We start from the raw sequence: 461373 nt of genomic DNA, 5'->3' as shown, positions 1-461373 counted from the left end.
CCTTTGCGATGCTGGCTTTTCGGCAGGTGACGCGACCTATGCGTTGATGGCAATCAGCTACTTCACCGTCGGCGCTGTTCTTGAGCAGCAAGCTAGCGAGGCAGACGCCGAGGAGCGGGGCGAAGATCAGTTGACCACCTCAGCGTCTACGATGCCGGCGCGCCTACAGAGCGCGATGAAAATCGTCTACGAAGGCGGTCCGGACGCGGCATTCGAGCGAGGCCTGGCTCTCATCATCGGCGGTCTTGAAAAAATGAGGCTCACTACGAACGACATTGAGGTGCTGAAGAATGTTGACGAATGACAGGGGGCGGCAGGTGCGGAGGGCGCGGTTGCTTCGTCATATGAAGCAAAGTCACCTAGCTGAATTAATGGGTGTGGATCAGGCAACCGTGTCGCGCTGGGAGCGGGGCACCCTTGCATTGTCGGATGGGAGGTGGTCAGCGGTTCTTCAATTGCTTACCGGGCCTTCCGATTCATCGTACGACGCTGCGCTGAAGCGTCTGGTGCAATCCTCCGCCCACAAAGTCCATCTGGTAGCGACCGGACACATTGTTTGCTCGCGGCATCTCCGGCCAGGCAAAGGGAATTGCGGATTGACCTAGCCGAACTCCTTGGTAAATCGCTGCGTGTTTATGCGTCCCCGAGATAGTTGCGGCCGACTCTGCGCTTAATGGGCTCGGTTGGCATGAGGGGCGGCTGGGGTCACTCGAGGTGGATACCGGCCCGAACTGGAGCGAGGAACTTCCATACTGCCAAGGCGAATGCTGTGGGAGCGCATCATGCTCGCTGATGGTAGCCCGGCACTACTTGTTACCACCACAGCTTAATGCGAAGGGTGCTCCTGTTCTTGTGCATATTTTATGCGCTGCTGATTGTGCATCGAACTGATAACCTCAACGGGTCTGCTTTGTAGTTCACCACACCCCTGACGCGCGCGTGCCGGATAAGCAGAACTATGGTGCCGATGGATGTCAGGAACACTCGGCCTGGTTCGTAACTAGGTCGTCCTGCGCGATCCTGCGGCTAGGGCCGGAATCGTGCTCGCCAGTCAGGCGCTGATGAAGCCTATGGGCACTGTTGCAAATAGTCGGTGGTGATAAACTTATCATCCCCTTTTGCTGATGGAGCTGCACATGAACCCATTCAAAGGCCGGCATTTTCAGCGTGACATCATTCTGTGGGCCGTACGCTGGTACTGCAAATACGGCATCAGTTACCGTGAGCTGCAGGAGATGCTGGCTGAACGCGGAGTGAATGTCGATCACTCCACGATTTACCGCTGGGTTCAGCGTTATGCGCCTGAAATGGAAAAACGGCTGCGCTGGTACTGGCGTAACCCTTCCGATCTTTGCCCGTGGCACATGGATGAAACCTACGTGAAGGTCAATGGCCGCTGGGCGTATCTGTACCGGGCCGTCGACAGCCGGGGCCGCACTGTCGATTTTTATCTCTCCTCCCGTCGTAACAGCAAAGCTGCATACCGGTTTCTGGGTAAAATCCTCAACAACGTGAAGAAGTGGCAGATCCCGCGATTCATCAACACGGATAAAGCGCCCGCCTATGGTCGCGCGCTTGCTCTGCTCAAACGCGAAGGCCGGTGCCCGTCTGACGTTGAACACCGACAGATTAAGTACCGGAACAACGTGATTGAATGCGATCATGGCAAACTGAAACGGATAATCGGCGCCACGCTGGGATTTAAATCCATGAAGACGGCTTACGCCACCATCAAAGGTATTGAGGTGATGCGTGCACTACGCAAAGGCCAGGCCTCAGCATTTTATTATGGTGATCCCCTGGGCGAAATGCGCCTGGTAAGCAGAGTTTTTGAAATGTAAGGCCTTTGAATAAGACAAAAGGCTGCCTCATCGCTAACTTTGCAACAGTGCCTTCTACGGCACGTTTGAAGGCGCGCTGAAAGGTCTGGTCATACATGTGATGGCGACGCACGACACCGCTCCGTGGATCGGTCGAATGCGTGTGCTGCGCAAAAACCCAGAACCACGGCCAGGAATGCCCGGCGCGCGGATACTTCCGCTCAAGGGCGTCGGGAAGCGCAACGCCGCTGCGGCCCTCGGCCTGGTCCTTCAGCCACCATGCCCGTGCACGCGACAGCTGCTCGCGCAGGCTGGGTGCCAAGCTCTCGGGTAACATCAAGGCCCGATCCTTGGAGCCCTTGCCCTCCCGCACGATGATCGTGCCGTGATCGAAATCCAGATCCTTGACCCGCAGTTGCAAACCCTCACTGATCCGCATGCCCGTTCCATACAGAAGCTGGGCGAACAAACGATGCTCGCCTTCCAGAAAACCGAGGATGCGAACCACTTCATCCGGGGTCAGCACCACCGGCAAGCGCCGCGACGGCCGAGGTCTTCCGATCTCCTGAAGCCAGGGCAGATCCGTGCACAGCACCTTGCCGTAGAAGAACAGCAAGGCCGCCAATGCCTGACGATGCGTGGAGACCGAAACCTTGCGCTCGTTCGCCAGCCAGGACAGAAATGCCTCGACTTCGCTGCTGCCCAAGGTTGCCGGGTGACGCACACCGTGGAAACGGATGAAGGCACGAACCCAGTGGACATAAGCCTGTTCGGTTGGTAAGCTGTAATGCAAGTAGCGTATGCGCTCACGCAACTGGTCCAGAACCTTGACCGAACGCAGCGGTGGTAACGGCGCAGTGGCGGTTTTCATGGCTTGTTATGACTGTTTTTTTGTACAGTCTATGCCTCGGGCATCCAAGCAGCAAGCGCGTTACGCCGTGGGTCGATGTTTGATGTTATGGAGCAGCAACGATGTTACGCAGCAGGGCAGTCGCCCTAAAACAAAGTTAGATGCTTTGCTGTGCGCACAAATTTCGGCCAGCAACAAGACTGTTTTTTTTCTTAAATCGAACCTAAAATTTCTTCGCGGAACTCCATGGAGAAATATTTTGAAAAATTGGTTATTTCTGGCTACGGCCATTATTTTTGAGGTCATTGCAACCTCTGCGCTCAAGTCTAGTGAGGGCTTTACTAGGTTAGTACCGTCTTTTATCGTCGTAGCGGGATACGCTGCTGCTTTTTATTTCCTGTCGCTGACACTCAAATCGATTCCTGTTGGAATCGCCTACGCAGTTTGGTCGGGCCTCGGGATCGTCTTGGTCACTGCGATTGCATGGGTTTTGCATGGTCAAAAACTAGATATGTGGGGATTTGTTGGTGTCGGCTTCATTATCAGCGGCGTTGCTGTGCTCAACTTGCTATCTAAGGCAAGTGTTCACTAAAACGGTCGCATCTAACCATTCCGTCGAGAGGGACCGCCCACAAGCTGCGCTTGCGGGTTCCCTTCGCGGCTTCGCCGCTACGGCGGCCCCTCACGTCAAACGTTAGACATCATGAGTAACGCAGTACCCGCCGAGATTTCGGTACAGCTATCACTGGCTCTCAACGCCATCGAGCGTCATCTGGAATCAACGTTGCTGGCCGTGCATTTGTACGGCTCTGCACTGGACGGTGGCCTGAAGCCATACAGTGATATTGATTTGCTGGTTACTGTGGCTGCACGGCTCGATGAGACTGTCCGACAAGCCCTGGTCGTAGATCTCTTGGAAATTTCTGCCTCCCCTGGCCAAAGTGAAGCTCTCCGCGCCTTGGAAGTTACCATCGTCGTGCATGGTGATGTTGTCCCTTGGCGTTATCCGGCCAGACGGGAACTGCAATTCGGGGAGTGGCAGCGTAAGGACATTCTTGCGGGCATCTTCGAGCCCGCCACAACCGATGTTGATCTGGCTATTCTGCTAACTAAAGTAAGGCAGCATAGCCTTGCATTGGCAGGTTCGGCCGCAGAGGATTTCTTTAACCCAGTTCCGGAAGGCGATCTATTCAAGGCATTGAGCGACACTCTGAAACTATGGAATTCGCAGCCGGATTGGGAAGGCGATGAGCGGAATGTAGTGCTTACCTTGTCTCGCATTTGGTACAGCGCAGCAACCGGCAAGATCGCACCGAAGGATATCGTTGCCAACTGGGCAATGGAGCGTCTGCCAGATCAACATAAGCCCGTACTGCTTGAAGCCCGGCAGGCTTATCTTGGACAAGGAGAAGATTGCTTGGCCTCACGCGCGGATCAGTTGGCGGCGTTCGTTCACTTCGTGAAACATGAAGCCACTAAATTGCTTAGTGCCATGCCAGTGATGTCTAACAATTCATTCAAGCCGACGCCGCTTCGCGGCGCGGCTTAATTCAGGCGTTAGATGCTTTGCTGTGCGCACAAATTTCGGCCAGCAACAAGACTGTTTTTTTTCTTAAATCGAACCTAAAATTTCTTCGCGGAACTCCATGGAGAAATATTTTGAAAAATTGGTTATTTCTGGCTACGGCCATTATTTTTGAGGTCATTGCAACCTCTGCGCTCAAGTCTAGTGAGGGCTTTACTAGGTTAGTACCGTCTTTTATCGTCGTAGCGGGATACGCTGCTGCTTTTTATTTCCTGTCGCTGACACTCAAATCGATTCCTGTTGGAATCGCCTACGCAGTTTGGTCGGGCCTCGGGATCGTCTTGGTCACTGCGATTGCATGGGTTTTGCATGGTCAAAAACTAGATATGTGGGGATTTGTTGGTGTCGGCTTCATTATCAGCGGCGTTGCTGTGCTCAACTTGCTATCTAAGGCAAGTGTTCACTAAAACGGTCGCATCTAACCATTCCGTCGAGAGGGACCGCCCACAAGCTGCGCTTGCGGGTTCCCTTCGCGGCTTCGCCGCTACGGCGGCCCCTCACGTCAAACGTTAGATGCACTAAGCACATAATTGCTCACAGCCAAACTATCAGGTCAAGTCTGCTTTTATTATTTTTAAGCGTGCATAATAAGCCCTACACAAATTGGGAGATATATCATGAAAGGCTGGCTTTTTCTTGTTATCGCAATAGTTGGCGAAGTAATCGCAACATCCGCATTAAAATCTAGCGAGGGCTTTACTAAGCTTGCCCCTTCCGCCGTTGTCATAATCGGTTATGGCATCGCATTTTATTTTCTTTCTCTGGTTCTGAAATCCATCCCTGTCGGTGTTGCTTATGCAGTCTGGTCGGGACTCGGCGTCGTCATAATTACAGCCATTGCCTGGTTGCTTCATGGGCAAAAGCTTGATGCGTGGGGCTTTGTAGGTATGGGGCTCATAATTGCTGCCTTTTTGCTCGCCCGATCCCCATCGTGGAAGTCGCTGCGGAGGCCGACGCCATGGTGACGGTGTTCGGCATTCTGAATCTCACCGAGGACTCCTTCTTCGATGAGAGCCGGCGGCTAGACCCCGCCGGCGCTGTCACCGCGGCGATCGAAATGCTGCGAGTCGGATCAGACGTCGTGGATGTCGGACCGGCCGCCAGCCATCCGGACGCGAGGCCTGTATCGCCGGCCGATGAGATCAGACGTATTGCGCCGCTCTTAGACGCCCTGTCCGATCAGATGCACCGTGTTTCAATCGACAGCTTCCAACCGGAAACCCAGCGCTATGCGCTCAAGCGCGGCGTGGGCTACCTGAACGATATCCAAGGATTTCCTGACCCTGCGCTCTATCCCGATATTGCTGAGGCGGACTGCAGGCTGGTGGTTATGCACTCAGCGCAGCGGGATGGCATCGCCACCCGCACCGGTCACCTTCGACCCGAAGACGCGCTCGACGAGATTGTGCGGTTCTTCGAGGCGCGGGTTTCCGCCTTGCGACGGAGCGGGGTCGCTGCCGACCGGCTCATCCTCGATCCGGGGATGGGATTTTTCTTGAGCCCCGCACCGGAAACATCGCTGCACGTGCTGTCGAACCTTCAAAAGCTGAAGTCGGCGTTGGGGCTTCCGCTATTGGTCTCGGTGTCGCGGAAATCCTTCTTGGGCGCCACCGTTGGCCTTCCTGTAAAGGATCTGGGTCCAGCGAGCCTTGCGGCGGAACTTCACGCGATCGGCAATGGCGCTGACTACGTCCGCACCCACGCGCCTGGAGATCTGCGAAGCGCAATCACCTTCTCGGAAACCCTCGCGAAATTTCGCAGTCGCGACGCCAGAGACCGAGGGTTAGATCATGCCTAGCATTCACCTTCCGGCCGCCCGCTAGCGGACCCTGGTCAGGTTCCGCGAAGGTGGGCGCAGACATGCTGGGCTCGTCAGGATCAAACTGCACTATGAGGCGGCGGTTCATACCGCGCCAGGGGAGCGAATGGACAGCGAGGAGCCTCCGAACGTTCGGGTCGCCTGCTCGGGTGATATCGACGAGGTTGTGCGGCTGATGCACGACGCTGCGGCGTGGATGTCCGCCAAGGGAACGCCCGCCTGGGACGTCGCGCGGATCGACCGGACATTCGCGGAGACCTTCGTCCTGAGATCCGAGCTCCTAGTCGCGAGTTGCAGCGACGGCATCGTCGGCTGTTGCACCTTGTCGGCCGAGGATCCCGAGTTCTGGCCCGACGCCCTCAAGGGGGAGGCCGCATATCTGCACAAGCTCGCGGTGCGACGGACACATGCGGGCCGGGGTGTCAGCTCCGCGCTGATCGAGGCTTGCCGCCATGCCGCGCGAACGCAGGGGTGCGCCAAGCTGCGGCTCGACTGCCACCCGAACCTGCGTGGCCTATACGAGCGGCTCGGATTCACCCACGTCGACACTTTCAATCCCGGCTGGGATCCAACCTTCATCGCAGAACGCCTAGAACTCGAAATCTAACGTCCGTTCGGGCATCGAGGTCCATGTCGGGGTGGGACGGGCCCGTGGCTTCAAGATCACTTGCAGTCCGACCGCGATGTCTTGGTTGCGCGAGAGGTTGTCGATATCCTCCACTTCCATCATCAACCCTGGATAATGCCGCCGCCGTCATCGCCGCCGACGCCCGTGCCGGGCTTTTCGGGCCTGTCAGGCTTGCTCGGCCTTCAGCCTGCCTGGGCGAGATCTCCGGCGGACGGATTAACGGCGGAGCTTCGCCGCCTTTCGTGCGTGTGAAGGCCGAAGATAGTTCTCTCAAAAACATCCGTTTATGAGAGATACCAAATGTCATTTTCAGAAGACGACTGCACCAGTTGATTGGGCGTAATGGCTGTTGTGCAGCCAGCTCCTGACAGTTCAATATCAGAAGTGATCTGCACCAATCTCGACTATGCTCAATACTCGTGTGGGCTCTGTTGCAAAAATCGTGAAGCTTGAGCATGCTTGGCGGAGATTGGACGGACGGAACGATGACGGATTTCAAGTGGCGCCATTTCCAGGGTGATGTGATCCTGTGGGCGGTGCGCTGGTATTGTCGCTATCCGATCAGCTATCGCGACCTTGAGGAAATGCTGGCGGAACGCGGCATTTCGGTCGACCATACGACGATCTATCGCTGGGTCCAGTGCTACGCCCCGGAGATGGAGAAGCGGCTGCGCTGGTTCTGGCGGCGTGGCTTTGATCCGAGCTGGCGCCTGGATGAAACCTACGTCAAGGTGCGGGGCAAGTGGACCTACCTGTACCGGGCAGTCGACAAGCGGGGCGACACGATCGATTTCTACCTGTCGCCGACCCGCAGCGCCAAGGCAGCGAAGCGGTTCCTGGGCAAGGCCCTGCGAGGCCTGAAGCACTGGGAAAAGCCTGCCACGCTCAATACCGACAAAGCGCCGAGCTATGGTGCAGCGATCACCGAATTGAAGCGCGAAGGAAAGCTGGACCGGGAGACGGCCCACCGGCAGGTGAAGTATCTCAATAACGTGATCGAGGCCGATCACGGAAAGCTCAAGATACTGATCAAGCCGGTGCGCGGTTTCAAATCGATCCCCACGGCCTATGCCACGATCAAGGGATTCGAAGTCATGCGAGCCCTGCGCAAAGGACAGGCTCGCCCCTGGTGCCTGCAGCCCGGCATCAGGGGCGAGGTGCGCCTTGTGGAGAGAGCTTTTGGCATTGGGCCCTCGGCGCTGACGGAGGCCATGGGCATGCTCAACCACCATTTCGCAGCAGCCGCCTGATCGGCGCAGAGCGACAGCCTACCTCTGACTGCCGCCAATCTTTGCAACAGAGCCCGCCGTGCTAGTCTGCTCGGTGATGGTGGAGTGAAGCCAACCCGCAATCGGGTTATGAATCTGCATCGCGATTCGCAATCAGCTGTCTCTTGAGCATGTCGAACTCCTGCGATGTTATCTCGCCGTGCTCGTGCTGCTACACCAACTTGTCCAACTCATCCGCCACACCGCTCCCCACCACCTGCGATGGCCAGGTTGTTTGCTGGGCGCATTGGCGGAGTATCGTCTCGACCCGGGACACCCACACCGGCACAACCTTACGGGAGTGATTCACTGTCAAAGAATCGGCCCGGTGCTCTGACGCAAGTATCGGGATGGTCACCATTTGTAAGCCGTAGACCTGAGTGGTGATCAAGACTTCGATACCACCGACCGTACCGGTACTAATCGACGACGGTCGTGTTCGTCGCCTGCCGCAGGGACTCTGCACACCTCCGTTTACGCATGTGCCTGGAGGAGTTGGAAATCGTCGTGTTCGGGAAACATTAAACACAGGATGGCAGCGATCTGAGCCAGCACATGATCAGCTAGCTCACCATCCGGATCGACGGCCCACTGCATCGTCGCGCCAGCGATGACCGAGTGCAGGAGCAACTCAGCTGCCGCAGGAGCACCTGGGGGCAGTCGCTTGCGGATCCCCTCCACCACCGCGCGGTTCCGCTGGATCGCAAGCGTGCGTAGCTCCGGCACCTGGAGCTCGTACCAGGAGATGAGATAGTTCACCGAGAAGTCGTTGCGAGTGTTCATGCTCCGAACGAGCACCTGCAAAAATTCCCAGAGCCCTTGCGGCCCTGCGCCTATCGGTATCGCATTCAGGTAATGCCGCACCTGCTCGACGCCGCGCTCCATCATCCTCACCAGCAGCGTATCGCGGTTGGTGAAGCGCTGGATTAACGCTGCGCGGGAGAGCCCCACCTCCTTTGCTACTCCGCTGAGCGTGAACTCTATGGGACCGCAACGCTTCAGCACTACGGTGGCGGCCTCGAGTACCTCGTCATCGGACTTGAGCTTGGGGCGGGGCATCAGTGTTCACCTTCTGTATGGGTTGGGGCGGAGGCTGTGGCTGCCGCCGCCATTGTAGCAAATTGAAGACGGAGCGAGAGTAGAGCCACGAGCCCCGCAAACACGGCCGATACAACGAGGCCAGGGAGCGGACCAGCAAGGTCGACAAACGCGCCGGCCGCAAGCATAACCATGGGCGAGGCTGACAGCATCACCGCCGAGACCGTGCCGAGTACCCGGCCGAGAAGTTCTGGCGGCGTGCGGTTGTAGATGGCAGCGTTGAGAATGGGAGAGACTGAGCCGGTCAGCAGTCCCACGAGCGCGCCCAACAACATCAGCACCGGCACGCCTGGCAACTGTGAAAGCAGAAGCGAGCCCACCGCAGAGCCACAAAATGCCACCGCCAGCCAGTTCTGCGCTGATATCCGGGCGCCGACCGACGCATGAATGGCAATGCCAAGGAGACCACCAGCCCCCATCATTGAGGAGAACAGCCCGAGCTCTGCTACTTGGCGTCCTGCATCTACAAACAGCGCAGGCATGATGACGCTGCCGTTGGCGCCAACGATGCCCACGAAGATCATCACTATACCAAAGAGAGGGCGCAGCAGGGGTTCGCTCCAGAGAAAAGCGACGCCGGCGCGCATGGAGAGAGTCGCCGTCGTGGTCATCGTCCGAGCGGCACGCGCGGGAAGCACCCACGCGCCGAGCAGACCTGCAAGGACGGAGCAGAACGCCGTCAGCCCGAGCGTTGGCGCAGCGCCAAGCAGGCCGATTGCGGCCCCCCCAAGGGCCGGGCCACCTAGAATCGCGACGTTCCCGATCACCGCTTTCAGTGACGAGACGCGCTCAACGGAGAGCCCGGCGACGTGGCCGAGTTTGGGCAGCTCACTGTCCTGCGCGGCCATACCGGGTGCGTCGAACGCGGCACCGAGCACCACGCAAGCGATCAGCCCAGTGTTCGAGAGGGCGCCAACGGCATCGAGCAGTGGGATGCTCGCCATGGCCACGCCGCCCACCACACCCGAGATCAATGCGACGGGCGCGCGCCCGAACCGATCGACGAGGCCACCACCAACCCACGCGCCGATGATGGTCGCGATGACGCTGCTAGCGGCCGTGGCGCCCGCCCAGGCCGCGCTCTTTGTATGAGACAGGACGAACCATGGAAGCGCGAGGGCCGCCACCGCGTTGCCGATCCGGAAGAGAAAGGTCGCCGCGAACAGCGTCGCGAGCGGGCTATATCGACGTTCGCTCATTCCGCTGCGGCGAGCTGCGCCTTCGCCGCAGCGAGGTACTCTTCGTTACCCGAGTCGAGGGCGAAGAGTGCGTAGGTGACCGCCCCGAACGCAAGGCGCTCCGCGATGTGGTGGGCGAGCCGCGGCCACACCCGGCCACCGGCCGCTTCATACGTGAGGAGGAGCTTCGCGAGCCCCTCTTCACCAAAGACCATAAGGTGCGCGGCCATGTCGATGGCAGGGTCATCAACGCGGGCCTCGCTCCAGTCGATCATCCCGCTGACGCGCTCCGTGTTGTCGATGAGCACATGGCCCACGTAGAGATCGCCATGCACCACCACGGAGAAATCTGGCCACGACGAATCGTCGTCGAGCCAGCGCTGCCACCGGTGGAGGCGCTTGTCGTTCACCACGAACTCGCGTCGGACGCGGTCAACGTCGTCGGCCACCTTCTGACGGGCCTGCGTCGGTGTACGGATGAGCATCCCCGCATCCACGGCGGCGGAAATGGGGACGGCATGCAGGGCGGCGAGCGCGGTCGCGAAGCTCTCCGCGAAGACCTCCGAGTCCTGCGGCACGACCCAGTCGGGCGTGGACGAACCAGGCTGGATGACCATCGCAGTCGAGTCTTCGAGCATGGGATAGGCAACGAGCTCGGCGTTGGCCACGCGCCAGTCCGGCACCGCGAACGGCAGGCGATTCTTGAGCATTGCCAGCACCCGCGCCTCTGGTTCGACCTTCGCGCTTACCTCGGCTCGGCGCGGGATGCGCAGCACCCACCGACGTCCATCGTCGACGGTGGCGATCACGATCCTATAGTCGAGCCCAAGCTCATTGACAGTCAGCGGGCCATGGAGCTTGAGCCCATGTCGGGCTGCAAGTGCGTACAGTTGGAAGGTATCGGCGGTCGTGACTACGGTCATGATTCACTCCTGAGGGCTTGACGGGTTTAGCCACCTAAATATAACAGTCACGTCGGTTATATTCAATCCTCATGCGAATCGGGGTACGACCCACAGCCCCCTCAGTACAGGTCCATCGTCACACCCGAGATCGTTGGGGTCCAGCTCCCAGTGGTTCGGAGCAACGGGCGGCAGGGCAATGATCCGAAAATTACCCCTTCCTTTGCGTCACCACAGCTTGCACCAACTGACCCTGAATTAAAAAATTGAAAAACTAACTTTTGGGTGTTGACTTAAAGCAAACCAAGCATATGCTAACCAATAGTTAGCAAATTGATTTCGCACGATGGACAACCCCAGCCGGAGGACCAGCACAACACTGGCAGCGGTGGCAACAAACCGCTTGGGGAAATAACACCGGCAACCGGGCTGACTAACCTCCCCGCTCTCCCTTGGCAAGGCTGGAATGCATGCCGACCAAGGTGAATGGAAATTAAGGCAGTGACCGGCTGACAGCTGGAAAGACAGCACAGTTGAAGTGATAGCGAACACAGCGAGTGGCGGGTCTGACTCCCCAGCCACCCACCCGGTGAAAGGCCGGGACACAACCGGGATTGCATTGCAGGTGAGCCAAGGCCCATGGGGTACCGCACGAGAGACCCGGAGACCAATGCAATCCACGGTTGTGGTGAATGGGAAGGTCTTTGCGCCAACCGGCATTCGTAGGGATGCCCCCTAGACCTCGGCCGGTGTCAGACCCGGCCACCACAACCAACCGATATGACCACCCCAAGGAGGTGATCACATCTCCCACCGCAGGGTTAAGCGGATGCCTGGTCCCGCTGTGAAGCGCCACCCAGGCCCTCGCCGAGAGGCGACCGTTTCGAATGGTAGGTCTGCCCGTGAGGGCGCACCGGTACCGACAGCAAGAACGGCTGACTCACTGTGAAGTGCTCAAGCCACCACCACAGGTGCAATGCATGTGGTTACAGCTCTCTCCTGGCCCCGTCAACGGGGCCTTTATCCCACAAGCGATAGCGGCCCGACAGCGGGTCACGGACTCCTATTGCCTGTCGTTTGTGTGATGAGACCAGTTTCTGGAAGAACGGAGGCATCCATGCACCCACGCGAGTTCATTGCCAAGCACATCAAGGCAACGCTGGAGAAGGAGGAATTTCCCCCTCATGCGGTCTCGCTGGGGGTGAAAGAAGCCACCTTCTTTTTCGACCGAACACCCAGCTTCGCAAAGGGGAAAGTGTTCGATGAGTGCCTCAAGGCGGCCCGTGCAGTAGCCAGGGTCGCGAAGAAGGCCAAGCCATGATCCGGGGAGCGGGTCATATCTCAACAAAGGGGCGAATAGAGAAAACGGAATCTATGGTCACTCCCGTTTTTGCAACACCGATTTTGACGACAAGTTGGCTTGCTTGAATCTATCCGGCGTCTGAATGGGATTTTATTCCCGCGCCTCGATGAGTTCCGCGCCTGATGAACCTCCAGAAAATATACGGCTTCAATGAGCCTTTCCGTTTTACAGGTTCCTCAACAGGCCGGTGGGCCGTTAGTATCATCAATATCAGTATTCGCAAAACCAGATGAATGATTGTTTAAACTGGTGTATTTCTGCCTTTATGCTTCGTAAGTTTGCTGTCGCGCCGTCAGTGCCCAGGCTATTCTGGCCAGCTTGTTTGCCAGAGCACAGGTGACGACAAAGTTGCTTTTCCGACACAACAACTCCCTGACCCAGTCGGCCAACTTGCCAGACTGGTGTTCCAGTTTTTGTATGAATACCCTGGCACACTGAACCAACAAAGTTCGGATCTTTTTGTTGCCCCGCTTGCTAATCCCTAACAATGTCGTCCGACCTCCCGTGCTGTACTGTCGGGGTACCAGCCCTGTTGCCGCCGCAAAGTCACGGCTGCTGGCGTACTGCTTCCCGTCGCCAATCTCAGTTGAAATAGTACTGGCAGTCAGCGTTCCAACGCAGGGAATACTCAGCAAGCGCTGTCCAACCTCATCTTCGTCCAACTTTCGTTTCAACTGAGATTCCAGATCTTTAATCTGCTCAACAAGATAGTGATAATGCTGTTGTAATTTCAGCAGTAACTGGCTGAGATAAAGAGGCAAACTACTGTCCTCAAGAAGGGTACTCAGTCGACTAATAACGGCAGCACCTCGCGGAACGCTGATACCAAATTCCAGCAGAAAAGCATGCATCTGATTAGTTGTTTTCACCTTATCCTGAACCAGGGATTCACGGACACGATGCAGAGCTCGCATTGCCTGCTGAGATTCGGTTCTGGGCTGCACGAAACGCATAGATGGACGTGATGCTGCTTCACAGATAGCTTCAGCATCAACGAAGTCATTTTTGTTGCTTTTAACGAATGGGCGGACAAATTGCGGTGATATCAGCTTTGGAAAATGCCCTAACTCTGCCAGCTTGCGTGCCATAAAGTGAGAACCGCCACAGGCTTCCATCGCGATGGTTGTTGCCGGGCATGTCGCCAGAAATTCGATTAGCTTTGGTCGGGTGAATTTTTTACGGTAAACGGCCTTCCCACGATGATCCTGACAATGAATATGGAAAGAGTTCTTACCCAGATCGATACCAATAAGCGCAATGTTTTCCATGATGGTTCTCCGAATGAAAGCCTGTCCTCAGCATAGTACTGGGAAGGAGGGAGTGACCATCTCATTAAAAATCGTACGTTAAGGTTTTCCGGGCAGCCTTAGCGGCCGAAACTTCCCGTCCTCCAGCCTGCGGCTCTGCCGCCAGACATAATCGCCGGTCAGGTTGATGTGCTCCCACCCCAGCGGCGACAGGTATTGCAGCAGCTCGCTATCCACCGACTTCCCCGCTTCGCTCATCGCCTGGGTGGCGCGTTCCAAGTACACCGTGTTCCACAGCACGATGGCGGCCGTCACCAGGTTGAGACCGCTGGCCCGGTAGCGCTGCTGCTCGAAGCTCCGATCCCTGATTTCGCCGAGGCGGTTGAAGAACACCGCCCTGGCCAGGGAGTTGCGCGCCTCGCCCTTGTTCAGTCCGGCATGCACGCGGCGACGTAGCTCTACGCTTTGCAGCCAGTCGAGGATGAACAGTGTGCGCTCAATCCGGCCCAGTTCGCGCAAGGCCACGGCCAGACCGTTCTGGCGCGGGTAGCTGCCGAGCTTGCGCAGCATCAGCGAGGCAGTGACGGTGCCCTGCTTGATCGAGCTGGCCAGGCGCAGGATGTCGTCCCAGTGGGCGCGGACATGCTTGATGTTCAGGGTGCCGCCAACCATTGGGCGCAATGTCGGGTAGTCCTGGACGCTATTCGGAACATACAGCTTGGTTTCGCCGAGGTCGCGGATGCGCGGTGCGAAGCGGAAGCCCAGCAGGTGCATCAGGGCGAAGACGTGATCGGTGAAGCCAGCCGTGTCGGTGTAGTGCTCCTCAATCCGTAGGTCGGACTCGTGGTACAGCAAGCCGTCAAGCACATAGGTGGAATCGCGCACGCCGACATTCACCACGCGGGTGCTGAACGGTGCGTACTGGTCGGAAATATGGGTGTAGAACAGCCGCCCCGGCTCGCTGCCGTACTTCGGGTTGACGTGCCCGGTGCTTTCACCCCGACCGCCCGCCCGGAAGCGCTGGCCATCGGAAGAAGAGGTCGTTCCGTCGCCCCAGTGAGCGGCGAAGGTATGACGGTACTGGTGGTTGACCAGCTCGGCTAGGGCCGCCGAGTAGGTTTCGTCTCGGATGTGCCAGGCTTGCAGCCAGGATAGCTTGGCGTAGGTCAGGCCGGGGCTCGACTCGGCCATCTTGGTCAGCCCGAGGTTGATCGCATCGCCCAGGATCGCTGACAGCAGCAATGTCCGGTCTTTGGCCTCGGCACCGTCCTTCAGGTGGGTGAAGTGGCGGCTGAAGCCCGTCCAGTCGTCCACGTCCATCAGCAGTTCGGTGATCTTGATGCGCGGCAGCAACTGGCTGGTCTGGTCGATCAGCGCCTGCGCGGTATTGGGCACCGCGGAATCCAGTGGGGTGATCTTCAGCCCCGACTCGGTGAGGATGGCATCGGGCAGCTCGTTGTCCTTGGCCAGGCGGGTGACGGTGGCCAGCTGCTCGTCCAGCAGCTGCAAGCGCTCTTCCAGGTACTGGTTGCTGTTCGGGTTGATCGCCAGGGGCAGAGCCTGCGCATGCTTGAGCGCGGCGAACCTCTCTGCCGGCAGCAGGTAGTCGTCAAAGTCGCGGAACTGCCGCGAGCCCTTGACCCAGATGTCGCCGGATCGCAGCGCGTTCTTCAGCTCGGACAGGGCGCAGATTTCGTAAAAGCGCCGGTCGAGGCCTTCCGGGGTTATCACTAGCGGCTTCCAGCGCGGCTTGATGAAGGCGGTGGGCGCATCGGCCGGCACCTTGCGCAGGTTGTCGGCGTTCATCTCGCGCAGGGCCTGCACGGCCGCCAGCACGCCTTGCGCAGCCGGGGCGGCGCGCAGTTCCAGCACCTCCAACAAGGCCGGCGTATAGCGGCGCAGGGTGGCGAAGTTCTCGCCAACCAGGTGCAGATGGTCGAAGCCCTCCGGCCGGGCCAGCAGCTCGGCCTCGCTGACGCTCTCGGTGAACTCGTCCCAGGGAATCACCGCCTCGATGGCGGCGTAGGGATCGCTGCCGCTTTCCTTGGCCTCCAGCAGGGCCTGGCCGATCTTGGAGTACAGGCGCACCTTGTCGTTGATCGCCTTGCCTTGCTTCTGGAACTGCTGCTGATGCTTGTTCTTGGCGCTGCTAAACAGCTTGACCAGGATGCGGTCGTGCAGATCGACCAGCTCATCAATCACGGTCGCCGTACTCTCCAGCACCACGGCGGCCAGGGTCGCGTAGCGCCGCTGCGGCTCAAACTTACCGAGGTCTTTGGGCGTCATCTGCCCACCCTCGCGGGCCAGCTTGAGCAGGCGGTTCTGGTGGATGTGCCGGCCCAGAGCTTCGGGCAAATCCACCAGCTGAAATGTCTTCAGCCGCTCGATGTGTTCGAGCATGTGCCGGGAGTTCGGTTTTAGTGGGGCCTGCCGCAACCAGGTCAACCAGGTGATGCTGCTGCCGGCCTTGAGCTTCAACAGCTCGTCCAGCTTGGCCCGATGCGAGTCCGTGAGTGGTTCGACGAGGGCGCGGTAGACCCGGCGATTGGCCCGCGCAATGGCTTCCGAGCAGGCCCGGTCAATCACGCTCAGCGCCGGCAGGATGCGCCGCTTCTGCCGCAGACTCTCCAGCGCCTGGCCGGCCAGCAGCAAACCCTTATCGGTCTGCTGGGCCAACTCGGTCAGCTCGCGCACCAGGGCGCGGAAGTCGGACAGGCCGAACGGGGCCAGTTGTAGGTAGGTGCGCAGTTCCTGGGCGTGCTCGCGGCGAGTCACGTCGCGTTCGCCGTACTTCGCCCAGCTCGCCGGGTCGGCCTGAACTTGCTTGGCCACCCACTGGATGACCGGCTCGGGCAGCTCACTGTCAGTACCCAGTGCGTAGCCGGGGTAGCGCAGCAGGCAGAGCTGCACCGCAAAGCCCAGGCGGTTGGCGTCGCCGCGCCGCTGGCGGATCAGCGACAGGTCGGAGTCGTTGAAGGTGTAGTAGCGGATCAGGTCATCCTGGCTTTCTGGCAGCGCAAGCAAGGTGTCTCGCTCAGTGGCCGAGAGAATCGAGCGACGCGGCATGGTTCAGTCGTCCGTGCGAAGGTACTGGTAGAGGGTTTCACGGCTGATGCCGAACTCGCGGGCGAGCTGAGCCTTCGGCTCGCCCGCAGCGGCCCGCTGCCGCAACGTGATGGCTTGCTCGTCGGAGAGGGCTTTCTTGCGGCCCCGGTAGGCACCGCGCTGCTTGGCCAGGGCGATGCCCTCGCGCTGCCGCTCGCGGATCAGGGCGCGCTCGAACTCGGCAAAGGCACCCATGACCGACAACATGAGGTTGGCCATGGGAGAGTCCTCGCCGGTGAACACCAACCCCTCCTTCAAGAACTCGATGCGTACACCGCGCTTGGTCAGCTTTTGCACCAGACGGCGCAGATCGTCGAGGTTGCGCGCCAGGCGATCCATGCTGTGCACCACCACGGTATCGCCTTCGCGGACGAATCCGAGCATAGCCTCCAGTTGCGGGCGCTGGGTGTCCTTGCCTGAGGCCTTGTCCTGTGTCGCAGTCCGCTTGTCGCAACAAATCAAGACTCGCCGATGTTTCCACGCCTTCGGCCACTACTTCCATGCCAAGCCCATGCGCAAGCTGAATCACGGTGCGCACGATGGTCTGGTCGCGGTGGTCGTTGGCGAGTCCGGCGACAAACGATTGGTCGATCTTGAGCGTGCTGATGGGGCAGCATTTCAGGTGTTGCAGGCAGGAATAGCCGGTGCCGAAGTCGTCGGCGGCGAAGCGCACACCGATCTGTCGCAAAGCTTCCAGGGCGGGGAAGATCGCCGGATCACCGAACGCAACCGATTCGGTCAGCTCAATTTCAAGATACGCGGCGGGCAACCCGGCATCGGCCAGCACGCCCTTTACCCACTTGTCGAAATCTGGCCCCACTTGGCTCGCCGAAACATTGACGGCCAGCCGGAACGGTTGCCATGCCAGCACCCGCCAGTCGCGCATTTGACGGCAGGCTGCGCCCAGCACCCATGCGCCGATTTCCGGCATCAGGCCGGACGATTCGATCACGGGCAGGAACTGGCCCGGCGGCAACAGTCCGAGCGTCGGATGACGCCAGCGCAACAGGGCTTCCGCGCCGACAATCTGCTCACTGCGCAAATCGACAATCGGCTGGTAGTGCAGCTCAAGCTGCCCGCGCTCGACCGCCTGCGCCAGTTGCGCCACTGTCCATTCAATTGGCTGGGAAGCGCTCATGATCGACCTCTGAAGGCCCGCAGCAGCCGCGTCACAGACAGGACAAACAAGCCGGTCAGCGTGAGGGCTGCAATACCCCAGTGCTCGCCGATGAACGCGCCGGCCGTCGTGCCGGCCAGCACAATGGCGAGAATCGGCAAATGACAGGGACAGGTGAGCACCGCCAGCGCACCCCACAGGTAGCCGGTGAACGGCTTGTGTGTCTCGGCCGGCATGCGCTCGGGGCTGTTCATGGCAAACTCTCCGCATGCTGTGCCGGCGCGGTCGGCATGGCGGCCAACTGCACTTCCAGATTGGCCAACGCTTCGCGCCGGCGTTCGACGAACTGACGCAGCACAGCAAGCTGCGCGGCAGTTTCATCGCAGTTCGCCGCATCCAGCGCCCGGCACAGCCGCGCCAATGCGCCGAGGCCGATGCCCGCCTCGAAGGCGGCCCGCACGAAGCACAGTCGCTGCAAGGCGGCGTCATCGAACAGGCCGTAGCCACCCGTGGTGCAGGCGACTGGCCGCAGCAATCCGCGCAGCAGGTAGTCGCGCACGATATGCACGCTCACCCCGGCATCAAGGGCCAGCCGGGACACCGTGTAGGCGTTCATCGAACACCTCCTTTTGGTCGGTTCACGGCAATGCATATACCGTTTCGCCGAGTTCAATCCGCGCGCTGCGAATCCGATGCCGGTGCCGTAGAACATTGGGTCGATATCCGATCACGGTGTCCTAGATGACATGGTCTGCAACAGATGTCGATTAAACTCCTGGCCCAAGCCGAAAGCCTCGTGGACACTGACGATCGCCAATCCTTCCAATCCTTGATGCTTGGAGGCCCAGTCTTCCGCCGTCGGGACAGATGCAAAGAAATGTACATGGCAACAGAAGGACTGACGAACGTCGGCTGCTTCCTGCGGCAATACCAAGGACACCGCCATGCCGGCAGGTTCGACAGCCTGTATCTCGCTGGGTGAAACCGTGAGTGAAACGGGTGCTCCGGTTGCAGCGCAATGCGATGAGACGCGAGCTGTACGGCCGATCAGCGCCGGAAATATCAAGGTGTCCAGCGCGCACCAGGCATACAGACGGCGGTCGTCAATTTCAAAGACATACGAAGTCTCGCGCAAGGTGAGGCCGTAGCCGATGATGTTCCCATCTTTGTCATATTCGGTACTGGTGGCCTGTTCGAGTACGGCGGCCACTCGCTCAGCGGGCCAGTCGAGAATCCCGGCAAGTGTCGTTCGTGAAACCGGACGCCCCTTGGCGAGTTCCCGCAGTAGCGGGACCAAGAGATCCGCAGTACCATTGGTACGATTGACCGAAGTGAGACGTTCTAAAATATATGGGGCGAGCTTCATGGTTCCATCTCCTTTCATCCTGCGCAGCAGGACAATTGTTTGACATCCTTGGTGAAGGTCTGCGCCGCGAGCTTCAGCCCCTCGACCATCGTCAGGTAGGGGAACAACTGGTCGGCCAGTTCCTGCACCGTCATGCGGTTGCGAATGGCGAGAACAGCCGTCTGGATCAATTCGCCGGCTTCCGGGGCGACGACCTGCACGCCGATGAGCCGTCCGCTACCTTCCTCGATGACCAGCTTGATAAAGCCGCGTGTGTCGAAGTTGGCAAGCGCACGCGGCACGTTGTCGAGCGTGAGCGTGCGACTGTCGGTTTCGATCCCGTCGTGATGCGCTTCCGCTTCGCTGTAGCCCACGGTTGCTACTTGCGGATCGGTGAACACCACGGCCGGCATCGCGGTTAGATTGATGGCAGCATCCCCTCCGGTCATGTTGATCGCGGCACGGGTGCCGGCCGCTGCCGCCACATAGACGAATTGTGGCTGGTCCGTGCAGTCGCCGGCCGCGTAAATGTGTGGCGTGCTGGTGCGCATGCCCTTGTCGATGACGATGGCACCCTGCGCATTGACGGTGACTCCCGCCGCGTCGAGTGCCAGGCTGCGCGTGTTCGGTGTCCGTCCGGTAGCGACCAGCAGCTTGTCGGCACGTACTTCACCGTGTCCCGTGGTCAGCACGAATTCGCCGTTCACATGCGCGACCTGGCTGGCTTGCGTGTGTTCCAGTACCTTGATCCCTTCGGCACGGAAGGCCGCTGTGACGGCCTCGCCGATGGACGGGTCGTCGCGGAAGAACAGCGTGTTGCGAGCTAGGATCGTGACCTGGCTGCCCAGCCGGGCGAAGGCTTGCGCCAGTTCCAGCGCGACCACCGACGAGCCGATCACGGCTAGGCGTTCGGGAATGGTGTCGCTGACCAAGGCCTCGGTCGAAGTCCAGTAGGGTGACTCTTTCAGGCCCGGAATCGGCGGCATGGCCGGACTGGCACCCGTGGCGACCAGGCAGCGGTCGAACATCACGACGCGCTCACCACCCTCGTTCAAACTAACGATAAGGCTCTGGTCGTCCTTGAAACGCGCTTCACCGTGCAGAACGGTGATGGCTGAATTGCCGTCCAGGATGCCTTCGTACTTGGCATGACGGAGTTCTTCGACACGGGCCTGCTGCTGGGCCAGCAGCCGCTCGCGCAAGATCGTCGGCGGTGTGGGTGGCATGCCGCCGTCGAATGGGCTTTCCCGGCGCAGATGGGCGATGTGGGCGGCGCGGATCATGATCTTGGACGGCACACAACCGACGTTGACGCAGGTGCCGCCGATGGTGCCGCGCTCAATCAGCGTGACCTGCGCGCCTTGCTCGACGGCCTTCAGTGCTGCCGCCATCGCGGCTCCACCGCTGCCGATCACGGCGACTTGCAACGGGCGCTCGCCGCCGCTGCCCTTGTCGGCGGCACCCATCCAGCCGCGCACCTTGTCGAACAGCCCAGTGCGGTTGTCGGTCGGCGGGGCATCGGCGAGCATCGCTTTGTAGCCCAGGCCAGCCACGGCGGCGGTCAGTGCGTCCGGCGCTGTGCCTGGATCAAGGGCGAGCTGGGCCGCGCCCTTGGCATAGGACACTATGGCAGATTGGACGCCGGGTACTTTTTCCAGCGCTTCCTTGACGTGCGCCGCGCACGAGTCGCAGGTCATGCCGGTGATTTTTAGATGGGTCATGCGACAGATCCTTTTTCGTTTGTGGTAGCAGACAAGGGCGTCAGATGTGCTGCGCTGCCGTTTTCAGTGCCTCACTTCTTGACGCTGGACGGATAGCCCGCGTCTTCGGTGGCCTTGGTCAGCTTCTGCACGCTGGTCTTGGCATCATCGAAGGTGACAACCGCTTCGCGTGTCTCGAAGGTCACGTTAACTTTGCTGACGCCTTCGACCTTGGAAATCGCCTTCTTAACGGTGATCGGACAAGCGGAGCAGGTCATGCCCGGTACGGACAGCGTGACGGTCTGGGTGGCGGCCCACACGGGGGCAACAACGGCAGCGATGGCGAGAGAGGCAAACAGTTTTTTCATGATGAACTCCTGTGATTAATAGAAAAATGGCATGACGTAGGGAAATCCGAGCGCGACCAGAACCAGCGCGGCCACGACCCAGAAAATGAGCTTGTAAGTAGCGCGCACTTGGGGAATCGCACACACATCCCCTGGTTTGCAGGCTTGCGCCGGTCGGTAGATGCGCCGCCAGGCGAAAAACAGCGCCACCAACGCCGCGCCGATGAAGATCGGGCGATAAGGTTCCAACACCGTCAAGTTGCCGATCCAAGCGCCGCTGAACCCCAGGGCGATCAGAACCAGCGGCCCCAGGCAGCAAGCCGAGGCGAGGATGGCGGCTAGCCCGCCAGTGAAGAGCGCCCCGCGCCCGTTTTGAGGTTCAGACATACGCTTGTCCTTTCAAATCTGGATTGGATAGCTTAAGCTTACTTCCGTACCAATGTACGGAGTCAAGCGATATGGAAAAAAATTTGGAGAATCTGACTATTGGCGTTTTCGCCAAGGCGGCCGGGGTCAACGTGGAAACAATCCGGTTCTATCAGCGCAAGGGCTTGTTGCCGGAGCCGGACAAGCCCTATGGCAGCATCCGCCGCTATGGCGAGGCGGATGTGACGCGGGTGCGCTTCGTGAAATCAGCCCAGCGGCTCGGATTCAGCCTCGACGAGATCGCAGAGCTGCTGAGGCTGGATGACGGCACCCACTGCGAGGAAGCCAGCAGCCTGGCCGAGCACAAGCTTCAGGACGTGCGCGAAAAAATGACCGACCTGGCGCGCATGGAAACCGTGCTATCCGAACTTGTGTTCGCCTGCCATGCGCGGCAAGGGAACGTTTCTTGCCCGCTGATTGCTTCGCTGCAAGGGGAGAAAGAGCCGCGTGGTGCCGACGCGGTGTAGCCGAGGGTAGTTACGCCTTAGCGTGCTTTATTTAATGAGATGGTCACTCCCTCCTTCCCAGTACTATGCTGAGGACAGGCTTTCATTCGGAGAACCATCATGGAAAACATTGCGCTTATTGGTATCGATCTGGGTAAGAACTCTTTCCATATTCATTGTCAGGATCATCGTGGGAAGGCCGTTTACCGTAAAAAATTCACCCGACCAAAGCTAATCGAATTTCTGGCGACATGCCCGGCAACAACCATCGCGATGGAAGCCTGTGGCGGTTCTCACTTTATGGCACGCAAGCTGGCAGAGTTAGGGCATTTTCCAAAGCTGATATCACCGCAATTTGTCCGCCCATTCGTTAAAAGCAACAAAAATGACTTCGTTGATGCTGAAGCTATCTGTGAAGCAGCATCACGTCCATCTATGCGTTTCGTGCAGCCCAGAACCGAATCTCAGCAGGCAATGCGAGCTCTGCATCGTGTCCGTGAATCCCTGGTTCAGGATAAGGTGAAAACAACTAATCAGATGCATGCTTTTCTGCTGGAATTTGGTATCAGCGTTCCGCGAGGTGCTGCCGTTATTAGTCGACTGAGTACCCTTCTTGAGGACAGTAGTTTGCCTCTTTATCTCAGCCAGTTACTGCTGAAATTACAACAGCATTATCACTATCTTGTTGAGCAGATTAAAGATCTGGAATCTCAGTTGAAACGAAAGTTGGACGAAGATGAGGTTGGACAGCGCTTGCTGAGTATTCCCTGCGTTGGAACGCTGACTGCCAGTACTATTTCAACTGAGATTGGCGACGGGAAGCAGTACGCCAGCAGCCGTGACTTTGCGGCGGCAACAGGGCTGGTACCCCGACAGTACAGCACGGGAGGTCGGACGACATTGGGGTTCTAGGGATTTTCCCCTCTAAAAAGACTTAATCCTCTGTAGACCACACCAATAAATGGCTGCGGAGGTGGGTTACTACTTATAAGTGTGGCAAATTAGGTAAATATCGTACATTTAATACGGAACAGCCCTGATATGGCCATCAAAAACGAAATTACTATTCTCACGAGAGCAGAACAGGCAGATCTTTATTCCCCACCCATTTTTTCAATCGAAGAACAACGTCTGTACTTTTCTCTGAACGATGCGGAATTGGCAGTTTTTCGGTCAATTCGTCTCAGAGCTCATAGATGTTACTTTGTCGCGATTTTGGGATACTTCAAATCAAAGCCCGTCATCCTAGATATCGCTTACTCGCAGGTTTCTAAGGATTTAATGTTCATCAGTAAAGAGCTGCTTGGCGGCAAGGGGCTCAGACCATTCACTCCCTCACAAAAACAAAAAGATCGACTCTACGCAAAAGTATTAGACCTTGCTGGTTATCACAAATGGGACGAAAGTCAGCACTTCAATTCTCTTTTCGACCACCTTGTTCAGGTGGGCAATGCCTGGCTGGAGCCGCGTTACCTCTTTGATACTGCTATTGAATTCCTAACCAGTCACAGCATTGCTATCCCTAGGTACACCGTACTCCAGAGACTGATAAGCAGAGCGATGCAGCAGGTCAGAAAAGACCTGGCGCACCAACTTAATCAACTCACCAGTCCTGAACTTCACGTCTTTCTGGACAGCATAACAGCCATTGATGACGGACTAAGCCTGAACCAGCTCAGAGGCGGTGCAAAAAGTCTGACCGTACCTGAACTTAAAAAAGAGCTTGCCCTTTATCATCAGTTAGCGCCATGGCGCACGCAAATCAATGGCGTTATCGATGGGCTTAATCTGTCTCTTAAAAATCGACAACACTTCGGTGAGCTCATCAACTATTACGGTAGTAAACTCAAACGATTCAAACGCGCACAGCAGCATCTATGGTTGCTATGTCACCTGACAGAGCGGATACAACTGGCACTGGAACGGTTAACTGATGGGTTCATTTACCATATCCGCAAGCAACAAGAAGCTGCCAACACCTTTGCACAACAAGCAGTGTTCCTGTCCTGGCAGTCAGCCGCGGACAATGTCACGAAAGCGGCAGAGTTACTGCATCTGTTTGTGGATGAGAACATTGATGATAATCAACCCTTCTCAGTAGTCAGACAACAGGCATTGAAGGTCATGAATGACAGGGATATCCAGACCCTCTGCCTTTACCTGAAAAAACAGAAACGGACCGTGGAAGAGTACCAGTGGCAACATTACGATGAACAATGCAATCTCCTGGAGCAACTGTTAAGGCAGGTGTTCTTGTGCCTTGAATGTGAGGCCGGTAAAGGCTCAGAAGCCGTCGTCGCCCAACTTCAACAGATGCAGACGGAAATCGCATTCGGTGGACCACTGAAGACGATGGATACGTCGCTCATCCCGAAAAAGCACCTCCCATGGTTGGTTAAACAGGATAACGTTAACCCGCAACGTTACGAATGGCTGCTCTACCGGCAGTTAACCTCACGACTGAATGGACGCATTTATTTGCCAAATGTTACCAAATACCGCGCACTGGAAGACGACCTGATCCCCCAGACATCGCAGGATACCTTGCTGGCCTCATCAACACTGGACAGACTAAAACAGCCCGCAGAGTTATTGTTACAGGAGAAACAACACCGGCTGGAAAGTGCACTCAAAGACGTTGCTCTCCATATTGATGAGGGAGACAATCGAAATGTGATCATGAAAAATCGTACCGGTACCCGCTGGCGTCTGCCGACCAAAAGCGCTACATCTCTGGTCAACAATCCCTTTTTTAAGCGAATGCAACCGGTCGGTATCGCGGATGTACTGCGGTATGTAGAGCGCGAAACCGGGTTCATGAAATGTCTGACTCATGTACTTCCGATACAAAAACAAGGGTTCACTCATCAGGATGATTTACTGGCCATTCTGATTGCCAACGCCACTCACCGTGGTGTGTATGGCATGGCGCAGATCTCCGATCGAAGCTATGAACACCTGAGTACGGTGCAGGCCAACTATATCCGGCCTGAAACGCTGCATGACGCCAGCGACGTGATCAATAATGCGGTTGCAGCGCTACCCATCTTCCGCCACTACCATATTCAGGAGGACCAGCTGCATGCCAGTGCGGATGGTCAGAAATTCGAAACCCATCTGGAAACCTTTAAAACCCGGTACTCCTCTAAGTATTTCGGCACCAACAAAGGGATCACGGCCATGACACTGGTGGCCAACCACAGCGCCCTCAATGCTCGGATCATCGGTTCCAACGAGCACGAATCACACTATATTTATGACCTGTTACAATCCAACAGCAGTGAAATCAAACCTGACGTACTCTCGACAGATACACACGGTGTCAATCATGTTAACTTCGCCTTACTGGATCTATGCGGTTACAGTTTTGCACCGCGATACGCGCAGTTCAGTAGTGTCATCAATGATCTGTTTGATGTGACTGAAAGTGAACAAGGCAGCACCATACTGGCGCTAAAGAAGCCTATCAGAACGAATGTTATTACAACGGGATGGCAAGATATCAGGCGTATTGTTCTGTCACTTCAGACAAAGCGGACGACACAAGCAATGCTGGTAAGAAAGTTGTCTGGTTACCCTTCTGGACACCCAATATTACAGGCTCTGACGGAGTATAATCGACTGGTTAAAGCGCAATATTTACTTGACTACATCGACGATGCCAGTTTGCGGCAGTATGTGCAACGTGCCCTGAACCGGGGAGAAGCATGGCACTTCCTTAGACGAGCCATTGCGTCGGTGAATGGTGATCAGTTCCGTGGCAAAAACGAGTCTGAAATCGCTATCTGGAATGAATGCGCAAGATTGCTTGCCAACGCGATCATCTACTTCAACTCCGCGATACTGAGTCATCTTCTGGGACACTTTGAAGCGAGAGGAGATGAAGAGAAAGCGGGTATCACTCGTGCTGTTTCGCCCGTTGCGTGGCAAAATATCAACTTAAGCGGAACGTATAACTTCACTAATACTGGGAAATTGCCCAATATTGGCGAAATAACAAGGCCGATAGTGGATGATTAGGCTCCAAGCTGAAAGTAAACCACCTCCGCAGCCATTTATTGGTGTGGTCTACAGAGGATTATGTCTTTTTAGAGGGGAAAATCCCTAGAACCCCACAATGGAACGATTGTGCTCGACTCATTTCAAATTGCATTATTTATTATAATTCCGCGTTACTATCGGCATTTTTACAAATCCAAGAGAGGAACGGTAGGCAAGATGTGGTTGATGTTATTTCTCGGCTTTCACCTGTTGCTTGGCAACACATTAATCTAAATGGGGAATATGCCTTTAATAAAGACCGCAAAGAAATCGACTTAGCTGGTTTACTTAGTGATGTAGAATCAATAAGTTAAAGAATGCCATCTGTTTGTATTTCTAATTCAAAAGGTACTGCGCATCAAAGTGCCATTAAAAATTGGAGGTGTTGATATTCTATATGCTTGATATATACAAGCTAACATTGATAGAAAACAGATAAGCTAACAAGTTTTTAGTCGAGCCATGAACTGTTCTATAATTGTTCTAATTGCAAAACTCTTCAATTTGGTTTGTTACTAGATTTAAAAATACTTTTCTATGCTCGATTTTAGTAAGTAGCAGCTTTTGGATGTCTTCAGGAACTTTTCTTTCTCCTGCATCTATTGCCATTAGTAATGGCTTGATATCAACTACAAGAAGACCTGCCGCCCTTGCTGCTCGAATGAACTTTAATCTCTTTAATGCACATAAGCCGTAAAGTGAATGGCCTGACTTAGTTTTTTCTTCGCAGTGTACTAAGTTCTCAAGAACATAATTTCTTACCGTATGGACAGATGTTTGTGCAGCTAGTGCCAGTTGAGAAATACTCAAAGGAAAATCCAACGCATCATCATCACTACTAATGAACTTATTGATGTCAGGTATCTCTGTCAAAAAACTGACTTCACCAACAGGAATGTTTTCAACCTTAGATTTAATCATGATTTAGCATGCTTCCAATTTGTGTTGTTAATGGAATGCCTTAAGATATCTTGATTACATTCAATCAATTGGCACTCCATTAACATTTCTGTAAGTACATTACCGTTAAATGATTACCCTGCGCAGCAAGATAGCTCTTTAACGTCTTTGCTAAAGGTTTGAGCGCATAACTTCAATCCTTCAACCATCGTCAAATACGGAAATAGTTGACCTGCCAATTCTTCGACTGTCATTTTATTATGAATAGCAAGAGCCGCACTTTGAATCAGTTCTCCGCCTTCATGGGCTAAAATTTGTGCGCCTATCAGTTTTCCCGTGGATTCTTCAGCTACCAACTTGATAAAACCATCCGTTTCAAAATTTGCTAAAGCTCTTGGTACGTTTTCCATATCAAGTACACGACTTATCGTATTTATTCCTACCGCTGAAGCTTGTACTTCGGTTAGACCTACCGTAGCAACTTGTGGGTCGGTGAATATAACAGCAGGCATGGTAGATAAGTCGAGTTGCGCATTTCCACCTGTCATATTAATTCCAGCCCTACTTCCGGCAGCAGCAGCAACATAAACAAATTGTGGCATATTGGAGCAATCTCCAGCGGCATAAATGTTAGCTGTTGATGTTTCCATCATACTATTAACAACAATGGCACCACTTTTATCTGTTTCAACACCAACATTTTCTAAACCAAGCTTTCCAGTATTTGCATGGCGACCCGTAGAGATAAGCAATTTTTCAGCGATTAATGTTCCTTCGTTAGTTTCCAATGAAAAACCATTGCTATCATAAGAAACATGACTTGCTTGCGTATTATTAAGTACCCTAATACCTTCTTTTTCAAAGCACTCTGCCAGTTTTTCACCTAATAACGGATCTTCAGCATATAAAAGGGTATGTCTGGCTAGAATTGTCACACGGCTACCTAAACGGGCATAAGCTTGCGCAATTTCCAGAGCAACAACGGAGGAGCCGATGACAACTAGACTACTCGGTAACTCTTCTGCAAATAAGGCTTCTGTTGATGTCCAATAAGGTGTATCAACTAAACCCTTAATTGGCGGAATGCTTGGTGTAGAGCCTGTTGCAATTAAAATGCGATCTGCAACCAGCTCTTCTTCACTACCATCAGACTTGTGAACTAGCAAGGTATTTTGATTTTTAAAACGTGCATAACCTTTAAGTAAAGATAGCGCGGGATTACTCTCTAAAATACGTTGATATTTAGCATCGCGTAGTTCTTCGACGCGAGCGTTTTGCTGATGTGCTAATAAGGAGCGGCTAAGTTGTGGCTGAATATTTTCTAAACCATCAAACGGGTTAGTACGTTGCTGATGCGCTAATTGCGCAGCACGGATCAATATTTTTGAAGGAACACAGCCGACATTTACACAGCAACCTCCGATTACATCGGCTCCTTCAATGATAGTAACTCTTGCTCCGCCTTCTGCTGCTTTAATCGCACTGGCAAAGGCCCCTGAACCACTACCAATAATGGCTACATGTAATTGTTCTGGCTGGATGTCATTTGACGAGCAACAACTATTCGTTGACATATTTTATTCCTCTAAAAAAGTTAAGCGGTACAAGTTTCATCATCACAGCGTTTATTCGCAGGAGAAACCATGTCCCAAATTGATACAGCAACCATTAGTCCTAGCCCCGTATAAGTAACGTATGAACTCCACCCGTACTGGAACCAAGGGTATAAAGAGAGTAAAACCAAAATGGGGCCAATTGAACCGATAAAACTACGGTACCATTGACGATGGCTAAACCAGCCTAAGATATTCATTGCCAGCGCTAATACTGCAAACAGTGGTAACAACGTATTGATAAATACCCCTTCCCACTGACTAAGAAATCCCATCCCAATTGCCGCACCAAGACTAGCTATCGCGGGAAAACACATGGCGCATCCCATTGCCGAAACAAGTGCACCTATAGAGCCTGCTTTATCTCCGATACGCGTAACTAGTTCTAAGGGGCTAAACATTACTTATTTTCACTTTTTAAATTTGAAGGGTAGCCAGCGTTGGTAGTCGCTGCAATTAATGCATTGATGTTGGTTTTAGTGTCATCAAAAGAAACAACAGCTAGCTTAGGCTTGTAGGTAACTTTCGCATTTTCAACGCCATCAACATTTTCTAATGACTTTTTAACTGTGATTGGACATGTCGCACAGTTCATCGTTGGCACTTCCAGTGTAACTGTTTTTACTTCAGCAAAAGCACCAAAACTAGAAAGTGAAAGCAGTGCGGTTAATAATAATTTTTTCATAATTAGCTCCAAATTTTAAAATGTTATAAATTTCTTGATCTGTATATTAAGCAAACAAAAGTATCCAATAATTACTGGTCACTAAAATTGTCGCAACTATAGCGCTCAGCCAGAAAATGACTTTTCGTTGTTGCTGTTTCTTAGGAATTGCACAGGCCGTTCCCGGCTCACACTCTTCTACAGGACGGTAAATTTTCCAACCTGAGTAGCCAAACAACAACACTACAAATGCGATAAATAATGGCCTATAGGGTTCAAATGCAGTTAAATTACCAATCCATGAGCCACTTACCCCAAGTAATAACAGGAGCAAAGGACCTACACAGCATACGCCTGCGCCTAATGCTGCTATGATGCCTCCTATCATTGGAAGGTTTGATTTTTTTTGATTCATATAGATACCTCATTAAGTGATAATGCAAGTGTATTGCATGTACCTAAGTACGGAGTCAAGGGTGATTTATAAAAAATTTATCTTTGATAATCTGCTACGACAGATACGGGGAATAAGCTAACTTGAATTAAGGCGCAGAAGTAAAATTGGATATGCTGTTTTAGTGGGAAATGGTAGTTAAGTGAATCATTTACTTCGGTTGCAACGAATCAATTATTGGGCAGTGGCTATCGTCATCATTATTTTGGCATTGTCCTAAATGTTCTTCCAAAGCGTGTTCTAACTGGAAACGACCTATTTTGTTCAATCACATTAACACCTAAATCATCCGTTATTCACACTGCTAAGCCTTCCCCCAGGGGGTTACGCGTTCATACATCTACTTTTTCAAGATATTTCTTAACCAATAGTAAAAATTGTAACCACCCCTCATCTCGACGTCTAATTTATACAACCTGAAACATTACAACATGTGATGTCTAAAGTATTTCCCAACTGTAAGCGCATAGTTGGACGAGAATGCCAAAATGCCATGGCGCTGCATTTCAGCTTTGATTTGAAAGACGGGTACGCCCATTTTAATACCGAGTAACTTAGCTTCACGCGACCGTGCAACCACGCAGCCGTCATTGTTGGACAGCACCACAATCGGCGTATCTTTTAAATCAGGACGAAACAGCTTCTCACAACTGGCGTAAAAGTTGTTGCAGTCCACCAAGGCAAATACTGGCATGGGATAGTCACGACTTACGGCGTATGTTTCGCACCACATTGGTGACCACACCAAATATCTCTAACTCTGTCCCTTCAGGAATATGAATGGGCTCATACACCTGGTTTCTTGGGATCAGCATGACGCACGGCCTTAGTTGAAGCTCCTTTACCGTGAGTTCACCATGGATGCCAGCGATGACAATGTCACCGTGTTCGGCTTGGACAGAGCGATCAACCACCAGAATATCATCTGGGTGAATCCCGGCATCAATCATTGAATCACCTTCAACACGCACAAAGAACGTTGCAGCCGGTCGCTTGATGCACAGCTCGTTGAGGTCGAGCGTTTGCTCAACATAATCCTGCGCTGGTGAAGGAAAACCAGCAGAAACACGTTCCATGAACAATGGAATACGAAGGCGCTTGGCTTTGATGAAGGCAAGTGCGCCGCTACGGCCTATCAGCGAGACACTCATGACGAACCTCGAAAAATCATAATTAATACTGTTTGTTTATACAGTATCTAATGCTATGCTGATTTCTACAAGTAAAATTGTAGGTAAAACTGTAGTTGTTCGAGTAAGACGCTGTGTTGTCGGTGATTTCTTTTTTGTGTTGAAAAACTAGATGTGGGGGGATCGCTCGCCCTCGTCAAAGCCTGCAAGGCTTGGACAATACTGCTTCTGCCTACTGCTCTTGTTTCTGTTACTGATCCTGTTACTGCTACTGGTTAACGCATGGGTCAAGTAACCGTCAAACAAGGCTTGTTGAACCCTTTGCAAAGGGTTTAAAAACAGTTAGTAAAATTCTGCTTCGTATTGAATTTACTGGCTTAAAGCGAAGTCAGGAGCATCATTAAAATGCTCAGTCGAACTCAGTTCAAGCCTTTTTCAACCGTTTGAAAAGGGGTTGGCTAAGCCATACCTAAAGGGTATCGGTAAGGGTTACCTAAAGGGTTTAGCTAAGGCTTTCTGAAAGGCTTAGCCAAAGCCTTCATACATGGGTTCACCCAGTAGAAAGATTAAAAAAACGCTGAGGTATCCAAGGTGCATTTAGAAAAACCTGTGGCACAGTGAAATCACCTAAAGCGAACAATAGAATTGAAGAGGAACCATCAATGACAAGAGCCCCTGCGCCATTTCCGCTAGAGCGCCTCGCGGATATCCCAGACAGACCAGAAGATTTTAGATTGCTGGAGCGTATTCCATTAACGCGTGAGCCGCAGTCCTGGCCACTTGAACTATCTCCTGTGGTCGGTGATGAACAGCCAATGGTGCTGCTCGATACAGAGACAACTGGACTGTCTGCCGATGACGAGTCCATTATTGAGCTTGGTATGGTTAAGGTGCTTTACAGTCCCTCGGCTAAGCGGATTGTGTCGATTGTTGATGTGATCAGTTTGTATGAAGATCCCGGCAAGCCAATCCCCGAGCTGATTACAGAGTTAACCGGTATTACCGATGACATGGTGCGAGGCCAGCGCATTGATGATTCACTGGTAGCGAGTTGGTTATCCGATGATCCGCTGGTGGTTGCACACAATGCACAGTTTGATCGTCCTTTCTTTGAAAAGCGGTTTGCTGCATTAGGCCATCTATCTTGGGCCTGTTCAGCCAGTGGCATAGATTGGAAGGCGCTGGGTTTTGAAAGTCGAAAGCTTGAGTACCTGCTGCTTCGCTTAGGTTGGTTTTATGAAGGACACCGAGCCGCAACCGATTGTTTGGCGATGGCCTGGTTGTTCCATTTGTTGCCCGAGTCCGTTGCAAACTTGTTGTCTGAAGCAGACAGGCGAACTGTGTTAGTTCGTGCGTTTGGTGCGCCGTTTGACGTAAAGGACTATTTAAAAGAACGTGGTTACCGTTGGCATGACGGCGTTAAAGGTGCCAACAAGCATTGGTGGCGCGAAATCAGCGAAGACGAGTTGCCGCAGGAACAAACTTACCTGGATGATTTGTATCATCGTGGCTCAGAACATGCCCACTATGACTACAAAGATGCCCGTAATCGATTTAAAGCTTTGTAGCTCTCTACAAGGTAAGCCTTGCATATTTGAAAACCTCTGGAAAATGGAAAGTGAACTCATGGTTTAACCAACAAGAGGAATCTTTCCATGTACCAAGACACCTACATTGAATACTGGGGCGAAATCTTCGTCTCTGCCCGCATCATTGAATTTGGCATCACGTTCGAGCGCTTTCTTAAAGATCCATGGAAGCACTTGATGTCCTGTGGCCAAGACTCAGCCCCAGACGCGATTGCTGAAGGGATGTTGCCATTGCTACCAGCCCAGGCAGAGGTTGCTAGGCGCATTCGGGAGAGTGAACAACGAGCCCTGATGTCTACAGAGTCGGACAAAGGGGTATCGCATCGCGGTAACATCGTGGTGCCATTGGTTCGGGTAGCGCATTGATAGCGGCTACCAGCAATGGCATGAAACAGTGTCTTCACGCCCATACCTGAGCGGCAATTGCAATCCAGATCAAAAAGTTGCCGCTTAGTCTTCCCTACAAAATAATTTGTGATAGGATGATACTTAATAAAATTAATTAGGTTGAAGCCTATTCAGTGTGTTATGGCCATCTGTCCAGCTTCAACCGGTAGAGATTGATTAGTCATTGCGGATGAAGAGCAGCATTGAGTGGTGCTTTTCAATGTGATTACGCGATGTCGGTCCGTACTTTATAAACAGAGTTTTAAGAAACTGGTTGAATTGGATAAACAAGACGCATGACAAATGATGGTCTGAAACAAACGGTACCAGCGAGTTCACTCGCTAAAGAAGGCGCGAAAGGAAAGCCAGATAGGCTTTTGCAGATAGCGCAGTTGCCACAAGCAACCAGGGATCGCATTGCCCACATCGATTTCACTTTATTGTTTAAGGGAGAAGCGGTGCGGGCGGATTTAGTCGATCGCTTCAGCATAGCTGCTGCACAAGCAACGAAAGACTTCACAATGTACCGAGAGCTTGCACCAAGCAACATTGAGTATGACCAAAAGCTCAAGTTGCATAAACGTGGTGAAGCATTTGAACCCTTGTTCGACTATGACGTTGTTCGAACACTGGCAACCATCAGCCAAGGGTACGGCGATGGCTTCAGTGGAAAGGTAAAACCGCCTCTGGCTTGTGAAGCGCCTTATCACCTTAACAAGCCGAGTTTATCGATAGTGGCGAAGGTCACCGAGGCCATTCACAAAGGCAAAGCCTTGAGCATCACTTATGTGTCGTTATCGAGCGGTGAAACAACGCGTGAAATTGTACCGCATACGCTGGTGGACAATGGCCTGCGTTGGCATGTTCGTGGTTTTGACCGCAAGCATGGCCAAAGCGGAGCGCCAAATGGGTTCCGTGACTTTGTGCTTACCCGAATTAAAGCAGCGGTCGTGCTTGAGGATTCCATTCTGTCAGAGGCTGAACTTGAAACCCAAGACCGGCAATGGAATCGCTTTGTAGAGCTTGAGTTAGTACCGCACCCACGCATAGAGCACAGCGAAGCGATTGAGCTTGACTATGGCATGAAAGGTGGTGTTTTAAAGATTGAGATTAGAGCGGCAACGGCAGGTTATTTACTCAGACAATGGAATGTCGATTGCTCCAAAGCAGCTCAGCTAAAAACACCCGAATTTCATTTATGGTTAAAAAATTATCAAACTTTATACGGTGTCGGTAACCTTGCGATTGCGCCTGGTTTCGATAGCGTCACAGCATAGGGAAGAACATGAATAATTCAGAACAGCAGTTTTTAAAAGAACTCGATGTAAAGTTGTGGTCGGCAGCCGATCGGTTACGTAACAACCTCGATGCCGCTAACTATAAGCATGTCGTGCTAGGGATCATCTTTCTAAAGTATGTGTCAGACGCTTTTGAAGAGCGCCAACAAGAGTTACGTCAGTTGTTTACTCAGGACGATAGCGATGACAATATTTATTACATGCCTCGTGAAGATTATGACTCTGACGAAGAATACAACGATGCGGTCAATGCAGAGTTAGAACTGCACGAATACTATCAAGAGAAAAACGTTTTCTGGATACCAAAAAGGGCAAGATGGAAATTTATAAAAAGTACTGCTTCTCTTCCGATCGGTAGTGTAATTGACAAAGATAGTCATGGAAATGAAATTAAATTGAGATCAATTTCATGGTTGATTGACAATGCACTGGATGAAATAGAGTCGCATCGGATAAATGATAAGCCAGCAAATCCAAAGTTAAAGGGAGTTTTACCTCGAATAAGTCGTTACGAAGTTGAAAATACGAATCTAACAGAGTTAATAAATAGATTCTCTGATACGAGTTTTAGTAATCCTGAGTTTAATGGAAAGAAGTTAAGCTTAAAAAGCAAAGATATTCTTGGTCATGTATATGAATATTTTTTGGGGCAATTCGCGTTGGCTGAGGGAAAACAAGGTGGGCAGTATTACACACCTAAAAGTATTGTTACTCTAATTGTTGAATTGCTAGAGCCATATCAGGGGCGGGTTTATGATCCTGCAATGGGGTCGGGTGGATTTTTCGTTTCAAGTGAAAAATTTATTGAAGAACACGCAAAAGAAAAAAAATACAACGCATCAGAACAAAAAAAACACATATCTGTTTATGGTCAAGAAAGCAATCCTACCACATGGAAGCTTGCGGCTATGAATATGGCTATAAGAGGCATTGATTTTAATTTTGGGAATAAAAACGCTGATACTTTTCTAGATGATCAGCATCCAGATCTTAAAGCTGATTTCGTAATGGCAAATCCTCCGTTTAACATGAAAGAATGGTGGAGTGAAAAGTTACAAGGAGATATAAGATGGATGTATGGAACACCTCCAAAAGGGAATGCTAATTATGGATGGCTTCAACATATTATCCATCACCTAAATTCTAATGGTAAGGCAGCAATCTTACTTTCAAATGGGTCTTTGACCGTAAATGCTAAAGACGAATATGAAATAAGGAAGTCCATCGTTGATAGTAATTTATTAGATTGTGTGATTGCTCTCCCGACACATTTATTCACTAACACGCAAATTGGTGCATGTATTTGGTGCTTTAGTAAAGCAAAAGACAAAAGACAAAACAGAGCGAAAAATGTGCTATTTATCAATGCTAAAAATTTAGGAACTCTTGAGACTAAAGTAATCAGATCTCTATCAAAGTCTGAAATAGAACAAATAGCGGATTGTTATAAAGACTGGGTTAGATCTGAAGGATACAAAGATCAGCCTGGGTTTTGTAGAAGTGTTGATATAAGTGAGATAGAAAGGCATAAATATGCCCTTGTACCAGGTCGATATGTGGGTTTTGACAGGAAAAATCTTGTATCGAAGGAAGCACAGATTGAAATGTTTAAGAATATTCAAAAAGTAAGTAATAGGCTTAATGAAGTAGTTCTGGCGGCTGAAAAAACAAAACAAATAATGGAGAAAGTTTCAAATGGCTGAACCATTTCTATTAAGTCATAAAGATTGGTTTCATGGAACTTTAGAGGCTTGTAAAAAAACTGGATTAATTCTTCAGGTTGAATCAGGTGGCACACCCAAAACAAATGAAGATGATTATTGGGAAGGAGATATTCCATGGCTAACTCCCAAAGAAATTACTGACATGGATGGTGTTTACGTCAGTAAAACAGAGAGAAATATCACTACTTTAGGTCTTAAAAGTTCGGCAGCAAAACTATTGCCTGCAGGAACAGTAATGCTCAGTAAAAGAGCCCCTGTTGGTGCAGTTGCTGTCAACACTGTTCCTATGGCTACAAATCAAGGTTTTTTGAATTTTACATGTGGGCCACTTTTGAGGCCGCTTTATTTAGCATATTGGTTTCGCTTGAATAAGCCTTATCTTGACGCAGTTGCTAATGGTTCAACATATCCTGAACTCTATAAAAGTGATCTCTTTGAGTTTCACATATCAGTGCCTTCAGTAGATGTACAAGACAAAATATTGAAAGTAATTAGCGCACTTCAGTTTTGTAAACTATCAGGGCATGCACTAGAACAATCCGCATTAGATATGCAGCAACTTAGCAATATAAAAGCAGAAAGTAACGAGTTAGAAAAGACAATAAATCAGGTGATGTTCCTACTATTTTCAGGGGAGCTTTCAATAGATGATCTTAGTAAAAGGCTCTCATTATGATTGGTTTGTGTCAAAAAGGTAGTTGCCGAAAGTTGATTGGTCATACTGGGAAGTGCGATCCTTGGCCGACTAACTGCTGGTCATTTCTGGAAGAAAAAGATAAGAAAAAACTTTCAAAAGCAGGCTACGCAACACCGCGAGGAGGAAAGAAGGGGGCTTATCAAAATCATGTTTATAGAAACAATAAAGTTATCATTCCTTTTGAAAAGATTAATGTTATTGATACTTCAAACTATGAAGATGGGTACATCGTAAGGCTGTACCCTGATCAAGCTTTTATTTCTTCAGGTATTTTGAGTGAAATAAATTTGCCAGATGGTGAGCCACTCGTAATCGGTGAAAATGCTTTTGTATTGTATCGCTCTCATCAATCTTTTGATGAGTTTCCACCGCTTGACGAATGGTCCGTTCGTCACTTGGAGGATAAGAATGGAAATATCGTTGAAAAAAGAAGTTCAGAAGTATTAGACAAAGGGCATTATATTCTTCGCCTTCCAAAAGTTGGTGGAGGCAAGAAAATTATAAAAAATGAAGTTATCGAAGGGCCACCGCAGGGGATTTTTGCTCCTGAATATGCTAACAAGGAAACTAATTTTCTATCACAAGCATCTTTAGCATGGCAAATTATACATACATCGTCTAGCCCATATACAGCATCACAAGCATTACATCTGAAATTAATTCTAGATGAGTGCTCACTTAGTGATGGGGTTCACTATAACTATCTTGGGATGATGAAAGGAAATATTACAACTTGCCCACTATGCCTCAAAAGAATTTCATATGATGAGCTTCATAGTCATATAAACCTTGAGAATGAAGAATCTCTTTTAAACTCTGGCCTAATAGTAGATGGAACCAATCGTTCTACTACAGTAAATCTATTTCATATGATTCCACTTGAATATGAACGGTTGCATCATAATCACTTCTACGTTTCTTGGGGGCATGCAACTTGTAATACCAAGCTTGGGCAGCGAAGATGTTATTCGCTTGCTGAAGTAAAGGAAATGGATATAAAAGTAGCTAAGTTAATTGGTGATAGCATTGAAACTTTTGGGTGGATTAGTGATGACGACAAGATGATTAGATCCCCGAATGGAGCTGTTTGGATCAGAATCTCTGAAGAGCTGTATATAGAGAGGGATTAAAGTTATGAATGAAGAAAATCTAGAGAGCCTTTGTTTAGGTTGGTTTAGGGAAAATCATTGGGATATTCTTCATGGGCCTGATATTGGTCCAGATGGCAACAATCCTCTGAGAAAAAATTACTCTGACGTTATCTTAGAAACTTACTTAAAATTAGCATTTGAAAAAATCAATAACCATATTCCTGTTGTTCAAATAGATATCTGCTATGAACAGTTTAAAGCCATTATATTAAAACCTGATTTTTTTGATTTAGTTACAAGTAACCGTTCTTTTCATCGTTTCTTGTTGCAAGGAGTTCCTGTTGTATATAAGGGAGCCGATGGTGAATCGATACAGGATCATGTTTTTATTATCGACTTCGATAACTTGAACAATAATCTATTTACTGTCGTCAATCAGTTCACGATTACTGGCACCAAACAGCCACGTCGGCCTGATGTCATTTGTTTTATCAACGGCTTACCGATTGCTGTTCTTGAGTTGAAAAGCCCAAGCGATGAAAATGCCGATATTTGGGATGCCTTTAATCAACTGCAAACCTATAAAGATGAAGTCTCAGACCTTTTTATCTTCAATGAGGCGCTAGTAGTCAGTGATGGTTACACCGCTCGGGTCGGCTCTCTAACTGCTAACCAAGAGCGTTTTATGCCTTGGCGCACTATTAATAATGAAAACGATAAACCTTTACTGGAGTGGCAGCTAGAAACCATGGTTCGCGGTTTTTTTGATCGTGAGTTGCTGCTGGATTACATACGATTTTTTGTATTGTTTGAAACAGACGGTGAGACGATCATTAAAAAGATTGCTGGTTATCACCAGTTTCATGCTGTGCGAGAAGCGGTAAAGACGACAGTCATTGCGGCTCAGCAAATTGATGGCGTAACAGAGAAGCGGGCAACCTATGCCGATGAGGTAGTACCTGGTAGTAAAAAAGCAGGTGTGGTTTGGCACACTCAAGGCAGCGGCAAAAGTATTTCAATGTGTTGTTATGCCGGTATGTTGCTTCAACAAAAGGCTATGAATAACCCAACGCTGATTGTTGTTACCGACCGCAATGATCTAGATGGTCAGCTCTATGCCACGTTCTGCAACGCAGTTGAGCTCTTGAAGCAAACGCCTGTTCAAGCATCTGACCGAGATGCGCTAAGACAGTTGTTAGCTGAAAGAGAGTCTGGCGGCATCATTTTTACCACAGTGCAAAAGTTTGCCCTGCTTGACGACGAGAAGCATCATCCAATACTCAATGAGCGTCACAATATAGTTGTTATCTCAGACGAAGCACACCGCAGCCAATATGGCCTGAAAGCCACCTTAAGTGCAGATGGTCAATATAAGTTTGGTTACGCCAAGCATATGCGCGATGCGCTACCGTCTGCTTCCTTTATTGGTTTTACTGGTACACCCATTTCACAAGAAGACAAAGACACTCGCGCTGTATTTGGTGGCTATGTGTCCATCTACGACATTCAAGATGCAGTAGATGATGGCGCAACCGTTCCTATTTATTATGAGTCACGCTTGGCAAAGCTTGATTTGAACCATGCTGAAATCGCTGAGTTGTCCGATCAAGTTGATGAAGTGGTAGAGGACGAAGAGGACGTCAGCAACCGTGAAAAAACTAAGGGGGAATGGAGCCGTCTTGAAAAGCTTGTTGGTGCGACTCCTAGATTAAGCCAAGTTGCAGCTGACTTGATCGAGCACTTTGAGACACGCAATGCCACTATGGATGGTAAAGCCATGATAGTGGCTATGAGCCGTGATATCTGTGCGCATCTCTACAATGAGATTATTGCACTGCGCCCAGAATGGCATTCGGATGATCCTGAAAAAGGGGCGATTAAGATTGTGATGACAGGGTCAGCTTCGGACAAGCCACTTTTGCAACCCCATATTTATAACAAAAAAACCAAAAAACGCTTAGAAAAGCGCTTTAAAGATATGAATGATCCTCTGAAGTTGGTCATTGTCAGGGACATGTGGTTAACGGGGTTTGATGCGCCTTGTTGTAACACTATGTACGTGGATAAACCGATGAAAGGCCATAACCTGATGCAGGCCATTGCGCGGGTTAACCGCGTATTTAAAAACAAGCCAGGCGGTTTAGTTGTTGACTACATTGGTATTGCTAACGAGCTTAAGCAAGCATTGAAAACCTATACAGACTCTAAAGGTAAAGGCGAGCCAACACTCAATGCAGAAGAAGCGTTTTCCATTCTTTTAGAAAAAATTGATGCTATCCGTGGCATGTTTGGTAAAACACCAAAATCCGATGGTTTGGACATATCGGGGTATGAAACTCAAGCGCACAAACTATTGGTGCCTGCCGCTAACTATGTACTTGGCTTAGAGGATGGCAAAAAGCGTTTCTTAGACTTAGTGTTGGCGGCAACAAAATCATACTCACTATGCAGTACCTTGGATGAGGCTAAAGAGTTAAGGAAAGAAATCGCCTTTTACTCAGCCATTAAGGCCGCCATCAGCAAATTTACCAGCGTAGATAGAAAGCGCACTCAGGAAGAAAAGAACTCGGCACTGAAACAGATCCTAGATAACGCAGTGATCGCCGAAGGCGTTGCTGACGTGTTCGCACTTTGTGGCTTGGACAAGCCCAATATTGGTTTGCTATCGGATGAGTTTTTAGAAGACGTGCGACAGATGCCGGAGCGCAACTTGGCCGTTGAATTACTTGAAAAACTACTCAAGGATGACATTAAAGCGAAAACACGTAATAACGTTGTGCAAGAGAAGAAATACGCAGACCGCTTGCAAGAAACGCTTAGAAAGTACAATAACCGCGCCATTGAAACAGCTCAGGTCATTGAAGAACTTATTCAAATGGCCAAAGAGTTTCAGGAAGAAATGATGCGCGAGGCTGAACTGGGGTTAAATCCAGATGAAATCGCGTTTTATGATGCTCTAGCCAACAACGAAAGTGCAGTACGTGAACTTGGTGATGAGATCCTTAAAAAGATTGCCGTCGAAATCACAGACAAACTCAGAAAATCGACCACGGTTGATTGGCAAGTTCGTGACAGTGTTCGAGCTAAATTAAAAATACTCGTGCGCCGCACTTTACAGCGTTACAAATATCCACCTGACAAAGCCGCTGAAGCTGTAGAGCTTATTTTGAAGCAGGCTGAGACATTGTCGAATTCATGGACGAAATAAAGGGTGCTTTTATAGATGACAACAAATAAATCTAATTCATTCTGGTTTGTGGGTGCATCCTACGGCAAAGGTAGTGAAGACCAAACGGAGCGTTTTCTCAACGATGGCGTTTGGCAAAATGGCTATGAAGATAAATATCTCGATGTAGTCCGCAGTATGCAGCCGGGCGACAAGATTGCCATTAAATCGTCATATACAAGAAAGCGAGAGCTCCCTTTTGATACTAAAGGCCAGACTGTTTCAGTAATGGGGATCAAAGCTATTGGTGTGATTACCCGTAATCATGGCGATGGCCGGTTTGTCGATGTTGAATGGCAACCACGCTTTGAGCCTGTTAATGAATGGTATTTCTATACCAATCGCAGCACTATTTGGCGCGTTTCTCCCGATGATTGGATGACAGAGGGGCTTATTGACTTCACTTTCAATAATAAACCCCAGGATATAGATCGTTTTCGCAATGCTCCCTATTGGAAGGAGCGCTTTGGTGATACCCCTGTCGATAAACAGCGTTTTAAATGGACCCAATTTTACGAAGAGTTTGCCGACAAGCTATTAACTTACAAGGATGATCGTGCTTCTTTAATGGCAGCCATCCACGATTTACCGAACAAAATTGAAAGCATTTCTGTCCTTCAAGATCAGCCTAAGGAAGGCACAAAAGATTTGCTAAGTGATATTTGCCCGTTTACCGTCTTCGGCCTGTTTAACCGGGGCATTACCGATGCTAACCGAATAGCCATCGCAAGCGAGCTTGCTGCTTTTTTGAAAGTTGAAACGCCTGTTCCTAATTCCTTTGAAGGTATCCCTGTTGTTAATAATCAGCGCTCTTGGTTTTTTGGATACAAATACCGACGGGGTGAACATGACATTGATACACTATGGAACCTTTTTGAGGCCGCCATAGAACACGCTAATAACTCAGAAACTGATACCGCAGAGGCACTTTACGATGCTTATGAAACTGCGACTAAATGCTGGGGAACCGGCTGGAACCTCTCAATGGGGCTGTATTGGATTAGACCATGGAAGTATCTGACACTTGATGGCCAATCACAGGCATACATCACTAAAAAGCTGGGTTTAGAAATAGGCAAGAATGGCGAAAAAGGTCGCTGTAGCTCAAGAGATTACTTCGGTCTGATTGATGATCTAGAAACACGATTTCAAGAGGACGCCTACCCCGTACACTCTTTTCCAGAACTGTCGCTTTCGGCCTGGCTATTTAAGGATACCGACACATCCGCTCATCCGAATGCTACTGACCTTGATGACGAGGAGCTATCGGCAGAAGAAGACGAAGTTGCTGTTCAGACTGCGCCTATTGAACCTTATACAATTGACGACATCATTGCCGATGGTTGTTTTCTTGAAAGAGAAAGCATCGCAAAAATAATTACTCAGCTTAGACATAAGAAAAACCTTATTCTCCAAGGCCCTCCGGGAACTGGTAAGACATGGCTCGCAAAGAAACTTGCATATGCGTTAATGGGCCAAAAGGACGAAAACTCTCTACGCGCTGTTCAGTTCCACCCCAATCTATCATATGAAGATTTTGTGCGTGGTTGGAGGCCATCAGGCGAAGGAAAATTAACTCTCGTTGATGGTCCATTTCTGGAAATGATTAATGAAGCCAAAAAAGATGCGAGCAGCAAACACGTAGTCGTTATCGAAGAAATTAACCGAGGAAACCCTGCTCAGATTTTTGGCGAAATGCTCACATTGTTAGAGGCTGACAAGCGCACGCCAAGTGAAGCTTTGGAGCTTAGTTATCGTCGAGCTGAAGGCGAAAGAATTCATATTCCCGCTAACCTTTATGTTATTGGCACTATGAATATTGCCGACCGCTCATTAGCACTTGTTGACCTTGCTCTACGTCGCCGATTCGCATTTTTTGATCTTAAGCCAACGCTCGGTGAGGCATGGCGCAATTGGGTTCATAGTAAGGCTGGTATTGATAACGATTTTTTGCAGTTAATTGAACAGCGCATAGTCTCACTAAATAACGAGATTTCAAAAGAACGCAACTTGGGCCCTCAGTTTAAAATCGGCCACAGTTATGTAACACCACCGTTAAATACAAAGATTGAAGATGCTGCAGCATGGTTTCAAGGTGTCGTAGAAACTGAAATTGGACCGCTTCTTGAAGAATACTGGTTTGACGATATAGAACGCGCTATCAAATCCAAAGACGCTTTGGTTGAAGGCATCTAATGTCTGCCGTTATTGAAGCGAAAAGCCAAACTACTTCGTCGAGACGATTAGGAAAGATTCCTGTTCGTAACCTGTGGTTGTTGATGCTCTATGCTTCGGACCTTTATCGCCACCTTGGCACCAATAAAGTTGACGTAGAAGACAACCCAGAAGACATAGCAGATTTGGTTGCCGAGATTCTCTGCCATCAAGTTGAAGAACGCATGATGCGAAATTTAAGCTATGGGTATGAATCGAAAGTTGCTGTAATCAATCGAGTTCGTGGACGCATAGATACCCTAACCACCGAGCGGCAAAGGCTACTTGAAAAAGGTAAGGTATGCTGTCGCTTTGATGAGTTAACGGTAGATACTCCCCGTAATCGTTATGTTAGATCTGCATTAGAACGATTATCAAAGCTGAATATTAAACCAACTCTTGCCCATAAATGCCGAGCCTTAATGCTGAGTTTAGAACGTCTAGGCGTGAGCAAGGCAAAGCCAATAAATTACAGCGGAAAGTCGGAAAGATTTGGACGCCATGATATTAGCGATCAGAAGATGGTTGCTGCAGCCGATTTGGCTTTTTCACTCGCTATACCCACAGAGTTTGACGGTCAATTTCATCTAACAGCTCCTGACACTCGAAAAGAGTGGCTTAGAAAATTGTTTGAAAAAGCTGTAGCGGGTTTCTATGCCGTAGCACTAGATAAAAGAGAGTGGCGAGTATTGGCTGGCAAACAGTTTGATTGGCAGATATCAGATAAAAGCTCAGGGATAGACGAAATTCTTCCCAGCATGAAAACAGACATCATTATCGATAATCGTTCACCAGACAAGCGTTTGGTAATCGACACAAAATTCAATTCAGTGACCACTAAAGGTTGGCATAGGGAACAGACTCTTCGCAGTGGTTATATCTACCAAATGTATACTTACCTTAGAAGCCAGGAAGACACTTCAGACCCCAAATCACTTGAAAGTATTGGCATGTTACTTCACCCGACAGTAGATAAAGAAGTCGCTGAGATGGTAACAATTCAAGGCCACCCAATATGGTTTTGCACTGTTAATTTAGGTGAGTCAGCTATTTCAATCAGAGAGCGCCTACTTGCTCTTTTACAAAAGAGTTTCCAGGAGAAAAAATAATGGTCACATTCGATCAACTTATGCTACCGCTAATAAAGGCATTAGTGAACCTTGGGGGCTCAGGCAGTATCGACGAGATATACGAAGAAGTTGTCGAGCTTGAGAAGTTTGATGAGGGTACTTTGGCTGTTCTGCACAACCCTGAAAAAAGTAGCCAAACTGAAGTTGGATATCGATTAGCATGGGCTAGAACCTACCTGAAGAAAGCTGGATACCTTGAAAACTCATCTCGTGGCGTTTGGGCACTTACAGATAAAGCTAGACAGGAACCGGAAATCGATAGCAGAGAAATTGTCAACTTTGTTAGAGCACTGGACCGCAAGCCTGAACAGACTAATGCTACGACATCTACTCCAGAACTGTCGTCCGATGACTCCCCTGAAGAGGCTATGCTTTGGCGTGAAAAACTGCATCATGTGCTAATTGAAGAAATGAGCCCGGATGCGTTTGAGCGACTAACACAGAGGTTATTGAGAGAATCAGGCTTTATCCATGTTGAAGTGACTGGTCGCACGGGTGATGGTGGTATCGATGGCAAAGGAATTGCCCGAATCAACGGTTTGATGAGCTTTCATATCGCTTTTCAGTGTAAAAAGTACAAAGGTTCCGTTGGGGCTCCCGAGATCCGTGATTTTAGGGGCGCAACCGTTGGTAGAGCTGATCGTGGGATGTTTATCACTACAGGTAACTTTACAAAAGCTGCGATTGAAGAAGCCAACCGTGATGGCGTTGCTCCGATTGACTTGGTCGATGGTGATCAGTTAGCCGATAAGCTTAAGGAACTTAGTTTAGGCGTTAAAACAGAGTTAGTTGAAAAAGTAACAGTTGATCCTGGCTGGTTTTTAGGTCTTTAACTGTTAATAAGCACCAAAGGAACTCCAACGTGCATTGTCTAGTTCTTGAATATATGCGGTTAAATACGGCCACTCACATAACGGAAAGTTAGAATGAATCCTGAAAAATACAATAGAAGTATAAGCTTGCTTTGCCCGACTTGTGGCTGTTCAGACTTTTCATACGAAGACGGTTGCGATGAAACAATACAAGTAATGACTTGTGCATCTTGTGACCGAGAGTTTAATAAAGATGAGCTTATTCAAGAGAATAGCGAAAATATTGACGAGCACCTTTCTGAAATCAAGGAAGAAGTTTTAAAAGACGTTCAAGACGAACTACGTAAATCTTTAAAAAAGGCTTTTTCTGGTAGCAAGAATATAAGGATTAAGTAATGCCAGTAACTATTGATGCAGGTGATGTGATAGCTGGATTAGCTTTCCTTTTATCTGGCTACGCAACATGGCAAACGGTCAGCTTTAATAAGAGGCAGAAGTCACTTGTCGAAAGCCAGGAAAAGCTAAACACCATTCTCTTGGAAAAAGAAAATGAAGATGCTCTGAAAGGAAAACAAGCTGACCTTGGTGCATCAATTATAAAACTTGGCAGCAGTAAGTATCGGCTTAAGGTTTGGAATAAAGGTGCTGCTACTGCAAGAAACGTCAGAATTGAGTTCCCCGAAGGTAACGATTTAGTTATTGAATCAGAAGTGACTGACAAATTTCCAATGGAAAGCCTCGAAAAGTATCAAGCCGTTGAGCTAATAGCCGCTGTTCATATGCAAACGAAACGAAAGCATGTTGTTCGGCTAGTTTGGGAGGATGATGCCCAGTCTTACAATGAAAAGCTGTCTTACCCCACACTGTAATGTAACTGTCGGTTTTCTCACTAGAACGAAGACAACTACAGATAAATGCATATTTCTTTCGGCTATCTAACATCTTCAGTTGCTACAGAACCTTCACACTATCGTGTCGGAGGTTCACTATGTTCAAAAACCTATTTTTTCAAACCAAAGCACTACCAGAACTGTCATCGCAACTGGATACAGAAATTCCACGCTACCCGCCATTCCTGAAAGGGTTGCCAGCTGCGTCCCCCGAGGATTTGCAGTCTACACAAGACGAGCTAATTGCCAAACTGCGCCAGGTACTTGGCTTTAACCTGCGTGATTTTCAAAGGCTAATTCAGCCCTGCATTGATCATCTGGCTGCTTATGTTCATTTGTTGCCAGCTTCTGAGCATCATCATCACAGTGGCGCTGGTGGTTTATTACGTCATTCGTTGGAAGTTGCTTTCTGGGCTGCACAAGCTGCTGAAGGGATCATCTTTGTTGCCAGTGGCACACCGGTTGAAAAAAAAGAGCTGGAACCAAGGTGGCGTGTTGCGGCGGCATTAGGCGGTTTGTTCCATGATATTGGTAAGCCTGTTTCAGACTTGTCTATTACAGACGAAGATGGACGCTATCAGTGGAACCCTTTTTTAGAAACCTTATCCCAGTGGACCACAAATAACAGCATTGAACGCTATTTTATTCGCTGGCGCGACGGACGGTGCAAGCGGCACGAGCAATTTTCAATTTTGGTTTTAAACCGGGTGATGACACCCGAGTTGCTCGCCTGGTTAACCCAACCGGGCCCTGAAATTTTGCAAGCCATGCTGGAAGCAATTGGCAATACCGATCCAGAGCATGTCCTGTCCAAATTGGTTATTGAAGCTGACCAAACCAGTGTCCAGCGAGACCTGAAAGCTCAACGCATTTCCGTTGACGACAATGCCCTTGGTGTCCCAGTCGAACGCTATCTACTTGATGCCATGAGGCGATTACTTGCCAGTTCGCAATGGCTGGTTAATCAGCGAGATGCCAGAGTCTGGGTACGAAAATCCAATCAATCAACCCATCTTTACCTGGTTTGGAAAAGCGCGGCTAAGGACATCATTGAGCTGTTGGCCAAAGACAAGATACCTGGCATTCCACGAGATCCCGATACCCTTGCGGACATCCTCATTGAGCGAGGATTGGCCACTAAATCCACCTCAAATGAGCGATATGAAAGCCTTGCCCCTGAAGTGCTGATCAAAGACGACAAGCCAATCTGGTTAGCCATGCTGCATATAGTTGAGGCCGATTTATTGTTCAGCTCGAATGTACCAAGTGGTGTGACACTGTTTAGTAAACCTGATTGGGAAGCAACACAGCAAACACAAGCAGAGCCTCAGAGTCGCTCCAGTGAGCATTTAGACTTGCCTGAAGCGTCATCATCAATTGAACTCAGCAATTCGGCTGAGTCGCCATCGACAAAATCATCCGAACAAGATGATGAACTTCGTCATGCCAGTGATGTTAATCACCTTCAGGCAACTGAAAATGTTCCGGGTGATGGATGCGAAAAGCCTAACGATTCAAACGATGCCACTATCTCAAATAACGTAAACCAGCACGATGCAGACGCATTTAATCTCCCTGAATCTTTGGCGTGGCTCCCAGAGGCCAGCAGTGCGTTGATTATGGCTGGTGAACAGATACTGATCCGCTATCCCGATGCCGTAAGACCTTGGTGTGCACCCCGAAAACTGCTTGCTGAACTAAGTCGATTAGATTGGCTTGAACTAGATCCCGCAAACCCGACACGTAAGGCCAGAACTGTGACTACGAATGATGGCGTTCAGGAGCAAGGGTTACTGCTGAAAGTATCGATTTCTAAAGGGCTAATTGCACTGATTGACCTTTCCAAACAAGACGCAGAGTCAGTGGAACCAATTCAGAACGAAGAGGCTTCACAGCGTCCGAGTCGAACTGAGACAGCCAATGCCCAAGCAAAAGAGCCCGCCACAAGAGCGGAGCGTAAGCAAAAGCCGATTGCGCCCAATGCGAACTCAAGTACAGACCTCAAACACGCGCAGCGGCAACAGGTGGTTAATTTTGTGAAAGATTTGCCCATCTTACTGACCGATGGCAATTACCCAGACGTGGATCATAGTGCCGATGGTATTCGCGTCACGATTCAAACCTTACGCCAAGTCGCCAATGAGCATGGCATTCCAGCCGGACAGCTACTTCGGGGGATCTCGGCCAGTGACCAATGCCAGTTTGATGAGGGGGAAACGGTTCTGTTTACCGCTCACGCTAAACGTTAATCCATTTGAAGTTAAGCGGATTGTAAACGGTTATTTTGCGGAGCATGAATGAAAGAAAACGCATATGAGATGCCCTGGCGCACGAACTATGAAGCCATGGCAGTAGCAGGTTGGCTGGTTGGAGCAACTGGGGCAATTGCCGCAGAAATGCTGACTGAGCTACCACCTGAGCCATTTTGGTGGATGACAGGGATTTCCTCGGGCATGGCGTTGTATCGCCTGCCCGAGGCTTACCGTCTTTATAAACTACAGAAGGGGCTAAAAGGCAAACCATTGGCTTTTATGGAGCTGTCGCATTTACAAAAGGTGATGGCAAAACATCCTGATGAATTGTGGTTAGGGTATGGCTTTGAGTGGGATCAACGTCATGCCCAACGCGCTTATGAAATCTTAAAGCGGGATAAGCAAACCTTGCTTAACCAGGGGCACGGTAAGCAAATGGGTTCGACCTGGATTCATGGTGTTGAGCCCAAAGAAGAAGATGTGTACCAGCCAGTTGGTCACACTGAGGGGCATACCTTAATTGTCGGCACGACCGGGGCAGGGAAAACCCGATGCTTTGATGCGATGATCACTCAGGCCATTTTGCGCAATGAAGCCGTGATTATTATTGACCCCAAGGGAGACAAAGAACTTAAGGATAATGCACAGCGAGCCTGTATTGCCGCCGGTAGTCCTGAGCGCTTTGTGTATTTTCATCCGGGGTTTCCAGAGCATTCGGTACGGCTTAATCCCCTGAGGAACTTTAACCGGGGTACTGAAATCGCCAGCCGAATTGCGGCATTAATTCCATCTGAAACCGGTGCTGATCCATTTAAAGCCTTTGGCCAAATGGCACTGAATAACATCGTGCAAGGTCTGTTGCTTACTTCTCAGCGTCCTGATCTGAAAACACTGAGACGATTCTTGGAAGGTGGCCCAGAAGGCTTGGTAGTAAAAGCCGTCACGGCATGGGGTGAGCAGGTGTATCCGAACTTTAGTGTGGAGATCAAGCGCTTTACCGAAAAGGCCAATACCTTGGCTAAACAAGCCATGGCGATGCTGCTTTTCTACTACGAACGCATTCAGCCCGTTGCCGCCAATACCGATTTAGAGGGGCTATTGAGTATGTTTGAGCATGACAGAACCCACTATTCCAAGATGGTGGCCTCATTGATGCCGGTGCTCAATATGCTCACTTCAAGTGAACTTGGCCCACTGCTATCACCGATTGCAAACGATGTGGATGACAGCCGGTTAATTACGGATTCTGGCCGTATTATCAACAATGCCCAAGTGGCCTATATCGGGTTGGATTCATTGACCGACGCCATGGTTGGCAGCGCCATTGGTTCGTTGCTTTTATCCGATCTCACGGCTGTGGCCGGTGACCGCTATAACTATGGTGTTGAAAATCGTCCCGTAAATATCTTCATCGATGAGGCGGCTGAAGTCGTCAACGATCCCTTCATTCAACTGCTCAACAAAGGCCGTGGCGCAAAAATGCGTTGTGTGATTGCTACTCAGACCTTTGCTGATTTTTCAGCTCGTACAGGCAGCGAAGCTAAGGCCCGTCAGGTGTTAGGTAACATCAACAACCTGATAGCTCTTCGGGTGATGGATGCCGAAACGCAGCAGTACATTACCGACAATCTGCCTAAGACTCGGTTGCAGTACATCATGCAAACTCAAGGTATGTCGTCCAACTCGGACAGCCCCGCGTTGTTTACCGGCAATCATGGCGAACGCTTGATGGAGGAAGAAGGCGATATGTTTCCACCGCAGTTATTAGGCCAGCTTCCCAACCTGGAGTACATCGCCAAGCTTTCAGGTGGCCGCGTGATCAAAGGCCGCATTCCTATTTTAACCAGCTCTACACAGGCAGCATAAGGAGTCTGTATGCATCATTCTGTCTGTCTGAAAATGACAACACTTACCAGTAAAGAAATGCTCGCTCAGTGGCAGCAACATAACCCCCAGTTCAAGGAAACCTTAAGACTGCTTGAAACCGACTGGCCTCATGCTTTGGCCTCGGTGTATTGCTTGGCGGACTACTTAACGGATGCGTTCACGTTAGATGGCCATTCCATCTTTGATTTGTGTCTGTGTAATGGCTTGGGCAGTTATGAAGAAGTCAGTTGTGATGATGACAGTGTACGCCTGTGGCATTTCATTGAGGCGCTTACCTGGACTGCTGCCAGTGCTTTAACTGGGATTCGCCTGCGTGATCCTGACCATTTCGAGTGGGCCGCCGTGGATGGTGTGTATTTCCACACCTGGATTCGTAATCGTCCAAATCGGATGGCGTATTTGGCTGAAGGACGCATCGAGGTGCGTTATGTCAGTGGTCATACGACGACAAAGCGGCTTCAACAAGTGATTAAAGCCCGGATTATGACGCCAACCGTTGCAGCCATGCTGGCGCGAGTAGAAGAGGATGTTTGGCATGAGCAAGCATAAGTCGGTTTGGCTGCTGTGTCTGGCACTGATGCTGGAGATTATTGCCATTGGCGTGTTAGTGCCCGGTGATTGGACTGGCCGGGTCATCAGTAAAGAGAAGCAGATGATCCAAAACCAATTGGGCGCACAAACAAGCTATTGGATTGGTCAAACTAGCCATGGCTGGTATCAATCATGGGTTGTGGATACGCAGATGGAGCAATCTGTGCGTGATTTTCTAATCCCCAATGAAGAGCAGCGACTGCGCTCTAAAGGGATGGAGAACATGGGAGGCTTTTGGTTTGTCTGGGTGGAAGACCGTATTCAGGCATTTTTTGATGTGTTGTACCAAGTGTTCACTCGATTTGCTTTGCTGATGGTCTGGTTGCCCTTTGCGCTTATTCTCATGTTACCGGCGCTGTGGGACGGCTTGATGACCTGGAAGATTAAGAAAACAACCTTTGATTTTTCGAGCCCTATCATTCACCGCTATAGCATGATAATTCTGGGCTCAGGCATCATCTTGTTATTTATGGGATTGTTCGCCCCGCTGGCTATTCCACCGGTGGTGTTACCGTCGCTGATCATCGGTTTGGCATTGATGGCGGGGTTGGCGTTAAGTCACTTGCAGAAGAAGATATGAGGCCCATCAGGCCTCATCTTGTAGAGCTAAAACCTTACGCCTACGGTATTGCCGTTCTCGTCTTCAGCAGGCAAATGGTAAGTATCAATAAGGTGGCCTTGAAGCCAAATATATTGAGGCATCCAAAAAGAGTACTGTCGTATAAGAGCCAATACTTCTTTTAACGGTTTGTTTGCATGAGGCTCGGCAAGACGAAAGTACATGAATGAGCAATCATCTCGAAAATACTCATGAAGCTCTGAATCCGATAGCGTTTCTTTTAGCGGTCTGTTTTGTTCGTCGTCCTCATCAGGGGAATTGGCATAAATTTCAAATAGCTGCTTTTCAGTGAGCATCTCCAAGAAGTGGTCTTCAATTAAGACCCCATCACTGGTATCGACATCCATACCATCTTTGACATCAAAAGCCATGACACATCCAGAAGATAATGCCACTTCTGATGGTTTCAGTACGTCATTAGCTTGTACAACCTGATTCCAATGATTAAAACCAGCAGTTACTGCAATTTCATCGAGTGCTTGAGTGTGTGGAATAGATTTTTCACGTTTAAGCTTTCGTGCTTTTTGCTTTAAACGTTCAACCGTGGCAGAGGAAATGATTTTAGTAATTTGCATTGAGTTTCTCCTATTAGCGAATACGGTGCCCACTGCCGAGGTCGCAGAAAAAACCTAAGCAAAAAATAAATTTGATATGCATGTCGTCCCGTCCGGGTTTGCTAAAGTGGGCAGCTGGTCTCGACACGACCAATATCCCCATCATATCAACCGCATCAAAAAGATCAATTGTTAGTATTGTCTGATTAGAACCCTCAAAACCTTCAAGAATTCGGCATCTAGCTGACCACTGAAGCTGCCAATCCCGAGGCATCCTTCACTTCTCAATTCAAACAACGAGGAGTGACTATGGAACCTGTAAATATTCCATCCTATATCGATGACCCGCCGCACTTCCTGCTTTGGAGTGCCGATGAGATGGCTCCCATTCTGTTGGGGCTAGTGATCGGCATTTTTACCGGTAATGCCTTGGTTTTATGCCTGTTGGGGTTGGTGACAACCAAGCTCTATCGGCGTTTTCGTGATGGCCGCCCAGATGGTTTTATTCTTCACGCCATCTACTGGGCTGGACTGTTGCCAACCAAAGCCAAGACGATCCCTAACCCATTTATCAGGAGCTATCTGCCGTGAAGTTCGACGTGTTTTTAAAATCATGGCAAGGCACGCAATTAGAGAACCGATGGCAACGGTTCCTGATTGCGGTGCTGGTGCTATCTAACTTGCTTCTTGCGGTAGCGGCATTTTCTCGCAATACCGTGGTAGCCATTCAACCACCAACTTTGTCTGAAACGGCTGAAGTGTCACGAAACCAGGCCACTCAGCCTTACTTGGAATCCTGGGGGCTCTACCTGGCTGAGCTTATGGGCAACGTGACGCCGGGTAATGTGTCTTTTATCCGGGTTGCTATTGAGCCGCTACTTTCTCCAGCGGTGTACCAGCAAGTGGTCGATGCACTGGAGATTCAGGCAAGACAGATCCGTGAAGACCGAGTCACGCTCAAATTCCAACCCAGACAAGTGGAGTATGAGTATGAAACCGGCCATGTCTTTGTGACCGGTTATTCCTTGGTCTCTGGACCATCTGGAGATGAACAGCGCCAAACTCGCACCTATGAGTTTGACATCGATATTGAGCAATACCGTCCAAAGCTCAGTTGGATGGATACGTATGAGGGGCAAGCTAGAACGAAGCGCGTTCGTGAAAAGTTGACCCAAGAGCAAAACCGGAGGGTGAATGATGCGAACCAAAATTAGTCGATGGATAACACCAAGCTTAATCGCAATGAGCTTGAGTGGCGTCCTGTTATCTCAAGCGTCGTATGCAGACGTGGAATTGCCAATTGTGCCAGCCAGTGTGATGAAGCAGTCCGCTACTGGAAATCCACCGGTTCAAACCAATTCGGTTGCAACGGATGTGCCAACAACGCTACTAATGACACCGGGAGTCAATGAACTGATCCCTGTGGCACTTGGCCATCTGAACCGGATTGTGACACCGTTTGAATCGCCTCAGGTGAGAACAACCAGTGATGCTCAGACGCAAATCAAGGCGAATGTTGTATATGTGGCCACGGACAAAGAATCACCGGTTTCACTTTACATCACTCCGCCTGGTCAGGAAGCGCCAGCATTATCTGTCACCTTAGTACCTCGTCGTATTCCACCGCGTGAAATTACCTTAGCTATTGATGGTCAGCAGTGGCCTATTAAGGGCGTCGTGAACCGCAAAGCCGCCACTTGGGAAACGGCTCAGCCATACGTCGATAGCTTACGTGATTTACTCAGACGCCTTGCACTAAATGAGTTACCACAAGGCTATGACATCCGTTTAGCTGGCCAAACTGACACAAGCCCGAAATGTTTTCAGCCGGGCTTAAAGTTTGGTTTTAAGCAGGGGCAAATTGTGACGGGACATTACTTCACAGTCTATGTAGGACTGGTTGAAAGCTTTGCCGATGAGCCGATAGAAGCCAGTGAAATAGCCTGTCATGCACCAGATATAGTGGCAAGCGCTTACTGGCCTCGCAATATCTTGTTGCCGGGTGAAAAGACTGAGTTGTATGTGGTTGTTCGCAATCATCGTGAAGAACCAGTGGAAAGTCAGCGACCTTCGCTTCTTGTGGGAGGTAAGTAACGATGAAAGCACAATGGGAACAAATGAGCCCGAACATGAAGCGGGGTCTATCGGTTGCTGGTATTGCTGGTGGTCTGATCCTTATGGTGATGGTGTTTTCACCTAATCCTGATGATGGCGCGAACAGTCGGAACCGGCAGGAAACGATCCGGCACATTCTTACGGATACCAATACTCGTGATGTTGGGGTCGATAGTTTGGCTGCGAACGTGAAACTACTCAGTGAGCGCAACGAGCAGTTACGCCGAGAAGTTGAACGCTTGCGTCGTGACGTTGACTCAGGACGGTTAAGCCCCGGTTCGCCTTCTATACCAAGTGAGGTCAATGCGGAGTTGGCTCGTCTTCGAGCGGAACTTGATGATGTTCGCGCTGGAGGTGATGCAGCAGTTGAAGGCACAAATAGCCGTTTCGAAGTGCCTTTATCTGCCATGGAATTGCCTAAAGAAGAAAAGCCACTGCCGTCTAACCCAGACGACTATTTTGCCAATGCGCCGCTGCCTGATCCGCTCTATCAGCAGCCAGTCAATGGCCAAGGCACACGAGCACGGGATGTTCCATTGCCGCCAATCACGATTCGTATGATTGAGCCTGAAGTGGTTGCTGAACCAGAGGTTGTTGTGCAAGAAGCGCCGCCTTTGTATTTACCGGCGGGCAGCATCATCTCAGGTACTTTGATCACAGGTTTGGATGCCCCTACTCACGAGTCCGCAAGACGCGAACCTTTTCCTGCATTACTGAGGATTCAAAAGGAAGCCATTTTACCCAACCGATTCAGAGCGGATATCAAAGAGTGTTTCTTGATCGCCGCAGGTTACGGTGATTTGAGCTCTGAGCGTGCCTATTTGCGAGGCGAGACCATTTCATGTGTGAGAGAAGATGGTGGCGTCATTGAAACGCGACTGGATTCTTATGCCGTGGGTGAAGACGGTAAAGCCGGTATTCGTGGCCGATTAGTGTCGAAACAAGGCCAGCTGGTGGCCAAATCGATGATGGCCGGATTCCTTCAGGGCTTGGCAGGCGCATTTGATGTGAATCCTGTACCAACGATTCAGACGGGTAATGCCGGTGATACTCAGTTGTACCAGCAAGTCATGAGCCAAGAAGCATTACAAGGCGCTGCGATTAAAGGCACTGGTAAAGCATTGGATCGAGTGGCCAAGTTCTATTTGGACATGGCAGAAAATATGTTCCCAGTCATAGAGGTAGACGCTGCAAGGAAAATAGAAGTCATAGTCACTCGTGGGGCCTCGTTGTCGTTGGCCACTTCGCAAGGGGGAGGTGCAAGAAGATGAAAAAATCCTGCATGTTGCTAACCGATCGAAGTCCGTTTCAGACAATAAGATGTGTATCCAGAGGAGAGTTAACCATGACGACATCAATGCAGAACAACCCAAAGCACCAGTCAAAACAGTGGTCTAAAGCTGGATTACTTTTATTGGCAGTCGGCTCAACCTTATTGTCTGGCTGTAGTTCATTGGGTCTTGGGAGTAGTGAATATGGATGCCCAGGTATGCCTGACGGTGTGCGCTGTTTATCCGCTCGTGAAGTCTATGAGCTTACCAGTAATGGCGCTGCACCCAAGACGATTGATGCTGTGGCGACTCGAATTGGTTCTCCCTCTGGGTATTCACAATCTGATTTAGAGACAGGACTGCTGAGCCATCCAGCATTACCTGAGACGCAGCAATCTGCACCTATTCGCATTCCTTCAAGGGTGATGCGAATTTGGATTGCGCCTTGGGAGGATGACCGTGGAGATCTGAATTTATCCAGCTACGTGTTTACCGAAATTGAACCGCGCCGGTGGGATATTGGGGTGTCAGCACCTCGAATGGTTTCGCCTGTGCTACGTCCACTTCAGACTCAGAGCGATTCAACCTCAGCGGGAGCTGATGGTAAGCGCGATAACTTGAGTATCTACGGAGAAACTAACGAATGACAAATGCAGTTCGCACCATTCAAACTCAGCGCCTAATGACCATTAGTGCGCTTGGTTTGATGGCGTTAATGATTTCGGAGCCCTCATTTGCGGGCACCGGTGGTGATGCTTTCACTGATGTGTGGGATACCCTAAAAGACTGGACCCAAGGTACATTGGGACGGATCGTAGCGGGAGCCATGGTTCTGGTGGGTATTGTGGGCGGTATCGCTCGCCAAAGCTTGATGGCTTTCGCTCTGGGCATTGGTGGCGGTATGGGTCTCTACAACACACCAACAGTCGTTGAAAGTGTTATGTCTGCAACCTTACCTGTCGTTGCCAGCACTCAAGAAGTCATTGGCACAACCGTTCCAGCAATCAGCGCCGTTTTACTGGGCACCTGAATGTGAGCCATAGTAGTCAGTTCACTTAAGGCAATCAAACTTAGGTCTACACAACATCGGGTTATTGGTGATGTTGTGTAGACTTTTTCATTTCAACAACGCCGCATTAGCGGGCTTTGTTTACAGTATTTGGTATATTAACACCTAAAGTGTTAAAATCCCTATCGTAATAAACTAAATGGTTTATACTGTTCGTGATATTCACACTTGGGGTGTTAAAATGTCATCTAAGATAAACTGGCTTGTTGCTCATACTTCTCCTGGTGCGCTAGTACTTCAGCAATGGCTGACTGAAAACGGTGTGAGCTACTCCCTGGCTCAAAAGTACGCGCAGAACGGTTGGCTGAAGAAGCTTAGTTCTGGCGTGTACTATCGTCCAGATGCGCAGGGCGATATAAAGCCAACTTGGGTTGATGCCATTCAAGCATTAGATGTGCAATTGGGCGTTTCAGTTCATTTGGCTGGATTGAGCAGCTTAACTCACCAAGGACTGAGTCACTATTTACAGCTGAACAAAGAGCAAGTTTGGATTTGCGTTAAAAATAAGTCGTCCTTACCAAAATGGTTTCGTGAATTCCCTTATCAGAATTGGTTTTACTGTGGAAACCATAAGCTTGAAGTGAATCCCGAGAAAGATTTGAAAAGGATCACGGTTAAAGAGAAAGAACTCACTGTCAGCTGTGCAGAACTTGCTGCCTATGAAGTGGTAGACGCGATTGGGAAGCTGATTTCATTTGAGCATGTCGCAGAATTATTTCAGGGTTTAGTCAATCTTAGCCCTAGAAAAGTACAAGATATTCTTGAGCGAAGCAGCTCTGTTCAGGCAAACCGAATATTTCTATTTCTGGGTCGATACTACGATCACCAGTGGGTCAATCGCATAGATGAAACAAGAATTAAATTGGGGGCAGGAAAGCGGCAGGTTGTCGAAAAAGGACGTTTTGATGAGCGATATCAAATCACAGTGCCAGAGATATTAAGCGTCAAAAAAGGTGAACAACATAATGGATAAAGATAGCCCATATTACAAACAGGTTTCCTTGCTCATAAGAATGCTTCCTGTGGTAGCAACAGAGACGGTTTTTGCACTTAAAGGTGGCACCGCCATTAATTTATTTGTGAGAGATTTTCCTCGGTTATCTGTAGATATTGATCTTGCTTATCTTCCACTTGAACCAAGAGATGAGGCTTTGATTAATGTCAGGGCTGCATTGCAGCGCATTACAGACAGAATCAATACTCAACCAGATATCAGAGCGGCATTTCAGGATAATAAAGCTGATGAACTGAGAATAGTTGTATCAAGTCCGGTTGCGACGATCAAAATTGAAGTGTCGCCCGTCGCCAGAGGTACATTGCATAGTGCAGAAATAATGCCAGTTCAAGAGTCTGTTGAAGACGAGTTTGGTTATGCTGAGATTCAGGTAGTCAGTCTTCCCGATCTGTATGGTGGGAAATTGTGTGCTGCAATGGATCGCCAACATCCTCGCGACTTATTTGATGTGCGTATGTTACTTGGCAGTGAAGGGATTTCGAGAGAGATTTTGGTGGGTTTTTTAACCTATACATTAAGTCACCCTCGGCCTATTAATGAAGTCATGTCGCCAAACTGGCAGCCTCTGAATGAGAAATTTCAGGCAGAATTTGACGGAATGACTTTTGAAAAAGTTGAATGCGAAGACTTAGCCTCTGTTAGGCCCATGATGTTAATTGAGCTGCAAAAACATTTCACAGAAAGGGATCATGCTTTCCTTATGTCATTCAAAAGAGGGCAACCTGACTGGGCATTGTTTGACTATCCTAATGCAGCAGACTTGCCAGCGATTCGTTGGAAATTGCAGAACATTAACAAATTGGCAAAGAATCAAGCAAAACACCAAGAGCAATTAGATAAATTGAAGCAAGTGCTTGATGATTGGCTTGTTAACGCAAACGCCGAGTAATTCGTTTATAACAAACCTCAACGAGCTATAAGCCCACTAGTTAGATTGCGATTTCTTCAATCTATCTAACCGAGTCCACATAGGACAACTGCATAGACTGGAGCCTCGATTTACATTAACGAGGACTCCTCATGCGAAAACTATCTCCAATCATTCTGGCGCTTGCGCTGTCTCCTTTGGTTCAAGCTGAACCTGTGTCTGAAGTGTCGCCCGTTGGCAAAATTGACGGCATGGTTTCTTTACCTGTCACGGGTATGAAAGCGGTCGAAAGCAATGGCCGTATTGTTTTCATGTCAGACAGTGGCCGGTTCGTCATTGATGGCACGCTCTATGATGCCTGGTCGAAAAAGCCGCTTACCAGCCTTGAAGAGATTCGTGAAGCGGGAAACACGCTGGACTTAAGTCGTCTTGGCTTAAAAATGGATGATTTGAACCCACTGACGCTGGGCGAAGGCAAAAAGAAAGTGGTGGTCTTTGTTGATCCACGATGCCCGCACTGCCATGAGCTTTTGAAGCAAGCCTTACCGTTAACCAAAGAATACACCTTCCAAATACTCCCTGTGCCAGTGCTTGGTCCAGATTCAGAGCGTCAGGTTCGCCAACTTGGCTGTGCGCGTGATAAGAAAGCGGCCACCGATGCATTGCTCAATGGCCGGATTGGTAACCTAGAACAGGATGATGCCTGCAACTTGGAGCCAATGCAGCGTACCTTGGTGACGGCTCAAATTCTGGGCATTCAAGGTGTACCTTTCATCGTCGCCAATGATGGTCGCATCAGCCGAGGCCGTCCTTATGATCTTTCTGCTTGGTTGGAGGGGCGTTAATGAAAGCCTCTCTGTATTCAGGGCAACGCGCTTCAGAGCTGTTGCCAGTATTGGCCTATTCCGACGATGAGCAACTGTTTTTCATGGAAGACCAGAGTGTTGGCTTTGGTTTTCTATGTGACCCATTGCCGGGTGGTGATGAGTCTGTTGCAGACAGGGTTAATGTTCTACTTAACAACGACTGGCCAAAAGACACTTTGCTGCAATTTGGCCTGTACGCCTCGCCTGATATTCAAACCGACCTTCAGCTCATGATGGGCTTGCGGCATCGTCAATCCGATCCATTGCTCAGGGCGTCGATACGCAAACGTGCGGATTTCCTCGATGGCGGCACGGTTCAACCGATAGAAGAATCGACCCAGACTCAGGTACGCAACTTTCAACTGATCGTCACCTGCAAATTGCCTCTGGAAAGTCCTATACCGACGGAGCGTGAGTTGAGTCGAACATCCGCGCTTCGGGCTTCTTTCTCGCAGGCGCTGACAACGGTTGGTTTTCGCGTTACTGAGATGACTGACCGGAACTGGCTCGCGGCATTAAGTGCGCAGCTTAACTGGGGGAAAGATGCTTCTTGGCGTAATCCATCTCCAATTCGAAGTGAGGCAGATAAACCACTTCGAGAGCAAGTGTTGGATTATGACCGGGCTATCAAGGTGGATAGCCAAGGTCTGATGCTGGGTGATTACCGAGTTAAAACCTTATCGTTTAAGCGCTTGCCTGAGCGGATCTGGTTTGGTCATGCCGCAAGTTTTGCGGGCGATATGATGACGGGCAGTCGCGGTTTACGCGGAAGCTTTTTGCTGAATGTCACCATTCACTTTCCTTCAGCTGAGGCGATGCGATCTCGTTTAGAGACGAAGCGTCAATGGGCGGTCAATCAGGCCTATGGCCCGATGCTCAAGTTTGTGCCGGTGCTTGCAGCCAAGAAAAAGGGATTTGATGTTCTTTTTGAAGCCTTGCAAGAAGGTGATCGTCCTATTCGGGCAAACATGACCTTAACGCTGTTTTCACCAACTGAAGAAGCGTCCATCAGCTCTGTTTCAAATGCTCGAACTTATTTCAAAGAACTCGGATTTGAGCTGATGGAAGACAAGTACTTCTGTTTGCCCATTTTTCTGAATGCCTTGCCATTTGGTGCTGACCGCCAGGCGATGAACGACTTGTTTCGATTCAAGACCATGGCGACACGGCATGTGATCCCTCTGTTGCCTTTGTTTGCGGATTGGAAAGGTACAGGCACGCCAGTGATTAACTTTGTTTCCCGTAATGGCCAGATCATGAGTGTGTCTCTTTATGACTCGGGCAGTAATTACAACTGTTGCATCGCGGCGCAATCTGGGTCGGGCAAGTCATTCCTGGTGAACGAAATCATCTCCTCCTACTTATCTGAAGGTGGGCAATGCTGGGTGATTGATGTTGGCCGCTCCTATGAAAAGCTGTGTGAAGTCTATGACGGTGAGTTCTTACAGTTCGGGCGGGACAGTGGCATTTGCTTAAATCCGTTTGAAATCGTTGAGGACTATGACGAAGAAGCGGATGTACTAGTTGGGTTATTGGCCGCAATGGCCGCACCTACGCAGTCATTAACCGATTTTCAGATGGCCAACCTAAAGCGTCAGACCCGTGAACTGTGGGAGAAAAAAGGTCGTGCCATGTTGGTTGATGATGTGGCAGAGGCTTTGAAAAATCACGATGACCGTCGTGTGCAAGACGTGGGTGAACAGCTCTATCCGTTTACGACACAAGGCGAATATGGCCGCTTCTTTAATGGCCACAACAATATTCGCTTCAAAAACCGTTTCACCGTTCTGGAGTTAGAAGAGCTAAAGGGGCGTAAGCATCTACAACAAGTGGTGTTGCTTCAGCTTATCTACCAAATCCAACAAGAGATGTATTTAGGTGAGCGGGATCGTCGCAAGATTGTGTTCATCGACGAAGCCTGGGATCTGCTGACTCAAGGTGATGTCGGTAAGTTCATCGAGACCGGTTACCGTCGATTTCGAAAATATGGCGGCAGTGCTGTAACGGTAACGCAGTCGGTCAACGATTTGTATGACAGCCCTACAGGTAAAGCCATCGCTGAAAACTCGGCCAATATGTACCTGCTTGGCCAAAAAGCTGAAACCATCAACGCGCTCAAAAAAGAAGGCCGCTTGCCACTCGGTGAAGGCGGTTATGAGTACCTGAAAACCGTTCATACCGTCACGGGTGTCTATTCCGAAATTTTCTTTATTACCGAGATGGGCACCGGGATTGGCCGCCTCATCGTCGATCCGTTTCACAAGCTGTTGTACTCTTCCCGTGCAGAAGATGTAAACGCGATTAAGCAGTTAACGCGCAAAGGCCTTTCTGTTGCTGATGCCATCTCCCAGTTGTTAAAGGAGCGAGGCTATGAATAAGACCACGCTTTGGCCATTTATGGCTTCTATTACTTTGTCTATTGCTGGTAGCGGTTTAATGACCAGCTGGCTCTTAATGAAAACACTCGACCCCATCCACAGCCAGTTGGCGTTAAGTACGCCCATTGCTGTCGTGGATTTTGGGGAGGCGGTGTTGTCACTTGGCCCCAATGCCAGCGAACAAGACATCGAATCCAGGTTGCTTCAGACCAATCAGCAAATTGAAAAGCTAAAAGCAGCCGGTTTTATCGTGCTGGATGCCCAAGCGGTGGTGGGTGCAGATGATTCTGTATTCGTGCCAGTAGGATCAAAGGAGGTGTCTCATGCAGATACTCCGTAAAAGAATGCCTTGGCGGCCATATCTCATCCGTTTGACCATTCTTGCGTTAATCATGGCCTTGGTAGGCACCTACGCCATGATGCGCTACCGAATAGGGATTGATACCCAGCAAGAGCGCTGCCTGCCTGATACCACGGTGTATCTGATTGACCTATGGAATAAAGAGCCCGTTAAGGATGGTTTGTATGCCTTCCACTCAAAAGGACTCGCTCCGTTATATAACGACGGTACTCGTATGTTGAAACGCCTAACAGGGATGCCTGGGGATGAAGTCAATGTGACGCCTGAGCATGTGCTGGTGAACGGTGCTGAAGTCTCAACCGGCATGGCATTAGCCCAGCGTCTTGGTGTGGCTGAAACAGAATTTAGCCGCTCATTGACGCTGCAAGAAAACGAATATTGGTTTTCCGGCGAGGCTGCTACGAGTTTCGACTCCCGCTATTGGAATGCCGTTAAGCGCGAGCAGATTGTTGGTCGCGCTTGGCCGCTTTGGTAGGAGGTGGAAGATGAGAAGACTATGCCTCTTATTTTTGTTGGTTGCGCCATTGGCTTTTAGTCAAGTGTCCTGGGCACAAGAGCCTTATCCGTTGTCTGACGAGGACAAAAAGATCGTCGAAATGAGCCGCAGCATTTTACAAAGTGCTGTGGATGGTTCATCTGAATTTATCGAGCCTTTTTCACCGATTGAACAACCTAAGTCGCTCAAACACAACGATGAATGGTTGATATTTGCGTCGTCCTCACTGGGGGATTCCTCACTGATGCAGCTATTTAAAGAGGCCAGTGCTACCGGCGCTATTGTGTTGTTTCGGGGAATTCCTGAAGGAAAGACCTTGGGGGCGGCTATCCGTGATTGGCATACCCTGATGGCGGGACTTGATCCTGTTCCTCAGGTTCGAATCGATCCGAAAGCCTTTGTGCACTGGCGGGTGACTAGCGTGCCTGCCATTTTCCGCATAGAAGATGACAAGGTGACTGCAAGTGCACTAGGGGTTTACAGCAAGGACTGGTTGCAACGTCAAATTGAAACAGGCAATACCGGATCTTTGGGTCAACGCGGTCCGATTCATTCCATTTTAGAACCGGATTTGATGCAAGTGGCGATGCAGCGTTTACAGTCGCTTGACCTGGGCGCGTTAAAGAAAAAAGCCATTGAGCGTTTCTGGTCTCGCCAAACTTTCACTGACTTACCCAAAGCCACGCAGTATCGGATAAGAATGGTTGATCCAACCATCGTCATGAAGCGGCCACTATTGGATGCCAATGGCCGAACATTGATCCCAGCAGGAACGCGTATTAACCCGCTCAAAGCCTTGCCATTTACTCAGCAGCTTGTGGTGTTTAATGCGTCGGACGCTGAAGAAGTGGACGCAGTTTCGCATTGGCTTGAGGGCCAAGATAGGACACTGCGCCGCATTACGCTTATCACCACGCAGCTCGACCGTGCTCAAGGTTGGAATAGCCTCAATGCGCTCGAAAAGACATTGGACAGTCCGGTTTACCTTCTCAATGCCTCGCTAAAGCAGCGCTTTGATTTGCAAGTCACCCCGTCGTTTGTTCAAGCAAAGGGGCTCGCGTTTGAAATAGAAGAAATTCCAGCAAAGGAGCTTGTTCATGCAAAAGCTCAATAATACGTATCGTCTGATGCGGACTCTCGTTGTCATGCTTGTCCTGGGCGCATCTATTCCTGCAAAAGCCGAACTGACCTGCCCAGACGCGGGTTTATTGTCTGGCAAGTTGCTGACGGATGTTTGCTGGTCATGCATTTTTCCTATCCGGGTTGCAGGGCTTCCTCTTGGCTCTGGCAATGTCCCAAGCGGCGCATCAAACAAGTCATTTTGCTTGTGTGAAGACAACTTAGGCGTGCCAAGGCCAGGTATTGTTACCAGCATGTGGGAGCCAGCGCGTCTGATTGAATTGGTCAGAACGCCGGGTTGTTCGCCTTCCATGGGAGGGATCCGTTTACCGTTAGGTGATAGACGACTGCAAGGTGGTCATGGTGAAGGTGAATACGATACCGGCGATCTTGCGTTCTACCATTACCATTATTACGCCTTTCCGCTTTTGGTCATGCTTGATTTGTTCATGGATGGCAATTGCAATGCCGATGGTTACATGGACTTTGACTTGATGTATTTGTCGGAATTGGACCCAACATGGCTTAACGATGAACTGGCCTTTTTTACTCAGCCTGAAGCGGCTGCTGTTGCTAATCCATTGGCTATTTCGGCTTGTACCGCTGACGCTGCTTCATCAACGCTTGGTAAACCCATCGATCAGTTGTTTTGGTGTGCTGGCAGTTGGGGCCATCTCTACCCGTTATCTGGCCACACCTTAGCCTTTGGCTCATTAGCAGAAAACACCAGCCATTTAGCGGCGCGTGCAATCGCGGCTCAACACAGGCGTGGTCTTGCTAGGCGAACAATGGGGAACAGTGCGCTATGCCGACCTGTTATCGAACCCATGCTGCCGAAATCCCAATACAAGATGAGTATGTTCTTCCCTGTACCGGAAACTGAAAGTGCGCATGTCATCGGTGAAAGCACCATGAAATGGGGAGAGTGGCGAACGATCCCCGGTGCCGGTGAAGATGCGCTCTACATTTTGTGGCGCTGGCAAGACTGCTGTAACTCGGGAGGTTAACCATGAAACCAACACTTTTTACCCGAGTTTTAGCGGGTATTTTATCAATCACTATGGCGTGCCTGCCCTTACATGGTGTGGCCGCTGATGTGCAGCGCCAATCCGGCCTAAGCGGACAACAAGAAGGTAAGCAATTGCTGCAAAACTGGACGATGCCCGCACTCAATGGCAATACATTGTCGGTGCCGAATGGCAGTGGTAATGAGTCCATTAACTTGCAAGAGCTTTTCCCTGGTATGGATCAGGGCTCATTGGATGTCTTAACGGGCGTTTATGGCTCTGATGCCAGCATGAATCAATTGGGGACACAGCGCCAAGAGAGCATGGCATCCGAAAGTGGCGCTACGGGTGAAGCATTTCGTTCGCTACAGCAAATCAAAGACAGGTCTCGGCCAGATATGGTCAATGATCCGCTTTGGGCATTAACTGATGCGGTTCAAACTGACCCCAATCTATTAACCCAAAGCTTCCCCGGCTGTGAGTCTCAAGGTGAAGGCAGCCCAAATTACCAGCAATGTGACAGGCTCAATACAGCGGTTAACAGCTGCACTATTACTCACGATTACACGGCAGGCATTATTGAGCATGTTTCTGGACCGATGAACCTTCGCTCTTGTGGTGAGGGGTGTCTTGAAGTTTGGATTGGACGAATTGGCGACAACTACTGGAGTGGCCGTTGTAAAGTGTTTGAACAGGCCATCACACTCAAAGTCGTGAACCCCGATGCGATTACCTCAGCCGTTCTTGAGTACGCTAAATGGGATGACTACATGCAAGTTTGGCTTGGCGATCAGAAAGTCTGGTCTGGGCCGAACAATAACTTTCCACCAGAAACGTCAGGTCGCTGCGAGCTCAGTACCAGTTGGGAGCGCAATCCAAATACCGATCTCACTGCCAGGCTAAAAGCGGTAGAACCCGGTTTAGAAGTGCCGGTAAAAATTCGCGTATCGGTTACGGGTAGTGGTGAGGGGTATGCACGCATCAAGGTGCGCTTTGATCCAACCAAGGTGGTGATGAATGATAGTTGGTCGCCACAATCCTGTATCGAACAAGCAGCGGATATCCCGACGAAGTTTTCAGACTACAGCATTCAATGCACGGATCAGCCTTCTTCAACCAACGGATGTACGGTGGTCAATGGTGTTTCAGTTTGTGAGTCCTATTTTGCCCCAAGCCCAGTGGCTGGCATATCGCCTTTGTGTCGTCGTGTGCAAGTGAGTGTGGATGATGAAAGCTATAAAGGGATTGAAAATCAGGCCTGCCAAGTGCTTGAAGCGAATCCTTCCTGTGGATTCATGTCGTCAGAATGTGCCGAGACCAATGATAAAGGTGAATGCACTCGTTTTACCGATACCTATGACTGTGGATTGCAAACCAGCGATCCAAAGTGTGTGGTATCCAATCTTATGCCGAGTAGTTTTGAAGCCTGTGAGCCTACTCAGACGATCACGCCATTTACTGAAACCAAGCATGTACCCGATTACCAGGTGTGCGAGAAGATCAGCACGCTTACTCAGTGTCAGTTAGAGCGACGTGTATCCGCTGAAACCCATCAACAAAGCTGGTCCATTGAGCGTGGTTGCTTTAGCTCCGAAACGCTCAGTTTTGTTCCACAGCACAGCAGTACTATGCAAACTGGAAACGCTACGCTGAGGATTTTTGATAATCAAAATACTGAGATAAAAATCACCGAGTCGCCATCCAAGGCAAATGGCTGGAAAACGACACTCTCATTGACGGGCAATAAGGAGACGGTGACTGAGACGAAACCGTCCATTAAATACCCTGAAATGACCTGTCCAAAAGGAACCTTGGTTGGCTCATTGTGTAAAGTCGTCAATGGTTCGATTATTTCGTGGCATGAACCCCAGGAGGTCACTCGTTCCAGATGCGATTCCGGCTGGAACAAAGTCGATTTCGACACTTGCAGCCGAGAAGTTCAGAAGTGTTTGGCTCCTGCGAAACTGAGTGCTTCCTTGACCTTCTCCGGCAAGTACTTAGAGCAAGACGTTGTTCATCAATCAAGTGATCCGGGCATAGACCAATGCTTGATGCAAACGGATCAGTTTACTGCGGTGCAGTGGCAGTGTTTGGATACGGGCACAAAACGAATCGACGGGTTAACGGTTGGTAGTAGCGAGTTGGCGAAGCTTGGAAGTCTTTATCCGGCTGTTGTTTCGTCTCCTGCTCATTTAACCAGTCGTGGCAGCTCTGATGGACTGGGGCTCTCATGCTGGAGGGCAAAAGCGACCTATAATGCCTCGACTGCTCACCCAGAGTTCAACATGGGCAGCTCAGATAGCTGGGTAGATGCCAATGGTAATACACAAACCATCGTCAATAACGGACAAAACACGACCACCAATACGTGTGCCGCGCTAGAGCAAAATCCGGCCTGCCAGTACGTCAGAACCGAATGTACTGAGGGCGGGGCTGGTCATGAAGGCTTCTGTTATATCCAAAGTTTGGTGTATGACTGCGGACAAAGCGTTGAAGTGCAAAACGCTCGAATGGAAACTCAATACAACTGTGAGGGGCCAGTTCGCTGTATGGGCACAGATTGTTTAGAGCCAGAGTCAATCAAGCAGGCTAACTTTGCAGAGGCCGCTGCGATGCTTAATGCGGCGCAGTTTATGACCAATGATATGTCATGCACAGGAGCTGATGGCCAAGATAACGTCGAGTGTACGGTCTTTAAAGGTAATGCTGGCCAGTGCAAAAAAGCCGTTGGCGGCATAGTGGATTGCTGTGAAAAGCCAAGTGGCGTGTCGCTATCGGATTACATCACGATGATAGTTGCGGTCAACAAGCTTGATACGGCAGTCATGGCCATGAATCCGTCTTCGGCAATCTATGGTTCGTGGAATACGCTCAGGGAACCAATCACCAGTACCTGGAGTGCGGTTAAAGAGCCTTTTGTGTCTGCATGGGACTCTCTCATGGGGGCTGGGCCATCAACGGCTGCTGGCGCGGGAGCGGAGCAAGCTGCGACTGGCTTTATGCAGGTGTTGACCAACAAAACGGCTGAGTGGGTAGGCTCTACGTTTGGTTCGGGGGCGCAATCGGCACTGTTTAGTAACGTTGGTGGTGCGGTTGGAGCCGATGGTGTCGTTTCGGGTGGTAACTTTGCCCTGGGGGGCGCTGCGGGCGCGGTTCTGAGTACGGTTATGACGGCCTACATGATTTATTCAGTCACTATGATCCTCATTCAGCTTATCTGGAAATGTGAGCAGAGCGAGTTTGAAATGAACGCCAAGCGGGTATTGAAGAGTTGCCACTATGTAGGCTCTTACTGCAAGTCTAAGTTCTTAGGTGCCTGTGTTGAAAAACGGCAGTCATATTGCTGTTTTACTTCGCCACTTTCACGGATCATTCAAGAACAAGTACGCCCTCAATTGGGCCTTGGTTGGGGCAGTGCCAAGTCACCAAACTGTGAAGGTTTGACCGCGAGTCAGTTAAACCAGGTAGATTGGAGCCAAGTCAATCTCGATGAATGGATAGGTATCTTGTCGATAACAGGCAACCTACCCGAAGTACCGTCACTGGATCTGGAACGACTCACAGGCTCAGGAAGTACGCTAAACGTTGATGGAAATCGTCAGAGTGCCGCAGATAGAGCCATTGAACGGCTAAACGGAATGGATGCCCAGAAACTTCGCCAGGAGGCAACGGAAGAAGTCTCGGGGAACAATTAGAATAAATTGCTCCGTTAGCCCCGTTTTGCAGGACTAATGGAGCAGAAAAAATAATCAATATGCATTTATGTAACTGCGACAAATTTGCAAAAATGTGTTTGTAGTAGTTTCGATAAATAGAGTTGGACATCGGACAGATAGCTATGAGCGAGGAACTGACGTGGCCAACCAAAATCGACCAACCCAGCTAAGCCACTTTTCTCAATATCTTCATTTTTAATTCATACATATTTGGGCTTGGATACCTCAAATATGTATGCAAACGTTCTGTATTGTAAAATGTCATGCTAAGCTCGAAAGCACGATTGAACACCTTGGTGTCGAGATTGAAGATGTACTAAGGATTTCAGATAGTTGTGACGGATGATTCAATGCCAACGGCTTAAGTTGTAAATATTCATGGCAGACGTTTGTGTCCCCAACGCTATATCTTTCACACAAATATGAGAAGTGTATTTATGACTATTCAGCAAATTAAAGTTGGCAGTGTTCCTGATATTATTGAGCTAACACCAAACTCCAATGAGCAAAGTGATTCTTATCCTTTTATCCTATCAACGAATACTTCATGGGGAGAACAGGGTTCTAAAATATCAATAGAGAAATTACGCCAAAATATTGAGCCTTGGTTAACAGCACTTTTTCAATCCGAACATTTAAATCTATTGATCGGTGCGGGTTTAAGTACGTCTATTCAAATGTCGGCTACAGGCGTGCCACCCGTTGGAATGGGGTGGATCAGTGATCTAGCGGTCTGTCAAAGCGAAATAAATGAATTCGCTACAAAAGCTGCCAAATCGGCTGGTCGCGCACAAGGAAATATAGAAGATCAAATTAGAGCTATTAATGAACTTATCAAAGGTCTTGAAATTTTAACAGTGTTGGATAGCCCGCAACCTGAAAACCCCCCGGCTCCATATGCAGCCTATAGAGACCTAAAAGCTGATTTAGCTGCAATTAAGGGGGAATTGTCTCGATGTCTAGGTGAGTTTTCAAAATCTGTCAGTACAGGAGAACACTTAATTAAAAGTGCTGAAAAAAAACGAAAAGAGGAAACTTTCAATTATCTTGTGAGTTTCTTAATGAGCTTTGCAAGTAGAACCGCTACACGCGACAGATTGCATATTTTTACAACGAACTATGACCGAATTATCGAGGTTGGTGCTGAACTTGCTGGTTTAAGACTCATAGACCGTTTTGTTGGAAGTATTGCTCCCGTTTTTAGATCCTCAAGATTAGAAGTTGATTATCACTATAACCCTCCGGGAATACGTGGTGAACCAAGATATTTGGAAGGAGTGGCACGTTTTACCAAACTTCACGGTTCTCTAGATTGGCACGAACAAGATGGTGCGATTAGGCGCTTTGGCCTACCTTTTGGAGCTCGCTCTGTTGAACCGTTTCTAGAAGCAGAGGGGCACGAAAGCGATAGTTATGAACAACTTATGATTTACCCTAATTCAGTCAAAGATAGAGAAACCGCTGAGTACCCCTATGTAGAGTTATTTAGAGACTTAGCAGCAGCGACTAGCCGTCCAAACAGTACATTAGTCACGTATGGCTATAGCTTTGGTGATGAGCATATAAACAGAGTAATTGAAGATATGCTTACCGTTCCATCTACCCATCTAGTCATCATTGCTTTCGGAGATCCGCTAGAAAGAATTATGAACTTCATTGGTAAAAGTGGAAGAAAAGCTCAAATCACTTTACTAATGGGTGACCATTTGGGGGATCTAAAAACTTTGGTTGATAACTATCTACCTAAACCAGCCATAGATAAAGCATCAATAAAGATGGCCGAATTACTAAAACAGCGAGGCTTTATCCAGTCAGAACACTCAGGTAATGCAACTACCACCGAGGTAACATCATGAGTTACTTGCCTATAGAAAGACTGGAACAGTTACGAATCGGAACCGTTGGTTTTGTATCGCCTAGTGAAATTAGAGTTTCCTTAGAAATTGATTCCCCAGACTCAGTCTCTCTTCAAGGAGGCTCACCTCGCAACTTTCCTCGAATCAACAGTTATGTGCTTATAAACAGTGATGATGGATTTCTAGTTGGTCAAGTTGAGTGGATCGCAGTAGAACACTCGCCATACCCCAAAAGAAGAGGCTTGCAAGATTTTGGCTTGATAGACTTACCTTTTCCTCTAAAAAAGCTCAGTATCAACCCCGTTGGTACATTGAGAAGCGATAGAAAAAACGATGGTTTCAAATTCACCAGAGGAACAGATGCATTTCCTTCAGTTGGTGATTCAGTGCTTTTACCTACTGACCAACAATTAAACTCAATAATCGAATCAGGTGAAAACAGAAGGGTTAAAATAGGAGATAGTCCTCTAGCTAACAATGCAGAAATAAAAATCGACCCCGATAAGCTTTTTGGGCGACATATAGCTGTTTTAGGCAACACAGGTAGTGGTAAATCTTGCTCTGTGGCGGGACTAATTCAATGGTCACTGGACGCAGTTTTACAACAGGGCCAAACTCCGAACGCTCGATTTATAATACTTGATCCTAACGGGGAGTACAGCCGAGCATTTGGTCCAAAGTCAAAATATAAGGGGAATTTATTGCGCGTAGAGGCTAACTCTGATTATGGTGAGTTAGAACTTAAAGTACCATCATGGCTATGGAACAGTTCAGAATGGGGGGCGTTCACTCAGGCAAGTTCAAAAGTTCAACTCCCATTACTACGACGAGCTTTGAGGGCGATGAGAAATGATGTGTTGTCAGAAGATGATGTGACAATTCAAGCAAAACATTTTTGCGGAATACTTTTAGTTTCAATAAGGCAACTAGCAAGTCAAGGGCAGATATATGTGAATGGTGGTCATGCCAAAGGCTTAGTTGAAAGTTTAACGTCATGGGAAACTAGCCTCATAACATTAAACGAAAAAATCCACAACCAACCTTTCAATAGTGTAATAAGCACGATAAATACTTACCTATCTTCCAGAAGAGGAGCACAGTGGCCTGCTAAGCCTGAAGTCAGTGATACTGATAAGTTGATTTCTGAGTTAAAAGAAGCTCATGTTGCACTTGGTGGTGATGAACAAGAACTTCTCCCGAAAAGTGAAGATACGCCTATTCGCTTTGAAGGTGATGACTTCGTCGCCTATCTCGAAGCTTTAGCACAAGAAACGGGAACTGAGCAGTTCATGGAATTTCTTTTGACTCGAATTCGCACAATGCTAGGTGACACCCGAATTAGTGCAGTTACTAAAGATTCTGAGGAACCAATAAGTTTAACTGATTGGCTAGATACTTTTCTTGGGAAGGATACTCATGGTGCTATCACTGTTATCGACCTATCACTAGTTCCCAATGAAATTATCCATCTTGTAACAGCAGTAATCTCTAGAGTGACTTTTGAAGCTCTTCAACGATATCGGAAGATGAATGGAAAACCATTACCAACAGTAATGGTTGCAGAGGAAGCTCATACATTTATCAAACGATACAAAGAAGAAAGTGAGAGTCAATCAGTTTCTGATGTGTGCTGCAAAGTATTTGAAAAAATCGCTCGCGAAGGGCGTAAATTTGGTTTGGGACTAGTAGTATCATCCCAACGACCTTCTGAGTTATCTCCTACTGTTCTTTCTCAATGTAATACTTTTTTACTGCACAGAATTAGCAATGATAGAGACCAAGAACAAGTTCATAGGCTTGTTCCCGATAACATGAGGGGGCTATTAAGAGAGCTACCATCGCTACCATCTCGACATGCAATTTTACTCGGATGGGCTTCAGAACTACCGGTGTTAGTTCGAATGAAAGAACTTAGTGAAGAGCAAAGGCCTCAGTCTGATGATCCTGACTTTTGGGACGTATGGTCTAACTCCACAGGTGAGCCTCGTGAAGTAAACTGGCAGCCAATCGTTGAAGAATGGCAAAACAGAGATTAATTTACCAGCCAAATTAGCGCCAAATAGATGCTTAACAATACGAATAAGATTAACTTTCTATGGCGCATTTGTTCCAAAGCGATGAGTGGCGTGAACTATTAGTGGTGTGCGAATCAATAGGCTATTACGCTAATTTCGATAAACGGGTACTTTCCAAAGTGACTTAGGGTTCCTTTCTGACAATTTATTAAATGCATAGATATTAACGACGCTATACGAGAGAAATTTGGGGGAATTACGATTGATTGAAAATTCGACTTAATTCGACAAAGCTGATGATGGTTCAAAAGCGAGTCAGATCCGAACGTCCACTTTGGCAGTTGCCGACTATCAGATTAATTTTAGTAATGTTAATCTGATTTTCGCTAAAAGAACCTTGTCCAACAAGTTTGTCTCAGCTAGTTTCAATTAACAGCTATTTGACACATGGCAGTTAGAGTTACCTTGAATAGTTTTAATCTTAAAATCACGCACTTTTTCCCATTCGTCAACAGGGTCCATTCTTGACCAAGCTTCAAATAGCTGAGTTTGTTGCCTACTGAGTCTTAGGCCGTATTGATCTCGCATGTAGAAATAAATTCTAGCAATATCACCCTGACGGTTAGCTGGTGGTTCTGCTCGACGGTCTTTGAAATCAACTTCGAAATCACATTGACCATAGGATCTTGGTTCATTCGGAATCATGCCAAATCGAAAATTTGACCTATCCCCATTGAGCTCTCCTACAGATGGTACGAGGTTATGGAGATCCGAAACCATTTTAGAAAACTCAGGATCATTCTTTTCGCAGTTCCGACGACCACCATTTTGCCAGCATTGGCGTTGATGGCCAATTTCCCAAGCTGAGACTACATGTTCCCACTCTAAGCGTTCACCTCGTTTCGGTTGCTTTCTTGGTTCATATCCGCAAGATGCAGCATCAATCGCACCATCATTGCTATAGCTACATCCACAGTAAAACGTACTCTGGTTGTCTTGGTAAATTTCTCGGGCAAATCGTTTTGCCTGACTGAACGATGTGGGGTGTTCTGCAATTGCAGGTATAGCGAATAACGCTATAAAGAAAGGGTATACGGATTTAATGGTTGATGGGGCACCTTCACCCCACCAACCTGATACCACCCTCAGATGGTTGATAGATCGACCCCGTAGTTGAGTTCCTCTGCGAAGTCCGGCAGTCCGTAACCGATGGTTTTCTTGTAGAACGGAGAGACCTTCGCAGTCGGAGCCTTCTTCTTGTGCTTCGTAGTGTAGAGCATTCGTGCCCGCATCACCTCGAAGGAGTAACCTCGCCCTTCACGGTTCTTGTCCTTGGCCAGTCGGTTGATGGACTCCGTGTAAGCATTGGTGACGGGCATGTCCGTCTCGAAGTAGGTCATGATCTCTTCGCGCCAGTTACCCACAGCCCTGACCAGATCGCTCCAGACTTCCTTCTGGCCCTTCGGAATGGTGGCTATCCAGTCGTCCAGGGCGGTTTCTGCCTGGGGTCGTGTGGTGGCGTCCCAGATGCCGTAAAAGCGTTCCTTGTGCTCGTAGGCGGCCAGCAGTTGCGGGAATGCGCCTGTCCAGGTCTCCATGATGAAGCGTTCCCGGTCTGAGACTTCGTGAGCGCGTTTCAGCAGGATTTTCCGGTCTCCCTTGAGGGTTCGGCTCTGGGAAGGTTTCAGCTCCTTCCTGAGGCCCTTGCGTACCTTCTCCAGCGCATCGTTGGCCATACGCACCACATGGAACTTATCGACGACGATACGGGCCTGTGGCAGCACCGCCTTGACAGCTGCCCGGTAGGGGTTCCACATGTCCATGCTGACGATCTCGACCTTCTGCCGGTCTTTCAGCTTCATCAGGTAGTTGGTCACCACGTCCTGACGGCGGGTGGCCAGCAGGTCAAGCAGGGGTCGCTCCTCGATGTTGGTCAGGATGCAGCGGTAGCGCTTGTTCAGGTACAGCTCGTCGATGCCCAGAATGCGGGGCGTCTCGAAGCGGTGCCAACGCCCCAGGAACTCGGCACGGGCGTTGAAGATGTCGCGTACCGTCTTCTCGTCCAGGCCGGTCTGTGACGCCACGAAGGTGTAGGGGTGGTTGAAGGATTCCTTCTCCACGTATTCATGCAACCGCAGCGTCATGCGGAAGCCGTCCACCATCTCCGGTAGCTGGGGCCTGAAGGTGATCTTGCAGGCCCGGCAGTTGTACCGGCGGCGGACCACCCAGAGGGTGACCCGCTTACCGTGGATGGGCAGATCACGATAGGGAACATCACGCTTGCCGAACCGCACGAACTCACCCTGGACGCCGCATTCCTCGCAGGCGATGGGATCGGGCGCGTCCACCTGGAAGTGCATATCGTCGTCGGTGGATTTGCAGCCCAGGACCTGGTACTCAGGCAGGTGCAAGATGTTGTTAGGCATTTCCGTCATGGCAGTTTATAGATGCAGACCTCAGTCAGACCAATCTGTTTCGACATTGGTGTTTGTTCTTTCACGCAACAAGCTTGAGGAAACGAAAAGTAAGACACCGAGGACAATTGCAATATCTGCGACATTGAAAGCCGGCCAGTGCCAGGCTCGCCAATAGACATCAAAGGAATCCACAACATAGCCACGAAATATCCGATCAATCAGGTTACCCATCGCGCCACCAAGGATAAGACTGTAGGCGATGGCCTCTCCTTTGTGACGGTTCTCAAGGACCAGCTTGATCAGCAAAATTGAGACCACCACCGCGATTCCGATCAAAAAGTAGCGCTGCCAGCCTCCACCATTGGCAAAAAGACTGAATGCGGCACCGGTGTTCCATACGTGCACCCAGCTAAAGAATGGCGTCACCGAAACCGACTCGCCATATGCCATTGATTGCTGGACCAGCCATTTTACAATCTGGTCAGACGCGGCTATCAGGCCGGAGATGGACAACAGGGCATACGGCGAGAGGTATTTGCCAATCATGGATGTTGCCTAACCCTTGAGGGCCAGAATGCGTCTGGCTCCGTTAAGCACGACAACCCCCGCGATGGTACCGATAATCAGATCCGGATAATTGGATCCGGTCCACGCGACCAGGGCGCCGGCGGTGATGACGCCCAGGTTGATCACCACGTCATTGGCCGAGAATATCCAGCTTGCCTTCATGTGCGCCCCGCCCTCTCGATGTTTGGATATCAGCAGCAAACAAGTGGTATTGGCAATCAGTGCGACGAATGCGATAAGCATCATCACCATCGATTCCGGCTCGCTACCGAAGACGAAGCGTCTCACCACCTCTGCGAGCACGCCAACAGCCAAGATCAGTTGCAGTACACCAGCAAGATGCGCGGCACGTACCTGCATTTTCACGCTATGTCCAACCGCATAAAGGGCAAGCCCGTACACCGCCGCATCGGCAAAATTGTCCAGGGATTCTCCAATCAGGCCGGTGGACCGGGCGATCAGACCGGCAGTCATTTCCACCACGAACAGAAGTGCATTGATGCCGAGCAACCAGCGCAGGGTCCCGGATTCTTGCTTAGCAGAAGCTGCCGAAAACTCGGCGGCCTTGATGGTCTCCGGATTTGCAGCGACGGTTTCCTGAAGCGAGGCGCCTAGCCCCAAGGTCTTCAGTTTCGCAGTGAAAGGATCAGCCTCTCCATCATGCACGACCTTCAACCGGCGGTTCGACAGGTCGAAAGACAGCGCCCGAATCTCCTCAAAGCCGTTCAGGGCTAGGCGAATCATTCGTTCTTCTGATGGACAGTCCATCTTCGGCACGGCATAAACACTGACCCATCTCCCTGGCGCCTCGGAGGAGGCCTGTATATCGGTATCCGCTGCGGACGTTGCATCAGCGCCACAGGCGCCACCACAGGATTTGCTCATAATACGACTCCACTTGAACAATGTTGTGGTACCATTTTAAACTATAAAGCTACTATAAGGTCAATAGAGTAAAGAATCCGTTGGGGAGGAGGCTGATGCGCATTGGTCAGTTGGCGCAGTTGGTAGGGGTCGACACACAGACGATCCGCTTCTATGAACAGCAGGGCTTGTTGCCGCCGCCTGATCGGCAGGACAACGGTTACCGTGTCTATACCGAGAAGCATGGTGAGGGGCTGGCCTTCATCCGTCGCTGCAGAATCCTGGGCCTGTCACTGGCTGAGATTCACGAACTACAGAGCTATCAGGACGACCCTCATCAGCCTTGTACCGCCGTCAACGCCTTGCTCGATGATCACATCTCTCATGTGCGGTCGCAGATAACCGCTCTGCAAGCGCTTGAGAAACAACTCGTTTCACTGAGAGCGAGTTGCAACGATGACCGGGAAGTTGAGGCGTGTGGGGTTCTTGCTGGAATTAGCGAAGGAAACATGCACCAGCAGTAGGTGAAGCATCAACCAGATAATCCGATGAGATGCCGGTCTGTCTCACTCTCATGCAAAGGTAAGATCAACCATTTAATCCGCTTACCCTAAAGAAAGTAACGAAAAAATTAGTTCTATTCATGTAGCTTGGCCAAAAATGACAGTTAAATTCATTTTAATGATTTTGATAGAAAATACAGCAAGATGAAGAGCCCCTTCGAGAGGGGCTGGTTGATGGGAGCCTAGTTGGCTAGTTGGCGGGGTTATCTGTTTCCTCTTCAGTGATATCGTCATCGGTTGAAGGCACCGCTTGCTCAACTTCTGCTTCTTTACCCTTAGCTTGGGCTGATTTTCGTGCTCGAATTTCGATATCAATAATGCGTCGTGCAAGTTTGATAATGCGCTGTTGCCATGCGTAGTTGCCATCAACGCGTTGCTTGTTGCTAAGCACGCTAGACAACCAGAGAGTGTCCATTGAGATCATTAACGCATCGAGTTTGCGCACTAAGCCGACAAACTGGCCAACCTGAGGCGAGCTTATTTTGGCGTTGAAGGTAATCGGGTCGGTGTAGTCAGGTACTTCATCGATACCGTTGGACTCCATCAATTTGTCTAAACGAGCTTGTTCGTTGTCTACCGCCTTAGCGCAATCCTCGATCAACTGGCTAATGATCTGTTCCACTTCATCAATTTCGTTCTCATCGCCGATGATGCGCAGGATGACATCGATTCCGTAAAGCGCACTGACCGTCCGTCTAAAAACACGGTCAACGACACGTTGCGCCTGTAAGCTATTAATTGTGAATGATTGTTCAAAGATGGGTTTTGAGTAATTGGGTCTTGCTTGGGCCATAAGTTTGCTCCTGATATGACAATAATCAGTCCCTAGCCTAATCCTCTGTGCGGTAATGGCCTTTCAGCTAGGTGGAAGAATTGAGCATCTTTCTAACTATCCTGTCTGGATAAGACGGTTACACTGACTATCAAATATTGCTGATCTGTTTCAGTGATATCTGCGCCTGAGAGCATGAGCTCAAAGGAAGCCCGCCGCTGAGTTTTCTCAGTGGTACTAAGAGGTAGCTAGCCTCCTTAAACAAATAGCCTGCATGTTTTTACATGCGCAACCATGCGTTCCTTACGGTTCGCCTTTTCACCACCCAACTGGGGGAGTTTTCCCCAGTTGGGGTGACTCCTTCACAACCAAATTAAGGAGTCACCAATGGAATATATCTTCGGATTTATTATCCAAATCGCAGGCATTATGTTGCTTGCAAAACTGAGCTGGTCGCTTTTGCGATTACTTGCTCGTCAAACCGTGCGCCCGTTTCGATTTGTACTTACTCAAATCAAGCGATTGCTCACACCAACATCAAAACGTCGTCCAATGGCAGTGCCTAAAGCTCCTGGTATGCCCCGTTTGACATCTGCGTTTTACAAAGAGCCACATCAGTACGACATGGCTTTACTCGAAATACCAACCTATCTGCGTCGTCAGTCTTCTTTGCCCAGTCGGGTAGAAGCAACTGTGTGCACAGAGTTCAACTAAGACGAGGAGAACATCATGAAAAACCAAGTAACACTCATAGGCTACGTTGGCTCTGAGCCAGAGACGCGAGCCTATCCATCAGGTGATTTAGTGACCAGCATTTCACTGGCCACTTCTGAGAAATGGCGCGACCGTCAATCCAATGAGCTCAAAGAGCATACGGAATGGCATCGGGTCGTTTTTCGAGATCGTGGTGGATTTAAGTTAGGGCTAAGAGCAAAAGATTTGATCCAAAAAGGAGCGAAGCTTTTTGTTCAAGGGCCTCAGCGCACGCGCTCATGGGAGAAAGATGGCATTAAGCATCGATTGACCGAAGTGGACGCGGATGAGTTTCTGCTTCTTGATAGTGTGAACAAAGCATCTGAGCCATCACCGGCGGATGATGCGAGCTCCCAAGCTAATTGGGCACAAACTTATCCTGAACCAGATTTTTAACCGAGCGATAACGCTTTAACCCAGCCGGGAGTACTTTCCCGTCAGGGGCAGACTCCCACTTTGATTGTCGGAGTCCATAATGGAAAAACCAAAGCTAATCCAACGCTTTGCTGAGCGCTTTAGTGTCGATCCAAACAAGTTGTTCGATACCCTAAAAGCAACAGCATTCAAGCAACGTGACGGTAGTGCACCGACCAATGAGCAGATGATGGCGCTCTTGGTGGTTGCAGATCAGTACGGTTTGAACCCTTTCACCAAAGAGATTTTTGCGTTCCCTGATAAACAAGCTGGGATTATCCCAGTGGTAGGTGTCGATGGATGGTCTCGCATCATCAATCAACACGACCAGTTTGATGGCATGGAGTTCAAGACTTCAGAAAACAAAGTCTCACTGGATGGCGCGAAAGAATGCCCTGAATGGATGGAATGCATCATCTATCGGCGCGACCGTTCGCACCCAGTCAAAATCACTGAGTATCTGGATGAAGTCTATCGACCGCCTTTTGAAGGTAATGGCAAAAATGGCCCTTACCGTGTAGATGGTCCATGGCAGACGCACACTAAGCGAATGCTAAGACATAAATCCATGATCCAGTGTTCCCGCATTGCGTTTGGCTTTGTGGGAATTTTCGATCAAGACGAAGCGGAGCGAATTATCGAAGGCCAAGCAACACACGTTGTTGAGCCATCTGTGATTCCACCCGAGCAAGTTGATGATCGAACCCGAGGGCTTGTTTACAAGCTTATCGAGCGGGCGGAAGCTTCAAACGCTTGGAATAGTGCATTGGAATATGCCAATGAACATTTTCAAGGTGTTGAGCTGACGTTTGCGAAGCAAGAAATCTTTAATGCTCAGCAACAAGCAGCCAAAGCGCTCACACAGCCTTTAGCTTCTTAGCGCCACGCATTCATTTTACTAACCCTGGCGGGATTATTCTCCCGTCAGGGGGAAGGTCTCGTCTTTTTTTTGGAGATCTTCCATGACTAAATCAGCCTCACTTTTTCGCTTGGTATTGGTTGTTGCCCTTGTCTTAGGTTCGATTCAAGCCGGTAAAGCGGCAATTGATTCGGTTCAAGCAAGTGTTGTTCAGCACCAAACAGCGTTAGCACAAGCTGCAAAGTAACCACTTAACCCTGAAGGGGAGTTCTCTCCTTCAGGGGAGTCTCCCTTCAAAGGAGGCAATATGAAGGTTATCGACCTATCACAACGTACTCCTGCATGGCACCAGTGGCGCATTGCAGGGGTTACGGCATCTGAAGCCCCAATTATTATGGGGCGTTCACCCTACAAAACACCTTGGCGATTATGGGCAGAAAAAACCGGATTCGTATTACCGGAAGACCTGTCGAATAATCCAAATGTGCTTCGTGGTATAAGGTTGGAGCCTCAAGCAAGGCGAGCATTTGAGAATGCGCATAATGACTTTCTTCTGCCGTCATGTGCAGAAGCCGATCATAACGCAATCTTTCGAGCCAGCTTTGATGGCATCAACGATGCGGGCGAACCCGTTGAACTGAAATGTCCTTGCCAGTCAGTTTTTGAGGATGTGCAAGCTCACCGAGAACAAAGCGAGGCGTACCAGTTGTATTGGGTGCAAGTACAGCATCAAATACTGGTCGCCAATAGCACGCGAGGTTGGTTGGTTTTCTATTTTGAGGATCAACTGATTGAGTTTGAAATACAGCGAGACGCGGCGTTCTTAACTGAGTTGCAAGAAACAGCGCTTCAGTTTTGGGAGTTAGTACAGACCAAAAAAGAGCCGTCAAAATGCCCTGAGCAAGATTGTTTTGTTCCCAAGGGTGAAGCCCAATACCGTTGGACATCGCTGTCTCGACAGTATTGCTCAGCACATGCCGAAGTGGTCCGACTGGAAAATCACATTAAATCTTTGAAAGAGGAAATGCGAGACGCCCAGTCAAAATTGGTCGCCATGATGGGTAACTACGCTCATGCCGACTATGCTGGGGTCAAACTCAGCCGCTACATGATGGCGGGCACGGTGGACTATAAGCAATTGGCCACCGATAAGTTAGGCGAGCTGGATGAACAGGTTTTAGCCGCTTACCGAAAAGCGCCACAAGAGCGGTTGCGCATTAGCACCAATAAGCCAGAGCAGCCCGTTGAAACACCAATCAAAATCAGTCTTGAGCAAGATAACTTGGTTCTGCCAGGTGACTCGCCGAGCTCATTTTACTTTTAACGTTCACTTGGAGCCGATTTCGGCTCCTTTCTCATGCGCTTACATCGAGTGCATCAGAAAGCAGTTTCACTCGTAGCCAATGCTGGGTACGAATGATAGAGCGAGCTGAACTCTTACATACACAGCCATACCACAATCAACACACCACCCGACGGGGACTTCATTCCCTGTTGGGGCATGGGGCCTCGTTAAAACTAATGAGGTTTACCATGACAGAACAATCCCCATTTTTGGTTCAAGTGAATCAAGCGTTTAATGTCCCGGCTCCTGATGCTTTCGTTCTGGAAGGATTTAGTGCCGACACTACCCATCCAAACATTCCCGTTCGCAAGGACGAGTATGTTTTTAGAAAAGAAGACTTACGTGACGTATTGGCGTTCTTGTCTCACCCAGACGGTGACGGTTTGTATATTACAGGCCCCACTGGATGCGGTAAGACCTCGCTAATTTGCCAAGTTGCTTCTCGATTGAATTGGCCTGTTCAGCAAATTACTGCGCACGGTCGATTGGAGTTGTCCGATCTTATCGGTCACCACACACTGGTTAATGGCAACATGACCTTTGTGTATGGGCCGCTGGCACTGGCTGTCAAGCATGGCCATTTGCTGATCATTAATGAAATGGATCTTGCTGAGCCTGCTGAACTGGCTGGGCTCAATGACATTTTGGAAGGTGCCCCGTTGGTCATCGCACAAAATGGCGGTGAGATCATCATGCCACATACCAAGTTTCGTTTTATCGCTACCGGCAACAGTGCGGGCAGCGGTGACCAAACGGGCTTGTATCAAGGTGTGCTCCAACAGAATTTGGCTTTTCTTGATCGCTTTAGAATCATCGAAGCGACCTATGCAGAGCCTTCTGTAGAGGAAGCCATTCTGGAGAACGTTGCGCCGGGCTTGCCAGAAGTCTTTCGCCAAAAAATGGTGAAAGTGGCTGGTGACATTCGTCGTCTCTTTATTGGGGGCGCGGATGGTGGTGCTGAGCTTAGTATCACTATGTCCACTCGGACCTTGGTGCGCTGGGCAAAGTTAACACTTGCTTTTAAAGGCGCTCCTAACGCAGTGGAGTATGCACTGGTTCGGTCTTTGACGGCTCGTGCTGAGTTGGAGCAACGAGAAGCCATTCACCGTATTGCCGCTGATGTCTTCGGTGACCATTGGGAGGATTGATGATGGATAAGTGCTTTGCTCTTTACCGTTACCGTCATTCTGATGGGACAGCCAAAGAATGGGCCATTTACGTTGGATCGGATACCCAGGAGATTGAAGTTCGGTTTGGAAAAGCCGGTCAATTGTCGCAGCAGCGATTGATTGATTCGACTGATCCTAACGCTGAAGCAGACCGACGAATCAATGAGAAAATCAACAAGGGTTATCGATTGGTTGGACAAGTCGGCATTGATCATCAAGGGCGGCCATTTGAACTCTCAAATGCGCTAGATAGTGTCGCGTGCGTCAATAACGTCAGTTGGGAGTTTCGTACTCGCAAGGACGTCAATGGCCAAATATCGCTGGCGAAAAAAGCGTTGTTCGATATGGCAAAGCTGCTTGAAGCCTATGGCTTGGCTGTTATTGATGATAACCAGGTCAGGATTGGAGAATGGTCATTAGGGTTTTGCAAAAGCGGATTACCTAGTACCAATCAAATCAGCATGGTGTCAGGTGAAGGCGCTGGCATTGTTAACACTGATGATGGCCCGTGGCCATTGTTGCTGTTACTGGCTTTTAAGCGTCAATTACCACCACTGTGTTCACTCACAGTAGCGAGTCCTGAAGGGATAGAAGTATCCGACCAACTGAAGTTGGAAAAAGATGTATTGCGGTTGCTAGGCAGTGATTTAGAGCGGGTTCGCCCGATAGCTGAAGCACTGGACTTAATGCCTGTGAAAATCGATCTCAACCGATCGTCGCCTGATTCGCAAAATTACTATTTCTGATAGTGGTATTGCCATTAGCGCGTCAACTACTACCACCCAAACGGGGGCCATTGCTCCTGCTGGGAGTGGTGCGTCCCCATCTCGCATGAGGATGCACTATGAGTATTCAAACCCTCGACAAACTTTTGATTTGTCACATCGACTGTTCCATCTGGAGCGGTAGAAAAAAACTAAGGCCTGAAGATTTCAGATTAGCCAATGGCAGCCAACTTCCACCGAAGGATGTTGCCAGCTTAGGGAGTAAAAAAATTTGCGACCCAGAGGCATTGGCGAACTTTGAAAGGCTTAAGAAAGAAGCGCATCGCTTGTGTGAGCAAGTCGGTGTGCGGTTTTTAGGTGGCTATGCCGTCCCTGAAGACCGAATTGATCAGATTGTTCCAGAGCTTGACCGGATCGGTCAGGAGTTTGCGCAGTGCAAGCAGTTGTTCTTGGACAACTATGATCAGGTGACGTTTGACTGGGTTGCAAAACACCCGGAATTTGCAGATGCAATCCGGCGTGCATTATCACCCATCGAAGACGTGGAACAACGGCTTCAGTTCGATTATGCCATCTATCGAATGCAACCAGCTGAACAAGCTGGTGGCTTAGATGACAAGGTCAATGGTATGGGACACACCCTCTTTAGGGAAGTGGCTCGTGATGCCAATGAACTGTTTGAGCGTTCTGTTGCAGGTAAGAATCAAATCAGTCAGCGAGCCCTTAACCCTCTCAAACGGTTAAGAGACAAGTTGGATGGTTTGTCATTCCTGGATCATCGAGTTCAGCCGATGGTCGAAGCGATGGACAATTTATTTGTTCGTCTGCCGAAGACCGGCCCTGTGACAGACAATCTCTATCACGAACTGATGGCGACCATTTTAATTTTGTCTGATCCAGACAAGATGAGAATGCACGGTGAAGGTCAATTGGATATCAGACAACTGATGCCCAAACCTGAACCTAAACCCGCACAGCCAGTATCTGCTCAGGCAGATAACTTACGTGCAATACCACAACCAACCGTCAGACCAAACCTTGGTTCGACTGTACCAAACTCATTTTATTTCTAACGTCCTTGAGGGCATGTTGCCCTTAAGGGCGCATGTCCTCTGAACTATGTAAGAGGAAATTATGCAATCAACCATCCATAACCCCAGCCAACTGAACCAGTTTGAAGCACATTTTCGTGGTGTGACTGATGCGGTTGAAAGTGAATCGATACCAGAAGTGGCGTGTTGTCGAACGTTAGTACAACGGTCGTACTCAACACATAGTGTCGTGATCCCCAAGAACCCTGTTTTGATCGCAGATGCGGACGCACAAGGAGCTTGGGTAACGGCCATGGTATTTGTTCCAAACATGGCATTGCAGCAAACCGCTTTTGAGCGGGCCTGGCTGCAATATCAACACGAGGTGTCTACTCAGTTACAAGACCAGTACGGTCTGACATTGGATGACATCCTGAGTTTAGACCAGCTTAAAACGTCATTTGAGCAGCACGAGAGTCCAGCTCAATTGGTGGCTTGGTTAGGTCAAAAATACGATCTGGATAAGCTAAAAGCACAGGTTTAAACACTCACATTCCCAGCGGGGAAACGCTCCCGCTGAGGGAGTATTCCCCCTAATGATTAGGAGACTCCCATGAATCATCCATTAAAAAACGCACTGCCAATCGTTGCCGCCGCTTATGGCGAAAAGTTTGGTGTGAAGGTGCTTATTCAAGGACAAGATGCGTTTACCGATGGTGAGCGGATTGTGATCCCAACAGCAAACCCAGACGACCCACACTATCAACAGATAGCTTGGGGTTATCTGGCTCATGAAGCGGCGCATATTCGGCATACCAATTTTGACATGGTGCAGAAGGCGTCGTCCAAGCCGATCCGTAAGGCACTTCTCAATATCATTGAGGACGTTCGCATTGAAAACGAATTGGCAAAGGATTACCCCGGAACCCGGCGCAGTATTTCGCAAGTGATTGAGTACATGGTGGACACACAGCAAATGAGTGTACCTGAACAGCTTGAGCCTGCATCTAACTTGCAAGCATGGTTGTTGTTCCGCTTGAGATGCCATTTTCTGGGTCAGAAAGCGCTGACACCTCTGTATCAAGCGGTTGATGAAAGAGTGAGACAACTCTTTCCTGCCGCAGCGATGAGCCGGTTAAGCGCCATGCTTACAGCAGTGCCTAGCCTGGCATCTACAGGTGAAGTGCTGAAACTTGTCGATGCCATCGTTGCCATGTTGGAAGAAGAATCTCGTCCACCACAGGATGAGTCGGATGCTGATAGCGGTAATGACATTGGACAAGATGCGAGTAATGACAGCAATAACAGTAGTGACAGTCAAATCCCTGAAACAGACTCGTCTGCAACGGCGGATGTTGCTGAAACGGGGGATTCAGATAACTCTGATCAAGCTGACAATTTGCGACAAGCCTTAGAGGCCAGTGCCGCTCAGTTTGAACCCGATACCTTTGCCCAAGTGGCAGAAGTGTTGTCGGAACAAGCTGAAGGACATCAGGGCGTCACACCTCTCAGTTTGCCCCAAGCAGAGCAAGCTATGTTGGGTGATGAGGCCATCTTGACCTTATCGGCGTCGGAGTCTGCTCAAATTCGAGCCCGACTTAGGGGCATGGTTCAGTCCAGTCAGGACAATCGGAATCATGCCAAAAGGCACGGTCTTCGAGTGGCAACCCATCGTCTTGCCGCTTCACAAGCCGGTGAGTCGAGATTGTTTATTCAAAGGCAACCTCGCATTGCCCCCAATGCCGCTGTGCACTTGCTTGTCGATATATCGGGTTCAATGGGTAAACCCATTGGCGAAGGTAATCGAAAGTACTTTCATGTTGCCAATGAAGCTGCTTTGGCTTTGGCCATGGCACTGGAAGGCATACCGGGTGTTGTACCTGCGGTCAGTTATTTTCCTGGTATTCATCAGGAAGTTTCTATCGCGTTATTGCCCAAGCAATCGGTTCGACATCGGGCCGCCTGTTTTGACCAAAAACCACGAGGTTGTACGCCTATGGCACAAGCGATGTGGTTTGCGGCAAACAGTTTGTTAGCGCAAAAACAGAAGCGAAAGCTAATGATAGTGCTAACGGATGGTGACCCAGATGATTGGGCTGCCACGCATGACATTGTTGACCGGTGCAGACGCAGTGGCTTTGAGCTGCTGGGGATAGGGATTCAAACACGCAGTGTTGAGAAATTCTTTCCTCAAAGCATTATGATTAATGACGTCAAAGATCTAAAGCGTGAGTTATTCGAAGTAACACAACAACTGTTAATTCAGTAACCACATCAATTTTACCACCCTGCGGGGACGATTCCGTCCCCTTCAGGGCATGGGTTCGTCTCCGCTTTTTTTTGGAGACTCCTATGAAAAACAAAAAGTTCTTAGCTGGCGAAGAAGCCGGTACTTACATCGTTCCTGAGCAAGTGACTGAAGCGGATATCTTAGATATGGCGCTCAAGCTTGCCCGTGGTCGATTGAGTAAAGGTCGAAAAATTGAACAGCCATCGTCGGCGTTCTCATACCTGCAAACACTGATGCACGAGTATGAGCACGAAGTCTTTGGCGTACTGTTTCTTGATACAAAGCATCGCGTTATTCGATTTGAAGAGCTGTTCAAAGGCACTTTAGATGCAGCGAGCGTTTATCCAAGGGAAGTAACAAAACGAGCGCTAGAACTTAATGCGGCAGCAGTGATACTGGTTCATAACCATCCATCGGGTGATCCTGAGCCAAGTGAAGCTGATAAACGCATCACTCATCGACTCCGTGACGCCTTGTCACTTGTTGATATTCGAACGCTTGACCATGTCGTGGTCGCATCCGAGGGCTGCGTTTCGCTTGCCGAACGCGGTTATCTGTAATGAATGGGCGTATTGCCCATTCTCCTACATCACAAAAGCAGTCCCATCAGCACACATCATCACAGCTCGAATTTCTATTTGAGTTTGATGATGCCCCAGTCACTTGGTCTGACACGGAAATCTGGCAGTTACGCGAAGGCATTCTTTTGGATGCGATCCGTGTATTGCTGGACGGTCGTGTCAGTACTCGGTTGCGCAAGGATGTGTTGTCGTGGATTCAAAATGACGAAATAGCGCCATTTTGCTTTCGTGTTTGCGCAATGGCTGCCGTTGTCGATCCTGATGTGCTTCGTGAGTCCATCATGTGGCTATTAAGACGACATGGTATCCAGCTTGACTAACGCTCCTGTATTAACCGAACGGCTAATGCTGGACCTAAGCTGACTTTTACCACCTGGGGTAGGAGTCGGCATTTTATTTAAGGAGGTTATATGGCGTTACCTTTACAAATTGACACAGTAAGGCCATATCTCAATGGCCAATGGCTTCAAGTCTTGGCGGCATTGGTGCCAGAACTTGATGCCGCTATTGCTCGAAAAGGGCGTCATGTGGCTTGTCCTGTTCATGGCGGTCGTGATGGCTTTAGGCTGTTCAAAGATGCTGAATATACCGGTGGCGGCGTTTGTAATACCTGCGGTATCTTTCATGATGGTTTTGAACTGTTGTCTTGGATCAATGGATGGAACTTTGCTCAGTCTATTGAAGCAATCGGCCAGGTTCTTGGTATTCAACCCGGACAAGTACCAACTCGGGCAATACCGAGTAACGCTGTTGACTGGAAGACTAAAAAGCAGGTAGAGGACAAAGCGATTATCCAACGTTTGAATCAAACGTGGGGAGAAACGTTATCTCTTGCAGATACTCGTGCGCAACCTGTTTGGAACTACTTGCATCGTCGTGGCATTGTGACGCGGCTTCGTCCTGAATGGGATTCGGTGCTGAGGTTTCATCCAAACTTGCCTTACCATGATGAAGATGGCCTGTTTATCGATAGCTACCCAGCGCTGCTAGGTAAAATCGTTACTCAGCAAGGGCGTTCGGCCACGTTTCATCGGATCTACCTAAGTGAAGATGGATTCAAAGCGCCGGTTGAAAAGCCAAAAAAGATGATGCCCATACCAAGTGACAGAACAATCACTGGTGGTGCCATTCCGATAGGTGAGCCTGGTGAGGTACTAGGTGTTTCTGAAGGTATAGAAACGGCCCTAGCGGTAACCAGAGCAACGGGGCAAACATGTTGGTCGGTTGTGAATGCAACACTACTGGCTAGGTTTGAACCACCAAGTAATGTGAAAATGCTGTACATCTGGGCAGATCACGATCTCTCTGAGACCGGCCTGAATGCAGCGAATGAACTCAAGAAAAAAGCCTGGCAAAAAGGCATTCTGACACAAGTGTTGATCCCTCCGATACCAACGTCACTTGGCGTGAAAAGTTGGGATTGGAATGATGTGTTGAATGTTTACGGTGCCATGGGCTTTCCTAAAGTTCATATCTGATCCAAGGGGCTTCGGCCCCTTTTTTTTGCGCCTTGCATAATTGAAAAAACATGGAGAATGAAAAATAGATAACTAATAGGAGAAACAAACATGATGGTTTTAACCCTGTTAACAAAGCAGATTGATGGTGAGTTTACGGTTTACTGGAAGACCGGCCTTCGAAGAGGTGGTGAGCTAAAGGTCGATTTAGGTGAGCAATACGACAAGCTACCTGAGCAGCAAAAGCCAATTGCAGCTGAGCTTTATGCTATTCATCACCTACTGTCAGTGAAAGAGGTGATGGGGAGTAACCGAAGCGGTAATGGGCTTCAAATCCGGGTCAGTAAAGGAGCTATCAAAAAGTTACAGAAACAACGCTCAACTCAGCATTCACTTTACAGCCTGACTAGGTTTTTGCTTACTCGATACCAGGAAGCACAGATCTCGGTAGAGAAGCGGGACGATTGGCTCTCACATTCCTTCGAAGAATACAGCGTCGATAATGCTACAGTGAGAGAAATCGATGAGGTCATCAACGTTCCGAACATTGGACCTGTCGTGGTGACTCGTCATGCACTGGAACGGTTTGTGGAACGGCTTTCAGACGGTGCTCCTAAGCATCCTTGGAAGGCTTTGTGCACAAAGCTGCTATGCTCTGGGCTAACTAAAGCCCAGTTACCAGAAAGCGTCGCTATCCAAAAAACAAAAAAATATGCACAAGAGGCCGAGTTCTGGCAGCATGTTGGTAGCAAAATGAACTTTGTTATGGTTCCGGGTGACTCAATTAAAACGTTGGTTACGGTTTTTGCAGTAAATTGAGTTAATGTAGTATTCAAAATTTCTGAATATTACTTACGTGCCGATAGCAGAACTTCAGTAACTAATCATACTAACTAGTTGAATCTAAATTGCTTGACGTTATTACTTAGAAAGGCTCTTCTTCTTCAAGAGCATATGTTCCTTCTGCTTATCGGGCATAAAGAGTACACGATTGTCCTTTAATGACTCGGGATACTTGTTTAAACCTGTCGAAATGATAACTTGAAAGTCAGCTCCATAATTTTTCAATTCTTCCAACTGACGAATACAGTTAATCAGATACTCTAATTCGATTCCGGCAGTTTCAGGTGTGTCAATAAGTAAAAAGCGCGGGAATGTCACTGATTCATCAGACAAAGCTAAATGCATGAGAGTGATAAAGTACATCATTCGAATTGAAACAAGTGAACTTGTTTCTCGATAGAGACCATCATTAATTGAAGGCAAATAGTTATCAAGCGCAATCTTTGCCGATCTGCAATCAGGCAAAGTATTTTTCATCAGCTCATCATACTTTTTACTAAACGCATTTACCTTCGAAGTTACATCCTGTTGAGCTTTAATCTCAAGCCCTTTCCTCTTTAACTCAGCGTCTTTTGCTTTAGAGCTAACCAGATCAAAATCTTTTTGGATACGTTCCAGCTTTGATTCAATCTCCAACAATCGATTCAAATTCGCAACATCTTCTCTAAGCTGCAATATTTTATCGTCAATATCATTTAGGCTTTCAATGTCAACAATTTCATCGACCCGCCCAAGCATTTCTTGTAGCTTTTCACGGAAAGTCACCGACTTTTTCTCTATCAACTCAATTTCTTTTTTAATCTCTTGAACTTCAGAGTCACAATCATCATATGCGGTTTTAATTGTTGACAGTGCCTTAAGTTTCGTTTTCAGAATATCTTTATACTCTTTTGATGTGTAGAAAAACCTCTCATATTGTTCTTCTTCTATCGAAGCGCCACAAACACAATGCCCTTCCACACGATCCACGTGACTTAAGCAGTATGGACAAGTATCAGATGTAAAAAGGTTTAGATGATCGTGTGAAAAAATAACTTTTTCAATGCGTCTAATTTCTGAAGCAGATTCATTTCTAACTACGTTTAATTTGTACCGTTCATCAAGAGCTGAAACCAGATTTTCTTTTAATCGGCTTAATCTAAGTTCACAATCAATTAATTCTGATTTGCACGACTCAATATCTTGATTAATTGTATTTGATCCAGTTCGATTTCGCTTGAATGCCTGTCTGGCATCATGCAACTTGTCAATTTGCTGCTCTTTATCAGAGATTTCTTTCTGTAAAAAACTGACATTTTTAGCCCCGCCATTTTTTCGCATTTTGTCGGCTAAAAGCGTGTACTCATTCACAACCGCTTTAGCCAAGCTTTTCTCTCTCGACAGCTTCTTTTCCTCGACAATAGAGTCGTAGTAATCAGAATAGGCTTTACCAACTAAGAGTTCAAAAATAGCTTTTCGAACCAACTCAGAATCAGAAACATACGTTGAATTAGTATCTGGCTTTTTATAAATACCCTCTGGGTTCGGCTGTTGATCGTGATAAATCAGCCGCATCAAGTCTGATATATTAATTTTAAATGTATTATATCCATGAAAAAGCTCGACCACAGATATTTCCAATTTCTCGAGAATCCAGTCAGAAAAAACGTATGAATCTTTGCTTCTGTTTACGGGATATATTTCAGTCTTATCTTCCGAAAGAGAAAATCTTACCTTCTCTTTAATTAAAGTATTTTTATCTTCTGAATATATCTTCTCAACCACCCGCTCATAGGGGATTACTGTTACTTCATTATCTCCAAAGTAGCGCCTTAGTAAATAACTGCCATCATTGATTGAGATATAAAGATCAACATAGTTATCACTATCAGAAGTTATTTCATCGTGGCGCTTATCATTATTTCTTCGAAATATTGGAACCTCTCCACCCAATGCAAAATAAATCAAATTACAGAAGGTGCTTTTCCCTGTTCCATTATCGCCCTCAATTAGGATGATATTTTCGTCGAACTCTTTAGACTCGAAAAAATACTTGCTTCCTTCATAAATAAGCTTATTAACTCGCATCAGACCCATGTTCGAACTCCATTTTCAACATAAATTTTACCTAACATGGTATCCAGAGTTAGCGATGCCAACCGTCCCACTTTCTTTGATATATTTATTATATTCTTAGATTCCGACTCGAAAACATTGCTGTTCAAAAAGTCATTGGGAAGGTTATCCTTAGTCAAAGTAACATCAATTTCTTGTGCTTTACCTCGATTCAAAGTCACATAGCCTCTCTTCTCAAGAACAAACAACAACTTAAGAATTTCACTTCTTCTAGTTAATCCATTCGAATAGCTGTCAAGTAAACACTCATAATCTTTCGGGTTCAGTTTTTCTCCTGAAGAATGAGAAACCACATAGACTGTTTTATCATTACTGATAATGTCAGTTAAAAAAGCCAACTTCCTGTAGTCTCTAAAAAATTTCCCATCACGACAACCTAAAGAATCCAAAATAACAAGAACGGAATAGCAATAAAGATAGAAATCTTCACCGCTTAAGTACATTAGCCTTTTCTTTGTACTTACATCACTCATCACTACACTCATCAAAAGCTAAAAAACACCCATCAAATAAATTCCAAATAATTCCTTCTATTGTTTTATCATTAGAAATCGTATATTTGTAATCGGTCTTTAACTTAGAAATATCTTCTACTGCTTTTGATAAGAGCGTTTGAAGAACAGCATCCAAGTCGTTGCCGCTTTCAGGGGCTACATATCCATCATCTGAAAAATATTCTTCACAAGCTTCAAAAACACGATACTTCAAAGACAAAAAAGACTTGTCTGCTTCACGCTCTTCATACTTAGAGCCACTTGCTTTTCTAGCTAACAGTCTAATTCGACGATCTGAAATATCCTCAATTACTGAAAGTACTTTTTCCTTCAGATTTCGCTTGTCGGTCACATCCTTTTCAAGCTCGGCGATATAGCGCCAAGTAGGGTCTATACTCTCGTCTGGAATTTGAGACTCTGCTTCTTTAAAAATCAGTTTTACATCTGAACTATGAACCAACTTATCGACTAAGTTTTTACTATTTTGCTTTTCACTCAGCTTATCCATTAACAAACAAAATATTATTTTTTCTTTGCCTATATGCGCATTGTTGTGAAGTGGTGAATTTTCAATATCCGTTAAAACTGTCTGCTTGAGTGCATCCTCATCTTCCTGACCGAAATGCCATAAAATTTTCCTCAAAAACTCTTTAAACATATCAGCATTTAGACCCCGAAGCGTTTCTAAGTTTCCTGACTTAGGCTTTTCTTTATATTGGGAAGCGTACTCTTCAACAAGAATTTCTTTTACTAAATTAATTGTATCGTCTGAAACATCATCAAACGATTGAAGAATTTCTAAAATTGGTTTTTCTGGTAGAGCTATTTCTTTACCGCTATTGAGCTTGGATTTTCTTTCCTTACCGACATCCCTCGTCGTGTAAAAGCCCAAATATACGCTGTTGCTGGTGCGAAATTGATCTACATAGATGTCATAAAAACTGACCAACGTATTTATAACCGGAGGACTAAAAATTGTGAAATTGCCATTCAAGTCATAATTCTTGTCTTCTTCGAAGTAATTACTGACTTCTCCATCTACAATAGTCTGATGGGAAACATCTTCGAGATTTTCCACCGCAGTAAAAAATACAGTACTTCTATCCTGCTGAATCGTTTGCAGCATGAGCTTAATCGCCCTTATGAGCTGTAATCTAAAGCCTTTGCCAGAGTCTCCAGCTTCCCTATTGATAGTCTCTACTGCCATAAAAAAGTGTCATCTTGATTTAATCTGGCCAATGTACACGATCACTCTTTAAAAGTTAACCCACAGCTATATTTCCTCTGCAAAGTTTGATAGTTCGATGTCCGCTCCTAGCTCAAAACGGAAAACCATATTTTTGGCTCATTAAAGTTAGCTGTTACTGGTCAAGACAGCTAGTCAGAAACACACACGATTCATTCATCTATCTGGCTAATCGCCCTGACGGGGATCTTTAGCATGTTAGCTCTATGAAATTTTCTGGAGCTGACAATGAGAACCCCCTTGTTCCCTTGGTTCATCCTATGGGTGACCATCCCAATCATTATTTTCTTGCTATTCATCTTGCCCGCCCATGCCAGTGATGGACCATTCTATCAGCGTGGTCAGGAAGGCTGGTTTTGGTATCAGGTTATTCCTGAACCTGAGCAGCCTGATGAGCTGATAGAGCCGGAAACTGGTGTCGTGGAGTCCAGTCAGAGCGAACTAAAGCCCTTCAGTGCCGCATGGTTCCGAGAGCATATGCAATCGTTCATGGACAAGGCAATTGATGAGCCGACGAATGAGAACGTCAGAGCCTATCTGTATCTCCAGCGCGTCATGATGGATAAGGGCTCACAGTTTGCTGATGTTAGTCAGCAGGTGGTCATGGGCGATCCTGTTTTGGATGAAATCAGTCGCAGACCCTTGGCGACCTATGCTGCCAATCGGATGGATCGAGAAGCTGGCGCTCAACGTGATGTAGCTTTAGGTGAAGTAGCGAAGCGGGCTGGTTTGTTCTTTTTCTATCGTTCGGATTGCCCTTATTGCCATGCTCAAGCGCCTATCATCGAATCTATGGCCTTGAACTATGGGTTCGAGGTGTTTGCTATTGCTGTCGATGGCTTGCCTTTACCCGGTGGAGAGTTTCCCAATTACAAAGTCGATTCAGGACAAGCCCAATCCTTGTCCGTTACGACTGTCCCTGCCGTGTTCTTAGTTGACCCGCCTAACGTTATTACTCCGATTGGACAAGGCGCAATGAGCCTTGATGAGCTCAATAATCGAATCATTCTCGCAGCCCATCAAGCCGGTTGGATTGACGATCAAACTTACTATGCCACCAGACCTGTTCAACCCGGCGTGTCACTCGCGATGTCAGCCCAAGAGCTTAACGAAAAGATATTACAGGACCCTGAGTTCCTTGTTCGCTATCTGCGTGCACAAGGAGGGTTATAACAATGAAAAAAGTAATCCGAGTATCGCTAATCGCCTGTGCGATTGGTTTTTCATCTATGAGCCAAGCAAGCTTGCAACAGGAGATGAACCAGTTGTTTGGTTCAATGACCAACACCACTGCGCCTGGTGTATTCGAGAGTCAGCGGCGTGGCGTTATATCTGGAGGAAGCGTTGTTGTTCGTAACAGGATCATGAACGAGAACCTCGTCTCTATGGTGCCACCGTCATTCCAAGCCGGTTGTGGCGGCATTGATATGTTCGCGGGAAGTTTGTCATTTGTTAACGCGGATCAGTTTGTTCAATTACTTCGCTCTGTTGCTGCAAACGCCAAAGGATATGCATTCCAATTGGCGCTCAGTGCTATGTGTGAGAAATGCTCCCAGCACATGGAGACACTGCAAAAGAAAATCCAGCAGTTGAACGAATATTTTGGCAATTCCTGTCAAATGGCTCAGGGAGTCGTGAACGATACCCTAGCTGCTTTTGGTAAGAAGGGGCAAACAGAGGCCAGCATGTTGAGCTCACTTAAAGGGGCTGGAGACATTTTTACCAGTTGGAGTGAATCCAATGGTAAGAACCCATATGAGAACGCTTCGAGTGTCGCGGCATCTGATGTGAACAAAACGATTAAAGGTAATTTGGTTTGGCGAGCATTGAAACGTCACTCGGCATCAAGCTGGTTTGCATCTGGGGATGACCGTTTTCTTGAAGCGGTTATGTCCGTGACGGGCTCGATCATCGTTGGTGATTTAGCGAATGCGGCTGATGGTCAAGGTAAAGCCCCAAAACTGACCAGACTGAATGGCAATAAAGTGACTATTGAACATCTAATTCATGGCGGTAACGTCGCTATGTACCGATGTGACACAGTGACGCAAGACGGTTGTCTGAACCCAATAATCACTAACGTGACTCTTACCGGGTTATCAACTCAGGTAGAAAATTTACTTCTTGGTACAGGTTCTAGTAACGGCATTATTTTTAAGTTTGCTCGAAATACAGGGGCTGCTAGCGCCACCGAAAAGGCTTTTATGACCTCGGCTCCTGCCAGCATTGGGGGCATGATTCGAACTCTTTCTGCATTAAATGAAGGGGCCGCTAGGTCGTTTGCTTCACGAGCGGCACCATTTATTGCTGTTGAGATGGCCCGAGCATTAGTTGAAGACATGCTCAATGCAGCTAGAAGTACCTCCGGTGTGGAAGATCATGCCTATGCGAAGTTATTAACGGAAGACCTTGAACGTGCACGTCGCCAAATCAATGAGGAGTACGCCGCGTTGCAGCGAAGATACGGCTCAGAGCAAGAGTTGCTGGCACATTTTAACCAGGTGATACAGACCATTCGCAAACAGCGTTATTACACCGTTAAATCTACGGCGCTGGGGGAATAGGTCATGTGGGAAATCTATTCCATCGGGGATTCGGCTTTTTTAGAGCAGGTCCTGAACGCTGTCGCGATGATCACTGGTACAGGCGATTTTACTTCAATGGTTCGCATTGGCTTGCTCATTGGGGTATTGATGGTCTCTGTCCAGGCCTTAATGCAAGGCGGTCGTGGGATTAACTTTCAACACGTTTTAGTCTCATGGCTAGTCTTTGCAACCATGTTTGGACCCAGTACCCGAGTGAGCATTGAGGATGCGTACACCGGACAAGTTCGAGTGGTTGATAATGTGCCCATCGGTGTTGCTGCCGCAGGTAGTACGATTTCGACTGTTGGCTTTCAAATCACGCGATTGTTTGAAACCGCCTTCTCAACTCCCGCGATGACGGAATACGGCTTTGCATCCAGTTTACAGTCACTGATTAAAGTGAGAAAACAGGTGATGGATCGCTCTGGGTTGGGTGATGCAAATCGTGTCGGCGGCTCGGACATCGAGCAATCGTGGTTTAACTACATCAAAGAGTGCACCTTGATTGGTATCGACATCGGCCAAAAGAACCTCGATCAGGTGCTGAGTGATCCTAACCCGATGACAGCGATTAGGTTTGATTCGCGCATTTATGGCACTCGAATCATGCTCAGTGGTAGCAGTAGCGATCTGGACTGCACCGATGCCTATAGCCAACTGAAACTCATGACAGAATCAACCTTCATTCCAAGGCTTAAACAGGTTCTGTCAGCCTCATTGGGGACTTCGTCAGCAACGGACACTGATGACGTGATCCGAAATGCACTGAATAACCTTGGTTTGGCTTCGGTTAACACCCAAGAGTATATGACCGCGTCAGTGCTTTTGCCTATTTATGAGCAAAGCGTGACGGGCAAGTATATGGATGATCAAGCTTTCACCGCAGCCGTTATGGTTAACCAAGCGATTGAGCAGCGTAATACGCAATGGGCGGCGGAGCAGACCCTGTTCCAGAGTATCGTTCGTCCGATGATGACGTTTTTTGAGGGGTTCATTTACGCCATCACCCCATTGATGGCCTTTGTGATAGCCCTTGGCCAAATCGGGATGCGAATGGCTGGGAAGTACTTGTTAATCCTGCTTTGGATTCAACTTTGGATGCCTGTCATGGCCATCATTAACCTGTATATTCATTTAACCGTTGCAGGGAAAATGTCTGCTCTTGATGCCTTTGCAGGTACAGAAGTGCCATCTTTTGCTGGGATGATGCAGATGGATTCAGTGCTGCAAACCTGGATAGCTACTGGCGGCATGTTGGCGTCGAGTGTTCCGGCGATTTCGCTCATGCTCGTTTATGGCTCAGCAATAACCGCTACCCACTTGGCTGGGCGTCTACAAAACGGTGATGCCATTGATGAAAAGCTGGCAAGTCCAGATGTCGCGAAAAATGCCCCGGTAATGCAATCACAGTCAATGTTCCAAAATTCAGCCCTCACTGGTTCTGCTATGACCGGCGCGTCAAACCTACTAAGCAGTTTCTCTGTCGGAAACGCAGTGGGTTCAATGGTCGGCTCTGCAAAAGAATCCATGACTCAGGCAACTCAAGCCTTTAGCCGTCAGGTTGGCAATACCATGAGTCGAACCTTTGGTGAAAAGCTAAGTTACGACAACCTTTCTTCGGTTGGACGTCAGATTGGTTCTTCTAACTCCGCATCTAGCGCCGTTGTTAATCAGGTTACTGATGACCTGCAAACTCGGTATGGTTTTGGAGACGATAAAAAAGATGCTGTACGTGGCTTGGTATCGGGCGTGCTATCGGGAGGCCTAAGGGTCGGTGGCGATGGAACCATTACTAATCCCGGTGAGAAAGAAGTTGCTGATAAGGGCTTTCTTGGAAGGCTTCTTGGTACTGGCGGCAATGATTCTCCACAGGGCAACTTGCCAGGAGTCGATAAGCCAGACTCATCTCGTGTACCAAAACTATCAAGGGTACGAGCAGGGCTGGATTTAGGTGGTAACTTTAGTGGCCAAGTTGAGTCGTCAGAAGGCAGTTCTCGATCTACGACCGCAAATACGCTCACTGGGGAGATGCAAAGCTTGGCATTAAGTGATTCACGACGTGCTGAGTATCGCGATGCGATGGTTAAGGACCTTTCAGATTCAAGACGTTCTGGCGTTGAAATGTCGTTGTCTAACCAAGACTATCAGTCACTTCAGAGTTCAGCACAAGACGTTGTCACGGCATCAAATCGCTTTAGTGAGCTTGATCAGGCCAGCTACAGTCTATCAGGACAAAGAAATACTGATGGTGCGACGTTAACCCGATTAGCGGCGGACAATCCTGAAGTCATGGATTATTTAGGTCGCTATATGAACCAGCATGTTGAAGCAGGTAACCGTTTACGTGAAAACCTTCCAATGTATCAGCGCTTGCTACCTGATGATAATCAGGCGTATGTAGCGGCAGCTATGGAGTCTTTAACCTATAGCAACTCTTCAACGCCCGCTGAACGCGACAATGATTATCAAGCTGCAATGACGGTTATGGCCATGGCTACCGGAGCCGATTTACGATCAATTCAGCCGCGCTCAAATGAAGGCTTGTCATCAACTGCACCTACTTTTGGTGGTACTCAAAGCCAAGTTGAATCGGGTGTATTGGGCGGCTACGAGGATGCAGCAACAGTTCAAACTCAGTTCAACGCAGCTCAATCGGCTTACCAAACCAATCTGTCTGGTATAGATGGACAGTTGAATGCGCATCAGCAGCAAGCTCAGCAGGCCGTAGCTACTGACACAAGTACCTATCAATCTGGACTAAACAGTGAAGCTGGATCTCAGTGGCGATCACGCATTATGGCTGATGATAGCGGAGTTTCTGGTGCTGAAATGTTCTTCAACAGCGCCAGTGCTATTGGTGATTTCAGTGGCAAGCATACTGATGCAGCTCTGCATACCTTGAATCACTTTGGCGAAGACTATGAGAGTTACAAAGAACAAGCGCTTGAAGATCCTGGCTCACGAGGTTTCTTGCACAACGCAACGGTGGCCAGCAAATCAACCTGGGATGGGTTAAAAGCCGCCGTTGATGCCGGAACCTCTTTGGAAAATCCATTGACGGCGTTTAATGATGCATACAGTGGATCGAGTTCGCAGTATGCCTCCGAAGTAAACTGGGGCACTAAGTCTGAAGCCATGTTGGCGGGGGCATTTGGTGCGGCAGTTAACAATCGATATGGTGAGTTCTTAGAACAGTATGCCGATGATTTCAAACAGGAAGCATACAGCGAAGGGCAGAGAATGGGATTGACCCCGATTCAAAGTCAAGTGTTCGCTCAAGCTTTCAATGAAGGTTTGGCGGGACGCGTATTCAACTCTGAAGACTCATCGAGTTGGTCGCCTGAAATGCTAGGTCTAAGGGAGCAAATGCTAAATGAGTATCGTCAAAAGGATGAGAGTGGCGCTTACATCCCTGACAGTGTGTCTGAAGAAGATAAAGCATTTGTGGATAAGCAGATAGCGGTGATCTCAAATGCATCGCTTGCGGGAGATTATGCTCAGAACAACTTGATCGATATTAGGGCTTATAACCAGGCATCAGGAAGGAACTGAAAATAGAAGGTAGCCAGCTTGTGGTTGGCTGGCTATTTTTTTGGCTTTTTGGGATACCTTGGATAAAAGCCATCAAAAAACGAATGGAGCTTATACCAATACCATTTTTCTTCAATGCTCAAAGTTCTACCCGAATCTTTAACTTGGCTACTCAAGAATCTAATTCCAGTACAAATAGCTAAGAAAGAGAGTCCCAAACCAACAATTGTCCAACTCGCTTGCCAATATGCGATTGCTACAAGCATAGTGATTATGGCTATAAGTCCGATGGGATTACAGGTCGCTTTGAAACCCAAGTAGCTGAAAAAAACGACGGTGCAGAACAGAAATGGCAAAGCCGCTAACTTGGCAGATGCCGTTAATATTTCTGAAGGAAAGAAATGAGCCGCAGCCAAAGTCGCCAGAAAAAGCCCCAGTGATATAAACCAGCAGCGTGCTGGTAAAGATTTAAGTAAGTTTGTCATCTTCTTAGTACTCTCAAAGTGCACGGGAGGTGCACAATCAAATCATGCATCTGCATGTTAGTTCTCAAAAAGTGCTCTAGTGGTTTGCTCGGCCATAATCTCACACACAGGACATTTAAGCTGAATGCGCTGTTGTGATACCGTCAAATACAGACTGCCGCATCGACACCGGTGTAAGGATGCAAGCTGTGATCTTAAATCACGAGCTAGAACCCAACCTTCATTGATGGTCAGTTTTTTCCAGGGGATCTCAGCTGGAAGATCTGCTTCTTTTCTTGCAACCAAATACGCATCGTAAGCCTTCATCAAAGCATCGATATTTAATTGCTTGTAGACATTATCACCACCAATATTGACATAAAGCGCCATAAGCAGGGAGCCTTCAACTAATGCTCTTCTGCTTTTGACGATGGCATCAGATTCTGGCAATTGACCAGGACAAGGTGACTTGCCAGTCACTTCTTTGTGGAGCCTTCTGATAATGTGGATTGGCAAACCTGTATCGAGCGCGATAATGGTTGTTCGAAATCCGTATTTAATAAGCAGCGAGGCTCGGGTAAATAGCTCACTTTTGGACAGGTTATCAATCATGCATCCCCCTTGTTGTTTAGGGTTGATAATAAATAAGCGATTCTTGGGATACCTGTGCCTTTGCTCTTCACCATCTCAATCAGTTGGCTTTGGTTACCCCTTGGTTGAAACAGCATGAATGATGAGGTCGCCACTCGTTGCAGGTCGTCAACACCAGCATTAATCAGAGCATCAACCACGTCGCGTGTAAGTCCAAAGCGCAAGACGGCCTCTTGCGGATCAATTCGCGCCAATTCTCGTGCTGCGTGTAGGTACGCCAAATTTAATTGATAGAAGTCTTGTTGATTGGTTGTCATTGACGGACCTCCAGTTCATGTAAAATATTGCGATAGATAGAAAGCACTCTTTGCCCATACCAGCGTGCACGCTCTTCGTTCCAACTGTGATAGCGGCCTATGCCAAGCTCTAAATCATTTGGTGAAGACTTGATTGCTTCGGCCAAAATACTTGAGCCGACCGTAAGGTTGGTGATGGGGTCTAGCAGTTCCGCTGCTGAGCTCACCCGATGCCCATGCCAATGCAAATTGATTTGCATAAGGCCAATATCGAGCTGATATTTTTCAGTCTCTTGCAGTGCCTGGTTTAACAGTTGCTCTGCTTCTGTCTTAGATTTGGCGTAGGTTGCGTTTGAACCATTGCGAATTGCGTATGGCCATGGACTGGTCATGTTGAGACCACGATGTGAGGCCGACTCAGCCAAGGCAACGGCGTAGAGCATGACTGGATCAATACCAACGCTATGTGCTGCTTTTTCCCACTGATAGCCCGGAAACGCATAGACTGAAGTGCTTGCGGACATGGCTATCACTAGGGCAATGGTTTTTGCTTTAATCGTTTTCATTTTTGTCCTCTAATTGATTTCCGAGAAGCGCCTGAATGGCTTTCGGGCTTATTCTTTTTAATGGCACTGCGCTAAAGTCGGCGATGCCTCTCGTATAAACTTGTGCCGCTTTTGACCAGTCGCCTACGGCAACCGGCGCTTGCATATCAAATCCTTTTTGCTGGTTCTGATGGTCTGCAATACCCTGTAATAGCCTTGGGTATTCACCCACTTCGTCCCGCAGCAAGTAAGCCTGGTAGCGTGTTAAAAACTCTTTTTGCTTAAAGGGGTATTCCCTGTCATCAACCTTGCAGAGTTCAACCCATCCACCCATGTCTGAAATCACGCGGTGGATAAGCGCATCGTCAAACATCACGGATGTCCAAGCGCCAACCTGACGAACAGCCTTGTCAACTTTGTTCCAAGCAACCATGGCTCTTGAACCTGAGTTGCCGTCGATATGCTTGATGACGTCAGCGGGCTTTGGAAAAAATTGCCCAGTATCCGGTGATTGAATATGCCGAGTCAGACCGATTCGCACTTCTTCAATGCTATAAGCACGAAGGGCTTCAAATGCGATGGATAGCAATTGCGGTGATACGCTTTTGCCATACATGGCCCAAGCTGCTCCCCAAATTTCAGCAAACTCGCGTTTATCAACCTCCTGCACTTGAACGAACCTCCCGAATACCTGGTCCGGCCCAGCTTTCAGCAATGCGGCGATTGCTTTCTTCAATATTCAATTGGTGATTGCTGCCCTTTAGGCTCGTCGATGATTGCTGTACTTCATCAATGCGAACGTACTCGTCTTCCCATTGCCGGTTTAAAAGCCAGTTATGTGGCATAGGGGTCTTAGTCCGATCTTGATACTGCAATCGGTTGTCTCGTTGCTCTTTCCAGCGTGTTAGCACTTCCAAGGCGAGTTCATGGTCTTCATTGAGGCCCATGCGTAGCCATTCTTCTTTGGCTTTCGCTTTTTTTTCTTTGCGTATTTGTACATCCCAGAAGTCTTCAAACTGTATCTGGTCAACAGTTTTAACTGTTGGTTTATTGCTTCTCTCAGAGTCATCCGACCGTTGAGAGTCCCTTACCGGGTTGCCATCAGGCATAAACAATGATGAAAATTCTTCTGGAAGCCGAGCTTGAAAAGCGGCAAGAGATTTCAAAAGCGATGCCATACCAACGAAGTCGGCAGGTACATCTTTAAGCAACCGAAAGGCTGCCTTACCTTGGTTTGGGTTTTCGATTGGGTTGTGCTTCAGAAAGCTTCGAATCAAAGTCCAACCAGATCCCTCGCAACGAATCAGGAACTGATCTTGTTCTAACTCACTTAACGCCTTGGCAACCTGTTGCTCATCCCAGTTCAAGTCAGAAGCAACGTAACCAATCGGCAGTCGAAAGCAGCCAAGCAAATTACAATGTGGGCATGTAAGCAAATACAGTCCTAGCAACTTCGCAGAGTCACTCCAGGACAAAACGTTTTGCTTTAGCCAAAAGCGGGTATAGACCTTGCCATAATCACGCATGGAGGTACTCGCTTCTGTGTTTACGTAAAATGCTGACCATTACTTGCCCTTAATCCTACTGGTTACTGGCTTTCAGCTCGCTTGGGCATTCGGGATAGATGTCCGGTCTTAACTGAGATCGGGTTACCTGTCCTTGCGTAGCTTGTTCGATGGGTAAAACGAATTCAGCGGGAACACGCCCTGATTTATTCAACCAAAACCAGACGTTTTGCTGTTTTGAGTTGATGGCTCTTGCTAATGCTGATTGCCCGCCGACCAAGTCAATGGCACGGCGGAGATGTTTTTGTGTCGTTTTGAACACTTCCATACCGTCTCCTATTACAATAATAACTGTTACAAGATTGAATGTTACAGTTTAAACTGTAGATAAGTCAACAGTTAAAATTGTTGAAAGACTACAGTTTTATTTGTAGAATGCGGGCTTATGAAAACTTTATCCGAACGACTAAACCATGCCTTGCAGCTTACTGGGGTAACTCAGTCTGAGTTGGCTCGTCGCATTGGTATCAAACAGCAGTCGATCAGCCAGATTTGCTCTGGTAAATCGGCTAGGTCTCGTTACACCATGCAGATCGCGGAGGCGCTTCGCGTGAATGCTCATTGGCTCGCCACAGGTGATGGCGAGATTGGCTTGGGGGTCGGTAATGTAGAAGTCGGGCCTGATATTAAGGGAAGAATTCCTCTCATTAACTGGGTTCAGGCCGGTGATTGGACTGAAATAGCGGAGGGATTTGCCCATGAAGATGCTGAGGAGTGGCGTGAAGTCACTGGGAAAGCACATGAGGGTTGTTTCGCACTTCGCGTAAAAGGCGACAGTATGGAAAATCCAAGCGGAAAAAAATCCATACCTGAGGGGGCAGTGATCGTTGTTGATCCTGAGTTACCTTACTCTTCAGGTTCATTGGTTGTTGCGCGTTTGGATGATTCGAAAGAAGCAACCTTTAAGCAGTTGGTTATTGATGGTGAACAGAAGTATCTAAAACCTTTGAACCCGCAATACCCTGCAATACCGATCAACGGCAACTGCACCATCATCGGTGTAGTACGACAAGCTATCATCGATTTCTGGTAGCGAAGGAATTTGTGGTTTAGCCACAGTTGTTCATTAGCTGAAGAAGCAACGATTGCAAACAGCTACAACTGAGCATTGGTGCACGCTGAGAGTAAATGGTAACCGATTAGATAACCATTGATTGTTTATAAAGTCAAGATCAGCGAAAATAGCGGCCAATTACGATTAACACGACGGATTTGACAAGCGAAGAACTGAAAAGAGAGTACTTCCAAAAGTGTGTACAAATCCGTGTACAAACTAAAAGAATTTATACATGGCAAACCAAGATTTTCTTAATGAAATCAATAAGCGAAGGACCTTTGCTATCATCTCTCACCCCGATGCGGGTAAAACCACAATCACTGAAAAAGTGTTATTGTTCGGGCATGCTATTCAACGGGCTGGTACGGTAAAAGGCCGGGGTTCTAACCAGCACGCTAAATCCGACTGGATGGAAATGGAAAAGCAGCGTGGTATTTCGATTACTACCTCTGTCATGCAATTTCCTTATAACGATTGCCTTGTTAACCTACTTGATACCCCAGGGCATGAAGATTTCTCGGAAGACACTTACCGGACGTTGACTGCGGTTGACTGCTGCTTGATGGTTATTGACTCAGGTAAAGGGGTTGAAGACCGGACACGTAAACTGATGGAAGTTACTCGCTTACGTGATACGCCAATCTTAACATTCATGAATAAATTGGACCGTGATATTCGCGACCCAATGGAATTAATGGATGAAGTGGAAAACGAGCTGAAAATTGCCTGTTGCCCAATCACATGGCCTATAGGTTGCGGTAAATTATTCAAAGGTGTTTACCACTTACTGCGTGATGAAACCATCCTATACCAAACAGGTCAAGGCCATACAATTCAAGAAATTCGCATTATTAAAGGGTTAAATAACCCTGAATTGGATGCTGCTGTGGGAGACGAACTGGCAGCCCAATTACGTGATGAACTTGAGCTTGTTCAAGGCGCATCCCATGAATTTGACCATGAAGCATTTTTGCAAGGTGAGTTAACCCCGGTATTTTTTGGTACGGCTTTAGGTAACTTTGGTGTTGACCATATGTTAGACGGGCTAGTCGAATGGGCTCCACAACCACAAGCGCGTAAAACAGATTTGCGTGAAGTGAAAGCAACAGAAGAAAAATTTACGGGCTTTGTGTTCAAAATCCAAGCTAATATGGACCCGAAACACCGTGACCGTGTTGCATTTATGCGTATTGTTTCAGGTACTTATGAAAAAGGCATGAAACTACGTCAAGTGCGTATTAAAAAGGATGTGGTAATTTCTGATGCCTTAACCTTTATGGCTGGTGACCGCTCTCAAGTTGAGAATGCTTATGCGGGGGATATTATCGGCTTACATAATCATGGGACTATCCAAATCGGTGATACCTTTACACAAGGTGAAGAGTTGAAGTTTACGGGTATCCCTAACTTTGCACCTGAATTGTTCCGCCGTATTCGTTTACGTGACCCATTAAAACAAAAGCAACTGTTAAAAGGCCTTGTTCAACTTTCGGAAGAAGGTGCGGTACAAGTTTTCCGTCCGTTAACCAATAATGACTTAATTGTTGGCGCGGTCGGTGTGTTGCAGTTTGATGTGGTAGTGGCACGCCTGAAAAGCGAGTATAACGTAGAAGCTATTTACGAAGCCGTAAACGTTTCTACAGCTCGTTGGGTTGAGTGTGACGATGCGAAAAAATTCGAAGAATTTAAACGTAAAAATGAGCAAAATTTAGCACTTGATGGCGGTGATAACCTATCTTATATTGCGCCAACAATGGTGAACTTAAATCTCACTAGTGAACGCTACCCTGATGTTAGGTTCCGTAAAACACGCGAACACTAATACGTTTTTTCTCTCCCGCTACTAGTTTTGTAGCGGGGGATCTTCTTTCGACCTTCTTTTAAAGCCTATTTTTCTGTTTTTTATCGCATTTGCATCAAGAATATTCTGTCTTTGTCTTCTTTCTCTTTATTTTTAACGTTTTTTTACTTAGGCTATATTATTAGTTAGTCCATCACAGTGAAAGGAAGGTTTTTTATGAAAAAAGCAACGCTATTAAGCTGTTTGGGGGTTATTGGGTTGAGCTGGGCGCTCACGGCTTGTAGCTCATCATCAGATAGCGCTTTGAAAAAACAAGCTTCAGAAACGTGGGACAGCGCGTCAAAAACCGTTGAAATGGCGGGTAAAGATACAGGAAATGCAATTTCGAGCGGTGCAAAAAATACGGGTGAGTATATTGATGACTCTGCGATCACCGCTGATGTGAAAGGAAAACTACTCGGTACGAAAGGTATTTCGAGTAACAATGTATCAGTGAAAACCGTTAATGGAGTGGTTTATTTATCAGGTTTTGTCACCTCGACGGATCAAATTGACAAAATTGTACTGGTGGCATCACAAGTTAATGGGGTGAAATCAGTCCAAAATGGTCTGGTGCTTGCCAACTGATTGGTAAATAAATGTATCAATAGCGCAAATTGCTGAATATTTATTATACAGATCCGTTAGAATGGGCTTTCGTTAGAAGGCTCATTCTATTTTTAGGTGGCTTGAGAGCCTTTAGTCAAAAATACAAGAAATAACGGATTAAGGGGTAGTATGGGGAAACACGTCGCAGTGACATTGGGCACTATTGAGCCCCTCGCATTTTTAGACAACATTAACTCGGGGAAAACCGCACTGATATGTGAAGGTGGTGGGCAACGAGGGATTTTTACTGCGGGCGTACTGGACGAGTTTTTAATTTCCGATTTTAATCCTTTTGACTTAATGATTGGTACCTCTGCTGGGGCACAAAATCTTTCTGCTTATATCTGCGGCCAAGCAGGTTATGCACGACGAGTGATTACTCGCTATACCACCAATTCTGCTTTCTTTAACCCACTACGGTTTATTCGTGGGGGGCATCTTATTGACCTTGACTGGTTAGTTGAAACAACGGCAAAAGAATTACCATTGCGGATGCAAGCAGGGCTTGAATTACTTGCATCAGGGCGCGAGTTCTATATGGGGACAAGCCGCAGCGATGACTTTATGGCTGAGTTCTTACAACCTACAGCAGATTCTTGGTTAGATATTATCCGTGCTTCGAGCGCTATTCCTGGTTTTTATCGAACAGGTGTTGAGCTTGGTGGGACTTTGTACCTCGATGGTGGGATCAGCGCGGCGGTTCCAGTTGAAGAGGCTTATCATCGTGGTGCTGAGACGATTGTTGTGATCCGTACAGTGCCATCACAAATGTATTTTACGCCTGAATGGGTGAAAAGAATGACTCGCTGGTTAGAGGGGGATAGTAATGGCTTGCAGCGCATGGCTGCAATGTTAAAAATTCACCTTAAAAGCTACCGTAAGACGCAGGAATTTATTGAAAATCCACCTAAGGATGTACAGATCTTTGAAATTTACCCACCGGTTCCACTCAAGAGCAGTGCGCTGGGAAGTAAAGTTTCTTCATTGAACCAAGATTATCATACGGGTAGACGATGCGGCCGCTATTTTATGGCGGCACTTGGGGATGCGTTTATTGAAAATAGGCGTAGATTTAGCCGTACCTTAGAGCAAAAAATAGAATTAAACCCGATTGATATACAAATCGAGCCAGAAGAACATCGAGATTTAGTCCCTACAATGGCTACACAGCCCCTAAAAGGGATGCAAGCTAGTGAGAAGCTAGATGGATAATCTGCGGTTTATTGACACCCATTGCCATTTTGATTTCCCACCTTTCAGTGATGCATTTACTGACAGTTTAGCGCTTGCTAAGCAAAATGGGGTGAGTAAGATTATTATCCCAACTGTCAGTGTCGATAATTTTGCACGCGTGTGGCAACTAGCACAGCAGCACTCATCGTTGTATGCCGCGATGGGCTTTCACCCGTTGTACTTAAGCCAGTATCAAGATCAACACATTGATATTTTAGTCGATTACCTTAATAAAAAAGATAAAAACTGTGTGGCGATAGGGGAGATAGGGTTAGACCTTTACATGCAAAATCCACAGTTCGAGCATCAACAAAAAATACTTTCTGCACAATTAAGGCTGGCAAAACAATTCGATTTACCTGTTATTTTGCATTCACGAAAAAGCCACGATCAGCTAGCGGCGATATTGCGCCGTATGGATGTCCCTGCTCGTGGTGTTATTCATGGCTTTGCAGGGAGCTTATCTCAAGCGCAAGCTTTTGTTAAACTTGGCTATTATATTGGTGTTGGTGGGACGATTACTTATGAAAGAGCCAATAAAACACGTAATGTGATATCTAATTTACCCCTTTCCTCGTTACTGCTAGAAACGGATGCACCGGACATGCCAGTGTCAGGTTTTCAAGGCGAGCCAAATCGGCCAGAACGTATTCAATGGGTTTTTCGTGCATTATGTGAACTTCGCCACGAATCCCCCGCAGAAATTGCCCAACAACTTTACAACAATAGTTTGTCGTTATTTAATCTAACGGAGTAAAACCGCAAATAAACGATAAATAATATTTATGTAAGCTTGCTACCTATCTATTTTGCTCCATTCATATTTTGCTTTGGTTGATGAGATGTTTAGTGCCTTTCCAGACTAAACCGAGTCTTGTTTGTGATTTTTGTCACATTATTTGAATTTTTATTGTTTATTGCACCACGTATTTGTGATGAGTATTGCGGGTTATTCATGATGACTAGGTATAATCATCAAACTAAGAGACAAGGTGACGTACACGTTTCCTTATATATCAATTTAAAATCAAGTGAACAGGGATCCTTCCATGCAGCTCATTATGAGTATTATAGGAATGGCGGTGCTTATCGCGATAGCCGTCCTATTTTCTAGCAATCGCCGGGCTATTCGACTCCGCACAGTCGGTGGTGCATTTTTAATCCAACTTGTTATTGGCGCATTTGTCCTTTATGTTCCCGCGGGGCGTAGTGTGCTCCAAGGAATGTCTGACGCTGTTTCTAAAGTTATTGGTTATGGTCAAGATGGGATGAGTTTCATCTTTGGGGGCCTTGTTTCCGATAAAATGTTTGAATTATTTGGTGGCGGCGGCTTTATTTTTGCTTTTCGCGTGCTGCCTATCATCGTCTTTTTCTCATCACTGATTGCGGTTCTATATTACTTAGGCATCATGCAGTTAGTGATAAAGGTATTAGGCGGTGGTCTGCAAAAAGTCTTAGGAACCTCCAGAACAGAATCGTTATCAGCCACAGCGAATATCTTTGTTGGTCAAACAGAAGCGCCACTGGTGGTACGTCCATATATCGCAACAATGACAACATCTGAGCTATTCGCCATCATGTGTGGTGGTTTGGCATCTGTTGCAGGGTCAGTATTGGCGGGTTATGCTCAAATGGGCGTCCCAATGGAATACCTGATAGCTGCATCCTTTATGGCAGCGCCGGGTGGGCTATTATTTGCCAAGCTGATGGTACCAGAAACAGAAGATGTTAAAGACAGAGTTGATGCGACGGATTTAGTTGCTGAAGACGAGCGCCCTGCCAACATTATTGATGCAGCCGCTTCAGGGGCTTCATCAGGGATGCAACTTGCGCTGAACGTGGGTGCAATGTTATTGGCTTTTATCGCGTTGATCGCGTTAATTAATGGTATTTTAGGTGGAATTGGTGGCTGGTTTGATTATCCTCAATTATCACTGGAGCTATTACTCGGTTGGTTGTTCGCACCGATTGCATTTCTCATTGGGGTGCCATGGAGCGAAGCGACAGTCGCAGGGTCTTTCATTGGCCAAAAAATTGTTGTGAATGAGTTTGTTGCATTCATGAACTTTGGTGAGTACATGAAGGCAGATGCTGAGGTTTTAGCCGCGGGTAAACAAGTGTTATCTGACCATACAAAAGCGATTATTTCTTTTGCGCTGTGTGGGTTTGCTAACTTATCATCTGTCGCTATCTTATTAGGTGGGTTGGGCGGAATGGCGCCAAGTCGCCGCGGTGATGTCGCACGCTTAGGCATGAAAGCGGTTATGGCAGGTACACTGTCTAACTTAATGAGTGCAACAATTGCAGGCTTCTTCCTGACTTTAGGTGCAGCGGCAGTTGCTTGATGTTGTTTCGAGGGGCAAAAGCTGGCTCTCTTAAACAAATATAACGGAAGGGCTCTTGTCCTTCCGTTTTTAATTTGATGCGTTATATTCTTTTGTGAATTTTTATATCAATCGAAAATTTTCAACTACTCTTAACGTAGTAAATTAATGATAAAGCATGTATCGAAAAGCCATTTGAGAGAATAAAATGGCCGTCAGATTAGGTATAATTGCAATCTGTATCACATTTATTATTTTAATAATGTAACATTCAGTCGATTAATGTGATTTGTAGCACATAAAATAACGCTATTCCATGGTCTACTATCATTAGTAAGCTGCTATGGAACTGCTAGTTCTCAGAGTAAAGTTACTCTAGGGCATGATGCGGTGAGAAGGATCTCAGCTGCTCAGTTCGGAAAGTATCCGACTAGCATCTTTAAGGAACCAAGCCCGCTCGCCAACAAAGAACGTGTCGTTCTGAAGAATTAACAACGTTGGAGAGTTATATGACTGATTTAAAAGCAGCCGCACAACGCGCGCTGACCCTGATGGATTTAACCACTTTAAATGATGACGATACTGATGCAAAAGTGATCGCATTATGCCATCAGGCGAAAAGCCCAGCAGGTAATACAGCTGCAATCTGTATTTATCCTCGCTTTATCCCTATTGCACGTAAAACATTACGTGAACAAGGTACTCCAGACGTCCGTATCGCGACAGTAACGAACTTCCCTCATGGTAATGATGACATCGAAATCGCATTAGCTGAAACTAAAGCGGCGATTGCTTATGGTGCAGATGAAGTTGACGTGGTTTTCCCATATCGAGCGCTGATCGCGGGGAATGAAAAAATTGGTTTTGATTTAGTGAAAGCCTGTAAAGAGGCTTGTGCTGCGGCAAATGTGTTGTTGAAAGTGATTATTGAAACCGGTGAATTAAAAGAGGCAGCATTGATCCGCAAAGCTTCTGAAATTTCAATTAAAGCTGGCGCTGATTTTATTAAAACATCAACAGGTAAAGTGCCTGTTAATGCGACATTAGAAAGTGCAGAAATCATGATGCAAGTGATCCACGATATGGGCGTAGCCAAAACGGTTGGTTTTAAACCGGCTGGTGGCGTTCGTACTGCAGAAGAAGCAGCAGATTACTTAGCATTAGCAGGAAGAATTTTAGGTGACGATTGGGCTGATAGCCGCCATTTCCGTTTTGGTGCATCAAGCTTATTAGCAAATTTATTAAATACGCTAGGTTTTGACGTTAAAAAATCAAGCAGCAATTATTAATTTTCGCAATATTGTTAACCGATAAATTCGACTTTAAAGGAGTATATCGTGTTTCTGGCACAAGAAATTATTCGTAAAAAACGCGATGGTAAACCACTAAGTGAAGAAGAAATTCGTTTCTTTATCAATGGTGTTCGTGATAATTCAGTATCAGAAGGTCAAATTGCTGCATTAGCAATGACTATCTATTTTAATGATATGACGATGCCTGAACGCGTTGCTCTGACATTGGCAATGCGTGACTCAGGGACAGTTCTTAATTGGAAATCACTTAACCTGAATGGCCCATTAGTCGATAAACATTCGACTGGTGGGGTAGGCGACGTGACTTCACTGATGCTTGGCCCTATGGTTGCAGCGTGTGGTGGTTATGTTCCGATGATTTCAGGCCGTGGTTTAGGTCATACTGGTGGTACATTAGATAAACTCGAAGCAATTCCAAATTTCGATATTTTCCCTGATGATTCCCGTTTTCGAGACATTATCAAAGACGTAGGTGTTGCCATTATTGGCCAAACAAACTCATTAGCACCTGCAGATAAACGCTTCTATGCCACCCGTGATATTACGGCAACAGTTGATTCAATTCCGCTGATCACCGCATCAATTTTAGGTAAAAAGCTGGCGGAAGGCCTTGATGCTCTTGTTATGGACGTCAAAGTTGGTTCCGGAGCATTTATGCCGACTTATGAAAAATCCGAGCAACTTGCAGAATCGATCGTTAAGGTCGCAAATGGCGCTGGTTGCAAAACAACCGCGTTATTGACTGATATGAATGAAGTATTGGCATCAAGTGCAGGTAATGCGGTTGAAGTGCGTGAAGCCGTACAATTTTTAACAGGTGAATACCGTAACCCACGTTTGTATGAAGTGACTATGGCACTGTGTGTTGAAATGTTAGTGTCTGGATCATTAGCGGCTAATCGTGATGAAGCACGCCAGAAGTTACAAGCGGTATTGGATAACGGCAAAGCTGCTGAAGTCTTTGGGCGCATGGTTGCGGCTCAAAAAGGGCCAGTTGATTTTGTTGAAAATTACAATAAATACCTACCAACCGCAGTATTAAGCAAAGCGGTCTATGCACCAAAAGACGGTATTGTCACACATATGGATACCCGTGCATTAGGTATGTCAGTCGTGACGTTAGGTGGGGGACGCCGTAAAGCGTCAGACCCAATTGACTACAGTGTTGGTTTGAGTGATATCGCGGCGTTAGGCTCTAAAGTAGATACACAAACGCCATTAGCTATTATCCATGCGAACAGTGAAAAAGCATGGGAAGACGCTGCGAAAGAAGTGCGGGATGCAATGGTGATTGGAGATAAAGCTCCACAAGAAACACCGATGGTATATCGCCAAATCAGCGAGTAATAAACAGAGATTTTAGTGGTATGTTGACTTGAATGTACCGCGGGAGAAAAAATATGAAACGCACATTTATTATGGTTTTAGATTCCTTTGGGATTGGTGCAGCGCATGATGCGCATAAATTCGGTGATGAAGGTTCAAACACATTGGGCCACATTGCAGACGCATGTGCTCGTGGTGAAGCAGATATTGGTCGTAAAGGCCCTCTTCATTTACCTAACTTAACTAAATTAGGTTTAGGTAAAGCAGGAGAAGAATCAAGAGGTTCATTCCCTGCGGGGTTAGATCCTAATGCAGAAATTATTGGTGCATACGGTTATGCAAGCGAAATTTCTTCAGGTAAAGATACGCCATCAGGTCACTGGGAAATAGCAGGTGTGCCTGTGCTTTTCGATTGGGGATATTTCTCTGATGAAGAAAATAGTTTTCCACAAGAATTGCTGGATACCTTAGTTAAAAAAGCCAACTTACCGGGTTATTTGGGTAACTGCCACTCATCAGGTACGGTCATCCTCGACCAACTGGGTGAAGAACATATGAAAACGGGGAAACCGATTTTCTATACTTCAGCAGACTCTGTATTCCAAATTGCTTGTCACGAAGAAACCTATGGCTTAGACAAACTGTATGAGCTGTGCGAAATTGCTCGCGAAGAGCTAACTAAAGGTGGTTACAATATAGGTCGTGTTATCGCTCGCCCATTCGTTGGCGATAAAGCAGGTAACTTCACACGTACTGGTAACCGCCATGACCTAGCAGTTGAGCCACCAGCTCCAACAGTATTAAAAAAATTAGTTGATGAAAAACAAGGTGAAGTCGTTTCTATTGGTAAAATTGCCGATATTTATGCGCACGTTGGTATCACTAAGAAAATCAAAGCAACAGGTATTGATGCACTGTTCGATGCGACCGTTGAAGAAATGAAGCTGGCGGGTGATAACACTATTGTATTCACCAACTTTGTTGATTTTGACTCCGCATATGGCCATCGCCGTGATGTAGCAGGTTACGCCGCTGCATTAGAACTATTTGACCGTCGTTTACCTGAGTTAATGAAACTGGTTAAAGAAGACGACATTCTGATTTTAACCGCAGACCATGGTTGTGACCCAACCTGGCCAGGTACTGACCATACACGTGAGCATATCCCAGTGCTGATTTATGGCCCGAAAGTTAAACCAGGCTCATTAGGCCACCGTGAAACGTTCGCGGACATAGGGCAAACAGTTGCAAAATACTTTGATTTGTCTCCGATGGAGTATGGTAAGCCAATGCTCTAATACCCATTACCCGTCATACTTTGAGCTGTAGCGGTGTTGGCTGCACAAAACCACCCTAATCACATACTTGTGTATGCTCATAGGGATGGTTTAGCTTGCCGCCTTGCTACAACTCAAATTATTTAGGGTAATGGCGGGGAATTAAAGGTAATGGGCAAGGCTTTGCTGTCATCTTTTTTAATAATAAGGTGGGAGACCACCTTATTAATTTAACAATATTTAATCGTTTAAAGGGAAATAATCATGGCAACTCCACATATTAATGCAGAAATGGGTGATTTCGCTGATGTCGTTTTGATGCCAGGCGACCCATTACGTGCAAAATACATCGCTGAAACTTTCCTTCAGGATGTTCGCCAAGTCAATAATGTGCGTGGCATGTTAGGTTTTACAGGGACTTATAAAGGTCGCAAAATCTCTGTTATGGGTCACGGCATGGGGATCCCTTCATGCTCTATCTATGCAAAAGAGCTGATCACCGATTTCGGTGTAAAAGTGATTATTCGTGTGGGCTCATGTGGCGCAGTGATGGATGATGTAAAACTGCGTGATGTTGTAATAGGTATGGGCGCTTGTACGGATTCGCGTGTTAACCGCCAACGTTTTAAAGAAAATGACTTTGCAGCGATTGCAGACTATGACTTAGTCCACAATGCGGTTGAAGCAGCAAAAGCAAGAAACGTGAATGTGCGCGTTGGTAATTTGTTCTCTGCGGATCTGTTCTATTCACCAGACCCTGATATGTTTAAAGTGATGGAAAAGTACGGCATTCTGGGGGTTGAAATGGAAGCTGCGGGTATCTATGGTGTGGCGGCTGAGTTTGGTGCGCGCGCATTAACGATTTGTACCGTTTCTGACCACATCAAAACGGGTGAACAAACCACGTCAGAAGAGCGTCAAACTACGTTCAATGAGATGATTGAAATTGCATTAGATTCAGTGCTATTAGGCGACAAATAGTCGTTAGATGTTTTCATGATGCACTAAAATGCCACCTATTGTGTGGCATTTTTTATCGCTATTTTTTGATTCTACTCATCATCACGGCATCGACATATTGCCCATCACGAAACGCATAGTCTCTCATGCGGCCTTCGAGTTCAAAGCCAAACTTTTCATATAGCCCAACACCACTGCCATTTGCCGCAAATACTTCTAACTCAATACGGCGCACATTCAACCAGTTATCGCAATAATCCACCATCACTTGCATCAGTTGTGAGCCAATACCTTTGCCTTGGTGAGCTTCACTGACGGTAATACCGAAAGTGGCGACATGGCGACGGCGCACTTGGTTAGGCTGACTAATGACTAGCAAACCTACAACTTCCTTATCAATAGTGGCAACAAATTGTGTTACCAACGGATCACTCGTGCCTAGCCGGGCTTCCCATATTTTTTCGCTTGGATAAGGAAGCTGCAATGTGTTGGCATATGCCGAATAGTCAGCGTGCATTTGGGTGATTGCAGGGACATCGTCCAGTGTTGCTCTGCGGATGGTTACATTATTCATATAGAATCTCTTTATCGTTATTTATTATAAGAATATTAATCACATTAAAACGATAATCTGTCAATCGATAGTCATCAACGTCATGAAAGGCATTACAAATTGAGTGACTAAAAATAAACAAAATCGCTATCTGATATCACAACATAATAAATAGATATACGATTTTGGCTATATAGCGTTCAGTAATTTATTCAGAGGAATTATCATGCTTGAATCAATGAGTAAAAAAAATTTTTTCACTAGTTTAACAATGAAAAAAGTTCACATAAAGAGTGCTCCGAAAAAAATTAAAAAATATGTTACTAAACAAATTAAAAATATTAAACAGACTCCAACATTATCGCCCATAAATCTAAGAGAAAAGAATAAAAATAATATTGATGATATTAAATATGCAGAGCCACCTCTTCACGGTGTATTGAAAGGTAATAATCTAACTCAAGTTGGACTTGAAAGAAATGAATATAGAATAAGAGTCATTAAGAGGACGAAATGGCCGCCATTGATGGAAGCGATTACCATTCCAAATGAAATAGAAGAAAATTTCTATAGCTTATTGAAAAATAATAAAGTAGACAATAAAAGCATTGATCTCATTAAAGAAACAATTAGAGAAATGAAAAAAACGAAATCTTCGGATGACGTTGTTATTAAAATTTATGACTTTTATGAGCTTTTTATAGATAAAGAATATGTTACAAATGAATTCATTGTTAGCTATTTAAAAGAACCAATGGAGATAGCTAAAAATACACAATGTACTGATTTAAAACCTCTTCCTCCGCTACCAAAAGAAACTATAAAAATACCAGAACCGATTGATGTTGCTAATCAGTTATATAATAAATTAACTGAAATAATTTCTAAAATGAGTAGAATAAAAGATGTTCCCGATAAGCTATTTATTCACTTTAGAGAGAATGTTTTGAGTTTGAAGAGAGAAGAGAAACCAGAAGTATTTATTAAGAAACTAAATGAGTTATACGAATATGCATTTGAGATCTTACCGCAGGCAACGCTGAATAGAATTGAGAGTAATCTTGGTGATTATATAAAAATAGAGACTGCAATAGTCAAGCCTGTCCGTATATTCGATGATATCAAGATGAAACCTAAAAGCTTACGGGAGCGATTATTAAATACTATTGAATGTAAATTGTTTTTTTTCATAAAAAAAATAAAAAAAGCTTATTTAGAGGTAAAAAAAATCTTTTGTTTTTGAATAGCAATAATGATAGTGCGGAATAAAAAAGCCAACAATATATTGTTGGCTTTCTAACCTTAATGACTAAATTAAGGCGTCATCATAAACACTTTTGAATTCTGCCCTAAATATTGACGAGATAAACGATTAATATCCTTAACCGTGAGTTGATGAATAATACTTTGCTGTTGGTTTAAACGCTGGTATTGCCCATCATCAGCGGCAATCTGTGCCAGAGCTTCGGTCCAATAACTTGAACTATCAGTGACTTGTGCATTTTCTGTCAGCCAAATATTTTTCGCTTCGGTTAATTCTTTTTCACTCACACCGGTTTGACGAATTTGCCCAATCGTTTTTTGGGCAATTTGCGTCATTTCCTCAGCACGTTCTGGAGAGGTGGTGAAATTCAAGCGAGCAAGGTAATAAGGCTGTGGTTTTTTCGCTAACATTTGTGAAAAACCGAGCGCATAGATACCACTGGCTTTTTCTCTTAACTCACCACGTAAACGCTGACTAACAATCGTATCAATCAGTTGTATTGCAAGTTGGTCTTGCTGTGACCACATCGCAGGTGAGGCGAATTGAATGCTGACCATGCTTTTATCACTACTACTGATGGGATAAGTTTTATTAAAACTGGCCATTTTTGGCATGATGCCTTGGTCACGAGATTTTAGTTTTTGGTCGCTCGCAGGGAGAGATGCCAACCACTTTTCTAATATTGGTTTGAGGTCACGACTGTTTATGGCCCCTGAGATAACCAACGTCATATCTGCTGTAGAGGTCACTAGTTGGCGGTTGGTTTTTTGCAACTGTTGCGCCGTAAATTGTTGCCAGCTTCCTTGTGGTTTGATGACTAATAGTTCGCCGTGGTGATAGCTTTCTTGATTAATATTATCGAGGAAAGTACGTTCTACGGGGGTTTTGGATAGGTTCAATATTAAGGATTGTTTTTGTTGTTCTAATTTCTCACCGCTAAATTGCGGTGCGGTTAATTTTAAATGCAACAATTGCAATGCGGTTTCTAAGTTATCAGCTGGCGCTTTACCACGAAAACCGTGAGTCAGTAATTCACTATAAGGGCGCAGAGAAATTTGGTTTTGTTTAGCAAATAAAGCCAAATCACGAGCACTGTAGTTACCGTAGCCACTGCTTTCTGGCAGCTTCAACGCCCAATCAGTTAACCCCGAAGTTTGAGCCGTTTCTAAAGAACGCCCTCCCGGAAGCTGCAAATTAAACTGAATATCATCTTTCAGGTTTTTATCTGCCTTAACAATTACCTGAATGCCATTGCTTAATGTCCAATGTTCTGTTTTTTCAACGGGCAGCTTAGATTGCTCAACAATATCACCTTTGGGAACTTGAGGTAGCTGTAATTGAATCGCTTTGGAGCGCAACGTAAATGGTCCTGGTGTGCTTTGGCGTATTTTAAGCCATTGCTGATTAAATGCCGATTTGTCCATTGTCGTGGCATCAGTATCGGGGCCAATTAATGCTAAACGCGGGGAGGCAGTTTGTAGGAACTTAGCGACATGTTGTTGTAAGTCCTGCGGTTTGACAGATTTTATCAACTGGTAGCTGTTATCTAACTGCTGGCGTTTATTCCACATTGGCATGTCGTATTCAAGTGCCGTTGTCAGTTGCCCTGCTATATATTCATTGCTATAACGTTGCTCTGAAGCCGCTTGCAGGCTGAATTTTTTCAGCATGGCTTGTTTGGCCGTTTCCAGTTCTTCAGGAGTTACAGGCTCTGTGGCTAAGCGCTGCAATTCAGTGAATAACAGTTGGGTTGCCCCGATGTAATCGTTACCCTTTGGATGAATAATCATCAACTGTTGAAGGCGTCGGTTATCTAGCATCGACCCTTGCTCATTGATACTAATGGAGGGCAAGATGCCATTATCGACTATGACGGAAAAGCGTTGATTTAAAATGGCTAACCAGAGGTTATCTAGTAAATCTTCGGATTGTCCTAAGCGCGTATTTAGCGGCGCGCTGACATCCTTTTGTAACGCAAATTGCACATAACGCGCCCCTTGCTCTTTATCAAACACCCCTTGCACTAACATATTGGTTGAATGGGCGAATTGTTTCCATTGTGGGTTATCTTCTGCCACTTTTTCGGGTTTAGGGAGTGCAAATAAATTATCAACCTGATTGCGTATTGATGAACTATTAAAATCACCAATAATTAATAGCGACATTCGTTGAGGTTGATACCATGTTTGATAATAGTTTTTCGCTTGCTCAATCGGGGCATTGCGTACGATATCTAATGAACCTATGGGGTTGCGTTCAGCGTAACGGCTACCGTGGTAACGTAATTTTTCTAAACTATCGTTGATGCGATAGCCCATTCCTTGGCGTAAACGCCATTCTTCGATAATCACTGGACGTTCTTTTTCAAAAGCATCTTGGTCAAATGTCATATTTGACGCCCAATCTGCCATTACTTGTAAGCCAATGGCAACTTGTGCTGTCGAGGCTTCTGGTAGTGATAATTTATATAGCGTGGAATTTAAACTGGTGATCGCATTAACATGACTACCAAGTTTTAACCCTTGGTGCTCAAGCTGCTTGAAACCGGTCGTGCCCGGGAAGTGTTTGGTGCCTTTAAAGGCCATATGTTCAGTAAAGTGCGCAAGGCCAAGCTGCTGTTCATTTTCTTGTAATGAGCCACTGCCGACTAATAAACGCAGCTCAACGCCCGGTTGATTACGTTGTAGAAGGTAAACTTGCAGTCCATTCTCAAGCTGATAGTGCTGAAGGTCATTGCGCACTGGTAAGCGGTTGTTTGAGGTTGGGTTGGTGGATACACAACCGATAACCGTTAGGCTGGCTATTATGGTGAGGGCTATTTTATGAAGCATATTCAGGTGTTCCTGTATTCAAAAGGTCTTTACTCACAGGTTCGGTGAGATGCAGTTGTTGTTCTGCAAACTGAGCAACAAAGCTTTGATGGCTTACTAAGACAATGGCACTGTCATGCAACTCTGCTTTTAATAGGGCGATTAGCTCTAAAGCACTGTTCTCATCAAGGGCCGAGGTTGTTTCATCTAATAAAAGTAGTTTTGGTCGGTTGAGCAATAAACGCGCAAACATAATCCGCTGTTGTTCCCCACCAGATAAACGGTTATTCCAATCGGTTTCGAGTGCTAGTTGATGATGCAGTTTTTCTAAGCCAACTAAAGTTAACGCATATTGAAAATCTTGCTGACTGAATTGAGATGTCGTTTTAGGGTAAGCCAGTAGGTTATCCAAACGACTTATGGGCAGATAAAGGCGCTGTGGAACCCACATAACTTGCTCTGTTCGGGTAATGGTACCGTTAAAAAATGGCCAATGTCCGCTAAGTGTACGTAATAAAGTCGATTTACCAATACCGGAACGGCCACTAATCAAGGTTAATTCGCCTTGCTTGGCGGTTATATTCACAGAATTAATTAAGCAGCGGTTGTCTGCGGTAGAAACTGATAATTTAGCCTGCAGTGGTGGCGATTTTTCGTCGAGAGTCACTATAGCCTTGTTATCGTTTTCCAATAAAACAACAAAATTATATAAACGGGAGACCGTTGCCTGCCATGCTGCGATTTCTTTATAGGCAAAAATAAACCAACCGAGTGAAGTGGCAACACTGGTAAACGCTTGGCGTAGCTGCATTAAGCCACCCAACATAATTTCACCCGCAAGGAATTTAGGAAGAGCGAGTAATACAGGTGCTAAAGCGGTGACTTGTTGATAACCAACAGTGTAGAAAGATAAGTTTCGTTCGCAGCGGATCAGGCGGTTCCAGTTACTAATAATTTCACCAAAGCGCCCCATCAGTTCTTTTCTATCTTGGGTCTCACCACGTTGCCCTGCGATGGCATCGCCATGTTGGCGACAATTAATTAATGCACTACGGTAATCAGCTTCACGGCGTTGTTTATCCATATGTAAACGGCGTAGTGGAAAACCAATCCATTGAGTAAGCGCGATACCAATTAGGGTATAAATAATACATGCCCAGAACATATAGCCGGGTAGGGTCCAGTCGCTATCGGCAAAATTAAACGATAGGCTGCCAGACAATGTCCAAAGAATCGCAGCAAATGAAATCAGCGTTAACATTGAGTGGAGGAATGTCACCACTAAATTTAATGTTGATTCAATCAGTAAACGAATATCTTCGGCGATACGTTGGTCTGGGTTATCGGGCTCTTGGGATGTTAGTCTTAGTAGGTAGTGTTTACTGTTCGGTGACAACCAACGGCTAAGTACTTGCTCGGTCATGCCTTTGCGCCAACGGATAATTAACATTTGCTTTAGGTAGTTACCCATCACGACGACAAAAATTAGTCCACTGACTAAGATCACGAAGTATTGCAATAAACCATACAGCGCTTGGCCGTCGAGTTTTTGTAGGGCGTTATAAAAGTCCCCATTCCACATATTCATTTTGACGTTGAACCAAACTGAGGACAGTGTGAGCCCAAGTGAGGCAAACAGGAGTATCCAGCACAAAAGGGCAGCACGCTGCCCCCAAAAAGGTTTAACTAAATAGAAAAATTGTTTCAGTGTCTTCATGACGTTTTATTCATTTGTTGTTTTAATTTAATGATTAATATTGTGTTAATTGCTCACATTGCAGCTATGACTTAAAAATCATAATTCACTTGTAACCAGAATTGACGACCCGGATCATAGGCTTTAATAACACGGTTATCGTATGTAAAGCGATCTGATATATTTCTATTATTCAATACGTTGTTGACTTCAACTGAAACGCCAAAACCGTAAGCGAAGTCAGGTTTCCAGCCTAGACGAGTATCCCATGTGTATTTACTTGCGAAGTGTTGTTTGGTGTATTTACGAACTTGACCATATTCAGGGTCAAAATCGTACGCATTGTCATAGCGAACGGCTTGAGAGCGAGCTCCCCACCATTGCAGCCGGTTGTACCAAGTGACGTCGTAGTCATCCCAAACACTGGTCATCTCTAGATTAAGTTTAATTGGTGAGTTAAAACTGGTAGACGGTAATTTTGATGCATCGATAATTTTGCCGTTGTAAGAGACTTTATCGAGGTTAACGCGATTGCTAGGGTCATATGAGCTGTAACCCGCATCTTTTGGCGTATTACTTTCTGTTTGCTGCCATGTGAAAGACGCTGTCATAACATGAGACGCATCAGCCCATTCCCAAGGTTGGCTATTATTAACGGAAAGGGTTACGGTGTCGTGTGAGCTGCGACCGCCATTATCAAAAGTACGGATACTGCGTGTATTTGGATCTCGGGGATTGTCATACTTGGTACGGTTTCTGACTTCATCATAACCTTCACGATGCACATATTGTAAACGCCATGTGGTGGATAAAATATCTTGTTGTAATGCAAGAGTAAGTTCATCGTTATACGGTGTTTTTAATGATTCCAGCCCCTCATAATCTTTTTGGTTATCCCAATCATTTTTGTTTGGATTTAGAGAACAAGCCATTGATTCGCTATATGCCATACAGTTTTGCATACCGTCATTCTGTGCACCATATAGCGCATAAGTCAGCATTGAGCGGCCATAATAACGGTTAGCTCCCGCAATAATTTGGGTTTTGCCATCCCCAAAGACATCGTAAATCCCACTTAAACGAGGAGCAATATTGGTACGGTTTACAAAATCATCACGATCGAGACGAACTCCAGGACGTAGCGTTAATTTGCCATATTGAATACTGTCATCAAGAAAAATGGCATAGTTGGTATAATCTGCAGAATATGAGCCTTGGCGGAAACGCGTTATGTTGCTAAGGTACCCTGAGTACATGTTGTCTAGCCCAATCTCTCCGGTATAGGTATAACGGAAATAATCACGATCTCGGACATAAGTCCCTTTGGTATAATTCGCCTCAGCCCCTAAAGTGGAAGTATGAATTAAACCTAAAGCATCTTCTTTAGGATCAAAGCGCATCACGGTTTTTAAGCCGTGAGTTTTTTGTTTTGATTCCAAGTCTCCTAAACCGCCACTGTTTTGTTCAACCATGTTCCAGTTGTCATCGAATGCACGTATTGTTAGAGAGTATTTTTGATCATTTTTACGATCATCTTTCAGGTCTTGTGTACTTGCGGTAACTTCAAGCTGGCCGAGGTCAAATTTTTGTTTGTACACAGCTGTGAAGCCAAGCCCATCATGGGTTGAGTCATATCCTGAATTGGCAATCGTTGATGAAAAGAGGCGGCTATCGTAATTAGCATAATTGGCAGACAAATCTAATGAACTCTTCTCTGATAAATCTATCGAATATTTTAAAAAGTAGTTATCAGAGATACGGCGCTGGTTTTTTTTACCGTAAAAACCGTCAAAAGGTACGATTTGGTTATTTTCAAGCACATAAGCTTCACCACCAACGACAGTCATTGGAATAGTAGAACTACGGCGAGAGGCAGAAAATACGATACCTGAATTATCGGTTACACCCGCTTCAAACCAGCCACCAAAGTCACTTTTATCATAGCGATTTTGGAAACGAGCAGGATTGGATGTGTCATTTTTTGATGTATCAATACCTTGAGTGGAATCGTGGAAAAGGTTGTTCCAACCGGAGCGGGTTAAGCGATAATACGCGTGAGCGCTATTTTCCCCTTGCCAGCGGCGGCTATTTACTTCTACCGTTCCCCCCGTAAATCCACCAAATTCGACAGGAATGTTATTGTCATACACCGTCATACTGTCGATAAGACGGCTATCGATGTAGATCCCTTGGTCGCTACTGCTCAAACGGGTTGAGGTTTCACCAAGACCATTGTCCGCGGGGTCAAAATCGTTGTTAAAGCTTACTCCATCAAGGCGATAGGCGTTTTGGTAGCTGCTTGAGCCGTGGATTGAGATACGGGAAGGTTTGATTTCCCCTTGGTTCATTGAATTACTGTCATTGTTGGCAAATTGCACTGCTGGATTAGTCTTCATTAAATCGGTGATATTGCCATCGCCCGTATTTTTTTGGCTAATTTCTTCAGAAGTCACATATTGCGGTGCTGACATAACATCGGTCGCAGGGTGGTTTTGTATCACACCAGACACTTGGGTTTCCGGTAAAACCAATGTGCCTTGGTTTAAATTCTGCTGGTGGATAACAAAAACACCATTTTCATTGACAAGTTCTAAGCCGCTACCGATAAGTATTTTTTGTAATGCGGTTTGTGCGGAGTAGTTGCCCGATAATGCAGGTGCTCGTAGGCCATTAAGTTGGCTCTTATCATATAGCAACTGGATTTGCCCTTGGCGGCTAATTTCAGCAACAGACTTAGCAAGGGGTTGCTCTGGCAAAGAGAAGGTAAGTTCTTGCGCAGAAGCTGATTGACAAACAATGGCACTACTCACTGCGACAGCAAGAGCGAGCGGCCTTAACCGGCTTTGAGTAAACTGAATTGACATAGATATCCCTTATTCTTAAGCTGCACAAAAAGTGTGCGAAAAATGCGTCATTAAAAGAATGACTACTTAAGAAGAGGGTGAAATGAGAATTATCCTCACCTGCAAATGAAAATATTTTTCATTTATTTTTTTTATTCTGAATAATCAATATGTTATTTTTATCTTGATACACGACTTGTACGGGTAATAATGATGGGAGAGCTTGAAAGAACTGTTCAGGGTGGCGCAAATTAATACGACCAGAGATTTTACTCTTGGCTAAACTTGCTGGCGAAAGCTCGACATGGGCTGACGAATAGCCACTTAATTCATCAAGTACCTCAGATAGCGGTTTATCGACAAATACCAATTCACCAAAACGCCAGCGGGCCACTTCTAACGCGTCAATATGTTGGCGCGTAATTTGGCTATTTGGCGTAGGGCTAACGGCGCTATCCCCCGCCAGTAAAAAAATAGGCTGGCCATTGTCAGTATTTTCAAAGCTGACAATGCCTTGGCTAACATTCACTGAAACTTGCTGTGCGACTTTATTGACTTCAAATTCAGTGCCAACGACTTGAATGCGTCTTTTATCCGCTTGGATAATGAATGGGCGGTAAGGGTTTGATTTTACTTTAAAATAAACGTTTCCCTTTTCAAGTAAAATATTACGGACTGGGGTTTCGTAGGCCACATGAATACGGGTATTACGGTTAAGAAATAACTGGGAGCCATCTGGTAATGTGACTTCTTTAGGGGAGTCTGTAGCGACTAAAGTCATGTTATTAAGTAACATTGAAGGCAGGTGGCTGTAGGGTAAGAATAGAACAGCAGCAATAAAAAAAGCCGCTAAGGTATTCCCCAAAGGGCGCCAAAGGCGAAAAAAGGGGCGTTTTTTCTCTGTAAATTCGACACTGGCAGGGCGGGGGAGCATGTCAAACTCCCGCCAAACAGCGGCAATCGCATCATAAGCTTTGGCATGTTCAGACGAAGCCGCGAGCCATTGCTTAAATTGCTCGGTTTCAAGTGCGTTGATGCGTTGGCTGTGCATGCGAGTAAACCACAGCGCCGCTTCCTCATCAATACGGTTTGCATCATCTGATGTTTGCAAAGAATTATGTGTCATTACGGGTTATTGCCCTGATTATCAAGGTGTTTTTTACAATGAACTAGTGCTGCCGCAATATGTTTTTCCACCATACTGATTGAAATTTCCATTCGCTCAGCAATCTCACTTTGAGATAACCCATCAAAACGATAAAGTAAAAAAGCTTCTCGTCGGCGAGGGGGTAATGTTTCGAGAGCGTCACTTAACAGCTGGATACGTTGCTGATGTTCCAGAATTTCACTGGGATCAGCTTGCCTTTGTTCAAGATTGAATTCATGTATGACTTCATCAATGGGGGTTTCTGATGTCGTTTGACGTTGGTTGCGTCGCCAGTGATCAATTAAAACATGATTAGCAATTTTAAACAGGTAAGCTCGGCTCTCTTTTACTGGTGTTTTTTCTTTGCGATTAAGCCATAGTGTAAACACATCCTGTGATAAATCATCAGCATCATTGCTGTTATCTAGCCGATTGCGGAAAAAGCGCACAAGCTGGCTATATGTTGACTGATATGCTCCGCTAATTTTGCGGGCAAGGGATTTATCAATAGTCATTTTGCTGGTGTTAATATCATAAAATGCACAAACAAGGAGTGGGGACCGATGAATTGTGCTGATTAATAATCTGCTCAGATTACTTTTGTAATTAAATCAATGGGTTATTTTTCAGGCTGTGTTTTTACTAATAATAATGAATATCATTTTTGTTTGTATTATGCCTATAATTAACAAAAAATAAAGTCGTGAGGCAGAATATGAGCAGTATGACGGGCAAGTTCGAGCGCCCGATTTTCCGTCCACTGGGCGGTTTGTTTTTAAGTTGTCTTTTCCATGGAACACTGGCAGTCATTTTCATCGGATGGTTTACTACTTCAATCCCGAAAACAGGGGTATTGCCACCTGCAATTTCACTACAACTCGGGGTATACCAGTTAGAGCAGCAGGCTGAGCCTGAGGTTAACCATGCGCCAAAGCAGCAAGTCACAACGCATGAAGAAGTCTTGCCAGAGGTAGTTGAAAAAACGGAAAAATTACCAGAAACTGCCATCGTAGATAATGGGACGTTAACCAAAGTTAGTGAGAAAAAGCGCCCACCGAAAAAGAAAACAGTACAAGAGAAAAAAGTGCTTGAAGAGGTTCCTACTGCAGATCAAGAGTCTACAGTAACCTCTGCTCCCGCGTCGGGGAGTGAAGCGAGTAGTCGGGCAAATTTTTCCAGTAATGCCTCTGCTGCACTAAGCGGTCACCAAGGCTGGCAGAGTGAAGTCCATCAGCGTATTGCAAAGTCAAAACGTTACCCACGTGCGGCCCTGCGTTTCCGTTCAACTGGGGTTTCTCAGGTAAAAGTGGTTGTGGACAGTAAAGGTGAGGTTATTACTGCCAGTTTATTTAATTCATCGGGAACTAAAATATTGGACAAAGAAGCCTTAGCCACAATTTCACGTGCAGCACCTTTCCCTATGCCACCAGAAACACTGTTGGTGGATGGGCGAGTCGAATTTGTTGCACCAATCGTGTTTGATACTACTTCGATTTAAAATTAACAGTTATTTATCGGCCTGAGGAGGCTTGCTTTTGGGGGCAGGCCGCTTTGGACGGTAAGGCCTAGGTTCTTTTTTTCGTCTCAGACGGGCTGGTTTAGGTTTTATTGTTGTTTTGCTAGTAAGGTCATCAGGTTCGTTTTCTTCAGGGTTATCTTCAGTATTTACCACTAATGGCGGTGGCTGTTTGTGGCCTTTCTTTTTCTTTAAACGCAATAATGTATTGGCTAAAACAAAACCGATACATAAAGCGAACAGAATAAAAATCCTTAATACATTCGTACTGTTATCTGCTTGCTGAATTTCAGCAGAAAGTAACTCGGTATCGATAGTTAAACGCAAATAGCCCTTTGGCTCTTTTGCCCCTTGGATTGGTACAACTAATTGATATTGAAAGTTTTGTAGTGATGAATTGCCATCGATAGCTAGCCGTTCTTTTACGGTGGCGGGTTCGCCGACTTGTGTCACAAGAACGCCATTGGCAGTGTAGATGCTGGCATCTAAAATATACTTATCTTTTGCAATGTTATTTAAATTGGCATTAATTCGGTCTAAATTAAAATCTTTGCTGCCGGGGACAATATAATCGGATAAGCTGAAAGCGACTTGTTCTGCGAGCACGTAGGTCAATTGTTTAAACTGTTCAATTCGGTTTTGGTTTTGGCTATTACCCAAATATGAAACACCATGCATAAGTAAGGTTACCAGCGCAATGCAGATAACAATAATGACTGTTTTATGTAGCCTAAAAGTTTGTTTCATTTGGTTAGTTGATGCTCTTTGTCAGTATATCCGTCATACTTCAGGTTATCGTATTGTTAGCGGCACTTCACTACCTAAAATGAGTGATTTAAGGTATAAATTGCAGCGGTATATAAGATTTAAATAGTATACATAGTTAATCGGCGCAAAAACTAAGGCGTTGGCGTTAAGTATAGTGGCTTCGTTCGGCTACTCGCAACTCATCATTAAAATAAAGATTACATCGATTACAGGAGCTAATTTTCATGTCAACGAGTTTGACCTATTGTTATTTACCCGACGAGATCCAAAAATGGCCCGGTTTGCCACTTTCTTTGAGTGGTGAAGAAGTGATGCCTCTGGATTACCGTGCAGGTGACAGTGGGTGGCTACTATATGGCCGTGGATTAGATAAAGCTAGGATCAGTAATTTCCAACAGCGATTAGGGATCGCGATTGTGATTGTGTCCTCATGGCGTATTGATGATTACCAAGTTGTCAGAATCGCTGGGAGTATTACCCCTAGGATTAAAAAGCTCGCTGATGAATGTTTATTAGATGTGGTACCGCTAGGGCAAATTCCACGTTTGCGTTCACCAGGTCTGTTATTGATGGATATGGACTCAACTGCCATTCAAATTGAATGTATTGATGAAATTGCTCGTTTAGCCGGTGTTGGTGAGCAAGTCGCAGAGGTGACAGAGCGTGCAATGCAAGGGGAGCTAGATTTTACCGAAAGCTTGCGCGCACGCGTTAGCTTACTAGAAGGTGCAGATGCGTCAATTCTTGACCAAGTATTGGAAACATTGCCTTTGATGCCAGGGTTGACTAATTTGGTGCGTAAACTTCAAGCCATGAATTGGCATATTGCGATAGCTTCTGGTGGGTTCACTTTCTTTGCTAATGATTTGCAGCAGCGGTTAAAACTCGCAGCCGCAGTTGCTAACCAGCTCGAAGTTAAAAATGGCAAACTGACTGGTAAAGTCAAAGGGCCAATAGTCGATGCAAAATATAAAGCCCAAACGTTGGTCAAACTAGCTGAAAAACTGGAAATACCTATCGAACAAACAGTGGCAATAGGCGACGGGGCAAATGACTTGAAGATGATCCGTAAAGCAGGGCTGGGTATTGCATATCATGCGAAACCAAAGGTGTATGCAAGGGCGAAGGTGGCTATTCGTCACGCGGATCTCATGGGGGTGATGTGTGTGTTGAGCGGGGGCTTGAAGCACGAGGAACGCTAAATATTCGTTATATTTCGTGCTGTGGCGGTGTTGGCTGCACTCGGCTGCTTGGGTCACATACTTTTGTATGCTCCCCAAGACATCCTCTTTTGCCGCCTAGCCACAACCCGAACTATTTTGAATATTGGTATCTATATTTTATGGTTTGCGCTGTAGCGGTGTTGGCTGCACTCGGCTGCTTGGGTCACATACTTTTGTATGCTCCCCAAGACATCCTCTTTTGCCGCCTAGCCACAACCCGAACTATTTTGAATATTGGTATCTATATTTTATGGTTTGCGCTGTAGCGGTGTTGGCTGCACTCGGCTGCTTGGGTCACATACTTTTGTATGCTCCCCAAGACATCCTCTTTTGCCGCCTAGCCACAACCCGAACTATTTTGAATATTGATATCGATATTTTATGGTTTGCGCTGTAGCGGTGTTGGCTGCACTCGGCTGCTTGGGTCACATACTTTTGTATGCTCCCCAAGACATCCTCTTTTGCCGCCTAGCCACAACCCGAACTATTTTGAATATTGGTATCTATATTTTATGGTTTGTGAGATAGCAATAATCTAAAACTAAGTTAATTATCAAGAGGAGTTTGCTGTGGCGAAAGGGGTAAAAAGGGCGTTTGTCTGTAATGAATGCGGGGCGGATTATCCACGTTGGCAAGGGCAGTGTAGTGCTTGCCATGCATGGAATACCATTACAGAAGTGCGTCTGGCCTCAACAAGCTCTTCATCACGTAATGACCGTTTAACGGGCTATGCAGGGAATGCGGCTGGGGTAAGTAAGGTTCAGAAATTATCTGAAATCAGCCTCGAAGAACTTCCTCGTTTTACTACAGGTTTTAAAGAATTTGATAGGGTGCTAGGCGGAGGCGTTGTGCCGGGTAGTGCCATTTTAATTGGCGGGAACCCGGGGGCGGGTAAAAGTACATTATTGCTACAAACCATGTGCTTGCTTTCACGTGAAATGAAAACCCTCTATGTCACTGGGGAAGAGTCATTGCAACAAGTGGCGATGCGTGCGCATCGACTTGGTTTACCAACAGATTCGCTCAATATGCTATCCGAAACCAGTATTGAACAAATTTGTTTAACCGCGGAACAAGAACAGCCGAAACTAATGGTAATAGACTCCATCCAAGTGATGCATATGGCCGATATCCAATCATCACCGGGCAGTGTGGCGCAAGTTCGTGAAACAGCCGCGTATCTGACTCGCTTTGCGAAAACCCGCGGTGTTGCGATTATTATGGTAGGCCATGTCACAAAGGATGGTTCACTTGCGGGGCCAAAAGTCCTTGAGCACTGTATTGACTGTTCTATCATGCTTGATGGTGATGCCGATAACCGTTTTCGCACGTTACGTAGCCATAAAAACCGTTTTGGTGCCGTTAATGAACTCGGGGTATTTGCTATGACGGAGCAAGGGCTTAAAGAGGTCAATAACCCATCGGCAATTTTCTTAAGTCGCGGTGATGAAGTGACCTCTGGCAGTTCCGTTATGGTGGTCTGGGAAGGGACGAGGCCATTGCTGGTGGAGATCCAAGCCCTAGTTGACCATTCTATGATGTCTAATCCACGTCGGGTTGCTGTCGGGCTTGAACAAAACCGCTTAGCAATTTTGCTGGCCGTGTTGCACCGTCATGGTGGCTTACAAATGTCGGACCAAGATGTTTTTGTGAATGTGGTGGGTGGCGTCAAAGTGACTGAGACCAGTGCTGATTTGGCGTTATTGCTTTCTTTAGTTTCAAGTTTTCGAGACCGGCCGTTACCTAGGGATCTTGTGGTGTTTGGCGAAGTTGGGCTAGCAGGGGAAATCCGTCCGGTTCCAAGCGGGCAAGAGCGTATCTCTGAGGCGGCAAAACACGGTTTTAAACGTGCGATTGTGCCTCATGCTAATATGCCCAAAAAATCGCCGCCAGACATGAAAGTCTACGGGGTGAAAAAGTTGGCGGATGCGCTCAGCATTTTAGATGAGCTATAACGCTTATTACTAAGAGTAAAAAGGAAAATAAATGGCTGAATTTGACTATCTTAAAAACGCAATCAAACGAGCGGGTTACACTCTCCAGCAAGTGGCTGATGCGACAGATATGACCAAAGGCTACCTCAGCCAGTTGATAAACGATAAAATCAAGAGCCCAAGTGCCCAAAAAATAGCGGCTCTTCATCGTTTTTTAGGCCTTGAATATCCCAATAAGCAAAAAACGATCGGCGTGGTGTTTGGCAAATTTTACCCATTACACACAGGGCATATTTATTTGATCCAACGTGCTTGCAGCCAAGTGGATGAACTGCATGTAATCCTTTGCCATGATGAACCTCGTGATAAAGACCTGTTTATTAATAGTTCAATGTCACAACAACCAACTGTCAGTGACCGGCTGCGTTGGTTACTGCAAACCTTTAAATATCAAAAAAACATTCACATTCATTCATTTGATGAAAATGGTATAGAGCCTTATCCACACGGCTGGGAAGTGTGGAGCGATGGTATGAAAGGCTTTTTGAAAAAGCACAATATCCACCCTAGTTTTATTTATTCAGGGGAGGCAAACGATGCTCCTCGCTACAAAAAATATTTAGGTATTGAAACTGTTTTGGTTGACCCTGAGCGCACCTTTATGAATATCAGTGGTAACCAAATTCGTCAGGCACCGTTTCGCTATTGGGATTACATTCCAACGGAAGTTAAACCTTTCTTTGTCCGGAAGGTGGCGATTTTAGGAGGTGAATCAAGTGGGAAATCTACCTTAGTTAACAAATTAGCCAACATTTTTAATACCAGTAGTGCATGGGAGTATGGGCGCGATTATGTTTTTAGCCATTTAGGTGGTGACGAAATGGCATTGCAATATTCAGATTACGATAAAATCGCCTTGGGTCATGCGCAATATATTGATTTTGCAGTAAAATATGCCAATAAAGTGGCGTTTATTGATACGGACTTTGTGACAACGCAAGCCTTCTGTTTACGCTATGAAGGCAAAGAGCATCCATTCGTTCAGGCACTGATCGATGAATACCGATTTGATTTGGTGATAGTACTGGAAAATAACACGCCGTGGGTGGCTGATGGTTTAAGAAGTTTAGGAAGTGATAAAGACCGCAAAGCTTTCCAAAACTTACTCATTGAAATGCTTAAGAAAAATAATATTGAGTTTGTACGTGTAGAGTCCTCTGATTACGATACGCGTTTCTTAGAATGTGTAACCCTCGTTCAGCAGTTATTGATGTTGGATGACTTATAAATAAAGTCACCCAATAAAAAACGGCATCGAATGATGCCGTTTTGATTCTATCTATATGATATCGATCCCTTAAATAATTTGAATTATAGGTAGGCGGCAAGAGAGTGAGTCCCTAGGAGCATACACCAGTATGTGACTAGGTCTCACAAAAGCAGCCAACACCGCTATAATTCTAAATTATGACAAGGATTATTTGGTCATACGCTTATACTTCATACGATGTGGCTGCAGCGCTTCGGCACCTAATGTGCGTTTCTTGTAATCTTCATATTCAGAGAAGTTACCTTCGAAGAAGCTGATATTCCCTTCATCTTGATAATCAATGATATGTGTTGCAATACGGTCAAGGAACCAACGGTCATGGGAAATAACCATTGCGCAGCCCGGGAACTCTAATAGGGCGTTTTCCAACGCACGTAAAGTTTCTACGTCGAGGTCGTTGGTTGGTTCATCGAGTAGCAAGACGTTACCGCCCACTTGCAGTAGTTTAGCTAAGTGTAAACGACCACGTTCACCACCAGATAACTCACCGACGCGCTTACCTTGGTCAATGCCTTTAAAGTTAAAGCGGCCAACATAAGCACGGCTAGGAATTTCAAAGTTACCGATACGCATGATGTCCTGACCGTTAGAAATCTCTTCCCAAACAGTTTTGCTGTCATCCATGGAATCACGGAACTGATCAACAGAGGCAATCTTCACGGTTTCACCAACAGTGATGGAGCCAGAATCAGGCTGTTCTTGCCCTGAAATCATCCGAAATAGTGTTGATTTACCCGCACCGTTCGGCCCGATAATCCCAACAATTGCCCCTTTAGGAATGGAGAAGCTCAGGTTATCAATCAGAACGCGGTCGCCATATGATTTGCTTAGGTTTTCAACATCAATAACCTTATCACCTAAACGTGGACCTGGTGGAATAAATAGCTCACTGGTCTCGTTACGTTTTTGATATTCAACGTTATTAAGTTCTTCAAAACGCGCCAGACGCGCTTTCCCTTTCGATTGGCGGCCTTTAGGGTTTTGACGTATCCACTCAAGCTCTTTCTCGATAGACTTACGGCGAGCCGCTTCAGTTGAGGCCTCTTGGGCTAAACGAGCATCTTTTTGCTCAAGCCAAGAAGAATAGTTACCTTCCCAAGGAATGCCCTCACCACGGTCAAGCTCAAGGATCCAACCTGCTACGTTATCAAGGAAGTAACGGTCATGCGTGATAGCTACGACGGTACCTTCATAGTCGTGTAAGAAGCGCTCTAACCACGCCACAGACTCTGCGTCTAAGTGGTTGGTTGGCTCATCGAGTAACAGCATATCTGGTTTTTCTAGCAGCAGGCGGCAAATCGCCACTCGGCGGCGCTCCCCCCCAGATAGATTCTCTATTTTTGCATCCCAAGGGGGAAGACGTAATGCATCAGCAGCACGTTCTAGTTGGTTATCAAGGTTGTGGCCATCTTGCGCAGAAATAATGGCTTCTAACTCGCCTTGTTCTTTGGCCAGTTTATCAAAATCCGCGCCTTCTTCTGCATAAGCCGCATAGACTTCATCTAAGCGGGTCAATGCACGTTTAACCTCACCAACGGCCTCTTCAACGGCTTCACGCACTGTGTGTTCAAGGTTGAGTTTTGGTTCTTGTGGTAGGTAACCAATTTTTAGACCTGGTTGAGGACGCGCTTCACCCTCGATATCGGTATCAATACCTGCCATGATACGCAGTAATGTTGATTTACCCGCCCCGTTTAGACCTAAAACACCGATCTTAGCCCCCGGAAAGAAGCTCAGAGAGATATTTTTTAAAATATGACGTTTCGGTGGAACAATTTTTCCAACCCGATACATACTATAAACGTATTGAGCCAATTTATTTACCTTTTGATTTATAAAGGGAACTTTAGTTTTTTAGTTTATTTTGCTTTAACAAGCTTAGGCTGAAAAGCATTTAATAAACAGCCATATAATTTTCTAGAACTATACCTGAACATCAGGAGATCATCCATCCCTCCCTCTCAGTGAGACAAGCTTGATGACTTTCTATTATCAACTCATGGGGATGTAGTGATGTGATGCGCTATACAGGGAGTTACCCATGATAAACATAAAGGAATTGAATACTTTTTTAAAATGGGCGTTACGTCAGGTATTTAATCGAAACACATAACAAAGTTACGAATACAACTGATTGCGCTGAATATTGCCGAGGGGCAAAGACTTTAAATTATTCATAAAGTGGCTGATACGTAAAAGACTGTAAAGTCGAAATAATCAAGAACTCTCCGCTGTTACTAAATAAAAACTTTCGGTAGCATTCATAGTATTGATATATGCTTAATATACCCGTAATCCTTCAAGTTGCAGTGGTGTTAACTGCGCTCAGCTAGCCGAGTCACATAGTTTATCTATGCTCTCTGTCTATCTTCGCTTGTCGCCTACCTACAACTCGAATTATTTGGGATATGTGTATATATAGGTTAAGGTTTTCCCTGTAGTTTGACTTTAGTTTAGCGATGGAGCGAGTGAATATGAAAGGTTGGTTAGCGGCAGTACCAGTAACAATGTTGCTGGTTTCCAGCACCGTATGGGCTGATTCCTTACAAGCGCAGCGGGAGCGCTATCAGGCAATTAAGGTTGCATGGGATGCCAATAAAATGGATGAAGTCGAGCGCTTACTGCCGACCTTGCATGATTATCCACTTTACCCTTATCTTGCTTATCGTGAGCTAACTCAAGACTTAGATATTGTATCACCTCGCCAAGTTCAGGAATTTATTAACACTTACCCGACGCTACCTGTCGCAAAAAATTTAAAAACTCGCTTTGTTAATGAATTAGCACGCCGCCAAGAATGGAAATCATTGTTGGAATTTAGTCCTGAAGCTCCAAAGCCGGCTGAAGCACAATGTAATTTTTATTTTGCAAATTGGGCAGTAGGTAACAAGCAAGTTGCTTGGCAAGGTGCAGAGAAAGCGTGGTTAAACGGCCGTTCTATGCCATCAGCGTGTGATAAGCTTTTCAATGAATGGGAAAAAGAAGGTTATTTAACCCCTGAAATGACCCTTGAGCGTATTAGTTTGGCAATTAAAGAAGGGAATACTTCGATTGCGAGCTATTTGGCTAAACGTTTACCACCGAGTTATAAAACGATAGGCGATGCGCTGATTAAACTACAAAATGACCCAGCGTCTGTTGTCACTTTTGCTAAAACAGTAACTCCTACCGACTTTACTCGCCAAGCCACGACAGCAGGCTTTAGCCGCTATGCACGTCAATCCCCAGATGCAGCTCGTGCAGTATTAAATACGGTAAGTTCTGCACAAAAAATGAATATGACAGAAAGCCAAGCGCTTAAAGATAGTATCGCATGGCAATATATGGGGGATGTCACGCCAGAACAGGCGCAATGGCGCGATGAAACTATTCAGGAAAGTCATTCATCATCATTGAAAGAACGCCGAGTCCGCCTTGCTTTAGGGGCAGGGGATAAAACCGGAGTAGCCGCGTGGCTGAGGCAATTACCTGCTGATGTGAAAAATAAAGAAGAATGGCAATACTGGCAGGCTATTACGCTCATTGATGCGGGTAAGAAAGCCGAGGGTGAAGCAAAGCTTCGTGAATTAACCAAGAAACGTGGTTTTTACCCAATGGTTGCTGCGCAGGTTTTAAATATTGAATACCCTGTCTATGTCAATACTGCCGCTAAGCCTGATGCCAGTATTAATCAGTTACCTGAAGTGCAACGCGTGCGTGAGTTAATGTACTGGGAACTGGAAAATCTTGCGCGTTCTGAATGGGTTAGCTTAGTGGCTTCTCTCCCTGCTAATCAACAAGAACAGCTTGCGCGTTATGCATTTGATAACAAGTGGCCCGATCTTAGCGTTCAAGCTACGATCACAGCAAAATTGTGGGATCACTTGGAAGAGCGCTTCCCATTGGCGTGGGATAAAGAATTTAGCCTCTATACAAAATCAAAAGATATTCCAAAGAGTTATGCCATGGCAATTGCTCGCCAAGAAAGCGCTTGGAACCCACAAGCACGCTCACCCGTAGGGGCTACAGGTTTAATGCAGTTAATGCCAGCAACAGCGAAACATACCGCTAAAAAGCAAGGTATTAATTATGTGAATACGAGTCAGTTGACTAATCCAACTACCAATATCGAGTTGGGAACTGCCTATCTTGAAGATGTATACCAGCAGTTTGGAAATAACCGTATTTTAGCCAGCGCAGCCTATAATGCAGGCCCTTCAAGGGTAACTCGTTGGTTAGGTAATAGTGGCGGACGCATTGATGCAATTGCATTTGTTGAAAGTATTCCGTTTTCTGAAACCCGTGGTTATGTGAAAAACGTTTTATCCTATGACTTGTTTTATCGCCATTTTATGGGGCAAAAAGGTATGAAGATTTTGCTTCCTAATGAATGGAATATGAAATACTAAAGATACTCTTCATATTTCGAATTGTAGGGGTGTTGGCTACGTTTGCTAACCCTAGTCACATACTTGTGTATGCTCCTAGGGCTTAGCATCACTTGCCTCCTACCTACAATCCGAACTATTTTGAGTATTCATATTTTTTATATTTCGTTTTATTGGGGCTTCGTGTTACATACAGGTGTATGCTCCCCGAGCTATCCTCGCTGATCGCCTTGCTACAGTACGAATGCTTTAGCGTATAACTCACATTATTTGGCATCTTGGCAATCGCTTTGTGTTTGGTTGATGATTTCTAATAAGAGTGTGTTATTATCTGTACTAGTTAAATAGTATGGATGGATAGACGATGACAGCAAATCAACAATATGACCCGGCTTTGACCGCGGATGAGAACGCTGACTGGCTGCGCTTTGTGAATTTATTACAATTGGCATTTGAACAAGATATCCATTTGCCAGTTCTTCAGTTATTACTTACGCCAGATGAGCGTACAGCCTTATCGACCCGAGTTAAAATAGTGCAAGAGCTAATGCGCGGCGAAATGAGCCAAAGAGAACTTAAAAATGAACTCGGAGTGGGGATAGCGACCATAACGCGAGGTTCGAATAGTTTAAAATCGGCTCCATTGGATGTGAAGGCTTGGCTCGAGTCTCAACTTCTCTAAAATACTCTTCATATTTCAAATTGTAGGGGTGTTGGCTGCGCTTGCTAACCCTAGTCACATACTTATGTATGCTCCTAGGGCTTAGCGCGACTTGCCGCCTACCTACAATTCGAACTATTTTGAGTATTGGCATTTATCTATTTTAAAATTGTAGGGGTGTTAGCTGCATTTGCTAACCCTAGTCACATACTTATGTATGCTCCTAGGGCTTAGCGCGACTTGCCGCCTACCTACAATTCGAACTATTTTGAGTATTGGCATTTATCTATTTTAAAATTGTAGGGGTGTTAGCTGCGCTTGCTAACCCTAGTCACATACTTATGTATGCTCCTAGGGCTTAGCGCAACTTGCCGCCTACCTACAATTCGAACTATTTTGAGTATTGGCATTTATCTATTTTAAAATTGTAGGGGTGTTAGCTGCATTTGCTAACCCTAGCCACATACTTATGTATGCTCCTAGGGCTTAGCGCGACTTGCCGCCTACCTACAATTCGAACTATTTTGAGTATTGGCATTTATCTATTTTAAAATTGTAGGGGTGTTAGTTGCATTTGCTAACCCTAGCCACATACTTATGTATGCTCCTAGGGCTTAGTGCGACTTGCCGCCTACCTACAATTCGAACTATTTTGAGTATTGGCATTTATCTATTTTTAAAACAAATAGACACAAAAAAAGTATGGTTTCCCATACTTTAGTGTGAAAAGCGTGATGTTTAATCGCACATGCAATTTTAATTATTTTAAGTATAATTAGTCTTCTACTTGGTTTAGCTCTTTATAAATTTCATGCTTAATGGGAACTAAGGCCAAAATTAAGGCTTGTTGGTAAACACTTGTGCGGGTTAATACCCCGTCGGTGAAAAAACCAATAGCGCCACCTTGTTGTTTGATATTATCAATACCGGTCAAAAAGGCCATTTCATCGCCAAGTTCACGACCTTCACGAATACCTGCCAGAATTTTTTCTGGGATCATAATACTCGCAGAGCGAGACTCGCCGCGTATTTGCTTATGTTCAATAACTATCCAAGCAAAAGTCATATCATCTTCAATGCCTGCTTCGATACCGACCCAAAAGTCTGCTTCAGGGCGAACTTGTCTTGAAGCCATTACGCGTTGTCTAGCCCCTGTACGGGTTTCATTATTACCGATAGGTTGCTGTGGAACACTGCTATCGACATTAATATCTTCAATTTGATAACTGCCAGCCCCAAATACAGCATCGAAAGCTAGATGGATCGCTTTAATTTTGGCAGGATTAGTCGTTGCAGCTATAACTTGGTACATTAATTATTTTCCTTTGAACACATACTTCGAAAAGTAATAACGGAACACATCTATGTTACAGGTTTATCTTGTTCGCCATGGCGAAACTGAATGGAATTTAGCTCGTCGCATCCAGGGACAATCCGATAGCCCTCTGACAGCCACTGGACGACTGCAAGCAAGGCAGGTGGCTGAAAGGATAAAATCAGAAGGCATTACCCATATTATCACTAGTGATATGGGACGCACACTGGAAACTGCACAAATAATTGCAAGTGTATGCGGATGTGAAATTACCACAGAACCGCGTCTACGTGAACTAAATATGGGGGTTCTTGAACAAAGAGCGATTGAGTCGTTAACCTCAGAAGAAGAACAGTGGCGTAAAAGCTTGATTGACGGCACTCGTGGTGGTCGAATCCCTGAGGGGGAATCGATGGAAGAACTCTATACGCGTATGTTTGCGGCATTAAATAGTTGCTTAGATCTCCCCGAAGGGAGTCGACCCCTGCTTGTAAGCCATGGCATCGCACTAAGTACTTTAATTAGCCGTATTATGGGGGTTCCTGCGTATTCAGAGCGCCGCTTACGTTTACGTAATTGCTCATTATCTCGAGTAGACTACCAAAACAGCCCATGGCTTGCGAATGGGTGGATAGTCGAAACTGCGGGGGAAGTGACTCATTTAACGCAGCCAGCCCTTGATGAACAACAAGGCTAATTATTGAAAAGTAAGGAGTTTCAATGTAATGAAACTCCCTCAGCTTAGCGTGCTTTAGTACCGTCTGCTTTGATAGGAACATAATAATCAAACGTATCGATATGCGTTTTAGGGTCATCACTTTCTGGGGTGATATTATGCAAGTCGATATTTTTTAGTCGGTAATGTTCAATATCATACCCAGGGCGACGCGTTAAATTGAGTTTGGGTAAATAAACACCATAAATTTGGTATAAAAACTCCTGTAACGCATTTCGGGTTGGCACGCCATTAAATGAAAATTTCACATACTTTCCACTCGGTAATGTCAAATTGGTATACTGATTAGTATTGAAACTTGCATCTTCAGGCCTAACTGCGGTGGTATAGAACACAGTTTGCTCGTCTTCTTTTTCAGGGTTATGGATTGCATGATGCAGCCCGAACACCTCAGAAGCAATCTTGGTGGTATTATCTAAATAATAATGCCAAAACGTTTGGCGCATTTCTGAACATGCGGTTGACCATTCCTCTAAAGCATAAGAACAGCTTTGCTCCAAACCGACCAATTGCAGTTCAGGCATTTGCATAAATTCATGTTCAATATTTATATGATTATCTAAGATAATCGGTGGGCAAATCCCAGTTGCACACCACTCCTCACTACGGCGGTAGAAAGCCGGTGTCAGGTTAAACTGTTTTTTAAATGCGCGCGTAAAAGTTTGTTGCGAGTCAAAGCGATACTGTAGCGCAATATCAAGAATTGGGCGGCTTGTTAAGCGCAATGCAACCGCAGCACGAGAAAGTCTTCTGGCTCGAATATAAGCACCAATCGCTTGGTCAGTGACTTCTTTAAACATTCTTTGTAAATGCCACTTAGAGTAGCCTGCTTTTGCGGCAACATTATCCAGCGAGAGTGGTTTATCAAGGTTGTCATCTATCCAGCGAAGCAAGTCGCGAATAATATTAGTTTGATCCATGTATATCCCCAGCCAATGCGACTTATAGTACAGATATAATCTATCAATGAATCGCTATTCTATATCAAGTTACCTTTTTCGTTTATAGTAAATGAGTTGTATTTGAGAATTAGTTAGAAAAGTGAATAATTAACCTTGTATTGATACGAGGTTTACCGATTGTGAGTTGAATAGGAAACCCAGTATGCGTTGTTCCAGATTAAAAAATATTGTTCTCGCGTCATTATTATCAGCGTTGCCTTGTATTACTTTCGCTGAAGAAATCGGTTCAGTCGATACTGTATTTAAGATTTTCGGCCCTGACCATAAAATTGTCGTGGAAGCATTTGATGACCCTGATGTTGATAACGTTACCTGTTATTTGAGTCGCTCAAAAACGGGTGGTATCAAAGGGGGGTTGGGGTTAGCGGAAGATACTTCTGATGCTGCTATTTCATGTCAGCAAGTTGGTCCGATTGAACTGAGCGACCGTGTAAAGCGTAAACCAACAAAAGGCCAAGTTGTTTTTCAAAAGCGCACATCGTTAGTTTTCAAAAAACTGCAAGTGGTTCGTTTTTATGACCCGAAACGTAATACACTGGTTTATTTAACGTATTCAGACAAAATGATCGACGGCTCACCGAAAAATGCGTTAAGTGCTGTACCGATCATGCCGTGGTGATTATGACGAGTGTTTGGGCTGCAATCCTCTGATAGTATGGATGCCACTCATAAAAAATCCGCTGCTTAAAAGACAGCGGATTTCGATAACTATAATGCAAATAATTAGGTTGTTAATTATTCGTCTAAATCACCACAGAAACGGTAACCTTCACCGTGGATAGTGGCAATAATTTCTGGTGTGTCAGGTGTAGATTCGAAGTGCTTACGAATACGACGGATAGTCACGTCAACAGTCCTGTCATGAGGTTTTAATTCACGGCCAGTCATTTTCTTCAGTAAATCAGCTCGAGTCTGAATTTTCCCTGGGTTTTCACAGAAATGCAGCATTGCACGGAACTCACTGCGCGGCAATTTGTAGTGTTCACCAGCAGGGCTAACTAATGAACGGCTATTAATGTCTAATTCCCAACCATTAAATTTATAGCTTTCAACCAAACGACGCTCTTCTGTACCGCCAGCCAAATTCATGGTACGTGACAGTAAGTTACGCGCACGAATAGTTAATTCGCGTGGGTTAAATGGTTTGGTGATATAGTCATCAGCACCGATTTCCAGACCGAGAATTTTATCAACTTCGTTATCACGGCCAGTTAAGAACATTAACGCAATACTTTCTTGCTCACGTAATTCACGAGCAAGTAATAAGCCATTTTTACCTGGTAAGTTAATATCCATGATGACTAAATTGATGTCATGTTCGGAGAGAACGTTGTTCATCTCTTCGCCATCAGTTGCCTCATGAACCACATAGCCTTCAGCTTCAAAGATACTTTTCAGCGTATTGCGTGTGACTATTTCGTCTTCAACAATCAAAATGTGTGGGGTCTGCATAGTTGCTACCTAAAGTATTAAAATAAAAATACTGAACTCACAAGCCGTTTTCAGTTAGGTGGTTATTATATTTTTCTCTGAAAAAACACGTTTATGAGTATAAATTTGTTTCAAAATCCAACAGTGACATTATGTTGCTTTTGCAGCAAATGGCTCTAAAAAACTAGCCAAAATATAAGCACTTTCCCAATATTGGGCTGTTAACAGCAATATAACAGCTAATACTGCATTTACCACCTAAAAAACTAACTTTTGTTGATACATATCAAAATCAATTGTAGCACGTTAACAAAAATTGTTAGGTACATAATTATATAAATTAACATGCGATTTAGATATCAGATAGTCGGTCAAAATGCAGAAGACGAATATGAGGATTGTTGCTTTGACTTGAAATTAAAGAATTTAATCTGCAATTCCCCCAATATACCATCAAAAATAATGTCTGATTTGTGACTCATCTCGAATTTTGACAGGTTGTTTTGTTTAAATGATAGAGAGCAAACGCTTCTAAACTAGAAGTAAAGTGTCTATGCAGTAATATGATGAGTCGTTTATGATTGTAAATAAGTAAATATACTTATGTTATTTTAAGGGTGAAGAAATTTACTAACAATATTTTTACATTTAAATAAAGCATAAATTGGTGGAGATTATGCTAAACAACGAATATGAGTGTAAATGTAGAGAGTGATATCAGATATTTTCAGATTAAGCCCATATGATAACGATCAACTTTCCCGGTAAATCACAAAACCCCATGCATTGATCTACAACTAGAAATAAGTCTCTATCAGGTTAATTGGAACATGGGTTTTTTCTGACTCATCTTGGTGGAAATTCCTGCTTATTTTTAGTGGTACATAACTTTTATCAAATCCCATCATTGTATTTATTTGCTCATTTAATAAACAAATAAGCCATTAAAATCGCAAAAAATTATTCATCTGGTAATTTAAATTATTTTGGTTGTTAAAGCTGGCACTGGTGGGATTTTTGTTTTTTTATGAAGATTTTTTCCCTTTTCCTAGAGGGGTTTTTATTGAAAAACTGTTTTGTTAAAGGGGTTAGAATCAAATAAATTTGACAAATTATGCCGATTGCTTTAACCGTATAGGGAGAAACCCAAAAGATCTAAGAGACAGACAGAATTTATGCGTAATATCAGCCTGACTATTATTATTACCACCACCACCGTAACCACAGGAAACGGGGCGGGCTGACGCATCCAAAAAATAAAAATGAAAAAGCCCGCATCCCCATAAGATGCGGGCTTTTTTTTGGTGTTAATTCAGGAGAGAAATACCATGCGTGTGCTTAAATTTGGCGGTACTTCGGTTGCAAATGACGAACGGGTACTAAATGTTGCTGACATCGCTGAAAGTAAATTAGCAGATGGGCAAGTGGCACTGGTGCTATCAGCACCAGCAAAAATCACTAACCATCTGGTTGCTATGATTGAAAAAACGGTTGCAGGTCAAGATGTCATCACGCATGTAAATGATGCCGAAATGATTTTTGCTAACCTTTTAAAAGGATTGAAAGAAAAACAGCCTGGTTTCGAATATGACAAGCTGAAAAAACTTACAGAACAAGAATTCGCACAAATCAAACAAGTACTGCATGGTATTACTCTCCTAGGTCAATGCCCTGATAGCATCAACGCTACAATTATCTGCCGTGGTGAAAAGCTCTCTATTGCTATTATGGAATCTGTATTAAAAGCTCGTGGTCATAATGTGACAGTGATTAATCCAGTTGAAAGCCTATTAGCAAAAGGGCATTACCTTGAATCTACTGTTGATATAAATGAATCGACAAAACGTATTGCTGCTTTAAATATTCCCAAAGATCACTTTGTCTTAATGGCTGGTTTTACCGCTGGGAATGATAAAGGCGAACTAGTGGTGTTAGGCCGCAATGGTTCTGATTACTCCGCCGCGGTATTGGCAGCTTGCTTACGTGCAGATTGTTGTGAAATTTGGACTGATGTTGATGGTGTGTATACTTGTGACCCGCGTTTAGTACCTGACGCACGCTTATTGAAGGGGATGTCTTATCAAGAAGCCATGGAGTTATCTTATTTTGGCGCCAAAGTTCTCCATCCTCGTACAATCGCTCCTATCGCCCAATTCCAAATACCTTGCCTAATTAAAAATACCACTAACCTAAGTGCTCCCGGTACTCTGATTGGGGATGGTCAAACGGATGACAGCACACCAGTTAAGGGGATCACTAACTTAAATAACATGGCAATGATCAACGTATCGGGGCCTGGTATGAAAGGAATGGTGGGCATGGCTGCACGTATTTTCTCTGTCATGTCACGTAAAGGCATTTCAGTCGTGTTGATCACCCAATCTTCATCGGAGTACAGTATCAGTTTCTGTGTGCCACATAATGAACTACAGCGTGCTCGCGCTGCACTAGAAGATGAATTCTATTTAGAGTTGAAAGATGGCGTATTAGACCCACTGGGCGTGATGGAGCAATTAGCGATTATTTCTGTAGTCGGTGATGGCATGCGTACATTGAAAGGTATTTCAGCGCGCTTTTTCTCTGCATTGACCCGTGGCAATATCAATATTGTTGCTATTGCACAAGGCTCATCTGAGCGCTCTATTTCAGCCGTAATTGCGAACGAGGCGGGAACCACGGCGGTACGTCTTTGTCACCAAATGTTGTTCAATGCAGAGCAAGTGATTGAAGCCTTTATCATCGGAGTCGGTGGGGTGGGAAATGCATTGATTGAACAAATACACCGTCAGCAACAATGGCTGAAGCAAAAGCATATCGACCTGCGTGTGTGTGGTATCGCAAACTCACGTGCAATGTTAACGGATATGCAAGGCATTGATTTAGCTAACTGGAAAGCTGAATTAGCGGAAGCAAAAGAACCTTTTAGCTTAAGTCGTTTGATCCGTTTAGAACGCGAGTATCATTTCTTAAACCCTGTGATTATCGATTGTACTTCCAATCAAGAAATTGCAGAGCAATATGTGAATTTCTTAAAAGATGGTTTTAACGTCGTCACGCCAAATAAAAAAGCCAATACATTATCCATGGATTACTACCACCAATTGCGTGGCGCAGCAGAAAGCTCGAAACGTAAATTTCTCTATGATACAAACGTTGGTGCGGGCTTACCTGTTATTGAAAATTTACAAAATTTGCTCAATGCAGGGGATGAATTAGTTCACTTTAGTGGTATTTTATCGGGCTCACTGTCCTTTATCTTTGGTAAGCTTGATGAGGGCATGTCTTTATCTGAGGCAACGGCGCTGGCAAAAGAGAAAGGCTTTACAGAACCAGACCCTCGCGATGATTTATCCGGTATGGACGTAGCACGTAAATTATTGATTTTAGCCCGCGAAGCAGGTTATGACTTAGAGCTACAAGATATTGAAATTGAACCTGTTTTACCTATGGATTTCGATAGCAGCGGCTCTGTTGCTGAATTTATGGCTCGTTTACCACAATTAGATGTACAGTTTGCTCAGCGTATAAAAGCCGCAGAAGCAGAAGAAAAAGTGTTACGCTATGTTGGGTTAATTGAAGAAGGGCGCTGTCAGGTTAAAATTGTTGCTGTTGATGGCAATGACCCACTCTTCAAGGTTAAAAATGGCGAAAATGCACTGGCTTTCTATACACGCTATTACCAACCAATTCCTTTAGTCTTAAGGGGTTATGGCGCAGGTAATGATGTTACTGCTGCTGGTGTATTTGCAGATATGCTGCGTACCCTTTCATGGAAATTGGGAGTTTAAGAAGTGATTAAAGTTTATGCACCAGCTTCAATAGGTAATGTTAGCGTTGGGTTTGATGTCCTTGGAGCGGCGGTCTCCCCTGCTGATGGCTCATTATTAGGTGATTGTGTCACCGTTGAAGCTGCGGATACTTTCTCGCTAACGAACAAAGGTAAATTCGTTGCTAAGTTACCGAAAAAGAACGAACACAATATTGTCTACCAATGTTGGCAGCTGTTTTGTGAACGCCTTGGCAAACAGTTGAATGTTGCAATGACCCTTGAAAAAAATATGCCAATAGGTTCTGGTCTTGGTTCAAGTGCATGTTCCGTGGTTGCCGCGTTAATGGCATTAAATGAGTTTGCGGACAAGCCATTTGATGATACGCAATTATTAGGCATGATGGGCGAATTAGAAGGGCGAATTTCTGGTAGCGTGCATTACGATAATGTAGCGCCTTGTTTCTTAGGTGGGCTACAGTTGATCATCGAACAAAATGGCATTATTTCCCAACCTGTGCCTGCATTTGAAAACTGGTATTGGGTAATGGCGTATCCGGGAATTAAAGTATCGACAGCAGAAGCGCGTGCTATTCTCCCTGATAGCTACCCACGCCATGACATTGTAAATCATGGCCGGTATTTATCTGGTTTTATCCATGCATGCCATACTAACCAACCATTACTTGCTGCAACAATGATCCAAGATGTCGTGGCTGAGCCTTATCGCACTCAGCTACTGCCAGGGTTTGCAGAGGCACGTAAAAATGCCAAAGAAATTGGTGCGTTAGCATGTGGTATTTCCGGTTCGGGGCCGACACTGTTTGCCATTTGCGATGATAAACAAATCGCTGAAAATATGGCGGATTACTTGCAACAACATTATATTCAGAATGATGAAGGCTTTGTGCATATCTGCCGTTTGGATCTCGCAGGGGCAAGGACAATAGGGTAAATAATGAAACTGTATAATTTAAAAGATAATAACGAACAAGTAAGTTTTGCACAGGCAGTTAAGCAGGGGCTTGGTAAACAACAAGGCTTATTTTTTCCGCAAGATCTGCCAGAGTTTAGTGCAAGCGAAATTGAAGAACTATTAAAATTAGATTTCGTGACACGTAGTAGCCGTATTTTAAATGCCTTTATTGGTGATGAAATTCCTCAAGAAGAATTAGCTGCACGCGTGAAAGCCGCATTTGCCTTCCCTGCACCAGTGTCTAAGGTTGAGGAAGATATCGCGACTTTAGAGCTTTATCACGGCCCTACGCTAGCATTTAAAGACTTTGGTGGGCGTTTTATGGCTCAAGCTTTAGGGCAAGTCGCAGGTGACCAACCAGTTACTATCTTAACGGCAACCTCCGGTGATACAGGGGCAGCAGTTGCACATGCATTTTATCGTTTAAAAAATGTGCAGGTTGTTATTTTATACCCAGAAGGGAAAATCAGCCCGTTACAAGAAAAGCTATTCTGTACACTGGGTGACAATATTCATACCGTTGCTATCAAAGATGATTTCGATGCTTGCCAAGCATTAGTCAAACAATCATTTGATGATGAAGCACTGAAAAAGGCCCTATACCTTAACTCAGCTAACTCGATCAATATTAGCCGCTTACTGGCTCAGATTTGTTATTATTTTGAAGCCGTTGCACAGATCCCAGCTGAAAAACGTGATCAACTCGTGATCTCTGTACCAAGTGGTAACTTTGGGGATCTAACCGCAGGTTTATTAGCTAAATCAATGGGGTTACCTGTTAAGCGTTTTATTGCAGCGACTAACGTGAATGATACTGTCCCACGCTATCTTGTTGAAGGCGAGTGGAAACCACATCAAACCGTAGCTACTTTGTCGAACGCTATGGATGTTAGCCAACCAAATAACTGGCCACGCATTGAGGAATTATTCCGTCGTAAAGGCTGGTCACTGAAAGATCTTGGTTATGGCACGGTTAATGATGATGTGACAAAAGAAACCGTACGTGAATTGGATAAAAAAGGTTATCTATCAGAACCACATGCTGCTGTTGCTTATCGTGTTTTACGTGATCAGCTACAACAAGGGGAATACGGACTATTTTTAGGAACGGCTCACCCAGCTAAGTTTAAAGAAAGTGTCGAGGAAATCTTAGGTAAACAGATCCCTTTACCAAAAGAGCTTGCTGAGCGTGCTGAACTTCCGCTGTTATCGCATTTCTTACCTTCTGATTTTGCAGAGTTGCGTACATTCTTGATGAAATTAGCACCTAAGCAATAAGAGTAAATAGCATATTAATAAATAACGGAGGCTCTGGCCTCCGTTATTTATTCAAGTGAATGAACAATTAAATTTAATCTATTAATTGAGCTGCTCTAAATGACGGTTAATTTCATTTTGAATACTCGCTGAGGAACTATTTTTATTAAACCTCAGCATAGTAATTGCCTTCTCATGTTCATTCATATCGGTAAATAATATTGAGTTCAAAGGCTTTGATTGTTGAAAATCTTTAGATTGGCTTTTGTGATTTAAAATTGCTTGCCTCATAGTTGGTGACGTATTGTTTTTAGTAAAACTAAGGGCAACAGCCGCTTTAGCATGGCTATCTAATTCAGAAAAACTTAATCCTTGGTTAATGGCTTTTTTTGTATTAATTCCAGCTTGATTAAGGTGGTTATTAATCGCCTTTTGAGTCGATGCAGATGTGCTATTCTCAGTAAATGAAAGCGCCGTTGCCGCATTTTTATGTATATTATTTTCAGGTTTTGCGTAAGCCATATTAGCAGTGACAACGATAAGCCCCAAAGTCAAAATAACTTTTTTCATGATAAATCCTTATTAAAATAAAACAGAATAACTTTCTATATGGTTATAATAAGGGTTTATTTCTGTCTAATACCTGACAGAAAAATGACAAATCTGCCATTTTTCTTTTTTAACTCTAAATGAGAAATTTTATATATTATTAGGAAGGAAAATTGTAAAACGGGTAGAATACTCATCTGAAGCAATCTGAATAGATCCTTTATGTGCAAGTATAATTGATTTCACAATCGCTAAACCAATTCCACTCCCCTCATTTTTTCTTTGCCTTGATTTATCCACCCGATAAAATCGATCAAATAACTTAGGGAGATGTTCTTCAGGGATTTTTTTACCTGGGTTACTAATGATAATCTCAATTCCACCTTTGACATTTGCCAAATTTATACTGACGGAATCACCTTTTGGCGTATAGCGGATGCCATTCGAAATTAAATTGGTAATTGCTCGACGAAGCATGTTTTTATCTGCAAAAATAGGGTTTGCTTCACCAATAAGTTTTAATTGAATTTCATTGTCTTCTGCTAAAAACTCAAAGTAATCAAGAATTAAAGTTATTTCCTCCTTAAGATTGATCTGTTTTTTCTCTGGGATCAATCGGTTATCATCGGCTTGCGCCAGAAATAACATGTCTGAGATCATCCGTGATAGTCGATTATATTCTTCCAAGTTTGAATAAAGCACCTCGACTAATTCTTCCTTTGTTCGATTTTTATTTAAAGATATTTGTGTTTCAGTCATTAAATTAGTGATAGGAGTGCGCATTTCATGAGCTATATCCGCTGAAAAATTGGTTTGCCTGACAAAAACATCTTCAATTTTAACCAACATTTGGTTAAATGAAATAGTTAATTGTTTTAGTTCTTTAGGGACAGCGGTTGGGTCTAAGCGAATACTTAAATTCTCTGAGGTGACATTTTTTATTTCATCACTGACATCTTTAAGTGGTTTCAACCCTTTGATAACAAGAAAATAAACAATAGAAACGGTTAAAAAACATAGCAAAACCGCACTGATAATTAAATTATTTATTAGTGAATTAAGGTAATCATGATGGAAATTTAAGGATAAAGCTGTTACTAGCCGATATTTTTTTGCTTCTGAAGGGCCACTGATTTGAATATAGCTTTCTGACAGGCGGTAATTTTTAAGGTAGAGGTCTTTATTGCTTTTGTTAGGGTCATAATTTTTTAAGTGGGAAATAAGTTCTGTTGTTGCATTCGGTGATGTTAATACCTTTCCATTATTGTCACTCAAATAAACCACAATATCTTGATGTTCATTAATAATAGTTCTGATCAGTGTATATTGCTCATCTTGTGAGCCAGCATTTTCGTTTAATAAACTGTGGATCGTTAAATTAATTTGGTTGAGTGTATATTCATCTTGCTGTTTAAAATGCAAAACGACAGAGTTGATCATAAGCCAGCTAAATAATAACAATGCAAGGGAAAGGGTGATGCTGATCAAGAAAATAAGCCGAGCAGAAATAGAGATCGGGGAGCGAAATAGCTTATTCATTTTCTGGGATCTCAAGTAAATACCCCATACCCCTAATGGTATGGATCAGTTTCGGTTCGTAATTATGATCGATTTTTGATCTTAAACGCTTAATCGCGACATCAATAACATTGGTGTCGCTATCAAAATTCATGTCCCATACTTTTGATGCAATTAAAGAGCGTGATAGCACTTCGCCTTGATGTAGAACAAAAAGCTCAAGCAAAGCAAATTCTTTACTCGTTAAATTAATTTTTTCATTAGACCGAGTGACTCGTCTTTTAATTAAATCAACATGCAAATCAGCAATAGAAAATTGAGTTTTTTGAATATTATTATTTCCTCGACGTAAAAGAGTTCTAACACGAGCAAGTAATTCAGAAAAATCGAAAGGTTTTACAAGATAATCGTCAGCGCCAAGTTCAAGGCCTTTCACTCGATGCTCAACATTACCTAATGCAGTTAACATTAATATAGGAGTGTTTTTGCCTATAGTACGTAGGTTTTTCGCTATTTCCCAACCGTTAATATCAGGCAACATGACATCAAGGATGATGAGGTCATACTCTTCTGTTGTTGCCATATGAAGCCCCGTAATACCATTTTCTATCGCATCGACAATAAAACCAGATTCAGTTAAGCCTTTTGATAAATATTCTCTGGTTTTATGTTCATCTTCTACAATAAGTAATTTCACAAGTACCTCAAAGCTGAGTTGGAGCTATTTTATCCAGCTTTATTCTAAGCATTGAAACCAACAAATGTAAAATGACAAATTTGTCATTTTCATGTCATGAATCTAACAGGAGGTGTTTTTTACCATAGCAATAATTTTAATTACTAGGGGCGTGGCTATACCATGTTTTCACCAAAAATATTACTGATAGCTCATGCTCTAATTTTAACAGGGTGCGTCTCTCTCGCTCCTGAATATCAGCGCCCAAAGTCTAATGTACCAGAACAATTACATTCTGATTTAACGGCCGCTAGCAGAACAAGGGAATCGACATTTTCTATACCTAGCTGGCAAGCATTTATTCAAGACCCGCAAATGAAAAGGGTGATACAGACAGCCCTTGAAAAGAACAGTGACCTTTATCTTGCCGCATTAGATGTGGAAGAAGCTCGTGTTCGTTTTGGCTTGTCTCAGGCTGAAAAGTACCCACAAATTAGCTCATCAGCGAGTGGTGATTATAACCAGTCACTGAATTCTGATTCATCTCTGAATAAAAAATACAGTGCGGGTATTGATATTAGTTATGAGCTCGATTTTTTTGGTCGTATTAAGAATTTATCAGAAGCTGATAAAGCAAAATTCCTTTCTTCTAAAGAAATGAGCCGAGCTACACAAATTTTAACGATTAAGGCTGTCGCTGACGCATATTTAGATGTGGTATACAACCAACAACTTTTATTAATTGCTCAAGAAACAAAAAACAGTTATCTCAACAGCCAATCTATTGTGAGGCAAAAAGTTGCAGCAGGAAATGCGACACTATCAGATTTAGAGCAAGCGAAAGGGCAAGTTCAATCCATTGAAATTAGTATAGAAAAAATTAATAGTGAAATAGTAAGAAATGAAAACTTAGTCAATTTCTTGACGCATGATTACGCTGAGAAAATAAAAATAGCCTCAACGAGCTATGAGCCAAAGTATCCACTTATTATAACCCCCTCAAATATACCTTCTGAAATGTTATTAAAAAGGCCTGATATTATGGCGGCAGAGCAAAATATTATTTCAGAAAATGCGAATATTGGTGTAGCAAGAGCGGCATTCTTCCCTTCTATTTCTTTCAATACTGGCATTGAGAATAGTAATGACTCTTTGTCGGGACTATTTGATTCCTCGAATGGTATTTGGAATTTTATTCCTAAAATTACACTCCCTATTTTTACTGGTGGTACAAATAGCCGAAATTTAGAGCTAGCGACTATTCGCAAAAATAAAGCAATTGTTAATTACGAGAAAAATATCCAAGTGGCTTTTCGTGAAGTGAAAGATGCGTTGGTGATTAAATCTAGTTTAGAAAAACAAATATTCTCTCAAAAGCAGTATGTCAAAACGTTAGAACATGTATTGGCTCAAAAACAAGCTAGTTACCAATATGGCAGTTTAAGCTATTTAGATGTTCTTGAATCACAAAGAATTTTATTTACAGAGCAACAGAATTTATTGATGTTGAAAATAGAGCAGCAGAAGAATGAAGTGAATTTATTCTCTGCATTAGGTGGCGGACAAATAGGATCGTAAACATGAAAAATTTGAATAAAGTTATTTTTGCCCTTTCGATAGGGATGTTCACAACGATAGGTTACGCAAATACAGCGGAGCACGATCATTCTGTTTACCCAGAAAAAGTTGCTGAGCCGGTTATTAACACAGAAGGTAAGTTAATTGCGATTGATAAAGTGAATAAAAAACTAACAATTAACCACCAAGCAATTGAAAGTATTGGTTGGCCACCAATGACTATGCGTTTTACCTATGAAGATGAAAATATGATTAAAGGTTTACAAGAGAATGATGAACTAACGTTTTCTTTTTCTCAAAAAGGCAACCTTTCCATATTGAAATCAATCGAAAAGATAAATTAAATAGATAGAGAGATGTTATGTCATTAGTCAACCTGGCCAAATTACTGCTTGTGGTTATTTTATCGAGTGCGATTTCAATTTTATTTTACCGTTATTTCTTTGTAGATGAAAAACTGGTACAGGAAACTGAAAAACAAGAGCGCACCGTTTTATATTGGTATGACCCGATGTACCCAAATACTAAATTTGAGCAGCCGGGTAAGTCTCCTTTTATGGATATGGACTTAGTACCTAAATATGCGGATGAGAATTTAGCTTCAGCAGATAGTAAAGGGGTCACTATTAACCCAACACAAACGCAAAATTTAGGTGTTAAAACAGTGGCTGTGAAATGGGGAAAATTAAACTATGACTTAACATTTCCTGCTGAAATTGTATTTAATGACCACCAATTTGCCATCGTACAAGCACGGGAAAGTGGTTTTGTCGAAAAAGTTTATCCATTTACGGTGGGGGAGCAGATCCAAAAAGGAGAAGCTATCGCTGAGTTAACCATCCCTGCATGGGTCGAAGCTCAAAGTGAATATCTCGCCTTGAAGCAGATGGGCGTTCCACAAACAGATCTTAATAGCGTGCTTGAACGCCTACGTTTAAATGGCATGCCAGAAAATTCAATTGCTCAATTTATTAAAAGTAGCAAAGTACAAACTCGTTTTATCATCAAAGCGCCTATTTCAGGGGTGATTACAGCACTAAACCTACGCCTTGGAATGAATGTGACAAAAGAAGGAGTTATTGCTCAAATTCAAGGAACAACTCCATTATGGTTGAATGCATCTATTTCACAATCAACAGCAGAATTGTTGAATAAAGAGGTTCAATTTTCTGTTGCTATTCCTGCTTATCCTAATCACCAATTTAAAGTAAATAACTGGTTGATATTACCGAGTGCTGATGCGGCTAGCCGGACTATTAATATTCGTGCAGAAATTACAAATGGAGAAAATTTATTAAAACCTGGGATGACTGCTTATTTAAATTTAGTCGCTGAAGATAAAGAAAGTCTGTTAATTCCTTCTCAGGCGATAGTGGATTCAGGTAAAGAACAACATGTGATTGCGGTAGGGAAAGACGGTGAGTTTATCCCGAAAAAAGTCCGGGTCATCAAGGAATCTCAACAAATGACAGCCATATCTGAAGGTTTACAAGTTGGAGAGCCTATAGTGACTCAAGGTATTTTCCTTATTGATTCTGAAGCCAATATTGCTGGTGCATTAGCACGAATGGAAGCACTTTCTGAGCAAGCCACACCATCTAATCATTCATCACATAAATCTCAGGAGTAGACTATGTTGGAATGGATTATAAGACGCTCAGTAGCTAATCGGTTCTTGGTATTAATGGGGGTAGTCTTTTTAGTTATTGTAGGCCTCTGGAGTATTCGCCATACACCAGTTGATGCCTTGCCTGACTTATCCGATGTTCAAGTCATTATTAAAACGACCTATCCGGGTCAGGCCCCACAGTTAGTTGAAAACCAAGTTACTTACCCAATAACTACCACGATGTTATCTGTACCAGGTGCCAAAACAGTACGAGGTTTTTCTGCATTTGGTGATTCATATGTTTATGTTATTTTTGAAGATAATACTGATTTGTACTGGGCTCGTTCAAGGGTTTTGGAGTATTTAAATCAGGTTCAAACTAAGTTACCTAAAGGGGCAGTCGCATCGATTGGACCAGATGCGACAGGGGTAGGCTGGGTTTTTGAATATGCTTTAGTCGATAAAACTGGAAAGCATAATCTAGCTGAATTACGTTCATTACAAGATTGGTTTTTGAAGTATGAATTAAAAGCGCTGCCTAATGTTTCGGAAGTAGCAACCGTTGGTGGTGTGGTGAAATCATACCAAATAGTGGTTGACCCTCTGAAGCTTGCCCAGTTCTCAATTACTTTACCTGAGATAAAACAATCGGTAGAGATGGCTAACCAAGAAGCTGGGGGCTCTTCAATTGAGATTGCTGAAGCTGAGTATATGGTTAGAGCTAGTGGCTATCTTCAGTCACTGGATGATTTTAATAAAATTTACCTGAAAACATCTGAAAGTGGCATTCCTATTTATTTACAAGATGTTGCGCGAGTACAAGAAGGCCCTGAGATGCGCCGTGGGGTCGCGGAGCTGAATGGTGAGGGGGAAGTTGTTGGTGGAATAATTTTACTTCGCTCAGGTGAAAATGCACGTGATGTTATCCAAGATGTAAAACAAAAACTTGATGATTTAAAAGCTAGCTTACCCGAAGGTATTGAAATCATCACAACCTATGATAGAAGCATATTAATTGATAATGCTATAGATAATTTAAGTTATAAATTACTGGAAGAATTTATTGTTGTAGCCCTCGTCTGTGCCGTTTTTTTATGGCACTTTCGTTCGGCATTAGTGGCTATTATTTCTTTACCGCTTGGTTTATTTATTGCTTTTATTGTAATGCGCTATCAAGGAATAAATGCAAATATTATGTCGTTAGGGGGGATTGCAATTGCGATTGGTGCGATGGTTGACGCTGCAATCGTGATGATAGAGAACGCCCATAAAAAATTAGAAAAATGGCAACACCAAAATGAAGGTAAAATACTCGATAATGCTCAGCGTTGGAAACTTATAACTGATTCCGCTGTGGAAGTTGGGCCTGCCTTATTCATTAGTTTATTAATTATCACTCTTTCTTTTATCCCTATTTTTACGTTAGAAGGGCAAGAAGGACGGTTATTTGGACCACTTGCGTTTACAAAAACCTATGCAATGGCTGGGGCAGCTGCCTTAGCATTAATAGTGATCCCCATTTTAATGGGGTATTGGATCCGCGGTAATATTCCAAATGAAAATAAAAACCCACTTAACCGTTGGCTTATCTCACTGTATAGCCCTATTTTGCTTAAGGTTTTAGCATGGCCGAAAACGACATTATTAATCGGTTTTTTAACACTATTTACCGTGATATGGCCGTTAAAGCATTTAGGCGGTGAATTCTTACCATCAATTAATGAAGGCGACTTGTTATATATGCCTTCAACATTGCCGGGGGTTTCACCCGCTCAAGCTGCATTTTTATTACAGAACACCGATAAGCTTATAAAAACCATTCCTGAAGTAGACACTGTATTTGGCAAAGTTGGTAAAGCTGAGACGGCAACAGACTCCGCTCCTATGGAAATGATTGAAACGACAATTCGTTTGAAACCACAATCACAGTGGCGAGAAGGGATGACGCTTGAAAAAATCATTGACGAATTAGATGAAACAGTTCGTTTACCAGGGGTTGCAAACCTATGGGTTCCACCAATTCGTAACCGGATCGATATGCTTTCAACGGGGGTAAAAAGCCCTATCGGGATTAAAGTTTCAGGTAAAGATCTCCAAGAAATTGATGCTTTAGCGCAAGAAATTGAAAAAGTAACTAAATCTGTGCCCGGTGTTGTTTCTGTATTAGCAGAAAGGTTGGTTGGTGGCCGCTATATTGATGTCAAGATTGATAGAGAAAAAGCCGCCCGTTATGGAATGAGTATTAGCGATGTACAAGTGTATATATCGATGGCGACAGGGGGGGAAATGATTGGTGAAACGGTAGAAGGTATTGAACGTTATCCCATAAGTCTAAGATATCCACAGGATCATCGAAATAGTGTTTCCGCATTGAAATTATTACCGATTTTAACGCCAAGTAAGCAACAAATTGTACTGAGTGATGTCGCCGATGTGGCTGTCAATATGGGGGCACCTATGTTGAAAACAGAAAATGCACGTCCAACAAGTTGGATTTATATTGACGCACGAGACCGCGATATGGTTTCTGTTATTAAAGATATTGATGCCGCAATAAAAGATAACATCCAAATGAAGCCGGGGTTGAGTTATTCATTTACAGGGCAATTTGAATTATTAGAAAGAGCTAACCAAAAGCTTATGCTAATGGTACCCGCAACTATTATGATCATTTTTGTGTTGTTGTATTTAGCTTTTAGGCGTTTCAGTGAAGCATTACTTATTTTACTCAGCCTACCTTTTGCTTTAGTCGGGGCTATTTGGTTCCTTTATTGGATGAATTTTAATTTATCCGTTGCGACGGGAACGGGGTTCATTGCATTGGCGGGCGTAGCCGCTGAGTTCGGTGTTGTTATGTTGATTTATTTAAGACATGCTATTGAAGATAAAGAAAAAGTACAAGGAATTAACCAGTTATCAAAACAAGATTTAGATAGTGCATTATATGAAGGTGCAGTACTTAGAGTCAGACCTAAAGCCATGACGGTTGCGGTAATTTTAGCAGGTTTATTACCTATTTTATTAGGTACTGGAGTTGGCTCTGAAGTGATGAGTCGGATTGCAGCCCCCATGATTGGAGGAATGATCACTGCACCATTATTATCGTTATTTATTATTCCTGCTGCATACAAACTAATTTGTCAGGCGCGCAATAAAAAATAGATTTTTATAAATATTATTAGTGATTATTTAAAAGGTGAACTGGATGAAAAAACTAATTTTAAGTGGAATGTTATTACTGTCATTTTCGGCTTTTTCGCAAGCAGAAAGCGTACAATTGTATAAAGATGCAAACTGTGGCTGCTGCCAGTTATGGGGGGAAGCAATTAATAAAGCGGGCTATGATGTTGTTATTAATGAGATAAGTTATGATGAATTAAGCCAGTTAAATGATAAATTAAAGGTGCCTTATAATTTACGTAGCTGCCATATTGCTAAATATAAAGGGAAAGTGATTGTTGGTCATGTCCCCGTAAGTAGTCTTGACGCTATTGAATCACTCCCCGCGGATGTCGTTGGCATTTCGGTGCCGGGGATGCCAATTGGCAGTTTAGGGATGGAACAACCGGATGGCAGAACCCAGCCATATTCCGTCGTCCAATTTAAAGCGAATGGTGAATACCGTTAGTTTTTATTATTATCAAGTTGCAGATATACTCTGCAACTTGCCTTAAGAAGCAATTTATATTGAATCCTCTAAAATCAATTCAATAGTTTTAAGTTCCTGTTGCGTAAAAGCGCGATTTTTCAATATCCCCATAGCATCATCAATTTGGCTAATGCGACTAGCACCAATCAATACCGAGGTGATTCGGTCATGACGAAGTAGCCATGCTAAGGCCATTTGGTTGAGTTTTTGACCTCTTTTTTCCGCAAGTTCGTTCAACTGTTTGACTTTAGATAAAACACTTGAAGTGAGCCTTTCTGGCGGTAGTGAAGGGTTACCAGCAGCCCGTGAATCGGCAGGGATACCGTTTAAATAGCGGTCAGTTAAAATTCCACCAGCCAGTGGTGAATAAGCGATAGAGCCAACCCCTTCTTCTTCCAGTAAATCAAGGAGTCCTTCTTCGGGCGTGCGTTCTAACATGGAATATTTAGGTTGATGGATAAGACATGGAGTACCTAATTTATTGAGGATACTGATGGCCTCCTTTGCTACATCTGTAGGATAATTAGATATACCTACGTATAATGCTTTACCTTGGTGCACAATGAGGTTAAGAGCCCCCATGGTTTCTTCTAAAGGGGTGTTTGGATCAGGGCGGTGATGATAAAAAATATCGACATAATCAAGTCCCATCCGTTTCAAACTTTGATTTAGGCTTGCAATAAGATATTTTTTACTTCCCCAATCACCATAAGGGCCATCCCACATGGTATAACCTGCTTTTGAAGAAATAATCATTTCATCACGATAAGGTAGGAAATCTTGTTGTAAGATCCGACCAAATTTGCTTTCCGCAGCACCGGGTGGTGGGCCATAATTATTGGCGAGATCAAAATGGGTGATCCCAAGGTCAAATGCGTGCCGAAGCATGGCTTGGCAATTATCAAAAGGTTTGTTATCGCCGAAATTATGCCATAACCCTAATGAAATCATTGGTAAACGTAACCCGCTACGGCCACATGAACGATACTCCATTTCAGTATAGCGCTTTGATGATGCAACATAAGGCATACTTTACCTCCAAAATAGTGGGTAAAACTTAACCTATGTTGTCATAAACTGAAACCGTAAACTGAGTAATCGATGCGAATTTTTGTGAGTATGCAGGCTTTATTATTAAACTGTGATGGGGTACGAAAAAATAAAACATCTTGAAATAATCAGGTATTGACCTTATGGCAATACCTGAATTTGAGTTTTAAGGCTGTTCTGAGCGGGTAAAGACTAACTCATTACCTTTAGACTGGCTTTCATCAAATTGATAACCATCTAAATTAAAATCAGAAAGCTGATCTGTTTTCGTTAATTTATTTTGGATAATAAACCGGCTCATTAAACCACGAGCTTTCTTTGCATAAAAACTGATGACTTTATATTTACCGTTTTTTTCATCAAGAAAAATAGGTTTAATGATTTCGCCATCCAGTTTTTTAGTGTTCACTGATTTAAAATATTCATCGGATGCAAGGTTGACGAGCACTTGGTCTTTTTGCTCTGCAAGTGCTTGGTTAAGCTGTTTGGTGATAATGTCTCCCCAAAATTCATACAAATCTTTGCCACGGGTGTTTTTTAAACGAATGCCCATTTCTAAGCGATATGGCTGCATCAAATCTAAAGGCCTTAATACGCCATACAGACCAGATAAAATACGCAAGTGAGATTGGGCAAATTCAAAATCTGCTTGAGAAAAGCTTTCGGCTTGCATGCCAGTATAGACATCACCTTTAAACGCTAAAATAGCTTGCCTTGCATTGTCAGGTGTAAAATCAGCATGCCACTCTGCGAAACGAGCGGCATTGAGCCCTGCTAGCTTATCACTAATTTTCATTAAACTTGCAATATCAGCGGGGGTTAGCTTACGGCATACATTAATCAGTTTCTGTGATTCAGCCAATAGCTCGGGTTGTGTGAATTGCTGGGTTGCCAGGGGGCTTTCGTAGTCTAATGTTTTTGCAGGTGAAATAGTAATCAGCATGACTTGACCCTTTTTAAACAATGATAGCCGTTACTTTAGCAAAAATTCATCCTTAATGGCTAATTGATATAATAAGCCAAACCAATATTGTTTTTTGTTATTCTTTAATCAATGATGTTTAGCTAAAAGGATTCAGTTTTATATCAAGGGGCGAAACCGATTGCTAATCAAATAGTTGCTTCTGACTGGATTTCCTTGCTTGCAGCAATGTGGATGCATGATATTATCTGTATACGGTGCGGCTATAGCCACAATTCCTTTATAATACGCAAAGTAATTCAAATTGTAGGTAGGTGGTAAGCAAACACCACTACAGCTTGAAGTATGACGGGTATAACAACGAGATTAAAGAAATGACCGATAAACTAACCTCCTTACGTAGTCTGACAACCGTTGTTGCTGATACTGGCGACATCGAAGCGATGAAGCTATACAAACCACAAGATGCGACAACTAATCCGTCGCTGATCTTAAATGCTGCACAAATGCCTGAATACCGCAAACTAATCGATGAAGCGGTAGAGTGGGCGCGTAAGCAAAGCAGCAACCGCGAGCAACAAATTGTTGATGCTTGTGACAAACTGGCAGTTAATATCGGTCTGGAAATTCTGAAATTAGTTCCGGGTCGTATTTCTACTGAAGTTGATGCGCGTCTTTCTTATGACGAAGAAGCTTGTATTGCTAAAGCTCGTCATTTAATCAAAATGTACAACGATGCTGGCATCAGCAATGACCGTATTCTGATTAAACTCGCTTCAACTTGGCAAGGTATCCGTGCTGCGGAGAAACTAGAAAAAGAAGGCATTAACTGTAACCTAACCTTATTATTCTCTTTTGCTCAAGCTCGTGCTTGTGCGGAAGCGGGGGTTTACCTAATTTCCCCATTTGTAGGCCGTATCCTTGACTGGTACAAAGCCAATACGGATAAAAAAGAATTTGCGCCACAAGAAGACCCAGGTGTGATTTCTGTGACTGAAATCTATAACTACTACAAAGCTCATGGCTATAAAACAGTAGTGATGGGTGCAAGCTTCCGTAATGTTGGTGAAATCATCGAATTAGCAGGTTGTGACCGTCTAACAATCTCTCCGGGCTTACTGAAAGAGTTATCTGAATCACAAGGTGAATTAGTTCGTAAACTGACTGATGCGGGTAAAACTCAAGAGCCAGGTGAAAAACTGACTGAAGCTGAGTTCTACTGGCAGCATAACCAAGACCCAATGGCGGTTGATAAACTGTCTGATGGTATTCGTAAGTTTGCGGTAGACCAAGAAAAACTGGAAAAAATGATTGCAGATTTACTGTAATATTACCTTTTTCTATTCAAACCCAGCTTACGAGCTGGGTTTTTTTATGAAAATTTTTCATTGAGTTAGTTCTCAATTTCAATATATAAAATTGAGGGCGCTGTATGAAAAAACGCATCATGATATGATAAGAGCCTGTTTACCCATGAGTAAACAGCTTCTGATTGATCAATTTTTTGAGGTTTATATGAATGAATTGCGCATAGGTCTGGTTTCAGTATCTGATCGTGCTTCGAGTGGTATTTATGAAGATAAAGGTATTCCTGCATTAGAAGAGTGGTTAGCAAAAACGCTGACAACGCCTTTTCGTATTGAAACTCGCCTGATCCCTGATGAGCAAATCATGATTGAGCAAACACTGTGTGAGCTGGTGGATGAATTTGCTTGCCACTTGGTTCTAACAACAGGTGGTACTGGGCCAGCTCGCCGTGATGTGACTCCAGATGCAACTCTTGCGGTTTCAGACCGTGAAATGCCCGGGTTTGGTGAACAAATGCGCCAAATTAGTTTGAAGTTTGTCCCTACGGCGATTTTATCCCGCCAAGTTGGTGTGATCCGTAATCAAGCTTTAATTTTGAACTTGCCAGGGCAGCCGAAAGCAATTGCCGAGACTCTTGAGGGGTTAAAAGATAAAGACGGTAATGTATTAGTCTCTGGGATTTTTGCCAGTATTCCATATTGCATTCAATTACTTGACGGCCCATATGTGGAAACTGACCCTGCAATAGTCAAAGCTTTTAGGCCTAAATCGGCGATCCGGTCAGAATAGTTATCGTGAGAAGTGTCATTGAACGTAATCAGGTGAGTGTTCCCCACCTGATTAAGACGATTTAAGGTAAATAATTAAAAACTATTCCTTATCATTAACTGCGCTGCCCAATAGGTAATACTGTTTTGCCATATTGTTCATTTAAAATCTCAGCAACAGCTAAGTAAAATGCACTGGCGCCGCAGATAATGCCCTCAAAACCTGCAAATTTCAGTAATGTGGCATTGCCTGTTATATTTCCAATGGCTAATAGCGCGAATAAAACCGTTAAGCTACCAAAGACAAATTGCAGTGCTAAGTTTGCTTTAAAGGTTCCTAAGAACATAAAAAAGGTAAAGACTCCCCAAATAGCGAGAAAGACGCCTAAAAACTCAGGGGAAGTTGCTTCGGCTAACCCTAATGTTGGTAAAAATAATAAACCAACTAATGAAATCCAAAACATGCCGTAGGAGGTAAATGCGGTTGCACCAAATGTATTGCCTTTTTTATACTCAATCAGTCCAGCAATAAATTGAGCAAGCCCACCGTAGAAAATCCCCATACTTAAAATAACAGATGAAAGAGGAAAGAAACCTGCATTATGGATATTTAGCAGGATGGTTGTCATACCAAAGCCGAGTAAACCAAGCGGGCCTGGATTTGCAAGAGAGCTAGGCTGCATATAACCTCTAGTAAAATATATAAAATTCAAGTAGATATAAGTTGATTAATGCTGCCTGGTTGGCAGCAACGGCGGATCATACGCAGTTTCAATTGCTCAAACCATGATCACAAGACAGGTTTTTTTGCAATAAATGCAAATTTTTTTTAATTCCCCCCTTGATGAATGGATTTGTGACCCCATCTTTAAGACATCGACGGATATCAATCAGAATTATTGCGTATTTAAAAATAATTTTGAGCTCAGAGTGAAAACTCCCTTGAAAATGAAATATTGAGCCACATATAGATTGATATCGAAATCATAGTGAAAAGAATTCCTTTGGAGGCGTTTTAGATGGGTAAAATTATTGGTATCGACTTGGGTACAACAAACTCATGCGTTGCAATTATGGATGGTACTACAGCTCGTGTTCTGGAGAACAGCGAAGGTGATAGAACTACTCCTTCCATCATTGCGTACACTCAAGATGGTGAAATTTTAGTTGGTCAGCCAGCAAAACGCCAGGCTGTGACTAACCCTGAAAATACTTTATTTGCAATCAAACGTTTGATTGGTCGTCGTTTCCAAGACGAAGAAGTTCAACGCGACGTTTCTATCATGCCATATAAAATTATTGCGGCTGATAACGGCGATGCTTGGTTAGACGTGAAAGGCCAAAAAATGGCTCCACCACAAGTTTCAGCTGAAGTTCTGAAAAAAATGAAGAAAACAGCAGAAGACTATTTAGGTGAGCCTGTAACAGAAGCTGTTATCACTGTTCCTGCATACTTTAATGATGCACAACGTCAAGCAACTAAAGATGCGGGTCGTATCGCTGGTTTAGAAGTAAAACGTATCATTAACGAACCAACAGCTGCTGCTCTGGCCTATGGTTTAGATAGAGAAGTTGGTAACCGTACTATTGCGGTTTATGACTTAGGTGGTGGTACATTCGACTTATCAATTATCGAAATCGATGAAGTTGATGGCGAAAAAACATATGAAGTACTGGCAACCAACGGTGATACTCACTTAGGTGGTGAAGACTTCGATACTCGTTTAATCAATTACTTAGTTGAAGAATTTAAGAAAGAACAAGGTGTTGACCTGCGTAACGACCCGTTAGCAATGCAACGTCTGAAAGAATCTGCAGAAAAAGCAAAAATTGAGCTGTCTTCTGCACAACAAACTGATGTTAACCTGCCGTATATTACTGCGGATGCAACAGGTCCTAAACATATGAATATCAAAGTGACTCGTGCGAAATTAGAGTCACTGGTAGAAGATTTAGTTAAGCGTTCAATGGAGCCAGTTAAAGTTGCTCTACAAGACGCAGGTTTAAGCGTGAGTGAAATCAACGACGTTATTTTAGTTGGTGGTCAAACACGTATGCCAATGGTACAAAAAGTTGTTGCTGATTTCTTCGGTAAAGAGCCACGTAAAGACGTGAACCCAGACGAAGCAGTGGCAATGGGTGCAGCAGTACAAGGTGGTGTTTTAGCGGGTGATGTTAAAGACGTTCTGTTACTTGACGTAACGCCTCTGTCTTTAGGTATCGAAACTATGGGCGGTGTGATGACTTCGTTAATCTCGAAGAACACGACTATCCCAACGAAACACAGCCAAGTATTCTCAACCGCTGAAGATAACCAAGCTGCAGTAACTATCCATGTTCTGCAAGGTGAGCGTAAACGTGCAAGTGATAACAAATCACTGGGTCAGTTTAACTTAGATGGTATCCAAGCAGCACCACGTGGTATGCCACAAATTGAAGTTACTTTCGACATTGATGCTGATGGTATCTTGCATGTTTCTGCGAAAGATAAAAACAGTGGTCGTGAGCAAAATATCACTATTAAAGCTTCCTCTGGTCTGAATGACGAGGAAATCGAAAAAATGGTACGTGACGCAGAAGCGAACGCTGAATCTGACCGTAAATTTGAAGAGTTGGTTCAAGTTCGTAATCAAGCTGACCAACTGGTGCATGGTACTCGTAAACAAATCGAAGAAGCCGGTGATAAACTCCCAGCGGAAGATAAAGCGAATATCGAAAAAGCAACTTCTGAGTTAGAAGCAGCATCTAAAGGTGAAGATAAAGCAGATATTGAAGCGAAAATCCAAGCCTTAGTAACTGCATCTGCGAAACTTTTAGAAATTGCACAACAACAAGCTCAAGCTGGAGGTGCAGATGCAACTGGCGCTGAAGCTAAGAAAGATGATGATGTTGTTGATGCTGAATTCGAAGAAGTTAACGACAAAGACAAAAAATAATGCCCTTAGCGGGCGCAGTAGCTGTAGCAAATGATAGTTACTGATACCGGATACGGGCGTCGAGGAAACTCTACGCCCGTTCCGCATGTTAAGGGTAAATAGAGAATGGCAAAAAGAGACTTTTATGAGGTTCTAGGCCTCGAGAAAAATGCTTCCGAAAAAGATATTAAGCGGGCTTATAAGCGCTTAGCAATGAAGTATCACCCTGACCGTAATCAGGGGAATAAAGACGAATCCGAAGTCAAATTTAAAGAAATTAAAGAGGCTTACGAAGTTCTATCTGATGATCAAAAACGTGCGGCTTATGACCAATATGGCCATGCGGCGTTTGAACAAGGTGGAATGGGCGGCGGTGGTTTCGGCGGTGGTGCTGACTTTAGCGATATCTTTGGTGACGTCTTCGGTGATATTTTTGGAGGCGGCCGCAGACAGCAACGCCCAAGCCGTGGTTCTGACCTGCAATACAACATGGAACTGACTCTTGAAGAAGCCGTCCGTGGAGTGACCAAAGAAATTCGTATTCCAACACTGGAAACCTGTGATGTGTGCCATGGAAATGGTGCTAAACCAGGGACCAGTGCAGATACCTGCTCAACCTGTCATGGGATGGGGCAAGTACATATGCGCCAAGGCTTTTTCTCAGTACAACAGCCTTGCCCAACCTGTCATGGTCGCGGTAAAGTGATTAAAGACCCATGCAATAAATGTCATGGTCATGGTCGAGTTGAAAGATATAAAACCTTATCAGTAAAAATCCCTGCAGGGGTTGATACAGGTGACCGCGTTCGCTTATCTGGCGAAGGTGAGGCCGGTGAAAATGGGGCGCCATCAGGGGATTTATTCGTTCAGGTTCATGTATTACCTCATAATATTTTTGAGCGTGATGGTAATAACTTGCATTGTGAAGTGCCTATTAACTTCGCTGACGCTGCACTTGGAGGGGAAATTGAAGTCCCAACTCTTGATGGGCGTGTGAAACTAAAAATCCCGGCAGAAACTCAGACCGGTAAAATTTTCCGCATGAAAGGGAAAGGGGTGAAATCCGTTCGTGGGGGCTTACAAGGTGATTTAATGTGCCACATTGTGGTCGAAACACCAGTCAAACTGAATGAGAAACAAAAAGCATTACTGCAAGAGTTTGGTGAGTCGTTAGGTGGAAAAGGGGGAGAAAAGAATAGCCCTCGTTCTAAAAGTTTTTTAGATGGTGTTAAAAAATTCTTTGATGATTTAACTAAATAAATAATTAGTTAATAATAAATCAAGCTGGATGGCTGACTTTACATATGGTGAAGTCAGCCATTTTTATACCTTATTTAACAACTTCTCCGCTAGCAATCACCGTTTTACGTACTTGGTTAGCAAAATCTTGGGCTTCTGCAATAATTGCCCCCTCATTTGCGGTCAGTAATTGGCGATCTTTCATCAATAGCTTACCATCAACAATAGTATGGCGAACATTCGAGCCATTGGCTCCATACACTAAAGCAGCATATGGGCTATACATAGGAACCATATTTGGTGATTTAGTATCAATAACAATAATGTCTGCCAACTTACCTTCTTCAAGGGAACCTAATTTATCTTCCATATGTAGTGCTCGAGCAGAACCCATTGTTGCCATTTCAACAACGGTAATAGGAGGCATAGCAGCTCTATCTTTATTTTCGAGTTTGTGAATTTTACCGACCAAATTGAGTTCATTTAAGGTGGTTAGCGTGTTGCTCGACATCGGCCCATCGGTCCCTAGACCTACCCGAATTCCTTTTTCTAGCATAGTTGTTACGGGAGCAACTCCCTTAGCTGATTTAGTATTCGCACTAATATTATGTGCGACACCTACATCATATTGCTTTAATAAATCCATGTCTTTTTCATCGACCATAATGGCATGGGCGGCGATAACTTTATTATTCAATGCGCCAATATCAGCCATGTATTGAACAGGGCTTTTACCACCAGTGCGTTTCGCAATTTCTTCTTGTTCACGGTCTGTTTCGGCGAGGTGGATCATCACTGGCACATTCAGTTCTTGAGATAACTTAGCAATTTTCTGCAAATGTTCAGTTGAATTGGTATAGGGAGCATGAGGGGCGAAAGCTGGTGTAATACGTGGATGATTTTTATATTGGTTAATAAAGTTAACGGCATATTCAATGCCTTCATCGGCATTTTTCGCATCAGCCACAGGGAATTTGATGACTGACTCCCCTAGTACCGCCCTTAAACCAATTTTATCTACTGTTTTAGCGACTTCATCCTCAAAATAATACATATCAACGTATGTGGTAACACCACCTTTAATCATTTCGATATTGGCGAGATTTGCCCCAATACGTACCATCTCACGAGATACCATTTTGCTTTCTAATGGGAAAATATAGCGATGTAAGCGGTCAGGCACATCATCGGCTAAAGAGCGAAATACAGTCATAGAGGCGTGAGTATGGGTATTAATTAGCCCAGGCATAACAATATCACCATTAACATTTAGAACATCTGATGCTTGATAATTTTTTGCTAGCTCAGGCCCCCCAACAGCTATGATTTTGTTGTCTTTAACCACAACGGTTCCGTGGTCGATAACTTGTTTTTTATTATCCATAGTGAGGACAGTACCATCAACAATCATGATATCAGCGGGCGTAGCAGCAAAGCTGGTGAAAGAAGCGCTGATAACAGTTAGTGCTAGTAAGGATTTTGAGAATGACATTATTGCCTCATATCTAAATGAAAAATTAGCTGCGTTTTTTATATATCGTTTCAGGGTGTTTGAGAGTGAAGTTAATTGCAATCACTCTGGGTATTTTGATATACCAATGATAGTTTACAGAGACTATTATAAAAACTAATAGTTATTTTATTAGTAATATCAGTGTATTAGTATATTAGGTGCTGAGTTTAGCGAGTAAGACACCAAATAAAATAACGACACAGGCAATGACCCGCATCATATTGAACTTTTCTTTCAGAAAAACAATCGATAAAAACATGGCAAACAGAACGCTGGTTTCTCTAATGGCAGCAACGACGACAATAGGTGCTTGGCTCATTGCCCATATTGCAATCCCGTAACTGATAAGTTGCATTAACCCACCTAATAGCCCTGAACGCCAATATTGCTGAACCCCGCTCAATAAACGACGACGGTATTTAATGATGCCTGGTACGATTAATACGACCCCATTTAATAAAAATAACCAAAGTGTATACACCACAGGGTCTTCGCTAGATCGAGAACCATAACCATCTGATAGGGTATAGCAAGCCGTAAAAAAAGCGGTACATAAAGCGAAGGTTAGCGCCTTCCCATTGATATTTAAGGTGAATTTTTTCCCTGCAAAAGCAATTAAGACAACACCACTTATAATTAATAGGATGCCAATAAACCCCATTAATGGTATTAACTCATTGAATAATAAAGCACTAAGTAGAGCCGTTATTAAAGGTGCAGACCCACGAGATATTGGGTAAATCTGCCCTAGATCGCCGTATGTATAAGCCTGACTCAAAAAGTAGGTATAACCAATATGAAACAGTACCGATAACGCAAGCCAATGGATGGCCTCAGGCGAAGGTAAACCAAGCCAAAGTATTGCAGGTATGGTTAATACCCCTGAAAAAAAAGAAATCATCACAAGGCCGAAGAAACGGTCACTGCCAAATTTAACTAGGGCATTCCAAGTCGCATGGCAAAAAGCAGCGAAAAGTACGGCAAATAGTACGTAAGTTGTCATCGTTAAATAGTAATCGTTAGTGTTTTATTGGCAAATTAACCACATCGTTTTTGAGAAGCGCTTGGCAACTATTTTATTAGCAGTCTCCCACATTTAACTTTTTTGCGAAAGGAATCGAATAAAGAAAGGAGGAAGCTTTTATCAGGACATAAAGAAATGTAGATTTTGTACTGTAATAAAAGTTGAATTTATAAAGTTTATTTTTAACAAAAGTTATTATTTGTTTTTATAAAAATTGTCTATAGTAAAATTAACGTTTCTTTATCATTTAGCGTGATCATCGCCCTTAAAACATCGTCTATTCCGAGTGGTAATGGATGAATAAACGATTTTTTACGAATTAATAATTAGCATAGTATTAACATTCAAAAAAATACTGGGGTTATATATATGACAGCAATTATTCGTAAATTTTTAAGGTTAGAAGCAGCAGGGGGCTTACTTCTGATTATTGCTGCCATAGTCGCTTTAGTAATGGCTAATTCACCATTACAAGGGGCTTATCAGCAATTTTTAGATATCCCCGTGTCCATTAAAATATCAGAGTTTGGTTTGGATAAGCCATTGATATTATGGATTAATGACTTCTTAATGGCGATCTTCTTTTTGGTGGTCGGCCTTGAAGTAAAGCGTGAATTATTAGAAGGATCTCTTGCTGGACGAGATAAAGCCATATTTCCAGCAATTGCAGCACTTGGAGGAATGTTAGCACCTGCATTAATTTACCTTTTATTTAATGGCGGTGACAGTGTTACTCAACAAGGTTGGGCGATACCTGCTGCAACTGATATTGCATTTGCATTGGGAGTGATGGCGCTATTAGGAAAGCGTGTACCAACAGAATTAAAAGTGTTCTTATTAGCACTAGCCATTATTGATGATCTTGGTGTCATTGTTATTATTGCATTTTTCTATACAAGTTCTGTATCTCTGATTGCCTTAGGTTTATCAGCATTATGTATCGCCTTGTTATGTGTAATGAATTGGCGTAGGGTTGAGAATACTGCCGCATATTTGGTTATTGGTATCATACTGTGGGTGTGCATATTAAAATCAGGTGTTCATGCTACATTAGCGGGTGTTATTGTTGGCTTCTTAATTCCATTACATGGTACGAATAAGACTAAGCCTTCTGAAGAATTAGAGCATGTTTTACACCCATGGGTTGTCTATCTAATTTTACCTATATTTGCTTTTGCGAATTCGGGCGTTCAGCTACAAGGCGTCACTTTTGAAGGGTTACTCAGCCCATTGCCATTAGGTGTCGCTGCGGGGCTTATTCTCGGTAAACCAATTGGGATTTTTCTGTTTAGTTGGGTTTCGGTAAAACTTGGGTTTGCAAAATTACCTGAGTCGATTAACTTAAAGCAAGTCTTTGCTGTTTCGGTTCTATGTGGGATCGGTTTTACTATGTCTATTTTTATAACGGGTCTCGCATTTGATGGGCTTGATGAGGTGTATAGTACCTATTCACGCCTAGGGATCTTAATTGGCTCTACATTAGCAGCATTCTTAGGTTATTTTATGTTAAGGGTAGTCTTACCGAAGCAAAAAGAGTCAGTATAGCTCATACTATCGAAATAATTTTTCAAATTATTAGTAAGAATTTCCGAGCTAATACTCTATGATATGCCGCAGTATATTGTGAATATACTGCGGCATTTAAATGAAAGCTCCTGAGTTATGGGGTACAGGTAAACGTGTATAACCAGCAGCGCGGATGATTACTGTTGGCGGTGCAAAAGGAATAGATATGCGGGTTTCACATCTTAATTTTAACCACCTTTACTACTTTTGGCATGTATGCAAAGAAGGTTCTGTAGTTGGAGCAGCGGAAGCACTTTACCTGACTCCTCAAACAATTACAGGGCAAATAAAAGCACTAGAAGAGCGTTTAGGGGGGAAATTGTTTAAGCGGCAGGGGCGTGGGTTAGTTCCTTCCGAGCTTGGGCAATTAATTTTTCGCTATGCAGACAAAATGTTTATGCTTAGCCAAGAAATGTTAGATATCGTCAATTATAGCCGGGAATCTAACCTACTGTTTGATGTAGGAGTGGCAGATACACTATCAAAACAGTTAGTCAGTAAAATATTAGAAACTACAGTTGTTGAGCATGAGCAAATTCACTTGCGCTGCTTTGAGTCAACGCATGAGCTGCTATTAGAACAACTTAGTCAACATAAGCTCGATATGATTTTATCGGATTGCCCTGTTGACTCATCTCAACAAGAAGGCTTGTTCTCGGTAAAACTCGGGGAGTGCAGCATGAGCTTCTTTTGCCGTCAGCCTATCCCTAAAAAACCCTTTCCTGAATGTTTAGAAGAACGTCGTTTACTAATACCGGGACGGCGCTATCTATTAGGTCGGCATATACTCGCTTGGATACGGAATAAAAATTTACAAGTGGAAGTGTTAGGTGAGTTTGATGATGCTGCATTAATGAAAGCATTTGGTATGCATTATAATGCAATTTTTGTCGCTCCATCTCAATATACACCTGATCTTTTAGGTGGTGATGATATTGTGGAGTTAGGGCGTTTAGAAAGTGTAAAAGAAGAGTATTATGTTATTTTTGCCGAAAGGATGATCCAGCACCCTGCGGTACAACGTGTCTGTAATAAAGATTTTTCTGATCTATTCTCGGTTCCATTTAATAGCATAGAGAAAAAAGCTTAGCAGACAAAAAAACCGGCAAAAGCCGGTTTTTTTAGCTAATCAAGAAGCAAAATTACATTGCTTTAATTTGAGCAACTAAGTTAGCTTTATGACGTGCTGCTTTATTCTTGTGGATCAGGCCTTTACTTGCATGGCGATCAACAATAGGTTGCATGTCATTGAATGCTTTCTGAGCAGCTTCTTTATCGCCAGCAGCGATAGCAAGGTAAACTTTCTTGATAAAAGTACGTACCATAGAGCGACGGCTAGCGTTGTGCTGGCGACGTTTCTCTGCCTGAACGGCACGTTTCTTAGCTGATTTGATATTAGCCAAGGTCCAACTCCCAAATGTATTCTATTGAGGACAATTCAAAGGTCGAGGAATATGCCCTTTCGCCCTTCATTTGTCAATGGATTTGTGCAAATAAACATCGTGTACTTCGATGCTAATGCGTTGTGAATGGTGCAAGATTCTATCAGCAAATATGATAAGAATACAGATCTTAGCGTGAAAAAATGCGTAATTGATGGCAGATATTTGAAAAAAATGAAAACTAAAAAAAAATTTGGCCTATCAATCAGTGGGTAGTATGAAATTTACCCGGTTATTGGTTGCTTATTAATCGTAATCTATGTTTAGCTATAGGCATTGATGAGAAAACGATAAAAATTTAATATTTTTAGAGACCTCGGAACAAATTTGTTGTATTGATAATCCATTGGTTATCCCAACGTTTTTGATATTCGTGCCTAACAGCTCTGTTTGGGTAGCATTATAACCGACTAATCACATAAAATGGGTCGGTAATAAATCGTGTAGAGATCAAAAAAATAGGGTTTAATGAAACCTTTTGCGAACTAAGGTTAACCTTAGGCGTCGTACAAGGTATAATCCTGCAATTTCCTCGGTATTGAGCCTGTTATGGAGCTAATTCGCGGTATACAGAATATCCGGGCGTGCCATCATGGTTGCGTGCTGACTATTGGTAATTTTGACGGTGTCCATCGTGGGCATCAGGTTTTACTTCAAAATTTGAAGCTCAAAGGTGCGGAGTTAGGGCTACCAACGGTAGTGATGATTTTTGAACCACAACCTCTTGAGTTTTTTATTGGTGACAAAGCGCCTGCGCGTTTGACACGTTTGCGAGACAAAGTGAAATATCTTGCAGATAGTGGTATTGATTACCTCTTATGTGTTGAATTCAACCAGCACTTTGCGTCATTGACTCCGGCTGAGTTTGTATTGGACTTACTTGTCAACAAACTAGGCGTGAAGTACCTTGCTATTGGCGATGATTTCCGTTTTGGGAAAAATCGTATGGGTGACTTTACCTTTTTAAAACAAGCGGGTCATGAATTCGGTTTTGAGGTTGCAGATACAGAAAGCTTTTGTGATTCGGGTCTTCGTATCAGTAGCACGGCTATTAGAAAAGCGATACAAGACAATGACCTTGAATTGGCAGAAAATCTGTTAGGGCATACTTATCGTATTAGCGGGCGGGTCGTACATGGTAACCAGCTCGGTAGGACAATCGGTTTTCCCACAGCTAACTTGCCGTTAAAACGTTTAGTCACACCAGTTACAGGTGTGTATGCTGTAGAAGTTTATGGTTTAGGCGATAAGCCTTTACCTGGTGTGGCGAATATCGGCACACGACCGACTGTATCTGGAAAAGGAACGCAGTTAGAAGTTCATCTGATTGATGCAAGTATGGATTTATACGGGCGTCATATTGATGTAGTGTTACGTAAAAAATTACGTGATGAGCAGCGGTTTGCTTCGTTGGAAGCGCTTAAGGAGCAAATTGCTAATGATGTAATTGCAGCGAGAGAATATCTTACTGCAATAGGAATCAGATAATTTAGCGGAAAATTGGAACTGAGAATCGATGAGTGATTATAAAAATACCCTGAATCTACCAGAAACAGGGTTCCCAATGCGTGGCGATCTCGCTAAACGCGAACCACAGATGTTAGAGCGCTGGTACAAAGAAGGTTTGTATCAGGCAATCCGTAAAGCAAAATCGGGCAAGAAAACGTTTATTCTGCACGATGGCCCTCCATATGCGAACGGTAGTATTCACATTGGTCACTCAGTTAACAAAATTCTCAAAGATATTATTATTAAATCCAAAGGGTTGTCGGGTTATGATTCCCCGTATATTCCTGGTTGGGATTGCCACGGATTACCTATTGAACATAAAGTTGAACAAATCGTAGGTAAACCGGGCGAAAAAGTTTCTGCCGCTGAATTTCGTGCACAATGCCGTCAATATGCAAAAGAGCAAATTGAAGGGCAAAAAGCTGATTTTATACGTTTAGGGGTTTTAGGTGAGTGGGATAAACCTTACCTAACGATGGATTTTAAAACTGAGGCTCATATCATTAGGGCATTGGCAAAAACCATCGAAAATGGCCATTTAGTGAAAGGGGCTAAACCTGTTCACTGGTGTACTGCGTGTGGTTCATCACTTGCAGAAGCTGAAGTGGAATATTATGACAAAACGTCCCCTTCTATCTACGTTCGCTTCCCTGCGGTAGATGGCAAAGCCGTATGCGAAAAATTTGGCATTGTTAGTGAAAAAACACCTTCATTAGTTATCTGGACGACGACCCCTTGGACTTTGCCTGCTAACCGTGCAATTTCTTTGAATCCTGAATTCAAATACAATTTAGTTGAAGCAAATGGCGAATTAGTCATTTTAGCTGCCGACCTCGTAGAAGATGTGATGAAAACATCCGGTATCGAGTCGTGGAAAGTGTTAGGTGAGTGTGAAGGCACTGCGCTGGAATTGCTGCGCTTCCAACATCCATTTATGGGCTTTGATGTTCCAGCAATTTTGGGCGACCACGTGACATTAGACGCCGGTACGGGAGCCGTTCATACGGCGCCAGGCCACGGTCCTGAAGACTACATTGTTGGTCAAAAATATGGTTTAGAAACAGCGAACCCAGTGGGTCCAGATGGCTGTTTCCTACCAAATACCTACCCAACATTGGATGGGCTATTTATTTTTAAAGCGAATGACCTGATCGTTGAATTACTCGATGAAAAAGGGGCATTGCTCTATAAACAAGCAATTCAACATAGCTACCCATGCTGTTGGCGCCATAAAACTCCTGTTATTTTCCGTGCGACACCTCAATGGTTTATCGGTATGGATAAAAACGGCTTACGTGAACAATCATTGAAGGAAATTGATATTGTTCAATGGATTCCTGGCTGGGGTCGTGCTCGTATTGAGGCAATGGTTGAAAATCGCCCTGATTGGTGTATTTCTCGTCAGCGTACATGGGGCACACCAATGTCTCTGTTCGTTCATAAAGACACTGAAGAGTTGCACCCTCGTACATTAGAATTAATGGAAGAGGTTGCTAAGCGTGTTGAGGTCGATGGTATTCAAGCATGGTGGGATCTTGATCCAGAAGAGCTATTAGGCGCTGAAGCGGAGACTTACCGAAAAGTCCCTGACACATTAGATGTGTGGTTTGATTCTGGTTCGACACATTTTGCAGTGGTTGATGCTCGCCCTGAGTTCCACGGTAATTCAGCGGATATGTACCTTGAAGGTTCAGACCAACATCGTGGTTGGTTTATGTCTTCATTAATGCTATCAACTGCGATGAAAGGTAAAGCACCTTACCGCCAAGTTCTGACACACGGCTTTACTGTTGATGGCCAAGGCCGCAAAATGTCTAAATCGTTAGGCAATACAGTGAGCCCACAAGATGTCATGAACAAACTGGGTGCGGATATCTTACGTTTATGGGTGGCATCAACGGATTATACGGGCGAAATCGCTGTTTCTGATGAAATTTTAAAACGTGCCGCTGATTCTTATCGCCGCATTCGTAATACGGCCCGTTTCTTATTGGCTAACCTGAATGGCTTCAATCCTGAAACAGACATGGTTAAGCCTGAAGATATGGTGCTGTTAGACCGCTGGGCGGTTAGCCGTGCGCTTGAAGCTCAAGCTGAAATTACTAAAGCATATGATGAGTATGACTTCCTATCAGTCATTCAGCGTTTAATGCATTTCTGCTCCATTGAAATGGGGTCGTTCTACCTAGATATCATCAAAGACCGTCAGTATACAGCGAAAAGTGATAGCTTAGCGCGTCGTAGCTGTCAAACTGCTCTGTTCCACATTGTTGAAGCATTAGTACGTTGGGTTGCACCTGTTCTTTCTTTCACTTCAGATGAAATTTGGAACCAGTTACCAGGTAAGCGCTCACAGTTTGTTTTAACCGAAGAATGGTATGACGGTTTATTTGGTTTAGATGCGTCAAACGAAATGAACAACAGTTTCTGGGCTGAGTTGTTAGCTGTTCGTGGCGAAGTGAATAAAGTGTTAGAGCAAGCTCGTACAGATAAACACATCGGTGGTTCATTAGAAGCGGCGGTCACACTGTATGCTGATAAAGCATTAGCAAGTAAACTGCAAAGCTTAGGTGACGAACTACGTTTTGTGCTACTGACATCACAAGCTACAGTTGCAGATATTGCAACAGCGCCAGTGGATGCGCAAGAAAGTGAATTAAGCGGCCTGAAAATTGCTTTCAGCAAAGCTGTGGGTGAAAAATGCCCACGTTGCTGGCACTATGCGAGTGATATTGGTTCTTCAAGCGAGCAACCTGAAATTTGTGGTCGCTGTGTGACTAACGTAGCCGGCAACGGCGAAACCCGTAAGTTTGCTTAATGAAGGCGCCAATTTGTTCGACCGGTCTGCGTTGGTTATGGTTAACCATTGTGATCATCGTTGCGGATTTAGGGATCAAGCAATTAGTGCTAAAAGATCTCAATCTGTACGAACCGCATCCTGTAATGCCATTTTTCAACATCATGTATGCCCAAAATTTTGGTGCTGCATTTAGTTTCTTAGCGGATGAAGGCGGCTGGCAGCGTTGGTTCTTCGCTGGGATAGCGGTTGGGATCTCCATTATTTTAATGGTTATGATGTATCGCCAAAGTGCACAAAAGCGCTTATCGAATATTGCTTATGCATTAATTATTGGTGGTGCAATTGGTAATCTGAGTGACCGGTTAGTTCATGGCTTTGTTGTTGATTACCTTGACTTTTACGTCGGTAATTGGCATTGGCCAACATTTAACCTAGCTGATATGGCCATTTGTATTGGTGCAGCACTCGTCATTTTTGAAGGTTTCTTGCCAGATAAACCAAAGCAAGAAAAAGCTAAATAAATTGGCGACACAATAGGTTACAATGCAATAACTCACAGCCCAGATTTTCTGGGCTGAATTTTATGACAAAATAGGTTTGGTTTATGTCTACTCAAATACAGGCGCAGAGCTCTGTTTTACTGCATTTCACATTGAAATTGGAAGATGGCTCTACCGCAGATTCCTCACACGCACAAGGAAAGCCTGCGTTGTTTGTCTTAGGGAATGATTCTTTATCTCCAGAACTTGAAGCCCAGCTTATTGGCCTCAATGAAGGTGAAAAGAAAAACTTTTCATTACCCGGAGACACTGTTTTTGGGAAACATAACCCTGATTTAGTGCAATACTTTTCATTGCGTGATTTTACTGAAACAGGTATACCTGAAATTGGTACTATCATGTTATTTAGCGCGATGAATGGCAGTGAAATGCCAGGGGTAGTAAAATCGATTGAAGGCGAATCTATCACAGTCGATTTTAATCATCCTCTGGCAGAGCAGCAGATTAGCTTTGAAATAGAAGTGCTTGAAGTAGACCCGCAATTGGAGGATCACAATGCAAATATTAATGGCTAATCCTCGTGGATTTTGTGCAGGTGTAGACCGTGCAATTAGTATCGTAGAAAGGGCGTTGGAAATTTACGGCGCACCTATTTACGTTCGTCATGAAGTGGTTCATAACCGTTATGTTGTGGATGATCTACGGCAGCGTGGGGCTATTTTTATTGAAGAAATTTCTGAAGTGCCTGATGGTTCAATTTTAATTTTCTCGGCACATGGCGTATCACAAGCTATTCGTCAGGAAGCTCGTTCACGTGATTTAACCATGTTATTCGATGCAACTTGCCCATTGGTCACTAAAGTTCATATGGAAGTTGCACGTGCAAGCCGCAAAGGTAAAGAGGCTATTTTAATTGGGCATGCAGGCCACCCTGAAGTTGAAGGTACTATGGGGCAATACAGTAACCCTGAAGGTGGTATGTACCTTGTTGAAAGCCCTGAAGACGTTTGGAAGTTAACCGTGAAAGATGAAAATAATTTGTCTTTTATGACCCAAACAACACTCTCAGTCGATGATACATCAGATGTAATCGATGCACTGACAAAGCGTTTCCCAAGCATTGTCGGGCCGCGTAAAGATGATATCTGCTACGCAACAACTAACCGCCAAGAAGCTGCGAGAGAGCTTGCTGAACGTGCTGATATTGTCTTAGTTGTCGGTTCTAAAAACTCCTCGAACTCAAATCGCCTTGCTGAATTAGCATCTAGAATGCAAAAACCTGCATTTTTAATTGATGGCGCAGAGGATATCAAAACAGAATGGCTAGCAGGTAAAAATATTATTGGCCTAACGGCTGGGGCGTCAGCACCCGATATTCTAGTTAGGCAAGTTATTGATCGACTTAAAGAGCTAGGTGCAGATTCTGTTGTGGAATTACAGGGACGGGAAGAAAATATCGTCTTTGAAGTACCTAAAGAATTACGAGTTGAAGTCAAAGAAATCAATTAATTATTTGCTGTAAATAAGGCAGCTACATTTTCATAAAGTAGCTGCTATTTTTATTTTGTTTAAACATTCATTTCCTGTTTTTTCCTACTATTAAAACTTTTTCTGATAATCAACGCGCTCTCTATGCTTTTGTTAATATCAATGCATTTTTGCTAGCGGATTGCCGCTATGATGGTTAATCTGTATCACAATCATTTTTCAGACTGCGGGCAATATATTAATTTTGCAGCCTAAAGCAGTTTAGATTCAATTTCTTGCATTAATAATGAAAAAAGGATGAACCATGGCAAATTCAGTGGTACGTGTTGCGGTAGTCGGCGCAGGTGGTCGCATGGGGCGGCAATTAATTCAAGCGGCACAAGAGCAAGAAGGTATTCAACTAGGCGCAGCCATTGAACGTGAAGGCTCATCACTCATTGGAGCTGATGCCGGTGAGCTTGCAGGGGTTGGTAAACTAGGTGTTTCTGTTGTTGATTCACTCAACCAAGTGGTAAATGATTTTGATGTTGTGATTGATTTTACACGCCCAGAAGGCACATTACATTATTTAGCATTTTGTAAAGAGAATCAAAAAGCGATGGTCATTGGCACGACAGGCTTCGATGAACAAGGTAAGCAAGCTATTGCAGATGCTGCAACGGTGATCCCAATTGTTTTCGCGGCAAACTTTAGTGTTGGTGTTAATTTAGTACTCAAATTACTAGAAAAAGCCGCAAAAGTGATGGGAACTTACACCGATATTGAAATTGTTGAAGCCCATCATCGATATAAAGTTGATGCGCCATCAGGCACAGCTTTAGCAATGGGAGAATCTATTGCTGGTGCACTTGGTAAAGATTTAAAAGATTGTGCGGTATATGCAAGAGAAGGCTATACCGGTGAGCGTGAAGCTGGGACGATCGGTTTTGCAACTATTCGAGCTGGTGATATTGTGGGAGAGCATACCGCGATGTTTGCCGATATTGGTGAGCGAGTTGAGATCACTCATAAAGCGTCTAGCCGGATGACGTTTGCAAATGGCGCAATAAGGGCATCAGGCTGGGTAGTCGCTAAAAAACCAAGTTTATATGATATGAAAGATGTATTGTGTTTAGATGATATTTAATTTTTAAATTATAATTTTTGTTTGTAATCAGGTTGATACAGTCATCAACCTGATTATATTTAATGTTCGGTGTTTTTACCTTTTCAAGTAATCATTTCTATTTGATTTCCTGTTTTTTAGTGCTTTTTTTATCACTAATTTCTCTTTAAACTGATTTTTAGCTGAGTTATTATCATTTTTACAGTTATCTTACGTTGCAACCGTTTACTTATTCATATTGGCTATCATTTTTGGTGGTCATAACGATAAATTCAGGGTAGCTTGGCAAAAAAGTAAGGTAAAATTGTAAAAAATGCATTTTTTTCTAGACAAGACCCTATCTCATCATTAGAATGCGCGCAATTTGCCAAAAATCTGCTTAAAAACTCATTTTGGCATTGATTTAGATCGCAAAATCTGAATTAATATGCAAAAAACGTGATTTATTATTCTCCGGAGGGTGTTTTGATTAAGTCAGCTATATTGGTTCTGGAAGACGGAACCCAATTCCACGGGCATGCCATAGGCGCAGAAGGTGCCGCAGTTGGAGAAGTCGTTTTCAATACGTCAATGACCGGATATCAAGAAATAATTACAGACCCTTCCTATTCCCGCCAAATTGTTACTCTCACTTATCCCCATATTGGTAATGTCGGCACAAATGCTGATGACGAAGAATCTCCAAATGTTCATGCTCAAGGTCTAATCATTCGTGACTTACCATTGGTTTACAGCAACTTTCGTGGGCAAGAAGGGTTGTCAGAGTATCTGAAACGCCACAACGTTGTGGCTATCGCAGATATCGATACACGTAAATTGACCCGCTTATTGAGAGAAAAAGGGGCTCAGAATGGCTGCATTATTGCAGGGGATAGTCCAGATGCCGCATTGGCACTTGAAAAAGCACGTAGTTTCTCTGGGTTGAATGGATTGGATTTAGCAAAAGAAGTCTGCACTAAAGAGATTTATAGTTGGTCTCAAGGATCTTGGACACTAGAAAATGGTCAGCAAGGTGCGAAAGCCGCTGAACAGCTTCCTTTACACGTCGTTGCCTATGATTTTGGTGCTAAACGTAATATTTTACGAATGCTAGTTGACCGCGGTTGCCGCTTAACAGTTGTTCCCGCAACGACCTCGGCAGAAACGGTTCTAGCGATGGAGCCGGATGGTATTTTCCTATCTAACGGGCCTGGTGATCCTGCCCCTTGTGATTACGCAATCAATGCAATTGAAACATTTTTAACCACCAATATACCTGTTTTTGGGATCTGCTTAGGGCATCAATTATTGGCTCTGGCTAGTGGTGCAAATACCATGAAAATGAAGTTTGGTCATCATGGTGCTAACCATCCTGTGAAAGATTTAGACAACGATGTTGTTATGATCACCGCGCAAAATCATGGTTTTGCTGTCGATGAATCAACACTCCCCGATACACTGCGTGTGACGCACAAGTCACTGTTTGATGGGACATTGCAAGGTATTCACCGTACGGATAAACCAGCATTTAGTTTCCAAGGCCATCCTGAAGCAAGCTCAGGGCCACATGATGCGGCGAACTTATTCGACCATTTCATTGATTTAATCAATGAATACCGTCAAAACACACCACGTCAAAACGCAAAATAATCGGGAGCAGAAAAATGGCAAAACGTACTGATATAAAAAGCATTCTGATTTTAGGTGCGGGCCCAATCGTTATCGGCCAAGCATGCGAATTTGACTATTCAGGTGCACAGGCATGTAAAGCATTACGTGAAGAAGGTTATCGCGTTATTTTAGTTAACTCGAACCCTGCAACGATCATGACTGACCCTGAGATGGCTGATGCTACTTATATTGAGCCAATTCATTGGGAAGTGGTTCGCAAAATCATCGAAAAAGAGCGCCCTGATGCGGTATTGCCGACGATGGGTGGGCAAACGGCACTAAACTGCGCACTTGAATTGGAACGCAAAGGGGTTTTAGCCGAATTTGGTGTAACAATGATTGGGGCTACTGCAGATGCGATTGATAAAGCAGAAGACCGTCAGCGTTTCGATAAAGCAATGAAAAAAATCGGCTTGGGTACAGCGCGTTCTGGTATCGCACATAATATGGAAGAAGCCTACGCAGTTGCTGATGATGTTGGCTTCCCATGTATTATTCGCCCATCGTTTACTATGGGCGGAACGGGGGGCGGTATTGCATACAACCGTGAAGAATTCGAAGAAATTTGTACGCGTGGTTTAGATTTATCACCAACGAATGAGTTATTAATTGATGAGTCATTAATTGGTTGGAAAGAATATGAAATGGAAGTTGTCCGCGATAAAAAAGACAACTGCATTATTGTCTGTTCAATCGAAAACTTTGATGCGATGGGGATTCATACCGGTGACTCTATCACCGTTGCACCAGCGCAGACTTTGACGGACAAAGAATACCAAATCATGCGTGATGCCTCTATGGCTGTTTTACGTGAAATTGGTGTGGAAACAGGTGGCTCTAACGTTCAATTTGCTGTAAACCCTAAAGATGGGCGCTTAATTGTTATTGAAATGAACCCGCGTGTTTCTCGTTCATCGGCGCTAGCATCAAAAGCGACAGGGTTCCCTATTGCCAAAGTTGCTGCCAAATTAGCGGTCGGCTATACCCTCGATGAGTTGATGAATGATATCACTGGAGGCCGTACACCAGCTTCATTTGAGCCTTCTATCGACTATGTTGTGACAAAAATACCACGCTTTAACTTTGAGAAATTTGCAGGCACGAATGACCGCTTAACGACTCAGATGAAATCTGTGGGTGAAGTGATGGCAATTGGTCGCACATTCCAAGAATCAATGCAAAAAGCCCTACGTGGTTTAGAAGTCGGTGCGACTGGTTTTGACCCAAAAGTCTCTCAAGAAGACCCTGAAGTATTAACTCGGATCCGCCGTGAATTAAAAGATGCGGGAGCAGAGCGAATTTGGTTTATCGCAGATGCTTTCCGCGCAGGTCTTTCGGTAGATGGTGTCTTTAACCTAACGAATATCGACCGTTGGTTCTTAGTACAAATTGAAGAGTTAGTCCGTTTAGAAGAGAAAGTTGCAGAGTTAGGTGTAAATGGCCTGACAAAAGACTTTTTACGGGTATTGAAGCGCAAAGGTTTTGCAGACGCACGTCTTGCTAGCTTAGTTGGCGTCTCCGAAGCCGAGCTACGTAAATTACGCCAAGGGTATGGCTTACACCCTGTTTATAAACGAGTAGACACTTGTGCAGCAGAGTTTGCAACAGATACGGCTTATATGTATTCCACTTATGAAGAAGAGTGTGAATCAAACCCAAATAATGATAAGCCCAAAGTAATGGTGTTAGGCGGTGGCCCGAACCGTATTGGCCAAGGGATTGAGTTTGACTACTGTTGTGTACATGCTTCTTTAGCACTACGTGAAGATGGTTATGAAACCATCATGGTTAACTGTAACCCTGAAACGGTTTCAACAGATTATGACACATCTGACCGCCTGTACTTTGAGCCAGTGACATTGGAAGATGTTCTTGAAATCGTGCGTATTGAACAACCACAAGGTGTGATTGTGCAATATGGCGGTCAAACTCCGCTTAAATTAGCGAGAGCACTTGAGGCAGCAGGTGTTCCTGTTATTGGTACTAGCCCTGATGCCATTGACCGCGCTGAAGACCGTGAACGGTTCCAACAAGCAGTTAATCGTTTAAATTTAAAACAACCCCAGAATGCAACGGTAACTGCTATTGAACAAGCGGTTGAAAAAGCTGCAGGAATTGGTTACCCACTGGTAGTTCGCCCATCTTATGTGCTAGGCGGTCGTGCGATGGAAATCGTGTATGATGAGGTGGATTTACGCCGTTATTTCCAAACCGCGGTGAGTGTATCGAATGATGCACCAGTACTGCTTGACCGTTTCTTAGACGATGCAGTCGAGGTGGATGTTGATGCGATTTGTGACGGTGAAATGGTATTGATTGGTGGTATTATGGAGCATATTGAGCAAGCCGGTGTGCATTCTGGCGATTCCGCATGTTCGTTGCCTGCCTATACCTTAAGCCAAGAAATTCAAGATGTCATGCGTGAACAAGTTCGTAACCTTGCATTTGAGTTACGTGTGCGTGGCTTAATGAACGTACAGTTTGCGGTGAAAAATAATGAGGTGTACTTGATTGAAGTTAACCCTCGAGCAGCAAGAACCGTCCCATTTGTGTCGAAAGCAACCGGTGTGCCATTAGCTAAAGTGGCAGCACGTGTGATGGTTGGGCAAACATTGGCTGAACAAGGTGTTACAGAAGAAATCATTCCCCCTTATTACTCAGTGAAAGAAGTTGTTCTTCCATTTAATAAATTCCAAGGCGTAGACCCGATCCTTGGGCCAGAAATGCGTTCAACGGGTGAAGTCATGGGCGTCGGGCGGACATTTGCAGAAGCATTCGCTAAAGCAATGTTAGGCAGTAGCTCAACCATGAAAAAATCAGGGCGAGCGCTCCTGTCTGTCCGTGAAGGTGATAAAACGCGCGTCGTGGATTTAGCTGCAAAATTGCTAAAACATGGTTTCGAATTAGATGCGACGCACGGAACAGCGATTGTATTAGGGGAAGCTGGGATTAACCCTAGGTTGGTGAATAAGGTTCATGAAGGTCGTCCACATATTCAAGATAGAATTAAGAATGGTGAATACGATTATATTGTAAATACAACCGCGGGGCGCCAAGCCATTGAAGATTCTAAATTAATTCGCCGTAGTGCCTTGCAGTATAAAGTACATTATGACACAACGTTAAACGGTGGGTTTGCAACGACTATGTCATTGAGTGCTGACCCAACAGAAAAAGTGATTTCAGTTCAAGAAATGCATGCGTTGATTAAGTAAATTATTCATTAGCCATTAATGAGCCCCTGCAGTTCAGTCTGCTGGGGCTTTTTTGTTTATCTGGGGATAATATGCAATTTCAATAAAAAAATGCAAAATGCTGGTTGACTCTCACGTAACGTGAGGCACTAACCTTAGTCGCAATTACAGGAGGAATGTATGCTATTTCAAGTCGGTGAAATCGCGGAAAAAACAGGGTTAACCATCCGTACACTTCATCATTATGAAGAGATTGGCTTGTTGCTTCCAACTGCAAGGACCGATGCGGGTTATCGGCTTTACAACATGCAATGTATAGAGCGTTTAACGCAAATTCAATTGTTACGGCAAGTTGGAGTCAAACTGAAAGACATCGGTGAATTACTCGATGGTCAGAGTGGGGATATCACAAGTTTGTTGCAAGAACGTATTGCATTATTAACGGAACAAATGGAACAAATGGCAACGTTACGTTATCGATTAGAGCAATTACATAGGCAAATGCAAACAGGAGATGTTTTAACTCAGGCTGATTGGTTTTCTGTATTGGAGATGATGTCGATGTTTGATAAATATTTTACCCCCCAAGAGTTGGAACAATTGCCATTGTATACAGCACATACGCTGAAAAACCAAGAATGGCAACAGCGTATAGCAGCAGTAAGTCAGTTAATGGAGCAAGGTGCAGCACCGCAATCTACAGAGGTGCAACAAATTGCACATGAATGGATGACCGCACTAGAAAGAGATACCGGAGGGAACCCTGATTTCTTTGCTCGGCTGAATCAAATTCATTTATCCGATAATACATTAGCTTATTCATCGGGGATTTCCGTTGCAATGATCCAATATGTTGCAGAGGGTTTTAGTGAATACCAATTGTCGTTGTTTAGACCACATTTAACGGCTGCACAATTTGCTTTGGTTAGGCAGCATTATTTTGCTTCGGGGCAGGTGTGGCCCGAATTAATTGCAGGTTTATATAATGCAATGAAAGCACGTAAATCCCCAGACTCAGAGGAAGTTCAGCAGTTGGCGAAAACCTGGTTAGCGATGTTTAATCAATTCACGGGGAAAGACCCTGAACTACAGGAAAAGATCCGTATGGTATATCGAGAAGAACCAAGGATTTCTCAAGGGACGTGGATGACCCCAGAAATTGGTCAGTATTTGTTTTCAGCTATCACTGTTTTGATGGCGCAATAAGTGAAATGGCCGCTATTTAGCGGCCATTGAAGTTGCTGACGAAGCGGGATAAAAGCGTGGTTTTCCCCGCTCCGTGTTATCAGCCGAAAATCAATGAATTGATTTTCCTCGTTTATTTCAGAACCCCTAACGACTGTCGCCAAACATGATATGTTTGTCAACAGTCTGAATGGCCGCTATTTAGTGGCCATTGCTGTTATCAATTTTATTTGTTATTTGACAGGGCCTTACGGTGTTTCCAATACACGACAATTGAACCAATTAACCCACTCACGAGTAAAACAACAGGGATGATCATCAGTGCGCTGATAACAATTTGCTCATGTTCTTTTACAAAAGGAATTTGATTGAGGGCGTAACCTAAGCTCACAATTAAGCCAACCCATAATAAGCCACTTAACCAATTGAAAAATTGGAAACGACGGTGACTGAGTTCGGATAGCCCCGCGAGCAATGGTAATATTGTTCTAACAAATGCAAGAAACCGGCCTATAAGCAACGCATATAACCCTTGTTTGTTAAACATATTGTTTGCTTTAGTATGATATTCCTCAGGGATCTGGGATAACCAACGTTTGACAACGGTGGTCTCGCTTAGCCATCTTCCTTGTAGAAAACCTAGCCAACACCCTAAACTTGCCGCCACCGTTAACAATAATATGGTTGGAATAAAATGTAATACACCTTTGGCTATTAGTGCACCTGACAAGATAAGCAAGGTGTCTCCCGGTAAAAATGCAGCGGGAAGAACGCCATTTTCTAAAACAATGACAACAAAAAGCACGGTATAAATAACCCAAAGCACTTCAGGGTTGGAGAGTTTAAGGAAATCGTGGTTCCAAAGTGCCAGTACGATTTCGCGTAGGACTTCCATAATCGTTCCTGTATTTGCGTAAAAGCGAATTTCTTTATTAACTATATTACAGGAAAAATGTGCGTCGAGTTTGATTTGTTTGATGAATTAGTGATTTAGCAAATTAATTGCAGGCAACAAGCAAATGGAAACCTGCAATTTAAAATAATTAATTTATTGATTTTTAATGAAAATCAAATTCGCTCGAAAGCTAATTGTAAATCATGAATTAAATCATCAGGGTGCTCTAAGCCGATATGCACTCGGAAAAATGTCCCCTCTTTAGGTGAAAAATCATATTGGCGCATGTTTTGTAAATCCTCTTTTTGATACCCCAAAATCAGTGATTCAAACCCACCCCATGAATACCCCATTTTGAAATGAGTAAAGTTATCAAGAAATATGGTGAATTGCTCAGGAGATAATCGAGATTTTAGTTGAAAAGAGAATAAGCCATTACAGCCAGAAAAATCGCGTATGAAGTATTCATGACCGGGCGATGATGGAAGTGCAGGATGAAAAACTTGGTCGACTTCTGGCCGTTTCTGTAGCCAGTGTGCAATCTGCAAACTATTAATTTGGTGCTGTTTTAATCGAGTTGCTAGGGTATGAAGCCCTCTGTTTGCCATATAAACGGTATCAGGATCTGCGGTTTGGCCTAATAGATAAGAATTTTCACGTAATGTTTTGATACAACGTTGATTGGCAACAGCAAGACCTAACATGCCGTCAGAGTGGCCGTTAATATATTTTGTGGCAGACTGAATGGATATATCAATATCGAATAATAAGGGCTTAAGCAATACGCCAGCCGCCCAAGTATTATCAATCATAATAATAATTTCAGGTGATTTGGCACGGACTGCATGAACAATAGCCGGTAAATCATGAACTTCCATTGTAATAGAGCCGGGTGATTCTAAGAAGACGATACGAGTATTTGGCTGGATTAACTCAGCGATATCTTCCCCAATTAATGGGTCGAAATAAGTCGTTTGAACGCTTAGCTTAGTTAAAATGTTGTCGCAAAAATTCTGCGTAGGGTCATAGGCAGAGCCGGTAACAAGGATGTGCTCTCCCGCTGAAATAAAAGACAAAATAGCATTGGTAATTGCGGCTGCGCCCGAAGGATAAAGCACACAGCCAGCCCCTTGTTCTAATTCAGTCATTGCTTCTTGAAAAGCAAAATGAGTTTGTGTACCCCGTCGCCCATAAAATAAAGTGTTACCTGCACGGTGACGGGTTGCGTGACGTTTTTCTTCCAGAGTGTCAAAAATAATAGATGATGCACGCTGAATAACTGGGTTTACCCCTTTTTGTGTGTACTTAGGGTTTCGACCAATATGTACTAATTGAGTTTCAGGTTTACTCTCTGCCATGATTTTTCCCTACACAGAATGTGATTTGCCGAATTCTAAGATGATTAATACTAAGACGTTAAATGATCTCGAAGGAAATGTAACCTGAGTATTCTTCAACTTTCATTTTAAATATGGGGATGAAGTAAATTTGTGGGTAATCTACCGAGTGAAAGCAACCAAGGCCGATGGTGAACTAGCTAAATTGTTAACTCAAGGCTGAAGATAAATAACCGTATCATAGAAGAGGGCTTCTTTGTCGAAGAGCAAAAAAACATAAAAAAATTGCAAATACTAATGATAATTACTATCAATTCGCGCTGTGTTTGATATTATCAGCAGCGTCTTTTTGAAAAGAATGGACAGTGCGAGTCAAATTTCGCTTTTAATGGTTAGTCGATGAATGGCACAATCATCGATATAAATTTTGTTATACAACACTAAAAAGAGAGTAAAGGCCAACTGATGCGTAAACTAACAGCTTCTATTCTATTGGCGTTCGGCTTGATGGGGACGGCAGTCGCTGAAACCACACCTGCAACAACACCAGCGGCGTCTCAAAATACATCCTCAACACCATCGGTAGAAAATTCTGCTACGCCAACCACAACGGCACCAAATGCTGAGGTTGCATCAGTACCCGCAGAGCCCATTCAAGGGGAAGGTGGAAATACATCAGCGGTTAGCGAAAATATTGAGCTGGCAACAGAGGCACCAACTGGCGGGTTTGATCAAGACTTATCTGTTTGGGGGATGTACCAAAATGCAGATAATGTGGTTAAAACCGTGATGATAGGTTTAGTCATTGCTTCAATTATTACTTGGGCACTGTTCTTTTCAAAAGGGTTAGAAATCTTAGTTGCACGTCGCCGCTTAAAAGAAGAAGCCAAAGCGATTGCAGAGGTAAAATCACTTGATGAAGCTGTCAGCATTGCAGATGGTTTCAAAGCTAATAGTGTTACCCGTATGCTATTAAATGAAGCTGTTAATGAAAGAACACTTTCTGTCAATAGTACTGACTTATCAGGGACTAAAGAGCGTACTTCGTTCCGCCTCGAAAGAGCTGTCGCTGGAATTAGCCGTTATATGGGGCGCGGAAATGGTTATTTGGCAACGATTGGCGCGATCTCTCCATTTGTCGGTTTATTTGGCACAGTTTGGGGGATCATGAACAGCTTTATTGGAATTGCTCACTCACAGACCACTAACCTTGCCGTCGTTGCACCAGGGATAGCAGAAGCATTGCTAGCGACTGCAATTGGTCTTATCGCCGCAATTCCAGCCGTTGTGATTTATAATATTTTTGCTCGGATGATCAACAACTACCGTGGTCAAGTAGGGGATGTCGCTGCTCAATCTGCATTATTATTGGGACGTGATCTCGATCTGGCAAATAGCAAAGCAAGGTAATTATTATGGCAATGCGTTTAGGTGACGAACAAGACGATAGTGGTGAAATGCATGAAATTAACGTAACGCCTTTTATTGACGTTATGTTAGTTTTATTGATTATCTTTATGGTTGCGGCACCGTTGGCAACTGTTGATATTAAAGTCAACTTACCTGCTTCGACTGCGAAGCCGCAGCCACGCCCAGAAAAACCCGTATTTCTAACTGTTAAAGCAGACAACCAACTCTTTATTGGTGATCAAGCGGTATCAAAAGATCAGCTTTCAGCAATGCTTGACCAAGCCACTAGTGCGAATAAAGATACAACAATCTTTTTTCAAGCTGATAAGAGTGTAGATTATGAAACTATGATGGATGTAATGAACGCATTACGCCAATCAGGGTATTTAAAAATCGGTCTAGTTGGTATGGAAGCGACATCCTCTTCTAAATAAGGGGAGCATCAAATCTTTCCGGCGCGTTTTATCCTTTGGGATGGAACGCGTTTTTTTATGTATAAAATTAATTGTTCAAAAATAGCTATGTAGTGTTTTGAGCTAACCTCTTTATAGTATTTCTCTTGTGCTTAATCATATTTTTTAGTGATTAACTTATTTTTAAAGCGTTTTATTCTTATTTCACACTATTTTTTCGTCAAATTTATGGGGCTATAGTTTGTTCTTCATGTTTTTTCGCCGATTTTTAGGCGGGGCGTTGGTTATAGTAATAAAAAAATAAGGGGGAACATTAAATTTTATAATGAATAGGTGTTGCTTGGCATCTGATTTTTGATGATAACGGTAAGTGATAGCTTTATTTTTCTAGAATACGCATAAGAAATGTTGATTATTGAGTTGGTTTTTTAGTTTTAAAATGCGAGTTTGTCTGGTTGTAAATGCTTTTTATTTTGTTAAAAACAATTTTAAAGATAAGTTATATATAATAAAAAATAAACCATTTTGTTAATAAGGTTTTATGTTTTTATCTTTTTTACCTGTTAATATCAATAACCATATATATGTTACGGCCATTTTATTGTTTAAAAAAAAACAAAAAATGATTGTTAATCATAGGAATAGTAGCTATTAGTTTTATTATGTAAATTTAAAATACACAGATAAGTATATCTACTTATTTATTTTGTTTTTTTATATGTAAGTATTATTAATGTTTATATGGGGTTTGAAATCTTAAATAATATATTTAAGTAATTATCTGTAGTGATTAAATAATATTAAAGTTATTTATTGGAAATTATTTTAAATATGTAAAATATATATTTAACGAATAAATGTAAATTGTCTGTAATATCTTAACTATAAGACTATTATTTTGTTGTTTTTCTGTGAATTTACATAACTAATTGATTTAAAATAAGAATGTTTTTTTATTTTCACGTAGGGACTCGAACAAAAAAATGCTTGCGCAACAAATGTATTACGTTATAATGCAATCAATAACATTTAGAAACACTTTTAAATACCTTGTTATATTGAAATGTTTATTTAAAATTTACTTACGCTAGGGTTAATAAAGCCATCGCTAATTTTTGAATTTTAAATTTAGCAAGTTATTAGGCTTTATCTTAAAAATAACTATAATTACTTAGTTAGATAATTCGAATAGCGGGCGTATTTATATAGTGAGATAAGTGTTATTACTGGAGTCAAATGGGCTGACTACAGACTACGCATAGCAAGCGTCGCCGTAATACGGCAATTTCATATTATACACCTCTATAGATAAAATAAGACTACACTTCCAGCGTTATCATTTCGATAACGCTTTTTTTTTGTATTCATTTCGTAGTTTAAGCTCTCATCTCTTTCTGGGATAACATAAAGAAAAACAATACAAGTTAACTAAAGAATGAATTGATATAGCTAAGGGGGTGAGATATGAGAAGCATCAACCTTTTCTGTGTTTTATGATGAAATGGCTTCACGAAAAAATTTATCAGAGTATGATATTGCCTCTTCGCTGTGGGGTATCGATATAACTACTTATAAAGATAATTATACAACGGCGAATTTCTCTGCCAGGATCTGGCGTGAAACGAATTGGAAGTAACAATGACTTGGTCTGATTTTAAATCTCACTATCTCATCGGTTTTTGGAAACCATTACCTGCAGTAATTGCTGCGGGGATCTTATCAACTTATTATTTTGGCTTAACGGGCACATTTTGGGCTGTGACTGGCGAGTTCACTCGCTGGGGCGGACATGTCATGCAACTTTTTGGTGCGGAGCCTGAAACTTGGGGATATTTTAAAGTTATTGGCTTTGAAGGCACGCCATTAGACCGTATTGATGGTGTTATGATTATTGGTATGTTTGCAGGGTGTTTTGCGGCAGCCCTTTGGGCCAATAACATCAAATTACGTATGCCTCAACACCGAATCCGTATTTTCCAAGCTATATTAGGCGGTATTATTGCGGGGTTTGGGGCTCGTTTAGCTATGGGGTGTAATTTAGCCGCATTCTTTACTGGGATACCTCAATTTTCATTACATGCGTGGTACTTTGCCGTTGCCACTGCTGCTGGGTCATATTTTGGTGCCAAGTTTACACTGATGCCAATGTTTCGGATCCCCGTGAAGCTCAAAAAGGTCAATACTGCATCCCCTCTAACCCAAAACCATGATGTGGCGAAAAGACGTTTTAAACTTGGTATGGTGATTTTTACTTTAGCCATTGCTTGGGGTTTTTATACATTGCTTGATTCTCCAGTGATGGGTTTCGCGATTTTATGTGGGATAGGTTTTGGTTTATTAATTGAGCGAGCTCAGATCTGCTTTACTTCTGCGTTTCGTGATCTTTGGATCACGGGGCGTACGCATATGGCGAAAGCAATTATTATCGGCATGGCGGTTAGTGCCGTGGGGATTTTTAGCTACGTACAACTAGGTGCTACACCTAAAATCCTATGGGCAGGCCCGAATGCAGTAATTGGTGGTCTATTATTTGGCTTTGGTATCGTTCTTGCTGGTGGTTGTGAAACGGGCTGGATGTATCGTGCTGTTGAAGGCCAAGTTCATTATTGGTGGGTTGGCTTCGGTAATATTATTGGCGCAACAGTTCTTGCTTATTATTGGGATGATTTGGGCCCTTGGTTGGCCACTGATTTTGATAAAGTTAATCTATTAGAAACTTTTGGGCCAGAAGGTGGTTTATTGGTTACTTATGCATTATTAGCGGTAGCGTTTGTGCTGATGCTGTTATGGGAAAAACACTTTTTCCGTAAACGAGAGCAAAAGTCATCGAATACATCCGTGGAGGCAGTATGAACAAGAAAGATATCATTCCTGATTACCGCTTAGATATGGTTGGAGAACCTTGTCCATATCCTGCTGTAGCAACGTTAGAGGCTATGCCATCACTGAAAAGCGGTGAAATCTTAGAAGTGGTAAGTGACTGCCCCCAGTCAATTAATAATATCCCACTAGATGCGAAAAATTATGGTTATACGGTGTTGGATATTCAACAGGATGGGCCGACTATTCGTTATCTTATCCAAAAATAACAGATACCCGTCATACTTCGCGCTGTAGCGTTGTTGACCGCTCTCACCGCCCCTAGTCACATACTTTTGTATGCTCCTAGGGTTCGGTTCGCTTGTCGCCTAGCTACAACCCGAATTATATAGGGTATCCAAATGGTATTGTTATATTTTGCGTCGGGGCGCTGCCGACTGTAACGACAGCCCTAGTCACATACTTTTGTATGCTCCTAGGGTTCGGTTCACTTATCGCCTAGCTACAACCCGAATTATATAGGGTATCCAAATGGTATTGTTATATTTTGCGTCGGGGCGCTGCCGACTGTAACGACAGCCCTAGTCACATACTTTTGTATGCTCCTAGGGTTCGGTTCACTTATCGCCTAGCTACCACCCGAATTATATAGGGTATCCAAATGGTACTGTTATATTTTGCGCCGGGGCGCTGCCGACTGTAACGACAGCCCTAGTCATATACTTTTGTATGCCCCTAGGGTTCGGTTCGCTTGTCGCCTAGCTACGGCACAAATTATTTAAGGTATATTAGTGACTTACCATTCAATTTATTAAAATATTTAAATTGCAGATGGGTTTATGAGTAAAATATCGACAGATGTTCAGTTAATCTTCTTGCCAATTTGTAATATCAAGGACTAATTCACACTCATCGTCAATATATCCCCCTGTAGGGACAAAACCGAGCTTTTTGTAAAATTCGAATGGGCTTTCCTCCCCTTCGCCACAACTGTTATAAAGGCGCGGATAGCCTTTCTTTTTTAGATAAGCAATGACTTGGAGTAATGCTTCGCGACCAAACCCTAGTTTTTGATAGGGTTCCGCAATCATAAAGCGCCACAGCATAATGCCATCATATTCTAATTCATCATCATCTAAACCAGAGTGAAGCATGATAAAGCCAACAGGGACATCATCTGCGTAAATTCCTCGGTACCACGCACAACTAGAAAATTGTGCTTCGACCATAGAATAAGCATTGTCTGCCACCATATTACGTTGTGCTTCACTAAGGGTATGACTTAGTAAGCAAATTTCAGAGAAATTATCAGCAGTGATTTTTTGCAAGGTGACCAGTGAATTTTCATCCACTTCAGGTTCGATGAGCTCTTTCATAACAATTCCTTCGATAGAATATTGACCATAGCTCCAATGATGGAGGTTATTATTTATTATTTTTGTTTTTTGTTTAACAAACTAAGTATCAAATAAATTGGTAGTGTGGATGTAATTTAATCAACCAGAGATTGAGTGAGCAGTCAATGACTTAATTGTGGCTATGTAAGCAGGGTCTAAAAAGAAATGGCAACTTAGTTAGGTAATAAGTTGCCACCGTGAGATGAAAGGGAACCTGAAGGAAAATTAGTGCTCGGCTTCGCCACCTAACACATCAATTAAACGGGCGATCAAAGCGCTAAGTTCGCCGGTCATTAACACATAGTCCGCATCAAATTTTTGGGCGAAATCTTCTTTCGCAATATCATCGTTTTGATCTTTTAATGTATCGCTAAATTTTAACCTTTTTAGTGAGCCATCATCAGATAACATAAACTGAATTCTTTCTTCCCAATCTAACGCTAACTTAGTGACTAATTTGCCCGCTTCGATATGAGTTGTAATTTCATCAGAAATTAAATCTTGTTTTTTACAACGGATAATTCCGCCTTCTTCTAGGATGGCTTTAAGTTCTGCTTCATCCATTACCGCGAAACCTTGTGGTAATGAGCCAGAACGAACCCATTCGGTTAGTGTGAGTTCTATTGGGTCTTTAAATGTAAGTGGAACTACGGGTAAAGACCCTAAGCTTTTACGTAACAAAGCAAGGTTGTCTTCTGCACGTTTTGCACTGGCGGCATCAACAATAATTAATTGATTGACGGTGTCGATCCAAATATAGGTTTTGCTAAACTTACTGAATGCACGGGGAAGCAGAGTATGCACGACTTCATCTTTTAAGGCGTCTTTTTCTGTTTTCTTTAATTTGCGGCCTTGGTCTGCTTCTAGTTTTTCAATTTTATCCTGTACTTCTTGCTTAATTACAGGAGATGGCAGCATTTTTTCTTCTTTTTTTGCACAAATGAGAATTTGATTGCCTGCTACATGGGTTAAGGCGTCTGCGCCATTCATCGGTGATACCCAGCCTGTTTGCATCATATCTTGGCTGCCACAAGGGTGATAGGCAAGTGAGGCAAGCTGTTTTTCCAGATCATCAGCGGAGAGTGCCAAATCCCGATTCAGGCGATAGACTAATATATTCTTGAACCACATGAAAAACCTACCTTTGTTGATAAATAGCCAATTAGAGCAAGGGGCTATGATAGCGAATTGTCCGTTATTAAGCGAAAAAAAATGTGTTTAGGCTTTGTCGTCCACAATTTTAATGTCTAAGCCTTGAAAATATTGATGAAGACAAGCCATGATAACCAGATAAATGAAAAAAACATTAGAGAGCATCATTATGAGAATAGGTATTGACCTTGGTGGTACAAAAATTGAAGTGATTGCACTAGATAATAACGGTGAAACGCTATTTCGTAAGCGGGTCCCTACTCCTAAGGGGGATTATGATGCGACACTTAGGGCCATTGCAAGTTTAGTGAGTGATGCGGAAACTGCGATAGGGCAGTCAGGGAGCGTTGGCGTTGGGATCCCAGGAACATTATCCCCCGTGACAGGAAGGGTTAAAAATGCCAATTCAACATGGCTAAATGGTCAATTCTTTGATGCAGATTTAGGTCAATTACTAGGACGACCCGTTAAAATTGCTAATGATGCGAATTGTTTAGCGGTATCAGAAGCGATTGATGGGGCTGGAGCTGGCGGAAAAGTTGTTTTTGCGGTGATTATTGGTACGGGGTGTGGTGCAGGGGTGGCAATCAATGGGCAAGTTCACTCTGGCGGCAATGGTGTAGCTGGGGAGTGGGGGCATAATCCTCTACCTTGGCAAGATGACCAAGATAGGCTATTTATTGCTGAAGAGCATTGTTATTGTGGGCTAAATGGCTGTACAGAGCAGTTTGTTTCAGGGACGGGGTTTATCGCTGATTATAAAAAGTTAGCTGGAGAATCTAAGACTGGAATAGAAATTATTCAGTTGGCGCAAAATGGTAACAAGCACGCCATCAAAGCATTTGAAAATTACCAGAATCGCCTCGCGAAAGCTTTGGCTCAAGCTGTTAACATGTTAGACCCTGATGTTATTGTGCTAGGTGGGGGGATGAGCAACGTGGATGCGTTGTATGTCAATTTGCCTGAAAAAATACGCCAGTGGGTATTTGGTCGGGAGTTCGATACACCAATTCGTAAAGCCGCGCATGGCGATTCTAGTGGCGTGCGCGGTGCTGCATGGCTATTTTCCGCCTAATTCCAATATGTGTTATTGGCTACACTCTGCGAATCGGGCCATATACATTAGTATATGGCCCACGTTATCCTCTTTTGTCGCCTAACGATAAAGCAAAATTTCAGCAAATAATTTAGAGGATTAATTATAATTCAGTATTTAAATAGTTTTTATATTACTTAAATTAAATTTAGGTTAATTAAAATACTATTTAAGTTGTGATACTTATTAAGTCACGTAGGTAACATGGCTAATTATTTTATTTATCAAATTTAATAATATTTTAATGCCTATTATGTATAGAAAATAGGGAGTGATTTAAATCACAGTTCTCTTTCTCTTCAAAAAATAGATTCAGCAAAATAACTTCAATTATTTGATGTGAATTTGTCACTATTAATTCATTTTTGTGACCGATATAAAAATCAGGCTTGATAAAAAGATGAAAACCGTGATTTAGTCACAAAAAATGGTTACTGTTTGCAGTGTATTATCATTAAAGATTGATGCTATGCACATAGTGTAAATTTTTAACGCTATTTTTGTTTGTTAATTGTTCAATAGCGCGGGATGAAAATACAAATTTGAGAGGCGATTTTCTCTCAGTAATGGCAACGAAGGGGATTACATGAATAAAGTATTGAAGCTTTCAACGCTTGCTATGCTAGTCGCATTTAATGCGAATGCCGCAACGGTTGATTTACGAGTGATGGAAACATCAGATGTTCACAGTAACTTGATTGATTTTGATTATTATAGAGACAAGCCAACCGAACAGTTTGGATATGTACGTACGGCAACACTGATTAATGCCGCAAAAAAAGAAGCAACAAACTCTGTATTAGTCGATAACGGAGACTTAATCCAAGGTAGTCCACTGGCTGACTATATTGTTGGCGAAGGTTTAAAAGAGGGTGAGTCGCATCCGGCACATAAACTATTAAATACGATGGGTTACACAGTAGGTAATTTTGGTAACCACGAATTCAACTTTGGATTAGATTTCCTGCATAAAGCAATTAAAGGTGCTAAATTCCCATACATCAATGCGAATATTATTGATGCAAAAACAGGTGAAAATTACTTTAACCCATACATTATTGTTGATACACCTGTTAAAGATAGGGATGGTAAAACACACACCATCAAAATTGGTTACATCGGCTTTGTACCACCACAAATTCTAATTTGGGATAAGCCAAATCTAGAAGGTAAGGTTTTAGTGAATGATATCACTGAAACTGCGAAAAAATTTGTTCCTCAAATGAAAAAAGAGGGAGCCGATTTAGTCGTTGCTATTCCTCACTCAGGCTTCTCTCAAGAGCCTTATAAAGCAATGGCTGAAAACTCAGTGTATTACCTCAGTGAAGTTCCAGGTATCGATGCCATCATGTTTGGCCATTCACACGGTGTATTCCCAAGCAAAGACTTTAGCGATATTAAAGGTGTTGACGTTACAAAAGGTACAGTCAATGGTGTACCTGCGGTAATGCCAGGTCAATGGGGCGATCATTTAGGTGTCGTTGATTTAGTCGTAAATAATGATGATGGCGGTTGGAAAGTTGTCGATGCGACAGCTCACGCGCGCCCTGTTTATGATAAGCCTAATAAGAAAGCCCTTGTTGAGCGTGATGAATCTCTCGCTAAAATTATCGATAAAGAACACCAAGATACGCGTAAATTTGTTGGTAAACACATCGGTAAAGCATCTGAAAATATGTACAGCTATTTAGCGTTGGTTCAAAGTGACCCAACTGTACAAATTGTTAACGATGCCCAAGTTGATTACACCAAAAACTTTATTCAGGGTGACCCAGACCTTGCTGATTTACCTGTTTTAGCAGCTGCTGCACCATTTAAAGCGGGTGGACGTAAAAATTCTCCAACTGAGTTTATTGAAGTTGAAAAAGGGGATTTAACCTTCCGTAATGCGGCAGATTTATATTTATATCCGAACACACTTGTTGTTGTTAAAGCAACTGGCGCAGATGTTGTGGAATGGTTAGAATGTTCTGCGGGGATGTTTAATCAAATTGACCCACAATCAACAGCACCACAAAGCTTACTAAATTGGAATGGTTTCAGAACTTATAATTTTGATACTATCAGCGGTGTAAATTACCAAATCGACCTGACGCAGCCTGCAAAATATGATGTTGATTGCCAAACGATTAATAAAGATGCTAACCGAATCAAAAATGTAACCTATCAAGGTAAACCAATTGATCCTAAAGCAACTTTCTTAGTAGCAACGAATAACTATCGTGGCTACGGCGGTAAATTTGCGGGAACAGGTGAGAATAATATTGCATTTGCTTCCCCTGATGAAAACCGTTCTATTTTAGCTGCATATATCGCTAAAGAGTCTAAAGATAAAGGGCAAATCGCTACCAAGGCGGCTAATAATTGGTCATTTACACCAATTAAAACAGACAAAAAGCTGGATGTACGCTTTGAAACTGCGCCAAGTGAAAAAGCAGCAAACTTTATCAAAGAAAATGCTCAGTACCCAATGAAACAGGTTGGTACTGATGAGATTGGCTTTGCTATTTACCAAGTTGATTTAACAGCTAAGTAATTATTCAAGTAGTTATCTGAGTTTAAGCCTACCGTTTGGTGGGCTTTTTTATATTTATAAATTGGTTAATATAGAGATAATATGCTTGAAGTGTTGCTAGATAAAATGAGTCTTACAAACTTGTTATTTTGGATAAATAATGCTCGGAATATTATGACTGTATTTAAATTAAATATTCCGAGCTATTTTAATATTAAAAATAAATTATTCATAAAAAACATTCAACATCGGTAGTTTTGTATTTTTGTCATATTCGACTTTAACATAATCAGACTCTACAGTTTTGCCTCCACGTAAAGAACCTGTTATTGATATATCTTTTCCTTTTCGATAACACTTAATATTGACTTGCTCTTTACTTTCCATATTTATAGAGCATTGAGGTTCATAGACATAGCCTGTAAATGTAATTGCACCTCCTGAATAATTATTACTAGCATAGGTGAAAGAAAAACTTGAAAGGATTATAGCAATAGCAGATGTTAGCAAAGATAAACATTTCATAGTCCACCCCCCTTAATAACACAAGCCACTATTATTAGTGCTTTTGTGTTCTTATTTCAGTGTGGTTCAAATATCGGCAATGCAAAATAAAAAATGAGAATATATTGAATGTTTTTTTATTGAATTTTATATGTGATTGATAATTACGTGTTTTTGTATTTCATTCTAATTGGGGGTTAAAAGGCAATGAAAGATGAAGGAGGAGAGTAGAATTGAAAATGTATCTTTTAGTTAAATGTTATTAATAGTTTTTCAATAATCATTGATAAATCTAGTTAGTTTGGATTAAGTTGCCATTTAATATTTTTGACACATTTAGAATTATTAGGTATCCCTGATGATGACGAAAATGTATTAACTTAAATTAGATTGAAAAATAACCTTCCCACAAAAATATGCAGTAGGAAGGTTATTTGAAAGTTTTGTATATTATTTGAAAACTTTAAAACGCACTTCGTCAGCCATAAAGTCTTTATCACCAGCCGGCGCATTAATTGAGCCAAAAACAAGTTGTGCACGTAATATCCAGTTAGCTGGCACATTCCACGTTTTTTGCACATCATTATCAATTAACGGGTTGTAGTGTTGTAATGAAGCACCAATATTTTCTTGTGATAATGCCGTCCATACTGCAAATTGTGCTATACCGCTAGCTTGTTCAGACCAAATGGGGAAATTATCTGCATATAATGGGAATTGTTCTTGTAAACCAGTCACAATATCTTGATCTTCGAAGAAAAGAACCGACCCCGCACCAGCAGCAAAACTATCAATTTTTTGTTCTGTTGCAGCAAAAGCTTGTTCAGGAACAATTTTACGTAATGCTTCTTTAGTTATGTTCCATAATTTTTTATGTTCCGCACCAAATAAAATCACAACACGTGAAGTTTGGGAGTTAAAGGATGATGGAGAATGTTTTACTGCTTCTTTAATCAATTTTGTAACATGCTCTTCAGACACCGGCAAAGCATCGCCAAGGTTATAAATAGTACGGCGATTTTTAATCATTTCGATAAATGCATTAGACATTTTGGTCTCCTAGCTTTTCATTAGCGCACGGCATTATTATGGAATAAATTTAAGAAGCCGTAGTTTGTTTCAATGGTTATTACTATAACGGGCTAGAGATAAAATCATAGAAAAAAAATTTAACGATAAGGTTCAAAATTTTGATTTAAGTTTTAAATATTATTATTTTCAATAATATCAATTGATTAGGTGTTGTTTTTGTTGATCGTAGGAATATTATGGAATATAAATAGGAAAAATAAATTAAATTGAAAGAAAAAAATTGAGAGAGTAGAAAGACCATCAATAATATATAAGTTCAAAAGAAAAACCCAATGGGGTGGCGTAAGACCCCACTAGGTAAAGTGATAAATAATTAAGCTCAATCTAGCTAGTTAAGGCCTTTGGTCATTTAAAATTTTGAGCCACCAAAGTTATCATTGATATATTTTTTGACTCATTCAGTGTGGTACAGTTTTGTTGGTTTAGCAAATTTAAGGTCAGCTTATTGCTCGTTGTTACAACCAATAAGCTGATACTATGGTTAATTGTTTTGTCATGCTCTCTCTGTATGGCTTAGCCTAGGATTTCAACAAATTAAGTGTGTACTCACTATCATAAAGGCAGTCAATTTACCCGGTACTGTGCAGGGAGTTCGCTAAAGCCAAGCCCATTGGCCTTTTTTACTGCAATTTGAACGGGAATGCGTTCTTTCATTGCTTCAATATGGCTAATTACACCGATGGTTTTACCAGATGCGTTTAAACTTTCTAATGCATCAAGAGCAATATCTAAGGTTTCAGCATCTAAAGTGCCAAAGCCTTCATCTAAAAAGAGTGATTCTAATTGTGTGCGGTTACTCACCATGTCCGATAACGCTAGTGCTAACGCTAAACTGACTAAGAAACTTTCCCCTCCAGATAAGGTTTTAATATCCCTCACGGTATCAGCTTGCCAGCCATCGATGACTTGCAACTCAAGGTTAGACTGATGATTCCGCTGTAATAAATAGCGGCCATGTAGTTTATCAAGTTGTTGATTAGCAAGAGACACTAAACAGTCTAAAGTCAACCCTTGTGCATAACGACGGAATTTATCCCCTTCGGCGGAACCAATCAGCCCACTTAAGTAGCTCCAATCATCATAGCTTAATTGGCTTTTTTCTATTTCCTGTAGCAAACCTTGCTGCTGCTGGCGTAGTTGCTTGTCCATCCCTAACTGGTTAATAATTTGGCCTTGTTCTTGGTTTAACTGTTTAATTTCTTCATCAAGAGCAATAATAGTGGTGTGTATTTGCTCTTCAGGGATATCAGAAAAACCCGTAATCACTTGTTGCTTTAGCGCTTCTATCGCGAGTTGGCATTCTTTATGGCGTGTTTGATTTTGTAAAAGGTTTTGATTGACGCGTTGCTTTAATTCTTCTAACAGTTGTTTTTCCTCTGAGGTTAATAAAGCATCGAGGAATTTTTGTTGGCTGCTAAATGGGCTGTTCTCCAGCGCTTGTGTGAATTGCGACTCAGCCTGATCCCGCGCTGTGGTGGTCTTACGGGTTATCTCAATTAATTCTTGGTAACTTCCATTCATTACAGAAATTGCATTATCAATCTCATTGAGTTGCTTATGCAGTGCTTCCTGTGCTTGGGAAAGCATTTCCTGTTTTGTATTCAATCTCTGAATATATTGACTCACAGGGAGCCCTGAAAGGTGTGTTTTTCGCAAAGTAGATTTCTGTTCTAAATCGATTTCAATGCGTTTTAATTGATGTTTATCGTTATCGAGCTGTTGGTTAAGCTTGTTTAGCTGGTTGGACTCTGATTGTAATGTCGCATTACTAACATCAATTTGTTGGCTGAGTGTTTGTGCCAACATTTTTTGAGTATTAAAAAACTCACCCCGTTGAGTGACTTCAGTTAGCCATGTATCAAATGTTTCGCTTTCCGGTAATTTGAGGTCAAAAGGGGCTAATGCTAATTGTAGTTGACCTATTTGTTCGCGTTCGCGCTGTTGTATCTGGCATTGTTCTTTTTGGGTTTCATCAAATAACTGTGTTTGGTATTTCAGGCGTTCCTCGATTAATAATTGGTCAGCCTGTAATTGGTTAAAACTGGCTTGTAGTTCATGTTGCTGGTGTTTTGCTTGTTGGTATTCGTGTTCCAACGTCGCAAAATCGGCAACGATTTTTTGTTGGGAGGCCAGTTGGCAAGTCAACTCATCAATTAATTTGGTTACGGATTGTTCGTTCTGAGCAAGTTTTGGTGTAAGTGCTTGCTCACATGTTTTTTGCCAATGGTGAGTAAGTTCTTCTAATTGCGTTTTAACTTTCTGCTGTTGCTGTATGTTTTCGCTTTGGCGTTGGTTTTGTGTTGCTAATAATGATACCAGCCCAGCATGGTGTTGTTTGAGGTTATCCAGTTTTTCGGTTAACTCGTTCAACTGACTTTGTGTTTCGCTCAGATGAATAGATTTATATTTATCGACTGCTGGGTGTTCAGTTGCTCCACATAATGGGCAAGGTTCACCGGCGATAAGGTGTTGGCGTTCATTTTCTAAACTGACAATTTTCCGCTCTAGCTGCAACTTTTCATTTGTTAGTTTAATGAGTGGGGTTAACTCATTAATTTTTACCTTGGTTATATCTAGCTCTTTTTCAGATTGAGCGAGAGCTTGTGCTATTTCAGCTTGCTGTAGGTGGTGTTGCTGGAACTGTGCCTGAGTTGCGAGGTATTGGGATAACATTAATGGCAGCAACTTAGCGTGTTGTAGGCGGTTCTGTATTTGCTCAATGCGTTGAGTGTTAACCTTAATGTCTTGTTCTTGTTTGCTATTTTTGTAGCGTTCTTCTAATTGACGAAATACCGCCGTGTGTTGTTCTAGTTCGGCACGTTTTTGGGTTAGTTGTTGTGAGTGCTGTTGGTTGTTTTTTTGTAATTGCTGAGTTTCATGTGCGAGCGTTTGTTGTTTTTGAGTTAAATTAGCCCGTTTGTCGGCTAATTCAAAGACAAACTGGCTCTGTTGTTTCCAACTACCTATTTGCGTATGAATGTCGGCATCTTTATGTTTTTCTTCTAAAAATATATGCAACTGCGCTAATTCTTGGGTTGCGCTTTGAATATGATTTTGTGCTTCAATGACTTGTTGTTGCTTCAGCGTAAAAGAAGCCTGCTGCTCTGTTATTTGTTTAGTAGATTCAACCTGTTGCTGCTTTAATTGCGCAATTTGATTGTCAAGTGGGCGAACAATTTCCTCAATGAGTTGGTGCTGTTGTTTCGTGAAATTAATATGTTGCTGATAATCATTTTGGGCTTGTATTAATTTTTGTTGAACAGGGGTTCGTTCACCTTGTTTTATCGTTAAGGCATTATGCAGACGAGTTTGTTTCTCCATTTGTTCAGTGAGTAGTTGCTGTTGGCGCTCGATATCTTGCCATAAGGGGCGAAGAAGCTCTGCTGGGCTATTGTCAGCTAATTTTTTCAATTGGGGTTGTGCATTCTCTAGCGCCAACTCAGCATTTTTTAATTCGCTGTCTAATGATTGCATTCGTTGAGTGAGCTGATGGAATTGCTTCCACCAATTAATGGCTTGCTGGTGGTGGTCACGCTTTTGTTTGAGTTGCGTTTCTTGTTGTAATAGCCCTGTTTGTTTTTCTAGCAGTGATTGATGTTCAGATTCGCTAAGTAAATTAATAGCTTGAGCTTTAGCTTTCAGTAGGTCTAAATCAATTTTGGCTTGCTTATGTTGATTAAAAATATATATCGAGATTTGGCTATAGATTTCAGTGCCAGTAATTTCTTCGAGTAAGTCGGCTCGTTCTTTTTCAGATGCGTTTAAAAAGGCGGCAAAATCCCCTTGGGAGAGCAATATAGATTTAGTAAAGCGTTCATAATCTAGGCCTGTAATTTGGGCGATTAAATCTTTTATTTCAGTTATTTTTACTGTCAGTATTTGGTTGTCAGCAACGGTAGCGAGTTCTGCTTTTGGTTGTTGTAGATTCCCATCGGGTTTGCCTCCTGCCCGCCGTTGGCTCCAAAAGGCACGATAAGCTTTGCCTTTTACCTCAAACTCGACCTCTGTTAGGCACTCTCCAGTATGACGGGTCATTAGCTCATTTTGTGAGTTAGAAATGGTCTTTAAGCGAGGAGTTCGATGGTATAAAGCTAAGCAAATTGCATCAAGTAGGGTGGTTTTACCTGCACCTGTTGCGCCGGTGATCGCAAATAACCCATTGCTAGCAAAAGGCTCTTGGGTAAAGTCGATTTTCCATTCACCTTTGAGGGAGTTAATATTTTTTAGGCGTAAACTTAAAATTTTCATATTGCTCCTTGCTACTCTTGGCGTAATGCGTCGTAAGATTGTTTAAATAGTTGGATAAGACGCTGCTCACGTTCAGGGTCGTCTAATTCCCCTTCAGCCAGACGACGTAAGAAAACGTCCTCGACACTGAGTTCACTCAGAGTTTCATTAGCTAAAGTGGTTGATTGCCCTTGTCGTAGTTTACGAGCGCGACGTAGCAAAACAATTTCAACGGGTAGGTTGTGTGTTAGAGATTCAATACGTTGTTGAATATCAGCAAGGTAATCTTGGGAAGCGACCTCGATATCTAGCCAAACGGGCTTATCGCCTTGGTAATTTCCCCATGCTTCGAGTTGTTTTTCTATGTCTTTTAATGACCCTTTAATGCTTTGCAGTGGTTGAATAATAGGGATTTCTAGTTGTGTGATTTGAGTGAGTTTAGCGCCATTGAATTCGACCAAACAAATACTTTTTTGCTGGGATGTCTCATCAAAACTTAGTGCGATGGGGGAACCACAGTAACGAATATGTTGGTTCCCGCCAATAACCTGAGGGCGATGAATATGCCCAAGAGCGATATAATCTGCGGGGGGAAATGCCCCTGATGGGAAAGCATCTAAAGTACCGATATAAATATCACGAACAGAATCCGTTAAAGCGGCACCGACAACGGTTAGGTGCCCTGTTGCGATAATAGGAAGATCTAACCCCATTGTTGTACGCTGTTCAAGGGCTAGTTGATAACTGACTTGGTAATGGTTATGGATCGCTGTTTGCAATGATTGTTGTTTTTCTTCAATACTTTGCCCCGCAATACTTAGTTGAATATCGCGTGGTCGCAGAAATGGAATTGCACACACTAAAGCGGCTGGCTGTGACTGTTTATCGCACAAGGTAATAACATTGGGTTCACTACTTGAAGTTATAACGTGAGTATTAAGATAGCTAAGCAATGCGCTAGACTCATTGAGCACAGAGACGGAATCGTGGTTGCCACTTAATATCACTAATTGGCACCCTGTTTTTTGCAAATTAACAATAAACTTATTGTATAACTCACGTGCATAGCTTGGTGGGGAGCCTGTATCAAAAATATCGCCAGCAACAATGATGGCATCAACTTGGTATAATTCGACTTGTTCAACGAGCCAATTTAAGAAGTGTTGGTGCTCAGGCGCACGGCTTTTGGTAAAAAAGTACTGACCAAGGTGCCAGTCAGAAGTATGAATAATGCGCATGAGTAATCAATTCCTATCATCATTAAGAGCTATGAATATTCTACAAATCAGTATACCTGATCCCGCTAATTCATAGGGGAAAGTCAATTAATTTCTCATCTATTGCGGAAATATTTCACTTAGATGACATTTAACCGCTAAAATATAGAGGAATGTGTACTATATAGATTGATATTCATAATTCTGTCATAAAAGTGACGCATAATGCGTTCACATTAAAAATGTCTTCTTAGTTTACAGGAACAATCATGGCAAGACGCATTCTAGTTGTTGAAGATGAAGCGCCCATCCGAGAAATGGTTTGTTTTGTGTTAGAACAGAATGGTTTTCAGCCTATTGAAGCTGATGATTATGACAGTGCCATCGCTCAGATGGTCGACCCTTTACCTGATTTAGTATTACTTGATTGGATGATCCCCGGTGGTTCTGGTATCCAAGTGATTAAACACATGAAGCGTGATAGCGCCACGCGTGATGTTCCAGTCATGATGTTGACGGCTCGGGGAGAAGAGGAAGATCGCGTAAAAGGTTTAGAAGTTGGCGCTGATGACTATTTGATTAAGCCGTTTTCCCCAAAAGAATTAATTGCCCGAGTGAAGGCGATTTTACGTCGCATTTCACCAATGGCAACAGAAGATATTATTGAAATGAATGGGTTAACGCTAGATCCAACTTCCCATCGTGTGACCAGTAATGAGACGCCTATTGATATGGGGCCGACAGAGTATAAGCTCTTACATTTCTTTATGACCCACCCAGAGCGTGTATATAGCCGTGAACAGTTATTGAATTATGTCTGGGGGGCTAATGTGTATGTGGAAGATAGAACTGTAGATGTGCATATTCGGCGTTTGCGAAAAGCGTTGGAAATTGGTGGGCATGATAAAATGGTTCAAACTGTGCGCGGTACAGGTTATCGTTTCTCGGTTCGTTATTGAAAACTACCTAAAGAGAGGCATGCGTGCTTGAACGCTTATCCATTAAACAGCTGATTTTAGGGCTGTTTTTATTTATCTTACCAGCACTGATATTATCAGTTTTTATTGGCCACTTACCTTGGCTATTGGTGATATCACTGCTGGCCGCGCTGGTTTGGCATGGGTATAATTTATTAAAACTTTCCTATTGGCTCTGGTTAGATAAAAGTATGCTGCCACCGGAAGGGCGTGGAGGTTGGGAGCCTATCTTTTACGGTATCTACCAGATGCAGCAACGTAACCGTAAGCGCCGTCGTGAATTAGGCCAATTAATTAAACGTTTTCGAAGTGGTGCTGAATCCTTACCTGATGCGGTAGTCATGATGACAACCGAAGGGACGATTTTTTGGTGTAATCGTCACGCCCAAGCTTTACTGGGTTTTCGCTGGCCAGAAGATAATGGCCAACATATTTTTAATTTGTTGCGTTACCCTGATTTTAGCCGTTATTTTTCCATTAAAAATTACGAGCAAGCGCTAACTATTGAGCTTAATAGTGGTGAGATTGTTGAGTTTCGTATCTTACCTTATACCGAAGGGCAGCTATTGATGGTGGCACGAGATGTCACAGAAAAACGCCGTTTGGAAAAGGCTCGTAGGGATTTTTTTGCGAATGTAAGCCATGAATTACGTACTCCTCTTACCGTTATTCAGGGTTATCTTGAAGTGATGGATGACCAAGAAGGGGTACCTGCAGTTAATAAAAAAGCCTTGCATGTTATGCAAGAGCAAACTCAGCGGATGGATAATTTAGTTAAGCAACTGTTGCAGTTATCCCGTATTGAAATTGCCCCACAAATCAACCTTGATGAACAAGTTAATATCCCATTGATTCTCAAAATGATTGAGCAAGAAGCTCTGAGTTTAAGTCAGGGGCGTCATCAGTTTGTGTTTAATATTGATGAAAAACTGCGGGTTCATGGCAATGAAGAGCAGTTACGTAGCGCGGTTGCAAACTTAGTGTATAACGCAATAAGTCATACACCGGAAGGGTCAAAGATTTGGGTTGATTGGCAAAGAAATTATAGTGGTGCACGTTTTAGCGTGAGGGACAATGGTCCAGGTATCCCTGCAGAACATATTCCACGCCTCACTGAGCGGTTTTATCGGGTAGATAAAGCGCGTTCACGGCAAGGTGGCGGTGGGACAGGTCTTGGGTTAGCTATCGTCAAACATGCGGTTCAACATCATAGTAGCCAATTAGTGGTGACTAGCCAGATTGGTAAAGGGAGTGAATTTTCATTTACTTTACCAACGGTGTTAATTGTTGATGATAAAAACCTTAAAAAGTCATAAATAATTCCACTTTATTAATAGAATCAAAATATTAATAAAGTGGATTCTTTTTATTAATCGATTGATTAATTCTATTAATTCATTTTTTTTATATTTTATCCCACCAACTGTTCATTTTGAAAAAATATATCCTGAAAATTATCGAAATATGGGGGTGACAAAATGATGGGTTGTTTATTTTTCGAGCAAATCATATAACGGGGATTGTGATTTTACTGAAAGGAATCACTGGTTCTGAAAATTAGTTTAGTGATTTACTCTTGTTTTCACGTTTGCTATTGCCTTTTTGCCCTATAAAAGTTCTACTTGTTGTCAGTTATTGGCGAATTTTTCTGTTTATTAATTTTTCATTTTGTCAAATGCAAAAGAACATACCTTTTTGTATTGTTAATAGTATGTTTCTCAGAATTCTATCTCGCTATATATATTTCAAAGGGTTGCTAAGTGTAAACCCATAACTTTCTATTTTCGTCACTAAAAATTAACATAATATGGCTCATCGTTTATCATCTAGAGATATCATCGCATTAGGTTTTATGACCTTTGCGTTATTTGTTGGGGCTGGGAATATTATCTTCCCGCCTATGGTTGGTTTGCAGGCAGGGGAACAAGTTTGGACGGCAGCACTTGGGTTTCTTGTTACAGGTGTCGGTCTACCCGTTTTAACCGTTATTGCCCTTGCTAAAGTGGGTGGGGGGATTGAAGCTCTTAGTACCCCAGTGGGGAAAACGGCAGGGTTACTACTCGCGGTTATTGCTTATCTATCTGTCGGCCCTCTTTTCGCTACACCAAGAACGGCAACAGTGTCCTATAAAGTCGGTATCGCACCATTATTTGGTGGTGAATCTGACATGTTGTTACTGATCTACAGCCTAGTGTACTTTGTCTTAGTTATTGGTATTTCACTGTATCCGGGTAAATTACTAGATAGCGTAGGGCACATCTTGGCCCCTGTAAAAATGCTTGCTTTAGCTATTTTAGGCGTGGCTGCGGTAATGTGGCCTGCAGGCGACCCAATCCCTTCAACGGTAGATTACCGTGAAATGGCTTTCTCCAATGGTTTCATTAATGGTTATTTGACCATGGATACTCTTGGTGCCATGGTATTTGGTATTGTCATTGTTAATGCCGCCCGCTCAAGGGGGATTGAAAACTCTTCGTTATTGACGCGTTATACGATGTGGGCAGGTTTAATTGCTGGGGTATTATTAACGCTGGTTTATTTATCCTTATTTAAACTGGGCGAAAATAGCGGTTCTTTAATCCCTAACCCAGCAGATGGTGCAGATATTCTGCATACATATGTACAATACACTTTCGGTAACTATGGCAGTTTCTTCTTAGCCGTATTAATTTTTGTGGCGTGTATGGTTACTGCGGTTGGTTTAACCTGTGCATGTGCAGAATTTTTTAGCCGCTATGTATCTATTTCTTATCGTAAATTAGTTTTGATCCTAGGGGTTTTCTCCATGGTGATATCAAACCTTGGTTTAAGTAAACTAATTGCGTTTTCATACCCCGTGTTGGTCTCTATTTATCCACCATGTATTGTTTTGATTTTATTGAGTTTTACTCTGAAGTGGTGGAAGAATCCGACCGTGGTTATTGCCCCAACCATGTTAGTTAGTTTTGTTGTTGGTTTAATTGGCGCAGTTAAAGCCTCTGATCACTTAAAAGTGTATATCCCTGAGTGGATGACAGCAATGCCACTGTATAAGCAAGATTTAGTATGGGTATTGCCAACAATTGTTGTGTTAGTGGTTGCAATTTTGTGTGATAAATTTGTGTCACCGGCGGCGCAACATAAACAAGCGTAATCTAATTCACATGCTGATTTTTAGCTAATAAGACAAAGAGGAAAATACATTTTATCCTTCTTTGTTCGCAAGTTTAAATGCCCCCGTCATTATGGCGGGGGCATTTTTTTCAGGTATTAGTCAACCCCAACGGCACTCCCAGCAGGGCGTCGGACATCGTTAGAGCCATAAATAAAGCCTTCACGTACTTTTCCTGAAACAGCAGAATCATTGCCTGATGATTTGGCACTGACGCCAGCTCCTTCTGGAATGGCGACCATAATCAGCTCAGCTGCGCCCCAAGGGGTTTGTTCAACCATCTTGTAACCCATTTTATCAAGCAGGGCTAAGCTATCTTTAGAGACACCTCTTTGCTCATAATACACTTCATCTGGTAACCATTGATGATGGACCCTCGGTGCATTAACAGCTTCTTGTGGTGGCATACCGTGGTCAATAATATTTAATGCTGTTTGTAAGGTGATAGAAATAATTCTTGAGCCACCAGGCGAGCCTAATACTAAGAATACCTTGCCATCTTTGGTCACAATGGTTGGGCTCATTGAGGACAGGGGGCGTTTACCCGGAGCAATAGAATTGCGCTCACCTTGTACTAAACCATATAGATTTTTTTCTCCCACTTTAGTCGTAAAATCATCCATTTCATCGTTAAGAAAGAAGCCTGTCCCCGGTGGGATCACGACAGAACCAAAGCGACCATTGATAGTATAAGTAGTTGAAACTGCGTTACCTTTTTCATCAACGATAGAATAGTGTGTCGTCTCTGGTTTTTCGTGTGGTCCCATACCCGGTTGAACTTGAGTTGATGGTGTTGCTTGGTTAGGTTTTATTTCCTTACGTAATTCTTCCGCGTAAGTTTTACTCAGTAGTTTTTCTGTTGGGTTATCTACAAATTCAGGGTCACCAAGGAAGGTATTTCTATCCATATAAGCATGGCGCATAGCTTCAGTTAGCGTATGGATATAATCCGCAGAATTAAAGCCCATTTCTTTGAGGTCATAGCCTTCTAAAATATTGAGGGTTTGGCAAATGGTAACGCCTCCAGAACTTGGGGGTGGCGCCGAAATGAATTTATAACCTCTATATGTACAGCTAATAGGGGTTGTATCTGTGATGGTATAATCTGCAAAGTCTTTTGCCGTCAAAATACCACCATTTTTCTTTGAGGCTTCCTCGATAATTTTGGGGATTTCTCCCTCATAGAAGGCGGAAGGCCCATTTTTAGCAATTTTTTCTAGGGTATTGGCTAAATCACTTTGCACTAATAAATCGCCTGGTTGATAAGGGCTACCATTAGGTTTTAAGAAGATACGTGCGACTTCTGGGTCTTGTTTAAAACGCTCAGTGGTTGTGTCTAACACATCGGTATCTGCACGGGTTAGTACAAAACCTTCTCTAGCTAATTTGATAGCAGGCTCCATCACCTGTTGACGGCTCATTGTGCCATATTTTTCTAAGGCGTAGTCTAAGCCTTTGACCGTTCCCGGTACACCGGAAGCTAGGTAGCCATACAGGCTGGCATCTTTGATTAACTTACCCTCTTTATCGAGATACATATCAGCACTTGCTGCGGCAGGAGCGGTTTCTCTAAAGTTGATAAATAAATCTTTTCCATCTGCCAAATGAATGGTCATAAAGCCGCCGCCGCCAATATTACCACAGCATGGGTTCACAACCGCTTGGGCATAACCGACAGCAACAGCTGCATCTATCGCATTACCACCAGATTTGAGGATATCCGCACCAATCTGCGAGGCTAAATGTTGGGATGAAACAACCATGCCTTTCTTGGCTTCAACGGCCGGTTCTGATGCGGCAAAGAGTTGAGTTGAAAATAATAAGGAAAGTAATAAAGCAGCAGGGCGTAATGATGTTCTGATCATTAGTATCTCCCAGTTAAGGTAAGGTTTGATGTAACACAAATTAATAATATGAATGATTTGTTAATTATTTGTGTTTTTAATGTATAGCATACAATAGTGCGGAATGTTGAATATTTGAGTTAATAAGTGTTAACTTGGTAGGGTTATTTATGAATAAGCAGGGATTAAATATGGATAGGAAAAGGGCTCAAAAAGAGCCCGTAAAGTATATTATTTTTTGTTAAACAACGACATGTGGACCCAGCCATTATTGGTTAAAATGAGAGGGCTTTGTTGTGCACGCTCAGCATGTGTTTGTGCTGATTGAATTTGTGGGTAAGCCGCCATCACTTTTTCATTTTTAGCCCATGGAGCCACATCTTCCAGTTTTTGGGTATAGTTGGCTATAGAGATTTTCTGCCCACCGCGTTCAGCGGGTTCAGTAAAGTTTGTGACTTCATTGACGACTAATTTGCCAGTGCAAAAGCTACCGCGTCCCGAAAATTGAGATTGTTTTTCGTCGTAGAATTTCTCACCTTCACTAGTCAGCGTATATTCAACCCCTTCGCCAGTATGTTCCCCACTCCACATGTCTTTCATGGTGACTTGTTTTTCAGCTTTAGCTAGCAAGCCCGCATCAACTAAGGTATCGAGTTGTTCAATATTACGAGCGCTAAATTTCGTGATAAAGCCTGCTGGCATTTGACCGACATTGATGCAAATAACTTTTCTAGTATCAAGGTAGTCTTGGATGGATTTTTTGAAGTTACTTTCAGATGCGGTTTGGCTGTTGTCACAGCCAGCAAGCAATGCACTGATAATAGCCACTGAGGCTGCGAGTTTTAAGTTCATTTTCCTATACCTAGTTTTCGTTATTTTTATTTAAATTAAAGATGCGATAGTTTAATTGGAGCATCTAAAAATGATGAATTTGTAACTAAATGTCGCTAAATGTAACCATATTATAAATGGAGTAGGGTTTACAGTAAGAATGAGGGGGGAAAGTGAGGTTTTGGCGTGATTTGGGAACTTTCTGATGTAATGATATGTAGCGAATAATGGGGATTTTAGGCAAATAAAAAGCGGGCATCTGCCCGCTTTTTAAAAACTCATATCACTGATTACAGTTTGGTAGAGTTTTTAGTCAGGTAATCAGCAACGCCTTTCGGAGATGCATTCATGCCTTCTTTACCTTTTTCCCACTGAGCTGGGCATACATCACCGTGCTCTTCGTGGAATTGTAAAGCGTCAACCATACGGATCATTTCATCGATGTTACGGCCTAATGGTAGGTCGTTAACTACTTGGTGGCGAACAATACCGTTTTTATCGACGAGGAAAGAACCACGCAGTGCAACACCTGCATCCGGGTGTTCGATGCCGTATGCTTTAATGATTTCACGTTTGATATCAGCAACCATCGGATATTTAACTTCACCGATACCACCGTTATCTACAGGGGTTTTACGCCATGCGTTATGAACAAACTCAGAGTCAAAAGAAACACCAACCACTTCAACACCACGTTTTTTGAATTCTTCGTAGCGGTGGTCAAATGCGATCAGCTCTGAAGGGCAAACGAAAGTAAAGTCCATTGGCCAGAAGAAGATGACAGCTGGACGACCGTTCAGGTGGTTTTTCAGGTTGAAGTTATCAACAATTTCACCGTTACCTAAAACAGCAGCAGCAGTAAAGTCAGGGGCTTGACGTGTTACCAGAACCATAATTTACTCCTATGAGTTTGAATTAAAGGTTTTTTGCCCTTATCCATTTTTAATCTAAACGGATATTTAGGACATAGACTTCCAAAAGAATAAGGAATTATCTTTTGATAATAAAGGCATTTAAACCAATTATTGTGATAGGTTTTGCCTATCAATCATAATGCTTTATGAAATTAATATCAATAAGATAGTTTTATTCCATTAAAGTGCAAGCTTTAATTTATTACTTTGTATTAATTGTGACATCTTGTACAAAAAAATGTTGCAGCGCGTTTGCCATCATTTGTGGGTAGAATTGGAAGAAAATATTTTCAAGCTGATTATATTGCAATAAAAAATCATCAAATGAACCACTTAGCGCCCCCAGTTTTGGCCGCCTTCTGGCCATACCATTGAGTGATTTGCCTATATAGTTTTTATCTGCATAACGAATTAGCCAGTGTTGTGGCCACAAGTATTCATTTAACTCTTGGAATTTTTCAGGAGTATGACACAGTTGAGGTTCAATTGTTTTTCGGCAATAGCGCACAAAATCTACTAGTGGCAGAGTCGGTTCAAGAGTTGACCAATGTAGCGATAAAAAATGATCCCAGACTAAATCTAATGTAATAGGGGCAACACGGCGGTACTCATCACGAAATAGGCCTTTCGCTTCTTTGACTAGCGGGTGAGTGTCGGTGACCCTATCGACGGTTCGGTGCATAAATATACCCGCGACAATCTCAGGTGAGTATCGCCCAGTAGGGTTACCGCGGACGTAGTCAGCCATGATGTTACCCAATAGGGAACTATGGGCGATATGAGCGAGGTGTAGGTGTGCTAAATAATTCACTTTAAAATGTCCGTCGTCTTTCAAACCACTGGGGTGTTAGCTTTGTAAAGCCACCCGAATCACATACTCATGTATGCTCATCGGGATATCTTTACTTGCTGCCTACCTGTGATTCGAAACCCATAGGGCATGTAGCGCAGCTTAGCTAACTTTTTGATTGCTCAAACTATAGCAGTAATTACGTTTAATTCGAAACTTACAGGGCATGACTTGAAATGGAGTAAAAAACCTTTCTTAATTTGCAGCTTATAGGTATCAGTATTGAGAAACAAAAGAAAAAAGATTGAAATAAATTTGTCATGAAATCTTAGCAAAACAGAAATAATTCATTCTTTGAATGGATAAATAGTGCGCAGAATTTTTTGCTAACAAAATATTTGTTAAATAATGGCGAATATTTATACTATTTTGCGCTTATTTCTTGCGCCAAAGGCGGTGCGGCACTAGACTAGTCGCCTGTTTTTTTAGATTGATGTCAATACAATGCGTGTTTCTGATTTTACTTTTCAATTACCTGAAGAACTGATTGCCCACTATCCACAGGCGGAACGTAGCGCTTGCCGCTTATTAAGTCTGGATGGAAGCTCGGGGCAGCTAACGCATGGTGTTTTTACAGATGTTCTAGAAAAATTGGAGAAAGGGGATTTACTGGTATTCAATAATACCCGCGTGATCCCAGCAAGGTTGTTTGGTCGCAAAGTCAGCGGCGGTAAAATTGAAGTTCTCATTGAGCGTATGTTAGATCAACACCGTGTATTGGCCCATGTTCGCGCATCAAAAGCACCGAAAGAGGGGGCTGAACTGTTGTTGGGTGAAGATGAAAGTGTCAAAGCCACGATGATGGCGCGTCACGGTGCCTTATTTGAACTGCGTTTTGATGATGAACGGGATGTTTTGAGCATTTTAAACCAAATTGGTCATATGCCATTACCCCCTTACATCGACCGGCCTGATGAAGAAGCGGATAAAGAGCTTTATCAAACTGTGTATAGTGAAAAACCGGGGGCTGTAGCAGCGCCAACGGCGGGTTTGCACTTTGACGAGCCTTTACTTGAAGCTTTGCGCCAAAAAGGCGTTGAAATGGCATTTGTTACCTTACATGTCGGCGCAGGTACTTTCCAACCTGTTCGTGTTGATACTATCGAAGATCACATTATGCACTCCGAATATGCGGAAGTGCCACAAGATGTGGTTGATGCGGTATTAGCCTGTAAGGCGCGTGGCAATCGCGTTGTTGCTGTAGGGACAACGTCTGTGCGCTCACTGGAAAGTGCGGCTAAAGCTAGCCAAGATGCCTTGATTGCTCCATTTTTTGATGATACCCAGATTTTTATTTATCCCGGGTATGAATATCAAGTGATAGACGCACTTATCACTAATTTCCACTTACCAGAATCAACATTAATTATGTTAGTTTCTGCGTTTGCGGGATATAAAAATACTATCAATGCGTACAAAGAGGCGGTTGAACAAAAGTATCGTTTCTTTAGTTACGGTGATGCTATGTTCATCACACCCAATGCGAATGCACCATTCGAAAAAATTGGGGAATAATCAGTTCGAGCGGTGGCGTTGGCTGCTAGCTTAGCAAATTAATATTATCGACAGCATCAGACTGTTTTTCTGATGCTTGGAGGCAAACGTGAAATATGAATTACAAACGACTAGCGGCAATGCACGTCGTGGTCGCTTAGTATTTGAGCGTGGTGTGGTAGAAACCCCCGCGTTTATGCCAGTAGGCACCTACGGTACTGTAAAAGGCATGACACCTGAAGAAGTAAAAGAAACGGGTGCTCAAATTCTTCTAGGGAATACTTTCCACCTGTGGCTGCGTCCAGGGCAAGAGGTCATGAAGCTCCATGGTGATCTTCATGATTTTATGCAATGGCAGGGGCCGATATTGACGGATTCAGGGGGGTTCCAAGTCTTTAGTCTTGGCGCTATGCGCAAAATTAAAGAGGAGGGCGTGCATTTTCGTAACCCAATAAATGGTGAGAAAATTTTCCTAAGCCCTGAAAAATCAATGGAAATTCAGTATGACCTCGGTTCAGATATTGTGATGATTTTTGACGAGTGTACGCCATATCCGGCAGATTGGGATTACGCAAAGACATCAATGGAAATGTCGTTACGTTGGGCTGCTCGTAGCCGCCAACGTTTTGACGAATTGAACAATAAAAATGCACTATTTGGCATTATCCAAGGCAGCGTTTACGAAGATTTACGAGATATTTCAGTTAAGGGGCTGGTGGAAATTGGCTTCGATGGGTACGCTGTAGGCGGCCTAGCTGTAGGCGAACCAAAAGAAGATATGCACCGCATCTTAGAGCATGTTTGCCCTCAAATTCCGGCAGATAAACCACGTTACTTAATGGGGGTGGGCAAACCGGAAGATTTAGTGGAAGGTGTTCGCCGTGGCATTGATATGTTTGATTGTGTGATGCCGACACGAAATGCACGTAATGGGCATTTATTTGTCACACATGGCGTGGTAAAAATTCGTAATGCTAAGTATAAATCAGATACATCGACATTGGATGCCGATTGTGACTGCTATACTTGTCGCCATTATAGCCGCGCTTATTTACATCACCTTGATAGGTGTAATGAAATTCTTGGTGCAAGGCTCAATACCATTCATAATTTACGTTATTATCAACGTTTGATGGCCGGTATTCGCCAAGCAATCGAAAATGGAAAATTTGAAGAGTTTGCGAAAGATTTCTACCAGAAGATTGGTAAACCCGAACCTTCATTAAATATCGAGTGAATTTAAGTGCGAAATGCTACTAATCTGTGTAGCATATCAATCTGATACTTACCATACTTTGAGGCGCATGCGCTTATTAGCTTTATGTAATTCGAAGTATTTATAGAGTATATTTTTAAATTGCTTTCAATAAAACAATGAGGAAAGTTGAATGAGTTTTTTTATTTCTGAAGCAGCAGCGTCAGCAGGTGCGCCAGCGCAAGGTAGCCCATATACTATGGTTATCATGCTTGTTGTTTTCGCTCTGATCTTCTATTTCATGATTTTGCGTCCACAGCAAAAACGTGCGAAAGAACACCGTAAATTGATGGAATCTATCACTAAAGGTGATGAAGTTTTAACAACAGGCGGTTTAATCGGGCGTGTGACTAAAGTATCTGAAACCGGTTATGTGGTTCTTGAACTGAGTGAGAACACAGAAGTAACCATCAAACGTGATTTCGTTGCTGCTGTTTTACCTAAAGGCACAATGAAAGCAATTTAATTCTGATTCTCCCGAAGGGAACTGCCGTGCTAAACCGTTATCCTTTGTGGAAGTATCTGATGTTGATCTGTGCGATCCTCATCGGTCTGCTTTATGCGCTTCCAAACCTATATGGTGAGGATCCGGCTGTTCAGATCACTGGCGTGCGGGGAACCGCCGCCAATGAACAAACGCTGATCCAAATCCAAAAATCGTTACAAGATGATAAAATTCAGAGCAAATCAATCTCTCTGGAAAATGGGGCAATTTTAGCCCGGTTCAACAACTCTGATGTTCAGTTACGTGCTCGTGAAGTGATCATGAATGCACTAGGTGATCAGTATGTTGTTGCATTAAACCTTGCACCTGCGACGCCTAAGTGGCTTGAAATGATCGGCGGTGAGCCGATGAAGCTCGGCCTTGACTTGCGTGGTGGGGTTCACTTCCTGATGGAAGTTGATATGGACACTGCATTAGGTAAATTGCAGGAACAAAACATGGATGGTTTACGTAATGACCTGCGTCAAGAAGGCATTGCGTACTCTTCTATTCGTAAAGGCAATGATTATAGCGTTGAAGTCCGTTTCCGTAACGCAGATGATCGTAGCCAAGCAGAAAAAGCACTAGCACGTAAATATCCAGACTTAGTGTTTAGTGATGGTAGCGACAACACGATGATCGCTGTGATGACCGACGAGCGCTTACGTGAAGCTCGTAACTATGCGGTTTCTCAGAATATTACCATCATCCGCAACCGAGTAAACCAATTAGGGGTTGCTGAGCCACTTGTCCAACGTCAAGGTGCTGACCGTATTGTTGTTGAATTACCCGGAATTCAAGACACCGCTCGAGCAAAAGAGATTTTAGGTGCTACAGCAACATTAGAATTCCGTTTGGTGAATACCAGTGTTGATTCATCCGCTGCTGAACGTGGCCGTGTGCCAGGTGATTCAGAAGTGAAATATGACCGTGAAGGCATGCCTTATGTACTGTATAAGCGTGTTATCTTAACGGGGGATCATATTACGGATTCAACATCTGAAGCCGATGAAAATGGTGCACCACAAGTAAGCATCAGCCTTGATAGTTCTGGTGGTTCTATCATGTCCGATTTTACGCGTGATAACCAAGACAAACTGATGGCAACCCTGTTTGTTGAATACAAAGACAGTGGTAAAAAAGATGCAGCAGGCCGTTCAATTTTAGTGAAAGATGAAAAAGTCATCAACGCGGCACGTATTTCGGCTCGCTTTGGTAGCAAATTCCGTATCACAGGCATCAACAATGGTACAGAAGCTCGTCAACTTTCATTATTGTTACGTGCGGGAGCGTTGATTGCGCCAATCCAAATTGTCGAAGAGCGTACCATCGGCCCAACTTTGGGTATGCAAAATATCGAACAAGGCCTGAAAGCTTGTATCGCGGGTCTATTAGCATCAATTCTATTTATGATTATTTACTATCGTAAATTTGGCTTGATTGCCAGTAGTGCGCTGATGGCGAACTTGGTATTAATTGTTGGGGTTATGTCTCTGTTACCGGGGGCGACACTAACTATGCCAGGTATTGCTGGTATCGTCCTCACCCTTGCGGTTGCAGTCGATGCCAACGTTCTTATCAACGAACGTATCAAAGAAGAGTTGCGGAACGGAAGGTCTGTTCAACAAGCAATTCATGAAGGTTATAAAGGCGCCTTCTCAAGTATTACAGACGCAAACTTAACGACATTAATCACGGCTATTATTCTCTATGCAGTGGGTACAGGGTCGATTAAAGGCTTTGCGATTACGACAGCGATTGGTGTCGCAACCTCTATGTTTACAGCTATTGTTGGTACACGTGCAATCGTGAACCTGCTTTATGGCGGTAAACGTATTAACAAGCTGTCAATTTAAGGAGCACGTTGTGGCACAGGATTATTCTGTTGAACAATTGAACTATGGTCGTAAAGTCTATGACTTTATGCGCTGGGACAACGTTGCCTTTGGTATTTCTATCGTATTACTGATCGCTTCTTTTGTGATTATCGGCCTCAAAGGTTTTAACTGGGGGTTAGATTTCACTGGGGGGACAGTTATCGAGATCAACTTAAGTCAGCCTGCTGATTTGGATAAAATTCGAGATAGCTTGTCTAACTCGGCTCATAAAGATCCATTAATCCAGAACTTTGGTAGCAGCCGTGACATCATGATCCGTATCCCGCCAATCGAAGGCGCTGCGGGTCAAGAGGTTGGTAAAGAAATTATCACCATCATTAACCAGAGTGTAGATGATAAAGCGACGGTAAAACGCATTGAATTCGTTGGGCCGAGTGTCGGGGCCGAATTAGCGCAAACAGGGGCTTTAGCACTGTTAACTGCACTAATTTGTATCTTGGTATATGTCGGCTTTCGTTTTGAATGGCGATTAGCCGCGGGGGCTGTATTGTCTCTCGCTCATGACGTGGTGATCACATTAGGTATTTTGTCTCTGTTTCATATCGAAATAGATATGACAATCGTGGCATCACTGATGTCAGTAATTGGTTACTCACTGAACGACAGTATCGTTGTTTCTGACCGTATCCGTGAAAACTTCCGTAAAATTCGTCGTGGTACGCCGTACGAAATCATGAACGTCTCTTTAACACAAACATTGAGCCGTACCATCATGACATCGGCCACAACGTTGTTAGTGGTTCTGATGCTGTATCTGTTCGGTGGCACTATGCTGGAAGGCTTCTCATTGGTTATGTTAATCGGTGTAACCATCGGTACTATTTCATCTATCTATGTGGCTTCTGCATTAGCACTGAAGATGGGAATGAAACGCGAGCACTTGATGCAGGCGAAAGTCGAAAAAGAAGGTGCAGACCAAGAGTCATTACTGCCTTAATTTAAAACTGGCTAAGCCAATTAGCACTTCAAATAGTTGGTGCCGTGAGTTGGCTGCAAACGAGTGATATCCCGAGGAGCATAATAAACTATGTGACTAAGGGTAGCGCAATGCAGCTAACAACACCCTCACAGCACGAAATATGAAGAGTTACGAGCACCCTAGAAGGCATCTTCTAGGGTGTTTTTTATTGCATAGTAGGGTAAACTATGTCTCCGTAAATAGATCCAGGAAACGTTATGCATTGTCCATTCTGCTCAGCTGTAGATACGAAAGTCATCGACTCGCGTCTGGTTGGTGAAGGCGCACAAGTCCGTAGGCGCCGCCAATGTTTGCTTTGTCATGAACGTTTCACGACCTTTGAGGTGGCTGAACTCGTGATGCCTCGGGTTATTAAAAGTGACGATGTACGCGAACCGTTTGATGAAGAAAAACTTAATCGCGGTATGCAAAAAGCGCTAGAAAAACGCCCCGTCAGCTCTGATGACATTGAACAAGCGATTATTTCAATTAAATCCCAGCTTCGTGCTACAGGAGAACGTGAAGTTCCTTCTAAACTTATTGGTAGCTTAGTCATGGATGAGTTAAAAAAACTCGATAAAGTCGCTTACATTCGTTTTGCTTCTGTTTACCGTAGTTTTGAAGATGTGCGTGAGTTTGGCGAAGAAATCGCTAAATTACAGGACTAACGCAAATGATAGAACAAGATGACATCTATATGGCTCGCGCTTTTGAGCTTGCACGAAAAGGGCGCTTTACAACATCACCGAACCCGAATGTTGGGTGTGTAATTGTACGTGACGGTGAAATTGTTGGTGAGGGTTACCACCAAAAAGCGGGTGAGCCTCATGCAGAAGTACATGCATTACGGATGGCCGGAGAAAAAGCTCAGGGGGCAACAGCCTATGTCACCCTTGAGCCATGCAGCCACCATGGTCGTACACCGCCTTGTGCGGAAGCATTAATTAATGCAGGGGTCAGTCGCGTTGTTGCTGCGATGCAAGACCCAAACCCACAAGTTGCTGGCCGTGGTTTGTATATGTTATCTCAGGCAGGGATTGAAACGCGTAGTAACGTGCTTTTAGACCAAGCTGAAGCTGCGAATCGTGGTTTCTTGAAACGTATGCGTACTGGTTTTCCTTATATCCAATTAAAGCTAGCAGCGTCATTGGATGGTAAAACAGCCCTTGAGTCAGGGGAAAGTAAGTGGATTACCAGTACTGCGGCTCGCAAAGATGTGCAGGCGTTTCGCGCACAAGCGAGCGCTATTTTATCCACTAGTAGTACGGTTATCGCCGATGACCCTTCTTTAACGGTTCGTTGGAACGAACTGCCAACGGACGTTCAGCAAATCTACCCAGAAGACCAATTACGTCAACCTATTCGCATTGTGCTGGATAACCATAATCGTGTCACCGCTAACCATAAAGTCACTCAATTAGCAGGTGAATGTTGGTTGGTGCGTTCTAATCCCGATATCGGCTGCTCATGGCAAGGGGATGTCGAGCAAATTAGCATCCCTGCACATGAAAATGGTACAGACCTCGTCATATTGATGATGCAACTTGCCAAACGGAATGTGAATAGTATTTGGGTAGAGGCAGGTGCAAAATTAGCAGGCTCATTGTTGAAACTAGGCTTAGTTGATGAATTAATTGTGTATATTGCCCCTAAATTACTTGGGAACAGTGCCCGAGGTTTGGTTGATTTACCTCCCCTCGATTCATTAATTGAAGCGCCAAAATTTGAATTTACTGATGTAGAAAAGGTCGGTGAAGACCTACGCGTCAGGCTTCATCCCGTATGGTAAGTGTGTTTTTTGAAAATCATACATACGGTACATGAAAGAATGTGATAAAATCCGCGCCCCGCGGGTTATAATTAATATTAGAGGAAGGCTATGGACGTAATTAAAGGTGTTGTTGCTGCGCCACAAGCGCGTATTGCTATCGCTATCGCTCGTTTTAACAACTTTATTAATGATAGTCTGCTGGATGGCGCTGTTGATGCGTTAGAACGTATTGGTCAAGTTTCGAATGACAACATTACCATTGTTTGGGTTCCAGGTGCCTATGAACTACCGTTAACGGCAAAAGCGCTGGTTGAAACAAAAAAATATGATGCCGTTATTGCATTAGGTACTGTTATTCGTGGTGGTACAGCTCACTTTGAATATGTCGCTGGTGAATGCAGCTCAGGCTTATCTCATGTCGCAATGAATAGCGAAGTGCCCGTTACTTTTGGTGTGTTAACCACTGAAAATATCGAGCAAGCCATTGAACGAGCAGGGACTAAAGCTGGTAATAAAGGTGCTGAAGCTGCACTGACTGCATTAGAAATGATCAATGTAATTAAAGCCATTAAAGGCAAGTAATACACATTTTACTTCGGGCTATAGACTGTAGTGAAGTTAACTAATACCACTGAGTGTATTGATTAGCTTAGTTTTTTATATGCCCGAATAATTTTGTGTATCGTTTTTTATTTTAAGGGGAATCTTGTGAAACCTGCTGCTCGTCGCCGCGCTCGTGAGTGTGCTGTTCAAGCCATTTATTCATGGCAATTATCTGGCAATCCAATTGCCGAAGTCGAATATGAGTTTATTGCTGATCAGGACATGTCAGACGTTGACGTAAAATATTTTCGTGAACTGTTATCTGGTGTTGCTACTAATGCAGCTAAACTTGATCAACTAATGGCGCCTTATTTATCTCGTCAGCTCGAAGAGTTAGGGCAGGTAGAAAAAGCGATTTTGCGCGTTTCAATGTTTGAATTGAGCTTCCGTGAAGATGTTCCTTACAAAGTGGCAATCAATGAAGGTATTGAGCTTGCTAAAGTGTTCGGTGCGGAAGATAGCCATAAATTTGTTAATGGTGTATTGGATAAAGCTGCACCAGTAGTTCGTCGCAAAAAATAAAAAATCAGGGTTCCCTCCTGTAACACTACAGTAGTAAATAGGTAGGCTGGGTTCCAGTCTACCTTTGTATTTATATATTCGTGGTACTCTAAGTTTCAGGTATATTGATTCAGCTAGTTATTTGCCACTTGTATTATTAAGAGCATAAATTATTTGTTTTATTTAAAACGAAAATAGTTATAGCGAAAACGGAAAATCTACCATGTCCTATGGCGAATTTGACCTCATCGCACGTTATTTTAACCGTCAAACAACGAACCGACGTGATGTAAATATCGGTATTGGAGATGACTGTGCGTTGATGACCATCCCAGAAAAACAGCAACTTGCTGTGAGTACTGACACCCTTGTTTCTGGTGTGCATTTCCTCCCTACGATTTCACCTGCTGACCTAGCCTATAAATCATTAGCATCTAATTTAAGTGACCTTGCAGCAATGGGGGCAGACCCCGCATGGGTATCTTTAGCTATTACATTACCTTGCGTTGATTGTGATTGGTTGCAATCATTTAGTGATAGCTTATTTGAGCAATTAAATTATTACGGGATGCAGCTAATTGGCGGTGATACCACTCGTGGTCCAATGAGCCTGACTTATACTGTCCATGGGTTAGTACCACAGGGTAAAGCATTGTCTCGGGCTGGTGCACGTAATGGGGATTGGATTTATGTGACAGGGACATTAGGGGATAGCGCAGCAGGTCTTGCTATTTTACAAGATAGGCTGAATATCAAAAATACCGCGCATAAAGAATGGCTAATTATGCGTCATTTACGTCCACAGCCACGTATTTTACAAGGTCAAGCCCTTAGGAACTTAGCGTCTTCTGCGATTGATATTTCAGACGGTCTAGTCTCTGATCTTAATCATATTTTGAAGGCAAGTGGCTGTGGCGCTCGAATTAATTTGGATGCACTGCCGCAGTCAGAGGCCTTAGTGCAGAACTGTAGCGTTGAGCAAAGCCGTTTATGGTCCCTGAGTGGTGGAGAAGACTACGAGTTATGCTTTACTGTACCGGAAATTAATCGCGGGGCATTAGAAATGGCTTTAGCTCATACAGGGTCTGGTTTTACTTGTATTGGGCAAATTAAGCCGCAATCTGAAGGGATCAGCTACTTTTGCAATAACCAAGAAGTTGATGTAAACCTAAAAGGTTTCGATCATTTTGTTTCGGAAGGTGCGTAGCATGGCAAGTTGCCAAGAAAAAGCAGAAGCAAAAAAACGGCTGAATATGCGTAACCCTTGGCATTTGCTAGCAACGGGGTTTGGCAGCGGTTTATCGCCAATTGTACCTGGGACTATGGGGTCCCTTGCGGCAATACCTTTTTGGTTATTGATGGCAAATATGCCAGTGTGGAGCATATGGGTGCTCATTGTGGCGGGCTTTTGGATTGGCTGTCTAATTTGCCAACGTACCTCTGATGATATGAAAATTCATGACCACGGTAGCATCGTGTGGGATGAGTTTATCGGGATGTGGATTACCTTAATGGCAATCCCAGTGGTCGATTATGAATGGGTCATTACCGCATTCTTTATTTTCCGCATTTATGATATGTGGAAGCCATGGCCAATACGTATTTTTGACCGAAAGGTCAGCGGCGGTTTTGGTATCATGATTGATGATATTATTGCGGCTATATTTGCTTATGTGACAATTTGGTTGTTGGTTTGGTATGACATTATGCCATTCTCAACCAATTAAATACGCGTCATATTTCAAATTGTAGGGGTGTTGGCTTCGCTTATTCGCCCTAGTCACATACTGGTGTATGCTCCTAGGGTCTTATTCGCTTGCCGCCTACCTACAATCTGAACTATTTAGCGTATAAATACGTGTCATATTTTGCGCTGTGGCGTTTTTGGCTGCACTCGGTTACCCGAATCACATACTTCTATATGCTCATCGGGATAACCTCGATTGCCGCCTAGCCATAACTCAAACTATTTAGCGTATAAATACGCGTCATATTTTGCGCTGTGGCGTTGTTGGCTGCACTCGGTTACCCGAATCACATACTTCTGTATGCTCATCGGGATAACCTCGATTGCCGCCTAGCCACAACTCAAACTATTTAGCGTATTGGATGTGATTGCTTATCGTAGTAACTTCTTTTACTTCTTTTACTTCTTTTTGCGCCGAATACCCATCACTGAGGTCTGTGCTAGGGTTAATCCTTTGGTTTCTGGCGCAAATAGAATTGAGACAACTAGCCCAAGTAAAGAAACCCCTGCCCCCATCAATACCACCGTGCTAACACCGTATTTTGTGATAAAAATCGGTAGTGCCCATGTGGAAAAAATGGTTCCGATACGGCTGATGGACATAATGACCCCAACGGCGGATGCGCGAATATCTGTTGGAAATAACTCATTAGGGTAGAGCCACTGTAAAATCCCTGGGCCCCCAGAGAAGAATGCATAAATACCAAACATGATAATGACGAGGCAGATACCAAGGTTAGAAAATAACCCGAGTATAGTTAGCGCTGCAGTCATTAGGGCAAAGCTACCAATTAGCAGTGGTCGTCTTCCCATTTTATTTAGCCAGTACATCGCTGGTAAGCAACCTAACATAAAAAATAAGCTGATAACTACGTTGCCTAAAGCCGCATTTTTACCTTGATCCCAACCTAATTGCCCAACAATTTGTGGGCCAAAAGTATAGATGGCAAACATTGGGATCACTTGGCAGGTCCAAATAATCGCAGTAAATAATACGAAAGAAAAATGTCGTTTATTAAACAGTTGATGAAAATGTGTTTTTTTCGCTTCCTCAGCTTCAAAAACCACAGGTTGGCCAAACAGTTTTTCCATCATTTTTTCACATTCTTGAATACGTCCTTTGCGGATTAACCAAAGAGGCGATTCAGGTAGATCAAAACGGCCAATTAAAATAACGATACATGGAATGACGGCACTGCCTAGCATCCAGCGCCAACCATCTTGAACATCATAAAGCATATAGCCAACAAGATTGGCACAAGTTGCGCCAACGTACCACATGGCTGCAATAAACCCGACCGCAAACGCACGCTGTTTGGTATTGGAAAATTCGGTGATCATCGAGGTTGCGATGGGATAATCAGCACCAATGACAATGCCAATTAAAAAACGCATTATTAGTAGTTCTAAAGGGGTTGAAACAAACATAGTTGCAACAGAGATTGCCCCTATGGCCACTATATCGATTAAGAACATTTTGCGGCGACCGACTTGGTCGCAAATGTAGCCAAACAGTGAGGTACCAATGAATAAACCCGCAAGCGTTGCGGCACCTAGTAAGCCAATCCATTCACTGTTTAAACTTAATATTGGAGTGAGTTGCTCTAAAGCGACGCCGATCAGGACTAAAACATAACCGTCCAGAAAAGGCCCACCACTCCCCCAGAGCATGATCCGCCGATGAACGGAAGAAAATTGGACATCGTCAAAACTTCTTGGTTTCATTGTGCATCCCAGTGTCAGCGCAAATATGCGCTTAAAAACCCTAAAAGTTAATGGCTTTTAGGGTTATGCTAATTAAATTAGCCGTAACGAAATTCAATGCCGAATGTGCCGCGTGGGTATTCCCATTTTTCTAATGCACTATCTAAGCCTAGTATACGGCAGGTTCCGCATTCAAGGCAGCCGGCATAATCAAAACGTACGGAGCCATCTTCTTGTTTTTTATATAAGCCAGCAGGGCAGGCTTTAGTTAATATTTCGAGCACTTTCATATCCGGGTGCTCTTTGATAACAATATGTGGATTTTCTTCATCGACATTAAACTTATTAATGCCTAACTTGACATCAACATTGACTGGATCACTCATATTGCCCTCACTCCTTTAATTCCATCCTTGATTAAATTGATGAAGCCGACTTTTTTTGCCTCTTGTAGCATAGTCTTACGCAGTGGCACAGGTGCTTCATCTGAAATAGTGAAGAGTTTTTTAGCAATACCGACAGCCATTTCTGGATAAGCGGAAAACATGCGTGGGTTATCTAAAAACTCAGGCATTTTTTGGTACATTTTCATATCACGAAGAGGGCCTTCGTTGAGTAATTTGAGGTACTCACTGAGTCCTTGTTTACTAAAGTCCTCTTTTTTCATAGCGTTAATTACTGCATTTGCCGCGGCTTCACCCGAAGCAACGGCTAAGTCCATTCCGCGGATGGTAAAGCCTAAATTCATACACATCCCAGCTGCATCCCCTGCGATTAGCACACCATCACGGACCAACTCTGATTGCATTTTCAAGCCCGCTTCTGGGACAACGTGAGCGGCATATTCAATCATTTTGCCCCCTTCAATTAATGGGGCGACCGCTGGGTGGTGTTTAAAATCTTCGAGCATTTGTGGAACCGATTTTTTGGCATCTTTAATATGATGTAAGCCACAAACTAAACCTAAAGAAATAGTATCTTCATTGGTATAAAGGAAGCCTCCCCCCATCAAGCCATCGGTAGGAGCCCCCGCAAATAGCCATGCAACCCCTTCTTTTTCCTTAAGATTAAATCGGTTAGCTAAAATATCTTTTGGCAATTCAATTAATTCTTTTACCCCAACAGCGACATGCTCAGCATTCACTCGTTTGGTCATTCCTAGTTGTTCAGCCAGTATGGAGTTCACACCATCAGCGAGGATCACCACTTTGGCTTCTAGCACATCACCATCGGCTTCAACACCTACAACTTTGCCATCCCGTTCCACTAACTTATCAACGCGAATACCTGTAATACATTGTGCGCCGGCATTTTCAGCTTGTTCGACTAACCACGGGTCAAGCTTGCCTCTCAGCACTGACCAAGAGGTTTCTTCTGGGGGTTGCTCTGCTCCATTTTGGAAATCGACTGTTACTGCACCTGTTTCTGTCATAAATGACAGCTTTTCACGCGTGATCATACGTTCAATAGGGGCATTTTGGGTAAATTCAGGAATGATACGCTCTAAGCTATGAGCATACATGCGGCCACCTGTGACGTTTTTACCGCCTGCGTAGTTTCCCCTTTCGATTAGGAGAACTTGCGCACCTTCACGGGCAAGCACCAATGCAGCCACTGAACCAGCTAGACCCGCGCCTACAATGATTGCATCAAATATATCATCGGACATAGTTTCTCCAAAGGTCACTGAAACAGTGAGGAAAACCCCACTGCTATTGAATTTATTTAGCCAGTTGTTGCGTTAAAACCGGTAAAATTTTGAACAGGTCGCCAACGATCCCATAGTCTGCAAATTGGAAAATAGGGGCGTTTTTGTCTTTATTAATGGCGACGATAGTTTGTGCGCCGTTTGCGCCAACCATATGCTGAATTTGACCAGAAATTCCTACTGCGAGATATAACTCAGGTTTCAGCATTAGGTTGGAAATACCAACGTAGCGCTCATGCTCCATCCATTTTTCGTTTTCTGCGACAGGGCGAGAACAGGCAATTTCAGCGCCGATGGTATCAGCGAGTTTTTTCGCGATAGCGATATTTTCTTGGCTTCCAATCCCCCGACCTACACTGACCACTAGACGTGCTTTATCTAGTTCAACGGAGTTACCTGCTTTTTTCTGAATCGAGGTACGTACAATAGATTGTTTTGGTTCGACCCATGGTGCAGTTTGAGCAGTACCGCTGAGTGATGCATTATTTTGCGCAGCTTCAAACGTGCCGGTGGTGAGTGTAGCAACTGAAAATGAACTGTTTAAGGTTTCTTGGCCAAAGGCTAACCCACCATAAACCATATGTTTTATTACAGGTTTTCCTGATTCTACTGTCACAGTTGCCGCATCGTTAGACACAGCAGCTTGCAGTCTTGCACCTAAGCGTGCAGCCAGTAATTTACCTCTACGGGTATTAGGTAGCAGTAATAGCCCGTTATCGCCATGCTGTTTAATTGTCGTGACAATGGTATCAGCATAGTCTTCGATGATACGGTCGTCAGGTTTACCAGACAGTTGAAAAACGTGGGTTGCGCCAAGTTGAAAGGCTTGTGAGCTTTGTGCGTCATCTAACGTTAATACATTGACTTGTTCGCCGAGAGTGAGGGCCCCACCGATAAGTTCAGGTAAACGGGAAGTCATATCACTAAATACCCAAACGGTTGATAATTTGCTCATAACTCCTCCGATTAAATGATTTTTCTTAAATGTTCAGCAAATTGTGCAATTTGCTCTTCGCCATCACCTTCAATGATGATGCGTTGACGAACTTTTTGCTTAGGTGCTGCGATAGATTGTGCGGATAATGCTGTAACGTTATCCAAGCCAATATCGGTTATTGCCCAAGCTTGAACGGGTTTTTTAGCGGCACCTAAAATGGCTTTCATTGATGGGATGACAGGGACATTAATATCGGAGGTCACTGCGATAATGGCAGGTAACGAAATGGACAATGTTTCAATTTCATCTTCTAATTCGCGTTCTACAATGAGCGTATCCGGTGTGATGGAGACAATTTTCTTTATGCCATTGATAGCGGGAACTTGCAGGGTTTCACCCATTAAGATACTAACTTGTTGAGCGTTTAAGTCTGCGGAACCATCACCACAGATAATTAAATCAAAACCAACTTTTTGAGCCGCAGAACTTAAGGCAAGTGCAGTTTGATGTGGTAAGGCGTGTTCGAGTTGATCGTCAATAACGACAACAAGTTCATCTGGACCACGAGATAATACATCTTTACGTGCTTTCATATTGGTTAGTGCTTTACCACCAACACTTAACGCAATAACTTTACTATCTGCTTGTTGCGCTTTAATTTGGTTAGCTGCTTCAATCGCATTTAAATCATATTGACTAATTTTGGTATCTGCACGTGAAAAATCTAAAGAACCATCTGAGCTATTTACAATAATATCTTGTTCATCGGGAACAGATTTATAGCATGTAATAATATTCATTACATCTCCTAAAATATAATTAATAAATATGATCCGTTTTTGTTTCGGATTATATAATTATCATGAACTGGATATTTAAAAATAAAACCTAAGTCACCAATATTGAAAACCTTGAATTAAAGTCGGTTTAAATATTCATACTGATACACTACTCACCAATACTGTAAAAATCATCAACTTATCAATGTAATGTTCAATATTGTTATGCTAATCACCAATACTGAAGGTATTTAATAACATTAATATTACAAGATAATTTATCTATATGTATTTATTGGTTATTTTAATTATTAAAGCGTCAGGTATTAGTAACAAATATTTATCACGAATAATATTGTGACCTTAATAACAGAATTGTTAATGGGGACTCGACATGATTTGAATAGTGATTGGATTAATACTTAATTAAATTTATTGAGTTTGGTAATAAATAAGTGAGATGAGGTGTTGAGACTAATATCTATTTAAAAGCTTATATATTAAATAATAAATTGGGATCGAACTATGAGCAAAGAAAATAAAAAGGGTGGAATAGAACCAAAAGTTTTTTTTCCGCCATTGATCATTGTTGGACTATTGTGTTGGTTAACCGTCCGTGACCTTGATGCTTCTAACGAAGTTATCAATCAAGTATTCAGCTATGTCACTAATGTATGGGGCTGGGCATTTGAGTGGTACATGGTGATAATGTTTGGTGGCTGGTTTTGGTTAATATTGGGTCCTTACGCCAAAAAACGTTTGGGGGATGAAAAACCTGAATTTAGCCGTGCGAGCTGGATTTTTATGATGTTCGCCTCCTGTACCTCTGCTGCGGTACTATTTTGGGGTTCTATTGAAATCTATTATTACGTCTCTGCACCTCCTTTTGGTTTTGAGGCCTATTCAACAGAGGCCAAAAATATTGGGCTTGCATACAGTTTATTCCACTGGGGACCACTACCATGGGCAACCTATAGTTTCTTATCTGTTGCATTCGGTTATTTTTTCTTTGTTCGCAAAATGGATGTTATCCGCCCAAGTAGCACCCTTGTCCCATTAGTGGGTCAAAAACATGTAAATGGCTGGTTCGGTACCATCGTTGATAATTTTTACTTGGTCGCTTTGATATTAGCCATGGGGACCAGCTTAGGGTTAGCTACACCACTCGTTACTGAGTGTATTCAATACTTATTTGGTATTCCTCATACCTTACAACTTGATGCCATCATTATCTTCTGCTGGATCATCCTAAATGCAATCTGCGTGGCTTTTGGTTTGCAAAAAGGGGTGAAAATTGCCAGTGACGTCCGTAGTTACTTGAGTTTCTTGATGCTGGGATGGGTATTTATTGTTGGCGGCGCCAGCTTCATTGTGAACTATTTCACCGATTCTATCGGGGTTTTAATGATGTATATGCCACGCATGCTGTTTTATACAGATGCAGTGGGTAAAGGCGGTTTCCCACAAGGTTGGACCGTATTCTATTGGGCGTGGTGGGTAATCTATGCCATCCAAATGTGTATTTTTCTCGCCCGTATCTCTAAAGGCCGTACCGTCCGTGAGCTGTGTATCGGCATGGTAGCAGGCTTGACGGCAGGGACAACGTTAATTTGGACCATCCTAGGCAGTAATACATTACAACTCGTTGACCAAAATATTATTAACATTCCAAAGCTGATTGAAGAATTCGGCGTTGCACGCGCCATTATTGAAACATGGGCAGCCTTACCTTTGAGCACTGCAACAATTTGGGGCTTCTTCATCCTCTGCTTTATCGCCACCGTCACACTCATCAACGCTTGTTCATACACTCTCGCTATGTCGACTTGTCGCGCAGTGAAAGATGGCGATGAGCCACCGTTATTGGTGCGTATCGGTTGGTCTGTTTTAGTCGGTGTTATCGGTATCGTATTACTGGCTCTAGGCGGATTGAAACCGATTCAAACAGCGATAATTGCCGGAGGATGCCCACTTTTTTTCGTCAACATTATGGTAACGCTCTCCTTTATTAAAGATGCAAAAGTGCATTGGAAAAATGATTAATTTATTCAGAAACAACATTTAAGAGGTTATTAATATGGATTTTAGATTGAATGATGAGCAGGAGCTGTTTGTCGCAGGGATCCGTGAGCTGATGGCCAGTGAAAACTGGGAAAGCTATTTTGCACAATGCGACCGCGACAGTATGTATCCTGAACGTTTTGTTAAAGCCTTGGCGGACATGGAAATTGATAACCTGTTGATCCCAGAAGAGCATGGCGGTTTAAACGCTGGGTTTATTACAGTCGCTGCGGTATGGATGGAGCTGGGTCGCCTTGGCGCACCAACGTATGTGTTGTACCAATTACCGGGGGGGTTTAATACCGTACTCAGAGAAGGGACCCAAGAACAAATTGATAAAATTATGGCATTTCGCGGTACAGGTAAACAAATGTGGAACTCTGCGATTACGGAGCCCGGCGCGGGTTCTGATGTAGGGAGTTTACAAACAACTTACCAACGCCGTAATGGCAAAGTTTATCTCAATGGTAGCAAATGTTTTATCACCAGTAGTGCTTACACACCATACATTGTGGTGATGAGTCGTGATGCAGATTCTCCTGATAAACCTGTTTTCACCGAGTGGTTTTTAGATATGAGCAAACCCGGTATCAAGGTCAATAAACTTGAGAAACTGGGCCTACGTATGGATAGCTGCTGCGAAATTACCTTTGATAACGTTGAACTGGATGAAAAAGATATGTTTGGCCGTGAAGGTAACGGCTTTAACCGTGTGAAAGAAGAGTTTGACCATGAGCGTTTCTTAGTCGCATTGACTAACTATGGAACTGCAATGTGTGCATTTGAAGATGCAGCCCGTTACGCCAATCAACGTGTTCAGTTTGGTGAAGCAATTGGCCGTTATCAATTAATTCAAGAAAAATTTGCACATATGGCGATCAAGCTCAATTCAATGCGTAACATGTTATATGAAACTGCTTGGAAGAGTGACAACGGATTGATTACCTCTGGTGATGCAGCAATGTGTAAATACTTCTGTGCGAATGCGGCATTTGAAGTCGTAGACTCTGCGATGCAGGTACTGGGTGGTGTAGGTATTGCTGGTGAGCATCGAATCGCACGTTTCTGGCGTGACTTGCGTGTAGACCGTGTATCTGGTGGTTCAGATGAAATGCAAATACTGACATTAGGCCGCAGTGTACTGAAACAGTACCGCTAATAGCTGAATGTTTATTGGTTGGCTTTTTAAGAAGGCCAGCCAAATTTAACAGGAGATTAGAACATGGCAGAGCATTTACCAATGCCAGAATTTGGCCCATTAGCAGGGGTCAGAGTGGTGTTTTCAGGGATTGAAATAGCCGGTCCATTTGCAGGGCAAATGTTTGCAGAATGGGGCGCGGAAGTGATTTGGATAGAGAACGTAGCTTGGGCAGACACTATCCGTGTTCAACCCAATTACCCACAGCTATCAAGGCGTAATTTACGCGCATTATCATTGAATATCTTTAAGGATGAAGGGCGTGAGGCATTTCTAAAATTAATGGAAACAACGGATATATTCATTGAGGCGAGTAAAGGACCTGCATTTGCCCGTAGAGGGATCACCGATGAAGTACTTTGGCAACATAACCCTAAATTGGTTATCGCCCATTTATCAGGCTTCGGGCAATACGGTGACCCTCAATACACTAACCTAGCTGCCTACAATACTATTGCACAGGCTTTTAGTGGTTATCTTATCCAAAATGGTGATAAAGACCAGCCAATGCCAGCCTTTCCTTATACTGCTGATTATTTTTCAGGCATGACAGCTACAACAGCGGCTCTAGCTGCATTGTATAAAGCCCGTGAAACGGGGAAAGGGGAAAGTATTGATATTGCCATGTATGAAGTCATGCTACGAATGGGGCAATACTTCATGATGGATTACTTCAATGGTGGTGAAATCTGCCCGCGGATGACCAAGGGGAAAGACCCCTATTACGCAGGTTGCGGCCTTTATAGTTGTAATGATGGCTATATTGTGATGGAAATCGTCGGTATCACACAAATCCAAGAAATATTTAAAGATATTGGCCTTGCTCATCTTCTTGGTACACCAGAAATACCGGAAGGCACACAGCTTATTCATCGTATTGAGTGCCCCTATGGGCCTTTAATGGAAGAAAAACTTGATGAATGGTTAGGTGCTCGCTCAATTGATGAGGTGCTAGCGAGATTAGCCGAACTCAACATTGCAAGCGCCAAAGTTTTAACCATTCCTGAATTAGAAACCAACCCACAATATCTGGCTCGTGAGTCGATCACCAGTTGGCAGACTATGGATGGAAAAACCTGTCGTGGCCCAAATGTGATGCCAAAATTCAAAAATAATCCAGGGCAAATTTGGCGTGGTATGCCATCACATGGCATGGATACGACAGAGATACTAAAAAATATTGGATATAGCGAAATTGATATTCGGGGGTTAGTCGACAAAGGATTAGCCAAAATAGTTGATTAATTGAATGGGTAGTCAGGTCAATTAATCCAACTGGCCTGATATTCATTAGGGAAATGATGGGAAACAATTAATGGATGTAATCGGTAAACAAAATTTGCGCCAAATGTGGGATGACCTAGCGTTGACCCATCGGGATAATAAGGCGCTTATCTTTGAATCCTGCGATGGAAATATTCGAGAATTCAGTTATATAGAAATGAATCAGCAAATTAATCGCACAGCAAATCTCTTTTTAGATTATGGAATACAAAAAGGGGATAAGGTTGCTTTACATTTAGATAATTGCCCAGAGTTTTTCTTTTGCTGGTTTGGCTTGGCGAAAATTGGGGCGATTATGGTCCCAGTTAACGCACGCTATAAATACCATGAAGCCGCTTGGATTATGCAAAACTGCCAACCTCGTATGGTGGTCACTTGTGCGTCTTTTTTAGATATTTATCAACGTGTACTTGATGATAAAAGTACCAGCCTTGAGCACATTTTTTTAATTTCAGATATGTCGTTTAAACCGCAGGAAGGCATTTCAAACTTTTTGCTTGAACAAGCACAAAAACCGACAGAGTTAACCCAACTTATTGAGCTTAGTGTGGGTGATACTGCGGAAATCTTATTTACCTCAGGTACCACTTCCAAACCGAAAGGGGTGGTTATTACCCATTACAACTTACGCTTTGCGGGTTATTACTCTTCTTGGCAGAACACGTTACGTTCCGACGATATTTACCTTACGGTAATGCCAGTCTTTCATATCGATTGCCAATGTACAGCATCGATGGCGGCATTTTCAGTGGGTGCAACATTTGTCTTACTTGAGAGATACAGTGCGAGACGTTTCTGGCAGCAAGTTGTAAGGCACCAAGCCACTGTTGTTGAGCTGATCCCCATGATGATCCGTACGCTTTTAAGCCAGCCGCTGGCGGATAATGAAAAAGACCATTGCTTACGTGAAGCCATGTTTTACCTCAACTTGAGTGATGAGGAAAAAGAGCAGTTTATGGCTCGATTTGCTGTGAAAAGTTTTCTGACTTCTTATGGCATGACGGAAACTATTGTGGGGCTAATTGGGGATAGACCTGGTGATATCCGCCGTTGGCCATCCATTGGTCGTCCTGGTTTTTGCTATAAAGCGCAAATTAGGGATAAAACCAATCAACCTGTTGCCACTGGGGTGATTGGTGAGCTTTGTGTGAAGGGAGAACGAGGTAAAACTTTATTTAAAGAGTATTACAACAACCCTGAAGCCACAGAAAAAACATTTGATGAGCAAAATTGGATGCACACAGGCGACTATGCATACCAAGATGAAGATGGATTTTTCTATTTTGTGGACAGAAGCATCAATATGATCAAACGAGGCGGTGAGAACGTCTCATGTAGTGAAATTGAAAATATTATTGCTTCACATCCTTTGATTGTTGACGTGGCGGTGATTGGTGTTGCTGATGAGATCCGTGATGAAGCGATTAAAGCCTTTATTGTGTTAGAAGAGGGTGAAACATTAACTCAGGAAGAGTTTTTCGCTTTTTGTGAAAAGCAAATGGCGAAATTTAAAGTGCCATCATGGGTTGAGGTACGTAAGGATTTACCGCGTAACTGTTCTGGAAAAGTGCTGAAAAAACATCTGCAATAATCGAATAACTCTATTAATTACGCGAACGTTTTGGCTGCAACTTTCTGTAGGCAAAATGGCAGCGCATGATGACTAAAGGATTGCACTATGAGCGAATCATTAAAAATTACCCGTAATGGCTCCATTTTGGAAATCGTACTTGATAGACCTAAAGCAAATGCGATAGATGCAAAAACCAGTTTTAAAATGGGGGAAGTTTTCCTTAATTTCCGCGATGATCCTTCGCTGCGTGTCGCCATTATAACAGGAGCAGGAGAGCGATTTTTCTCTGCGGGTTGGGACTTAAAATCTGCGGCAGAAGGTGAAGCACCTGATGCCGACTTTGGTCCCGGTGGCTTCGCCGGACTCACTGAAATTTTCAATTTAAACAAACCAGTGATTGCTGCTGTTAATGGTTATGCGTTTGGTGGAGGCTTTGAACTAGCTTTAGCAGCAGATATGATCATTTGCTCTGAAAATGCCAGTTTTGCCTTACCAGAGGCCCAACTTGGTATTGTGCCTGATAGCGGCGGTGTCTTGCGTTTACCTAAAATCTTACCAGCACCGATCGTGAATGAAATGGTGATGACGGGAAGGCGTATGGATGCTCAGGAAGCATTACGCTGGGGGATCGCTAATGAAGTAGTACCAATGGAAAGTTTAATGGAAAAAGCACGTGAACTCGCAGAAAAAATCACTCAAAGTGCACCACTTGCGGTTGCGGCCTTGAAAGAAATTTTTCGCGCAACCGGAGAGCTTACTGTTGAAGAGGGTTATAAGCTTATGCGCAGCGGTGTGCTGACAAACTACCCCGCGGTTTTACACTCCGAAGATGCAACAGAAGGTCCGCTGGCGTTTGCCGAAAAACGTTCACCAAGTTGGAAAGGGCGCTAGTTCATTTAGCAAAGAGGTGAATTTTGAGTTTTTACGCTTTTGAAGGGGTGATCCCAGTTGTTCACCCTACCGCATATGTACATCCATCAGCGACGGTGATTGGTGATGTGATTATCGGTGAAGGGGTGTTTGTTGGGCCTAACGCTTCTTTACGTGGAGACTATGGCCGTTTGATCATAGAAAAAGGCGCCAATATTCAGGATTGTTGCATTATGCATGGTTATAGCGATGTCGAAACCATTGTCCACGAGTGTGGGCATATAGGCCACGGAGCTATTTTGCATGGATGTATTATTGGTCTAATGCATTAGTGGGAATGAACAGTGTGATTATGGATGGAGCCCTGGTTGGTGAACAAAGTATTGTTGCGGCGATGAGCTTTGTTAAAGCTGGGTTTCAAGGCGAACCTCGCCAATTACTGGTTGGCAGCCCTGCACGTTTTGCTCGTCATATTCGTGAGGAGGAATTGCATTGGAAGCAGCTCAATACGAAAGAATATCAAGACTTAGCCATTCGATACCGACAAGGATTACATGAAACGTTACCCTTGATAGAAATAGAGTTGAATAGGCCAAGGCTCATGGGGACAACGGATGTCAAACCTAAAGGCCAGTAATTAATCTTTGAACGCCCAGTTAAAAGCTGGGCGTTTTCATTATCGACAGTGATTATTATGAAAAAATGAGGTTAGTTATTTTTTTGCTGTTCAGCTTTTTGAAACCACTCTTGAGCCACGCTTTCATTTTTTTCAACGCCATCACCATTTTTATACATCACACCGAGATTAAATTGTGCGGAAGCATTATTTTGTTCCGCGGCTTTGAGAAACCATTCTTTTGCAAGAGTATAACTCTGCGGCGTGCCAATTCCTTTTAGATACAATATGGCAAGCTGATTTTGCGCGGGCGCATAGTTTAGCTCAGCGGCTTTTTGATACCACTCTTTCGCTAAGCTATGATTTTGGTGGTTATCTTTTTCATCTTGGTACAATAATCCAAGATTATATTGTGCGGATGGGTAATTTTGTTCAGCGGCCTTTTGTAGCCATTTTATTGCCATTTCTTTATTTTTAATGCCGCCATCACCATTTTTATACATCATGCCAAGATTATATTGTGCAATGACGTAATCTTGTTCTGCTGCCCTTTGAAACCATTCTCTGGCGGAGGTATAATCTGGTTGTTTTTCAGTGTCTTGAATATAGATAAGCCCTAAATTGCTTTGAGCGGGTGCATGCCCTCGTTGTGCAGATTTTAGATACCATTCTTTTGCTAGTGAATTGTTGGGGGGAGTACCTAACCCGTCTTGATGCATTAAACCTAAATTGTACTGAGCAGCCGCGTTTCCTTGCTCAGCGGCTTTTTGAAACCACCGCAACGCTTCTTGATAGCTTTGTTCGGTACCCAAGCCGTCTAAGTATATAAGTGCAAGGTTGAATTGCGCGTTTGTATTTCCTTTGTCTGCGGCACTTTGAAGCCACTTTAAGGCGAGGGGATAGTTTTTCTGGGTTCCGTCACCGTTTAAGTACATTTCACCGAGTTGGCTTTGTGCGTCAATATAGCCTTTATCAGCAGCTTGTTGAAACCACTCTTTTGCTTGAGCAAGATCCTTCTTGGTTCCTTCCCCTTTTTTATGCATTATTCCAAGGTTATATTGAGCTTGCGCGTATCCCTGTTCAGCCGATTTCTGGAGCCAGCCCTTTGCCAGAGTATAACTTTGCTGAGTTCCCAAACCTTGTAAATAAATTATCCCAAGATTGCTTTGTGCAGCGTCATATCCTTGTTCAGCGGCTTTTTGAAACCACTTTATTGCCTTAACATAGTCTTGCTTGGAGCCAGAACCGTTGAAATACATGATCGCGAGTTGATTTTGAGCCTCAATATTGCCTTGTTCTGCTAATATTTTTGTTTGCTCAAAGTTATCATTATTTAACTCTGGGTTTGAATATGCATGGCTTGCCGTTATTAACAATAGCGCGATTAGAAATAATTTATTTTTCATATTAATTATAGGTGATAAATAGCGTCCATTTTCTGCTATGAAAGTTAAGTTTTCTTAGCAACCTTTTAACCTAAACCAATATTCAGTAAATATTTCTCTCTTGGATAGGCAATACTATACAGGCTTATTTTCCCATAGATGGCTATCATGCCATAAATAATATATTTTTAGAATTATAAAGCTAGCTTTGCATCTCATTTGTTGAGTTGTATAAGTTATTGAAAGTATATGAAGAAAATTAATTTGTTGATTTTCGGCTGATAATACAAAGCGGGAAAAATACGCTTTTATCCCGCTTTGTCGACAGCCTTAACGCAGACTTGAGCCCGTGTTTTTTTGATGTGATCATTATGTTAACGGCGTTGTGCCTTTGATAGCATCCATTGCCATTTTTGCTCTCGATTTAATTCACTCGGTGGCATAGATGCCGCTTTCACTGGAGAATCAATAGTGACTTTTTCAGATTGGTGGTTTCTAAGACGTGCATAAAGTTGATTATCAATTTTTGTAACCTTAATCAGCCTTTGGCACTGACAGCCACGACCCGATAATTTATTCGGGATCATTTTAACTTCACATTGAATTTCAGCTACGTCAGATAAAATATAAGAAACAATATTAACCGCATTAGGGTGAGGGATATCAAAATTATTGGATATTTCTCTGGCGGTGATCCAGCGCCCTTGTTTCATTACCCAGTTAGCAATGGATAAATACAAAGGTTCATTAATATATTGTCCACACATAAGCGCTCCCAAATATATTTATTAAAATTGGCTAAATAAAGAGAAACTATATGCAAATTGTAGTTGGAATGCGTTTATTTGTTTCCTGGTTTTTAAATTAAGAAAACAAAATAATTAAATATTAAAGCCTGGTTAAAATTGTTAAAATCATATAGTCGTTATTATTCAGTGTTAAGCATTGAAATATAATAGGAAAAGCTTTATTGCATAATGCAATGAAAAACCAATATAAGTCAGAGCTTAAGTTACACTGTCATACAGTGACATAGTTCATATTAATGGATTTAAAAATAATTTGCATGTTTTTATTTTCAAAATTTACATTCAAGATAAATATTTTGTATATATTCTGTTTTAGAGTGAATAGAATAAATATCATTGTATATAAGTTTATTATGTTTGGTTTTTTTATTTATTATTATGATATAAAAATATAATTAAGATGTAAAAGCAGGGTTTAAAAGTGTTTTTTTTAAAAGTTGCATTGGAAATGAAATAATAGAGTTAAAGTTAACACTCTATATACTGTGTATATAAAAAGAAAATGAGAGTGATTAACTTTGTTATTTAAAAAGGCATTACATTATCATGGTAATGCCTTTTTTCGTTAACCTATTACTTGGCTAAGTAGGTATTAATTGACTTAATAATACCCGTTGCATCTAACCCGAGCTCAGCGATAAGTTCCTCTTGGCTACCTTGAGAAATAAAATAGTCTGGTAAACCAAGGTTTAAAACAGGAATGATTCTTTTTTCCTGCATTAGGAACTCATTCACACCACTACCCGCACCACCCTTAATTGCATTTTCTTCGAGTGTAACGAGCACATCATGGCTGTTTGCCACCTCAAGGATTAAGGCTTCATCTAATGGTTTAACAAAGCGCATATCAACCACAGTCGCATTTAATTGCTCAGCGGCTTCTAATGCATGACTAAGTAACGTACCAAAACACAAAATAGCAACTTTTTCCCCTTGGCGACGGATAACTCCTTTACCAATTTCTAGTGGAGCTAAAGGCTGTAGCTGTGCACCTGTCCCCGTGCCTCGCGGGTAACGAATAGCACTTGGACCATCTTGGTAATGGTAGCCAGTATGTAGCATTTGGCGGCATTCGTTTTCATCACTTGGTGCCATGATCACCATAGTAGGGATACAGCGTAGGAATGAAATATCAAATGAACCTTGGTGGGTTTGGCCATCAGCGCCAACAATGCCGGCTCGGTCAATAGCAAACATCACCGGTACTTTTTGGATAGCCACGTCATGGATGACTTGGTCATAACCCCGTTGTAAGAAGGTCGAATAGATAGCGACGATGGGTTTATAGCCCCCAATAGCAAGACCAGCTGCAAAGGTGACAGCATGCTGCTCTGCGATCGCGACATCGAAGTATTGATCAGGGAATTCTTTAGAAAACCGAACCATACCAGAGCCTTCGCGCATAGCTGGCGTAATTGCCATTAGCTTGTCATCATCTTTGGCTTCTTCGCACAGCCAATCCCCAAAGATTTTAGAGAATGTCGGTCCCGTCTCTTTGCTTTTGGGTAAAGTGAATGTGCTTGGGTCAAATTTTGGTACTGCGTGCCAACTGATCGGGTCCTTTTCGGCAGGTTCATAACCACGACCTTTTTTAGTCATGATATGTAAAAACTGTGGGCCTTTTAAATCACGCATGTTTTTTAAGGTTTGAACTAAGGCGACGACGTCATGTCCATCAACAGGGCCAATATAGTTAAAGCCTAATTCTTCAAACATGGTACCGGGAACAACCATACCTTTGATATGTTCTTCGGTCTTTTTCAGCAATTCTTTGATTGGCGGTAAGTTAGAGAAAACTTTTTTCCCACCTTCACGTAATGTGGTGTATAGCTTGCCAGAAAGCAGGTGAGCCAAATGGTTATTTAACGCGCCAACATTTTCGGAGATAGACATTTCATTATCATTTAAGATAACAAGCATATCGGGTGCGGCGTCCCCTGCGTGGTTCATGGCTTCGAATGCCATCCCTGCGGTGATAGCTCCATCACCAATCACACAGACGGTTTTACGGTTTTGCTTTTCTTTTTCTGCCGCAATAGCCATTCCTAAACCCGCACTAATCGATGTGGATGAATGGCCAACACTTAAAATGTCATATTCACTTTCTTCACGCCATGGAAAAGGGTGCAAACCATTTTTTTGACGAATAGTATCAATACGGTCACGACGACCCGTTAAAATTTTATGTGGGTAGGCTTGGTGCCCGACATCCCAAACAAGGTTATCAAACGGGGTTTTGTAGACGTAATGTAATGCGACGGTAAGCTCAACTGCACCGAGACCAGAAGCAAAGTGACCACTAGAACGGCCAACGCTACTCAGCAAAAACTGTCTGAGTTCATCACACAGCTTAGGCAAACTTTCTTTGGGCAACAGACGAAGCTCATCTGGTGTCTCTGCCAATGCTAGCGTTGGATATTTAGCGATATCAATACTCATTAGGTACTCACTTATAATTAATAAAAAACCCACATATTGAATACTCGGTACTGAAACAGTTATCTAAGTATTGCGGTGCGTAAATTTATCTACGCATATTGTGGGTGATCCTCATTGATTGCCTTTCTATAACTCGCTTAGTGTAAGCAATAGTCTGTCTGTTTTTTGAGTTATAGAATGTTCTGAAGATTCATCAAGGTAATAAATGCCGTAATTATCGACCTTCTTGTTGCCAAAAGGCAAAGCATATTGTCAGTTTTTACGCTCAATAATGAAATTAGCTAAAGCGCTTAGCATTTCTATATTATACCCATATGACTGGATCGTCTCTAAAGCGCTTATTGCATCATGATATAGCTCACGTGCTTTTTGTTGAGCCGCTTCAAGGCCGAGTAAAGATGGGTAAGTGCTTTTTTCGTGCTCAGCATCAGTCCCTTGGCGCTTACCTGTTACCGTGCTGTCCCCGATAACATCTAGGATATCGTCTTGAACTTGAAAGGCAAGCCCGATGGACTGTGCGTATTTATCTAAAACAGGTAGTAATTGATGCCCTTTTTCGCCAGCGGCATAAGCACCAAGGCGAATAGCTGCGCGAATGAGTGCACCAGTTTTATGCAGATGAATACGTTCTAAGGATTCAAGGTCGACGTATTTCCCTTCGGCGTCTAAATCCAGAGCCTGCCCACCACACATCCCAGCAAGGCCACTTGCATAGGATAGCTCGGCTATCATTGCGATACGGTCTTTATCAGCGACATCTGGCATTGGGGCACAAGCAAGTAATTGAAAGGCCAGCGTTTGTAATGCATCTCCCGCCAAGACAGCATTACCCTCACCATATTTTATATGGCAGGTTGGTTGACCTCTGCGTAAATCATCGTCATCCATAGCGGGCAGGTCGTCATGAATTAATGAATAGGCATGGATGCACTCGACAGCGGCAGCTGGTGCATCAAGGTTTTCTTGGTTCACACCAAGCATAGAGCCTACCGCATAAGTTAAAAATGGGCGTAAACGTTTCCCGCCTAATAACGTGCCATATCGCATTGCTTGTGCAAGAGGAAGGTTTGCAAAAGGCATCGCATTTAGGGCATCTAAAAGGTATTGATTGACTCTGTCATAGGTTTGTTTTTGTTGCAGCGTGAAGCTATCTAAATGTTGTTCAGACATAATTTATTCAGTATCAGGTGAAAAATCGGCAAGAGGTTTATTTTCGTCATCACTGAGCAATATTTGTACACGCTGCTCAGCTTGTTGCAGTACTTTTTGACCTTGTTTGGCAATTTGAACGCCACGTTCAAACTCATTCAGAGCGTCTTCTAGAGGGAGGTCACCGGATTCAAGACGAGCGACGATTTGCTCTAGCTCTTGAAGCGAGTTTTCAAAACTAACAGGTGCAACTTGCTGAGATTTTTCTTTAGCCATATTCTTTAGCCACTAATGTTAAATTAGTTAATTCGGGGAATGTTAAATATTTAGCAGACTAACGTAGTCTTGCCACGGTTACAATTTATTATTGGTGTTTTTAGATTCAGTCCGCAAGATAGTGTTATAATACGCCTCTTTATTGACAATTGGTAACCTATACGTGTGTCCTTGTTAAGACACGTTCGTTTGCCCCACAACCATGAACATGCAGCTATTATGAAGTTTATCATTAAGTTATTCCCAGAAATTACCATCAAAAGCCAAACTGTTAGGCTACGTTTCATTAAAATTCTGACTAGCAATATCCGTAACGTGCTAAAACCTCTTGGCGAAGAAATTTCGGTTGTCCGTAATTGGGATAATATTGAAGTGCGTGTGAAAGGGGAAACGAAGCACGACGAAATTTGTGACATGTTAGGTCGTATTCCCGGTATCCACCATATCCTTGAAGTGGAAGAAAAACCGTTTACTAGCCTGCACCATATTTATGAAATGACCCATGAATCTTATGGTGCGTCTCTCGAAAACAAAACTTTTTGTGTTCGGGTGAAACGCCGCGGTAAGCACGAATTTTCATCGATTGAAGCTGAGCGTTACATTGGTGGTGGTTTAAACCAACATATTCCTTCGGCTAAAGTTAAGCTCAAAGACCCAGATACAACCGTGCATTTGGAAATTGAAGATGACAAACTGATTTTAGTTAAATCACGTATTGAAGGTATTGGCGGGTTTCCTATAGGGACGCAAGAAGATGTTTTATCGCTAATTTCCGGTGGGTTTGACTCTGGTGTTTCTAGCTATATGTTGATGCGCCGTGGTTGCCGTGTTCATTACTGCTTTTTTAATTTAGGTGGTGCGGCACATGAAATTGGCGTGAAGCAAATTGCACATTATCTATGGAACCGTTTTGGTAGCTCCCATAAAGTGCGCTTTATTGCTGTAAACTTTGAGCCAGTTGTGGCTGAAATTTTAGAGAAAGTCGATGATGGCCAAATGGGCGTTGTACTTAAACGTATGATGGTGAGAGCTGCGTCTAAAGTTGCGGAGCGTTATGGTGTGCAGGCAATTGTTACGGGTGAAGCGCTTGGTCAAGTGTCTAGCCAAACTTTAACTAACTTGCGTCTTATTGATAATGCTTCTGATACTTTGGTGCTAAGGCCACTGATTTCTCATGACAAAGAACACATAATCAAATTAGCTCGGCAAATTGGGACTGAAGATTTTGCGAAAACCATGCCGGAATATTGTGGTGTGATTTCAAAAAGCCCAACAGTGAAAGCTGTTAAAGCACGAATTGAAGCAGAAGAGGCCAATTTTGATTTTGCTATTTTAGAGTCTGTTGTGGAGCAAGCGCAAAATATCGATATTCGACAAATTGCACAAGAAAGCCTTGAAAAAGTCCCTGAAATTGAAATGGTGAGTGAGCTTTCAATTGAAAATGAAGTGATTTTAGATATTCGTTCAATTGATGAATTTGAAGACAAGCCACTGAATGTAGATGGAATGGAAGTTAAGCACATTCCATTCTATAAATTGAGTACGCAATTTGGTGACTTACCAAAAGATAAAACCTATTTATTATATTGTGACCGTGGGGTAATGAGCCGCTTGCAAGCGCTATACCTAAAAGAGCAAGGTTATGAAAATATAAAGGTTTATCGCCCATAACTTAAAACAGGGTGCTTGTATCACCAACGTACAATTAGAGAGAAATGTGGGGGAAATTCCCCCACAAGACTAGTTATCGCAAGATAACGTCGCTTGAACCAGCGTGCTTCCGCTGCTGATACTGAAAGAGCATAGCCTTTCTTGCATTAACAATGAAAAACACAACACCGTAAGACACACGGTAACTAGCCCCAGAAGGGCAATTTTGGCCATTCCTCTTGACTCCTTTTCTAAAAGGAGACAGAATCAAATTGTGAGGGTTTGAGACTGCCTCGGATTAAGATTAACATCTAAATTCGGGGCTTTCGTCTTTTTGGCTTTGGCAAATGCTTGAACCAAAATGATCCAAGCACCCACGGCAATCATAGCAAAGATCCACTCGAAATAAATCTATTTACAGTCAGTTTTTATAATAAAAATATTTAAATTCAATTGGTTATAATGATTTTGATATCATTGGTATTATTATGATTATTGATTGAACTGAAGTAAGAATGGCAAAGAGTGTAGATTCAAAACAGGGTGCTTGTATCACCAACGCACAATTAGAGAGAAATGTGGGGGAAATTCCCCCACAAGACTAGTTATCGCAAGATAACGTCGCTTGAACCAGCGTGCTTCCGCTGCTGATACTGAAAGAGCATAGCCTTTCTTGCATTAACAATGAAAAACACAACACCGTAAGACACACGGTAACTAGCCCCAGAAGGGCAATTTTGGCCATTCCTCTTGACTCCTTTTCTAAAAGGAGACAGAATCAAATTGTGTGATTTGGAAACTGCCTCGGATTAAGATTAACATCTAAATTCGGGGCTTTCGTCTTTTTGGCTTTAGCAAATGCTTGAACCAAAATGATCCAAGCACCCACTATGATAATAGCAAAAAAGGGCTATAAACGAAGTCTTTTTACTGATGATTTTATTTGATAATCATTATTATTCAGTGGGTTAATGTTAGCTGATAACCTATTATGCGATGTTATAAATTTCCATTTAATCTTCTAAATAATCGTTGATCCCATTCGGCAAAACTAGCTGGTTGGCAACATTCCCTGCAATTTCACGACCAACTAAGAGTTCGATTAATTTTAAGGCGAAATCAAAAGATGTTGCGGGACCTTGGCTCGTTAGCAAATTAACTCGCTCATCAAAATAAACTCGGCGGTCAACCCATTTATTGGCTGAAATTTTATCTTTCATGGCAGGATAACCCGTCATATTGCCAAGTGGGAATAGTTGATGGTACTCCAATACAATGGCTGGCGCTGCACAAATAGCTGCGACAATTTTGCCATCAAGATGCATGCGGCGAACCTTTTCGACAACCAGAGGGCTATCACGGAAAGTCTCAGCGCCAGCAAGCCCTCCTGGAAGTACGATTGCGTCAAAAGGTTCATCTGCGACTTTAATTAATGGTGTGTCTGCGACAATTTTCATTCCTCTAGAAGCAGTAACCTGTAAGGAGCTATCCTCAGTTACACTGGCTAAAGTAACATTAATACCGGCTCTGACTAATAAATCTGCGCTAGTCACGGTTTCTATTTCTTCACTACCATGAGCGATGCAAATTAGAACGGAAATCGTCATATTGTTGTTCTCTATTTTTGACTAAATGATAAAGGCGGTCATTTTCAGGAGTACTAAGCCCATGAGCTCGCGCTTGTTTGATTAAAAAACCCGTAATGTAATCAATTTCGGTACGGCGGTTATTGCGCACATCTTGCAGCATAGAAGAATAGTTAGCCGAAGTATTATAAATAATGCTGTATATATACTCGGTTAGCTCTGATTTATCGGTATGTAGCCCTTCTGCTTCCATAACAGCGCAGATTTCATCTATGATTTGTGAAATTTGTTTCGGGTAATCAATTAGCTGCCCATTTTTACAGTCATATTCAACCGTAAGCGGGTTAATCACGCAGTTTGCGATAAGTTTGCGCCAACAGGTTGTTTGAATATGGTTATGCCAAGCGACGTCTGGTAAAGCTTCATGTAAAATATCTGCAATTGGGTAGTAAGCTTGTGCTTGTGAATTAATTGCACCGATATGCGTAATACCATGAGCGACATGAAATACTTGGTTATTTTTTTGCCAAGCAGCGTGTGTTGTGACACCCGCTAAAATTGGGTGGCGTATAGGGGCGAGTTCTTCGATTGTCCCCATTCCATTGTGGAGCAATAAAATTGGCGTATTCTCAGGGATATTACCAAGTAAGGGGAGTAGGGCATCGGAAACTTGCCATGCTTTTAAACACACGATAACAAGCTCACTTGTTTGCAGATGGTTAATATTATTGCAAGGAATAAGTTCTCGGAAAGTACGCCCACTGGGGTCATTAACATCGACAAATAAATCAGACTGAGCAACACGTAACCAACCTTGTGTTTCGTGCCCTTGCAAGGTTAGTGAGGAAAGCCACAATTTACCTATTGCACCACAACCAATTAGGGTTATTTTCATTGTTTCCCCTTTCATATCGGATCTCTAACGTCTTATAAGGTAAGGCGGAAGTGATTTTTTCTTAGTATATACTGTTAATACGTTGAGTTGTAGTAAACGAAATCTAGTGGTCCTTGATAACTTGAAGTAGGGGGAGCAAAGACGGTATTATGCGGGCAACCTAAAAAATAATTAGTCGAGGTTTTAGTTATGCCATCGTTTGATATTGTATCTGAAGTTGAAATGAATGAAGTGCGCAACGCAGTGGAAAATGCACAGCGTGAGCTAACAAGCCGTTGGGATTTCAAAAATGTTGAAGCCAGCTTTGAACTAAATGACAAAAATGAGTCAGTGAAAATCACCAGTGAGTCTGATTTCCAAGTACTTCAGTTAGTCGATATTTTAAGAGAAAAAATGGCAAAACGCGGTATTGATGGTGCGGTATTAAATGTACCAGATGATATTGTACATAGCGGGAAAACCTATAGTGTTGAAGTGACATTCAAACAAGGGATAGATGCTGCTATTGCTAAGAAGATAATAAAATTGATCAAAGACAGCAAGCTAAAAGTACAAGCGCAAATTCAAGGCGACCAAGTTCGTGTGACAGGTAAAGCTCGCGATGACTTACAATCGGTTATGGCGCTCGTGCGTGGTGGTAATTTAGGCCAACCTTTCCAGTTTAATAATTTTCGCGATTAATCATTGTGAAACTTACATGTTAAATAGTTAGCCCATTTATTATGGGCTAACTATTTATTGCTTATTGTGAGTTGATAATCGCTTCGAGTTGTTCCCTGTTAATAATCTTTCTATCAACTTTAACGTAAGCACTTAACTCTTCATCTACAACGAGCGCTTCCATGACTCCATTTTGTGCCTGTAATTTTTGCTCAAGAGCGCGACTATCTTCAATGTGTTTTGGTAATTCGATGCGAATACTGCTGACATAAGGCGGTTGTTGCATTGTTAAGCTAATAACAAACCAGATAACCGTTAAAATTAAGCCACCAATAAAGACAGTGCTTGCCCCTTCAAAATTGTATAACCACCCACCGACAATACCACCGATAGCGACACCTAAAAATTGGCTAGTGGAGTAAACACCCATTGCGGTTCCTTTGTAACCAGCGGGAGCTTCCTTACTAATCAGTGATGGTAAAATGGCTTCCATAATATTAAAGGCAATAAAAAACAGTTGAATACCTAAGAAAATAACCCATAAGTGATTACCTGAAAGCCATAATGTCACTTCAGCAGCAGCGAGCAGTACGATGCAAAATAGAAAGACTTGCTTCATCTTGCGGTATTTTTCAGCATAAATAATGAAAGGCAGTACTGTTACAAAGGCAATTAGCATGGTAACTAGGTAGGCTTTCCAATGATCGGGGGCTAAAAAACCAGCTTTTGTCATAATGAGTGGCAAGGCAACAAAACTCGACATTAACAAGGTATGTAAACATAAAATACCTATATTCAATTTCAGTAATTGTGGCTGAGCAAGAACGGTTTTTAAGTTACCTTGAACAAAGGCTGACTCACGGTTTAAAACATGGGTATTGGTGTCTGGAACAACAAAAATAGTGAGTGCGATAGCGCCGACAGCGAGAAGTGCGATCCCCCAGAATAGGCCATTTAACCCAATCATATGGGTAATAATAGGGCCCAAAACTAATGCGATGGCAAATGTTAAGCCAAAGCTAATGCCTAGAAATGCCATAGCCTTGGTTCGATTTTGTTCGCGGGTTAAGTCAGAAAGTAATGCCATTACAGCCGCAGAAATCGCCCCAGCTCCCTGAAGGGCCCGACCGATGATAATTCCCCAAATAGAATCACTTAATGCAGCAATAATGCTACCGAGAATAAAGATCACTAACCCAATAATAATGAGTGGCTTACGGCCTATTTTGTCTGACATTAAGCCAAAAGGAACTTGGAAAATGGCTTGGCTAAGGCCGTAAATACCGATAGCAACACCAACTAAAAATTCGCTAGCGCCCTGTAAATGCATCCCATAGCTGGTCAAAATGGGTAAAACCATAAACATTCCAAGCATGCGCAAGGAAAAAACAGAACCTAACCCCCAAGTGGATCTAAGCTCTGTGGATGTCATTTTATTATCATTCATTTTTATTCTTCATATTTCGTGCTGTAGCGGTGTTGGCTTCTCTCGGCTCCTTAGGTCACATACTGATGTATGCTCCCTAAGATATCCTCGTTTGCCGCCTTGCTACAACACGAACTATTTTGAATAAAAAAGTGATGTTGTAGCAAAATAATTTAAACCAAACTATCAGTATGTTAGCTGTAGCGGTGTTGGCTTCTCTCGGCTCCTTAGGTCACATACTGATGTATGCTCCCTAAGATATCCTCGTTTGCCGCCTTGCTACAACACGAACTATTTTGAATAAAAAAGTGATGTTGTAGCAAAATAATTTAAACCAAACTATCAGTATGTTAGCTGTAGCGGTGTTGGCTTCTCTCGGCTCCTTAGGTCACATACTGATGTATGCTCCCTAAGATATCCTCGTTTGCCGCCTTGCTACAACACGAACTATTTTGAATAAAAAAGTGATGTTGTAGCAAAATAATTTAAACCAAACTATCAGTATGTTAGCTGTAGCGGTGTTGGCTTTTCTCGGCTCCTTAGGTCACATACTGATGTATGCTCCCTAAGATATCCTCGTTTGCCGCCTTGCAATAATATTCTTCATATTTCGAGTTGTAGCGGTGCTGGCATCTCTTAGCTACCTAGGTCACATATTGATGTACGTTCTCAAGGATATCTTCGTTTGTCGCTTTTCTATAATTCAATCTATTTTGAATCTTTATAAGTAGAACTGATTTTTTTAATGTATAAAATCAATGGATTATGGCTTTTAATAGTGCGTTTTATATCTAGCTTATAATAGCAAGGGGCTATTTAACCATAAAATTGCGTCATAAGGGTAGGCAGAATAAGTAAAAATGGGTCATTAACGCAAGGAATGGTAAATGAAAACGGCGGGGGAAACCCCGCCGTTTAGGCATAGTTATCATCAGTAACTAGAAAAGTTATCTGACGAGAGCTATAACAGTATCGCTTGAAACAATAGGATCAACAGACATCATCACGCTCAATGAGGTTATAGCTACGATTGAGAAGATGAATAATTTTCTAGCCCAAACACGGTCGTCATTTTCGGTTTTAAAACCGGAAATAGCCATACCGAGCCACCACAGGCTAACTGCTGCACCTACGATTAAATACTTATAGCCCGCATATCCACTGATAGCTAACATTAGTGTTGCGACCATGAATGCTAGGATATATAGGAAAATATGTGTCTTAGCGACAGATATCCCCTTGATAACCGGTAACACAGGAATGTTTGCGGCTTTATAATCCTTGAAGCGGAAAATAGCAATGGCATAAGAGTGAGGCATCTGCCACAAGCTGAAAATTAATAGCAGGATCAATGCACCTGTATCAAATTCATTTGTGACAGCGCAGTAGCCGATAACTGGTGGTGCTGCACCAGATAGACTACCAATCAACGTGCCATAAACTGATTTACGTTTCATATAGAGGCTATAAACGCCTACATAAACAATGAAACCGATAACTGCAAGTAGCATTGCCAAAGCATTGGCTGCTACAAGTAGTAGCAGCATACCCGCAATACCTAATACAGTTGCGTAAATCAGGCTAACTTTCGGGTCAATCAGCCCTTTAACTAACGGGCGATTCTTTGTTCTTTCCATGATACGGTCGATATCACGGTCGATGTAGTTGTTAAAAACACAACCAGAAGCCACGACCAGTGATACACCCAGCAAAGTCGCAACGAACAGCGGGTAATCTATCGAGCCTTTAGAGGCTAATAAAAAACCGCCGATCACAGAAATCAAGTTTCCGAATATAATTCCTGGTTTGGTCACTTGCAGGTATTGCTTAAACATATCGGCAACTCTTTAGTCGAGCATCATATTGATGTTCAGGTTGTACATAATCCACAGCGAGCCGACAACAACAATGCCGACAATTAGCATGGTGAACAGAAATGCAACCAGGTTCCAACGCTCATCTGATGAGGTATTCATATGTAAGAAACATACTAAGTGAACCAGTATTTGCACAACTGCCATGCCAACAACAGTCCAGAGGATTGTTGATGTTGACGCCGTGCCTTCCATCACCATCCAGAACGGAATGACGGTCAGGATAACTGATAGAATAAAGCCAATCAGGTATGTTTTAACGCTACCGTGGCTTGCTCCAGTGTGAGCATCTTTTGCATGACTCATTTAAATAGCCCCCAGAAGATAAACAACGGTAAATACACAAATCCAAACCACGTCTAAGAAGTGCCAGAACAGGCTTAGACAATTCAAACGTGTTTTGTTTACATCAGTCAGTCCACGACGAGTAACTTGGATCATCATGATAATAATCCAAATGAGACCCGCAGTTACGTGTAAACCATGCGTTGCAACTAGTGCAAAGAAGCCAGATAAGAAACCGCTACGGTCAGGACCAAAACCTTCAGCAATCAGCTCATGGAATTCATAAACTTCCATGATAACGAAGCCAAGGCCTAACAAAAACGTTGCAAACAGCCATAAGTTAACGGCAGCAATCTTACCTTTATGCATCGCAATCATTGCGAAGCCGTAAGTGATACTACTTACTAAGAGTAAGAAAGTTTCGCCTAATACGAACTTCAGACTGAAGATATCTTTACCAGCTGGACCGCCAGCAGTTCCATCGGCCAAAACAACATAGGTAGCAAACAAACAAGCAAACAGAATCAAGTCGCTCATGATATAGAGCCAGAAACCGAATACTTTTGTTCCACCTGCATCGTGGTGCCCATGCTCAGCATGGGCGATATTTTGGTTAGTCATTGTATTAGTTGACATCGTTCACACCTGCCTTACGTAATTCTTCAAAGTGCTTATTCTCGATTTCTTCGATTTCAGCCACAGGTACGTAGTAATCAACATCTTCGTCGAAGCTTTTTGCAATCCAAGTTACGATCATTCCACCGAAACCAATGATTGCCATCCACCAGATGTGCCAAATCATTGCGAAACCTAAAATCAAGCTAAATGCGGCGATAATAACGCCTGCGCCTGTATTTTTCGGCATATGAATTTCTTCATATGAAGTTGGTTTCTTATGAGCAAGACCTTTTTCTTTTAGATCCCACCAAGCATCACGAGTTTGAACATGTGGCTCAATCGCGAAGTTATAGAATGGTGGTGGAGAAGAGGTTGCCCACTCAAGAGTACGTCCACCCCATGGGTCACCAGTTAGATCACGGTTTTCATGGCGGTCACGGATACTCACAATGATTTGGATAACTTGACATGCAATACCGAGTGCGATTAAAGCAGCACCGCCTGCGGCAACGACTAACATTGTATGATAAGTCGGGTCAATATTCTGGCTTAAGCGACGGGTCATACCCATAAAGCCCAGAATGTATAACGGCATAAAGGCTAAGAAGAAACCGATGATCCAGAACCAGAAGGCACGAACACCCCATTTCTCATTCAGCGTGAAGCCGTAAGCTTTCGGGAACCAGTAAGTCATACCTGCGAAGCACCCGAATACTACACCACCAATGATAACGTTATGGAAGTGGGCAATCAGGAATAAGCTGTTGTGCAGAACGAAGTTTGCACCAGGTACGGCTAACAGAACGCCGGTCATACCACCTACAGAGAAGGTGATGATGAAACCGATAGTCCACAGCATTGGAGATTTATATTCGATACGGCCTTGGTACATAGTAAACAGCCAGTTGAAGATCTTAACCCCTGTTGGGATTGCGATAATCATCGTGGCGATACCGAAGAAGGCGTTAACGTTCGCGCCTGAACCCATCGTAAAGAAGTGGTGCAACCAAACGATAAAGGACATAACGGTGATAACGATTGTTGCCCAAACTAATGAGGTATAACCGAATAAACGTTTTTTCGAGAAAGTTGCTGCAACTTCAGAGAATACACCGAACACAGGCAGAACAAGGATATACACCTCAGGGTGACCCCATGCCCAAATCAGGTTGATGTACATCATCATGTTGCCGCCCATATCGTTGGTGAAGAAATGGGTACCTAAATAACGGTCTAACGTCAGAAGAGTCAGCGTCACAGTTAAGATAGGGAATGCAGCAACAATCAATACGTTAGTACATAACGCAGCCCAGCTGAATACAGGCATTTTCATCATCGACATACCCGGCGTACGCATACGGATAATAGTTGCGATGAAGTTAACCCCTGTTAATAGTGTACCAATACCGGATATCTGGAGACTCCAGAGCCAATAATCGACCCCGACCCCCGGATTGTACTCCAAGCCAGATAGTGGCGGATAAGCTAACCAACCTGTTTGTGCGAATTCACCTACCCCTAAAGAGATGTTGATAAGAACAACACCGACTACAAAGAACCAGAAGCTCAATGAGTTAAGGAATGGGAAGGCAACGTCGCGTGCACCAATTTGCAGAGGTACAACGAGGTTCATCAGACCGACAACAAATGGAGTTGCCATGAAGAAAATCATGATAACGCCGTGTGCGGTAAAGATTTGGTCATAGTGATGAGGGTTTAAGAAGCCCTCTTGGCCAGCAGAAGCAAGTACTTGCTGACCCCGCATCATAATCGCATCCGCAAAGCCACGGAACAACATGACCATAGCGACAATGATGTACATGACACCAATTTTTTTATGGTCAACAGAAGTCAACCATTCTTTCCACAACCATTTCCACTTACCAAAGTATGTAATCGCACCGACCAGTGCGAGTCCACCAAGGACAATACCAATCAGTGTGACAACGATAATTGGCTCATGGAGCGGAACTGCATCTAGTGTTAATTTTCCGAACATGCCCTTATTCCTCAGCGCCTGCTGCATGAGCACTGTGGCTCATTTGCATTGAATTGCCTGTAGTTTCTTTATGATCAGTCATTGAATGACCTTCATTTTCTACAGGAGCGTGACCTTTATGGTGCTCATGACCAAACTTCAGAACGATATCTTCATAAAGTTTAGGTTTCACGCTTGAGAAGTAGGTAACAGGAACGTTCATGCTTGGCTTAGCGACTTCGTCGAACGCCTGCATGGTATCCATTGTTTTAGGAGAAGCTTTTACCTTTTGTACCCACTCATCAAAACCTTGGCGGTCAGGAGTTGCAATAGCATTAAACTTCATATCAGAGAAGCCATGGCCACTATAGCTTGCAGAGAAGCCTTTATAAGTACCTGGTTCATTAGCGATTAAGTGAAGCTTAGTTTGCATACCCGCCATCGCGTAGATTTGGCCACCTAATGATGGAATGAAGAAAGAGTTCATCACCGAATCTGACGTGATTTTGAAGTTGACTGGCACACCCGTAGGGAATGCAATTTCGTTAACTGTAGCAATACCTTGCTCTGGATAAATAAATATCCATTTCCAGTCAGCCGAAATAACTTCGATTGTGACAGGTTCCTGATCACTAACTAATGGCTGATATGGGTCCAGCTCATGTGTTGTTTTCCAAGTAATAGTACCTAGAATAATGATAATGATGATAGGAACAGTCCAGCAGACTAACTCTATTTTATTTGAGTGAGCCCAGTTTGGACGGTACGTAGCTGACTTGTTGGATTCACGATATTTCATAGCGAAGATGATCGTCATGAAAATAACAGGAATAACAACAAGAAGCATTAAGCCAATTGCAATAAGAATTAGCTCTTTTTGTTTAACGCCAACGGCGCCTTTTGGATCCATCAACACCATATCGCACCCACCTAATAATAAGGCAGCTACAACGAGTGAGATTGCTCCGATACTTTTTTTGTAGTTCATAAGTCTCATCCACGACCCCAAATGACAAAGATTCTAATTGTCGTTTCATCAGTGCGGGCATTTTACGGTAAGGTTATGCGAGTGTAAATGATTGTAAGGCAAAGAAACGGAATTGTTAGCTCTTTATGTTAATATGATCACATGTAAAGAACTTATAAAGAAAAAGTTAAAATTGATACGTATTATAAGTATATATTGATAAAAGCCCGCTAATACTAAATTATCTTAGTAATTATTCAAAGAAAAATATATACAAAAGAAGCATAAAATCAAGCGAACTGATATGAATGATAAGTAAAATGCTAAGGGAAGTTACGGTTTTTATTGCTGATAAAACCATTTTTATGGTTTTATCAGCAAAACAGTAAAGAAAAATTATTACTTTACTGATAAAAAAAGAAAAATAATTAAATGCTAATGCAATTTTCTGGAGCGCGTTAGAATGTATACTTTAATGTATAAATGATTGCATCTTGGTAAAAAGTATCCCCTAACTTATTGTCAGCATAGCGATATTGCACACCCGCAGATAAGTGCTTGGTTGCATTCCACCAAAAAGCGACCGCCCCATTTATGCCATCGCGTTTGCCACCGTTATAGCGTTTATTTCTTGCAAATTCCATTTCGTGCCAGTTGGTGATCATAAAGTTTTCTTCTAACACGTTGAAATTATAACCGGCAACCCAACCTGCGACATAGCCATTATTTCCGGAATAGAATGTTTGGTCTGTATAATTCAATGCGATAAACGGTTTAAACCACAAGTCACCAAATGCGGTGTTATAACCGATACCATATAGCGTATTGACGTCATGGAAGTTGCCACCATATTTAGCTCCCGGCAATGACCAAGTTCCATAAACATGACCATACAAATTAAAACCCGTATCACCTAAATAGTAACGACCAGTTGTTTTAATGGTATAGCGGCGATTACGTCCGGAATCGGTGTGCTGAGAGTGGAACGGGTTTTCTAGATCAAAAAAACCATATAATTCACCCCAATTAAAATTAGCTCCTCCCTCTAATTCAATATAAGCAAAGTCTTTTTTACGCGTAGTCGTTTCTGTTTTTGTTTCAGTACGATGTGACCAATCTAAATAGTTTACATTGATATCAGCAAAGCCATTTTGATAGCCAATAAAATCGTCAGAATATGCCGTTCCGGCTATAGATGCTAAGGTTGCTATGCAAATGATTTTTTTCATAATAGATTATTTTCGTTTAATGATTAATAAGGTTGGGTTGTACGCTATCTGTTAACGCATTAGACAGTCAGCCTTTAACTTGTGATATATTAGTCTTTAAAATTGCAATTAAGAAATATATTTCAGTGTTATGGTGATCGTAATCACGATATTGAGTTGGATTTAGTTAAATTTGCTATTTGGGTCTAATTTAATCAACAGATCAGATTCCCTAAACTAATAAGTTCTATTTAGGGAATTGATTTAATGGATGAGGGGGGATTTAATGAAGGACTAGGATTGAGACGTTTTACGGACAGCTAGAAAATCTAAGCTACCACCTATAATTAAACTGATAGCGCCAATACTAATACCTGTATTAAATATTAGATTTTGATAACTAGGGAGAGCCAACCAAAACTCAATTTGTGTTGTAAATAAATACAGTTTCATGCCACTAAATGAGAACACAAGTAGCGAAAGCAGCCAAATAGATAGAAAACTGACCGCAGTAATTAGAGCATATACGGCAAAGCGATAACCTTTGGCATATAACTCACGGCGCTGAAATAAGCCTGTAGTCTGTGTGTAAACCAAAGAGGTTCGGCAAGCTAATAATAGTAAAACCCCAGGAACAGCCACACCAATTGAAATTAGGTAGAAAAGCGGCCAGCCATAATTACTGACAAAAATACTAGCAATTGGCCCAATATATACACGCCCTACAGCAGAAAGCGCTGAAAGCAGTGCAAATTGCGTTGCTGACAATGATTTATTACACAATGTCATTAACAGGGCAACAAATGCAGCTGTTCCCATACCAGAGAAAATATTTTCAAGAAAAATAATTGAACCCATGGTGAGAATGTGTGGAGGTGTGATTGCTAAAAACCAATACCCTATATTTGACCCGCCTTGCAGTAACCCAAAAAGAAACAGAGCCTTAAATAAGCTCATGTTTTTCATTAGGTACCCACCTAAAAGCGCCCCAATAATGGTTGCTGCCATCCCAACCGTTTTATTGACAGTGCCAACCTCACTTAAGCTAAAGCCTAATGCATTCAATAAAAAGTTAGTATTCAACGCCATTACAAAGGCATCGCCGAGTTTATAAAACACTAACAGTAATAAAATCAGCCAAGCATTGTTGCGGCTAAAGAATTCAGCTAAGGGTTCGTAGATGGCTTTTTTTAGGGATGTGGGAGGAGCAGTATCTTCTTCAGGTTCTTTGGCTAGCAGTGTTGCGATAACACCAATGACCATTAACCCTGCCATCAGTAGGTAGAGTTGTTTCCAGGTTAAAAACTTATCGGCTAACCAAAGTGCAAGCCCACCAGAAACGAGCATGCTGATCCGATAGCCCATCACAGAGGTCGCAGCGCCAATTCCACGTTCTTCTGCACTGAGTAAATCGGTTTTATATGCGTCAAAAACAATATCTTGGGAGGCAGAGCAAAATGCAACAGTGACAGCTAACGCAGCAAGATACCATAAGTGTTCAGAAGGGTTCATGAAACCCATCGCGGCAATACTGATAATTAACAAAATCTGAGTTGTTAATAACCACCCACGGCGTCGGCCGAGGAATGGCGGGGTATAGCGATCCATCATAGGGGACCACAGAAACTTCAATACATAAGCTTGACCGACTAATGAAAAGAAACCAATGGTTCTGATATCAACATTTTCAACAGTTAACCAAGCCTGTAAAGTACCCGCAGTAAGTGCTAAAGGCAGCCCTGAGACAAAGCCTAAAAGAATTAAAGTAATATTATTGGGTAGTGTAAAACGAGGCATAATCCCCTCTAGGCCTAATGTTATATTGCTGCAATACATTGACTGGGGAGACATTGCACTGCGGAGCTAGTCGCCGCGCTAGGCTACCCAAGTCATGGTGATTAAAACTTGGATAGCTTAATACGTTATAGTGTAGATTGCCCGATTAATAGCGTGAATTCTGTCTGATAAAATCGGTGATTTCTTGGTCTGTAGCCATATCTGCAATTAAATCAGCTAATGCACTATTGATAGCAGTTTCTATTTTGGCATTACTCGCAGCCAACAATTCTTGCGTATTAAAGTTGCGTGTGAATGAACGCGTTTTGGTCGAACCATTCGGTGCTGTAGCTATAATACTAACGCTAGAGTTGACGGTAATATTGTGGCGTAAACTGCCTTCAGCAACTTTAGTCTCTAATTTATTCAATTGAACCACTAAATTCACATTTGCAGGCGATGTCACCATGAAGCCGCGCGCTGCCATTTGTTTTTCTACTGCTTCTTGCATGAGGTAACGCGGGTCACGCGATGGGTTAAGCACGACTAAGCTACCATTACGATTCACTTCTGCTAAGGACTTATTAGTGCGGTTATCAACACTACTGACACTAATCGATGTTGCATTTAATGTCGGGTTTTTAGCAGGTAAAGCAATTTTCGGTTCAAGTGATAGCGTGTTGCTGCTAGTTGCACATCCAGCGAGCAGGAACAACGCAACAAGTGGAAAACACAGTTTTTTTAACATAATTTTTCCCAGTTCATCTTTCCTAATTGAAAATGTTTCGTTATGGTGCGGGTAGCCGTTATACAATATAGAATGTTGTGGTTTATTTTCCCTGAACGGTTAGACAACATTTTTTAAAAAAATTCGCACTAACGTATCGCTATCATAACATTGCCAAATCATAATCGGGTATTTCTATAATAAGAAGACAACATTAATTAAGATGTGCAATATAGTTTACTGAACTTACCAATACTAGAGAGAATCACAATTTAAGGAGTATTTTATGGTCGCTAATGCATCGCAAAGTATGCAAGATCGAGTGAGCCAAAAATTACAAACTGCTTTTGAACCTTCACATTTAGATGTGATCAACGAAAGTCATCAACACAATGTATTACCGGGTTCAGAAAGCCATTTTAAGGTAGTTTTAGTCAGCGATAAATTTGAGAATAAACGAATGCTTGCTCGTCATCGTGAAATTTATGCTATTTTAGCCGATGAATTAGCGGGGGGCATCCATGCTCTTGCTTTGCACACTTATACACAAAAAGAATGGGATGAGCTTGCCAATACGGCATTAAAATCGCCAGCCTGTCGTGGTGTTGGTGGAGTAAACCGGTAATTTTTAGTTTCAGTTAATAGACTGAAACTATTCTTTTGATAATTTATCATTCCTATGATGGGTTTGATGAGTATTTTTTCTTCAAATTTTGAAGGGAAATAAAAAATTTAGTCAGAAAAGTCACAAATAAAGAGGAAAAATCGCTTCTTTTCTCAGCTTTTCTCGACTCAGGGCGCATGCATCGGTATAATGCTGCGTCTAATTTTCAGTAAGGTTTCGGGACGCTTCTGATATCAGGGATGACCGTTATGAAAGTAACGCCCCCGGTTCTGGAAGGGAGACAGCCAATATGATTTAATGGCATAACTCTGGAGTAGACCGATCACTAAGATTTATTTTGAGGTAAGAAGATGCAAGTTTCTGTTGAAACGACTCAAGGCCTTGGGCGTCGTGTAACAATCACCGTTCCTGCCACTGATATTGAAAAAGCAGTAAATAGCGAGCTAGTCAGCGTTGCTAAAAAAGTGCGTATTGATGGTTTCCGTAAAGGGAAAGTACCAATGAACATTGTTAAACAACGTTACGGTGCGTCAGTTATGCAAGACGTTCTGGGCGATGTTATGCAACGCAACTTCATTAACGCTATTATTGAGCAAAAAATCAACCCAGCGGGTGCGCCTAGTTACAAACCAGAGCAACTCGAAGACGGTAAAGATTTTGTCTATTCAGTTGAATTCGAAGTTTACCCAGAAATCGAATTAACAGGTTTAGAAACGATTGAAGTTGAAAAACCGGCTGTATCTGTAAAAGATGAAGATCTGGAAAGCATGTTAGAAACTCTGCGTAAGCAACAAGCGGAGTGGAAAGAAGTTGAAGCAGCAGCAGAAGCTGATTCTCGTATCACTATCAACTTCACTGGTTCTATCGATGGTGAAGAGTTTGAAGGTGGTAAAGCAGAAGACTTCGCATTAGTTATGGGTGAAGGTCGCATGATCCCAGGCTTTGAAGAAGGCGTTGTTGGCCACAAAGCTGGCGAAGAGTTTGAGATTGAAGTTAACTTCCCTGAAGATTACCACGCTGAAAACCTGAAAGGTAAAGCAGCAAAATTTGCTATCGTTCTGAAGAAAGTAGAACAGCGCGAATTACCTGAATTCACTGAAGAATTCATTAAGCGTTTCGGTATCGCTGATGGTTCTTTAGATGGTCTGCGTGCAGAAGTGCGTAAAAACATGGAACGTGAACTGAAAAATGCAGTTCGTAACCGTGTGAAGGCTCAAGTATTAGAAGGTCTGATCAAAGCTAATGACATCGAAGTTCCAGCAGCGGTTGTTGATGGTGAAATCGATGTTCTGCGTCGCCAAGCTGCACAGCGTTTTGGTGGTGATGAAAAACAAGCGATGGAATTACCACGTGAACTGTTCGAAGAACAAGCTAAACGTCGCGTTGTTATCGGCCTGCTGTTAGGCGAAGTGATCAACAAAAATGAGCTGAAAGCTGACGAAGATCGCGTTAAAGCGCTAATCGAAGAGATGGCATCTGCATACGAAGATCCAGCTGAAGTTATCGAATACTATAGCAAAAACGAAGAGTTAATGAACAGCGTTCGTAACTTAGCTTTAGAAGAACAAGCCGTTGAAACTGTACTGGCGGTTGCTAAAGTGACAGAAAAAGAAACTAACTTTACTGAGCTGATGAACCAAGTTCAAGCTGGTTAATTTTTTTCTTGCTGTAGAAAATAAAAAACCCGTAGTGTGTTACTGCGGGTTTTTTGTCAATTAAAGCCGTTAAATTAACACTTTTGTGAATTTAGCTAGGTTAGCCTTGAAAATCACATTTAAACCCTAATTATATTATCTATACTTCAAGTAGCATGAATGTGCTCACTATACTTCAAGCTGTAATGTGGTTGATTATGTTTATACATACTAGTTACATACAAATGTGCACTCTAAGAGGCTGATTGGCTTGTGGTCTAGCTACCACGTGAATGATTTAGAGTATAGTTTTTGATTTGCGAAAAGCTTTAATTGAGATTTGAATTATTTTAAATAGCTTAACATTGAAGAAAGTGCTGATATCAGCCTAACGGGTTATTTCGCAAATTTTGAAAATCAGGTAAGGTTTTCTAATGGGATAATCCGTGTAACCTAATTAACTTGTGTTAAACTATTTTCAACAGCGTCTTGTTTACTGCAGCATATTTAGCTGCATTTTCTTCTTAATTTTTATCTGTGACGCGGTTAAATTTTAGCTAAACTAAAAATAAGAAGATCGCAACAGGTTGCAGGCACGGTCTTTTTTTAAGGCAGATGTTTTAAAGACAGTTGTTTGTGGCACGATCTCTGCTCTATATAGCGGACAGAAAGCAAATTAGGCGCAAGCACCAGAACGTTTTTAATAGGAGATTTCGATGTCACATTTTGGCAGTCAGGAACAATTAGCATCCCAAATGGCACTTGTGCCAATGGTCGTAGAGCAAACCTCCCGTGGTGAGCGCTCATATGATATTTACTCACGTCTATTAAAAGAACGGATTATCTTCCTGACAGGTCAAGTGGAAGACCATATGGCGAACTTAATCGTCGCTCAAATGTTATTTCTTGAAGCAGAAAACCCTGAAAAAGATATTCATCTGTATATTAATTCACCTGGTGGTGTGATTACAGCAGGAATGTCAATTTATGACACAATGCAATTTATCAAGCCTGATGTGAGTACTATTTGTATGGGGCAAGCATGTTCCATGGGGGCTTTCTTATTGACAGCAGGTACGAAAGGTAAACGTTTTTGTTTACCTAACTCACGAGTCATGATCCACCAACCATTGGGTGGCTACCAAGGCCAAGCGACAGATATTGAAATTCATGCTCAAGAAATCCTCAAAGTGAAAGCACGTATGAATGAGCTAATGGCTCAACATACTGGGAAATCTATTGAAGAAATTAACCGTGACACGGAGCGTGACCGTTTCTTATCGGCTAATGAAGCAAAAGAATATGGTTTAGTCGACCAAATTTATAGTAGCCGTTAATGGGTCAACTTTTGGTATAATTAGTTTATACCATAAACTATTTTAAGAAATTGCGGCTTTGTTTTTAGCTTTAATTAAGAAAAACAAAGTGGTATAGATAAAAGTGAGGTCAACTGATGACAGAGAAACGCAAAGAGGGGACAGGCAAACTGCTTTACTGTTCTTTCTGCGGAAAAAGTCAGCATGAAGTTCGTAAGCTGATTGCCGGTCCGTCAGTCTATATTTGTGATGAATGTGTAGATTTATGTCTCGACATCATCCGTGAAGAGATCAAGGAACTTGCACCGCATCGCGAGCGTAGTGAATTGCCGACTCCACATGAAATTAGGCAACATCTTGATGACTATGTTATTGGCCAAGAAAAGGCAAAAAAAGTCTTAGCTGTTGCGGTATATAATCACTACAAGCGCCTACGTAATGGCGATAAAACCAGTGATGGTGTTGAACTAGGTAAAAGTAACATTTTGCTTATAGGGCCAACAGGTAGCGGTAAAACTCTCTTAGCTGAGACATTAGCTCGTTACTTGGATGTACCGTTTACAATGGCTGATGCAACAACATTAACTGAAGCTGGTTATGTTGGTGAAGACGTTGAAAACATCATTCAAAAGCTTTTGCAAAAATGTGACTATGATGTTGAAAAAGCACAGCGTGGAATTGTATATATAGATGAAATTGATAAAATTTCACGTAAATCAGATAACCCATCAATTACTCGTGATGTTTCCGGTGAAGGTGTGCAGCAAGCGTTACTGAAACTTATTGAAGGGACGGTTGCGGCGGTACCACCACAAGGTGGTCGTAAGCACCCTCAACAAGAGTTTTTGCAAGTTGATACATCAAAAATCCTGTTTATCTGTGGTGGTGCATTTGCCGGTTTAGACAAAGTCATTGGGCAACGTTTAAACACGCGTTCTGGTATTGGCTTTGCTGCGGAAGTTAAAGGTGAATCAGAGAAAGCAACGGAAGGTGAATTGCTGACTCAAGCAGAGCCAGAAGACTTAATTAAGTTTGGCTTAATTCCTGAATTTATTGGCCGTCTGCCAGTTGTTGCAACGCTGACAGAACTAAGCGAAGAAGCATTAATTCAGATTCTGCAAGAACCAAAAAATGCCTTAACCAAGCAATACCAAGCGTTATTTAGCCTTGAAGGGACTGAACTCGAGTTTCGTGAAGAAGCATTAAAGGCAATTGCGAAAAAAGCAATGGCACGTAAAACGGGTGCACGTGGTTTACGTTCTATTGTTGAAGCGGCATTGCTGAATACTATGTATGACCTTCCTTCAATGAGTGATGTTGAGAAAGTTGTTGTCGATGAAAATGTAATTAACGAACAGTCTGAACCTTTGTTGATTTACAGTAAACCTGAGGCTCAAGCTTCTGGCGATAACTAATCCTTAATAAACGTTCAATAATTAATCAAACAAAATGAGGGGTTTCCCTCATTTTGTTTTTTATGTTCAACTAGCTATTGAATGCTAAAATCTTGTCCCCATATAGTTTATATTCTGAGGTGTGGTTTCCTTGTTTTAGAAAGTAATTTTAGAATAAGAAACAGAAACCCTTAAACTAGCGTGAGCTAAACGAAGAGAGAGCTTTATGAATCCTGAGCGTTCCGAACGCATTGAAATACCAGTATTGCCTCTGCGTGATGTAGTGGTATACCCACATATGGTGATCCCACTGTTTGTTGGACGTGAAAAATCCATTCACAGTCTGGAAGCAGCGATGGATCATGACAAGCAAGTGATGCTGGTTGCGCAAAAAGAAGCCTCGACTGATGAGCCAGGGGTGAATGATTTATTTGCTGTAGGTACTGTTGCATCCGTTATTCAGATGCTGAAACTACCTGATGGCACCGTTAAAGTCCTCGTTGAAGGGCTAAAACGCGCACGTATTACGAGCTTGACTGATAATGGCGAATATTTCTTAGCACAAGCGGAATATTTAGCCCCAGAACAAGATACACAAGCTGAAAACGTAGTTTATGACGAAACAACCGCGGGCTCTCAGTCATCAAGTGTACTTGATGAAAAAGAAAACGAAGTTTTATATCGTACTATTGTTAGTCAGTTTGAAAGCTACATAAAACTAAATAAGAAAATACCACCTGAAGTACTAACGGCATTGCATGCGATAGAGCAAGATCAGCTAGATAAACTAGCGGATACCATTGCGTCTCACATGCCATTGAAATTAGCTGATAAGCAGCGTGTTTTGGAAATGGCAAATATTGCTGAACGCGTTGAATTCTTGATGGCAATGATGGAATCAGAAACTGAATTGCTGCAAGTAGAAAAACGTATCCGCAATCGCGTTAAAAAACAGATGGAAAAAAGCCAGCGTGAGTACTATCTGAATGAGCAAATGAAAGCTATTCAGAAAGAGCTTGGTGAAATGGACGATGCGCCAGACGAGTATGAATCGCTAAAACGTAAGATTGAAGAAGCGAAAATGCCAAAAGAGGCACAAGAAAAAGCCGAAGCTGAGTTGCAGAAGCTGAAAATGATGTCTCCGATGTCTGCAGAAGCTACAGTTGTTCGTAGCTATATTGATTGGATGGTACAAGTACCATGGAATAAGCGTAGTAAAGTTAAAAAAGATTTAGTTAAAGCGCAAGAAGTGCTAGATACCGATCACTACGGCTTAGAGCGCGTGAAAGATCGGATTTTAGAATATCTGGCAGTACAGAGCCGTGTTAGCAAAATTAAAGGGCCAATTCTTTGCTTAGTTGGGCCTCCGGGCGTTGGTAAAACGTCATTGGGCCAATCCATTGCGAAGGCAACAGGCCGTCAGTACACTCGCATGGCTTTAGGTGGGGTACGTGATGAAGCAGAAATTCGTGGTCACCGCCGTACTTATATTGGTTCTATGCCGGGCAAACTTATCCAAAAAATGGCTAAAGTTGGGGTGAAAAACCCGCTATTCCTATTGGATGAAATTGACAAGATGTCATCTGACATGCGTGGCGACCCTGCTTCTGCATTGTTAGAGGTCCTTGATCCAGAACAAAATATTGCATTTAATGATCACTATTTAGAAGTCGATTATGATCTGTCCGATGTTATGTTTGTTGCGACGTCTAACTCGATGAATATTCCGGCGCCATTATTAGACCGTATGGAAGTTATTCGTCTTTCTGGTTATACAGAAGATGAAAAACTGAACATAGCGAAAAAACATCTATTGTCTAAGCAAATAGAACGTAATGCTTTGAAAAAGGGTGAGCTTACTATTGATGATAGCGCCCTAATGAGCATCATTCGTTACTATACTCGCGAAGCTGGTGTACGTGGTTTAGAGCGTGAAATTTCAAAACTGTGCCGTAAGGCAGTTAAAGCTTTATTAATGGATAAAAAGCTTAAGCATATTGAAATTAATGCAGACAACCTGAAAGACTATCTGGGCGTTCGTCGCTTTGATTATGGCCAAGCGGATACTGAAAACCGTGTAGGGCAAGTTACTGGTCTTGCTTGGACTGAGGTTGGTGGTGACTTACTTACCATTGAGACCGCCTGTGTTCCAGGTAAAGGTAAGTTAACTTATACCGGTTCTTTAGGTGAAGTGATGCAAGAATCTATCCAAACGGCATTAACCGTAGTTAGAGCTCGTGCAGAAAAATTGGGTATTAATAGCGATTTTTATGAAAAACGCGATATTCATGTCCATGTTCCTGAAGGCGCGACACCGAAAGATGGTCCAAGTGCGGGGATTGCCATGTCAACGGCATTGGTATCTTGCTTAACGGGTAATCCTGTTAGAGCAGACGTGGCTATGACAGGGGAAATTACATTAAGAGGGTTAGTTTTCCCAATCGGTGGCTTAAAAGAGAAACTATTGGCGGCACACCGTGGAGGGATTAAAACCGTATTAATCCCTAAAGAAAACGAACGTGATTTAGAAGAAATTCCTCAAAATGTGATCGCTGATCTGGAAATTCATCCAGTAAAAACTATTGAAGAAGTGCTTTCTTTGGCTTTAGTTAACCCTCCATTTGGGGCTGAAGTTGTAAAAAATAAAGCTAAAAGAGTGAGCTGAATCAAGAAGTTTGTATAAAATTAAGGCTGATAGCTAATTTAGGGCTTGTCAGCCTTTTTTTTCATAGCTACTTTAGCGATGATTCTGATAATTGTTTGTATGTAATCTGTTCTCTTGCCATTGGTAATCAGGATTGATATAACGACTGCATCATTAATTAACTATACTAATAACCGTTAGAGTTAATTAAGAGATTTATAGTCCAACTAATATGGGGATGATAAGAGTGAATAAAGCTCAACTGATTGATCAAATCGCTTCTGATGCGAATATTTCTAAAGCTGCAGCAGGTCGTGTTGTTGACGCGTTCGTCGCTACTGTAACGGGCTCTCTTAGTAAAGGGGACGATGTTGCTCTAGTTGGCTTTGGTACTTTTTCTGTTCGTGAGCGTGCAGCACGTACAGGCCGTAACCCTCAAACGGGTAAAGAAATTAAAATCGCTGCGGCGAAAGTTCCAGCTTTCCGTCCAGGCAAGGGTCTTAAAGACGCTGTTAATAGCTAATTAGGTATTTAAGTTTGTCTTTCTTGCATTTTTGCGAAAACTCAAACTGACGGAATGTCTTTAATCAGCTAATATATAAGCGCACCATGTAAATGGTGCGCTTTTTTTTCTTTCTGAGTTAAGATTAGCGTATTATCAGGAAATTGAATTCAACAAAGCGGAGTTAAGCCTTTTTATGATGGAAAATTTACGCACAAAGGCAAATAGTCCTTTGCTCAAAATAATACTAGCGCTGATAATCCTTTCATTTGTGTTAGGTGGCGTTATGATGGGCGGCATCGGAGGCAATAGTGCAAATAATGCAGCCGAAGTTAACGGTCAGCCAATTAGCAGGGAACAGTTGCAGCAGGCCTTTCAGCAGGAACGTCAGTCATTGCAAGAATATCTGGGAGATAAATTCTCAGAAGTGGCTAGTAACGAAGAAAGCATGAATTTGCTGCGCCGCCAAGCACTTGATAACTTGATTAACAATGAATTGATTAATCAATATGCTAATGAACTAAACCTGTCAGCAAGCGATCAGCAAATTGAGCAATCTATATTCTCAATGCAAATTTTCCAAACAGATGGTCGATTTGATAGCGAAAAGTACCGTGAGATTTTACAGCGTTACAATATCAATGCAGATAGCTTTGCAGCACAAATTCGCCAAGACCTTACACGCGCACAGTTAGGTAAAACCTTTACCGGTACAGATTTTGCTTTGCCATCTGAGGTTAAAGCATATGCACAACTGTATATGCAAGAACGTGAAATTCGTACGGCAACGTTACCTTTAGCTGATGTTCAAGGTAAACAAACCGTTTCAGACGATGAATTAAAAGCTTATTACGATGCTAACCAAGATAGCTTTATTTCACCTGAAAAAGTGAAAGTAAGCTATGTTGAAATGGATGCGGCATCTATGCCAGCAGCAACAGTATCTGATGAAGATGTGAAAGCATATTATGAGCAAAACCTGAAAAACTATACTCAGGCTGAGCAAAAACAATATAGTATGATCCAAGTAGCTTCAGAAAAAGAAGCAAATGATATCCTAAATGAACTAAAAGCAGGGGCTGATTTTGCTGCCATTGTAGCTGAAAAGTCGACGGATATATTCAGCGCTAAACAAAAAGGTCTTATTGGTTGGATGGAAGCATCATCAACACCAAGTGAGATTGCTGATGCAAAATTAACTGAGAAAGGCCAACTTTCTGCCCCAATCAAGTCACAAAATAACTATATTATTTTCCGCTTAGATGATATTAAGCCAGAATTAACTAAGCCTTTTGAACAAGTTAAAGAAAGTATCAAAAACAGTTTACTGCAAGATAAAAACATCAAACAGTTCTATGACTTACAACAAAAGGTTAGTGAAGCAGCAACAAATGATATGGAATCATTAGTTTCAGTTGAATCTGTTTCAGGTTTGAAATCAATCACAACGGATTGGTTTGACCGCAATAATCCTCCGGCGGCACTTAACTTCCCGAAAGTGATTAACGAGGTATTTAGTGATCGCTTAGTTGATAAAAATGGTTCTAAAGGTATTAACTCAGACGTTATTAACGTAGAAGGTGACCGTGCATTTGTTGTACGTGTTACAGAGTATAAGCCTGAAAACATTGAACCTTTTGACACTGTTAAGCCTGAAATAGAAGCTTTAGTTAAACGTCAAAAAGCAGAAGCAGAACTTAAAGCAACGAGTGAGAAACTACTGGCTGAGCTGAAAGCAGGTAAAGGCGAAGAAGCTCTGAATGCAGCAGGCATTAAATTTACGGATGTTCAAACAGTTTCACGTTTGATGCCACAGACTGCGATTATCAATGCATCAATGGAAATGGCTGAACCGGCTGAAGGTAAACCAAACTATGCCATTGCACGTGATGAATCTGATAATTATGTGATTATTCAGTTAGATAAAGTCACTTTAGGCCAACCAACGGAAGATGAGTTAAAACAGCTGTCACGTGAATACCAAGGGGCGATGAGCTCTGCGGTTAACGAAGCTCTGATGCTTAACTTACGTGAAAATGCAAAAATTGAAGTGTTGAATATGGAATAATTGCGAGAAGCTTCGCAATTTAATTTGCAACATTATAAATGAAAGGTCACCTTTGGGTGGCCTTTCGCATTTAAATAACCCTCTGAAAGCTTTCATTGTTTTTCTTTGGCATTGTTACTCCTCAACACACACAGGAGAATCATTATGTTATGGAATACAGTGATGAAACATGGGGCTAATACCGTACTTCTTCTTTCTCTATTAGGGGCTTTTACTTCTTTTTCTTTAGCGAAAAAGATTGAAGCGGAAAAAACCACAACAGCACTTGTGCAAAAAAAAGCGTCAAATGAAAACTCACAACTCATATCTTCAGAGCAATCAGACAAAGTCAATATTAATTCAGCAAGTGTAGATGAGCTAGCACAAAAGCTTAGTGGCATCGGCAAGCAAAAAGCGAAAGCAATTGTTGAATATAGGCAAAAGTATGGGGCTTTTAATTCAATTGAAAATATTCTAGAAGTTCAGGGGATAGGGCCTGCATTTTTAGAGAAAAATAAAGATAAAATTGTACTGTAGTTGAATATTCCCCATACATTGTGGTTCATTCAACTGTATGGGGATACCATTTTAATGGTGGGTAATTGAGCTGTAATATTAATTTATTGTAAATAATTTGGGAGCTAGATCTTATTTCTGGTATTCATTCAGCATATTTTCCGTACATTTGTTATTTTTATGTTATCTAAAATTAAACTGGTCGGAGTAGTTAGAATGACAACACATGTCAAGATCCATGGTTACCATATTGATGTTTTCCAACATGTTAATAATGCACGTTATTTGGAATTTTACGAAGCAGACCGTTGGGAATGGATGAATAAGCGTAATTTCATTAATTGGGCGATAAAAAATAATCTAACTATGGCTGCGGTGAATATTAACGTAAATTATATCCAAGGAGTACTGTTAGGTGATGAGCTTACTGTTGTAACGCGTATGGATAAAATAGGCTCTAAGAGTGCGGTGTGCTATCAGCAAATTATCCGTAATAACGCGGGGGGATCAGAAGTGGTATCTGACGCCTATGTTACGTTTGTTTTTATCGATAATATAACTAATAAAGCCATTGTTATAGATGATGAGTTACGTGAAAAACTAGCATTGTTCAAATCAGGGACTGATGATTTCATTCAGAACTAGCCTACCTAAAAAGTGGTTAGGCAGGCGTATCTCTGTTCGGTTTAGTTTGTTTTTTGTTGCTGCTGTTTTAGAGAGAGCATGACAGCTTCTTTGTCATCTAAATATTCATGTAAGCCTTTGCTTCGTAGGTGGCATGCAGCACATTCACCACATCCGTCACCTTGAATCCCATTATAGCAAGTGAGTGTTTGCTTCCTAATGGTCTCAAGGTGGCCATAACTGTCGGCAAGAGCCCATGTTTGGGCTTTATTCAGCCACATTAATGGGGTTTCAAAACGTATATTTTTAGCGAGCCCAAGGTCAACCGCGTGGTTAAGGGCTTTGACAAACTCATCTCGGCAATCAGGGTAACCGGAAAAGTCAGTTTCACAAACACCAGTAATGACGGCCTCAGCTTGTACTTGGTAAGCATATATTGCCGCTAATGTGAGAAATAAAATATTACGACCGGGTACAAAAGTACTTGGCAGACTGCTCGATTCGCTTTCTGTAAAATCAGGCACAGGGATATTATCCCGAGTTAAACTACTGATCGCTAACTCATTGAGTAAGGTCACATCTAAAACCTTATGAGCATTGGCACCAAGTGATACACTTAACTTTTGTGCAACTTCGATTTCAAAGCGATGACGCTGCCCGTAATCAAAGGTAACACAATGCACTTCGTCATAGTTTTGTAAGGCCTGAATGAGGCAGGTTGTTGAGTCTTGCCCTCCGCTAAAGACCACCACTGCACGTTTCATAGGGACTCCTTGGTGATATCACTTTGTTTAAAACGAGTATTAATTCTCTGCTTTCATGTTAGCGACACTGTAATTTAATTAACAGTTCTATTTTTATAAATTTCCATTAATTAGCGTGCTATTTGTACTCTTATTTGGTTATCTGGGTAAAATTCTTCTATAATAATGTCAATTGGTAACATTTTTATTGTTTTTAAATGATGAGATTTTGCTTAATATTGGTAATTCAAATAATAGAAAGATAAAAGAGCATTTCCACCTAAGCCATGAGGGCAATTATGTTAGATAAAATAGACAAAAAACTGCTTTTTTTATTACAAAATGACAGTAGTCTATCTTTAAACACCCTGGCAGAAGCTGTCAATTTAACCTCTACACCATGCTGGAAAAGACTAAAACGACTCGAAGATGATGGCTATATTCGGGGTAGAGTAACGTTATTAGATGGTGAGAAACTTGGGTTAGGTTTAACTGTCATCGTAACAATTAAAACACAGCACCATAATAGTGAATGGTATGAACAGTTTGTGTCTTTCGTGAGCCAACTTCCTGAAGTGCTAATGTTTTATCGCATGGCTGGTGAATATGACTATCTTATGCAGGTAGAAGTTCACGATATGAAATCCTACGATTTGTTTTACAAAAAACTGGTTAATGGGGTACATGGCTTAATTGATGTAACGTCCAGCTTTGCGATGGAAAAAATTAAATATACTACGGTGCTGCCAATCCCCGATTAGCGCAATTTTGTTGGTAAACGACACGAGCGTTTCAGTTATGTATAAATAAATTAACATTATCCAAGGCAGTAATACGTGCGATTATTTTCACAACTAAGTTGGTATTTTTTGAGCGAATGGAAGCGCTATTTTGGCGCAGTTTGCTTTTTAATTATTATTGCAATTCTACAACTGGTTCCGCCGCGCATCGTGGGTGTCGTGGTTGATGGCATAAGTAAAGATACTATGCCTAAAAAACAGTTGGTGACATATATCTTATTAATGCTGCTTATTGCATTGGTTGTTTATGGCCTGAGGTACGTTTGGCGACTATGGCTATTTGGGGCATCTTATAAGCTGGCAGTTCAATTGCGCCAAAAATTTTATCGACAATTAAGCTTACAAAATCAACAGTTTTATCTTAAATATCGAACTGGGGATCTAATCGCTCGCACAACAAATGATGTGGATCGTGTGGTATTTGCTGCTGGAGAGGGTGTTTTAACGCTAGTAGACTCATTGGTTATGGGGTGTGCAGTATTAATCATGATGAGCGTTGAAATTAGTTGGCAGCTCACATTGCTTGCGCTTATTCCGATGCCGATCATGGCAATGGTTATTAAGCGTTACGGCGATCAGCTCCATCATCGTTTCAAGCACGCTCAAGGTGCGTTTTCATCTTTGAACAATCACGCACAAGAGAGCTTAACCAGTATTCGTATGATCAAAGCGTTTGGCCTTGAAGATCATCAGTCGAATCAATTTGAACAAGTGGCAACGGAAGCGGGGCGTCGTAATATGCATGTTGCGAAAGTCGATGCTCGTTTTGATCCAACAATTTTTTTAGCGATAGGCATGGCAAATTTGCTCGCTATTGGTGGCGGAAGTTGGATGGTGCTAAATGGCACTTTGACTTTAGGTGAGTTAACTAGTTTCGTGATGTATTTAGGGTTGATGATTTGGCCAATGTTAGCCCTTGCTTGGATGTTTAACATTGTCGAACGAGGAAGTGCGGCTTACAGCCGTATCTTAAGTTTATTAAATGAGCCTCTCGTTATTCAAGATGGTTCCCATTCATTACAGCCTGAAAAAGGGCCGTTGGATGTGAACATAATAAGGTTTAGTTACCCAGAAACAACGCGAGTCGCATTACATGATATTCAATTTAACCTGCAACCAGGGCAGTTTTTAGGTATCTGTGGGCCAACGGGGGCGGGGAAATCAACATTGCTGGCATTATTACAACGTCAGTTTGATATCACTGAAGGGGCTATTTGTTATCAAGGGCAGCCCTTGTCTGAAGTATTACTAGATGAATGGCGCGCAAGGCTATCGGTAGTAAACCAATCTCCATTTTTATTTTCAGAAACTGTCGCAGGGAATATTGCTCTAGGAAGACCAGAAGCTAGCCAAGAAGAAATAGAGCAGGCGGCTCGGATTGCTTGTGTACATGATGATATTTTACGTCTGCCTGAGGGGTACTTAACCCAAGTCGGTGAGCGTGGAGTGATGCTTTCTGGAGGGCAAAAGCAACGGATCTCAATAGCACGGGCTATCTTACAAAATGCAGAAATACTTATATTGGATGATGCGCTTTCAGCAGTAGATGGGCAAACAGAGTTTACTATTTTGCAAAATTTAAGCCGCTGGCGACAAGGGCGAACCTTAATTATTAGTGCTCATCGCTTATCTGCATTGGTTGAAGCCGACAATATTATAGTGTTATCCCAAGGAGCTATGGTTATTCAAGGTAGGCATGAGGCGTTAATTAGCCAGACTGGTTGGTATAAAGATATGTATCATTATCAACAAATTGAAGCTGCTTTGGATGGTGATTTATGAGCCAGAAAAAACCACTTTGGCCAGCATTGAAGCGCTTATTATCTTATGGCAAAGCATACCGGGGTACAATGGGAATTGCCATTGCTATGCTATGGTTAGCCGCGATTGCAGAAGTCAGTGGGCCGCTATTGATCAGTTATTTTATTGATAATATGGTCGCGAAAAAGCAAATCATTATGCCATTGACGTTATATATGGCTATTGGCTTTATATTGCTTCAAGTTATTGCTGCGTTATTACATTATTATCAGATTATTTTATTTAACAAAGCATCAGTGGGGGTTGTGCAAACATTACGAACTGATGTGATGAATGCTGCCTTGCGACAGCCACTAAGTGCATTTGATAAACAGCCTGTTGGCCAGCTAATTTCACGAGTGACTAATGATACCGAGGTGATTAAAGACCTGTTTGTCATGGTCGTGCCAACGGTTTTTCGCAGTTTAGCACTGATTTGTGCCATGTTAGTTGCGATGTTTTCATTAGAATGGAGAATGGCATCTATTGCTGTGATGATTTTCCCTGCTGTATTTGTGGTGATGATTGTTTATCAGAGGTTGAGCACACCGATAGTACGTCGTGTTAGGTCTTACCTTGCTGATATTAACAACGGTTTTAATGAAGTGATTAATGGAATGACCGTTATTCAGCAGTTTCTACAGCAAGCAAGGTTCGGGGCAAAAATGCAAGAGGTCAACCAAGACCACTATTTTGCACGGATGAAAGCTTTAAAATTAGATGGTTTGTTACTAAGACCATTACTGAGTTTATTTTCTGCATCAGTATTGTGTGGGTTGTTACTACTGTTTGGGTTTGAAGGAACAACGACGATTGGTGTTGGTGTTTTATATGCATTTATTAATTATTTGGGGCGATTAAACGAACCATTAATTGAATTAACCTCTCAACAATCCATGCTACAGCAAGCGGTTGTATCAGGTGAGCGAGTTTTTGAATTAATGGATAGCCCACAACAGGGTTATGGCGAAAGCCTTGTCCCATTGCAAGGTGGCTCAATTACCATTAACCACCTATCTTTTGCCTATCGTAATGACAAAATAGTGTTGCAAGATATCAACTTACACGTACCTGATAATAATTTTATAGCTTTAGTTGGTCACACAGGAAGTGGTAAAAGTACTATTGCTAATTTAATTATGGGTTATTACCCATGGCAAAAAGGTGAGATCCTATTAGATGGGCGAGATTTAAATTCATTGTCTCACCATGTATTAAGAAATGGTATTGCGATGGTACAGCAAGACCCTGTCGTACTTGCAGCTTCATTTTTTGACAATGTGGCGCTTGGGCGTGATATTAATCAAGAGAAAGTCTGGGATGTTCTTGAAATTGTTCAACTTGCAGAGTTAGTTCGCACTTTACCTGAGGGGTTAGACACAGTATTAGGTGAACAAGGAAATACCTTATCTGTAGGTCAAAGGCAGTTATTAGCGATGGCTAGGGTGCTGGTGGTGACCCCGAAAATTTTAATCCTAGATGAAGCAACTGCAAATATAGATTCAGGGACAGAGCAAGCGATACAAAAAGCGCTTCGAGTGATCCGTCAACATACAACACTGGTGGTGATTGCCCATCGTTTATCAACGATAGTTGATGCCGACCAAGTTGTTGTGTTACATCGTGGTGCAATTGTTGAGCAAGGTCAACATCTACAACTTTTACAACAAAAAGGGCGTTATTATCAAATGTACCAGTTACAACAAGTTGGGGAGTCGTTGAATGCCCTCAGTGATGCTGAAAAGGAAGTTGTAACCAGTTAATTATTCTGCACCATTATAATGCACACCTTAAAACCACTCAGCCGAGTGGTTTTTTATTTTGTCTTTTCTTTTTGATTTTTAAGCAAAAAAACATTTTGGCATAAGTTTTGCTCTGACGTCAGTACTGCTCGCTAAATTGAGTGGGTTATTGGTATGACTTATAGGAGTAAATATGAAATACATCATCGCAATTATTAAGCCATTTAAATTAGATGAGGTTCGAGAAGCGCTATCTGATGTTGGTATTCAAGGGCTTACCATTACTGAAGTTAGGGGGTTTGGGCGGCAAAAAGGGCACGCAGAGTTATATAGAGGAGCTGAATATACTGTTGATTTTTTGCCCAAAGTACGAATGGAAATAGCGGTGTTAGATGAACAGTTAGAGCTGGTCATTGAGACCATTGAGGGTGTTGCTTGTACCGGACAGGTAGGGGACGGAAAAATATTTGTTTTGCCTCTAGAGCAAGCTGTACGGATCCGTACGGGTGAAAAACAAGATGAAGCACTGTAGGAGAATGACGATGCGTAAATGGTTCCTAGTCGTATATATATGGGTATTAATGGGTTTTCCAATGAGTGTGTTTGCTTCGCCAAAAGAAGTCGATAAAGCCGATAATGCTTTTATGATGATAGCTACTGCATTGGTTATTTTTATGATTGTACCGGGTATTGCACTGTTTTATGGTGGGTTATTAAGAAGTAAAAATGTGCTTTCTTTAATGGCGCAAACAACGGTGATCTTTGCATTGGTATCTGTTATTTGGATTGTTTATGGTTATAGTTTGGCTTTTAGTGAAGGAAATGCTTTTTTTGGTGGTTTTAACCAAGTGTTACTTAAAAACATTTCAGTAGAAAGTTTATCCGGTTCAATTCCCCAGTTTGTGCATGTGGCGTTTCAAGGTGCATTTGCATGTTTAACTGTTGCATTAGTTGTTGGCGCATTAGGAGAACGCATTAAATTTTCTGCCATTCTCATTTTTACCGTTATTTGGACTACATTTGCTTACTTACCTATGGCTCACATGGTCTGGGGAGGCGGTATTCTTTCTCAAGATGGTGCGCTTGATTTTGCAGGGGGCACTGTTGTACACATTAATGCCGCTGTTGCAGGTTTAGTTGGTGCTTACTTACTTGGGCATCGAACAGGATTAGGAAAGGAAGCAATTAAACCTCATAACTTACCGATGGTATTTATGGGGACATCTATTTTATTTGTTGGGTGGTTTGGCTTCAATGCAGGGTCGGCGGGAAGTGCAGATGGTATTGCTGCTCTGGCATTTATCAATACGATTGCGGCAGCGGCTGGAGCAATCCTGTCTTGGACATTTGCCGAGTGGATTTTTAGGGATAAGCCCTCATTGTTAGGTGCTTGCTCTGGTTGCTTAGCGGGGTTGGTTGGTGTGACTCCTGCCGCAGGAACTGTCGGGGTTGGTGGGGCGCTAATCATCGGTTTGCTTTCTGGGATCGCCGGCTTATGGGGCGTGGTCATTCTTAAACGTTGGTTAAAAGTAGATGATGTTTGTGATGTTTTTGGTGTTCATGGGGTCTGCGGTATCTTAGGGTGCTTGTTGACAGGGGTATTTACTGCCAGCACATTAGGCGGAAGTGGTTATGCAGAAGGAATTACTATGATGAAACAAGTTGGTATTCAAGCTGTTAGCATTTTAGTCTGTGTGGTTTGGACTGCGATTGTTGCCTTTATTGCTTTTAAGATAGCAGCTAAAACATTCGGTCTAAGAATTACAGTAGAGAAAGAAAGGGAAGGTTTAGATATAACTTCTCATGGTGAAAGTGCTTACAATTAAACAAGTACGGTACGATATGATAATGCTGAAAACAGGATAAATACTGTGTTCTATTCGAATTGATAATGGCAGTTTATTGTTTGCTGCCATTACCTTTTCTTTTTTAGTCTGTAAGTATTCACTTACTTTTTTACTGCGGATTAACGAGGTTGCCTGTGACGTATCACACCTTCTTGAACCGCTGTTGCGACTAGCTCCCCTTGGGGACTATAGATTTGGCCTTTTACAAAACCTCTCCCACCTGATGCCGAAGGGCTTTCTACGGCATATAACAACCAATCATCAATCTTAAATGGGCGATGAAACCACATTGAGTGGTCGATAGTCGCTACTTGTAAGTCGCGTTCCATAAACCCTCGACCGTGTGGCTGTAAAGCGGCAGGTAAAAAGTTATAGTCAGAAGCATAGCCAAGTAAATAGCTATGTAGAGAGGGTAAGTCGGGCAATTGCCCTTTGGCTTTAAACCAAATATAGCGAAATGGCTCCTGAGGTGGTGCATCAAATGGGCTATAAAATTCCACTGGACGGAACTCAAAAGGCGTTGGGCGAAGGGCGTATTTCTTAACTGATTCGGGGAGTTGATCCGCTAAGCGCTGTATAATATCGTCTTGAGAAATTAATTTTTCTGGTGGTGGAACGTCTGGCATTAGGTTTTGATGATTATAGCCTGTTTCCTCAGACTGGAATGAGGCAGTCATAAAGAAGATTGGTTTTCCATTTTGGATAGCACTGACACGTCGGGCGCTGAAGCTTCCACCATCACGCAGTATCTCAACATCGTAGATAATAGGGCGCGAGCTATCACCAGGGCGTAGAAAATAGCTATGGAAAGAGTTAATAGCTCTATCTTCTGGTATGGTTTGCTTCGCAGCATACATAGCTTGTCCGACAACTTGTCCGCCAAAAACTTGTGGTAAACCAAGGTCTTCACTTTGTCCTCGAAAAATACCTTCTTCAATCTTTTCAAGCTCAATTAGGCTAATTAAGTTCTTTAATTCTGGGCTCATAGTTATCTTCGGTTCACTTGGACATAATTAGATATTGGTATTTTCCCATTATTTACTTTAAATAGGTAGGATGATTGTGCGTAGAAAATTTTAATTCACTTAATGTTACATTTTGAAATATTAATTTATTATTTTATTTATATTGGTTATACTTCACCCTATTCCCATATCTAAAAATGATGTGTTTATTTCTCTACCATAAATGTTTTAAATAAAACATAGGCTTACAGGTAATATCTATGAGTTTCTTTCGCCATATAGTTAGCTTATTGGTCGTTTTGACGTTGATTGGCTGTGAAGGGAATAGCACAAAGCCAAGCGCAAAAACACTTAATGCTAAAAGTAGCCACAATAACCAAACGGTTGATTCAGGGAAAATTGAAGGGCGAGTGGTGATTTTGCAAGATTCTGTTTTACCAGAAAGTGCGATTGTCACGGTAACTCTTGCAGATACATCTGTTGTAGATCTGCCTGCATTGATATTATCGCAGAAATATTACAATTCATTGAATAATCGACCGACAATTCCATTTGAGCTAACTTATCTCAAAAATGAAGTTAGACAAGAGGGTACTCTGACCGTCAATGCGACGATTAAAGCTGACGGGAAGCTATTATACATTGCTGATTCTGATGCTGAAGTTATCAATAATGGTATAACTAAAGATGTAGAGTTGCTGATGGTACCAGCGAACTAATTTGATGGCAGCTAATTTTCAGTATTCTATCTCTTATGTTGGTTCTTGTGTAATAAACCAGCACTTGGCTGTGGCTTTCTTGCTATTTTAGTGACTATCAAGCATAATGCCTCTGCTTTGAAAGAAGCAATCAATGGGGGCTCTGTTGGTTCTCCCGCAACGCTAACTTGTTAACTTGGTCAGGTCCGGAAGGAAGCAGCCATAGCAGGGGTCGTGTGTGCCGGGATGTCGCTGGCAGGGCTCCCACCCAATTTATCCCACTGCTTTCATCTAAACTAGAAAAAATCCCCTTATTTTTATATCAAATTAATTGGCTAGTTTTGTGTTCTGTATTTAATTGTATTTATAAATATGAAGTTTATTTTTATTCTTTAAAATAATATCTAATATTAAAATAGAATAAAGTTAAAAATATCGCATTAATTGTTAATTATAATGGTGATAAAAAACAGAAGGCAGGGAAATTAGAAATAAAAAACCTACTAGCACTATATTAGTGCTAAAAATAAAATTGTATTAAGTTCAGCCGATAAGTGGATTTACCGGCTATAACCATTCACTATCTGCGCGTGTTAATACAGTATTATCTAACAAACTTCCATACAGAAGGTGGAATTTTATCGTAGAGCTTATTCATAGTGAGTTCAGCAAGACGATGATCTGCCGCTGAGTAGAATAACTCTAGTTCATCATCAGATAGTTCATACTTGTTTTTTTCAATGACACGCTCAAGTGTTTCAATTGTTGTGCATTTTCTCAAACGCATCAGATAATCAGATTTGGTCATAACGCCCTTTCTTTATATGGAATATAACTTAGTAACATACGATGTTATTGTTTGATTAAAGATAAATAATGATTTTATGTTTTGCTGGTCAGACATTTTAGGTCATCATCCAGCACTGAAACTAGATTTTGATTCATAGTTTCCCAATCTATAATTTCACTTAATGTGATGACTGGGCTACCAAATAAGTCATAAGTCTCATCGAGGTACTCTTCAATTAATGATATAACGAGATTTTCTTTTGGATATTTGATCTTAAATCGCCAGACAAAAGCTGCGATATGTTCAATGAGTTCATTTAGAGCTGCACTTTGTGCAGAGCTTAGATCGTTAATCCAATGTGTGTTGGTTTTTTGCAAACTTAAGATAGCGTCTCTATTGAGACTGTTACATAAGTATTTTAGTTCTGCTATATCATGTCTTTTGGGTGAGTATTCATCCATAATCACCTCCGCGGGCGAATCTGACTTTTGCTATGTGTATTGTTATATCAATAATAATGTCACGTTAACTAATTAAAAGCACCTATGTTCAATATACATATATAAAGCAGTAATATATTGAAAAATATAAAGTTATTGCTAGTTCGTTAAGTTTTCGAAGATTATTAATATTATACATAAGTGACATTCGAACACGGACTGGCAGCTTGGACTAGTTTAGCCGCGATATAATAATAGCATTATTATTACATAAGTCACCACCAATCAACTACTTTTTTCATTTTTATTAGTAAGTGACTAAAATAGAGCTATAAATGCTCGACTTAAACTCAATTTTATAAAATGTTTAAATTACGTTTAACCATTTGGTTATTTTAGTACGGCTAATATGAAATGTTTACACAAAAGATGTTATAAAAAGTATTACTCCATTCAGAGTATTTAAATAGTTTAATTTTACCAATGAAATAAGATAATTAAATAAGAAAAAACCTCGACCAAAATTGGGGAGGTTTTTCATGGAGGTAACTTAGAGGTAAAGGTTTAAGGTTACCCCTGGTTTTAAATCAGCCATTTTTACGCCTGAGTTCCAAGTCATTAAATCATTGAGCTTGATACCATGGCGTTTTGCAATACTATAATAGGAATCGCCTTTTCTGACTTTATAGGTTTTCGTTTTACGATTGTTTGCTGCCGATATTGGACTAGAAACTTTTAATGTTTGCCCTGGCATTATCACACTCGCCGTTTTTAACCCATTTAGCTTCTGAATATTTTTGGCTGTGGTATTAAACTTTTTAGCAATACTGGCGACTGATTCCCCTTTACGTACTTTATAAGTCGTAATTTTTGCTCGGTTTTGGCGAGCTGTTGAAATTGCCGTCGGTTGTGCCGTTTTAATTTGTTGATTTTGTATTGCGGCAAGGCGGATGGTTTCTAAAACGTCTTGGTCAGATAACGATGTTTTAAATTGCTCCGCTTTTGCTGTTGGTAACATAATATAATGTGGGCCTGTTGGCGATGTGATGCCTCGAGTATAGCCTGAATTATAGGTTTTCACTGATTCTACAGTAAGCCCTGCTAGCTCAGCGGCTTGGGATAGTGTAATTTGCTGGCCTACATCAATTTGAGTTAACGCCCTATTTTTATTACTGGTTGGCAGGTTAACTTGGTACTTTTCTGGTGTTTTCAGCACTTGGCTGAGAGCTAGAATTTTGGGTACGTATTGTTTAGTTTCTTTTGGCAAAGAAAGGGACCAGAAATCAGTCGGCAACCCAGCAGCCTCATTCTTTTTAATAGCATTTAGCACACAACCTTCACCACAATTATACGCAGCTAACGTGAGCTCCCAATCATGGCCAAACATGATATTTAGGTTTTCAAGTAAATCAAATGCAGCTTTAGTTGATGAAACAACATCTCTACGTTCATCAACCCATTGGGTTTGTTTTAGCCCATAAGAACGCGCTGTAATTGGAACGATTTGCCACAGGCCTGCGGCTTTTGCTGGTGAAGTTGCTTTAGGGTTGAAAGAACTTTCAATAATCGGAATTAATGCTAATTCCATCGGCAAGTTACGTTCGTTAATTTCGTCTACGATGAGGTACATATAGGGCTCTGCTCTTAATGCCACATCGTAGACAAAACGTTGTTTGTTTAGGTAACTGTTAGCCATTTCCCTGATTTGTGGGTTATCAGGTATATCCATTTTTAGCTCATCACTGATGTAACCCCAAAGGTCATAATCTACCTTTGGAAGTTGTCTACTTGCTGCTTGGTTGTGAGAGGCAACAGTTTCAATTGTGTGATTGGCTGAAGGTTTGTTCTGCTTAACATTTTTTGGGGCGGTTTGGCATCCTGCCAGCAGAACAATGGCGATAAGTGTCGCGATTTTCTTCATTTTATTCTATTGTTCTTCGTTGCAATGTTTAAAAGTCGAACAATAATACTTATCCCACCCCATGATGACAATCATTAAACTTTAAAATTGATCTTTTAATTGACGTAAAAGGGTAAAAACTGCTCTCAAAGGGGGATTTTGCATATTAATTTCGAGTTTTTTTTGTAATTGTTGATTGTCGCATTGCAAGAAAATATTTATTTTCTTCTCATCTTTCAATAGGGTAGGAACTGTTGCTTGATGTTTGTCACGCATTTGCGTTATTTTTTGTAAATATTGTGTAATCGCTTCATTTTCAGGCCAGATATAGTGAGCAAATTTAAGGTTCGACAAGGTATATTCATGGGCGCAGCATATTAATGTTTCGTCTGGGAGCGCTGCAATTTTTTGAATAGATTGCCACATTTGTTCTGGTGTACCTTCAAAAATACGCCCACAACCAGCTGAAAATAAAGTATCACCGCAAAACAAATAAGGCGCTTGGTAAAAACCAATATGCCCAAGGGTATGCCCAGATAAAGCAATTACTTGGAATTTAAATTGGTTAATAATGACAGTATCACCTTCTTCGACTAATTCTGTTGCACCTTTATTTTCAGTTTCTTTAGGTCCAAAAACAGGTAGCGATGTAAATTTGTTTAAAATGCCTTTTACACCACCGGTATGGTCATTATGGTGGTGAGTTAAGAGGATAGCGACTGGCGTTAAATGTTGTGCGGTAATTATTTCGAGCACAGGCTCTGCCTCCGCAGGGTCAACAATGATACACTGCTGGTTATCAGCTAAAACCCAAATGTAGTTATCATTTAAAGCTGGGACTCGAATTAACTCCATAACGACCTCGATACTTGTTAATAGGGGAATTTCATGAAGCCTGCACGTATTGATAAAAAGCTCCAAATGCCCGTTAGTTGGTGTGATATTCCTTTTGGAGAGCAATACCGGCAGTCTATAGAAAACCAATTAAGGCCTTGGTGGCCAAAGATATTTGGTTTTCATCTCCTTAAGTTAGGCCATTTAAGTACTGAAATCCAGACCCAAGAGTGCCTAATTTCTCATCAGTTCAATGTTGGGAATAATGACCCGCGGTTTAATCTTATTGCTCAACCGGGGGCGTTGCCCTTTACTGAGAAATCAATTGATGCATGCTTAATGGCTCATTGTTTAGCCTATGATAGCGACCCACATTGGCTTCTAAGGGAGGTCGACCGTGTATTAATTGATGATGGGTGGCTAGTTATTTCAGGGTTTAACCCCTTTAGCTTAGCAGGGTTAGCAAAGTTAGTACCTGTTCTACGTAAACGGCAACCTTATTGTAGCCGGTTTTTTCCTGCTTTAAGGGTATTTGATTGGCTAAGTTTATTAAACTATGAAGTTTTATATCATCGTAATTGTCATGTTATCCCTTGGATGAATTCACACAGACGGATTAATAAACATGGCGGTGGTATAGGGGTACTAAGTGTTATTGTGGCGCGAAAACGGACTTATCCGCTCACGCCAACGCCGTTAAAATTTAAGCAGCCGAAAGTTAAAATAGGCACGGCTTTAGGTGCGGCAAAAGAGCTGAGTGAACGCACTAAAGTTAACCATAATCGTTAATCTTGTGCAGGTTGGTAGCCGGTATCTTCTTTGGTTGGAGATGACGCCGCCGCGCGAGCAAGCTCATCGCATTTTTCGTTTTCTGGGTGACCTGCGTGCCCTTTAACCCAGCGCCAGTCGATAGTGTGACGTTGGATAGCTTCATCGAGGCGCTTCCATAAGTCTACATTGACAACGGGAGACTTATCCGCTTTACGCCATTGTCTGCGTTTCCAACCGTGGATCCATTGGGTGATCCCTTGGCGGACGTACTGGCTGTCAGTGGTTAATATGATATCACAAGGCCGTTTCAGTGATTCTAGGGCGACAATAGCCGCAAGTAGTTCCATCCGGTTATTTGTGGTTAAAAAATACCCATCACTCAACGTTTTTTCATGCTGTTGATAACGTAGAACAACACCATATCCCCCCGGGCCAGGGTTACCCAAACAGGAACCGTCCGTGAAAATTTCTACCTGCTTTGTCATTTCTGTTACACTCTATATTATTCGTTCCTTTCTAGTTTGACACAAAAAAACATTATGAGCACGGTGATAACCAGACAAATTGTTCTTGATACTGAAACAACCGGTATGAATAAACTCGGTGTTCATTATGAAGGGCACAATATAATTGAGATTGGTGCAGTTGAAGTGATTAACCGCCGACTCACAGGGCGTAATTTTCATGTGTATATTAAACCCGATCGCTTAGTGGACCCTGAAGCATTTGAAGTGCATGGGATCAGCGATGAGTTTTTGCAAGATAAGCCCGTTTTTGCAGATATTGCGGATGAATTTATTGAATTTATTCGTGGCGCTGAATTAGTCATTCATAATGCCCCCTTCGATATCGGGTTTATGGATCATGAATTTCGTAAGCTCAATAAAGGTATTCCACCAACGGCTGACTTTTGTACGATCACGGACAGCTTGGTTTTAGCTCGTCGCCTTTTCCCCGGAAAGAGAAACAACTTAGATGCATTGTGCGATCGTTATCTAATTGATAACACTAAGCGTACTTTACACGGGGCATTGCTCGATGCGGAGATTTTATCTGACGTCTATTTAGCAATGACGGGTGGGCAAACATCGTTGTCATTTTCGATGGAGTCTGAGTCCGCCGATAATGAGCAAACCAATGAAATACAAAGAATTGAACGACCGACAACAGGCTTGAAAGTACTCTATGCTTCCGATGAAGAGGTCATTGCCCACGAAGCGCGATTAGACATTGTCGATAAGAAAGGGGGAAAACCTTGTCTTTGGCGGCAGTCTTCTGATGAGGCTGAAAATTTACATTGATATATAGAATGTATTGGTACAAATGATGGCATGCAAATTAAGTGTGCTATTTAAGGCTAAAAACTGCTCAACTGCGCGATTTCCCAAGAAAAAGTATTGACGGGGCTGCAAAGTATTCGTAATATGCTTGGCGTTCCCAGAAGGGAACATCCGGAGCGGTAGTTCAGTTGGTTAGAATACCTGCCTGTCACGCAGGGGGTCGCGGGTTCGAGTCCCGTCCGTTCCGCCACATTGTAACGCCATGCTATTGATTAGCATGGCGTTTTTGTTTTTGAGGTTATTATTGTATGCCATCCAGTATGCCATTTTATTTTGGTTCTCCTTCAATTGCATTAGTGAGTATTGGACGCAATACAGGTATATAGTGAACTCTAATTAAGATGGACAATAATGAAGGTGAGGTTACCCACCTTCAATTATTATTTTATCATGAGTGCTAATTCTTAGTCATGCACTCAAATATCCCCAATGTGTTTATGTTCGTGGTACTAACCCATCCGAGTTTAGCTGATTCAGGTAAATCATCAAAAAGTGTTATGGCATGGTAGAGTTGTACCCATTGTTCATCAGCTGTTCGTTTAGCGACCCAGAATTGTTCTTTTCCTGATGTGGGCTGATAGTTGATAGACTTGGAAGCTCTATCGGGTTGATCATAAACCTGAAGCGTATTGGCAGGAGATGAGCTGAACTCAACACAATCTCGATAGGTTGGCTTAGGTTGTTTGCCGAAATAAATCCCCAATGTGACGACTGCGATAATTCCGACAAAAGGAAGGCTATTTAATGCGCGATGTTTCATGGAAAGATAACCTCCACATGGTCAATCTGTTTTCCTTGGCTGTAAGCATCCAGCCACACTTTTTTGTTAATACGGGATAAGCGGTAATAGGTATCGAGAGGGCTGTCTTCACAATCGCCAGTCGAGGTACTGAACAGTTGGTTTGTTTGACTATCAATCACTTCGGCAATCACGAAGGCGCATTTAGCGCCTAGATTCACTGTGCTCGTGACGACATAACGTCCCTCGAGGTAATCATCAACACGACAATCCTTATCGGCAATCGCTTGGTTATTACACATTGGTGTAAAACCACTTTTATCGATGGCGGTATCAAATACGTTCATGTTAAAGGCGCTCGCGGTAAAACTGAGGCAAAATACCATGAAAATAAATACGTATTTAGTCATGATTTATCCTCATTGTTGAATCATCTTTCTGATGGTTGTTTTTCTGATAGGTGAGTCGACCTAATGTGATTGCAATAGCCAGTTCGATAAAAAATAGCAGGAATAATCCGAACATATTTAATCGGTTAGGCAATAGAACGTTAAGGAGTACCAATAGCGCTAAGATAACAAGGGAAATGATTGTTGACAGGGTTATCCTGAGTTTCCGAGAACGCGTTGCCGTGTATTGTTGTAGGAAGCCATACCCCCAATACCCCACATAACCTGCGATAGTGCCCGCCAGAATCACCATGATATTGAGATTGATTTGGTTGCAAATGCCTATCGCTAAGGCATTCATAATGACAAGGTATAGCGCTAAGAACGTCATTAAACGGAAAATAGGATGCGGGTATTGAAATGGGTGGGATACATTTTTAACGGTATGGATATAGACAATAACGCCAGCGCTCAGTCCGATAAGGCAGGCGAAAAGGAGGAAAATAAAAAAGTATTCATAAAGTATAAAAATTAAAGCATGGTCAAAAACCATAAAAGGAATAATCCCGATGAGCAATAAGTAGATAACACATAAAGAGGCGATGAAAGCGAAGACGAATGCCAAAATTTTTCGCGTTAGCATTAAACGGAAAGGGATACCCTTAAACCCATAAATGACCCACAACAATATTTGAGAAATCAAGAGTGGAGCTAACATCGCGATAAGGTAATACAGTAGATACATTAAGGGCTTACCAATAAATAAGTCGACCTTATAGTGATTGGCGATGATGACTGTAAAACCGAATACTAGCACTAAGCTAATGATGAAAAAAATTCGTTCAACACCTAAACGAATATGATTAATTGAATTCATTTTTACCTCTTTTTATTACAATTTTTTTTGTGGTTAAAATTTAACCGTGGATATTTTTTTGTTTAATCAATAAAATAGCCAACATCAAAAAGGCATGTTGGCTAGGTAAGTTGAGGGTAATCTTTAAGGCTTAATGCCTGGTATTAGAATCGGTAAGTCAAACCAAGCATGATATCGTTGGCCTTCACTTTGATTTTTGAGGTGTTTTCCCCATCGCCTACCGCTGTCGTGATGTCGGCTTTTCCGGCATCTAAATAGCGATAACTTAGACCCATATCCCAATCGTCATTGAGGGCATAGTTCACCCCCGCACCGACACTCCAGGCAAAGTTATTGGCGGTATGCGTGTGAGTATCATGCAGAGAGAGTCCTGGGGTATAAGCATCAGCGCGGGTGGTTTTAAAATCCACGGCCGCATAGCCTAGCCCGACAGAGATATACGGCGTGAAATTTGAGCTATTTTTAATGTCGTAATACCCATTGACCATTAACGTATTGAGTTTGATTTGGTTTTTAATATCACGAGTTTGATGTACGCCATTACGCACACGGTCGCGGATGTTGTAGGTTGAATTCGCTTTATCACGCGCCATAAATTCCAATTCAGCCCGAACAGGGATATCAAACTGATTGGAAAAGTCATAACCCAACGCAAGTCCACCGCCAAATACCCCCGTACGATGGCTATCCCCATTTTTGGTACCATTATCACCGGCATCAGCATAGCCGCTGTAGACAAACTGTTGGCCGGACATTTGCACAATGGATGCACCCATTTTCCCCGTGACATAAATCCCCGTTTTACTGTCATCCGTGTTAGCGAATGCTGGTAATGAAATGCACCCCATCAGGGCGGAAACAATAAACGCTTTTTTCATGATTGATTTCCTTTTAATCAATATCACATTAAGTATGGTTGAATCGCGTTATGTCAGTGGAAGGCATGAGAGATTTGACTCAATCACCTTAATATCACTGACATAAAGATAATTTAGCGTGAGATAGTTTAACTTAATCGATCTGTTTTACCTATCAATAATTAAAATACGATCGGTAATATCGATCATATCTATCAATAAACGGTTATCGATCGGCGTAATCGATCAACTGTTGTTTTGGTGCTTAAATAAGAAAAAGAGTTGATGAGAGAGTGAGTCAAAATGGAAGGGAATAAAATAATGTTTAAAGAATGCTCTCCTTTATTGAATAGGTTGGTATGCTCGATATTATCAAATACCAAAATACGGGATAAGTCTTTATGTTAGCGCTAACGCTTTATAAGCAACGCCGTTGACTCATGTTATCGATATGAAAACCGAACTCCGTTAAGACCCAATGGTTTGATGTATTCCATTGAATCATTCCTTTTTTCTCCAGCGAGTTGAGTGTCCTTTTGTTGCAGAGTGAGCCATAATTGAGTTTCACATTACTCAAGGTTTTTAGTCGCCGTTCTGATAATTTCATCGCGTTCACCGTAAGATCCAATTATTTAACGTATATTGTGGCTATAGTTGTTCGCGTCCAGCAAAATGAGCATGCATTTGTTCTGTCAGTACCCACAACGCTTTATTGAGCTTAATATCCCCATCAATTCCATTCACTGAACGCGTGCGAGCGCGTTTACCTTTGGCATTCCTGCCGGATAATCCTCCCTTGATTAAATTTTCCTGTAATCGTTGGTACACTGTCCAAAGATCGTCTTTCTTATCCTCAAAACGGCGAGGTTGTAAGACTTGAGCTTCAGTTATTGGTTGATGTTCCTCACCAAAGCGATAGGTTAAAGCCGCATGCGCCAAGGCCTGCTGTGCTGGTGGCGGTAATAGTAAGGACTGCATTTGCTCACGTTTTTCAGCGATAGCATCAAACGTATCTAACACTTCGTAAGCCCCTTCAATCACTTTATCGACGATATTACCTTTATGGGGAACTCTGACCTCCCCAAAGGTATTGCCACAAACCAGCCCATTTTGACAAACATAGCGAAAAAAGCCCGGTAACATTTGATAACTGCTTGAACCATCATGGCTATTAAGTAAGATGATTTCAGGCACTTGGCTACCCGTAATTTGGTCATGACGTCGGAGCCGTAACATATGTTTAGTATGATCACGACGGCTGTCATCTCGCACACGAGTTTGGCATGCAAAGAACGGATAAAAACCTTCTTTCTGTAAACTATCGAGTAAGGTAATCGTAGGAATATACGTGTACTTTTCGCTACGAGATTCATGCTTTTCTTCTGAAAACACACTGGGTACTGTGCTAAATAACTCTTCAATGGTTAACGGGCGGTCACGGCGAATGCTATTCGCCGCACCAAAGCGAGAAGCTAAACGAGACATAGGGGTTCTCCTCAGTGATAACACTGATAAATTAAAATAAGATAAAGGAAATAAGTGAGGTGATAAGCTGGTGGACGCTGTATTAAAGCGTTATCAATAACTTAGTCAATTAGGTGAAAGATTTGTGCTTGCTCGGGATGTTGCATCGCATAGTCACGAAGTTGGTAAAAATACTCTACCAGCACAGAACTCTCGGTTTTAAACGACCAGATGCTATACACCATTAGACAGACTGCGATACCGGCTGCTTCAGGGCTTAACTCTGCTTCATTTCCGTTATGCGGGTTAAACATTTGCAGGGAGGGTTCGAGCATATCAGGCCAGATAAATGCGCCGCCATTAGACAGCATACTGAACTCCCAGAAGGCTCCATGATAGACCTCACACATCTTATCCATCAGATTAAAGATATCGCCTTCTAAACGCTGCCAATCAGGTACTGTGCTGAAATAGAAACGCCAGAAGGTACTACGACCACGGGAATTGACGAGATTGGTTTTGATAACAGTTGATTCTTGCTCTTGTAAGGTAAACATAATAGAACTCCAATTCAGTCGATATTGATAGACAGTAATAAGCAAAAAAGCCCTACACCTTGCGGTGCAGAGCTTTCTAGAAATGATAGGTATATTGAGTATCATTTTTAGTGACTCATTCTGATGATTGATTCACTAAAATAATATAGATATAAAAATAAATGTAAGTTAATTAATGGGTTGGTCTGATGATGCTTTTATAATGAATCAGATAATACGAAGGCGTAAATAAGGACGTGGTTAATCGATTAGATGGAATATGGCGGAACGTTCTGGGTGTTGCGCCGCATAATCATGCAATTGATAAAAGCGATCGACGAGGATGTCACTTTCCGTTTGAAATGACCATAAACTGTACATCATCAAACACACGGCAATGCCTGCGGCTTCACAACTGACGTTGGCTTCGTTACCGTTATGTGGGTTGAACAGCATCAGTGTCTCTTGAGGTAAATCGGGATAAATAAAAGCGCCACCATTGGATAAGGTGCAATATTCCCAATACCCGCCGTGGTAGTCCTCACAAAACTGTCCCATAGTGGTAAATATGACCACTTCAAAGGTGGTCCAGCCTTTCACGCTCCCGAAGTGGTTGCTCCAAAAATCCAGGCGTTGCTCATCGGGAACGAGTGTCATTGTAATTGCACATTCAGTTGAATTATTCATCAGTTGATACTCCAAGAAAAAGAAATAAAAAAGCGCCAGTCCTTAACGGGACTGGCGCTGAGAGTGATAATTAATGGTTTAATGTAAGAGGTTAAAAGAACATTCTCCACAGGGATTTAGCGACGGAGACGATACTGTTTTTAACGGTGCTAACCGTACTTCTTATCAATGGCGGTAAGGGAATGATATTGATTAAGGTATCCACAATATCACTGACACATTGACCAAAATCGTTACGTGCGGTGTTCTCCACCGATTGCGTCCGGTAAGAGGTGTTCAGTTGCCTAGCTACTCCGCTACTGGCTTGCGCCGGTAACGCCTGTATGAGTTGCTCTGCTAATTCAGTGAGTTGATAGTTTTCGACCGCAGAAACTGTTATCACAGGATGATGCGGCTTAAAGGCGGTTATGACGGCTTGTTGCTTTAATTTTAAGTTATAGGTCTGCTCTGAGGATGGTTGATGCTTGTATTCATCCCACTGGCGACAAGGCTCTATTTTATCGGCTTGGTTCAAGACAAATAGAAATTGATTAGGTTGGTAACCGCATTGCTCAGTGAGAAAGCGATAACACTGTTCATCCGAAGACCATGCTCGGTCATCGGCCTTGAGCACCCAAATGATTAAATCGAATTCTGGTAATAATTTGCGATAGAGCTGGTGGTACTCTTTATCCCGCTCAAGGCTTTCCCCCACGCCGGGTAAATCTACAAAAGTGAGAGTATGGTTGTTCATCGTCATGCTGAAGCGTTGGGCTTGGCGTGTGCAGCCTGAAACATCACTCACAGGTGATAATGACGATTGGAATAGTGCGTTGATAAGACTGGATTTTCCTGCTCCCGTTTTACCCATTATTCCAATGGTGGGGGAGTAGTTGATTAGGGCGTTAAGTTGGTTGAAAAATGAAGTTTGAAATGGGTGAGGAAAAGCGGAGAGGGTGGTTTTAAATTGTGGATGTTGATTCATATTACGCCTTGAATTAAAAGAAAATAATGGTCATTCAAGGCAATAATATATATCTGAAAGTATTTTGATTATGGTATATACCAGTAGATTTATCATTGCATTGTCAAACCAAGATGGGTGGCGTAATGGCATAATATCATCAGGTATGCTTATTTTATCTATTACATTAAAATCACGAGACATTTTGATGATGGCTCTTTGGGCTTGGGTGGTGTTGTTCCAAAGCTGATCCAGAGTTCGAATTAATGGCGATAAAATAAAAAAGAAATCTGTTTTCCGAAAATGAGGATTGTCTTTTTGTAAAAATAAATCAACAAAGGTCACTAGAATATACGGAACGAAAGCCAGTGTAAGTCCTTTATAACGCCAAATGTTCATCTTATCGGCTAGATTTAGAGCATCTTTAAACTCTTGCCATTTACCGACGTCTGAGAGTGCTTGAAAAGTAAGATAGACTTCATAGAGATTGTGACGTACCTGCACTCGAAGATAAAGAGCCTGTTCGTCATCATATTCACTTGATGCTAATTGCTCATATCTAACTCTATTTTTTGTGATGGTCAGGCAATTGATATTTCGGCCATGCCAAAAATGTGTGGCAGTATTGGGTGTGTGAGCTGCGCGTATTTCCATTTTAGTTCCACAAACAGCACACAAGTCCTTGTTCAATTCGATGTTCTTAAAACCAATCAATGTGCTCCAGATTTAATGTGTTTGGATCCAATGCAAAAAAAGCCATATGTCACTCTCAGTTCAGTTAATGATGACAAAATTGAATTGTGTCTAAAGTTTATTGTAGATTTCAACGGCAAATTCATGGACTACTTGCGATGAATTTGAGGGCGTTCCTAATAGAGTCGGTGCATCATCGACATAAAAATGAATCGCTTTTTTTATTTCTTGTAAAGTCGGAGGCGGAGATATTTTTCTTAGGTTCCTGATAGCTTGTCTAAGCTCTTTGGCATCCATGGGTGGAAACTAAATCATGTAGGACGGTTAGCCCTGCACTCAATGGCATGACGAATTGCATCATTCATAACAACCACCTCTTATCAGTTTATGACAGTATTATTTGTTGTAACAATAAGTTATCGTGTTCTTGGTGGGCTATTAGTTGGTTTTCGGGATTATCGCTGACGACTGACAAGATAGTGCAATGCCGAGCCCTTCCTCCCTTACCGAAAAAGTCATCGGCATCATAAAACTGATTTAAGAGACAATGAATATCTTGTTGAACATAGCTTTCAATACATTGGCTTTTGTTTTTATCTGCGATCCCGCTATGCCACACTGAATTTAATTGGTGACCCGGTAATTGAAATTCACATTGTGTTTTCAATGCGTCCGGGAAAGACTCTTTATCTATAGATATTGGACGCAGGGTAATCCCCCCGTTTTTAACCGAGGTTATAAGTAGAATCAGGTCATTCGTTGTAGATGTTGCATTGGGGTATAGCCATTCAACGCCATGTTCGGCCGTTCGTGATTATAAAACCATTGCCACCGTGTAGCATAGTCTTGTAATTCATCCAGTGATGAAAATAAGTATTGCCCTAACCACTCATAGCGGACTGTTCGATTATAACGCTCAATGTAAGCATTTTGCTGCGGATTACCTAGCTGGATAAAGTTTATTTTGATATCTTGCAGATTAGCCCATGATATCAATATATTACTGGTGTATTCTGGCCCATTATCACAGCGTATGGAAACCGGTTTTCCTTTCCACTCAATAAGTTGCTCTAGTACTCTTACAACCCGACTCGCCGGCAGGGAAAAATCCACTTCAATAGCTAATGCTTCACGATTAAAATCATCGATGATATTCAATGAACGGACTGAGCGCCCATCCGACAGTTGATCATGCATAAAGTCCATTGACCAACATTCATTGCTCGTTTCGGGTACCGTCATAGGCTCAGGCTTATCCCGTTTTAGGCGTTTCTTCGGCTTTATTCGCATGTTCAGTGAGAACGCACAATAAATTCGGTAAACCCTTTTGTGGTTAAATCTTAAGTTTTTTACGTTTCGAAGGTATAAAAAGCACAAGCCAAATCCCCAGTTGCGCTGGCTATCAGTGATGCGTATCAGCCAGTCAGCTATTGCTTCATTTTCTTTACTCAGTTTAGCTTGATAACGATAGCAACTTTCGCTCACTACAAATAACTGGCAGGCAAAACGTACGCTGATATTCCGTGTTTTGACAGCTTCTTGCGCCATCCGCTTTCGATGCGATGGCTTCACCACTTTTTTGCCATAGCTTCCTGAATGATCTCAGCTTTCAACCTTTCTTCTGCATACATTTTTTTGAGGCGGCGATTTTCCTCTTCCAGCTCTTTCAAGCGGGTCATCATGGAAGCATCCATCCTACCAAAGCGTGAGCGCCACTTATAAAAACTGGCGTTGCTCATACCATATTCGCGGCACAGTTCAGAAACAGGCGTTCCCGCCTCAGCTTGCTTAAGGATGATGATAATTTGGCTATCGGTAAAACGTGCTTTTTTCATAGAGATCTCCTCAGTTCAGATTACGAGAAAATTCTACTTATTAATACACCGATTTTTCGGGGGGATTACCTTGAGATATCTCTTCATTTTTTGAATCTAGATGTGAGCACAATCGTTTAGTTGCATCTTTATTACTTTTTTCACACTAGGTATGTCAATTTATAACGAAATTTAAACTTCCGCTCTTCGCTCAAAGTGGAAGGCTAAGTTTGGCGGACTATGAAATCAGCTAGGTTAGTGGCGTTTTAGAACCACTAACCCTAGTTATCATTAGGACAAACTATAGCCTATGCTCTGGGAGTCAGAACGATAAATTTTTGTGTGCTTTTGGCTAAGTAACCCAAATATTGCAATTAATATTGCATAATTGCTTGAGATTAATATATTTGCGGGTCAAAAATAACAGTAACTGTTCCACGGTAAGTGTCGGGTCTTGTCATCAGCATGGTATCGACATCTTGTTGCGTCACCAAAAAATCAATACTTCCCTTGCGATTACTCCCAATATCCCTTGTTAAAAACGTATTATTTAAAACATCTTTATTAATTGCCATAGGGGCGCGCAAAACCGTGCTATTGGTTTGTTGATTAATAATATTATCTGGCATGCTCAAATACGCTTTCACTGTGACCAGTTGACCATTGTTGTCACTTTTAATGGCACAATGTTCACCTTGGATATATTCGCATTGCAGATAAGCGGTAAACGCGCCCGTCGAAGATAACCAAAAATCACTACGAGCAGTAAGCTGAGGGGTGATTTTCGTTATCATCCAACGTTCCCAGTTTTGTTTTCCTTGTTCTTCCGTGCAAACTTTACCTGCACTACAAGGCTGTAATGATAAAGCGCGACTTTCTGGTGTTGTCGTGACGATTAAATCATGATTAACAGAAAGAATGAGATTGACATCGATAACGCTGTCACTGGCTTTATAGTTATCGCCAAAATCAAAGTCGCCACCAGGTCCTACGGTAAATGATATTTTCCCTACATAGATTCCTGAACCTACCGTTAATAAACTCTCTTTAGCTATTAATGAATAACCGATGCTCATGTCATAAAATTCGGATGGTTCAGTTCTGTCTATCTCGCTAATTTTATAGCATGGATTAGAGTTCTCTAACAATATCCACATAAAATGAAACCAAGTAGAGGTATAAAATGACATGCCAGAAGCTTTACATCCTCCTCCTCTAGGAGTCTCCCCCAGAGAACCTCCAAGCCAACTCGTAGACTGATAATTAGCGCTAGATCTAGCAGCGAAGTTAGTCATCTTAAATATAACGTCAAATGCTTCCCCAGTATTCTGATTCCTTACTGTGAGTGTTCTCGGGGTTTTCGGAAAGTTAAAATAAGGTCCATCTCGAGGTTCGTTATTCATGACGAAGGGGGATGAGATTTTTGTCGTTAACGGGAAATCAACACTGAAAGTTGAGGGACAATATTGAGGGTAATTTTTACAATACCCACTCTGCGGTGTTGTATTGGTAAAAACGCCGTCACTGTTACTGTTATTTATCGCCGGTGTGAATTTTGCGGTTAGATTAATCGTTGCACTGTGGGCAACTGCGCTGAGTACCAGCATGACGATGCCAAGAATGTAATGAGAATAACGCATTATAAACCTTCGATTGATGAACAATGAATGACAGGAAAAAACTGTACAGCTTTTTCCGGTGACAGGGCGTCCGGTAACTGGCACGATAGGGCGGGTAATTGACCATCGGCTAAGACCGTGAGTGTTTGGTTATTGATGCCCGTATCTAATGTTAAAACGCCTTCAGCATTAATCACGCCACTGCTGATATCACTAGTCACCTGACGATGTTTTAACATTTGACCTCGCTTGTCTTGCAGCATCCCCACGAGCACCGTTGTTTTAACGGCTTTTAATTTTAAATATTTCACACTGCCTCGGTTCATTTGCACTGATTCATGCTCAGGAAAAACTTTGCCATTATGTGTTCCCATGCTGTAAAACTGGATGGACTCATTTTTCCAGACATCTGCCGGGATAACATTGCGACCGTGGAATAATTTTGTTTCGCTGACACTGTCGGCGGCGACAATTTGCATATCCGGAGAATCCGATTCCAAGTCCACAATAAATGCCGAATCCATGCCTAAACCGCGTTCGCCACTACTCGCCGCAAGCTTTCCATCCCCCAAAAGCAGTGTCTGACTTAAATTGACGCCCGCCGTGGTGCTCTTGTTTTGCACGTAATGCTGGACATAAGCATCCCCACTGAGCGCGCGACTTTCCAAAGCGCCATTACCATTAATGAGTGTGTTTCCGCCACTTTGCGATATGCCCGCGCCTAGCCAACGAAGTGCGCCGTCATCCAGAGGTTGCCATTGATAATTTAAACTCGAATAACTGTTACTGTCGTTCACGCCAGCATCCACCGACAATGTATGTTTCGCGCTGGGCATTAATGACATGCTTACCCCGAATGTCACACCTTGCTCCCGATTTTTTTGGTTAAAGCCGGGGCGGTCATATGCACTGACCCGAAAATTAACATCTCGATGGGCTAAAACCGCTTTTGTTGCCAATGCGGCATCAATCCCAATCCCTTCTCTTGATGGGTTTTTCATGTATTGGCCATTCAATGTCAGTGAACTTGCCCAAGGTAATTGGGTAAAGACTGACATGCCCCACGCATTGCCGACTTGAGAAGAGGAGTCTGTCGAGCGATAACTGTCATGGGAAGTTCGGCGCCAAAAGACATTCAAGGAGTTGTCCGGTGAAAGTGTTCGATAATAACGTAAATCTAGACTTGAATTTTTTCGTGAATCGTCATCAGTCAGGGTATATTGCGCAAAAAGGCTATCATCGGAAGACAACGTGAGCATTGACCGTGCACTGAGTTGATACTTAGCTGCAGTCATTAACAGGCTGCTCCCCAAGGTGACTCGAGGGGTCAATAAGTAATCGACGGCGCCGCCACCGATGAACGCGTTATCATTCTCGGTGCTGTTCTTACGGCTAATCACTAAATCTCTTTTTTGCCCGCCCCAGAAATTTAAGCGCCATTTTTGATTGGGATTTCGCCATCCTAACGGCTTGTATACTTGAGCCGTTTGAGTATCGACAATTTTGCCATTCTCAAGAATATTAATGGTGATGTCATAAACGCCGCTGGGTAAACGTCGTGTATCTAGCGCTTGCATTCCAGGTTGAAGTTGTTGTGAATAGATGAGTCGATTATCGAACCAGACTTCTGCTGTCGCTTGATTCGCTGCGGTGACATAGATAGGGGACGCACTGACACTTTCGTTATTTATCAATAATGCATTTGATGTTCCCCACATCGCTCCAGCGACAGAGCCCGTACTAAATCCATTGGTTTCTACATTTCCCTTATCACTGTCCGGAGAAAAAACACCGAAGCGGACAAAGTGACCTTCTAATTCTTTTTGGGTATATAATGCATAAATATTGGTTTCTTGTGTCTGGTTGGCTTGACTCGAACCGTAGGTTTGTAGTGATATTTTTTGAGTCCATCCTAAAAGGGACGACACGATGGATGAGGTAAAATTCCATGTCTTCGCTGAAGGTACTGAAACGGCAGACAAATTATTGTGCATAATGATCCCATTGGGCAGAGCGCTGGGCAACTGTAGGTAGTCACTTTTCACTTGTTCCGTTTCATAGTGTGATGTAAATAATTTCAATGCAGAATTATCCAGTCGATATTCCGCTGAGACCAGTCCCGCGGGGCAAGATGACTCACAGGTGCCCAGTGAGATACCGTTTCGTAAAATATCGGCCCATTCACTTTTGACTTGCGGTTTAATCCCTGCGTCTTCATCTAAAATGCGTAGGAGATAAATTTGCCCATTTTCATGAAGCGTAAAGACGGCATCGAAAAGGGGAGCGTCATTGAGGTAAACTTGAGAAACAATTTCTGAATTATAAAAATACTGCTTAAATTCATTAGGGATTTTCATTGTATTACTTGTTAATGATAAATTTGCCCCCAAAGCAATTCCTGGTGTTAAAATTAATGCAAATAATACTTTTACTTTCATATATACTTCGCTAATTCACAGAATACAGACACAACAAAAGCACTTTGCTGCTTAATAAATGCTGCAGTGCAATCATCAGAATGAACGTAGTCAATCAAGGTAATAAGAAGGAAGGCTCTAAAGAGCCTTCTCAATTGAATAACTTATTAGTTTTCAGGCTTAGAAGGAACGTCAACTGCCGGTTCAAAAACCATCGCCACTTGACCGGTAAAAGACCCAGTCACAGTCAGAGGCTTATCGTTTTGTTGTGTGATACGCAGGTTAGTACGACCGCCTGTTTTTGCATCAGCGGCATTAACTACCGTGGCGGCGTTATTACTGAGTGCAACGCCATTGAATGTCACGGTTAATGGGATAGTGTCGGTTCCATTCGATAAAATTGCCTTGCCCTCTGAGTCGGTATTCGTTAAGGTTGCTTGAATACCCCCGGATGTGTTTTTATATTGAAATTGCTTGGAAAAAGCTTGCAGCTTACTGGTTCCTAAATCGTATACCATTTCTTGCGTTTGATTCACCCAACCACTCTCAACAGGAATAACTTGAAACGCTTCTGTTGGAATGGTGGCCGTTAAGTCAATAGCGTAGCGTTGTTCGTCCGCAGCGTGAGCCCCAATTGAACCTAAAGCAGCACAAGATATGAATACAACAGATAATGATTTTTTAAACACGTAGATACCTCATTTATGATGATTGACAAAAAAGAAAATAAATAAACTTCATTTATTTCCCATAACTGAAAATTAAGTTTAAATTAATGATGTAAAATAATACCTAATATTAATAATCAAGCGCTTTAGATGTGTCGCCTTCCATTAATGTGAGGTTAATTTTATTATTTTGTTTTTTTTGCAGAATAAATGTTCTTCCGGGTAAGATAATTTCTCGTGATTTATTCTCGCAGTGTGATTTTGCATTTTCACAATAACGGATATTGTCTAAGACAATAGTGGCATTGCCTTTATTCGCGATGGAAATCTGTTTACTCGTATCATTAATGACCGTATTAAATAAGGGGTTTTTGGGTTGCATCACAACCACACTGCCATACCCCGTCAATACATTCACCCCCGCCTCCAAGGCGTTTTTCTTGTATTGATGTATTTCATCCTTATTCATTCCAAAGCCATCATTCTCTTCAGGAAGAACAGGGGTAAAACGCACTCGAAAATAGCGCTCTTTTTCTCTATCCCCCGGCCAAAGTATGCGTACTGATTGAAAACCCGATGGTGGAATAATTAATCGTAATGGTGAGACAATCAGTCGTTCTTGTGTTAGTGAACCGGCTTTAATTTCTTTTTGCGCGGATTCACGTTGATTCATTTTGGGATTTGCATCAATTTCCAATATTTCAACACGGACAAATGCCGTTGAGGTTCCGGTGTTATACACTCGCTTAGTAAGACTTTGGGTATCGGGCGTAAAAACATCATACATACTGCCAATACCAATAGACGGTGAGGCATATACTGATGTTGTTATGCTCATAAATGATAATGCGGAATAAAATAAAATAAATTGAAGGCGCTTAAGCATACATAATCCAATCGTCATGCAATCAAATAAAAGATAAAATCTTAATAAAAAAAACAGAAATAGTCAGTCTCGGACATCTTAAAATTTAAGATAATCCCATTAAACTTCATTAATTTAAAATACGGGTTAATTTGCCAGGATCAAATCAATATGACTTTCATGCTGATATATAGTTAAGTTTTCATATGTACTGTCTTCATAAAGCACTTCAGCAATTAAATCAGAAATACTCTTATCGATAGCATTCAATAAATGCAAAATAAGCTCGAATGAAAATACCGTTTGACCTCGTTCTAATCGAGAAATGTGTTGCTGGGAAACACCTAATTTTTGACCTAGGTTTTTTCCAGACATTCCGAGCAATATTCTGTGTTTTCGAATAAACGAACCGATGCGAATATTAATGTTCAATGTATTGTATTTCATTAACACGTTTTACCTGTTTCATTGAAATGAAATATAGCTAATATCAAAATTATCGGAGGAAAGACTAAATGAAATTAATCAGCAGGGGAAATAGTTTAAGACGATCGATTCAATAAAAGTCAATAGGGAGCGCCAATTAATTAAGTTGAAATTGATCGTCACAGTCAATATTGGACTGTTTAAAAAAGAATTGGACGTTGATTTAAAAGAAATTTCACAATAAAGTATAAAGTAACGCTAAGGATAATAACGTTGGTGATTAGTGGGGGTTTGACATATTAATATATACAATGAAACAAAATCTAACAATGCACTCACAAATGGTGTTTGGGTCATTAAGGCTTTAGCGTTTCTTATTGTGTGAATTACATTTAATAAACACGAAGGCTATGTTTAATTTGATAGTGCTAACTAATATTAAAATATAAGTGGTTATTAAAATGTTAAGTATATTTTACTCTATATTTCCAGACACTTTTTATCACTTATTTCATTATGGGTTCGACGCTGCAGGTACTCTCGCGGGGAACGATAACCCAGTGCACTGTGGGGATGCCATTCATTATAATGCTCGAAGGCTGTCGCAAGATTCTTCACTGCCGTTAATCCGTTCGGTTTTGACATGAGGCTTATGTAGTCACGCTTCATGATTTTTACAAAGCTTTCTGCAATACCGTTACTTTGGGGACTACGTACCGCGGTATGTCTAGGGGATAACTTGTTTAGCGAACCGCTGATCCACAGCGCCTAACATGACATCTTGCACAGTTTCGCTATCAAAACCTCCCGTTCTAGTTACTCAATGAAGGGCTTCTCGATCACAACAGTCTAAAGTGAACGTGACTCGCAGTTTTTTGCCGTTGTCACAGCTGAACTAAAAACCATCTGAACACCAACATTGGTTGCTTTCATTCACCGTCACTTCTCCTGTATGAGTCAGTTTCGAGAGCGGGATTGCAGGTTTACATTCCAGTAATAATGCTGACTGCTTCATGATACGGCAAACACGTTTGGCATTAATAATAGCGATATTTTCATTCTCAGATTGCCGACGTAATATCGCCAAGGTGCAGAGATAGCCATGCGTAGGTAGATTATCAATCACGTTGTGTATACGAACAAGTGCATTGCTATCATCTTGAGGGCGTCGTCCTCGTTTATCTTTCCAATCATTTTTCCGTTTTGCTAGAACGTATAACTGCGCTCGTGATATACATAAGGTTTGGCTAACTAAGCTTATTTTCCATCCTTGGGTAATAAGGGCGAGAGTGCTATCCACTTTTTCTCGACCATACTCGACAGCTTCTTTAAGAGTTTAATTTTCCATTGTTTTTTACCGAAAAACCGCTGTAGCTCTTTAATTTGCTTGATTGCTGAGGCTAGCTCTGAGGCAGGAATAATTTGTTCACCTGCTGTCACTGAAGTCAGGCTTTACGCCAAAGGAAAAGCCGGCTTGCGGCGACACCATGTTGTAGAGCAACCATGGAAACACTCATACCTGACTCAAAGCTTTATTGAACAATGGCCGTTTTTTCTTTTGGGGGAACGTCGTTTTCTGCGTTCAAGATCGAATACTTCGATCATGTTATCTCCAAGAACTAGTCTAAAAAACTCGTATTAAGATTATCACTAATTTAAGTGATACCAACAGTCTGGAGCTCTAAGATGGCAGTCTATTACGCAGTATTGCCAGTGTGAATATTACCTAATTGCATAGGTGGCCCTAAGGCCACCATATGTATTATTAATACTGACTATAGCCTATCGTACGGTAATTCGAACTGTAGTGTTTAGAGTATTCTTTGGCTAAGTAATTTAGCCGTTCCATCACCAAGTTATAGTCATCGCTAAAGGATAAGGCTTCTCGATTTAAACAGTACCGACAGTTCTCAGGGTAGTGAACTAATGGACCTGTATCAATAATAGGGTCTAATTCGAGCTGTAACGCACTGTACCACGCTGTGGTAATCATCGTCCGTAAACTAGGTATATTTAAGTCATAGTCTCCTAGATGATAGTAGGCGTCTTTATTGAAGATTAATGCACAGTGGTAGTGAGGGAGGTATCCATCTACGAGTTCTTTTACCCAGATGTAACGTAAACGGTTAGGGTAAACGCGTATCCCTTGACCTATTTTACGGTGTTGATCGTGTTTAAGCTTCGCATTTAAGGAGTTCATAAAGCGGGTGATAGGAGAGCCTTCAGTGTTAGGGAAGCAGTTTGGTATATCCCCATATTCATCCATCGTAGGGAAATGGAGATCTACTCGTATCACAGTAATACGAGGGTAGGCTTGTAAGGCACAATCTAAAGTTTCAGCAATAGCGCCTTGGTAACCCGGGTTGTATTCTTTTTTAGACATAATGATCCCTTAGGGTAATTTAAAATTACCCTTTCGTATGAATGTTATGAGTTATAAGGGACAGATAATGTGGTTATCTGATCCCTTATGGTTTATTGAGTATTGTGTTATTCCTGTTTAACAGGCATAGATTTATTAATCTATAGATTAATAATGACGTATTTATTTAGATATTGACCTCTGGCTAAGCTGATGTTATTGATATTAGGTTACAGTCAGTATTGGATTATATTGATATCTACGGTGTAAGTTATATTAGTTAGTTATTCAGGTTATGTTATTGGTAATATATATTACCTTTCCAACATCAATAATATCGATAATACCCCACCAATACTGAATTGGTTGATAAATAATCACTCTGTAGTTAGTGCTATTCGAATAGTCTTTTTTTCCAATATCGTTTCACGGTAGAAAGGCTAATATTAAAATGATTAGCGACTTCTCGTTGTTTATATCCTTTGCACCTCATTTCATAAATAGCTTGTTTATAAACACTTCCTTCGGGGCGTCCTAATATTTTTCCTTGTTGTAATGCAATCGCATGTCGTTTATCGAGTTTCATTTTTTCATAATTATCCTCAATGTTTTTTAATTGATTGAGTATTTCGGCTAAAGGGACATTTAGCGAAAATACATTTTGGCCTAAGTCGTTGAGGAAGAGTAATTTCATCTCCAGAGATTGGCAGCGTTGTATAACATAAGCGATTTGTTGTGTGTTATTCCCCAAATCATGGAGTGTTCTTGTAATTAAGGTATCATCAGGTGTAAATACCCTATCAATATAATACATCAATTGACTTGGTAGCTCATTGACATCCGTTATTGATTGATGTTCTAAAATAATATGTTCTCTTTTTATTGGATGGATGCCAGCGATATCGTTTAGGCATTGCTCAACCTCTTGTAGACTAAAATTGCTATTTTGAACGATTCTAAAATATGCATAATGGCTCATTTTGTCACCTTAAGGGTCATAAAACGAATTAATGAACGGTTAGATTGGATTTATGATAATCGTATCTGGACTGCTCTCTATTTTTCTATTTACTTGCGTTTTATCTATCACACCAATTAAAACACACTGATTGTTTGAGTGATAAATAGGAATAAAAGCGACATAACTTTCTTTTAATATTATTTGGTTTTTTTTGAATGCTGCCTCTATTCCATGGAAAACAATATCCTTTATCGGTATGTGAATAATTGCGTTAAAATCGAATAGGTAATTTTTGTATTCAGTGTTTCTAATTAATATTGTATTTGAAAATCCACCTGCTTTATGTAATTTATAGTGAACGTGCCTGTCTGTATAAATAAAAATGGCCTTTTTAATATATGGTGAATCTATATAGCTATTCAATGTTTCTTGAATGGTTTTCTTTTCCTTTAAACCTATTTTGGGGCTTTTATAAGCATGAGGGTAAGCATGTTTATCAATAATGATCCCTTTTTCTATTATGTGGGTTTGCCAAATATCCAATAAGTATTCAGGTAGTGAAAATACGGGGGTGTCTCCCCATAATTTTTGTGAGTTTTTTTTAGGATTAAATAGCTGGTTTTCCAATTCATTAACTATCTGTGTATGTTGATTTATTTCATTCAACAGCGGGCAAGCACTCGCTAATATGTTCGCTATTACAGCGGAGCGTGTTAAATTATTTTTATGACAGTATTCATTAATAGCTTTTAGGCTTGATTCATTTTTTATGGTAATAGAAATCCGTTGGGACATGATAATTATCCTTTTCTCTGGGTTATATATATAAATGAAGACAGTCATGGTTGAATCATCAAAATTCAATAAATTAACTGTTTAGTTTTTTATTTTTTTGTGTAATCACAGAAAATAACATGAAGATTTTTAATCTGTTCTCCTTATTTGCTATAGTGAATTAAATTAAACTGATTGTCTGTTAAGTAGCCAATCATTTACTTCTGATTCAACCCAGCCAACGGATTGGCGTCCCAAGCGCTTTTGCTTTGGAAAGGTTGGGTCATAGCGTGGCGATTTGGGATTCATCCAGTCGTACAATGTTGAACGTGCTATACCAATACGTTGTAGTACAGCGGGTAAACGCAATATTTTAATATGAGATGTATTCATTGTTGTTAAGTCTCTATAGGTGTGTATGGGATAAGAAATAGCATAATGAAATGTGCTGAGCATAAACATGTAAGGGCCAAACTCTTTTTTTTTACAAGCCTACTTTTTGTAGGGGTATTTGGTTAAATGAATGAATTAAAAGATATTTATGATGTTTTGATTGATACGTATAATCAAAAAAGGAAAGATGCGCTGAAGGTTGCTGTTGAATGTAAGTGGTTATCTTCATCAGTAAAAAAAGAAATTGCAGATATCCTTTCTGAGGATAGTGAAAAGGTTCAAAAAATTTTTAAGGATTTTAAAGAGTATTTTTTTGGCACGGCAAAAGGCGTTGCTAAGGATGTGGTTGAGCTGATAAGACTGAAAGGAACCGTTATGCTGATTACGGCTGGTGGGGGTGGATTAAATGATTATGTTAAGACATTATTTTTATGGGCTGCGATTAATAAATCCTGGGCGGAATTTTGCTGGTCTTTTGATAAAAAGGTATCTGTTGAAGCTTTTTTGGTTTCGATTAGCTATTTAACTCAACTGTATTCAGTTGAACATTATCGAGAGCTTTTGAAGATAGAACGAGAATGCCGTTTGAAGAGGATATCTTCATCAAAAAAAGGCGGTAATGTCGTTGCTGAATTAGCGGCGCTTTTTCGAAATGAAGCGATAAGGTTACTTCATCGCGCCAAATCAGATGGTAAGGAATGGAAAAGTAAGAAAAAAGCCGTGGAAGCAATAGAAAATGAGTTGTGGCAATTTATTGAGACTAAAAGAAAAGAAGGGCATAAAACGTTACTAAAACAAGAATCTTTGAATGATGCAGTTTTACGTTGGGCAAAATGTCATGATGATCTTCGGTTTGCATTGGAAAATGTTGTAAAAAACAAAAAAACAAGGCGTGATTAGTATTTGATGAAAGAAAGCTAGCTAAATAGATTAGCTAGCTTTCTCGATTTATTTTGATGGCGGTAAAAGATAATCTGCCCAAGCTTGCATCATGGGTCTTCGTTGCTCTAATAAATCAGTGCGGTGGTACGCCGCTTCCACTTTATTTTTAACGGTATGTGCAAGTGCCCGTTCAGCTAAATCCCGCGAATAGCCATGTTCTGAACACCAATCTCGAAAGGTAGAACGAAAACCATGTGCTGTTGCAACGCGACCATTGGTGTCACTGGGGGCTTTGGTTCGCCTAAGAAATGAGGTGACAACCATATCGGAGAGCACAATTTGTTTTCTAGGTGATGGAAAAACTAGTGTGTCATGTACGCCTTTTAGATTGTTCAATAGCGCTAAAGTTTGCTCAGATAATGGCACTCGGTGTTGCAACCCTGATTTCATACGTTCTGCGGGTATTGTCCATACCGCTCGTTTAAAATCAATTTCCTGCCATTGCATCGCTCTAGCCTCGCCAGAACGACAGGCTGTTAACATGATAAATAGCAGTATTGCTCGGGTAACATTGTAACGTTCGGGTTGGTATATATGTGTGCGAATATATAAAGGTAGCATTTTCCAAGGCATCGCAGGTTGATGCTCGGTACGTACATGAGCGCTGATTTGTTGCGGTAATAAATGGTTAACGACATCAGTAGGGTTGGCTGCGCAATAGCCATGAGCCCATCCCCACTGCATAACTGCGTGGATACGTTGTTTTATGCGGGATGCTGTTTCTGAGCGAGTTAGCCAGATAGGGCGTAATGCATCTGCAATATTGGCTGGAGTTATGATATCCAACTTTAATAAACCTATGGTAGGAAATACATATTGTTCCAGTGTAGTGATCCATTGTTTACCGTGTTTTTTATTTTTCCAACCAGGTAGTAACTCTGCATGGAGTTTACGGGCAGCCACCTCAAAAGTAGGGATTGAAGGTTCATCGGAGATTGATTTTTTGAGCTCAAGAGGATCAATGCCTTTAATAATTTGTTCTCGCATTGTTGATGCGATATTTGTAACTTCGGAAATAGATATTTCGGGAAAACTACCTAATCCAGCATTTCTTCGTTTTTGTGTTACAGGACTCATATAACGAAGAACCCACTTACCTCTACCCTTTGTTGATGATGGATGAAGAGTAAGACCGGTAATACCACCATGAGACAATGGTTTATCCCCTGGTTGAATATGTTTTGCTTTAGAATGAGTTAATACCGCCATGATGAATCGATCCTCAAAGTTGAGTATGCCATTTGGTATGCCATTTATGTTAAGTTTTGAATGGAGTTAATTATATGTGTTTGGAAGCGATGTTTGAATAAGCAATTGAAAGTAAAGTATAATTTGGATTTGTTCGTACTGGGTTGGAATTGTTTTAGGCAGACGTCCGTTCCGCCAAATATTAAAGCCCTGAGTTTTTAACTCGGGGCTTTTTTTTGTCTCATCATCTCATCTTGTCAAAATAGTTTTATTTCATTATCAGTTGCTTAACCATCTGTATATTAGACTAAAAAAGTTTAATTTTAGACCTTTGTTCAATCGGATGGAGAGCTGTCACTATCAACTGCGCTGTATCATTGAAAGGCTAAATGACTAAGTAGATAACAATCAGTTTATTAATAAGAGCTGTTTTTTAGCAAATGGTTACCTATTTTGTGGTAGGTTAATCAATTTTTTACTGAAACTATTTTATTTGGTTATTAATTTAATGGGCTAAACTAGGTCGATTTTTACGCTGTATTTGACGAATTGAGGGTGTGTACTTTTTATATCATTGATGAATTGTTTCGGTTACGATTGTTATTCTAGTTATTATTTTATTTTTTTAATTCTTCAAAAGAGCAAAATTAATTGAATACATTTTTGATTTACATCAATAAATATATCGTACTCGATCTTAACGCTAAATAATGATCTCTTCGTAGAGATAAATCCTTAATACTCATATTATGTGTTATTGTAATAATTTATTTATACATTACATGCCAAATTGTAACAAAATGAAAAATAGTATTAATTTAAATGTCCATTAAATATATTATGTTTTAATTAAAATAATTTTTGCAACTTATTTTACTAATATAAAAAACAATATTTTCACATCAAAAAATAATTTACTTATCACATAGTTACTTATCATTTTTCTACTCTGACTACGTGTTTTATCTGGTGATAAAACTGAAATGTGGTTCATAAAAAACACCTAAATAGAGTTAATCTATTGATTTTCTAACATTGATAGGTTTAAACATTTTTACACGTTTTTTAATCAATTTATATTATTAAGCATAAATTAATAGTCAGAGAATTATTATCAAATAATTTATCCTATTAAATATAAATATATTAATGATTATCATTTATTGAATGATTTTACTTGAATTTTGTCATCGGGAAAATTTTGGAAATGCTTATGGAAGTAAATAACTTAAGTTATTATGCGGGGGTTTTTTTACGAAAGTCCAGAAAAGAAAAAAATCTAACGGGAAAGCAACTAGCAAAGTTAATGCATGTCAGCCAGCAACAAATTTCACGCTATGAAACTGGAAAAACATCTTTGACCATAGATCAACTAAGTCAACTTTTGAATATACTCGATAAAAATTGGGTTGAACTAATAATGTTTGTTCAAAATGAACATGACTTTGATATAAAAATGGCTAAGGAAGAATCTAATAAAAAAAATTACTTGTTAAGTAATTACTTAATGGATAATTTTTTAAATAAAAAATAATAATAAAAATATTTTTTAATTACATTTTTAGTGGTCAAGATTATATTTTATAAAAAACACAACTAAAAGTGTTTTTTATACTATGTAATTTTTATTTGGTATGTATTTAATTTTAATTAGAGAGAATAACAATGTTTAATAAAAGAATATCGTCTGTACTATTATCTGGGATTATTGCTGCTTCTTTTGCTACTGTTGCGAATGCGGATACGCGCACTGCACAAGCGACCGCAACATGGCAAGCAACCGCAATTAAAGATACAACAAGTATGTTAGTTGTTACTCCGTTAAAAAGCCTGACATTTAATTATGCCGAAGGCCAACAAAGTTTTAATCAGCAAAATGGGGCATTTGATGTTGCTATTCAAGGGCAGTCAGGTGCTACAGATTTTAAATTAACCTCAAAAGTGATTGCTAATACATTATCAAGAACTACTGATAACTCCACATTAAAAGTGGGTGTTAAATGGAATGGAACTGACTTAGATACGGCAACGGAGACAACTTTAATTGATGTTGCTGGTGGTTTAACGTCTGGTTTAGATAATTTAGCTGCTGATGGTGTTTATAATGGTTCTGACCGCGCAACAGACCGTGGCGAATTTACGTTCGTTATTGCAAGTGCAGAATCTGCAGGTGCGGCAGCTGAATTTAAAGATCTTGCTGATGGCGTTTGGGATGGTGATGTAAAAGTTCAATTTACTGCAAATTGGGAAGGAACTTTTGTTACACCATAAGTTATTTCACTAATTAAATAACAAATCCTTTATTACGATAAAGATAATATAAGGAAATAGTATCTTTATCGTCTTTTATTTGAGTTTTATTATGAAAAAAACAATTCTTGCGCTCATTTTATTATCAATTATTCCACTGAAAAATAGTTTGGCTGTTAATGTTGGGAATATAACAGAAATTATTTCTTCTGAAGAAAACACCTTGTCAAAGGAAATTGAAAATACGGTCGATGCAGCAAGGTTGGTAAATTTAAGCATTGAAAAAATAGATTCTCCTTTAGAGAATGGAAAAGTTATTCCCGTTAATGACCCTAATGAGATATTGTCAACACCAGCGAATATTATTCTTCCGGGCAAAGCAAGAGACATATTTAAAATTATTTATAATGGTCCTAAAGATGATCAAGAACGTTACTACCGATTAAATTGGAAAGATGACCCAATAAGTGAAAGCGGAATAACGAAAAGTTCAAAATCAGCCTCTGCAACAACATCAGCGACGATAAGCACGATACTTGTTGTCGCTCCTAGGGTGGAAAACTTTCGATATCAATATGAAAAATACCAAGTTGCTAATTTAGGAAATACTTCTTTCCGTGTTGTTGCATCAGGCCCTTGCTTAACAGAAAAAATAACTTTTGGAATTGAAGGTATATGTCGAGAGCGTTATTACTTGATGCCAAACTTGGCAGTGAAACTTCAATTAGTCAATGTAAATAATAAAAAAACAAGTATTGGTATTTGGCACAAAGGGAATTTCATTGTTGTCAAATAGCAGGGTTAGGGCTTAATTATGCATAAAAGTATTATTACGTTATCAATAATAAGCTTTATTTTTTCAAATGCTATTTATGCTAGGGACATAAAGCGTATTAAAGTTGGAGGGTATATTATTCCTCCTGCTTTTGTTATTGCGTTGGAAGAAGGTATGTCTGTCCCAGTATTTTTACGTCTAAATAGCGATATAGAGAAGAATCAAAGTGAAGATAAGATAGCAGATGCTATTATAGTTGTAGAACAAGGAAAGATTAAGCTTGCGAACATTCATTTAGTTGATGCTAGTCAAGGACCAAAATTAAACCAATTATTAATTGAAAAATTAGAAAGTAAGAAAGAGTCATTCTTCAATGAGTCAAATAATATTGAAGTTGATAAAAATGCATGGTTACAACTTGATGTATCCTCATTTAACTTATCTTTAGATGTGGATAGTGATGCATTTGCTCCTCAGGAAAAAATACGCCAATTTTCTCTTGGAGATTCGTCTGTTGATGCTTTTTCTACCGTTGTTAATTATGACTTAGGTGTTTTTCAGAGTCAGGTAAAAAAAGGTAAAAATTCATCTAGTAGTTATTTTAATTTAGATACCCTATTTGCGATCGCAGAGCATCATATCAATATTAATGCTTCGGCGTACAGTATTGGAAAGTCAAACTCTAATACTGAGCTCTATCGAGCAATGTATGAGCGTGATTTTAATGGGTTACGCTTCGCTCTTGGGTTAATGAGTACATGGAACTTACAGTCTATCGCTAGTTTAACAACGTTAAATAGCAGCAAAATTTATGCAGTTTCAGTTGGTAATAATGCTTCGAGTGTCGTGGTCAATTCTAAATATTCGTTAACCCCTATTTACGTCTTTTTGAATAGCCCTGGTGAAGTACGTATATATCGCGATGGAAAATTATTAAACATTCAAAATTTCCCAATGGGAAGCTTTGAAGTAGACACCAGTATTCTACCATTTGGTATCTATGACGTTACTATTGAAACGGTTGTGGATGGCAAGATTGTGACAACTCAACATCAAACTATTAATAAATCTTTTGGGGGAAGAGGTGTCAATTTTGACAAACTCAACTGGGAGATTTACGGGGGATATGTTGATTTTGATAAGAAGCGTTATGTGAGAGGGAAGTACACTCAACGTGAGCCGCTCAAGCAAAGTTATTTATTCGGGGTTTCTGCAGCAAAAAGTTTCCCTGTCTTATCTGGGGTTAACATTCAGATGTCTAATTACGGCTATGATGATTTTTTGATTAATGAAAGTAGCATTAACCTTTCTTTAAATCAGTATATCTCATTGTCTTGGCAGGGGATGTTTGAGAATCATGGTAGTCATCGAAATATTGCTACCCTATCGTCAAGTATTCCTGATGGTTACGGTTCTATTTGGGCATCAAAAGAAAAAGCGGTAGTAAAAGGCGAATTACCTATCTATGACTCAAATAGTTACTCTTACGGTGCAACATTAAATATTGATAAAGTCTTTGAGCGAGCAGGGTCATTTACCATTAGTCGTACAACAGATAAACGTATTGGCGGTGATTCTATCAACTATGAGTATGCAAATACGCTATTTTCAGGCCGCTATGGTACGGTTGGTTTAAGAACAGGCGTACAGCGTTACCACTATGATGACCAAAAAAGTATGAATGAAAAATTTATTAGCCTTGATTTTTCATTACCTTTATCAACATGGTTAAGCACTGGGCTTTCATCAAGTAATGGCAACATGAAAGCAAATATTTATGCTAATAAAAATTTTGAAAATTCGGCAATTACGAATATAGGCGGCTCAGTTTCTAAGTTGGTTAGAGATAAAAATAATGGGGAGTCTGATTTCTCAACCATGGGTTATGCCTCTTATGAAACTAAATATAACTCGGGCATGGTGACTATTAACCGACCTGACAGCGATAGAATAAATGGTAATTTTACCTCAAGAGGTGCTGTTGCATATAGCAATGGAACAGTTATGCCGAGCGGTCAACAAGGGAAGTCGGGTGTTATTATCCATTCGGATATACATGGCGCGGGGAGTATGACAGCTCGTGTTAATGGGCAAAGTTATCCAATTAGTGGTACGAACACATTTATCCCATTATCACCTTATTCTGATTATGACATTCAATTAATGAATGACGCTAAGTCTAAAGATAGTTTTGATATTGTCTCTGGACGAAATAAATCAGTCACTTTATACCCTGGAAATATCGCTTTTTATAAACCAGAGGTCAGGCAATTAGTCACGGTATTTGGTCGCCTTAAATCCCCTGATGGTGAGTTTATAAAATATGCATCAATCCGCAATCATATTGGCCGAACAAAAACGGATCATAATGGCGAATTTTCGATGGATGTCGATATTCGTTACCCCGTTATTTCTCTTTTACAAGAAGATGAGCAAACAATTTGTGAAGCTGATTTGAATTTAGAGGGAGCCAGAGGGGCGTTATGGTTAGGTGATGTAACCTGTGATCCACAGAAAACCGTCGCATTAAGACAATGAGAATTTTATGATAAATAAAATAATGTATACATTACTTCCGGTGTTAGCATTGCTTAGTGGCTTTTATAGTTCCTCTGTCATAGCGATAGCCCTTAGTAATTCCTATGTTTTTATTGAAAATGGGATAGATGATGAATACTTCGTTACTCCCAGATCATTAGACCCACGATTTACAGGGGCGAATAAGTTTTCCCGTTATTCAGCAAAATCACAGGAGAGCTTAGGTTATATGGGGTATACCAATACTGCCATTAGAGCAAACCAAAATGTAGATATTTGGTTTGAAAACTCCCCCATCGACAGCCCGTTTATTGGTAACCGCTGTATGCGTAATTACTGTCATCGTGATAGCGGTTATTGGCCAGCTCAATATATTGGAAAAAACGGTGCATATAAGATAGTGCAATCTGACACCTTAGGTGAAGGCATTTATGCTCGAGGTATATTTAGTGAGTCGACTTACCAATATTTTCAGAAACTCCCTGTTGGTGCGGTTGAGACATATAGTTATCGTGCCTGTATGACAAATATTGATTATGACCCTTCTAAGGGTGAGACTTGCCAAGGAGTCGGTGGAAATATTATTGCTTCTCATGAATTTACGATGACGAAGGCAGGGCATATAAAGTTGAGCTCAACAGGTGCGATGCAAGAGGTTTATATTGATAGCAATGGTAATCCAAGTTTGGGGCCAGGGGCTCAATTTTGCCGGATTGGCATTGTTGCTAATGTGAATGGCTTGATATGCCAAGTTGTTAAGCATGAGACATCAGGGGATATTTTTGCAAATATCTTATTGAGTTTAAAAGTTAACTCAACGTTAATTCCATTTACGCCTGCGAGCGCATCAATAAAAATAGGTCCTGATGACGGGTCAAATATTTGGTGGAATTATAATTCTACTTACGCAGCAAACACTTATTTCAAAACTTCGAATGATTCCGTATCTATCTTTTTTTCTAATACGTTTTTTAAGCAGTTAATTACGAACAACGTCGATTTTACTAATAGCCAGGATTTCTTTACTTTTTCATTTACTAACCCAGCTGCAGCGCCACAATCGGGATATTATGAATTTACCCCCTCAAATCAGTTAGTGATTAAGCCTCGTGACTATAGTATCAGTATTGTTCCTTCTGATTTTATTCCAAATCCGTCAAAAACAGGTAAAGTTGGAGCCAATGAACCTGCAATTGAGTTTAATTATATTGTAACAACAAGTGGTCCAAGGCAGGCCGACTCAATTACCGCTAGAGTAGAGGGGCCTACGGTTAATGTGAGTGGGCAAGCTTACTGCTTATTTAGTTCGGATGATGATAAGTTCCATGTCCCTTTTCCAGCTTACCTTTCGTTTAAGAACGCATCGGGAGTTGAGGAGTCTTATCGTTCAAGTTGCGATGGCACGGAAGTCTCTATGGATAATGCATTATGGACGGAAACTCCATGGGATATTCCCAATCAAGATTTAGGCTCTTTTTATCGTACCAACTTAGATTTACGGTTCCCAATGAATGATTCAAACTCTTTGTTTACGTTAGATGGTATTGATTGGCTAGGAACGGTATCGGCAAGTGGAACTGTGGCTGTAAAAGCGACTTGGACGGGACCAGATGTACATTTGTAATATTAAGTCGATGCTCCTGTCCGCTAATATAATAATGAAAGTACGTAGAAAACAATTATTCAGTAGCTTGTTGTTACTATTGCTTTTATTTTTTGGAAAGGCATATGCGCTTTATTTGAGTTCGGATATTTCTTCATTAGAACCTAATAATAGTTTTTTTTCAAAACCGTATGTTAATGATACGAAAAAGGTAAATTTATATACTTTTAGTGCTTATCAAATTGATAAACCAAACGAAAAAGAACAAGGAAACGCGATTAAGGATGGGGAAATTATTTTCACTCCATTGAAAAAAGTCCTACTACCAGGAGAACAGGAATATTTTAAAATTTTTTATCGTGGTCAAGAAGATAATAAAGAACGTTATTATAAGATTGTGATTAGTGAAACAGCCCTTGATGTTCAAAGTGATAACAGGCAAAACCGACAATCTTTATTTTATCCAACAGTCAGTTTGGAAACTTACTTTGTGGTAAGGCCTAAAAATATTGATTTTAAATATGAAATAAATAGTGATAGCGGCGTATTGAAAAATACAGGAAATACTTATTTTCGTGTATTGATTCATCAAAGCTGTGAGGTTGATGAAAATGAGGTGCCATTAATGCTGTATCTACTACCTCAGCAAGAGTTTCGTGATAGTAGTATGAAAAAGAAAAGCCGTAAGTATATCGTTATTTTTAATAAATATTATTCAATTGGTAACTGCGAAGGGGCTAAGTAGAGTAAGAAAGCCACTCATCAAGCGGGCTATTTTTCAGTATGGGCCAATGATAAGCCAGAGATTAGCCAGTCTCTGGCTTTTTTCTTATGATTTGAAATATAACCCCTTTTGGAGCCAACCTTGCTTAGGTTTACACTCGGAAGCAGTCGGTAGTTTTTCATACTTTTTTTGCCTAAAACTTTGCCTATTATCACTATTGTGGCAGCTAAATGCTTAAGATGGATAAATCACCTTGATCCCAGACCGTGAACTCAGGTTTAATAAGACTAGTCAATTGCGCAAAAATGTAAGCCCTAAGGGATATTTTGCGCAATGGAATGGATTCAGCTTTGCAGCAGTTTAATTTTTTTCGATCTGCTGCCATGAACATAGCAAATATTGCGGTATGAATGGAATTACGTTACTTTCAATCACTCTGCTCATAATATTCAAGTTGTCATGTGTAAGCTCTTGTGGCTAATGGTATCAGTTAAAAGACTGAAAAAGTTGTTATGCATTGATAAACTGAATGGTTGGTGTGTAGGTGTTAATAGAAGTAGAAGTATTTATATCGCGTTGTAAAAATTGGTTTAAGTACGTTTTTATCCTACCTGGAGTATACTGATGACGACTCGTAAAACCCTTGCTAATGCTATCCGCTTTCTAAGTATGGATGCGGTTCAAAAAGCAAAATCAGGGCATCCTGGCGCGCCAATGGGCATGGCTGATATTGCTGAAGTGCTGTGGCGTGACCATATGAATCATAACCCAGCAGACCCACACTGGGCGAACCGTGACCGCTTTGTATTATCCAATGGTCATGGCTCTATGTTAATTTATAGCTTGTTGCATCTTGCAGGTTATGATTTACCTATTGAAGAGTTAAAAAACTTCCGCCAATTACATTCTAAAACACCGGGTCACCCTGAATATGGTTATACTCCAGGTGTTGAAACTACGACAGGTCCTTTAGGGCAAGGCATTGCAAATGCAGTCGGTTTTGCTATCGCAGAGCGCACATTAGCAGCGCAATTCAACCGTCCTAGCCATGATATTGTTGATCACCATACTTATGTTTTCATGGGTGATGGCTGTATGATGGAAGGTATCTCTCATGAAGCCTGTTCTTTAGCGGGTACTCTCAAATTAAATAAACTGATCGCTTTTTATGACGACAACGGCATCTCGATTGATGGTGAAGTTGAAGGTTGGTTTACTGATGATACAGCAGCACGTTTCGAATCTTATGGCTGGCATGTGATCCGTGATATTGATGGTCACGATGCAGCGCAAATCAATGCGGCTGTTAATGAAGCGAAAAACCAAACAGACAAACCAACGCTGATTATGTGCAAAACCATTATTGGTTTTGGTTCGCCAAATAAAGCGGGTTCTGAGTCTGTCCATGGTGCACCTTTGGGTGATGCAGAAATTGCAGCAACACGTGAAGCATTAGGTTGGAACTACGGCCCATTCGAAATCCCTAAAGATATTTATGAAGCTTGGGACGCGCGTGTTGCAGGTAAAGAAAAACAAAGCGCATGGGATAAAAAATTCGCAGCGTATACCGCTCAGTTCCCTGAGTTAGCGGCTGAGTTTACTCGTCGTATGAACGGTGAATTACCAGCAAACTTTGATGTTGAAGCGAAACAGTTTGTTGAAAACCTACAACAAAACCCAGCGAACATTGCAAGCCGTAAAGCATCACAAAATGCTTTAGAAGCGTTTGGTAAAGTATTACCTGAATTTATGGGTGGGTCTGCGGACTTAGCGCCAAGTAACTTGACCATGTGGTCAGGTTCGAAAGCATTGAATGTTGACCTTGCAGGTAACTACATTCATTACGGTGTACGCGAATTTGGTATGTCAGCTATCATGAATGGTATTGCATTACATGGTGGTTTCATCCCTTACGGTGCAACATTCCTGATGTTTGTTGAATACGCACGTAATGCTGTTCGTATGGCCGCGTTAATGAAAATTCGCAGCATCTTCGTTTATACACATGATTCTATTGGTCTGGGGGAAGACGGTCCAACTCACCAACCAGTTGAACAGTTAGCTAGCCTGCGCGTTACTCCAAACCTCAGCACATGGCGTCCTTGTGACCAAGTTGAATCTGCGGTTGCATGGAAATATGCCATTGAGCGTAAAGATGGCCCAAGCGCACTGATTTTCTCTCGTCAGAATTTAGAGCAACAGCCACGTACTGCTGAGCAACTAGCGAATATCGAGAAAGGTGCTTACATCCTAAAAGATTGCGCGGGCACTCCTGAGCTAATCTTTATTGCGACAGGTTCTGAAGTGGAATTAGCGGTTAAAGCGGCAGAACAACTGTCAGCAGAAGGCCGTAAAGTTCGTGTTGTATCCATGCCTTCTACCGATGCATTCGATAAACAAGATGCGGCTTACCGTGAAGCGGTATTACCTGCAAATGTTAGCGCACGTGTTGCTATTGAAGCTGGTATTGCCGATTACTGGTTCAAATATACAGGCTTAAATGGCGCCATCATCGGTATGCATTCTTTTGGTGAGTCTGCACCGGCTGAAGAGCTATTCAAAGAGTTTGGCATTACCGTAGAAAAAGCGGTTGAAGCGGCTAAGTCTTTATTGAAATAAAAATGTTAAGGAATTAGCAGGGGTTTACGGCTAATTCCGGTTATGTGACTTAACAACGCCTGACGATGAGTTGGGCGTTGTTTTTTTGTGCATGAATATCTGCTTTTCTATTGCGTTCTGTAAATATATCCCTTAATCTAACTCTAGATAAGCTGAAGCGTTTCAGTTGAGTAGCGTAGAATGAAAATTTTTTCAAAAAATGTCGGTTGTAGCACATTTTTGATGTTTGACTGTTAAAATGAGCAGTAGAGTTAATGTGAGTCAGTTATCCTTATGGCCTGCTGAAGTTCTCTGGTTATTTTAGTGACTCACTTCAGGTTTGAATGTAGTAAGTGCTTATGTTTTATACTAAATAGTTAGCAGCTAATGACTTCAAATCACAGGTTTAAATATCATGACTAAAGTCTGTTTACGGGGTAAGTTGAAAATAAACTCACATGCGTCAGCAGTCTTTAGCAACCGTATGATTTTGCTTATATACAAGGTACGCAATGGCTATCAGGGTAGCAATTAATGGCTTTGGCCGAATCGGTCGCAGTGTATTACGGGCGTTATATGAAACTAGCCGCCGAGCCGAAGTTCAAGTTATCGCAATTAATGAACTCGCTGAACCGGAAGGGGTTGCGCACTTGCTAAAGTATGACTCTAGTCATGGGCGGTTTGCGTGGGATGTAAGGCTTAGCGGTGAACTTTTACAGGTTGGTGATGACAACATTCGCTTATTTCACCAAGCCGATATTGGTGAGCTACCTTGGAAAGAATTAGGCATTGATATCGTTCTTGATTGTAGTGGGGTTTATGGCTCGCGGGATGATGGCTTGCAACATTTAACCGCAGGGGCAAAAAAAGTATTATTTTCACACCCCGGTACGGATGACCTTGATGCCACGATCGTGTATGGGGTTAATCATGAAAGCTTAACGGCAAGCGATAACATTGTTTCTAACGCGTCTTGTACGACAAATTGCATTATCCCGATTATCAAATTACTGGATGACAGCTTTGGCATTGAATCGGGCACTGTGACCACTATCCACGCCTCCATGAATGACCAACCCGTTATCGATGCTTATCATAAAGATTTACGCAGAACACGTGCGGCAAGCCAGTCGATTATTCCAGTTGACACCAAATTAGCTGCGGGGATTACCCGTATTTTCCCTAAATTTAAAGATCACTTTGAAGCGATTTCCGTCCGTGTACCCACGACCAATGTGACAGCGATTGATTTGAGTGTTACCGTACATGACGATGTTTGCGTCGAAAAAGTGAACCAACTATTGCGAAGCGCTGCACAAGGGCATTTTCGTGGTATAGTGGACTACACAGAATTACCGCTCGTGTCGATGGATTTTAATCATGACCCGCACAGTGCTATCATTGATGGTACGCAAACGCGAGTTAGCGGAAAACATTTAATTAAAACCCTGGTTTGGTGTGATAACGAATGGGGGTTTGCTAACCGGATGCTAGATACTACACTAGCGATGGCAGCCGTCGGTTTCGGCGAACAGGTTTAAACTAATTGGCTACTGACAGACAACGGACACTATCCTAGATAGCTTCCGCGCAGTAGTTAATAGCAACTTTATAGAGAATCAACAAGAGGATTCACCATGTCTGTAATTAAGATGACCGATTTAGACTTAGCGGGTAAACGTGTTTTCATCCGTTCTGACTTAAACGTCCCTGTAAAAGATGGCAAAGTTACTTCTGATGCACGTATTCGTGCTTCATTACCAACCATTGAAGCTGCTCTTAAACAAGGCGCTAAAGTCATGGTCACTTCTCACCTTGGCCGCCCGACCGAAGGCGAGTACAACGAAGAGTTTTCACTGCAACCTGTTGTTGACTATCTGGCCGACAAAATTGATTACCCTGTTCGTTTAGTTAAAGACTACTTAAACGGCGTCGAAATCGCAGATGGCGAATTAGTTGTTCTGGAAAACGTTCGCTTTAATAAAGGCGAGAAAAAAGACGATGAAACGCTATCAAAACAATATGCAGCACTATGTGATGTATATGTCATGGATGCATTTGGTACGGCTCACCGTGCGCAAGCGTCAACTCATGGCGTTGCAAAATTCTCTCCAGTTGCTTGTGCGGGTCCACTGTTAAGCAATGAACTGGAAGCGCTGGGTAAAGCGTTGGATAACCCTGCACGTCCAATGGTGGCGATTGTGGGTGGCTCTAAAGTATCCACTAAACTGACAGTATTAGATTCTCTGTCTAAAATTGCTGACCAACTGATTGTAGGTGGGGGGATTGCAAATACCTTCATCGCAGCTGAAGGGAACAATGTTGGTCGCTCTTTGTATGAAGATGATTTAATCCCAGAGGCGAAAAAACTACTGGCTAACTGCCAAATTCCAGTGCCGACTGATGTCCGTGTTGCAACCGAGTTTTCAGAAACCGCAGAAGCAACATTAAAATCAAGCACTGAAATTAAAGATGACGAGCAAATTCTGGATTTAGGTGATAAGTCAGCAGAGCGTTTGGCCGAAATCCTCAAAAATGCAAAAACCATTTTATGGAATGGCCCTGTTGGCGTGTTTGAGTTCCCTAATTTCCGCAAAGGAACTGAAATTGTGGCGAGAGCAATCGCAGATAGCGACGCATTCTCTATCGCAGGAGGTGGTGACACCTTAGCAGCTATCGATTTATTCGGTATCGCTGACAAAATTTCATATATCTCTACGGGCGGTGGTGCTTTCCTTGAGTTCGTTGAAGGTAAGAAACTCCCTGCCGTTGTGATGCTAGAAGAACGAGCTAAATCGTAATTAATTTTTTCATACACAACAGGCAGCGTAGGCTGCCTGTTCACCACAGGACCTTTTCACATGTCTAAAATTTTTGATTTTGTTAAACCGGGTGTTATCACGGGTGATGATGTACAGAAAGTTTTCGCAGTTGCCAAAGAAAATAACTTTGCATTGCCAGCAGTGAACTGTGTTGGTACTGATTCAATTAATGCGGTACTTGAAGCAGCAGCAAAAGTACGTGCACCAGTTATCGTTCAGTTTTCAAATGGTGGTGCTGCATTTATCGCAGGTAAAGGCCTGAAAGCAGAAGGGCAACAAGCAGCAATTTTAGGTGCAATCTCAGGTGCTTATCACGTACATCAAATGGCAGAACATTACGGTGTTCCAGTTATTCTGCATACTGACCACTGTGCACGTAAATTACTGCCATGGATTGATGGTTTACTGGATGCAGGTGAAAAACACTATGCGAAAACAGGTAAACCACTGTTTTCTTCCCATATGATTGACTTATCAGAAGAATCTTTAGAAGAAAACATTGAAATCTGTTCTAAATACTTAGCGCGTATGGCTAAAATCGATATGACTCTGGAAATCGAATTAGGCTGTACTGGCGGTGAAGAAGACGGTGTTGATAACACTGGTATGGATAGCTCAGAACTGTATACTCAACCAGAAGATGTTGCATACGCCTATGAGAAACTGAGCGCAATTAGCCCTCGTTTCACTATTGCGGCTTCATTTGGTAACGTCCATGGTGTTTATAAACCAGGTAACGTACAGTTAACGCCAAAAATTCTGCGTAATTCACAAGACTATGTTTCTGAGAAATATAACCTGCCACACAACAGTTTAGATTTCGTATTCCATGGCGGTTCAGGTTCAAGCGCTGAAGAAATCAAAGAAGCTGTAGGCTACGGTGTGATCAAAATGAACATCGATACTGATACCCAATGGGCTACTTGGGATGGTATCTTACAGTACTACAAAAAGAACGAAGGCTATTTACAAGGTCAGTTAGGTAACCCTGAGGGTGCTGATAAACCTAACAAAAAATACTATGACCCACGTGTATGGCTGCGTAAAGCACAAGATTCAATGGTTGTTCGTTTAGAGCAGGCATTTAAAGAATTAAACTGTATTGATGTTCTATAATTGATACTGATTTAATTTTTAATAAACCCCCGGTAAGGTGACTTATTGGGGGTTTTTTATTTGTTTAATCAAGTTGTTCACCTGAATGTGAGAGTAATTTTAAAAATAATGACTCACTTTGTGTGAGGGGTTTGCTGGCTTCAGTGATAGCACAAATTCGGTTATGAAAAACGGGAGAGTGTTCCACTTCTATAAGGGAATGGCGAAAATTAATTTGAGATGCGTAATTTTCAGGCAATATTCCGACATAGTGACCTGATGCAATAAAGGTTGCGACAGCTTCAAGCCCCGCAGCTTCAGGGCCTTTATTAAATTCACCTGAAGCTAGAATACTTTCTGTGAATGGGTGAGGGCGGTAGACTAATGCTAGATTGTGCTTATTTGGAGCGCTTTTAGCCGAAATATACAGCTTATGTTTTTCAATAAATAAAAATTGGTAATTAAAACGGCTATTTTCATGATATTGCCCCCTAATACCAATATGAATAGTTCTATCACTAAGTGCTCGGTTTAATTGGTTATGGTTGAGTATAATCAGCTCTAATTTAACGTTGGGAGCCGCTTGGGTGAATTGAGAAATGGTGGATGAAAGGTGGCAAAGTGGGTCAATCAAGATATGTTCAATAACACCAATCACAAGTGTCCCAGATAAAATTCCATGTAACTCATCTACTTCTGTCTTAATATTATCCAAAGCTGTCAAGGCCATGTTAGCTTTTTCAATCACTAACAAACCCGATTCTGTGAGTTTAAAGCCTGCAGGGCCCCTTTCACAGAGCTGTACTCCCAATTTATCTTCAATTTCACGGATATGACGGCTTATTGAGGCTTTAGACATACTGAGTTTTTTCTCTGCGATAGAAAAGCCCCCCGCCTCAGCAACGGAAATAAAAACCCGCAATGATTTTAAATCTTTTTCAGTTAATTTTTTATTATGCATATTTATACCTATTACGTGAAATCAATCACTAATTGTTAATTTAACTTACTTTCTATTGAGACACAAATAACATAATTGATATGTTTTTATTTTAATTTTTAAAATTATTTTTTATTTCAGAAAAGGTTTCATTTTATGAAACCATAGGATCAAAAATATCACTTTTATTCTTAGCAGATATGTATATCTTAAAGTTGTAGTTGTTAATAAATTATTACCAAAGTGGCGCCACAAAATAATAATTAATCCAAATATATATAAATACAAAAGGATTCTAATTTATGGTCACAGATGAAATGTTAACAATAAAACTGGATATGATTACATTTACAGCATTAGGGGCCTTATTATTAATTGCGAGCAATGTAATTATAAAAAAGTTTCCATTTTTTATGAAGTATTCGATTCCTAGCCCTGTTATTGGCGGGTTTATATTTTCCGTCATTATGTGGTTAGCATACCAATTTAATATTGTAGAACTAAGTTTTGATAATACATTATATGATTTATCTATGTATGTGTTTTTCGTCACTATAGGTTTGATGACGGGGGTTAAATTACTTGTTAGTGGCGGTAAGATATTATTATTGTATATGGTTATTTGTTGGGGGCTAGCGTTCGCCCAAAATGGTGTTAGCCTTGGCTTATCTTATGTTTTAGATATCGAACCATTAATTGCGATGATGGCGGGTCAAGCCTCCATGCAAGGTGGCCACGGTATGGCGGCTTCTTTGGCTCCTCTTATCGAATCTTTTGGTTACGACCAAGCACTGAATGTCGGACTCGCCGCTTCAACATTTGGGCTGATCGCCGGCTCAATATTAGGTGGGCCAGTAGGAAACTGGTTGATAAAAAGAAATAACTTAAAAATTGAAACCGATCATATTGATTTGGATGACTTAACTGAAAAGGAAAGTAAGGAAGATAAGGTCACGCCTCAGCAGTGTATCGTCACAGGGGCCGTTATTTTATCAATACTTGCTATTGGTATGCCAACAGCTAAATGGATCAGTGAAGCTACAGGGTTTACTATTCCAGGACATATTTTTAGTTTATTTGTTGGTGTTATTTTCCATTCATTTAATGAAAGAAAACCAATTATCAAAATATCGCGTAGTACAGTGGTATTAATTTCAACAATATCGTTAGAAATGTTTTTAGTTATGGCGATGATGAAATTAAAGCTTTGGGAACTTTACGAATTAGCATTGCCATTAACCATAATATTAATCACTCAGGTTATTGCAACAGTGCTCGTTGCTATATTTATTGTTTATCGTGCATTAGGGCGAAATTATGATGCTGCTGTCATGTCTGCAGGGTTTATTGGTCATGGGTTAGGTGCGACACCAAATGGGTTAGTCGTAATGGATGCAATTTGTAATAAATATGGGCTGTTTTCGCGAAAAGCCTTCATCATTATCCCTATTGCCGGAACGGTATTAACAGATATTGTCGGAGTTCCATTATTTGTCTTTTTAGCCAATACATTTGGCAGCTAATTAAGAAATAAAAATAAATTTAATAAGGATTATGTTATATGAAAAAATTAACGACACCTCCTCATGTTGGTCATAAAACATTTTTATATTCAGAGCTTGTGACTGACTTGACCAATATTGAAGCGGATATTGCCATACTAGGGATGCCATTTAGCTCAGCTTACAGTGCCCATGCTTTTACCAATGATCAGTCGAGGGCTCCACAATATCTACGTGATATGAGTGATAGGATTGTGAGACACCCAGATCATTATGATTTTGATATTGACGGACCATTATTACAAGGGCGGGAAGACATCAAATTTGTCGACTGCGGTGATGTCATCCCTGACTTATCAAAACCATTGGGAGAGCATCACCAACGAGCAGCACAAGCTATTCGGCAATTATTAAGAGCAAATGCACTACCGATTGTTTTAGGTGGAGACCATGGAATTACCACGCCTATTTTGCAAGGTTTTGACGAGGTAGGCCCTGTTACTTTGGTTCATATTGATGCTCATTTAGATTGGCGCGAAGAAGTTAATGGGGTAGATACTGGCCTGTCGAGCCCTATTCGTCGCGCATCTGAAATGAAACATATTGGTGAAATATTCCAAATTGGTTTGCGTGCTCAAGGAAGTGGTCGTCCCGCAGATTACCAAGCTGCCAAAGACCATGGAGCCCATGTTATTCCTGCCTACGAATTGCATGAAGTGGGGATGCAGGCAATTTTAGACCGTATTCCAGATAACTCAAATTACTATATCAGTATTGATGCTGATGGTATCGACCCAAGCATTATGCCGGGGGTTGATGGCCCTGCACCGGGCGGGGTGACTTACTTACAAGCGCGTAGCTTAATTCACGGCTTAGTGAAAAAAGGCCGAGTTGTGGGGATGGATATCGTCGAAATCACCCCAGCTAAGGATATACCCTCGAAATTAACAGGGGTGACCGCGGGGCGTTTTGTCGTGAATTTAATTGGCGCATCGATTCGAGCAGGGTATTTTGATAAGAAATAACTCAACGAACTAATATCGTACTCATCATAAAGTGGGAGATATTTTCCCACTTTATTGACCGCCCGTCGGCGTCCCTTGATGAAACCTTAATTGCCATTGGTTTTTTGAGTTTTTCAGCCAAATAGATGAGCGATGGGTTAACTTTATTTTAATATTTTGTTGTCGCTCAAAACTGGTATAGGTCATTAGCAGCGTATTATCACTCAATAACGTGCAATGATAATCTTCTGAATAAATTGTTTTAGGCTGTTCATCAACAAGTACGGATAAAGTATTGGTCTTATTCGTCGTCCCCCCTGAGCGTCCAAATTCAAAAAAATCCTCATGTAGCACCTCACGAAGGAAATTAATATTCTGCCGGTTAGTTGAAAGATGTAGCTTTTTTTCTACATCAATTAATTTATTAAATAATGCATCCATAGCTAGCGCTCCCCTAATTGTTGAGCCAGTTTTTCGGCTAATTGATTAATTATATCGGAGGTATTAGTGTGAAAATGCATGGCGATTTCCATTTCTTGAGCAACAGGAAAACCTTCTTCTTCTGTTAAAACCCGATGTTGCGGGAGTTTCGCACGTAGAGGTAATAAACTAACGCCTAACCCATCAGCAATAGCGCTCTGGATACCAGCAAGGCTGGAACAGGTATAGGTAATGTGCCAAGGGCGTTGTTCACTATCCAATAGTTTAAACATATCATTGCGGTATAGGCCATTTTCAGGGAAAACCACCAGTGGCACGGAGTCAATATTTAACCGTTTTGCTTGGCTGCTGGTTAACCAACATAAAGGCTCTGGCCAGTGATAGTCGCTTTTAAACTCGCCTTTTTTTTGCTTAACAATGATCAAATCCAGTTCACCATGTTGGTAACGTTGGTGTAATTGGCGGCTTAATCCACTAGTGACTTCTAAGCGCACATTCGGGTTTGCCTGCATAAAAGCAGCTAAAGTGGGAGTGACTTGCCCTGATGCTAAATCTTCAGGGAAACCTAGCCGAATAGTTTGGATGACGGCATTACCTGTTATTTTCATAAAGAAAGTATCATTTAGGGCTAAAATATTTTTAGCGTAGCTAAGTAGGATCTCCCCTGTTTCTGTGAGTGTGAGTATTCGATGCCCACGTATAAATAAAGGGTGCTCCACAAGTGCCTCTAAACGTTGTATTTGTTGACTTAATGTTGACTGCGTCGAATTTAGGTGCTGTGAAGCAACAGTAAAATTCCCTGTTTCAGCAACCGTTACAAAGGTTTTTAATAATACAAAGTTGAGTAGTGGATTCATTTTTTTAATACCTATCATTAAGTTATTTAATTTTTAAATAGCATATTTTTTGAGTAGATTAAAGGGCTTATAGGAGATAAATCATGAAAATAACTTTTTTATCTATTAAGTGGTTGGTTTCTTTACTGGGTATTTTGGCTATTTCTTTGATATTTATGGTGAAAGGGATGGCAAATCCACAACAGAGTCCACTTGTCGCACTTGCGGAGCAAGGCGACCTTCATCAGTTGCAATCTTTGGTCGAACAGGGGGCTGATATTGAACAGCGAGATCTGCGTCAGCGTACACCATTGATGGCAGCAACACATAAAAACCAAATTGCAGTTGCTCGTTACCTGATTGAACAAGGTGCAAATGTGAATGCACGGGATGCAATGCAAGATTCCCCTTATTTATATGCAGGTGCCCGCGGCTTGCAGGAGATTTTGTTATTAACCTTACAAAATGGGGCTGATTTAACGAGTACCAACCGTTATGGTGGTACGGCGCTGATCCCAGCGGCAGAGCGGGGGCATGTGCAGACAGTTAAGACGTTGATTGACGCTGGTGTGGATGTTAACCATGTTAATCGCCTAGGATGGACTGCTCTAATTGAAGCTATTATTTTGGGTGATGGTAGTGATAAGTACGCGCAGATTGTGACACTATTGATTAACGGTGGCGCGGATGTCAATTTAGCGGATAGTACGGGTGCATCGCCGTTGACGCTGGCAAAAAGTAAAGGGTATCGTAACCTTATTGAAATTCTTGAAAAATCAGGAGCTAAATAATGTCAGATAGGCAATTTTTACAGCAAGCTATCACTTTAGCGGCAGAAAATGTACGGGCTGGTGGTCGCCCATTTGGTGCTGTCGTGGTGTGTGACGGGCAAGTGGTGGCGACTGGTGTGAACCAAATGCTTGAATTAAGTGACCCAACAGCACACGCCGAATTGATGGCTTTGCGACAAGCAGGGAAAACATTGAACCGCGTTAAACTGGAAGATTGTGTGGTCTATGCCAGTGGGCAACCTTGTCCTATGTGCCTTGCCGCTATGCGAATGGCAGGGGTTAGCCGGGTTGTGTACGCTTATTCAAACCAAGATGCAGAGCCCTTTGGGCTTTCAACAGAAGGGATTGCCAAGGCTTTGCGGGTTGAACCTGAACACCAATCCGGTTTGCGTTTTGAACAGTTGAAACCTGATAATGACGCTTGTTCTTCACTGTATCAGTTATGGTCGGAACAACAGAAATAATGGGTAAAACAGCCTCATCCTCTTTTGCCTTGATACTCACTATTGTGTTAGTGGGGGTCAATTTACGGCCATTCATGACCGGCCCAGGGCCCGTTATTGATAGTATTATGCAAACGACAGGGATGAGCTATCAAAGTATTTCTTTGCTCACTTTATTACCTATGTTGTTGATGGGCATTGGCGCATTAATTGTACCTATCTTAAATCAACAGTTAGGAGAACGGTTAGGGATTAGTGCAGCGATGTTATTGCTGCTCGTTGGCTCATTAGGGCGCTATTTTGTAGAGGATGGCACCTCTTTACTGTTCACGGCCTTTTTATGTGGTGTAGGGGCGGCGTACATTCAGTCGGTATTTCCGGGGCTTATCAAAGCTAACTTCCCACAAAAAATGGCGATGATGACAGGGCTGTATTCTGCAACCTTAATGGCTGGTGGTGCGATCGGGGCGCAATTAACGCCACTATTAGAAAATGCAACGGGGCATTGGCAAACGGCTTTAGCTTGGCTTGCATTCCCTGCGCTGTTGGCTTTGGTTGCTGTTTTTCTGAACATTCGTACGGCTCGTACGCCAAAAGCCGAGCAGGTTTCTTTATGGCGCTTTTTACGTAAACCCAGAGCTTGGTTGTTAATGGCTGGGTTTGGGCTTATCAACGCAGGCTATGGCACTGTGGTGACTTGGTTGGCGCCATTTTTCCAACAACAAGGGATCAGTGCTGCACAAAGCGGTTCTTTTGTTGCCATATTAACGGTGTTTCAAGCGTTATCTGCATTGATGATCCCTGTACTGGCTTCACATAATATTGATCGGCGATTTTGGCTAATGGTAACGCTTAGTAGCCAAGCAATTGGATTTTTAGGGTTAATGTTATTCGCGAATGCTTTCCCGTTGTTATGGGTTGCTTTGCTCGGCCTAGGGCTTGGTGGGTGTTTTGCACTGAGTATTATCACTGCATTAGACCATATATCGCACCCTGTTAGTGCTGGGGCTCTTACGTCTTTAATGCAAGCGGGGGGCTTTATTATTGCCGCATTTGGCCCGCTATGTGCAGCTTGGTTACACCAAGTCAGCCATAATTTTACATGGGTGTGGGCAATGCATATTGCATTTGTATTAGTGACATTGTTGCTTTATTTACGTTTAAACCCTAAAAACTACAGTAAGATTTTTGCATTGAAACCATAAAAAGGACTTTTATTTGTCCTCTATTTTTTGTTTTTCCGTTTGGATTTTTGTTTTTTGGTTTCTTTTTCAATTTTATTTTCAATGGAATTAAAATAGATCTCCAAATAATGTCGGTTACTTAAAAATGAAATTAGGCAACTGGCAACAATAATGACCCAGATAAGTTGTAACTTGATTGAGTCTTCAATACTGAAAAGCAGTAATAGTGGGATCATCACAATCATGCTAATAAAAACTGAGCAAAATAAAGCCCCTGAAATATAGAGTGAGAGTTTTTTTAGCCCGAGTATATTTAGTACGACAAGGGTGGCAATAGATAAAAACAATGTGCCGAACGTGGCAAACATAATGACTAACCCAGCTTCTTGCTCAAGAAGCCAATCAGTAAAACCAAACCAAGAAAAAGGAATGCTGATCATTGTGAAGGCTCCTGTTTACCGTATAGCAGAGGAATAGCTTTAAAGCGAAATAACGCTGCAAAAATTAGGTTTGGAAAGATGTGAATATCGGTATTGTAGAGTGTGACCGTTTGGTTGAAAAATTCACGTCTGTCGGCAATTTGCTCTTCAATATGCTTTGCTTGTGTTTGTAATTCCAATAGTACCGCCTTACTGATAAGCGCGGGATAGTTTTCTGCGATAGCAATTAATGGCTTTATTTTTGGCGATAGTTGGTTTGCAGTATCAATTTTGATTTCAATGGCCGTATTGGATAAATAGCGCTGTCGGCTTTCAACTATTTCATTAATAAGCTGTTTTTCATACGCGATAGCTTTATCTGCCACTTGAGTCAGCGCTGGTATTAACTCAATTTGTTTCATTAATAGCACATCAATATTGGCAAATGCTTTGAGGCAATTATTTTTCAAAAAGACAATATTGTTATAAATATTAATTAGATAGCGAATGATTATATAGCCAATGATAACAATAATAATGAAGAAAATAAGCGTTTCCATGCTAGTTATCACCGAATAATGATATTTTGTCAAAATACAGATTTAATTGCCCATTACGGTAATTTATCGGGGTAACCAAAATAACCCCAATCAATAACAGTGCAATAATGGCGGTAATGGATAAATTCCGACGTAACGGCCCGGTTTTATTCCAACGTACAACATAGTCAGCCGGAGAAACACCTAATAGCATATGAGGAGCTTTGCGGATAATAACGGCCTCACCTTTTTCATTCGCGTCAGCGGTACCAATCAGTAAATAACGGGTTTTTGGTTCAAGCAAATATTCAGTATAACGACGGTTGCCTTGCTCAATATCCATATGCGCTTGTAGCCCTGGATAAACAAAGTAATCGGGGTCACATTCTACCTTTACTGACCCTGTATCATCGGTCAGGATAAAACTCTCCATACGGCTTTTACTATTTTGTAATGTATAACTTTTTTTACCATCTTTATCTTTCGATATGGAATACTCAAAATAAAAGGAGCCATAGCAGGTTTTATTACCTAACTGGCTTTTAATTTCAGTACCTGTGGTTATTTCACCTTCAACTTCGACAAGCCCCATAGCTATTGAGCGTATTTTGGATGTCGCGAGGTTTTTTTGAAATTTTAAGAAGCGCTTGGTTGGTGTATTTTCAATAAACTTAAATACGAAGGCTAAGACAAATGCGATGAAAAACACTCGCATGTCGATAAAAAAGCCTACAAATAAGCAACTTGCTAGTAAAGTCCCCACGAGTACTTTAAGAAAAGCGCTAAACTTTGATGAACCTTCATTTTGTAATCGCTGATACCGCTGAAAGCCGGCTTTACTGGCTTTGACGATATGACGAATAATAAAAAAGGAAATGGTCAATATCACAATATAATAAATGATACTGCCGTAATCCCCTTGAGTAGGTGATAGCGAGTACCACATACCGCAGGCAATGCTGATAAAAGGGATGATCCCCCAATTTACTCTTTTATTTATCGAAAACTTATTATCGATAAATAAAATTAAAGCACCAATCGCTGCCCCGAGTAAAAAATACATATTCACAGACTAATACCCTTTACGTTGATATTATTTAAACTGGATACCATGATATTTTTTATCATCTTCAGAAATATCAAGTAATGGTAATTGTGTAAAACGAAAGGCATTAGCAATCAGGTTGTCAGGGAACATTTGTATTGCAGTATTATACTCTGTTGTTGCATCGTTAAAACTTTCACGGCGTTGGGCTATTTTATTTTCAACATCGCTTAGGGCTAATTGTAATTGTGTGAATTGCTCACCAGAAATGAGGGTAGGGTAATTTTCTGCGATAGCTATAAGGTTACCCAGTGCGCGGTTCATTTCATTTGAAGCGGTGATCTTGTCCGCCATATTTTGGGCACTAAAGTAGCTTTGGCGTGCGTCACTTAATGAGATAAAAAGGCTTTTTTCATGTTCCATTGCTTTTTCTGTAATAGTGACCAGTTGTGGAATTTGATCGGCACGCTGCTTTAAAACCACGTCGATATTAGCAAATTGGTTATTCACTTGGTTACGCGCATTGATTAAGCGGTTATAAATAGATATCCCCCAGCCAACAGCCAATAATAATAAAACAGCTACAATGATAAGAGTGATGGTCATATTAATGCCTTTTAGTCAGCGGTTTTTATTTAATTTGATTTTAGCTAAACGTATAAGAGTCTTATTAATTATGCAATCAGAAAAGAGTGAAAGGGAATGTAATATAAAAAGAAAAGGAATATCGTAAAGTATTTCTGTAACAGTTTAGTATATATAACAAAATAGCCTCTTAAATTAGAGGCTATTTCAGTCAGATATACTCGTTATATTTCAAGTTGTATCGCTACTTACGCTGTTGGTTCAAGTATTTGGTGCATAACAGGGTGGAACTTGCGTTTAAAGTAAACCAGACCATGCCCTGTGTCATTGACAATGATTTGTTTCATTTCAACCATATACACTGAGTGAGTACCAATATCTTGGACTTGCGTAATTTCACCTTCGAGGTTGGCAAGGGCATTTTTCAGTAAAGGTTGTTGTAAAATACCGTTGTCCCACACATTCCAACTAAAACGCTCTTCCATGGTTGAACCTTTCATACCTGCGAAGTGGCAGGCGAGTTCTTCTTGATCATGGCTTAGTACGTTTACACACAGGCGGCCATTCTTTTGAAATACCGCATTCATGGCGCTATTGCGGTTGACACATACCATCAAAGTTGGTGGCGTATCTGTAACTGAACAGACTGCGGTTGCGGTGATCCCACAGCGACCTTCAGTACCATCCGTGGTGACTATGTTAACTGCTGCACCAAGACTTGCCATCGCATCTCTGAAACGCAGGCGATGTTCATTTTCTAAAGACATTTTGACCTCCTGCTGCCGATTATTTTAGCAGCGAATCTAACTGATTAATATCATTGTTGTTATGCAGGTGTGGACGTTTCCATCCGTGCTGATCGTAATCGGATAAACAACGATCAACCATATCTGTCATGGCTTTCATATTGCCAGAACCGTATGAATGACGCAGACATTGCAGGCGAATTTCATCTTGGCTACCTGCATAGTTAATTTCATACAGCTCATGACGGCCACCAAATTCACTGCCGATTGCATCCCACATAAGTTTTAAGATCTTAATACGTTCAACATGATCCATACCGTTGGAGCCACGAACATATTTTGCTAAATACTTATCAATCTCTGGGTTATTCATGTCACGAACGCTAGATGGTAGATAAATCAGGCCGCTGGTGACGTTACTTTCTATTATATTTTTGATTTTGGTGTAGGCCATTGGTGCCATAACACGATACGTTTGAATTGCTTGAGTATCAGGTAAGAATGCACCGCCTTCCCAAGCTTTTGCTTCAGAGGTCATTGCATCAGTTAATGACCAGAACAAATTGCGCCATGCAACCACTTCACCTAAGTCTGCTTGTACACCACGGAAGTCGATAACACCAGTACACTCCAAGCTTTTTTGCAGAAGACCGGTGATGAAATCGAGTTTCACCGCTAAACGTACACAAGCTTGTAACGGGAACAGGCGAGCGAAACCACCTTGTACTGCCCAGTTACGAGCGCGATCAAAGTCGCGGTAGATCAACACGTTTTCCCATGGAATTAACACATGATCCATCACGAGGATTGCGTCATTTTCATCGAAACGGCTTGATAATGGGTAATCAAATGGTGCGCCAGTAGCTCCTGCGACTAATTCATAAGATGCACGTGAAATCAGTTTCACGCCATCAGCATCCATAGGGGCGACAAACATCAGTGCGAAATCAGGGTTGTCACCCATGACTTGCGCAGAGCCAAAACCAATAAAATTGTAGTGCGTTAACGCAGAGTTAGTTGCAACGACTTTTGCACCGCTGACGATAATACCTGCATCAGTTTCTTTTTCTAGTTTTATATAAACATCTTTTACTTCATCTGCGGGTTTATGGCGGTCGATAGGTGGGTTAACAATAGCATGGTTAAAGTAAAGCCCACTTTCTTGAATGCGTTTATACCAGTTACGAGCGTTATCAGCAAATTGGCCGTAATATTCTGGGTTAGCACCTAAACAACTGGCGAATGCCGCCTTATAGTCTGGAGTGCGTCCCATCCATCCATAGCTCTGGCGTGACCAATCTGCGATTGCATCGCGCTGTTGGCGCAATTCATCTGCACTTGTGGCGAAACGAAAGAACTTATGTGTGTATCCCCCATTACCGGTGTCAGTGTTCCAGCAAAGTTGGTCATGAGTCGTTTTATCATGAAGCGCATCATATAATTGTCCTATAGAAGCGGCGGAGTTACGAAAAGCAGGGTGAGTGGTGACATCTTTCACACGCTCGCCATAAATATAGATTTCACGGCCATCTTGTAGGCTTTTTAGATATTCCTGGCTATTAAAAGGGCGTTTAGCATCTGAACGAAAATCTTCTGGTTTCATGTCTACCTCGTTATCTCACAATGAGGGCTTGCAATGATAGGGGTACAAAGGTTGCAAGCTAAATTATGTTAATTTTATGTTTCTTTTGTGTTTATTAATTGAATCGCTTTCTGAGTAAGTTTTAAAGAGACTTTTTAAAGGTTAACGGGTACTTTTCGTTGTAAATGGTTTTTTATGAAAGAATTGTGATCACTTCGATGTTTTGATGTTAATGTAATTATCAGATTAAACATAAAAACAATGTATATCAATTAATTATGCTTTATTTATATATTAATATATATTTGTTATTTTGGTTTTTGGTGGTTGTTTTTTAATCTTGACATTCACTTTTTGTTAATCAGTTTGACATTGTTGATAATGTTGAAACAAAATCAATAAAACATCAAAATGTTTTTAAAATGTAAAATAAAAGTGTGGTGGTGGGAAAAGATAGGCTATCAGGAAGCATGAAAATGTATTGCATTCTTAATATGCAATACATGTGTTATTTTTGTGATAAAACTACCCGTACTAGTGGATATTTTGTTCGCGCCATAAACTTGGGGAACAACCCACTAATCGGTTAAAAAAGCGGGCAAAATAAGCGGGGTCTTTAAAACCAAGCTGGTAGGCAATTTCAGAGACTGGGCTATCAGAAAATAGCAGCATACGTTTTGCTTCCCTTAATATCCTATCAAAAATGAGCCGTTTAGGCGGCCTATTCGCGAAACGGCGGCACATATCTTTCAATCGAGATTCAGTGACCCCGAGTTTTTTTGCATACTCAGGTACTGCTAGGTGCTCATGATAATGTAAGTCAATGAGTTGATTAAAGCGTTGGAATAAACGATGCTCCCCTCGAACACCTGTGGTCGGGTGCTCATCAAGAGGGATTGACCTTAGTAGAAAAGCAAAAAAAGCCTGTGCTAAAGAGGATAAAACCTGATCTTTCCCTACAGCGTTATTTGCCGATTCACGAGCCATTAGCGCCCAATAATGATTGAAGGTGTCAATATCTTCGGGTTTGTCTGCAACAGATAAACAAATTGCTGGAATATTGACTAAGTCAGGGTTAGCAGGGTAAAGCGAACCCAATAGTGGGCTAATTAAATCTTGCCGTACAGTTAGTACGTGGCCATCAGTGTCTTCTTGGGTAAAGAAGGCATGGGCGACAGATGGGGGCGTTAGAATAAATAAAGGTGCCTGAACCGAATAACGAGATTCATCAAGTTGTAGGGTGATATGACCAGTAACCAAATAGTGTAATTGGAAAAAACCGTCATGGCGATGGGCTTGCATATCACGGCCAAAGAAAGCCGCCATGTTACCAAAGGTTTGGTAGTGAACGTCATCGTTACCTTGGGTTTCGTCGTAGTCTGTACTGATGTCGATATTCGTAATTAAAGTTGAGTTACCCTTCATTCTTCGGCTCGCAGCGTTGTTGGCCTCACAAGCCAACCCTAGTCACATACCGCAGTATGTTCTTAAGGGTTAACTTGCTTGCCGCCTAGCTGCAAACCAAATTATTTTGGGTAACACCCTTTAATAATTATTTGCAGCATAAATTATTAAAACATTCAAAACCTTCAAATCATTCAAACCATCAAAATATTAAGGTGTTGCTCTTGGTCTTGAGTTCTTCATTGGGATAGCGATAACTAATAGTGCACCGACGACCAGCAAACCTGCCACAAAATAGAGGCCTGAATTAAAGCTACCTGTTTGGTCTTTTAGCCAACCTATCAATAGTGGACTGACGGCTGAGCCTATATTACCCGTTGCATTGATAACCGCAATACCGATAGCTCGAGCACGTAAACTAATGGATTGATCAGGGGTCGTCCAGAATACGGCCATGGCAGTGAAAGAACCTGTCGAGGCCATGATAATACCAATCAATTGGATAATTGGGTGACTCGTCATGGCAGCAAGTACCCAGCCTGCGGCGGCGAATAAATACGGTAAGGCAGTATGCATTTTCCGTTCTTGCAAACGGTCTGACCGCCGACTCCAGTAGATCATCCCTAAGATGGTACAAAATTGTGGGATTGCAGTTAACAGGCCGATCATGGCATTACTACTGCCTTCATTGAAGCTTTGCATGATCTGAGGTGTCCAGATGTTAATTGCGCTTAATGTATTGGTTAAACAGAAATAAGCGACGGTATACATCAAGACAACAGGGGTGAATATTTCTTTCCATAAACTGGTATTTTGCATTGCTGTATGGCTTTTTGAGCCATGGGGTTGCACTAATTCCAGTTGGTCTTGGTCCATCATTTCTTGAAGCGTGTCTTTATCTTCTTGGGTCAGCCATTTGGCTTTTTTCGGAGAATCATCCAGATAGAACCAAACGAGTACCCCAAGGATCACTGATGGGAAACCTTCTAGTAGGAACAACCACTGCCAGCCTTTTAAGTTTAAAACGCCATCTAAACCAAGGATATAGCCAGATGCGAGTGAACCAAATGCCATGGTAACTGGCATGGCTATCATAAATAAGGCATTAGCACGAGCGCGGAAATAAGCGGGGAACCAGTAGGTTAAATACACTAAAATGCCCGGTAGGAAACCTGCTTCTGCTATCCCAACTAACATCCGTAAGATGTATAAACTGGTTGGCCCGGTCGCAAACATGGTTGCGGTTGAGGCAATTCCCCAAAGCACCATGATGGTGGCTATCCAACGGCGAGCCCCCACAATACTGAGCATGATATTGCTTGGAATACCAAAAATAACATAAGTGACATAAAATAAGGTTGCCGCTAAGCCAAACATGGTGGAAGTGAGGCCGATATCTTTTCCCATAGTTAGGCCGGCAAAGCCGATATTAATCCGGTCTAAGAATGAAAACACAAATAGTACGAATAAGAATACTATCAGCCGTTTGAATAGTTTATTAATTACCCGTTGCTGTGGCTCAGTTAAATTTTTATGTTGCTCAGCAGGGTTAGTGCTTGCAAGTTGTTGATTACTCATATTGTAGGGCCCTCAATTCTTTCTTTTGAAGATTTTATAGGTACAAGGGACTAGTAGGCAGTCATGGTGCTGTCTGCCCTATATTGTGATATTGCTTTTTTATTTAGCTAAATAGGGTAATTGTCTGTAGGGTTAAAATTGACCTATTTAGCGATACTTATTGTTAATAAACGCTTGGTGTACTTGGAGTGACCTCTGAGGCGGTTTTGCCAAATTTAGCTGCCAGCGCTTCAGCGGTACGAGCAAGTAATGTGGTATCCACACCTACTGCCACAAACAGGGCACCGAGTTTCAGGTAGTGTTCGGCAACGTCTGGTGCCGCCATTAAGATCCCAGGGGCGATACCGGCTTCACGAATTTGTACAATAGCTTTTTCTATTGCGGCTTTAACTTCTGGGTGATTAGGGTTACCAGAAAAACCCATATCGGCACTGAGATCTGCTGGGCCAATAAATACGCCATCCACCCCTTCAACGTTTAAAATTTCAGGCAGGTTATTCATTGCTTCACGAGTTTCTACTTGCACGATTACGCACATTTCATCATTTGCACGAGTTAAATAATCGGGGATACGGTTCCAGCGTGACGCACGCGCTAATGCACTACCAACACCGCGTATTCCCGCTGGTGGATAGCGAGTCGCACGGACGGCTTGTTTTGCTTGTTCAGCATTTTGCACCATAGGTAATAAAAGTGTCTGAGCACCAATATCCAGCAATTGTTTGATGATCACCGGGTCATTCCACGGTGGGCGGACGACTGGCTGTGATGGATAAGGGGCTATTGCTTGTAATTGAGATAATATAGTTTGTACATTATTCGGTGCATGTTCACCGTCAATCAATAGCCAATCGAAGCCAGCACCAGCAACAAGTTCAGCACTGTATGGGCTACATAACCCAAGCCATAACCCAATTTGCGGTTGACCACTTTTTAAGGCTTTTTTAAATTTATTTTCTAACAGATCCATAGTATTTCCTTATACAAAACGGCAGCTAATAGAACCCATATTGCCGTAGTCGACGTGGAACACATCGCCTTTACGTGCAGGAACAGGTCGGGTAAATGAACCACCAAGAATGATTTGGCCCGGTTCAAGTTGGACATTATGCGGCGCTAATTTATTGGCTAACCAAGCAACACCGTTAGCGGGATGATTGAGAACTGCGGCAGCGACACCAGACTCTTCAATCACGCCATTGCGATATAACAGTGCGCTAATCCAACGCATATCTAAGTCGCGTGGTTTGATAGGTCTGCCGCCTAAAATCACTGCACCATTAGCCGCATTATCCGAAATTGTGTCGAATACTTTACGGGGACGGCTAGTGTCTGGGTCTATGTTATGGCAACGTGCGTCAATTAGCTCAAGAGCAGGGATCACATAATCAGTTGCGTTATAGACATCAAAGATGGTGCAGTTGGGGCCGCGTAAGGGTTTTGCGAGAACAAAAGCAAGCTCTACTTCAATACGAGGGACAATAAAGCGGTCAGTGGGAATATCACAACCGTCATCAAAAAACATATCGTCAAGTAGCGCGCCATAATCAGGTTCATCTATTTGTGAGCTTGCTTGCATTGCTTTGGAGGTTAGCCCAATTTTATGGCCTTTGAGTATACGTCCTTCAGCAATTTTCAAACCAACCCATTCTTTTTGGATTGCATAAGCATCGTCAATCGTCATCTCTGGGTGATCCAACGAAATCTGGCGGATCTGCTCACGTGATTTTTCAGCCTGATTAAGGCGTTGGGCTATTTGCAATATGACATCTTTTTGTAACATCTTATTCTCCTTTTGCACCTCAGCTCGTCATACTTCGAGCTATAACTGCGTTAGCTTCACGATAGGCTTGCGCCTATCCCCTAGTCACACGGGTATGCTCCTAAGGGATTAGTCTCATTTGCCGCCTTGTTCTAACTCGAATTATTTAGAGCTAAGATTTTAAAAGCGAATACCGCCAGTTAATGTGTCTTTCTAATTAGAAAGACCACCGAAACAGAGGTATTTCACTTCCAGATAATCTTCAATTCCGTAGCGTGAGCCTTCACGCCCCAGACCAGACTGCTTAATGCCACCAAATGGGGCCACTTCATTTGAAATAATGCCTTCATTAATACCGACCATTCCGCTTTCTAAAGCCTCAGCAACACGGTAGATTCGACCGATATCTTTTGAATAGAAATAGGATGCCAAGCCGAACTCAGTGTCATTCGCTAGTGCAATGGCTTCTTGCTCATCACGGAATTTGAATAAAGGCGCGAGTGGACCGAATGTTTCCTCTTTAGCGACTTTCATGGATTCGGTTACACCGGTGATCACTGTAGGTTCAAAGAACAAACCACCCAACGACGCTGGTTTACCACCTGCAATCACTTTCGCACCATGAGAAACAGCATCAGCAATGTGCTCTGTCACTTTATCGACAGCGGCTTGGTTAATCAGCGGGCCTTGCTGTGAATCTGCTTGGGTTGATGGGCCAATTTTTAGTTCATTTACAGCTTTTGCTAAGCGAGCGGCGAATTCATCATAGACACCTTCTTGAACTAAGATGCGGTTAGCGCATACACAGGTTTGCCCGCTGTTACGGAATTTTGCGGCTAAAGCCCCTTGTACTGCTGCGTCTAAATCCGCATCATCAAAGACAATAAATGGCGCATTACCACCTAACTCAAGGGACATTTTTTTCACAGTATTAGCGCATTGTTCCATCAATAATTTGCCAACACGGGTAGAACCTGTGAAAGTCAATTTACGGACAATAGGGCTGGAGGTCATTACCCCGCCAATGGCTTGGGCATCTGTGCCTGGGACGATGTTAAATACGCCAGCAGGGATACCTGCTTGTTCACCTAATGCCGCGAGTGCAAGCGCAGAGAGTGGTGTTTCTGCGGCGGGTTTTAGTACCATAGTACAACCGGCTGCTAGAGCTGGACCGACTTTGCGGGTGATCATCGCATTAGGGAAGTTCCAAGGCGTAATTGCCGCAACCACACCGACAGGTTGTTTTATTGTTACAAGGCGGCGACCTGGGAGTGGTGACGGAATAGTTTCACCGTAAATGCGTTTACCTTCTTCAGCAAACCATTCAATAAAACTGGCTCCGTAGGCAATTTCTCCCATCGATTCGGTTATCGACTTGCCTTGTTCTGCACTGAGCAATTGCGCTAATTCTGTTTGGTTTTCCATCATCAAATGGAACCATTTATTTAAAATCTGGCTACGTTCTTTCGCAGTTTTAGCTCTCCATGCTGGGAGGGCTTTTTCAGCAGCTTCAATAGCCTGCTGGGTTTCTAACGCCCCTACATTACTCACTTTGGCGATAACGTGGTTATTCGCAGGGTTTGTCACTTCAAACACGTTGTTGTTTTGTGCGTCAACCCATTGACCGTTGATATAAGCCTGTTGGCGGAATAATGTAGAATTGGTATTTATGCTCATTTTTCGTTTTTCTCCGAAGACACTGATTGCACCTGTGAGTGGGGATTTTTAGCCGATAAATATTGGCTTGTGAAACTTAACCCAGCACAGATAGCCATAACGAGTGTCATAGCAAATGGGGATTCATCCTGTAATACAGAAACTGCAACACTAGCCAGAGCAGCCAATGCAAATTGAATTGAAATTGCGAGTGCACTGGCGCTACCTGCAATTTTTCCGCGATGTTGCAGTAACAGTGACAAACTGTTAGTGCCGATAGCATTTACCATCGATAGGAACAGTACCACCAGAATAACAATTATGGAGAGGCTTTGTTGATAAAAAAGTAACAACAATAAGCCAAACGCAAGTTGAAAACCGCTTTGCATGGTCAATATACGCGTCAAACTATAGGTTTTTAGCAACTTAACATTGAGTAACAGCATGACAATCATCCCCAAGATGTTGCAGCCGAATAACAGGCCATAATGCTGTTCAGAAACACCAAAATAGCTGATGTAAACAAATGGTGAGCCACTAATAAAGGCGAACATCCCTGCGAAAGAGAACGCCATGGTACCGATAATACTCAGTGCTTCTTTGTCGCTGAGCACCTGAGCGTAGTTTTTAAAAGCAACGCAAATAATATTCTCAGTGCCCCGCTGGTGGCGTAATGTTTCAGGGAGCAAGAAAAAAATTGCCGCCACGGAAGATAGGCCAATCAGCGCCAACAAATAAAAAATAGCTTGCCACTGAAAGTGGATAAGTAGAAAACCACCTAGTAATGGGGCAAGTAATGGAGCAATCATGGTGACGAGTGTCATTAATGACAACACTTTAGGTAATTCATTTGAGGGATACACATCCCTAGCAATTGCCCTCGCCATCACGATTGCAGCACCGCTGCCAAAAGCTTGTAGCGCCCTGAAAATAATTAACGTATTGGCATCAGAGGCTTGAGCACATAATAAGCTTGCTACGGTAAAGATTGCCAAGCCACTTAACAACATTTTACGGCGGCCCAGCAAATCGCTCAGTGGCCCGTAAAACAGCATCCCGACACAAAAGCCAGCAAAAAAAGCGCCTAGAGTGTACTGCATTTGCCCCTGAGAGGCTTGAAGAGCAACCCCCATCTGAGGTAGGGCAGGAAGATACATATCGATAGACAATGGGCCGAATGCCACTAATGACCCCAATAATGGGATTAGGTAGTGCGGTATGTGTTTATCGAAACTTTTAACCATCTTGCCCTCTCAATACAACGATTAGTTACTGCCTAAACCCTCACCCTTTAAATAGGGCGTGCACATTGTTTTGTTTGTAATTTAATACAGGGTCTAGCTCTTCCATGGTGAAAGATAGTGCTAAGTAGCGTTTTGCCATTAAATCAGCAAAATGGTTTTTGATGAGGTCGAAAATCATTTCCCCTGTTTTTTGCTTATCTTCAAGGGAACGACCAGCACCAATTTTTAACGTCATATGGACAAACGCATAGTCGTGCTTACCATCGGCCATTTGCCAAGTATCTAGCCAAATAGCGCGACTACGAATTCCAGCTAGTGGGAAAATACCCGTCTCAGCAAGGGCATCATTCACTTTAGCGAATAACGCTGGGAGCTCGGCTTCATCACGAATGTTTTCTGTGCATTCTGCATAAAAATGAGGCATAACAATTCCTTATACAGTAGCGGTTTGTTTTTCAGTAATATAACTTGGAAGAGGGAATACGGCGTTAATTTGCCCTGTCCCCGAGCTGGCGAATAAATCCGTTAACACTTCCACTTTTTCCGCGTATTTATCCCAACCCAGCATGCCTAATAGCATTACCGTATCGTGCATATGCCCTTCACCATAGCAATAATCAGCATATTCAGGCAGCATTTTGCAAAACTCTTGGAAACGACCTTCACGCCATAGTTTCACAACACGTTTGTCCATTTGCTCATCAAATTCGCGGGTGTAACTATTCATACCATCTTCGGCTTTTTGGTCATCAATAAAACGGTGTGATAAAGAACCACTAGCCAATACAGCCACGGTGCCATCGTATTTTTCGATCGCGGTCAGTACGGCTTCGCCTAATTTCCGGCTGTCTTCAAAGCTGTGAGAAGTACAGAATGCGGAGATAGAAATCACTTTAAAGTGGCGGTCGCTATTCATATAGCGCATAGGAACTAAAGTCGCATATTCGAGAGTTAAGCTTGGAATTTCATGAGCTTGAGCTCGAACACCTAATTTGCGCGCTTCTTCGCCGATCATTTGGCCTAGGACTGAGTTTCCATCATATTCATATTCCATATCACGAATAAAATGAGGGAGTTCATTACTGGTATATATACCTTTAAAATGATCGGCGCAGTTGATGTGGTAAGCACTATTGACCAGCCAGTGCGTGTCAAAAACAATGATGGTATCAACGCCTAATTCGCGACAACGACGGCTAATTTCTTTATGACCATCGATAGCGGCTTGGCGGCATCCATGATTTTTACCCGGTAGTTCTGATAGGTACATGGATGGGACGTGTGTTATTTTTGCGGCGAGTGCCAACTTACCCATTTCCTTCCTCCTTCGCTTATCCGTCATACTTCGCGCCGTAGCGTTGTTGGCTTCATAAAGTTACCCTAGTCACATACTTCAGTATGCTCCTAGGGATAACTTCACTTGCCGCCTAGCTACAATACGAATTATTTAGGATAAGTAGCCAAATTAATTATCATTGATTCAAAATTACTTAGAATAAAGAATGGTGTAGCTTGCTACTGAATAATTTTGCTTTTTATTACACACCCCAGCGAGGGATGTTATGGTCTCCGTAGGAGATACAGACGTTCTTCATTTCCGCGAAGACTTCGAAGCTATACTCGCCACCTTCACGGCCAACACCGGATGCTTTAACACCACCAAATGGCTGACGTAGGTCACGTACGTTTTGGGTATTAACAAACACCATACCGGCTTCGATATTACGAGATAAACGTAAGATTTTGCTCACATCTTGTGTCCAAATATAGGAAGCTAAACCGTATTCGATATCATTTGCCATGCGTAAACCGTCTTCTTCTGACTTAAACGGAATTAAGCAAGCAACTGGACCAAAAATTTCTTCCTGTGCGACACGCATGCTGTTATCAACATCGGCCAGAACAGTTGGGCGTAAGAAGTTACCGTTTCTTAGGTGTGCAGGTAAGTCAGTTGGTTTATCTGGGCCACCAGCTAATAGGGTCGCACCTTCTTCCATACCTAAGCGAATGTAACCAGATACTTTGTTCCAATGTTGTTCGCTGATTAATGCACCGACTTGTGTTTTTGGATCGTTCGGGTCGCCGACGATGAGGCGGTTTGCACGTTCAGCAAAGCGTTTTACAAACTCAGGGTAAATGCTTTCTTGAATGAAGATCCGAGAACCTGCGGTACAACGTTCACCATTTATTGAGAAAATAGTGAACAGTGCGGCATCTAATGCGCGTTCAATGTCTGCATCTTCAAAAATCAGAACCGGGGATTTTCCGCCTAATTCCATTGAGTATTTTTTCAAGCCTGCATTTTGCATGATGGTGCGGCCAGTGGCGGTACCCCCTGTGAAGGAAACCGCGCGTACATCATGGTGTTTAACTAACGCGTCACCGGCAGTACTACCGTAACCTTGAACCACGTTAAGAACACCCGCAGGGATACCTGCTTCAAGTGCCAGCTCCCCAAGGCGGTTAGCGGACAATGGTGATAATTCAGACATTTTCAACACAGCGGTATTACCCAGCGCTAAACAAGGGGCTGTTTTCCATGTTGCCGTCATAAATGGGACGTTCCATGGGGAAATCAGTGCGCAAACACCAACAGGTTGAACTAAGGTATAGTTCATCATTTTGTCGTCAACTGGGTAGGTACGACCATTCATTTGCTGGCAAATTTCGGCAAAGAATTCAAAGTTATGTGAGGCACGAGGGATCAACACATTTTTAGTTTGATGAATAGGTAAACCAGTATCTTGGGTTTCCATTTCCGCTATTTGAGGGACGTTTTCATCAATGAGTTCACCAAGGCGACGCATTAAGCGAGCGCGCTCTTTCATCGGGGTATTGGCCCATTTAGGAAAGGCATCTTTTGCAGCAGCAACGGCTTGGTTGATTTCATCTTGCCCACCAGCCGCGACTTCAGCCAATACTTCGCCAGTTGCTGGGTTGGTGGTTTGAAAATAGTCTTTGCTAGCAACGTTTTTTCCGTTGATCCAATGGTTAATCTTAGTCATTACACTCGTTCCTCATATTCTTTTTCGCTGATAATGGTATTGACTAGTCTGCCAACACCTTCAACTTCAACAATGACTTCGTCGCCCGGTACCACATCAGACAGCCCTTTTGGTGTCCCTGTGGCAATCATGTCCCCCGGTTGCAGTGTCATAAAGTCACTGAGGTAAGCAATTAAAAATGGAATATCGAAAATTAGGTCAGCAGTTGTCCCTTTTTGGCGAAGTTCACCATTAACATAGGTATATAAAGCTAGGTTATGAGGGTCTTTAACTGCGCTTTTATCGACAATCCAAGGACCAATTGGTGTTAAGGTATCGCGGCTTTTAACACGTAAATTTGGACGATAATAGTTTTCAAGATAGTCGCGGATCGCATAGTCATTACACACGGTGTAACCTGCGACATAATCCATCGCGTCTTCTTTCGATACTTTATGGGCAGCTTTACCAATTACGACCACTAATTCAGACTCATAATGCATATATTCAACATTATCTGGACGGACTGAGACTTGGCGGTGGCCCGTTAAGCTATTTTCAGCTTTAATAAAAATTAGCGGCTCTTCAGGTGGCTTAAACTCTAATTCTGTTGCGTGATCCGCATAATTCAAGCCTAGGGCAAATAAAGTCCCTTGTGCAGGAGGTAACCACACGATATCGGAAGAATCACCAGCAATAACATCCCCGTTTGGTAAGGTTATTTCTTCGTTGTCGCCAACAGTGACGGAATATTCAGTGCCTTTAAACAGAACTTTTGCGCGTTTAGTGATAGTAGACATTATTTTCCTCCTGCTGCCACAACGGTGTTTTTCAGGCTAGGGAAGCCTTCTGCTAGGATGACCACTTCGTCACCCGGTTTGATAGTGACACGTTGTTGTGGCGTGCCTATTAGGATCACGTCCCCTTGTTTTAGGGTGGCAAAGTCGCTTAGTGCTGCCACTAACTCGCTAGCATCGCGGATCAGATCTTTTGTTGACCAACGATCCACTTCCTTACCATTTACTTGAGTGATGATATCGACAGGAGCATTTAGCGAAGTTGTCGCCATTTCACCTATTGGGCAAAAGGTGTCGCGACACTTAGCTTTAATGGCAGGACGATAGAAGGTGTCTTCTGGCAAGCTCACTTCGTTTGCTAGTGCAAACCCTGCAATAAACTGATGTGCATCGGTTTTACTCACTTTACGTGCTTCTTTACCAATGACTAGCGCTAGCGTTGCACCACTTTGAACTTCTTCTCCAATAGGATGGATGATTGGCTCACCTGAGTTAATACGCGTATTACGCGGCTTAATAAACCACACTGGTGTTTTAGGTGGGGTTTTATAAGGGGCTTGCTGGAATGCCTCTAGCCAGTGATTAAGCTGGCTTTGGTGGTTGAGGGCAACGGCAAAAACAGTGCCTTTCATTGACAACTCCTTATGAAAAGAATTTAACTTTCGAGTAATTATTAATATATTAATAAAGTATAATTTTAAAATTAGCAATAGGTTTATGGAAATGTTAATTTTAATTGTGATCGTATTAACATAATCAGATGGCAATGATGCAACCCATTGTTATTGTATGGTTTATTATTTTTGCTATTTTTTATGGTTTACAAATATTTAACTTGTATGTTGTTTTTTAAATTATTTACTCATTAATATTTTAGGGTTTTTCTTTGAGATTGTTATTTGACCGTGTTACTCTTGGTAATAAGTAAATTGGTCGTGTAAAAGTCAGTATAGACAGTGTGCGATTGAACAAAATAACGTCCAATACAGCAAAATGGTAGTCACCGTGAAGCACCTAAATTGGATTAAATAACTTTAATTGAGTGGTGAGTTTTAAGCTTATGCATGAATCATTGACAATTGCATTGTTGCAGGCAAGGGAAACCGCAATGGGGTTCTTCCGGCCAATATTGAAGTCGTATAATTTGACTGAACAGCAATGGCGTATCATTCGGGTTTTAGCTGATAAACGTTCAATTGATTTTCATGAATTATCAGTCCAAACCTGTATTCTTCGTCCAAGTTTAACGGGGATCTTAACCCGTATGGAACGTGAGGGCTTAATTTTCCGCTTAAAACCGTTGAATGACCAACGTAAATTGTATGTCTCTTTGACGCCCGCAGGGCAAGAGTTATATGACAAAGCGCGTCAAGAAGTGGAAGAGGGTTATCAAAAAATAGAGCAGGCCTTTTCTCAGGAAAAAATGCAACGTTTAACCGAGCTATTAGATGAGCTAATTGCATTAGAGAGCCCAGATTATAGTAATATTTCTGCTGATAAGAGAAAGAGCGCCTAAATTTTCGTCATATTTCGAGCTCTAGCTGTGTTGGCTTCTTTCGGCTATTTGGGTCACATACTAATGTATGCTCCCCAAACTATCCTCAATCGCCGCCTTGCTAGAGTTCGAACTATTTAGAAAATTAATTTGTATTCGTTATATTTTGAGCTCTAGCTGTGTTGGCTTCTTTCGGCTATTTGGGTCACATACTGATATATTCTCCCTAAACTATTCTCAATTGCCGCCTTGCTAGAGTTCGAACTATTTAGAAAATTAACTTGTATTCGTTATATTTCGAGCTTTAGCTGTGTTGGCTTCTTTCGGCTATTTGGGTCACATACTAATGTATGCTCCCCAAACTATCCTCAATCGCCGCCTTGCTAGAGTTCGAACTATTTAGAAAATTAATTTGTACTCGTTATATTTCGAGCTCTAGCTGTGTTGGCTTCTTTCGGCTATTTGGGTCACATACTAATGTATGCTCCCCAAACTATCCTCAATCGCCGCCTTGCTAGAGTTCGAACTATTTAGAAAATTAATTTGTACTCGTTATATTTCGAGCTCTAGCTGTGTTGGCTTCTTTCGGCTAATTGGGTCACATACTAATGTATGCTCCCCAAACTATCCTCAATTGCCGCCTTGCTAGAGTTCGAACTATTTAGAAAATTAATTTGTACTCGTTATATTTCGAGCTCTAGCTGTGTTGGCTTCTTTCGGCTATTTGGGTCACATACTAATGTATGCTCCCCAAACTATCCTCAATTGCCGCCTTGCTAGAGTTCGAACTATTTAGAAAATTAATTTGTATTCGTTATATTTTGAGCTCTAGCTGTGTTGGCTTCTTTCGGCTATTTGGGTCACATACTGATATATTCCCCCCAAACTATCCTCAATTGTCCCCTTCCTGCAATTTGAATTATTTAGATACTTAAATGATTCACTTTCCCTGTAGATTCACTGAAGTCGAACTTCACTGATACTTATTAGATAGGTAGTCAATTCCTCACTGTCATGTTCTTTTTTGCAATTGTGAAATTACCTCGATGGCTCTACTTACTAGTGCCAAACTCATCAGTAAAATCACTATCAATAAAATCAATCGATTGATTGTCAGCATATAACAATAATTTTTACCGTTAATGAAGAATTAATCGAAGCAATAAAATAAAAAAATACAAAAAAACGCATTAAAAATAAAAATATTAAATTTTATTCATGGTGGATATTTTTTATCTAAAAACAGTTAATAAGAATGAGTTACATTACGGTAACTTTACTATTTATAACGAAAATTTAGATAACATGACAAATCATCAAATTATGCGGCGTTTATTATACTTATCGTTATTCATCATTTCGCCTTATGGCTACACAGAAAATCAATTGCTATCCTCTGCACAGGAAAGCATTCAATTTGAACAGAAACAACGATTGGAATCGGAGTTAACCCAACGTAGTCTATTAGAAAAACAAAGTACAATCCCTATTGAGGATGCATCGCTTCCCCCTAATAAAAATAAAATATGTTTCCCTATCAATGGGATCCAATTTGTCGGCTCAACACGCCTTAGCAGCACAATACAAACCCAATTAACCTCACCTTACTTAAAACGTTGCCTCACGCTAGGTGAAATATATAAGCTTGCCAAGCATGTGACTAATTACTATATAGAACAGGGTTTTATTACTTCTCAAGCCATCATTCCAGAGCAAGATTTATCCTCACATCAATTGCTATTACAAGTTATTGAAGGGCATATTGAAACTATTGAGATTGAAAATTCCCCTGAGCGCTTAGTTCAGCAAATATTTCCTCATCAACAAGGCAAAATATTAAATCTACGGGATATTGAACAGGGACTGGAGCAACTCAACCGATTACCATCTATCAAATACACCATCGATATTCAGCCAGGAACCCAAAATGGCTACTCTCGGATTATTATTCATCAGCAAGGGAATAAATGGCCTATCACTAGCCAACTGAGCCTCGATAACTCAGGTATGAAGGCAACGGGAAAACAGTTGATTACGGGGAGTTTAACGGTAGATTCCCCTTTAGGGTTTGGTGAACAGTGGTCAGCCTCGGCCAATACAGATCTGGATGGAAGTGCATTCCACTATAATCGTTATATCGTTGCTAATCTGAATGTTCCTTATGGCTACTGGTCTTATCGTTATCAATTTTATCGTAATAATACGTTACAGCCATTTTATACATCGGGTCAGCAATACCGTTATGAAGGAAAAAATACTAATCAACAATTTGATATAAACCGCTTAGTTTATCGCGATGGCAAACAGCGCCTAACCCTGCAAGGCAGTTTAAAACATAAAAACGCCAATACTCAGTTAGCTTCCCAAACCCTGAGTATCAGTAGCCCAACCTTAACCTCACTCTCATTTACTCCGCAGTACAGCACCATGCTCGGGCAAGGTTATTTCACGTTTAACCCTGTCGCTGAATGGGGGGTATCCGCCTTTGGTGCCTCACCTGATACTCTTGCGAAAGACTCGCCGCGCAGCCATTACCGAAAATTCACTCTAAGCAGCAGCTACCAGTATTATTTTTCCAATGGTATGACTTATTTAACCTCATTTTACGGTCAATATTCACCTGATAACTTATACGGCATTGAACGCATAAGTATTGGGGGTCAGTACTCTGTTCGTGGCTACCATGAGCAGTCTTTAAGTGGTAACCGAGGCGGGTATTGGCGCAATGAAATTCATAAAGATATCTCGACGACTAGCATTGGGCACTTTCGTGTAATCAGCGCCTTAGATTATGGTTTTATCGCCTCAGATAAATACCACGTTGAACATAACACCTTAGCGGGGGGAGCCGTTGGCCTCTCTTTTACCGGTAATAGCCTGTTTTATTCTCAGTTTCTACTTAGTAAACCTTTGCATTATCCCTCACAACTTAAACCAGACCATTGGTCGACCTACTGGTCGGTTTCATTCTCTCTGTAGCTTTACGTTTTTAAAGGATTATTTATGCTAAATGAACAACTGCCTTCACGGCCTAAGCGGTTATTAAGTTACACCATTATTTTCTTAACCGCTGTCTACCCTTTGCATCCCGCTTGGGGAGCCGCTATGACTGCGGCAGATAAAAACACCCAAGTCAGTCAACAAAAGAATGTCCCGATTATTAATATTGCTACGCCGAATGGGGCGGGGGTATCGCATAATAAATTCCAACAATTTAGTGTCGATAAACAAGGCGCGGTACTCAATAACGCCACCACTAATGTGAATTCCCAAATCGCAGGGCAGGTTAAAGCCAATGCGAATTTAAAGGGAAACGCCGCCAATCTGATTATCAACGAAGTCACTGGCAGTAGCCGCTCTGAATTACAAGGTAAGTTGGAAGTGGTTGGTAAAGGGGCGAATGTCGTCATTGCCAACCCGAATGGGATTACCTGTAATGGTTGTAGTTTTGTGAATACCCCTGCGATCACTTTGACCACGGGGAAACCCATTCTTGATAACAAGGGCGCATTGTCTGCGGTTGAGGTGAAAAAAGGTAGTGTGGTTATCGGGGCAAATGGCATGAATGCGCAAGCGCAAACCTATGCCGATATTATTAGCCGTGCCACAGAACTGAATGGGCAAATTAAAGCCAAAAACCTGACCTTGATGCAAGGTACTAACCGTATTGATTTTCAAAAAGGCACCGTGACACCGATTGCCGGTGAAGGGGCAAAACCGAGTGTCTCAATCGATACTAAGGCGCTAGGGGGGATGTATGTTAACCAAGTTAAATTGGTCAGCACGGAGGCAGGGGTGGGGGTTAACCTCAGCAATGTGCAAACTAATCAAAATGACCTAACGTTAACTGTCGATGGCAAAATTACCCTTGCAGGCAATATCCAAGGTAAAAAAGACATTAATGTCAGCACCAAAAATCTGCAAATTAACACCAACGCTAAAGTGAATGCCATCAAGGACATCACATTAGCCACCAACACCCTCACCAATAATGGGAAAGTTATCGCAGGTAAGGATATACGTGTCTTTGCTGACAAAGTCAGTAATACGGGTAATAACGCACTGATTCAGGCACAAGATAATCTGTGGATGCAAAAAAATGCCAAAGGGGATTTGAGTACCCTGATTGAGAATAAGTCAGGGACAATAAAGACCAATGCGGGGGATTTGGTGGTTCGGACCAAAAAACTGACAAATACGGCGAATGCATCTCCCATAAAAACTTCTAATATCAATGCAACAACTAACTATAGTGAAGATTTTGTCTCATCTTACTTTGGAAAAAGGCAAGGTGTTGTATCGATTATTTCACTTTATCCTCGATTAGAGAACTTCTCCTATAAAAAATGGTTCGGGAAAATTGATTTAATCAACAGTGACAGTATTAATGTTGAGCGAAAACAGTATTTGGGTCTAGGAAACATTGGGACTATAACATCAGGAAAGAATACCTATATTAACGCAAATAATTTAGTTAGTGATTTTGGAAAAATTGCTTCAAAAAACAATGTGATATTGACTGGGCAAAATGCATCAATATCCTCTTTTGATTCAGGAAAATTAGATCTTTGGTATAAATACGATACATCTAATGCAGATTTAGGAAAATTTGCAGATGAAAGTGAGGATAATGGAACTTATGATATTTTTTATGTTAGTGAGCCAGTAGATTTTAAATTAATCGATAAATTTTATTCTTGGGCGCCTGAAACTTTAAACTATAAAACGATATCAGCTGGAAATAATGTTGTCCTTGATTTTAAAAATACTATTAATCTTGAAAGTAAACTTCCTAATACTGATAAGCCCGTTGCAAAAATAGTACAAATAGGGAATCCTTCTTTTGCTATTACTGCCAAAAATATTATCTTAAATTCTAATAATATAAATATTTCCTCTAACTTACAGTCTGAAAATGATCTGTCTATTATCGCAGGTCAAAACATCAATATTCATAATGCACAGCTCGCTGCAAAACAATCACAAAGCCTAATTGCGAATAATGACCTTAATCTTAAACAAGTCAACTTAACCGCTAAAGACGGTACCTTAATTGCGAGAAATGGCAGTATTCAGTATAACTTGAATCCTATCTCTGCTTTTAAGGGGAATGTGTTATCGCCCCCGGTCCTTAACGCATCGAACTCATTAAATATACAAGCCGGTAAAAACGTTACATTTGATAATGTGCAGTTAGCCAAAACGAATAAACTCTCTATCAGTGCCAATGACAATATTATTATTCGTCGCGATGAATCCAATTTAATGAAACTCGCAGCTTCAGAGCCTGCTGCCAATATCAATGCGTTACTCACAAAAATAGGAAACTGGGCTAGTTCGGGGGAAATAAACCTCACCGCAGGTAAAAATATTGAAGCGCGTGGCATTGCCTTCAACAGTGGAAAATCACTGTCATTCAATGCAGGACAAGATATTTTATTAGGCTCAAAATCTATTAAAGATGTTGATAATATATTTAAAACCAATCGCTACCCAGAGCTGCGCTCTCAACTTATTGCGAATGGTAATATTACGTTAAATGCGGCACGTGATATTAACTTGCAATCCGCCAATCTCCAATCAAAAGATAAAATTACTGCAATTTCAGGCCGTGATATTAAATTAACGGCTACCGCTTATTCCGCCATTCCCAACCCCAACGAAGACAATCAAGATGTACGTTATGTGACCTCGACACTCTCCGGTGATAAAGGCGTCACACTGGCCTCCAATGGTGCATTGACCGCACAAGGTAGCACAATTAAATCCCTAGGTGACATCACACTCTCAAGTGGGGGAAATGTACGCTTAGAGTCTGTCAAAACGAATTATCGAAAACAATCAGGTAAACGATTTGAAGAGTTATATCGCCAGATAGGCACTGAAATTAACAGCGGTAAAACCCTGACCATTTTGTCTGAGGGGAGCATTCTTTTCCAAGCGTCTCGCCTCGTCGCCAAAGGGGCAATGGATATTGCAGCAAAAGGCGGATATCTCTATGCGCAAGCGATGGAGGAAACTAGTTACTTCGAAGAGTATAAAAAGAAATGTAATCGATGGACGCTTTGTATTACTAAAAAGGAAGTTAGAAAAACACGTAGTGATAAAACCAATAAAGTCACTGAATTTACCGCAGGCGGCGATATTAATTTGTACGCCAAAGATGATGTGACGTTAGAAGCCACTAAAATTAATGCGGGCAAGAATGCCAAAATCACCAGCCAAACAGGCAAGGTCAATTTTAAAGCTGTCAAAAATTCGCAATTTGAACAGGTAATTACAAATTCTAAAGGGTTTTATATCACTCAACGCAACAAAGGGTATACCTCAGATAAATGGGTTTTACCTGCATTGCATATTGGTGGAAAACTGACTGTTGATGCGAATAAAGGGATTACTGCGGATGTTAAAACCAAAAATAATCAAAGCTTACAAAATGCCCTGAATGCTCTAGGTCAAACAGAAGGCACCAAATGGTTAGCGGGTCTAAAAGACCGCAAGGATGTGCAATGGGGATTGGTTCAAGATGCGTATGACAGTTGGGATTATAAAAGCCAAAGCTTAAATCCAGTGGCGTCAGCGTTAATCATGATAACCGTTGCGGCGATGACGTCAGGTACGGCATCACAGTTTGCAGCTTGGGCAGCGTCTGGATCTAGCGGAACTACTGCAACAGTCATTTCCGGCGCAGCCTACTCAGGCATGACAGCACTTTCCACACAAGCCGCAGTCGCATTGGCTGAAAACCAAGGGAATCTATCCAAAACTCTGAATTCATTGGGCAAAAGCGATGTCGTCAAATCAATCATCACCCAGATGGTGATTTCAGGAGCGCTCAATGGCCTAGATATAAAAATGGGGTGGACTAAAGGTAATCCAGCAGATGCTAAATTACCGCTATTAAGCAATGGAGATTGGGGTAAAGTTGCCCAGCGTGTTGCAGCTCAATCGGTAATTAGCTCAACAGTGAATACCACAATACAAGGTGGCAGTTTTACTGATAACTTTAAGACTGCCTTACTCAGTAATATTGGAAATCAGATTAATGCTGAGGGTGCTCGACTTATTGGCGACAATGGGGAGATTCTAGGCCATACAGGAAAACTATTAAGTCACTCTGTTGTTTCGGGTGTAAGTGCTGAAATTGCTGGTGGAGATGCGAAAGGTGCAGTTGTTGGTGCACTAGCAGCAGAGTTGGCTGCAATAACATTAAACAGTAAATTGTTTGAGCCAAAATATATCAATGAGCAAGAAAGACAACTCGCATTACTACAAGATGCTATTAAGGGGAATGATGCCAAAACTCAATTCACTAAAGTATTAGGTGGATTTGCAGGGGCATTAATTACCCATAAGCCAGAAGGGGCTTTTTCTGCCGCTAATTCTGCTGAGCTGGTTTATACGTACAATTATACAGAGCATCAACTACAGCAAATAATTATAGAGAACAATCTGGATATGATGGCAGCAGCTAAAGGAGATAAAGCTGCCGCACAAAGAGTTGCTGCGCGCCAAGAAGCGGCAATATTTGTTGGTTTTGTTGCAGCAGGTGGATATGTCGCAGTTATTGGCGGTGAAATTGTTTTAGCAGCATCTCCTGAAATATTAGCTGCAGCGAAATTAGGGGTGCAGGGATGCAAAGCAGGGCTAGTGCTCTGCATCAATAAACTAGCCATTAGTTCAGCTGAAGTTATTGCTCCAGAATCCGCTATTTCTAGCGGGGCAGCTTTAGGAGCGGGTTATAAATTATTAGCAAGCTCAGAGGATACGGCAAAAGCACTCGCAAATACCGCCATGAACAGCTCAAAGCATATGCTAATAGCTGGAAAACAAGATGCGAGTAAACTAAAGTCTCTTCTAGACGCTGAGAAATTACGTGTTGAGGCTAATAAAAAAGTTATTGAGGAAATTAATAAATTTTCATCTAAAAACAAAGCTAGAGATACAGCAACCATGGTTGCTGCATATGATATAAAAAGTGGCACTATCATTGTCAAAGGTAGCGTAGGTAATAAAATTGAGGCCGATATGCTTCATAAAGATACAATAATTCTTCTCAAGAAAAAGTTGGGGGGAGCTGATGTTGGGACTAAAACTATTTATTGTAATAATATTGTTGGGGGATGTGGAGAGGTATTAGCTGCTGACCAGCTAATACGACAAGGAGTTAAACCAACAGATATAAGGATTTCACAAGCATATAGACCTAGAGATGCTCATGGATTTGATATATCAGAAGTTCCGCCAGAAGCGCTTGTATCTACTTGTAAAAATTGCATCAAAGTATTTTTAGAATAATAAGGATATCTATGGAATTACAGTTAGATAATAATTGGTCACCTGATTTTGCTTGTAATTATAGTTGGGTCGCCGGAGATAAAAATGGATTGCTATCCTTGATGTTAAGTAATGGTTATGGTTGGCTACCTACAATTTTACTTAACTCATCTATTAGCAAAAATGATGTTAACCTTTTATGTGAATATATAGATGGAGACTCAACAGAATATATTAACGAAATAAATTTGAGAGGTAGTTATACAATCGATTTATATTCAAGCTACTCTTATGAATCATACCGAGATAAGGATGAATTAATAAAAAGTTTTAATTCTAGACTTGAAAATAATAAAAATTGTATTGCTTCACTAGCTACCAAAATGGGAATGTTTTGTTATGAAGCTTTAGAGTTACCTTCAGAAGGTGATAACTACCCAATAGGATATGATGGAAAAACAAAAATGGGGGATTATTATCGTTTTATTGTTCCGACAGTATTTTTAACAATAGATGATATTCCAATCCCTCTTCGAAACTATATCGTTGTCTCTGATACCATTGATTTCACTGTAGACCAGTTATTCGATAACGACAAAATTAGTGAATATTTTCCTCGTATGTACCATGATTAAAGTTAGGAAAGTATTATAAATAACCGCCATCTTTACGTAAAGATGGCGGTTACTGCGGTATAAACTTTAGTCTCTAATGACTAAGTTCTTTTTTAATGCTACTTACCCAATAAGTGTAAGAAATGAATATGTTTTTCATATTGGTCAAGAATATCGTGAATGATTTGTTCTTTAGCCCAACCCATCACATCATAATCTTGCCCACCTTCTTTTAGGTGGATTTCAGCACGGTAGTAACGTTGTTCTTCATTTTTCTCTTCATCAATTTCATCCCCCATACCTGCTAAGGCAAAAGACGGTTGAATATAGTAACGAAGGCGAACTTCATATAAAAAGTTCATATCATTACCTAAATCCACTTCAAACCCGATCCGGTCATCTCTGTCGGTGTGGATATGGCAAACCGTCCCTTGCTTCTCGAGTTCCTCTGATACCATTTCCATTGAAGGTTTCACGGATTCCTCGATAAAACGCTTAACATGTGAACGCTTAGGGAAATAAACGATATTACGTAAGCGACGCTGCCACGGTATAGGATTACGGCTTGCTGTAGGAGCGATCGTTGCGAGCTGTTGGCTATCGCGTTTGTAGGCATCGACACGCAATGCTTTAAACAAACCATAAATAGAGACTAACAAGACCATAGCAAATGGTAATGCACTCGCAATCGTCAGCGTTTGCAAGGCTTGTAAACCACCAGCGAGTAGCATAGTGATAGCAACAATACCCATCAGGGCTGCCCAGAAGATACGCTGCCAAATAGGGGTATTTGAATCACCACCTGAGGCAAGGGTATCAACAACCATTGCACCTGAGTCCGCCGAAGTCACAAAGAACACAATGACCATCAGCATGGCGCAAAATGACAATACAGTAGAAAAAGGAAAGTAAGTTAAAAATTCAAATAAGGCGAGAGAAACATCAGATTGTACGGTTTCCGCTAACTTAGTAGCTCCCTGATTTTTAATTAAATCAATCGCAGTATTACCAAAGAACGTCATCCACATTAAAGTGAAACCGGCAGGAACAAACAGTACTCCAGTAACAAACTCACGGATAGTACGCCCACGAGAAATACGAGCGATAAACATCCCTACAAATGGAGACCATGATAACCACCAACCCCAATACAAGAGAGTCCATCCCCCTAACCAACTACTTGATTTGGGTTCATAAGCGTAAAGATTAAAGGTTTTAGTGACGATCTCTGATAGGTAGCCACCTGTGTTCTCAACAAACGATTTCAACAGTAATACTGTTGGCCCTAAAATAAGAACAAGGAGCAACAATAGGAAGGCTAAACCAAGGTTGAGTTCAGATAAAATACGGATACCTTTATCTAACCCTGAGACCACCGAGATAGTCGCTAAGCCTGTAAAAGCAATAATTAACCCAACTTGCACCATTTCATTAACGGGCAGACCAAATAAGTGGTTCATCCCCGCATTGACTTGTAAAACACCAAAACCGAGCGATGTGGCGACACCAAATACGGTACCGACAACCGCAAAAACATCGACAGCGTGACCAATTGGACCATAAATACGCTCGCCAATAATAGGATAAAGAGCGGAGCGTAAAGTAAGAGGAAGCCCATGGCGATAGCTAAAAAAGGCTAAAATTAATGCAACTATGGCGTAAATCGCCCAAGCGTGTAACCCCCAATGGAAAAAGGTTAATCGCATGGCATCTTTAGCGGCTTCAACGGTTTGGGGATCACCAATAGGTGGGTTCAGATAATGCATTACTGGTTCAGCAACACCAAAGAACATCAAACCAATACCCATACCAGCGGAAAATAGCATGGCAAACCATGAAACATAGCTAAAATTTGGCTGTGCGTGATCCGGTCCTAATTTTATTTGCCCATAACGAGAGAGTCCCAGATAAGTCACACTCAATAGAACAATCGCAACAGCAAGGATATAGAACCAGCTGGCGTTATTAAATAAATTTTGTTGAAGATGACTTAGATGAGATTCTGCAACTTGGGGCATTAAGGCAGCAAAGCCAACAATGACCAAAATAACAATTGCGGAGCTATAAAATACTGGGGGACTAATTTTGGAGCGAACTTTTTTAGAATCATCATTTATTTGACTCATAACAACCTTCTTTTGTTTTATTTTATTTTTGGCATACCAATAAGAGACAAAGTATGCAACCTGCTGTCCTTCTTAATGAAACAATGGATAATTGTGAAAGGTTTCCTAAGGAAACAAAGTAGAAAGAACAATAAATACATCGTGTTAATAGCAGTAAAAACGGCTAAAAGTAGTGATTAATTTTGAGCCTTGAACCCTCTTTAGTGTAAAAAATCAGGCGGACATACTGCCACGATATGGATAAATGATCAACAACAGCGGGAAATAAAATAAGGATGTAATAAAAATATCATGTTAATTATCATATTATTAATAAGTTATAATGTAATATTTACATTCTTTATGGAGAAGTTAATCGAAATAGATAAAACAAGCGGTTTTTTACGTAAAAACGATAAGTTAGCAGTGAGATTAACAGAATTATCGTAGCTGGCTGTCTTTACTTCCACGGCGGTTATAGCCGCTATACGCAGCGTTTTTTTTATCCAATTCATTTTGGCAGCTGATACACAACCTGACCCCTGGTAAGGCTAAACGACGGGCTTCAGGAATGGTTTCGCCGCACTCTTCACAAATCTCAGCACTTTCACCTGAATGTAACTGGCTACGAGCTTTGGTGATTGCGTCATCTAATGTTGCATCAATTTGTTCTTGAACGGCATTTTCATTTGCCCAGCCATTCGCCATAAGAAACCTCGGTTTGTTTAATTATTGACCTAATATTAATATAGAGGCGAGAAAATTAAATTCAAGGTCAATTATTGTTCTAGAGAGCGAGTCATATAGATGTGGTCCACTCCGTCTTCATCGTACATTTCCCCCTCTGTTTGGTACTTTAAAGAGTGATAAAACTCGATGGCAGTATGTTGTGCAGAAAGGCCTATTTTTTTGAAATGATGTTGTTGTGCGTAATGCTCAACAAATTTCATGAGTTCGCGGCCTAGCCCTTTTCCTCTATGCTGTTTTTGTACCGCAACACGGCCCACTTTGACTAACCCGGTCTCTTCAAACAGAATGCAACGTAACACTGCTGCTGGGTGTTGATTAAGGTACAAAACGACATGCAAGGCAGTATCATCATATTCATCAACATCGATGTCAGCAGGGAAGCCTTGTTCGTGGGTAAAGACTTGTTGGCGTAGGTCAAATGCATCTTCCACGAGTTTGGGGCTTGCATGTCCAAGGCTATATTTAATTTGCATGAAAAATCCTGATATCGACGTTATAAAAGAAACCCCACTATATAACGAGATAACCATTAAGTAAGGAAGGTTTTAGTACTTTTATTGTTACGAAAAATAAAAAATGGGAAATGCAGGCATTTAAGCCTGCATTTAAGGTTGCAGATAAGGTGAGAGTATAGGCGTTTGACTTATTGATTAATCAAAGCTTATTCCTATTTTTAGCGTTACTAAAACTTATTTCTCATCTGTTTTAGCATCGTTTTCGGCTTTGAGTGACTCCGTTTTCTCTTTCACATCGGTGGCCATTTCATCCGCTTTATTGATAGCATCTGTTTTGACTTCTTGGCCAAACTCAGCCGTGTTTTGCTTTAATTCCTCGGTCTTATTTTTTACATCTTCAGAGAGTTCATTTGCTTTTTGCTGACCATCTTCTTTTAGCTGTTGTGCTTTTTCTTCAGCTTGCTTAACCGTATCATTCCCTTTGGATGCGTCATCACAGCCTGCTATGGCCGTCATAATGCCAGCAAAAAATAGTGAGGCGATAACTTTCGTATTCATAAACATATCCTTAGTATTAAAGGGGTGATTGAAATCATGCAAATGCATTAATCATAATGCTCATATTTAAATATAGTTGAAAGTAAAATTGTTATAAAAAAAATTAATGATTTTTTGAAAGGTTAATATAAATTAGGGTAGATAAAGAGACTTGATGGCCGACTTGGTTGAAAGGCAAATAAAATATTTTAATGGTTAAGTCGGTCATGTAGACATATAAGTAAGCAAACCAGCTAAAATGATGAATAGCTGTCGGTTTACAAACGATAAAAATATATTTTTAATTGAGATAATAGAGGGATAGCAATATGACGTACTATTATTCGTTTATCATTTTGAAGTTTATTATTGGTTTCGCTATTGTTATCACACATATGAATTTATCAGGAAAGACTCAGCTTTCCCAGATGACACCAATTGATTTTATTGGCAATTTTGTGCTTGGGGGAATAATTGGTGGGGTCATTTACAGTGATACTATCCCTCTTTATCAGTATATTACTATTTTAATAATTGGTGTTTTATTTATTAGCTCTTTGAATTTTCTAACAAAAAAGTTTAATTTTTTTCGTAATGTTGCAATTGGTAATCCCATACCAATCATCAAAAAAGGGCAGTTCATTATGGAAAATATCTTAAAAAAAGGAAATAAAATCGACATTATTAATATTTCTTCACGGATACACGCCCAAGGTATTCACTCATTTCAAGAAATTTATTATGCACAAATAGAGCCTGATGGGCAGCTAACGGTTATTTGTGATGAAAAAAATATGCCTTCGGTGATCTTGATGAAAGATGGCATAGTTAGAAATAGCGAGTTAGATTCTATTGAAAGGGATGAAGAATGGCTAATGCAGCAAATTGAATTACAAGGAATTGCTTCTGTCGATGATATTTTCTTAGCTGAATTTTGGCGCGGAGAAGTTAGTTTTATTTTACGAGATGGTAAGATAAACCGTAAAAATAGCCATGAATTAAAAATTATTGCATAAAGCAAGTAAGTAGATGAAGCAAACCTCATCTACTTACCCTCATATTATTTCTTCAAATCATCATAAAGCATCAGTGATGATTTATTTTCAGGGTCGCCTATATAACGGGGTTGCGGTTTAAACTCATTGTTAAATAAGCTTTTTTGAGATTCAAACCCAGTATAATTTAACCCAGCTAAGTCAGACCATGCATAGATAAAATCCATAGTACTAAATGGGCGAGTTGTTTTATCATTTAAATCAAATTGATGGGTATTCAACCACTCAGGGGACTGCCAAACAAGGAAAGGAACATTGTAAATGACTTTACTTGGTTTGCCTTCACTACGCCCTAGCATTTTGTGTGGCGGTGTATCGTAGACATCTTCACCGTGGTCGGAGAAAAAGACTAAAAAGCCATTTTCTTTTGAAGAATCAAAGTCTTTAATTAATGTTGAAACAACATAATCATTATAATGTTGTGCATTATCATAAGCGTTATAATCGTTTACTTCATCTTCATTAAGGTTTTTGGGGACAACATCGTCTTTCCCTTTAAATATGGCTTTTTCTTCCGGATAGCGGAATTCATAGCGCATATGCGTCCCTAATAGGTGTACAACAATGAATTTTTTCTCAGCAGGGTCAGCGAGCGCTTCTTTAAACGGAGCAAAGACCACGTCATCGTATATACGCGAGCTTTGTGCCATATCATTATTGAGGTAATACTGTTTATCCGTTTGGCGAGAGAACGCTGTAAGTAACGTATTACGCTCGGTCATCGTTTGCTGATTGGTGATCCAGAACGTTTTAAAACCTGCTTGTTTCATCATGTTCATGATGGAAGGGCGGGAATTAAATAGCTCCGGTTCTGTTTGAGTTGCAAAGGTGAGAATTTGTTGTAATGCTTCAATGGTGTAAGGACGCGATGTCACGACATCATTAAATACTGACAAATTTGTTGGGTAATCCCTAGCGAGCTCATCTAATTCAGGCGTTGTTGGGCGTGTGTAGCCGTATAAACTCATTCTATCACGGCTGGTGGATTCACCGATAACCAACACAAATGTCCGAGGAGTGTTACCATTCGCATCGACGAAGTTTTCTAATGGTGGGATCTTGCTATTATCGCGAATGAGCTCTTCCATATTCGCAAGTTGGTTCTTATATAATAAGTAACCACTCACAAACTGCCATGGAGCTGCGTATGCCAGTTTACTATTCACATAAGAGGCGACATTGGCTATTGGGCGGTCTTGCTTAATTCCTTTATTATAATAAGGGATACCAAACAGAATAATTAAAATCAGTAATGAGATACCGATTCGCCCTGATTTTGGAAGTGTAACTGGTTTTAGGCGTGTCCAAAGAAAAATAGCAACGACAGTATAAGCCAGTATTACACCAACCACTTTGAAACTAAAATATTGTTTAAGAAACTCCCCAGCTTCATTGGTGTTGGTTTCAAACATCACAAACATAACACTTTGTGATATTTGGTGCCCATAAACAACAAAATAGGCGAGAGCAACCACAGAAGATAGCCACAGGACGATACCTATCAGCCCTGCAACCAGCTTAATTTTTTTTGGAAAAAGTAAGGCGGGGATTAGCCAAAGGGAGCTGTAAAGTAATGAGTCCCTTAAGCCGATAGAGTTGCTTTGCCCAGTAACAAGCACATATAGCTGTAATAATGACGAAAAATACCAAAAGTAGATTAATAACCAGAACAAAGAGATCCAGCTAAACCTTGCAGAGCGTGTAGTGTTAACCATAGTTTTGTAAACTCTTGTTTTCTATTATCGTTAAGTCACATTGAAAAATAATTGGGAAATCGGTGTTTAGATAAAAAGGTGTAAATTAAGTTCAAAAATATGTTATCTATCAATAAGGATTTCTTAATTTTTCTTTGTTTTTTTCATGTTAGCAAATAGCCAAATAAGGTGACATTCAATTATAGACGATGTTTTATAGGTTATTATAGAAATACTATGATGACGGATAATTATGTGTTATCGCATTTAGCGAATTGATATTATCCTTTGATATATTTATGGTATATCAAAAATTTGCAAATTTTATCAATAAAGGGTGAGAGCAACTCATGTTAGACAACTCATTTGTGGCTTTTCTGAAATCATCCTTATCAATCAGGGTATTACTTTCTTTACTGATTATTATTGATGGTGCAATGATTTTAAAACCTGTTTTAAGCGCTTATACAGACTACATTGATTGGCGTGAATCCGGGCTAACACAGTGGTTAAAATCATTAGGCTTTATGAAATTACTGGATATCCCGCGTTTCCTATTGGGGATTTCATTGATTTTCCTTTCGTTATTTATGGTCAATGGTGCGCGGATCGCCTGGGTGTTTTCGTTGTTTTTACTCGGGATCATTTCATTTGTTGATCTAAAATTAGTGCAAGAAAATATTCACCAAGGCTATTTCTCCCTCGCTTTGTTAGTGGCACTTTGCGTATTTTGGAAGCTATATCATCACCATAGCTTAACCAGTGCAGGGTTCGTGGCCATTACCTGTATCATTGCATTATTGCTCTATTCAATTTTTGGTACTTTGTATATTGGTGATGAATTTTTACCTGTCGTTAAAGATGGCACGACCGCTTTTTATTTTGCTTTGGTTTGTATGACAACAGTCGGTTTCGGCGACATTGTCCCAGTCACCGTGGATGCACGGATATTTACAGTGACAGTCATTCTTTTAGGGATCACGATTTTTACCACTTCAGTGGTTTATATCGTTGGGGTATTAGCGAAAGGCACAAAAGAAATTGTGCGTAAGAGGTTTTCTTATATGAAAAATCATTATGTGGTGATTGGCAGTACCCCAATGGCTGTGAATGTTTACCAAAGCCTGAAAAAACGTGAATTACCTGTTGCAGTTATTTGCCAAGAAAACCATCGAAGTCACTATCCAGAAAAAGATAACATTGTAACTGGGGACCCAACGAGTAGTGAATTACTCGCTGCAGCCAATGTAAAGCATGCTAAGTGTGTGCTGATTATGACAGACAGTGATTCACTCAGTACATTTGCTTTATTGGGCGTGAAAGAGTTAGCAGGGAGTGATAACCCAGTTAAAACTGTGGTTTTGATCAACCAAGAAAACAATATGGATAAAGTTCGTTTATTGAAGCCGGATATGCTGTTTTCATTATCGACTCTAGGCTCTGAAGTTTTGATGCAAGTGCTTTGCGGTGACGCAATATCCAATGACTCGATTAGTGATATGCTGTTGAATAAAGTTGCAAAAAGCTAACCTCTAAATCAAAACAGGAATTCTGCTTCATGCTAAGTGCTCAACAGGTGAGTTGCCATCGGCAAAATAGAGTGTTATTTCACCAGCTAGATTTTACGGTGCAGCCCAGTGAAATTTTACAGGTCGAAGGGCCAAATGGGGCGGGGAAAACCACCCTTTTACGCATGGTGGCTGGGCTATTAAAACCTGATGAGGGGGCTATTTGTTGGAATAATCAGCCGATTGATAAACTTAAAGAGGAGTTTACCCGTCACCTACTTTATTTAGGGCATAAACCGGCAGTTAAATCCTTATTGACCCCTTACGAAAACCTAAAGTTTTATCATCAAATGCATCATAAAGGGGATGCTGGAGAGCAGATTTGGTCTGCTTTAGAGGAAGTTTCTTTAATTGGTTATGAAGATATCCCTGTTAGCCAACTGTCAGCAGGGCAACAGCGCCGAGTGAACTTAGCTAGGTTATGGCTAAGTGATGCACCATTATGGGTATTAGATGAGCCGTTTACTGCGATTGATGTAGCTGGTGTGGAACGCTTAACAGAGCGTTTTCATCAACATGCAAAACAGGGGGGCATCATTTTATTTACCTCTCATCAAGCCATGTCGGGGCAATTTGGGTCACTAAAACTGACTGGTGGGGTTGAATCATGTTTTGGTTATTAATTAATAGAGAACTCAAAATTGCATTTCGTGGTTTTTCTGAACTGATGAACCCGTTGTGGTTTTTCTTAATTGTTATCACATTATTTCCGCTAAGTATCGGGCCTGAGCCCCAGTTATTAGCGCGTATCTCCGTAGGGGTGTTTTGGGTGGCTGCAATTTTATCGTCACTCTTATCATTAGAACGCTTATTCAAAGACGACTATCTTGATGGTTCCCTTGAACAGTTGTTACTCGCACCACACCCCTTATTTATTAGCGTATTCGCTAAAGTTATCGCCCATTGGTTAGTGACTGGTCTGCCGTTGATCCTGTTATCTCCCATTGCCGCATTAATGCTGTCTTTCAGTGCTGATACACTTTTAGTGCTTGTGGGGACGTTACTATTAGGGACACCAGTGCTGAGTTTTATTGGGGCGATTGGGGCCGCATTAACGGTTTCATTGAAGAAGGGCGGTGTTTTAGTGAGCCTGCTAGTTCTTCCTTTATATATCCCAGTACTTATTTATGCGACAGGGACGATGGAAGCCCATAGTTTTAAAATGCCATTAGATGGCTATTTTGCTATTTTAGCGGCTTTATTCGCTGCGAGTATCACTTTTTCCCCTTTAGCGATTGCTGCGGCATTAAAAATCAATATCAGTAATAGCTAACTGGTTTATCTCATCTATATTCATCAAAAAGCCCTCTGAAACCTTCGTCTTTTTAGTTCGAGGGGAGAAAAGAGGGTTTTAAAAACTCGAATAAGTTTTTTCCTCCTTCCTGATAAAAAAGTGTAACAAACTATTTTAAATGTAATTAATTAGATTCTCTTTACCCTCTAATTGAGTGTACCTTGCAACTATTTGATTCTAATTTACTTAAATTTTCATTCTAAGTGCATTTACTTGGGGTTAACTAAGCCGAAAATTTATATTGAATACAACTATCATGGATATTGTATTTGCTATCCATTTGATAAATTTATCTTTGTAAGAAAATTCTGTATTTACATTTTAATTAAATAATTAACATTAAATAATAAACATTAGGATTGTCATTTAAACAAAAAAATGTAAAGTTACGTATATTGACTTAACTTAAATGTAAATAATTAAAAAAAGCTAATGATTAATGTACGTACCTTACTACTCGGAACTCTTTTTTCTACCTTTTGTTTTCCTGTTTTAGCAAAAGAACAGTTATTGAAGCCGGATAACACCGATAACTTATTCAATCGCCAAACGCATCAACAACAAACTTTACAACAACAGTTTGATGCGAAATCCCCTGATGTAAATTTATCCGCGGCTATAGCAAAAACACGGTTAAAATTTCCGCAAGAGAATCCCTGTTTCTTAATTGAACGAGTTGCTGTCAGTGGGCAAGAGGCGTTTCCCCATTGGGTGCCTATTGAAAGGCTAGCGAATCAGGCAGTGGGTCACTGTATTGGTATTGATGGCATTAATTTATTAGTGACAGATGTCCAAAATAGATTAATTAGCCATGGCTGGATCACCAGTCGCGTATTGGTTCCCGAACAAGATTTATCGACTGGCGTTCTCCAGTTGGTTGTGATGCCCGGAAAAGTGCAAAAAGTCATATTTACGGATGACTCATCACAATACAGTACGCTGTATACCGCGATGCCAGCACATTCAGGTAATTTATTAGATTTGCGTGATATCGAGCAAGGTTTAGAAAATCTACAACGTTTACCTACTGTGCAAGCCTCAATGGAAATGGTGCCGGGGGATGGCCCAGGGGAAACCCAAATCGTAATTAATCGGCAGCAGTCACGCTATTGGCATGCAGGTGCGTGGGTGGACAATACCGGCTCAAAAAGTACCGGTAAAAACCAAGCAGGGGTGATGTTGGCACTGGATAACCCGACTTCGCTTAGTGACCTTTTCTACATTACGGCAACGCGGGATTTAAGTTTTTCCAGCGATAAAGATACTGCCAACTACAGCGCTCATTATTCGGTACCCTTTGGGTATTGGCAATTTGCCACTACCGCAAGTGATTATGAATACACCCAAACCATCGCTGGTGCAAACAGTGATATTGAATATCGCGGTAAAAGCAAAAGCCTGAACCTGCAACTGAGTAATGTGCTGTACCGTGATGCGACGGCTAAAACGACCGCCACCTATGATGTGAATTTGCGTGAAACCCGTAACTTTGTACAAAACACCGAAATTGAAAACCAAAAGCGCCGCACTACCGCATGGAAATTGGGCTTAAATCACCGCCAATATGTGGGGCAATCAACTATTAATTTAGGGGCGAGTTATCAACACGGTACGCGTTGGTTTGGTGCGATGCCTGCTTTTGAAGAGTTTCGCAGTAAAGACTCCCAAGATTATGCGACGGCACTGGCCATTATTATGCAGTTTTCAGCCTCAGCGAGCGTGCCTTTCAGCGTAGCTGACCAAACCTTGCGTTTTGATACGCAATATTTACGCCAACGGAGTGACCGGCCGCTGACCCCCCAAGACCAGTTCAGTATTGGTAACCGTTGGACAGTCCGTGGGTTTGATGGCGAACGTACTCTCAGTGCGGATGAAGGCTGGACGCTACGTAACACCTTATCATGGGCATTACCTGTCCCCGCTCAAGAGCTATATGTGGGCGTCGATTATGGAAAAATTAGCGGGCGTGGAACTGACATTAATTTAGGTACACACCTTGCAGGCGGCGCGATTGGCCTACGTGGTGCAATCAACCCTGCCAACTTAAGCTATGACCTTTCAATTGGCACCCCATTCTCTAAACCCGATGGTTTTAAAACAGACCCTGCTACATTTGCGTTTTCGGTTAACTGGAATTATTAAGGACTCTCAGGATGAACAAGTTATTTTATCGCTTAATTTTTAATACTGCCCGCCAAATGGTGATGGTGGTGGCGGATATTACGCGCAGTCATCGTGCGGGCCCTGCCTGTTCAAGTGAAAACCGTGTTGAGAAAACCGCAAATAACCGCGTACGTTGGTCAATCAAGCCGATTGTCACTTCCCTATGGCTAACATTGGGAATGGTGAGCTTTAGCGCTTCTTCGTCAACGATTGTTGCGGATGGTAAAGCGCCGGGTAACCAGCAACCGACTGTCGTGAATACACAAAATGGTTTGCCACAAGTTAACATTCAAGCGCCAAATCGCGATGGTGTATCTCGTAACCAATACAGCCAATTCGATGTTGATCATAAAGGGGCGATCCTCAACAACAGTAGTACCAACGTCAATACGCAACTCGGTGGCATGATCCAAGGCAATGATTGGCTCGCCAAAGGGGAAGCTAAGATCATCCTTAATGAGGTGAATAGCCGCGACCCTAGCCAGCTCAATGGCTTTATTGAAGTTGCAGGGAAAAAAGCCGATGTGATCATCGCCAACCCAGCAGGGATCACCTGTAATGGTTGTGGTTTTATTAATGCGGACAAGGCGTTACTTTCTGCCGGTAAAACATTGATTGAAAATGGCAAAATTAAGGGCTTTGACGTTGATAAAGGCAGTATCAATATTGTCGGTAAAGGCTATAACGGCAATGGGACTAACTACACAGCGTTGATCGCTCGCTCAGTGAATATTAATGCCAAATTACATGCGAAAGATTTAGCGATTACGACAGGAAAAAATACTGTTGCGGCGGATGGGAAAACCATTCTTAAAACGGATAACTCCTCTACTGATGATAAGCCTGAATTTGCTCTAGATGTGGCTGCATTAGGGGGGATGTATGCCAATACCATCAAAATGCGTGGTACAGAACATGGTGTTGGGGTACGAAATGCAGGGCATATTGGTGCAGAAGCCGGGGATATTACACTTTCTGCTGATGGTAAAGTGGGTAACTCTGGGGTGATCACCGCCAGTCACAATATTGCAATAAATAGCCAGAAAGCTATCAATAACACAGGCACCGTACTGGCGCAAAATGATATCCAACTTAAGGCGAAACAGGTAATAACCAACACCGATAAAGGCCAAATCGTCGCAGGGCGCGATGCAACGCTAAGTGCTGAGCAAATCAATAGTGACCGTACCGCATTATTAGCCGCGGGGGTCGATAGTAAAGGTAAGCTTACATCAGCGGGTTCATTAACGGTTAAAGGCGAGAAAGAAATAGCATTACAAGGGGATATTGTTGCTAAAGACTCATTAACAGTAACAGGCAGCGGGGTAGATCTATCCCATTCCAATACCCAAGCCAAAAATATCGCGCTGACGTCTACCGCAACGGATATTCGCACCCAAGAAGCGCATTTACTGGCAACGAACAACGCGACATTGACTGCTAAACGCGGCATTGATAACCAAAAAGGGGAGATTGTTGCTCATCAACTCACCTTATCTGCTCCCGAGTTTATCGACAACCAACAGGGTAAGCTCGTTCAAAAAGGAAATTCAAAAAATACCTTACACACTAAGGTATTAGGTAATCAACAAGGTGAGGTCAATCTAGCGGGAGAGACTTCCGTTATCACGCAACAGCTGAATAACCAATCGGGTCAGTTATTAAGCCGTGATGGCAAAATGGATATTCAAAGCCAAAGCCTGAACAACCAGCAAGGCACGTTGTTAGCCTCTGGTAAGCAAGGGCTAACTATCAAAGCGGATTCACTAGATGGGCAAAAAGGGGAGATCCTCACCAATGGTGCATTGAATTTAACCGCACAATCAGTGAATTTAAATAACGCCACCACCCAAGCAGAGCAAATCACGTTACAAGCGAATACATTATCTCACCGTCAAGGCAATATGTTGCAGACGGGGAGTAAAGCCATGGGGCTTAATGTGACTAATGAGCTTGATAATTACCAAGGAAGTATCACATCCAAAGGTGATTTACGCTTACAGGCAGAAAAAGTCGACAATACAGACGGTAAATTACTAACGGGGGCGAACCATCGCTTAGATGTTACGTCTGCAAAGGTGTTTGATAACACCCGTGGTGTTGTCCAAACCGATAAGTATTTGATGATCAAAGCGGATAAACTGATTAACCAACAAGGTAAAATCAGCAGTTTATCGGGTGCAGCTTTATTGACAGCAAATAGTTTAGACGGTGCACAAGGCACTATTTTTGCGAAAAACACATTAGGCATCGAAAGCGCTGATATCAACTTAAACCAAGGTTTAACCCAAGCGGATCAAATTTCTATTTTAGCCAATAACTTCATCCATCAGAGCGCAACCTTATTGCAAACAGGGGAAGGAAAAACCAAGCTGCATATTCAAAATCAATTTGATAACCAGAAAGGGGAAATCTCCAGTAATGGTCAAGTTGATATTGTGGCAAACGAGTTGAATAACCAAGAGGGGAAAATCATTGCCGCCAAACAGGGGCAATTGACACTGAGTATTCAACAGGCGCTGAATAATACGCAAGGAATATTATTAGGTAATCAGGGGGTTCAGCTCGCAGTAGAGCATTTAATTAACCAATCGGGCAAAGTTATTGCCAGTTTTGGTGATAATCATCTGGCGTTAAAACAACTGGATGGTGAGAAAGGGGAAATCCTTTCGAAAGGTAAACTCGCCTTAACAGGGGATAACCTGAACCTCAATGATGCAGTGACACAAGCCGATAATATCCAAATTGATGGGCAAAGCCTTTCCCATCAACGTGGCCAAATGCTACAAACAGGTAGTGAAAAAGGGGAAATTAAACTAGCTCAACACCTTGATAACCAATCAGGAAATATTAGTAGCCAAGGCACATTAAGCTTGGATGTGGCTAAGCTTTCTAACCAGCAAGGTGTGGTAGTGGCATCAAAAGTAGGGGCTTTGATCTTAAATGCAAAGCAGGGCATAGATAACACCCAAGGGACATTGTTTGCCGAGCAAAATTTTATGCTCAACACGCTCTCGTTCACGAATACCGATGGGAAAGTGATTAGTAAACAAGGCAATATGTCGGTTTCGACTGAAAACCTGCAAGGCCAACGTGGGGAGATGGTTGCACAAGGTGACTTATCACTTAATGGTAAAGACATTGACCTAAGTGCAGCGACTACGCAAGCACAACACATCCAATTGACAGCGAATAATTTAACGCATCAACAAGGGACGATGACCCAACTGGGTGAGCAGCAAGGTACTATTAACCTATCCCAACATCTTGATAATAACACAGGGGATATCAGTGGTAATGGTTCTTGGCTGATCAAAGCCAATACCCTTGATAATCAACAAGGTCACATATTCAGCGCAAAAATGGGTAAGTTAGACTTACAAATTCAGCATGCTCTGGATAACACAGGTGGAACGCTAACAGGCCGCCAAGGCGTGTTTATGGAAGCCCAATCGTTGATCAACCGTACGGGAAAAGTGATCGCCAGTATGGGGAATGTGACATTAAACAGCCAGTCACTGGATGGCGATAAAGGCGAAATACTGGCCGCAAATACGTTGAATATTCAAACGGGTGCTGTTTCACTGAATCAGGCTATCACTCAGGCCGAACAAATCTTAATAACGGCAAATACCCTTGACCACCAAGGTGGGAAATTATTGCAAACTGGCGATACAGCAGGGGAAATTACGTTACAAGGTTATTTGAACAATCAAGCGGGTGAAATAGGGAGTAACGGTAATTTTACTCTACAAGCTGATTCTTTGAATAACAACGATGGGCAAATTATTACCGCGAAGAACGGTGAGCTCACTATTAATTTGCTGAGTGAGTTATTGAACCAACATGGGGCTATTGTTGGTGAAAATAACCTGAATATTAGCGCAGATAGCGTTGATAACCGAGAAGGTAAACTGGTTGCTCGTCATGGTAATGCAAAACTGAACATTACTAATAATATCAATAACCAAGCTGGGTTAATTGCCGCAGAACGCCTTTTACAGATGCGCAATCAGGCGCTGCAAAACCAGTTGGGCTACTTACAAGCCAATGCTATCAATATTAATACCCATAACCAGCGGTTTGATAATACACAGGGCTCACTGTTAGCTCAGCAAACACTAGTATTAAATAGCGGCCAACTAGACAACCAGCAAGGCTCAATTCAATCAGGCAGTGAGATGCTGATTGATACCCATGGTGAGCAACTGATTAATACCCAAAGCGGTGATGACAAAGGGATTTATGCGCAAGGGGGTTTAACCCTAACTACCGGTAAGCTCAATAATGAGCAGGGCCGTATTGTGGCAAAAAATGCACTGACATTGAACAGCCAAGGGGTTAATAACCAGCAAGGTTTGGTGGGAAGTCAGTCCGAGCTGACAATGAATATCCAACAATTGGATAACAGCGAAGGGGTGATCAAAGGGCAATCCATTAATATTGATACCCAAGGACAGCGTTTAACTAACCTAGCTAAAACAGATGAACAGGGGATTTTTGCTAGCCAAAATTTAGCATTAACCATTGGAGAGTTAATTAACCGCCAAGGGAAAATTCAAGCTAGTCAAATTTCACTCAATAGCCAGAAAAAGCGTGTTGATAATAGCGAAGGTGAAATTCTTGCCGCCAATGATTTAACGGCGAATACGGGAGCGCTGGATAATCAACAAGGCCGACTGCAAGCAGGCCATCAGCTGACTCTGAATTCCCATGGTGAAGTGGTGAATAATAGCCACACGCAAAAAAATGGTGGCATATTAAGTGGTGGAGGCTTATCCATTGACAGTGGCAAGCTCCTTAACCAGCAAGGACAAATTCAAAGTTCGGAAGCGGCATCGCTCACCACCACAGGTATTGAAAACCAGAATGGCCAAATTTTTGCGGGTCAGTCAATGGATATCAATACCCAGCAACAGGTGCTATTAAACCAACAGGGCACATTAGCGAGTAATGGCAAGCTCGAACTGAATACAGGGGATTTAACTAATACCCAAGGTACTGTTCAAGGAAAACTTGGACTTACCGTGAATGCTGAGCAGATTGATAATCAAAAAGGGTTATTACTGAGCCAATCGGCGTTAAACGTGACAGGAAAGAACCTTGATAATACTCAAGGGGTTGTTCAGTCACAGGGAAATGCAACGCTGGATATTCATCAACGGATTGAAAACCAGCAAGGGCAGCTTTTGTCTGGTCAAAACTTGAACGTGAATACGCAACAGCTCAATAATGCGAGTGGTGTTATTCAAGGCCTCAATAATGTTGAATTGGCAGTAAAACAGCAAATTGAAAACCAACAAGGCTGGATCAAGGCTAATGAAAACCTCGATATTTCAGCTCAATCTATTGATAACAAAAATACAGCTAAAACAGGTAAAGGTTTGGAAGGGCAGAATATCACCCTGAAAACCACGACATTAGATAACCAAAGCGGTGCACTCCGTGCAGGGCAAGCCATTGAAGCGAATGTGGCACAAAGCTTGAATAATATTCAAGGGATGCTCTCAGCGGGAACTCAGTTGAATGTAACTGATAATGCCCAAGGTAAAGCCTTAGTATTATCGAACCAACAAGGGGTGATGGTTAGTAATGGCTCAGCCGCTATTTCTGCGGACCAATTAACGGGCGAAGGCAAGGTGATTGCACAAAAAGCATTATCACTGACACTTAACCAGTTATTTGAAAATACAGGGCGCATTCAAGCTGGCGAGAACTTAACCGCGAATTTTGCACAAGGCTTTACCAATAAAGGGTTATTTTCTAGCCTTGGCGAACTGGCGTTAACCACTACGGCCGTTATCAACCAACTTTCCGGCGAGATCAGTGGGCAAAATACCCGAATTAAAGCCAGCGGTCAGGTGCTTAATACTGGGCTTATAGACGGTGTATTAACTCACATTGTTGCGAATTCTTTAGATAATCTAGGCACAGGGCGTATTTACGGAGATTTCCTAGCAATAGCGGTCAATTCCCTCTTGAATGATAAGCAAGGGGATAAAGCGGCCGTTATTGCAGGGCGTAAAGAGGTTAACCTTGCGGTTTCTGAGCTATTAAACCGTGACCATGGTTTGATTTACAGTGACGGTGATTTAGTTATCGGTAAGCAATTAAATGACCAACTACAAGCCACTGGTCATGCCAAAAGTGTGAAAAACCACAGTGCAAATATTGAAGCGTCAGGCAACCTCACACTGAAAACTGATTTACTTGAAAACAAAGATATCCATTTGCAACTGACTGACGATGCAGTGGAGGTCAGTCGTGAGCACTTTGATTGGTATGATGCGGGTAATGGTAACCGTTATAAGTTGCAACCAAGAAATGGTAATCAAACTCGTTATGCGATTAATGAAGATGGCACGCTCAATAAAGAAGTGGGTATTCATTATGAAAAATCCAATCGCTGGCGGATGTTTGAATACGGAAACTGGACAAAATATTTTTATGAATATGATTACGACCGTATTATTTATGAAACACAAGTTATCAAACGCGATGCAGCACTGATCACCAGTGGTAAGCATTTGACGATTGATGGGCAGCAACTGAACAATGAAAATTCACGTGTTGTGGCAGGGCAAAACCTGATCTTAACAGGCTATGAACTAAACAACGAAGAAGCGCAAGGTGTTCGTCGTATTTTTGAGGATGGAAACACGATTTATCGCTATAAAGGCGGTAAAAAATGGAAAACGCGTACTAGCACGTCAAAATACCAAGGGGTTAATAGCGAAGAAGATTTAGCATTACATTTATTAGAAGTCACCGAAAATGCGGGTGGTATCAATAAAACTCAGCTCGATTCAGTGAAAGTGAATAAACTTGACGGGCAAGCGGAGGGGGTTTCTGCTGCAAGCCTACAAGATAACCAAGGTTCAGCTATCACTGAACAAACGCTAAAAGAGGGTAAAAATACGCCATTAGACTTGTTACCAGGTCAACAAATGGAAGTGACGCAATTACCGTCGATTTCAGCCGAAGTGGATGTCAAAGATGACAAATCAGTTGACTCATCATTGCAAGTCGAAAATGCCAATGTGGGTAACGGCACTGACATTCAAGGGCAAAATGACGCTGGTAAAGGGGAGAACATCACAGCAGAGACTGGCTCTCAAGGTAAAGATAACCTCGATACAGTGATCAGAACCGTTGGACCAAATACCCAATTACCCGACAACAGTCTATTTAATCTAACACCTAACAGTGATAGCCAATTCCTGATTGAAACAGACCCACGCTTCACTAACTATAAAAAATGGTTGTCGAGTATTGATATTGTCACGAATGAACAACTGCATAAGCGGTTAGGTGATGGTTACTATGAGCAGCGTTTAGTGCGTGACCAACTGATTGAAACTACTGGGCAGCGTTTACTGGGTAACTACAGTAGTGACGAGGAACAGTATCGTGCACTGTTAACCAATGGTGTGGCATTCGGTAACCAATTTAACCTGACACCGGGTATCGCCTTAACGCCAGAACAGATGGCGAATTTAACCACAGATATTGTGTGGATGGTGAATAAGGAAGTCACGTTGCCGGATGGACGTGTTGAACTAGTGAGTGTCCCGCAGGTGTACGTTCGTGCTCGCCAAGGGGATCTAAACGGCAATGGAGCATTACTGGCGGGGCGCAATGTTTCTGCGAATATGACTGGCAATATCCTTAATAGCGGCGAAATTAGTAGCCGTGAATTGACGGACTTACGTGCTGAAAATATCGAAAATAGCGGCCGCATCCAAGGCAAAGACATACAGCTTGATGCCCTAAAAGATATTAAAAATGTTGGTGGGGAAATCCGTGGTTTAGACAATGTTTCGTTATCAGCGGGGCGCGATATTCTCAGTGAAACGGCGCAGCGTGGGGATGGCAAATCACAATGGCTCGATCGTCCTGCCAGTATCTATGTCACGGGTGATAATGGTCAGCTTACCTTAAAAGCGGTGCAAGATATAAACCTAATCGCGACAGATATCGGCAACTTAGGGGTTGATGGCAAAACATCGATAATTGCAGGGCGTGATATTAGTTTAGAAACTCGCGATGTTAGCTCGGCATTTGATTACACCCATAATTCAAGCAATTACTATCGTGGCGCTAACAGCACAGAGGTTGGCACACAAATCCAAACTCAAGGGGATTTAACCTTATCTGCGGGGCAAGACCTGTCTGCCCGTGCAGCAAACGTGAGTAGCGGTGGGGAGTTAGCGATCAATATTGGGCGTGACATAAATATTACTTCCGGTATTGAAACAAGTGATTATGCGAAACACACCAAACACAAGGATAAAGGCTTCTTATCAAGTACCACCAAAGAAACCCATGATGAGGTGAATGAGCGCACAGCCATCAGTAGTACATTCAGTGGCGATAGTGTGAAAATGACGGCAGGGAATGACGTGAATATCGAGGGGAGTAATATACTCGGAACTAACGATGTTACCGTCAATGCTGGCAATCAATTGAATGTAACCACTTCTGACGAAGCACTGCATGAAACTCATGTGTCGAAAACCAAAAAATCAGGGTTAATGAGCAGTGGCGGTTTAGGTTTCACGGTTGGTTCAACTTCACAAAAAGTGACTACCGAAACCGATAGCAACCAGAAAAAAGGCAGTGTGATTGGCAGTACGGCGGGAGATGTAAACTTAACCGCTGGTGGCAGTGCAAATATTCACGGCAGTGATGTGATTGCGGCGAAAGATATCAATGTAACGGGCAGTGATGTGAGTATCACCGCGGCTGAAAATAGCCGTACGGATATCACCACGGTGGAAAGTAAATCCAGTGGGTTGACGGTATCGTTAGGCGGTACAACGGGTAGCCTGTTAGATGGTATGGCGCAGACTGCAAAATCAGCGAAACAAGAAGATGATGGTCAGTTAGCTGCACTTAAAGGAATGAAAGCGGGCTTACAGGGTGTACAAGCTCAGCAAGCCGGTGAGTTGGCTGGACTGAAAGAAGGTGGTAGTGTGGCAGATGCCTTTGGCGTCAATGTGTCTTATGGCAGTAGTTCTTCAAAAACCACCACGAAAACACAGCAAAATACCGCATCAGGTAGCAGCTTAAGTGCTGGGGACAATGTCAACCTTACAGCCACAGGTAAAAAAGAGGGTAGCCAAGGCAACCTGACGGTACAAGGCAGCCAAGTGGATGCAGGTAAAAACATAACCTTAACTGCGAAAAATGATATTAACCTGACCAGTGCCACCAACACTCAAACCGTGAATGGTAAGAACGAAAGTAAAGGCAGTTCAATCGGTGCAGGTATTAGTACGGGCGGTTGGAATGTTAATGCGAGCGTGAATAAAGGCAATGGTTTTGAGAAAGGCAATAGCCAGTTCTATACCGATACAGAGGTTAATGCGGGTAAACAACTGACGCTGAACAGTGGCAAAGACACCACGCTAACCGGTGCGCAAGTGAGCGGTGAAAGCGTTAAAGCCAATGTGGGTGGGGATTTGACCCTATCTAGCCAACAAGCGACGGACAAATATGACTCGAAGCAACAAAGTGGCAGTGTATCTGGCAGTATTGGGTCAAGGTTGAATACCACAGCTTCCGTGAATGCCAATAAAACCGAAATGCACAGCGATTATCAATCGGTAGATAAGCAAACGGGTATCAATGCAGGCAAAGGCGGTTTTGATATTACGGTGGGTGAGCATACACAACTTGATGGTGCGGTCATAAGCAGTACGGCAGAGGCGGATAAAAACACATTGGATACAGGTACTCTGGGCTTTGGTGATATTAAAAACAAAGCGGAGTACAAGGTGGATAGCCAAAGTGGTGGTTTCAGTACAGGAGGCACACCATTTGAAGACCAGTTAATGGGGAATGCAGCGGGTTCACTGCTGACCAATGTGAATAACAAAGGGAAAGACAGCAATACCACGCATGCTGCGGTATCGGAGGGTAACATTGTTATTCGCGATAAAGACAATCAGAAACAAGATGTCAGCGAATTAAGCCGAGATACAGACAATGCTCATGAAAAACTCAATACGATTTTTGATAAAGAGAAAGAGCAAAAGCGGATAGAGAAAACGCAGTTAGTGGGCGAGTTAGGTAAGCAGATTACTGATATAGCGGTGACGAATGAAAGGATAGAAGCCACTAAGAACGAAAGGAAAAACTTTGATAAAACGCCAATGACAGACGATGAGCGTAAGAAAGCCATTGCTTCTATCAAAGATCCGAACTTAAAAGGGGATGAAACGGCCATTCGGAACGCGGTATTAAATGACCGTATAGAGAAAGCGGTTCAAGGGTCAGAATGGGGCGTTGGTGGTGATAATCGCCGTATCGTGGAGTCAGGGACGGCGTTAATCCAAGGCTTGGTGAGCGGTGATGTGAATAAAGCGGTGGCGAATGCGAGTGCACCGTATATTGCCAATCAGATAGCCAAGAATATTGGAGAGGAAAATAAAGCAGGGCGTTTAGCGGCCCATGGTATTGCGAATGTTGCATTAGCGCTGGCAAAAGGTGAAAATGCAGGGGCACAATCGCTGGGAGCCATGACGGGTGAAGCGATGGGGATGCTGTCGGTAGAACTGTACGGTAAAACGGTCGGTGAGCTGACGGAAGACGAAAAAGCGACAGTGAGCGCCTTTGCGAGTTTGGCAGCGGGAATAGCCGGCGGATTAGTGGGTGGCGATACATCGAGCGCAGGCAATGCCGCCGAGGCAGGGAAGACCACGGTTGAGAATAATTTTTTATCGGCCACAAAAAATGAAAAGCTGATAAAAGCTCTTGATGATCAAAAGGAAGGTAAAAACCTATTACAAGCCTCCCAAAACATTGTCTATCTCACCAATGAAGATAAAGCGAGCAATGTGTTACTTGAGCAATATCGCAATGGCCAATTAAATGAAAGCCAACAACAAGACTTAGCAAATCAACTCAATCAGTACGGCTATGAGCTGCAAACGGTGTATGGATTTAGTGAAACAGAGGCAAAGGCAGCTATTCAGAATCTTGTTAATGGTGGTGCATTTGTTGCCGCTTATGCAGATGCGAAAGCGTATAACGAGGCGCTTAGTTACTTAAAAATGTATGGCGTTCAATCGGGACAAGCTGCGGTTGGTGCTGATGCGTTGGTTGCATTACCTGGTGTGCATGGCTCAATTATTCGGGGTACACTCATTGCGGGAGGCTCTTACCAAACAGGAACAGGGATAGGTCAAGTTATTGAGGGTAATTATACAGAAGGTGGAATTAATATTGGCCTTGGCTCTTTAGCTGTATTTGGTGGTATTGCAGGCAATAAAGTGGTTGAAAAACCGACAGGTGGGATAGTTTCTCCAGAAACAAATGTTTGGCAAACAGGGACGATAGGAAACTCCATCCCGAAATCAGAAGGTTCATTAACTGGGCATGTCACTAAAACAACGCCTCAAATGACAAAAGAAAATATCCGCTCACTCAATCGAGAAAATGAAAGTGCACAGATATTATCGAAGTCAGGCTTCCATGTAGAACAAAACCCTATTGTTGCCGGTAAAAAAGACCCTGATTACAGGATCAATGGCGAAATCTTTGATAACTATGCACCTAAATCAGGAAGCGTTCGAAATATACATAGTGAAGTAAAACGTAAAGTTACTAGTGGGCAAACAACTAATGTTGTCATAAATATGTCGGATACAACTGTCTCAGTTCCAGCAATACAGCAACAGCTAACTAAGTGGCCAATAGTAGGGCTAGATAAAGTTATTGTTGTTGATAAATCAGGTAATGCGATAAGGATTAAATGATAAATTATGTCAATAGGAATTACTTGCTTTACAACTAGTAGCATTAAAGAACTTCAGGATAAATTAGATTTATTTTATAAGAAATATTCTGATGTATTCCCCAAACGATATTATTTATCTAAAGCGGCTTTACCTGATGAGATAGATATAGAGATAGCTAATGAATTTGGTTTAACTCCTAGGTCATATTTTTATATGTCTGTTAATGACAAAACATTAGTTATATCTACAGATGATATTGCTGAATTAGTAAAGAAAGAGCTAGGAAAGGAGAATGTAGTAGTGCTTCTTAACGGCGAAGACCTGATATAAATAAGATCCCTGTTCTATACAGGGATCTTCCTTAAAAGTCTTACTCGCTCTCTGCCAGCCGGACGATCAACTGTCCGGCTTGGCGGGTGAGCGTAACGTTGCTACCCACCGTAAATCCGAGCTCACTCAACCACTTACCACTGATAATCAGCTGTGGGCTGGGATTCGGGCGCTGTCGGTTGGGCAAGTAGCCCACTGTATACTGCCTTGATTTTACAGCCTGTTCTTTAGCTGTCGGTGTTTTTTACTTTACACTCGTCTCTAGCCACTGTGACTACTCCCCCGTCACACCAATCATCTCTCGCCAAATCTAAAAAATAACCAATCATATCTTTCCCTTTGGGTTTTTTAGCTATTTACATGATTTTTGAGTCCATCGTGTAAAACATGAGAGCAATGGGCGCTTTAAAGTGGTGGGTTCACTGCTGACCAATGTGAATAACAAAGGGAAAGACAGCAATACCACGCATGCAGCGGTATCGGAGGGTAACATTGTTATTCGCGATAAAGACAATCAGAAACAAGATGTCAGCGAATTAAGCCGAGATACAGACAATGCTCATGAAAAACTCAATACGATTTTTGATAAAGAGAAAGAGCAAAAGCGGATAGAGAAAACGCAGTTAGTGGGCGAGTTAGGTAAGCAGATTACTGATATAGCGGTGACGAATGAAAGGATAGAAGCCACTAAGAACGAAAGGAAAAACTTTGATAAAACGCCAATGACAGACGATGAGCGTAAGAAAGCCATTGCTTCTATCAAAAATCCGAACTTAAAAGGGGATGAAACGGCCATTCGGAACGCGGTATTAAATGACCGTATAGAGAAAGCGGTTCAAGGGTCAGAATGGGGCGTTGGTGGTGATAATCGCCGTATCGTGGAGTCAGGGACGGCGTTAATCCAAGGCTTGGTGAGCGGTGATGTGAATAAAGCGGTGGCGAATGCGAGTGCACCGTATATCGCCAATCAGATAGCCAAGAATATTGGAGAGAAAAATAAAGCAGGGCGTTTAGCGGCTCATGGTATTGCGAATGTTGCATTAGCGCTGGCAAAAGGTGAAAATGCAGGGGCACAATCGCTGGGAGCCATGACGGGTGAAGCGATGGGGATGCTGTCGGTAGAACTGTACGGTAAAACGGTCGGTGAGCTGACGGAAGACGAAAAAGCGACAGTGAGCGCCTTTGCGAGTTTGGCAGCGGGAATAGCCGGCGGATTAGTGGGTGGCGATACATCGAGCGCAGGCAATGCCGCCGAGGCAGGGAAGACCACGGTTGAGAATAACTATTTATCGAACAAAGATGTCCTTGATTTAAGAAAAGAGTTAATCAAAGCGACAGAAACTGGTGCAGATAAAGAACTCATATTTGACCAGTTCCGCGAGCTGAGTAAAAAGAAACGAGATGAAGCTGTCGCTGATGCGAAAGAAGGCAAAATTACAGCCAGTATCACGTCATGGTCTGATGTGCTTACTGGGGTAGACCAAGCGGACTCGTTAAAATGGATTGCATGGATAGACTCTTTAAGTGCTGATGATAGAAAAGCGCTGGTTAACTTAGTTAAAAATGAGAATGAGATAACCGCAGCGGCAATTTTTAATTCAGCGACACCCGAAGTTAAACTTGCTTTAGGTGGCAAAGAAGGCCTTGATAAAATAGGGGTAGCCGGTGTAGGCAAGAACACAGGTATTACTGTTATATCAACGGCTATTAAAGGGAATAAAGGTACAAATGAAACAAGCCCAAAAGGCAATCAATCTTCTGAAAGCAGTTCAAATCAATTAACAATTAATAAAGGACAGCAAAATAAGCATATTGTAGGAACAAATGAGCATAAGATTTCTTTAAATGCCAACCAAAACAAAAGCATAATTACTGTTCTTCCGGAGGCGTTATTACCAAATTTAGGTAAAGGTGAGCAAGTTGGTAAAATACCAGTCGGCCAACCAGGATCGAAAGAACGAATTAATTATGGAAAAATTATTGGGAATTATACAGATCCTGAAACTGGTAAATCTCAACCAACAACAAATGGTATTGTGCATTATGGGAAAAATGGTGTTCATATTGTCCCATCAAGGCCATCGGAGTAATAGTATGAATCAAAAAGATATTAATTTAGCTAATCGCTTAAAGTTATCAGCACAAAGAGCACTGTTAGGGGCAATAACGCCAAATATTAGAACAATTTTTGTTGAATTAATTGACGATGATATTCAAATATATTTCTATTATGACGGGGTAGTCCAAGAAGATGATGAAGAAAATGCATCTATTGTTAGCTCGGAGATTATTGCTGACTTCGATGATGAATTTGACATTAATTTAGTAATTAAACAGGTTGACTATCCGATGGATATTATACAACCCAGTGGTATGTGCGTTTATTATAGAAAAGAAGTTCAATAATCCTTTTAGGAAAAAAGCTCCCAGCCCTACACTGGGATCTCCTTAGCCGCCTTACTCCCCCTCAGCCAGCCGGATAATTAACTGTCCGGCTTGGCGAGTGAGGGTATAGTGTCTACCGACCTCAAACCCCATCTCTTTCAGCCACTTACCGCTTAAGGTGAGTTGTGGGCTGGAGTTGGGCTTACCGCGGTTCGGGGCGTAACCTACTGTATACTGTCTGGTTTTAACCACTTCTTCTTTAGCTGTCGGTGTTTTTACACTACAATCGCGCTTAGCCATGGTGACTACTCCTTTAGTTGCTGTGGTTAGCAGTTAAAGCGAGTTGCACCTCGTTTTAACTGCGCTAAAAATCTGGTTAATTACTCTTTGTTGTCCACCGTTTAGCTATAAAGTGATACGTGAAGATAAAAATAGCTTCACTAGTGTAGGTGACATTGATGCGAAGAAAACAAATTTCAATCATGCCGAACAGAAGTTATTTAACCACATTCAAGATTCATACAAAGGACAAAAAGCAGATGTAAACATGGCAATACAAAATACATCTCAAAATAAACAAGGAATGTGTGTGAGTTGTGGCTATACAAGTCAAAATTTTGCAGAGAACAATAAAAATCTTAATGTAAATATCTATCAAGGCTCTACGGGTAAAAACAAATGATGAACAATGAACTAATCAATTATCTGCATTCTGTTTATCCAGAATTACCGATTGATTTTAGCTATATGCGAGGTTACTCAGCTGATGAAATCCAGAAAATTGAACGCTTATACGATATTAAAGTTACAGACCAGTTGTATGATTTTTTAACAAGTATTGGTCGTTGCAGTGGTGGTCTTTTTGGTGATGACCCTCTTCTTTTTTACCAAAATCAAAAGACTATTAGAGGGGATATTTTGTTTCAGATCGGTTCAAGACAAGATTTAGCTTCTATTCAAAGACATGACTTATTGAAGCAAAAACCTTTTTTTATCTCTGTAGAAAGCTATACGCAGTATTTTTTTGTTTTAACAGCTTCTGATAACCCTGACCTTATTTATCAATATGATGAAAATGAAGAAACCGTAGAAGCTACAGATTGGGATCTTAAAAATTATTTAAGACATGTTGTTAATGTATACACTCGAAATTACGATGTTAAAGCATCTTTCGATCAACATGGTGAACTTATTATTATTTGATTGCTTAAAATCCCAGCTCTATACTGGGATCTCCTTATCTGCCTTATTCCCCTTCAGCCAGCCGGATAATCAACTGTCCGGCTTGGCGTGTGAGGGTGAAATGACTTCCCACCGTAAACCCAAGCTCATTCAGACACTTACCACTGATAATCAGCTGTGGGCTGGGGTTCGGGCGCTGTCGGTTGGGCAAGTACCCCACTGTATACTGTCTTGATTTTACCGCCTGTTCTTTAGCTGTCGGTGTTTTTTACTTTACACTCGTCTCTAGCCACTGTGACTACTCCCCGTCATGCCAATCATCGGTATGCTCTTCTCTTAGGCGTTCGCCAAATCTAAAAAATAACCAATCATATCTTGCCCTTTGGGCTTTTAGCTATTTACATGATTTTTGAGTCCATCGTGTAAAACATGAGAGCAATGGGCACTATCAAAGTGGTGGGTTCACTGCTGACCAATGTGAATAACAAAGGGAAAGACAGCAATACCACGCATGCTGCGGTATCGGAAGGTGAGATAATCCTTCGTGATAAGGCTAATCAGAAGCAAGATATACCTCTACTCAGATGGCAAAATTTATTAAAACATCATAAATATACACAATGGTTATCTTTGCAAACTCATAATATGAACAAGCTTATATAAAAACAGTACAACCTCGGCTTCTTAGTATTTTTACAATCGCAGGTTCTATACTAAAATTATTCCATCGTAAGTCTAGCTTCATTAGTTTTGGTATATTTACTAGGCTATCGGGTAAATTACTAAGCTGATTAGCACGTAAATCTAGATATTGAAGTGACTCAATTTCCCCAATAGAGCTCGGTAGTGAATATAGTTTATTAAACCTTAAATTAAGAGTGTGAAGATGTTTAAGACTTGATATCTTTGAAGATATGTTATCAATTTTATTATTATTTAAGTCGAGTATTCTTATTGCAGCTAAACCTAAAATATCATCGGGTATATGAGTTACTGAATTATTCATTAAATAAACCTCATGGACACCCGATAGCTGCGTGATCGAGTTTGTTAAATCTGTAATTTGATTGTTATATAATCTTAATTCTTTCAAATTTGTTAACTTAGAAAATTGGTCAGGAAGTTTTTTTAATTGGTTATCAGTGGCATTAAAATATAACAAGTCGTGTAGGTTTGATAATGATTCAGGAAGCTTTTTAATACCATTATCGCTTAAATAAAGAAATTGTAGCTTATTTAGGTTACCAATTTCGGTAATGACCTCATTAATGCTATTATGCCCTAAATCTAGCATCTCAAGATAACAAAGGCTTGCTATGTCAGTAGGGATTGATTTAAGTTCATTACAAGATAAGTTAAGGACTTTTAATGATTTACATTGGGTTATTAATGATGGGAACTCCGCTAACTTATTGTTATATGCACTAATAACACTATAGGAAAATGGCGATGAAATTAATGAATCAATTTCTAGATGGTGACCTGAATCTAAATTTAACGCTAAACTAGAATCTGAATGTTGGTGTAACATAGGTTTCTCCCTATGATGAGTAAGTGAGTTACCCTTAAATTTCAGGTAACGCTCAAAGTCAGTAATAGTATAAAACAACCACGATATTCTAATTAAACAAAATAATACATAACAAAAGGTAGGAAATAATGTCTAATATCTTGTTATTAGATAGCGACAATTTTTCACGTATGCTTTATCAGCCTGAACAACAACCTGGGCAGTGCGTTATTGTTTATTTTTCGGCTTCTTGGTGTGTACCATGTAAGAACATGCAACCTATTTTCCAACAAGTCGCGAACCACATTGATGATAAAAAAATAGTTTTTGGGGTTGTCGATATTGCACAATCACCAACTTTAGCACCTAAGTACGGGATAAAAACTGTACCCACTATCGCAATTTTTCAGGACACTCGGTTAGTTCACACGATTGCAGGAGAGGTACCCTTAAATAATGTATTAATGGTATTGAAGCAGGTGCTCGATAGTTAGTAATATTCGATTTTTTGCGTTAAGTTAACTCTAACTACTCATACAAGACATTCACAATGTTAATACTTATTTTAGAAGGTGTATTAATCGGTTGCTTACTTGGTTTAACTGGGGCCGGTGGCGGGATTCTTGCTGTCCCCGCCCTGATGGTAAGCCAGAACTGGAGTGTAGCTTTAGCCGCTCCAGTTGGTCTTTTGGCAGTGACACTCGCTGCTTTGGTTGGTGCAATTCAAGGGCTTATAAGTAAAACTATTCGATATAAAGCTGCTATTTGGATTGCGTTATTAAGCATACCTACGGCTAAATATGGTATCTATCTTTCCCATATTATCTCTCCGGTTTGGTTAACGCTCACTTTCAGCATGGTTATGTTTTATGTGGCTTATCGAGGTTTTTTGGGCGAACCAAGTGAGTTAACGCATTCAGTTTGCCAAATTAATCAAGAAACAGGAAAGTTTATTTGGAATATGAAAACTGCTGCTGTACTTGGTGGTATTGGTATAATTTCTGGGTTATTGACAGGGTTGCTCGGGGTGGGTGGGGGTTTTGTGATAGTCCCAGCACTACGGAAGTTTACCAATTTAAATATGAAGAGTATTATCGCAACATCATTACTGGTGATTTTTTGTATTGGTAGTATTAGTATTTTTATTAATGTATTAAATGGATTCCCCTATCCAAAAGAAATTAGCTCTATTTTTATTGTCTCTTGTATTATTGGTTTATTAATAGGGAGGTTAATAATTAATTATCTTTCAGCTAAAATGATTAAAACAATATTTTCAATATTGGTCATTATTGTTGCATTAGGCTTGTTTATTTCATCATTAAGTGAGTTGAATTTCATTTGATTTATTAAGGGATTAATAGGTAATCGATTAATCTATGTGGTATGCCACTATTTTTGATAAACCGTAGTTTAACCTATCATAATGGCATAAAATCGATTTATCTTCATCCGCAAATAGGTATAATGAATAATCGCATTTTTTCTGCCCTGATAAAGATTGATATGAACTAATATTATATTCATCGGGGTGGTCATTAAAGGTTAACTAATATAATTATGGCAAAGCAAGATAGCTCAACAACGATAATAGATATAGCTAAGCGTGCTAATGTAACGGATATTACAGTCTCAAGGGCATTTAACCATCCAGAAATGGTAAAGAAAGAAACTCGAGATAAAATATTGGCAATAGCTCAAGAGCTAAATTATGTTCCTAACCTTTTCGCTCGGAATTTGAAGAATAAAAATAGCCGCATAATTGGTGTGGTTACTGATAGCACATTTAACCCATTTTATGTTGTATTAATTCAAACAGTTTCTCGTTTAGCGAAAGAAAAAGGCTATCAGGTGATGATCTTTGACTCGGATAGCGATGAAAAAGCAGAGAAAACGGCTATTGAGACCTTAGTTAGCTATAAGGCTAGTGGGATTCTGCTATCTCCTGTTCGCGATGATAAAGGCTATCAACCAAGTTACCTTTCTTTAATTGACCAGCACAATGTACCTTTAGTTTTTGTAGACCGTGCAATTTATGGCTATGAAAATAAATACTCGGGTTTATTTTTGAAAAACTTTGAAATTGGGGCATTAACAGGTAAGTTTTTGAGTCAGCAAGATTGTGATAATACGTTAATTGTTTCTGGTCCTAAAGACTCGGAAATTAGTTTGTCGCGTTTATCAGGAATATATGAGGCCTTTCCAAATAGGGGGAACATTCATGTATTATACAGTAGCTATATGTTTAATAAAAATGATGAAGCTTATTTAAGGGAAAAGGTTCAAGAACTATACACACCTAATATGTATATTGTGGGGCTTAATGGTATTATCACAGCAGGTATGTATAAAATTATTTTAGAATTAGGCTTGTCTTGCCGTTATTTTTCAGTCGATTTACCGCCATATGCTGATACTTATCACCTGTCTATTTCAGGTGTTCATCATGACTCTGTTTACCTTGGTGAGTTAACTACAGATTTATTATTTTCTGAAATAGAGCGTGAAACAAATAAAAATCACCAAACAAAGCAAATATTTGTAGATGGTAAACTGGTTGTTTACTAATTAAAGCGGCCTCGTTTAGAGGCCCTTTAATTTTTTTATTATATTATTTTAATAAAAGTTTAGCTTAGCGTTTCATTGAGCTAATTAATGTTGCTCCCCAGATAATTAAGCCTTTTACAATATATTGTACATAAGGGGAAATACCGAGTAAATTTAAGCCATTATTGAGAACACCTAATATCATTGCTCCAATTAAGGTTCCGATAATCATTCCTCGGCCACCAGCGATGGATGCACCACCAAGCACAACGGCGGCAATAGCATCTAATTCAAAGCCTACACCTGCATTAGGTTGGCCACTCATAACACGGGAAGTAAAAATAAGGCCAGCGAATGCCGCGGTAAAACCACTAATCACATAAACTAACATTTTATAGCGTTCGACACGGATACCACTAAGACGAGCGGCTTCTTCATTACCTCCGATAGCATAAATATAGCGACCAAATGAAACGTGGTTTAAAACAACATAAAAAATTAAGTAAAGCCCCAGCATTAATAAAATAGGAACTTGTATCCCCATTAATTCTTCACGTCCCCAAAAAGCAAATTCTTGGGGGAGCCCTGAAACAGGATAGCCACCGGTATAAATTAATGCTAAGCCTTTGGCGATTATCATGGCACCAAGTGTGACAATGATAGGTGGCATTTTACCGTAAGCGGCTAATATTCCATTAATAAAACCGAATGCAATACCTGATAATAGGCCAAGAGCGATTGCGGCATAGGGGTCCATGCCATAATATTTCATTAAACCCGCCATTAAAGTTCCAGAAAGAGCCATAACAGCACCGACTGACAGGTCAATCCCCCCGGTCAAAATAGCAAATGTCATACCAATAGCAATAATGGCATTAATTGAAACCTGACGAGCAATCGTTGAAAGATTATTTACCGTTAAGAAATGCTCATTAAAAATGGACATACATGTAAATAAAAGAATTAAACCAACGAGTGGTAAAAATGCAGGTATTTTTGTTAGCTTAGAAAAACTAAATTTATTTTTAGTTAATGGAATAGCACTTTGATTAGACATAGTCATTATCCTATATAATATTGCCGGCTGCATGTACCATGATCTGAGTTGAGTTTATATCGTCCCCATTTAACTCAGCGGCAATTTCACCATCTCGAAAAACTAAAACTCGGTCACTAACACCGATAACTTCTGGCAACTCTGATGAAATCATAATGATAGAAATCCCTTTTTCAGTCAGAGAGCGCATTAACTGATAGATTTCTGATTTCGCACCAACATCAATTCCTCGAGTAGGCTCATCGAAAATAAGAATTTTAGCTTGCTTATTTAGCCAGCGAGCAATAACAACTTTTTGCTGATTACCACCACTTAAAGTGGAAACGGCAGTGTGAGGCTCTGGTGTTTTAACTTTTACTTGAGAAATTAATTCAATAGATAAAGTGAGTTCTTTTTTATTTTGGATTAAAAATAATTTTTGAGCGTGGTTATTTAACCAAATATTCTCTTTTACAGAGAAAGGCAAAACAAGTCCTTGAGTTTTTCGACTTTCAGGTAATAAACCAATTCCTAATTGTAAAGCCGTCGCAGCTGATTTAATTTTGACTTCTTTACCTTCTAAAATAACTTTTTTCTTATAGGATTTATCAGCACCAATCATGGCAAGAATGGTTTCGGTACGGCCTGAGCCGACTAAACCAGCTAACCCTAATATCTCCCCTTTTTTTAACTGAATATGGTTTACAGGGCTATTAGCAAAACGCTGGACCTCAGCATCTAAAATGACCTCTTGTTGATCAAATTGGCGCTTATGAGGGTAAATATTTTCTACTTCACGACCGACCATCATTTCGATAATCACATCTAAATCGGTATCATCGACTTTACGCGAACCGATGTATTGACCATCGCGTAATACGCTGATAGTGTCACAAATCTCATAAATTTCTTCTAAATGGTGAGAAATAAAAAACATCCCAACCCCTTTAGCTTTTAAATCACGCATCACATCAAATAAATGATTGGCTTCATTTGGTGTTAATGTCGCTGTAGGCTCATCTAATACGAGGATTTTTGCATCTAAAGAAAGTGCTTTTGCAATTTCGACAAATTGTTGTTCTGCGATACTTAAATGGCTAATAGGTTCATCAATATTAATATTCACACCTAGCTCAGCTAATATCTCCTGAGACTTTTTACGCATTGATTTTCTATCTAATAAACCAAGTTTATTCTTTAACTCTCTATTTAAAAAAATATTTTCAAAAGCATTTAAATAAGGAATTAGTGAAAACTCTTGGAAAATAATACCCACACCCGCTTTAATGGCGTCTCTGTAGTTATGAAACGTATGTTCCTTACCTTCAATCAGAATTTGCCCGCTATCAGGTTTATGTATTCCACATAAAACTTTCATTAGCGTTGATTTGCCTGCGCCATTTTCACCTAATAATGCGTGAACCTCTCCTTTTTCCAAAGAGAGATTGATATTATCTAACGCCTTAACCCCAGGGAAAGTTTTGCTGACATCTTTTAATGCTAATAATTGCATCATATTGCTTCCCTATATTTTCTTCACCGCTTAAAAATGGGTAACAAAGTCATTTGGAAGATAAATATTCCAATATGCATTTTATTATTAATTGTTATTGGAGATGTATTGCACCTATACATAGGATATGGGTGCAATACATTATTTATAAAACGAACGATTACCAGTGGAAATCTTTAGCGTTAGTTTTGTCGATTAACTTAACATCAATAGGGACTTCTTTCGGTACGTTAGCGCCCCAATATTTTGCTAGCCCCATTGCTAAGCCAATGCGGACTTGGTCACGCGGGAACTGCGCAGAAGTTGCGATAAACGGAGAGTTACCTTTTGCAATTTCAGCAACAGCTTCAGGTGAACCATCAACACTGACCAATTTCACATCACGACCAGAGGATTCAATTGCGGCTAATGCACCTAAAGAACCGACATCATTAACACTAAAGATCCCGTTTAGTGTAGGGTTAGCTTGTAGCATGTTTTCTGTGACATTCATTGCAGTATCACGCTCTTGCTTACCGTTCAATTTAGTCACAATCTTGATATTTGGATATTCTTTCATGGCGGCTTCGAAACCGCGAACACGTTCTAGAATTGGGACTACTGGAATACCATCTAAAATAGCGACTTCACCTTTACCACCAAGTGCTTCACCTAGGCGTTTACCTGCCATTAAGCCCGCATCGTAGTTTTTAGAACCTACAAAAGAGTCTATTGGCCCATTTGCTTGCGCATCAATAGCGATGACAACGACGCCGGCTTTCTTCGCTGCAAGTACTGCAGTTTCAGCACCGACACTATCGGCTGGGTTGATTAGCAAAATATCGATTTTTTTCTGTAACATATCTTCGATATCGCTGGTTTGTTTTGAGACATCATGAGCGGCGTCAGAAATATATAATTGTGCACCCATATCGCCTGTTGCGCTCTCTAAGGCTTCTTTCATGGTGACAAAATACTCGTTATTTAGCTCTTGAAACGACATGCCAACGGAAACTGGTTTAGCCGTAGCGTTAAACGCCATACCTAAGGTTAGTACACTTGCAGCTACAGCTAACTTTTTGAATTTACTCAACATAAGATGTTCTCCTAAACGAGCGTTTAATTATATGTAGGGTATTACTTTGTTTAATGTTTATTTGAATTATCAATTGCGACAAACGGTTAATATATTTATGGTTTAATGACGACTTTAATTGAGTCTGCCGATTTGGCCATAACAAAGGCTTCTTCCCAATCATCGATGGAGTAGAAGTGGGTAACGATATCATCGGCACTGACTAAACCACGGCTAAATAGGTCGATAGCGACTTCATAGCTGTATGGGCCTAAGTGAGCTCCGCGGATATCTAATTCTTTACGGTCACCAATAATCGACCAGTCAACGGTTGTTTCTTTGCCAAAGACGCTAAACTCAACGAAACGCCCCAATTTACGGATCATTTCTAGGCCTTGAGTAACGCCAATAGGTGCGCCTGTCGCTTCGATATAAACATCGCAACCGTAGCCTTCGGTCATCTCTTTAACTAGTTTGATGGCGTCTTCTTTAAGCGGGTTGATCACCACGTCAGCCCCAAATTTTTTTGCTAGCTCAAGGCGTTCATCAATAGCATCGATAACGACCAGTTTTTTCGGAGTTTTCAGTTTAGCAACTTGGATCATGCATAATCCAAGAGGCCCAGCACCGGCAATGACGACGACGTCATTTAAGTCAATATCACCACGGCGTACCGTGTGAATAGCACAAGCCATTGGCTCAATTAAAGCGGCATCTTTATCCGAAAGTTCATCAGGGATTTTGTGAATAATTGCACGTTCAGAAAACCGCATATATTCAGCCATACCACCATCGGCAACTTCTTTTTGGAAGCCATAGATATCATGGGTTTCACACATCCAGTATTTACCAGATTTACAGAAACGGCATTCCCAACAAGGAACGATTTGTTCTGCTAGTATGCGGTCACCTACCTTTAATTTAAATTTTTCGGCAGAGCCTTCACCTAATTCAGCGACACGACCATAAAATTCATGGCCTGGCACTACAGGTGCTTTGATCCACGGGTCATCTCCCCAGAACATTTGAGCACCATCATTCGCTTTACAGTCACCAGCACAGATCCCGCACCCATCGACTTTGATAACAACTTCTCTATATCCTGGTATTGGTCTTTTTATATTTTCAAATCGGTAATCATGGGGACCATGACAAACAACGGCTTTCATTTTTTCAGGTAGCTTACTCATGTTCTAAAACCTCTTTCTAGTTGTTAGCCCTAATGTTGACGTCAACATTAAGCGTTTTTTTTATAACTCATGACTTGATTTTTTAACGCTTAACTATCAATAACGGTACGAATGTAAGAAAAATGGTTATTTAATGTTATAGATAAAATAAATTTTTTTTAATATGACGACGTCGTCATTTTTGAAGCTAGGTATTTAAAAAACTAAAATTTGTGATTTAAATCCTAATTTTAGTCGTCTCTCTAAGTGTTTTCATTAGTAAATGGGAACGCTATGGATGTTTGTAATGCAATGAAATTAAACATAAAAAAATTCTCATTTCTCGATTTACTTCTTTTTAAGAAATGAATGTAACGCCGAGTATAATTATTTTAACTATTTTCAGAAGAGGGGAATGTATGCAAAAACATTTCAGCTCACATTTTTCAATGAAAATAATTTTAATGATTATCAAATAAAGTGATCTATATTGGTGAAATAGCCATTATTTTAAGAAATAAAATTTTATTTAAAAAGACTAAACAGAGTAATAGATAATTTTGATTGGTTATTGCTACTATTTTTATTAAGAATGACTTTTACAAAAAAAGAGCTTTATACTTTGTTGTAATTTATCAAGCAAAGCATAAAGCCAATTAGAGCCAATATTTAACTTCATTTTGTTAAGGAAACTGTCGAACTACTATTAAATAAAGTGGTGCGAGGGGGATTCTCTCGCACCGAAAGCAGAAGGTTAAACGACCATCGGTGCAATGATAAAACCGAAGGCGACACCTGCAATTATTCCGCCTAGCCCTGGTAACATAAATGGGTGATTTAAAATGTATTTTCCGACGCGTGTAGAACCGGTTGAGTCAAACTCTATTGCGGCTAAAGACGTTGGATAGGTAGGCAGAACAAAAACCCCAGTGACGGCGACAAAAGATGCCAATATAGCCCATGTTGGAACATCTAAGGCAATGGCTAAAGGAATAATTAATGGTGTGGTGGCACCTTGTGAGTAGAGTAATGCGCAGGTAAAAAATAGCACTAAAGCTAACAAAATAGGGTAGGCGGATAATACATCTCCAGCGATGGCTTTAATTTGGTCCATATGCGCATCGACAAATGTAGTTCCTAAAGTCACGATACCTAATATGACCGCGAGGGAGCTCATTCCTGAACGGAAAGTTGGCGCTAAAACAATTGAATTTGGCGATGTTTTACAAAAAACAACCATTAAACACGCAGCACTGAGCATACAGATAATGATGATATCTCGAGTTCCCATGGGTTTACCAATATCAAAACCAGGGCGCAATTGAGGGAATGCAGCTAGTATAACGATAGCAAACGTCGCAATAATAAATAGGACGACAGAGAATTTTTCTCTCGTAGTGCTCTCGCCTTTTTTCTCTTCGTATTTATGAACTAACCCTTTTTGTAGGCGTTCTAAATAAACCTCATCATCTTCTAGTTCACAGCCTTGGCGTGATGCGATAAATGCTGCGACCATTGCTGCGACGAAAGAGGCTGGTAGACAAACAGACATAACCACAATAAAGGTAACACCATTCCCTTCCATAATGGTTAACATGGCAGCCATCGCCGCACTGATTGGCGAACCAGAAATGGCGATTTGGGATGCAACAACTGAGCCTGCTAAGGTTCTGGATGGGCGGATACCCGAATCTTTCGCAATTTCAGCAATCACGGGGAGCATGGAGAACACAATAAAGCCGGTTCCTGCCATGATAGTCATTACCCAAGTTGTAATTGGTGCTATAATATTCAAATACTTAGGGTTTTTACGCATAAATTTGCTGGCAAGGCGTACCAAGTAATCCATACCTCCAGCAGCTTGTAATGCGGACGCTGCAACTACGACGGTCATAATAATTAAAATAACATCGACAGGGGGAGAGCCTATAGGTAAACCAAATCCAATCGTTAAGACGGCTAAACCTAATCCACCGCATAGCCCTATACCTATTCCTCCCATACGTATACCGAAGAAAATTGCGCCTAATACCACAATGATTTCTAGCCAAACCATAATCGTCTCCAATAGACAATATATTGTCATTAGTAATATAAAAATTAATTTTTGATAATTAATATGAGTTATAAATGTTTTTATGCGTTTCTATTTATCATTAGATTTTGTCGCCCAACTCTATTTTCATACCAATGAATACTGGCTCTGACTAATGAGCTGGTTGAGTCAATGTATTTTTCAGGGTATTTATTTGTTTCATTTTCAAGAATGACGGGAACTTCAGTACAACCTAAAACAATAATTTCAGCACCTCGGGAAAATAATAATTCGGCTTGTTCTTTCATGATGGATTCCGCTGTTTTTTTATTTCCCGACTTTAATAAATAAATGCTTTTCATTACCATTTCTTGGCTTTTAATATCTGGAGTAATACACTTTAATTTTTCACTCTCTATATTTTTTTGATATAACCCCATAAGCATAGTGGCATTGGTTGCTAATAAACCGATATGTTTTTTCTTAGTGGCTAGCACTTCCATCATTGTCGTTTCAACAATACTTAGCATATCGACGTGACAGGCCTGCTTGAGCTCGTCAAACCAAAAATGTGCAGTATTACAAGGGATAACAATACATTCAGCACCAGCAGTTTCGAGTTTTTTTAAATAATCAGTCATTAAGGGCAAGGGGGATACGCCATGGTTTAATAACGCTTCAGTACGGTCTGGAATATCAGGAATGGATGATATTATTAAAGGGATATGCTCTTGGTCTTTATTTGCGACAGTATAGTTCACAAATTTATTAAATAAATCGACGGTGGCAGCAGGCCCCATTCCTCCTAACACTCCAATTAAACCTTTCATTTTAATACTCCTGCCTCATACACCTTATTTTATAAAATAAGGGTAGTGAGATGTTATATTACTTAAATTATTTAACATATAAGTTAATATTTAATTAGCTATTAACTTATTTATCCCTGATTAATCTGTGGATAATATTTATCAATGTTTATCTAGGAAGAGAAATGCAAGTAAGTATGGTTTGATGCAAGATACGCATTAAAAATTAATCCTAAAATTAAATTATTTTAATAATGTAAGCTGAAAGGCTGAGTAGCATTGGCTTTGTGGAAAAGATATGAAATAAATAAAATTAGTTTTTGATTTTTGTTAATGTTTTAAATGGCAGGCTTATGCATAATACAAATAATGAATCTACAATATCAGCTTAATATTTTAACTAACAATTAACTTAAGATATCAATAAAAAAACTTTTAATGTTTTATATTTTAACAGCAAGTCCACTTAAGGCTTAATAACATGAAAAATATAGAAACAAAGTGGCTATATGATTTTTTAACACTGGAGTCATGTCGGCATTTTTCTCATGCAGCAGAACAACGAAATATTTCTCAACCTGCTTTTAGTCGCCGAATCAAGGCATTAGAAGAAGCAATAGGTGTTGAATTGTTTGATAGAACCACATCCCCTTTACAGCTTTCTGAAGAAGGCAAAATATTCCATTCCCAAGCTCGTAGCTTATTGCAGCAATTAGAATGTAACTTAAATGAATTATCTGGGCACAATGTGCTGAGTCTGCCCAATATTAAAATTGCTGCGGCGCATTCGCTGTCATTAAGCTTATTGCCTAAGTTAGTTCATGCATTATCAGGTTATGGGGAAGAATTTGTCTATCATGTTGAAGCCATTGATGTGGTTCAAGTGGTAAATACGTTGCGAGAAGGGAAGAGCGATTTTATCATTTCATTTTATGATGAGGATTTAATGCAGTCGCCATTTTCTTGTTTAAATGTGTTTGAGTCCGAGTTGTACCCAATTTGTGCAGCGGATGAGTTTGGCAAACCGTTATTTGATATCTACCAACCTCAAGTACCGTTATTGAACTACACCAGTGCTTCTTATATGGGAAGGTTAGTTAATCGTCGATTAAGTGAGTTTGGTGCGATTAACTCTAAAACACTCTTTATGTCATCAATGAGCGAATTGCTAAAAAATATGGCATTGGATGGTCATGGAATTGCATGGTTACCGATTTACTCGGTAGTTAATGAGTTAAAAGAAAAAAAAACTAGTCTGTCTCAACACCCCAGAATTAACGATACCTATTCAAGCTTACATTTACCGCATGGATACTCGCTTGAATAAAACAGCAGAGGATTTTTGGCGTATTTTAAAGAAAAATATTCCAGAAGATTTACGGCATTTGTAATGGAAAAGGAATAATTTATGATACATAACATCTGGATATATTGAGCGTTATCCTACGATGATATTGATGGGGTCTTAGCTGGTAATTAAGTCATAAGGTGTATAAAAGACCTCTATTTAGGTAGCCAGATTAATTATGTAGCCTTAATTTTAGCTTGTATTCCGTCAATGATTATCAGCGCTTGGGGTCTTACCCTGAAAAATAGCTTTAGTTTTTAGTGAATGTTTAAGCTTATCGTTGCTGAGAGAGTATTTTTGGGTGTGTGACCAACACCTATTTGGAAAACATGTTTAGGTTTCTTTAAAGAAAACTTTAATTTACTCTCTTTTAGATTATCTTATTTGGATTGGTTATTTGTGGTTAAAAGAAAAAAAGTACTTTAATAGACAAAATATTATTAATGTATTCTCTTCAGCGTTAGCTAAAAATGAGAATGAGCGTCAATAAGTTTTGACTTTACTTAAAAATTGATTATCGGAACTGTATTAAATACTAAGCTTTTACATATCTGTGATATGGCAAAATCAGCCTACTGTTATAGGTAATTTTTGCTATAGCTTTTTCCCTTAGGGGCTGCTCATATATTAGGGTAAGCTTTGGTTTTTATATAACCATCTGTAATTAAAGGGTTTGTTTTTATCGATATGTTGTGAAGTAGCAGGCTTGGGATGAAAAAGCTTGCCGGATAAGTCGAGTAGTTATTTGCTTATGCTAACGAAAAATTTAAAAATATAGTAGGTGCTTTTTATTTGGATATTAAAAAACAGAGGAATATCATTTATTGACAATTGAAAAATGAACTAATTGTTTTTATTGAATTTAGTTTCGATTTTTTTATTGATAATCTTACTGATCACTCTATTATGAGTATAGTTTCAATTATAAATCATTTCTAATATTTAAATATTGTTATGTTAATTTAGGAGTATCCATGGAGAATATATTGTCAATTTTGGATGTCCCAAATACTGCATTTATGCTGCTTTGTACGAGCCTTGTTATGCTAATGACTCCTGGACTTGCTTTTTTCTATGGTGGATTAGTCTCTCGTAAAAGCGTTATTACTATTATGTCCCAGAGTTTTTTTTCTATGGGGTGGGTGGCAATTATTTGGTTTGTAGTTGGTTATTCATTATCGTTCGGTCCCTCGATTAATGGGATTGTCGGTGACCCATTTTATTATGCATTCTTGAATAACATAAGCCCTCAAACGATGTATACCGGTAATGATGGCGGCTTACCAATACTGGTTCATTTTGGATATCAAATGATGTTTGCGATTATTACTCCAGCCTTAATTACCGGGGCTTTCGCAAATAGAGTTAATTTCCCTGCTTATCTCGTATTCTTAACCCTATGGACATTATTTGTCTATGCACCGTTCGTTCATATGGTGTGGAGCCCAGATGGTATTTTTGCTAAATGGGGCGTTGTTGATTTTGCGGGGGGTATTGTCGTTCACGCAACAGCAGGTTTCGCTGCAATTGCTTCAGCGTTATATGTCGGTAAAAGAGCCGTTAAATCGGATGGTACTCACAATATTCCGTATATTGCACTTGGCGCGGCTTTATTGTGGTTCGGTTGGTATGGTTTTAACGCGGGCTCTGAATTGCAAGTCAATACTGTAACTGTTTCAGCGTTTATTACTACAGATATCGCCGCCGCATTTGCAGCAATTACTTGGTTTATTATTGAACGCTTCCATACAGGAAAACCTAAACTTGTCGGTTTTTTAACAGGGGCTGTAGCAGGGTTAGCTACTATCACACCGGCTTCGGGGTATGTTTCAATAGGTTCTGCAGCAATTATTGGGGTTATTGCCAGTATCGTCTGCTATACCTGTGTTTTCTTAGTCCGACGCCATTTAGATGATGCATTAGATGTTTTCGGTGTGCACGGTGTCGGTGGTATTACAGGCTCAATTTTAGTCGGTGTATTTGCATCAACGGTTTGGAATGCGAAAGGTCCCGCGGGGTTAATTGAAGGTAACGGCATGCAAATTGTGAAGCAAACTGTAGCTGTTGTCTTTACCAGTATTTGGTCCTTTGTCTTTACAATCTTAATTCTTTGGATAATCAATAAATTTACGCCAGTTAGAGTCGACCAAAATGCGGTTGGTGACAATTTAGATATTGTTGGATTTGACGAAGACGCGTACCGAGAAAAAGCAGATTAGTTAGCAAATATATTATTTCTTGCAGTTTATCCTAATTGGTGGGTTTATTTGAACCATCGGTTGGGGTAGCTGCTAAATACAGCTGGTAATTTAGGATGGGTATATGAAAAAGAAAATAGCAATAGCTATTCAGGCTATTTGTTTTATGGGGCTATCGATGGGTGCAAATGCTGCGACCGATACACAGCAACCACAAACTTTGCGTCTAGCGATTGGCTCTGAACCAACCGAGGGGTTTGACCCAATGTTAGGTTGGAGCCACGGCAGCTATTTACTTTTACATAGCCCATTACTCAAGCAAAAAGCGGATTTGTCATGGCATAGTTACATGCTTGAGAAATATGAACATTCAGATGATGGTAAAGAGTGGACATTAAAATTAAAGGATGGACTTAAATTCTCCGATGGCTCCCCTTTAACGGCAAAAGATGTCGTTTTTACCTATAACAATGCCGCAGCAAGTGGTGGAAAAGTGGATATGGGGAACTTTGCTAAAGCGCAGGAGATTGACCCATCAACCGTTAAAATCACATTATCCTCACCCCAAAGCACCTTTATTAACGTTTTGGGCTCATTAGGCATTGTTTCAGCAGATAAATATGATGCAAAAAAATATGCACATAACCCTATCGGAGCAGGCCCCTACCGTTTAGTGAATTTCCAGCCGGGCCAGCAATTAATCGTAGAAAGAAACCCTTTCTATGCGGGGCCTAAAAACGATTTCGATAAAATGGTTTTTGTCTTTCTCAATGAAGATGGCGCTTTTGCTGCCGCTCAAAGTGGTGAACTAGATATTGTACGCATTCCCGCAGCTGTCGCGAGTAATGCTAAAGATGTCAAAAGTATGAAACTAATTGAACGCCATAGTGTTGAAAACCGAGGGATTTCATTCCCAATTCCGCCAGCGGGCGAGAAAAATGCCTCAGGCGACCCAATTGGTAACGACATTACTTCTGATGTCGCTATTCGCAAAGCGATCAATTACGCCATTGACCGCAAACTATTAGCAGATGCTGTTTTAGAAGGTTTTGCTATTCCTGCTTATACGGGCGTTGAAGGCTTGCCTTGGAATAACCCTCAATCTTCGTTTAAAGATGGAGATATTGAAAAAGCGAAATCTATACTGGAAGACGCTGGCTGGAAAATTAATAAAGACGGCTTAAGAGAAAAAGACGGTAAGGTTGCGAAATTGACACTGTGGTATGCCAGTGGTGATAGCACTCGTCGTGATTTAGCTCAAGCCGTAAGGGCTAGCTTAAAGCCGATTGGCATTGAGATGGATTTAAAATCAGGCAGTTGGGAAACCGTGGAAAAGTACATGCATGCCAACCCAACATTATTTGGCTGGGGGAGCCTTGACCCAATGGAACTGGTGCATAACTACAGCAGCAAAGCGGCGGGTGTCGGGTTTTATAACGCAGGTTACTATAAAAACCCCGCAGTTGATAAGGTGATAGAAGAAGCACTTCGCCAACCAGATCAAGATGCAGCTATTCCATTTTGGCAAAAAGTGGATTGGGATGGACAAACAGGAACTGGTATTCAAGGTGACGCCGCTTGGGCTTGGTTAATGAACGTACAACACCTTTATTTATTGAATAACTGTGTTGAGCTAGGTAAAGGGGCACCTGAAATTCACGGTTCATGGTCAGTGTTGAATAATGTTGATGACTGGGCTTGGACCTGCAAGTAATGCGGACAACCATAGGGCTTTTGTTCAGGTTTATCTGTTTATTAGTGGTGACTGCATTTGGGGTTTTTATTCTCCTTAGCTATTCACCTATAGACCCAATTAAAGCCTATATTGGTAATGATTTAATGCATGTTCCCCCAGACCAGTATCCGTTGATTGCGGCTCGCTGGGGGCTTGACCAACCATTGTGGATGCAGTTTTGGCGTTGGTTTTCTCAGTTGTTACAAGGTGATATGGGGTATTCCATGCTCTATAACATCCCTGTATCACAGGTGATTACCGATAGGTTAGCGCCATCGTTAGCTTTGTTATTATCGGCGTGGCTGTTTTCTGGGGTGATTGGTTTTGGTTTGGGGCTGATAGCAGGGCGCTACCTAAATAGATGGCCAGATAAAATTATTTCAACGCTATCTTATTTATTGGCGTCGATCCCCGTTTTTTGGGTTGGTTTACTGTTATTGTCACTTTTTGCTGTTTCACTACAGTGGGCACCGATTTGTTGCGCTTGGCCGATTGGCTTAGATGAACAATCATCCACACTGTCACAAAAAGTGCACCATCTTGTGTTACCTGTAGTGGCTCTAGGGATGTTAGGCATTGGTAATATAGCTCTGCATACTCGTTCGAAAGTTGCTGAGGTGATGAACAGTGAGTTTATCCACTACGCGAAAGCTCAAGGGGATAAAGGGTGGTCGATGATAAGCTTTCATGTGGTAAAACATGCGATTACACCCGCAATATGTTTACAGTTCGCCTCTATTGGTGAGTTGCTCAGCGGAGCATTACTAGCAGAAAAAGTGTTTGCTTATCCTGGATTAGGCCAAGCAACCATTGATGCTGGCTTACGTGGTGACATCCCTTTGTTAATGGGGATCGTGATGCTATGTGCGGTAGTGATTTTCTTTAGTAATAGTATCTCTGACATGATGCTTAAGAGAGTGAATAAAGGGGTACTCCGAGAGCCATGACTTATAACCCAAATAAAGCCTTAATTAAGTTAGTTATTTCATTGTTATGTTTATTGGTTTTAGGGGCTTATGCCGCATGGCTTTCTCAAACTGATGTGGATGTGAATTTACTCGACCGTCGACAAGCGCCTTCATGGGCACATTTATTCGGTACGGATAATTTAGGTAGAGACTTGTGGGACAGAGTATTTCAAGGAATAGCGACCAGCTTACAAATTGGCACCACCGCAGCATTATCGAGTGGAGTGATAGCGCTTGTGATGGCAAGTTTATCTTCGTTCAGTAGGACGATGGATTATGTTATTCGTGGCTGTATTGACTCCCTGTTAGCCTTGCCTCACTTGCTATTATTGATATTGATTTGCTTTACGTTAGGTGGTGGAAAAGTGGGCGTAATTTGGGCTGTTGCTTTGACTCACTGGCCAAAGCTAACGTTGGTCTTACGTTCCGAGTTGCTTCGAGTGCAACAAACAGATTACATCATGTTATCGAAACGGATTGGAAATAGTGCGCTTTACCGATGCCGATATGACTATTTACCGATGATCCTTTCACAATGGTTAGTAGGGACGTTATTGATGTTCCCACATGCGATATTACACAGTGCGGCATTGAGTTTTTTGGGTTTTGGTTTGTCTCCACATGAAGCATCGTTAGGTATTTTACTTTCCGATGCATTGCGTTACTTAAGTACTGGTGCGTGGTGGTTAGCCATGTTTCCGGGCGTCGCATTAGTTGGGTTAGTGCTGTTATTTGATCAGTTTGCTAAAGCGGTACAACAATTATGGTTGAGGAGCGATTGATGCTAAGTTTTGATAACCTAACGATTGATGTTGCGAAATTTCGCTGGCTAGGCAAAAAGCGTTGGTCTCCACTTTTACAAGATATCTCATTGGATATTGCGCCAGGTGAAATGGTTGCATTGGTAGGAGGAAGTGGAGAAGGGAAAAGTTTACTTCTACAAAGTAGTTTAGGTTTATTACCTGAAAATATGCGTTGTCGCGGTGATATTGTATTAAATGGGTGCCAGTTGACAGAAAAGTCAAAACAACAATATCGCGGTAATTCACTGTGCTATATCCCACAAGGGGTTAGTGCATTAAATCCACTCATTAAGATAGGCCCTCAACTTGAACGTGCTGCGGTATTAAGTGGGCAGCATATTAAAATGCATGACGTTGCATTGCACTTACAGCAATACAATTTACAAGCAGATTTAATTCATAGTTATCCCAATAAGCTTTCAGGGGGAATGGCAAAACGCGTTCTCGCTTGTAGCGCGACGCTCTCCCAAGCTGAATATATTCTTGCGGATGAAATTTCATCATGGCTAGATGATGAACATGCGATACAACTTCTACAACATATCAAATCTCTTTGCTTTGCTGGTAAAGGTGTTTTATGGGTTACTCACGACCTTGCAATGGCGGTGCGTTTTGCTGATCGCATTGCGTTATTGCGTAATGGTGTTTTAGAAGAAGTACTCAGCAGTGAAATATTAAAGCAAGGCGGAGGAGGGAAGTGGTTTCAATCTCTATGGAATTCTTTGCCTGAACAACAGTTTATGAATTGGACTCAGTGAATAAATATTATTTAAAAATTAAATGTAGGAAGTCATCAATAAATAAAAACTCTTATTTCGATTATCTTAATTTGAATGTTTATTGGTGTGAATTTTATTTATTTAACTCGTCGTTATTAGATATTTAACTCAATTTATATTTAAAAATAAAATGAGTTATTCGCTCATAAAATGATTACTTATCAGTATTAACACTAAGCTTTATCAATTGAGGAGGCGTTATGCAGTTAACCCCAAGAGAAATTGAAAAATTGATGGTTTACACACTTGCTGATGTGGCTGAAAAACGCCGCGCACGTGGCGTGAAATTAAATTATCCCGAAGCCGTTGCCATTATCACGGTTACTGCACTTGAAGGTGCCCGTGATGGTAAAACCGTTGAGGATGTGATGAAAGAAGCAGCGACTGTTTTAACAAAAAAAGACGTTATGGATGGCGTGGAAGACTTAATTCCAAATGTTCAAGTAGAAGCTATTTTTACTGATGGTACTCGCTTAGTGACCGTCCATAATCCGATTAAATAAATGAAGGATGAGGTGAAATATGAGTAATTCAAAAACAAACATTAAAGCCCCGACTCCTTTAGGTGGTGTTATTTTTGCAGATGAGCCTATTGAGTTCAACGTTGGCAAACCTGAAACAAAAATTAAAGTCCGTAATACCGGTGACAGGCCTGTGCAAATTGGTTCCCACTTTCATTTTTTTGAAGTTAACCATGCATTAGAGTTCGACCGTGCAGCGGCTTACGGTAAGCGTTTAAATATTGCCTCTACAACGGCAATTCGTTTTGAGCCAGGTGATGAAGTAGAAGTTTCACTGATCCCTTATGGCGGAAAACAAAGTGTCTATGGGTTTAATAACCTTGTTGATGGTTGGGCGGGTGACAACGTTGCCGCTACTGAACGTCCTGCTAAAGCAATCGCCTTAAATAAAGCAATTGCTCGTGGTTTTAAGCATAAGGAACAGTAAGCGCGTTAGATGTCAGTAATGATGAATAACAATGCACCTTCTTAACATTAAAGGTAAATAACATGCCAAAAATTTCTAGACAAGAATACAACGGTTTATTCGGGCCAACAGTAGGCGATAAAATTCGTTTAGGCGATACCGACTTATATATTGAAATCGAAAAAGATTTACGTGGATATGGCGAAGAGTCTGTCTATGGTGGAGGTAAATCTTTACGTGATGGTATGGGAGCAAATAACACTTTTACCAGCGACAATGGCGTTTTAGATTTAGTTATCACTAACGTCACCATCGTGGATGCACGTTTAGGTGTCATTAAAGCCGATGTGGGGATTAAAGCGGGTAAAATTGTTGGTGTAGGGAAAAGTGGTAACCCAAATATTCAAGATAACATCACACCAGGCATGGTTGTCGGGGTATCTACGGATGCTATCTCTGGTGAACATTTAATCCTAACGGCTGCCGGTATTGATACCCATATCCACTTGATTTCTCCGCAACAAGCCTATGCCGCGTTATCAAATGGTGTGACAACTTTCTTTGGTGGCGGTATTGGCCCAACTGATGGAACTAACGGTACAACAGTGACGGCAGGCCCTTGGAACATGCGCTCTATGTTACGTGCTATCGAAGGTTTACCTATTAACGTGGGTATTTTAGGGAAAGGTAACTCGTATACACGTGAGCCACTTATCGAACAATTAGTTGCAGGTGCTGCGGGGCTGAAAGTTCACGAAGACTGGGGCGCAACAGGGAACGCTATTCGTCATGCGTTACGTATTGCTGATGAATTTGATGTACAAATCTCAGTGCATACAGACAGCTTAAATGAAGGTGGTTATGTTGAAGACACCATCGAGGCCTTTGAAGGTAGAACTATTCACACCTACCATACAGAAGGTGCGGGTGGTGGACATGCTCCAGATATCATTAAAGTTGTTAGCCAACCTAACGTATTACCAAGTTCAACCAACCCAACGTTACCGTTTGGCGTGAATAGCCAGTCAGAGCTATTTGACATGATCATGGTATGTCATAACCTGAACCCAAATATCCCTTCGGATGTGTCATTTGCGGAAAGCCGTGTTCGCCCTGAAACCATTGCAGCAGAAAACGTGCTGCATGATATGGGCGCTATTTCGATGTTCTCAAGTGACTCACAAGCGATGGGGCGTGTGGGGGAAAACTGGCTACGTATTGTCCAGACTGCGAACGCCATGAAAGCTTCCCGTGGCAAGCTACCTGAAGATGCTCCGGGTAATGATAACTTCCGTGTTCTGCGTTACGTGGCAAAAATCACTATCAACCCTGCAATTGCTCAAGGCATCAGCCATATCTTAGGCTCGATTGAAGTTGGCAAAATGGCCGATCTCGTATTATGGGACCCACGTATGTTTGGGGCTAAACCAAAACTGGTCATTAAAGGTGGCATGATCAACTGGGCTGCAATGGGTGATCCAAATGCATCCTTGCCAACACCTCAGCCTGTTTTCTATCGTCCAATGTTTGGTGCGATGGGTAAAACTGTCAATGACACCTGTGTGACTTTCGTTTCACAAGCAGCATTAGATGATGACATTAAAGAAAAAGCCGATCTTGAGCGCCAAGTGGTTGCAGTCAATAACTGCCGAGCAATCGGGAAACGTGATTTAGTGCGTAACGGTGAAACACCAAATATCGAAGTTGATCCTGAAACTTTTGCTGTAAAAGTGAATGGTGAACACGCAACTTGCCAGCCGATTAGCGAAGCTGCAATGAACCAACGTTATTTCTTTAGCTAATCAGTACATGTTTGGATTATCTGCCCGCCGGTGGTGGGCAGAATTAACATAAAAGGTAATATTATGATCATTATTGAACATATTCTTGGCAATGTTAAAAAAGACCCAGTGTGGCAAGCACGTCAGAAAAATGCTGATGTTGATATTTTGATCCTCGATCAACGAGAAGCTCAGAAAAGTCGCTGCCGTAAAAATACCGAAAAAGGCCAAGATTTAGGTATCGCGCTGGACAGGAATGTCTTGTTATCTGATGGCGACGTTTTGCTATTTGATGAAGCTACCAACGCAATGACGATAGTTCAGATCTCCTTACGTGACGTCATGATGGTCAACTTATCCCACCTAAAAAATCTAAGTACAGAAGAACATATTCGTATTAGCTTCGAATTAGGGCATGCATTAGGTAACCAACACTGGAAAGCCGTTTTAAAGGGAGACCTTGTTTACGTACCGCTAACGGTAAGTGAAAAGGTAATGGGGTCGGTCATGCGAACGCATGGTTTTGGTGAAGACACCTTTACCTTCGTGAAGGGCGAAACTATTTTACCTGAATTGAGCCACTCTGAAGCGCGTTTATTATTTGGTGGGGCAGAAGAAACGGATACGCATGTTCATGTGGAATTAGGGCAGATCCACGGACACAGCCATAGTCATGGGCACAGCCACGATCACAACCATGATCATCATCATGACCATGGGCACTCTCATACACACAAATAACGTTCGTGTTAATGAGTAAGGAAAGTGATATGGAAGCATCTGACCTAATTAGAATTATGCAGTTTGGTGATTCAGCATTGCCAATTGGTGCATTTACATTTTCAAATGGGGTTGAATCCGCCATTCAAAAAGGTGTTGTCCACGACAAAGAAACGCTGAAATCCTTTGTTCACACGTCTTTGAAGGTTGCTGCACATTCAGATTGCATTGCTATTGTGGCTGCACATCGCGCCACTCTTGCTCAAGATAGCGACACATTGGCGAAAATTGATTGGGCTGTAAATAACCGCAAGCTGAATGAAGAAGCACGAATAATGACAACCCGAATGGGGAAAAAACTCGCTGAAATCTCAGTTCATATTTTTGAAGATCCACTAGTGAGTGGATGGCTTGCAAAAATCAAAGCGAATGAGGTTCCGGGAACCCAGCCGGTGATACAAGCCATGGTTATGGCAGTACAAGGAATAACAGAAAGAGATGTTGTCGTGATGCACCAATATGGTATTGCCATGACAATTTTAAGTGCGGCGATGCGATTAATGCGTATCACTCACTATGAAACTCAGCATATTCTTTTTGAATTAAATGAAGAAATTAAGGTTTTTTGTGACATCGCAGCCTGTGGTGACATAGAACAAATGTCCTCATATGTTCCTGTTATTGATGTCTTAGCTGCGGTACACACTAAATCATTTGTCCGTTTGTTTATGAACTAACGAACAACTAAAAATTTTGGGGAAAAACGATGAAAAAAATGACTCGGATCGGAATTGGTGGGCCTGTTGGCTCAGGAAAAACTGCAATTATTGAAGTGATCACCCCGATCCTTATTGAAAGAGGCATTAAGCCGCTAATCATCACAAACGATATTGTGACGACCGAAGATGCGAAACAAGTAAAACGTACCTTGAAAGGTATTCTTGATGAAGAGAAAATTTTAGGTGTTGAAACGGGGGCATGTCCTCACACCGCGGTACGTGAAGACCCAAGCATGAACATTGCTGCAGTTGAAGATATGGAAGAACGTTTCCCTGATAGCGACGTGATCATGATTGAAAGTGGTGGCGATAACCTTACTTTAACTTTTAGTCCTGCACTAGCAGACTTCTACATCTATGTCATTGATGTAGCTGAAGGTGAAAAAATTCCACGTAAAAATGGCCCAGGTTTAGTACAAGCTGATATTTTAGTTATTAATAAGATTGACTTAGCGCCTTATGTTGGTGCTAGCCTTGAAGTGATGGAGCACGACACGAAAATTGTTCGTGGCGACCGTCCCTATGTACTAACCAACTGTAAAACAGGGGAAGGGGTTATTGAGTTGGTTGATATGATCATGGATAAATTCCTCTTTACGCACCAAGTTCCAAGGGGGTAAAGATGACGAATTTCAGGGCAGATATAGCAAATACTCCAACGCGTGTTAAAGCTCATATTTTAGGCAGCAATGCACCTGAACTCGCCGCATATCAAGATGAACCGAAACAAATGCAAAGTGGTGCTGTTGGTAAAAGTGGTTACTTAAAATTAAGGTTCGCTCAAGGTGAATATCGTAGTGAGCTGGTGGAAATGGAGCGTCGTGTTCCCTCATTAGTGCAAAAAGCACTTTATTGGGATGAACTGATGCCCCAACTGCCTTGTGTCACGATGATTTCAACTTCAGGTAGCCTATTACAAGGTGACCGACAAGCCCTTGATATTATTGTTGAAAAGGGGGCTTGTGCTCATGTGACAACGCAGTCTGCGACCAAAGTTCATATGATGGAAGCGAACTACGCCACACAGTACCAGAATATTGTCGTTGAGGAAGATGGGTATTTAGAATATTTACCAGACCCGATCATTCCTCACCGTAATTCTCGGTTTATTACTGACACGCGGATTAATATTCATCCAAGTGCAACGATGATTTACTCAGAAATACTGATGTCAGGTCGAAAATATCATCACCCAGATGAGCAGTTTGGGTTTGATGTTTTTTCATCACATATTCGAGCAGAGTCATCGTTAAATAAAGAGTTGTTTGTTGAAAAATATATTTTAGAGCCCAAAAAGGCACCGCTAAACATTACTGCGGTTATGGATAGCTTCGATACTTTTGGCAATGTGATTTTACTGACACCTAAAATTCATCATGAACGCATTTTAGAACGGTTAGATGCGATATATGACCCGAAAAATGAAATTGCTTTTGGGGCAACTCAATTACCGAATGAGAGTGGGTTAATATTTAAAGCATTGGGGGTTGATAGTCCAAAAGTGAAGGATGCCGTCAGGTATTTTTGGCAAATAGCGAGAGAAGAAATATTAGGTATTTCGCTACAAGAACCTTTTTTATGGCGTTAAATATTTTTTAGCAATGAGATACACAGTAGTCATAAAGTGACTGAAATAACCTGTTGGGTTATCAAGGTAATTTATTAATATATTATCAGTAGAGTGATTTTTATAATTTCTCTACTGATATTCCTATTAAGGAATTTCACGATGGAAAAAACAATAAACCAGAACGCTTGGAATAAGTTGGCCAGCGAAAATATAGCGATACAATTTATTGATATCGTTTTGCGTGGCTGTGCTCAAGTTATGTTTCAAAATAACGCACTAACCGGACTTCTATTTTTTATTGCGATTTTCATCGGTGCTTTTTTAGAAGGGATGCCGCAAGTCGCTCTAGGTTGTTTGTTAGGCACCGTTGTCGCTACACTTACAGCTTATATTAGTAAGTTAGATACTGAATCGTTGCGTTCAGGGCTTTATGGTTATAATGGCTGCTTAGTTGGAGTTGCACTACCGACTTTTTTAGAGAATACCCCATTTGTTTGGTTAACTATCGTATTAGGGAGCATTGTTTCCGTTATAGCCACTATCTCTTTAATGGATTTTCTAAAAAATTGGAAAGTCGCAGCATTAACTGCTCCTTTTGTTTTAGTATCATGGATTATTCTGCTCGCGAGTTATAACTTCTTAGGTATTGAAGGCGTTGCGTTACCAACTCCTGCTCTGCCAAAACAACTTATTGAACCTATTGGGTCAATTCCTCACAGTGACCTAATCGCTGATATTTTTCGTGGTGTTTCTGAAGTATTTTTACTTAGCAGCATGGTTGTCGGTATCATTTTTGTAATTGGTCTAGCGGTGAGTTCTATGTGGGCGGCGATATTTGCCGTATTTGGTTCTCTTCTTGCTTTTATCGTTGCGACCTTTTTAAAAGGTGATTTTGCGAGTATTCACACTGGTTTATATTCATTTAGCGCTGTATTAACCGCGATTGCTCTAGGTTCTACGTTTAATAAACCGAGCTATCGGGTGGTGGTTTATGCCATCGTTGGTGTGATATTCACCGTATTTGTTCAAGGCGCACTCGACATTATTCTTGAACCATTTGGTATCCCGACTTTAACGATGCCATTTGTTCTAGCATCATGGCTATTTTTAGTACCGAACCAAGATATTATGCCTAAGCATCGGCAATAATATTGCAATAAAACTTTTTGGTATTCAATTATGAAAAAAAATGCAATATATAAATATATTCAAAATATGAGAATGCTACGCATAGTGCTCTCATTATTAATACTTGCTGATGGGGGCTTGATTATTTCCCCCATCATTTCAACTTATGATTTCCATTTATACTCGCAGCATCTAGGTTTTGTTGATTGGCTACAATCTTTAGGTTTAGTTAAATTATTAGATATTCCAAGGTTTGCTATTGGTGTAGTGCTCATTATTCTTGCTATTCCTGTTTATTTAGGACTGCGTATAGGTTGGTTATTTAGCTGCTTTATGCTGTTCATTATTATGTTAATTAACTTGGTATTAGCGAGAGAAAATGCGCTGACTGGAACCTTTTCACTAATAGTGTTGATTATTGCCATTGCAAATTGGAAAGCATTTAATCGCCATAGCTTATCTGGCGCTGGCTTTGTTGCTTTTATGAGCTTAAGCGTCCTACTGGGCTATTCTGTATTTGGGACTTTGTATTTAGGCGAACAATTTCAACCTCATGTTACTGATATCTCATCCGCATTCTATTTCGCTTTAGTTTGTATGACGACAGTCGGGTTTGGCGATATTATTCCGATTAGTGTTGAAGCTAGGTTATTTACAATTTCGATTGTTATTTTAGGTATTACAATTTTTACAACCTCTATTGTCTATTTCCTAGGGGTATTTGCAAAGAGCACACAAGAAATTGTTAAGAAGAGATTATTTCGTATGAAAAACCATTACATTATTGTTGGCGCAAGCCCTTTAGCTTTAAACACCTACCACGGATTAAGAAAACGCGACTTAGACGTCATGGTACTTTGCCATGAAGAACAGAAAAAGAACTATCCAGATAATGCGCAAGTTATTGCCACGGAGAAAATTAATAAACATACATTAAATAGCGCTAATTTAGGCCAGGCTAAAGCATTATTTATTCTAGGTAGCTCTGATTCTGAAAATACTATTTCTATGTTAGCGGCGAAAGAAATTGTTGGCGGAAACATTAAAAGTGTTATTGCTGTCAATGATGATAAAAATTACGAAAACATGCAGTTATTGCATGCAGACTTGCTTATTTCTCTCTCATCTTTAGGGAGTGAAGTGTTGATTAAAATGATTTTTGGAGAAAATATTAATAACCAAGTGATGGAAAATATTATCTTTTCAAACAACATCTTAGATTCATAGTATGCAGGGTCTCAATTGTATAATTGCTGTTATGGAATATCTACAGCTTTATCATTTATACGAAGAAATAAAAATATAGATAAGAGATAGAGAATTTATTATGGATCTAACCGTTATTATTTTTATTTTAGTGTACGTCGCAATGGCTTTTGGGACTTTCCCTGGGATTAAAATTGACCGTACTGGCGCATCTGTAGCGGGTGCATTGGCCATGATAGGGTTTGGGATTATCTCGCCAAAATTATCTTGGGATGCTATTGATTACAGTGCAATTGGGCTATTATTTGGTTTAATGGTGGTATCCGCATCATTTACGGTATCAGGTTTTTATCACCAAGCGGCTCAAAAAGTCGCTAGCTTAAATATTAGCCCACCCAAATTAATGGCGGTTTTCATTATTGTTGGGGCACTTCTTGCTTCAGTACTTACAAACGATATTGTTGTCGTTGCAATGACGCCTTTATTGGTGTCTATCACGTTATCTCGAGGCCTTAACCCTATTCCTTTTTTACTTGGCTTTTGCTTTGCTGCCAATAATGGTGCCGCCGGTTCTTTAATTGGTAGCCCTAAAAATATGGTTGTTGCACAAGGATTGGACTTATCTTTTATTGGAATACTCAATATTACGGCTATTCCAGTATTATTTTCAATTCCAATTGTATGGTGTGTGATTTCCTTACTTTATCGTAACCGCTGGTATTTATCTGAAGATAAAAAATCATTAATGTCTAGTGGTGAGCCTTCAGTTATTGAATTTAATTGGTGGGAAACAATAAAGGCCGCTACAGTTTTATTTGCTGTTATTTTGGCTTTTTTATTCAGTGATTTGCCGCGTGAGCTTGTTGCATTATCGGCAGCATGCTTTTTATTGTTAAACAGAAAAATAGCGTCCAGTGACATGTTAAAGCATGTTGATGGTGACTTAATTCTGCTAATGATGGGGCTATTTATTATTAATGCCGCATTTTCAAATACGGGTATTCCTCAAGAGATACTACATTACTTATTGGGTAAAGGTATCGACCTAAATAGCCCGATTACGTTATTTTTAGTCACCATCGTGATGAGTATTTTTGTCGGAACCACACCAACGGTTATTTTATTGATCCAGTTTGTTTACCCTCATGGCAATGTTGATCTACTCGGTGCAGCGTTAATTTTAGGTGCTTGTTTTGCAGGTAATATATTTATATTCGGTAGTATTGCTGGAATTATTGCCGTTGAACAATCTTCAGCCCACGGCATTAAAATATCGTTTTTAGAGTTCACTAGATCTGGCGGTATTATTTCCATCATTTGTATTTTTATTGCTGTTGTTTGGTTATCCATCTATTAGCTTATAGAGAGCTGAAAATATGTTAGAAGTTAAAAACTTATGTATAAAGCAAGATAACCGAACCTTATGGGATTCGCTTTCTTTTTCACTGGATAAAAATGAGCGATTAGGGATTTCAGCACCGAGTGGTTTTGGTAAAACAACCTTGGGCCGTGTATTAGCACAATGGCAAATACCGACCCAAGGAAATGTATTATTTAATGGTAAAAGTTTATCTCAAAAAGAATATTGTCCTATTCAGTTAGTTCCTCAGCACCCTGAAAAATGTTTTAACCCGTACCGGACAGTAGGGGAAAGTGTTAGGGATGCTTGGGAGCCTGACCCATACTACCTTGAAAGGTTGTTCATTAAATCAGAGTGGTTGGTTAGAAGGCCAAGTGAGCTTTCTGGTGGTGAACTTGCTCGAATTGCCTTATTAAGAGCCTTAGACCCAAGAACAAAAATATTAATTGCGGATGAAATTACCGCACAGTTAGATGCGCATTTACAGAAAGATATATGGCAGTTTTTAATTCAACTTTCGGAAGAAAGACCATTATCGATGATTGTTTTTAGTCATAATAAGTTCCTATTGGAAAAGGTGTGTACATTGGTTTGGAATATGGCAATATCAGAATGAATTATCTTATAAAGCTAAATAAGATTACTGGCTATTTAATATCGTCATTTAACGATTATTGATTAACGATGTTCAATTAATGTGTGTGCTTTAATTTAAATTCTAAAAACGATGTCTTTATATCTATGATATTAAATAGAGGGCGTTGCAATGGTAGCTGTTGATATTTTATTAGTCGGTTTTGGCGGCGGTATTGGTTCATTACTGCGGTGGTGGATTGGTCGCTTAGTGGGGGAGCGCTATCATGGGAAATTCCCATTATCAACATTCATTATTAATATTTCAGGAGCATTTGTTATTGGTTTTTTAAGCCGTTATTTTGCGATCGATTGGGATGACCGTTATGGTGCATTTCTACAATCAGCAATTTTAACTGGATTACTGGGGGGGTATACAACGTTCAGTAGTATGCAGCTTGATGCCTTGAAGTTAACTCAAACTAGACAAAAATTGCTCGCCTTATTTTATTTATTACTTTCGGTTTTAGTTGGGTTAGCTGCGGCATTTACTGGTGCTTGGTTAGCAAACTAACAGGGGCTAAAAATGAATATCATGATCTTAGTTTTTATTGGTGGTGCAATTGGTGCAATTTGTCGCGAGTTATTGATGATATCTGTTCCAACCATGAATGACCATTTCCCTCTTGACATATTTATAGCAAATATCGTCGCATCCTTATTGTTGGGTATTGTTGCAGGCTTACTTATGAGAAATAAAATAAGCCAAGGGATGAATGCTTTTTTAGCTACAGGGATCATGGGAGGGTTATCGACATTTTCCAGCTTTGTGTATGGAGCAGTGGAAATAATGAAGTACCCACAGTTCTTCTTAGTTGCAATAAGCTATTTGGTTTTAAGTATCGTTATCGGGTTTGTTGCGATTTATATCGGATACTCAGTAGGTAATAAGCAATATAGTTAATTATCATACTAATATTTTTAAATTTATAAGAGAATAAGAGGTTTTGAAATGAAAATAGGTAAATCAATATGGCATGGGATCACTTCAAAGCCTTATAGATTACAATTATTTTTTGATATAATACTGTTAATATTATCACCTGTGATCTTCATAAGTATAATTGGCTTTGATACTAAAACTCTAGATATGGATGTTTTTATTGTTACATTAGTTATTCTGATTTATATTTACATTACACGCTGGTTTAGCCATTGGTATTGTAATAGGCGTGAAAAATAAGTGCATATATACAACAACTTGATAAAATTACATTTGCTTTTTTTTCATAAATAGCGTCTGTAGTGGTCTAAAAAGAGAGGAAGCTTCATAGCTTATAAAGAAGAAGCTTCCTTGTTTTTCCTTACTATTAACTTGTGATTTTCCTTTTCTTTATAATCCTTATAATGTTTAAAACTAAGCTAGCAAGGATTGCTACAACCCCACCTATAAATGTCTCATATACCCTTGATATGGGAAGTAAATAAGTTGGATTATGTAAAAATAGCGTTTCCTCAAGAAGAAGTAAAACAAATACAGTAATAGAGAAGGTCTTTAGCATGTAATCTAAACGGAAAAATGTAGGGATAAAAAATATGGTTAAAGCTAATACAGATAAGTAAATATAAGTTTCTTTTGATTTTGTTATACTAAACATAGTGATGACAAAAGCTGCTGCTAATAGACTTCCTAAAAACCTAAGTAACGTAACTTTTATTATATTCATTTCTTTTGGGTGGAGTAACATAATGAATGTTAGAGGAGCCCAATAAGGTTTGTATAGATTTAGATAGTCGGGTATTGAAAGGCTTAAGAATAGAAAAAAGCTGAAAAAGAAGGCTCTTATATATATTTTTTCGTCACTATGATAAATTGCTTTTGAAAATAACCCATTTTTAAACGCATGAATTTCATTGTTTTTATGTTTCAGTAGGCTAAAAATGACTAAACTAACGGCAACCCCCGAGAGATATGCCATTGGCAAGTCAATGCTAATAGAGTCTAACGTTGTTCCCATACAGGAAAAAATAATTAAAAATGGAAATGTGCGATCTAAATAATCATCTTTTTTGTAAAAAAGGTAATAACAATATGATAGGATAAATAAATAGATATAAAAATAAATGGTTAGCTTTAGTAGAAAACCAATTCCCCCACCAACGATAACCAAACATAATAGAAAAAAGATGTAAAAAATATTGCTGCTATCAGGTTTTGCATCATAGACGATATTAGAGAATAATGTTGTTATAACTCCAAATACTCCACCAATGGTGCCAAATAAAGAAAAACAGATAGTTGAGTTTACTATTGCGGCAATCAAAAATGTTCCGTTATTTCTAAAATTAATATATTTTAATTTTTTATTAATATCTTTCATATTGCTCACTCATTTCATTTTTAAGTTATTTGTATCATATTTTGGAATGAAGTTATATAGTCGGAAAATGTATTGTTTTTATATGCAGAGGTGATTATTAAAATAATATTAAGCTAATTTTTATGTAAATTTTAACTAATTGGTAAACTTAATTGGTGGTTATTCTGTTGGTTCCTAAAACTGAGTAGGTTTTTTAACAGATAAAAATTGTTGCAGCCCACGATAAACAAGAGAGCATCGGTATGGGCCTCACATAGGTAAGCGTCAATTTTTACCTAATGACATTACGCTGGCAATATCACATATATCAGTCACAGTTATAGTGAGCTTCCTGAGGGGGATGTGAGTACAATATCGAGTACTCTCAAACATTACTCGGGCAATAAAGTTGATAATGGATAGAGTTGAGTAGAATTCAGTTGAGTTAAAACTTTAGGAGAGCGTTGATTGGGTGGCGCTACAAACAAAATTGACGTCTGTTAATAATAAAGTGGTGGGGGATTCGGAATCGATTTTTTATTATAACTATATGTATTTTATGTTTATTAATTTTATTTTATTTATTCCATCTATTGTGTCCTCATTCCCTAAATACTGAATGCTCCTGATGATGCATGTGCTTCTCTCGAATACTACGATGATGTAGCAGTACACTAGGAAACAATGACGTACTACTAGAGCAAACGAAAAGTGCCTTAACGCATAATCCCTTAACCGATTGGTCAGAAAATTTTTGGAAAGCAATATCTAACTGGTTCGATATACTCATAGAGTATGATATTTGCCACAATGCAGCGGCCTTTCGCTACTAAGTAACCCCTTTCAAACAAATTGGTACGATATGTACATCCTCTGATGAAACTAAAACCCAAGATTTAGTGATCTAATACAACTGTAGAGATTTATAGTTTGCTACAGATAATGTGACTTTCAGGAGTATTTACTTTTTAAAAATTGTTGCATGATTGTATAAAATGTTTCAATACTTTATTCATGTTCTGTGCATAACCTAATAGTAAATCGAATTTTCTCTAAAGTTAATTTGGAATATTAAACTGATGACTTGCTTAAATTTGGTGTAAAGTAAAAAAAGATCGTCAAGATCCCTATTTTTATATGTACTAATATTTACGGTTCATTCTGTATATCTTGTATAGTAAATAAACTTATCGCTGTTTGATGTACTCAAAATCTAATAGTAATCTCTAATGATATCAATGCGTAATTAAATTTTATCGATAAGAATAAGTATATTTACTCAAGCATGCCTAATGGAAAATTATTAATACTTAAGCTAAAATATCAGTGCGATCTTTTTTTATTATCATTTTTATAATTAATTTTAATACAGAGCTAATAACTTATTTATTGTAATTAATAAGTTATTAGCTCTGTATTTATAGTATTCTATATGTTTATTGAAAAATGATGGAAGCGATAATGATTTTATAGCTTATTTTTGAATGAATAGAAAATACAAATCAAACTAAATGTATAAAATTTGAACGGTATGTCGTTTTAAAATGATACTTATCGATCGACTAGTGAAGTCAATATCAAATTTTATACCATTATTATGGACTCATTTTTGTAATTTTGATTATTGGTTTTTAATGTTTATGTAGATACGTGTGTAGCATCGAGTATCTGTTTCTATTTTTATATTTTTAGTTAAGGATTTATTAGATAATAAAAGATGGGTGGGAAAATTAACAATGAAAAGTAAATAAAAAATATAAACATTTTTACAGAAAAACTAAACTTCTTCATATTAAATCCTGTTAGAAAATTCATAAAACTTAAACAAATTGCCTGAGAATAAAAATAAATTATAAACTGTTACATTTTTCAATATATAATTACATAAAATATTTTCATCTAATTAAGCTGATCTATCAGTGCTTGGGTTCTTTGTTTTGTCACGGTAAAATTAGTAAACTCAATTTTGTTACATAGTGTTTCTAACTTCATCTGTAAGCTACTACTTAAGTAAACAAAACTATCTTTATCCATAACCTCAATGTTTTGAATCAGGAAGACTTGCTGCTCTATAATTCGTTTATAGTCTCGAATAAACTCATCACTCTTATTTGGGACATGAACTTTTAACACTTCTATTTGATCTAAACACTGCAATTGTTTCTCTTTGAAAATATCAATCTTAGATATAATAACATTCCTGTTATTTTGTGAGTCTAAAAAATTATCTGAATGGTTATTACACCCTGATAATCCGAACAAAAAAATCAGAAAAAAAACATATCTAGTTGATTTCATGTGAATTCTCTTTATTGAAATAAAAATAGGTTGTTGTTCATCTAGTTAAAGTTATAAATAAAAAACAACAAATAAGTTTATTAAATGTAAATATTTTTTATTAAAAAATACGATATTTAGTGCTTAGATCTTGATATTACATGAATTGATATAATCGATCAATACATCAATTTTGATAGGAATAGCCTATCATGAGGATCCAATTGATCGTTTTAAACGATTGGAATATTAAGTATTACATCAGATATATTACTTAAAGCAAAAAAAGCAATTGGCTTTATTTAGCTATTTTCTTTTTTTTATATGAAATTATAGAACCTGCTCAAAAAAATTATATTTATCCGTAATTATTTTTAATAAAGGTGATTAATTTGAATGTAAATATCATTAGAAGGGCAAATTCACCCTCCTGTTATATTGGTTTAATATTAAAGCGACAAAGAAAGAAACTTGGACTAAGTGGCAGTGAAGTTGCAAAGCTATTACATATTAGTCAGCAGCAAGTATCAAGATATGAACGTGGTTTAACAAGCTTTAATGTTAATGTGCTTCTTCGCTTCTTTTCTGTTTTAAATATGAATGAAAGGGAGATTATAACCATTTTTGATGAGTTAATAACTTGTTATATGAAAAGGAACATCCAAATTAGAAATACAATTTAAATGGATTAAATTGTGCTCCTTATCTGCATTTAACATGAACGTGGTAATTACACTTTTAAGGTTTAATTGTTGTATTGCTATTCAAAAAATTAAAGTATTTTCAATATTAATCTATATGGGATGTGTCAATGAAAAGTTATCAAAAATATATATCAATTGTAACAGCGTCTTTATTATTAGCAGCATGTTCAACAACTGCACCTAAAAAAAATGTTAATAAGGTTGTTACGCCAAAAGAAACTGTTACCCAATCCGCTGCGACTATTCAAAATAGCCAAAACTCAAATACTGCGGCAGCGGCTTATGCAGATAAAAAACAATTAGCACCAAAAAGTTTAGTCATTGCATCAACGAATAATGCCTGTGTGGATGGCTTTAATTTTTTGAAAGGCGTAAGCCATGGTCAATTTGACACATATTCCACGGATTACAGCAAAATTAGCCAAAACTATAGTTTCTTAAATACAAATAAAGAAATTATGGATAAAGATTCGCGTGAGTTGTTATCAATGACACTCAATAAAAAACTCGACACATTATGTATGAAAGTGCAATACGCGGGTTTTGAAGGAGTAAAAAATAAGCTTAAACAATTGAGCGATATCTAACTTTCAATTGTTTTTCTATTTATATTTTTGTTTACATCGGGGTATCACTCATGAAGTCGGAGCAAGAGATTAGGTATACGCGCTCTAAACGCATCACCGCATACCTATTATTATTTTTACAACTATTTTTACCGTTATCAACAGCATTTTCAGGCATTGCAAATGCAATGCAACCTGAAGCAAATATATCGAACACCATTGACGGTCTAGATGCATTTATGAGTGATGCTTCACAAGAGCGAACGACAACACAACCTTTTTTAGATGCACCTATAAAGAAGGAGCCTGATGTATTAACAAATAAATCTGTAGATGAATCAAAGAGATCTGATTACTCAGATTTTGGGTTTATGACGTTGCCGTCTTCACCTAATGATAATACTGTGAGGCAAGATGATATTTTACGAGCATTGCCGAATTTAGGCTTGCCTGATGAGCCGAAAGAGACTGAAAAATCGGATGAAGTTTATGTCGCGGAAGGTGCTTCTAAAGCAGGACAAATTTTATCCAATGAGAATGCTATCGATGCATCAGTCGGTTATGCGCGTAGCTTAGGTGAAAATTTAGTTAATCAACAAATTAATGATTGGCTAAATCAATACGGTAAAGCACGTGTCAATTTGAGTAGTGACAAACAAATTGATGCGGATTTTTTATTACCACTCATTGATACTTCAAATCGTATTGTTTTTTCCCAAGCGGGGATCCGCACCACAGAAGATAGAAATATTACTAACTTAGGGTTAGGTTATCGCCAGTATCAAGATGGTTGGATGTGGGGAGTAAATAGTTTTTACGATTATGACATCACGGGAGGAAACTCGAGACTCGGGGTGGGTTCTGAACTCTGGATGGACTATTTAAAATTATCCGGAAACGGATATTTTCGTTTAACGGATTGGCATCAATCAAAACTGCATGAGATGCGCGATTATGACGAACGCCCAGCGAATGGGTTTGATGTCCGTGCTGAAGGTTATTTGCCGTCTTATCCTCAGCTAGGGGCTTTTGCTAAATATGAGCAATATTTTGGTAATGATATCAGTCTGAGCAATAGTACATCGGTGGGAGATTTAAAAAATAATCCGTCAAAATCCACATTTGGAGTCAGTTATACGCCATTCCCTTTAATCACGTTAAAAGGGGAAACCTCTCGCGGCAGTTCTAATGACAATAAAGTCGGACTGGAATTAGTTTACCGTTTAGGTGTACCACTGAGCCGCCAATTAAATTCTGATAATGTTGACTTAATGCGCAGTCTGGCGGGTAACCGCTATGATTTTGTCGATCGTAATTACGATATTGTAATGCAATATCGCAAACAAGAAATAATAACGATTTCATTGCCAGAAAGTTTAAATGCGGAAGCGGCGGATACCGTGCCCGTTTCTGCAACTATCAATAAAGCAAAATACGGTCTGGCATCTATTGATTGGTCTTCACCTGAACTTATAGCTAATGGTGGGTCAATTACATCTGTATCGCCAAACACGATTAATTTAACGCTTCCTGCTTATGTATTTATGACCCGTTCAGGCGAACCACAGTCTTATCGTTTAACGGCAGTTGCTAAAGATAAAGAAGGGAATTTATCAAATACGGCAGTGATGTGGGTAAATGTTAAGCCATCAAGCGATACGATCACTGAAATAAATATTTCACCTAATGGTGAGTTATTAGCGAATAACAGTGATGAATATACCGTTATAGCCGTTGCTAAAAATGAGAAAGGTGACGCATTACCGAATAAAGAAATTACCTTTTCTGTGGCAGATTTCCGTGACAATACGGGATTAACGATTACCCCAGAACAAGCCACAACGGACTCTCAAGGTTTTGCTTCCGTGACAATCAAAAGTAAGGTCGCCGGTAAAGGACGTCTTACTGCCACGATGAAAAATGGTAACAGCCATTCTTCAACTTTAATCTTTAAGGCTGATAGTAGTACGGCAGAAATTAAGCAATTAAATTTAACACAAGATAAAGCGTTGGCTAACGGTAAGGCGCGTAACATTGCTGAAACCTTGGTAGAAGACCAATATGGTAACCCCGTTGAAAACTTTGCATTAAGTGCAAGTGCAACAAATGGGGCTGTCATTGTTGGACCCGCTGCGTCGACGAATAATAAAGGATTCGCGACAACTGAATTTAGTAATACGACTTCAGGTAAGTCGATTTTGACTGTTGAGGGGACAGGAACCAAACGCTCAGTGGATTCCTTCTTCATTGCGGATATCAGTACGGCGACATTTAAATCCACGGTTGTGAATAGCAATGATGCAGTAGCTAATGGTGTGAGCACGAATCGTGTAATACTTACCGTTGTTGATGGTCATGGCAACGCACTAGAGAATGCCCCTGTGACGATAACTGTGCCAGCAACGGCGGGGTATAAAACATCACCGAGCAATGGTTTAACCAATGAAAAAGGTGTGTTGATTGTTGATATTTCTGACACTAAAGCTGGAACGTCAAACAACTATCTATTTGGAATTAATGGACAAAATAGCCAGGTTGAATTGACATTTATTGCAGATAAAAGCACTGCGATAGTTAAGTCTGTGATCTTAGAGGGGGATGAAGTCGCTAAGATAGCGAATAGCACGAATGAATTTACGTATTTAGTGAACGTCACTGATGCAAAAGGAAATCCTGTAGAAGGGATTAGAGTTATTGCTGAAAAGGATAAAAATGATGCAACCCTTGTCGTTACTGGTGATACCAATGACGAAGGGCAAACCCAGATTAAACTAATTAGCACAAACAAAGCCGTTTATCAGGTCATGGTGAGTGCAAAAGTGGGGAGCACTACAGCGAGTAAAGCGGATAAGACCGTCAGTTTTACTGCAGATACCAATGGAGCAAGAGTCACTGAAGTCACCTTGGTTGATAAAACCACGACAGAAAAAGTCGCAAATGGGGAAAATTATTTTACGTTCAAAGCCATTGTTAAAGATGCTGCAGGTAACGTTGTACCGAATGTTGATGTGACTTGGAACACGGAGCCAACAAGTACTGCAGTCATATATCCTCAGAATACGCAAACGGATGAGCAGGGGGTGGCGCTACTCAAATTGATGAGTACAACAGCTGTAGTGAAAAATCTTCAAGTTTCAGCGAAATCAGTCTCTGGCGATGCCATTAAAGCGAATGATAAAGTGAGCTTTATCGCGAATAAGGCGAATGCTTCTGTTGTTAGTGTGACCTTAGAAGGTAATGAAATCGAAAAAGTTGCTAATGGTAGTAGCAGCTTTACGTTTAAAGCGAAGGTTCAAGACTCAAATGGTAACCCAGTTCCTGATGTAGTCGTAGCTTGGTCAAAAACGGCTGGGCCTTCTATGCTTCCGGTGTTACCGGGCGCTGTTACGGATGTAAATGGGATCAGTGAGATTACGCTGACTAGTAGCACCAAGATCGATTTGAATATTGCGGTTAGTGCCCAATACGCTTCTTCGGCCAAAATAACGTCTGAGCAAACCGTGAGTTTTGTGGCTGACAAAGCTAACGCAGCAGTTAGCGAATTAAAACTCGATGGCAATGTGAAGGCAAAAGTGGCCAATGGCAAAAATACATTCACATATACCGCTAAAGTATTGGATACCAATAAAAACCCCGTTGCTGGTGTGACTCTCTCATCGAAAGCAAATAAAGGTAATGTCACGGTAGAAAGTACGACACCAACGAATAACCTGGGAGAAACAACAGTCACGTTAAGGAGTAGCACCGTGGCTGTTGAGGATATTTTAGTGAGCGCCCAGCTCGGGACTTCAGCGGATAAAAATGCCGATCAAACGGTCAGCTTCACGGCAAACCGTGATGATGCGAAAGTCTCCGCATTGGTTTTAGTTGGCAATGAAAAAGAGAAAATCGCGGATGGTAATAGCCAATTTAGTTATACGGCGACTGTTCTAGATGATAACGCTAACCCGATCCAAGGCGTTGCTGTCACGGCAACCGCCTCTGAAAATGATGTTTCGGTGTCAGTTGAGGGTAAAACGAATGCATCCGGTAAAGTCACGATTATCTTAAAAAGCACAAAGACAGCGGTTCACAATGTGTGGCTTAAAGCGCAAGTGGGTGAAACCGATGAAGTGACTGCTGATCAGTCCGTGAGTTTTATCGCGAATGTTGATAAAGCACAGATAACATTGAATACCGCAATAACGTCGGCGAGTGCAGGTAAGTTATTACCTATTGATATTACGACCGTTGATAATAATGGCAATGCGGTTGCTATTGATGTGGCGTTAGCAGCGACACCAAATACGGATGTTACGTTCTATAAGAATAGTAATAAGGACGCCCTCGATGTCGCGAACAGTATTTATACGGGAGATAAAGGAAAAGTCACCGTTTACGTGAGCAGTACAAAGGCGCAAGTATTCACTGTGAAGGGAACGATTACCTCTAATAATGCAAATGATAGTGTGGAATTCACTTTTACCAGTGATAAAGACAGTGCCTATGTGGCAGATTTATCACCAAAAGGTGACACTTTGGCCGAGCAAGTCGCTGGCGTAGATTCTGTTGATTTCACGGCAACTATTTTTGATCAGTATGGTAATACGGTTGACGGTGTTTCAGTTGTTTTCAGTGCAAATTTAGGCGGTTTTGGTGATGAGCTAAAAGCGAGTTTAGATGCAGATACGGATGAACTCGGTATTGCATCAATTTCGTTTAGTAGCTTGAAATCAGGCGTGGCCACAGTTAATGCCAAAGTGGCAACTTCAGGGATCACTAAATCTGAAAAAGTTACGTTTATCGCCAATACTAAAACGGCCGAAGTGGTTGAATTAACGTCGGATAGACCGATTGCGAGTGTGGGGACAAGCGTTGATTTAAAAGCGGTTGTCAAAGATAAAAACGGCAATATTGTTACGAAAAAACATAATGTTACGATTGCGATTTCGGGTCTTGATGATGCAGCTTTAGCCAATAACTCACAGTCTATTGAGTTAGAAACAGACGCGAAAGGTGAGGTACACACAACATTAACGAGCCCAAACAGTGGAATGGTGAGTGTACTGGCTAATACAGCTGAGAACTTACAAGGTCAAACCATTGAAGTTCAATTTGCACCGAGAAGTGATACAGCAAGAGTTAACGCGCTTAATGTCGATAAAGCGGAAGCCTTTGCGGGAGTAGAAAAAGATAACGCCGGTGCGACGTTTACTGCACAAATTGTTGATGATCATGGCAATCTAGTGCCGGATAGCGATGTGGTTTTCACCGTTTCTGAATTAACCGGTGCTGGGTTAGTGGAAAGTAAAGATCAAGGGATTGAAGGAAGTCCGGTCACTCAGATTACGGTCAAATCAAATAGTAAAGGTGTTGCAACTGTCGTTTTAAAAAGTACTAAGTCGGGTAACGCCACTGTGAAAGCGGCAACCGTGAAATCACCTGAAATTGTGATACCACGTCAGGTCTCTTTTACGGGGAACCCGCGTACGGCGAAATTCCACCAATTAGAGGCTACACCATCAAATACGCCAGCGGTTGCTGGGGTTGATACGGTGACAATTAATGCCATTATTGTGGATAAAAACGACAATATCGTGAAAGAAACGTTGGTGTTATTTAGTAGCCAGCGTGGTGAGCTGACAAGTACTTCTGCACAAACAGATGCTACTGGGAAAGTCAGTACCGTACTGAGTAGCAAAATAGCCCGTTTAGTCGATTATACGGCGATTATTTCTGCGAGTGCGCAAACAAAAAGTGGTCAGGTTGAGTTTGTCAGCAACAAAGCCACTGCATTGATTGAACCAAATAGCTTCAAAGTCACGCCAGAACAACCTGTTGCGGGTTCCAGTAAACCGGCAGTGCTATCGGCAAGAGTTGTTGATGAAAATGGCAACCCTGTTAGTGGTGTAGAAGTTACCTTTACCACAGCGCTCGGTGAGTTTGGACAAACGGCAGGAAAACAGGAAATTACTGTTGTTACAAATGATAGTGGTATCGCCACAGCAACCTTAAGTAGCAATAATACAGGTAAAGGTTCTTTAACGGCGAAAGTGACCGACTCATCAGAAGCGGCGAGTTCGGCCGAGGTCGAGTTTATTGCCGGTAGCAATACACCTTATGTTAGCGCATTTACCTTAGCCACGAGCGGTGATATCAAAGTTGGTGAACGTGCATTAATGGTGGTGAGAACCGAGCCCGTGGGTAATGTGAGTGTGAACTTTACGGCTTCTGTCGCAGGCACACAGTTCTTCGCGTCAGCTACTTCCGATAAAGAAATTGATCGTGTGACAACGGGAACAAATGGCACGGCGAATGTGTATGTCATGACACCGCGCATTGGGACTAACCAAATCACGGCGAGCAGTAGTGGGGAAGATGTGAATAATGTCGTTAGCTTATCAACATATGCTAACGAGGCATTAATGCAAATTACCCATCTTACCTTAGCACCTGAAAGTGCGATTGCTGGTGGGGATGATGTCATTGTCGTAACTGCGGTGGTGAGTGATAAATATGGTAACCAAATAGATGGCGTACCAGTCTCATTTACCACGTCTTTAGGTCAGTTTGCTAATGGGGAAGCTCAGGAAACCCAGCAAACAAAACAGGATACAGATGGTCAATCGAAAGCGGTTGTTGAAGTACATAGCCAAAAGTCAGGTGCAGTTAAAGTCACGGCTAAATTGGCGAATGGATCTTCACTGGAGAAATCCGGCGCATTCACGATAGCGAGCGTTGATTCATTAACGGCACTGCCAGAATCAGATATTACGGTAGGGCAATCAACTACCTTGACCGCAAAAGTAGTCGATTCTAATGGGACTGCACTAAAAGGTATTGTAGTCACCTTTGTTGCGACCGAAGGGGCGTTTACGAATAGCCAGAAAACGATATCAGTCACAAGTCAGGACGATGGTACTGCGACAGCAACCCTGACACGGACGACAGTGGGTGATGTCACCGTGAAAGCCACAACAGGTTCGGATACAACAGGTAAAGACATTAAAGTCAACTTTGTGGCAGATAAAGACAATGCCCATGTGACTTTACTGGGTGCTCAGGGTATTACGAGCTTAACGGCTGGTCAATCAACCGCATTAACCATTAATACGGCTGATCAGTACGATAATGCTATCGGAACGACGGTGACGTTAACAACCGATAATAGTGATGTCGCATTCTTTAGTGATAAAGATGCTACAAAACCCTTAAATGGTAATAACAGCATTATTATTGATGCATCAGGGGAAGCAACTATTTACGTTGTCGGTAAAAAAGCCGAAAAAGTTACCATCACGGCAAATTCAGCCAAAACGGATTTAGACAGTGACAACAAAGTTACTTTTGATGTCGTGGCCGATGTCTCCTCTGCACAAGTGAAACAGGTTTTACTTTCTGAACCAACAGTGACAAGTAAAATAGCTAATGATACGGACTATTTCACCTACACAGCGACTCTTGAGGATAAATATGGAAATTCAATCACTGAAGCGGGATTAGACGTTAAGTGGTCAGCAGATAATACGGATGTTGTCTTTAAACCTGCGACGACAAGCAAAACGAACAGTAAAGGTGAAGCCACTATTCAGTTGTTGAGTGCGAAAGCGGTGAAAGATGTTTTTGTCAGCGCGGTTTATCCGGCGGATCAAACCACGGGTGAAGTAACGGTGGATACCGGAGTGACGTTTATTACTGATGCAAAAACAGCTCATGTCTCAAGGGTGAGTGCGGAAACGGTTATTGCGGAAGCCACTCAACGCTTACCGGTTAAGATTGTCACTACCGACAGTAATGCAAATGTGGTTGCCGCTCAGGTTACCTTAGCCTCTACACCAAGTAACGGCGTTACATTCTATGCATCAGAGTCGTCGGAGAGTGCTATCACGAGTGTGATGACGGCAGAAGATAGTGGTGAAGTCACTGTTTATGTAACGAGCTTAGTGGCGCAGGAAATCACGGTATCAGCCACAACCGCGACAGAAACGGATGATGTGAATAATACGGTGAAACTGACATTTAAAGGAGATAGTTCAACGGCGCATGTTACAGGTATGACGTTAACACCGAGTAGCCAAACGGTTGGCCAGCTCGTTTTAGTCACTATCACGACGCAGGATAGCTACTCGAACCCAGTTTCTGGAAAGATAAAACTCTCCTCTGAAGATGAGAAAGTGACTTTCTATCAAGATGCAGAAGGTAAAGTTGCCTTGCCAGCTAATTCAGTTCAAACGGATGATAGCGGTAAAGCAGAGGCGTATGTCACGAGTCTGAAAATGCAAGATGTGACTGTGTTAGCAAGTTCTACTAATGCCTCTTTGGATGTTAATAATCGTCAGAAAGTGACATTTACTGCAGACCAAGCAACAGCTCGGGTTGTTGATATCGCGTTCACACCAGAAACTGAAACTGTAGGGAAATATGTTGCAGTGAAAGTGATGGCGCAGGATGTACATACCAATGGCGTAGAAACTACGGTGACATTCTCTTCTTCAAATGAAAATACGGCTTTCTATGAAGATGCCAATGGCACAACACTACTGAAGGATAATGCAGCTACAACAGATGTGAATGGCCAAGTCACGGTTTATTTCACCAACCTGAAAGCAGAGTCCGTCACTGTAACAGTGCATTCGGCAAATACCTCGGATGATACCAATAACAGTGGGGCAGTGAAATTTATTGCCGATAAAGAAACTGCACGCGTTATTAATGTGTTAGCCCTAGATACCTCAGCAACAGTCGGAAATTTTGCAGGGATCGAAGTTGAAACTGCGGATGCATACGATAACCCTGTTTCAGCGGTAGTGATGTTGTCATCGACGCCAAATACAACTGTTACTTTATACCAAGATGCAGAAGGCAAAATTGTATTAACTGATAACTCGGTGACAACGAATGCTAACGGTAAAGTGACAGTCTATGTGACGAGTCAGAAAGAGCAAGAGGTGGTAGTGCTAGCTAATTCTCTAAATACATCCGCGGATGTTAATAATAGTCAAACAGTAAAATTCACGGCAGATAAAGCAACGGCACATGTTGTTGATATCGTATTAACACCAGAAACAGAAACCGTGGGTAGCTATGTTGCGGTTAAAGTGATGACACAGGATGCTTATACTAATAAAGTAGGCACTTTGGTAACATTAACGTCTTCGAATAAAAACACGGTTTTCTATCAAGATGCAAATGGCAAGACACCATTGAAAGATAATGCGATTGAAACAGACATGAATGGTCAAGCAACGGCCTACTTCACAAACCTAAAAGCGGAGTCGGTCACTGTAACTGCTAGTTCATCTAATTCATCTGATGATGTTTATAATAGTGGGGCAGTGAAATTTATTGCTGATGCTTTAACTGCGAAAATTTCAATGATAAGTAGGGAAAAAGAAAGTAGTTATACTAATAAAACGATAGCTGTAGATCTAGAGACTACGGATTATTATGGTAATCCAGTATCAGCGGATATTGATTTTATGATTTCCGCAAATAATGAAAATTTTGTTTCAATTTATGAAGATGCTGAAGGTGCAAATTCTATTAGTAACATAAAAACACAGGAAAATGGGAAAGCTAGAGTTTTTATTACTAGTAAACTAGTTCAATCAGTAAAATTAAATGCAAAATTAGATACTGAAATGGAGTATCAAAATAATGTTTCATTAAAATTCACCTTATTTAAGTATATTCTTACGGGTAACATAAAGGGAGGGTTTTCAAGGGAAAAACTGCAACCTCTAATGACCGAGTATTTTACATTAGCAGTACGCCCTGAGGACAGTAGATGGGATTCTGATATATATGCTCCTTTAGCTTCACTAAACCCTGGAAGTGTATTTATTATCGAAGATGAGGCAAACTATGTAGTAACACTTCATATCAATGATAGTAGTATAAGAATGGTTAAAGGCAATAGAAGAACATTCGTTTCAAATGGCTCAGTGTGGATAGAGATAAATTAAATTATAATTGGTAATCTTTAGGTGAATTCTAAAGGTTACCAATAATTTTATATTAAATATAAAAGATTTTCTCTGTCGTAAAGTGAGTGAAATAACAGTATTAATATTTATATTGTAAATGAATTTGTTTTTCTTTTTAAAAAAGTTTTATAAATATCTATTTTGTTAATTTCTAGGGGGTTTTGTGACTAAAATAAATAAAATGACAGCATTGATAGTTATTGTTAATGCTGTGTTTGTTGCTTTTATGGTTTATATTTCTGACTTTATTTTTGAAGCGATTAGCCATAACGTTGCAATCAATATTACAATTAGTATTTTATTAGCGGGTAGTGCTTTTTTTTGTGTTTTTTCATCATTGAAAATAAATAGGATTTATTCTTACTGGAATAAGTGCGTCCAATCTAATAAAGAATTAGATGACAATGAAGCGAAACATATTTTTGGTGAGCGCTTTAAAACAATTATTAAAATGCAAGGAAAGAAACAAGAAGAACTTATTACAACATGGACGGAATATACCGACTGGAAAGCCCGTATTTTAGAATATTTAGCAGGAACACTGATTGGTTTAGGTTTGCTCGGTACCTTTATTGGCTTGATGGGAACGATGGGGTCAATTTCGGGTGTATTAGGAGCAGCAACAGGGGATAGCGGTAATGCGATGGTGGAAGCGATTTCCACACCTCTCGGGAGCATGTCAGGGGCATTCTCTGCATCATTAATGGGGTTATTATCGTCTTTGTTTGTTGGTTTAATTAGTTTGCTGATTGATAGACAAAACAGTGAGTTTGTCGAAAGTATTAAGACATGGCTATATACCCGAAAAGAAGCGTTGCTAAGCGACCCAGTTCTTTATGCTAAGAATAGTGATGTTGCTGCATTATCACAGCAAGCTCTTAATGAGGGGATAAAAAAATTAAATGCATTTTGCGATCAAACTAAAGATTTTATCCTTCAATTGGAGACTAAAATTGATAACTTTAATCTTAAAGTCGCTAAATCATTTGATGTCATGGTTGACGAAATTAAACAATTACAATCGGTTAATAATAGCGTCGGTAAGTTAGGCGATGTGTTGATTGAAAGCAACCAAAGCGTTAAAAATGAACTCTCTGGTGTAGTTAAACATATTCTTGAATCCAATCATGAATTAGTTTCGGCTCGAGATACCTTAAGACAAGAAATTGCGATGAATCGCCAGCAGCTTATTGAAGTTAGTCAATCCTCTAATTCATCCATGGATAAATTAATCAATGAGGCATTATCAAATCGTAATGAAATTTTAAAACTGAATAAACTATCGACGACGTTAGAAGGGCAATTAGAACGTTATCAGCTCAGTCTGAGTAAAGATTTATTAAGTTTAAATAATCTTCTTTATGACAATGGCAATATGACAGCTGAAATAAATAAAACGATGAAAAACTTGGACGAAAACAGCCTTTATAATAAAGGGAATATCGATAAAATATTATCAATTCAAGGAATTAATCATGATATTAGTATTTATGCATTAGAAGAGATTATTAAAACTAAAAATACAGTTGTGAATTCATTATCAGTATCTGATAAATAGAGAAGAACGGAATCATGAAAATAGTAAATAAAATAGTTTTAGCGAGTTTATTCTATTCCTCGCTCGGTATGTCTGCGCAGTCAGCCATGTCTATTTCTCAGTATATTGATATGGCTGATGATTATAGCTTAGATGTGAAAAAGACCACGTTTGAGAAAAAAATAGCGGATGATAGATTGACTCAAGCTTACGCATCCTATTGGCCAAAGGTGGATTTGATTGCCAAAACAAAAAACCAGCGTAAATGGGAAAGTGAAGATTATCAGCCATCAACCGATCAACAATCTCAAATCAATGCAGCATTATTGTGGACATTGTATGATTTTGGTGTTCGTGAAGCTCAGGTAAATTCGGCTAAATTTGGTCAAGAAAGTAGCCAGTTTCGATTGTTTTTGCAAAAAGAGATCCTGTACTACGATGTTTTCACGGCATATGTACAGTATGATTTTGCCGTACAAAACTACCAGTTATCTCGTGATTATTTATCCCGTGTTGAAGGCTTGCAAAAGCTCATTAATCAACGTGTTGGGGCGGGGTTTAGTGCCTATTCCGATAAAGTCCGCGGAGAGCTTGCGCTCTCTGAAGCGCAATCAAGGCTTAAGATTGCTAATCAAAATTTAGTTGATAGCCGTATTGCATTAAAGAATCTCACAGGGCAAACACCCGATTCAATTATTAGTTTATTGGAACGTGACTTCACTTATCATCAGGATATTAACCAAGTGAGCTTTGATAATTCGAATAACCCGTCGATAGAGATGTTGAAGGCAAACGTCAATATGAATGCGGCGAAAATTGATGCTCAACAAGCGGAGCGCTATCCGACCATCCAATTATACGGGACTTATCGAACGGATTTTAATCGTGATAATTTTCCAGGGAGTGAAGCTTATGTACAAATGAGTGTACCACTGACTGATGGAGGGTTATTACGTGCTCGAGTTAGCGAGGCGGTGAATAACCATGAAGTTTCTAAGATCACATTAGAAATGGCATATCGTGATTTAGATAAACGCCAACAAGATTTCATTAACTTGTATCAAAGTACGAAAGGGCGTTTATCTATCGATCTACAGTCACAAGCGCAAGCCGCTCATACATTAGATATTTATCAATCTGAATTTTCTTTAGGAAGTCGTCCATTAACAGATTTAATTAATGCACAAAAAGATTTACTAAATATCAATACAGAAATATTGAATGATAAAATGAGTGCGTATATCGCGGTATTATCATTATATAATTTAAATGGCAATACGCTTAATGGTATTGAGATATTGACTCAATAATGAGTGACTAAATGATGAAAAGAGCTAAGTCTAATCATATTTGGCCTGCCTATGTTGATATGATGACGGTATTATTATTGGTATATGTTTTAGTTAGTTTATTATTTGCGATGATGATTAAGGAAAATATCGAGGCAGAATATAAAGAGAAGCTTGATAATATTATTAATATGAGTGCTGAAGAAATTGTTGAGAATAAAAATCAACTTGAAATGAAAGCCGTGATTAATAAAGAAAATGCTGAGATGAATAAAGACAGCGATCAGCATAATGAGAATGAAAATTCGTTAGTGCTGGCGAATAATGCAGAGGGTAAAGGTAACGAAGCACAAGAAGGTCAAAATGGTGAGGAGCAAGCAGCTAAAGCCCCTCAGCGAGAAGAGATTGTCTTGGATGATAATTCAGACATGCTTGAAAAGCATGCTGGTGATTTCACATTATCATTAGCGAAAGGGCAAGAGTTATTAACCAAAGAAGATAAAGAAAAACTAGGAAAATGGTATCAAGATAATTTAGCGTTGATTGAACGTAACGGTATTGATATCGGTGTTATTTTGAATAAGGATAGCTCTGTATCATTAGGGGCAATTTATCGGAAACAATATATTTTCTATATGGATATTTTACGCCTATTAGTTGATAAAAATAAAAAGTTTGAACCGTCAAATTATATTCATCGAAGCCCGACAGGATCAAATAATATCGAAAATGAATATCTGTTATTCAGAATTAAACCGGAAAAAAGCCATGAACAGTAACTATGCTTCTAATATTAAATTAGGTTATTAATCATATGAGGAATGTTATTTTCTCAATATGGCGCTATTTTCGAGTGGGGTTTCCCATTCGGAAATGGTTACCTTTTTTATTTTTAGTATCGCTATTTGGGCTATTGTTTTTGCAGCTCGACATAGCGATTGATGCAAAAGGGTATTTAGAGGTGAAAAACCGTAATGTCGTTATTGAGCACGCCAGTGGTGGCAAAGTTGAGCAGCTATTGGTGCAAGAAGGCAGCAAGGTAAAAGCGGGGCAGTTACTTGCGGTGATTGATAACTCCTACATAACGGAAGATTTTAACCGGAATCGCAATAGCCTTGAGTCACTACGTGTGAGAGAGCAACGCTTGCTGGCAGAAATTCGTCAGCAAGACTTTGCAAAGACAGACTCTATGGAGGAGAAGTTGTTTGAACAAGAGCTTTCTGCCTATCTCAGTCGCAAAAGTTCTCTTGATAAAGCGTTAAATATCGCGAAAACCACCAAAGACCAAAAGACCTCCATGCTGGCGCAGTTAAACACGCAAATTTCGGGTTTAATTAAAGAGCGCAGCTTAGGGCAGAAACAGGTGAATATTGTTCAGTCACTGGTCAGTAAAGGTGCCGTCTCGTCGAGTAACTATTTAGCCGCACAAGCGGAGTTACAGAAAACAGAAAACGCATTGCGTAATCTGCAAGCGCAAACGGCAACCTTAAACATTGAGATAGCCCAGGCGGATTTGAATATTGTCAAAATACACGATGACTATAAAGCGAAAAGTGAAGAGGAGCTATTAGAAGTCCGTAGCAACATCAATGAGGCTTTAGTAAAAGAAAGCACGGTTGCTAATCGAAAAGAACAAGAACAAATCTACAGCCCAGTTGATGGAACAATTCAATTATTGGTAAAAACGAATTCAGGTTCGGTGATCCCTCCTGGAGGAGAAATATTAACCATCCTTCCGGATAACGTCCCGATTGTGGTTGTTGCCAAAGTGAAACCCGAGGATAGGGATAAGCTGTGGGAAGGCATGGACAGCAAAGTGCGTATTAATTCGTTTGGTACGAATAACAATGAAATACTGCATGGCAAAGTTTCGGTGATCAGCTCTGATTCAATTGAAGAGCGCGAGGGACGTTATTACAAGATCCAAATCGCGGTAGAGCAAAATACGTTAGGGAATAAAGTTTATCCCGGTATGAGCGTTAATGCTTATTTAACTGTCGGCCAGCGCAGTGTATTTCAATATCTCTTCAAACCTCTATATAGCGGTTTTTCCACCGCACTACAGGAACCTTAATACCCTTGTTTAGGTATTTTTCGTACAAATTTTAAATTAAAACCAATTGAGGTTATCAATGGAAAATAAAGTCTTCGTTATTAAAACGTTTCAAGATAATGAGGTACCGACCTCGTTTGACGGTGCGAAAATTTATATTGTGGGTCAAGATATTGTGATAAAAACACGTGATGGCGATATTTATGAATATCCTTTTGCCGCACAGTTTTTATCCATGTCAAAAGATGTGTTTCATCTGAAATTTGCCGATGGAAAAAGTATTTCATCAAAAGAGCTAATTAACTATGTTGAAAAAAATGAATTCGACATTGATGGCAGCTTAAATAAAAATCAAGCAAAAGAACAAAAAGCTGCGAATTCAGAGAATCAAGATGATAGCGCTGATGATGCACAGTCCGATGTCACACCTGATGAGCCTGCTCCCCCGAAAGTCATCACGAAAATCGTGAAGGTACAAGAGGTTATTGTTAAAGAGCAAGACGCAACAAATGAAACCTCAACGGCCTCTAATGATAAATTTGAAGCCCCTATTAGTGATTTTACGGGGTATGGGGACTATAGCACTGAACCCATGCCAGAAAAGCCTATTGTTATCTCGTCTTCAGGTCTTCCCCCAAAAAATGAGAATGAATCTATCATTATCATTCCGCCAAAAGAGCAGATTGCGACAAGTAAACAGTTTGATATGAACACGTATCAATCGGGTGACATTAGAAATAATCAAGACCATACGATTACGATAGGGGGCTCGCGTACTGATGGTTCCTTTGAAGCACAGTATGAAAATACCACTCTCGATTTGTCTTCTTCGACACAGAGTTGGACGGTCGATGCTGAGCTAAATGGTTGGAATTATGATAATGGCTCTGTGACGCGAGTTATTGCTGTCGATAACGTCGATGTGTTAACCGAGGTAAAATTTCGCGCTGAAATGAGTGATGATTATAAAATCATTAAAGCGGGTACGCCAGAAGGCAATGCACTCAATTTAAAACCGAACGAATTTGCGGTTGTTTATCCGAGTAAGGATAACAGTTTTTCGGTGGATATTGAGTTTAATTCCGCAACGGGTGAAGCACTCGGTGAAAAGAAAGGGATCCTTGATTTTGTTGTTAGTAGCGATCCTGACAAGATTACAAACGAAAGTGGCAGCGTCAACTTGGGTTATACCCCGACTCCCTTAGTCGTCAAACTAGGTCAAGGTGATGATGTCCTAAAAGCAGGTATTGGTGAGGATATTTATGATGGTGGTCGCGGTCATAATACGCTTGATTACAGCCATGCGAAAACACACATTGAAGTGGATCTCACCCAGGATGTCACTCAAGCGTTTGATAAGATTGGCGTGACGGTTAATGATGCCGGTAGCGTTAATTTAGGCAATGGAAAAACGCAGAACATTAATAATTTTGAAACGATCATTGGCTCGAACCACGGTGATACTTTTATTTTAAATAATAAAGGCCACACCATTAAAGGTGGAACAGGAGATGATACGTATGTGATGAATGGCGGTAGTAATACCCTCGTTGGAAATGCGGGAAACAATACGCTGGATTATCATAAAGCGGGCATGGATACCGCTTATGATCACATGACATTAGCGGGAAGTGGCCACACATTAGATATCAATGGTGTCACTATTGACTTGACCCAAGGAAAAACTACCCATAATGGTGTTGATAGCGGTCAGGATTCATTTACTGGTATTAATCACATTGTGGGTTCAGCAAAAAATGACCACATTATTTTAGGTGATAGCGCCACAAAAGTAACCGAGAAAGTCGGTGATAACTATATCCAAGCTGGAAATGGACAGTATGAGATTGATGGCGGTGCTGGAAATAGTCTGGTTGATTACGCAAAGTTAAATGAGAAAATCACGGTCAATTTGAACACAGGCAAAGTGGAGAAAGGGCAAACTCAAGACAGTTTGATTAATATCCACCATGTTGTGGGCAGTGAAGGTGGAACGGATTTTATTGGTAAAACGGGGGGCGAAAACACCCTTGTGGGTGTCAGTGGTGAAAATAGCTTTAATGTCAAAAATGGGAGCAACCAACTTTACGGTGGTGACCAAACTAATAGCTACCTTCTAGATACTGGCGTATCGACTATCCATGCGAATGGGCACACTAATACCGCTGTCGTTAATAACTCTATTTTAAGGTACAACGGTTCCTCAGGTACGGGTGCGAATGACCGTCACAGTGATTTTATCAATACATTGGATTACACTGGCGGGATTGTTGATTATATCGCGGGAGAGGGGAAATCGACGAATCATATTACCTCCCATAATGGCGGTACCATTAGCTTGCAATCGAAAGGGGAAACAACGTTCGTCAGTGAGAATGGCGGGACGAATACCGTCCATTTAGCGGAAGGCACACTGGATTTCTTAGCGAAAAATGGCGGCGATAATACCCTCACAACAGCAGCAGATACGCACTTGACCCTGCATGGGGGTAAAGCCAGCCATTCGATTATGTTAGCCAAAGATTCGACAATGGATTTGGACTATTATTCGAACGATCTTGATAGTCGCCATAAAGCGGTGATCAATTTAGATGCTAGCCGGAATGTCAATATCGATGACGGAACTTATATTGACCTTATTCGTGGCGAAGGGATGGTTAGCAATATTGCGGGATTAAAAGGCGGTAATACAGAGATTACCTTAAGCCAAACTCGTCAAGAAGATATGGATATCTCATTATCGAATGAAAATAATATTGTCAAAGTGGGTAAAGGCTTTGCGAATATTACGGTAGATAATACTTCTCAAACTAATCATATTGATTATCGTAATGTGGATGCCCAACTGCATTTTGACCTCTCTGCGGATAAAGGGAATTTAGTTCGCGATGGACAAAGCCAAGAAAACCTAAAAAATGTCAGTTACATCACGGGCAATGACCATAATGGCAATGTGTATAAAGCCACAGATAAGTTTGATGTCATATTTGAAACAGGCGCAGGAACGGGCAATCGCATTATTGAAATACAAGGAAATCATACCTATAAAACGCAAGGTCATGAACTCTCGATTGATGGCTCTGAATTAACAACGGGTATGCAGTTTGAATATGATGGTATTCATGGCGCGATTAATAAGGGCGACACGACATCAACGATTACAGGAAACGATACTGCGGATACCAATGCCGTGACAAAGGTCACCGGCAGTCAAGGTGACGATACCTTTACGCTGAACTTTGGTACCGATACGCTGGCGAGTCAAACGGAATTTACCGTGGTGACCGGCAGTGGCAATAATACGGTTAACCTCAACCACCAAGGGTATTTTACGATTAACCCTGAAAGTGCAGGGCAAACCAAGCCCGCAGCAGCTCATAATACGCTCAATATTGTCTATCAGAATGTTGAGGACTCTACAGATATTATTCGATTGGGGGATAATGGTCAGTCAGGCAGTTTATCATCAAAAAATAATCTGACGGGTCAAGATATTACAGGGCAAAAAACGGATTTTAACTATATTGATAAAATCAATTATCAAGGTGACAATGAACTTCAGGTTAATTGGGGTAATAAAGCGCAAGGTGCGAATATTACGGTCGATAATGGAGAGCACAATACCTATCTGCATGTGAATGGTGGTGGTAATACGATTGAGGGAGGGCTGAAAGGACACTCAGATAAAACCGTTCTAGTCTCGTATCAAGAGAACACCACGAGCGGTATCGAGTATGACGCAACACAGGGTAATACGGTGAGTTTTACCGATGGGCGTACAGGGGATAATATCTATGATTTCAATGTGCTGCAAGGCTCGAAACAGGATGACACCATCGTATTAAAAGAGGGGATGACGCTACTATCAAGTCAAGGCGATGACACTCTGACTGGCAATGGTGCAACCTATCAAGCTGCCGATGAGCTTAGCACGATTAATGCCGATTTTTTAGCGGGCAACATTGCTAAACGAGAAAACAATACTCTGGTGGGCACTGATAAACTTGAAGGTGATGGTTTTAGTCAGTTTGTTAATGGCAACAATATGGTGTACGCCAATATTCAAAGTAGCGATAGCCATGACATGGAGTTTGATTTAGTCGGGGGTACTGTTGATTTTCATTCTCACGCTGACGTCAATAATCAAATCAATACCGATGATGCTAATTTGATCCTGCATTATGAATCATTTAACGATCGTATCCAATTAAACATGGGGTCAGAGGGTAAAAACCAAACAATCAAAGGTTCTGTTGGAAGTGAAAAAATAGACTCTTTCACCCATGCTCAGGAAATTAAAGGGTCAAATCACGGTGATAAATTTACCTTTAAAGGGAATATCAATGAAGGGAATAAATTAACCATTCAAGGGGGAACAGGAATTGACGAGTATCATTTCAATGGTACGAGTACGTCATCTTTGGAGATTAACGCAGGTAAAAATACCAACCTATCGGGTTCAGAAACGTTTAACTTTAATGGCAAAAATAGCAACATTAAAGTGACGACGTCAAATGCGAATAACATATTTAATTTTACCGATACCAGCTTGTCGAATACCGATATCGCCATTAATAGTATCGGAGGTAATGCATTATTGTTTAATAATGTGAATCAAACCGATTCAACAGGGCAGAATAATATTCATGTTGAATCTAGCTCTAACAGAACAAACGTACTTGATTTTCAAGGAATGAATAAAAATCTAAATATTGATCTTGTTGGGGGTAATAATAAAATTGATTTTAGAGATAGTAATAATAGTGATATGACTATCTCTGCAAACTCCAGTAGTGATAATACGTTAAGTATCAAAGACTCAATGATGGGTAAAGTGACTTACTATTCTGAAAGTGGGCATGATGTGGTGGTATTAGAGAACGTCAATAAAGACGCGATATCCTCCAATAAGTTTATTATTAATACTGATAAAGGCGAAAATCTAGGAACAGCAGGAAGCGGTAATAGTTTTACAGTATCGGGTGAAAATAAAAATATCACCATCAATACAGGTGAAAAAGATGACGTCTTTGATTTCTCTCATTCAGTCAGTAATGACAATTTATCAATTACCAGTTTAGGCGGTAATAACACGTTTAAAATGACAGGAGCATTAATCAATTCACGTATTGAATCGAAAGGTAGTGGAAATGATACCTATAGCTTTGATGGTGTGAATGTTAATAGTGGAAGTGCGGCCAATAAACTGAATGTTATTGAGCATAATGGCAATAATACCTTTGATTTTAGTGGGGAAAATCATTGGATTGATATTACGGGCGGCTACGGTGATGATATCTTTAATTTCTATGCAGGTAATAATTCCAATGTCAATATTAAAGGGCTATCAGGAACTAATCAGTATAATATTTATGACATTAATAGTATGCCGACACGCATAGATGGGGGGAATGAAGTCGATATCTTCACGTTTAAAGGCCAAGAAGTGAATGATAAAGAGATGTTTTATTATATTAATAATCAGACAACTCAAATTGATAAGTTTGAATTTAATGCGTTAGATGATGGGCAAAAAATTGTGTTGGATTTTTCTGAAATTACGGAACGTTATGGAAATGACACGAATACAATCAACATTGAAGTGGGTAATAAAAATAATGTTGAATTTCGTAATGAGGACGGGTGGACACGTATAGAGAATGCCGATAGTGATATATTTAGCTATAGCGGATTAGGTGAGGTACATGTTTCGTATAGTGAAAATTCACAAGGAGACTCAATGCACTAATTGCATTTTAATATAGCTTTATTAGCACGATACTCAAGGACTCTTGAGTATCGTGCTGTTTTATTAATATTATAATTGATAGTGGCTTAAATATCATGAATATGGAATCATCTTTTCAAGGTGAGGATACCGTTGGCTTTGTTAAAACATTAAGCCAATTATTGACTTATCTTAATATTGAACATCACGCTTATCAATGGGGCGAATTTTTATCTAAAATTAATCCTGAGAGTACACACGATACATTCATTTCTACCGCAGAAAATATTTTTGACATTTATATTACCCCAATTGATTTACATAATTTAATGCCATCAGAACAAGGCTATCTGATAAAAAATGATTCGGGTTGGCATTTTATGAATGATGTTAATCAATGTGACACTAAAAAAAATAATGCATATCAGGTGAGAAAAAAGCATCAAGAAAAATTGAATATCTCTTTTAGTTTTACCTCGATTTTAAGAAATAAAAATTTGATGATGATATTTATCATCTCATTTTTCATTAATATTTTTGCGCTTACATCGCCACTGTATTTTAATGCTATTTATGGGCGTATTATTCCATCTGCGGCAGAATCATCATTGTGGACATTATCGATCATAGCATTCTTCTGTTTCTTTTGTGAGTTTCTACTGAAAAAGAGCAAAATGCATTATGGATTTAAAGCAATGGAAGCCTACAAAAATAATATACAGCCGGAGATACTGAATCGTGTTATAAGGAAAACGCACTCTTTTGACAATCAATGGGGGAAAGATAAAGAAATTGCATTGCGTGACTTAAAAGAGCTGGGTATTTTATTTTGGGGGATCATATCCACGAATTTTTTTGATGTTTTTTTTGTGTTAATTTTTTTATTTGTTATTTATTTAATGGCTGGCGCATTAGTTATTGTGCCTATTATATCATTATTGATACTGCTCGGTATTGGTTTCTACTATGCCTATTATTTGAAGGAGAAAAAATTTCCATATCTTCAGGCCATCACCTCCTCAACGATTGATTGCTATCAAATGAATGGTGTTGATTCGCGTTTATCCTCCGTTAATTTCATGAATGAGAATAACCTATATCAATATAACCAACATACGCATTCTGAAAAGCAAGGGTTATCCTCATTATTGGCATTTATTTCGTCAGTACAAAGTATTTTTATCACTGTTCTGGCTTTTTATCTTATTCAACATAATGATATTTCAATAGCTTCATTGTTTGCGGTGATTATTTTGTCATCGAGAGTGAGTCAATCGATGGTTTCGTTTATTCACTCAATTCCAATGATAAATAAAATCCATGCAAAAATAAAATCGTTGAATAAATTTATTGAAAATACCGCCCAGAAAGAAATAACTTCATTCAATGATAATGTTAATTTTAAATGGGTTATTCATGACGTGAGTTTGGCATTCGAAAAAAGTCATCCATTATTCAAAAATATTAATATTCAAATTAATAAAGGTGAAAAAGTTGCTTTTATCGGGCACCAAGGGAGCGGGAAAACCGTATTGTCTAAGATGGTAATGGGGTTAATATTGCCGGAAACGGGACAAATTACCGTTCAAGATCAAGATGGGCACCAAATACCGTTTAATCAAATTAGCCAACGCGTTCATTATCAGTCCCAATGGCCAATGTTATTGGGGGAGTCTTTTATGACGCATTTATGTGCTGAACAAGCTTTTCCAGAAATGATATGCAAGAAGGCCTTATCAGTCTCGTATCTAAAGTGGCTTCCACCATTATTAAGTAATGGATTATATACACTTTTCCATCATTTACCTTTTGAGTTATCGCCAGTACAGAAACAGATGTTGTCATTACCGCGTTTTGCATTAACACAACGGGATATTTGGTTATTCGATGAGCCATTGCATTTGGTTGATAATGGCGTCAAGCAGCAATTTATTCAATTAGCCAAATCCAAAATGACGCCCGAAACAACCTTATTATTGTTTGCGGATAATCTGCAATATATTGATTTGGTCGATCGGGTAGTCGCGTTTAATCAAGGGAAAATGATATTTGATGGTCCGAAATCAGATTTTTTGCAGCAATATGCATACGTCAAACCACAGGATAAAAAAGATGATTAATTTTCGAATAGGGATTTTCTGGATCATAGTCTGTTCTCTGGGAACGGCGCAAGGTCAGCAACATGATAATTTGGATGAGACAATGCAAGGGTTGATGGAGCTTATCTCACCAACTCAAACAGTGTCGAATACCCCGTTACCGCAACAAAAAATCGAAAAACAACTTCAGACATTAACTCATCAGGAAGAGCCAGAAAAAAAGATTGAAAAAATACTAGGGAAGAATACGCAGCCAGAGTCAGTCCCCTTAAAAAAAATAGCGAAAGAAACGGAGATATCGGTTGAGGTTAAGAATAATGTTGAACAGAAAAAAACACAACAACGTACAGACCCACTCACAAAACAGAATAGTTGCATGCTTTGTATTGGCAATATTCGCATTGAAAAACAAGAGAATATAAATGGTGGCTGGAAAGTAAAGATTATGGGTGATTTAATGGATAAAAAAGGGCGATTAGCGCTAAATACCTCCGTGCAATTTAAAGCGAATAATCATGCTGTGCCTCAGCAATATGAAACACAGACCAATATTAATGGTGAGTTTATTTTTACCTTCACAACGTTCAGTTCGAGTAAAACTCAAGTCGAGCTGAGTACTGATGGCCATCGACTTTTATTTGATGTTGATGGCATTTGATTTTTTGCCAGTGAATTTATTTATCGATATGTAATGATAGGATTAGACGCTGTTAGGCGTCTAATCAAAATAAAAAGGGATGAGCGGGTATTTTTGTCAAAGATACAATTTACAGTTCCCCCATTTTTATTTCTATATTTAGTCACCATAAGACTCTGTAATGGTTTAATAAAACTGTAGAGATTTATAGCTTATCATTAAGCAAAACCTTATAAGTATAAATATAACCTTATAAGTATAAATATAACCTGAAAAGTAAAAGTGACTTTAGCGCAAAGCAAAAACTCGAATATGCAAAACTCATGGTTGAAGGGGGAATATAGCAATAGCGTAATCGCCAGGACTTAGAGCCGTTAGTATTCACAAGTAAATGTAAACCTGCGCTATCAGTTAATTTATAGGGCTTGGTATCGAGTTTCTCGACCTGAATTTTAGCGTCAGTTACAGCCATGGCTAGCTTCCTGAAAGATAAAATGGGTACAAAATTCTGTCGCACGAGCATATGCCCATAATTGTACCCGCACAATGGGGGCGATATGAGTTGAAACTTTGGAAGAGTGCTGATTTTAGCGGGCGCTATAAACAAAAACCCCCGCCGAAGCGAGGGTTATAAATGCGTGGTGCCCGGACTCGGAATCGAACCAAGGACACGGGGATTTTCAATCCCCTGCTCTACCGACTGAGCTATCCGGGCAACGGAGCGTATTAAACCTGATTTCATTGGTTGAGTCAAGACGCTTTCAATAAACTTTTGACTGTATGCGCTTTTTTTCAACATGTTAGCTAGTTTTTAACCGAAAAAACATAAAAAGACTAAGGTTATTAGTCAACGCCAGCCTGAAATGGCTTTAGGGTTGACTGGCGTTGATGTTTATCGGCTTTTAACGTAAGTAATTTTTCTGAGCTTTATTCACTTTAATTAGATAATTACGTGACTCAGCGGCAGGGTGCTTAGTAGACAAGGTTTCATATACCTCACCTGGCTCTAAATTATTAATACGTTGTGCTGCTTGTTTTTTATCACTGTGAAAGACACGCAATACGCTGCCAGCCCCACCATTATAGGCCGTTATAACGGCATATCGGCGTGATGTTTGGTTACGGATATCGCCTAAATAACTGTTTTGTAATATCGCCAAATAGGCTGTACCAGTATCGATATTCTTTTCGGGGTCAAATAAATAACTACGGCTAGGAACACCGGATTTACCTTGTGAGCGGAAAACATCCTTACCCGCAGTATTTGGCATTATTTGCATTAACCCCATAGCATCCGAACGGCTTACAGCATAAGGGTTGAAACTTGATTCAATTTGCATAATCGCCAGAATTAGTGATTCATCAACACCGTATTTTGCGGCTGATTTTTTAATATATGGCAAATATTTATGAGCTCGTTTGTCTAAATGATTTGGGACTAATTGCATGGTCACTGACCAAACAACATTCATACCAGACTGGCGGCGCTGCATTTTATTTTCGACTAGATAATCAGCAAACTTTGTTGCACGCCATTCCCAACGAATAGCTTCCCCAGTGTTATCGAGTACTTGTCCAAATAAAAATGGCTCTTTACTGTGGGGAATATCATTAATATCAGAGTAAAGGTCGATAGAGTTGGGGTCATCACCCATCAATAATGTGGTGACAATTGCTTTTTTTAAGTGTTCAGAAGGCTCTATTGCTGAAATAGTTTCGACGGTGATAGTCCCTGCATCAAAGTTAATATGGCTGCGGGTACGGTATTCATCTGTGTATTTCACATAGTCTTTTGGACCTGCAATCAGCACTTCTTTAATGCCCCAAATATTTTCAATATTATGGGCAAATTGCCCCATTAAAATATCGAACCCATTGGTGTCTTTGACATGATTAGGGTTAAAGTCAGACTTTTGATTACTAGAACATGAAACAATTAGAGGGATCAATAAGCTCAGCGCAAATAGTTTTTTCATACGATTCACAGTCTTGGTGCAAGAGTCTACCTACTGAGTAGGTAGACAAACAGATTATTTTTCAGGCGTATAACCATCAATATGAATATCATGACCTTCAAACAAGAACTTGATCATTTCTTGTTCTAACATTTTACGGTCATCGGGGTTCATGGTATTGAGTTTCTTTTCATTAATGAGCATGGTTTGTTTAGCCATCCATTGACTCCATGCTTCTTTCGATATCTCGTTAAAAATACGTTTTCCTAACTCACCTGGGTAAAGCTGAAAATCTTGCCCATCAGCATCACGTTGTAAGAATGTACAAAAAATGGTTCTACTCATTAACTTTTTCCTCAAATTTCAGGTAGTAAGGCAAGCTGCTTTAATAAATTTTCAACTGGGGCAGCAAGACCGATAGTTGCACCTAAGTGTAAGTTATACCAGAGTCCCTTGCCTTCATCCATGGCAGAATTAAATGCCTGAATATTAACTTTTACAGGGATAATATCTAAATGAAAATGGCTAAATGTGTGGCGGAAGGAAATTAATTGCTCTGGCGAGTTATATTCAAGGCCAGAATCTTTTAACCATTGATTAAGTTGCTCTAAAGACTCAAATTGAGGGAAGGCAAATAGCCCACCCCAAATGCCTGATGGCGGTCGTTGTTCTAACCATACATTATCTTCGTGTTGCATAATTAAGAACCAAGCACTTTTTTCAGGGATCTTTTGTTTCGGTTTTTTTCCGGGGTAGTTCGACCATGAGTGATTCGCATAAGCAATACAGCCAAAATTAACAGGGCAAATTTCACATTTAGGTTTACTACGGGTGCAGACCATAGCCCCTAAATCCATCATGGCTTGGTTAAAAAACTCGACCCCAACTTTTGGCGTGACGTCAGTGCTAATATCCCACAGGCGGTTTTCCACTTCCTTTTTCCCCGGCCAGCCATCAACCGCATAGGCACGAGCTAACACGCGTTTAACATTACCATCTAAAATAGGGTAGTGCTGCTGTTGTGATAATGACAAAATCGCCCCTGCTGTTGAACGCCCAACACCGGGTAGAGCAAGTATTTCATCGAATGTACGGGGAAATTGGCCATTATATTGAGTGGCGACCATTTGTGCGGCTTTATGTAGGTTACGAGCCCGTGCGTAGTAGCCAAGACCTGTCCACAGGTGTAATACTTCATCAAGCGGCGCATTGGCAAGGGCTGTGACATCCTCAAAACGAGCAATAAACTTCTCAAAATACGGAATGACAGTACTTACTTGGGTTTGTTGCAGCATAACCTCTGACAACCACACATGATAGGATGATTTTTCCTGTTGCCAAGGCAAGGTTTTACGGCCGTATTTGTGATACCAGCCGAGCACTGCAGATGAAAATTGTTGAGCTTCCATTGATAATTTTATTTTTATTGATATTGCCAGTCATGGTAGGAATTGCAACATAGACTACGGGGGCTGTAAACCGCTATTGTGTGGTTTAGTGTAAAGTTAGCTAATTATCAACTGCAACCTTGCAGAAGTTTTGCTAAACTCCGATATCCTTTGTGTCTCAAAGGGGGCTAAAGGCTCCCATTTGGGGTATTTAGGGTAGGAATTGATAGGTTTGATAATGAATCACCTTAATATCACTTGATTGTTGGCACATTAACTTAATTGGGCAACTATTTTTTAGAACCTTTATTATGATCAATAATGTAATCTCCCCCGAATATAATGAAGAAGGGCGGGTTATGCGCCGAGTCCGTAGTTTTGTCCGCCGTCAAGGGCGTCTGACAAAACGTCAGGAAGACGCATTAGAAAAAGAATGGGCAGAGAAAGGCATTGATTTTATCAATCAGCCTTTTGATTTTGCCAAAGTATTCAAGAACTCAAATCCAGTGACATTGGAAATTGGGTTTGGCATGGGCGCTTCATTGGTGGCCATGGCATCACAAAATGCAGATAAAAACTTTTTAGGTATTGAAGTTCATGCGCCGGGGGTTGGGGCATGTTTAGCATCAGCAAAAGAAGAGAATGTCACTAATTTACGCGTGATGTGCCATGATGCTATCGAAGTATTGGATTACATGATCCCTGATGGTAGCTTGGCAATGGTTCAGTTGTTTTTCCCTGACCCATGGCATAAAGCCAAGCACAACAAACGTCGTATTGTTCAAGTCCCTTTTGCGGAAAAAATTCGCAGTAAATTAACAATTGGCGGTGTTTTCCATATGGCGACTGATTGGCAGCCATATGCTGAGCATATGCTTGAAGTCATGACGAGTGTCGAAGGCTATAATAATTTATCATCATCAGGTGATTACGTTCCTCGTCCTGCAACAAGGCCAGAAACAAAGTTTGAAAAGCGAGGCCAGCGGTTAGGGCACGGTGTATGGGATTTAATGTTTGAGAGGATCAAATAATGGCTAAACAACCACGTAGTCGTCGTTTACGTAAAAAAATGCGCTTGGATGAATTCCAAGAGTTAGGCTTCACTGTTAAATGGAGCTTTAAAGAAGGTACGCCGATTGAGGAAGTTGACAGCACCGTTGACCAACTGATTGCAGAAGCGATTGAGCCGAATGGTTTAGCGTTTGAAGCAAGTGGCTACATGAGTTGGGAAGGGATCGTTTGCTTACAAAAAATTGGTAAGTGTACCGAAGAGCACCGTCAAATTGTTGAAAACTGGCTAAAATCAAAAGGCATGAACGACGTCGTTGTTTCTGAGTTGTTTGATGTTTGGTGGGAATGATTTTATTGGGTTTACCTCAATGAATAAACTCAATTTTCACTAGTTTGAAGAGGCATCCAAAATTGGGTGCCTTTATTTTCTGTAGTAAACATTATCTGGAGTCAACGTTTTGAGCGCCATGTTTTCTAACCAGCTACTCAACGATATCCTAGACCAAGTACGCCCACTTATTGGAAAAGGCTGCGTTGCAAACTATATCCCTGCTTTGGGCTGTGTGCCGCCTCATCAATTAGGTATTGCTGTTTCCACTATAGATGGTGATATTTTTACTGCGGGCGAGGCATATCAGCGCTTTTCAATACAGTCCATTTCTAAAGTGTTGAGCCTCACCTTGGCGATGACACGCTATGAAGAAAATGAAATTTGGAGTCGCGTTGGTAAAGAACCTTCTGGGTTACCATTTAACTCCCTTATTCAAATTGAAATGGAAAAAGGCATCCCGCGAAACCCATTTATCAATGCGGGAGCGATAGTGATCGCCGATATGTTGCAATCTCGTTTAAGTGCGCCTAAGCAACGGATGCTAGAGTTTGTTCGAAAATTGTCTTGTGAACCTGATATAAGCTATGACACAGTGGTTGCCCGCTCAGAACTGGAACATGCAAGCCGTAATGCCGCAATTGCTTATTTAATGAAATCCTTTGGTAATTTTGAGAACGATGTTTTAACCGTTCTCGAAACTTATTTTCATTATTGCTCTCTAAGTATGAACTGTGTTGAATTAGCGAAATGTTTTTCCTATTTAACATCACAAGGAATGTCATCTTGTTCCATTGACCCAATCATCACTCCACTACAATCAAGGCAAATCAATGCGTTGATGATGACATGTGGTATGTATGATGGCTCTGGCGAATTTGCATTTCGGATAGGAATGCCCGGCAAGTCTGGTGTTGGCGGTGGTATCGTTTGTGTGGTACCAAACCAATTCACTGTAGCAGTTTGGTCCCCCGAACTCGATGCGGCGGGGAACTCTCTGGCTGGTTGTGCTGCCTTAGAGTTATTATCAAAGCGAATTGGACGTTCTGTTTTTTAACGCCACTGGTTGAAGCCATTAGTCGTTGATATAACGTTTTACTAGGAGATTTTATGTTACGTCGTACATTAATTGCATTTTCACTCCTTGCCTGCGCGACAAGCCAAGCTGCAGATTATAATTGCTCTGTCACTCCGAAAGATGACATCTTTATGACGCCAGAAAGCGTACAGGTCATTGGCCGTAGCGGTGATTTAAAAATTACCCCAGACGGCGATATCACACTCAATGGTAACAATATTGCCGCGACAGAAACGCAAAAACAGCAAGCTATCCGTTATCAATCGATGATCCGTAGTGATTTACCTTGGATAAAACAAGAATCAGAAAAAAAATTATCTACTTCAAGGGAAACCATTGATAAAGTGGTTGTTAAAGTCATTGGGGGGGATAGCAATATTCGTAACCGGTTGACTAAACTAGAAAAAGAACTGAATGGGCAAATTGATCAAATCATTGAGACTCGCCCTAACGGTTATGTATTCCATCATGAAGCGATGAAAACAGTAGAAACAAAAGGGCGTCAGCTGGTTAATGAAAGCTTAGGTGGTATTTTGCAAGATAGCATCAATGAAATGGGGCGCAAACAATTGTTATCTGGGGGCGATGCAAGCAAGGCCTTGCAAGGGATGTTGGGTAATCTAGGTGGGTTGCAGCAAGAGCTTGAGTCCGAATGGAAAACACAAGAAAAAAGCTTCCAGCAGTTTGGGCAGCAAGTCTGTGCTAAAGTGACTTCAATGGAACAACAACGCGTTTCACTACTTAACTCGCTCAAAGCTAACTAAATAGTTAATCCCGTATAAAAACAGTAAGATATAAAATCATCTTACTGTTTTATTATTTCATTCTCTGTAACTTCTCATTATAAATGTGATATTCGCATCATTAATGGTAATGAAAATGAAATTGATTCTTATTTAGTTGACATCTAAGTCACTCTCTTTACAATGCGGGTTTGGCTTAATGACTAAATTGGGATCGTTTAAATGAAAAAGTTCATTCCTGCAGTACTTGTTTCTGTATTGTCATTCTCTGCTCCTTTGGCTTTTAGCGCAGAACCGGCTGCTTTCACACCCAATGTGGTGACAGCGCAAGGTGCTGAAAAAGTCACGATTAAACATCTTTCAGGTGAAACTGAGGTGGTCAAAAAACCACAAAAGGTGGTTTTATTTGATTTCGGTGTTTATGACTCAATGCAAAAACTAGGCCTAGGTGATAAAGTCGTTGCGTTACCAACAGCAAATGCACCTGCTTATGTTAAAGGCAATATTCCAGCGTCAATGGAAAATGCAGGTGGGATGAAACAGCCCGATTTAGCAAAAATTGCACTGTTAAAACCTGATCTTATTGTGATCACGGGCCGCCAAGGCAAATCTTATGAGGCGCTATCAAATATTGCACCAACGATCAACCTAGGCTCCGATAGTAAACATTATATGGAGTCAGTAAAGGCAAATCTTGGGGTAATTGGTGAATTGTATGGCAATCAAAAATCAGTTGATGAACAACTGGCCGAATTAGATAAAACCATTGCAGATGCTCAGAAAAAAGCCGCTGATTCAAATAAAAAAGTATTAGTGTTAATGCATAATGATGGCAAGCTGATCCCAAATAACCAAGCTGTTGTCTATAACGTAGTGAAAGCACAGCGTGCTGAATTACCTATTGATGAAAATGCCGATAAGTCTAAACGCCGTGTGGTCGATAGCAAAGCCATCGCACAAGCCAATCCTGATGTGATCCTGATTATTGACCGTAGTGAAGCGATTGGTGCAGGCAAATTAGATAAAACCGTTTTTGAAGATACAAACATTCAAGAAACGAAAGCTTATAAAGATGGCAAGATTACCTATTTACAATCTGACTTGTGGTACTTGTCAGGTGGTGGCTTAGTCAGCTTAACTGAACAAGTGAATGCTGTCGTTAATGCCCTGTAATTAATATCTGCCGTTGTCTTATTGGCTACGGTAATATTTACTATCCTCATTGTTATTGTCGTTTATTTCTTTTTTATCTCTAAATAAAAAGCCCGCATCAGGTGTTGATGCGGGCTTTCAATGAACGAGAAAATATACCTTCGCTTAACAAACGATTTTTTGCTTAAAAATCATTCCTCATCTAAAAACAATTCTAACAACGAGTTGAGAAACAGTTTTCCATGTTCTGTAATTTGCCATTCGTTATCCGTCTCAGTGATATAACCCTTTGTTAATGCTTCATCAATAGCTGGTCTAACTGTTGATTCGGGTAACCCAGTATATTGGGTAAATTCATCACGAGGCATTGCTTCAAGTAAGCGGAGACGGTTCATAAAATATTCAAATGGCCTATCTTTGGTGTCAACATCATAGGATTGATGAATGTAACGACCTTCCATATAGCCACGAGGGTGCTTGGTTTTTACTGTACGTAAAATTCTTCCATCTTCAAATGTGATTTTACCGTGTGCTCCACAGCCAATACCAAGGTAATCACCGAATCGCCAATAATTAAGATTGTGCTCGCATTGATAACCCGGTTTGGCATAAGCTGACGTTTCGTATTGCTGATAACCAGCTGCACTCAATAATTTATGACCTTCTGTATAGATATCCCACAGAGTATCGTCGTCAGGTAACGTGGGAGGGCGTGACCCAAATTGAGTATTAGGTTCAATGGTCAACTGATACCAAGACAAGTGCGGTGGGGCAAGCTCAATAGCTTGACGTAAATCAGATAAACCTTCATTGCGAGTTTGAGATGGGAGGCCGTGCATTAAATCGAGGTTAAAGCTTCTCAAATTTAAATTTGTCGCTAATTGAGCGGCACGCTTTGCTTCATCAGGACCATGAATGCGACCTAATGTTATTAATTTATCATTACCAAAGCTTTGCACACCAATGGAAATTCGGTTGATCCCCGCAGCTTGATAGCCAGCGAAACGGTCTGCCTCTACCGTTCCGGGGTTAGCTTCCATGGTAACCTCAGCTTGTACATCTAACTGGATACGTTGGCGAATACCATCCATCAAGGCTTGCATGGACTCGGCAGTTAACAGACTCGGGGTTCCCCCACCAATAAAAATAGTTTTGACAGGGCGTTCACCAATTAATTGCGCATCAATATCAAGGTCTGCCAATAGGTGCTCAACATATTCCATTTGGGGAATTTCCCCTTTGAGGGTGTGTGAATTGAAATCACAATATGGGCACTTTTGCACACACCAAGGAATATGAATATATAAACTCAATGGTGGTTGTTTAAGCATTTTTTAATGCTTCCAACATCATTGTTAGGGCTTTACCACGATGTGAAATGGCTTGTTTTTCTGCTTTAGTTAACTCCGCTGAAGTACAACCCAATTCAGGGATATAGAAAATAGGGTCATAACCAAAACCCCCTTGGCCTTTACGTTCACGAGTAATAATGCCTTGCCAACGACCCTGGAATACTAAGGGAGTCGGGTCTTCTGCATGGCGTAAATACACTAAAACACAGTTAAATTGTGCCTGACGTTGGCCATCAGGCACATGTTCCATTGCATTAAGTAATTTTATAAGGTTTTGCTCATCATTCGCCTCTTCCCCCGCATAACGTGCGGAGTAGATACCCGGAGCTCCTCCCAGTGCATCAACAGAGATCCCTGAATCATCGGCAATTGCGGGTAAGCCCGTTTGCGCCGCAGCATGTCGGGCTTTCAGGATAGCATTTTCAATGAAGGTTAAACCTGTTTCTTCAGCAGATTCAACACCTAATGAAGTTTGCGCGACAATATCCATACCAAAATCACGGAGTAAGTCGGCTAACTCATTCACTTTTCCCGGATTGCCGGTGGCTAAAACAACTTTTTGCATCATTTAGAACTCATTTTTACATAATACCAATGGAATACATCATTGCTGTGAGTGATGGGTCAATCCATAAGGAAATATCTACACGCAAATAGTTAAGCGCAATCAAGATAAACATCACAATCATGGCTGAGAAGTCTAACCCGCCCATTGCTGGAATAATACGACGGATTGGTGCCATTAATGGTTCTGTTAATTGGTACAATAAATAGTCAACAGGGTTACGGCCTTGGCTGACCCAGCTTAAAATAGCGCGGATTAAAATCATCCAGAAAATCAATTTACCTGCGTAGGTTAATAATAAAATAACCCCCATAGGTAGGATCGTAACACCTAAAATTGGCAGTAAATTAGTTGCCCACATACCGAAAATAATTGCAGCTAATGCCAGCACAAAAGCGACAACAACTGAAGCGGTATCGACTGAGCCAATAGCGGGGATCACTCGACGTAATGGCCCAACAATGGGTTGAGTTGCCTTAACGACAAATTTTGAAAATGGGTTATAAAAATCGGCACGTACACATTGCATCCAAACACGCAGTAGTAAAACAAAAATGTACAGCTGGATCAGGGTAGTGACAACAAAAACGATAGTCTTCATGGCAAATTCCGCGATTAAATTAAAAAAGTTTTTCCATCTCTTTGGCTCTGTCAATTGCACTTTGCATTGCATTGGCAACAGTTTGCGGAAGATTTCCATTATAAAATTGTTCTAAAGCCATCGCGGTAGTACCGCCTTTAGAGGTGACCTGTTCACGTAATGTTGAAAAGGCTGTATCACTTTGTGATTTAGCTAGTTCCACAGAGCCTTCTATGGCATTGAGGACTAATTCACGGGCTTGCACACTATCATAACCGAGTTGTTGCGCTTTTTGCTGCATTGCTTCCATAAATAAGAAGAAATAAGCAGGGGAACTGCCTGTAATCGCAATAATATTATTGATCTCTTGCTCTTTTTGGCACCAAATTGTTGTCCCAACGCTTTGCATGAGTTCTTGTGCGAATTTTTTGTCTTGCTCTGATACTTGCCCTTGAGCAAACAACCCACTAACGCCTTTACCCACTAATGATGGCGTATTTGGCATAATGCGCACTAAATTAAGCGGGTGTGCGAGGTATTCGTTATAGCGTTCAGCAGGGATGCCCGCAGCAATGGTGAGGACTAATTTTTGGTCAAAATTGGTAACTTGTTGCAGTGGCTCACAGACCTCTTTCATCATTTGTGGTTTGACTGCGAGCATAATCACATCGGCGGCTTGCACTGCGGCTAGGTTGTCATGGCGACTGATTATACCGTACTGTTCGGCGAGTTTGTCACGGCGTACAGGGGTTGGAGAACAAACCGTGATCATGGATGCAGGGTAACCGTGGTTAACCAAACCTGTAATAATGGCTTGAGCCATATTTCCGGCACCGATGAAGGCAATTTTACGATGTTGCATTCTGTTCTCCTTATTTATTGGTGATACTGGCGAGCGCCAAAAATAGCGGTTCCTATACGTACCAAAGTAGAGCCGCAATGAATTGCTGCGCGCATGTCATCAGTCATACCCATCGAAAGTGTATCGACGGTAGAGTAATTTGTTTGTAATTGCTTAAATGCAGCATCCATCTTGCGAAATGTGGCACACTGGCGTTCGTAATCTGTTTCGGGGGCAGGGATTGTCATTAAACCACGTAATACCAGATTAGGCATAGTGGCGACTTGGGCGGCTAGTTCGTTTAATTCCGCTAAGGTGATCCCCGATTTACTATTCTCATCACTAATATTGATTTGGATGAGAACATTTAAAGGGGCTTTATCGCTAGGACGTTGGTCGTTCAATCGTTGAGCGATTTTTGCCCTGTCAAGGGTGTGAAACCAATCAAAGTGTTCGGCAACTAGGCGGCTTTTATTGGATTGTAATGGGCCGATAAAATGCCAAACAAGGTCATTCCTATTTGAAAAATATTGAATTTTTTCAACACCTTCTTGAACATAATTTTCACCAAATTGGAAAAGACCAGCCTCAATGGCTTCTGAAATAGCTTCACAAGGTTTGGTTTTACTTACAGCAAGCAGCGTAATGTCTTGTGGTGAGCGTTGGCACTCTGCGGCGGCAAGATCAATACGTGCTGTGACATCAGAGATATTATTTTGAATGGTCATTGTTTTATTCAATATAGTTTAATTCAATATTGGTGTATTCACGTACAGGTCTATTTACCAAGTAGATGAATTGCGGTTATTGACCATAGTGTAAAGCAAATCGCGTCAGAACGGCACCTTTGCATAGGGGGAATTCAAAAAAATACTGATTAAGCTTGATAAAAAAGCATTTTCTAACAGTGTCCTTAAATCTGCTTTCCCAGATAATAGCAAAAGGCCGATTGATTCATAACAGACGGTGATGCTGACAAAATAGGCACATTAATGACAGCAGTAAAAGATAACGGCAACCCGAACTCGATAATCAAAACTGTGTTGAACCCCTTGTAATGATTTCCAATTTAATAACTTCTTGTTTTATTGGTTCTTTCCGGTCGGAAATTTTATCTAAAAGCATTTTTATCGCTAATTCGCCTATATACTGAGTGGGTATTTTAACCGTAGACAGTTCGGGGTTTAAATAATTGCAAAGGTCAGTATCATTGAATCCGATCACGGCAACATCTTTAGGAATCGTGATGTTAAGCTGCTTTGCTGCTCGATAAAGCGCACCAGCTAATAAGTCATCATCGCAAAATACAATATTGGGTTTTTGCTGAAGTAAAGATGCTGCATTTTGGGTTGCTTCAGCAAGGTTAAAGGATGAGTAAATGACACATTTAGATTTTTCTACATAGTTTAATGACTCGAATTCATTGTTAAATAATTTATGGCGATTTAGAAAATGTTGCCTTGGGATATCAGATCTAAAAAAACCAACCTTAAACCGTTTCATTTTATGCGTAATAGAGAACGCAGATTTGATCGTTTTATCAATATCTAAAAGAATGTCATTATTTTTTTCATCATCAGACTCTATGAATATCAGCTTATCTCGGTAATTTTCTAATAATTCGATATGTTTTTTTTCACATGAATAAATAATGCAGCCACTAATTAGTTTACTTTGAAATAATGAAAATAAATGTTCAGACCATTGTTTGTTGGCATAACTATCTAAAAGAATTAAAGAATACCCGGATTTGGTTGCTGAAAGCTCTGCAGCATGAACGACTTTTCCGAAATAGGGTTGTTGAATATCGGGGACAATAAATGCAACGGTACGTGAATTTCCACTACGTAAAATTTGTGCATTGATATTAGGCTGATAGCCTAGCTCTTTTGCCACACAGAGGATTTTTTCACGGGTTTTTTCAGATACTCGGCCTTGGTAACGACCACTAAATACAAGAGATACAGCCGACTGTGAGACGTTAGCTAAACGGGCGACATCTTTACTGTTAACAGTAGACATTTTTTCTCCATATCAAGAGTGAAAACATAAAAAATACTTTATAAACAGATGGATGCGTTATTCTAAACGAATTAAAAATGATCTAATACGCTCATACTAAATGATAAATTTTGTTTGGGCTTATTAATTTGCAAGCTTTATGTTTTTATGTGATCCATGTCAAGTCATACGTATTACTTGCTGTGAAGTATATCACTTTATTCTTGTTTAATACCCAGTACATTAATTAAAACCAAGAAATGCATTAGAGGAAAATGCTCAGTAGTAGAATCAATGTTTTTATTAGCCATACCGAATGTACATTGTATATAAACGTGTTTACGTAATATTGAGTGAGGTAAATAAATTATTATGAGCACAATTACTCGATTAAAAATAGTCTCGTTTATGCAGTTTTTTATATGGGGCTCTTGGCTAGTTACATTTGCTTCATATATGTTTAATACACTCCACTTTACAGGTGGAGATGTTGGGTTAGTCTTTAGTTCTTTAGGCATTGCATCACTATGCTCACCTATTTTAATGGGGCTAATTGCAGATAGAATTAATAATAGAAAATTCGTCTATGTTACCATTCATTTAATATCGGCGTTTTTTTTGATTGCAATGGCACATAGTACTTCGGTTAGTTTGCTTTTCGCCATGACATTAGTTCATCTGATTTTTTATATGCCAACAATGTCAATCTGTAATAGTATAATTTTTGAAATACTGGATAGGGAAAAATTAAAATCAGAAAATTATTTCCCAAAAATCAGGGTGTATGGAACTGTTGGTTTTATAGCTGCAATGTGGATTATTAGCTTATTAAAGTTAGAGATGAGTTATTATCAATTGTATATAGCAGCAATAGCTTCCGTGGCTTTAAGCCTTTATTCTGTTATTTTTATATCGGTAAATAAAGATAACCATAATTTGGAATGTGATCCTCATTCATTTAAATTTAGTGATTTGGCTGTCTTATTTAGGAAATCTCAAGTCGTTGTTTTCTTGTTTTTTTCTATGCTGCTAGGGTCTGTTTTACAAATCACGAATACTCTCGGTGTACCCTTTTTGCAGGATCTGGCTGCCGCACCAGAGGCTCAAAACTCTATTTTTTCAACCTACCCGACAATTTTTTTATCAATATCGCAATTCTCAGAAGTGATTTTTATATTGTTACTTCCTTTTTTATTAAAGTATATCAAGATAGAAAAAGTTTTATTGTTGAGCATGATAGCTTGGATTTTACGCTTCGGGTTATTTGCATATGGTGATTTTACCTATATAGGAACAATAGCATTATTCCTTTCAATGTTAGTATATGGTTGCGCCTTTGATTTCTTTAATATTTCGGGTTCTTTATTCTTGGAAAAAGAAATAGCACCTGAATTTCGTTCTACAGCACAAGGCGTATTTACTACTTTAGTTAATGGATTTGGTACTTTCTTAGGTGCCATATTGAGTGGCTGGGTATTAGATCTTAATACGATAAATGGGGTTGTAGATTGGAAAATGTTTTGGATTGTATTCACTAGCTATACGATTACATTCACATTTATTTATGTACTGTACATGTTTTTTTCAAATAGAAAAAAACAGCATGCTTATTCATAAAAATGTAAAAATATTGAGGTATATATTATGTTAGATACTCATCAATACTCTATTGCTGATATTAATTTAGCAGATAAAGGAATAAAACGTATTAATTGGGCCAAAGCACATATGCCTATTATGCAAAGTTTAATTGAAAGACTTGAAAAAGAACAACCATTTAAAGGTCTGACAATTGGTATTTGTTTACATGTTGAAGCAAAAACAGGGGTATGGCTTGAAGCCTTGACAAAAGGTGGCGCAAAAATTGCTATTACAGGTTCTCCTGGTTCTACACAAGATGAAACAGCGGCAGCATTAGTAAAATATATGAATGTGAGTGTTTTTTCGAGGAGAGATGAATCTTTTGAAGACCATATAGCCTATTGTAAAAATGTCTTGGAAATGAAGCCGGATATCATCGCCGATAATGGTGCAGATTTACATGAGCTGGTTCTTACCGATCCTAAATTTAAGGCATTACAAAAAGTAATTATTGGTGCGACGGAAGAAACAACCACAGGAGCAAATAGGTTAAGGGAAGATTTCACATCTCAGCTTTGGCCAACATTAATTATTAATGATACTCAGTCTAAAAGAATTATAGAGAATCGATATGGTGTTGGCTCATCTGTTGTGGAAAGTATTGCTCATGCAACTAATGTAATGATACACGGTAAAAAAGTAGTGGTGATTGGATATGGTTATTGTGGCTCTGGTGTGGCACAGCGTTTTAGGGGAATGGGGGCACATGTTACGGTAGTAGATACAAATCCGCTTACTCGATTAGAAGCTCATTTAGAAGGTTTTCAAACTGCTGAATTAATCAGTACGTTACAGGATGCCGACTTTGTTGTGAGTGTCGTTGGGCGAGATAATATACTTACTACAGAACATTTTTCTGCAATGAAAAATAATGTGCTTGTGGCTAATGCGGGGCATTTCCAACGTGAAATTGATGTGAATGCATTGAAGAATTTAAGTAATAATAGTGAAGAGGTCATACCTAAAATTAATAAATACCAATTGAAAACGGGTAAAAATATATTCCTAATGTCGGATGCAAACCTTGTTAATTTGTCTGCAGGAAATGGTAATCCTATTGAAGTTATGGATTTAGGCCTCGCTTTACAAACATTAAGTTTAGAAAAAATTGCTTTAGATAGCAAAGCATTAAAAAATATTCCGCAACCTGTTCCTTTTGATATAGAAATGAAAGTAGCACAACTTGCGTGTGATAACTGGATAACGCATTAAGCTACTTGTACATACTTCAAGTTACATTGTGTTGATTATACTGAGTTTGCTGAGTCGTTTAGCTTATCTAGGCTCCAGGTCTAACTTTGCTTATTGCCTACATGTATATTGAATTATTAAGAGTATATTGTCTTATAAGAAGCTGGTGTGATTAGCGCTTTTTGTAGGAATTAACTTTGAGTGACTAATATGAAGAATAAATTTTCTGTTGCATTACTTTTAAGTATTATCATCCCATTGTCTTATGCTGATAACCTAGTGGAAATTAATATCCTTGGTACGTCTGATATTCACTCTTTCATAAGTGATGAGGATTATTTTAATAATCTAAAAAGTGAAAAATATGGTTTGAAATCGCTAGTTGGTGCGATTGAAAAATTTAGGCATGATAATAAAAACACCTATTTAGTTGATGTTGGTGATTTATTATCTGGCAACCCATTAGGAAATCATATTATTAAACGCTATAACCAAAATGAAAGCTATTATCGTATATCTCCTGTTATCTGTAGTTTAAATGCACTTAATTATGATGTAGCAACCCCTGGTAATCATGATTTTGATAATGGTGCTGAGTTTTTGAAATGGTCTTATTCTGGAGCGAACTTTCCAGTAGTTTTAAGTAATGTTATTGATAATACGTCACAAAAAAGCCTTTATCCTGAGTATATTATTCAGGAAAAAGAGGTTTTAGATGACGCGGGTAATAAGCATTTACTGAAAATCGCATATTTAGGGTTAGTTCCTATGCAAACAATGCTTTTTAATAAAAGCAAACTTGAAAGTGAGATTACATTTACTGATATGCTAGATGCTGCAAATAGTACTGCTATTCAGGCGAAAAAAGATGGGGCTGACTTGGTTATTGCCTTATCTCATTCAGGTATTGATGTATCACAAGTTGAACATGGTATGGAAAATGTCGCATTTTATCTTGCCAAAAATCCGAATATAGACGGTATTTTATTTGGTCATACTCATGAAGTTTTTCCTTCTGAAAAAATAACAGCTAATGAAAATATTAATGTTAAGGATGGGAAAATGTTTGGCAAGCCAGCGGCTCAACCGGGTAAGTGGGGGGAGTCACTATCCGCTATTAAATTTGTTCTAGAAAAGAATAATGATAAGTGGGATATAAAAAGTAGTAAAGGATATCAAGTCGATAGAAAAAATTCTGTTGCTAAAGAGAGTACTATTGAGAAAATATCGTTGTGCATAAATGATACAGAACAAGACTTAAAAAGTGACTTAGACAAAGAAGTAAGCCAAGACAAATTTAAAATCAATAATAATTTTAATCTGATTGGAAATGAAAGCCTAACAACTGTACTTGCGGACTCCCTTCGTTATTATATGCGAAATTTTACGAGTGAAAGCGATAAGGTGTTAATTTCTATTTCACCATCTTATTCATTAAATGATGCAAGTTTTTTTGTTGACATACAAGACAGGAAAATAACCAATAGGGATTTAAACAAGATTTTTTATCCCGCTTCTTTATCTGCATTAAAGGTAAACAAGCAACAATTAATCGAATGGTTGGAAATGAGCTCAAATATTTATAATATGCCAATAGATGAGTCTACACCATTAATTAATACTAATGCCCATAGCTTTTTATTTTACCCAATTATGGGGCTAACCTATGATGTAAATATTAGCAAATTACCGTTATATGATTTATACGGTAAGAAAAATGAAGGGGCTACGGTAGGGAGAATTTCGAATATTCGCTATAACAATAAAGAAGTGGTCGATACAGACTCATTTATTATTGTTGCGAGTAAGTACGCACCGTACTTTCAAAAGCACAAAGATGCTCCTTACTTAGATATTGGTAATGAAAGAAATATTGATATATTTACGGGGTATATTTCGGCGCACCATGAATACCCACAGCCGAAAAATAATTACCGTATAGTGTCGGATATACCATTAGAAATGAATTTGATATTACCCCATAATACAGATAAATCAGCAACATTTTTATGGGGAACTGAGTATCCTTTGCAAGTAAAAAGCCAAGATACAAAATCAGTAACTTACCAAATAAAAATAGCCCAGTGATATTAAAGACTATCTTAGGGGGCAGTTAGTCCTCTACTTTTAGTGGGCTCTCAGTAAGGGAGCCCCACTTAGTTTTGCTCAAACCAGCTTTCAAGGATAACAACAGCAGACGCCGAGTCTACTTTTCCTTTGCTTAATGCACGGTAACCACCTTGCTCAAAAAGACCAGCTTTTGCTTCTACAGTGGATAGCCGTTCATCATGCAATTCGACTTTGACACCAAAGCGACCATGAATGCGGTTGGCAAAATTACGAGCTTGGCTTGTGACGAGTTGCTCGGTTCCATCCATATTAAGTGGCAGGCCGACAATGACCAATTGAGGAAGCCACTCTTTAAGTAATTTTTCGATTTGTTGCCAATCAGGGCGACCATCGTTGGCTTTTAAAGAAGCCAACGGTCGAGCAGTGCCCGTAATTTCTTGCCCAATAGCAACACCGATACTTTTAGTTCCAAAATCAAAGGCGAGCAAAGTTCTTCCAGACATTAAGCGTGCCCCGCTTGCATTGAAATAGTATGAATATTAACACCGATTAATTTTGCAGCAGCAGCCCAGCGTTCATTAATAGGGGTATCAAAAATGAGCTTAGGGGAAGCTTCCACCGTTAACCAGCTATTTTCCATAATTTCTCGTTCAAGTTGGCCCGGTTCCCAGCTTGAATAGCCGAGTGCTACGAGGGAGTTCTCGGGGGAATCCTCACCACCAAGCGTTTCTAAAATATCTTTGGAGGTGGTGACCATGACATCTTCATTTAAGTGTAGGCTAGATAAGAAACCAGTTATTGGTGTGTGTAAGATAAACCCATGTTCTTCTGCCACAGGGCCACCAGCAATTACAGGCCTTTCTAAGTTACGGTTATTAACTTTATCAGATATCGTAATTTCAAGTTTTTTGAGCATTGTATCGACGGAAAAATCATCAATAGGCTTATTAATTACTATCCCCATCGCCCCTTTTTCATTGTGCTCACACACATAAACAACAGACTGTTCAAAATAAGGGTCTGTTAGGGATGGCATGGCGATAAGAAAATGGTTTTGCAGATTCAAACTAAGGCTCCATTGAATTTAATAACAACTTTAAAACAACCAGTTAAAAAGACCTAAACAGGCCTTTTTAACCATTTATGGCTTATTTTTTTAGGCGACGTTCAATCGCATCCATCAACATACCCGTGATAGAAATATCGAATGCTGCTTCGATTTCACGCGCACAGGTTGGGCTAGTAACGTTAATCTCAGTCAGACGGTCACCAATAATATCAAGACCAACAAAAATTAAGCCTTTTTCTTTCAGCGTTGGCGCGACAGCCCGTGCGATGGCCCAATCACTTTCACTAAGAGGACGAGCTTCACCTCGGCCACCAGCGGCAAGGTTACCACGAGTCTCACCTTGTGCAGGGATACGTGCCAAGCAATATGGAACAGGTTCGCCATCGACAACTAATACACGTTTATCACCGTCTTTAATTGATGGTAAAAAGTTCTGAGCCATACAGTAACGGGAACTATGTTCGGTTAGCGTTTCAATAATGACACCAACATTTGGGTCATCTTGTTTTAGACGGAAAATGGAAGCGCCACCCATGCCATCTAATGGTTTGAAAATAACATCCCCATGTTGCTGGTGGAATTCTCTCAGTTTTTGTGGGCTACGAGTGACTAACGTATCTGGTGTCAGCTCAGGGAACCAAGCGGTAAATAATTTTTCATTACAGTCACGCAGACTTTGCGGTTTATTGACAATTAAAGAGCCCGCTTGTTCTGCTCTCTCTAAAATATAGGTAGCGTAAATAAATTCGGTATCAAAAGGCGGATCTTTACGCATTAAAATAGCATCAAGTGAACCAAGAGCGATGTCTTGCTCACCATGAAACTCATACCATTTGGCAGGGTTTTCTTCGACAGTGACTATTTTAGTTTGTGCTCTAGCCTCACCTTGGTGTAAATACAGGTCATTCATTTCCATATAATGGATTTCGTAACCACGACGCTGAGCTTCCAACATCATCGCAAAACTGGTGTCTTTCTTGATTTTGATGGATGAAATTGGGTCCATCACTATACCGAGCTTGATCATTTTTTCTCCTTAACCCAGATCACCTAAGCGCACTTGCAGTGCAGTGATAGCGGTTAGCGCAGTCGTTTCTGTTCGTAATACTCTAGGCCCTAACAGTATATCGGTAAATTGATAATTTGCTGTCATTGCGATTTCATCGGCTGATAACCCCCCTTCAGGGCCAATTAACAACCTGACTTTTTTCAATTCAGTTGGCAGTGTATTGATGCTTTCTGTTGCCCTAGGATGAAGATTAACTTTAAATGCGCCATCATCTTCTGCACACCAATCTTCAAGTGTTTGTACGGGGCGGACTTCTGGGATACGGTTGCGCCCACATTGTTCACAGGCCGCAATAGCAATTTTTTGCCATTGTTGTAATTTCTTCGCTAACCTCTCACCTTCTAAGCGAACGCCGCAACGCTCTGATAACAGTGGTGTAATGATATTCACCCCTAACTCTACGGATTTTTGGATGGTAAATTCCATCTTTTCTCCACGGGACATCACTTGCCCTAAATGCAAATCGAGAGGGGACTCTCTATCATCAATACGGCTATCTACAATGCGAACATATACATTCTTTTTAGTCGCTTCAGTAATTTCAGCATCAAACGTTTGATTGCTACCATCAAAAAGTTCGAGTTTTTGCCCCGCAGTCATGCGTAGTACTCGCCCTACATGGTTTGTGGCGTCATCACCAAGAGAAATTGTCATATTCGTTTTAAGAGGCTCTGGGTGATAAATGCGTGGGATGCGCATAGCTTTTCCTTAGTACAGACTAGGTTAATAAATAAGATAGCTTTGATGAATATGGGGATTGAATCTCTAAACACAAGCACTAGCGCTTAGTTTATAACGAAAAAAATGCTAATTGTAGTACGTCTGTGCGGTGGTAATTTTATCAATAATTACTCAAAAAAATAAAAGCTGAAAATGTCGAATAAACCGACGAAATAACACGGAATTAAAGTGTTGGGATAAGCCAGAATAGCGAGTATATTTATTTTGGCTCCGTAATGGAAGGAAGTATAAAATGAAGGAATTATTTTATTTTTTATTATCATATATTAAATCATTTATTGATAATATGACAAATATGATATCTTCCTGGCAGGGGGATGAAAGGCTTTTTTTTATTGAGTCAATTGGATTTCATCTATGTAAACAAGATGTTATATTTCTTGTTGTGTTGTTTTTATCCGTTTTAATGACTCAAAAGTTACTTATTTATCTCCCTGTTTGGTGTTTTGGGAAAAACAAAATAACAATTAAACTTCATACTTTACTTATTCTATATGGGGTGTTCGGTTGTATTATTATTGGGTCATTTAATAGTTTATGGGTAATGTTGTTTTTAGTGGTTTTTATTAATTTAATAACACCGTTATTTATTATTGATTATAAAATGGGTTATTTACCGGATGTACTAACCTATCCTTTATTGTGGTCTGGTTTGCTATATCAAATTAACTTACCTCAAGGCAATGTCATTTCGGCTATCTATGCAGTTATATTGAGTTATTTTATGATGCTAATTACCGTTACACTCGTGGAAAAAATTAAAAAACAACCACAGATGGGGCGAGGGGACTTAAAATTAATTGCAGCGTGTGCTGCATGGTTAGGGGTATGGTTATTACCTTATTTTATAGGGCTTGCGGCTTGTTTAGGGCTGTTACATTATGCATTCGCTCATTGGGTATTGCCGAAAATAAGCCAAGGGGGTCATTCTCCAAGTTGTGTAAGTGCTAAGCCGTTAGTAAATGAAATAGCCCAAACCATACCATTCGGGCCTACAATTATCATTAGTGCAAGTATCTTGCTGTATTTATCTATACTGCGTATTGGTTAGCGACAACTAAATGTAAGGGTTAAGACGCAGCAGCGACCAACGAGTCTAAAAATTGCTGCCATTTGTCTGGTGACCCAAGGTAATTTTGTAAAGGAACCCGTAACCATTTCCCTTGTTGCTGAATTAACAGCGTAGGGAAACCTGACGCACCAGACTGGGCGAGCAATGCTTTACTATTCTGTATGTGTTTTGCAGTTTCATTTTGTTCACATTGCGTGTAATCACTGGTGTACTGCTCAGCATTCAAGCTAAGCTTTTGGGCTAATTCAGCAAGCACTGCCGTATCATTAATATGACGCCCAGAAATATAATGGGCTTTTTGAATGGTTTTAAGCATCTCAAAGCCTTTACCTTGCTTGGTTGCAGCTAAAATAGCGGTTT

General features: G+C 42.0%; 394 protein-coding genes, 2 tRNA genes, 1 other RNA gene, 10 pseudogenes and 1 other annotated feature (2 of these 408 cut by a window edge). Of the genes and pseudogenes, 231 read left to right on the top strand and 176 right to left on the bottom strand.

The window, feature by feature from the left end:
* The 3 genes from tetR(C) to M1F14_RS21395 form a co-directional block, all read left to right on the top strand.
* Positions 1-304, top strand: partial view of a tetracycline resistance transcriptional repressor TetR(C) gene (gene tetR(C) / locus M1F14_RS21405; protein ID WP_001038045.1) — the 3' portion only. The gene continues 356 nt to the left of window position 1, outside the view; 304 of the gene's 660 nt are visible here — the last part of the coding sequence; its start codon lies off the left edge, out of view; its stop codon occupies positions 302-304.
* On the top strand, positions 291-605 hold the full coding sequence (locus M1F14_RS21400) for a helix-turn-helix transcriptional regulator (protein WP_061342203.1): 315 nt from the start codon (positions 291-293) through the stop codon (positions 603-605). Before tetR(C) ends, M1F14_RS21400 begins: the two co-directional genes overlap by 14 nt.
* 531 nt (positions 606-1136) lie before the next feature.
* The gene (locus tag M1F14_RS21395) at positions 1137-1841 is read left to right on the top strand and encodes an IS6-like element IS26 family transposase (RefSeq protein WP_001067855.1); all 705 of its coding nucleotides are present in this window, start codon (positions 1137-1139) and stop codon (positions 1839-1841) included.
* A gap of 52 nt (positions 1842-1893) precedes the next feature.
* On the opposite strand, the pseudogene intI1 reads toward M1F14_RS21395, so the two are convergent.
* Positions 1894-2691: pseudogene (gene intI1, locus M1F14_RS21390) on the bottom strand (class 1 integron integrase IntI1); the annotation flags it as partial.
* Positions 2692-2929: 238 nt separating this feature from the next.
* On the opposite strand from intI1, the gene qacG2 (M1F14_RS21385) reads away from it, so the two are divergent.
* From qacG2 (M1F14_RS21385) to M1F14_RS21350, 8 genes are all read left to right on the top strand, one after another.
* Entirely contained in the window at positions 2930-3262 is a 333-nt protein-coding gene (qacG2, locus tag M1F14_RS21385) for a quaternary ammonium compound efflux SMR transporter QacG2 (protein ID WP_003830719.1), read from the top strand.
* A gap of 111 nt (positions 3263-3373) precedes the next feature.
* Positions 3374-4219 carry an ANT(3'')-Ia family aminoglycoside nucleotidyltransferase AadA6 gene (locus tag M1F14_RS21380; protein WP_022675713.1) on the top strand — a complete coding sequence of 282 codons (846 nt, stop codon included), beginning with the start codon at positions 3374-3376 and terminating at the stop codon, positions 4217-4219.
* A 110-nt stretch (positions 4220-4329) separates the two neighbouring features.
* Positions 4330-4662 carry a quaternary ammonium compound efflux SMR transporter QacG2 gene (gene qacG2, locus M1F14_RS21375; protein WP_003830719.1) on the top strand — a complete coding sequence of 111 codons (333 nt, stop codon included), beginning with the start codon at positions 4330-4332 and terminating at the stop codon, positions 4660-4662.
* A 210-nt stretch (positions 4663-4872) separates the two neighbouring features.
* On the top strand, positions 4873-5220 hold the full coding sequence (locus M1F14_RS21370) for a quaternary ammonium compound efflux SMR transporter QacE delta 1 (protein ID WP_000679427.1): 348 nt from the start codon (positions 4873-4875) through the stop codon (positions 5218-5220).
* Positions 5214-6053 (top strand): sulfonamide-resistant dihydropteroate synthase Sul1, encoded by an 840-nt coding sequence (gene sul1, locus M1F14_RS21365; RefSeq protein ID WP_000259031.1) that lies wholly within the window; start codon positions 5214-5216, stop codon positions 6051-6053. Before M1F14_RS21370 ends, sul1 begins: the two co-directional genes overlap by 7 nt.
* 127 nt (positions 6054-6180) lie before the next feature.
* Entirely contained in the window at positions 6181-6681 is a 501-nt protein-coding gene (locus tag M1F14_RS21360; protein ID WP_000376623.1) for a GNAT family N-acetyltransferase, read from the top strand.
* 506 nt (positions 6682-7187) lie between these two features.
* Positions 7188-7952 carry an IS6-like element IS6100 family transposase gene (locus tag M1F14_RS21355; protein ID WP_001389365.1) on the top strand — a complete coding sequence of 255 codons (765 nt, stop codon included), beginning with the start codon at positions 7188-7190 and terminating at the stop codon, positions 7950-7952.
* Between the two features lie 165 nt (positions 7953-8117).
* The gene (locus M1F14_RS21350; RefSeq protein ID WP_031942717.1) at positions 8118-8357 is read left to right on the top strand and encodes a hypothetical protein; all 240 of its coding nucleotides are present in this window, start codon (positions 8118-8120) and stop codon (positions 8355-8357) included.
* An 87-nt stretch (positions 8358-8444) separates the two neighbouring features.
* Here M1F14_RS21350 and mphR(A) read toward each other — a convergent pair whose 3' ends face one another.
* The 3 genes from mphR(A) to M1F14_RS21335 are packed head-to-tail and all read right to left on the bottom strand — an operon-like array spanning position 8445 to position 11169.
* A complete protein-coding gene (gene mphR(A) / locus M1F14_RS21345) occupies positions 8445-9029 on the bottom strand; it encodes a macrolide-binding transcriptional repressor MphR(A) (protein ID WP_001137892.1) in 585 nt (194 codons plus the stop codon).
* Positions 9029-10267, bottom strand: a complete 1239-nt coding sequence (gene mrx(A) / locus M1F14_RS21340) for a macrolide resistance MFS transporter Mrx(A) (protein ID WP_000004159.1) — start codon at positions 10265-10267, stop codon at positions 9029-9031. The genes mphR(A) and mrx(A) overlap by 1 nt, the downstream gene beginning before the upstream one ends.
* The gene (locus tag M1F14_RS21335; protein WP_000219387.1) at positions 10264-11169 is read right to left on the bottom strand and encodes an Mph(A) family macrolide 2'-phosphotransferase; all 906 of its coding nucleotides are present in this window, start codon (positions 11167-11169) and stop codon (positions 10264-10266) included. The genes mrx(A) and M1F14_RS21335 overlap by 4 nt, the downstream gene beginning before the upstream one ends.
* 517 nt (positions 11170-11686) lie before the next feature.
* Between M1F14_RS21335 and M1F14_RS21330 the strand changes: the two genes are divergently transcribed.
* Together M1F14_RS21330 and M1F14_RS21325 are read left to right on the top strand one after the other, a co-directional pair.
* Positions 11687-11887: a hypothetical protein gene (locus M1F14_RS21330; RefSeq protein ID WP_148241588.1), complete on the top strand. Its 201-nt coding sequence runs from the start codon at positions 11687-11689 to the stop codon at positions 11885-11887.
* 378 nt (positions 11888-12265) lie between these two features.
* A complete protein-coding gene (locus M1F14_RS21325) occupies positions 12266-12469 on the top strand; it encodes a hypothetical protein (RefSeq protein ID WP_000553518.1) in 204 nt (67 codons plus the stop codon).
* Positions 12470-12774: 305 nt separating this feature from the next.
* Here the strand turns inward: M1F14_RS21325 and M1F14_RS21320 are convergent, their stop codons facing one another.
* From M1F14_RS21320 to M1F14_RS21275, 10 genes and pseudogenes are all read right to left on the bottom strand, one after another.
* Positions 12775-13779 carry an IS110-like element IS5075 family transposase gene (locus M1F14_RS21320; protein ID WP_000427614.1) on the bottom strand — a complete coding sequence of 335 codons (1005 nt, stop codon included), beginning with the start codon at positions 13777-13779 and terminating at the stop codon, positions 12775-12777.
* Between the two features lie 78 nt (positions 13780-13857).
* Positions 13858-16824, bottom strand: a complete 2967-nt coding sequence (locus M1F14_RS21315) for a Tn3 family transposase (protein WP_034064681.1) — start codon at positions 16822-16824, stop codon at positions 13858-13860.
* A 3-nt stretch (positions 16825-16827) separates the two neighbouring features.
* A pseudogene (locus tag M1F14_RS21310) lies at positions 16828-17292 on the bottom strand (recombinase family protein); the annotation flags it as partial.
* Positions 17258-18001: pseudogene (locus tag M1F14_RS21305) on the bottom strand (putative bifunctional diguanylate cyclase/phosphodiesterase); the annotation flags it as partial. The pseudogenes M1F14_RS21310 and M1F14_RS21305, both read right to left, overlap by 35 nt.
* A complete protein-coding gene (gene merE / locus M1F14_RS21300; protein WP_001087810.1) occupies positions 17998-18234 on the bottom strand; it encodes a broad-spectrum mercury transporter MerE in 237 nt (78 codons plus the stop codon). The gene merE and the pseudogene M1F14_RS21305, both read right to left, overlap by 4 nt.
* On the bottom strand, positions 18231-18596 hold the full coding sequence (gene merD / locus M1F14_RS21295; RefSeq protein ID WP_000995361.1) for a mercury resistance co-regulator MerD: 366 nt from the start codon (positions 18594-18596) through the stop codon (positions 18231-18233). Before merD ends, merE begins: the two co-directional genes overlap by 4 nt.
* Before the next feature lie 111 nt (positions 18597-18707).
* Entirely contained in the window at positions 18708-19346 is a 639-nt protein-coding gene (merB, locus tag M1F14_RS21290) for an organomercurial lyase MerB (protein ID WP_000761850.1), read from the bottom strand.
* A gap of 14 nt (positions 19347-19360) precedes the next feature.
* Positions 19361-21046 (bottom strand): mercury(II) reductase, encoded by a 1686-nt coding sequence (gene merA, locus M1F14_RS21285; protein ID WP_000149288.1) that lies wholly within the window; start codon positions 21044-21046, stop codon positions 19361-19363.
* Between the two features lie 71 nt (positions 21047-21117).
* Positions 21118-21393, bottom strand: coding sequence for a mercury resistance system periplasmic binding protein MerP (gene merP, locus M1F14_RS21280; protein WP_000732290.1), 276 nt, complete (start codon positions 21391-21393; stop codon positions 21118-21120).
* A 15-nt stretch (positions 21394-21408) separates the two neighbouring features.
* Positions 21409-21759 (bottom strand): mercuric transport protein MerT, encoded by a 351-nt coding sequence (locus tag M1F14_RS21275; protein WP_001294666.1) that lies wholly within the window; start codon positions 21757-21759, stop codon positions 21409-21411.
* Between the two features lie 71 nt (positions 21760-21830).
* Between M1F14_RS21275 and M1F14_RS21270 the strand changes: the two genes are divergently transcribed.
* The 4 genes and pseudogenes from M1F14_RS21270 (at position 21831) to M1F14_RS21255 (ending at position 26599) form a co-directional block, all read left to right on the top strand.
* Entirely contained in the window at positions 21831-22265 is a 435-nt protein-coding gene (locus tag M1F14_RS21270) for a mercury resistance transcriptional regulator MerR (protein ID WP_000414383.1), read from the top strand.
* Between the two features lie 99 nt (positions 22266-22364).
* Positions 22365-23147, top strand: a pseudogene (locus tag M1F14_RS21265) (IS110-like element IS5075 family transposase); the annotation flags it as partial.
* A 138-nt stretch (positions 23148-23285) separates the two neighbouring features.
* Complete coding sequence (locus M1F14_RS21260) at positions 23286-26264, top strand: Tn3 family transposase (protein ID WP_000985631.1); 2979 nt, start codon at positions 23286-23288, stop codon at positions 26262-26264.
* A 41-nt stretch (positions 26265-26305) separates the two neighbouring features.
* On the top strand, positions 26306-26599 hold the full coding sequence (locus tag M1F14_RS21255) for a Tn3 family transposase (RefSeq protein WP_158088382.1): 294 nt from the start codon (positions 26306-26308) through the stop codon (positions 26597-26599).
* Between the two features lie 169 nt (positions 26600-26768).
* Here the strand turns inward: M1F14_RS21255 and M1F14_RS21250 are convergent, their stop codons facing one another.
* The 7 genes and pseudogenes from M1F14_RS21250 to umuD all read right to left on the bottom strand — a co-directional run bounded on the left by M1F14_RS21250 (position 26769) and on the right by umuD (position 31067).
* Positions 26769-27206: a MerR family transcriptional regulator gene (locus M1F14_RS21250; protein ID WP_008110853.1), complete on the bottom strand. Its 438-nt coding sequence runs from the start codon at positions 27204-27206 to the stop codon at positions 26769-26771.
* A 113-nt stretch (positions 27207-27319) separates the two neighbouring features.
* Positions 27320-28759 carry a mercury(II) reductase gene (gene merA / locus M1F14_RS21245; protein WP_008467329.1) on the bottom strand — a complete coding sequence of 480 codons (1440 nt, stop codon included), beginning with the start codon at positions 28757-28759 and terminating at the stop codon, positions 27320-27322.
* Between the two features lie 20 nt (positions 28760-28779).
* On the bottom strand, positions 28780-29199 hold the full coding sequence (gene merC, locus M1F14_RS21240) for an organomercurial transporter MerC (RefSeq protein WP_012517596.1): 420 nt from the start codon (positions 29197-29199) through the stop codon (positions 28780-28782).
* A complete protein-coding gene (gene merP / locus M1F14_RS21235; protein WP_008110847.1) occupies positions 29199-29483 on the bottom strand; it encodes a mercury resistance system periplasmic binding protein MerP in 285 nt (94 codons plus the stop codon). The genes merC and merP (M1F14_RS21235) overlap by 1 nt, the downstream gene beginning before the upstream one ends.
* A gap of 46 nt (positions 29484-29529) precedes the next feature.
* Entirely contained in the window at positions 29530-29877 is a 348-nt protein-coding gene (locus tag M1F14_RS21230) for a mercuric transporter MerT family protein (RefSeq protein WP_012517597.1), read from the bottom strand.
* Between the two features lie 499 nt (positions 29878-30376).
* A pseudogene (locus tag M1F14_RS21225) lies at positions 30377-30610 on the bottom strand (DNA polymerase V subunit UmuC); the annotation flags it as partial.
* A gap of 7 nt (positions 30611-30617) precedes the next feature.
* Positions 30618-31067: a translesion error-prone DNA polymerase V autoproteolytic subunit gene (gene umuD / locus M1F14_RS21220; protein WP_008844764.1), complete on the bottom strand. Its 450-nt coding sequence runs from the start codon at positions 31065-31067 to the stop codon at positions 30618-30620.
* Positions 31068-31708: 641 nt separating this feature from the next.
* On the opposite strand from umuD, the gene M1F14_RS21215 reads away from it, so the two are divergent.
* Positions 31709-32614, top strand: a complete 906-nt coding sequence (locus M1F14_RS21215) for a 3'-5' exonuclease (protein WP_048609065.1) — start codon at positions 31709-31711, stop codon at positions 32612-32614.
* 63 nt (positions 32615-32677) lie between these two features.
* Here the strand turns inward: M1F14_RS21215 and M1F14_RS21210 are convergent, their stop codons facing one another.
* Entirely contained in the window at positions 32678-32809 is a 132-nt protein-coding gene (locus M1F14_RS21210; protein ID WP_262593537.1) for a hypothetical protein, read from the bottom strand.
* Between M1F14_RS21210 and M1F14_RS21205 the strand changes: the two genes are divergently transcribed.
* The 15 genes from M1F14_RS21205 (at position 32756) to M1F14_RS21135 (ending at position 51414) form a co-directional block, all read left to right on the top strand.
* Positions 32756-33001 (top strand): hypothetical protein, encoded by a 246-nt coding sequence (locus M1F14_RS21205; RefSeq protein WP_230683907.1) that lies wholly within the window; start codon positions 32756-32758, stop codon positions 32999-33001. The genes M1F14_RS21210 and M1F14_RS21205 overlap by 54 nt on opposite strands.
* Positions 33002-33318: 317 nt before the next feature.
* Positions 33319-34299: a WYL domain-containing protein gene (locus M1F14_RS21200; protein ID WP_048609063.1), complete on the top strand. Its 981-nt coding sequence runs from the start codon at positions 33319-33321 to the stop codon at positions 34297-34299.
* Between the two features lie 8 nt (positions 34300-34307).
* Positions 34308-36023, top strand: coding sequence for a type I restriction-modification system subunit M (locus tag M1F14_RS21195; RefSeq protein ID WP_001065598.1), 1716 nt, complete (start codon positions 34308-34310; stop codon positions 36021-36023).
* Entirely contained in the window at positions 36016-36720 is a 705-nt protein-coding gene (locus tag M1F14_RS21190) for a restriction endonuclease subunit S (RefSeq protein ID WP_000829999.1), read from the top strand. The genes M1F14_RS21195 and M1F14_RS21190 overlap by 8 nt, the downstream gene beginning before the upstream one ends.
* On the top strand, positions 36717-37871 hold the full coding sequence (locus M1F14_RS21185; protein ID WP_002040530.1) for a BstXI family restriction endonuclease: 1155 nt from the start codon (positions 36717-36719) through the stop codon (positions 37869-37871). Before M1F14_RS21190 ends, M1F14_RS21185 begins: the two co-directional genes overlap by 4 nt.
* A 4-nt stretch (positions 37872-37875) precedes the next feature.
* Positions 37876-41040 carry a type I restriction endonuclease subunit R gene (locus M1F14_RS21180; protein WP_048609060.1) on the top strand — a complete coding sequence of 1055 codons (3165 nt, stop codon included), beginning with the start codon at positions 37876-37878 and terminating at the stop codon, positions 41038-41040.
* Positions 41041-41055: 15 nt separating this feature from the next.
* Positions 41056-43254, top strand: coding sequence for an McrB family protein (locus tag M1F14_RS21175; RefSeq protein ID WP_048609058.1), 2199 nt, complete (start codon positions 41056-41058; stop codon positions 43252-43254).
* Positions 43254-44381: a 5-methylcytosine-specific restriction endonuclease system specificity protein McrC gene (gene mcrC / locus M1F14_RS21170; protein ID WP_001277095.1), complete on the top strand. Its 1128-nt coding sequence runs from the start codon at positions 43254-43256 to the stop codon at positions 44379-44381. The genes M1F14_RS21175 and mcrC overlap by 1 nt, the downstream gene beginning before the upstream one ends.
* A complete protein-coding gene (locus M1F14_RS21165) occupies positions 44381-45235 on the top strand; it encodes a restriction endonuclease (protein ID WP_000255863.1) in 855 nt (284 codons plus the stop codon). Before mcrC ends, M1F14_RS21165 begins: the two co-directional genes overlap by 1 nt.
* 93 nt (positions 45236-45328) lie before the next feature.
* Positions 45329-45610, top strand: coding sequence for a hypothetical protein (locus tag M1F14_RS21160; RefSeq protein ID WP_001067695.1), 282 nt, complete (start codon positions 45329-45331; stop codon positions 45608-45610).
* Positions 45610-46083, top strand: coding sequence for a hypothetical protein (locus M1F14_RS21155; protein WP_001145412.1), 474 nt, complete (start codon positions 45610-45612; stop codon positions 46081-46083). The genes M1F14_RS21160 and M1F14_RS21155 overlap by 1 nt, the downstream gene beginning before the upstream one ends.
* A gap of 119 nt (positions 46084-46202) precedes the next feature.
* The gene (gene mobH / locus M1F14_RS21150; protein ID WP_048609057.1) at positions 46203-48353 is read left to right on the top strand and encodes a MobH family relaxase; all 2151 of its coding nucleotides are present in this window, start codon (positions 46203-46205) and stop codon (positions 48351-48353) included.
* Positions 48354-48401: 48 nt separating this feature from the next.
* Positions 48402-50222 (top strand): conjugative transfer system coupling protein TraD, encoded by a 1821-nt coding sequence (gene traD, locus M1F14_RS21145; RefSeq protein ID WP_048609054.1) that lies wholly within the window; start codon positions 48402-48404, stop codon positions 50220-50222.
* 9 nt (positions 50223-50231) lie between these two features.
* Positions 50232-50792 carry a hypothetical protein gene (locus tag M1F14_RS21140; RefSeq protein WP_000546513.1) on the top strand — a complete coding sequence of 187 codons (561 nt, stop codon included), beginning with the start codon at positions 50232-50234 and terminating at the stop codon, positions 50790-50792.
* Positions 50779-51414: a DUF4400 domain-containing protein gene (locus M1F14_RS21135; RefSeq protein WP_045611026.1), complete on the top strand. Its 636-nt coding sequence runs from the start codon at positions 50779-50781 to the stop codon at positions 51412-51414. The genes M1F14_RS21140 and M1F14_RS21135 overlap by 14 nt, the downstream gene beginning before the upstream one ends.
* 26 nt (positions 51415-51440) lie before the next feature.
* On the opposite strand, the gene M1F14_RS21130 is transcribed toward M1F14_RS21135, so the two are convergent.
* A complete protein-coding gene (locus M1F14_RS21130; protein ID WP_085285720.1) occupies positions 51441-52028 on the bottom strand; it encodes a plasmid-related protein in 588 nt (195 codons plus the stop codon).
* A 13-nt stretch (positions 52029-52041) separates the two neighbouring features.
* Positions 52042-52281 carry a hypothetical protein gene (locus M1F14_RS21125; RefSeq protein WP_011788473.1) on the bottom strand — a complete coding sequence of 80 codons (240 nt, stop codon included), beginning with the start codon at positions 52279-52281 and terminating at the stop codon, positions 52042-52044.
* 35 nt (positions 52282-52316) lie between these two features.
* Here M1F14_RS21125 and traL point away from each other — a divergent pair, with 35 nt between their 5' ends.
* The 17 genes from traL (at position 52317) to M1F14_RS21040 (ending at position 72180) form a co-directional block, all read left to right on the top strand.
* Complete coding sequence (gene traL, locus M1F14_RS21120) at positions 52317-52598, top strand: type IV conjugative transfer system protein TraL (RefSeq protein ID WP_000433889.1); 282 nt, start codon at positions 52317-52319, stop codon at positions 52596-52598.
* Positions 52595-53221, top strand: coding sequence for a TraE/TraK family type IV conjugative transfer system protein (locus M1F14_RS21115; RefSeq protein ID WP_000667170.1), 627 nt, complete (start codon positions 52595-52597; stop codon positions 53219-53221). Before traL ends, M1F14_RS21115 begins: the two co-directional genes overlap by 4 nt.
* Positions 53202-54101, top strand: coding sequence for a type-F conjugative transfer system secretin TraK (locus M1F14_RS21110; protein ID WP_345774757.1), 900 nt, complete (start codon positions 53202-53204; stop codon positions 54099-54101). The genes M1F14_RS21115 and M1F14_RS21110 overlap by 20 nt, the downstream gene beginning before the upstream one ends.
* Before the next feature lie 2 nt (positions 54102-54103).
* Positions 54104-55393 carry a TraB/VirB10 family protein gene (locus tag M1F14_RS21105; protein ID WP_085285719.1) on the top strand — a complete coding sequence of 430 codons (1290 nt, stop codon included), beginning with the start codon at positions 54104-54106 and terminating at the stop codon, positions 55391-55393.
* Between the two features lie 74 nt (positions 55394-55467).
* Positions 55468-56040 (top strand): type IV conjugative transfer system lipoprotein TraV, encoded by a 573-nt coding sequence (gene traV, locus M1F14_RS21100; protein WP_139175592.1) that lies wholly within the window; start codon positions 55468-55470, stop codon positions 56038-56040.
* Positions 56037-56423: a TraA family conjugative transfer protein gene (gene traA / locus M1F14_RS21095; RefSeq protein WP_048608546.1), complete on the top strand. Its 387-nt coding sequence runs from the start codon at positions 56037-56039 to the stop codon at positions 56421-56423. Before traV ends, traA begins: the two co-directional genes overlap by 4 nt.
* A 220-nt stretch (positions 56424-56643) precedes the next feature.
* The gene (locus M1F14_RS21090) at positions 56644-57435 is read left to right on the top strand and encodes a type IV toxin-antitoxin system AbiEi family antitoxin (RefSeq protein ID WP_048608544.1); all 792 of its coding nucleotides are present in this window, start codon (positions 56644-56646) and stop codon (positions 57433-57435) included.
* Positions 57428-58366, top strand: coding sequence for a nucleotidyl transferase AbiEii/AbiGii toxin family protein (locus tag M1F14_RS21085; RefSeq protein WP_000356587.1), 939 nt, complete (start codon positions 57428-57430; stop codon positions 58364-58366). The genes M1F14_RS21090 and M1F14_RS21085 overlap by 8 nt, the downstream gene beginning before the upstream one ends.
* A gap of 131 nt (positions 58367-58497) precedes the next feature.
* Positions 58498-59190: a DsbC family protein gene (locus tag M1F14_RS21080; protein WP_001228924.1), complete on the top strand. Its 693-nt coding sequence runs from the start codon at positions 58498-58500 to the stop codon at positions 59188-59190.
* Positions 59190-61589, top strand: a complete 2400-nt coding sequence (gene traC, locus M1F14_RS21075; RefSeq protein ID WP_048608542.1) for a type IV secretion system protein TraC — start codon at positions 59190-59192, stop codon at positions 61587-61589. The genes M1F14_RS21080 and traC overlap by 1 nt, the downstream gene beginning before the upstream one ends.
* Positions 61582-61929: a hypothetical protein gene (locus M1F14_RS21070; RefSeq protein WP_048608540.1), complete on the top strand. Its 348-nt coding sequence runs from the start codon at positions 61582-61584 to the stop codon at positions 61927-61929. Before traC ends, M1F14_RS21070 begins: the two co-directional genes overlap by 8 nt.
* A complete protein-coding gene (locus M1F14_RS21065) occupies positions 61913-62425 on the top strand; it encodes a S26 family signal peptidase (RefSeq protein ID WP_172689549.1) in 513 nt (170 codons plus the stop codon). Before M1F14_RS21070 ends, M1F14_RS21065 begins: the two co-directional genes overlap by 17 nt.
* 10 nt (positions 62426-62435) lie before the next feature.
* Positions 62436-63560: a TrbC family F-type conjugative pilus assembly protein gene (locus M1F14_RS21060; protein ID WP_048608537.1), complete on the top strand. Its 1125-nt coding sequence runs from the start codon at positions 62436-62438 to the stop codon at positions 63558-63560.
* Positions 63544-64572: a TraU family protein gene (locus M1F14_RS21055; RefSeq protein WP_048608535.1), complete on the top strand. Its 1029-nt coding sequence runs from the start codon at positions 63544-63546 to the stop codon at positions 64570-64572. The genes M1F14_RS21060 and M1F14_RS21055 overlap by 17 nt, the downstream gene beginning before the upstream one ends.
* Before the next feature lie 2 nt (positions 64573-64574).
* A complete protein-coding gene (traN, locus tag M1F14_RS21050) occupies positions 64575-68267 on the top strand; it encodes a conjugal transfer protein TraN (protein ID WP_004249370.1) in 3693 nt (1230 codons plus the stop codon).
* Between the two features lie 458 nt (positions 68268-68725).
* Complete coding sequence (locus M1F14_RS21045) at positions 68726-70144, top strand: SIR2 family protein (RefSeq protein ID WP_004249371.1); 1419 nt, start codon at positions 68726-68728, stop codon at positions 70142-70144.
* Positions 70141-72180 (top strand): ATP-binding protein, encoded by a 2040-nt coding sequence (locus tag M1F14_RS21040; protein ID WP_004249372.1) that lies wholly within the window; start codon positions 70141-70143, stop codon positions 72178-72180. Before M1F14_RS21045 ends, M1F14_RS21040 begins: the two co-directional genes overlap by 4 nt.
* Positions 72181-72588: 408 nt before the next feature.
* Here M1F14_RS21040 and M1F14_RS21035 read toward each other — a convergent pair whose 3' ends face one another.
* Genes M1F14_RS21035 through M1F14_RS21020 form a run of 4 tightly spaced genes read right to left on the bottom strand, consistent with a single transcriptional unit; the run spans position 72589 to position 76028 of the window.
* Entirely contained in the window at positions 72589-73263 is a 675-nt protein-coding gene (locus M1F14_RS21035) for an endonuclease (RefSeq protein WP_048608563.1), read from the bottom strand.
* A gap of 41 nt (positions 73264-73304) precedes the next feature.
* Positions 73305-74594, bottom strand: a complete 1290-nt coding sequence (locus M1F14_RS21030; protein ID WP_048608532.1) for an ISL3 family transposase — start codon at positions 74592-74594, stop codon at positions 73305-73307.
* Positions 74595-74615: 21 nt separating this feature from the next.
* Positions 74616-75122, bottom strand: coding sequence for a signal peptidase II (gene lspA / locus M1F14_RS21025; RefSeq protein WP_007146113.1), 507 nt, complete (start codon positions 75120-75122; stop codon positions 74616-74618).
* A gap of 9 nt (positions 75123-75131) precedes the next feature.
* On the bottom strand, positions 75132-76028 hold the full coding sequence (locus M1F14_RS21020; protein WP_048608527.1) for a cation transporter: 897 nt from the start codon (positions 76026-76028) through the stop codon (positions 75132-75134).
* A gap of 95 nt (positions 76029-76123) precedes the next feature.
* Here M1F14_RS21020 and cadR point away from each other — a divergent pair, with 95 nt between their 5' ends.
* The gene (gene cadR, locus M1F14_RS21015) at positions 76124-76531 is read left to right on the top strand and encodes a Cd(II)/Pb(II)-responsive transcriptional regulator (protein ID WP_048608525.1); all 408 of its coding nucleotides are present in this window, start codon (positions 76124-76126) and stop codon (positions 76529-76531) included.
* A gap of 229 nt (positions 76532-76760) precedes the next feature.
* Here cadR and M1F14_RS21010 read toward each other — a convergent pair whose 3' ends face one another.
* Positions 76761-77363 carry a hypothetical protein gene (locus M1F14_RS21010; RefSeq protein WP_048608523.1) on the bottom strand — a complete coding sequence of 201 codons (603 nt, stop codon included), beginning with the start codon at positions 77361-77363 and terminating at the stop codon, positions 76761-76763.
* 366 nt (positions 77364-77729) lie between these two features.
* Between M1F14_RS21010 and M1F14_RS21005 the strand changes: the two genes are divergently transcribed.
* The 14 genes from M1F14_RS21005 to M1F14_RS20940 all read left to right on the top strand — a co-directional run bounded on the left by M1F14_RS21005 (position 77730) and on the right by M1F14_RS20940 (position 88785).
* On the top strand, positions 77730-78056 hold the full coding sequence (locus M1F14_RS21005) for a hypothetical protein (protein ID WP_048608521.1): 327 nt from the start codon (positions 77730-77732) through the stop codon (positions 78054-78056).
* Positions 78057-78071: 15 nt separating this feature from the next.
* Positions 78072-78491 carry a single-stranded DNA-binding protein gene (locus M1F14_RS21000; protein ID WP_012368368.1) on the top strand — a complete coding sequence of 140 codons (420 nt, stop codon included), beginning with the start codon at positions 78072-78074 and terminating at the stop codon, positions 78489-78491.
* 79 nt (positions 78492-78570) lie between these two features.
* Entirely contained in the window at positions 78571-79389 is an 819-nt protein-coding gene (gene bet / locus M1F14_RS20995; RefSeq protein ID WP_000414662.1) for a phage recombination protein Bet, read from the top strand.
* Between the two features lie 82 nt (positions 79390-79471).
* Positions 79472-79615: a hypothetical protein gene (locus tag M1F14_RS20990; protein WP_015066581.1), complete on the top strand. Its 144-nt coding sequence runs from the start codon at positions 79472-79474 to the stop codon at positions 79613-79615.
* Positions 79616-79675: 60 nt separating this feature from the next.
* Complete coding sequence (locus M1F14_RS20985; RefSeq protein ID WP_024015926.1) at positions 79676-80692, top strand: YqaJ viral recombinase family protein; 1017 nt, start codon at positions 79676-79678, stop codon at positions 80690-80692.
* A gap of 209 nt (positions 80693-80901) precedes the next feature.
* The gene (locus M1F14_RS20980) at positions 80902-81861 is read left to right on the top strand and encodes an AAA family ATPase (protein WP_024015927.1); all 960 of its coding nucleotides are present in this window, start codon (positions 80902-80904) and stop codon (positions 81859-81861) included.
* Complete coding sequence (locus M1F14_RS20975; protein WP_024015928.1) at positions 81861-82628, top strand: hypothetical protein; 768 nt, start codon at positions 81861-81863, stop codon at positions 82626-82628. The genes M1F14_RS20980 and M1F14_RS20975 overlap by 1 nt, the downstream gene beginning before the upstream one ends.
* Positions 82629-82726: 98 nt before the next feature.
* Positions 82727-83680 (top strand): DUF3150 domain-containing protein, encoded by a 954-nt coding sequence (locus tag M1F14_RS20970; RefSeq protein WP_181469074.1) that lies wholly within the window; start codon positions 82727-82729, stop codon positions 83678-83680.
* 61 nt (positions 83681-83741) lie between these two features.
* Entirely contained in the window at positions 83742-84182 is a 441-nt protein-coding gene (locus M1F14_RS20965; protein WP_024015929.1) for a hypothetical protein, read from the top strand.
* A 69-nt stretch (positions 84183-84251) separates the two neighbouring features.
* A complete protein-coding gene (locus tag M1F14_RS20960) occupies positions 84252-85907 on the top strand; it encodes a VWA domain-containing protein (protein WP_001016322.1) in 1656 nt (551 codons plus the stop codon).
* An 83-nt stretch (positions 85908-85990) separates the two neighbouring features.
* Positions 85991-86488: a DNA repair protein RadC gene (gene radC / locus M1F14_RS20955; RefSeq protein ID WP_000791199.1), complete on the top strand. Its 498-nt coding sequence runs from the start codon at positions 85991-85993 to the stop codon at positions 86486-86488.
* Positions 86488-86829 (top strand): hypothetical protein, encoded by a 342-nt coding sequence (locus M1F14_RS20950; RefSeq protein WP_001014428.1) that lies wholly within the window; start codon positions 86488-86490, stop codon positions 86827-86829. Before radC ends, M1F14_RS20950 begins: the two co-directional genes overlap by 1 nt.
* A gap of 90 nt (positions 86830-86919) precedes the next feature.
* Positions 86920-87987, top strand: a complete 1068-nt coding sequence (locus M1F14_RS20945; RefSeq protein WP_024015930.1) for a primase-helicase zinc-binding domain-containing protein — start codon at positions 86920-86922, stop codon at positions 87985-87987.
* 90 nt (positions 87988-88077) lie between these two features.
* On the top strand, positions 88078-88785 hold the full coding sequence (locus M1F14_RS20940; protein WP_024015931.1) for a hypothetical protein: 708 nt from the start codon (positions 88078-88080) through the stop codon (positions 88783-88785).
* Positions 88786-88887: 102 nt separating this feature from the next.
* On the opposite strand, the gene M1F14_RS20935 is transcribed toward M1F14_RS20940, so the two are convergent.
* The 3 genes from M1F14_RS20935 to M1F14_RS20925 are packed head-to-tail and all read right to left on the bottom strand — an operon-like array spanning position 88888 to position 92625.
* On the bottom strand, positions 88888-90885 hold the full coding sequence (locus tag M1F14_RS20935; protein ID WP_024015932.1) for a hypothetical protein: 1998 nt from the start codon (positions 90883-90885) through the stop codon (positions 88888-88890).
* A complete protein-coding gene (locus tag M1F14_RS20930) occupies positions 90876-91397 on the bottom strand; it encodes a hypothetical protein (RefSeq protein WP_024015933.1) in 522 nt (173 codons plus the stop codon). The genes M1F14_RS20935 and M1F14_RS20930 overlap by 10 nt, the downstream gene beginning before the upstream one ends.
* Positions 91390-92625, bottom strand: a complete 1236-nt coding sequence (locus M1F14_RS20925) for a hypothetical protein (protein ID WP_043960473.1) — start codon at positions 92623-92625, stop codon at positions 91390-91392. Before M1F14_RS20925 ends, M1F14_RS20930 begins: the two co-directional genes overlap by 8 nt.
* A 267-nt stretch (positions 92626-92892) precedes the next feature.
* Here M1F14_RS20925 and M1F14_RS20920 point away from each other — a divergent pair, with 267 nt between their 5' ends.
* Genes M1F14_RS20920 through M1F14_RS20910 form a run of 3 tightly spaced genes read left to right on the top strand, consistent with a single transcriptional unit; the run spans position 92893 to position 98801 of the window.
* Positions 92893-93837, top strand: coding sequence for a thioredoxin family protein (locus M1F14_RS20920; RefSeq protein WP_024015935.1), 945 nt, complete (start codon positions 92893-92895; stop codon positions 93835-93837).
* 2 nt (positions 93838-93839) lie between these two features.
* Entirely contained in the window at positions 93840-95228 is a 1389-nt protein-coding gene (locus M1F14_RS20915) for a conjugal transfer protein TraH (protein ID WP_024015936.1), read from the top strand.
* Positions 95229-95231: 3 nt separating this feature from the next.
* Complete coding sequence (locus tag M1F14_RS20910) at positions 95232-98801, top strand: conjugal transfer protein TraG N-terminal domain-containing protein (protein WP_064497034.1); 3570 nt, start codon at positions 95232-95234, stop codon at positions 98799-98801.
* Between the two features lie 32 nt (positions 98802-98833).
* Here the strand turns inward: M1F14_RS20910 and eexS are convergent, their stop codons facing one another.
* Genes eexS through M1F14_RS20875 form a run of 7 tightly spaced genes read right to left on the bottom strand, consistent with a single transcriptional unit; the run spans position 98834 to position 102509 of the window.
* Positions 98834-99265 (bottom strand): entry exclusion protein EexS, encoded by a 432-nt coding sequence (gene eexS, locus M1F14_RS20905; protein WP_024015938.1) that lies wholly within the window; start codon positions 99263-99265, stop codon positions 98834-98836.
* Positions 99266-99322: 57 nt separating this feature from the next.
* Entirely contained in the window at positions 99323-99856 is a 534-nt protein-coding gene (locus M1F14_RS20900) for a FlhC family transcriptional regulator (RefSeq protein ID WP_000566755.1), read from the bottom strand.
* Positions 99853-100152 (bottom strand): flagellar transcriptional regulator FlhD, encoded by a 300-nt coding sequence (locus tag M1F14_RS20895; protein ID WP_000210563.1) that lies wholly within the window; start codon positions 100150-100152, stop codon positions 99853-99855. Before M1F14_RS20895 ends, M1F14_RS20900 begins: the two co-directional genes overlap by 4 nt.
* Positions 100149-100697: a lytic transglycosylase domain-containing protein gene (locus tag M1F14_RS20890; protein WP_024015939.1), complete on the bottom strand. Its 549-nt coding sequence runs from the start codon at positions 100695-100697 to the stop codon at positions 100149-100151. Before M1F14_RS20890 ends, M1F14_RS20895 begins: the two co-directional genes overlap by 4 nt.
* Positions 100684-101346, bottom strand: a complete 663-nt coding sequence (locus M1F14_RS20885) for a DUF6475 domain-containing protein (protein WP_024015940.1) — start codon at positions 101344-101346, stop codon at positions 100684-100686. Before M1F14_RS20885 ends, M1F14_RS20890 begins: the two co-directional genes overlap by 14 nt.
* Positions 101333-102202 carry a hypothetical protein gene (locus M1F14_RS20880; RefSeq protein WP_024015941.1) on the bottom strand — a complete coding sequence of 290 codons (870 nt, stop codon included), beginning with the start codon at positions 102200-102202 and terminating at the stop codon, positions 101333-101335. Before M1F14_RS20880 ends, M1F14_RS20885 begins: the two co-directional genes overlap by 14 nt.
* Positions 102203-102257: 55 nt before the next feature.
* Positions 102258-102509 carry a helix-turn-helix domain-containing protein gene (locus tag M1F14_RS20875; RefSeq protein ID WP_024015942.1) on the bottom strand — a complete coding sequence of 84 codons (252 nt, stop codon included), beginning with the start codon at positions 102507-102509 and terminating at the stop codon, positions 102258-102260.
* Positions 102510-102626: 117 nt separating this feature from the next.
* Between M1F14_RS20875 and M1F14_RS20870 the strand changes: the two genes are divergently transcribed.
* The 10 genes from M1F14_RS20870 to deoD all read left to right on the top strand — a co-directional run bounded on the left by M1F14_RS20870 (position 102627) and on the right by deoD (position 114201).
* Positions 102627-103274 carry a LexA family transcriptional regulator gene (locus M1F14_RS20870; RefSeq protein ID WP_000854920.1) on the top strand — a complete coding sequence of 216 codons (648 nt, stop codon included), beginning with the start codon at positions 102627-102629 and terminating at the stop codon, positions 103272-103274.
* A gap of 256 nt (positions 103275-103530) precedes the next feature.
* The gene (gene prfC, locus M1F14_RS20865) at positions 103531-105120 is read left to right on the top strand and encodes a peptide chain release factor 3 (RefSeq protein WP_048608475.1); all 1590 of its coding nucleotides are present in this window, start codon (positions 103531-103533) and stop codon (positions 105118-105120) included.
* A gap of 195 nt (positions 105121-105315) precedes the next feature.
* Entirely contained in the window at positions 105316-105726 is a 411-nt protein-coding gene (locus M1F14_RS20860; RefSeq protein ID WP_042849062.1) for a BON domain-containing protein, read from the top strand.
* A 150-nt stretch (positions 105727-105876) separates the two neighbouring features.
* Positions 105877-106959 (top strand): patatin family protein, encoded by a 1083-nt coding sequence (locus M1F14_RS20855; RefSeq protein ID WP_048608473.1) that lies wholly within the window; start codon positions 105877-105879, stop codon positions 106957-106959.
* On the top strand, positions 106952-107737 hold the full coding sequence (locus M1F14_RS20850) for a TatD family hydrolase (protein WP_129466885.1): 786 nt from the start codon (positions 106952-106954) through the stop codon (positions 107735-107737). Before M1F14_RS20855 ends, M1F14_RS20850 begins: the two co-directional genes overlap by 8 nt.
* Positions 107738-108041: 304 nt before the next feature.
* Complete coding sequence (locus tag M1F14_RS20845) at positions 108042-109325, top strand: NupC/NupG family nucleoside CNT transporter (protein WP_173424848.1); 1284 nt, start codon at positions 108042-108044, stop codon at positions 109323-109325.
* Between the two features lie 488 nt (positions 109326-109813).
* Positions 109814-110593: a deoxyribose-phosphate aldolase gene (deoC, locus tag M1F14_RS20840; RefSeq protein ID WP_048608471.1), complete on the top strand. Its 780-nt coding sequence runs from the start codon at positions 109814-109816 to the stop codon at positions 110591-110593.
* A gap of 48 nt (positions 110594-110641) precedes the next feature.
* The gene (gene deoA / locus M1F14_RS20835) at positions 110642-111964 is read left to right on the top strand and encodes a thymidine phosphorylase (RefSeq protein WP_071547692.1); all 1323 of its coding nucleotides are present in this window, start codon (positions 110642-110644) and stop codon (positions 111962-111964) included.
* Between the two features lie 53 nt (positions 111965-112017).
* Entirely contained in the window at positions 112018-113241 is a 1224-nt protein-coding gene (gene deoB, locus M1F14_RS20830) for a phosphopentomutase (protein ID WP_181469075.1), read from the top strand.
* 243 nt (positions 113242-113484) lie between these two features.
* Entirely contained in the window at positions 113485-114201 is a 717-nt protein-coding gene (gene deoD / locus M1F14_RS20825) for a purine-nucleoside phosphorylase (protein ID WP_004914779.1), read from the top strand.
* A 58-nt stretch (positions 114202-114259) separates the two neighbouring features.
* On the opposite strand, the gene M1F14_RS20820 is transcribed toward deoD, so the two are convergent.
* Complete coding sequence (locus M1F14_RS20820) at positions 114260-114754, bottom strand: GNAT family N-acetyltransferase (protein ID WP_042849056.1); 495 nt, start codon at positions 114752-114754, stop codon at positions 114260-114262.
* Between the two features lie 205 nt (positions 114755-114959).
* On the opposite strand from M1F14_RS20820, the gene M1F14_RS20815 reads away from it, so the two are divergent.
* Complete coding sequence (locus M1F14_RS20815; protein WP_181469076.1) at positions 114960-115976, top strand: hypothetical protein; 1017 nt, start codon at positions 114960-114962, stop codon at positions 115974-115976.
* 71 nt (positions 115977-116047) lie between these two features.
* On the opposite strand, the gene M1F14_RS20810 is transcribed toward M1F14_RS20815, so the two are convergent.
* From M1F14_RS20810 to M1F14_RS20790, 5 genes are all read right to left on the bottom strand, one after another.
* Positions 116048-118828 carry a pitrilysin family protein gene (locus M1F14_RS20810; RefSeq protein ID WP_042847017.1) on the bottom strand — a complete coding sequence of 927 codons (2781 nt, stop codon included), beginning with the start codon at positions 118826-118828 and terminating at the stop codon, positions 116048-116050.
* The gene (locus M1F14_RS20805; protein WP_042847016.1) at positions 118818-120524 is read right to left on the bottom strand and encodes an ABC transporter ATP-binding protein/permease; all 1707 of its coding nucleotides are present in this window, start codon (positions 120522-120524) and stop codon (positions 118818-118820) included. Before M1F14_RS20805 ends, M1F14_RS20810 begins: the two co-directional genes overlap by 11 nt.
* 71 nt (positions 120525-120595) lie before the next feature.
* Positions 120596-123367, bottom strand: coding sequence for a secretin and TonB N-terminal domain-containing protein (locus tag M1F14_RS20800; RefSeq protein ID WP_181469077.1), 2772 nt, complete (start codon positions 123365-123367; stop codon positions 120596-120598).
* 118 nt (positions 123368-123485) lie between these two features.
* Positions 123486-124472 carry a FecR domain-containing protein gene (locus M1F14_RS20795; protein ID WP_131680816.1) on the bottom strand — a complete coding sequence of 329 codons (987 nt, stop codon included), beginning with the start codon at positions 124470-124472 and terminating at the stop codon, positions 123486-123488.
* Positions 124472-125008 carry an RNA polymerase sigma factor gene (locus tag M1F14_RS20790; protein WP_048608459.1) on the bottom strand — a complete coding sequence of 179 codons (537 nt, stop codon included), beginning with the start codon at positions 125006-125008 and terminating at the stop codon, positions 124472-124474. Before M1F14_RS20790 ends, M1F14_RS20795 begins: the two co-directional genes overlap by 1 nt.
* Positions 125009-125208: 200 nt before the next feature.
* Between M1F14_RS20790 and M1F14_RS20785 the strand changes: the two genes are divergently transcribed.
* Positions 125209-125991, top strand: a complete 783-nt coding sequence (locus M1F14_RS20785) for an energy transducer TonB (RefSeq protein ID WP_042847012.1) — start codon at positions 125209-125211, stop codon at positions 125989-125991.
* Between the two features lie 9 nt (positions 125992-126000).
* Here the strand turns inward: M1F14_RS20785 and M1F14_RS20780 are convergent, their stop codons facing one another.
* Complete coding sequence (locus M1F14_RS20780) at positions 126001-126756, bottom strand: AhpA/YtjB family protein (RefSeq protein ID WP_042847011.1); 756 nt, start codon at positions 126754-126756, stop codon at positions 126001-126003.
* 245 nt (positions 126757-127001) lie between these two features.
* Between M1F14_RS20780 and serB the strand changes: the two genes are divergently transcribed.
* From serB to nadR, 3 genes are all read left to right on the top strand, one after another.
* Positions 127002-127979 (top strand): phosphoserine phosphatase, encoded by a 978-nt coding sequence (serB, locus tag M1F14_RS20775; RefSeq protein WP_042847010.1) that lies wholly within the window; start codon positions 127002-127004, stop codon positions 127977-127979.
* A 590-nt stretch (positions 127980-128569) separates the two neighbouring features.
* Complete coding sequence (gene radA, locus M1F14_RS20770) at positions 128570-129955, top strand: DNA repair protein RadA (protein WP_042847009.1); 1386 nt, start codon at positions 128570-128572, stop codon at positions 129953-129955.
* A gap of 31 nt (positions 129956-129986) precedes the next feature.
* Entirely contained in the window at positions 129987-131222 is a 1236-nt protein-coding gene (gene nadR, locus M1F14_RS20765) for a multifunctional transcriptional regulator/nicotinamide-nucleotide adenylyltransferase/ribosylnicotinamide kinase NadR (protein ID WP_042847008.1), read from the top strand.
* A 189-nt stretch (positions 131223-131411) separates the two neighbouring features.
* On the opposite strand, the gene ettA is transcribed toward nadR, so the two are convergent.
* Positions 131412-133079 carry an energy-dependent translational throttle protein EttA gene (gene ettA, locus M1F14_RS20760; RefSeq protein ID WP_042847007.1) on the bottom strand — a complete coding sequence of 556 codons (1668 nt, stop codon included), beginning with the start codon at positions 133077-133079 and terminating at the stop codon, positions 131412-131414.
* Between the two features lie 659 nt (positions 133080-133738).
* On the opposite strand from ettA, the gene sltY reads away from it, so the two are divergent.
* Together sltY and trpR are read left to right on the top strand one after the other, a co-directional pair.
* A complete protein-coding gene (gene sltY, locus M1F14_RS20755; protein ID WP_042847006.1) occupies positions 133739-135652 on the top strand; it encodes a murein transglycosylase in 1914 nt (637 codons plus the stop codon).
* A 343-nt stretch (positions 135653-135995) separates the two neighbouring features.
* The gene (gene trpR, locus M1F14_RS20750; protein WP_042847005.1) at positions 135996-136313 is read left to right on the top strand and encodes a trp operon repressor; all 318 of its coding nucleotides are present in this window, start codon (positions 135996-135998) and stop codon (positions 136311-136313) included.
* Positions 136314-137067: 754 nt separating this feature from the next.
* Here trpR and yjjX read toward each other — a convergent pair.
* Positions 137068-137604, bottom strand: a complete 537-nt coding sequence (gene yjjX / locus M1F14_RS20745) for an inosine/xanthosine triphosphatase (protein WP_004914743.1) — start codon at positions 137602-137604, stop codon at positions 137068-137070.
* A 52-nt stretch (positions 137605-137656) separates the two neighbouring features.
* Between yjjX and gpmB the strand changes: the two genes are divergently transcribed.
* Entirely contained in the window at positions 137657-138304 is a 648-nt protein-coding gene (gene gpmB, locus M1F14_RS20740; protein ID WP_042847004.1) for a 2,3-diphosphoglycerate-dependent phosphoglycerate mutase GpmB, read from the top strand.
* A 44-nt stretch (positions 138305-138348) separates the two neighbouring features.
* Here gpmB and robA read toward each other — a convergent pair whose 3' ends face one another.
* The gene (robA, locus tag M1F14_RS20735) at positions 138349-139263 is read right to left on the bottom strand and encodes an MDR efflux pump AcrAB transcriptional activator RobA (RefSeq protein WP_042847003.1); all 915 of its coding nucleotides are present in this window, start codon (positions 139261-139263) and stop codon (positions 138349-138351) included.
* Positions 139264-139447: 184 nt separating this feature from the next.
* Here robA and creA point away from each other — a divergent pair, with 184 nt between their 5' ends.
* Positions 139448-139924 carry a protein CreA gene (gene creA, locus M1F14_RS20730; RefSeq protein ID WP_042847002.1) on the top strand — a complete coding sequence of 159 codons (477 nt, stop codon included), beginning with the start codon at positions 139448-139450 and terminating at the stop codon, positions 139922-139924.
* Positions 139925-140040: 116 nt separating this feature from the next.
* Here creA and arcA read toward each other — a convergent pair whose 3' ends face one another.
* Positions 140041-140757 (bottom strand): two-component system response regulator ArcA, encoded by a 717-nt coding sequence (gene arcA, locus M1F14_RS20725; protein ID WP_004905684.1) that lies wholly within the window; start codon positions 140755-140757, stop codon positions 140041-140043.
* 1154 nt (positions 140758-141911) lie between these two features.
* On the opposite strand from arcA, the gene thrL reads away from it, so the two are divergent.
* The 4 genes from thrL (at position 141912) to thrC (ending at position 146756) form a co-directional block, all read left to right on the top strand.
* A complete protein-coding gene (thrL, locus tag M1F14_RS20720) occupies positions 141912-141980 on the top strand; it encodes a thr operon leader peptide (RefSeq protein ID WP_071548816.1) in 69 nt (22 codons plus the stop codon).
* Positions 141919-142040, top strand: a sequence feature (Thr leader region). (Overlaps the previous gene by 62 nt.)
* 24 nt (positions 142041-142064) lie before the next feature.
* Complete coding sequence (gene thrA, locus M1F14_RS20715) at positions 142065-144524, top strand: bifunctional aspartate kinase/homoserine dehydrogenase I (RefSeq protein ID WP_042847001.1); 2460 nt, start codon at positions 142065-142067, stop codon at positions 144522-144524.
* Between the two features lie 3 nt (positions 144525-144527).
* Positions 144528-145457 carry a homoserine kinase gene (gene thrB, locus M1F14_RS20710; protein WP_048608446.1) on the top strand — a complete coding sequence of 310 codons (930 nt, stop codon included), beginning with the start codon at positions 144528-144530 and terminating at the stop codon, positions 145455-145457.
* Positions 145458-145460: 3 nt separating this feature from the next.
* Positions 145461-146756 (top strand): threonine synthase, encoded by a 1296-nt coding sequence (thrC, locus tag M1F14_RS20705; protein ID WP_048608444.1) that lies wholly within the window; start codon positions 145461-145463, stop codon positions 146754-146756.
* 81 nt (positions 146757-146837) lie between these two features.
* On the opposite strand, the gene M1F14_RS20700 is transcribed toward thrC, so the two are convergent.
* The 3 genes from M1F14_RS20700 to M1F14_RS20690 all read right to left on the bottom strand — a co-directional run bounded on the left by M1F14_RS20700 (position 146838) and on the right by M1F14_RS20690 (position 149499).
* Positions 146838-147305: a hypothetical protein gene (locus M1F14_RS20700; protein WP_181469078.1), complete on the bottom strand. Its 468-nt coding sequence runs from the start codon at positions 147303-147305 to the stop codon at positions 146838-146840.
* A gap of 129 nt (positions 147306-147434) precedes the next feature.
* Positions 147435-148823 carry a Cu(+)/Ag(+) sensor histidine kinase gene (locus tag M1F14_RS20695; protein WP_166686982.1) on the bottom strand — a complete coding sequence of 463 codons (1389 nt, stop codon included), beginning with the start codon at positions 148821-148823 and terminating at the stop codon, positions 147435-147437.
* On the bottom strand, positions 148816-149499 hold the full coding sequence (locus M1F14_RS20690; RefSeq protein WP_048608439.1) for a heavy metal response regulator transcription factor: 684 nt from the start codon (positions 149497-149499) through the stop codon (positions 148816-148818). The genes M1F14_RS20695 and M1F14_RS20690 overlap by 8 nt, the downstream gene beginning before the upstream one ends.
* Before the next feature lie 162 nt (positions 149500-149661).
* Between M1F14_RS20690 and M1F14_RS20685 the strand changes: the two genes are divergently transcribed.
* From M1F14_RS20685 to M1F14_RS20665, 5 genes are read left to right on the top strand one after another with little or no spacing between them, the layout of a single operon-like run.
* Positions 149662-151056 carry an efflux transporter outer membrane subunit gene (locus M1F14_RS20685; protein WP_048608437.1) on the top strand — a complete coding sequence of 465 codons (1395 nt, stop codon included), beginning with the start codon at positions 149662-149664 and terminating at the stop codon, positions 151054-151056.
* Positions 151057-151058: 2 nt separating this feature from the next.
* On the top strand, positions 151059-151400 hold the full coding sequence (locus tag M1F14_RS20680) for a copper-binding protein (RefSeq protein ID WP_181469079.1): 342 nt from the start codon (positions 151059-151061) through the stop codon (positions 151398-151400).
* Positions 151401-151417: 17 nt separating this feature from the next.
* Positions 151418-152686: an efflux RND transporter periplasmic adaptor subunit gene (locus tag M1F14_RS20675; protein ID WP_042846994.1), complete on the top strand. Its 1269-nt coding sequence runs from the start codon at positions 151418-151420 to the stop codon at positions 152684-152686.
* Positions 152687-152689: 3 nt separating this feature from the next.
* Entirely contained in the window at positions 152690-155827 is a 3138-nt protein-coding gene (locus M1F14_RS20670; RefSeq protein WP_181469080.1) for an efflux RND transporter permease subunit, read from the top strand.
* Positions 155828-155870: 43 nt separating this feature from the next.
* The gene (locus M1F14_RS20665) at positions 155871-156293 is read left to right on the top strand and encodes a DUF411 domain-containing protein (RefSeq protein WP_042846992.1); all 423 of its coding nucleotides are present in this window, start codon (positions 155871-155873) and stop codon (positions 156291-156293) included.
* A 54-nt stretch (positions 156294-156347) separates the two neighbouring features.
* Here the strand turns inward: M1F14_RS20665 and M1F14_RS20660 are convergent, their stop codons facing one another.
* A complete protein-coding gene (locus M1F14_RS20660; RefSeq protein ID WP_048608434.1) occupies positions 156348-157343 on the bottom strand; it encodes an aldo/keto reductase in 996 nt (331 codons plus the stop codon).
* Between the two features lie 187 nt (positions 157344-157530).
* Positions 157531-158307: a peroxide stress protein YaaA gene (yaaA, locus tag M1F14_RS20655; protein WP_048608432.1), complete on the bottom strand. Its 777-nt coding sequence runs from the start codon at positions 158305-158307 to the stop codon at positions 157531-157533.
* Between the two features lie 353 nt (positions 158308-158660).
* Between yaaA and tal the strand changes: the two genes are divergently transcribed.
* Positions 158661-159614 (top strand): transaldolase, encoded by a 954-nt coding sequence (gene tal / locus M1F14_RS20650; RefSeq protein ID WP_042846989.1) that lies wholly within the window; start codon positions 158661-158663, stop codon positions 159612-159614.
* Positions 159615-159801: 187 nt separating this feature from the next.
* The gene (gene mog / locus M1F14_RS20645; protein WP_042847030.1) at positions 159802-160383 is read left to right on the top strand and encodes a molybdopterin adenylyltransferase; all 582 of its coding nucleotides are present in this window, start codon (positions 159802-159804) and stop codon (positions 160381-160383) included.
* 94 nt (positions 160384-160477) lie between these two features.
* Here the strand turns inward: mog and satP are convergent, their stop codons facing one another.
* Positions 160478-161044: an acetate uptake transporter gene (gene satP / locus M1F14_RS20640; RefSeq protein WP_042846988.1), complete on the bottom strand. Its 567-nt coding sequence runs from the start codon at positions 161042-161044 to the stop codon at positions 160478-160480.
* A gap of 336 nt (positions 161045-161380) precedes the next feature.
* Here satP and dnaK point away from each other — a divergent pair, with 336 nt between their 5' ends.
* A complete protein-coding gene (gene dnaK, locus M1F14_RS20635) occupies positions 161381-163297 on the top strand; it encodes a molecular chaperone DnaK (protein ID WP_048608428.1) in 1917 nt (638 codons plus the stop codon).
* Positions 163298-163402: 105 nt separating this feature from the next.
* Positions 163403-164536 (top strand): molecular chaperone DnaJ, encoded by a 1134-nt coding sequence (gene dnaJ / locus M1F14_RS20630; RefSeq protein ID WP_042846986.1) that lies wholly within the window; start codon positions 163403-163405, stop codon positions 164534-164536.
* 70 nt (positions 164537-164606) lie between these two features.
* Here the strand turns inward: dnaJ and M1F14_RS20625 are convergent, their stop codons facing one another.
* On the bottom strand, positions 164607-166007 hold the full coding sequence (locus tag M1F14_RS20625; RefSeq protein WP_181469081.1) for an amidohydrolase: 1401 nt from the start codon (positions 166005-166007) through the stop codon (positions 164607-164609).
* Between the two features lie 175 nt (positions 166008-166182).
* Positions 166183-167031 (bottom strand): EamA family transporter, encoded by an 849-nt coding sequence (locus M1F14_RS20620; protein ID WP_048608424.1) that lies wholly within the window; start codon positions 167029-167031, stop codon positions 166183-166185.
* A 390-nt stretch (positions 167032-167421) separates the two neighbouring features.
* Between M1F14_RS20620 and nhaA the strand changes: the two genes are divergently transcribed.
* Both nhaA and nhaR read left to right on the top strand, forming a co-directional pair.
* Positions 167422-168597, top strand: coding sequence for a Na+/H+ antiporter NhaA (gene nhaA / locus M1F14_RS20615; RefSeq protein ID WP_048608421.1), 1176 nt, complete (start codon positions 167422-167424; stop codon positions 168595-168597).
* A 187-nt stretch (positions 168598-168784) separates the two neighbouring features.
* Positions 168785-169708 (top strand): transcriptional activator NhaR, encoded by a 924-nt coding sequence (gene nhaR / locus M1F14_RS20610; protein ID WP_042847029.1) that lies wholly within the window; start codon positions 168785-168787, stop codon positions 169706-169708.
* 52 nt (positions 169709-169760) lie between these two features.
* On the opposite strand, the gene rpsT is transcribed toward nhaR, so the two are convergent.
* Positions 169761-170021, bottom strand: a complete 261-nt coding sequence (gene rpsT / locus M1F14_RS20605) for a 30S ribosomal protein S20 (RefSeq protein ID WP_042846982.1) — start codon at positions 170019-170021, stop codon at positions 169761-169763.
* 588 nt (positions 170022-170609) lie between these two features.
* Here rpsT and ribF point away from each other — a divergent pair.
* The 9 genes from ribF (at position 170610) to M1F14_RS20560 (ending at position 183512) form a co-directional block, all read left to right on the top strand.
* The gene (ribF, locus tag M1F14_RS20600) at positions 170610-171548 is read left to right on the top strand and encodes a bifunctional riboflavin kinase/FAD synthetase (protein ID WP_042846981.1); all 939 of its coding nucleotides are present in this window, start codon (positions 170610-170612) and stop codon (positions 171546-171548) included.
* 28 nt (positions 171549-171576) lie between these two features.
* Complete coding sequence (gene ileS, locus M1F14_RS20595) at positions 171577-174387, top strand: isoleucine--tRNA ligase (RefSeq protein ID WP_042846980.1); 2811 nt, start codon at positions 171577-171579, stop codon at positions 174385-174387.
* Complete coding sequence (lspA, locus tag M1F14_RS20590; RefSeq protein ID WP_042846979.1) at positions 174387-174890, top strand: signal peptidase II; 504 nt, start codon at positions 174387-174389, stop codon at positions 174888-174890. The genes ileS and lspA (M1F14_RS20590) overlap by 1 nt, the downstream gene beginning before the upstream one ends.
* A gap of 83 nt (positions 174891-174973) precedes the next feature.
* Positions 174974-175444: an FKBP-type peptidyl-prolyl cis-trans isomerase gene (gene fkpB, locus M1F14_RS20585; protein ID WP_042846978.1), complete on the top strand. Its 471-nt coding sequence runs from the start codon at positions 174974-174976 to the stop codon at positions 175442-175444.
* Positions 175425-176378 (top strand): 4-hydroxy-3-methylbut-2-enyl diphosphate reductase, encoded by a 954-nt coding sequence (gene ispH, locus M1F14_RS20580; RefSeq protein WP_042846977.1) that lies wholly within the window; start codon positions 175425-175427, stop codon positions 176376-176378. The genes fkpB and ispH overlap by 20 nt, the downstream gene beginning before the upstream one ends.
* A 283-nt stretch (positions 176379-176661) precedes the next feature.
* Complete coding sequence (dapB, locus tag M1F14_RS20575) at positions 176662-177483, top strand: 4-hydroxy-tetrahydrodipicolinate reductase (protein WP_042846976.1); 822 nt, start codon at positions 176662-176664, stop codon at positions 177481-177483.
* A gap of 444 nt (positions 177484-177927) precedes the next feature.
* Positions 177928-179091 (top strand): glutamine-hydrolyzing carbamoyl-phosphate synthase small subunit, encoded by a 1164-nt coding sequence (gene carA / locus M1F14_RS20570; protein ID WP_048608414.1) that lies wholly within the window; start codon positions 177928-177930, stop codon positions 179089-179091.
* 14 nt (positions 179092-179105) lie between these two features.
* The gene (gene carB, locus M1F14_RS20565) at positions 179106-182327 is read left to right on the top strand and encodes a carbamoyl-phosphate synthase large subunit (protein ID WP_181469082.1); all 3222 of its coding nucleotides are present in this window, start codon (positions 179106-179108) and stop codon (positions 182325-182327) included.
* Between the two features lie 159 nt (positions 182328-182486).
* Positions 182487-183512, top strand: coding sequence for a MerR family transcriptional regulator (locus tag M1F14_RS20560; RefSeq protein WP_181469083.1), 1026 nt, complete (start codon positions 182487-182489; stop codon positions 183510-183512).
* 205 nt (positions 183513-183717) lie between these two features.
* On the opposite strand, the gene M1F14_RS20555 is transcribed toward M1F14_RS20560, so the two are convergent.
* Positions 183718-184386, bottom strand: a complete 669-nt coding sequence (locus M1F14_RS20555) for a DedA family protein (RefSeq protein ID WP_042846971.1) — start codon at positions 184384-184386, stop codon at positions 183718-183720.
* 173 nt (positions 184387-184559) lie between these two features.
* Positions 184560-185744, bottom strand: coding sequence for a cystathionine beta-lyase (gene metC, locus M1F14_RS20550; RefSeq protein ID WP_181469084.1), 1185 nt, complete (start codon positions 185742-185744; stop codon positions 184560-184562).
* Between the two features lie 444 nt (positions 185745-186188).
* Between metC and exbB the strand changes: the two genes are divergently transcribed.
* From exbB to yedF, 4 genes are all read left to right on the top strand, one after another.
* Positions 186189-187133, top strand: a complete 945-nt coding sequence (exbB, locus tag M1F14_RS20545) for a tonB-system energizer ExbB (protein WP_042846969.1) — start codon at positions 186189-186191, stop codon at positions 187131-187133.
* 5 nt (positions 187134-187138) lie between these two features.
* The gene (exbD, locus tag M1F14_RS20540; RefSeq protein WP_042846968.1) at positions 187139-187567 is read left to right on the top strand and encodes a TonB system transport protein ExbD; all 429 of its coding nucleotides are present in this window, start codon (positions 187139-187141) and stop codon (positions 187565-187567) included.
* Positions 187568-189184: 1617 nt separating this feature from the next.
* On the top strand, positions 189185-190399 hold the full coding sequence (gene yedE / locus M1F14_RS20535) for a selenium metabolism membrane protein YedE/FdhT (protein ID WP_042846967.1): 1215 nt from the start codon (positions 189185-189187) through the stop codon (positions 190397-190399).
* Entirely contained in the window at positions 190396-190635 is a 240-nt protein-coding gene (gene yedF / locus M1F14_RS20530; protein WP_042846966.1) for a sulfurtransferase-like selenium metabolism protein YedF, read from the top strand. Before yedE ends, yedF begins: the two co-directional genes overlap by 4 nt.
* A gap of 597 nt (positions 190636-191232) precedes the next feature.
* Here the strand turns inward: yedF and M1F14_RS20525 are convergent.
* Both M1F14_RS20525 and rdgC read right to left on the bottom strand, forming a co-directional pair.
* Positions 191233-191742, bottom strand: a complete 510-nt coding sequence (locus tag M1F14_RS20525; RefSeq protein ID WP_042846965.1) for a GNAT family N-acetyltransferase — start codon at positions 191740-191742, stop codon at positions 191233-191235.
* Positions 191743-191988: 246 nt separating this feature from the next.
* Positions 191989-192894 carry a recombination-associated protein RdgC gene (rdgC, locus tag M1F14_RS20520; protein WP_181469085.1) on the bottom strand — a complete coding sequence of 302 codons (906 nt, stop codon included), beginning with the start codon at positions 192892-192894 and terminating at the stop codon, positions 191989-191991.
* A gap of 190 nt (positions 192895-193084) precedes the next feature.
* Between rdgC and mak the strand changes: the two genes are divergently transcribed.
* Both mak and M1F14_RS20510 read left to right on the top strand, forming a co-directional pair.
* A complete protein-coding gene (gene mak / locus M1F14_RS20515; protein WP_181469315.1) occupies positions 193085-193990 on the top strand; it encodes a fructokinase in 906 nt (301 codons plus the stop codon).
* A gap of 607 nt (positions 193991-194597) precedes the next feature.
* Positions 194598-196547: a bifunctional 2',3'-cyclic-nucleotide 2'-phosphodiesterase/3'-nucleotidase gene (locus M1F14_RS20510; protein ID WP_042846963.1), complete on the top strand. Its 1950-nt coding sequence runs from the start codon at positions 194598-194600 to the stop codon at positions 196545-196547.
* A gap of 204 nt (positions 196548-196751) precedes the next feature.
* Here the strand turns inward: M1F14_RS20510 and M1F14_RS20505 are convergent, their stop codons facing one another.
* The 4 genes from M1F14_RS20505 to sbcD form a co-directional block, all read right to left on the bottom strand.
* Entirely contained in the window at positions 196752-197051 is a 300-nt protein-coding gene (locus M1F14_RS20505) for a hypothetical protein (protein ID WP_048608407.1), read from the bottom strand.
* A gap of 429 nt (positions 197052-197480) precedes the next feature.
* Entirely contained in the window at positions 197481-198080 is a 600-nt protein-coding gene (locus M1F14_RS20500) for a nitroreductase family protein (protein WP_042846961.1), read from the bottom strand.
* Positions 198081-198686: 606 nt separating this feature from the next.
* The gene (locus M1F14_RS20495) at positions 198687-202370 is read right to left on the bottom strand and encodes an SbcC/MukB-like Walker B domain-containing protein (RefSeq protein ID WP_181469086.1); all 3684 of its coding nucleotides are present in this window, start codon (positions 202368-202370) and stop codon (positions 198687-198689) included.
* A gap of 11 nt (positions 202371-202381) precedes the next feature.
* Positions 202382-203587, bottom strand: coding sequence for an exonuclease subunit SbcD (gene sbcD, locus M1F14_RS20490; RefSeq protein WP_048608403.1), 1206 nt, complete (start codon positions 203585-203587; stop codon positions 202382-202384).
* A gap of 248 nt (positions 203588-203835) precedes the next feature.
* Here sbcD and phoB point away from each other — a divergent pair, with 248 nt between their 5' ends.
* The 3 genes from phoB to brnQ all read left to right on the top strand — a co-directional run bounded on the left by phoB (position 203836) and on the right by brnQ (position 207676).
* Positions 203836-204525 (top strand): phosphate regulon transcriptional regulator PhoB, encoded by a 690-nt coding sequence (gene phoB, locus M1F14_RS20485; protein ID WP_042846958.1) that lies wholly within the window; start codon positions 203836-203838, stop codon positions 204523-204525.
* A 23-nt stretch (positions 204526-204548) separates the two neighbouring features.
* The gene (gene phoR / locus M1F14_RS20480) at positions 204549-205859 is read left to right on the top strand and encodes a phosphate regulon sensor histidine kinase PhoR (protein ID WP_166685952.1); all 1311 of its coding nucleotides are present in this window, start codon (positions 204549-204551) and stop codon (positions 205857-205859) included.
* Positions 205860-206350: 491 nt separating this feature from the next.
* Entirely contained in the window at positions 206351-207676 is a 1326-nt protein-coding gene (gene brnQ, locus M1F14_RS20475; RefSeq protein ID WP_048608400.1) for a branched-chain amino acid transport system II carrier protein, read from the top strand.
* A gap of 116 nt (positions 207677-207792) precedes the next feature.
* On the opposite strand, the gene ggt is transcribed toward brnQ, so the two are convergent.
* From ggt to M1F14_RS20455, 4 genes are all read right to left on the bottom strand, one after another.
* Entirely contained in the window at positions 207793-209559 is a 1767-nt protein-coding gene (gene ggt / locus M1F14_RS20470) for a gamma-glutamyltransferase (protein WP_071547704.1), read from the bottom strand.
* A gap of 210 nt (positions 209560-209769) precedes the next feature.
* The gene (locus tag M1F14_RS20465; RefSeq protein WP_042846954.1) at positions 209770-210390 is read right to left on the bottom strand and encodes a hypothetical protein; all 621 of its coding nucleotides are present in this window, start codon (positions 210388-210390) and stop codon (positions 209770-209772) included.
* A gap of 269 nt (positions 210391-210659) precedes the next feature.
* Complete coding sequence (locus M1F14_RS20460) at positions 210660-211262, bottom strand: peroxiredoxin C (RefSeq protein WP_042846953.1); 603 nt, start codon at positions 211260-211262, stop codon at positions 210660-210662.
* Between the two features lie 223 nt (positions 211263-211485).
* Positions 211486-212094, bottom strand: coding sequence for an ACP phosphodiesterase (locus M1F14_RS20455; protein WP_042846952.1), 609 nt, complete (start codon positions 212092-212094; stop codon positions 211486-211488).
* A 483-nt stretch (positions 212095-212577) separates the two neighbouring features.
* On the opposite strand from M1F14_RS20455, the gene queA reads away from it, so the two are divergent.
* The 11 genes from queA (at position 212578) to pgpA (ending at position 222824) form a co-directional block, all read left to right on the top strand.
* Positions 212578-213648 (top strand): tRNA preQ1(34) S-adenosylmethionine ribosyltransferase-isomerase QueA, encoded by a 1071-nt coding sequence (queA, locus tag M1F14_RS20450; protein WP_042846951.1) that lies wholly within the window; start codon positions 212578-212580, stop codon positions 213646-213648.
* 88 nt (positions 213649-213736) lie between these two features.
* On the top strand, positions 213737-214864 hold the full coding sequence (gene tgt / locus M1F14_RS20445; RefSeq protein WP_042846950.1) for a tRNA guanosine(34) transglycosylase Tgt: 1128 nt from the start codon (positions 213737-213739) through the stop codon (positions 214862-214864).
* A 151-nt stretch (positions 214865-215015) separates the two neighbouring features.
* Positions 215016-215348 (top strand): preprotein translocase subunit YajC, encoded by a 333-nt coding sequence (gene yajC, locus M1F14_RS20440; RefSeq protein ID WP_004905542.1) that lies wholly within the window; start codon positions 215016-215018, stop codon positions 215346-215348.
* A gap of 26 nt (positions 215349-215374) precedes the next feature.
* Positions 215375-217222, top strand: coding sequence for a protein translocase subunit SecD (secD, locus tag M1F14_RS20435; protein ID WP_071547706.1), 1848 nt, complete (start codon positions 215375-215377; stop codon positions 217220-217222).
* Between the two features lie 10 nt (positions 217223-217232).
* Entirely contained in the window at positions 217233-218201 is a 969-nt protein-coding gene (secF, locus tag M1F14_RS20430) for a protein translocase subunit SecF (protein WP_042846948.1), read from the top strand.
* A 239-nt stretch (positions 218202-218440) separates the two neighbouring features.
* Complete coding sequence (gene nrdR, locus M1F14_RS20425; protein ID WP_042846947.1) at positions 218441-218890, top strand: transcriptional regulator NrdR; 450 nt, start codon at positions 218441-218443, stop codon at positions 218888-218890.
* A gap of 5 nt (positions 218891-218895) precedes the next feature.
* Positions 218896-220011 carry a bifunctional diaminohydroxyphosphoribosylaminopyrimidine deaminase/5-amino-6-(5-phosphoribosylamino)uracil reductase RibD gene (ribD, locus tag M1F14_RS20420; protein ID WP_071547707.1) on the top strand — a complete coding sequence of 372 codons (1116 nt, stop codon included), beginning with the start codon at positions 218896-218898 and terminating at the stop codon, positions 220009-220011.
* A 90-nt stretch (positions 220012-220101) separates the two neighbouring features.
* Positions 220102-220575: a 6,7-dimethyl-8-ribityllumazine synthase gene (gene ribE / locus M1F14_RS20415; RefSeq protein WP_042846945.1), complete on the top strand. Its 474-nt coding sequence runs from the start codon at positions 220102-220104 to the stop codon at positions 220573-220575.
* A gap of 126 nt (positions 220576-220701) precedes the next feature.
* Entirely contained in the window at positions 220702-221118 is a 417-nt protein-coding gene (gene nusB, locus M1F14_RS20410; protein ID WP_042846944.1) for a transcription antitermination factor NusB, read from the top strand.
* A 202-nt stretch (positions 221119-221320) separates the two neighbouring features.
* A complete protein-coding gene (gene thiL / locus M1F14_RS20405; RefSeq protein WP_042846943.1) occupies positions 221321-222304 on the top strand; it encodes a thiamine-phosphate kinase in 984 nt (327 codons plus the stop codon).
* A 1-nt stretch (position 222305) separates the two neighbouring features.
* Positions 222306-222824, top strand: coding sequence for a phosphatidylglycerophosphatase A (gene pgpA / locus M1F14_RS20400; RefSeq protein ID WP_042846942.1), 519 nt, complete (start codon positions 222306-222308; stop codon positions 222822-222824).
* A 419-nt stretch (positions 222825-223243) separates the two neighbouring features.
* Here pgpA and M1F14_RS20395 read toward each other — a convergent pair whose 3' ends face one another.
* The 5 genes from M1F14_RS20395 to fixA form a co-directional block, all read right to left on the bottom strand.
* Positions 223244-224569, bottom strand: a complete 1326-nt coding sequence (locus M1F14_RS20395; protein WP_129466863.1) for an MFS transporter — start codon at positions 224567-224569, stop codon at positions 223244-223246.
* A gap of 77 nt (positions 224570-224646) precedes the next feature.
* On the bottom strand, positions 224647-224934 hold the full coding sequence (gene fixX, locus M1F14_RS20390) for a ferredoxin-like protein FixX (protein ID WP_042846940.1): 288 nt from the start codon (positions 224932-224934) through the stop codon (positions 224647-224649).
* A complete protein-coding gene (gene fixC, locus M1F14_RS20385) occupies positions 224931-226217 on the bottom strand; it encodes an FAD-dependent oxidoreductase FixC (protein ID WP_042846939.1) in 1287 nt (428 codons plus the stop codon). Before fixC ends, fixX begins: the two co-directional genes overlap by 4 nt.
* 52 nt (positions 226218-226269) lie before the next feature.
* A complete protein-coding gene (locus M1F14_RS20380) occupies positions 226270-227211 on the bottom strand; it encodes an FAD-binding protein (RefSeq protein ID WP_129466861.1) in 942 nt (313 codons plus the stop codon).
* A gap of 11 nt (positions 227212-227222) precedes the next feature.
* On the bottom strand, positions 227223-227993 hold the full coding sequence (gene fixA, locus M1F14_RS20375; protein ID WP_042846937.1) for a putative electron transfer flavoprotein FixA: 771 nt from the start codon (positions 227991-227993) through the stop codon (positions 227223-227225).
* A 504-nt stretch (positions 227994-228497) separates the two neighbouring features.
* On the opposite strand from fixA, the gene caiT reads away from it, so the two are divergent.
* From caiT to caiE, 6 genes and pseudogenes are all read left to right on the top strand, one after another.
* The gene (caiT, locus tag M1F14_RS20370; RefSeq protein ID WP_071547710.1) at positions 228498-230015 is read left to right on the top strand and encodes an L-carnitine/gamma-butyrobetaine antiporter; all 1518 of its coding nucleotides are present in this window, start codon (positions 228498-228500) and stop codon (positions 230013-230015) included.
* 34 nt (positions 230016-230049) lie between these two features.
* Positions 230050-231192 carry a crotonobetainyl-CoA dehydrogenase gene (caiA, locus tag M1F14_RS20365; protein ID WP_042846935.1) on the top strand — a complete coding sequence of 381 codons (1143 nt, stop codon included), beginning with the start codon at positions 230050-230052 and terminating at the stop codon, positions 231190-231192.
* Between the two features lie 63 nt (positions 231193-231255).
* A complete protein-coding gene (gene caiB / locus M1F14_RS20360; RefSeq protein WP_042846934.1) occupies positions 231256-232476 on the top strand; it encodes an L-carnitine CoA-transferase in 1221 nt (406 codons plus the stop codon).
* A 70-nt stretch (positions 232477-232546) separates the two neighbouring features.
* Positions 232547-234106 (top strand): crotonobetaine/carnitine-CoA ligase, encoded by a 1560-nt coding sequence (gene caiC, locus M1F14_RS20355; protein ID WP_042847027.1) that lies wholly within the window; start codon positions 232547-232549, stop codon positions 234104-234106.
* 87 nt (positions 234107-234193) lie between these two features.
* Positions 234194-234979, top strand: a complete 786-nt coding sequence (caiD, locus tag M1F14_RS20350; RefSeq protein ID WP_129466860.1) for a crotonobetainyl-CoA hydratase — start codon at positions 234194-234196, stop codon at positions 234977-234979.
* A gap of 23 nt (positions 234980-235002) precedes the next feature.
* Positions 235003-235595 (top strand): annotated as a pseudogene (gene caiE, locus M1F14_RS20345) (carnitine operon protein CaiE).
* 71 nt (positions 235596-235666) lie between these two features.
* On the opposite strand, the gene M1F14_RS20340 reads toward caiE, so the two are convergent.
* From M1F14_RS20340 to xseB, 5 genes are all read right to left on the bottom strand, one after another.
* A complete protein-coding gene (locus M1F14_RS20340) occupies positions 235667-236980 on the bottom strand; it encodes a tetratricopeptide repeat protein (RefSeq protein WP_048608382.1) in 1314 nt (437 codons plus the stop codon).
* A gap of 353 nt (positions 236981-237333) precedes the next feature.
* Positions 237334-237726, bottom strand: coding sequence for a carnitine metabolism transcriptional regulator CaiF (gene caiF, locus M1F14_RS20335; protein WP_042846931.1), 393 nt, complete (start codon positions 237724-237726; stop codon positions 237334-237336).
* A 615-nt stretch (positions 237727-238341) separates the two neighbouring features.
* The gene (gene dxs / locus M1F14_RS20330) at positions 238342-240207 is read right to left on the bottom strand and encodes a 1-deoxy-D-xylulose-5-phosphate synthase (RefSeq protein ID WP_042846930.1); all 1866 of its coding nucleotides are present in this window, start codon (positions 240205-240207) and stop codon (positions 238342-238344) included.
* Positions 240208-240459: 252 nt separating this feature from the next.
* Complete coding sequence (gene ispA, locus M1F14_RS20325) at positions 240460-241377, bottom strand: (2E,6E)-farnesyl diphosphate synthase (protein WP_042846929.1); 918 nt, start codon at positions 241375-241377, stop codon at positions 240460-240462.
* Positions 241378-241380: 3 nt separating this feature from the next.
* Positions 241381-241632, bottom strand: a complete 252-nt coding sequence (gene xseB / locus M1F14_RS20320; protein WP_042846928.1) for an exodeoxyribonuclease VII small subunit — start codon at positions 241630-241632, stop codon at positions 241381-241383.
* Between the two features lie 219 nt (positions 241633-241851).
* On the opposite strand from xseB, the gene thiI reads away from it, so the two are divergent.
* Complete coding sequence (gene thiI / locus M1F14_RS20315; RefSeq protein ID WP_042846927.1) at positions 241852-243303, top strand: tRNA uracil 4-sulfurtransferase ThiI; 1452 nt, start codon at positions 241852-241854, stop codon at positions 243301-243303.
* Positions 243304-243372: 69 nt separating this feature from the next.
* On the opposite strand, the gene M1F14_RS20310 is transcribed toward thiI, so the two are convergent.
* The 4 genes from M1F14_RS20310 to panE form a co-directional block, all read right to left on the bottom strand.
* Positions 243373-243450, bottom strand: a complete 78-nt coding sequence (locus M1F14_RS20310) for a hypothetical protein (RefSeq protein ID WP_405127789.1) — start codon at positions 243448-243450, stop codon at positions 243373-243375.
* Between the two features lie 433 nt (positions 243451-243883).
* Positions 243884-243961 (bottom strand): hypothetical protein, encoded by a 78-nt coding sequence (locus M1F14_RS20305; protein ID WP_405127789.1) that lies wholly within the window; start codon positions 243959-243961, stop codon positions 243884-243886.
* 334 nt (positions 243962-244295) lie between these two features.
* Positions 244296-244889 carry a protein deglycase YajL gene (yajL, locus tag M1F14_RS20300; protein ID WP_181469087.1) on the bottom strand — a complete coding sequence of 198 codons (594 nt, stop codon included), beginning with the start codon at positions 244887-244889 and terminating at the stop codon, positions 244296-244298.
* Positions 244852-245763, bottom strand: a complete 912-nt coding sequence (gene panE / locus M1F14_RS20295; protein WP_042846925.1) for a 2-dehydropantoate 2-reductase — start codon at positions 245761-245763, stop codon at positions 244852-244854. Before panE ends, yajL begins: the two co-directional genes overlap by 38 nt.
* 189 nt (positions 245764-245952) lie before the next feature.
* Here panE and M1F14_RS20290 point away from each other — a divergent pair, with 189 nt between their 5' ends.
* The gene (locus M1F14_RS20290) at positions 245953-246444 is read left to right on the top strand and encodes a YajQ family cyclic di-GMP-binding protein (RefSeq protein WP_042846924.1); all 492 of its coding nucleotides are present in this window, start codon (positions 245953-245955) and stop codon (positions 246442-246444) included.
* 61 nt (positions 246445-246505) lie between these two features.
* Here the strand turns inward: M1F14_RS20290 and M1F14_RS20285 are convergent, their stop codons facing one another.
* The 9 genes from M1F14_RS20285 to M1F14_RS20245 all read right to left on the bottom strand — a co-directional run bounded on the left by M1F14_RS20285 (position 246506) and on the right by M1F14_RS20245 (position 257303).
* Positions 246506-247870, bottom strand: coding sequence for an MFS transporter (locus M1F14_RS20285; RefSeq protein ID WP_042846923.1), 1365 nt, complete (start codon positions 247868-247870; stop codon positions 246506-246508).
* A 926-nt stretch (positions 247871-248796) separates the two neighbouring features.
* Positions 248797-249684 (bottom strand): heme o synthase, encoded by an 888-nt coding sequence (cyoE, locus tag M1F14_RS20280; RefSeq protein ID WP_042846922.1) that lies wholly within the window; start codon positions 249682-249684, stop codon positions 248797-248799.
* A gap of 12 nt (positions 249685-249696) precedes the next feature.
* Positions 249697-250029: a cytochrome o ubiquinol oxidase subunit IV gene (locus M1F14_RS20275; protein ID WP_042846921.1), complete on the bottom strand. Its 333-nt coding sequence runs from the start codon at positions 250027-250029 to the stop codon at positions 249697-249699.
* Positions 250030-250644: a cytochrome o ubiquinol oxidase subunit III gene (locus M1F14_RS20270; RefSeq protein WP_042846920.1), complete on the bottom strand. Its 615-nt coding sequence runs from the start codon at positions 250642-250644 to the stop codon at positions 250030-250032.
* On the bottom strand, positions 250634-252625 hold the full coding sequence (gene cyoB / locus M1F14_RS20265) for a cytochrome o ubiquinol oxidase subunit I (RefSeq protein ID WP_042846919.1): 1992 nt from the start codon (positions 252623-252625) through the stop codon (positions 250634-250636). The genes M1F14_RS20270 and cyoB overlap by 11 nt, the downstream gene beginning before the upstream one ends.
* A gap of 4 nt (positions 252626-252629) precedes the next feature.
* Positions 252630-253601, bottom strand: a complete 972-nt coding sequence (gene cyoA / locus M1F14_RS20260) for a cytochrome o ubiquinol oxidase subunit II (RefSeq protein WP_042846918.1) — start codon at positions 253599-253601, stop codon at positions 252630-252632.
* 428 nt (positions 253602-254029) lie between these two features.
* Positions 254030-254800: an outer membrane protein OmpK gene (locus M1F14_RS20255; protein WP_042846916.1), complete on the bottom strand. Its 771-nt coding sequence runs from the start codon at positions 254798-254800 to the stop codon at positions 254030-254032.
* A 273-nt stretch (positions 254801-255073) separates the two neighbouring features.
* Positions 255074-256576, bottom strand: a complete 1503-nt coding sequence (gene ampG / locus M1F14_RS20250) for a muropeptide MFS transporter AmpG (RefSeq protein ID WP_042846915.1) — start codon at positions 256574-256576, stop codon at positions 255074-255076.
* A gap of 145 nt (positions 256577-256721) precedes the next feature.
* Positions 256722-257303 (bottom strand): YajG family lipoprotein, encoded by a 582-nt coding sequence (locus tag M1F14_RS20245; RefSeq protein ID WP_042846912.1) that lies wholly within the window; start codon positions 257301-257303, stop codon positions 256722-256724.
* 265 nt (positions 257304-257568) lie between these two features.
* Between M1F14_RS20245 and bolA the strand changes: the two genes are divergently transcribed.
* The 9 genes from bolA to M1F14_RS20200 all read left to right on the top strand — a co-directional run bounded on the left by bolA (position 257569) and on the right by M1F14_RS20200 (position 268605).
* Positions 257569-257907, top strand: a complete 339-nt coding sequence (bolA, locus tag M1F14_RS20240; protein WP_071547712.1) for a transcriptional regulator BolA — start codon at positions 257569-257571, stop codon at positions 257905-257907.
* 350 nt (positions 257908-258257) lie between these two features.
* Entirely contained in the window at positions 258258-259562 is a 1305-nt protein-coding gene (gene tig / locus M1F14_RS20235) for a trigger factor (protein WP_042846908.1), read from the top strand.
* A gap of 695 nt (positions 259563-260257) precedes the next feature.
* Positions 260258-260878, top strand: a complete 621-nt coding sequence (gene clpP / locus M1F14_RS20230; protein WP_042846907.1) for an ATP-dependent Clp endopeptidase proteolytic subunit ClpP — start codon at positions 260258-260260, stop codon at positions 260876-260878.
* Positions 260879-260994: 116 nt separating this feature from the next.
* Positions 260995-262272, top strand: a complete 1278-nt coding sequence (clpX, locus tag M1F14_RS20225; protein ID WP_042846906.1) for an ATP-dependent protease ATP-binding subunit ClpX — start codon at positions 260995-260997, stop codon at positions 262270-262272.
* A 205-nt stretch (positions 262273-262477) separates the two neighbouring features.
* On the top strand, positions 262478-264916 hold the full coding sequence (lon, locus tag M1F14_RS20220; RefSeq protein ID WP_042846905.1) for an endopeptidase La: 2439 nt from the start codon (positions 262478-262480) through the stop codon (positions 264914-264916).
* A 226-nt stretch (positions 264917-265142) separates the two neighbouring features.
* Positions 265143-265418 carry a nucleoid-associated protein HU-beta gene (gene hupB / locus M1F14_RS20215; RefSeq protein ID WP_004914513.1) on the top strand — a complete coding sequence of 92 codons (276 nt, stop codon included), beginning with the start codon at positions 265143-265145 and terminating at the stop codon, positions 265416-265418.
* 175 nt (positions 265419-265593) lie between these two features.
* Positions 265594-267465, top strand: coding sequence for a peptidylprolyl isomerase (ppiD, locus tag M1F14_RS20210; protein WP_042846904.1), 1872 nt, complete (start codon positions 265594-265596; stop codon positions 267463-267465).
* A 144-nt stretch (positions 267466-267609) separates the two neighbouring features.
* Positions 267610-267981, top strand: a complete 372-nt coding sequence (locus M1F14_RS20205; RefSeq protein WP_042846902.1) for a helix-hairpin-helix domain-containing protein — start codon at positions 267610-267612, stop codon at positions 267979-267981.
* A gap of 195 nt (positions 267982-268176) precedes the next feature.
* Positions 268177-268605 carry a thioesterase family protein gene (locus M1F14_RS20200; RefSeq protein ID WP_071547715.1) on the top strand — a complete coding sequence of 143 codons (429 nt, stop codon included), beginning with the start codon at positions 268177-268179 and terminating at the stop codon, positions 268603-268605.
* 41 nt (positions 268606-268646) lie between these two features.
* Here M1F14_RS20200 and queC read toward each other — a convergent pair whose 3' ends face one another.
* Entirely contained in the window at positions 268647-269348 is a 702-nt protein-coding gene (gene queC / locus M1F14_RS20195) for a 7-cyano-7-deazaguanine synthase QueC (RefSeq protein ID WP_042846900.1), read from the bottom strand.
* A gap of 278 nt (positions 269349-269626) precedes the next feature.
* On the opposite strand from queC, the gene M1F14_RS20190 reads away from it, so the two are divergent.
* From M1F14_RS20190 to amtB, 5 genes and pseudogenes are all read left to right on the top strand, one after another.
* Positions 269627-270088 (top strand): Lrp/AsnC family transcriptional regulator, encoded by a 462-nt coding sequence (locus M1F14_RS20190; RefSeq protein WP_042846899.1) that lies wholly within the window; start codon positions 269627-269629, stop codon positions 270086-270088.
* A 75-nt stretch (positions 270089-270163) separates the two neighbouring features.
* On the top strand, positions 270164-271909 hold the full coding sequence (locus tag M1F14_RS20185) for a SmdA family multidrug ABC transporter permease/ATP-binding protein (protein WP_071547717.1): 1746 nt from the start codon (positions 270164-270166) through the stop codon (positions 271907-271909).
* On the top strand, positions 271906-273690 hold the full coding sequence (locus M1F14_RS20180) for a SmdB family multidrug efflux ABC transporter permease/ATP-binding protein (RefSeq protein WP_042846896.1): 1785 nt from the start codon (positions 271906-271908) through the stop codon (positions 273688-273690). The genes M1F14_RS20185 and M1F14_RS20180 overlap by 4 nt, the downstream gene beginning before the upstream one ends.
* A gap of 172 nt (positions 273691-273862) precedes the next feature.
* On the top strand, positions 273863-274201 hold the full coding sequence (locus M1F14_RS20175; RefSeq protein ID WP_181469088.1) for a P-II family nitrogen regulator: 339 nt from the start codon (positions 273863-273865) through the stop codon (positions 274199-274201).
* Positions 274202-274280: 79 nt separating this feature from the next.
* Positions 274281-275495, top strand: a pseudogene (gene amtB / locus M1F14_RS20170) (ammonium transporter AmtB); the annotation flags it as partial.
* A 140-nt stretch (positions 275496-275635) separates the two neighbouring features.
* Here amtB and tesB read toward each other — a convergent pair.
* A complete protein-coding gene (gene tesB, locus M1F14_RS20165; protein WP_042846893.1) occupies positions 275636-276502 on the bottom strand; it encodes an acyl-CoA thioesterase II in 867 nt (288 codons plus the stop codon).
* Positions 276503-276741: 239 nt separating this feature from the next.
* Here tesB and M1F14_RS20160 point away from each other — a divergent pair, with 239 nt between their 5' ends.
* Both M1F14_RS20160 and ffs read left to right on the top strand, forming a co-directional pair.
* Complete coding sequence (locus tag M1F14_RS20160; RefSeq protein ID WP_042846892.1) at positions 276742-277200, top strand: YbaY family lipoprotein; 459 nt, start codon at positions 276742-276744, stop codon at positions 277198-277200.
* Between the two features lie 143 nt (positions 277201-277343).
* Positions 277344-277440: signal recognition particle sRNA small type (gene ffs, locus M1F14_RS20155), an RNA gene on the top strand.
* 343 nt (positions 277441-277783) lie between these two features.
* Here ffs and M1F14_RS20150 read toward each other — a convergent pair.
* The 4 genes from M1F14_RS20150 to gloB all read right to left on the bottom strand — a co-directional run bounded on the left by M1F14_RS20150 (position 277784) and on the right by gloB (position 281164).
* Positions 277784-277987 (bottom strand): HHA domain-containing protein, encoded by a 204-nt coding sequence (locus M1F14_RS20150; RefSeq protein WP_042846891.1) that lies wholly within the window; start codon positions 277985-277987, stop codon positions 277784-277786.
* 74 nt (positions 277988-278061) lie between these two features.
* Positions 278062-278430, bottom strand: a complete 369-nt coding sequence (tomB, locus tag M1F14_RS20145) for an Hha toxicity modulator TomB (RefSeq protein WP_042846890.1) — start codon at positions 278428-278430, stop codon at positions 278062-278064.
* Between the two features lie 529 nt (positions 278431-278959).
* On the bottom strand, positions 278960-280330 hold the full coding sequence (mltD, locus tag M1F14_RS20140; protein ID WP_048608373.1) for a murein transglycosylase D: 1371 nt from the start codon (positions 280328-280330) through the stop codon (positions 278960-278962).
* A gap of 81 nt (positions 280331-280411) precedes the next feature.
* Positions 280412-281164 (bottom strand): hydroxyacylglutathione hydrolase, encoded by a 753-nt coding sequence (gene gloB / locus M1F14_RS20135; RefSeq protein WP_048608371.1) that lies wholly within the window; start codon positions 281162-281164, stop codon positions 280412-280414.
* A gap of 33 nt (positions 281165-281197) precedes the next feature.
* Here gloB and M1F14_RS20130 point away from each other — a divergent pair, with 33 nt between their 5' ends.
* Positions 281198-281932 (top strand): class I SAM-dependent methyltransferase, encoded by a 735-nt coding sequence (locus M1F14_RS20130; RefSeq protein ID WP_042846887.1) that lies wholly within the window; start codon positions 281198-281200, stop codon positions 281930-281932.
* Here the strand turns inward: M1F14_RS20130 and rnhA are convergent.
* Complete coding sequence (gene rnhA / locus M1F14_RS20125; RefSeq protein WP_042846886.1) at positions 281929-282399, bottom strand: ribonuclease HI; 471 nt, start codon at positions 282397-282399, stop codon at positions 281929-281931. The two genes, M1F14_RS20130 and rnhA, sit on opposite strands and share 4 nt — an antisense overlap.
* Positions 282400-282453: 54 nt before the next feature.
* Between rnhA and dnaQ the strand changes: the two genes are divergently transcribed.
* Both dnaQ and M1F14_RS20115 read left to right on the top strand, forming a co-directional pair.
* Positions 282454-283215, top strand: coding sequence for a DNA polymerase III subunit epsilon (dnaQ, locus tag M1F14_RS20120; protein WP_048608368.1), 762 nt, complete (start codon positions 282454-282456; stop codon positions 283213-283215).
* Between the two features lie 152 nt (positions 283216-283367).
* A tRNA-Asp gene (locus tag M1F14_RS20115) sits at positions 283368-283444 on the top strand.
* Positions 283445-283651: 207 nt separating this feature from the next.
* On the opposite strand, the gene M1F14_RS20110 is transcribed toward M1F14_RS20115, so the two are convergent.
* The 21 genes and pseudogenes from M1F14_RS20110 to M1F14_RS20010 all read right to left on the bottom strand — a co-directional run bounded on the left by M1F14_RS20110 (position 283652) and on the right by M1F14_RS20010 (position 302738).
* The gene (locus M1F14_RS20110) at positions 283652-284014 is read right to left on the bottom strand and encodes a hypothetical protein (RefSeq protein WP_113418002.1); all 363 of its coding nucleotides are present in this window, start codon (positions 284012-284014) and stop codon (positions 283652-283654) included.
* Positions 284011-284403: a hypothetical protein gene (locus M1F14_RS20105; protein WP_181469089.1), complete on the bottom strand. Its 393-nt coding sequence runs from the start codon at positions 284401-284403 to the stop codon at positions 284011-284013. The genes M1F14_RS20110 and M1F14_RS20105 overlap by 4 nt, the downstream gene beginning before the upstream one ends.
* Positions 284396-285259 carry a hypothetical protein gene (locus M1F14_RS20100; protein WP_181469090.1) on the bottom strand — a complete coding sequence of 288 codons (864 nt, stop codon included), beginning with the start codon at positions 285257-285259 and terminating at the stop codon, positions 284396-284398. The genes M1F14_RS20105 and M1F14_RS20100 overlap by 8 nt, the downstream gene beginning before the upstream one ends.
* Positions 285260-285402: 143 nt before the next feature.
* Positions 285403-286137, bottom strand: coding sequence for an outer membrane protein (locus M1F14_RS20095; protein WP_181469091.1), 735 nt, complete (start codon positions 286135-286137; stop codon positions 285403-285405).
* 627 nt (positions 286138-286764) lie between these two features.
* The gene (locus M1F14_RS20090; protein WP_181469092.1) at positions 286765-287601 is read right to left on the bottom strand and encodes a DUF932 domain-containing protein; all 837 of its coding nucleotides are present in this window, start codon (positions 287599-287601) and stop codon (positions 286765-286767) included.
* Positions 287602-287702: 101 nt separating this feature from the next.
* Positions 287703-288137, bottom strand: a complete 435-nt coding sequence (locus M1F14_RS20085) for an antirestriction protein (RefSeq protein ID WP_006814844.1) — start codon at positions 288135-288137, stop codon at positions 287703-287705.
* Positions 288138-288377: 240 nt separating this feature from the next.
* Positions 288378-288803, bottom strand: coding sequence for an antirestriction protein (locus tag M1F14_RS20080; protein WP_181469093.1), 426 nt, complete (start codon positions 288801-288803; stop codon positions 288378-288380).
* 91 nt (positions 288804-288894) lie between these two features.
* Positions 288895-289767 carry a GTPase family protein gene (locus M1F14_RS20075; protein WP_181469094.1) on the bottom strand — a complete coding sequence of 291 codons (873 nt, stop codon included), beginning with the start codon at positions 289765-289767 and terminating at the stop codon, positions 288895-288897.
* A gap of 30 nt (positions 289768-289797) precedes the next feature.
* Complete coding sequence (locus M1F14_RS20070; RefSeq protein WP_232370516.1) at positions 289798-290400, bottom strand: hypothetical protein; 603 nt, start codon at positions 290398-290400, stop codon at positions 289798-289800.
* 424 nt (positions 290401-290824) lie between these two features.
* Complete coding sequence (locus M1F14_RS20065; protein ID WP_181469095.1) at positions 290825-291106, bottom strand: hypothetical protein; 282 nt, start codon at positions 291104-291106, stop codon at positions 290825-290827.
* Between the two features lie 80 nt (positions 291107-291186).
* A protein-coding gene (locus M1F14_RS20060) for an IS3 family transposase (RefSeq protein ID WP_181469096.1) occupies positions 291187-292274 on the bottom strand; the annotation gives its coding sequence in 2 pieces (ribosomal slippage) (positions 291187-292022 and positions 292022-292274; 1089 coding nt in all).
* A gap of 377 nt (positions 292275-292651) precedes the next feature.
* Positions 292652-293893, bottom strand: a complete 1242-nt coding sequence (locus M1F14_RS20055; RefSeq protein WP_181469097.1) for a hypothetical protein — start codon at positions 293891-293893, stop codon at positions 292652-292654.
* Complete coding sequence (locus tag M1F14_RS20050; RefSeq protein WP_181469098.1) at positions 293893-296310, bottom strand: TcfC E-set like domain-containing protein; 2418 nt, start codon at positions 296308-296310, stop codon at positions 293893-293895. Before M1F14_RS20050 ends, M1F14_RS20055 begins: the two co-directional genes overlap by 1 nt.
* A 146-nt stretch (positions 296311-296456) precedes the next feature.
* Positions 296457-296978 carry a CS1 type fimbrial major subunit gene (locus tag M1F14_RS20045; RefSeq protein ID WP_181469099.1) on the bottom strand — a complete coding sequence of 174 codons (522 nt, stop codon included), beginning with the start codon at positions 296976-296978 and terminating at the stop codon, positions 296457-296459.
* Positions 296979-297087: 109 nt separating this feature from the next.
* Positions 297088-297843: a hypothetical protein gene (locus M1F14_RS20040; RefSeq protein ID WP_181469100.1), complete on the bottom strand. Its 756-nt coding sequence runs from the start codon at positions 297841-297843 to the stop codon at positions 297088-297090.
* A gap of 126 nt (positions 297844-297969) precedes the next feature.
* Positions 297970-298269 (bottom strand): helix-turn-helix domain-containing protein, encoded by a 300-nt coding sequence (locus M1F14_RS20035; protein ID WP_181469101.1) that lies wholly within the window; start codon positions 298267-298269, stop codon positions 297970-297972.
* 459 nt (positions 298270-298728) lie between these two features.
* Positions 298729-299853 (bottom strand): annotated as a pseudogene (locus M1F14_RS20030) (integrase core domain-containing protein).
* A 160-nt stretch (positions 299854-300013) separates the two neighbouring features.
* The gene (locus M1F14_RS20025; RefSeq protein WP_181469102.1) at positions 300014-300631 is read right to left on the bottom strand and encodes an inovirus Gp2 family protein; all 618 of its coding nucleotides are present in this window, start codon (positions 300629-300631) and stop codon (positions 300014-300016) included.
* A 373-nt stretch (positions 300632-301004) separates the two neighbouring features.
* Entirely contained in the window at positions 301005-301589 is a 585-nt protein-coding gene (locus M1F14_RS20020; protein ID WP_232370518.1) for a helix-turn-helix domain-containing protein, read from the bottom strand.
* Between the two features lie 39 nt (positions 301590-301628).
* A complete protein-coding gene (locus M1F14_RS20015; RefSeq protein ID WP_181469103.1) occupies positions 301629-302366 on the bottom strand; it encodes a hypothetical protein in 738 nt (245 codons plus the stop codon).
* Between the two features lie 165 nt (positions 302367-302531).
* Positions 302532-302738, bottom strand: coding sequence for an AlpA family transcriptional regulator (locus tag M1F14_RS20010; protein WP_181469104.1), 207 nt, complete (start codon positions 302736-302738; stop codon positions 302532-302534).
* 126 nt (positions 302739-302864) lie between these two features.
* Between M1F14_RS20010 and M1F14_RS20005 the strand changes: the two genes are divergently transcribed.
* Positions 302865-303638: a hypothetical protein gene (locus tag M1F14_RS20005; RefSeq protein WP_181469105.1), complete on the top strand. Its 774-nt coding sequence runs from the start codon at positions 302865-302867 to the stop codon at positions 303636-303638.
* A gap of 48 nt (positions 303639-303686) precedes the next feature.
* Here the strand turns inward: M1F14_RS20005 and M1F14_RS20000 are convergent, their stop codons facing one another.
* Positions 303687-304889, bottom strand: coding sequence for a phage integrase central domain-containing protein (locus M1F14_RS20000; RefSeq protein WP_076914472.1), 1203 nt, complete (start codon positions 304887-304889; stop codon positions 303687-303689).
* A gap of 1192 nt (positions 304890-306081) precedes the next feature.
* Between M1F14_RS20000 and M1F14_RS19995 the strand changes: the two genes are divergently transcribed.
* The 10 genes from M1F14_RS19995 (at position 306082) to fbaA (ending at position 319294) form a co-directional block, all read left to right on the top strand.
* Positions 306082-306402, top strand: coding sequence for a helix-turn-helix transcriptional regulator (locus tag M1F14_RS19995; RefSeq protein ID WP_042846884.1), 321 nt, complete (start codon positions 306082-306084; stop codon positions 306400-306402).
* 131 nt (positions 306403-306533) lie between these two features.
* Positions 306534-307139, top strand: coding sequence for a common pilus major fimbrillin subunit EcpA (locus M1F14_RS19990; protein WP_042846883.1), 606 nt, complete (start codon positions 306534-306536; stop codon positions 307137-307139).
* Positions 307140-307230: 91 nt separating this feature from the next.
* Positions 307231-307914 (top strand): hypothetical protein, encoded by a 684-nt coding sequence (locus M1F14_RS19985; protein WP_048608337.1) that lies wholly within the window; start codon positions 307231-307233, stop codon positions 307912-307914.
* 18 nt (positions 307915-307932) lie between these two features.
* Positions 307933-310431, top strand: coding sequence for a TcfC E-set like domain-containing protein (locus tag M1F14_RS19980; RefSeq protein WP_181469106.1), 2499 nt, complete (start codon positions 307933-307935; stop codon positions 310429-310431).
* Positions 310432-310438: 7 nt separating this feature from the next.
* A complete protein-coding gene (locus tag M1F14_RS19975) occupies positions 310439-312055 on the top strand; it encodes a fimbrial protein (protein WP_232370519.1) in 1617 nt (538 codons plus the stop codon).
* Between the two features lie 34 nt (positions 312056-312089).
* Complete coding sequence (locus tag M1F14_RS19970; RefSeq protein WP_042847024.1) at positions 312090-312779, top strand: hypothetical protein; 690 nt, start codon at positions 312090-312092, stop codon at positions 312777-312779.
* A gap of 603 nt (positions 312780-313382) precedes the next feature.
* The gene (tkt, locus tag M1F14_RS19965; RefSeq protein ID WP_042846880.1) at positions 313383-315377 is read left to right on the top strand and encodes a transketolase; all 1995 of its coding nucleotides are present in this window, start codon (positions 313383-313385) and stop codon (positions 315375-315377) included.
* 491 nt (positions 315378-315868) lie between these two features.
* Entirely contained in the window at positions 315869-316897 is a 1029-nt protein-coding gene (epd, locus tag M1F14_RS19960) for an erythrose-4-phosphate dehydrogenase (RefSeq protein ID WP_042846879.1), read from the top strand.
* 96 nt (positions 316898-316993) lie between these two features.
* Entirely contained in the window at positions 316994-318157 is a 1164-nt protein-coding gene (gene pgk / locus M1F14_RS19955; RefSeq protein WP_048608323.1) for a phosphoglycerate kinase, read from the top strand.
* 60 nt (positions 318158-318217) lie between these two features.
* Entirely contained in the window at positions 318218-319294 is a 1077-nt protein-coding gene (gene fbaA, locus M1F14_RS19950; protein ID WP_042846877.1) for a class II fructose-bisphosphate aldolase, read from the top strand.
* A gap of 64 nt (positions 319295-319358) precedes the next feature.
* On the opposite strand, the gene M1F14_RS19945 is transcribed toward fbaA, so the two are convergent.
* Entirely contained in the window at positions 319359-320234 is an 876-nt protein-coding gene (locus tag M1F14_RS19945) for a LysR family transcriptional regulator (RefSeq protein ID WP_042846876.1), read from the bottom strand.
* Between the two features lie 281 nt (positions 320235-320515).
* Between M1F14_RS19945 and M1F14_RS19940 the strand changes: the two genes are divergently transcribed.
* Together M1F14_RS19940 and M1F14_RS19935 are read left to right on the top strand one after the other, a co-directional pair.
* The gene (locus M1F14_RS19940) at positions 320516-321736 is read left to right on the top strand and encodes a sodium/glutamate symporter (protein ID WP_048608321.1); all 1221 of its coding nucleotides are present in this window, start codon (positions 320516-320518) and stop codon (positions 321734-321736) included.
* A gap of 38 nt (positions 321737-321774) precedes the next feature.
* Positions 321775-322740 carry an agmatinase gene (locus M1F14_RS19935; RefSeq protein WP_048608319.1) on the top strand — a complete coding sequence of 322 codons (966 nt, stop codon included), beginning with the start codon at positions 321775-321777 and terminating at the stop codon, positions 322738-322740.
* A 51-nt stretch (positions 322741-322791) separates the two neighbouring features.
* On the opposite strand, the gene M1F14_RS19930 is transcribed toward M1F14_RS19935, so the two are convergent.
* Positions 322792-323160, bottom strand: a complete 369-nt coding sequence (locus tag M1F14_RS19930; protein WP_048608317.1) for a DUF4440 domain-containing protein — start codon at positions 323158-323160, stop codon at positions 322792-322794.
* A gap of 2 nt (positions 323161-323162) precedes the next feature.
* The gene (locus M1F14_RS19925) at positions 323163-324017 is read right to left on the bottom strand and encodes a LysR family transcriptional regulator (protein WP_048608316.1); all 855 of its coding nucleotides are present in this window, start codon (positions 324015-324017) and stop codon (positions 323163-323165) included.
* Between the two features lie 83 nt (positions 324018-324100).
* On the opposite strand from M1F14_RS19925, the gene M1F14_RS19920 reads away from it, so the two are divergent.
* From M1F14_RS19920 to M1F14_RS19910, 3 genes are read left to right on the top strand one after another with little or no spacing between them, the layout of a single operon-like run.
* On the top strand, positions 324101-324787 hold the full coding sequence (locus tag M1F14_RS19920; RefSeq protein WP_131680455.1) for an ankyrin repeat domain-containing protein: 687 nt from the start codon (positions 324101-324103) through the stop codon (positions 324785-324787).
* Complete coding sequence (locus tag M1F14_RS19915; protein WP_048608315.1) at positions 324787-325251, top strand: nucleoside deaminase; 465 nt, start codon at positions 324787-324789, stop codon at positions 325249-325251. Before M1F14_RS19920 ends, M1F14_RS19915 begins: the two co-directional genes overlap by 1 nt.
* The gene (locus M1F14_RS19910; protein WP_042846865.1) at positions 325251-326435 is read left to right on the top strand and encodes a cyanate transporter; all 1185 of its coding nucleotides are present in this window, start codon (positions 325251-325253) and stop codon (positions 326433-326435) included. The genes M1F14_RS19915 and M1F14_RS19910 overlap by 1 nt, the downstream gene beginning before the upstream one ends.
* 20 nt (positions 326436-326455) lie before the next feature.
* Here the strand turns inward: M1F14_RS19910 and M1F14_RS19905 are convergent, their stop codons facing one another.
* From M1F14_RS19905 to M1F14_RS19825, 17 genes are all read right to left on the bottom strand, one after another.
* Positions 326456-326854, bottom strand: a complete 399-nt coding sequence (locus M1F14_RS19905) for a hypothetical protein (RefSeq protein WP_042846863.1) — start codon at positions 326852-326854, stop codon at positions 326456-326458.
* Positions 326851-327393: a LemA family protein gene (locus M1F14_RS19900; protein ID WP_042846862.1), complete on the bottom strand. Its 543-nt coding sequence runs from the start codon at positions 327391-327393 to the stop codon at positions 326851-326853. Before M1F14_RS19900 ends, M1F14_RS19905 begins: the two co-directional genes overlap by 4 nt.
* Before the next feature lies 1 nt (position 327394).
* Positions 327395-328435, bottom strand: a complete 1041-nt coding sequence (locus tag M1F14_RS19895) for a hypothetical protein (RefSeq protein WP_181469318.1) — start codon at positions 328433-328435, stop codon at positions 327395-327397.
* 30 nt (positions 328436-328465) lie between these two features.
* On the bottom strand, positions 328466-329023 hold the full coding sequence (locus M1F14_RS19890; protein ID WP_129466848.1) for a LemA family protein: 558 nt from the start codon (positions 329021-329023) through the stop codon (positions 328466-328468).
* Between the two features lie 227 nt (positions 329024-329250).
* Positions 329251-329769: a 4-hydroxyphenylacetate 3-monooxygenase, reductase component gene (gene hpaC / locus M1F14_RS19885; protein WP_042846858.1), complete on the bottom strand. Its 519-nt coding sequence runs from the start codon at positions 329767-329769 to the stop codon at positions 329251-329253.
* A 19-nt stretch (positions 329770-329788) separates the two neighbouring features.
* Positions 329789-331351 (bottom strand): 4-hydroxyphenylacetate 3-monooxygenase, oxygenase component, encoded by a 1563-nt coding sequence (gene hpaB, locus M1F14_RS19880; protein WP_042846857.1) that lies wholly within the window; start codon positions 331349-331351, stop codon positions 329789-329791.
* A gap of 513 nt (positions 331352-331864) precedes the next feature.
* Positions 331865-332755 (bottom strand): 4-hydroxyphenylacetate catabolism regulatory protein HpaA, encoded by an 891-nt coding sequence (hpaA, locus tag M1F14_RS19875; RefSeq protein WP_042846856.1) that lies wholly within the window; start codon positions 332753-332755, stop codon positions 331865-331867.
* A gap of 189 nt (positions 332756-332944) precedes the next feature.
* Entirely contained in the window at positions 332945-334312 is a 1368-nt protein-coding gene (gene hpaX, locus M1F14_RS19870) for a 4-hydroxyphenylacetate permease (protein WP_042846855.1), read from the bottom strand.
* 163 nt (positions 334313-334475) lie between these two features.
* Positions 334476-335282, bottom strand: a complete 807-nt coding sequence (gene hpaI / locus M1F14_RS19865) for a 4-hydroxy-2-oxoheptanedioate aldolase (protein WP_042846854.1) — start codon at positions 335280-335282, stop codon at positions 334476-334478.
* A 9-nt stretch (positions 335283-335291) separates the two neighbouring features.
* Positions 335292-336095 (bottom strand): 2-oxo-hept-4-ene-1,7-dioate hydratase, encoded by an 804-nt coding sequence (hpaH, locus tag M1F14_RS19860; protein WP_048608303.1) that lies wholly within the window; start codon positions 336093-336095, stop codon positions 335292-335294.
* Positions 336096-336287: 192 nt separating this feature from the next.
* A complete protein-coding gene (locus M1F14_RS19855; protein ID WP_042846852.1) occupies positions 336288-337751 on the bottom strand; it encodes an NAD-dependent succinate-semialdehyde dehydrogenase in 1464 nt (487 codons plus the stop codon).
* The gene (locus M1F14_RS19850; RefSeq protein WP_181469107.1) at positions 337748-338974 is read right to left on the bottom strand and encodes a Bcr/CflA family multidrug efflux MFS transporter; all 1227 of its coding nucleotides are present in this window, start codon (positions 338972-338974) and stop codon (positions 337748-337750) included. Before M1F14_RS19850 ends, M1F14_RS19855 begins: the two co-directional genes overlap by 4 nt.
* 40 nt (positions 338975-339014) lie before the next feature.
* Positions 339015-339398 carry a 5-carboxymethyl-2-hydroxymuconate Delta-isomerase gene (locus M1F14_RS19845; RefSeq protein ID WP_042846851.1) on the bottom strand — a complete coding sequence of 128 codons (384 nt, stop codon included), beginning with the start codon at positions 339396-339398 and terminating at the stop codon, positions 339015-339017.
* A gap of 9 nt (positions 339399-339407) precedes the next feature.
* Positions 339408-340289, bottom strand: a complete 882-nt coding sequence (gene hpaD, locus M1F14_RS19840) for a 3,4-dihydroxyphenylacetate 2,3-dioxygenase (RefSeq protein ID WP_042846850.1) — start codon at positions 340287-340289, stop codon at positions 339408-339410.
* A gap of 223 nt (positions 340290-340512) precedes the next feature.
* Positions 340513-341979 (bottom strand): 5-carboxymethyl-2-hydroxymuconate semialdehyde dehydrogenase, encoded by a 1467-nt coding sequence (hpaE, locus tag M1F14_RS19835; RefSeq protein ID WP_042846849.1) that lies wholly within the window; start codon positions 341977-341979, stop codon positions 340513-340515.
* The gene (locus M1F14_RS19830) at positions 341979-342758 is read right to left on the bottom strand and encodes a fumarylacetoacetate hydrolase family protein (RefSeq protein WP_042846848.1); all 780 of its coding nucleotides are present in this window, start codon (positions 342756-342758) and stop codon (positions 341979-341981) included. The genes hpaE and M1F14_RS19830 overlap by 1 nt, the downstream gene beginning before the upstream one ends.
* Positions 342758-343387, bottom strand: a complete 630-nt coding sequence (locus M1F14_RS19825; protein ID WP_042846847.1) for a fumarylacetoacetate hydrolase family protein — start codon at positions 343385-343387, stop codon at positions 342758-342760. Before M1F14_RS19825 ends, M1F14_RS19830 begins: the two co-directional genes overlap by 1 nt.
* 428 nt (positions 343388-343815) lie before the next feature.
* Between M1F14_RS19825 and hpaR the strand changes: the two genes are divergently transcribed.
* The 4 genes from hpaR to M1F14_RS19805 all read left to right on the top strand — a co-directional run bounded on the left by hpaR (position 343816) and on the right by M1F14_RS19805 (position 353162).
* Positions 343816-344271: a homoprotocatechuate degradation operon regulator HpaR gene (hpaR, locus tag M1F14_RS19820; RefSeq protein ID WP_042846846.1), complete on the top strand. Its 456-nt coding sequence runs from the start codon at positions 343816-343818 to the stop codon at positions 344269-344271.
* A 1284-nt stretch (positions 344272-345555) separates the two neighbouring features.
* Complete coding sequence (locus tag M1F14_RS19815; protein WP_071548819.1) at positions 345556-347229, top strand: ShlB/FhaC/HecB family hemolysin secretion/activation protein; 1674 nt, start codon at positions 345556-345558, stop codon at positions 347227-347229.
* Positions 347230-347253: 24 nt separating this feature from the next.
* A complete protein-coding gene (locus M1F14_RS19810) occupies positions 347254-352548 on the top strand; it encodes a DUF637 domain-containing protein (RefSeq protein WP_225832842.1) in 5295 nt (1764 codons plus the stop codon).
* A gap of 11 nt (positions 352549-352559) precedes the next feature.
* Positions 352560-353162 (top strand): hypothetical protein, encoded by a 603-nt coding sequence (locus M1F14_RS19805; RefSeq protein WP_042846845.1) that lies wholly within the window; start codon positions 352560-352562, stop codon positions 353160-353162.
* Positions 353163-353260: 98 nt separating this feature from the next.
* Here the strand turns inward: M1F14_RS19805 and M1F14_RS19800 are convergent, their stop codons facing one another.
* The 4 genes from M1F14_RS19800 to M1F14_RS19785 all read right to left on the bottom strand — a co-directional run bounded on the left by M1F14_RS19800 (position 353261) and on the right by M1F14_RS19785 (position 357009).
* Entirely contained in the window at positions 353261-355267 is a 2007-nt protein-coding gene (locus M1F14_RS19800; RefSeq protein WP_042846844.1) for a choline BCCT transporter BetT, read from the bottom strand.
* Positions 355268-355687: 420 nt separating this feature from the next.
* Complete coding sequence (locus tag M1F14_RS19795) at positions 355688-355954, bottom strand: DksA/TraR family C4-type zinc finger protein (protein WP_042846843.1); 267 nt, start codon at positions 355952-355954, stop codon at positions 355688-355690.
* Positions 355955-356025: 71 nt separating this feature from the next.
* Positions 356026-356469, bottom strand: coding sequence for a GNAT family N-acetyltransferase (locus M1F14_RS19790; protein ID WP_071547730.1), 444 nt, complete (start codon positions 356467-356469; stop codon positions 356026-356028).
* 216 nt (positions 356470-356685) lie between these two features.
* A complete protein-coding gene (locus M1F14_RS19785; protein WP_042846841.1) occupies positions 356686-357009 on the bottom strand; it encodes a hypothetical protein in 324 nt (107 codons plus the stop codon).
* A gap of 308 nt (positions 357010-357317) precedes the next feature.
* Here M1F14_RS19785 and M1F14_RS19780 point away from each other — a divergent pair, with 308 nt between their 5' ends.
* The gene (locus tag M1F14_RS19780; RefSeq protein WP_042846840.1) at positions 357318-358004 is read left to right on the top strand and encodes a DUF421 domain-containing protein; all 687 of its coding nucleotides are present in this window, start codon (positions 357318-357320) and stop codon (positions 358002-358004) included.
* Between the two features lie 44 nt (positions 358005-358048).
* On the opposite strand, the gene cptA is transcribed toward M1F14_RS19780, so the two are convergent.
* On the bottom strand, positions 358049-359758 hold the full coding sequence (gene cptA / locus M1F14_RS19775; RefSeq protein ID WP_042846839.1) for a phosphoethanolamine transferase CptA: 1710 nt from the start codon (positions 359756-359758) through the stop codon (positions 358049-358051).
* A 329-nt stretch (positions 359759-360087) separates the two neighbouring features.
* Here cptA and M1F14_RS19770 point away from each other — a divergent pair, with 329 nt between their 5' ends.
* From M1F14_RS19770 to M1F14_RS19745, 6 genes are all read left to right on the top strand, one after another.
* Entirely contained in the window at positions 360088-361266 is a 1179-nt protein-coding gene (locus M1F14_RS19770; protein WP_042846838.1) for an ion channel, read from the top strand.
* Positions 361267-361295: 29 nt separating this feature from the next.
* Entirely contained in the window at positions 361296-361928 is a 633-nt protein-coding gene (gene ccmA / locus M1F14_RS19765; RefSeq protein ID WP_042846837.1) for a cytochrome c biogenesis heme-transporting ATPase CcmA, read from the top strand.
* A complete protein-coding gene (gene ccmB / locus M1F14_RS19760) occupies positions 361913-362578 on the top strand; it encodes a heme exporter protein CcmB (protein ID WP_042846836.1) in 666 nt (221 codons plus the stop codon). Before ccmA ends, ccmB begins: the two co-directional genes overlap by 16 nt.
* 453 nt (positions 362579-363031) lie before the next feature.
* A complete protein-coding gene (locus tag M1F14_RS19755; RefSeq protein WP_042846835.1) occupies positions 363032-364741 on the top strand; it encodes a ShlB/FhaC/HecB family hemolysin secretion/activation protein in 1710 nt (569 codons plus the stop codon).
* A gap of 11 nt (positions 364742-364752) precedes the next feature.
* Complete coding sequence (locus M1F14_RS19750; protein ID WP_181469108.1) at positions 364753-376524, top strand: hemagglutinin repeat-containing protein; 11772 nt, start codon at positions 364753-364755, stop codon at positions 376522-376524.
* Between the two features lie 6 nt (positions 376525-376530).
* Positions 376531-376836, top strand: coding sequence for a hypothetical protein (locus tag M1F14_RS19745; RefSeq protein WP_042848802.1), 306 nt, complete (start codon positions 376531-376533; stop codon positions 376834-376836).
* 40 nt (positions 376837-376876) lie between these two features.
* Here the strand turns inward: M1F14_RS19745 and M1F14_RS19740 are convergent, their stop codons facing one another.
* Complete coding sequence (locus M1F14_RS19740) at positions 376877-377032, bottom strand: SymE family type I addiction module toxin (RefSeq protein ID WP_181469109.1); 156 nt, start codon at positions 377030-377032, stop codon at positions 376877-376879.
* 214 nt (positions 377033-377246) lie between these two features.
* On the opposite strand from M1F14_RS19740, the gene M1F14_RS19735 reads away from it, so the two are divergent.
* Both M1F14_RS19735 and M1F14_RS19730 read left to right on the top strand, forming a co-directional pair.
* Positions 377247-378926 carry a VENN motif pre-toxin domain-containing protein gene (locus tag M1F14_RS19735; protein ID WP_181469110.1) on the top strand — a complete coding sequence of 560 codons (1680 nt, stop codon included), beginning with the start codon at positions 377247-377249 and terminating at the stop codon, positions 378924-378926.
* A gap of 4 nt (positions 378927-378930) precedes the next feature.
* Entirely contained in the window at positions 378931-379242 is a 312-nt protein-coding gene (locus M1F14_RS19730) for a hypothetical protein (RefSeq protein ID WP_071547759.1), read from the top strand.
* Between the two features lie 51 nt (positions 379243-379293).
* On the opposite strand, the gene M1F14_RS19725 is transcribed toward M1F14_RS19730, so the two are convergent.
* Complete coding sequence (locus M1F14_RS19725) at positions 379294-379521, bottom strand: SymE family type I addiction module toxin (RefSeq protein WP_071547760.1); 228 nt, start codon at positions 379519-379521, stop codon at positions 379294-379296.
* 112 nt (positions 379522-379633) lie between these two features.
* On the opposite strand from M1F14_RS19725, the gene M1F14_RS19720 reads away from it, so the two are divergent.
* Together M1F14_RS19720 and M1F14_RS19715 are read left to right on the top strand one after the other, a co-directional pair.
* Positions 379634-379903, top strand: coding sequence for a hypothetical protein (locus M1F14_RS19720; protein WP_071547761.1), 270 nt, complete (start codon positions 379634-379636; stop codon positions 379901-379903).
* Positions 379900-380424 (top strand): hypothetical protein, encoded by a 525-nt coding sequence (locus M1F14_RS19715; protein WP_225832857.1) that lies wholly within the window; start codon positions 379900-379902, stop codon positions 380422-380424. The genes M1F14_RS19720 and M1F14_RS19715 overlap by 4 nt, the downstream gene beginning before the upstream one ends.
* 43 nt (positions 380425-380467) lie before the next feature.
* On the opposite strand, the gene M1F14_RS19710 is transcribed toward M1F14_RS19715, so the two are convergent.
* Complete coding sequence (locus tag M1F14_RS19710; protein WP_071547762.1) at positions 380468-380623, bottom strand: SymE family type I addiction module toxin; 156 nt, start codon at positions 380621-380623, stop codon at positions 380468-380470.
* Positions 380624-380841: 218 nt separating this feature from the next.
* Between M1F14_RS19710 and M1F14_RS19705 the strand changes: the two genes are divergently transcribed.
* A complete protein-coding gene (locus tag M1F14_RS19705; protein ID WP_042848790.1) occupies positions 380842-381066 on the top strand; it encodes a hypothetical protein in 225 nt (74 codons plus the stop codon).
* On the opposite strand, the gene M1F14_RS19700 is transcribed toward M1F14_RS19705, so the two are convergent.
* A complete protein-coding gene (locus M1F14_RS19700) occupies positions 381059-381934 on the bottom strand; it encodes a leucine-rich repeat domain-containing protein (RefSeq protein ID WP_042848789.1) in 876 nt (291 codons plus the stop codon). The genes M1F14_RS19705 and M1F14_RS19700 overlap by 8 nt on opposite strands.
* A 128-nt stretch (positions 381935-382062) precedes the next feature.
* On the opposite strand from M1F14_RS19700, the gene M1F14_RS19695 reads away from it, so the two are divergent.
* The 3 genes from M1F14_RS19695 (at position 382063) to M1F14_RS19685 (ending at position 384481) form a co-directional block, all read left to right on the top strand.
* Positions 382063-382407, top strand: a complete 345-nt coding sequence (locus tag M1F14_RS19695) for a co-chaperone YbbN (protein WP_042848788.1) — start codon at positions 382063-382065, stop codon at positions 382405-382407.
* 56 nt (positions 382408-382463) lie between these two features.
* Positions 382464-383258: a sulfite exporter TauE/SafE family protein gene (locus M1F14_RS19690; RefSeq protein ID WP_181469111.1), complete on the top strand. Its 795-nt coding sequence runs from the start codon at positions 382464-382466 to the stop codon at positions 383256-383258.
* A gap of 215 nt (positions 383259-383473) precedes the next feature.
* Positions 383474-384481, top strand: coding sequence for a LacI family DNA-binding transcriptional regulator (locus M1F14_RS19685; protein WP_048608281.1), 1008 nt, complete (start codon positions 383474-383476; stop codon positions 384479-384481).
* Positions 384482-384545: 64 nt separating this feature from the next.
* Here M1F14_RS19685 and M1F14_RS19680 read toward each other — a convergent pair whose 3' ends face one another.
* The 6 genes from M1F14_RS19680 to M1F14_RS19655 all read right to left on the bottom strand — a co-directional run bounded on the left by M1F14_RS19680 (position 384546) and on the right by M1F14_RS19655 (position 392097).
* A complete protein-coding gene (locus M1F14_RS19680; RefSeq protein WP_370661210.1) occupies positions 384546-385523 on the bottom strand; it encodes an ABC transporter permease in 978 nt (325 codons plus the stop codon).
* 4 nt (positions 385524-385527) lie between these two features.
* Entirely contained in the window at positions 385528-387012 is a 1485-nt protein-coding gene (locus tag M1F14_RS19675; RefSeq protein WP_042848784.1) for a sugar ABC transporter ATP-binding protein, read from the bottom strand.
* Between the two features lie 157 nt (positions 387013-387169).
* A complete protein-coding gene (locus M1F14_RS19670) occupies positions 387170-388030 on the bottom strand; it encodes an ABC transporter substrate-binding protein (RefSeq protein ID WP_370661211.1) in 861 nt (286 codons plus the stop codon).
* Between the two features lie 149 nt (positions 388031-388179).
* Positions 388180-389253, bottom strand: coding sequence for a zinc-binding dehydrogenase (locus M1F14_RS19665; RefSeq protein WP_042848783.1), 1074 nt, complete (start codon positions 389251-389253; stop codon positions 388180-388182).
* Between the two features lie 733 nt (positions 389254-389986).
* Positions 389987-391288: an anaerobic C4-dicarboxylate transporter gene (locus M1F14_RS19660; RefSeq protein WP_042848782.1), complete on the bottom strand. Its 1302-nt coding sequence runs from the start codon at positions 391286-391288 to the stop codon at positions 389987-389989.
* A gap of 80 nt (positions 391289-391368) precedes the next feature.
* Positions 391369-392097 carry an aspartate/glutamate racemase family protein gene (locus M1F14_RS19655; RefSeq protein ID WP_071547764.1) on the bottom strand — a complete coding sequence of 243 codons (729 nt, stop codon included), beginning with the start codon at positions 392095-392097 and terminating at the stop codon, positions 391369-391371.
* Positions 392098-392557: 460 nt separating this feature from the next.
* On the opposite strand from M1F14_RS19655, the pseudogene hypT reads away from it, so the two are divergent.
* From hypT to M1F14_RS19560, 19 genes and pseudogenes are all read left to right on the top strand, one after another.
* Positions 392558-393467: pseudogene (gene hypT, locus M1F14_RS19650) on the top strand (hypochlorite stress DNA-binding transcriptional regulator HypT).
* 931 nt (positions 393468-394398) lie between these two features.
* Positions 394399-395643, top strand: a complete 1245-nt coding sequence (locus tag M1F14_RS19645) for an ammonium transporter (RefSeq protein ID WP_042848779.1) — start codon at positions 394399-394401, stop codon at positions 395641-395643.
* A 103-nt stretch (positions 395644-395746) separates the two neighbouring features.
* Entirely contained in the window at positions 395747-397336 is a 1590-nt protein-coding gene (locus M1F14_RS19640) for an ABC transporter substrate-binding protein (RefSeq protein ID WP_071547765.1), read from the top strand.
* Positions 397321-398304, top strand: coding sequence for an ABC transporter permease (locus tag M1F14_RS19635; RefSeq protein ID WP_370661901.1), 984 nt, complete (start codon positions 397321-397323; stop codon positions 398302-398304). Before M1F14_RS19640 ends, M1F14_RS19635 begins: the two co-directional genes overlap by 16 nt.
* The gene (locus M1F14_RS19630; RefSeq protein ID WP_042848776.1) at positions 398301-399107 is read left to right on the top strand and encodes an ABC transporter permease; all 807 of its coding nucleotides are present in this window, start codon (positions 398301-398303) and stop codon (positions 399105-399107) included. Before M1F14_RS19635 ends, M1F14_RS19630 begins: the two co-directional genes overlap by 4 nt.
* Positions 399107-399886 (top strand): ATP-binding cassette domain-containing protein, encoded by a 780-nt coding sequence (locus M1F14_RS19625; RefSeq protein ID WP_042848775.1) that lies wholly within the window; start codon positions 399107-399109, stop codon positions 399884-399886. Before M1F14_RS19630 ends, M1F14_RS19625 begins: the two co-directional genes overlap by 1 nt.
* 221 nt (positions 399887-400107) lie before the next feature.
* Positions 400108-400410: an urease subunit gamma gene (locus M1F14_RS19620; protein ID WP_042848774.1), complete on the top strand. Its 303-nt coding sequence runs from the start codon at positions 400108-400110 to the stop codon at positions 400408-400410.
* Between the two features lie 19 nt (positions 400411-400429).
* Positions 400430-400855, top strand: coding sequence for an urease subunit beta (locus M1F14_RS19615; RefSeq protein ID WP_042848773.1), 426 nt, complete (start codon positions 400430-400432; stop codon positions 400853-400855).
* Between the two features lie 62 nt (positions 400856-400917).
* Positions 400918-402636, top strand: a complete 1719-nt coding sequence (locus tag M1F14_RS19610) for an urease subunit alpha (RefSeq protein WP_181469112.1) — start codon at positions 400918-400920, stop codon at positions 402634-402636.
* 63 nt (positions 402637-402699) lie between these two features.
* Positions 402700-403356, top strand: a complete 657-nt coding sequence (gene ureE, locus M1F14_RS19605) for an urease accessory protein UreE (RefSeq protein ID WP_042848771.1) — start codon at positions 402700-402702, stop codon at positions 403354-403356.
* Positions 403357-403385: 29 nt separating this feature from the next.
* Positions 403386-404072 (top strand): urease accessory protein UreF, encoded by a 687-nt coding sequence (locus tag M1F14_RS19600; protein WP_042848770.1) that lies wholly within the window; start codon positions 403386-403388, stop codon positions 404070-404072.
* A 29-nt stretch (positions 404073-404101) separates the two neighbouring features.
* Positions 404102-404734 (top strand): urease accessory protein UreG, encoded by a 633-nt coding sequence (ureG, locus tag M1F14_RS19595; RefSeq protein ID WP_042848769.1) that lies wholly within the window; start codon positions 404102-404104, stop codon positions 404732-404734.
* A gap of 2 nt (positions 404735-404736) precedes the next feature.
* Entirely contained in the window at positions 404737-405702 is a 966-nt protein-coding gene (locus M1F14_RS19590; RefSeq protein WP_181469113.1) for an urease accessory protein UreD, read from the top strand.
* A gap of 141 nt (positions 405703-405843) precedes the next feature.
* Positions 405844-406833, top strand: a complete 990-nt coding sequence (gene yut / locus M1F14_RS19585) for an urea transporter (RefSeq protein WP_042848767.1) — start codon at positions 405844-405846, stop codon at positions 406831-406833.
* A 30-nt stretch (positions 406834-406863) separates the two neighbouring features.
* On the top strand, positions 406864-408039 hold the full coding sequence (locus tag M1F14_RS19580) for an ion channel (protein WP_042848766.1): 1176 nt from the start codon (positions 406864-406866) through the stop codon (positions 408037-408039).
* 100 nt (positions 408040-408139) lie between these two features.
* Positions 408140-409375, top strand: coding sequence for an SLC13 family permease (locus M1F14_RS19575; protein WP_042848765.1), 1236 nt, complete (start codon positions 408140-408142; stop codon positions 409373-409375).
* Between the two features lie 19 nt (positions 409376-409394).
* Positions 409395-409994 (top strand): ATP-binding cassette domain-containing protein, encoded by a 600-nt coding sequence (locus tag M1F14_RS19570; protein WP_071547770.1) that lies wholly within the window; start codon positions 409395-409397, stop codon positions 409992-409994.
* Between the two features lie 150 nt (positions 409995-410144).
* On the top strand, positions 410145-410525 hold the full coding sequence (gene crcB / locus M1F14_RS19565) for a fluoride efflux transporter CrcB (protein WP_042848763.1): 381 nt from the start codon (positions 410145-410147) through the stop codon (positions 410523-410525).
* Positions 410526-410537: 12 nt separating this feature from the next.
* Positions 410538-410915: a CrcB family protein gene (locus M1F14_RS19560; protein ID WP_042848762.1), complete on the top strand. Its 378-nt coding sequence runs from the start codon at positions 410538-410540 to the stop codon at positions 410913-410915.
* Positions 410916-411321: 406 nt separating this feature from the next.
* On the opposite strand, the gene M1F14_RS19555 is transcribed toward M1F14_RS19560, so the two are convergent.
* Together M1F14_RS19555 and M1F14_RS19550 are read right to left on the bottom strand one after the other, a co-directional pair.
* A complete protein-coding gene (locus tag M1F14_RS19555; protein ID WP_181469114.1) occupies positions 411322-412332 on the bottom strand; it encodes an FUSC family protein in 1011 nt (336 codons plus the stop codon).
* Positions 412333-414210: 1878 nt separating this feature from the next.
* Positions 414211-414609 (bottom strand): hypothetical protein, encoded by a 399-nt coding sequence (locus M1F14_RS19550; protein ID WP_129466830.1) that lies wholly within the window; start codon positions 414607-414609, stop codon positions 414211-414213.
* Between the two features lie 371 nt (positions 414610-414980).
* Between M1F14_RS19550 and M1F14_RS19545 the strand changes: the two genes are divergently transcribed.
* From M1F14_RS19545 to M1F14_RS19500, 10 genes are all read left to right on the top strand, one after another.
* Positions 414981-415271, top strand: coding sequence for a helix-turn-helix domain-containing protein (locus M1F14_RS19545; RefSeq protein ID WP_129466829.1), 291 nt, complete (start codon positions 414981-414983; stop codon positions 415269-415271).
* Between the two features lie 128 nt (positions 415272-415399).
* On the top strand, positions 415400-415879 hold the full coding sequence (locus M1F14_RS19540) for a hypothetical protein (RefSeq protein WP_129466828.1): 480 nt from the start codon (positions 415400-415402) through the stop codon (positions 415877-415879).
* 50 nt (positions 415880-415929) lie between these two features.
* A complete protein-coding gene (locus M1F14_RS19535; protein WP_181469115.1) occupies positions 415930-425802 on the top strand; it encodes an Ig-like domain-containing protein in 9873 nt (3290 codons plus the stop codon).
* 184 nt (positions 425803-425986) lie between these two features.
* Positions 425987-427381, top strand: a complete 1395-nt coding sequence (locus tag M1F14_RS19530) for a MotA/TolQ/ExbB proton channel family protein (protein WP_129466826.1) — start codon at positions 425987-425989, stop codon at positions 427379-427381.
* Between the two features lie 14 nt (positions 427382-427395).
* Positions 427396-428670, top strand: coding sequence for a TolC family protein (locus tag M1F14_RS19525; RefSeq protein WP_129466825.1), 1275 nt, complete (start codon positions 427396-427398; stop codon positions 428668-428670).
* An 11-nt stretch (positions 428671-428681) separates the two neighbouring features.
* Positions 428682-429428: a hypothetical protein gene (locus M1F14_RS19520; RefSeq protein ID WP_129466824.1), complete on the top strand. Its 747-nt coding sequence runs from the start codon at positions 428682-428684 to the stop codon at positions 429426-429428.
* A gap of 35 nt (positions 429429-429463) precedes the next feature.
* Entirely contained in the window at positions 429464-430723 is a 1260-nt protein-coding gene (locus M1F14_RS19515) for an HlyD family type I secretion periplasmic adaptor subunit (protein WP_129466823.1), read from the top strand.
* Between the two features lie 58 nt (positions 430724-430781).
* Positions 430782-436451: a calcium-binding protein gene (locus M1F14_RS19510; protein WP_181469116.1), complete on the top strand. Its 5670-nt coding sequence runs from the start codon at positions 430782-430784 to the stop codon at positions 436449-436451.
* Between the two features lie 95 nt (positions 436452-436546).
* Positions 436547-438550 (top strand): ATP-binding cassette domain-containing protein, encoded by a 2004-nt coding sequence (locus M1F14_RS19505; RefSeq protein ID WP_129466821.1) that lies wholly within the window; start codon positions 436547-436549, stop codon positions 438548-438550.
* Positions 438543-439187, top strand: a complete 645-nt coding sequence (locus tag M1F14_RS19500) for a hypothetical protein (protein ID WP_129466820.1) — start codon at positions 438543-438545, stop codon at positions 439185-439187. Before M1F14_RS19505 ends, M1F14_RS19500 begins: the two co-directional genes overlap by 8 nt.
* A 316-nt stretch (positions 439188-439503) precedes the next feature.
* On the opposite strand, the pseudogene M1F14_RS19495 reads toward M1F14_RS19500, so the two are convergent.
* From M1F14_RS19495 to mutY, 5 genes and pseudogenes are all read right to left on the bottom strand, one after another.
* Positions 439504-439638 (bottom strand): annotated as a pseudogene (locus M1F14_RS19495) (Arm DNA-binding domain-containing protein); the annotation flags it as partial.
* Between the two features lie 167 nt (positions 439639-439805).
* Positions 439806-439881, bottom strand: a tRNA-Phe gene (locus M1F14_RS19490).
* A 187-nt stretch (positions 439882-440068) separates the two neighbouring features.
* Entirely contained in the window at positions 440069-441142 is a 1074-nt protein-coding gene (gene mltC / locus M1F14_RS19485; RefSeq protein ID WP_042848739.1) for a membrane-bound lytic murein transglycosylase MltC, read from the bottom strand.
* Between the two features lie 54 nt (positions 441143-441196).
* Entirely contained in the window at positions 441197-441466 is a 270-nt protein-coding gene (locus M1F14_RS19480; RefSeq protein ID WP_042848738.1) for an oxidative damage protection protein, read from the bottom strand.
* A gap of 11 nt (positions 441467-441477) precedes the next feature.
* Positions 441478-442530 carry an A/G-specific adenine glycosylase gene (gene mutY / locus M1F14_RS19475; protein ID WP_048608261.1) on the bottom strand — a complete coding sequence of 351 codons (1053 nt, stop codon included), beginning with the start codon at positions 442528-442530 and terminating at the stop codon, positions 441478-441480.
* A gap of 290 nt (positions 442531-442820) precedes the next feature.
* On the opposite strand from mutY, the gene trmB reads away from it, so the two are divergent.
* The 5 genes from trmB (at position 442821) to M1F14_RS19450 (ending at position 446842) form a co-directional block, all read left to right on the top strand.
* Positions 442821-443540 carry a tRNA (guanosine(46)-N7)-methyltransferase TrmB gene (gene trmB, locus M1F14_RS19470; protein WP_042848736.1) on the top strand — a complete coding sequence of 240 codons (720 nt, stop codon included), beginning with the start codon at positions 442821-442823 and terminating at the stop codon, positions 443538-443540.
* Positions 443540-443869 carry a YggL family protein gene (locus M1F14_RS19465; protein WP_042848735.1) on the top strand — a complete coding sequence of 110 codons (330 nt, stop codon included), beginning with the start codon at positions 443540-443542 and terminating at the stop codon, positions 443867-443869. The genes trmB and M1F14_RS19465 overlap by 1 nt, the downstream gene beginning before the upstream one ends.
* Positions 443870-443978: 109 nt before the next feature.
* A complete protein-coding gene (glsB, locus tag M1F14_RS19460) occupies positions 443979-444905 on the top strand; it encodes a glutaminase B (protein ID WP_042848734.1) in 927 nt (308 codons plus the stop codon).
* A 53-nt stretch (positions 444906-444958) separates the two neighbouring features.
* A complete protein-coding gene (locus M1F14_RS19455) occupies positions 444959-445690 on the top strand; it encodes a DUF2884 family protein (protein WP_042848733.1) in 732 nt (243 codons plus the stop codon).
* Positions 445691-445891: 201 nt separating this feature from the next.
* Positions 445892-446842 carry a siderophore ABC transporter substrate-binding protein gene (locus tag M1F14_RS19450; protein ID WP_181469117.1) on the top strand — a complete coding sequence of 317 codons (951 nt, stop codon included), beginning with the start codon at positions 445892-445894 and terminating at the stop codon, positions 446840-446842.
* 170 nt (positions 446843-447012) lie between these two features.
* On the opposite strand, the gene hemW is transcribed toward M1F14_RS19450, so the two are convergent.
* The 6 genes from hemW to M1F14_RS19420 all read right to left on the bottom strand — a co-directional run bounded on the left by hemW (position 447013) and on the right by M1F14_RS19420 (position 452181).
* On the bottom strand, positions 447013-448152 hold the full coding sequence (gene hemW, locus M1F14_RS19445; RefSeq protein ID WP_071547809.1) for a radical SAM family heme chaperone HemW: 1140 nt from the start codon (positions 448150-448152) through the stop codon (positions 447013-447015).
* Entirely contained in the window at positions 448145-448738 is a 594-nt protein-coding gene (gene rdgB / locus M1F14_RS19440) for an RdgB/HAM1 family non-canonical purine NTP pyrophosphatase (RefSeq protein WP_071548825.1), read from the bottom strand. Before rdgB ends, hemW begins: the two co-directional genes overlap by 8 nt.
* 16 nt (positions 448739-448754) lie before the next feature.
* Entirely contained in the window at positions 448755-449339 is a 585-nt protein-coding gene (locus tag M1F14_RS19435) for a YggT family protein (RefSeq protein WP_042848730.1), read from the bottom strand.
* Between the two features lie 19 nt (positions 449340-449358).
* The gene (gene proC / locus M1F14_RS19430) at positions 449359-450180 is read right to left on the bottom strand and encodes a pyrroline-5-carboxylate reductase (RefSeq protein WP_181469118.1); all 822 of its coding nucleotides are present in this window, start codon (positions 450178-450180) and stop codon (positions 449359-449361) included.
* Positions 450181-450194: 14 nt separating this feature from the next.
* Positions 450195-450887 carry a YggS family pyridoxal phosphate-dependent enzyme gene (locus tag M1F14_RS19425; RefSeq protein WP_181469119.1) on the bottom strand — a complete coding sequence of 231 codons (693 nt, stop codon included), beginning with the start codon at positions 450885-450887 and terminating at the stop codon, positions 450195-450197.
* Positions 450888-451191: 304 nt separating this feature from the next.
* Complete coding sequence (locus M1F14_RS19420; protein WP_042848727.1) at positions 451192-452181, bottom strand: LacI family DNA-binding transcriptional regulator; 990 nt, start codon at positions 452179-452181, stop codon at positions 451192-451194.
* Between the two features lie 351 nt (positions 452182-452532).
* On the opposite strand from M1F14_RS19420, the gene M1F14_RS19415 reads away from it, so the two are divergent.
* The 3 genes from M1F14_RS19415 to M1F14_RS19405 all read left to right on the top strand — a co-directional run bounded on the left by M1F14_RS19415 (position 452533) and on the right by M1F14_RS19405 (position 457080).
* Positions 452533-453777: an MFS transporter gene (locus M1F14_RS19415; RefSeq protein ID WP_071547811.1), complete on the top strand. Its 1245-nt coding sequence runs from the start codon at positions 452533-452535 to the stop codon at positions 453775-453777.
* A gap of 27 nt (positions 453778-453804) precedes the next feature.
* Entirely contained in the window at positions 453805-455013 is a 1209-nt protein-coding gene (locus M1F14_RS19410) for an adenosylhomocysteinase (protein ID WP_071547812.1), read from the top strand.
* Positions 455014-455202: 189 nt separating this feature from the next.
* Positions 455203-457080, top strand: a complete 1878-nt coding sequence (locus tag M1F14_RS19405; RefSeq protein ID WP_048608248.1) for a metallophosphoesterase — start codon at positions 455203-455205, stop codon at positions 457078-457080.
* 68 nt (positions 457081-457148) lie between these two features.
* On the opposite strand, the gene ruvX is transcribed toward M1F14_RS19405, so the two are convergent.
* The 4 genes from ruvX to rsmE form a co-directional block, all read right to left on the bottom strand.
* The gene (gene ruvX, locus M1F14_RS19400) at positions 457149-457565 is read right to left on the bottom strand and encodes a Holliday junction resolvase RuvX (RefSeq protein ID WP_042848722.1); all 417 of its coding nucleotides are present in this window, start codon (positions 457563-457565) and stop codon (positions 457149-457151) included.
* A complete protein-coding gene (locus M1F14_RS19395; RefSeq protein WP_042848721.1) occupies positions 457565-458128 on the bottom strand; it encodes a YqgE/AlgH family protein in 564 nt (187 codons plus the stop codon). The genes ruvX and M1F14_RS19395 overlap by 1 nt, the downstream gene beginning before the upstream one ends.
* A gap of 82 nt (positions 458129-458210) precedes the next feature.
* On the bottom strand, positions 458211-459158 hold the full coding sequence (gshB, locus tag M1F14_RS19390; RefSeq protein ID WP_129466814.1) for a glutathione synthase: 948 nt from the start codon (positions 459156-459158) through the stop codon (positions 458211-458213).
* Positions 459159-459167: 9 nt separating this feature from the next.
* On the bottom strand, positions 459168-459899 hold the full coding sequence (gene rsmE, locus M1F14_RS19385; protein WP_042848719.1) for a 16S rRNA (uracil(1498)-N(3))-methyltransferase: 732 nt from the start codon (positions 459897-459899) through the stop codon (positions 459168-459170).
* A 274-nt stretch (positions 459900-460173) separates the two neighbouring features.
* Here rsmE and M1F14_RS19380 point away from each other — a divergent pair, with 274 nt between their 5' ends.
* Positions 460174-460992, top strand: a complete 819-nt coding sequence (locus M1F14_RS19380) for an A24 family peptidase (RefSeq protein WP_226619186.1) — start codon at positions 460174-460176, stop codon at positions 460990-460992.
* 19 nt (positions 460993-461011) lie between these two features.
* Here M1F14_RS19380 and M1F14_RS19375 read toward each other — a convergent pair whose 3' ends face one another.
* Positions 461012-461373 carry the 3' portion of a DsbA family protein gene (locus M1F14_RS19375; protein WP_166687058.1) on the bottom strand. 283 nt of this gene lie beyond the right edge of the window, so 362 of the gene's 645 nt are visible here — the last part of the coding sequence; its start codon lies off the right edge, out of view — the gene reads right to left on this strand; it ends in the stop codon at positions 461012-461014.

This window comes from Providencia sp. PROV003, assembly GCF_045040775.1.
In the GTDB taxonomy this organism is placed as follows: Bacteria; Pseudomonadota; Gammaproteobacteria; order Enterobacterales; family Enterobacteriaceae; genus Providencia; species Providencia huashanensis.
This window is presented reverse-complemented; position numbering and strand designations above follow the sequence as displayed.

Bases quoted from the DNA above. Each gene is read 5' to 3' on its own strand.
- hpaB (WP_042846857.1), bottom strand. From the start codon at position 331,351: ATGAAACCAGAAGATTTTCGTTCAGATGCTAAACGCCCTTTTAATAGC.
- bolA (WP_071547712.1), top strand. From the start codon at position 257,569: ATGGTCGCTAATGCATCGCAAAGTATGCAAGATCGAGTGAGCCAAAAA.
- yut (WP_042848767.1), top strand. From the start codon at position 405,844: ATGGAAAAAACAATAAACCAGAACGCTTGGAATAAGTTGGCCAGCGAA.
- M1F14_RS21160 (WP_001067695.1), top strand. From the start codon at position 45,329: ATGAATCCTGAAAAATACAATAGAAGTATAAGCTTGCTTTGCCCGACT.
- M1F14_RS20070 (WP_232370516.1), bottom strand. From the start codon at position 290,400: ATGGAAATACGCGCAGCTCACACACCCAATACTGCCACACATTTTTGG.
- M1F14_RS20680 (WP_181469079.1), top strand. From the start codon at position 151,059: ATGAAAAATTTGAATAAAGTTATTTTTGCCCTTTCGATAGGGATGTTC.
- hpaR (WP_042846846.1), top strand. From the start codon at position 343,816: ATGCATGAATCATTGACAATTGCATTGTTGCAGGCAAGGGAAACCGCA.
- M1F14_RS20660 (WP_048608434.1), bottom strand. From the start codon at position 157,343: ATGCCTTATGTTGCATCATCAAAGCGCTATACTGAAATGGAGTATCGT.
- hpaA (WP_042846856.1), bottom strand. From the start codon at position 332,755: ATGAAGGGTAACTCAACTTTAATTACGAATATCGACATCAGTACAGAC.
- merP (WP_008110847.1), bottom strand. From the start codon at position 29,483: ATGAAAAAATTATTATTAACCGCACTGCTTTCACTTTCTAGTTTTGGT.
- M1F14_RS19770 (WP_042846838.1), top strand. From the start codon at position 360,088: ATGTTAGACAACTCATTTGTGGCTTTTCTGAAATCATCCTTATCAATC.
- thiI (WP_042846927.1), top strand. From the start codon at position 241,852: ATGAAGTTTATCATTAAGTTATTCCCAGAAATTACCATCAAAAGCCAA.
- metC (WP_181469084.1), bottom strand. From the start codon at position 185,744: ATGGCAGAGAGTAAACCTGAAACTCAATTAGTACATATTGGTCGAAAC.
- mak (WP_181469315.1), top strand. From the start codon at position 193,085: ATGAGAATAGGTATTGACCTTGGTGGTACAAAAATTGAAGTGATTGCA.
- nhaR (WP_042847029.1), top strand. From the start codon at position 168,785: ATGCGGGTTTCACATCTTAATTTTAACCACCTTTACTACTTTTGGCAT.
- M1F14_RS21250 (WP_008110853.1), bottom strand. From the start codon at position 27,206: ATGATTAAATCTAAGGTTGAAAACATTCCTGTTGGTGAAGTCAGTTTT.
- M1F14_RS20940 (WP_024015931.1), top strand. From the start codon at position 88,078: ATGATGGTTTTAACCCTGTTAACAAAGCAGATTGATGGTGAGTTTACG.
- M1F14_RS21190 (WP_000829999.1), top strand. From the start codon at position 36,016: ATGGCTGAACCATTTCTATTAAGTCATAAAGATTGGTTTCATGGAACT.
- M1F14_RS19480 (WP_042848738.1), bottom strand. From the start codon at position 441,466: ATGAGTAGAACCATTTTTTGTACATTCTTACAACGTGATGCTGATGGG.
- gshB (WP_129466814.1), bottom strand. From the start codon at position 459,158: ATGATCAAGCTCGGTATAGTGATGGACCCAATTTCATCCATCAAAATC.
- fkpB (WP_042846978.1), top strand. From the start codon at position 174,974: ATGTCTACTCAAATACAGGCGCAGAGCTCTGTTTTACTGCATTTCACA.
- M1F14_RS20015 (WP_181469103.1), bottom strand. From the start codon at position 302,366: ATGTCCCAACGGATTTCTATTACCATAAAAAATGAATCAAGCCTAAAA.
- M1F14_RS20785 (WP_042847012.1), top strand. From the start codon at position 125,209: ATGAGCAGTATGACGGGCAAGTTCGAGCGCCCGATTTTCCGTCCACTG.
- M1F14_RS20380 (WP_129466861.1), bottom strand. From the start codon at position 227,211: ATGAGCAAATTATCAACCGTTTGGGTATTTAGTGATATGACTTCCCGT.
- merC (WP_012517596.1), bottom strand. From the start codon at position 29,199: ATGTTTAGCCCCTTAGAACTAGTTACGCGTATCGGAGATAAAGCAGGC.
- M1F14_RS19660 (WP_042848782.1), bottom strand. From the start codon at position 391,288: ATGGTTTGGCTAGAAATCATTGTGGTATTAGGCGCAATTTTCTTCGGT.
- mltC (WP_042848739.1), bottom strand. From the start codon at position 441,142: ATGAAAAAACTATTTGCGCTGAGCTTATTGATCCCTCTAATTGTTTCA.
- clpP (WP_042846907.1), top strand. From the start codon at position 260,258: ATGTCACATTTTGGCAGTCAGGAACAATTAGCATCCCAAATGGCACTT.
- M1F14_RS20510 (WP_042846963.1), top strand. From the start codon at position 194,598: ATGAATAAAGTATTGAAGCTTTCAACGCTTGCTATGCTAGTCGCATTT.
- M1F14_RS21000 (WP_012368368.1), top strand. From the start codon at position 78,072: ATGAAAAACCAAGTAACACTCATAGGCTACGTTGGCTCTGAGCCAGAG.
- M1F14_RS19695 (WP_042848788.1), top strand. From the start codon at position 382,063: ATGTCTAATATCTTGTTATTAGATAGCGACAATTTTTCACGTATGCTT.
- merP (WP_000732290.1), bottom strand. From the start codon at position 21,393: ATGAAAAAACTGTTTGCCTCTCTCGCCATCGCTGCCGTTGTTGCCCCC.
- caiD (WP_129466860.1), top strand. From the start codon at position 234,194: ATGAGCGAATCATTAAAAATTACCCGTAATGGCTCCATTTTGGAAATC.
- radC (WP_000791199.1), top strand. From the start codon at position 85,991: ATGAAAAACAAAAAGTTCTTAGCTGGCGAAGAAGCCGGTACTTACATC.
- sltY (WP_042847006.1), top strand. From the start codon at position 133,739: ATGAAAGGTTGGTTAGCGGCAGTACCAGTAACAATGTTGCTGGTTTCC.
- cyoB (WP_042846919.1), bottom strand. From the start codon at position 252,625: ATGTTCGGAAAATTAACACTAGATGCAGTTCCGCTCCATGAGCCAATT.
- M1F14_RS20815 (WP_181469076.1), top strand. From the start codon at position 114,960: ATGCTTGAATCAATGAGTAAAAAAAATTTTTTCACTAGTTTAACAATG.
- M1F14_RS21355 (WP_001389365.1), top strand. From the start codon at position 7,188: ATGACGGATTTCAAGTGGCGCCATTTCCAGGGTGATGTGATCCTGTGG.
- M1F14_RS20285 (WP_042846923.1), bottom strand. From the start codon at position 247,870: ATGAATGATAATAAAATGACATCCACAGAGCTTAGATCCACTTGGGGG.
- yajC (WP_004905542.1), top strand. From the start codon at position 215,016: ATGAGTTTTTTTATTTCTGAAGCAGCAGCGTCAGCAGGTGCGCCAGCG.
- M1F14_RS20075 (WP_181469094.1), bottom strand. From the start codon at position 289,767: ATGAATCAACATCCACAATTTAAAACCACCCTCTCCGCTTTTCCTCAC.
- M1F14_RS20290 (WP_042846924.1), top strand. From the start codon at position 245,953: ATGCCATCGTTTGATATTGTATCTGAAGTTGAAATGAATGAAGTGCGC.
- M1F14_RS20670 (WP_181469080.1), top strand. From the start codon at position 152,690: ATGTTGGAATGGATTATAAGACGCTCAGTAGCTAATCGGTTCTTGGTA.
- M1F14_RS19855 (WP_042846852.1), bottom strand. From the start codon at position 337,751: ATGAGCATAAATACCAATTCTACATTATTCCGCCAACAGGCTTATATC.
- M1F14_RS21010 (WP_048608523.1), bottom strand. From the start codon at position 77,363: ATGGCCCAAGCAAGACCCAATTACTCAAAACCCATCTTTGAACAATCA.
- merA (WP_008467329.1), bottom strand. From the start codon at position 28,759: ATGTCAACGAATAGTTGTTGCTCGTCAAATGACATCCAGCCAGAACAA.
- M1F14_RS20935 (WP_024015932.1), bottom strand. From the start codon at position 90,885: ATGGGTCTGATGCGAGTTAATAAGCTTATTTATGAAGGAAGCAAGTAT.
- M1F14_RS20625 (WP_181469081.1), bottom strand. From the start codon at position 166,007: ATGTCATTCTCAAAATCCTTACTAGCACTAACTGTTATCAGCGCTTCT.
- ureE (WP_042848771.1), top strand. From the start codon at position 402,700: ATGATCATTATTGAACATATTCTTGGCAATGTTAAAAAAGACCCAGTG.
- M1F14_RS20900 (WP_000566755.1), bottom strand. From the start codon at position 99,856: ATGATTGATAACCTGTCCAAAAGTGAGCTATTTACCCGAGCCTCGCTG.
- M1F14_RS19745 (WP_042848802.1), top strand. From the start codon at position 376,531: ATGTCAATAGGAATTACTTGCTTTACAACTAGTAGCATTAAAGAACTT.
- M1F14_RS20700 (WP_181469078.1), bottom strand. From the start codon at position 147,305: ATGAAAAAAGTTATTTTGACTTTGGGGCTTATCGTTGTCACTGCTAAT.
- M1F14_RS20310 (WP_405127789.1), bottom strand. From the start codon at position 243,450: ATGCAAGAAAGGCTATGCTCTTTCAGTATCAGCAGCGGAAGCACGCTG.
- M1F14_RS19570 (WP_071547770.1), top strand. From the start codon at position 409,395: ATGTTAGAAGTTAAAAACTTATGTATAAAGCAAGATAACCGAACCTTA.
- M1F14_RS19415 (WP_071547811.1), top strand. From the start codon at position 452,533: ATGAGCACAATTACTCGATTAAAAATAGTCTCGTTTATGCAGTTTTTT.
- M1F14_RS21130 (WP_085285720.1), bottom strand. From the start codon at position 52,028: ATGCAAATTACTAAAATCATTTCCTCTGCCACGGTTGAACGTTTAAAG.
- M1F14_RS19910 (WP_042846865.1), top strand. From the start codon at position 325,251: ATGGGTAAAACAGCCTCATCCTCTTTTGCCTTGATACTCACTATTGTG.
- M1F14_RS19640 (WP_071547765.1), top strand. From the start codon at position 395,747: ATGAAAAAGAAAATAGCAATAGCTATTCAGGCTATTTGTTTTATGGGG.
- M1F14_RS20245 (WP_042846912.1), bottom strand. From the start codon at position 257,303: ATGTTAAAAAAACTGTGTTTTCCACTTGTTGCGTTGTTCCTGCTCGCT.
- M1F14_RS20465 (WP_042846954.1), bottom strand. From the start codon at position 210,390: ATGAACTTAAAACTCGCAGCCTCAGTGGCTATTATCAGTGCATTGCTT.
- M1F14_RS19700 (WP_042848789.1), bottom strand. From the start codon at position 381,934: ATGTTACACCAACATTCAGATTCTAGTTTAGCGTTAAATTTAGATTCA.
- M1F14_RS19515 (WP_129466823.1), top strand. From the start codon at position 429,464: ATGAGGAATGTTATTTTCTCAATATGGCGCTATTTTCGAGTGGGGTTT.
- M1F14_RS19615 (WP_042848773.1), top strand. From the start codon at position 400,430: ATGAGTAATTCAAAAACAAACATTAAAGCCCCGACTCCTTTAGGTGGT.
- rsmE (WP_042848719.1), bottom strand. From the start codon at position 459,899: ATGCGCATCCCACGCATTTATCACCCAGAGCCTCTTAAAACGAATATG.
- creA (WP_042847002.1), top strand. From the start codon at position 139,448: ATGCGTTGTTCCAGATTAAAAAATATTGTTCTCGCGTCATTATTATCA.
- M1F14_RS19935 (WP_048608319.1), top strand. From the start codon at position 321,775: ATGAAAAAATTAACGACACCTCCTCATGTTGGTCATAAAACATTTTTA.
- M1F14_RS19380 (WP_226619186.1), top strand. From the start codon at position 460,174: ATGAAGGAATTATTTTATTTTTTATTATCATATATTAAATCATTTATT.
- M1F14_RS20880 (WP_024015941.1), bottom strand. From the start codon at position 102,202: ATGCGTGATTATGGCAAGGTCTATACCCGCTTTTGGCTAAAGCAAAAC.
- ispA (WP_042846929.1), bottom strand. From the start codon at position 241,377: ATGTCTGAACAACATTTAGATAGCTTCACGCTGCAACAAAAACAAACC.
- M1F14_RS20025 (WP_181469102.1), bottom strand. From the start codon at position 300,631: ATGTCTAAAAAAGAATACAACCCGGGTTACCAAGGCGCTATTGCTGAA.
- traV (WP_139175592.1), top strand. From the start codon at position 55,468: ATGACGACATCAATGCAGAACAACCCAAAGCACCAGTCAAAACAGTGG.
- traA (WP_048608546.1), top strand. From the start codon at position 56,037: ATGACAAATGCAGTTCGCACCATTCAAACTCAGCGCCTAATGACCATT.
- M1F14_RS19920 (WP_131680455.1), top strand. From the start codon at position 324,101: ATGAAAATAACTTTTTTATCTATTAAGTGGTTGGTTTCTTTACTGGGT.
- nrdR (WP_042846947.1), top strand. From the start codon at position 218,441: ATGCATTGTCCATTCTGCTCAGCTGTAGATACGAAAGTCATCGACTCG.
- lspA (WP_042846979.1), top strand. From the start codon at position 174,387: ATGAAGGCGCCAATTTGTTCGACCGGTCTGCGTTGGTTATGGTTAACC.
- nhaA (WP_048608421.1), top strand. From the start codon at position 167,422: ATGACAGCAATTATTCGTAAATTTTTAAGGTTAGAAGCAGCAGGGGGC.
- thrC (WP_048608444.1), top strand. From the start codon at position 145,461: ATGAAACTGTATAATTTAAAAGATAATAACGAACAAGTAAGTTTTGCA.
- M1F14_RS20990 (WP_015066581.1), top strand. From the start codon at position 79,472: ATGACTAAATCAGCCTCACTTTTTCGCTTGGTATTGGTTGTTGCCCTT.
- traD (WP_048609054.1), top strand. From the start codon at position 48,402: ATGAAAGAAAACGCATATGAGATGCCCTGGCGCACGAACTATGAAGCC.
- M1F14_RS20870 (WP_000854920.1), top strand. From the start codon at position 102,627: ATGAAAACTTTATCCGAACGACTAAACCATGCCTTGCAGCTTACTGGG.
- mog (WP_042847030.1), top strand. From the start codon at position 159,802: ATGAATGAATTGCGCATAGGTCTGGTTTCAGTATCTGATCGTGCTTCG.
- M1F14_RS20255 (WP_042846916.1), bottom strand. From the start codon at position 254,800: ATGAAAAAAATCATTTGCATAGCAACCTTAGCATCTATAGCCGGAACG.
- M1F14_RS21110 (WP_345774757.1), top strand. From the start codon at position 53,202: ATGATGCGAACCAAAATTAGTCGATGGATAACACCAAGCTTAATCGCA.
- M1F14_RS20205 (WP_042846902.1), top strand. From the start codon at position 267,610: ATGTTATGGAATACAGTGATGAAACATGGGGCTAATACCGTACTTCTT.
- M1F14_RS19455 (WP_042848733.1), top strand. From the start codon at position 444,959: ATGTTACGTCGTACATTAATTGCATTTTCACTCCTTGCCTGCGCGACA.
- M1F14_RS19505 (WP_129466821.1), top strand. From the start codon at position 436,547: ATGAATATGGAATCATCTTTTCAAGGTGAGGATACCGTTGGCTTTGTT.
- thrA (WP_042847001.1), top strand. From the start codon at position 142,065: ATGCGTGTGCTTAAATTTGGCGGTACTTCGGTTGCAAATGACGAACGG.
- M1F14_RS19940 (WP_048608321.1), top strand. From the start codon at position 320,516: ATGGTCACAGATGAAATGTTAACAATAAAACTGGATATGATTACATTT.
- M1F14_RS19690 (WP_181469111.1), top strand. From the start codon at position 382,464: ATGTTAATACTTATTTTAGAAGGTGTATTAATCGGTTGCTTACTTGGT.
- caiC (WP_042847027.1), top strand. From the start codon at position 232,547: ATGGATGTAATCGGTAAACAAAATTTGCGCCAAATGTGGGATGACCTA.
- fixX (WP_042846940.1), bottom strand. From the start codon at position 224,934: ATGAGTGATCCAGTCAATGTTGATGTCAAGTTAGGCATTAATAAGTTT.
- M1F14_RS20090 (WP_181469092.1), bottom strand. From the start codon at position 287,601: ATGTCTCGTTTAGCTTCTCGCTTTGGTGCGGCGAATAGCATTCGCCGT.
- ppiD (WP_042846904.1), top strand. From the start codon at position 265,594: ATGATGGAAAATTTACGCACAAAGGCAAATAGTCCTTTGCTCAAAATA.
- M1F14_RS20560 (WP_181469083.1), top strand. From the start codon at position 182,487: ATGCTATTTCAAGTCGGTGAAATCGCGGAAAAAACAGGGTTAACCATC.
- deoB (WP_181469075.1), top strand. From the start codon at position 112,018: ATGAAACGCACATTTATTATGGTTTTAGATTCCTTTGGGATTGGTGCA.
- dapB (WP_042846976.1), top strand. From the start codon at position 176,662: ATGGCAAATTCAGTGGTACGTGTTGCGGTAGTCGGCGCAGGTGGTCGC.
- M1F14_RS19890 (WP_129466848.1), bottom strand. From the start codon at position 329,023: ATGACCATCACTCTTATCATTGTAGCTGTTTTATTATTATTGGCTGTT.
- brnQ (WP_048608400.1), top strand. From the start codon at position 206,351: ATGGCTCATCGTTTATCATCTAGAGATATCATCGCATTAGGTTTTATG.
- M1F14_RS21185 (WP_002040530.1), top strand. From the start codon at position 36,717: ATGATTGGTTTGTGTCAAAAAGGTAGTTGCCGAAAGTTGATTGGTCAT.
- M1F14_RS19425 (WP_181469119.1), bottom strand. From the start codon at position 450,887: ATGACCATTCAAAATAATATCTCTGATGTCACAGCACGTATTGATCTT.
- M1F14_RS19825 (WP_042846847.1), bottom strand. From the start codon at position 343,387: ATGAAAGGCACTGTTTTTGCCGTTGCCCTCAACCACCAAAGCCAGCTT.
- cyoA (WP_042846918.1), bottom strand. From the start codon at position 253,601: ATGAGACTTATGAACTACAAAAAAAGTATCGGAGCAATCTCACTCGTT.
- fbaA (WP_042846877.1), top strand. From the start codon at position 318,218: ATGTCTAAAATTTTTGATTTTGTTAAACCGGGTGTTATCACGGGTGAT.
- M1F14_RS20895 (WP_000210563.1), bottom strand. From the start codon at position 100,152: ATGACAACCAATCAACAAGACTTCTATCAATTAAATTTGGCGTACCTA.
- M1F14_RS20915 (WP_024015936.1), top strand. From the start codon at position 93,840: ATGAAAAAAGTAATCCGAGTATCGCTAATCGCCTGTGCGATTGGTTTT.
- arcA (WP_004905684.1), bottom strand. From the start codon at position 140,757: ATGCAGACCCCACACATTTTGATTGTTGAAGACGAAATAGTCACACGC.
- merA (WP_000149288.1), bottom strand. From the start codon at position 21,046: ATGACCCATCTAAAAATCACCGGCATGACCTGCGACTCGTGCGCGGCG.
- fixA (WP_042846937.1), bottom strand. From the start codon at position 227,993: ATGAATATTATTACATGCTATAAATCTGTTCCCGATGAACAAGATATT.
- satP (WP_042846988.1), bottom strand. From the start codon at position 161,044: ATGCAGCCTAGCTCTCTTGCAAATCCAGGCCCGCTTGGTTTACTCGGC.
- M1F14_RS19590 (WP_181469113.1), top strand. From the start codon at position 404,737: ATGACGAATTTCAGGGCAGATATAGCAAATACTCCAACGCGTGTTAAA.
- M1F14_RS20790 (WP_048608459.1), bottom strand. From the start codon at position 125,008: ATGACTATTGATAAATCCCTTGCCCGCAAAATTAGCGGAGCATATCAG.
- M1F14_RS20960 (WP_001016322.1), top strand. From the start codon at position 84,252: ATGAATCATCCATTAAAAAACGCACTGCCAATCGTTGCCGCCGCTTAT.
- xseB (WP_042846928.1), bottom strand. From the start codon at position 241,632: ATGGCTAAAGAAAAATCTCAGCAAGTTGCACCTGTTAGTTTTGAAAAC.
- M1F14_RS20675 (WP_042846994.1), top strand. From the start codon at position 151,418: ATGTCATTAGTCAACCTGGCCAAATTACTGCTTGTGGTTATTTTATCG.
- dxs (WP_042846930.1), bottom strand. From the start codon at position 240,207: ATGAGTATTGATATCGCTAAATATCCAACGCTAGCATTGGCAGAGACA.
- nadR (WP_042847008.1), top strand. From the start codon at position 129,987: ATGGCTGAATTTGACTATCTTAAAAACGCAATCAAACGAGCGGGTTAC.
- M1F14_RS19670 (WP_370661211.1), bottom strand. From the start codon at position 388,030: ATGGCGTTTAACGCTACGGCTAAACCAGTTTCCGTTGGCATGTCGTTT.
- hemW (WP_071547809.1), bottom strand. From the start codon at position 448,152: ATGCTTAAACAACCACCATTGAGTTTATATATTCATATTCCTTGGTGT.
- M1F14_RS19680 (WP_370661210.1), bottom strand. From the start codon at position 385,523: ATGACTATGTCTAATCAAAGTGCTATTCCATTAACTAAAAATAAATTT.
- M1F14_RS21020 (WP_048608527.1), bottom strand. From the start codon at position 76,028: ATGAGCAAATCCTGTGGTGGCGCCTGTGGCGCTGATGCAACGTCCGCA.
- cyoE (WP_042846922.1), bottom strand. From the start codon at position 249,684: ATGTTTAAGCAATACCTGCAAGTGACCAAACCAGGAATTATATTCGGA.
- M1F14_RS20305 (WP_405127789.1), bottom strand. From the start codon at position 243,961: ATGCAAGAAAGGCTATGCTCTTTCAGTATCAGCAGCGGAAGCACGCTG.
- M1F14_RS20860 (WP_042849062.1), top strand. From the start codon at position 105,316: ATGAAAAAAGCAACGCTATTAAGCTGTTTGGGGGTTATTGGGTTGAGC.
- M1F14_RS20945 (WP_024015930.1), top strand. From the start codon at position 86,920: ATGGCGTTACCTTTACAAATTGACACAGTAAGGCCATATCTCAATGGC.
- M1F14_RS19610 (WP_181469112.1), top strand. From the start codon at position 400,918: ATGCCAAAAATTTCTAGACAAGAATACAACGGTTTATTCGGGCCAACA.
- epd (WP_042846879.1), top strand. From the start codon at position 315,869: ATGGCTATCAGGGTAGCAATTAATGGCTTTGGCCGAATCGGTCGCAGT.
- M1F14_RS20100 (WP_181469090.1), bottom strand. From the start codon at position 285,259: ATGAATTCAATTAATCATATTCGTTTAGGTGTTGAACGAATTTTTTTC.
- M1F14_RS21140 (WP_000546513.1), top strand. From the start codon at position 50,232: ATGCATCATTCTGTCTGTCTGAAAATGACAACACTTACCAGTAAAGAA.
- M1F14_RS19580 (WP_042848766.1), top strand. From the start codon at position 406,864: ATGAAAAAAAATGCAATATATAAATATATTCAAAATATGAGAATGCTA.
- M1F14_RS21335 (WP_000219387.1), bottom strand. From the start codon at position 11,169: ATGACCGTAGTCACGACCGCCGATACCTTCCAACTGTACGCACTTGCA.
- merB (WP_000761850.1), bottom strand. From the start codon at position 19,346: ATGAAGCTCGCCCCATATATTTTAGAACGTCTCACTTCGGTCAATCGT.
- M1F14_RS20525 (WP_042846965.1), bottom strand. From the start codon at position 191,742: ATGAAAGAGCTCATCGAACCTGAAGTGGATGAAAATTCACTGGTCACC.
- ileS (WP_042846980.1), top strand. From the start codon at position 171,577: ATGAGTGATTATAAAAATACCCTGAATCTACCAGAAACAGGGTTCCCA.
- M1F14_RS20970 (WP_181469074.1), top strand. From the start codon at position 82,727: ATGAGTATTCAAACCCTCGACAAACTTTTGATTTGTCACATCGACTGT.
- M1F14_RS20005 (WP_181469105.1), top strand. From the start codon at position 302,865: ATGAATGAATTAAAAGATATTTATGATGTTTTGATTGATACGTATAAT.
- queC (WP_042846900.1), bottom strand. From the start codon at position 269,348: ATGAAACGTGCAGTGGTGGTCTTTAGCGGAGGGCAAGACTCAACAACC.
- sul1 (WP_000259031.1), top strand. From the start codon at position 5,214: ATGGTGACGGTGTTCGGCATTCTGAATCTCACCGAGGACTCCTTCTTC.
- M1F14_RS20395 (WP_129466863.1), bottom strand. From the start codon at position 224,569: ATGAAACCAAGAAGTTTTGACGATGTCCAATTTTCTTCCGTTCATCGG.
- M1F14_RS21080 (WP_001228924.1), top strand. From the start codon at position 58,498: ATGCGAAAACTATCTCCAATCATTCTGGCGCTTGCGCTGTCTCCTTTG.
- M1F14_RS20985 (WP_024015926.1), top strand. From the start codon at position 79,676: ATGAAGGTTATCGACCTATCACAACGTACTCCTGCATGGCACCAGTGG.
- M1F14_RS21135 (WP_045611026.1), top strand. From the start codon at position 50,779: ATGAGCAAGCATAAGTCGGTTTGGCTGCTGTGTCTGGCACTGATGCTG.
- M1F14_RS20500 (WP_042846961.1), bottom strand. From the start codon at position 198,080: ATGTCTAATGCATTTATCGAAATGATTAAAAATCGCCGTACTATTTAT.
- robA (WP_042847003.1), bottom strand. From the start codon at position 139,263: ATGGATCAAACTAATATTATTCGCGACTTGCTTCGCTGGATAGATGAC.
- pgk (WP_048608323.1), top strand. From the start codon at position 316,994: ATGTCTGTAATTAAGATGACCGATTTAGACTTAGCGGGTAAACGTGTT.
- M1F14_RS20965 (WP_024015929.1), top strand. From the start codon at position 83,742: ATGCAATCAACCATCCATAACCCCAGCCAACTGAACCAGTTTGAAGCA.
- panE (WP_042846925.1), bottom strand. From the start codon at position 245,763: ATGAAAATAACCCTAATTGGTTGTGGTGCAATAGGTAAATTGTGGCTT.
- bet (WP_000414662.1), top strand. From the start codon at position 78,571: ATGGAAAAACCAAAGCTAATCCAACGCTTTGCTGAGCGCTTTAGTGTC.
- lon (WP_042846905.1), top strand. From the start codon at position 262,478: ATGAATCCTGAGCGTTCCGAACGCATTGAAATACCAGTATTGCCTCTG.
- M1F14_RS20095 (WP_181469091.1), bottom strand. From the start codon at position 286,137: ATGAAAAAAGCGTTTATTGTTTCCGCCCTGATGGGGTGCATTTCATTA.
- mobH (WP_048609057.1), top strand. From the start codon at position 46,203: ATGTTCAAAAACCTATTTTTTCAAACCAAAGCACTACCAGAACTGTCA.
- M1F14_RS21105 (WP_085285719.1), top strand. From the start codon at position 54,104: ATGAAAGCACAATGGGAACAAATGAGCCCGAACATGAAGCGGGGTCTA.
- M1F14_RS19995 (WP_042846884.1), top strand. From the start codon at position 306,082: ATGGAAGTAAATAACTTAAGTTATTATGCGGGGGTTTTTTTACGAAAG.
- queA (WP_042846951.1), top strand. From the start codon at position 212,578: ATGCGTGTTTCTGATTTTACTTTTCAATTACCTGAAGAACTGATTGCC.
- crcB (WP_042848763.1), top strand. From the start codon at position 410,145: ATGGTAGCTGTTGATATTTTATTAGTCGGTTTTGGCGGCGGTATTGGT.
- trpR (WP_042847005.1), top strand. From the start codon at position 135,996: ATGACAGCAAATCAACAATATGACCCGGCTTTGACCGCGGATGAGAAC.
- M1F14_RS20275 (WP_042846921.1), bottom strand. From the start codon at position 250,029: ATGAGTCATGCAAAAGATGCTCACACTGGAGCAAGCCACGGTAGCGTT.
- M1F14_RS19620 (WP_042848774.1), top strand. From the start codon at position 400,108: ATGCAGTTAACCCCAAGAGAAATTGAAAAATTGATGGTTTACACACTT.
- M1F14_RS21005 (WP_048608521.1), top strand. From the start codon at position 77,730: ATGGAATATATCTTCGGATTTATTATCCAAATCGCAGGCATTATGTTG.
- M1F14_RS19675 (WP_042848784.1), bottom strand. From the start codon at position 387,012: ATGATGCAATTATTAGCATTAAAAGATGTCAGCAAAACTTTCCCTGGG.
- ureG (WP_042848769.1), top strand. From the start codon at position 404,102: ATGAAAAAAATGACTCGGATCGGAATTGGTGGGCCTGTTGGCTCAGGA.
- M1F14_RS21045 (WP_004249371.1), top strand. From the start codon at position 68,726: ATGACTATTCAGCAAATTAAAGTTGGCAGTGTTCCTGATATTATTGAG.
- exbD (WP_042846968.1), top strand. From the start codon at position 187,139: ATGGCAATGCGTTTAGGTGACGAACAAGACGATAGTGGTGAAATGCAT.
- proC (WP_181469118.1), bottom strand. From the start codon at position 450,180: ATGCAACATCGTAAAATTGCCTTCATCGGTGCCGGAAATATGGCTCAA.
- dnaJ (WP_042846986.1), top strand. From the start codon at position 163,403: ATGGCAAAAAGAGACTTTTATGAGGTTCTAGGCCTCGAGAAAAATGCT.
- M1F14_RS20270 (WP_042846920.1), bottom strand. From the start codon at position 250,644: ATGTCAACTAATACAATGACTAACCAAAATATCGCCCATGCTGAGCAT.
- M1F14_RS21180 (WP_048609060.1), top strand. From the start codon at position 37,876: ATGAATGAAGAAAATCTAGAGAGCCTTTGTTTAGGTTGGTTTAGGGAA.
- caiB (WP_042846934.1), top strand. From the start codon at position 231,256: ATGGCAGAGCATTTACCAATGCCAGAATTTGGCCCATTAGCAGGGGTC.
- M1F14_RS20000 (WP_076914472.1), bottom strand. From the start codon at position 304,889: ATGGCGGTATTAACTCATTCTAAAGCAAAACATATTCAACCAGGGGAT.
- M1F14_RS21070 (WP_048608540.1), top strand. From the start codon at position 61,582: ATGAATAAGACCACGCTTTGGCCATTTATGGCTTCTATTACTTTGTCT.
- M1F14_RS19655 (WP_071547764.1), bottom strand. From the start codon at position 392,097: ATGAAAGGTTTAATTGGAGTGTTAGGAGGAATGGGGCCTGCTGCCACC.
- M1F14_RS21060 (WP_048608537.1), top strand. From the start codon at position 62,436: ATGAGAAGACTATGCCTCTTATTTTTGTTGGTTGCGCCATTGGCTTTT.
- M1F14_RS19555 (WP_181469114.1), bottom strand. From the start codon at position 412,332: ATGAAAGATATTAATAAAAAATTAAAATATATTAATTTTAGAAATAAC.
- M1F14_RS21200 (WP_048609063.1), top strand. From the start codon at position 33,319: ATGACAAATGATGGTCTGAAACAAACGGTACCAGCGAGTTCACTCGCT.
- M1F14_RS20910 (WP_064497034.1), top strand. From the start codon at position 95,232: ATGTGGGAAATCTATTCCATCGGGGATTCGGCTTTTTTAGAGCAGGTC.
- M1F14_RS19785 (WP_042846841.1), bottom strand. From the start codon at position 357,009: ATGAATACGAAAGTTATCGCCTCACTATTTTTTGCTGGCATTATGACG.
- yajL (WP_181469087.1), bottom strand. From the start codon at position 244,889: ATGACGATTTCCGTTCTAATTTGCATCGCTCATGGTAGTGAAGAAATA.
- M1F14_RS19550 (WP_129466830.1), bottom strand. From the start codon at position 414,609: ATGAAATCAACTAGATATGTTTTTTTTCTGATTTTTTTGTTCGGATTA.
- hpaH (WP_048608303.1), bottom strand. From the start codon at position 336,095: ATGTTACAAAAAGATGTCATATTGCAAATAGCCCAACGCCTTAATCAG.
- M1F14_RS19560 (WP_042848762.1), top strand. From the start codon at position 410,538: ATGAATATCATGATCTTAGTTTTTATTGGTGGTGCAATTGGTGCAATT.
- dnaK (WP_048608428.1), top strand. From the start codon at position 161,381: ATGGGTAAAATTATTGGTATCGACTTGGGTACAACAAACTCATGCGTT.
- M1F14_RS19410 (WP_071547812.1), top strand. From the start codon at position 453,805: ATGTTAGATACTCATCAATACTCTATTGCTGATATTAATTTAGCAGAT.
- M1F14_RS20200 (WP_071547715.1), top strand. From the start codon at position 268,177: ATGACAACACATGTCAAGATCCATGGTTACCATATTGATGTTTTCCAA.
- M1F14_RS21125 (WP_011788473.1), bottom strand. From the start codon at position 52,281: ATGCCTCGGGATTGGCAGCTTCAGTGGTCAGCTAGATGCCGAATTCTT.
- M1F14_RS20805 (WP_042847016.1), bottom strand. From the start codon at position 120,524: ATGAAGACACTGAAACAATTTTTCTATTTAGTTAAACCTTTTTGGGGG.
- yaaA (WP_048608432.1), bottom strand. From the start codon at position 158,307: ATGCTGATTACTATTTCACCTGCAAAAACATTAGACTACGAAAGCCCC.
- M1F14_RS20875 (WP_024015942.1), bottom strand. From the start codon at position 102,509: ATGGAAGTGTTCAAAACGACACAAAAACATCTCCGCCGTGCCATTGAC.
- M1F14_RS19685 (WP_048608281.1), top strand. From the start codon at position 383,474: ATGGCAAAGCAAGATAGCTCAACAACGATAATAGATATAGCTAAGCGT.
- M1F14_RS19805 (WP_042846845.1), top strand. From the start codon at position 352,560: ATGGAATTACAGTTAGATAATAATTGGTCACCTGATTTTGCTTGTAAT.
- tig (WP_042846908.1), top strand. From the start codon at position 258,258: ATGCAAGTTTCTGTTGAAACGACTCAAGGCCTTGGGCGTCGTGTAACA.
- M1F14_RS19715 (WP_225832857.1), top strand. From the start codon at position 379,900: ATGATGAACAATGAACTAATCAATTATCTGCATTCTGTTTATCCAGAA.
- M1F14_RS21030 (WP_048608532.1), bottom strand. From the start codon at position 74,594: ATGACGGAAATGCCTAACAACATCTTGCACCTGCCTGAGTACCAGGTC.
- M1F14_RS20340 (WP_048608382.1), bottom strand. From the start codon at position 236,980: ATGAAAAATAAATTATTTCTAATCGCGCTATTGTTAATAACGGCAAGC.
- tomB (WP_042846890.1), bottom strand. From the start codon at position 278,430: ATGGATGAATACTCACCCAAAAGACATGATATAGCAGAACTAAAATAC.
- hpaC (WP_042846858.1), bottom strand. From the start codon at position 329,769: ATGTCTTTAGAAAATGAACATCGCCTGCGTTTCAGAGATGCGATGGCA.
- M1F14_RS19790 (WP_071547730.1), bottom strand. From the start codon at position 356,469: ATGCAAATTAAATATAGCCTTGGACATGCAAGCCCCAAACTCGTGGAA.
- merE (WP_001087810.1), bottom strand. From the start codon at position 18,234: ATGAACAGCCCCGAGCGCATGCCGGCCGAGACACACAAGCCGTTCACC.
- M1F14_RS20050 (WP_181469098.1), bottom strand. From the start codon at position 296,310: ATGAAAGTAAAAGTATTATTTGCATTAATTTTAACACCAGGAATTGCT.
- serB (WP_042847010.1), top strand. From the start codon at position 127,002: ATGTCAACGAGTTTGACCTATTGTTATTTACCCGACGAGATCCAAAAA.
- ggt (WP_071547704.1), bottom strand. From the start codon at position 209,559: ATGATCAGAACATCATTACGCCCTGCTGCTTTATTACTTTCCTTATTA.
- M1F14_RS21315 (WP_034064681.1), bottom strand. From the start codon at position 16,824: ATGCCGCGTCGCTCGATTCTCTCGGCCACTGAGCGAGACACCTTGCTT.
- M1F14_RS19895 (WP_181469318.1), bottom strand. From the start codon at position 328,435: ATGTATTTTTTACTCGGGGCAGCGATTGGTGCTTTAATTTTATTTATC.
- M1F14_RS21175 (WP_048609058.1), top strand. From the start codon at position 41,056: ATGACAACAAATAAATCTAATTCATTCTGGTTTGTGGGTGCATCCTAC.
- tal (WP_042846989.1), top strand. From the start codon at position 158,661: ATGACCGATAAACTAACCTCCTTACGTAGTCTGACAACCGTTGTTGCT.
- M1F14_RS19985 (WP_048608337.1), top strand. From the start codon at position 307,231: ATGAAAAAAACAATTCTTGCGCTCATTTTATTATCAATTATTCCACTG.
- ampG (WP_042846915.1), bottom strand. From the start codon at position 256,576: ATGCCTCGTTTTACACTACCCAATAATATTACTTTAATTCTTTTAGGC.
- caiA (WP_042846935.1), top strand. From the start codon at position 230,050: ATGGATTTTAGATTGAATGATGAGCAGGAGCTGTTTGTCGCAGGGATC.
- M1F14_RS19970 (WP_042847024.1), top strand. From the start codon at position 312,090: ATGAAAGTACGTAGAAAACAATTATTCAGTAGCTTGTTGTTACTATTG.
- mutY (WP_048608261.1), bottom strand. From the start codon at position 442,530: ATGGAAGCTCAACAATTTTCATCTGCAGTGCTCGGCTGGTATCACAAA.
- M1F14_RS20110 (WP_113418002.1), bottom strand. From the start codon at position 284,014: ATGAAACATCGCGCATTAAATAGCCTTCCTTTTGTCGGAATTATCGCA.
- hpaI (WP_042846854.1), bottom strand. From the start codon at position 335,282: ATGGATCTGTTAGAAAATAAATTTAAAAAAGCCTTAAAAAGTGGTCAA.
- M1F14_RS21400 (WP_061342203.1), top strand. From the start codon at position 291: ATGTTGACGAATGACAGGGGGCGGCAGGTGCGGAGGGCGCGGTTGCTT.
- pgpA (WP_042846942.1), top strand. From the start codon at position 222,306: ATGGCAAGTTGCCAAGAAAAAGCAGAAGCAAAAAAACGGCTGAATATG.
- rdgC (WP_181469085.1), bottom strand. From the start codon at position 192,894: ATGTGGTTCAAGAATATATTAGTCTATCGCCTGAATCGGGATTTGGCA.
- M1F14_RS20795 (WP_131680816.1), bottom strand. From the start codon at position 124,472: ATGACACATAATTCTTTGCAAACATCAGATGATGCAAACCGTATTGAT.
- M1F14_RS19645 (WP_042848779.1), top strand. From the start codon at position 394,399: ATGGAGAATATATTGTCAATTTTGGATGTCCCAAATACTGCATTTATG.
- M1F14_RS20085 (WP_006814844.1), bottom strand. From the start codon at position 288,137: ATGTTTACCTTACAAGAGCAAGAATCAACTGTTATCAAAACCAATCTC.
- exbB (WP_042846969.1), top strand. From the start codon at position 186,189: ATGCGTAAACTAACAGCTTCTATTCTATTGGCGTTCGGCTTGATGGGG.
- dnaQ (WP_048608368.1), top strand. From the start codon at position 282,454: ATGAGCACGGTGATAACCAGACAAATTGTTCTTGATACTGAAACAACC.
- deoC (WP_048608471.1), top strand. From the start codon at position 109,814: ATGACTGATTTAAAAGCAGCCGCACAACGCGCGCTGACCCTGATGGAT.
- M1F14_RS19520 (WP_129466824.1), top strand. From the start codon at position 428,682: ATGATGAAAAGAGCTAAGTCTAATCATATTTGGCCTGCCTATGTTGAT.
- M1F14_RS20190 (WP_042846899.1), top strand. From the start codon at position 269,627: ATGTTAGATAAAATAGACAAAAAACTGCTTTTTTTATTACAAAATGAC.
- M1F14_RS21360 (WP_000376623.1), top strand. From the start codon at position 6,181: ATGGACAGCGAGGAGCCTCCGAACGTTCGGGTCGCCTGCTCGGGTGAT.
- merD (WP_000995361.1), bottom strand. From the start codon at position 18,596: ATGAACGCCTACACGGTGTCCCGGCTGGCCCTTGATGCCGGGGTGAGC.
- yedE (WP_042846967.1), top strand. From the start codon at position 189,185: ATGACTTGGTCTGATTTTAAATCTCACTATCTCATCGGTTTTTGGAAA.
- M1F14_RS19845 (WP_042846851.1), bottom strand. From the start codon at position 339,398: ATGCCTCATTTTTATGCAGAATGCACAGAAAACATTCGTGATGAAGCC.
- traL (WP_000433889.1), top strand. From the start codon at position 52,317: ATGGAACCTGTAAATATTCCATCCTATATCGATGACCCGCCGCACTTC.
- rdgB (WP_071548825.1), bottom strand. From the start codon at position 448,738: ATGCAAAAAGTTGTTTTAGCCACCGGCAATCCGGGAAAAGTGAATGAG.
- cadR (WP_048608525.1), top strand. From the start codon at position 76,124: ATGCGCATTGGTCAGTTGGCGCAGTTGGTAGGGGTCGACACACAGACG.
- M1F14_RS19755 (WP_042846835.1), top strand. From the start codon at position 363,032: ATGATTAATGTACGTACCTTACTACTCGGAACTCTTTTTTCTACCTTT.
- phoB (WP_042846958.1), top strand. From the start codon at position 203,836: ATGGCAAGACGCATTCTAGTTGTTGAAGATGAAGCGCCCATCCGAGAA.
- fixC (WP_042846939.1), bottom strand. From the start codon at position 226,217: ATGTCCGATGATATATTTGATGCAATCATTGTAGGCGCGGGTCTAGCT.
- M1F14_RS20010 (WP_181469104.1), bottom strand. From the start codon at position 302,738: ATGAATACATCTCATATTAAAATATTGCGTTTACCCGCTGTACTACAA.
- M1F14_RS20695 (WP_166686982.1), bottom strand. From the start codon at position 148,823: ATGAATAAGCTATTTCGCTCCCCGATCTCTATTTCTGCTCGGCTTATT.
- M1F14_RS19975 (WP_232370519.1), top strand. From the start codon at position 310,439: ATGATAAATAAAATAATGTATACATTACTTCCGGTGTTAGCATTGCTT.
- ribF (WP_042846981.1), top strand. From the start codon at position 170,610: ATGGAGCTAATTCGCGGTATACAGAATATCCGGGCGTGCCATCATGGT.
- carB (WP_181469082.1), top strand. From the start codon at position 179,106: ATGGCAAAACGTACTGATATAAAAAGCATTCTGATTTTAGGTGCGGGC.
- M1F14_RS19525 (WP_129466825.1), top strand. From the start codon at position 427,396: ATGAAAATAGTAAATAAAATAGTTTTAGCGAGTTTATTCTATTCCTCG.
- ccmB (WP_042846836.1), top strand. From the start codon at position 361,913: ATGTTTTGGTTATTAATTAATAGAGAACTCAAAATTGCATTTCGTGGT.
- M1F14_RS20920 (WP_024015935.1), top strand. From the start codon at position 92,893: ATGAGAACCCCCTTGTTCCCTTGGTTCATCCTATGGGTGACCATCCCA.
- M1F14_RS21085 (WP_000356587.1), top strand. From the start codon at position 57,428: ATGGATAAAGATAGCCCATATTACAAACAGGTTTCCTTGCTCATAAGA.
- eexS (WP_024015938.1), bottom strand. From the start codon at position 99,265: ATGACAAACTTACTTAAATCTTTACCAGCACGCTGCTGGTTTATATCA.
- hpaX (WP_042846855.1), bottom strand. From the start codon at position 334,312: ATGAGTAATCAACAACTTGCAAGCACTAACCCTGCTGAGCAACATAAA.
- M1F14_RS20040 (WP_181469100.1), bottom strand. From the start codon at position 297,843: ATGCTTAAGCGCCTTCAATTTATTTTATTTTATTCCGCATTATCATTT.
- M1F14_RS20055 (WP_181469097.1), bottom strand. From the start codon at position 293,893: ATGCGTTATTCTCATTACATTCTTGGCATCGTCATGCTGGTACTCAGC.
- tesB (WP_042846893.1), bottom strand. From the start codon at position 276,502: ATGAGCCCAGAATTAAAGAACTTAATTAGCCTAATTGAGCTTGAAAAG.
- umuD (WP_008844764.1), bottom strand. From the start codon at position 31,067: ATGAGTGTCTCGCTGATAGGCCGTAGCGGCGCACTTGCCTTCATCAAA.
- M1F14_RS19540 (WP_129466828.1), top strand. From the start codon at position 415,400: ATGAAAAGTTATCAAAAATATATATCAATTGTAACAGCGTCTTTATTA.
- mcrC (WP_001277095.1), top strand. From the start codon at position 43,254: ATGTCTGCCGTTATTGAAGCGAAAAGCCAAACTACTTCGTCGAGACGA.
- deoD (WP_004914779.1), top strand. From the start codon at position 113,485: ATGGCAACTCCACATATTAATGCAGAAATGGGTGATTTCGCTGATGTC.
- M1F14_RS19435 (WP_042848730.1), bottom strand. From the start codon at position 449,339: ATGAAGACTATCGTTTTTGTTGTCACTACCCTGATCCAGCTGTACATT.
- M1F14_RS19630 (WP_042848776.1), top strand. From the start codon at position 398,301: ATGACTTATAACCCAAATAAAGCCTTAATTAAGTTAGTTATTTCATTG.
- M1F14_RS20665 (WP_042846992.1), top strand. From the start codon at position 155,871: ATGAAAAAACTAATTTTAAGTGGAATGTTATTACTGTCATTTTCGGCT.
- caiF (WP_042846931.1), bottom strand. From the start codon at position 237,726: ATGTGTGGACAATATATTAATGAACCTTTGTATTTATCCATTGCTAAC.
- M1F14_RS20810 (WP_042847017.1), bottom strand. From the start codon at position 118,828: ATGCTTCATAAAATAGCCCTCACCATAATAGCCAGCCTAACGGTTATC.
- M1F14_RS19575 (WP_042848765.1), top strand. From the start codon at position 408,140: ATGGATCTAACCGTTATTATTTTTATTTTAGTGTACGTCGCAATGGCT.
- M1F14_RS21055 (WP_048608535.1), top strand. From the start codon at position 63,544: ATGCAAAAGCTCAATAATACGTATCGTCTGATGCGGACTCTCGTTGTC.
- hpaD (WP_042846850.1), bottom strand. From the start codon at position 340,289: ATGGGTAAGTTGGCACTCGCCGCAAAAATAACACACGTCCCATCCATG.
- ruvX (WP_042848722.1), bottom strand. From the start codon at position 457,565: ATGTCTGGAAGAACTTTGCTCGCCTTTGATTTTGGAACTAAAAGTATC.
- M1F14_RS20130 (WP_042846887.1), top strand. From the start codon at position 281,198: ATGAAGCCTGCACGTATTGATAAAAAGCTCCAAATGCCCGTTAGTTGG.
- ccmA (WP_042846837.1), top strand. From the start codon at position 361,296: ATGCTAAGTGCTCAACAGGTGAGTTGCCATCGGCAAAATAGAGTGTTA.
- M1F14_RS20080 (WP_181469093.1), bottom strand. From the start codon at position 288,803: ATGAATAATTCAACTGAATGTGCAATTACAATGACACTCGTTCCCGAT.
- M1F14_RS20975 (WP_024015928.1), top strand. From the start codon at position 81,861: ATGATGGATAAGTGCTTTGCTCTTTACCGTTACCGTCATTCTGATGGG.
- M1F14_RS20950 (WP_001014428.1), top strand. From the start codon at position 86,488: ATGAATGGGCGTATTGCCCATTCTCCTACATCACAAAAGCAGTCCCAT.
- M1F14_RS20845 (WP_173424848.1), top strand. From the start codon at position 108,042: ATGAGTATTATAGGAATGGCGGTGCTTATCGCGATAGCCGTCCTATTT.
- M1F14_RS19600 (WP_042848770.1), top strand. From the start codon at position 403,386: ATGGAAGCATCTGACCTAATTAGAATTATGCAGTTTGGTGATTCAGCA.
- M1F14_RS19625 (WP_042848775.1), top strand. From the start codon at position 399,107: ATGCTAAGTTTTGATAACCTAACGATTGATGTTGCGAAATTTCGCTGG.
- M1F14_RS19795 (WP_042846843.1), bottom strand. From the start codon at position 355,954: ATGGCGAATGGCTGGGCAAATGAAAATGCCGTTCAAGAACAAATTGAT.
- trmB (WP_042848736.1), top strand. From the start codon at position 442,821: ATGATCAATAATGTAATCTCCCCCGAATATAATGAAGAAGGGCGGGTT.
- M1F14_RS19990 (WP_042846883.1), top strand. From the start codon at position 306,534: ATGTTTAATAAAAGAATATCGTCTGTACTATTATCTGGGATTATTGCT.
- traN (WP_004249370.1), top strand. From the start codon at position 64,575: ATGAAACCAACACTTTTTACCCGAGTTTTAGCGGGTATTTTATCAATC.
- yjjX (WP_004914743.1), bottom strand. From the start codon at position 137,604: ATGTACCAAGTTATAGCTGCAACGACTAATCCTGCCAAAATTAAAGCG.
- M1F14_RS20685 (WP_048608437.1), top strand. From the start codon at position 149,662: ATGTTTTCACCAAAAATATTACTGATAGCTCATGCTCTAATTTTAACA.
- traC (WP_048608542.1), top strand. From the start codon at position 59,190: ATGAAAGCCTCTCTGTATTCAGGGCAACGCGCTTCAGAGCTGTTGCCA.
- caiT (WP_071547710.1), top strand. From the start codon at position 228,498: ATGAGCAAAGAAAATAAAAAGGGTGGAATAGAACCAAAAGTTTTTTTT.
- M1F14_RS21165 (WP_000255863.1), top strand. From the start codon at position 44,381: ATGGTCACATTCGATCAACTTATGCTACCGCTAATAAAGGCATTAGTG.
- M1F14_RS20980 (WP_024015927.1), top strand. From the start codon at position 80,902: ATGACAGAACAATCCCCATTTTTGGTTCAAGTGAATCAAGCGTTTAAT.
- M1F14_RS20930 (WP_024015933.1), bottom strand. From the start codon at position 91,397: ATGAGTGATGTAAGTACAAAGAAAAGGCTAATGTACTTAAGCGGTGAA.
- M1F14_RS19830 (WP_042846848.1), bottom strand. From the start codon at position 342,758: ATGTCTACTATCACTAAACGCGCAAAAGTTCTGTTTAAAGGCACTGAA.
- thiL (WP_042846943.1), top strand. From the start codon at position 221,321: ATGTCCTATGGCGAATTTGACCTCATCGCACGTTATTTTAACCGTCAA.
- M1F14_RS20800 (WP_181469077.1), bottom strand. From the start codon at position 123,367: ATGTCAATTCAGTTTACTCAAAGCCGGTTAAGGCCGCTCGCTCTTGCT.
- tkt (WP_042846880.1), top strand. From the start codon at position 313,383: ATGACGACTCGTAAAACCCTTGCTAATGCTATCCGCTTTCTAAGTATG.
- M1F14_RS19900 (WP_042846862.1), bottom strand. From the start codon at position 327,393: ATGGAAACGCTTATTTTCTTCATTATTATTGTTATCATTGGCTATATA.
- M1F14_RS19500 (WP_129466820.1), top strand. From the start codon at position 438,543: ATGATTAATTTTCGAATAGGGATTTTCTGGATCATAGTCTGTTCTCTG.
- M1F14_RS19850 (WP_181469107.1), bottom strand. From the start codon at position 338,974: ATGGTTAAAAGTTTCGATAAACACATACCGCACTACCTAATCCCATTA.
- M1F14_RS20160 (WP_042846892.1), top strand. From the start codon at position 276,742: ATGAGTTTCTTTCGCCATATAGTTAGCTTATTGGTCGTTTTGACGTTG.
- mltD (WP_048608373.1), bottom strand. From the start codon at position 280,330: ATGAAGAAAATCGCGACACTTATCGCCATTGTTCTGCTGGCAGGATGC.
- ispH (WP_042846977.1), top strand. From the start codon at position 175,425: ATGCAAATATTAATGGCTAATCCTCGTGGATTTTGTGCAGGTGTAGAC.
- gloB (WP_048608371.1), bottom strand. From the start codon at position 281,164: ATGGAGTTAATTCGAGTCCCAGCTTTAAATGATAACTACATTTGGGTT.
- M1F14_RS19925 (WP_048608316.1), bottom strand. From the start codon at position 324,017: ATGAATCCACTACTCAACTTTGTATTATTAAAAACCTTTGTAACGGTT.
- ribD (WP_071547707.1), top strand. From the start codon at position 218,896: ATGATAGAACAAGATGACATCTATATGGCTCGCGCTTTTGAGCTTGCA.
- M1F14_RS20180 (WP_042846896.1), top strand. From the start codon at position 271,906: ATGAGCCAGAAAAAACCACTTTGGCCAGCATTGAAGCGCTTATTATCT.
- M1F14_RS20150 (WP_042846891.1), bottom strand. From the start codon at position 277,987: ATGACCAAATCTGATTATCTGATGCGTTTGAGAAAATGCACAACAATT.
- M1F14_RS20850 (WP_129466885.1), top strand. From the start codon at position 106,952: ATGGATAATCTGCGGTTTATTGACACCCATTGCCATTTTGATTTCCCA.
- M1F14_RS20620 (WP_048608424.1), bottom strand. From the start codon at position 167,031: ATGACAACTTACGTACTATTTGCCGTACTTTTCGCTGCTTTTTGCCAT.
- M1F14_RS20495 (WP_181469086.1), bottom strand. From the start codon at position 202,370: ATGAAAATTTTAAGTTTACGCCTAAAAAATATTAACTCCCTCAAAGGT.
- M1F14_RS20175 (WP_181469088.1), top strand. From the start codon at position 273,863: ATGAAATACATCATCGCAATTATTAAGCCATTTAAATTAGATGAGGTT.
- M1F14_RS21090 (WP_048608544.1), top strand. From the start codon at position 56,644: ATGTCATCTAAGATAAACTGGCTTGTTGCTCATACTTCTCCTGGTGCG.
- M1F14_RS19780 (WP_042846840.1), top strand. From the start codon at position 357,318: ATGACGTACTATTATTCGTTTATCATTTTGAAGTTTATTATTGGTTTC.
- M1F14_RS21195 (WP_001065598.1), top strand. From the start codon at position 34,308: ATGAATAATTCAGAACAGCAGTTTTTAAAAGAACTCGATGTAAAGTTG.
- clpX (WP_042846906.1), top strand. From the start codon at position 260,995: ATGACAGAGAAACGCAAAGAGGGGACAGGCAAACTGCTTTACTGTTCT.
- M1F14_RS19450 (WP_181469117.1), top strand. From the start codon at position 445,892: ATGAAAAAGTTCATTCCTGCAGTACTTGTTTCTGTATTGTCATTCTCT.
- prfC (WP_048608475.1), top strand. From the start codon at position 103,531: ATGGCAAACCAAGATTTTCTTAATGAAATCAATAAGCGAAGGACCTTT.
- M1F14_RS21350 (WP_031942717.1), top strand. From the start codon at position 8,118: ATGTTATCTCGCCGTGCTCGTGCTGCTACACCAACTTGTCCAACTCAT.
- M1F14_RS19810 (WP_225832842.1), top strand. From the start codon at position 347,254: ATGCTAAATGAACAACTGCCTTCACGGCCTAAGCGGTTATTAAGTTAC.
- M1F14_RS21320 (WP_000427614.1), bottom strand. From the start codon at position 13,779: ATGGAAAACATTGCGCTTATTGGTATCGATCTGGGTAAGAACTCTTTC.
- M1F14_RS19420 (WP_042848727.1), bottom strand. From the start codon at position 452,181: ATGTCTACTGTTAACAGTAAAGATGTCGCCCGTTTAGCTAACGTCTCA.
- M1F14_RS20780 (WP_042847011.1), bottom strand. From the start codon at position 126,756: ATGAAACAAACTTTTAGGCTACATAAAACAGTCATTATTGTTATCTGC.
- cptA (WP_042846839.1), bottom strand. From the start codon at position 359,758: ATGGTTAACACTACACGCTCTGCAAGGTTTAGCTGGATCTCTTTGTTC.
- ribE (WP_042846945.1), top strand. From the start codon at position 220,102: ATGGACGTAATTAAAGGTGTTGTTGCTGCGCCACAAGCGCGTATTGCT.
- M1F14_RS21260 (WP_000985631.1), top strand. From the start codon at position 23,286: ATGGCCATCAAAAACGAAATTACTATTCTCACGAGAGCAGAACAGGCA.
- M1F14_RS21395 (WP_001067855.1), top strand. From the start codon at position 1,137: ATGAACCCATTCAAAGGCCGGCATTTTCAGCGTGACATCATTCTGTGG.
- M1F14_RS19800 (WP_042846844.1), bottom strand. From the start codon at position 355,267: ATGAGTCAAATAAATGATGATTCTAAAAAAGTTCGCTCCAAAATTAGT.
- M1F14_RS19730 (WP_071547759.1), top strand. From the start codon at position 378,931: ATGAATCAAAAAGATATTAATTTAGCTAATCGCTTAAAGTTATCAGCA.
- hpaE (WP_042846849.1), bottom strand. From the start codon at position 341,979: ATGACTAAGATTAACCATTGGATCAACGGAAAAAACGTTGCTAGCAAA.
- sbcD (WP_048608403.1), bottom strand. From the start codon at position 203,587: ATGCGCATTATTCATACTTCTGACTGGCACCTTGGTCAGTACTTTTTT.
- M1F14_RS21230 (WP_012517597.1), bottom strand. From the start codon at position 29,877: ATGAATCAAAAAAAATCAAACCTTCCAATGATAGGAGGCATCATAGCA.
- M1F14_RS21270 (WP_000414383.1), top strand. From the start codon at position 21,831: ATGGAAAAAAATTTGGAGAATCTGACTATTGGCGTTTTCGCCAAGGCG.
- M1F14_RS19905 (WP_042846863.1), bottom strand. From the start codon at position 326,854: ATGATCAGCATTCCTTTTTCTTGGTTTGGTTTTACTGATTGGCTTCTT.
- M1F14_RS19815 (WP_071548819.1), top strand. From the start codon at position 345,556: ATGACAAATCATCAAATTATGCGGCGTTTATTATACTTATCGTTATTC.
- yedF (WP_042846966.1), top strand. From the start codon at position 190,396: ATGAACAAGAAAGATATCATTCCTGATTACCGCTTAGATATGGTTGGA.
- gpmB (WP_042847004.1), top strand. From the start codon at position 137,657: ATGTTACAGGTTTATCTTGTTCGCCATGGCGAAACTGAATGGAATTTA.
- M1F14_RS21040 (WP_004249372.1), top strand. From the start codon at position 70,141: ATGAGTTACTTGCCTATAGAAAGACTGGAACAGTTACGAATCGGAACC.
- M1F14_RS21380 (WP_022675713.1), top strand. From the start codon at position 3,374: ATGAGTAACGCAGTACCCGCCGAGATTTCGGTACAGCTATCACTGGCT.
- rnhA (WP_042846886.1), bottom strand. From the start codon at position 282,399: ATGACAAAGCAGGTAGAAATTTTCACGGACGGTTCCTGTTTGGGTAAC.
- M1F14_RS20460 (WP_042846953.1), bottom strand. From the start codon at position 211,262: ATGGTTCTGGTAACACGTCAAGCCCCTGACTTTACTGCTGCTGCTGTT.
- M1F14_RS19930 (WP_048608317.1), bottom strand. From the start codon at position 323,160: ATGGATGCATTATTTAATAAATTAATTGATGTAGAAAAAAAGCTACAT.
- M1F14_RS19405 (WP_048608248.1), top strand. From the start codon at position 455,203: ATGAAGAATAAATTTTCTGTTGCATTACTTTTAAGTATTATCATCCCA.
- M1F14_RS21275 (WP_001294666.1), bottom strand. From the start codon at position 21,759: ATGTCTGAACCTCAAAACGGGCGCGGGGCGCTCTTCACTGGCGGGCTA.
- M1F14_RS20890 (WP_024015939.1), bottom strand. From the start codon at position 100,697: ATGAAAACGATTAAAGCAAAAACCATTGCCCTAGTGATAGCCATGTCC.
- M1F14_RS19980 (WP_181469106.1), top strand. From the start codon at position 307,933: ATGCATAAAAGTATTATTACGTTATCAATAATAAGCTTTATTTTTTCA.
- M1F14_RS21325 (WP_000553518.1), top strand. From the start codon at position 12,266: ATGCACCCACGCGAGTTCATTGCCAAGCACATCAAGGCAACGCTGGAG.
- M1F14_RS20020 (WP_232370518.1), bottom strand. From the start codon at position 301,589: ATGAGCCATTATGCATATTTTAGAATCGTTCAAAATAGCAATTTTAGT.
- M1F14_RS21155 (WP_001145412.1), top strand. From the start codon at position 45,610: ATGCCAGTAACTATTGATGCAGGTGATGTGATAGCTGGATTAGCTTTC.
- M1F14_RS20555 (WP_042846971.1), bottom strand. From the start codon at position 184,386: ATGGAAGTCCTACGCGAAATCGTACTGGCACTTTGGAACCACGATTTC.
- M1F14_RS21370 (WP_000679427.1), top strand. From the start codon at position 4,873: ATGAAAGGCTGGCTTTTTCTTGTTATCGCAATAGTTGGCGAAGTAATC.
- lspA (WP_007146113.1), bottom strand. From the start codon at position 75,122: ATGATTGGCAAATACCTCTCGCCGTATGCCCTGTTGTCCATCTCCGGC.
- M1F14_RS20925 (WP_043960473.1), bottom strand. From the start codon at position 92,625: ATGGCAGTAGAGACTATCAATAGGGAAGCTGGAGACTCTGGCAAAGGC.
- M1F14_RS19705 (WP_042848790.1), top strand. From the start codon at position 380,842: ATGGGCACTATCAAAGTGGTGGGTTCACTGCTGACCAATGTGAATAAC.
- M1F14_RS20105 (WP_181469089.1), bottom strand. From the start codon at position 284,403: ATGACTAAATACGTATTTATTTTCATGGTATTTTGCCTCAGTTTTACC.
- M1F14_RS20855 (WP_048608473.1), top strand. From the start codon at position 105,877: ATGGGGAAACACGTCGCAGTGACATTGGGCACTATTGAGCCCCTCGCA.
- M1F14_RS20035 (WP_181469101.1), bottom strand. From the start codon at position 298,269: ATGAAATACAATACATTGAACATTAATATTCGCATCGGTTCGTTTATT.
- M1F14_RS19465 (WP_042848735.1), top strand. From the start codon at position 443,540: ATGGCTAAACAACCACGTAGTCGTCGTTTACGTAAAAAAATGCGCTTG.
- M1F14_RS19915 (WP_048608315.1), top strand. From the start codon at position 324,787: ATGTCAGATAGGCAATTTTTACAGCAAGCTATCACTTTAGCGGCAGAA.
- M1F14_RS20505 (WP_048608407.1), bottom strand. From the start codon at position 197,051: ATGAAATGTTTATCTTTGCTAACATCTGCTATTGCTATAATCCTTTCA.
- M1F14_RS19945 (WP_042846876.1), bottom strand. From the start codon at position 320,234: ATGCATAATAAAAAATTAACTGAAAAAGATTTAAAATCATTGCGGGTT.
- M1F14_RS19510 (WP_181469116.1), top strand. From the start codon at position 430,782: ATGGAAAATAAAGTCTTCGTTATTAAAACGTTTCAAGATAATGAGGTA.
- M1F14_RS21065 (WP_172689549.1), top strand. From the start codon at position 61,913: ATGCAGATACTCCGTAAAAGAATGCCTTGGCGGCCATATCTCATCCGT.
- M1F14_RS19725 (WP_071547760.1), bottom strand. From the start codon at position 379,521: ATGGCTAAGCGCGATTGTAGTGTAAAAACACCGACAGCTAAAGAAGAA.
- M1F14_RS19750 (WP_181469108.1), top strand. From the start codon at position 364,753: ATGAACAAGTTATTTTATCGCTTAATTTTTAATACTGCCCGCCAAATG.
- M1F14_RS19535 (WP_181469115.1), top strand. From the start codon at position 415,930: ATGAAGTCGGAGCAAGAGATTAGGTATACGCGCTCTAAACGCATCACC.
- M1F14_RS20820 (WP_042849056.1), bottom strand. From the start codon at position 114,754: ATGAATAATGTAACCATCCGCAGAGCAACACTGGACGATGTCCCTGCA.
- M1F14_RS19665 (WP_042848783.1), bottom strand. From the start codon at position 389,253: ATGAGTAAGCTACCTGAAAAAATGAAAGCCGTTGTTTGTCATGGTCCC.
- M1F14_RS21215 (WP_048609065.1), top strand. From the start codon at position 31,709: ATGACAAGAGCCCCTGCGCCATTTCCGCTAGAGCGCCTCGCGGATATC.